Below are 461,373 nucleotides of genomic sequence, written 5' to 3'. Positions count from 1 at the left end.
TCAATCGCCTGCTTCCAGAAAGCACGTTCTTCTTCGGTACCGCGACGATAACTCAGGATAACCGGCAGGGTAATCTTGCCTTCGCGGAAATCATCGCCGGTGTTCTTGCCAAGATCAGCAGCCGAGCCACCATAATCAAGCGCATCGTCAACAAGCTGAAAAGCCAGGCCGAGATTCAGACCATAATCACGCAGGGCAACTCGCTCAGAGCGCGGCGCATCCGCGATAATCGGGCCGACTTCAGCGGCAGCCGAAAACAGCGCCGCCGTCTTGGCCTTGATGACCGCCAAGTATTCATCTTCGGTGGTTTCCATATTCTTGGCGGCAGCCAGCTGCATCACTTCGCCTTCAGCGATCACCGATGCAGAGGTTGCAAGAACATCAAGCGCATCAAGCGAGCCCACATCGACCATCATCTTGAATGCCTGACCAAGCAGGAAGTCGCCAACCAGAACGCTTGCCTGATTGCCCCAGATCATACGCGCCGTGCTTTTGCCACGACGCAGATCACTTTCATCAACCACATCATCATGCAAAAGCGTTGCTGTATGCATGAACTCAACAGCCGTTGCGAGGCGCACATGACCATCACCTTCATAGCCGCACATACGGGCGCTCGCGAGTGTCATCATCGGACGCAGGCGCTTGCCTCCCGATGAGATCAGATGATTGGCAACCTCAGGGATCATTTCAACATCGGAGCCTGCACGCGACAGGATCAGCTCATTGACCCGGCCCATATCGGCCTTCGTCAAATCGACCAGTGGCTGCACTGATCCGCCCTGTTTTTTCTTCGCGTCAAGATTCAAAACCACACCCAATGTCATCACTCCTAGCTGCCCGGTCACATTATGAAAGCGAACCGGATTGCTCAAGGCACCTATCAGCCCAGCAACGCTTAAGCTTTTTTACTCAGAGCCTGTTCACCATTGAAGGAAGCTGTTGTCAATGCGGTCTATTGAATACACATTGTCGAAATGATCGAACTTATGCGCACAAATGATTCCGTTCTGCTGTCAGTTGCGGAAGCTCTGATGAAAGAAGCAGGCATCATCTACTTCATCGCCGATACCAATATGAGTATCCTTGAAGGCTCTCTTGGCATTATACCGAGGCGCTTTCTGGTCGAGGAAGACAGATTGGACGAAGCCCGGCGCTATCTTATCGATGCCGGTCTGGAGCATGAATTAAGAGATCATGACAAGTAACATATCCGAGCATCAGCACGATAGCATGGAAGAGACACTCGACACATTCCATCGGGGGGCGTTTCATCTCGTGCAGCCTGCAATGAAGGGGCATCGATCCGGCGTCGATGCAATGATACTGGCAAGCAGCGTACCAGATGGATTTGCCGGTCGCCTTGCTGACCTTGGAAGCGGTGCGGGTGCGGCAGGGCTTGCCGTTGCGGCCCGCTGCAAAAATGCACAGGTCACCCTTATTGAGCGCTCCGGCTTCATGCTCGGCTTCGCACGCAAGACACTTGCCCACCCACTCAATGCAGCCCTGACTGATCGCGTCGACATCCTTGAAGCCGATGTCTCGCTGGCTGGTAAGGCGCGTGCCGCCGCGGGGCTATCCAACGACAGCTTCGATTTTGCGATCATGAATCCCCCATTCAACGAGGCACGTGATCGCTCAACACCTGACCCGGTGAAAGCAGAAGCGCATGTCATGCCGGAAGGCATGTTTGACCAATGGATGCGCACGGCCTCCGGCATCGTCAAGCCAGGCGGTGGCGTTTCCGTCATTGCGCGCCCCGGCTCGATTGCGCCGATACTCGAAGCACTCGAAGGCCGTTTTGGCGGCTTGAAAATCATTCCGATACAGCCTCGACCGCAAAACTCAGCTATTCGCATCATCATTACGGGCATTCGTGGAAGCCGCGCAGGATTGTCGCTCATGCCTGCCCTTGTTTTGCATGGCGATGCAGGCAATGATTTTACGCCACGTGCCACAGCCATTAATAATGGCCAGACTTCACTGCTTTAAGAAATGGCTGCATATCACACGGTCGAATCTGCAAACAATATATTCTGGGAAAATGAAGTCATGATTCTGGTCGTGGGAACTGTGAGACTGCCTGCGGAAAAATTAGACGATGCTCGCCCCATCATGAAACGAATGATTGAAGCAAGCCGCGCTGAGACCGGCTGCATTGATTATTGTTATTCTCAAGATGTACTCAAGCCGGGAATTATCCATGTAAAAGAGCTATGGCAGGATCGCAATTCACTGGAAAAACACTTCGCATCAGACCATATAAATCAGTGGCGTTCCTATTGGCCCGAACTGGAAATAACGGACCGCAATCTCGTTCTTTATGAAGTCAACACTCCGGAAGCAACCTGAAAAGAAGAAGAATGACATCAAATCCGAAGCCTGTCCGCCCCATCTCCATCATGCGCCGCTTTCTGGACAGCGAATCTTCCGGTGGCATTGTGCTTATGGCAGCCGCAGCGCTTGCGCTGATCGTCGCCAACACACCCTTTTCAAGCGCTTATTTTGATGCGCTGCATTTCTATATCGGGCCGCTCAGCCTTGCACATTGGATCAATGACGCATTGATGGCGATCTTCTTTTTGCTGGTCGGCCTTGAGATCAAGCGCGAGTTCCTTGATGGTCAGCTTGCAAGTTGGCCCAATCGCATCCTTCCCGGGATCGCAGCCGCAGGTGGCGTTATCGTACCAGCGCTGATCTTTGTTGCCTTTAACTATGGCGATGCAGAAAAAGTACACGGCTGGGCTGTGCCTTCCGCCACTGACATTGCTTTTGCTCTTGGCGTATTATCATTGCTTGGACCACGGGTACCAACAAGTCTCAAGGTTTTTCTTGCAACGCTTGCAATCCTCGACGATCTTGCAGCTGTCATCATCATCGCGGTCTTTTATACAGCGGAAATTTCAATGCCTTATCTCGGCGCGGCCTTTGCAACTGCGGCGGTGATGTTTGCCATGAACCGTTTTGGCGTAGCCAAATTGCTGCCCTACCTCATCGGTGCCGCTGTGCTGTGGTTCTTTGTGCTCAATTCCGGCGTTCACGCCACGGTTGCAGGTGTTGTCGCAGCGCTCATGATTCCGCTTAAGCCGGGCAAGGCAAAGCCGGATGATATGAGTTCGCCTCTTCACCAGCTCGAACACGCACTGGCCAAACCAGTTGCCTTTATCATTGTTCCCATTTTCGGCTTTGCAAATGCCGGCATCTCATTTACCGGAATGACACCCTCAATCATCTTCGACACATTGCCACTTGGCATCATGCTGGGGCTGTTTGTCGGCAAGCAGATTGGTGTTTTTGGTGCAGCATGGCTTGCGATAAAAACCGGGCTTGCGCAGAAGCCCATGGGCGCGAGCTGGGGCCAGCTTTACGGCGTTGCCATTCTGTGCGGTATCGGCTTCACCATGAGCATCTTCATCGGTCTGCTGTCCTTCCCGTCGGAATTCTTGCAGGCAGAGACGAAGATCGGCGTCCTTACAGGCTCTGCGCTCTCTGCAATCTGTGGTTACTTCCTACTCAGAATGCTGGCAAAACCACAAAACTGACGATTTTTTAATGCCCGGAACAAAATTCCGGGCATTTTTCTTTGTATTTTCAGGAATGATTTCTACATCTGGGGTAACATTTTTTTCAACTGGAGTTTGATTTGTCCGGCCTCTTGTCCCGCTTCATTCCGCGTCGTTTTCGCAAAAAAGAAATTGAAATCCCGGTTGTACGCCTTCACGGTGCGATCATGAGCGGCGGCTCACCGTTGCGTCCTTCGCTTTCGCTGGAAACGGCAGCGGGCGTGCTTGAAAAAGCCTTTGGCGAAAAGGAAGCGCCAGCCGTTGCAATTTCGATCAACTCGCCCGGCGGCTCACCGGTTCAATCGCGCCTGATTTATCGCCGTATCCGCGATCTGGCGGACGAACATCAAAAGCGTGTTTTCGTCTTCGTGGAAGACGCCGCTGCGTCCGGTGGTTACATGATTGCACTGGCGGGCGATGAGATCATTGCTGACCCCTCTTCCATCGTTGGCTCGATTGGTGTCGTATCGGCATCGTTTGGTTTTCCGGAACTGCTTAAAAAGATCGGCGTCGAGCGTCGCGTTTATACAGCCGGACAAAACAAGGCCGTACTCGACCCATTCCAGCCAGAGAAAAAGGCCGATATTGACCGGCTGAAAAAGCTTCAGCTTGAAATTCATGAAACCTTTATCGACATGGTGAAAGAGCGTCGTGGCAGCAAGCTTGCAAACGATCCCGACCTTTTCACCGGCATGTTCTGGACTGGCATCAAGGGCAAAGAAATTGGCCTGATCGACGGTCTTGGAGATATGCGCAGCTTTTTGCGCAAAACCTATGGCAATAAGGTGAAACTCAAGCTGATCGAACCCAAGCGCGGATTTCTGGGCCGGAAGGTGCCGGGTGTCGAAATGGGCCTCGGCCTTGGTATCGACCCCTCCGCTATCGCAGCCCATCTTGGCGATGGTTTGCTATCGGTTGCAGAAGAAAAAGCACTCTGGGCGCGATACGGGCTTTGAATTCCATGGTTTTACCATGTTATGGTGCATAAAGACCAAGATCAGTGTTACACTGCTGCTAAGATTTATCCATACATGTCCTGAAATGGCAATTGCAGGACATGTGTAAGCCTAGAGCGTCAAGCGTCCTTTTGGACGCACAAAGGGCGCTCTCATTCTGTGAAGGCACGATGCTAAAAGGACTAGAGGCCATGCCCCAGCTTATTTTTCTGCTGCTGATCCTCGCCGCCGCCTGGTACGGTTACCGGTCGTTCAAGCGCGAAGCGGTTCGCGTGACCCAGCGTGTGCGTCGGGCAGAGAAGGAAGCCCAGAACCGTGCCAATGGCACTTTGGTTCAGGATCCCAAGACCGGCGAATATTACGTCAAAAAAGACTGATCCTGATTTACCTAGAAAATGCACAATACAGCACAGGCCGCACAAACGGTTCGACACACTGCTCCGGCCAAGACCAATCTCGCGCTCCATGTAACCGGGCGCAGGGATGATGGTTATCATCTGCTTGATATGCTTGTGGTTTTTGCCGATTATGGCGATGTCATTGAAGTGACGCCCACCCCGCAGGATCAGTTCACTATCAGTGGTCGTTTCGCCAAAGGGGTTCCGCTTGATGGTGGCAATCTCGTTTTAAAAGCCCGCGATGCTTTGCGAGAATATGCTGCGCGTGATTTGCCCCCTGTTGCCATCCACCTTGAAAAGAACCTGCCCGTTGCCTCCGGCATTGGTGGGGGATCAAGCGATGCTGCGGCAACACTTCTTGCGCTCAATGAACTATGGCAGCTGAAGCTGGATTCTGACACGCTTGCAGCGCTTGGCTTAAAGCTCGGCGCAGACCTTCCTATGTGTCTGCATGGCGCGGCCTTTGGTACGCCGTTGATTGCACGTGGCATTGGTGAGCGGCTTTCCCCTGTAACAGGCATACCGTCGCTTCCCCTCTTGCTTATCAATGATGGCACGGCTGTTGCCACACCCGCTGTATTCCAAGCATTGACAAAGCGCGACCATCCGGCGCTCGCCTTGCCACCTGAAGGCAGCGTTGAAGCGATGTGCGGTTACCTTGGGTCAACACGCAACGATCTGCTGCCAGCCGCCCTCAAGCTTGCGCCACAAATCAACGACAAGCTTGATTGCCTGCGCGAGCACGGCGCGCTCTTTGCGCAAATGTCAGGTTCAGGAGCGACGTGCTTTGCCATATTCAACGACATGGCGCGCACACATATGGCGGCAAGCGCCATCCGCTCGAAGGAACCGGACTGGTTCGTTATTTCAACGAAAACAACGGCTTCCGCTGACTAAAGCACTTCCTGGTTTGATTGAATCATTGGAAATGCTCTGTATTTGTTTTCAAGCATTATCCAACGTTCTCGGTACACGCCTTGGTAAGGCCCGGTCTTCGCCTTTTATTGTTCACATATACTTGAACAAAATTCACCGCAGAGAAGGCATGCCGCTAAAATCCGCCTTATTGTTCACCATTACGAATACAATCTGTGAACCAAACGGTGGCTAGGCGCAGCCAATCGAAAGGCCTATCTCTTGCTCATCGAAACGACGAACACAGCGTCGCTTCACAAAAACCAAGGAGATAGAAAATGAAAAAGTTTGCTCTTGCTACTGTTGCCGTTGTTCTGAGCGCCGGTGCTGCTTTCGCTGAAAACCCAAATGTTGGCACCCCTGCCGATCTTTATGCCAATGACCGCACGCCCGTTGCAGCCCAGCAGGTTGATCGTACGGCAACCGCTTCCATCGGTCAGGTCTCCGTTCAGGACGGCTCAGCTCATCGCTTCGGTGACGCATCGCCTTCGAGCTTTCAGAACTAAGCTCAGTTTGTAAACAATCCCGCTGGGCGGAATGATCCGAACAGCACCCCAGTTATCTCCCCGGTGGATGGCGTTAGCGCCACCCCGGTGCCCCCGGAAGCACTGATGCCATCCAAAGGGCGATATAGAAGGAATAGAAAAATGAAAAAGTTTGCTCTTGCTGCTGTTGCCGTCGTTCTGAGCGCCGGTGCTGCTTTCGCTGAAAACCCAAATGTTGGCACCCCTGCCGATCTTTATGCCAATGACCGCACACCCGTTGCAACACAGCAGGTTGATCGCACGGCAACCGCTTCGATTGGTCAGAACACCTATCAGGACGGCTCAGCCCATCGTTTTGGCGACGCATCGCCTTCGAGCTACCAGAAATAATATCAGCTTGCGCTGATATTATTCAAAAAGGCGAAGCTTCAGGCTCCGCCTTTTGTTGTTTCTGGTGGCAAAATCGGGTGGGACAGCCGCACAGGCTTGAGTTGTTTTATGACAACCGGTGGGATGCCCCCATCCCGGATCAATGGCCTGATAACCAAGACAGGCGCCAGAAGTCCTGCATCGAGCGACGGCTTTGCACCCAAAAACCTGCCCACCAAACCCGAATCATGTGGTGTTGAAAAGCGTGCCGGCGCTTTTCCCGATTCCATATGCCGCCGCACGGCATCTTCCCAGCCATCCTGAAGAATTGCACCGGGCTTTAAGACGAGAAGCCACTGCGTTCGCAGATCATCAAATGCCTTCGGTAAATCCTTAGCATCGTAAAGCGAACATCCCGCCCCTTCGGCAACCAATCGTGTCGCATCGCTGGAACCGCTATCCGCAACAACAACACGTCGCAAAAGCCCTTCAACAACGGCGGATACCAATGCTGACAACGTTTGAGCCAGAGGCTTCTCAGAATTTCGCGTCATAATCAAAACGGATAACATGCGCCCTTTTATATCAAGGCTGCGTGATCGAAAAGCTGCCTGACATAATGTTCTTGATTTGTTCCGACTATTGGATTACGAATAGTGCCTGAAACGAGAGAGTCGGTTATGGAAATTATCCAGCAGGCAGACAAAGCAGCATTCGCAGCAGGAGGCGCAGAACACGCCAATGCGCTTGTGAGCGAAGCAGGCTTACGTATTGACCACGCACGGCGCCGTGGACGCGGCGCTGGCATCAATCCGACAGGGCGTTTTGAGCCGACCACACGACATGAATTTGACGATGGATGGGAGACGCTCGAAGACCTGCCCGCTTTCAAGACTGACGTGCAGATTGAAAAGCCCCGCACCATCATCACGCGCAATGATTCACCCGATATCAATTTTGACCGCTCTATCAACCCCTATCGCGGTTGCGAACATGGCTGCATCTATTGCTTTGCCCGTCCAACGCACAGCTATATGGGGCTTTCTGCCGGGCTTGATTTCGAGGCGCGCCTGTTCGCCAAGCCGGATGCGCCCCGCCTTCTGGAACGCGAACTTGCGAAGCCCGGCTACCAGCCCAAGACGATCGCCATTGGCACCAACACCGATCCTTATCAGCCCATCGAAAAGAAATGGCGTATCATGCGCGAAATTCTCGAGGTGCTGGAGGCTGCCAATCATCCCGTCGGCATTGTCACCAAATCAGCGCTCGTGGTGCGTGACATCGATATTTTAAGCCGTATGGCTGAAAAGGGTCTGGCCAAAGTCGCGCTTTCAGTCACCACGCTGGATGCCAACCTTGCGCGCACGATGGAACCGCGCGCATCAACACCAACTTTGCGGCTTCAAGCCATTCGAAAGCTCAACGAAGCCGGCATTCCAACCAATGTCATGATGGGGCCGGTCATTCCCGGCATCAATGATCATGAGATCGAGCGCATTCTGGATGCTGCTTTCGCACAAGGGGCGCGCGAAGCAGGTTATGTGTTGCTGCGTCTGCCGCTTGAAGTGGCACCTTTGTTCAAAGACTGGCTGCTGCGCAATTATCCTGACCGCTATCGGCATGTGATGTCACTGGTACGCTCGATGCGTGACGGCAAGGACTATGATGCGGAATGGGGCAAGCGGATGCGCGGCACAGGCCCCTATGCCTGGCAGATTGGGCGCCGTTTTGAAATTGCTGCGCGCAAGCTCGGCTACAATTCAAAGCGCGTTGCGCTGCGGACAGATCTGTTCGAGCCTGTCGAAAAAGGCGGCAAACAACTTTCTCTTTTTTGAGCCGCAGCGCGTGTGGGGATCCGTCATCCACAAAAGCAAGGCGCTGCGAGCCTATTGTTCGCTTCAAGCATGTCAGAGTTGTCAGTTGTGTATTTAATCTCCGTCTGATTTTTTCGGACGGAAGGCCCCTGCTTTTACGCCACTATCCTCGGCAGGGACCTTGCGGAGAATCAGAAGCAATGCGAGCATTGCCGCCAAATGAAACGCTTGAGTTCTGATTCTCCGCTCCTCTTTGACATCCCGCTTGCACCTGACTTCTCAGAAGAGACAAGGCTTATGGCGCGCGGGCTTCGTCATATTGCAGGTATTGATGAAGCTGGCCGCGGGCCGCTCGCAGGCCCCGTTGTTGCTGCTGCAGTTGTTCTTGATCCGGAAAACCTGCCTGAGGGGCTGGATGACTCCAAACGCCTGAATGCCAAAAAGCGCGATGCGCTTTACGAAATCATTCTGGCCAAAGCACTCACCGTTTCGGTCGCAAGCCTGAGTGCGCGCAGCATTGATGGAAGTGACATTCGAAAAGCAGCGCTTGAAGCCATGCGCCGCTCGTTTCTGGGCCTGACACTCAGCCCGGATCACGCATTGATTGATGGTCGCGATATTCCGCCCGGTTTGTCTTGTCCGGGATCTGCATTGGTAAAAGGCGATCAGCGCTCAATGTCAATTGCAGCAGCGTCGATTGTGGCGAAAGTCACGCGTGATCGCATGATGGCCCGCAGTGCAGCGGTTCATCCTGCATATGGCTTTGAGGTGCACGCGGGTTACGGCACAGCTAAACACCGTGCAGCTATCGAAGCAGTTGGCCCCGTACCAGGCGTTCACCGCTATACTTTTGCACCAATTAAAGGCCGCTTTTCGTCTATTTAATGCAGTTCTGTATGTTGAATTTTTACGGCAACGTTTGACTAGCAGGAGTGCTTGTCAAACTCGCTGAAGGCTTCCTTTGCGACAGCAAGGCCATTCATCGCTGCGGGAAAACCAGCATAGACAGCCATTTGGATTATAACCTCAACGATTTCCTCCCGTGTCAGTCCGGTGTTCATGCCTGCCAGAATATGTGCTTTCAACTGCTGCGAGTTATGTCCCAGTGCCGTTAACGCCGCTATCGTGCCAATCTGGCGGTCGCGCGCCACAAGGCCCGGTCTGCTGTAAATGTCACCATAAGCAAATTCATAAATATAACGGGCAAAATCTGGCGCAATGTCGTCTAAAGCTTCAACGACGCTACAGCTTGAGTCTGCATGTAATGATGTGAGCTTTGCTCTGCCACGCTCCAAACGGCGATTATCGTCCTGCATCAAAGCCCCCCTTATCCTCTCAAGAGCCTCCCAATTTCAACCAAACCCAGGGTACGGCGTCACACCTCTGAGCGAAACTCCAAAAACTTGGGTTGCTTTGCGCGAGGCAGCACTCCCTTCTAAATGTTGCATAGCTTCATATTTTAGCCAAAACCCAAATAAAAAAGCCGCCCTTTTGAGGCGGCTTATAAAACTCTATTAGAGATGAACTTAGTTCAGGTTGGATTTAACCTGACCGACTGCATCCTTGAACAGGGTGCCTGCAACTTTGGTATCAACCTTGTCGGCAACGATCTTGCCAGCGGCTGCAATTGCCAGATCAACAGCCGAAGCACGGACTGCATTGATTGCATCGGTTTCAGCGGTTGCAATCTTCTGCTCAGCAAGCTTGTTGCGGCGAACGACATATTCTTCGGTCGCACGCTTGGCGTCTTCGAGAAGAGCCTTTGCTTCGCGTTCAGCAGCGGCAACAATGTCGCCTGCTTCTTTTTCCGCTTCCTTGCGCTTGCGATGGTATTCAGCAAGAAGCTGCTGGGCTTCTTCGCGCAGGGTGCGGGCTTCTTCGAGTTCCTTCTTGATATTCTCGGCACGCTCATCAAGTGAGCGACCGATCATACCCGGAACCTTCAGATAAACAATCAGTGCGATGAAGAGAATAAGCGCAACAAGCGCCCAAAATGTTGAATCCATTTTCGTCTCCTCAGGCGTTTGCGGTTTTGACGGCTGCGGTCACATCAGCCTTGTCAGCCTTTGTGCCCAAAAGCTGTTCAACAATCGCAGACGTTGTTTCTTCGGCAATCGTACCGACATCGCTCATGGCCTTCGCCTTGATTGCTGCGATACGTTCTTCCGCTTCAGCAAGCTTGCCTTCAAGGGCTACCTCAGCAGCTGCACGTTCAGCATTCGCTTCGCCCTTGCCCTTTTCGCGGGCAGCTTCAGCAATCGAAGCAGCCTTGGCGCGGGCAGAGGCCAGTTCCTGCTCGTAAGCAGCAATGGCGTTGTCAGCATCCTGCTTGAGGCGGGCGGCCTGCTCAAGATCCTGTGCAATACGGTCACGACGGTTTTCGATCACGCCACCGATACGTGGAAGAACCACGCGCGAGAGGAACAGATAGAAAAGGCCGAAAGTGATCGCCAGCCACAGAAGCTGTGATGCGTAATGGGTAGAATCAAACGGCGGGAATACGCCGCTGCCGTGTCCGGCATCGTGCGCGACCCCGGTTTCGGTGTGCACAGCATCGGCTGCGCCGTGCTCGCCAGCAGCTGGTGCCGGTTGCGATTCGGTGGCGGTTTGGGCAAACGCCGTGGACACGAACATCCAGATTTCCCCTTCAATCCAGCATATTCATTTCCGGGCAAAAGAACCGGAAAAATTGAACCATGCTCACTCAGACTTCATATGCAAAGGCCAGCCGCGCTGCATTTCAAGATACAGATCGCGGCAGGCCAGTTTCTTGCGACTGTTGATTAAACAGCGAAGAGGAGCAGAAGCGCGATGAGCAGCGAGAAGATGCCCAGAGCTTCCGTCACAGCGAAACCGAACACGAGACGGCCGAACTGGCTGTCAGCAGCGGATGGGTTACGCAGAGCGCCCGAGAGATAGCTACCGAAAATGTTGCCGAGGCCGAGAGCCGTACCGGCCATACCGAAACAGGCGAGACCGGCGCCGATGTACTTTGCTGCTTCCGCTTCCATGTTAAAGCTCCTTCTGGATTGCAAATTAGTGCGGATTTCTGTTCTGGCGGAAACCCGCCGGTGAGAACCTCAAAGCGCTTCGTGTTTTATTATAGCAATACGAGGCGCTTTAAATATTTTCATTACGCATGTTGTTGTCGGAAAACCGGTAAACCACTTTTCCGCAACATGCTTTAGTGACCCGGATGTACTGCGTCGTTGATGTACATGCAGGTGAGAACGGTGAAGACGTAGGCCTGGAGGAACGCAACCAGAAACTCAAGCGCGGTGATCGCGACCGTCATGATGAGAGGCAGGATAGCGCCACCCACACCCAGCGCTCCAAGCGAGCTGAGCGAGACAACAAAGCCTGCGAAAACCTTGAGCGTGATGTGGCCTGCGAGCATGTTCGCGAAAAGACGAACCGAGAGGCTGATTGGACGCGAAAGGAAAGAAATGATTTCAATGGCAACAACCAGTGGCACGATAATGCCCGGCACGCCGCTTGGCACGAAAAGCTTCAGGAAGCCAATGCCGTGCTTGTAGAAACCGTAAATGATGACTGTTCCAATAACGAGCAGCGACAGCGCAAATGTTACGATGATCTGGCTGGTGACCGTGTAGAAGTAAGGAAACAGACCGATAAAGTTTGCGACCAGAATAAACATGAACAGCGAGAAAACGAAGGGGAAGAACTTCATACCCTTCGAACCGGCCGAATCTCTCAAGCTTGACGCCACGAATTCATAAGCCATCTCCGAAACCGACTGAAGGCGGCTTGGGATCAATCCACGGCTCGACGATGTGAAATAAAGAAAACCGGATGCGAGCACCACAGTTGCGACCATGAAGGCCGAAACATTGGTGAACGACAGGTCCAATCCACCGACGTCGATCGGAATCAATCGGGAAACCTGGAACTGATGAATCGGATCGTTGGCCAACTTAACCTCGTCTGTCGTTCCTGCCCTAAGGCACTTCACTGGCGAACCAAAGGTTCGCTTGGGCGTTTCAGTCACGGACCAAAGGCCCGTTGTCACAAGCGTCTATACGCGAACATTCTTGTCATGTCCGCTAAGACTTAGTCTTTCTTGCCCTTATCCACGTCAGACTTAATATTGCCTTGATCGGCGACATAACCTGCGGAACGGAGCACGTTGAGGGTGCCTGCACCAAAGCCTAGAAGGAGAAAGATGATCAACCCCCAAGGCGACGTGCCTGCGTAACGATCAACAAACCAACCAATCAGCGCGCCAACTATGATACCAGCGATAAATTCACTGGAGAGTTTCATGGCTTGCGCAACGGAACTGGAAGTTTCCGATCGCTCATCCTCGGAAGCCGGAGCTTTGAACATACCCTTTTTGGCCAATTCGGCTTCAAGGCGATTCAAACGCTGATCCAGCCCCCCGGAAACAGTTTTCCCGCCTGCATTCTTGCCTTCGCCAGGTGCTTTTCCCGGTTCAGTGCCGCTCGTCATTGGCAGCTCCTTTTTGCAAGAAACGCGGGCGTTGAAAGCCCATTTCCAAGTTGCGCGCAACATATTGACACACCGCCCGCTAGTCAAGGCAGTGAAGCAGTTGCTTCAAAAGGTTTTTTCTCTTGGAAATACAATAATTTAGCCCCTGGTGCGACTCATTTTCCACCCAAAGGCAAAAATCACACAGCCATTCGGCCCAAAAATTGGAATCAAATTGGGCGTCGGTCAGCAGAGAGATTCACCAATCTGCACCTGTTTCGACCGGCATACGAAACAAATAAATGTGTGCGAAAGTGATTTTCCATGACGGGCTGTATCAGCTCCAACCGCCGCCATAGGTCCGGTAAAACACATGAAGTCCGATCTTGGTCATTTTCTTCATGGTTGGCGCCCAGAAAGGGCTGACATAGGTTGCATGATAATGCGTGGAAGAGCCAACATCCGGCAACCAGATGCGGCCTGCAGTCACCGTTTTGGCAACCTGCTGCGCCATGCGCCATTGCGGCATTTCGGTTACACGATGTTTCTGACCATCGCAGGCAAACGAAAACTGACAGGCATTCAACCAGTTGCGATTTTGATAAACAACGCCGCAGATGGTTCCTGGATAGGCGGGATTGCGCACCCGATTAAGCACAACCTGCGCGACAGCCACCTGCCCCTTGACCGTTTCGCCGCGCGCTTCGTAATAAACGGCCTCTGCAAGACATTTCTGTTCTTTTGCTCCAAACGACTCGGCGGGTAAAGGCGTTGCGGCCCAAGCATGATCCTGACTGCTGATTGGAGGCACAAACCGGCCTGCATCGGCCTCTGGCGTCAAAATGCTCTCAAATGGAGAGGTTTTGCCATAATCCGGCTTAGACGGCGCGTAGCCCAACGCGAGAACGTCGGGCTGATCGTTGTTTATAAGCTTTGCCAATTGAACAGGAATGTCACTTTTGGGCTTGGGCGGTTTGATCGCGTGGAACGCCATCGCAATCTCAACCTCCTTCCCTTCTATGCTGGACTTGGAGAAAGCCATCCGCGCATCGATCTTTTCGCGCGGCGCGGTGATCATGCTGATTTTTTCAAACATGCTGCCCGCGTTAAATGCACGCGCCGGCGCCTTCGGCTTGACCGAAACGATGCGGTCCGTTTTATCCGCGCGATTGATACGGTTTTCATCCGGGTTCGGGTCGTCAACGCCAAGCTTTGCGGTTTTGTGGCCACCCGAAAGCGCAACACGACCGATGCCCGGAACTTCAATGCCACCGCTGGAAATACTGCCGGTTACAGTCGTTGCGTCAACGAAAGGCATTTCCGCCTGATGAAGCGAGCCAACGGGTGCTTTGGCGACGAATGCCGTCCAGCGATGACCGGCAATATCAGCGCTCGGAACCAGGCTTGCCATATCCTGAAAGGCAATTGCATTGGAATTGAAAAGATAGGTGATTGCGGCCAGAACGAGCGGTACCATACGGTGTGGTTTGCGCACGACCTGACGTGGCTTGGCACGCACGGCGTAATAGCGACCATCCTCCGGGCAATAGCCCGTCACCGGATAGTGCCATACCGGCTCGGCAACGGCCTTCGACCGGCCAAACAGCGCTCGTATGGAACCAAAACGCACCGCAAACTCCACTCGCAACAATTACTTAACTATAGCGAATAATGGAGCATTAACCTTGATGGATGGTTAACAGATTTTCGTTTACCCTTTGAAAATATTGATTAATTTTGAATTAACACCAGGCGCCGCTTGCTTGTTTTCATTTGCTTTTTTGAACATCTAAACAACAAATGAGCGCAAGCTTCTCCCTTCGCGATCTATTCGGCGTAAAAAATGAATTTAAAATGGGCAGGCACAACCAACCCGCTTTAATTCGGCTTAACCGCCCAGCGTTGAATGTCGTCACTCTGGCCAATCAATGCCAGACCATTGGCAATCGAATCAAACTGATTCGAACTTGTAACCATTGCATCGGGGAAGCGCCGCTCGAAGGCCGTGCGAATGGCCGGCACGAAGGAAGTGCCGCCCGTCAGAAACACACGGTCGATGCCATCAAACGTCAGCCCGGCATTTTGCACGGCCTGCTCAACGGATTGCTCGATATTAGCCACATCGCTGGCAATCCAACTATCGAAATCATCGCGCGTGATAGCCGAACGAATTTCAAAATCATCGGCCTTGAAATGCAGTTCGGATACTTTTTCCGACGACAGGCGAACCTTGAGATTTGAGACGGCCCGATAAATTTCATAACCGTAGTCGTTTTCGATCAGATGAATGAAATGTTCAAGCGGCTCAGGATCAACTGCATTCTTGGCAAGATCGGTCAGTGCGCGAATAGTTGCGGGCGAATTCATCAGAAACAATGTGTTCCAGCGCGCGAAATTTGCATAATAATGCCGCGGTATCGGCAGGCGCTTGCCAAAAGATTTATACTCGCCATTTTTGCCAAGGAGCGGCGACACCGCATTGTCGATGATGCGATAATCAAATGTGTCGCCCGCAATGCCAAGACCTGTCTGGCTCAGCGGCGTGAAACTCAAACCATTCGCACCCACGTCAAAACGCACGATGGAAAAATCGCTCGTACCACCACCAAAGTCAGCGACCAGAACGGTGGATTGGGTTTTGAGTTCCTGTGCATAAAAATATGCCGCCGCCACAGGCTCATAAACATAGTGAATGTCGGTGAAGCCAAAAGCACGGAACGCTTTTTCATAACGCTGCATGGCCAGGTCTTCGTCCGGCGATACTCCGGCAAAAATGACCGGACGGCCAATAATGACACGATTGCCCTTTGGAGGCAGGCGATCACCAAGGCGTGCTGCAACGGATTGAAGAAACGTCTCTAAAATATCTTCAAACTTGAAACGCTTGCCGAAGACCGGCGTATCGGTGAAGGATTTTTGAGCCGCAAACGTCTTGAATGATTGCAGCATACGCGTTGAATGCGGTGCATTCACAAAGGCATCCATCGCCCATGCCCCGCTTTCGCAGGTGCGCTCACCAGTTTCCCGATCCTGCCAGAAACAGAGAATCGAGCGGTAGCCGGTCATGTCGACGCCATCCTTTGGCACACTCAGCACAGCCGTCCTACCATCTGGCGAGGCCAGAGACAGAACAGTGTTCGTTGTACCGAAATCGATGCCCAGTGTAACGCCGTCAAACTGGCTCTGGCTAACGGTCGTCATAATCTGCCTCTAATGGTGGGGATTTTCAGGAGGCGGCGAAGTAGCAGACAGATAAGAGTTTCTCAAGTCACCAAAGACGAATAAGAGACAATCACAATGAATGAACCGAAGGAGCACACATGTCCCGCTTAGACGGAACGACTGCCGTTTTAACAGGCGCCGCACGTGGTTTGGGTGCTGCTCTTGCTTTTTCCCTCGCCGAAGCCGGGTGTGATCTCGTGCTGTGCGGTCGCAACCTGAAGGCACTTGAAGAGACTGCCCATAAAATTGCGGCACATACGGGGTGCAAGGTGCAAACAGTGCAGGTCGATCTTGCAGACATGACAAGCGTGGCTGCCGCTATGGAAACAATCAAAGCGGACCACAGTTCTATCGATATTCTTATCAACAATGGCGCTATGTGGCTGGAAGACAGAGAGGACGAATATTCCATTGAGGAAGTTTCGGGCGTCATCAATGCCGCGGTAACCGGAACATTTATGTTCACGCAAGGGATGCTGCCCCTTCTCAACGCGTCATCGCGCCCGGATATTGTGACCATCGGTTCGATCAGTGGCCTGCCAAATGCGCCCTTACAAACAGTTTCGGTGCCGTTCTATGCTGCAAAGCGCGCACAGGCTGCACTGGCAGACGGCCTACGGCAAAAGCTTGCCGGAACGCCAGTGCGTTCCATCATCGTGCACCCGCCCTACCTCGAAGACGCGTCGCCCCTGGAGAACAACTGGGAAGCCTCCGCCCATCGAAAAAAGGGACAGGCAGCCACAAGCCGCGATATCGTTGAATCTGTGCTCTTTGCGCTCACGCGCCCACGCCATGTCACATTGTCGATTACTGTCGACGCTGATGAGGGCGGCGTTTTCGGCTAGAACTTTAAATGCTCTGAGGACGCGTTTCCCGCAAAAAGAAAGCCCGGTTTCACAACCGGGCTTTCATTTATCTCTTCTTTTTTGCGCGACCCGCAAACGGATTGTCCGACGTCTTGAGCGACAGACGGATCGGCACGCCCGGCATATCAAATGTCTCACGCAGGCCATTGATGAGATAACGCACATAAGATTGCGGCATCGCATCAGGGCGTGAACAGGAGACCACGAAGCCCGGTGGGCGGGTCTTGATCTGCGTCATGTATTTGACTTTGAGGCGACGGCCAGAAACTGCCGGCGGTGGCTGGTGCGCAATAACGCCTTCAAGCCAACGGTTCAGACGACCCGTCGAAATGCGGCGGTTCCAGATTTCATGGGTCTTGACGACATTCTCCATGAGCTTGTCCAGCCCCTGCCCGCGCTCACCGGAAATCGGCACAGCACGAAGGCCACGCACCTGTGGCAGAAGCCGCGCCGTCTTTTCGTAAAGATCTTCGAGAACCATCTGGCGATCTTCGATCAGATCCCATTTGTTGAACGCAATAACCGGCGCACGGCCTTCGCGGATGATCAGATCGACGATCTGCAAATCCTGCTTTTCAAAAGGGATCGTCGCATCAAGCACGATAATCACCACTTCCGCAAAGCGGATCGCACGAAGACCATCGGCAACCGAAAGCTTCTCAAGCTTTTCCTGCACGCGCGATTTACGACGGAGACCAGCCGTATCGTAAAGCTTGATATTGCGTCCGCGCCATTCCCACTCGACCGAGATCGAATCGCGCGTGATACCGGCTTCAGGCCCTGTCAGCAGACGATCTTCGCCAAGCATTGTGTTGATCATCGTGGACTTACCCGCATTCGGACGTCCAACAATGGCAATGCGCAACGGCTTGGTGGCATCATAATCCGGGATGATTTCCTCATCCGGGTCTTCAATATCATCGCCAATCAACTCACCAACGGCAGCCGGCGTGAAAGCCTCTTCCGCAGCTTCTTCTGCACGTTGATCGGCAAATGCACGCTCTTCGCCCAGAAGCGCGACAATTGCGTCACGCAAATCGGGCATGCCCTGACCATGTTCAGCAGAAACAGGACATGGTTCCCCAAGGCCAAGCTGGAAAGCATCATAGAGGCCAGTTTGCGCGCCCCTCGCTTCCGCCTTGTTTGCGACCAGCACAACAGGCCTGCCGGAACGGCGGACCAGTTCGGCAAAAGTGCTATCGGCTGGCGTCAGCCCGGCTTTCGCGTCAATGACGAAAAGAATGGCGTCAGCTTCCTGAATGGCAGCCTCCGTCTGGGCACGCATGCGCGCTTCCAGACTGTCATTGGCAGCATCTTCAAGACCAGCCGTATCAATGACCTGAAACTTCAAATCATAAAGCTTGGCATCATGAATACGCCGGTCGCGCGTGACACCCGGCAAGTCATCAACCAGCGCCAGCTTGCGGCCGACGAGGCGATTAAACAGGGTGGACTTGCCGACATTGGGACGCCCGACAATGGCGAGAGTGAAACCCATAGGTTCGTATTACTCCGAAATTGGTTTAGCTCAGCCCTGAGCTTCTGGCATTTTAATGCCAGCGCCGCGCATGAGATCAAGCATTGTATTGGCGCGCTGGCGGATGTTCGCCGGAGCCAGTGTGTCATTGGCAATCTGCTGGTAAAGTTTTGCGGCGTCGTCGAAACGCTCCGCTTTCCATGCTGCCAGACCAAGGGTCTCACGCGCACTCGAACGCATTGGATTGCCGTCTGCCGAAAGCGTTTCAACGCGCTTTGCGACATCATCATAAGAACCAGAATCCACCAGCAGATAGGCTGCACGAATGCGCGCTATGTCGCGCATCGGCGCGGGAACTGCATTATCCGCTGCAACCGCATCAAAAGCCGTAACAGCCGCTGGCACATCACCCTTCTCCGCCAGCACAGAGGCAGCACGCAAACGCGCCAGTACCGGATAAGAGCCATAGCCTGTCTTTTCAAGATCATCGAGTGCGGCGATGGCTTCTTCGTTCTTGCCGGAAGCGGCGAGATCGAGAGCCGCCAGAAACTTATCGCCAGAGGCAGATGCCTTGCTCTCAGTCCAGTGCTTATAACCGACCCAGCCGGCTGTACCGATTACAATCGCAATCGCCGCGCCAATTAGAAGAGGGCCAAAGTTTTTCCAAACCTGCTTCGCCCGTTCCGAACGGAGCTCTTCGTTTACCTCGCGAATGAAACTGTCGTCTGCCATGGACCTGCCATTTTTTACTTGAGCGCTCTGCGCATAAAGCCACGCTCTGAAAACTGTTGATCTTAATTTCTATGTTCAGGCGCTTTTAGTCGGAATTCGCGCCATATGTAAGACCCGTCAGCGAAATAAGCTGCACCTTACCCGAACAATCTGTATTTGTGTCCGAGCTTCGCCTTATTCAACACGTAGGAAGCAACCTTTCCCCCAAAGTGGCGTTCACTCTCTTATGCGTATTCTTTCTTCTGTCCTTGCTGTCACGGCCTCTTTTGCTTTTGTCACAAATCCGGCTCAGGCAGAAACCTCTAAGCCGCAATATGTGCTGATCTCTTTTGACGGCGCGCATGACAACAAGCTTTGGACCCGTTCACGCGAACTGGCGAAAAACAACAATGCGCATTTCACTTATTTCCTGTCCTGCGTCTTTTTGATGGAAAAGAAAAACCGCCGCGATTATCAACCGCCCCAAAAACGTGCCGGTGCATCCAATGTCGGCTTTGCTTTGAGCCATGATGAAGTTGTGACGCGCCTTGATAATATCTGGCAGGCGCACCTGGAAGGGAACGAAATTGCCAGCCATGGCTGCGGCCATTTTGATGGCACCAACTGGTCCACGGCCGACTGGGACAAGGAAATCAAAGAATTCCGCCGCATCACTGCCGATGCTTATAAGAATAACGGTATCGACGGCGAGCCCGAGGGCTGGCAAGAACTGGCGCGCCACGGCATAAACGGCTTCCGCGCGCCCTATCTTGCGGCATCAAAGCCCGTACAGGATGCATTGAAAGCCAATGGCTTCCGCTATCAAGCATCATCGATCACGCGTGGACCGGAACTGCCACAGATCACTGGGCAGTTTGCGTCTTTCGGTCTGCCGCTTATTCCTGAAGGCCCGTCGCAGCGGCTTATCGTGGGTATGGATTACAATCTTTATGTCCGCCACTCCAAAGGCAAGGAAGCGCCCGCCCAGGCAGCTGTGTTTGAAGAACGTGCCTATAAAGCTTTCCGAACGGCCTTCGACAAACAGTATAATGGTGAGCGCATTCCCTTACAGCTTGGCTTTCACTTTGTGCTAATGAATGACGGGGCTTACTGGCGCGCCATGGAACGTCTCGTATCCGAGGTCTGCAACAAGCCTGATGTGAAATGCACGACATATAATGATTATCTCAACACAATCATCGCTCCGGGCGACAGCGCCGCGCAGAGAAGATCGTAAAGATTATGACATCAGGCCGAGATTTTCCTGATCCAGCACCGGCAATGGCTCCTCATAAATCACCGCTTCAAAGCCACGCAGACGCTTATAGATCGAAAGAAGTTCGATAATGGTCGTCCATGAATTAACGAGATACTGGAACGACCCACGCACCTGATCAAATACATTGAGTATCTGGTTCATCAGGCCAAGCGTCAGCTTGCCCGCAACAATTGATGGCACCAGAATAAGTGTCGGAAAAATACTGTCAGCCTGCAAATAAAAGATACGGGCAACGTTGAAATAGACGTAGTGAAAGTAGAGCCGAAAATAATTCTGGCGGACACTGGAGAACAGTTCTCCCATCGTAAGCGGCTCGGCACGATGCGCATGATCTTCACCATAGACCAACTCCTTACGATAGGCCGCTTCCACGCGCTGATTGTTGAATTCCAGCCCCGGCAGTTTGATGCCGACCAGCGCCAGAAAGCCGGTGCCAAACAGCGCCCAGACAATTGCCGCCCATACCAGCGCATGCGGCACCAGCCCGATGATTGGCAACTCGCTCACCCTGTCAGAAAACGAAAACAACACCGGAAGAAACGCGATCAGCGTCATGATCGCCTTGATCAGATTGACGCCCAGCTGTTCAACGGTCGTAGAAAAGCGCATTGTATCTTCCTGAACGCGCTGCGCAGCGCCTTCGACCGAACGCAGTTTCGGCCAGTGGCTCATGTAAAAATCATTCATCGCCGTGCGCCAGCGGAAGATATAATGGCTGGTGAAAAACGCGCTCAGCACGCCAATGGTGACACCAACAAAGGCAATGCCTGCGAAGTCCACCATACTCCAGTAAAAATCAACTGCCTGCACCGAGCCGGGCGTTCCCAGCGCCTTCTGCACCATATCATAAAACGGGCCATACCATGCGTTGACCGCAACGCTGACCTGCACACTGAAATAGGTCGCAAACAGAATCAAAGCCGAACCGAGCACAGACCATCGCTGCCATGGATGCGGCGCAAACCATGACCAGACCGCATAGAATGCGAACACGGCAACAGCAAAATAGATATAAAACCAAAGGAAAGGCGCAGACCAGAAGAGGCTTGCGCCAATGATGGGTGCAGCATCAGCTGCCGCCGGTGGCAAACCGATTAAACCTCCGAGTGCCGCACCACCTTCATACCAGCCAATAATGGCAAGCAGTGTCCAAACGAGCACGGATGAGAAGAACAGCTTAGGACGCGGGAAAAAGGATACGAACATTGCAATAGGTCCAACAAGTATGTTGGCTGCATAAGGCACCGATCCAAAACTGTTTACCAATTAAATTTTTTTAAGGTTTTCCATTACTTGGCAGCACGCCCAGCGGCGTAAGCAATGATCGCCGTCATCAGGAGGGCAAAGGCTGCAACGAGAGTGGGGACAGTGAACGAGCCAAAGCGTTGCGCCATGAAGCCTGCAATCAGCGGCCCTGCAATCTGTCCGATGCTGAAACAAACCGTCATCCTTGCAAGGGCACGCTTCGGCGACTGCGGTGCAAGCACACGCGCGGTCTGAAGCCCGAAGGCCGTTAGCGCCATAAAGGTTATGCCAAGCAATGCACCGCCAACCAATGGCCCCAAAGGTGGCGGAAGCAACACGCTTGCCGCCACACCGAGAGCTTCGATTGCCGCAGTCAGCGCAAAAGCGATAAAGAGACCAAACTTCCGAATGGCAGGCGACCAGAGCCAGATCGAAGGTGCAGCGCATAATCCCGTCACAACCCACACGGCTGCTTCCATCAACGAGCCACCATCATTTGCCCGTACGATTGTGATGATGAACGTTGCCGTGATCACATAGCCAAAGCCAAAAATGCCATAGGCTATTGAAATCGCATTAAAAGCAAAGCTGCTTGGCAGTGTCGGTTCACGCTTGCCATTGGCTCCGCCAACCGGCCCTTCCTTCACAAGCGCAACCACCAGAACAGCCATGACCAGACTTAAAATGGCAGCTCCAATCCAGTCGGCCCGCCAATCAAGTCCAGAAAACCGGATACCCGCAACCATGATCGCTGAAAGCGCAATACCTGCGCCAACCCCGCCAAAATGCAGCGCACCAAGCTCTGCCCGTTCGGCAATCGCTATATGGCTAAGCACGATTGTCGTGCCAAGAATCATCGTCACGGCGCTGATAAAGCCTGCTGCAAAACGAATGATCGAAAACGGCCAAACGCCATCAAAAAATGCCATCGCGGCACAGAGAACCGCACTGATGATCAAACCGGCAATGACGCTTTTGCGTTCAATCCCCGCTGACCAGCCATAGCCCGCAACCATTGCTCCCAACAGATACCCAACATAGTTGGCGGAAGCGATAAAGCCTGCATCTGCGGCATTAAAACCCACATCCACCATCATGCCGGGAAGGATCGGCGTGTAAATAAAGCGGCCGATCCCCATTGCCGCAATCATGGCGAAAAAGCCGCCAAAAGCGTAACGAAGAGCAATACGATGCGAATTTGTTTGGGAGAGTGCTTGATTCATAGCGCTGAAAATACGCTTTGGGTAATCGTGCACAACTGAATTTTTCTGATTGAGACAATCACTCGAATTGTGTTCAATTTTTCGGCATCCCGCAAAAGCAGCCTAACCGGCCTGTATATCCGGTCTGTTTTTTGGGGGGCGCGTTGGCACGCTGTCTGGCTGGCCTGAATGAAGAAAATGCAGCAATGTCTCGTTCATTGATTGCAGCCGGAAAGCCGCATCCCGCCAACTGAAATCAATATCCTGCGGCACAGGTGAAAGGCGTTCAGGCGCGTCGCCCTCGCCCAGATTACAATTATGGATGACCGATTGAAGCGATTGTGAAATCCATTCGGGCGGCGACGCTTCCTTCTTACGAAGCGCATTACCGACGGCCTCTCCAAAGAGCAGAGCCGTTGCATAAAGGCGGATGCCGCGGCGATCATAGCGGCCTGCCATTTCACTGATCTCGCGCGCAACCAGCCGACCGCGCAAAGACCAGCGCGCGTTTGACCGGGCGAGCGCTATGCCATCCCCCAGCGCGTTGACCGCGCGTTGCGCCTGTGTAAACTGGTTGATTGCGCTCTGTGCGTGGATAACATCTTGTGTTTCCAACGCAATTGCCGACTTTTTGAGACCTTTCAGGATATTATCGACAAGTCCCCGCACGGCTCTGTCGATCAGGCGCACCGGATCGGGTGTCAACAATATCTGACTGAACAAAAGCCCGACACCCGCGCCCACAAGAACATCAATAAGCCGTGTCATTCCCGCGACCTGCGGCCCCATTGCCAGGACAAGAATAGCAGAAACGCCCGATTGAATGGCGATAGCCGGCGCAAGACCGAAGGTCGTTGCAATCACCATGGCGATGCAGGTGACAACACTCATATGCAGAACCGGAATCGTATGGGGCAGAAGCAGAGAAAACTCGCCCACCAGCACGCCAGTCGTCACACCTGCGATCACGCCAATCGCCTGTTTGCCATGATTGGGCAGATTGGGCGCAAGACAGATAACGGCTGTCACCATCGCGAAGAGAGGGCGCGGCTGCCCCAGCATCCACTGACAGATCAGCCATGCGACTGCGCCACCAACAGAGGCAATCAGCGCATCACGCCAACTCACCGACCATTGCTGAAAAATCTTCTCTATTCGCTGACGCATTTATTAACCTGCCAACTTATCCGTCACGCTGGAGATACTATTTATGACAGGTTTTGCGGTACTCAAGCCTTGAAGAACGCCTCATACTGATCCGGTTTGAACCCGACAATCAGCGCGCCATTCCTCTCAAGCACCGGGCGCTTGACCATAGAGGGTTGTGCCAGCATGAGTTCACGCGCCTTGGCAGCATCGACATTGTGGCGCTGTTCTTCTGGCAGCTTACGGAACGTGGTGCCCGCACGATTGAGCAACTTTTCCCATTCGATGTCTTTCAGGAAACGGTCCAGCGTTGCACCATCAAGGCCGTCTTTCTTGTAATCGTGAAAAGCATAGTCAATGCCATGATCTTCAAGCCATGTGCGCGCCTTCTTCATGGTGTCGCAGTTTTTGATGCCGTAAATCGTGACGCTCATGTCCGAATCCTTCAAGTTTTATCCGATCAAAAGCTATCCGCAGCGGGGTTGCAACCCTCAATGTTTGAAGGCTGGCGCTCTCTTTCAAGCAGATCGCGCTTGCGTTCCACACCCCAGCGATAGCCGGACAATCCACCATCATTGCGCACAACCCGATGACAGGGAACCGCAACAGCAATCTTGTTGGCGCCACATGCCTGCGCCACGGCACGGATTGATTTTGGCGCGCCGATCATTTGCGCAAGTTCGGTGTAGCTCACTGTTTTACCAAACGGGATTTGCAGCAATGCCTGCCAAACCCGTTCCTGAAAAACAGTGCCACGCAAATCCAGTGGCAAATCAAGCCCAATACGAGGGTCTTCAACGAACCCGATAATTTGCGCAACATGATCCTCAAAATCCCGGTCCCCTCCGATAAGCTCGGCTTTCGGGAACCGGTCTTCGAGATTGCTGATCAGCGCCTCTGGCTCATCGCCCATCAGAATGGCACAAACACCCTTCGCACTTTCCGCAGCAAGAACCGCCCCCAGCGAAGACTGACCGACAGCAAAGCGGATTGTCTCATTCTGCCCACCGGATTTATAGGTCTTTGGCTTCATTCCCAGAACCTTGTCCGATGCTTCATAGAAGCGGCTTGATGAATTATATCCAGCTTCATAAATGGCGGCTGTCACGCTTGCTTGCGGCGTTTCAAGGGCTGAACGGATTTTTCGCCCGCGCTGCGCATCCGCATATTCTTTGGGCGTCAGTCCGGTGAAGGCTTTGAAAAGACGGTGAAAATGCGATGCACTGGCACCAACTGCGCGCGCTATTTCGTCAAGGTCCGGTATTTCTTCCGCAATATCGATATAGTGACATGCGGCTGCAATCATATCAGCATGACGGGCATTGTTCTGTGCATCAAGCGTTGCTGGCAGATTGGGTTTACACCGTATGCAGGGACGAAATCCTGCGCGTTCCGCGGCCTCTGCCACGTCAAAAAACTGAACGTTTTCACGTCTTCCACGCCGTGAAGGGCAAGACGGGCGACAATAAACGCCCGTCGTGCGTACGCCATAGAAAAACTCGCCATCCGCAGCTTTGTCGCGTGTGAGAACTTTGTGCCAGCGGCTTTCATCCGTGTCATCGTTGAGCGTTGGCGTGCTTGTCATCAGGTTCATGTCCATTGATCCTTCTTACTATGAAGGAAATCTAAAGCCTTACAAGACTGACAACACTCCGCTGCTTACTTTCAAATTCATCAGCCCCTACGAGCCTGTGCAATTGCATCGATCAGACCCTGCTTTTTCATCACGCCGCCATAGAGTCTGGTGCCGATCACAAAAGACGGCGTGCCACCGAAATTAAACGCCTCGCCCTGCTCCATGTTGCGCTCAAGGATAGCATCGATCCTTACGGCATCTGCCTGATATTGCGCTTCAAGTTTTTTCGGATCAAGACCGGCCTTTCTAAGAGCCTCGTCCGTCTGATCTTTGCTCAAACGCCCTGTCGTTTGCATCATGGCTTCCATTGCCTTGACATAGGCGCCGGATTTTTCTGCTGCCAGAACCAGCCGTGCCGGATAGGCAGAATTATCGCCAAAGATAATCCAGTCTTTAAGCACCAGCCGCACTTTGCCATCGTTTTCAACAACGCGCATCAGTTCAGCATGTCCTCGCTTGCAGTAAGGGCACTGGTAGTCGAAATATTCGACAATGGTGACATCGCCATGAGGATTGCCGAGCACCGGGATATCTTTGTCATAAAGCACATCGGCCACGCTCGGCATGCTTTGCGCAAAACTTCCGCCACCAGAAATGGCAATCGTCGCGGCTCCTGCTGCCGTTGCAGCAAGCATCTGGCGGCGATTTATCATCAGCTTTCTCCCTGAGACGATTGAGCCTTGTTGAGAACAACAACACGGCTTCCGTTGGAAACCCGTTTGTGAAGATCGATAATATCCTGATTGAAGAGACGGATACAGCCAGACGAGGCCGCCTTGCCAATTGACCATGGCTCGTTGGTGCCGTGGATACGGTAAAGCGTATCCTTGCCATCACGATAAAGATAAAGTGCGCGTGCACCGAGCGGATTGCGGATACCGCCTTCCAGACCTTGGGCATGTTTTGCATAATGTTCGGGGTTACGCTTGATCATGTTCTGCGTTGGCGTCCAGCGCGGCCATTGAGCCTTATAGGCGACCTCTGCGTCACCGCTGAATGTCATTCCGGCACGCCCGACGCCAACGGAATAGCGCATGGCCTTGCCGTCCGGCTGCACCAGATAGAGATAGCGCTTATAGGGATCGACGATAATCGTGCCAACCGGATGCGTGGTCTGATAGTCGACCTGCTTACGAAGATTTCTTTGCGCTATTTTGCTCAGATCAAGTGCCGCAATATGATTTCCACGATCGGTGACCGCGCCATACATGACTTCATATTCGCTTTTCGCCGTTTGTATCTCAGGCTCAACGACAGGCGCAGCACGCACCGGCTCAGGCGCGAGGGCCACGGGTTGCGGCATGGTGACGGGAATCGGCCTGTCTGTGGGGACGCTTGTGCACGCCGCAAGAGCCAGTGGTAAAAAGCCGACCAGGATCATTCGCGCGTATGACAGGCACGTTCTTAGCTTCGCAGTGCATAAATTCAATTTCTCAAACCCCAATATCGCTGTCCCCAAAACATGCCGGCCTTCATAAGCTGAAATTTTATTTAAATGAACAAGTAGATTATAAAAAGCCAATGATCGCGTCACCTTAAGGCAACCTTAAGCTGGCGAAGCGAAAGCTGGCTCAAAATCAGTCAACACTGAAACAGGGACGACTATGCGTATTCTGGTGGTTGAAGACGATGCACTCCTGCTCGACGGCCTTACCGTGGGGCTGGGATTGGCCGGCTTCACCGTGGATGCCGTTGCAAGCTGCGGCGACGCCGAAGCAGCCCTTGCAACGCAGAACTACAACGCAATTGTGCTCGATCTCATGCTGCCAGACGGTTCCGGTCTTGATGTGTTGAAGTCGATGCGGCAGGCACGGGATCAAACGCCGGTGCTGTTGCTAACCGCCCGCGATCAGGTGCCGGAACGCATTGCAGGGCTTGATGCGGGTGCGGACGATTATGTCGGCAAGCCGTTTGATCTTCATGAGCTTGCAGCGCGCGTGCGCGCCATTGCCCGGCGCGGCGCGGGTCGTGCCAGTGCCACGCTTGAATGGCAGGGCGTTGAACTTGACCCGGCGGAAATGTCAGTGCAATTCAACGGTGAACCGCTTCGCCTGACGCGACGCGAATTCTCTATTCTGCGCACATTGATGGAGCGGCCAACCGCAACCGTTTCCAAGTCATCGCTTGAAGAAGCACTTTATGGCTGGCAGGAAGAGGTGGAGAGCAATGCGGTCGAAGTGCATGTTCATCACTTGCGCTCGAAGCTCGGTTCAGCCTTCATCGAAACGGTGCGCGGCGTTGGCTACAGGCTCGCGGGAGCACAAACATGAATTCCATCCGCAGCCGTCTGACGGGCATATTGATCGGGATCACCTTTCTCGTCTGGGTGTTTGCGGTCATCTGGATTCATGTGAGCACGGAAGCAAGGCTTGAAAAAGTACTGGATGCGCGCCTCATGGAAGCAGCCCGCATGGTTAATTCGCTGCTGACCGAGCGGCGTGTTGAAGTCGCGCCCGATGGAAATGGCGGACAACTTTCGCTCAAGCCCTTGCCCGATTTTCCGCTCTATGACCGGCAGCTTTTCTGCCAGATATGGGCCATCGATGGAAGGCTGGTTGGCCGCTCGGAAAGTGCGCCCGGCGCCCGCCTGACCAACGTGGCGAACGGATTTTCGGATACGGTTGTTGCAGGCGACCGTTGGCGGGTTTTTGCCGTGGAAAACACGCAGCTTGGTTTGCGTGTCATGGTCGCCGATAGCCTCTCGGTCCGAGAGCGGCTCGTGCAAAATGTGGTGGCCGGTGTTGTTCTGCCTGCCCTCCTCTTGCTGCCCATTCTTGCCATCCTGATCTGGCTGTGCGTGCGACGCGGACTTAATCCGTTGAGCCGTCTTGCCAGCACGTTGTCGAAGCGCGACGCGCGCGATTTGCATCCTCTGCCAGAAGAGAAGCTGCCTTCCGAAATCGCACCCTCGGTGTCCGCTTTGAACGATCTTTTCCATCGCGTGGAAGAGGCGCGCGAACGCGAGCGCAATTTTGCAATTTTTGCCGCGCATGAACTCAAAACCCCACTGGCGGGCCTCAAGACACAGGCGCAGATTGCAGAGAGTGCCAAAGATGACACCATGCGTCTCAAGGCAATCCGCCAGATTGCGTCAGGTGTTGATCGCACGAGCCGCCTCGTCAGCCAGCTGCTTGACCTTGCGGCCCTGGAAACAGGTGACGAGATGGTGAGACCCACGCCCGAACCCGCCTGTCAGTTGCTGGTTTCTATCTCGACCGACATGCGTATGCTTGCGGCAAATCGCAACGTGACGATTGAGCTTCCCAATAATCTTCCGCTTGTGACAATGGAATATCCGCATCTCTTCACGCTTGCCATGCGCAATCTGATTGAAAACGCCGTCAACCACTCACCGGAAGGCGGGTCTGTGCGATGCAACCTTCAGCGGGATGACGACAAGCTTGTGCTCACTGTCGAGGATGATGGTCCCGGTATTGCGCCTGAAGACATGGCACATGTGACCGAACGCTTTTATCGCGGCTCGAACAGAAGTGAGAATGGCAGCGGTCTGGGGCTGGCTATTGTGAAAATGGCAACAGCCCGTATGGGTGGAAAATTGCAGCTTCACAATCGCCCCGAAGGCGGCTTGCGCGCTTCATTGATTATCCCAGCACAATAATCCGAAATCAAAAATTTTAATCGAATCAAATAGCTATTTCTCACGCTAAAAAAGCTATTCCTCTCGAAACGCCCAATTCGTCGCATCCCAATCAAGTGCTATTTGATTTAGATCAATGACACGCAACCGTGGAATGCCGATAGAAGGGCTATCGCTATAGCTGTCGTCACTTGGACACTTGGGCAGCTTCTGACTTGCGCTGCGAGGGGATTACATGAACTACGCCGCTGGAACAGTCCTGTCTGGTCTGGGAGCACTTTTTGCTGTGCTTCTGGCCGGATTTTCTCATGATGAGCTGTTTAGAATCCACATGTGGATTCTGTTCGCAACACTTGCCATCTTCACCATTCTTTTGATGCGTAATGCCGATTACGGCCTGACGCCAAAGAAAGTCGATCAGTCCACCTATATGGATGGGCCGATCCGTTATGGCGTCATCGCAACCGTGTTTTGGGGTGTGGCCGGCTTTCTCGTCGGCGTGCTTATCGCAGCACAGCTCGCCTTCCCGGATCTCAATCTGCAACCCTATTTCAACTTTGGCCGCCTGCGTCCGCTGCATACATCGGCAGTGATCTTTGCCTTTGGCGGCAACATCCTGATCGCCTCGTCGTTCTATGTCGTGCAGCGCACCTGTCGCGCGCGCCTCATCGGTGGCGATCTGGCCTGGTTCGTTTTCTGGGGCTATCAGCTTTTCATCGTGATGGCAGCAACCGGCTATCTGCTCGGCATCACGCAATCGCGCGAATATGCTGAACCGGAATGGTATGTCGACGTCTGGCTCACCATCGTTTGGGTCGTCTATCTCGTCGTCTTCCTCGGCACCATCCTGCGACGCAAAGAGCCACATATCTATGTGGCAAACTGGTTCTACCTGTCGTTCATTATCACCATCGCCATGTTGCACATCGTCAACAATCTGGCGATTCCGGTCTCCTTCCTTGGCGTGAAGAGCTATTCGGCTTTCGCAGGCGTTCAGGATGCAGTGACGCAGTGGTGGTATGGTCATAACGCGGTGGCGTTCTTCCTGACCGTGCCGTTCCTCGCCATGATGTACTACTTCGTGCCGAAGCAGGCGAACCGTCCGATCTATTCTTATCGCCTGTCGATCGTGCACTTCTGGTCGATTATCTTCCTCTACATCTGGGCCGGCCCGCACCATCTGCATTACACCGCTGTTCCCGATTGGGCGCAGACGCTCGGCATGGTGTTCTCGATCATGCTCTGGATGCCGTCATGGGGCGGTATGATCAACGGTCTGATGACGCTTTCGGGTGCATGGGACAAGGTCCGTACTGATCCGATCATCCGTCTGATGGTTGCAGCGATCGCCTTCTACGGCATGGCAACCTTTGAAGGTCCGATGCTGTCGATCAAGGCTGTGAACTCGCTGTCGCACTACACCGACTGGACAATTGGTCACGTTCATGCGGGTGCACTTGGCTGGAACGGCATGATCACCTTTGCTGCGGTCTACTACCTGACGCCAAAGCTTTGGAATCGTGAACGCCTCTATTCGATCCGTATGGTCAACTGGCACTTCTGGCTCGCCACACTCGGCATCGTGCTCTACGCCTCTGCTATGTGGGTTTCCGGTATCCAGCAGGGTCTGATGTGGCGCGAATATGATAGCCAGGGCTTCCTCGTCTACTCGTTCGTCGAAACCGTTGCTGCCATGTTCCCTTACTACGTCATTCGTACAATGGGCGGCGTTCTCTATCTCTGCGGTGGACTGGTTATGGCCTGGAACGTCTATCAGACCATTCGCGGAAATCTGCGCAAGGAAGCCCCTATGGGCGGTGCGCAGCCTGTGGTTGACGCAACCATGCAGCCAGCGAAATAAGGAGTGTGATTGATGTCTTTTCTGAAAAACCACTCCAAACTGGAGAAAAACGCAACGCTGTTGCTGATTGCCTCGCTGGCCGTCGTAACTGTGGGCGGCATCGTGGAAATCGCACCGCTGTTCTATCTCGAAAATACCATCGAGAAGGTGGAAGGGATGCGTCCCTATTCACCACTGGAACTGGCAGGCCGCGACATCTATGTGCGTGAAGGCTGCTATCTCTGCCACAGCCAGATGATCCGCCCATTCCGCGATGAAGTGGAGCGTTATGGCCATTACAGTCTGGCAGCAGAGTCTATGTATGACCATTCGTTCCAGTGGGGATCGAAGCGCACGGGTCCAGACCTTGCGCGCGTCGGTGGTCGCTATTCAAACGAGTGGCATGTGCAGCATCTGGTGCGCCCGCGCGACGTGGTGCCGGAATCGGTCATGCCGAATTACGGCTTCCTGCTCAACACCCCGCTCAAGATCACTGATATTTCGGCGAACCTCAAAGCTAATGCTGCCGTCGGGGTGCCTTATAGCCAAGAAATGGTCGATAACGCGGTTGCCGATCTGAAAGCACAGGCTGAGCCGGACGCTGATACGACCGCCCTTCTTGAACGGTATCCAAAGGCGAAAGTTGGCGACTTTGACGGCAACCCACAGGTCATTTCGGAGATGGATGCATTGATTGCCTATCTCCAGATGCTCGGCACGCTCGTTGACTTCTCGACCTACGACCAGTCCCCCAAAGCACGATAAAGCGGAGAATTAGCCATGGATTACAACACCCTGCGCACTTTCGCCGATAGCTGGGGCCTGCTCGCGATGGCTCTGTTCTTTGTATTCGTGGTGCTTTTTGCTTTCCGTCCGGGAAGCAAAAAGAAAGCCGATGATGCGAAGGAAATTCCATTCAAGGACGACAAAAATGACTGACAAAAAAATTGATGAAGTCAGTGGCGTAGAGACCACCGGACATGAATGGGACGGCATTCAGGAACTCGACAACCCCATGCCACGCTGGTGGCTGTGGACATATTACGCAACCATCTTTTGGGCATTAGCCTATGTCATCGCCTATCCGGCGTGGCCGTTGATCTCAAGCTCGACAGCGGGTCTGACCGAATGGTCGAGCCGCGGTGACTTCTGGAAGGAAAATGCCGAGATCGCATCTGAGCGTCAGGGCATCATGGACCAGATCAATGCGAAAGACGTCAATGAGATCATCGCTGACGAAAACCTGCGCCAATATGCGATTGCAGGCGGCGCAGCAGCGTTTCGCGTGAACTGCGTTCAGTGCCATGGCACAGGTGCACAGGGCGCTCCCGGCTATCCGAACCTCAATGATGACGACTGGTTGTGGGGTGGTTCGGTAGACGACATCCTGACGACCATTCGCCATGGTGTGCGCTCGCCCGATGACAGCGAAACCCGCATTTCGGAAATGCCTGCCTTTGTCGATGTGCTCGAACCAGAGCAGATTCGCGATGTGAGCGCCTATGTGGTCAGCCTTTCCGGCACGCCACACAATCCGGACATGGTCCCGGCAGGCAAGCAGGTCTTCGCTGAAAACTGCGCGGTCTGCCATGGCGCAGATGCAAAGGGTCTGCGTGAATTCGGCGCGCCAAACCTCACCGATGCCATCTGGTTCTATGGTTCAGGTGAAGACGCGATTGCAAAGCAGGTGGCTCGTCCAAAGCATGGCGTGATGCCCGCATGGGAAGCACGCCTCGGCGACGCGACTGTCAAGCAGCTTGCCATCTTCGTTCACTCTCTGGGTGGCGGCGAATAAAAAATACTGGCCCCGGCAACGGGGCCAGCCAGCTAAAAATGATGCCCCGATCTAACGGCAATCGGTCGCTTCATTTCAAATCACTGCATTGGAACGGACGGCGAATAACCACCCCGCTCTCAAACATTGAAAGTGCGATCCCCCGGCAAGCCAGCTTCTGTCTGTCCGGCATCGTGCTTCAGGAGCAAGGCAAATGTCAGACGATGTCGAACGGATAGACGTTCAGGCAGTTAACTCCCCCAAGATCCGCCTCCCTAAAAGTGGAAAGTCGCTTTATGCGGCGCGGGTCAAAATTTTCCCGAAGCGCGTGCAGGGCAATTTCCGCCGCTTCAAATGGATGATCATGTTCATCACATTGGGGATCTACTATCTGACGCCATGGCTGCGCTGGGACCGCGGTCCCTATGCGCCCGATCAGGCAGTTCTGATCGATCTTGCCAATCGCCGGTTCTATTTCTTCTTCATCGAAATCTGGCCGCAGGAATTCTATTATGTCGCAGGTCTGCTCATCATGGCAGGCCTTGGCCTGTTCCTGATAACGTCAGCGGCTGGCCGCGCATGGTGCGGCTATACCTGTCCGCAAACCGTATGGGTCGACCTTTATCTGGTGGTCGAACGTGCCATCGAAGGCGACCGCAACGCACGCATGAAGCTCGACAAAGCGCCGTGGAGCTTCGACAAAATCTGGAAGCGTGTCACCAAACACGCCATCTGGTTGATGATCGGTATTTTGACGGGCGGCGCGTGGATTTTCTATTTTGCCGATGCGCCCACCTTGCTTATTGATTTTGTGACCGGCCATGCAGCTCCCGTCGCTTACATCACCGTGGCGATCCTGACAGCCACGACCTATGTTTTTGGCGGGCTGATGCGCGAGCAGGTTTGCACCTATATGTGCCCCTGGCCGCGTATTCAGGCAGCGATGCTTGATGAAAATTCGCTGACTGTGACCTATAACGACTGGCGCGGCGAACCACGCTCACGCCATTCCAAGAAGGCAATTGCCGCCGGGGAAACCGTAGGCGATTGCGTGGATTGTAACGCCTGTGTTGCCGCCTGCCCGATGGGTATCGATATTCGCGATGGCCAACAGCTAGAATGCATCACCTGCGCGCTCTGCATCGATGCCTGTGACAGCGTGATGGACAAGGTCGGCAAAGAGCGCGGTCTCATTTCCTATGCAACGCTTGCCGATTACGACTGGAATATGGCGCTGGCCACCAACAATGGCACCGCTCCGATTAATCCGGCGCGCGTTTATGAAGCACCAAACAAGTTGTCCGGTGCTGTTGAGCATCTTTCGTGGAAAAAGATCCTGCGTCCACGCATTCTGTTCTATTTCATTATCTGGGCACTGATCGGTCTGACGCTGGTGATCTCGCTTTCGACGCGTCAGCGCATTGGCATCAATGTGCTGCATGACCGCACACCGCAATATGTGCTGTTGTCCGATGGTTCGATCCGCAACGGCTATACGGTCAAGCTGCTCAACATGATCCCTGTTCCGCGTACCTTCCGGCTTTCAATCGAAGGCCTGCCGGGTGCAACGCTGACCGTGCAGGATGAAAACATCGATGCAGACGGCAATTATGATGTGCCGGTTGAACCCGACAGGCTGAAAACGCTGCGCGTTTTTGTAACCCTGCCGCATGATGCCATAACGGAGCAGCGCTCCGACTATGAAATCGAAGTACGCGATGCAGACGGCTCTGAAACAGCCCGCTACAAAGCAACTTTCATGGCTCCAGAAATGACCGGGGAGAAGAGATGATGTCAGTGAAATCAAAAACCACCAATGGCTTCACCGGCTGGCACATGCTCGGCATTATGATCGCTTTCTTCGGTGTCATCATCGCCGTCAATATGACGATGGCTTATAAGGCAGTCAGCAGCTGGAGCGGGCTGGTTGTGAAAAACACCTATGTCGCCAGTCAGGAGTTCAACGCCAAAGCCGAAACCGGCAAGGAACAGGCAGCCCTTGGCTGGCAGTCGCAGCCCGCTTTTGCGGAAGGTGTCTTTACGTGGCGTCTTACCGATCGTGATGGCAAGGCTGTCAGCATGAGCGGCGGCACGGTCGAATTCAAGCGTCCTGTCGGCGATGCCCATGACACCAAAGTCACACTCTCCATTGCAGAAGACGGTGTTCTGACAGCACCGCTCGAACTGGGCGAAGGCGCATGGATTATGGAAGTCAATGCCGATGCGGGCCTTGACGACCCGTATCGCCACATCATCCGTGTTCTGGTGAAGGACGGGAGGATCTTATGAGTTGCTGCGTTGAAAATGCACAGATAGCCACGGTCATCCAATCGATTTCGCCAGACGAAATGCTGGTCGCAAGCCGTGCGCTCGGCGATGGTTTACGCCAGCTTGATCTCTCGGTTCCCGGTATCCATTGCGGTTTGTGCATCAAGACCATCGAACAGACGCTCGGCAAGCTGCCGGGCGTTTCTTATGTGCGCGTGAACCTGACCGCACGCCGCGTCACCATTCGCTGGAAGGATGGCGAAACGCCACCCGATGTGATCGATCCGCTCCGTCGCCTTGGCTACGAAGCGCATATTTTTGATATGGTGCAAGACAAGGACCCGACCTTCACGCGGCTTTTGATCGCGCTTGGCGTTGCAGCCTTTGCATCCAGCAATGTCATGCTGTTGTCTGTTGCGGTCTGGTCGGGGGCCGATGCTGCCACCCGCGATATGTTTCACTGGCTTTCCGGTCTGATCGCGCTACCGACACTGATTTATTCGGGCCGAATTTTTTATGTTTCTGCATGGAATGCCTTGCGGACCCGACGCGTGAATATGGATGTGCCCATTGCGCTGGCTATTTCGCTTGCCTTTGGCATGAGCGTTTATGAAACGATGAACCATGGCCAGCACGCCTATTTTGACGCTTCGGTCACGCTGTTGTTCTTCCTGCTGATTGGCCGCACACTCGATTATCTGATGCGCACACGTGCACGCTCTGCCGTGCGTGGTCTGGCACAATTAAGCCCGCGCGGCGCTGTGGTGATCGGCGACAATGACGAGCGCAACTATCTGCCGGTCAATGAAATTCGCATAGGCCAGCGCATCATCCTTGCAGCTGGTGAACGTGTTCCTGTCGACGCCAAAGTGGAAGATGGTCGCTCGGAACTCGACTGTGCCATTGCATCGGGCGAAAGCGATGCGGTTCCAGTCGGCCCCGGCTCGGATATTCGTGCGGGAACCATGAACCTCTCCGCACCACTTGTCATTCGCGCAACGGCGGAAGCCAAAGATTCCTTCCTTGCCGAAATGGTGCGTCTGATGGACGTTGCCGAAGGCGGTCGCGCTTTTTATCGCCGTCTCGCTGATCGGGCGTCTGAACTTTATGTGCCGATGGTACATACAATTGCTTTTGCGGCCTTTGTCGGCTGGATGATTTATACCGGCGGCGACTGGTATCGCTCGATCTATATCGCTATCTGCACGCTCATCATCACCTGCCCCTGTGCGCTCGCACTTGCAGTGCCAATTGTTCAGGTGGTTGCAGCACGCCGCCTGTTTGAGAACGGCATCATGATCAAGGACGGCTCGGCCATGGAGCGGATGGCCGAGATCGACACGGCCGTATTCGACAAGACCGGCACGCTGACGCTCGGCCAGCCTCGCCTGATTGATCGCGGGTCAATCGATCCGAATAATCTTGAGATTGCATCTGAACTCTCACTTTATTCCCGCCATCCTTTGTCGCGGGCACTTGCTCTGTTTTCCGGAGCAAAGCCTATGACTGACTTCACACGCATTGAAGAAATCCCGGGGGCTGGCATTGAGGCCGAACTGAGTGGTACGATCTATCGGCTTGGCAAACGTGAATGGGCTGACGACAAGGCAGATGCTAATCTTTCTGATGGGCCGGAAACGTGCCTTTCGATCAATGGCGAGTTGGTCCAGACTTTCCGCTTTGAAGATCAGCCGCGCGAAGATGCGCTCGCCGCAATCGGTGCACTGAAACGCAATGGCTTGCAGCTTGAGATTATCTCCGGCGACAAAATGCCTGCTGTGAAAAAGCTTGCCGGTTATCTGGGTGTGGATACCTATCGTGGCGAAGTTCTGCCAGCCGACAAATCCCGGCTTGTGCAGGGTTTAGCAAATGACGGCCATAAAGTGCTGATGGTTGGCGACGGGCTCAACGATGCCCCTGCGCTTGTTGCGGCACATGTTTCCATGGCTCCGGCAACTGCCGCCGATATTGGCCGCAATGCTGCCGACTTCGTGTTTCTGCGCGAAAGTCTGTCTGCTGTTCCGCTGGCATTTGCAGTGTCAAAAGAGGCAGGCCGATTAATCAGGCAGAACTTTGCGCTTTCCATCGGCTATAATATCATCGCTGTGCCGATTGCGATTTTCGGCTTTGTCACACCATTGGTGGCAGCGCTCTCGATGTCTCTGTCGTCCATCGTGGTTGTCAGCAATGCGATGCGGTTGCGGGCCGGAAAACAGAAACAGCCGATGCAGACCACTGTTGCACGCGCTGTGGTTTTGAAGGAAGCGCATAAATGAGCGGACTTCTTTTTCTCATTCCCATCGCGCTTTTTTTGGGCGCGATGGGCCTTGCTGGTTTTCTATGGTCGCTCAAAAATGGCCAGTATGAGGACCTTGACGGCGCAGCAAACCGCATTCTTATCGACGATGATCAGGTGCCCGCCAAGAAAGATGAATCGTTATAACAGAATCGCGAATGTCGGTCTGAATCGTTATAACAATACACCCCTCCCCCCAGCGTGATGACACGCTGCAATCTCATCTTATTCTGTTATGAGAATGGCTCTGAGATCGTTGACATTGGTGCCGGTCGGCCCCGGGATAAACAGATCTCCAATCGCATCAAATGCGGTCCACGCATCATTGGCATTCAACCGCGCTGCACCGTCCTCGCCAACCTTTTGCAGCCGCGAAACAGTTGTGCCATCGGCAAAAGCACCGGCATTATCTTCCGAGCCATCAATGCCGTCCGTATCTGCCGCCAGTGCGTGAATGTTGTTATAGCCATCAATATCGAGCGCAAAGGACAACAGAAATTCGCTGTTGCGGCCACCCTTGCCGCCTTTGGCGCGGATGGTGACGGTGGTTTCGCCACCGGACAGCAAAACAACCGGCTTTTTAAACGGGCGATCACGATCCGCCACTTCACGCGCAATGGCTGCATGAACATGGGCGACTTCGCGCGCTTCGCCTTCCATTGAATCCGAAAGGATCACCGCCTCAACGCAATGACGCTCGGCTTCTTTGACAGCTGCTTCCAGCGAAACGGCAGCGGAGGCGATCACACGTATTTCGTTGTTCGCGAAGATTTTATCATCAGGCTTTGGTGCATGCGCCTTCTCGCTTTTGATATGCGCAAGCACGGCATCGGGCAATTCAAGCTTGTAGCGTCCAATGATTTTGAGCGCATCATCGCGAGACGTTGCGTCAGGCACCGTCGGGCCGGATGCGACAAAGGCAGGGTTGTCACCGGGAATATCGGACACCACCAGCGAGAAGACTTTTGCCGGATGTGCTGCGGCTGCCAGCCTTCCGCCCTTGATGGTCGAAAGATGCTTTCGCACCGCATTCATAGCCGAGATCGGCGCACCAGACGCCAGCAGCGCTTTGTTGACCGCGATTTCATCTTCAAGGGTCAGCCCCTCCGGCGGCGATGGCAGCAAAGCCGAGCCTCCACCGGAAATAAGCGCGACGACAAGATCATCTTCAGTGAGATTGGAAACGGCGTCGAACAGTCGTTTTGAGGCCACAAGCCCGGCATCATCGGGCACCGGATGTGATGCTTCGATGATCTCAATGGTGTTGCAGGGCGTGCCATAACCGTAGCGCGTGACGACAATGCCTTCGATTGGTGCGTCCTCACCCGCATGCCGTTCGGCCCATGCGCGCTCAAAGGCCGCTGCCATCTGTGCCGAGCCTTTGCCTGCACCAATCACAATTGTCCGGCCCTTGGGCTTGGCAGGCAGATTGGCACGGATCACCAGCTCAGGATCAGCAGCCGCAACTGCTGCATCAAACAGGCTTGTCAGAAACTTCTTCGGATCGGTGATGACAGTCATCAGATTCCCAATATTATTGTTGTTTGGGCGCACTATTTCCTGCCACTGAGAGAAAATCAATCACGCAACATCATGATTGGCCATGCGTTCGAGCGCGCGCACCAGTCCCGAATGGTCCAGCCCATCATCGCCATGCGCTGCGCAGGAATTAAACAATTCCTGTGCCGTTGCGGTATTTGGCAGCGAAACACCCAAAGCCTTCGCGCCCTGCAAAGCCAGATTCAAATCCTTCTGGTGCAGCGAAATGCGGAAACCCGGGTCGAAAGTGCGCTTGATCATGCGCTCGCCATGCACTTCCAGAATACGCGATGACGCAAAGCCGCCCATCAGCGCCTCACGAACCTTGGCCGGATCGGCCCCCGCTTTGGATGCGAAGACCAGCGCTTCCGCCACGGCTTCAATATTGAGCGCAACGATAATCTGGTTGGCAACTTTAGTCGTCTGGCCGTCGCCGCAATCACCAACAAGCGTGATGTTTTTGCCCATGAGCTTCAACAGCGGCAATGCCTGGTCAAAAGCATCCTGCGCACCGCCTGCCATGATGGAAAGGCTGGCATTTTTCGCGCCGACTTCGCCACCCGATACCGGCGCATCGATATATTCCGCACCCGTTTCCCTAACCTTTTTTGCAAATTCCTTGGTTTCAATCGGCGAGATTGAGCTCATATCAATGAGTGTTTTGCCTTGGCTCAAACCTTCCGCAACGCCGTTTTCGCTGAACAGGACATCCGCCACCTGTGGCGTATCGGGCAACATGAGAATGATGGTTTCGCATTCGGCGGCGACTGCTTTTGGAGTGTCGAGCACGCTCAATCCTGCACCCAGCAAGTCCTTGTGCGGCGGCTTTGAATGTTTTGAAGTGAAAAGCTGATGGCCCGCATTTTGCAAATGCTGCGCCATTGGCTTGCCCATAATGCCCAGTCCGATGAAGCCGATTTTAGCCATATCAAATCTCCCTATGCTCTAAGCCGTTCGGTTTCATCCTGTTTGAACCAGCCAAGACCTTCCTCAGTTGTGGTCTTCGGCTTGTATTCGCAGCCGATCCAGCCCTTGTAGCCAGCCGCTTTCAGCGCCTCGAACACATAGGAAAAGTTGATTTCACCTGTGCCCGGTTCGTTACGACCCGGATTATCGGCAAGCTGGATATGAGCGATCAGCGGTTTGTAGCGCTCGTAAGTCGCGATCAGTTCACCGCGCGTGCGCTGCTGATGATAAAGGTCATATTGAATGAACAGGTTGTTGCTGCCGACTTCATCAATGATCGACACCGCCTGTTCAACCGTATTGAGGTAGAAGCCCGGCATATCATAATGATTGATCGGTTCGATCAGCAGGCGAATGCCGTGCTTGCCAAGTTCTCTTGCTGCAAGCCGCAGATTGCTTACAAAGGTTGCGCGCAATGCATCCGGATCGACGCCCTGCGGTGCAAGTCCTGCAAGGCAATTGACCTGCGAGCAGTTGAGCGCTGTCGCATAATCAACCGCATCGGCAACGCCGCGGCGGAACTCATCGACCCGATCCGGCAGAACCGCTATTCCGCGCTCGCCACCAGCCCAGTTACCAGCCGGAAGATTATGCAGAACCTGCGCCAAATTATGACGATCAAGCGCTGCTTTCAGCTCATGGCGGTTGAAGTCATAGGGAAAGAGATATTCCACCCCTGTGAAACCGGCTTTGGCTGCCAGCGCGAAGCGATCCATGAAGGGCACTTCATTGAAAAGCATAGTCAGATTGGCTGCAAATCTTGGCATTTCCGCCTCCCTCTCAATCTAATCTAATAAAGCCGCAATCGCAGTCGGTGCATCTTCGCCGCGCTCGGCCAACTCCTCGAACTCGACCACCTGATCGATGTCGGCTCCCATGGAAATATTGGTAACACGCTCAAGGATGAATTCCAGAACAACCGGCACCTGATGCTCGTTCATCAGCGCTTTTGCCTGCTCAAATCCTTCCGCAAACTGGTTTGGGCTTCGAACGCGGATAGCCTTACAGCCAAGACCTTCGGCAACCGCCACATGATCAACGCCGTAGCCCTTTTCGGTGTCGCCCGAGGCATTGATGTTATCGAAAGCAAGACTGACCTCGAAATCCATATTAAAGCCGCGCTGTGCCTGACGGATCAGACCGAGATAGGAATTGTTCACAACCACATGAATATAGGGCAGCTTATGCTGTGCGCCGACTGCCAGTTCCTCAATCATAAACTGGAAATCATAATCGCCGGACAGCGCAACAATCGGACGATCAGGATCGGCGGCGCGAACCCCAAGTGCCGCTGGCAAAGTCCAGCCCAAGGGGCCTGCCTGACCGCAATTGATCCAGTTGCGCGGGCGATAGACATGCAGAAACTGCGCACCGGCAATCTGGCTCAGTCCAATAGTCGTGACATAACAGGTGTCACGGCCAAACGCCTTGTTCATCTCTTCATAAACGCGCTGTGGTTTTAATGGTGTCTGATCAAAATGTGTCTTGCGCAGCATGGTCTTCTTGCGTTCGCCGCATTCCTGCGCCCATTGGGACCAGTCGCGCAGCTTGCCTGCGGTTTTCCATTCGGTCGCAACATCAAGCAGCAGTTTGAGCGCCTTGCCCGCATCTGAAACAATGCCAAAATCGGGAGCAAAAACACGGCCGATCTGCGTTGGTTCAATATCAACATGGATAAACTTGCGATCCTTTTTATAGGTATCGACATTGCCGGTATGGCGGTTCGCCCAGCGATTGCCGATGCCGATCACCATGTCGGAGGCCAGAAGCGTGGCATTGCCATAGCGGTGGGATGTTTGCAGGCCGCACATGCCTGCCATCAGGCGATGATCATCGGGAATAACGCCCCAGCCCATAAGGGTCGGGATAACCGGAATGCCAGTGATTTCAGCAAATTCAACCAGAAGATCGGAGGCTCCCGCATTGATAATGCCACCACCTGCAACAATCAGCGGGCGTTCCGCATCGTTGAGCATAGCAATGGCCTTTTCGGCCTGTGCGCGGGTTGCCGCTGGCTTGTATGTCTCCAGCGGCTGATAAGTATCGATGTCAAACTCGATTTCAGCGAGTTGGACATCGATCGGCAGATCGATCAGCACCGGGCCGGGACGACCCGACTTCATGATATGAAATGCCTTCTGGAAAACAAAAGGCACCAGTGCCGGCTCCATAACCGTAACCGCCCATTTGGTAACGGGGGCTGCGATCCTGGCGATATCGACTGCCTGAAAATCCTCTTTGTCGAGGCGTGCACGGGGGGCTTGGCCTGTAACGCAGAGGATTGGAATGGAATCGGCAGAAGCCGAGTAGAGGCCGGTGATCATATCAGTGCCGGCGGGACCGGAAGTACCGATACACAAGCCAATATTGCCGTGTTGAGCGCGGGTATAGCCTTCGGCCATGTGCGAAGCGCCTTCAACATGGCGCGCAAGAATGTGACGGATAGAACCCCGTGCCTTCATGGCCGAATAAAATGGGTTGATCGCAGCGCCCGGTACACCGAAGGCGCAATTGACCCCCTCTTTTTCCAGCACAAGTATGGCTGCATCGACTGCGCGCATTCTGGCCATGACGGCTTCCTCCTATGGAATATATATCCATTTAGCGATGCTATATGTGAAAAATGGAAATTAATACCATTATACGGAAATAAAGATTTTCAACGGAATGGAGATAATCACCGCACACTTTCGCGGTTCGCGCGGATAAGGTAGTGATGAAAAACAAGGAATCGGAGGCGGCTCATGGAACAGACAAAAGCAAAGCGAGGCCGCAAGGCGGCGGAGAATGCTGCACCTTCGTCTGTTCAGGTTCTGGATCGCAGCCTCAAGCTTCTGGCGCTTATTGCCGAAAATGACGGCTCAACGCTGACTGACCTCGCGGAAGCGAGCCAGATGGCGCCTTCGACCGTGCACCGGCTTCTCTCGTCACTCGCCAATCACGGCATGGTTTCGCATGATTTGGAAAGCGGCGACTGGTCCATTGGTGTGAAGGCTTTCGAGATTGGCAATGCTTTTCGCCGTTTCCGCAAGCTTGGAACATTGGCGCGGCCATATCTCAAACAGCTGATGGAAGCGAGCGGCGAGACGGCCAATATCGGCATCGAAGATGGCGGCGACGTTGTGTTCATTTCGCAGATAGAGAGCCACGCACCGATGCGTGCCTTTTTCCGTCCGGGTCGTCGCGGACCAATCCATGCCTCGGGCATTGGCAAGGCTGTTCTGTCCACATGGTCGGATACGCAGATCGCACGCACGCTCTCTGGCAAAACGCTTGAACATTTCACGCAACGCACGCTCGATACCTTGCCCGCGTTGCTGAAGGATATTCAGGCGATCCGTGCACGCGGCTGGTCGATTGATGATGAAGAACATACGCTCGGCATGTGCTGCATCGCAGCCCCCATTTTCAACGAATATGGTGAGGCGATTGCAGGCATTTCCATTTCAGGTCCCGCTGTTCGTCTGCCCAAGAAGAGGCTCGAAGATCTCGGACCGATTATCCGCGCAACAGCGGATGAGCTGACCCATGCGATGGGTGGTAAGAAGCCAGAAGAACTTTAGAACGCATCCCGAAAAGTGTGAAACGGTTTTCGGACAAAGATGCGCGTTAAAACCAACATTTAGAGCGTCGATCTGATCCCCATCAGATTGAAACGCACTCTAGAGCGACTTGAGCTTAAGAAACCCAAATCGCTCTAAATATAACTGATATGTAAAATTACAATATTTCCTTCTACCTCAAGAATACAGAAAAGTTGCAAACGCATCTAGGCTCAGAACCCATTAAATGAATGGAAAAGCTCTATCTGTCTGTTTTCAAGCATTATCCCACGCAAAACTGCTTCGCACTTTTGCTGGAAATCCTCTACACAACATGGCGATCAAGAATTTTAGTATGATCTTTTTTAACGAGACAAGTAATACAATCAGTGCATGAGCTACATTTGGCTTCAGTTTTGGGCCAAGCTTCAATTGGCGGTTCATGACCGAATACATCGGCATAGAGTTCATCGAATGCTGCAACCGATTCACGCATAGCTTCCGGCGAACTACTTGCATCTGTTGGGACATGATGAATAAAATGCCCAGCAACCTGGTTACAAAATTTTTCATATTCAACAGTGAATGTTATGAAAGTATGCCATAATTCATCTACCGGCCCGCGCATGCCAATTGGGCTTTTACACACAATACTTAAACTCAAAAACCGCTTCAATTCTCGTTCATGCATTCGCGCCGTATCTATATCGATATTATTATCTTTTGCATATCTCTCTACTATTTTGTCCATGGGGAACGCATCAGCAGCCCTCATAATATCAGACAAGTTTTTTTCTTTAATATTATCAATATATGTCATAATTTTTCTTCCTATAACAATAGCTTTTCAATGAAAAAAGCCCTCTTATTATAGAAAAAATGGGAATTTTAAAAAGAACAATATTTATATAACACTTATTTACTCCATAAAATATATTAGCTTCCAGCTTACAGACATCCAAAAACACTCAAGAAAGCGCCGCCTTTAACGGCTTACCCGCCACATAGGTTTCGACGATTGCGCGATCGTCACCCAGTGTTTGCAGTAGGAACAGCTCCTGCTCAAGCGTTGCGCCCGCTGCCATGCGCAGGCGCATCGGCGATGTGGCGGATGAATCAAGCACCACAATATCGGCTTCTGTCCCCTCGTCGAGCGTACCGATCTTGTCTTCCATCGACAGCGCACGGGCGTTGCCAAGCGTCATCATATAAAATGACTGGAACGGATTGAGGCGGCTTCCACGCAACTGCAATACCTTGTAGCCTTCGTCCATCGTGCGCAGCATCGAAAAACTGGTTCCGCCGCCCACATCGGTCGCCACTGCCATGCGCACGCCCGATGCTTTCAGGCGATCACGGTCAAAGAGACCGGAACCGAGAAACAGGTTCGAGGTCGGGCAGAAAACCGCAACGGAGCCGGTCTCCGCCATCACCTTCACTTCGCGTTCTTCGAGATGGATGGAATGGCCAAGCAACGTCTTTTGGCCCAGCAAACCATAATGCTCGTAGATGCCAAGATAATCCGGCGCATTTGGATAAAGCGATTTTGTGAATTCGATCTCTTCGTGGTTTTCGGAAAGATGGGTCTGGATGAAGCATTCAGGGTGTTCGCGGGCTAGCGCCTGACTGGCTTCGAGTTGCTCTGGTGTCGAGGTAATCGCAAAGCGCGGCGTGATTACATAATCAAGGCGGTCCTTGCCATGCCAGCGGGCAATCAGTTGCTTGCTGTCATCATAGCCCGATTGAGCGGTATCGCAGAGTGCTGACGGCGCATTGCGATCCATCATCACCTTGCCGCCCAGCATACGCATATTGCGATGCTGCGACGCGCGGAAATAGGCATCGACGCTCTGCGGATGCACCGAGCAATAAGCGACGGCGGTCGTTGTGCCATGGCGGATCAGTTCGTCCAGAAAGCGCTCAGCGATAAATTCCGCGTGCTGCTCATCAGCGAATTTCTGTTCTGCCACGAATGTATAGGTGTTGAGCCATTCGAGCAGATTGGCCGCATAGGATGCAACAACCTGCGTCTGCGGATAGTGAATATGCGTATCGATGAAACCCGGTAGAATGAGATGCGGACGATGGTCGGCGACCTGCACGTTGCTGCCTGCCTGAGCGATTACATCGGCATAATCGCCTAAACGCGCAATGCGGCCATTTTCAACCAGTACAGCCCCATCGTCGATATAGCGATAGGATTGAGTATCATCCAGACTTTGCGGTTCGTCGCGAAAACTCAGCACTCGGCCACGGATGAGAAGTTTGGTCATTCTTACTTTGCTCCAGAAGTAGCGGATTCATACCAGGATGCGAGCAGCTTGCGCTCATCGATGCTCACACCGGTCACATTGGCAGGCGGCATGGCATGGGAACGCCCCGCCTGCAAATAGATTTCGCGCGCATGGGCTGCAATTTCCCTATCATTTTCAAGCACTACGCCCTTAGGCGGCGCAATAATACCTTCCCAGCCGGGCTCCTTGGCGTGGCACATCGCGCACCGCCCCAGAACTGTGTCCCGCACCTTTTCAAAGTGCGGGTCCGAAATGAAGCTCTGTTGCAGCGATGAAATCTTCTGCTCGCTCGGCTCACCGGTGAGAATTTTTGGCACAGTCGAAAGCCACATGATGACGATGAACAAGAGCACAGTCACAAGCCACGTCCATGTCGGATTGCCTTTGCGAGCATGACGCGTGTTGAACCAGTGGCGGATCGTGACGCCCATCAGGAACACCAGCGAAGCGATGATCCAGTTGAATTCTGTTCCAAACGCCAGCGGATAGTGGTTCGACAGCATCAGGAAGAGAACTGGCAGCGTCAGATAGTTGTTATGGGTCGACCGCTGCTTGGCGATCTTGCCGTATTTCGGATCGGGCTTGCGGCCGGCGATAAGATCGGCCACCACAATTTTCTGGTTCGGAATGATGACCATGAACACGTTGGCAGACATGATCGTCGCAGTGAAAGCACCCAGATGCAGAAAGGCCGCGCGACCCGTAAACAGATGCGTATAGCCCCAAGCCATCATCACCAGAATGGCGTAGAGAATGATCATCAGGAGCGTATCGCTCTTGCCGAGCATCAGCTTGCAAATGGTGTTATAAGCAATCCAGCCAAAAGCCAGTGAAGCAATCGAAATAGCGATTGCCGTCGGCGCCGATACATCGAGCACATTCGGGTCAACCAGATAAAGATCGGCACCCGCATAATAGACGATGCAGAGCAAAGCAAAGCCCGACAGCCATGTGGCGTAGGATTCCCATTTGAACCATGTCAGATGCTCGGGCATCTCCGCGGGGGCAACCAGATATTTCTGGATGTGATAGAAACCACCACCATGAACCTGCCATTCTTCGCCATAAGCACCAACGGGTAAGCCGGGACGCTGGCGAAGCCCTAAGTCCAGCGCGATGAAATAGAAAGACGAGCCGATCCACGCAATCGCAGTGACCACGTGTAGCCACCGCGCTGCAAAGCCCAGCCAGTCCCAGGCCACAGCAAGATCATACATCCGGCACTCCCATTACTCGTTCCCTTGTTTGTTAGTTTATTATTTGCCAAAGCTTTGCGCCTGTGTGAACGTCGCATCAAGACCATCACTTTCAAAAAAATATATACAATGGTGGAACAAACGCATGTCTTATCTTGATAATCTGCGTGTTTTTGTGCGCGTTGTCGAATTGGGAAACTTGTCTGCGGCAGGTCGCGACCAGCGCGCATCACCCGCTGTTGCAAGCAATCGAATCAAGGAGTTAGAAAAGCATCTCGGTGTGCGTCTCTTCAACAGAACCACGCGCAAACTCACACCAACCGAGCATGGACGCGTTTTTTATGACGGTGTGGTTAAAATACTGGAAGCTGTAGACGAAGCCGAAGCCGCTGTCGCAGAACTCGCCAAAAATCCAAAAGGATCGATTCGCATTACAGCGCCATTGGGGCTGGGTCGCAGACTGATCGCCGCGGCAATTCCAGAGTTTCACGACAAATATCCGGACATAGAAGTGCGCCTGCGACTATCTGACCACGAGATCGACATCATGAGTGAAAGCGTTGATGTTGCTTTCAAATTAGGCGTTCTGGAAAATTCCAACTTGCGGATGCGCGGCATTTTAAACTGCGAACGCGTGATCTGTGCATCGCCCGCATATCTCGAAAAACACGGCACGCCTCAATCGCCGGATGAGCTGTTGGGCAATCAACATGATTGCCTTCTGCTGCGCTTTCCCGGCTCAAAAGAGTATTTCTGGTCGTTGCAGACACCGGAAGGCCTGCGCAAGTTTGAAGTCACCGGACCTTACGACTCCGATGATGGCGACGTATTGACGCAATGGGCGCTGAGTGGACGCGGAATCATCAACAAACCGCTGTTTGAGGTGAAGGAATATATCCGCGAAGGGCGGCTGGTTCCAATCCTTGAAAGCACGCCTCCTGCATCCATCCAGCTCGCTGCGATCTATCCGCACAAGCGGTTTCAGGACCCGAAAGTGCGCCTGATCATTGATTTCATGACAGAGCGCTGCCAGCGGCAGATCAAGGAGATTTTGGCTTAAACAAGCTGTAGAACCTTGGTGGAAATCAGAACAGCAGTCAGCACTTCCGCCGCAGCCAGTGCGGCAATGACTTCCGGTCGCTTGTCTTTCACAAGCGCCCCGCCAACTGGGCATATGAGATTTTCAAATAAATCATCGCTGCCCATTTCTCGTTTCAACCAGCTTTTGAAAGTGGCTTTCTTGGTCTTCGAGCCGATCATGCCGACATAGACCGCATCGCCGCGCTGCAAAGCCTCGGCAACGATCAGAAAATCCAGCGCATGATCATGGGTCAGCACAATAAAGCTGCTTGCCGGAGGAGCCGAACGCACCACCTGTTCCGGCATGGCCGCAAGACAGGTTTCAACGCCGGGGGCATCAACCGCCATCAGTTCCGCTTCACGCGTATCCACAAGGATAACCCGTACAGGTGTCAGCGACAGCGCATAGGCCAGCGCATCGCCGACATGGCCGGCACCGAAAATATAGACATGCGGGCGGGTGGCAATTTCGGCATCGACTTTGGCAATAAGGTCTTCTGCCAGACCACGATTAACCCGCCGGAAGCTTAAAGCCACGCGACCGCCGCAGCATTGGCCAATTTCAGGGCCAAGTGGAATATCCATAGGCGTATCCCTGCCGCCAGCAAGAATTTTTCGGGCGTGGTCAATCGCCATATATTCGAGTTGCCCGCCACCAATGGTGCGGAAGATCATATCGCGCGCAACAAGCATCCACGTGCCCACGTCTCGCGGGGCAGAGCCTTTAACGTCCGCAACTTCCACCAGCACACAATCAGGGCGACGGTTCAGAAAATCCCGAATATCGTCCCGCCTGCCCAGCATAGCATCAGCCTTTCTGACTTCGTAACCGCTCGATGGCCATTAGTACGCGCTCGGGCGTTGCTGGCGCATCAAGGCGCGGACTGATCTTGTGATCGGCAACGCTCGCCACTGCATCCGACAGCGCATAAAGCACCGACATGCCATGCGGCAGCGGCGGTTCACCAACCGCCTTGGAGCGGTGAATTGTCGGCTCATAAGCCTCCGACCAGTCGGTCAAGGCCACATTGAAAATCTTCGGACGATCTGATGCAAGCGGGATCTTGTAGGTTGACGGTGCGTGGGTGCGTAATCGGCCCTTGTCGTCCCAGACGAGCTCTTCCGTGGTCAACCAGCCCATGCCCTGCACGAAACCGCCTTCCACCTGGCCAATATCGATGGCACGGTTGAGCGAGCGCCCCGTATCATGAAGAATATCCGTGCGTTCGACCACGTATTCGCCTGTCAGCGTATCAACGGAAACTTCCGAGCAGGCCGCACCATAGGCGTAATAATAGAAGGCGTGGCCTTTCCCCTTGGCACGATCCCAGTGGATTTTCGGGGTCTTGTAATGCCCCGATGCGGAGAGCTGCACGCGCCCGATATAGGCCTGCCTGACCAGATCGTTGAAGCTTATTTCCTGATTACCAACGCGGACGCGGTTGGGCAGGAAGACGACCTGATCTTCCGGCACCTGATATTGCTGGGCTGCAAAATGAATAAGCCGTTTTTTGATCTGACGCGCCGCATCAAGTGCTGCCATCCCATTCAAGTCAGCCCCTGAAGATGCTGCCGTGGGTGCCGTATTTGGCACTTTCGCGGTGGTTGTTGCGGTGATCTTCACACGATCAAGATCAATCTGGAATTCTTCAGCCACAACCTGCGCTACTTTCAGATGAAGCCCCTGCCCCATCTCGGTGCCGCCATGGTTCATATGCACCGAGCCGTCATTATAGACATGCACCAGCGCGCCGGCCTGATTGGATTCCGTCTTGGTGAAGGAAATGCCGAATTTCACCGGAGTCAGTGACATACCGCGTTTGACGTAGCGGCTTTTGGCGTTGAATTCGCGGATTGCCTCGCGGCGCTTCGCGTAATCAGCGCTTTCCTCAAGCTCGGAAACAATACGCTGGATGATGCAGTCTTCCACCTTCTGGTGATAGGGCGTCACATTGCGCGTGCCGTCTGTGCCCATGGCGTCATAGAAATTGAGCTTGCGGATTTCGAGCGGGTCTTTGCCGACCGCGAAAGCCACTTCCTCAATCACGCGCTCGGCACCCACCATGCCCTGCGGACCACCGAAACCACGGAATGCCGTGTTGGACACGGTGTTGGTATAAAGCGGTGCCGACTGCGCATGAACGGCGGGGAAGAAATAGGCATTGTCGCAATGAAACAATGCGCGATCGCCGACTGGACCGGACAGATCGGCAGAAAACCCGGCATTCAGTGCAAACAGATAATCGACACCGAGAATATTGCCTTCATCATCGAAACCGACTTCATAATCAATCATGAAATCATGCCGCTTACCGGTCGAGGTCATATCCTCATCACGATCAAGACGAACTTTGACGGCGTGCTTGTGTTTTTTGGCAGCAATCGCGGCAATCGCTGCCCATTGATTGGCCTGCGTTTCCTTGCCGCCAAAACCGCCACCCATGCGCCGCACTTCCACCGTCACCGAGTGGCTTGGCACGCCAAGCGCGTGGGCGACCAGATGCTGCGTTTCACTTGGGCCTTGCGTGGAGCAATAGATGGTCACATCGTCATCTTCGCCGGGGATTGCAAGCGAAGCCTGCCCTTCGAGATAGAAGTGATCCTGTCCGCCGACTTTCATACGCGCCTTGACCTTGCGCGGTGCGTCATCAATGGCTTTGCGGGCGTCACCACGATTGAGCGTCAGCGGCGTGAAGACCAGCTTATCCTTGTAACCATCAAGGTCGGAAATGGAGAACAGACCCGGCATTTCTTCATAGTCGATCTTTGCAAGACGCGCTGCGCGACGCGCCTGATCGCGCGTGCGGGCCAAAACCGCAAAAATCGGCTGGCCGTGGAATTGCACATTATCGACTGCAAAAATCGGATCATCATGCATGCCCGATGGTGAGACATCGTTTTCGCCGGGCACATCCTGATAGGTCAGCACATCAACCACACCGGGCGCGTTGCGCACGGCAGACAAATCAACGCCAGTGATTTTGCCATGCGCAACGGTTGAGAAGCCAACACCAATATGAAGGGTGCCTTCAGGCTCCGGTATATCGTCGATATAAACTGCTTCGCCTGTCACATGTTTATGGGCTGAATCATGGCGCTGATCGGTCGCGACACCACCCTTGATACGGCTCGCTTTGATTGCGCTTGCAGGATGCTTGTTCATGTCATCCTCCTTATGCAGCGACAACGTTTGGTTTACGCAAAGGTTCGCTCTCGCCTTGCGTTTCAGCATAGAAACGGCGGAGCAGATTTTTTGCGACCAGCAGACGGTATTCAGCTGTAGCGCGCATATCGGTCAGAGGCTGATAATCGAGGCCATAGGATTTAATTGCGGCTTCGATGCTCTCTTCATTCCATGGTTTACCAAGAAGGGCTGCTTCCACATTGAGCGCACGTTTTGGCGTTGCCGCCATGCCGCCATAGGCGATGCGAATAGAGGCCACATTGCCCTCAGCGTCAAGTCCAAGATGGAAAGCGCCAAGCGTTGCGGTGATGTCTTCTTCAAAGCGCTTGGAAATTTTATGAATGGCGAACTGGCTGTCTGCCACTGGTAGCGGCACATGCACAGCCTCCACAAACTCGCCCGGCTGCCGATCCTGTTTGCCGTATGCAATGAAAAAATCTTGCAGCGCAATAGTGCGGTGTTCTGCACCTCTGCGCATTGTCAGCTTTGCATCAAGCGCGATCAATGGCGGTGGTGTGTCGCCAATCGGCGAACCATTGGCGATATTGCCGCCGATGGTGCCCATGTTGCGTACCTGCTCGCCGCCAATCCGATTGATGAGATTTCCCAGCGCTGGAATACGTTTTGCCAAAAACGAAAAGGCTTCCGTATAGGTTACGCCCGCGCCGATACTGATAACGCCATTTTCTTCGCTGACTGTGCGCAGTTCATTGAGATGCCCAATAAAGATGACCGGCGAAATATCGCGCATCATCTTCGTGACCCAAAGGCCGACATCGGTTGAACCAGCAACGATGGTGGCTTTCGGTTCATTTGCATAAACAGTGGCAAAATCATTGAGGTCGGCAGGGACGACCAGACGGTCTTTGCCACTCCCAACCTCAACCCGCGCACCATCACGCAAGGCCGTCAGTTGGCGGAACACATGCGCACGCTCAACAGCAAGCGCATCATCCATCAACGTGCCATAATCGGAAATCGCCCGCGCTGCACGTATAATGGCCTCATAGCCGGTGCAGCGGCAGAGATTGCCTTGCAGCGCCTTTTCGATCTCAGCATCCACAGGCTTTGGATTGCGCATCCACAGCGCATAAAGCGACATGACGAAGCCCGGCGTGCAGAAGCCGCATTGCGAGCCGTGAAAATCGATCATTGCCTTTTGAACGGGATGCAGGCCACCGTCGGAACCGCGCAGATGCTCAATGGTCACGACATGCGCGCCATCCAGCGAACCGACAAAACGAATGCAGGCATTCACGCTTTCATAGACGAGTTCGTTACCCACGATCTTGCCGACCAGCACCGTGCAGGCACCGCAATCGCCCTCACCGCAACCTTCCTTGCTGCCACGCAGTTTGCGCGACAAACGCAGATGATCGAGCAGGGTTTCTGTCGGCGAAACACGGTCGAGCTCAACTGTCTCGCCGTTCAGCAGAAAGCGGATTGTGTGTCTGACTGCTTGACCCATACCGCTTAACTCCCGCGATAGGTTGAATAAGAAAACGGCGAAACCAGAAGCGGCACATGATAATGCGCCTTTTCGTCAGAAATACCAAAACGCAATGGCACCACATCCAGAAACGGGATCACACCGTCCCTTTTGCCGAAATATTCACCGACATGGAAAAGCAGCTCATATGAACCAGAATGGAGCGCATCGCCCGCAAGCAGCGGTTCACCGCAGCGACCATCCGCATTGGTGCGAATTTCGCGCAAGATTTCTGCCTGCTGATTCTCGATCCGGCGCAATTCGATGCGCAGATTTGCCGCTGGTTTACCATTGACCGTATCAAGGACATGCGTCGTTAACCGGCCCTGACCGCTTGCTTGGCTTCCCATTTTTACTCCTGCCGCCTGCACGATTCTTCCGACATCACCGTTAGAACCATTGCAAGCACTTGTTTTTGTGTGATTTATTTCACGCAACACGTGAGTGTTTGCGAACCACACTTGTTCCCTATTGTGAGTATTTACCGAAGTTATGTCTTGGGAAAGATGATAATCGTTGGATGTCTTTCAAAATTTTGAGGGGGAATGGTCGGCGTAAATCTTTATTATCATGAGCAAAACAGACAAAAATCGAGGGAATTCCACATGAGTTATCCGCGCAATCTGGTTGGCTATGGCCGCAACACACCAGACCCACGCTGGCCGGGTGGGGCAAATATCGCCGTGCAGTTCGTCGTCAACTACGAAGAAGGTGGTGAAAGCTGCATCCTTGATGGCGATCCCGCATCCGAATGCCTGCTTTCGGAAATCGTCGGCGCGCAGGCATGGAACGGTCAGCGCAACCTCAACATGGAATCGATCTACGAATATGGTGCCCGATCCGGCTTCTGGCGTTTGTGGCGCGCTTTCACGCGACGCAACATGCCGGTAACCGTCTATGGCGTGACCCTTGCCATGGAGCGCAATCCCGAAGCCATCAGCGCCATGAAGGAAGCCGACTGGGAAATTGCCAGCCACGGTCTGCGCTGGTGGGAATATAAGGATGTTCCCGAAGAGGTGGAGCGCGAACACATTCGCGAAGCTGTGCGCCTGCATACCGAAATCACCGGCTCGCGCCCACTCGGCATCTATCAGGGCAAGCCATCGGATAACACGCTGAAGCTGGTGATGGAGGAAGGCGGCTTTCTCTATTCAGCCGATTCCTATGCCGATGAATTGCCATACTGGGTAAAGGGGCCAAAAGGTCCGCATCTGATCGTGCCTTATACACTTGATACAAATGACATGCGCTTTGCCACGCCACAGGGCTTTAACTCCGGCGATCAGTTCTACACCTATCTCAAAGACACATTCGACGTGCTTTACCGCGAAGGTGCAGAAGGTGCGCCGAAGATGATGTCGATTGGCCTGCATTGCCGCCTCGTCGGTCGTCCGGGCCGTGTAGCGGCACTTGAACGCTTCCTCGATTATGTGCAAAGCCACGACAAGGTCTGGGTTGCCAAGCGCGTCGATATTGCGCGTCACTGGCATGAGCATCACAAGCCAAAGCAGGCCGATGTCCTACCCTCCAAGGCCAGCAAGGCCGACTTTGTTGCGCGCTATGGCGGGATTTTCGAGCATTCGCCATGGATTGCCGAACGCGCCTATGACATGGGTCTGACGGAACTGGCCGATTCTGCATCCGGTCTTCATACGGTTCTGGTCCGCGCATTCCGCGCTGCATCAGACGATGAAAAGCTCGGTGTTTTACGCGCCCATCCTGATCTTGCAGGAAAGCTTGCGGCGGCGAAGCGTCTGACACCGGAATCCACATCTGAGCAAGCATCTGTGGGCCTTGATGCTTTGAGCGATGACGAGCGCAAGACATTCACCGAACTCAACGATGCCTATACGCAGAAATTCGGCTTTCCTTTCATCATTGCCGTCAAGGGCCGTAACAAGAAGGAAATTCTCGATGCTTTCAAACGGCGTGTTGAAAACTCGAAACAAGCGGAGCTGGAAACCGCGTGTGAACAGGTCGAGCGCATCGCGCTGCTGCGGCTCAAAGATATTCTTCCCGAAACACTATATTGATCAGAGGCAACAATGAGCCGTAATTATTACGCACCGACCGGTGGCCTGCCGCCACAGACGCAAATTCTGACTGATCGGGCCATGTTCACTGAAGCCTATGCGGTCATTCCGAAAGGCACATTCAGCGATATTGTGACAAGCTTCCTGCCCTTCTGGGACAAGACGCGTCTGTGGATCATCGCCCGCCCGCTTTCGGGGTTTGCCGAGACATTCTCACAATATATTATGGAAGTGCAGCCCGGCGGCGGCAGCGACCGAGCCGAACTTGATGATGGCGCGCAGGGTGTGCTGTTCGTGGTTGAAGGCGAAATCACCGTCACACTTGACGGCCAGGATCATGTGCTGAGCGAAGGTGGTTATGCCTATCTGCCGCCAAAGAGCGGCTGGACGCTTCGCAACAATTCCGGCGCTGTCGCGCGCTTCCATTGGGTGCGCAAAGCTTACGAATATGTTGATGGCCTCGATGTGCCGGAACCGCTTTTCCTCAATGAGAAGAACATCGCACCAACACCGATGCCCGACACCAACGGCGCATGGGCAACAACGCGTTTTGTTGCCCCAAACGATCTGCGTCACGACATGCATGTGACTGTAGTGACTTTTGAGCCGGGTGGCGTGATCCCGTTCGCCGAAACCCATGTGATGGAACACGGGCTTTATGTGCTGGAAGGCAAGGCCGTCTATCGGCTCAATCAGGACTGGGTGGAAGTGGAAGCCGGTGATTTCATGTGGCTGCGCGCCTTCTGCCCGCAGGCTTGTTATGCCGGTGGTCCGGGAAAGTTCCGCTATCTGCTTTACAAAGACGTCAACCGCCATATGAAGCTATCGCGTTAAAAATAGAAACGGCGGGCCAAAAGCCCGCCGCTGCCATGCCTGACTGGAGATCAGATAAACTTTGCGCAGTCCTTCTACGCTGTTCAATGGCATTCTCTATATAGCTTGTATTTTCAGTTAAAAATAATCACATATAGTTTATTTTGATCATTCAACCCAAAATCAAAGTAAAAATACAATTTATTGCTATTATTTCTTAGGAAGATAATATTGAAGATTATAAAAAGACCGCCACATATAGTGACGGCCTTTTTTTAATATTAGAACGAGCGCTGGAAGCGAACCATACCGCCCCATGCATCCTTACCATTGAGAACAGAATGGCTATCCTTCCACTTGGTGTAGGATACTTCTGGCGTAACAGTGAAGCCAGGAACCAGCTGATAAGCAACATTTGCCGTCGCCGCCAGCGTATTGGTGCCATCAAAGGCAAGCTGCGCATTCAGCGTTGCCTTGTCAGTTGCCTTAAATTTCGCACCACCCCAAACAGCCCAATCGCCACCCCATGTGCCGTAGAAGCTGCTGATCATGCGAACACCGTCCTGATAGATGTCCTTGTTGGACTTGTAGCCACCCATAGCCCAAACCGAGAAGCGATCGGTAAGGTTCAAATCACCGCGCAGCTTGCCAGCCCATTCTTCGTTACGTGCGTCATAAGCAGCAACGGCGGCAATCGTGCCCCATCCCTGTTCATACTTTACACCACCAACAACATGCGGGGTGTAATCTTTGATCGTGCCATTAAAGCCATAGGCGCTGTCTGTATCTTCGTTGTTGCCTTGTTCCAGCGACAAGATAGCAGAAAAGCCGTTATCGGCAGTGAACGTATAGCTGACCAGTCCCGTACGATAACCGCCTGCGAGGATCACGTCATCATTGAGGACGTCGCCAAGATAACCCGGGAACGTCACGAATGCGGATTCATCAAGACCAAGGCGAAGACCACCGAGCTGAATATAACCAAAGCGAAGCGAACCGGAAGCACCTTCTACACCATTGCCCCAGTCATAGCGGGTTTCAGCATATGTCTTCAAAGTGCCAAGTTCAGTTTCCGACGCGGTGCTCAGGCGCAGTGAAAGACGCGCTTTGTTGTCCCAGCTGTTGCGGCGGGTGTCGACAAAACCTTCACGATCTCTGAAACCACGGCCATAAACATTATCGCCGCCGCCGACATCATAACGCACGTAACCGGAAACGCGCAGGCAGGTTTCGGTGCCTGGAATATAAAAATAGCCCGCGCCATAAGCATCGCATACACGCACATATTCAACATGTTCCGGCTCTGGAGACACGATCGTGTCAGCAGCGTAAGCACTGGTTGTCGCTACAGCCATAACGGCTGCGGAACCAAGAAGAAGACCTTTAATAGTCATTTTATTATACTCCAGTAGATATATAAATTCAGACTCCTTTTTGATAGAACACAATTATTATAAGCGGCAATCGCATTTTCATCAGTATTTAAAAAATATATTAATATGTATCATATGCGCAACTATTTAGTATTTGCTTTAAATTATCCCAATTTTAAAATTAATACTTTTAATTAATAGTTATAAAATAATAGCTAGCAACTTTTTATTTTTAAAATTATATTACTAATATTCTATAATTTCACCCTTCAACCATTTTTTAGAATATACTAAAAAATACCCTGCCTGCCGTTTGCTTCATAAACAGGGATAAAAATTGAAATACATGCCACACACCCTTACGAAAGGTATTTCGAATATTATAATGTCAATAAAATCTCCAATATATTGCCTGTTGAACAGAGACTTATTTTATGCTCAATATTAATAATAGGGTTATGAGTTTTCCGTCGTCACTAACCAACATCAATTCAACAGAGAATACATTTATGAAAAACTATCGCTCCATTGGTCTCGCAGTTGCCTTCACAGCATTTTCGGGGCTTTCCGCTTTTGCAGCACCTCTCCCAGGCGGCGCAAGCACGCTTCAGGAAACCTATGAGGACTGGACAGTCTCTTGCCAGTCACAGAAGGAAACGACCGTCTGCGCGATCCGTCAGGACCAGAATAGTTCACAGACTGGCCAGCGCGTATTGACTGCCGAGCTTCGTAATATGGCAGGCGGCAAGATTGAAGGCGTACTGCTGATGCCATTCGGCCTTGATCTCGCGAAGGGCGCCACGCTCAAAATTGACGACGCCGCCGGTCCGAACCTGACTTTCTCGACCTGTTTGCCGCAAGGCTGCCTCGCGCCTGTGAGCTTTGACGCCAAGCAGGCCGCAGCGCTGAAAGCTGGCAGCAACCTTAACGTAACCACGACTGCTCTCAGCCCTAGCCAGCCTGTTGCCTTCAAGGTTTCGCTGAAAGGCTTCGGTGCCGCCCTTGACCGCATCGTCACGCTGACAAAGTAAGCGTTCTACTCTCTAATGCTGAGCCGCCCCGCCGAAAGCGGAGCGGCTTTTGTTTATGCATCGACTGAGATATTGCTGATGCGGGTGAGTGAACGTCGCCAGCGCATGGTCATCAGTACGGAAACGATGGCCAGGCCTGCGGCCAATCCAAGCCAGACCCCAGCGCCGCCGAGCTTAAACTGGAATGCCAGAAGCGCACCCAACGGCAAGCCGACGCCCCAGTAACCGACAAGCGCAAGATACATCGGAATGCGCGTATCACGCAGACCGCGCAGCATACCTGCGGCAACGGCCTGGGCACCGTCGACGATCTGAAACAGCGCCGCAAGCGCCAGAAATGTCACCGCAAGTTCGATAACGGCAAAATTCTCGGGGTCTTTTAGATTGAGAAACGCACCAATAAACACGCGTGGAATCAAAATCATCAGCAATCCCATGATCGCCATGAAGCCCACTCCCAACGCATAAGCGCTCCAGCCCGCATAGGCTACAGCCTGCGGGTCACCGCGTCCGTAAGCACGCCCGACTCGAACCGTTGCGACCTGCCCGAAACCGAGCGGCACCATAAAGCTAAGTGACGCCACCTGAATTGCAACGGCATGGGCTGCCATCGCAGTCGGGCCGATATAGCCCATCATGATGACGGCAGCATAGAAAATCGAGGTTTCAAACACAAAGGTCAGCGCCATCGGAAAACCGATACGCCAGAGCTCGATGAGACGTGGCCAGTCAGCACGCCAGAAGCGACCAAACAGACGATAGCGACGGAAACGCCGATGGCGGGTCGCGATAAACGCCATACCAAGAAACATCATGCTGCTCGAAAGCGTGGTGGCGATACCGGCGCCATGCAACTCCATACGTGGGAAGCCAAAGTGACCGAAAATGAGTGTCCAGCCAGCCAGCGCATTGAAACCAATGGCCGCAGCCGCAACCAGCAATGTCCACATCGGCTTTTCCATGGCCGCAAAAAATGAGCGCAGCACAATATAGAACAGATAAGGCAACAGCGCCCATTGCAGCGTGTGCATGAAATCGGTGGAACGCGCGGCAATATCCGGCTGCTGGCCAAGGAAGATGAATATTTCCTCGCAATGCCACAACACGAACCATATCGGGATTGAGATCATAATGGCCGACCACATGCCCTGACGCACAGTCCGGCGCACGTCGCGCACCGAATGACGGTTCCTGCCGAGTGCAATGGCGATCATTGGCATAACAGCCGAGACAAGCCCCATCGAAAAGATCATCAGCGTATGATAAAAACTGGTCGTCAAAAGTGCCGAGGCAAGCGTGTCCTTACCCAGCCGCCCGATGAAAATAACATCAGTGGCAGTCAATGCAGCCTGCGAAAGATTGGTGAAAATCAACGGCCAGCCCAGCTTGAGGGCTGTTATTATTTCCCGGCTCCAGCGCTGAAAACGGCTCAAATGTGGCTCACGAAAGCCTTCAACAACTGTATTGATCACAAGTCACTCCCCGAACTGTCCGGGGCCGTCAATCCGCCAGACAATCCATAGCTGAAACACGTGCCATGACGTCAGAGACCATGTCAATCTGAGGAATTTAGCATCGTGATACGAATATCGATCGCCCCATGCCGGCTAAGAGCTTTCATCGCGATTGCGACTTTGCTCCCACTTTTCGGGTTCTTCAGTCTCTAATGGGAACGTTGTGTATGTTCCAGAGACTGATCCGGAGCCAGGCGGGCTGCACATCGATTGGCACAAAATTAATGCGCAATGGATACCAGACTTGCATAAAGAAGCAACATATCTTGAGAAGTAAATTCTCAACTGCTGACATATGTCGAAATAAAAACCCCGCACCAGGCGGGGCTTTCTTTATTCATTCAACCCACGCTTATGCAAAGTCGAGAGCGCGGTCGCCGTCTTCGTCCTTAATGCGCGATGGCAGGCCGATCTGGTTCAGGATGTGCAGGAATGGCTTCGGGTTCAGCTCTTCCACATTGACCATCTTCTTCACATCCCATTCGCCCGAAGCGATCAGGATTGCGGCTGCAACGGGTGGCACACCTGCGGTGTAGGAAATGCCCTGGCTGCCCACTTCGTTATAGGCGTCCTTGTGGTCGGCAACATTATAGATGAAGACTTCCTTCTCTTTGCCGTCCTTGGTGCCTTTGACGAAATCACCGATGCATGTCTTGCCCGTGTAATCCGGTGCAAGCGACGATGGATCAGGCAGAACAGCCTTGACCACCTTGAGCGGCACGACTTCCAGACCTTCAGCGGTTTTGACCGGCTGTTCGGACAGGAGACCGAGATTGTTCAGCACCGTGAAGACGTTGATGTAGTGATCGCCAAAGCCCATCCAGAAACGCACATCGGCGTTCGGGTAGTTCTTGGATAGTGAGTGCACTTCATCATGCCCGGTCATATAGGCCTTGCTTGGACCGACAACAGGCAGATCAAAAGTCTGGCCAACTTCGAACATCTTGTTCGACTGCCACTGCCCACCCTGCCATGAATAGACCGTGCCGGTGAATTCGCGGAAGTTGATTTCCGGGTCGAAATTGGTCGAGAACCAGCGGCCATGCGAACCGGCATTGATGTCAACGATGTCGATGGATTTGACCTCATCGAGATAGTCATCAGCAGCCAGGCGTGCATAGGCATTGACCACGCCCGGATCAAAACCAATGCCGAGAATGGCTGTAATGCCCTTCTCTTCGCATTCTTTCAGGTTCTTCCATTCGTAATTGCCATACCACGGTGGGGTTTCGCAGATCTTCTTCGGATCTTCATGGATCGCAGTGTCCATGTAAGCCACGCCTGTATCAATACAGGCGCGAAGGACCGACATATTGAGGAAGGCCGAGCCGACATTGATCACGATCTGAACGCCAGTCTTCTGAATGAGAGCCTTGGTGGCTTCCACATCCATAGCATCCAGCGCATGCGCTTCCAGTTTCACCTCGGTCTTGAGGCTCTTCTTTTCATGCACGCTATCGATAATCTTGCGGCATTTCTCAACCGTGCGGGACGCAATATGGATATCGCCCAATATGTCAGAGTTTTGTGCACATTTATGTGCAACAACCTGAGCCACGCCCCCGGCGCCGATAATGAGAACGTTCTTCTTCATTTTCTGTCGATGCTTCCTCTTCCAGCGGTTCCCCGCCATCTGTTAAACGTCCCGATCACTTTCCCGTCGGAACACACGAGTTCATTGCAGTTTGAACGCTGCAACAGGATCTTTATGAAAGCGACCCTTCAAAATCCGCGTAATCAAATTCGCGGACAATTTTGACCGTGCCATCCAGCTCACGCACGGCAATGGCTGGCATTTTCACACCATTAAACCAGTTCTTTTTGACCATGGTATAACCGGCCGCATCTTCAAATGAGAGACGGTCGCCGATTTGCAAAGGCTTGTCGAAATTGAACTCGCCGAAAATATCACCGGCAAGGCAGGATTTTCCGCAGATCATGTAGCTGTGCTCGCCATTATTTGGCGCCATCTTCGCTTTTTCGCGATAAATGAGCAGATCCAGCATATGCGCTTCAATCGAGCTATCGACGACAGCAAGATTCTTGCCGTTATAAAGCGTATCAAGCACCGTCACCTCCAGCGTCGTGGTCTTGGTGATCGAAGCTTCGCCGGGTTCCAGATAGACCTGTACGTCGAATTTTTCCGAAAATGCCTTCAAGCGCGCGCAGAAATCATCGACCGGATAATCGTCGCCGGTGAAGTGGATGCCGCCGCCAAGGCTCACCCATTCAACGCGATGGAGAAGCGAGCCGAACTTTTCTTCAATATCGGTCAGCATCTTGTCGAACAGACCGAAATCGGCGTTTTCGCAATTGTTGTGAATCATAAAACCGGTGACACGATCCATGACCGCTTCGACCTTCGCGACATCCCATTCGCCAAGACGGCTGAACGGACGCGCCGGATCAGCAAGATCAAAGCTTGAAGACGAAATGCCGGGATTCAAACGCAGACCACGCTTGATATGGGCGGCCTTATCGGCAAAGCGTTCAAACTGGCTGATCGAATTAAAAATGATCTTGTCGGCATGGCTGATGACTTCGTCGATCTCGTAATCGGCATAGGCCACGCTATAGGCATGGGCTTCGCCAGAGAATTTCTCATGGCCAAGACGCACTTCATAGAGCGAAGACGAGGTGGTGCCGTCCATATATTCGCTCATCAGATCAAACACCGACCATGTGGCAAAGCATTTCAGCGCCAAAAGAGCCTTGGCGCCGGATTTCTCGCGCACATAAGCAACTTTTTGCATGTTGCGTTTCAGCTTTGTCTTATCAATCAGATAGTAAGGCGTCTGGATCATGGTCGTTCCGGGTCGTCAATTAGGGAAGATGGCCTGTCCAGCTGGCTGGCGGCATGTTATGCAGCAACAGAAAGCCGCACTTAAAGAGGCTTATAGGAAGCTTGTGACAGAAACACAAATCCGCCACAGAGGTTTGGAGAAAATTTTCTCACCTGCTGCGGCGGATTTTATATTCAAAGCTTCATATAGGGCTTTTCAGGGCAAATTGAACCCCTTCTGATTAAGATTGATATTGTTTTACTTCCTCCCCTATTCCGAAGTTTGAAAAAGCATTTTATAGAACCAGCACACGCGTGCGGACAGCGGGCATCAACCCGCCTCTGAAATGCGGGATAGGACCAGGGAAAGAAATGCAGACCGAAAATCCAGCCGCCACTGCTACTGCAGGCTGGGGAGAATTGTTTGCGGGCAAAAATGCGATCCGTTCGCTGACGCTCGTCGGTGGAGTTGCGCTCCACGCTATCAATGTTTTTATTGCCACAACCATATTACCAACCGTCGTCGCCGATATTGGCGGCATGGACTATTATGCCTGGAACACAGCGCTGTTTGTAACGGCGTCCATTCTCGGCTCGGCGCTTGTGCCCAAACTTCTGTCACAGGCAGCCCCACGCTATGCCTATCTCGTGGCGGCGATCATCTTCGCCATTGGCACGCTTGCCTGTGGTCTTGCCCCCTCCATGCCTGCCATGCTTGGCGGTCGTGTGGTGCAGGGGCTTGGCGGCGGCATGATGCTGGCGCTCTCTTATGCCATGATCCGTATCGTCTTTGACGAAAGGCTCTGGCCTCGCGCTATTGCGCTCGTTTCCGGCATGTGGGGTGTGGCAACGCTCGTTGGCCCGGCAGTAGGCGGTATTTTTGCTGAACTTGGCGTCTGGCGTGCAGCGTTTTGGTCGCTTGTGCCGGTGATCGGCATTTTTGCTGTCATGGCAATGCTGGTCCTGCCAAAGCAGAAAGACAGCGCTGAGAACAAAGACCGGCTTGCATGGCCGCAGCTTATTCTGCTGACCACAGCCGTGCTCATCATCTCGGCCGCAAGTATTTCACAAAGTGCTATATGGAACATCGCTGGCGTTGCGGTTGCATTTGCCGTGCTGATGCTGCTTGTTTTCGTCGAGCATCGGTCCACGAAACGTATTTTGCCGAAGGGTACTTTCAGCCTGAGCCGTCTTGGTGCGCTCTATATCACCATGGGCTTTCTCGGCGGATCGGTCACAAGTTCCGAAGTGTTCGTGCCGCTGTTCTTTCAGGTCCTGCATAATCAATCACCGCTGGTGGCTGGTTATCTTGCAGCGCTGATGGGCGGAAGCTGGACATTCGGCTCCATCGGCTCATCCGGCGTGACAGGCAAAAGCGTAAACCGGGTTATCCTTGCAGCGCCAATTATGGGCATTCTGGGCATGACAACACTTGCCATTCTGGTTCCCCCCGGCAGCGACGGTCATTGGACCACACTTGTTCCGATTTGTCTTGCAATGATCATTGTGGGTTTTGGTGTTGGCATGACATGGCCGCATCTGCTGACGCGGATTTTCAAACGGGCCGATGCGAGCGACCAGAATCTCGCATCAGCTTCACTGACAACCGTCCAGCTTTTCACCACGGCCATGGGTGCTGCCCTTGCGGGCATGATTGCCAATCTTGCCGGTCTGAGCAATCCCGGTGGCTTTGCCGGCACGTCAAATGCAGCACTTTGGCTGTTCATCGGCTTTGCTACAATGTCGAGTGTTGCGCTTTTTGCAGCAATCGCGCTGGTGCGCAGTTCACGCTGAGACACGAAAACAGGCCTTCAGAGCATATCATGCTTCGGAGGCCATCCTGATTAGGACGTCTTTCCTTGAGACTGCCTTTGAATTCGATTTAATTGCGCAACGCATATCGCCTGATTAACTCTTGATGTCGGGACATAGAAGCATTATTCCAACTTCCGTAATCGTCGGCCGGACATGGTACAGCATGTTGGCAAATCACGACCTCCGCGGAAGCCACCCTCAAGGCAGCCAGACGCGATCCCCCATGATTGCGATGAAAGACGTTTGCTTCATCTGAAGCAAATACCGTGAAAAGCGAAACAGAGACAGTTCCGACATGAGCAGCAATTTTTATCAGGAAACCGTTCTTGACGTTCACCACTGGACCGACAGACTGTTTTCCTTCCGCACCACGCGCGATCAGGGCTTCCGCTTTCAGAGCGGCCAGTTCGTCATGATCGGCCTTGAAGTCAATGGCAAACCACTGCTGCGCGCTTATTCGATTGCTTCCAGCGTCTATGATGAACAACTCGAGTTTTTCTCGATTAAAGTGCAGGATGGTCCGCTGACCTCGCGCCTTCAGCACCTGAAAGAAGGCGACAAGGTAATCGTCGGCAAAAAGCCTGTTGGCACGCTGCTCTATGACAATCTCATTCCCGGCGACAATCTGTGGCTGCTTTCAACCGGTACAGGCCTTGCGCCGTTCCTGTCGATCATTCGCGATCTGGAAGCCTATGAGCGCTACAAGAAGATCATCCTGGTGCATGGCGTGCGTGAAGTGAACGAACTGGCTTATGCCGATCTCATCACGAAGGAACTGCCGGAAGACGAATTCTTGGGCGAAATGGTGCGCGAGAAGCTGATTTACTACCCAACTGTGACGCGTGAAGAATTCCGCAATAAGGGTCGCATCACTGACCTCATCAGCTCCGGCAAGATTTTTGCAGATCTTGGCCTTCCGAAATTCTCCGAACAGGACGACCGCATGATGCTTTGCGGAAGCCCGGAAATGCTGGCCGATATGCGCCAGATTCTTGAAGGCCTCGGCCTTGAAGAGGGTAGCCAGAGCGAAGCCGGTCATTTCGTTATCGAAAAGGCTTTCGTGGAAAAGTAAGCGATAAAAATATTTTTTAATAAGGGGGGCGCACGCCTCCCTTTCTTTTTCTCGCTGCCGTCTTTATGCTCACCCGCATGATAAACTGTTCGAGTATCCCCTGCATCGCGCTCCTGTGATTTAAGCACAAGGAGCATGGACGCAAGCAAACCACGCGTTTCTTGCGCAGTCTTCGCTTGGCTATATGCGAGCGGATAAATGCCGGTCTCATCGGAACTCATGCAGTGAGCATTATCATGAAAAATTACTTTGAAAGCCCATTCAAGGGCATAACCCTCGACAAGCAGGTCACAAATCCAAACATCCTCGTTGGGCGCTACAGCTATTATTCTGGCTATTATCATGGCCATAGCTTTGATGATTGCGCGCGCTTCCTCCTGCCCGATGAAGGTGCTGACAAGCTGATCATTGGCAGCTTCTGCTCCATCGGGTCGGGGGCTGCTTTCATCATGGCAGGCAATCAGGGCCATCGGCACGACTGGATCAGTACCTTCCCGTTCTTCTTCATGTCGGAAGTGGACATATTTGCAGGAAGCGCAAATGGCTACAGCCCATCAGGCGATACAGTGATCGGCAATGACGTATGGATTGGTTCTGAAGCCATTATCATGCCCGGTGTGAAAGTCGGTCATGGCGCGATTATCGGCACACACGCGCTCGTGACGCGCGATGTTGCGCCCTACACGATTGTTGGCGGCCACCCCGCCCGCACCATCCGCTCCCGCTTTGATGAAGTCGCCGTCAGACAACTCTTGGAAATGCAGTGGTGGGACTGGTCGGACGACCAATTGAAAGGTGCGATGGCAATTTTGACCAACAGTGATGTGGACACACTTTATCGCTATTGGCAAAGCCAGATTTGCGGGAGTTGATCTGATACGCCAAAGGCCTGCTCTCTCATCAGGCTTTTGGCTTCACACCAAAAACATGGTCCGGCCCTGAGAATGAGCGGGCGCGCACTTCATCCGCATAGGCTTGCGCAGCATCGGAAATCAGCGGCGCAAGCGTGGCAAAGCGTTTCACGAAACGCGGTGTAAAATCCTCAAATAGTCCCAGCATATCGTCGGAAACCAGAATTTGGCCGTCACAGGCAGGCGATGCGCCGATTCCAATAGTGGGAATGGAGAGCGTTTGCGTGATCTCGCGGGCCAGAGGCTCAACAGTGCCTTCAATCACCAGCGCAAAAGCACCGGCATCCGCAATGGCTTGTGCATCCTTGCGGATACGATTGGCTTCCGCATCATCACGTCCAAGCGAGCGAAACCCACCGACCGTATTGACCTGCTGCGGCATCAGTCCGACATGACCGAACACGGGAATACCCCGCCGGACGAGAAAATAGACCGTCTCGGCCATTTCTTCGCCGCCTTCAAGCTTCACGCCATCGCAGCCGGTTTCCTGCATGATACGGACTGCGCTGCGAAAAGCCTGTTCTTTCGATTCCTGATAAGCGCCGAATGGAAGATCGACCGTCACGCAGGCATGTTCGACGCCGCGCATAACCGCCTGTCCATGGGCAATCATCATGTCGAGCGTGACGGCAAGCGTTGAATCCATGCCGTAAAGCACCATACCAACGGAATCACCAACTAGAAGCAGATCACAATGAGGATCAAGCAGACGGGCAATCGGTGTTGTATAGGCCGTAAGGCTGACGATCGGACGCTCGCCCTTCATTGCCTGAATTGCCTTGGGCGAAAGGCGTTTCTTCTTAACGGTGACGCTCATGTCAGGCGGCCTTTTCCTGCGCCACATGCGCGATCACACGATTGTCGAGAAGGCGCGTGGTGCCGAACCGCACAAAAAGCGCAACCAGAACCGACCTGCCCTGAACACACTTAAGACGCTGCAAAGTGTCAGGATCACGCAATGCCACCACCTCCGGGACTGCCAGCGGTTCCGTTGCAATGAAAGTACGGATTGCTGCTTCAAGCGCTTCCGGGTCATCGACACCGGACCGATAAAGCCGTTCGGCTTCCTCCAGCGCCTTTGGTACGATGATCGCTGCGGCACGCTGCGCTTCACTGAGATAAACATTGCGCGACGAACAGGCAATTCCGTCATCCTCCCGCACGGTCTCAACACCAACCACCCGCACCGGAATCGCCATATCGTCGACCATGCGGCGGATGATGACGAGCTGCTGGAAATCCTTCTCGCCAAAGTAAGCGGCGTCCGAGCCGACGATGTTGAAAAGCTTGCTGACTACGGTTGCAACGCCCGCAAAATGACCGGGACGTGCTTCGCCTTCCATCTGATTGCCGAGCGTTGGGACATCGACCACTGTCTGCATCGGACGCGGATACATATCCGACACCGCAGGCGCAAACAGAAAATCAACATCCGCACTGCGCAGCAGGTTTGCATCACGCTCCAGATCACGCGGATATTTGTCGAGATCTTCATTGGCGCCAAATTGCAAAGGATTCACGAAAATCGAAACAACTGTAATGTCATTTTCCTGACGTGAGCGGCGCACCAGTTCAAGATGCCCTTTGTGGAGATAACCCATGGTCGGCACGAGACCAATAGATTGGCCGCTCCTGCGGACCGCACCAAGCGCCTGACGCAAAGCTTCAATCGTATGGATGATCCGCATGGCGACCTCCCTGCCAAATGACCAGATTTGGCCGCCACTCCTACAAGTTCAATTGCTAAAATGCAAAGCAATTACTGTCCGCCAACGGCTTCAACAGTGCTGCCCACCGTTCTGCCAAAGCGGTCAATCTGTTCGTTATAGGTTCGCCGGGTATTCGGATCAAAAACCGCAATCGGTGCACTGACGACCAGTGACGCAGCCGTACCCACACCCTGCGCTGTACCAAGGGCTACGGCGCCAAGGCGCTCACCCAAACCGATATCGGAGTCCGTGATCGTCTGGCCGGTGACGAGACGCTGACCGATCAGCTGAACCACTTCGGGACTTGAGGCAAACTTACCGTGGTTGAGACTATCACCCGCCTTAAGACGCGTCAGGTCAATAACGGTGATACCAGCCTTCTCAAGTTGCGAGCGATAAGGCTCAACCGAGGGGTCGATCTGCCCCAGACGGTCAACATTGCCGGAAATGAAGCGCGATGCACGAAGGGCACGGTCATCGCGTGATGTGAACAATGTGAAACGCGGATGCTCCTTGCCCATCGCACGGAACTGCTTGTTGAAAACATCCACATCAAGATCAGGTGACGCAAGAATGACATCAGTGATCTTGCGATCAACGCGCTTGTCGCGGATTGCCATCTGGCGCAGTGCTTCAACGGTCAGCCAGCTCCCCATCGAATGCGCCATGATCGTTATGTCTTTGACGCGTGGATCTTGCGCAATCTTTCGTAGCACTGTTTCCAGTGCATCTCGCGAATAATTGGTGCTTTCCTTGTCGTAATTATAATCGAACACGCTGCCGCGCGACGGCCATGTGAAAATAACTGGTGCGACTTCGGCGCCGGAGTCATGCACGATCTGGGCGAAACGATAAACCGAGTCTTCAAAGGTGTTGTTGAAACCGTGGACAAAAACCATCACGCGGCGATTTTTGGGCAGGCTGCTGTTCAACCACTGTTGAGCACCATTGGTTGAATTGATTGCCTTCACCTCAACGGTGGTGAAATCTTTAAGCGGATTGGCCGGAAGCTTTTTGGGCCACTGAACTTCACCAATCTTGCGATTTTTATCCGGTGGAATTGAAACCACAATCTGTGTCAGACTGAGATCCTGATCGCGTTCCCCGGAAAACAATGTGCCGGGATCACCCGAAGGCGCGCGTGTCGTTGCAACCATAAGATTGACTTTGGATGCACCCGGAACACTCTGACCAACAGGGATCAGAATACCATCCGGCCGACTTGCGCAGCCCGCGATGATAATCAGGACAGCGAGAAATGCAGGGGTGATGCGACGAAAAATACTCTGCAAAACCCAACTCCCCGACAAGACTTGATCCCCAAACCGCCCGATCAACATTTTAGTGTGGGCGCGAGTAATATATTCTTTACCGGAAGAGATATGCCAAGCCCTAATTGTCGAGACCTGTGGAAAGATTATGCCGCTGCGGCATCTCAGTTACACAAGGCCCATAAAGGACAGCTATTTCCACAGCTGCCTTTCGTCTTTTTTCAAAGCTTTTGCGCGAGAACACTGTCACCGCGAACGTATTGTTGAACGCAATTGCCCATGGGTGGTGCGAGCAACGCACGGCCAACAGATCAGAGTGATTAAGGGAAGTTTTAAAAAAGAAAAAGGCCGCGCGGGAGGAGGATGCGCGGCCTGATCTTGAATACGGCTGGGAGGAGGAGTGCCGTATTCGTCATCGGGCTCTGGGAGGAGGAGTGAACCCGATGACCAATGTTTACCAAGCGCCTCTTTATTCAACAACGACCAATAACGCATATCAGTTATGCAAATACGCCGATGCTTAAGTTTAATGCAGAATCTTAAATATAAAAAACCTGCTCACAGAATGAGCAGGCTGAGAAAAATATGCTGCAAAATCAGTGTTTCAGAGAAGGTGCGCGATCAGTGGCGCAGCCAGAACATTGACCAGACCAACCAGCACCATCACAAGACCAGCAATTGACCCTTCTTCGCTGCCAATCTGATGCGCCTTGGCAACGCCAGCGCCATGCGCCCCCATACCGAACAATGCGCCGCGCGCCAAAGCAGAGCGAAGCGGCAGCCAGTTGAGCATCACTTCACCCATTGCAGCACCAAATACACCGGTCAGCACGACGAAAATGGCCGTCAGATCAGGCATTCCGCCAATATCGCCGGAAACCGTCATCGCAAAAGGCGTACTCATAGAGCGCGGCATCAAGCTCAAGCTGATAGCGTCGCTAAGACCAAGAAGATGCGCCAGCCCCCAGGCGGAGAGCATCGCAGACGAACTGCCGACCACGACGCCAACTAGCAAGACCGGCCAATATCGGCGAATGGTTGCACGCTGCTGATAGATCGGAATCGCAAAAGCCACGGTTGCGGGGCCAAGAAGCGCCACAAGCCAATGGGTCGCGCTGAAATAACCTCTGTAGTTTTCATTGAACCCTATGAGCAGGGCCATCAGCAATAACGGCGTGACAGCAAGCGGCGTCAGCCACCACATCGGAAAGCGACGATAGACGCGTTTTGCTGCGAGGTAGAGAAGGATTGTAGCGGCAGACCAGAACAGCGTTGCCACATAGGGGTTACTTTGCGGCATAGCGTACACTCAGCCGATAACACATATCGACAGTCAGCGCGGTCACAGTCATAACAGTCAGCGTGCCGACCAGAATAACAGCCATGATTTTCACGCCCAGCATGCCGAGCAGTTCCTGATGTTCGAGAATAGCCAGAACCGCCGGCACGAAAAACAGCAGCATTTCTGCCAGAAACCATTCCGCACCGCGCTTCATGCTGAACAGGCTGATGCGTCCGCTTAAGAGCAGGGCCAGAACCAGTACCATGCCAACAATGCCACCCGGCAGCGGCAAGCCGACCAAGCGAACAAAAGCTTCCCCTGCCAGCCAGAAGCCGAACAATGTCGCAATCTGCATAAGACGGCTGTTGTGCAGCGCATAGCGAAAACGGATTGTCAGGTTGTGGGCGCTCATGATGATGTTCCAATGCAGGTATTTGTGAATTCACTATAGGCGCAGTATCGCCATTCCAGAAATGAATTGATTTCATTGCAGCTATTCCATAATAGAATAGCTCATGAACTTACGCGGCTTTCAAGCTTTCGTGGAAGTGGTGCGGCAGGGCGGCTTTTCGGCAGCGGCCCGCACCATCAACGCCACTCAATCAACCGTCAGCAAGACGGTGCGGCAGCTCGAAGATGAGCTTGGCCTCACCCTTCTTGACCGTGAGATCAGCCCACCGCGCCTGACAAGCGCCGGGGAAATCGTCTATCGGCGCGCAGTTGCAATGCTGACTGAAAAAGACGACATGCTGAGCGAGCTTGAAGAATTGCGCGGCCTCAAGCGCGGACTCCTGCGCCTTGGCCTGCCACCCATCGGCTCCAGCGTGCTTTTTGCCCCCGTCTTTGCAGCCTTCACCAAGCTTTATCCCGATATCGACATTCAGCTTGTCGAACACGGCAGCAAACGACTGGAAGAAGTTCTTCTGGCAGGTGACGTCGAACTGGCCGCTTCCCTTTTGCCCGTCGAAGAAAGTTTCGAGTGGCAGGCCGTTCGTTGCGAGCCCGTTGTTGCCCTGCTTCCAGCCAGCCACAGCTTCGTCGATGATGGCGGTATTCCCTTGTCCGATATTGCCAGTCTGCCCTTCATTCTTTTTGAAAGCGGCTTTGCGCTCAATCAGATCATTCTTGAAGCATTCAATCAGCGCGGACTGTTTCCTCATGTCGCTGTCAGATCAAGCCAGATCGACTTCATCGTCGAGCTGGTCGCAGCAGGCATGGGGATAGGCTTTCTGCCGCAAATGATTGCCGAACAGCGCAAACATCCCGGTGTTCGCATTCATCACATCAAGGATGCGAAACTGAACTGGGACATGGCGCTCATCTGGCGAAAAGGTGCGTTTCTGTCCCATGCCGCGAGGGCATGGCTTGCGCTTTGCAGAGGCGAGAATACTGCGGAGCAGGCTTGACCTGCCCAGCCGCTCGCCTATCTTTTTGAATATACCGACATTGTGGGAGCACTCACGCCCTTCTCAACCATCAGTCTTTTAGACCTATTTTACTGCGCATCTTATCCGAAAGCCGCTCGACGCTTTTCGGGATTTGCTCAAAAGGAGGCTATCATGGAAGGTCAGGTTATATTCTACAAAGGCGACAGGATCATTTACCGGCATCACGTTGACGTACACGACGATGATTATTCAAAGGGCGTCAATGATGCCCTTATCGCCTTCCAACGCAATTATGCCGGTTTTGATCTTGCAGGCGATGACATTCACATCCGCTTCAAGAAGCCCGGCGAGGTTTAAAGCCTGCGCTTGCCATACCGCATCTCTTTCGCCTGACAAGATCAGGCGAAAGCTGCCTCATGGGCAACGCGACGAATATCGCTGCGCGACAAGCCAAGATCGGAAAGTTCGCGATCACTGCAACCGCTTAACTCGCGCAGGTTTTCGCGGTACTGCATCCAACGGGAGAACTGGGTACGAAGGTGGTTCATGGTGGTATCCCCTTATCTTCAGCACCTTTGAGTGCTGGGCTTTTTACCTTCCTCCCACTCTGAAGCTTCCGTCTTTTTAATCGTTTTGAGAAGTGCATAAACTGCATGGCTGCAATGCTGGAACAGCGCGCGTAAACATGGCAAACAGTAACGCAGTTCGTTAGAGCGTACGAAAAAAGTGATTGCTAAATGTAGAGTAAAACCGTGGGGGGTGTTTTAGAGGGTTACAACAGCCGCATTTTGTTTAAATCTGTAAATTGTGACTCACGAGACAAGATCCCACACCATATGAAAAGAACCATATTCATTGTCGGCAACGGCCCTGTCGAGAACGATTTATCCGCACAGATAGATGCCGCTGATCTTGTGCTTCGCTTCAACGAGCCGCGCGTTTCGCGTGGCATGACGGGCACAAAGACAGATATGCTGATGCTCGCCACATCGAGCAAACAAATGGAACAGTGGATCAAAGACCCGGCTTTTATCAATTCGGACATTGTCCGCAATGCGCCAGAACTTCTGTTTGCGTTCCATCCGAGCATCATCAAACGCTTTCACCACCAGCCCAATATCCTGTCCCGCCTCAAAGGTCGACGCGCCGACTGGACAAATGAGGCCATCGATTATTTTGGCCGTGCTGGCAAAAAAATCCGCATCATGCCCTCAAAGGATTATTTTTCTGTCTGCGAAGAGCTGGGCATTACCCCCGATCAGATGAAAAAGGTGTTCCCAAGCACCGGCTTCTTCGGCATCTGGCTGGTTTTACGCAAATACTCGCAGCCCGACTGGGAGATCAAAATATGCGGCTTTAGCTGGGAGGGATGGAAACGGCATGACTGGGCTGCGGAGCGCAAATGGATCGAAGAAAAGATCGCTATCGGACATCTTCACAAGGTTGGATAGAAGGTGCGACTTGCGCAAATTGAGCACATAGCAGATATAGAATGCCAATTCGGCTGACTTTACGCGCTATACGCTCAGGTTTACCATGAACATCAAGGCCCTCATCATTCACTTGGCGCGCGCGACGGATCGCAGACCGCAAGTCGAAAAGCTCATCCAGCAACTGCATGTGAAAGCCGAGATCATTGATGCTGTTGATAGCCGTACCCTGTCAGATGCGGAGATAAAGCGCGTTTATCGGCGCAAACTTCACGCGCCCCGCTATCCTTTTGAATTGAGCAAAAATGAGATTGCCTGCTTTCTATCCCACCGCAAAGCATGGCAGGCTATTGTCGATCAGAAACTGGATGCTGGCTTTATCATTGAAGATGACATCGAACTGACAGACGTTTTCCATGCCGCGTTTCACGCTGTCACCAATCATTTCGAGCCGGGAAGCTTTGTACGCTTCACGTTCCGCGACCGGGAACAGGGCCGCGAAGTTTTCCGCAATGATCAATTACGCATCATCATCCCCAACCCGATTGGGCTTGGCATGGTGGCGCAACTTGTCAGCTTTGATGCCGCGAAAAAACTGCTTGCCGCAACTCAACAGTTTGACCGACCTGTCGATACCACCGTGCAGATGCGCTGGGTGACTGGATTACAGCCACTTGCCGTCATTCCGGGCGGGGTGAAAGAAATCTCTGCCGAGCTTGGCGGCACGACAATTCAGCACAAAAAATCCTTCAAGGACAAGCTTGCACGTGAAATCCTGCGCCCCCTCTACCGGATGCGCGTGCGCCAATTCTCTGCGAGATCGAAGTGAGACATATGGCCGTTCCGATTCTTCTTTATCATCAGATCGCCGCTTTACCGCACAAGAAAATTCCGTTTCGCGGGCTTTGGGTGCATCCTGACAAATTCCGCAGCCAGATGGCGTGGTTAAAGAGGCTTGGCTATCAGGGTCTTTCGCTGCGCGATGCCATGCCCTACATCAAGGGCGAGAAGACCGGCAAAGTTGCGGTCATTACGTTTGATGATGGCTTTCTCAACAATTACGAAAATGCGCTGCCGGTGCTTGCTGAATTTGGTTTTACTGCCACCAATTATTTTGTCGCCAATCAGATCGGCGGCAGCAATGTCTGGGACAATGCTGTGGGGGTACCGCAATCACCCTGCATGTCGGTAGGGCAAATGCGTGAATGGGCGGCACTCGGCCACGAGGTCGGCGCGCATACGCTTGACCACGTCAACCTGGAGAAAACACCGGACGACGAAGCCCGCCGTCAGATCGCTCAGTGCAAAACCGTGCTTGAGGATATGCTTGGATCGGAAGTGACAAATTTTGCCTATCCTTATGGCGGCAATCTTCCCGTTCATCGTGAAATGTGCCGTGAAGCCGGGTACGAAACCGCCACCACAACAGTCCATGCCCGCGCAAGAGCAAGTGATGATCCGTTCGGGATGCCACGGGTCTATGTTCGCCGCAGAGATCTGGCGCCGAAATTCATCTACCGTTTAATAACACGCTAAAAAACTTGGCTATTTATTTGATTTTGATCAATGCAGCCTCACGAAAACGTGGCAAATTGCCCGTCAATCTGCCATGGACGCAGAGATGCAAAAGCGGTACTAGAGCATAACTAAGGAGCGTATAATGGACTATCGCCGGTTTTTTGAAGAAGCGATCGACCAGCTGCACGCCGAGAAACGTTACCGCGTTTTTGCCAATCTTGAACGCATTGTTGGACGTTTCCCCCGCGCTACCTGGCGTAACAATGGCTCAGCACGTGAGATCACTGTGTGGTGCTCGAACGACTATCTGGGCATGGGGCACCATCCCGATGTCATTCAGGCAATGTGCGATACGGCCAACAGCGCCGGTTCCGGCGCAGGCGGCACCCGCAATATTTCGGGCAATAACCACCCGCTTGTTGAGCTTGAAGCCGAACTTGCCGATCTGCATGGCAAGGAGGCAGGCCTTGTCTTCACATCCGGTTTCGTCTCCAACGAAGCGTCGATCTCGACCATCGGTCGCTTGCTGCCAAACTGCCTGATCCTTTCTGACGAATTAAACCACGCTTCGATGATCGAGGGTGTGCGTCGTTCCGGTGCAGAGAAAAAGATTTTCCGTCACAATGACGTTGAGCATCTGGAACAGCTTTTGAAGGCTGCGGACCGTTCCCGCGCCAAGCTGATCGTATTTGAGTCCGTCTATTCGATGGATGGCGACATTGCGCCAATTGAAAAGATTGCCGATCTGGCCGAGAAATATAACGCCATGACCTATATTGATGAGGTTCATGCGGTTGGCATGTATGGTGCGCGCGGCGGTGGTATTACCGAACGCGACGGTCTTGCACATCGCATGGATATTATCGAAGGCACGCTTGCCAAGGCATTCGGTGCACTGGGTGGCTATATCACCGGCTCACGTGCAATCATTGATGCCGTGCGTTCTTATGCGCCGGGCTTCATCTTTACCACGTCGCTGCCGCCAGCAGTCGCTGCTTCCGCGACCGCTGCGATCCGTCACCTGAAAGCTTCGCAAGTCGAGCGCGATGGACAGCAGCGCCAGTCGCAACGCGCCAAGGATGTTTTGTCGGCAGTCGGCCTACCCGTCATGCCATCGGAAACACACATCGTTCCAATTCTGGTCGGTGATCCAGAGCTTTGCAAGAAAGCCAGCGACCGTCTTCTCGACGTGCATGGCATCTATATTCAGCCCATCAACTATCCAACCGTTCCACGCGGCACCGAGCGCCTGCGCATCACACCATCACCGTTGCATGACGATGCGCTGATTGATGGCCTCAAGGATGCGCTGCTGGAAGTCTGGAACACGCTGGGCATTCCATTTGCTGAACCGGACGCGCCGAAAGCTGCAAATTCTGACCGCATCATTCCGCTGATGGTTTCTAAAGCCGGCGGCTGATCAATTCAGCATCAACGCATTGAAGAAAGGCCGGTTTTCACCGGCCTTTCTTTTTAAAGATTATTGATCCAGCGAACCAGTCTTGCCGCCGCTTCATCGACCTGCTGTGGATCTCGGCCGAAACAGAGACGGAAGAAACCCTCGCCGCCCACCCCGAATGCGCTGCCCGGTGCGAGACCGACATTGGCGTTATCGACCATATCAAATGCGGCGTTGACCGAATCCGTCACACCTTCGACGCCGAAAAACAGATAGAACGCGCCTTGCGGCGGTGTCAGGCGAACTCTTCCCGTTTCCTGCAACGTTGCGCAAAGACGGTCCCGTGTTGAACGCGTGCGTTCCACCTGCATGGCAATAAAGTCATCGCCCTGATCCAGGGCTGCAACAGCACCCCGCTGCATGAATTGCGCCACACCGGAATTGGAATACTGGATCATGTTTTCAATCGCCGGACCGATGGAGGGATGCACATTCATCCAGCCCACCCGCCAACCGGTCATCGCCCAGTTCTTTGAAAAAGAATTGACGAAGATGATCCGGTCATCCGGCTCCATAATGTCCATGAAGGAAGGGGCACGGCCACCGCCATAATAGAAATGGGTGTAAATCTCGTCGGCAATAATCCAGATGCCTTTTTCACGCGCCAGATTGAGAATGAAACGCAACGTATCAAGATCGCCGGTCCAACCCGTGGGATTGGAGGGCGTATTGATAAACAGCGCGCGGGTGCGCGGTGTGATCGCACTTACAATCCTTTCAGGATCGAGAACCCAACCGTTGGCTCCAAACTCAAGTTCGACAGGCACGGGCACTGCCCCTGCAAGACCTGCCGCGCCGACGAAATTTGGCCAAGCCGGTGAAAGATAAATTGCCTCTTCGCCCGCGCCTGTTGTTGCCTTGAGCGCCATCTCAATGGCGTGCATACCAGAGCCGGTGACATAGAAATTTTCCGGTTTGAACGGTTGCGGAAAATGGCGCGCATGATAACGGGCTAGGGCTTCACGCAGATCGGGAATACCGGCCTGCCATGTGTAGAAAGTTTCACCATCGGCAATGCCCTTTTGGGCCGCCGCGCGGATGAACTCAGGGGTCGGCAGATCACCCTCTCCGACCCAAAGCGGGATAATGCCTTCCTTGCCACGACCGTGATTGGCTACGGTAATGATGCCGCTTTCCGGGGAAAGGGCTGCTTCGCGTCGAAGATTGGCAATAAGCGTCATGTTTTCTCACATAAACTTGGATTGTCTTTGCACTGCTTAGCAAGGCACACGCATGAAATCACGTGGCATTTTGTGATGATCCGATAAGCTCTATTGATGGATCAAACAAAAACGGAGCCATAAGGCCCCGTTTTATGTCAGCGTTTGTCAAGCACTCAGGCTTTGCTCTGCTTTGCGAGAAGATCACGGATTTCGGCGAGCAGAACCTCTTCGCGTGGAAGCTCTGCTGCGGCTTCCGGCTTTGCTTCTTCCTTCTTCTTGAGCCTGTTCATGCCTTTAACGACGAGGAACAGAACCCATGCAATGATCAGGAAGTTGATGAGCAGGGTGACGAAGTTACCATAGGCAATCGTCGCACCCGCTTCACGAGCCGACGCCAGCGTGGACTGAGGTGCACCGGCGAGCTGAATGAACATATTGGAGAAGTCGATACCACCTGTGATCAAACCAATGATCGGCATGATGATGTCATTGACGATGGAATTGACCAAACCACCGAACGCTCCACCGATGATCACACCGATGGCCAGATCGACCATGTTGCCCTTGAGAGCGAACTCTCTGAATTCCTTTAACATTGCTGTATCCCTCTCGAACACGAACTTATACCGGGCCGTCCTTGCTAACGGATAAGCTTCGCCACAAAATCCTTACGATAAACACTTGAAACCGAATATGGTCGCAATTGTTCTCTCGTTAGATTGTAGGCGAAAATATTCAAAGAAAAGATAAACTTTCAAAAAGCGCTATTTGAAAGGGGATTTTTAACGATCTCTAAAAAAAGAGGCGCAGAAAATGCGCCTTTTTTAAAGTTAATCTGCAAAGCGTTTGGTTGCTTCGATCAGTTCATGCGTGATCCCCGGTTCTGTCACGGCATGACCGCTATCTTCAACGATTCTGAGATCGGCCTCCGGCCACATTTTCTTAAGCTGCCACGCATTGATAAACGGCGTGCAGATATCATAACGGCCATGCACAATGACGCCCGGAATCTGGCGGATACGCTCCACATTGCGCAAAAGCTGGTCATCGCTTTCCAAAAATCCCCGATTCTGGAAATAATGACATTCGATACGGGCAAAAGCGACAGCATAAAGATCGTCACCAAATGCTTCCACACGCGCCGGATCAGGCTGGATTGACAGCACCGAACCCTCCCAGCGCGCCCATAAACGGGCTGCGGCAAGCTGCACCTGCGGATCGCGATCAGTCAGACGCTTGTAATAAGCTGCGATCATGTCGCCGCGTTCGTCTTCGGGGATATGCTCCTGATAGGCCTCAAAGTGGTCCGGGAAAATGATGCTCGCGCCGTTGGAATACATCCAGTCCACTTCGAACCGACGAACCATGAAAATGCCGCGCAGAATGATTTCCGAGACCCGCTCAGGATGCGTTTCGGAATAAGCCAGACCCAATGTCGAGCCCCAGGAGCCGCCGAAAACCTGCCACTTATCGATACCAAGATGAGCGCGGATATGCTCCATGTCGGCCACAAGATCCCAGGTTGTATTCTCGCGCAATTCAGCATGTGGCGTGGAACGTCCGCAGCCGCGCTGATCGAAAAGAATGATACGATATTTCTCGGGATCATGCAGACGACGCATGGCAGGCGTTATACCGCCGCCGGGGCCACCATGGATCATGATAACCGGCTTGCCATCAGGATTACCGCATTGTTCAACATGGATGCGATGCAAGGGTGAAACCTGCAGCATCTCTTCTTTAAAGGGCTGAATTTCAGGATAAAGCGTATTGCGCGTCATAAGATGCCTTTTCATTCCCGCTACAGCATGGTGCTTTCGATCGAACTTAAAACTAGCAAATAATACGGCCACAACGCGGCAATGCGACATAAGAAACCAGCCAGATAACGCTATTTTTGGTTGCCCGGATTGAAAAACGGCATAAAACGAAACAGTTGCATGTAAAATGCATCGCTCGGGGAGGACTTTCAAAATGGCGTGCGAGGCTTATGCAGTTTATCATTGCTGACGACCATCCGCTTTTCAGAGGCGCGCTCAGACAAGTGCTGTCCAGCTTGCCGGAAGAGGCCGAAATCATTGAAGTCGGCGATTTCGATGCTGCGAAAAAACTGGTCGCAGACGGAGATGATATTGATCTTCTGCTGCTCGACCTGACCATGCCGGGCGGAACGGGGCTTTCCGGCCTTGTTGCCCTGAAAGCGCTTGAACCTGCACTGCCGATCATCATCGTGTCAGCAACTGACGATGTTGCAACGATTCGACATGCGCTTGACTTGGGCGCATCCGGTTTTATTTCCAAGTCTGCCAGCATGGAAACCATTGGCGAAGCCGTCCATGCCGTTTTGGCAGGCGATGTCTGGATGCCGGAGAATATTGATCTTGATCAGGCACATGACCCGGAAATCGAAGCCCTGATTGCCAAGATCAGGACGCTCACACCGCAACAGACCCGCGTTCTGACAATGCTTGGCGAAGGCCTGCTCAACAAGCAGATCGCCTATGAGCTCAATGTCTCGGAAGCGACTGTCAAGGCGCATGTTTCCGCCGTTTTACAGAAGCTTGGCGTTGACAGCCGCACGCAAGCCGTCATTGTTCTGTCGCGGATTGGCAGTGATACGCTCACCTCTGACACGCCCTGATCATTCATTCTGCGGCTGACTGACGCTGATGCAGTGCGCTTGAAAGCAGCGAGCGCAATGCCGCCGGACGCAGAGGCTTGTGCAGCACAATGACATTTTCATCATCGGCCCGCTTGCGCACTTCTTTGGAGCGATCCGCCGTCAGCAGGATCGCCGGGATGTCGCTGCCGAAGCGTTCCCGCGCAAAGCCGATCATATCCAGCCCGTTTTCATGATCAAGGTGATAATCAGCCACGATAATATCGGGCGCCACCTCACGTTCAACGCAGAAGACTTTCAAACCCGCACCGTTGCGAAGCGTCGTCACATTGCAGCCCCAGCCTTGGAGGAGCGTTTCCATACCCGCAAGAATATTGGCGTCATTGTCGACACAGACCACATCGAGCCCGGTCAGGCTGGATGCGCGCTTAACGCCCTTGCGGCTGGCAACTTCCTCAACCGGCACGATCTCATCGCTGACCGGAAGGCGCAGGGTGAACACACTGCCCCTGCCCGGTTCGGACGAAATGGTCAGTGGCAGTTCAAGCATTCGCGCAATACGATCAACGATCGACAGGCCAAGCCCCAGCCCCTCCGCCTCGCGCATTCCTTCATCAAGACGTGTAAATTCACGGAAAACGAGCTTCAGCTTCTGTTGCGGAATGCCAATGCCGGTGTCGAGCACCTGCAAATCAACAAACTTGCCACGGCGACGAACTCCAAAGAGGATGCTGCCTTTGCGACTATACTTAATCGCGTTGGAAACAAGGTTCTGAATAAGCCGACGCAACATGTTGCGATCGGTTTTGACCACAATACTTGATGGCACCACACGCAACTTCAGCCCCTTTTTGCGTGCCATCGGCGTGAAGTCCGTTGCAATCTGACTTAGAAGGCGGTCGAGCCGAAAAACTGTCGCCTCGGGTTTCAGCGCACCTGTATCAAGCCGGGATATGTCCAAAACCATTCCGAGAATGGCTTCGACCGATTCAAGTGAAGAATCGATATTGCGTGCAAGCTGGCTTGTCTCTGCGCGACCAAGCTTCTCGGCCAGTGCAGTGCTGTAAAGCCGGGCAGCATTGAGCGGTTGCAGAATATCGTGGCCGGCGGCAGCCAGAAAGCGGGTCTTGCCGAGGTTTGCTTCTTCGGCAGCGCTCTGCGCTTTGGCCAGTTTCTGGTTGACATGGGTGAGTTCTGCCGTGCGATCAGCCACGCGTTGCTCCAGAAGTTCCGCCGCCCTCTGCCGCATCAAATCCGCCTCCACTTCGGCGGTAATATCGGTGTAGGTCGCAACCAGTCCGCCATCCGGCATCGGGTTGGAATTGATCTCAAGTACCTTGCCCGTCGATTTCAACGTCAGTCGCCATGGTTTGCGCAATGTCGCCAGCGAACGAATGGCTGCATGCTGCGCATGGGGAGCAAGATCGCCACTGCGTGCAAGATGCTCCACAATCTCGGACACCGGAATGCCAACCTGCATCACCTCATCCGGCAGATCGAACAAGCTGCGGAACTGGCGATTCCAGCATGTGAGCCGCAAATCCTTGTCGAGAACGGTGATTCCCTGATCCATCTGATCGAGTGCAATCTGCAAGAGATCGCGGTTTTGTTGGAGGGCAATGGAAGCATCATCCAGCAATTGCCGCGCATCCCGTGCCGATGCATCATTGCGCTTGAGAAGCAACGAAAGAACCAGACGGGCCGATGAAGAGCCAACCGCCGTACCCAGCAATTGTTCTGCATAGCGGATCAATGGCGTATCGACCGTCATACCGGGATCGAGCCTGCGCTGCTCGCGCCCTTCAAAGCGGATAAATGCACGTTCAACGCGTTCTGCACCGAGATAGCGGGCCATGGTTGCCTTGAGTTCGGCAACTGTGACGGTGGTGCGGAATCGTTTGAGTGTTGGCACCGTAATGGAATAGCGCGGCAGAAAGATACTGGCCTGAATACGCTCAAGCGGTGTCGAGGCACGCGAAAGCGAACCCAGAATATAAAACAGCGTGTTGGCAGCGAGGCTCCACATAACGCCATGCGTCAATGGCAGCGCATCGGTGCCAAACAGTGCTTCGGGGCGCAAGGCCGTAAAACCCAGCAGGCCATTGGTCAGGATTGCTGCATCCTCCGGCGCAACCGTTGGCAGCAGCAGCGTATAGGCCCAGATCAGAAAGCCTGCCAAAAGGCCCAGCATCGCACCGCGCCCATTGGCGTTACGCCAGAATAACCCGCCGATAAAGGAGGGTACAAACTGTGCAATGGCAGCAAAGGATATAAGGCCAATGGATGCAAGGTGAATATTGTTCGACGCCATGCGATAATAGGCAAAGGCAAGCGCCAGAATGGCGATAATCGTCAGCCGCCGCGTGTTGAGAATGATCTGTGTGAGATCGTGCTGGCCATTGGGATGACGAACAGCCAGTCTGCGGATGATCAGCGGCAGAACCAGGTGGTTTGAGATCATGATCGACAGCGCCACGCAGGCAACGATCACCATCGCCGTTGCAGCCGAAAGCCCACCGAGAAACGCGATCAAGGCCAGCCAGTGCGCACCAATTGATAGCGGCAATGCCAGCACATAAAGATCGCCGCTGACTGTATTGCCCAGCGTCATCACACCGATCAGCGCAATCGGAAAAACGAAGATGTTGATCAGGATCAGGTAAAGCGGAAACAGCCAGAACGCCGTGCGCAATTCTTTCTCGCTGCGGCTTTCGACAACCGTCACATGAAACTGGCGCGGCAGCATGATAATCGCTGCGGCACTCAACATTGTATGCACGATCCATGTGCCAATGGATGTCTCATAGTGAAAAGCGTCAAGTGCGGCTGGCGAGTGTGAAATTCTGTCGATCAATTCGCCGGGGGAGCCAAACAAGAAAAAAGTACAGGCCAAGCCGACCATAAGAAACGCGCAGAGTTTAATAACCGACTCAAGCGCCACTGCCAGAATAAGCCCGTCCTGATGTTCGGTTGCATCCGTGTGGCGCGTGCCAAACAGGATCGCAAAAACCGCCAACACCGCAGCTACGGGCAACGAAATATCGCCAAACACAAAAGATGACGGATCAAACGCAGCGCCATAATGCTCCATCACCAGTCCGACACTGCCCGAAACGGCTTTGAGTTGCAGCGCGATATAGGGGATGGATCCTACTGCTGCGATACAAGTGGCAAGCGACGCAACACCAAAGCTTTTGCCATACCGGGCAGCCAGAAAATCGGCGATTGAGGTGATATGTTCTGATTTTGCCAATCGCACGATATGGCGCAGGAGGCGATTGCCGAGCGTGAAAACCAGAATAGGCCCGATATAGATGCCCAGGAATTCCAGGCCGCGCTGAGCCGAGAGGCCGACCGAGCCAAAAAACGTCCACGACGTGCAATAGACCGCGAGGCTCAATGCATAAATATAAGGGCGCGGAGCGCTGCTCCAGCGTGCAGCCTGCCGGTCGCCGATGCTTGCCACGGCAAACAACATCAGCAAATACAGAAAAGCAACGCCTAAAACTCCCCAGCCCTGCATATTGCCGAACTTCCCTCCCCACCTGTTAAGCCCCTATTGAGCAAACAGATGTGGGAAGGCAAGCATTTTCAGCGATGGCGCGCAAGAGCTACGTTCGCAGCATACGCTTATTGCTGCGTGCCAGCTGCTGGCTTCTCAGGCTCACTGTCAAAGCTCTTGGCGACATCCATGAAGCGGCGCATGAAGCGTTCCATATAGCCAAGCGACTGTTCAAACTCTGCCTCGGAGGGAAGCTTGGAAGGCGTGGCGGATGCAGCGCCTGATTCAATCGCTGAAAGCTTGTCCTCAAGCTTTTTCACGCGGTCCTGCAAATCCGAAATGTCGTTCTCGTATGCTTCGCGATCTTCGGTTGCCATCTTGCAGATGAGCTGCCCCTGCTGCTCATTGCAGACCGAAAGCGCACCTGTGCGCGTATCCAGCCGCACATAGCCGGTTTCCGTGCCTTCAATACGATAGCGCCCATTATCCTGCGCATAAGCACTGCTGGCTATAAAGCCCGTGCCAAGAAATGAAACAGCGACGAGTGTGCGAAGCAAAGGCATGTTTTGGCCAGACATAGTCAAATCTCCTATCGGCTTATTCCGATCCTGCCCCCCATCATATGGGAGCTATGCAAGAAAACGAACAAGTCATGCTTTGATTTTAAAATAAATTCGGGATAGAGAGCAGCCATGACCAAAACGACCATCTACAAGATCGCCCCGCGCGATCTCTGGGCGCAGGCAGAACAGGCTGGTACTTTTACCGGAGCACCGGTTGATGTTGCCGATGGCTATATCCATTTCTCCACCCATGAACAGGTGCGCGAAACAGCCGCCAAACATTTTGCCGGGCAAGCGGATCTGCTGCTGGTAAGCGTGGATGCGACCTCTTTAGGCGACGCGCTGAAATACGAAACCTCACGCGGCGGCGCCTTGTTTCCGCATCTTTATGCGGTGCTGCCACTCTCAGCGGTCGTGAAGGTTGAGCCATTGCTGCTTGATGAAAATGGTCTCCATATTTTCCCGGAGCTTGAGGACAAATGAGCGGGCTTTTTGAACTTTTTGGGCGACGTGCCTTGTTTACGCTCGACGCCGAGCAAGCGCATGGTCTGTCCATCGCAGGACTAAAAACGGGTATTGTTACCTGTAGCCGTCCGCAGGACCCGGCGCTGTCGGTCAAGATTGCAGGGTTGCAGTTTCCAAATCCTGTTGGCATGGCCGCTGGCTTTGACAAAAATGCCGAAGTGCCGGATGCGCTGTTGAAAATCGGCTTTGGTTTTACGGAAGTCGGCACCATCACGCCACGTCCGCAGAGCGGCAATCCGCGCCCGCGCATTTTCCGCCTGGTGGATGACCGCGCTGTCATCAATCGTCTTGGCTTCAACAATGAAGGCCATGATGCAGCATTCAAGCGCCTGTCGCAGCGCGCTGGCAAGAGCGGCATTGTCGGCGTCAATATCGGTGCCAACAAGGATGCTGAGGATCGTATCGGCGATTATGTCGCCGGTATTCGCAAATTCTATCAGCTGGCGCGCTATTTCACCGTCAATATCTCGTCGCCCAACACGCCGGGTCTGCGCAATCTGCAATCGCGCGATGCGCTGCGCGAGCTTCTCTCCCGTGTGCTTGCCGCACGCGACGAAGAAGGCAAGATGTGCACGCTGAAGCGCCCTGTGTTTCTGAAAATCGCACCGGACCTCACCGACGAAGAACTTGATGATATTGCAGCGGTTGCCCTTGAGCAGAAGCTTGACGGGATTATCGTTTCCAACACCACGCTCTCGCGCAATGGTCTCAACAGCGCTGAAAACCGCGAAGAAAGCGGTGGTCTTTCCGGGGCGCCGCTGTTTGAACGTTCGACGATCATTCTGGCCCGTATGCGCGAGCGCGTCGGTGCAGATATGCCCCTGATCGGCGTTGGCGGCATTGATAGCGCTGAAACGGCGCTTGCAAAAATCAAAGCGGGTGCTGATCTCATCCAGCTTTACACTGGCATGATTTATCGCGGTCCGGGCCTCGCATCGGAAATCGTGCGCGGGCTTTCTGAGGCTGTAAAGGCCGCAGGTGTCACCAGCATTTCTGATCTTCGCGACCGCGACACAAAGGAATGGGCCGCGCGCCGCCTATCTGATTAGGGCTTAAAGAATTCTGCCTTATATCTGCGCGGCAGCAACGCCAGAAGCGTGATGCCGCGAATGGACAAAAACAGATTGATTGCCAGCCAAAGCCCGTGATTTCCCATCACGGGCTTTACTGCATAAAGAACGACCAAAAAGAATATCAGCGAGAAGAACATCATGTTGCGCATATCGCGCGACCATGTTGCGCCGATATAAACCCCATCCATATGGAATGCGAGGAGGCCCGTAAGCCCCGTCAGAGCAGCCCATGGCAAATATCGGATGGCCTCATCACGCACATCTTCTGCTTTCGATAGAAGATCAATGATGGAATCGCCAAACACCAGCAAAAAGAACGCAATCAAGCCGGACATGACCAGTCCCCAGACGAAGGTGAGCTTTGCACCGCGCACAAAAGCCGGGCTGTAGCGCGCGCCGACTGAGCGCCCCACAATTTGCTCAACGGCGGCTGCCATGCCATCCAGAAAGAAGCCGCAGATAAGGAAGAAATTCATCAGAACAGCGTTTGCCGCAAGTGTTACTGTGCCAAGTTCTGCACCTGCCCGCGTAAAATAAGCAAAGGCTGTGAGCAGCAAAATCGAGCGGATCATAATATCGCGGTTAAGCGCAACCATCCGCACCAGACCTTGCTTGTCGAAGATGCGCGTCCAGTCGGGTTTACGTCCCGTCGAGCGATTGAAGTGGCGTGCAACAAGTACAAGACCGACGATAGCAGCGACCGTTTCGCCCGTGACGGTCGCCCATGCAACACCGGCCACACCCCAGCCGAGTTCCAGTCCCAGCACAACACAGAGCACGATATTGATGCCGTTAATCAGCACCTGAAGGCTAAGGCCCAGAATGCCCTGCCCGCGCCCCAGCAGAAGGCCAAGCACTGAATAATTAATGAGTGCGACCGGCGCTGAAAACATGCGGATCGACACATAGGTCGCCATCGCTTGCTGCGTGGCAGGCGTGGGATGAATGAAATCAGACGCAATGGTCAGCACGAGCGGCAGGCTCAGGATCATCAAGAGACCGGCGGCAACCGCTATAATGATCGCACGCCAGAAAATTGCCTGTTCTTCGGCCTTGTCTTCCGCACCAACCGCCTGCGCCACAAGTCCGGTGGTGCCTGAGCGCAAGAAGCTGAACATGGTCAGCAGAAAGTCGAACACCAGCGCGCCGATAGCGAGGCCACCAATCAGCTCAGCCTGCCCCATCTGACCGACCACCCCCATATCCACCAGCCCAAGCAAGGGCGTGGTAATGGCGGCAAGTGTCATCGGCACGGCGATCATCATCACCATGCGATGGTTTACTTCAAATGGTCTGGAAACAATGCTCTGATCGTGCAGCATCTGATCCCTAGCTTTCCCATAATTCCAATCTTTTTTCTAAAGCGCATCTTATCCGACAACCGCTTGCCACGTCTCAGGATGCGCTTATAGGGAAAGCTCTATTCTGGAATCATTCAAAGCGACAGCGAATTCCGCCACCGCATTGTCGCAGCCCTGACAACCTTATGTCAGCAGGATTAAAGCCCCAGCACCATGGCCCAGTAAATGCGACGGGGATTGTTTTCAGGCGTGGCCCATGCCAGCCCGTAATGTCCGAATGTCGGATCGAGCATATTCTTGCGGTGCCCCGGCGATTTCATCCAGGCATCAAACACGGCTTGCGTATTGGGCTGACCAGCCGCAACATTTTCCGCCGCAGGACCGCGAATGCCGGCCTGCTTGAGCCGCGAGACAAAACCATTGCCCCAACCGACCGAATGGCCGATCTTGCCAAAGCTTGCCATGCGGCGCGCCTGATAAAGGGCCGCCTTCTCAAGCTTGCTGTCGGTCGTCATGGATGGCAGGCCATTGGCCTTGCGGATCTGATTGAACAAGGCCGTTGGATCAACGTCGCCCGCAGCAGCTTCAGCAAAGCCCTTCGGTAGGGCTGCATAAGCCAGCGCACCGCCGGCAAGAATCAGAAATCCACGGCGCGAAAGAGTGAAACTATTGTTCTGCGGCATTTTCATTTTCCCGGACTATCGCTTATTTGCGATAACTCAGGATTCGGAGCAAAATAAAGACGGGAATAACAACAGCTGCACCAAGGATGAGATAATCGGCAAAGCCTGCGATGGCAGAGAAGCCCATATTCCAAAGACGCAGAACAAAATCGCGGATGCCATAAAGAATGTCATAAGGCGTCCAGTGGAATGCGCTCATCACCACGCCCACCACCAGCGAGATCAGGACAAGCTTGATCAGCACGCGCGCGGGCGTATCGCCAAGAAATCGGTTCACACCATCAGACATGCAAATCTCCAGTATTCTGTCACCTGCCAAAGTGGCAGTTTCGCCGCGGAAAATAGGTGCTCCCAGCAGGATTCGCAAGTAAGCTTAGAAAATCATCGCTGTTTGCGATAATCGCGGGGCGTCTTTTGCTTCTGACGAACAAAGGAGCGATTCATGCTGCGCGTATCGGTAAATCCGCTGGCGACGGCAACTTCCAGCAACGACAGCCCGGTTTCGGACAAAAGCTCCCGCGCCTTCTTGACCCGTAATTCTTCGCGCACCTCAAAAGCCGTCCTGCCGATCGCCATGCGAAACCCGCGCTCCATCTGGCGCACCGAAATGCCAAGCTTTCGCGCCACATCAATCATCGGCATCGGCTCTTCCAGCGTTTCCTCGAAAATGCGGATCGCCTTGCGGATCATCGGCGAGCGAACGCCGTTAAAGCTCAATGCCGGCTGTTCTGAACGCACCAGTTCGTAAGGGATCATCAGGATAGACGCGCTTTTACGGGCCAGTTCCTCAGAGATTTCATTCTGGATGATCGACAGCGAAAGTGAGGCCGCGCCCAGGCCACCCGCGCAGGTATAGTGTCGGCCACTGCGATGAAAAAGACTTGTCGTATCGGCAGTATAGCCATCAAAAAGATCAAGAAAATCATCACGATGGAACCAGCTCACACAACAATTTCGGTCGTCAAGCAACTCACTTTCGGCCAGCAGAAAGGCAGCCGTGCAAAGGCCGACCACAGTCTTGCCGCGCTTGTCTGCGCGTTTGATCAGATCAACCAATGCCTGCTGGCGCGGACGGTATTGTGCAAGCAGGCCACCAACAACTGCCACATAATCGCATTCATCGAGCGCCCCCAGCGGAGCGGTCGGCTCGATCACCATGCCGGAACTGGATGTCACCGGATCGCCCGATAAGGTGCAGATTTTCCAGGCGCAACGGATCTGGCGGCTTTTATCGCGATCATCGGCTGCGAGGCGAAACGGATCGAGAAACAGGCTGAGTGCCGTCAGCGTAAAACCGGGCAGCGCAACGATACCGACAGATAGACGGCGCAATGGCGCATCTGCCGTTGTTTCCCGAACCTCATCCTTCCCTTTTTTCACCTGAGCTGTCCTCCACCACATCCCACTTTATATGAACGGGATCAGGAAGAACGCAATCACCTGAAATGCTTGGAGAGCTTGAGTTGCTGCGCCTGATAGTTCGATCCCAGATCGATACCATAGAGCGCCTTCGGGCGATTCAACATATGCTCATAAACAAGACGGCCGACAATCTGGCCATGTTCGAGAATGAACGGGACTTCATGACTGCGCACTTCCAGAACCGCACGGCTTCCCGTTCCACCAGCAGCGGTGTGACCAAAGCCCGGATCAAAGAAGCCTGCATAATGCACGCGAAATTCGCCGACCAGCGGGTCAAAAGGCGTCATTTCAGCCGCAAAAAGCGGCGGCACATGCACTGCTTCGCGCGAAACGAGAATATAGAACTCGTCCGGGTCGAGCACCAGTTCACGCGCGCCGCGATCATAGATCGGCTCCCAAAAGTCGAGAACATCATGTGCCGCACGCTGATCGACATCCACAACCGCCGTGTGGTGCTTGCCACGATAGCCGATCAGCCTGTCTTTATCGCCCGAAAGATCGACCGAAAGCGCGATACCGCCGCCAGAAATATTTGGCTGTTCTGCCGCCACCAGCGTTTCATTCTGATGCAGTGTTGCAAGTTCTGCTTCAGTCAGCTGCGCACGTCCCTGACGGAAACGAATTTGCGACAGCCGCGAGCCGGTGCGCGCAACAATCGGGAAAGTACGCGGGCTGACTTCAAGATAAAGCGGGCCATTATAGCCAGCAGGCACCTTGTCGAACTCCTGCGCGCCATCGGCGATAACGCGGGTGAAAATATCAAGGCGACCGGTCGAGCTTTTCGGATTAGCGGATGCCGACAGTTCCGGTGAAAGCGACAAGCTTTCAAGCAGTGGGACAATATACACGCATCCGGTTTCGAGAACTGCGCCTTGGGTCAGATCAATCTCATGGAGTTTCAAGCGCTCCAGCTTGTCGATGACTGGCGTGCCCGGACCCGGCATAAAGGATGCGCGTACACGATAGGCTTTTGCGCCCAGTCGCAGATCGAGGCTTGCAGGCTGAATCTGGTCGGCATCCAGAGGACGCGCAGATTTGAGCAAACCACTTTCAAAGAGTGCTGCAATATCCGCATCTGCCAGAATGCCTGCTTCCCTCTGCGTCATGCCACTCAACTCCGTGAATTACTTAAAATCGGTCTATGACCATTGACCGCTCATAATAATCAAGACCAGCTTTTTAACGCTTTTTTAGCCAGTTTCCCCAGCTTTAAATTGCAACAACAGGATCGCTACGCGCCAATTTCTATTCTTCGCTCTTCTTCAAGCATTGACGGCCCCGCTCAAGAGGCATAAGGAAAAAGTGTTCCGTGGTGATTTGGCCGGCCGGCTTGCAGCCACGTTAAAGAATTCGCTAAAATAAGGCCGCGGTTCGTTACCGGCCTTTTGCGTGTTCGCGAGGCCGGTTTTTTATTGGCCGCCGAGGCATTTCCAGGCCCCGGCCGACCAGCTTTCGACAGGTTGGAAAAATGACGAATAAGACTACCCGTAAGTTTCGCCCGGCAACTCAGCTCGTTCATGCAGGATCGCTGCGTTCGGGCTTTGCAGAGTTGTCAGAAGCCCTTTATCTGACGCAAGGCTTTCTCTATCCGACAGCAGAAGCTGCCGAGGCCCGCTTCAAGGGCGAAGATCCGGGGTTCATCTATTCGCGTTATGCCAACCCGACCACAGATATGTTTGAAAAGCGCATGTGCGCGCTCGAAGGCGCGGAAGATGCGCGCGCTTTCACATCCGGCATGGCAGCCGTCGCCGCCTCTATTCTCTGTCAGGTACAGGCGGGCGAGCATGTTATCTGTGCGCGCGCCGTCTTCGGCTCGTCGCGTTACATCATTGAAACGCTTCTGCCTCGCTATGGCGTCGAGTTCTCGATCATCGACGGCTCAAAGATTGAAAACTGGAAAGCGGCTGTTCGTCCGAACACCAAAGTCATGCTGCTCGAAAGCCCGTCAAACCCGACGCTTGAGGTGATCGACATTGCAGCTGTTGCCGACATTGCCAATGAAATCGGCGCAAAGCTAATCGTTGATAACGTGTTTGCAACGCCACTTTACCAGAAGCCTCTGGAACTCGGCGCGCATATTGTCGTCTATTCGACCACCAAGCATATTGACGGTCAGGGCCGCTGTCTGGGCGGGATCATTCTTTCCGATCAGGAATGGACCGAAGAAGTTCTCCAGCCTTACTTCCGTCATACCGGCCCCGGCATGAGCCCGTTCAACGCATGGATCATGCTGAAAGGTCTTGAAACGCTCGGCGTTCGCGTGCGTCAGCAGACGCAATCTGCCGCAGCCGTGGCCGATGCACTGGCTGGTCAGGCAGGTGTGAAGCAGGTCATTTATCCGGGCCGCGCCGATCACCCGCAGGCCGACATCATCGCCAAGCAGATGACTGGCGGCTCGACACTGATCGCGCTGGAACTCGAAGGCGGCAAGGAAGCTGCGTTCAAGTTCGAAAATGCTTTGCAGGTGTTCAGCATTTCCAACAATCTGGGCGATGCAAAGAGCATCATCACTCATCCGGCCACAACGACACATCAGAGCCTCACGGACGAAGCACGCGCGGAACTCGGCATTTCTGACGGTATGCTGCGTATTTCGGTCGGTCTGGAAGACCAGGATGATCTGGTTGAGGACGTGCTGGAAGCGCTTGCAGCCGCGCGCTAAAGATTGATGCCTAAACGACGCAATTGCCGGAACATTTCGGCAATTGCAATGCATTTGTCGGCATCAATTCGTTGACCTCCCGCGCAACTTTGGCGATAGCTTTGTGTAGTATGTTTGATAAGACTTAAAGGCGGGTATGCATGTACAGAGCGGTAACGCGGGATATTGAGGTAACGGCTGAACCGTTTTATCTCGAAGACCAGTCCGAACCGGACGAAAATCGCTATGTCTGGGGCTACCGGATAACCATTGCCAACAATTCATCGCAGACCGTTCAGCTGCGCTCACGTTACTGGCAGATTACCGATGGCAATGGCCGCATCGAAGAGGTGAAGGGTGCTGGCGTCATCGGCGAGCAACCCACACTTAATCCGGGCGATTCTTATCAATACTCATCCGGTTGCCCTCTCAGCACCACATCCGGTGTTATGGTCGGGCGCTATCAAATGCAATTACCGGATGGGAGTGCCTTTGATGTCGATATTCCGGCTTTCTCGCTGGATATTCCAGAGACAAGACGAACCCTGAATTAAAAAAGGCGCTTTTTTCAAAGCGCCTTTCTCATAATATTATTTCGCAAACTGTGCGGGATCAAACTCATAGGTCGTTGAGCAGAATTCACACGTCACGGAAATCTTGCCGTCCTGAACGCTATCCTGAATTTCTTCTGCCGAGAAATTATTGAACACGCCCTCGATCTTATCGCGCGAGCATGAACAATTATCCTCGACGCGGATTGCTTCATAGATGCGAACGCCACGCTCATGGAACAGACGATAAAGCAGCCGTTCCGAGCCAACCTGTGGATCAGTCAGTTCTGAGCTTTCAATCGTTCCGACCAGCGAACGCGCTTCATCCCATCCGTCATCTTCAAGATCAAGAACAACGGTGTTCTCATCGCCGTCACCACCCGGAAGATCGGGCACCCGTGCGCGCAGCTCCGATTCAGGCAGGAACTGGATCATCAGACCACCAGCGCGCCAGCGCTCGACAAGCTTACCATCACTGTCGCGCTCAACGAGCTTTGCAACGCTCAGCCGCATATCGGTCGCTATCTGCTCCGACTGACGGAAATAGGTGCGTGCGATCTCTTCCAGCGTTGATCCATCCAGCGCAACAATGCCCTGATAGCGCTGTGTATGCGCGCCCTGATCGACCGTGAAAGCAAGTGTTCCGCGACCAAGAAGTTCTTCAGGACGGGTTTTGCCAGCGCTCACCGCTTCCGCGACACGTTCGGCATCAAAGCGTGCATAGGCACGCACAGAATGCGGTGTGCGGAAATCCACGACCAGCATATCGACAGGCCCATCGGACTGCGTCTGGAAAATGAACTTCCCTTCGAATTTCAGCGATGTGCCAAGAAGCGTGGTCAGAACTGTTGCTTCTGCCAGAAGGCGTGCGACATGTTCGGGGTAGTTATGGCGTTTCAGAATGGCGTCGATCGTGCCGCCCAGTTGTACCGCGCGACCACGCACGTCGAGCCCTTCCACCTGGAAAGGCACAACGGCGTCATCGCCTGCGAAGTCGAAATTGTTCAGATCAATGTGAACGACTTCGGCTTCGTTATGCTCATTGCTGATCTTGTCAGACAAATTATGCTCCCAATCAGCTGCCTTGCAGGCACCACGCCAGAATGGCTTTCTGCGCGTGAAGCCTGTTTTCAGCTTCATCGAAGACGACCGATTGCGGGCCGTCGATCACCTCATTGGTCACTTCCTCTCCGCGATGTGCGGGCAGGCAGTGCATGAAAAGCGCCTGAGGGTCAGCTTTAGCCATCAGATCAGCATTCACCTGATAGGGCATAAAAACATTGTGGCCACGAGCATGATCTTCCTGCCCCATGGAAACCCAAGTGTCGGTCACGATGCAATCTGCATCGCGTGCCGCCAGATCAGGGTCCGCTGTGGACATGATGTTCGCGCCGTTTGCCTTTGCCCAATCAATATATTGCTGCTTCGGCTCGCTGCCTTCCGGCGTTGCGATATTGACGTTGAAATCAAAACGCGCCGCAGCTTCCACAAGCGAATGCAGGACGTTGTTGCCGTCCCCCATCCAGGCAAAGGTCTTGCCTTTGATCGAGCCGCGATGTTCCTCATATGTAAGAACGTCAGCCATGATCTGACAAGGGTGTGTGTCGTCGGTCAGTGCATTAATAACCGGAACGGTTGCATATTCAGCCAGTTCCAGCATCCGATCATGCGATGTTGTGCGGATCATGATCGCATCAACATAGCGCGAAAGCACCTTGGCCGTATCTGCAATGGTTTCACTGCGACCGAGCTGCATTTCCGAACCGGTCAACATGATCGTCTCGCCGCCAAGCTGACGCATACCAACATCAAACGACACACGGGTTCGCGTGGACGGTTTTTCGAAAATCATTGCCAGAACCTTGCCTGCGAAAGGCTTTTCGATCTCGCCAGCCTTCAGGCGCGCCTTGCGTGCCTTTGCGTCTTCCATGATCGCGCGCAATTCGTCAGCTGGAACCGTCGAGAGGTCAATGAAGTGCTTGATACCGTTGTTCGCCATGATCTTATGCCGTCTTGCTGGTCGGATTTGCGACAGAAAGCCGTTCAACGGCTGCTTCAATACGTGCCAATGCTTCACGCGCTTCTTCCGGTGTTGTCACCAGCGGAGGCAGAATACGCACGACATTATCGCCAGCGCCGACGCTGAGCAGATGCTCGTCGCGCAGAGCCTGAATAAGTGCCACGTTTGGAACAACACATTTGATACCCAGCAGCAGGCCGCGACCGCGCACTTCCGAAATGACATTCGGGAAACGATCGATAATCGACGCAAGACCCTGCTTCATGGTCAGTGCAGTCTCCTGTACATTTTCCAGAAAGCCATCCGCCAGCACGACATCGAGCACGGCATTGCCAACGGCCATAGCGAGCGGATTGCCGCCATAAGTGGTGCCATGCACACCAGCCGTCATGCCCTTGGCAGCTTCAGCCGTTGCAAGGCAAGCACCCATCGGGAAACCACCGCCGATACCCTTGGCGACTGCCATAATGTCTGGCGTGATGCCCGACCATTCATGCGCAAAGAGTTTGCCGGTCCGGCCAACGCCTGTCTGCACTTCGTCGAGGATCAGCAGCAGACCTTTTTCATCGCAGATCTTGCGCAGAAGGCGCATAAACTCTTCAGGGAAACCGCGCAGACCGCCCTCACCCTGCACAGGCTCAAGCAGAATTGCTGCCGTTTCATCGGTGATGGCTGCACGCAATGCGGCTTCATCGCCGAATGGAACCTGATCGAAACCATCGACCTTCGGGCCAAAACCTTCAAGATACTTGGCCTGACCACCAGCGGCGATCGTTGCCAGCGTGCGGCCGTGGAATGCACCTTCAAAGGTAATGACACGGAAGCGTTCAGGATGGCCATTTACATAATGATAGCGACGCGCAGTCTTGATCGCACATTCAAGTGCTTCCGCACCGGAATTGGTAAAGAATACTTTGTCCGCAAAAGTTGCATCCACCAGACGCTGACCCAGCTTTTCCTGACCCGGAACTTCATAAAGGTTCGACAGATGCCAAAGCTTATCAGCCTGCTCTTTGAGCGCACTCACCAGATGCGGATGAGAATGGCCCAGCGCATTAACCGCGATGCCCGCCGCAAAATCGAGATAACGCTCGCCGCTTTCGGTAATAAGCCAGATGCCTTCACCTCGCTCGAAGCGCAAAGCCGCACGATTATATGTGTCGTAAAGCGGTTGCACAGTCGTAACGTTGGTCATTGCAGCAGGCCTCCATTAGCCTTTTCATTGCAGCGCCTCCGGCAAGGGCCGGCCAGGCAGCGTTTCCCATACTAAAGTGGAAATAAAAAACCGCCCTCAAGGCGGCATTGTTTAATCCCGCGCGTATATTGGCGTTCACAAAAAAAATGTCAATCAAAGCCGACCCGGATAATCATGCATCTTTATGCATGAACTCATGCCGGAAACACACCTTATATAAGATAGGTGTCATGCAGCGCGGGGGTGGCATTCTGTGGATCAGGTGGATATATACCCCTGAGACGTTTTCCCTGACGGGTACCATCCATGAAAAATGCTTGCTAAATGGGCAAAGCTGACTCAGAAAAACCGTCATTATCACCCAAGTTGGGGAAAACCATAAAAATGGAATCCGCCTGACAAGGCTATCCCTTGTCATGGAGTCGTTCGATATTGTAGTTTCTTTTTTAAAGTTAAAACTACATTTCGTGCGACCGACCTAGTCACCCGGATAGATATAGTAATTGTGGCCGGAGCAATCCGGAAACGCGAGTGGATTCCGGATAACGAAAATTGATTGGAGCCCAGGGCGATGAACTGGACAGATGAGCGCGTCGAACTGCTAAAGAAATTATGGAACGAAGGCTTGAGTGCAAGCCAGATCGCAGCGCAGCTTGGTGGCGTCAGCCGCAACGCAGTGATCGGTAAAGTGCATCGCCTGAAGCTTTCAGGCCGCGGCAAAACGACCACGGCAGCGCCACGCAGTAAAAAAGTGAACACCGTTGCAGCGACCCCGCGTCCTGCAACAACAAGCAATAGCACCGGTACCAGCCGCCCGCAGGCGACCACCACCATCCGCACCGCAACAGTTACGCAGACCGTTGGCGCAACTGCACTTCAGATGGAATATGTGGCTGATGCTGTAGCGGAGCGCGTTGTACGCCCCGCATCGGACGTTGTGGTTCCGATTTCGCGCAAGCTGACGCTTTTGCAGCTCAGCGAACGCACCTGCAAATGGCCAATCGGCGATCCGCTTAATGAAGATTTCCATTTCTGCGGCAGTGAATCCGGTGAATCAAGCCCCTATTGCAGCTATCATTCCAAGCTGGCTTTCCAGCCAACGGCAGAGCGTCGCCGCGCCCGCTGATGCAACGCGCAAACATTGCTCAATATCAAACCCCGGCAGCACCCTGCTCCGGGGTTTTTCTTTATCTGTAATCCTGATTGAAACCGTTTTATTATGCGCGCTTTGGCAAACGCACAACAAACGTAGACCCTTCACCAAGTTGCGAACGCACGACAAGGCGTCCCCGATGGCGCGCCAGAATGTGTTTGACGATAGCAAGGCCAAGGCCCGTGCCTTTTTGTGCGCGGCTTGTCTCCACATCGATACGATAAAAGCGCTCCGTCAAACGCGGTAGATGCTCAGTTGCAATACCGGGACCAAAATCCTGCACGGATGCAACCAGTTCCTGCCCCAGCTCTGTCTGTTCTTCATCAAGACGCAGGATTACCCGCTTGCCACCCTGTCCATATTTGCAGGCATTTTCTAACAGGTTCTGGAAGACCTGAATGAGTTCGTCACGCGTACCTGTGACATTGACCGGATGGTCCGGCAAATGGCGCTCAATCGTAACGTCAAGACCTGCCGCAAGCGGGCTTAGTGTATCAGCCACATGATTGAGCACTGCCGTCATATCCACACATTCGGTCACCGCCAGATGTGCCCGCATTTCAAGACGCGAAAGTGACAAAAGATCATCAATCAACCGCGACATGCGCTCGGCCTGCTTTTGCATAATACCCAGAAAGCGATCGCGCGCGGCTGCATCATTGCGTGCAGGCCCCTGCAAGGTTTCAATAAAGCCAAGCAGCGATGCAAGCGGCGTCCGCAATTCATGGCTCGCATTCGCGATGAAGTCCGAGCGCATGCGGTCGATGCGGCGGGTTTCACTCTGGTCGCGAAACAGCAACACGAAGAGTTCCGGCTTGCCGTCAGCATCACGCAAAGCCTTGACCATCGCCTTATACCACCGATCAATCGGCACACGCTCAAAATAATCGATGCTGCGTGGTTCGCCATCGGTAATGACGCTCTGAATAAGCCTGTGCATTTCCGGTGCACGAAAGCGCAGGTAAAGGGCCGTTCCAGGCTCAAGCGACTGAAATGCATCCATGGCCATGGCATTGACAAACAGCACCGTGCCGCGATGATCAAAGACAATCATCGGATCGGTCAGAAGATCGGCGAGACGCGCGCCCGACACGTCCGACATCTCGTTGATCTGTTTTTTTTGCTCCTGTTTGCGAGCTGGCTCATCGTCACCCGTTGCACTGGAAACCCAGACCGCTCCAATCAGCACCATGATGAGCAGGGCGGCACGAAACCAGATTGGCAAGTCCAGCGCCAGAATGCAGGGAATCAGCACGACGCTGGCAAAAATCACGCCTTTTACACGAAACAGCGGTGCAAAAAGAGATTCATCCTTTGCGGGCTCCGCAACATCCCCGCCGTTGCCTTCACTCATTCTGCACTCCTTTTACGCTCGCAGTATCGAAGCGATCTGTTTTTCGATAGCATCCCTGCAAAATCAGAAACAGCATCCTTTACGCGCCTTATAAACAGCCCATATCATAGATGAGCATTTGCGGGCACGTTTCGGTGCGTGCCCTATATAAACCAAGGGAGCCTATCGTGGGTGACAGTTCGAAGACAGCTAACAACAAGAAGACCGAAATAGACCCTACGAAACTCGCTGATAAGCCCATAAAGATAAAAATCGCTGGTGAAACGCATAAGTTCGACATCAACGACCCCAAGCTTCCGGACTGGATTGAAAACAACGCGCTGCAATCGGGCGGGTATCCCTACCCCGAGAAGATGAAGTTAAAAGACTACGAGGAAACGCTTGAGCGACTTCAGATAGAGCTCGTCAAGCTGCAATACTGGCTGCAAAAGACCGGAGAACGGGTCATCAGCGTCTTTGAAGGCAGGGACGCAGCCGGAAAGGGCGGCACGATTTTTACCGTCCGGCAGTATATGAACCCGCGTACTGCACGCAATGTTGCGCTTCCCAAGCCAACCGAAACCGAGCGTGGCCAGTGGTATTTTCAGCGCTATGTCCAACATTTCCCCACGTCCGGCGAGTTCGTGACCTTTGATCGCTCCTGGTACAATCGCGCGGGTGTTGAACGGGTCATGCAGTTTTGCACAGCCCAGCAGCTTGAAACATTTCTCACCGAAACACCTGATTTCGAGCGTATGATCGTGACCGAAGGTATTCACTTGTTCAAGTTCTGGCTGGATATTGGTCAGGAAATGCAGCTCAAGCGCTTTCACGAGCGTCGCCATAGTCCGCTCAAAAACTGGAAATTCTCTCCGATGGACATTGCAGGCATATCGCGCTGGGATGATTATTCAGCGGCATTGCAAACCATGCTTGCGCGCACTGACACAGGCTATGCACCCTGGACAATCATCCGCTCCAACGACAAGCGGCGGGCAAGACTGGCCGCGATGCGACGCATCTTGCTCACCTTGCCATATGAAGGCCGTGATCTTGCGGCCATCGGACCAGAAGATCAGTCCATCATCGGTCGTGGGGCTGCATTTCTTGCATCCAAAATTGCGCAGTCCTCTTCATCCGGCACATAGAAAAAGGATGGCTGGTGCGGAGTCTTTTCCCAAAGATGAGGCTTTCGCACCAGTTGCCAAACTGCGCGCCACGCAGAGACTGAAATTAAAATCCAATAAGCGGGTATGGCCAGAATATGGAAATATCCACCCAGTTCGGTTGGTTCCATAGTTTTGGAGCCGAGCACATAAAAACTCAGATAAGCAAGCATGATATTCACCATATCGATGCGAAGAAGCCAGATGTTATCGGCGTCAAGTGGCATAAATATCATGCTCACGAACAACAGAGCCACCGTCATCAGCATGAATGGATGCAAAAGCGCTGATGCAATGATCCCCAAAGTGTAAATCTGATTGATCGTAAAACGCCACCAGCCAAGCTCGCGGGATGCCGCATAGGGATTGCGTCCGTGCACAAGCCATGTTTGCATCCACCCCTTGATCCAGCGCGTGCGCTGCTTGTGCCACACGCTGTAACTGATCGGTGCATCTTCAATCGTTCCCCGAGTGATGACACTGATGCCATAACCAAAACGCGCCAGACGCAAACCGAGATCGGCGTCTTCCGTGACGTTATAAGCATCCCATCCACCAACTTGCTCCAAGCAAGAGCGGCGAAAATGGTTTGATGTCCCGCCCAGCGGAATAACGAGACGGCGGGATGCAAGCCAAGGCAGAAGACCGCGAAAAAGCGCCGCATATTCAAATGAAAACATACGCGTCAGCAGGTTTTCCCTAAAATTTGCGATAATGAGCGGCGCCTGAACGCAGGCAAGCACCGGACCTTCCCGCTGAAACGCCTGCCAGGCTTCGAGAAGCTGGTCAGGGTGCGGACGATCTTCTGCATCAAAGACGGCAATTATCTCGCCGCGCGTAAACTGGAGCGCGTAATTGAGTGCTTTCGGCTTTGTCTGCGGTCCGCCCGTTGGAACAAGAATAACTTCATAATTCCTCGGCAGCCTGCAACGCCGAATGGCTGCAAGCGTATCGAAATCGTCCTTCTCGCAGATCAGTTTTATATCGAGTTTACTGCGCGGCCAATTTATTTGGTCAAGTGCCGCGATCAACTGCCCGACAACCGCCTGCTCGCGGTAAAGCGGAACAAGAACGGAATAGACAGGCAGATCGCGTCTGTGAAAGGGAGCGATCTGTGACAAACGAAGACGACGGCTTGAAACTGCCGCAAACAATCGAATGAGAACGCAACCTAAAAAGAACAGGGTTAGGCTGCTATGAAGCGCGAATATTGTTTGCATCGGCCAGATTACGATACCCGCTACAAAAGCATATAACCCCATGGCGATGAGAAAAGCCTGAGGCGTCTCCAGCACCCGCGACGCAGAAAGACTCTTCGGCGTCATGGAATGCGCTCTGACGATCAACTCTTTCTGGTGGCGTTGCCGCAAAATTTGCTTCAGCAGGGAATGAGTGCATATCCGTATGCGTCCACGCAGTTCTGGAGCGCGACGCAGGTGTTCAAGAAGCCGTGCCGTTCGACGCTCATTCGGCGCAAGATATAAGTAGGTTGAGCCGTCATGGCCCAAAACCATTGCCTGCTCCACTTCCACCTCTGATGCAGCCGCCTCCCCCGAAACAAAGATACGCGATGGCAATATCTCTTCGGTGAATGGAAGGTTCAGATAATCTGCAATCGCCTCGAAAAGCATCGTCTCCGTAACAGCCTGTTCGTGCTGAATTTCCTCGCAAAAACTCGTTCCATTGACGCGCGCTGTTTCATAGGCCCGTTTCAGGCAACTGCGCGACACACCTCGCCGCTCCAATCTGGCGGATATGGCTGTGCATACCCCCAGATCGAACGCAATCGATCCACTACTCATAGTACCCCCGCACTAAACGCAGTATTAATTTAATTAAATGTAATATTTTCTCGATTATTCTCCACAATCAATGTTATTTACTAAATTACTTTATGGAGAAATACCTACATATAAAATGTATTCCATTTTAATTTAAATAGAAATAAGATTCTTTAATCCTTCATTAATATTTTTATTTAAGACATGCTGCAACAAGGCATCTCCTTCTGGTAAACCTCCGTTAACGCGAAATTATCAGATAATGCTTATACGAAGTAGCGATGAAACGACCCCTTTTGAGCATAGCGGTCGCAGCGTGTTGGCTTCTAGGCGGCCATCCTGCACATGCACAATCCGCACCCAAGGCACCTGACTTCTTTAACCAGAAGGAAAGGCTGGCCCTGCCGTCCTTACAGGGGCTGAACAGGTTACGCTTTATAACGACGCTCGACTTTCCACCGTTTAATTCGCTCAACGAGGCGGGGCAGCTTTCCGGCTATAATGTCGATCTGGCAAAAGCGCTTTGTGCTCAAATGGGATTAGACGACATTTGCCAGATTGAGGCTGCCCCTTGGAACGAGCTTGAAGAGAAGCTTGAAAGTGGTGCGGCCGAAGCCATAATTGCTGGTTTGAGCGCAAATTCACAAAACCGGGGGAAATTTATCTTCACCCGTGCATATATGCGTCTGCCTGCACGCTTTGTAACAACCAAAGCCAAGTTCTTTGCGCAGCCTGCTGCAATTGCGGTAGAGGGAAAAAATATCGGCGTCATAACAGGCACCGCACATGAGCAACTTTTAAAGGCTTATTTTCCGCAAGCCATTGCCAAACCCTATCCAAACCGCGCAGAACTTCTGGCGGCACTGCAAAAAGGCGAAACAGAGGCCGCCTTTGATGACGGAATGGCGTTGTCTTTCTGGCTTGAAGGCGAGGATGCCAATGATTGCTGCATCTTTACAGATGGGCCTTATCTCGCGCCGCAATATTTAGGCCCCGGCCTGAGCATAGCTGTCACACAGAAAAATGCGCCGCTGGCAAGCGCCTTCAACAATGCACTTCAATCGCTGCAACAGCAGGGTAAGCTTACAGAACTCTATCTGCGCTATTTCCCCACCAGCTTTTATTAGTGCATAAGCCCCATCAGCGCGGACCAAGAATTCCCGAATTCATGCTTTGAGCAAGAGGCTTTCAATCAAAACGCGCGCCAAAGTGCCGCGCGAAAGCAGATCTCTGCATTGAGACGTGCGGCAATTTTGCGCCATTTTGTCGCACACCGTCGCAATCAACCAATCTAATTTTCAGTAATTTTTGAAAATTCCGACCATTCGATACTTACAGTAAAGAAGTAAAATTATTTAAAATCAAAATATTGATAGGTTTTTTCTTGAAAAACTAGCAGGATTTTTTTTAATACCGTGCATTTTTCATGTCGCTTTTATCATATTTTCTCAATAAATCCAGACATTTATTTACGCTTGAAGATTTTCTCTTTTAATCGATAATCAAAATCGAGGAAAAGGAGGAGTTATACATGTACCAGGGCATCAGCACACATTGGCACAAGTCTCCTGCGCAGACACAGCGCTCGCCGAATGAAGCTACTTATGTATTCTTCGGTATATTTTTGGCATGCCTGACAGTTCCCGCAGCAGTCATCCTTTGGGCCATTGCTCAAGGTGTGGCCGCACATTTCTAGCGTGGTGAATGTGAAGTTCCTATCATTGGTGCTGCATGCACGTTTAGGGACCTCAAATCCATAAATCACAGCAGAATGGAAATATGGCCAGAGCATTTCCAGCAGAAGTATGCAGCGGTTTTCCGTGGGATAATGCGAAAAACAAAGCGATGGGATTGTGCTTTTTTCAATGGCTCTTACAGCGGCTCTTACTGCGCCGATCTCGTCATATCACATTGGTTCTCCAACAAAATAGCCCTGCATAAAGCGGGGCTATTTTGTTCTTGTCTGTCCTTATCTAATGGCAAGCCTGAAGCGATATGCCGAAAAAGGATCAGTGTGCAGGCCCGCTGCTCTCGCCCGAGACAGGCTCTGCCGGAGCGGTCGTTATAGCCGCATCGTCAGGACGCTTTTTAGGCGGCTTGCGCGCAATGAGGCTATAGAACATCGGGATGAAGAAGGTCGCGATAAAGGTTGCAGCCAACATACCGCCGATAACGCCTGTACCAATTGAGTGACGGCTTGCAGAACCAGCGCCTGAGCTGATTGCCAGCGGAACCACACCGAGAATGAACGCCAGCGACGTCATAACAATCGGGCGGAAACGCAGGCGTGCAGCTTCAGCGGCAGCCTCAATTGCGGATTTGCCCTCTTCACGTTGCAGCACAGCAAATTCCACGATCAGAATCGCGTTCTTTGCCGCGAGGCCTATGAGCGTGACCAGACCAATCTGGAAATACACGTCATTGGTCAGTCCGCGCAGATCGGTCGCCAGAAGCGCACCGAAGATAGCGAATGGAACAGCCGTGATAACTGCCAGCGGCAGGCTCCAACGCTCATACTGTGCAGCCAAGATCAGGAACACCATGATCAGACCGAAGATCATCGCCTGCGTGCCGCTGCCGCTTGTCGTGACTTCCTGATAAGCCGAGCCGGTCCAAGCAATCTGGAAGCCCTGTGGCAACACTTCAGCTGCCACTTCCTGCATCGCCTTGATCGCTTCACCCGACGTATAACCCGGAGCGGGGTTGCCCGTAACCTTTGCAGCGTTAAACGCATTGAAACGTTCAAGCTGATCGGGCCCGACAATACGCTTGACCGTCACGAGTGCGCTCAAAGGGATCATACTGCCCGAATCGGCACGCACGAACACATGCTTGAGATCGCTTGGATCGCGGCGGAACTCGGCTTCCGATTGGAGGTTCACCTGATAGTTACGGCCATAAAGCGTGAAGTCGTTGACATAAACGCTGCCGAAGGTTGCCTGCATGGCGGTAAACACCGAGTTGATCGGCACGCCCATCGCCTTGGCCTTCTGGCGATCAAGCTGAATGTCATATTGCGGCACATTCGGATCAAAAGTCGTGCGAACGCCTGTCAGCTCCGGACGCTTTTTCGCTGCTTCAACCAGAAGATTGGTCGCATTGGTCAGAGACTGAACACCCCCGCCCGTACGGTCCTGCACATAAAGCTCAAAGCCGCCGGTGGTGCTCAAGCCCATGATTGGCGGCGGATTGAACGCAAGAACCAGACCATCCTGAATACCCGCATTCATCCCCATGATTGTACCGGGCAGATTACGTGCATCCAAGTCAGGTGTGGTGCGCTCTTTCCAGTCTTTGAGCATGATGAACATCGTGCCAGCACTGGTCTTAAGCCCGCCCGAGAGCAGGTCGAAGCCAGCGACTTCAAACACGCTTTCAACAGCAGGGTGCTTACGAATGTTTTCACTCGCTTCATGCAGAACAGCAGATGTACGCTCCAGCGACGCAGCTGGCGGCAGGATTGCCACACTGAACAAGAAGCCCTGATCTTCGTCAGGAAGCAGCGAACTCGGCACCTTCTGGAAGAGATAATATGTGCCACCCAAAAGACCCGCGAAAATAAGCAGGCCCACAGCTGAACGTTTCAGGAAGAAACGCACACCCTTGGTATATCCGGCCGTCAACCGATCAAAGAAGCGGTTGAAAATGCGGAACGGCAGCATCGGCTCGTGATGGCCAGGCTTGAGGATCAGAGCGCAAAGTGCAGGCGTCAGCGTCAGAGCCACGAGGCCGGAAATCGTCACCGAAATCGCAATCGTAACAGCGAACTGCTTATACATTTCGCCGACCAGACCACCCATGAAAGCAACCGGAATAAACACGGCGCAGAGCACGAGAACAATCGCTATAACCGGACCTGTCACCTCGCTCATTGCCTTGATGGCAGCTTCGCGCGGCGGCAGTTTCTCGGTCGTCATGATACGTTCGACATTTTCCAGCACCACGATCGCATCGTCCACAACGATACCGATCGCCAGAACCAGACCGAACAATGTCAGCAGGTTGATGGAGAAGCCAAGCACATACATGCCCGCAAACGTGCCGATGATCGAGATCGGAACCGCGATGACCGGAATAAGCGTTGCACGCCAGTTCTGGAGGAAGATGAACACCACCAGAACAACGAGGATGATCGCCTCGATGAAGGTGTGAATCACTTCTTCGACCGACACCTTGATGAACTTGGTCGTGTCAAAGGGGACCGAATAGTTGATGCCTTCGGGGAAGCTCGTTTTCAGCTCCGCCATGCGGCTCTGCACAAGTTCCATGGTGTTGAGCGCGTTGGCACCCGGTTGCAGATAGATTGCAATCGGAACTGCAGCAGTACCGTTCAGGGCACTGTCAACGAGATAGCTTTCCGTTCCCAGTTCGACGCGCGCAACGTCCTTAAGCTTGAGCGTTGCCGCGTTTTTGTCAGATCGCAGAATGATGTCTTCGAATGCGGCTGCGTCCGGCAAACGCCCCTGCGTCGTCGCCGTATAGGTGAACGGACCGGCCTGTGGGTCCGGCTGATCACCAAAACGGCCGGCTGCAAACTGCGCATTCTGTTCCTGAATTGCGGTCTGAACATCTGAAGGCGTCAGATTATATTGCGCAAGCTTGTCAGGGCGCAGCCATATGCGCATTGAATATTCGATGTTGCCGAGCAACTGGACATCGCCCACCCCGCTGAGACGCTTGAGATCGTCCACAACATTGAGAAGCGCATAGTTACCGACATAGGTGCGATCATAGCGGTCCGAGGTCGAGAACATCGCCACCATGCCGAGAATGGTACTGGAACGCTTGTCGACGGTTACGCCAAGACGCTGCACTTCCTGCGGCAGCGATGACGTTGCACGCTGAACACGGTTGTTGACATTGATCGTCGCCTGATCCGGGTCAGTGCCCAGAGCAAAGGTAACGGTGAGCTGCATGGTGCCGCTGCCAAGGCTTGAGGACTGCATGTAAAGCATGTTCTCAACGCCGTTGATCTGTTGCTCAAGAGGAGCGGCAACGGTTTGCGTCACGGTTTCAGCACTGGCACCGGGATAGGTCGCACTGACCACGACCTGTGGCGGCGTCAGCTCCGGATACTGCGCAATCGGCAGGATCCGCATCGATATGAGGCCCGCCATGACAATGATGATAGAGATAACCGCAGCAAAAACCGGGCGGTCAACGAAGAACTTATTCATTGTTTGCCCGCCGCCTGTTCTTTATCGCCCGCCGTTCCAGCTTCGCCTTCAGCTTTCGGCGCTACAGGCTGAACTTTCTTGCCGGGAGCAGCCTTGATCACACCTTCGGTAATGATGCGGTCGCCCGGTTGGAGACCATCGCTCACCAGCCAGGAATCTGTAAGTTCACGACCGACCTTGATCGGGCGAACTTCCGCAACATCGTCCTTATTGACCACATAGACGAACTGCCCCTGTGGGCTCTGCATCAGGGCCGCCTTGGGAACCAGAATTGCGTCGTCAATGGTTACGCCCAGAATGGAAGCGCGGACAAACTGGCCCGGAATCAGGCGCTGGTCCGGGTTTTCAACAACGGCACGGGCGCCGAGTGTTCCGGTTTCGGTATCGAGCGACGAAGACGTGAAGTCGATCGTGCCTTCGTGATCATAAGCCTGACCGTCGCCAAAAAGGATTTTGATTCGCAGACGATCAGCGTCCTGACCGGTGGCGCCGCGTGCCTCACGCAGCTTGCGGATTTCCGCCGCTTCCGTGTCCGTAAACGAGAAATTGACATAGACCGGATTGATCTGCGTGATCGAAGTCAGAAGACTTGAAGAAGCGTCTGTACCAATAAGGCTGCCTTCAGAAACCTGCTCAAGGCTCGTAATACCGCTAATCGGCGCTGTAACCTTGGTGTAGCTCAGGTTGAGTTCTGCTGTGCGCAGTTGGGCCTTTGCAGCAGCAACGGCTGCCTTGTTCAGATCGCGCGTTGCCAGCGCGTTGTCGCGAACGGCTGTGCTTTGCACCTTCTGCTGAACCAGCTGTTCAGCACGTTCTGCATCGCGGATTGACTGCTGATAGGTTGCTTCTGCCTGCGCGACCTGCGCCTGCGCGCGTGCCACTTCTGCTTCATAAGGTGCCGGATCAATCTCAAACAGCAGATCGCCAGCTTTGACTTCCGTACCTTCAACAAAGTTACGATGCAGAAGAATGCCGCCAACGCGGGCACGCACCTGCACATCACGATATGCGCTCACACGTGCCGCATATTCATAAGGCACGGTTACATTTTCAGCCTTGATTTCCGTGACTGTAACAGGAGGTGGCGGTGGCATTGCGCCTCCCGGCGCCTGCGCAAAGGCCGTCTGCCCTGCAAGAATAAAAAATGCGACACCTGCCGCAAAAATCCGAATGGAACGTTTGATGGTCATAATGGGAGCTGCCCTTGATGTCGCACGGTGCGGCCAAATAAACATACACCGGTGTTTGTAAACACGAATTACCGTGTTATAGTCAATCACTTAATATTACATATCACGAATGAGTTACCCTGGTCGTGAAGGGGGAAACGCATATTTTAGGCATCTGCTTTGTCGAGAGAAGATTGAATGCGCAGAACAAAAGCTGAAGCTGCTGAAACACGGGAGGCCATTTTGGCCGCCGCAGAACACGTCTTCCTCGAACGCGGACTCACTCAATCAACACTGTCACAAATTGCCAGCCAAGCGGGTGTTACGCGCGGCGCAATCTATTTTCATTTTCACGACAAACTGGACATTTTTCAAGCGATTATTAATCGCACCTGCTTTCCGCATGAAGAGATCATGATACAGGCTGCGGCCTGTGATCATCCCAATCCAATGCATGTCCTCGAACAATCGATCTTAACGGCGTTAGAACTTTTCGCGACCAATGAGCAGCAGCAGAATGTTTTCACCATCATTCATCAGCGCTGCGAATATGTCGGAGAAATTGCCCCTGTGGTCGATCGTCTGAAAGAAGCCCGCGCCACTATGTTATCGCTGTTTACAGGATTGCTCGACATTTCGGAACGCCGTGGAGAACTCTCAAAGGAATGGACTTCAATATCGGCAGCTCAAATCCTGCTTGCGGTATTGAGTGGTCTTCTCAACGAGTGGATGCGAAGCGAACGCAGCTTTGATCTGGTTCAGTCCGGCGGTAAAACCATCAAAACAATGATACGCTCCATGCGTATCGACGAACCCGGCTCTTTCTGACCGCTAAAACACGTATTTTTTCGGAGTCCGCTGCCACTCTAAAAAATTGGGAGAGACAGCTCATCCCCTTTTAATTTACGCTTACGTCAATGTAACTCTTGCGGTCAGGACGAAACTCGACCACATTCATGACTGAGGAGCACCTGACCTGCATTGTCGGGACGGGTCGTATTGGGAAAAGGGTGGCGGGCTTGCTGCTCAAACAGTGGACGGAGCAATCCGGGGAGAAGGCATGGCAAAAAAAGCAGCAGAAACAAAACCCACGTCGAAAAAGGCTACCGCAGCTGTTTCGGCAGCGGATAAGATTTGGCTGAAATCCTATCCAAAAAGCGTTCCACACGAGATCGACATGAGCAAGACCACATGCATTGGCGACATGATTGCCAATGCATGCCGCCAATTCGCAGGCAAGCCAGCCTTCACCTGCATGGGCAAGGACCTTTCCTATAAGGAACTGGACGAGAATTCGCGCGCGCTCGCAGCTTGGCTGCAATCACGCGGATTGGTCAAGGGCGACCGCGTTGCGGTGATGATGCCCAATATCCTGCAATATCCTGTGGCAATTGCCGCAATCCTGCGGGCTGGCTTCGTGGTCGTCAACGTAAACCCGCTCTACACGCCGCGCGAGCTTCAGCACCAATTGAATGATTCAGGCGCGCAGGCCCTGATCGTGCTCGAAAATTTTGCCACCACCGTGCAGAAATCACTGGCTTCCATCCATGTTCCAAACATCGTTGTTGCCTCTATGGGTGACATGCACGGCCTGAAAGGCCACATCATCAACCTGGTGGTGCGCAAGGTGAAAAAACTGGTGCCGGAATGGAACATTCCCGATCATGTGCGCTTCAAAGATGCGTTGAAGCAAGGAAGGTCAAAGTCTTTCAATCCGGTTCCAGTCGACAAATCTGACATTGCCTTTCTGCAATATACCGGCGGCACCACGGGTGTTTCCAAAGGCGCGATGTTGAGCCATGCCAATATTCTGGCCAATGTGGAACAAATGCGGCTCTGGATGGAAGTGGCATTTTTGAAAAAGGGCAAACCGAAAGAACTCAACTTCGTCTGTGCTCTGCCACTCTATCATATTTTTGCACTGACTGTGAATGCGATGATCGGCATCAAGCTTGGCGCGCGCAATATTCTCATTCCGAATCCACGCGATATTCCAGCTTTCGTCAAGGAATTGCAAAAATATCCATTCCACATCTTTCCGGGCCTCAACACGTTATTCAACGCCTTGATGAACAACGAAGATTTTAAAGCGCTAAACTTCAAGCCACTGGTTTTGACACTCGGCGGGGGCATGGCAGTGCAGCGTCCAATTGCCGAACGCTGGCAGGAAATGACGGACTGCCACATCACCGAAGGCTACGGGCTTTCGGAAACATCTCCAGTTGCTTCAGCCAATGCACTGGATGCGACCGAATTCAGTGGCACAATCGGGCTCCCCATGCCTTCAACCGACATTGCTATTCGAGACGATGACGGCAAGGATCTGCCACTGGGTGAAGTGGGCGAGATTTGCGTGCGCGGCCCGCAGGTTATGCTTGGCTATTGGAACCGCCCGGATGAAACGGAGCGCGCCATCATGACTGACGGCTTTTTCCGCACCGGCGACATGGGCTTCATGGATGAAAACGGCTTCACCAAGATTGTTGATCGCAAGAAGGACATGATCCTTGTTTCGGGCTTCAACGTCTATCCGAATGAAATCGAGGAAGTGGCCGCAGAACATCCGGGCATCGTGGAATCAGCTGCCGTGGGCATTCCCAATGAGCACTCTGGTGAAGTGGTGAAACTCTATGTGGTGCGCCGTGACCCGACCCTCACGGAAGAGGATGTCAAATCGTTCTGCGCCCAGCGTCTGACCAATTACAAGCGCCCGCGCGAAGTGGAGTTTCGGGATGCCTTGCCGAAAACCAATGTCGGCAAGATTTTGCGCCGCGAATTGAGAGACTAAAATAAAAGCGGCCCTCAACTTTATGAGGGCCGCTTCGTTTTATCTGAACAAACCAGGCAAGCCAGCAATAGATTCGAGCACCACATCAGCATGAGGCTCAAGCGCTTCGCGTGGGCTGTTGCCAGACAGAACACCGACAGCAAGTCCGGCTTTTGCAGCGTGCGCTGTTTCAAGGTCATGCAGATTATCGCCGACCATGGCGACTGCACCCGGCTCAAGGCCAATCTTTTCAGCAAAATACAGCAATGGGTCGGCATAAGGTTTTGGGCGTGCGGCCGTATCATAGCCGATCACCACATCAAACAAATGGTCGATGCCCAGCGCCTTCGCGGTCGCATGTGCTCCCGCTTCGGAATCATTGGTGGCAATGCCAAGGATAAAGCCCATCTCGCGAAGTGCTTCGAGTGTCTCTTGCAAGCCCTCAATTCCCACCGCAGAACGCGCACCTTCAGCGACCGTATAAGAGTCAAACTCGTCGATCTTCGCTTTGAAACCCGCTTCGTCAATCTCCGGGTGCCAGAGCTGCACGATGTCTTCGACCGTTCCGGCAGCAATCACCGAATTGGCGCGAAAACGCGATGCTTCCCAATCATAGCCACCCGCATCAAGCAGCGAGCGCGCACGATGCTCGTCACCATTGGCGGTGCGCTGCGCAAGGTTCCACGACACGGTAAACCATGTGCGGTCGAAATCGATCAGCGTGCCATCCTTATCGAACAATATGGCACGGATTGATTTCAACTTTTCGGAGGAAAGGGGTGCACTCATGCCTCTAACGCACCGGCGCGTTTCTTCACTGCCGATGGTTTGTCAGCCAGCAGCTTGAGAAGATCATCCCCACGACGAACATAACGCAGGGTGCGACGGGTGAGAATGCGGCCTGCCTGTGGCGCAGTGAGTGTGATGTCGCCTTCCGGTTCACCCGGCTTGGTCACAACGGTCACGAGCTTGGCGCCCGCTTCCACCACATCGCCCGGAGCAACGTGATAAAGCACCATGCCGCCTTCCGGCGCGCGCAGCATTTCGACGTTTTCAAGTGGTGTCACCAGACCTTTGTAATCAAGATCAAGCTTGACGCTGTCGTCGACAATCACGCCGCGATGGACGAGAAACTTGTAAAGGCCTTCTGCGTCACCCTTGCCCATATCGGCATAGACATCGCTCAAGCCACGGAATTCAACCGTGGTCACGGCGCGGCGCTTCATATTGCGCTGATCAGCAGGCAATTGCAGAACCGGATGTGCGCAGGCTTCCTCGAAAGCCGCGTCCGCAGTCGTGTCCCAAGCGAGGATGGCGGTCGAGCCGAGTGCCACGGCCAAATCCTTCATGTCTTCCACGAATTCCTTGGCGATATAGACGTAGCTTTCGCTTTCATCATCGCAATGAAGATCGAGCACGATGTCGTTTGCAAGCGCCATCTTTAAAAGCGTTGCTTTCAGGCGCTGTGCGAGAGCAACAGGGGCATCCGGGCCGGGAAGTTCGGATGTGTCAAAATCGGGCAGCAGCGGGAAAGCGCGGTTGAAATTGACCGCAGAGAAAAACTCGAAACGGCCCAGATGCTGATGCGCCTGCCACTGGTTTGAGCCAATCGGATTGGCCTGTGGGATAACCGTGATATTGCCGAGAATACGGCCTTCTTCAGCAGCTTTTTTCAGCATTGGCACGAGAAAATGCAGAGCAGCTTGCCCCGGCAATTCGCCACCATGCAGCGACGATTGCAGATAGGCGGTCGGCGCATCGCTGTCTTTGCCTGCAAAACGCAGCACACGCAGTTCTATGGCGTTACCCGGTACGTCGCCGGCAAACTCGATAATCTCGGTCTTCATCTCTCATCCCATTAAAAGCACAAAAAGCCGGGCAGAGCGCCCGGCTTGCCTTATTGATTTGCCTTAATATCAGGCTTTGCGGCGCGCATGCAAATGCGCAACGAGACCGATGGTCGAAGCGTCTTTGCCCTCAGCCGTTTCAGCACCCGAAACAACAGGAAGAAGCTCGGTTGCGAGTTCTTTGCCAAGTTCCACGCCCCACTGGTCAAAGGCATTGATGCCGAAAATCTGCGCTTCAACAAACACACGATGTTCGTAAAGGGCGATCAGGCGACCCAATGCAAACGGGTCCAGCTTGTCGTGAACAAGCGTGAGCGACGGACGATTGCCCGAGAACACGCGATGCGGTGCAATGCGCTCGACTTCCGCGTCGGGCAGGTTCTTGGACTTCAGCTGTGCACGGGCTTCGTCCAGCGTGCGGCCCTTCATCAGTGCTTCAGACTGCGCAAGGCAGTTGGCGAGCAGCATTTCATGCTGATGATCAAGATGCTTTTCATGGCCCTTTGCCGCAACGATGAATTCGAGCGGAATGGTGTCTGTACCCTGATGCAGCAACTGGAAGAAAGCGTGCTGGCCATTGGTGCCAGGCTCGCCCCAAACAACAGGACCCGTTGGGCCGGAAACTGGCTTGCCGTCAACGGTCACGCTTTTGCCGTTCGATTCCATATCGAGCTGCTGGAGATAGGCCGGAACGCGTGCCAGACGCTGATCATAAGGAATGACGGCACGACTGGAGTAACCGCAAATTGCGCGGTGCCAGTAACCGATAAGACCGAGCCAGATTGGCAGGTTCTTTTCCAGCGGCGCATCGCGGAAATGCACATCCATTGAATGCGCGCCCGCAAGGAACTTGCGGAAATTATCTGCGCCAATTGCGATCATCACCGGCAGGCCAATCGCCGACCAGACCGAATAGCGACCGCCAACCCAGTCCCAAAAACCAAAGACGCGTTCTTCGCCAATGCCAAATGCGGCGACCTTATCAAGGGCAGTCGAGACGGCTGCAAAATGTGCGCCGACAGCGTCTTCGCCCAGCGCATCCGCAATCCATTTGCGCGCGGTCTGCGCATTGGTCATGGTTTCAATGGTGGTGAAGGTTTTTGAGGCGACGATGATCAGTGTCGTTGCCGGATCAAGCACATTAAGCGTGTCGGCAATGTGTGCACCATCGATGTTCGAAACATAATGGGCGCGTGGACCATCATGATAAGGCGAAAGCGCAATCGTCGCCATAACCGGCCCAAGATCGGAACCACCGATACCGATATTGACGATGTCGATGATCTTCTTGCCCGTCGCACCTGTGACAGAACCGGAACGGATGCCATCGGAGAAAGTAGCCATACGGTCGAGCACTTCCTTCACGTCCAGCAGGACGTTGTGGCCATCGACCAACACCTCTTTCGAGGTTGTGTCGCGAAGGGCGACATGCAGAACAGCGCGATCTTCAGTGTTGTTGATGTGCTCGCCTGCAAACATGGCAGCGCGGCGGCCTTCAACATCGGCGGCTTTTGCCAGTTCAGTCAAAAGCGAAACCGTCTCGTCATTGACGCGGGCCTTCGACCAGTCAAACAGCAGATCATCAAGTGACAGCGAATAACGCTCAAAACGGCCCGGATCAGCTTTGAATGCGGCACGCATGTCTTTTGGTGCTGCTTCCGCCCAGTGCTTTTTCAGCTTTGCGACCGTTGCTTCAAGCTTCGCCGCGTCTCTTGCCATGATGATACTCCAGTCAATCAAATCGATTTAATTGCGGATAATTAAGCATTTTATTAGAAGATTGCACCAATTAAATTACAGAAATTTTTCATTTTGATGCCGCTCCATATATGGATATTGATCAATATAGATTGATAGGAGCGAGTTTAAAGCATGGACCTGTTCGGAGAAGAGAGAATCAGCGCACCCCGGCAGGCCGTCTGGGACGCGCTCAATGATATTGAAACGCTGAAAAACAGCATTCCCGGCTGCGAAGATCTGGAAAGAATTTCAGAAACAGAAATCCGTGCAGCGCTGAAAGTCAGCCTCGGTGTGATCAAGGTCCGCTTCCATGGAATGCTCGAACTCTCCAACATGAAGCCACCCGCCTCCTATACGATTTCCGGGCGCGGTGAAGGCTCGATTGCAGGCTTTGCGCATGGCGACACCGATGTGACTTTGACCCAAGACGGTGATGATACAATCCTGAGCTATGTGATCCGTGGCGATGCGGGTGGCAAAATCGCCCAGCTTGGCTCGAAACTGCTTGGTTCAGTGGCGCGCAAAATTGCGGATCGGTTCTTTGCCAATATTGGCGCTGCGGCAGCTCAAAAAGCGCTCGATAATGCCGCTGCAAAAACGGCATAATTTCATTCCAAGATGGTATGGGGATGGATGGGAAAGCGTTTTCGCTTTGCGTCCAACTCAGATAGTCGATAATCCAACAGCATCATTAAGGCCTATCGGCATGAAACCCAGAGATACCGCAACCTATATTTTTCTTGCCATCGCATGGGGGCTTTCGTTCCTCGTGGTGCTGCGCGTGGTTGAAGCCTTCGGCTGGGTGGGTGCGGTGGCTTTCCGCTCCTTCATTGCGGCGGGAACACTGTTTGCCATTGCCAAGCTATCAGGGCGCAGCCTTGATTTTCATGCAGGCTGGAAGCCGTTTGCCATTGTTGGCGCCACAACTGTTGCGGGCCAGCTGATTGGCCTTTCCTACGGTACACCCCTGATCGGCACGGCAATGGCTGCAATCTGTGTGGCATCAATTCCGCTTTTCTCAATGGTCATCAGCCAGCTCTGGGGGCTTGAGCGCATCACCTCACGCGGCCTGATCGGCCTGTTGCTTGGTGTGAGCGGCATTGTGTTGCTGGTTGGCTTTCCCGCTGTGGCCGTGACGCCCGAATTCATCATGGGCTGCATTGCCGTGATGTTCTCGTGCTTTTCGGCGGCATTTGGCAGCAATTATGCAAGCCGCCGCCTGTCCACCACCGGCTCGTGGGAAACCACCATCGGCGCATTCGTGTTTGGCGGCATTCTCACGCTGCCGCTGATCTTCGTCATTCCTGTGCCAGCTATGCCGGGGCTGATTGATGTTGTCTATCTGCTGATCTCAGCCTGCGTGATGAGCGCCCTCACCTATGTGCTGTATTTCAGGCTGGTCGGCAATGTCGGCCCGACAAAAGCCATCAGCGTGGAATTTGCGGTCACAGTCATTGCTGTGCTGGTTGGTGCCGTGTTCCTTAAAGAACAGCTTTCCATCATCCAGTTTGCCGGCGCTGCCGTGATCATCGCTGGCTGCGCACTGGTATTAAGCGCGCGTCCGTCGCTGCCAAAAGAAGCAGAAGCGACCACCGAACCAGCACCAAGTGGTCTCAAGTCCGATCCCCTCTGATTTCCATTTGAGTTCAATGTCAAAGGCCCGTGCTTCCAAAGCCGGGCCTTTGCTATTTCTGGTATGCATTTTTTCTGACGCGCATCTTTTCCGAAAACCGGTTCCCACTTTTCGGGATGCGCTTGCGCGTCATAAATTGACCAGATGATAAAAAATTTGACCTTCCGTGAAAATCTGTCATCCTGTCAATAACGGGCATCACGCGACGGCAAAGATCGCAGCCCGGAACAGAGTTTACGGTGCGCAAAGGGAACCCGCGCCTGAACAAGCAAAAATGGGAGATGCGATCTATGAGATCAGCAGAGAATTCGCCTATTGATGCAATTGATAATCCGGGACACGCGAACGGGCCTGATATTCACGGCTCGCGGTTGGATAAGGCCGATTATGCGCATGTTTTCGATGATCTGCATCCGCCGCTCAACAAGCATGAAGCCCTCGTTGAATCTGACCGCTGCTATTATTGCTATGATGCGCCTTGCATGAATGCGTGTCCGACCAGCATCGATATTCCGCGTTTCATTCGCCAGATTAACACTGGCAATGCCATCGGTGCGGCGAAGACCATTCTTTCAGAGAACATTCTTGGTGGCATGTGTGCCCGCGTCTGCCCGACCGAAACGCTCTGCGAAGAAGTGTGTGTTCGCGAGACTTCGGAAGGCAAACCGGTCAAGATCGGTGAATTGCAGCGCTATGCGACCGATGTTCTGATGGAAACCGGCAATCATCCATTCAAGCGCGCACCCGACACCGGCAAGCACATCGCCATTGTTGGCGCAGGTCCGGCAGGTCTTTCTGCGGCGCACCGCCTTGCGATGCATGGCCATCAGGTGACGATTTTCGACGCGCGGCCCAAGGGCGGCGGTCTGAATGAATATGGTATTGCCGCCTATAAGACAGTCAATAATTTCGCCCAGCGCGAGCTGGAATTCGTGCTGAAAATCGGCGCTATCAATATCGAATATAACCAGACGCTCGGTCAGGACATCACGATTGAAGCCTTAAAAGCAGGCTATGATGCGGTGTTCCTCGGCATGGGGATGCCGGGGGTTAATGATCTCGGCCTTGCCGGAGAAGATGCACCGAATGTGATTGATGCGGTGGATTACATTGCCAATCTGCGTCAGGCAAAAGACCTCTCGTCGCTGCCCGTTGGCCGCAATGTCGTGGTGATCGGTGGCGGCATGACGGCGGTGGACGTTGCCATTCAGACCAAGAAGCTTGGCGCTGAAAACGTGACCATCGTTTATCGTCGCGGGCAGGAAAGCATGAATGCCAGCGCCTATGAGCAGGAACTGGCACAGATTCATGGCGTGGTGATCCGTCACTGGTTGCAACCGCATGCCCTTGAGCGGAGCGAAGACGGCACCGTCAATGCCGTTGTGTTTGAATATACCAATGCCGATAGCGGCAAGCTTTCGGGCACTGGCGAATATCTCATTCTCGAAGCCGATCAGGTATTCAAGGCTATTGGTCAGAAGTTTGAACCAGAGCCAATTGCAGGCTCAGGCATTGGACTCTCCAAAGGGCGCATCAGCGTCGATGATGAGCGTCGCACATCCGTTGAAGGGATTTGGGCGGGGGGCGACTGCGTTGCAGGTGGTCAGGATCTGACCGTTGCATCGGTGGAAGACGGCAAAGTTGCTGCCGAATCTATCCATGCAACGCTGACAAAACGTCCCGAAGCAATTGAAGGTTTTGCCGATGCGGTGCTCTCGGGCGGCGCGCTTCATGCGCCCAGCCCGTCGGCTCACCGTGACCGCAGTGTGCCTTTGGGCCAGGAACAGGGCTGAGGAGAGTAAACATGGCTGATCTTTCTACGAATTTCCTCGGTATCAAATCGCCAAACCCGTTCTGGCTGGCTTCGGCTCCACCGACCGACAAGGCTTACAATGTTGAGCGTGCTTTCAAGGCTGGCTGGGGTGGCGTGGTCTGGAAAACGCTGGGTGCCGAGGGCCCTCCGGTCGTTAACGTCAATGGTCCGCGCTATGGCGCAATCCATGGCGCTGACCGGCGTCTGCTTGGTCTTAACAATATCGAACTGATCACTGATCGTCCGCTTGAAGTGAACCTTCGCGAAATGAAGGAAGTCAAAATGCGCTGGCCCGACCGCGCATTGATCGCGTCGATCATGGTGCCATGTGAAGAAGAGGCATGGAAAGCCATTCTGCCACTGGTGGAAGAAACCGGCGCTGACGGCATCGAACTAAACTTCGGTTGTCCGCACGGCATGAGCGAACGCGGCATGGGTGCGGCTGTTGGTCAGGTGCCGGAATATGTCGGCATGGTTGTCAAATGGTGCAAGCAATATAGCCGGATGCCAGTGATCACCAAGCTGACGCCAAACATCACCGATATTCGCAAGCCAGCACGAGGCGCAAAGGCCAACGGCACAGACGCTGTGTCGCTGATCAACACGATCAATTCGATTGTCTCGGTTGATTTGGACAGCATGTCGCCTGTTCCGTCCATCGACGGACGCGGCAGCCATGGCGGCTATTGCGGACCAGCGGTCAAGCCGATTGCACTGAACATGGTGGCGGAAATTGCACGCGATCCTGAAACCTATGGTCTACCGATTTCAGGCATTGGCGGCATTACGACATGGCGCGATGCGGCTGAATTTATTGCGCTCGGCTGCGGCACCGTTCAGGTCTGTACTGCTGCCATGACCTATGGCTTCAAGGTCGTTGAGGAAATGATCGACGGTCTTTCCGACTGGATGGACAGCAAGGGTTATCAGACGCTTGATGATTTCCGCGGCATGGCTGTCGGGCATGTCAGTGACTGGCAGTACCTCAACCTCAATTATGTCACCAAGGCAAGGATTGATCAGGATTCCTGCATCAAGTGCGGTCGTTGCCACATTGCCTGCGAAGATACCTCGCATCAGGCGATCACCAATCTGGTGAATGGTGCACGGCACTTTGAAGTGATTGATGAGGAATGCGTTGGCTGCAATCTTTGCGTCAATGTCTGCCCGGTCGAGGATTGCATCACCATGGAGCAGATCGGCGACTTCGATCCGCGCACCAAGGCACCAATCCCGGCACAATATGCCAACTGGACAACCCATCCGAACAATCCGATGGCCGTCAAAGAAGCGGCCGAATAAAACAAAGACGCCGGGGGAAACCCCGGCGTTTTTTATGTTTAACGGCTGACGCGTTTGCCTTTTTCCGACTCAAACACATGGCTGGTTGCCGGATCAATCGCAATGGTCAGCACATCACCCGGACGCACTGTCAGGCGCTCGCGGAACAGGCAGGTAACCGGCTGATCGCCCAGCTTGCCCATGACCATGATTTCCGAACCTGTCGGCTCGACAATATCGACCGTAACCGGCACGCCCTGCTCGGCAATCTTCATATGTTCAGGGCGCATGCCATAAACGGCCCTGCCCGACAGACTGCCATAATCGCCATCGGGAAGCGGAATGCGGAAACCGCCATCAGCGACAAACGAACCTTCTTCGATCTTGCCGTTGACGAAGTTCATTGATGGCGAACCGATGAAGCCAGCCACAAACATATTGGCCGGACGATCATAAAGATCGAGCGGAGCACCGATTTGTTCCACCAGACCATCACGCATGACGACGATCTTATCGGCCATGGTCATGGCTTCGATCTGATCGTGGGTGACGTAGATCGTGGTGGTTTTCAGACGCTGATGCAGCCCCTTGATCTCACCGCGCATCTGCACACGCAATTTAGCGTCTAGGTTGGACAGCGGTTCGTCAAACAGAAACACCTGCGGATCGCGGACAATCGCACGGCCCATCGCCACACGCTGGCGCTGGCCACCGGAAAGCTGGCGCGGAAAGCGGTCGAGCAGCTTGTTGAGGCCGAGGATTTCCGCCGCACGGTTAACGCGGCTGTCACGTTCTTGCTTCGGCGCGTTTTTCAGCATGAGCGCGAAGCCCATATTGTCGGCCACCGTCATATGCGGATAGAGCGCATAATTCTGGAACACCATGGCGATGTCGCGCTCCTTGGCGCGCAGATCATTGACCACGCGCGGACCGATAGCGATTTCGCCATCGCTGATTTCCTCAAGCCCTGCGATCATGCGCAGAAGCGTCGATTTTCCGCAGCCCGATGGGCCGACCAGCACGACGAATTCGCCGTCCTCAATATCAACCGACACGCCATGCAGAACGCCGACATTGCCATATTTCTTGATTGCATTTCGGATGGATACAGATGCCATCTTGAACCTCAACTCTTATTTGACGGCGCCTGCGGTCAGACCTGCAACGATCTGGCGCTGTGCGAAAACGGTTAGCAACAGGACCGGCAATGTGACCACAAGGGCGGCGGCGGCAAGCGGACCCCAGCTGACCTGTTCAAAGGACAGCATGTTGTAAACTGCGACCGGCAGAGTGCGTGTCTCGCGGCTGGCGAGCACGATGCCGAAAACGAAATTGTTCCACGAGAAGATCACCGCAAGGATGAGCGACACCACAATGCCGGGCTTGGCAATCGGCAGTGCAACTTTCATGAATACCTGCCACGACGATGCACCATCAATGGTGGCTGCTTCTTCAAGCTCCATCGGTGTTGTCTCGAAATAGCCAATCATGATCCAGATCACGATAGGAACCGTCACAACCAGATGAATGATGATCTGCGGCCAAAGCGTCCCGAGCAGACCAAGTGTCTGGAACAAAAGGAACAGCGGGATCAGGTATGACAGGCCCGGCGTCATACGCGCAATCATGATAACGATTGCCGATTTGTTGGCGCGCAATCGCGCAATGCCATAGCCTGCCGGAACACCGACAATCAATGCCAGCAAGGTAGCGGTGCCGGTGACGAGAATACTGTTCCAAAAATAGAGCAGAAAGTCGTTGGTTTCGAAAATCCCAGTATAGTTTGACCAAGCGATGCGGTCGGGAATCAGGATTGGCGGATAGGCGCCATTGTCGATTTCATATTTCAGCGAAAGCGACAGCATCCAGACGAAGAAGAAAATTGCAGGCGACACGATGATGAAAACCATGAGTGCCGTGCCAAGCTTTGAAAGAATAGACTTGCGTGCCATGGTCAGTCCTCACGAGTTCCACTTGGTCCGCTGGCGCAGCGCCAGAAGGATCATCGACATGGCGATAATGACAATGAAGAACACCACGGCAATCGCCGAGCCATAGCCAATGTCGTAATAGGAAAACGCCACATTATAGAGATAGATATTGATGGTTTCCGAAGCCGTACCCGGACCGCCCTGCGTCATCGCATAGATGATATCGAAGCTTTTGAGCGCATCAATCGAGCGGATGATAACGGCCACCATGATGAAGGGCAGGATCATCGGCAGCGTGATATAGCGGAACTTCTGCCAGCCGTTGGCACCGTCAATTTCCGCACTTTCAAACGGATCGCGTGGCATGGAGGCAAGGCCGCCAAGCACGATCAGCATCACAAGCGGCGTCCACTGCCATGTTTCAACCAGTACCAGCGACGGGATAACCGTGCTCTGATTGAAAATCCATTCCTGCGGCGGAATGCCAACCAGCGACAGAAGATAGTTCAGCACGCCAAGCTGCGGATGATACATCATCGTCCAGACGAGGGCGACCGCCACCGGCGTTGCCATCATCGGCATCACGAAAATGCCGCGCAACAGCCCGCGCATCGGCAATTTGCTGTCAAAGACCAGCGCTGCAATCGTGCCCAATATCATCGGAGCAACGACCGAGAGAACCGTATAGACAACCGTGTGCCACATGGATTCCCAGAAGCGCATATCGGCAGCAAGGCGCAGATAATTGTCGAAGCCGACAAAACTCTGCTCACCGCCGAGTTGCCACTGATTGGCACTCATCCAGAGTGTAAACACCCATGGGAAAACGATCACCGCCCCGACAGTGATCAAGGCTGGAAGAACGAACGGCCAATAGCTCGGTCTGAGACGACTTTTAAAAGGCCGGGTGGCAGGAACAGCCGTTGCGGCTGCTCCTGTTTTTGCACCTATCGGGGCAGCAGATGTCATTTTCCTTCGCTCCGTGCGAGGACCGGACGGAATTCTTCCGTCGCGCGTTTCATTTCCGTTTCAGCGTCTGCACCATTCAACAGATTGGTGAGGCCCACACCGATAATGTCGCGGAATTCCGTGACAGGCACGATGACCGGCAGGCAGAGCTGGCTGATCGGCGCTGATTTCGAGAGCGCCTCTACCCAGCCTTCCGGCATGGTCACGCCCTTGCGCACGGCTTCGTCGTCAATGATCGACTTGCGGAACGGGACACCCGAACCCGACTGCAACAGACGCGCACCCATTTCTTTGGAAATGGCCCATTGGCAGTAAAGATATGCGGCTTCCTTGTTCTTGGAAGCTTCTGTGACGCCGATACCGTCGCCGGTCGTCGGTGCGGCCTGTGCATTCGGGCCTGCTGGCATGACACCATAACCAACCTTGCCGACAACGCGCGACTTGTTCGGGTCTTCAAGCGGCGGTGCAAAGCCGATACCGTCGAGCCACATGCCAACGCGACCCTGAAGGAAGTTCGACTGGCATTCTGCCCAGTTGAAGCCCGCAACCCCGGGAGGTGCCGATTTGGTCATCAGGCGCTGATAGAGCCTGGCCGCTTCAATGCCTTCCGGTGAATCCGTCTCAACATTACCATCAGCGTCCACCGACTGCTTACCATAACCAAGCATAAGACTGGTGAAGACCGGCGCATTGGCGTTTTTCATGCCGCGCGCAACGAAACCATAGGTTCGGGTGGACGGATCGGTCAGTGCTTCGGCGGTTGTGACCAGTTCTTCAAAGGTCTTGGGGAATTCAAGCCCCTTCTCCGCAAAGAGGTCTTTGTTCCAATAGATAATCCAGTAATCGACCGAGAATGGCAGTGCACCAAAGCGACCATTAGCATCTTTGGCAAAGGTCAGACCCGCGCTTGCAAAATCATCTTCGGTGAGCGACGCGTCGGTCAGCGTCGGGTCTTTCAAAAACGGGTTGAGATCGGCAAGCCAGCCGCCCTTTTCAAACTGACGCTTCTGAACGTGATAGCTGATGTGGATAACGTCGAAGCTCGGACGGCCCGAAGTCAGCTCAATCACCGCCTTCTGGCGCTGCTGTTGTTCCGGCGTCTGCTCGGAATTAACCTTGATGCCCGTCAGGTCTTCGAATTCCTTCTGATGCTTCTGAAGGAGTTCGCCACGCGGGCTTTTGATCAGATTTACTTCAAGCGTGGTGCCCGCATATTTTTTCCAGTCAACACCTGACTGGGCAAAAGACGGGCTAATGCCCGTTATGCCGGATGCAGCAATTGCTGCCGTTCCCGCCATAAACTGACGGCGTGTTGGACGTAACAGATTCATCGCTTATTCCTCCCCTGTAATGTTTGCGGCCCGGCGACTCCTCTCGCCAGACCTTGGTCTTTAAATGTGCAAAGCCAGTTTCCGTGCATTGTTGATGTGAACGGCGATGGCATCCATGGCCGTTTGCGGGTCGCGGGTCTCAATGGCGCTCAACACAGTCAGATGCTCTTGCATAACCGGAATCACACGCCCGTTAATACGGAAACGCTCCTGATTGATCAGACGCATCTTGATTGTGTTGGTCTGGTAAGCACGCCAAATGATTTCATTATTAAGCGAGCTAACAATCGTATCATGCAGGCTCCAGTCGATATTCTGTGCCTGTTTTTCAAGCTCCGGTGTTTCACCTTCGTTCATTGCACGATTGAGCGTTTCTTCATGCTCAGCGCGCAACGAACGCAGCAATTCATCGGAAGCTGACTGGCAAAAAATCGCAACCGATTCCTTTTCGATGAAAAGGCGAAACTGAAACGCTTCGCGGATCAGATTAAGATCAATATGGGCGATCTGGAGTCCACGCTGCGGTACGGTCTTGATCAGACCTTCCGTTTCAAGACGCGGGATCAATTCGCGGATCGCACCCAGCGGCAGACCCGTCATAGTGACGAGCTGACGCTGTGAAACGAACTGGCCCGGATGAAAATCACGCGCCAGCAAATGCTCAGTGAAGCTCTGATAAGCCTTATCGCGCAATTTTACCGGTTCTTGGTGATCGTCCGCCAAAGCCATTTCCTTTTGCTATCGACGCTTATGCCGTGATCAGGCCGCTTTTGCCATATGCAAACGGTCGAATACACTGCCAATTGCATCGAAGTCAGCGTCATTCAATGAAATCAGCGGTGCGCGTACACGACGCCATTCCTTGTCGCCCGTATGACGCGCAACCATGGCCTTGACCGCTGGCGTTACCGGATAGTTGAGCAATTGCTGCACAGCGCCAACCAGTTCGTTGTCATCCTGACCGTCATTGACCATGCGCAGCAGGCGATCCGGGAACAGGTTTGCCATGCCGGAAATTGCGCCCTGCCCACCAAGGCGTACACCAGCAGCGAGATCACGCTCATCGCCGATCAGGATCGCAATGTCTTTATGCGCTGCAAGCAGCTTTTCCGTATAGGACCAGTTGCCGGAGGAATCTTTCACACCGGTGATGACGTCACCAAAGGCATCTCGCAGACGGGTGATGAGATCGACCGACAATTCAACCGCCGTCACCGACGGGATATTGTAAAGGATGATGCTGCGCGCATCATCGCCCAAATCTTTGAGAACCGCCGAGAACCAGTTGAACAGGCCTTCGTCGGACAGGTTTTTGAAATAGGACGGCGGTGCCAGAAGAATGGCTTTGCAACCGCGACGCAGCGCATAACCGGATTGAAGCACGGCATCCGCAACCGAATTTTCCATGACGCCGACAACGATGTTTGCAGCCGAAAAACCATCCGCGATGAAAGCATCAAGCAGCGCTGCGCGTTCAGCATCGGCAATCGACGAACCTTCGCCGGTGGTGCCAAACAGAGTGACGCTTGAGCATCCGCTGTCGATGCGGGCGCGGGCGTGCTTTAGGGCACGGCTGACATCGATTTTGCCGTCAGCATCGAATGGTGTGGTGAGTGCCGCAGAGAGGCCGAAGCGCTCCTGCCCTGAATATTGTTGTGCCAAAACTGGCTCCTCCCAAATTTGAACTGTAAGTTGGCACATACTAACATGTTAGTAAATAGTCAATTCGGGTTCAGTGCGTGTTTGTATGTTTTTGGGAGGAGATTGCCGGCTTACTGGGCCGGAACAACACCGCTTTCTATGAAAGAAAGGACTTGCTGATAGTCTGGTGAACCGGCGCGGCCGCCAAAGCGTGCGCACTTGATGGCCGCAGCCGCATTGGCAAAGCGGATCATGTCGCTGATCCCTTTGCCGTCAACCAGACCATGGGCGAAAGCGCCATGAAAGACATCGCCCGCTGCCAGTGTATCGACGGCTTTCACCTTAAAGCCCGGTACATGGAATACTTGCTTGCCAGCCCCTTGCGTCCAGTAACAGCCATCAGCGCCAGCGGTGACAGAGGTGAAAACATCATAGCGGCTGGCCAAAATGTTCACACATTCGCGCAAATCCGTCGTGCCGGTCACGCTGATCGCAGCGGGTTCTGATGCAACAATATGCGTTGCAAGCGGCAGCAGCTTTTCCAGAAGCTCGACAGGTGCGGTATCCGCATCCAAGATAGCTGGAATCCCTGCATCGCGAGCAGCTCGAAGGGCTGTTTCAGCCGCCCATGGCCAGCGCACATCGGTCATTACAGCGGCGTAGGCGCCAGCTGCAATCGGCGGAATCTGATCCGACGGGCTTGCAAGTGCTGGGTCATAAAATGGCACGATGATGCGCTCGCCGTTTGCATCAACGAGAATTGACGAGAACGCCGTGCGCACGCCTTCCAGCCGACGGATATAAGAGCAATCGATGCCTTCGGCTTCAAGCTCTGCGATGGCGCGCTCACCCACCGGATCAACTCCGGCAGAAGCCCAAAGCGCCACATCCCCACCAAGCCGGGCAATCGCGGCTGCGGCACTCGAAGCCATGCCAGCGGCGATCTCGACCGCTTCACGCGGCAGATATTTACCTGCCGCGTGTGGAAGTTCATCAAGGCGCAGAATGGTGTCCATGGTAAGGGCACCAACGCAGAGAATTTTGGACGTCATGATTACGAGATCAGACCTTCCGAACGGAGCTTCGCCCAGAATTCATCCGGGATGGACTGCTCGAACCAGACAACATTCTGCCTGATCTGTTCTGGCGAACGCACACCAATCAGAATGGAGCTGACGGCCTCATGCATCATCGGGAACTGCATGGCGGCGGCGGCAAGCGGTACATTGAAGTCGTCGCAAATATCATGCAGGCGGTTGGTGCGTGCAATGATTTCAGCAGGCGCATCAGCATAATCGAACTTCTGTTCGCCACCGCGTGGGGCAGCCAGAATGCCGGAGTTGAACACACCGGCAATCACCAGCGCCATGCCGCGCTTTTGCGCCAGCGGCAAGAATTCCTTTTCCGAAACCTGATCAAGCAGCGAATAGCGGCCAGCCAGCAGCGAGCAGTCGAGATCCGCTTCCTCAAGCGCATCACGAATGACCTGCCATTCATTCACGCCAAGGCCAAAGCCTTTAATATTGCCTGCTTCGCGCAATTCACTCAGTGCACGGAAACCGCCGCCCTTGGTCAATGCGTTCCAGTGAAACTCATGACGGTCAGCATGGGTCACGCGGCCAATGTCATGGACATAGAGCAGATCGATTTCGGGAAAGCCAAGGCGCTGCTGGCTGTCATCGAAGCTGCGCATAACACCGTCATAGCTGTAATCAAAAACCTCACGGAAATTGAGGCCATTGTGCCAGCCGGAATCGAGAGGATTTTTTGGTGGCGATGGCGGCAGCGTGCGACCAGCGCGCTCATTGGTCATCAGGCGGCCAACTTTGGTAGAAACCACGGCGCGTTCAGTCTTTTCGCGCAGCAAATCGCCCAAAAGATGCTCGCTTCGACCAAGACCATACATCGGTGCGCTGTCGAAATAGCGGATGCCGCTGTCCCAGCCAGCTTCGAGCAAAGCATCCGCATCGGCACGGGAAACAGGCGCATAAAGCCCGCCCAAAGGTGCGGTTCCCAGACCAAGCGCCGTTACGGACAGACCCGTGCGGCCCAGTGTGCGCCTATCAGATACTTTAAGCTGCATAAATATCTCCTCCAGAACCTATGCCCGCGCTTTAACGGCGCGCATCTTGTCCGAAAACCGTTTCACACTTTTCGGGATGCGCTCTAAACGCGCACAGACTGATAAGAGGAAGATAATAAATTCGCAAACGAAAAACCTATTCATCTGCGAATAAGAATCTCAATCCGCTTGTGAAAAGCGTGCCTGGATGCTTTGTGAAAGCAGCGCAACAGGGCGCGACTGATCGCCAGCCTTAACCCAGATCAGCTCTTCGATTTCACTCGAAGCGGCAGGCACCTGCCCTTCCCTCAAAGTGAGGTGGAACAGTTCTGCTTCAACGATGGAATCAAGTTCGTTGGCGGCTGGTGCCGACATGCGCGCTGCATAGCGCAACTGGCTCTCGTCAATCAGAATGCCAAGCTCTTCCTCGATTTCGCGGATAAGCGCAATCTGCGGCTCTTCGCCAGTATCGATCTTGCCACCGGGCTGAAAAAAAATCTCGCTGCCGCGCTTGCGAACAAGGAGGAAACGGCCCGCTTCATCGCGGACAATGGCTGCTGCAATAAGAATCGTTTTCATGATGCTGCAACATCATCACGAACACGCACACCGTCAAGAATAATTGCTGCAATGGAGCGTGCTGTCTGCTCATAAAAATCCGGCTGCTCGGTTCGGTTGCCAAGAATGGCTGCAACCTGAACCGAGAAATCGGAATAATGCTGCGTCACGGCCCAAATCGTGAAAATCAGGTGATAAGGATCAATGGGCGCGATGCGCTTTTCTTCAATCCAACAACGAATAACGCCTGCTTTTTCATCGACCAGCTCTTTCAGATGGCCTTTGAGAAAATCAGTAATCGCCGGTGCACCATGCAGAATTTCATTGGCAAACAGCCGCGATGCTTCCGGCCTTTTGGCCGAAAGCGCAAGCTTTTGCGCAATATAGTTCTGGAGTTCCTCAAGCGGATCGCCTTCAGGGTTGATGCTCTCGAACGGGCCAAGCCATTCGGTGAGTGTCTCCTCCAAAACCGTCACGTAGATATTTTGCTTGCGCGGAAAATAATACAGCAGGTTTGGCTTCGACATCCCTGCCTTTTCGGCAATCTGATCGACTGTCGAACCGCGAAACCCATAAGCGGAAAAGACATCAAGCGCTGCATCCAGAATGAGCCTGCGATTGATCGCCTGAATGCGCGTCGCACCCTCCGCCTTTTCATTCACACCTGCTTCGGCGGGAGCTGTCGCATCTGTGACCATTTAACACCTTTTGACGGAGCAAAATTTCTTAAAATCGCTTGACCGCTGTCGAACGCTCTTCTAGCCTGCATTTTGACCAACTAGTCAAGTTTTTGCAAATGCTGCAAGAAGATTGAGGCCAAAGAGCTGGGTCGCGGGAACAACATAACATGCGAAGCGCTTGCGGCAATGCCGCAGTTATTCCATGCTTGAAATGTGGAGGCAGAGCAAATGGCGCTCTCCAGTAATCTCAAGGTCAATGGCGACAGGCTGTGGGACAGCCTGATGGAAATGGCACAGATTGGCCCCGGTTTGCGTGGTGGCAACAATCGCCAGACGCTGACCGATGAAGACGCCGAAGGTCGCCAGCTTTTTCAGAAATGGTGCGAACAGGCCGGACTGTCGATGACCGTCGATACGATGGGCAATATGTTCTTTCTTCGCGCAGGCGAAGATGCGGATGCCGATCCGGTTTATATGGGCAGCCATCTCGATACGCAGCCGACAGGCGGCAAATATGACGGCGTGCTCGGTGTGCTGGGCGGACTTGAAGTCATGCGCACATTGAACGACACCAATATCAAGACCAAGCGCCCGATCGTCGTGGTCAACTGGACCAATGAAGAAGGCACGCGTTTTGCACCTGCAATGCTCGCTTCCGGCGTTTTCGCCGGGGTGCTAGAACAGGACTGGGCCTATGAGCGCACCGACGCCAAAGGCAAGAAATTCATCGATGAGCTGGAGCGCATTGGCTGGAAGGGCGACGAGCCGGTTGGCAAGCGCAAGATCCATTCGATGTTTGAGTTGCACATCGAACAAGGGCCGATCCTTGAGGCTGAAAACAAGGATATTGGCGTTGTCACCCATGGTCAGGGCCTGTGGTGGTTGCAGGTAACACTGACCGGCAAGGAAGCACATACCGGCTCAACGCCGATGAAAATGCGCAAGAATGCAAGCCTTGGCTTGGGCAAACTGCTGCAACTGGTCAATGAGATTGCGATGGACTATCAGCCCGATGCGGTCGGTGGCGTGGGCCATATTGAAGTCTCGCCAAACTCACGCAATGTGCTGCCCGGTCAGATCGTTTTCACCGTCGATTTCCGCTCACCGGATCAGAAAACACTCGATGCCATGAAAGCCCGCTTTGAAACGGAAGCGCCAAAAATCGCAGCAGACCTTGGCATTGGTATCGAGATTGAAGTGGCAGGCCATTTCGATCCCGTCACTTTCGATGAAGGCTGCGTCACGGCAATTCGCAATGCAGCCGAACGGCTTGGCTACAGCCATCGCGACATTGTTTCCGGTGCGGGGCACGATGCCTGCTGGATCAATCGCGTGGCACCGACCGCCATGGTCATGTGTCCATGCGTCGATGGCCTCAGCCATAACGAAGACGAAGAAATCTCAAAGGAGTGGGCATCGGCTGGCGCTGATGTACTTCTTCATGCCGTATTGGAGAGTGCTGAAATTGTAAGTTAATTTCCAGCCTATCCAATACTGCTTAATGTTCGAAACAAAACCAAAAAGGGGAACGCGAACATGGTTAGTTCTGGGGCAAGCAAGGTCATCAAAGGCGGCACCGTCATTACGGCAGACCGCACCTTTAAAGCCGACGTTCTCATCGAAGGCGAGAAGATTGTAGCCGTGGGCGATAATCTGACCGGCGATGAAACCATCGATGCTTCCGGCTGTTATATCATGCCAGGCGGCATTGACCCGCATACGCATTTGCAAATGCCCTTTATGGGCACCTATTCATCCGATGATTTTGACACTGGCACTGCGGCAGCGCTTGCAGGCGGCACGACGATGGTGGTCGACTTCGTTCTTCCCGGACCAGAAGGCAATCTGCTCGACGCATTGCAGGAATGGTTCCAGAAGGCAGGCAAGGCGCGTACCGACTATTCGTTCCACATGGCAATCACCGGCTGGAGCGAACGCGCGTTTAATGAAATGCCGGAAGTGGTGAAGCGCGGTATCAACACCTTCAAACACTTCATGGCCTATAAGGGCGCGTTGATGGTCAATGATGACGAGATGTTCGCATCGTTCCAGCGCTGCGCCGAGCTTGGCGCCATGCCGCTGGTTCACGCGGAAAACGGCGATATTGTTGCGCAATTACAGGCCAAGCTCTTGGCTGCTGGCAATGACGGTCCGGAGGCACACGCCTATTCACGCCCGCCGGAAGTGGAAGGCGAAGCGACCAACCGCGCCATCATGATTGCCGATCAGGCCGGTGTGCCGCTTTATGTGGTGCATACATCCTGCGAGCAGGCGCATGAAGCAATCCGCCGTGCACGCCAGAAAGGGATGCGCGTTTATGGCGAGCCGCTGATCCAGCATTTGACACTTGATGAAAGCGAATATCACAATCGCGATTGGGACTATGCTGCGCGCCGCGTAATGTCGCCGCCATTCCGCGACAAGATCAATCAGGACAGTCTGTGGGCCGGACTTGCCGCTGGAAGCCTGCAATGCGTTGCAACCGATCATTGCGCTTTCACATCCGAGCAGAAGCGCCATGGAATTGGTAATTTCACCAAGATTCCAAATGGCACCGGCGGGCTTGAAGAACGGCTTCCTGTACTCTGGACGCGTGGGGTTCGCACCGGTCGTCTGACGCCCAATGAGTTCGTGGCTGTCACTTCGACCAACATTGCGAAGATCCTCAACATCTATCCGCAAAAGGGTGCGATCCTGCCGGGCGCCGACGCCGATATTATCATCTGGGACCCGGAAGCGACCAAGAAGATCTCTGCCAAAACGCAGCATTCTTCCATTGATTACAATGTCTTTGAAGGCTTTGAGCTGAAAGGCTTACCCGTCAAAACATTCTCGCGCGGTCGTCTCGCCTTTGATCATGGCCATGTCACAGCGCAGCCGGGTGATGGACGTTTTGTCGAACGTGAACCCAACGGTGCCGCCAACAAGGCCCTGTCGCAGTGGAAAGAAATCGTCGCGCCCCGCAAGGTGGAACGCAGCGCCGAACATATGCCAATAGGGGTCTGATTCATGGCTCCAGCTTCGCTTCGGGAAATGCATGTGATGAACATCGATAACATGGCCCCGGAGCGGGGCTTTGATGGTGCGCCGACCGTGATCGACATCAAAGACCTGTCTCTGGTTTTTGAAACCAATGACGGTCCGGTCCATGCGCTTTCTAACATCAATCTCACGATCAAACGTGGTGAGTTTGTTTCCTTCATCGGCCCTTCGGGTTGCGGCAAGACCACCTTGATGCGCGTGGTGGCCGACCTCGAACAGCCCACTTCCGGCTCTGTGACCGTCAACGGACTGACGCCTGAACAGGCACGGCTTGATCGCTCTTACGGCTACGTCTTTCAGGCGGCGGCGTTGTTTCCGTGGCGCACGATTGAAGACAATATCGGCCTGCCACTCGAAATCATGGGATATAGTGCTGCCGAGCGCAAAGCGCGGATTGAAAAGAATCTGGCGCTGGTGAACCTCACGGGTTTTGGCAAAAAATTTCCATGGCAGCTTTCCGGCGGCATGCAGCAGCGAGCATCGATTGCGCGTGCATTGTCGTTTGACCCTGACATGCTGCTGATGGATGAGCCTTTCGGCGCATTGGATGAGATCGTGCGCGATCACCTCAACGAACAGCTTCTCAAACTCTGGGCGGCAACACAGAAAACTGTGATCTTCGTGACACACTCCATTCCTGAGGCCGTCTTTCTGTCAACCAAGATCGTCGTGATGAGTCCGCGTCCAGGCCGCATTCATGAAATCATCGACTGCGATCTGGGGCCGGATCGCACGCTCGACATTCGTGAATCGGATGCCTTCCTCAAAATCGCCCATCGCGTGCGCGAAGGCCTGCGGCTGGGGCATATTCATGAGTGAAACCCGGGCGGGACTGACAGTTTTTTTTCGCGACAAATTTATTCCGGTGGCGACGGTTCTGCTGGCGATCATCGGATTGTGGTATCTGCTTGCAGTTTTTCTCAACGCGCCGTTTGAGCGAGATCAGGCAGAGCGCGCCGGAACCGAGATTTCGTTCTCGACAATTGTTGCCAATACGATGCATCAGGATCGCCCAGTGCTGCCTGCGCCACATCAGGTGGGGCAGGAAATCTGGAAAACAGTCTTTGATGTCAAGCCAAGTTCAAAGCGCAGCCTCGTTTATCATGGCTGGGTGACACTATCCTCGACATTGCTCGGCTTCGTGCTCGGATCGGCGCTTGGCGTGTTGCTCGCGGTCGGCATTGTGCACTCGCGCACGCTTGACAAAAGCCTGATGCCTTGGATCATCACCTCGCAAACAATCCCCATCCTTGCCATCGCGCCGATGATTATTGTGGTGCTGAATGCGATTGGCATTTCGGGGCTGCTGCCAAAGGCGATCATATCGACTTATCTGTCCTTTTTCCCGGTTGCAGTGGGTATGGTGAAAGGCCTGCGCTCGCCCGATGTGATGCATCTTGATCTGATGCGGACATATAATGCATCGCGCAATCAGGTTTTCTGGAAGTTGCGCTGGCCTGCGGCCATGCCGTTCCTGTTCACATCGATGCAGATTGCGGTTGCCATCAGCCTTGTCGGCGCAATTGTTGGCGAGTTGCCAACGGGGGCCGTCGCAGGTCTTGGCGCGCGTTTGCTGGCCGGTTCCTATTACGGTCAGACGGTGCAAATATGGGCCGCCCTCATTGCAGCCGCCATTATGGCGGGATTGCTTGTGGCGCTTGTCGGGCTGGTTGCGCGTATCGTCAACCGACGCATGGGCGTAAAACCTGAAAGGGCGGGTGCATGATGATGAATGTGATAATCATTATCGCGCTGATTGCCGTTTCATGGGCGATTGTCGGCTGGGTGGCAAGCCTCAAGGCGCGCAACCCGCACACTCAGAAGCTGCTGGACATTGCAGTCCCTGCCCTTTTTGGCATCGCGATGCTTCTTCTTTGGGAAGTGAGTGTGCGCCTGTTTACCGTGCCGCAGGTGCTGTTGCCTGCGCCCTCCGTCATATGGGCGCGGATCACGAGTTCGGTTCCCATCCTGTGGGCTGATTTTCAGCAGACCTTCATGAAGGCGGTCATTATCGGCTATATCGCGGGCTGTGGCTTAGGCTTTATCACCGCAATTATTGCTGATCGCGTACCATTTCTGCGCAAAGGCTTGCTGCCGCTTGGTAATCTTGCAGCCGCCCTTCCCATTGTCGGCGTTGCGCCCATCATGGTGATGTGGTTTGGCTTCGACTGGCAGTCAAAGGCAGCGGTCGTCATTATCATGACCTTCTTCCCGATGCTGGTGAACACGGTTGCGGGCTTAGCTGCGAGCGGTTCGATGGAACGCGATCTGATGCAGACCTATGGCTCGAACTACTGGCAGACACTCATCAAACTGCGCCTGCCCGCGGCCATGCCCTTCATTTTCAATGCGCTCAAGATCAACTCCACACTGGCTTTGATCGGCGCAATTGTCGCCGAATTTTTTGGTACGCCCATCGTCGGCATGGGTTTCCGCATATCCGCAGAAATCGGCCGCATGAATGTGGACATGGTCTGGGCCGAGATTTTTGTAGCCGCTCTTGCGGGGTCGCTTTCTTATGGGCTGATCGCGCTGATCGAGCGCAGAATGACATTCTGGCACCCTTCTTACAGGAGGGCATAAGCCTGAATATTTGGCATCTGCAAGTATAATGCAGACCAAAGCACATTCCGAAAAGTGGGAACCGGTTTTCGGGCAAAATGCGCGCAATAAAAACAACCAGAGGAGAACTAAAATGAAAAAGGCAATTTCTTTATGCCTTGGAACAGCCGGACTGGCGCTCGCACTTATGAGCAGCTCGGCAATAGCAGCTGACAAGCTGACCTTGCAGCTCAAATGGGTGACGCAGGGACAGTTTGCTGGCTATTATGTCGCCAAGGATAAGGGGTTCTACGAAGAAGAAGACCTTGACGTGGACATTAAGCCGGGCGGCCCCGACGTTGCCCCACCACAGGTGATTGCCGGTGGTGGCGCTGACGTGGTGGTGGACTGGATGCCGTCAGCCCTTGCTACTCGGGAAAAGGGCGTTCCACTCGTCAACATCGCACAGCCATTCAAGAAATCCGGCATGATGTTGACCTGTCGCAAGGACACCAACATCACCAAGCCGGAAGATTTTAAGGGCCGCACGCTTGGCGTCTGGTTCGGTGGCAATGAATATCCGTTTCTTTCGTGGATGAGCCATTTAAATATCCCGACCGACGGCGGCAAAGACGGCGTAACTGTGCTCAAACAGGGCTTTAATGTCGATCCGCTGATCCAGAAGCAGGCCGACTGCATTTCCACCATGACCTATAATGAATATTGGCAGGTGATCGATGCCGGTATTCCGGCGGATCAACTCGTCGTGTTCCCTTATGAAGAACAGGGCGTGGCAACACTTGAAGACGGGCTCTACGTGCTTGATAAGAGCCTTGAAGACCCGGCAATGGTCGATAAGCTTGCCCGCTTTGTCCGCGCTTCGATGAAGGGCTGGCAATATGCGTCAGAACATCCTGACGAAGCTGCCGAAATCATTCTGGAAAACGACTCTTCTGGTGCACAGACACAGGAAGTTCAGGAGCGTATGGTCAAGGAAATCGCCAAGCTGATTGATGGTTCTGACGGCACGCTCGACGTCGCTGCCGCCGACCGCACGGTTGAAACTTTGCTTGGCGGCGGTTCTGATCCGGTCATTACCAAGAAGCCGGAAGGTGCATGGACCGCGAAGGTCACAGACGCGATGAAGAAGTAACAACAAAAAGCCCGGTCTCACGACCGGGCTTTTTCATTTCAGCTTCTCTTCCAGAGTTGCTGCCCTGGCCATTTCGCGTTCAAGCCGCGCTTCTTCTTCAACCTTTGGCTTAGTGAAGCGTCCCAGCAGAAGATAGGCAACAGGCGTCACGAAAAGGGTTGCGATCGTTGCAAGTCCGAGGCCACCAACGATAACCCAACCCAGTGCCACACGCGCTTCCGCACCTGCTCCGCTGGCGAGCACCAGCGGCACGCCGCCCAGAACCGAACAGATCATCGTCATACAGACGGGACGCAGGCGGATATTGGCTGCTTCTTCAATTGCCTCACGCACATTCATGCCCTTGTCACGCAACTGATCGGCAAATTCGACAATCAGAATGCCGTTCTTAGCCATGATGCCGACCAGCAGCACAAGCCCGATCTGGCTATAGACGTTGAGGCTTGTGCCGGTGAGGATCATTGCAAAGACGGCACAGCCGAGGCCAAGCGGCACCGTTGCCATGACAATCAGCGCGCTGATGAAGCTCTCAAACTGCGCGGCCAGAACCAACAAAATGATGATGATCGCAAAGCCGAAGACCATCATAATGCCACCGGAGGTTTCACTGAGTGTAGAAGCCTCCGCAAGCGGGATGATGTGGGCTCCCGGTGGCAACAGCGGTGCTGCGATCTCCAATGCAGCCGCATAAGCATCTCCCAGCGCGAAATCGCCCTGCAAACCTGTGGTAATCGCAACAGAACGCTGGCGCTCTTCACGGTTCAACTGCGGCGGCACCGCCTTTTCCACCACTGTCGCGATAGATGACATCGGTACATAACGACCGTCCCCCGTTTTGAGGAAGACGTTTTCAAGATCCGTCGGATCATTGATGGGATTGGTGGTCGATACAAGCTTCACGTCAAAGCTTCTGTCGCCGACATAAACCGAACCGATCTTGCGACCATCGAGCACCGCCTGTACGGCGTTGGCAAGGCCGGTAATATCGATGCCGAGATCGGACGCTCGCTCGCGATTGATTTCGACGGAAAGCTGCGGCTGTGTTGCGTCAACAGACAAGCGCGGCTGAACGAAACGCGGATCTTTTTCCAGTGCGGCAACGATTGCATCGCTTGCCGGTCGCAGCTTGGCGTAATCACTGCCCACAACGGCAAACTGCAAGCCATTACCGGCACCCCGAATGCCAAGGCTGTTTGGCTGCATTGTGAAAATACGAACCGCCGTGATCCCACGCACACGAGCATTGATGTCTGCCATAATTTGCTGTTGCGAACGGGTGCGTTCTGTCCACGGCGCAAGGGTGAGCACCATAAAGCCATTATTGGAAGCACCGCCGGAGCCGGCAATCGCATAGGTGGTCAGGATTTCACCATCGTCGCGTAATGGCTGAATCGCCTGCTCGATCTTATCGAGCTGCGATTGAAGAAATTCAACGCTGATCCCTTGGGGACCGTTAATGCGCAACAGCGCGACGGCCCGATCTTCCGTTGGCGTGAGCTCCTGTCGCAACATGCCGAAACCAACGTAAGAAGCGCCAGCAAAAAGTACGGCCACGAGCACGACGATCAGGGGAGCGGAGAGACAGGCGTGCAGGCTCTTGCGATAAAAACGCGACAGTCCGCCACCGATCCTTTGCAGAAACTTTGGCCCATGCCGCCCTTCCGATACCTCACTGCCTTCTTTGAGAAAGCGCGACGCCAGCATTGGGCACAATGTCAGAGCCACAATAGATGACAGCAGAATTGCAATTGCAAGCACAAAACCAAATTCGCGGAACAGACCACCCGCCTGCCCCGGCAGGAAGGAAATCGGCACGAAAACAGCGACAAGCGTCAATGTGGTCGCAATAACCGCAAAGAACACTTCCTGCGTGCCAAGAACGGCGGCAGCGCGTGGCCCCATGCCCTGATTGCGCCTTCGGACGATGTTTTCCAACACGACAATGGCATCGTCCACCACAAGCCCCGTAGCAAGCACCAGCGCCAGCAATGTGAGGATATTGATCGAGAAGCCCGTCAGATAAATCGCCGCAACCGTACCGATCAATGCCACCGGCATCGCCAAAGCCGGAATAAGCGTTGCGCGGATATCCCAAAGAAACATGAAAATGATCACGACCACGATGATCACAGAGGCAATCAGCGCGATCTCGACCTCATGGATCGCGCCCCTGATGAAGTTAGCATCGTCACTGGTGACGGTAATATTGACACCTTGCGGCAGGGTCTTCTGCAAGTTCGCAACAGCCGCACGAATGCCTTGAGAGATGTCGAGCGTATTCGATTGCGCCTGACGCACAATACCAAGGCCGATGGCCGTTTTGCCATTGGAGCGCACCGACGAGCTTTCAATATCCGGCCCGAGCGTAACACTGGCCACATCGCGGATCTGCGTGCGGCCTTTGATATAAACATTTTCAAAGTCTTCGGGCTTCTCGAGATTGGCGGTGGCTCGCACTACGATAGATTGATCCGAACTGCGCAGAGAACCTGCGGGCGCATCAAGCCCCATTGATGACAAAGCACTGGATATATCGGCAATGGTAAGCCCATAGCTGGCAAGACGGGCCTGATTGATATCAATGCGAAAAATCTTGTCGCGGTCGCCATTGATCTGCACATCAGCGACACCGGGAACCGCGGAGAGAACGTCTTCAATCTGGTCTTCAACCAAAACAGTCATGTCATCAACCGACATGGTGTCGGACGTAACCGCGAGACGCATCACCGGATCGGCATTGGAATCGGCCTTGATGATGCGGGACGGATCCGCTTCTTGCGGCACATTGTTGGCGACGCGCGAAATCGCATCGCGCATATCAGCGGCGGCAACATTGAGATCGACGCCATCATTGAACTCGACCGTGACACGGCTTCGTTCAAAGGAGGACGTCGACGAAATCGATTTCACACCAGAAACACGAGCGACAGCGTTTTCCAGAACCTGTGTCAGCTGACGGTCTATGGTTTCAGCCGATGCACCGCTGAAATCCGTGCTGATGGTGATAACAGGTCGATCCACATCTGGCAGTTCGCGGATATCCACACCTGTAAAGGCGGCAAGACCGGCAACGATAATCAGAACATTGATGACAAACGCAAAAACCGGGCGCCGAATAAACAGCGCGGTTGAACCACCGTTCTTGCCTGCGGGCGATTTTGGATTGCTCACGCTTGCCCCTCACCCTGCATTCTGGCTTTTGGCAGGGACTGCAAGAGCCGTGCCCTTTTCGTCGAGTACACGCACCGGCGCATCATTGCGGATGGTTTGCACGCCCTGCGTCACGATCAGATCGCCTTGTTTGACCGGCCCGTCGATAAGGATATTCGTTGAATTGCGCTGTACGATACGGGCAGCGACTTTTTTGGCAACGCCGTCTTCTACGCGCCACACATAAGAGCCGTCTGCGTCCCACTGAATGGCCAGTGGATCGACGGACGGATAGCGATCACCGGGGAAAAGAATGGTCACAGAAAAAGACATGCCCGCGCGCAACAGATCCTGCGTGTTATCAATTTCGGCACGAACATGCAGCGTGCGGCTGGCGACATCCAGCGTATTATCGACGGCATCGATCTTGCCACTATAGGTGTCACCGGGAAACGCAGTGGATTCTGCCGAGACCGGCAACCCCACCTTAATCTGTGGCGCGAAGCGTTCTGGCACCCAGATATCGATCAAAACCTTGGAGCGATCATCGATGCGCGCAATAGAGGTATCGGCCGTAATGTAATTGCCGGCATTAACCGGCAGGATTCCAACAATGCCCGAAATGGGCGCGGTGACGGTACGGCGGCTTAAAGCAAGCTGCGCGTCTTCCAGGGCAAGTTTGGTATTGGCAAGCGCCAGATCGGCTTCTATTTCCTGCACAACCGTTGCGGTGTTGGTGGCGCGAAGCCGGGCTATGCGCTCACGCGTTGTTTGTGCATCCTTCAGCGCAATCTGCGCTTTTTCAACAGCAATCGTTTCTGTCTCATTGTCCAGTTGCGCGATGGCGTCACCTGCCTTGACGGTATCTCCGGCTTTCACAAAAAGCTTGTTCATCGTGCCGCTGGAATAGGGCGTTACCGAAACGGTGCTGAGCGCGCGTGCAGAACCAATAGCCGTCAGGCGGTTGTTAATGGTTTCCTGCCCTGCCGCCTCAACAATCACCAGAGGGGCTGCTTTTCCTGAAGACTGTTCATGGGTCTGCTGGCCGGATGCTTCTTGTGTGGAAGACGCCTTGTTTTTGTAAAAATACCAGCCACCACCGGCAGCGATAATAACAAGCAGGCACAGAACAATCTGCTTCCAGGACTTCATTCAACTCTCCGGCAAGACTCTGCCGAACACGTCGACAAAATTCTAATCAAAATATGCACATTCACTTTGACCGCAGATTATGCCCGCAAAAAGTATCAAAATGATGGGGTGCTCAAGATGTCACATTGCTTAAGCCATCACGGATTTCCCCATCTGCGATTTTGCACGCAGCGATTGAGCAGGTCGAGTTAAATTTCGGTAATATGAGTGATCTTTTTGATTGTGACATTTGCTCGATGCCTGTGAATGAGGGAGATAAAACTTAGAATGAGGCCACGAGAGCATAATATCCGAAGAAGCGAAATACGCTATGAAACCGAGAACAGAGGTTTTGGAGCAGAAAGCGCTGCTAACCAATTTCATGCAAAGTAGTTAAAGCCCGTTGGAATTCTCTTACGCCTCCATATATAAAAGGTAAAATTTTTGCGTATTTCATTGTGGCAAGCTTACTAAATTGGGCATGGGCGCATTATGCCCCGCAGCCTTTCAATCTGGATTTAATGTATGGTGGCGGTTGATCAATCCATGAGTACCGGAAACGTCGTGGCCGACGCAGCCGCGCATTCTGGCCCCCCGGACCAATCCACAGCTGCATCCACCGAAACCGGCGAACGGGCGTCACAGGACAATACGTCACCAAACCAGTTTACGCGTCTTCGCTGGCGCAACCGGCTTTCAAGCAAACTTCTCATTCTCACCGCCCTTGCGGTTCTTATAGCTGAAGTTCTGATCTTCGTTCCGTCCATCGCCAATATGCGTGTGCGTTGGATGAGTTCGCGCCTTGATACGGTCGATGCTGTCAGCGAGGTATTGATCGCCAGCGGCCACATGAATATTCCGCGCGAAGTGCAGGACAAGGTTCTGCTCGCGACAGGCACCAAGGCAATCGCTTTGCGTGAAGCTGGCGCATCGCATCTTCTGGCAATGAGTGAAATGCCGGGCAATATCGATCAGGTGGTCGATCTTAACAATATCAGCGAAGCCGCAGCGATCTGGGATGCCTTTGGAACGCTTTTTAACGGCGGCAATCGCACGTTGCGCATTTTTGGTTCAAACCCACCATCCGCCAATCCGGGGCGCATCATTGAAATTGTCACTTCCGATGCACCGCTTCGCCATGCCATGCTCAGTTACGCAACCAACGTGGCTATCATCTCTTTGCTCATATCGGTGATTGCTGCGAGCCTGATTTATCTCATCATCCATGAAATGCTGCTGCGCCCGGTGCGGCTCATGCATCGAAACATGATTGATTTTGCAGCCTCACCCGACAATCCAACGCGTATTCTCGTGCCCGAAAACCGCAAAGATGAATTCGGTATCGCCCAGCGGCAGATTGCTCATATCCAAAGCGATCTGCAACGCACGCTCAAAGAGCAGAAGCATCTTGCTGATCTTGGACTGGCGGTTTCCAAGATCAATCATGACATGCGCAATATTCTGGCGTCGGCACAGCTCATGTCGGACAGGCTTGCGGATACTGAAGACCCAATGGTGAAGCGCTTTGCTCCAAAGCTCATTCACACACTGAGCCGGGCTATCACCTATTCAGAAAGCGTGATGGCCTATGGTCGCTCCCAGGAGCCACCTCCTGCGCCCCGCCGTGTGCTGCTTCAGTCGATTGTTCTCGATGTGCAGGAAACGCTCAATCTGAACGCGGATGGCGGGATTGAGTTTGAGAATCTGGTTGCAGATGATTTTGAACTCATTGCAGACTCCGAACAGCTCTTCCGCGTTCTGTGCAATCTTTGCCGCAACTCTGTGCAGGCAATGGAGCGCGATCACACCAGCGATGTCTCCACCGTGAAACGCCTGACTATTTCAGCAGGCCGCATTGGCACCACGGCGATCATAGGCATAGAAGATACGGGGCCAGGCTTACCGCAAAAGGCCCGTGATCACCTCTTCACAGCCTTCAAGGGGTCAACTCGCAGCGACGGCACCGGCCTTGGCCTTGCCATTGCGCAAGAACTTATCCGTGCTCATGGCGGCTCGGTGGAGCTGCGCGAAGATCGCCCCATCGGCGCACATTTCGAGATTCGCCTGCCAGACCTGCCAAATTGGGACAATAAGCAAAATAATCAGCATCGTTAGAGTTTTCTACCGCGTGATTCCCGTCCAACGCATAGATTCCATGACCAATTTTGATCCGCTTTTCATTTATCCGGGGTTTTCCCCACTTGATGACAGGCTAAAAAAGCCCACAAAACCGGGCGTTGACAAGAAAACTTCACATAAGCGCATTTTTTTCCAAGAAGGTGCTTGCATTTAGCAATGGGTCCGATTATCAACCGCCCATCGCCGCAGACGATGCGGCACACAGGCAAGCACCCGTAGCTCAGCTGGATAGAGCACCAGACTACGAATCTGGGGGTCAGAGGTTCGAATCCTTTCGGGTGCGCCATTTCTTTTTCAGTAAATAATTGAAAATATTAGAGATTTCCCTTAGTGGGGATGTTTCTTCCTCCAATATTTCCCCCAATACATTTTGGTAGCCTTGAAACCTATCTGGAATTTGCCGGAATATGATCTGTTATGCGGCGGCATTTTAGCGCTCTCTGCCTTGTCGAAAAAACATCAAATACGCCAGAAGCGGAACCTTCAAAACCCTCAAAACCCCATCCCTGCTCGCACTGCTCAAAATGGACACCCAGTAAATCGTAGTATTTTAGTGAAAGCCATGAAAACGGGTGTCTCCAAATTTGGAGAGACCCTCTCCAGCTTAGGCTCGCGTGATGACCGGAATTAAATCGGTGTTTCTCTGGCGATATGATGTCAGATAAATCGGTGAAGCCTCGCGCGTGCGCGCGTATTGGTCCGCAAATTCAGCGCTGTGTGACGCTGTTAGGTAATGCGCATGCGGAGATGATGATAAAGGCAGAGAGCGAGAAGTTTGGCGGTTATCAATCGCTCCAAAAATAAAACCCCGCAGTAAGCGGGGTTGAAACACAAAGAATCGAAACTTTAACTAACCGGTCTCACTCGCCAAGATTTGCGAGATGCACGATACATCAAGGCAGTCAGCGGTAATTGTAAGGCTATCCAAAACACGACTGGCACGTAACCTGACCAATTCGCTAGGAAACCAACGGAAATAATCAAACTCAACAAAACGGTTGAGAACAGAAGAAACCGCTTACGACGATATTCAGCGCCGCAGCTTAAACATTTCAAACCCTCTTTGCAGGCTTCATCGCCACATCGTCCGCAATTCATCGCAACTCTCCCAGAGACTGACTGTGATATCGTTAGCAAAAATAGAATGGTGTGTCACGATCCGCCACTACACCGTTTTGATTAGCGCGCACAATAATCCGATATAATCGTGGTTGTATGGCGTCGAGATTATACCGGCAGGAATATAGGGGTATGCGCAACTTTGCGCAGACCCATCCTTAAAATTCAGGAGACCCAGTAGAACTCCATGACGCTCGTGATGTCCGTCCATTTGTTAGCCGTTGATAATCAGGTGCTATAGTGCAAACTGAAATCGTTGATGAATTAACATGAGGATACGCCAACATGAGTGATACGCCAAAGAACACCCCATTCGACGGACCTCAGTTGCAGGGCGAGCATTATCACCGCGCAGATATGTCCAACACCAATTTCGACGGAGTAAATCTGTCAGAAGCACGATTCTACGCGGTTTTGAGCAAAGCGAAATTCAATGATGTGAATCTCAGCGAGGCGGAGTTTGACGATGCCAATCTCACAGCAGTGCGATTCAATGATGTAAACATGACCGGCATAAGCATCACAAACGCTAACATGACTGGTATCACCATCAGCGGCGTCACACTTGTGGATGCCGACATAAAGGATGCGGATCTGACAGGAATGCGCATAAATGGCGTTCTCGTTTCCGCGCTATTTGAAGCGTACGAAAAATTGAATGCACCTGACTAATGAGGAAGTAAGAATGACTGACACAGCTAGGTCGCGTTGACAAAGTGGATTCCAAAATCAACTAAAGCATGATTCAAGACTGTCTTTTAGGAGGCAGTGATGGTGCGTGGTGATCTTACCGATGGGACGCGCTCTTGGCTTTATCCTGACAGCGGAGAAGCTTCGGATTACAATGCTGTCGCAGAATTGATGTCTATACCTGTGAAGAAGCCCAGACTATTGCTGGCTGATAAAGGGTATGATGGCGATAGTTTTCGGGAAGCTCTTTTGTGCAGCGGAATAATGCCAGTCATTCCACCAAAAGCGAACCGGAAAGACCCGCCCGCCTGTGACTTCCGAGCTTACAAAGATCGCAACCGCATTGAGCGTATGTTCAACAAACTAAAACAATTCCGTCGCATTGCCACACGGTACGATAAAACCAGAAAATCTTTTGAAGCATTCCTCGCTATCGCAGCCGTCAAAATATGACTACCTCACTTTGTCAACATGATCTAGGCCAAGGCGCTTTTCGTGCCCCAGCCTTTGATTTTTTCTCTGTTTGCAGATCAGATAATCAATGATGCATCATCTCATGCGCAATATCTTTGCCGCTGAGTGAAGAAGCATAATATGTTGGCCAGTTCGTAACTTCTTTAAGCAAAGCCGCACGATCATTGCCCCAATAGAGGTGATAGTGATCAGCCTTTTCTGGTGCGATGCGGTGATCACTAAACTGCATATAGTCAGGCGCTGTGCTATCGCCTTCGACCTTTTTAAAGATAAAGCGAACGCCGCGATTGCCCTTGGCATAGGTTAGAATCTCATAGCCATCGCTTACATATTTGCCAGATGAGGCCTTGCCCCCTTTATAAAAGGACACTTCATCACCCTTGATAACGATACGGTCAACATCCGTCCGATAACCGATTTCATAATAATCGCTGTATTCTTTGGCACTCTTATCGCCATGCTCTGCCTTATGCGCAAATACCGCATCAAGCGTGCCATCCTTCAGATGAGGATAGACTGACTGCCAATCGCCCTCCCAATCGGACAACTTGCGGTCTTTGACCTGATTATCCTCGAAATAGCCGTTGTAAACATTCTTATCCTGCTTAGGGGCGTGATCATGAGAATGATTGTGACTGGACACCGCTTTTTCCTTTGTCTCTGCCAGGGCCGGAGCTGAAACAACCATAGCCGCGCAAAAGCCAAGCGAAGCAAGTAATTTTACCATATCTGTTCTCTCTCTTGCATCAATTTGTTATGTAATATCGTTACATAATTGGCATAAGCGCTCCTATCGCGGCTGACAAGCCTAACGTTCACTCGGGCGGCAATTTATTGGGTGTTTTTGCACAAAAGAAAATGCGAACCTGTGCAATATCAACGATAACGCAAGCGTGCGTTCTGTGATCAAGCAGGAGCAATTTCGATTGCAACTTAGATAAACAAAAACCCGCAACTTGCGGGCTTTATCTTATTCCGGCTTTGGCTTGCTGTCCGAATGTCCGAGATCACGATCAGGCCAGACTAGATCGCGCACGCGCTGCTTCAACACCTTGGCTTCGGGAAAACCACCATCACGCTTGCGCTCCCAGATCAATTCGTCCTGACCGTTCTGCATATAAAGATGAATTTCAAACACGCCACCGGTGCCGGGCCGCAGCGCCACCTCACTCAAGTCCTGTCCGAACGTTTGCAACAACTCCTGCGCCAGCCACGCTGCCCGCAGCATCCAATTGCATTGCGTGCAATAGGTGATGGAGATTGCGGGAAACATTTTCAGTACCTCCGTCTTACTTCGTTCCGGTCACCGTAACAAAGACTCGATAAACCTTGTCAAACTTCTCAATATCGTATGGCAAATCAGGCAAATCAGCAGGAAACTGTCCCACGCATTTTCGCCATAGTTTCACATAAGAATTGCACTTGGCCCAGCCTCTCTTGGATTCTTTACCACGAAGCTTCAGAAAATTGACTTTGATGGCATTTCGGTCGTCTGATGGGAAAGTACTCAGCTTTTCAACAAAGGGATAAGTTGCTCCCGCATAATCCAGCAAAACTTGCGCAGATGACTTCTTCAAGATGAAGGAATATGCATCTTGCGCGGCGTTTTCTAGAGCAGGCAAGTGATAATCCAACCACTGCCAAGCTTGCTGCTCTTTCGTTCGGCGGCTTTCGTCTTGCTTCTCTGATCGGTTCATAAAAAGATTTAGGGCTGAGTTTAAGAACTCGATTGCAGCTCTCAGCAGTCCAAACATAAATATCTCCTTTAAAGATAATAAAGTAATATTATAAAAAAGAAGAGGCGCCGAAGCGCCTCTTTAAAACAAACCCAGGATCAATCATCACCCATCTTGAGGGCCTGAATGAAGGCCTCTTGCGGGATTTCCACCTTGCCGAACTGGCGCATGCGCTTTTTGCCTTCCTTCTGCTTGTCCAGAAGTTTGCGCTTACGCGAAATATCGCCACCGTAGCACTTGGCCGTCACGTCCTTGCGCAGGGCCGAAATGGTTTCGCGCGCAACGATACGGCCACCAATGGCTGCCTGAATCGGTATCTTGAACATATGCTGCGGGATCAGCTCTTTGAGCTTTTCACACAACGCGCGGCCACGCTTTTCAGCAGCCGAACGGTGAACCAGCATCGAAAGCGCGTCAACCGGCTCTTCATTCACCAAGATCGACATCTTAACCAGATCGCCTTCACGGTAATCCGAGAGGTTATAGTCGAACGAAGCATAGCCCTTCGAGATCGATTTCAGGCGATCATAGAAATCGAACACGACTTCGTTGAGCGGCAGATCATAGGTGATCATCGCACGCGGGCCAACATAGGTCAGATCGATCTGGAGGCCACGACGTTCCTGACAGAGCTTCATGATCGCACCGAGATAATCATCTGGCGTCATGATGGTTGCGCGAATCCACGGTTCTTCAATCGCTTCGATCTTGACCACATCCGGCATATCAGCCGGATTGTGCAGCTCTTTCTGCGAACCGTCCTGCATATTCAGGCGATAGACAACCGAAGGCGCCGTCGTGATCAGGTCGAGATCAAACTCACGCTCAAGACGTTCCTGAATAATTTCAAGATGCAGAAGCCCGAGGAACCCGCAGCGGAAGCCAAAACCCAGTGCCGCAGAGGTTTCCATCTCAAACGAGAACGACGCATCATTGAGACGCAGCTTGCCCATCGCAGCGCGCAGGTCTTCAAAGTCGGCAGCATCAACCGGGAACAATCCACAGAACACAACCGGCTGCGCAGGCTTGAAACCGGACAGAGCCTTTTCGGTCGGGCGGCGGTCTTCGGTGATCGTATCACCGACGCGGGTATCCGCCACTTCCTTGATGGAAGCGGTGATGAAGCCCAGTTCACCCGGTCCGAGTTCATCCATCTGAACCATTTTCGGCGTGAAGACGCCGGTGCGTTCAACCGGATATTTCGCGCCTGTACCCATCATGCGGATGGTCTGGCCCTTTTTCAGCACACCGTCGATGACGCGGACCAGCACGATAACGCCCAAGTAACTGTCATACCAGCTATCCACCAGCATGGCTTTCAGCGGTGCGTTACGATCGCCCTCTTTCGGCGGCGGCAGCTGCTCGACGATCGCTTCCAGCACATCAGGAATACCGAGGCCAGTTTTGGCCGAAATCATTACGGCCTTGCTTGCATCAATGCCGATCACTTCTTCGATCTGGCTCTGAACCCGCTCAGGCTCGGCTGCGGGAAGATCGACCTTGTTCAGAACCACCACGATCTCGTGGTTGTTGTCGATGGCCTGATAGACATTGGCCAGCGTCTGCGCTTCCACGCCCTGTGAGGCATCCACCACCAGGAGCGAGCCTTCGCACGCAGCCAGCGAACGCGAAACTTCATAGGCGAAGTCGACGTGTCCGGGGGTGTCGATAAGGTTCAGCACATAGTCCTCGCCGTTCTTCGCCTTATAGGTAAGACGAACGGTCTGGGCTTTGATGGTGATGCCGCGCTCGCGCTCGATATCCATCGAGTCGAGGACCTGGTCCTTCATCTCACGCGTGTCCAGCCCGCCGGTCAATTGAATGAGGCGGTCGGCCAGCGTCGATTTGCCGTGGTCGATATGGGCGACGATCGAAAAATTGCGAATATGGTCAAGTGGTGTGCTCATGCGCGCGATTTACCAGTAAGCCGCGAAATCTCAAAGCGGTATTGCGCGTTTAATACGGGAAAAGCGGCCTTTGTCGCAATCGTGACAACAAGTCCCCTTTGCGTTGTTGCCAAAAGGCGATAAATCACCGTCAGAAAACATGCCGTAATCATCATGTCCGGCACTATAATAAGGCTTTCATGCAGGAGTTCAGGATGAAGACCGAACCGAACGAAGTTCACAACAGACCAAAACTGGTCACCGTTTTCGGCGGCTCTGGCTTTGTTGGGCGCGCGGTCGTAGCCAGCCTCACCAAGCGTGGCTATCGTGTGCGCGTTGCCGTGCGCAAGCCGGAGATTGCTTATTATATGGCGCCACTCGGCAATGTCGGCCAGATTCAGATGGTTCAGGCCAATGTACGCCATCGCGGCTCGGTTGAGCGCGCCATCATGGGTGCAGATCACGTCATCAATCTCGTTGGCATTCTTGCTGAAGGCGGCAAGCAGCGCTTCAACAGCGTTCAAGTGCTGGGTGCAAAGAACATCGCCGAAGCCACAAAGGCAGCGGGCCTCAAGCTGACGCATCTTTCGTCACTGGCGGCCGATGCCAATTCGAAGTCTGACTACGCCCGCACCAAGGCAGAGGGCGAAAAGGCGGTTCTTTCGGTCCTGCCGGATACAGTTATCCTGCGTCCGTCGATCATTTTCGGCCATGAAGACCGCTTCTTCAACCGCTTCGCCAATATGGCGCGCTTCTCGCCGTTCCTTCCGGTTATCGGCGGCGGCGAAACAAAACTTCAGCCAGTCTATGTCGGCGATGTTGCGGAAGCTGTTGCACACGCCGTTGATGGCAAGCTGACACCGGGTGCGGTTTATGAACTGGGCGGTCCAGACGTACAGCCATTCAAGAACTGGATGAAAGATATGCTCGGCGTCATCGCCCGCAAGCGCATCATCATCTCTATGCCCTGGTGGGTGGCTCGCCTTCAGGCATCGGTTCTTAGCTTGCTGCCAAATCCTTTGCTCACCAATGATCAGGTGACATTGCTGAAATCAGACAATGTGGTTTCGGAAAAAGCCACCAAGGAAGGGCGCACGCTTCAGGGCATGGGCATTCAGCCAGAAGCGGTGGATGCAATCCTTCCCGCCTATCTCTGGCGCTATCGCGTTGCCGGTCAGTATACCAAGACCGGGTTTGCGTGAGTATCGATGCAGATAAGACAAAGGGGCCGAAAGGCCCCTTTTCTTTTATGCGCTCTTTTCGGCTTACCCCCAAATCAATAGGGCAGCCATTCCAAGTGCGCCGACAATCAGACGCCACCATGCAAACAGTTTGAAACCGTGGCGCGAGACATAATCAAGTAGGTGCTTCACGACGAATACGCCTGAAATAAAGGCCATAATGAAGCCAACGACAATCTGCGCTGTGTCGTTGAACGAGAGCATGCTGTGGCTTTTATAAAGGTCATAGGCAAAAGCGCCGGCCATGGTTGGCATGGCGAGGAAGAATGAAAACTCCGCCGCTGATCGTTTGTCAGCACCGAGCAGAAGCGCACCAACAATGGTCGAACCTGAGCGCGATACGCCGGGGATCATGGCAAGGCACTGCACAAAGCCAATCGCCAGACAAATCGGCAGCGGATAATCCATCACATCACGATAACGCGGATTGAGATTCAACTGATCAACCCACAAAAGAATGAAACCGCCAATGATCAGCATGATGCAGATCAGCATCGGTGTTTCAAACAGCACGCTCTTGATAAAGCCGTGCGCCATTGCGCCAATGACAGCGGCTGGCAGAAACGCCACCAGAATACCCAGTACAAAGCGGCGTGTGCGCGCATCACGTGGGAAATCGGTCAGGATTTTGAGAAGCTTTGCCGAATAGACACTCAGGATTGCAAGGATCGCACCGAGCTGAATGAGCACTTCAAAGGTCTTGCCAGTTGATTCAAAGCCCAGAAAATGGCCGATCAGCAGCAGATGGCCTGTTGAGGAAACGGGGATGAATTCCGTCAAACCTTCGATAAGACCGAGAAAAGCGGCTTCCAGAAGATTATAAATTTCCATGAAGTCAGTACCTTAGAAGGTGGCAGGATAAAAATGGCGCATCTTGACGAGCTGTTAAGCATGAAAGTGCTACAATAAACGCTTCCAGCGATTGCTTGTCTCAGTCAAGCATAGCACCTATAAACTAAACATTCCGTTGAGGTGGCTCGAATCGCCTGACAGCAGAAATAAACTGCTGCCAGTGCAAATGCTAGCCACAGGCCTTCATCGGAGATCACTTAAAGCTTGTCAGTCGAGAGTACCGCGTCGATTATGCTTACGCTTTTTCATCATCCTATGTCTTCAGGCTCACGCTATGTGCGGCTTATTCTCGGTGAATATGATGTTGAAGCCGAACTGATTGAGGAGCGTCCCTGGTCGCGCCGCAAGGAATTTCTGGCGCTCAACCCTGCAGCCACGCTTCCTGTCTTATTGGCTGAACGCGATCTGCCGGTTGTTGGTGCAACCGTCATTGCAGAATATCTTGATGAAACACGCGGCGCCTTGAAACGCAGTCGTCGTCTTTTGCCCGAAAGCCCTATGGAACGCGCAGAAGTGCGCCGTCTTGTCGACTGGTTTCTGCTCAAACTCGAAAACGAAGTCACCCGCCACATCGCGCGTGAACGCGTATTCAAGCTTCAGATGGCCGATGAAATGGGCGGCAGTGCACCCGATTCGACAGCGATCCGTGCCGCGCGCACCAATATCCGCCAGCATATGAAGTATATCGATTGGCTCGCCGCAACACGCGACTGGCTGGCAGGCGGTCATCCCAGTTATGCTGATATGGCAGCAGCAGCATCCATCTCCGTGCTCGACTATCTTGGCGAAATCGAATGGGGGGAGACAAAAGCCGCGCGCGACTGGTACGCTCGCATGAAATCGCGCCCAGCTTTCCGCCCGTTGCTGGCCGATCGTGTACGCGGACTAGCTCCAGTGGCTCATTATGGCGACCTCGACTTCTGACTCTAAAGAGCTAAAGCTTAAGCGCTTTCTGATTGAAGAAGCGAAGGCGGTGGGCTTTGATGCGGTGGCTTTCACGTCACCGGATGCAATTCCGCAAGCACCGCAACGTCTTCGGCAATATATTGCCGATGGCCATCACGCCGATATGCTGTGGATGGAAGAAACCGAAGATCGTCGGGCAAACCCCAGCGTTCTCTGGCCAGAGGTTCGCTCGATCATGATGCTGGCCATGAATTACGGTCCCGACAGCAATCCGCTCAGTATTCTTGATCATAAAGACCGGGCGGCAATCTCGGTCTATGCGCAAAACCGCGATTATCACGACATCATCAAGGGCAAGCTCAAGCACATTGCCAGCCGCTTTGCCGCACGTGCCGGGCAGGACGTAAAAGTCTTTGTCGATACGGCACCTGTGATGGAAAAGCCGCTGGCGCAGGCCGCTGGCCTTGGCTGGCAGGGCAAACACACCAATCTGGTCAGCCGTGAACTCGGTTCCTGGCTATTTCTTGGGTCGATCTTCACAACGGCTGACATTCCGCCCGATGAGCCGGATCGCGATCATTGCGGTTCCTGCCGTGCCTGTCTCGATGCCTGCCCGACCAAGGCTTTCCCCTCGCCTTACCGGATTGATGCGGGACGCTGCATTTCCTATCTCACCATCGAGAACAAAGGGCCCATTCCGCACGAATTTCGCAAAGCCATGGGCAACCGCATCTATGGTTGCGATGATTGCCTCTCGGTTTGCCCGTGGAACAAGTTTGCGCAGGCAACCAGCGAAATGAAGCTGAAAGCGCGTGACGATCTCAAGGCTCCAAAGCTTGCTGATTTTCTTGCACTCGATGATCCAGCCTTCCGCACACTGTTTTCCGGTTCTCCCGTCAAACGGATCGGTCGCGACCGTTTTCTGCGCAATGTACTGATCGCAACCGGCAATTCGCAAGACCCGGCATTGCTCAACCAGGTCGAATTGCTGCTCAATGACCCGGCCCCCATTGTGCGGGGCGCAGCCGTCTGGGCGCTCAAACAGCTCGCCGCAAAAGATCGCTTTACAAATTTACGGAAACGTCTGGCATCGCACGAAGAGGATGATACGGTACGCACAGAATGGATATTGGAGGAGAGCTGACATGCGTATTTTTCTGTTTGGAGCCGGTTATTCTGCGAGAGCTTTTTCACGCCTGATGACCGGAGAGGCAGAGCGCATTGATGGCACCACCCGCCATGAACAGAATTTCGCGATGCTTGAAAAAGCGGGTATTGCGCCCATCGTTTTTGATGGCGAAACCGCCTCGCCTGATCTGATCGACCGGCTCGCCAAATCAACCCATGTCGTGATCTCGATCTCGCCACGCGAAAACGGTGATCCATCCCTTGCCATTGTCGAAGAAGCACTTCGGCGGCCCGGCAACACCATCCGCTGGATCGGCTATTTGTCGACTGTGGGTGTTTACGGCAATCACGATGGCAACTGGATTGACGAAACCGCTGAATGCGCGCCTGCATCCCGCCGCTCACTGGAACGGATCGAAGCAGAGAACGCATGGGAAGCGTTGAGCGAGCGCCATGGAACGCCTGTCGCACTTTTACGCCTGTCGGGCATTTATGGTCCGGGCCGCAACGCCTTCATCAATCTTGAAAACGGCACCGCCCGCCGGATCATTAAGGACGGTCAGGTCTTCAATCGTATTCATGTCGAAGATATTGCCGGAAGTCTGCGCTTTCTGGCAGGCACCAATAGCGGCGGCACTTTCAACATCACTGATAATGAACCTGCGCCGCCGCAGGATGTCGTGGTCTATGCTGCGGAACTGATGGGCGTTGTTCCACCGCCAGAAGTTTCCTTCGCAGACGCCGATATGACGCCGATGGCGCGGTCCTTTTATGGCGAGAACAAGCGCGTTTCAAACCGTCGGATAAAAGATCTTGGCTACACATTCCTCTATCCTGATTATAAAATAGCGTTTTCCGCCATGTGGAACGAGAAAACATGGCGCTGATTGCCGTTTGAATAAAGGCAAAGCATAATTCTGCACATTGGTTCGAATGATTCGAACAAAAGTTTTTGGGAACGGCCCGATGGATAAGAAATCCACGTCAAAATTCTGGTCACGCTTCATCCTTGCAACCTGTCTTTCGGCGATGATTGCCCCGAACCTCGCGCAGAAGGTACAGGCGCAGGACATACCCGCCAAACAAGCCTTCGGCGGCAAGAAACTTCCCGTTCTCGCACAAGAGCCGCAATCGATTGGCTTTTATGCCAAGGGCTGCTTGGCAGGTGCCGTCGCGCTTCCCGTCGATGGTCCGAACTGGCAGGTGATGCGGCTTTCGCGCAATCGCAACTGGGGACACCCACGCACGATTGCCCTTCTGGAGAAGCTCTCGCGTGATGCAGCAAAAGACGGCTGGCCGGGTCTTCTGGTCGGCGATATTTCGCAGCCACGTGGTGGCCCCATGCTGACGGGCCATGCCTCGCATCAGGTCGGGCTGGATGCCGATATCTGGCTCACACCCATGCCGAAGAAGCGCTTTACGGATGCAGAACGCGAAAGCGTGTCGGCTGTATCGATGCTTAAAAACGATTCCCTTTATGTTGATCCCCAAAAATGGACACCCGCCCGGACGGCATTGATCCGGCATGCGGCAAGCTATCCTGAAGTCGAACGCATTTTTGTGCATCCCGGCATCAAGAAGCAGCTTTGCGACACCGTAACAGGAGACCGCAGCTGGCTTGGCAAGGTGCGCCCCTACTGGGGCCATTTTTATCATTTCCACGTCAGACTGTATTGCCAGCCGGGATCGCCCGATTGCAAACCACAGCCAAAGGTGGCTGCGGGTGACGGTTGCGACAAATCGCTGGCATGGTGGTTTACGGATGAACCGTGGAAGCCAGCCAAACCTTCGAAAGAACCACCCAAGAAGCCAAAGCCGGTCATGGTATCCGACTTGCCAAAGACCTGTGCGGCGGTGCTCGCTGGCCCTTCGCCCGATTCAATCGCTGATGTGATCTATGGGGCAAACTAGTATCTGTTGAGAATTAGGGTCTGGAGCGTGTATTAGAAAACATGCTTTTCACTGCCCCTTAGCTTCGCTATAGGCTTTAACCGATTTAAAATGCAAATGACAAGGTTATCAACCTCATGACGAAACGCCTGCGCATTGCACTGATTGCTCACGATCTGAAAAAAGACGAGATGGTTGCTTTCGCGCGTAACCATGAAAAGGCTTTGTCGCATTATGATATCGTGGCCACCGGAACCACAGGTGGACTCATTCAGGAAGCATGTCCAACGCTTAATATTCATCGCGTCAAAAGCGGCCCGCTTGGCGGCGACCAGCAGATTGGTGCAATGATTGCGGAAGGCACGGTGCAGGCCCTGATCTTCTTCATCGATCCGCTCTCGCCACTCCCGCATGATGTCGATGTAAAAGCCCTCACACGATTGGGCAGCGTCTATGACATCCCAATGGCCCTTAATCCTGCCACCGCTGAGAAGCTCGTGCGCGTCCTGGATTAAACCCATTTCGCAGCCACGAGCCGCGCATAATAAGAAAAAATGAAATAACAAGGCACACCATGATCAACGCTGACCAGAGTTTCAAGTTTCCCGTCCTCGTCGGCGATATTGGTGGAACCAATGCCCGCTTTGCGCTGCTTATTGATTCTCATGCAGAGCCAAAAGAATTTCCTGTGGTGCAGACTGCAGATTATGCAACAATTGACGATGCGATTGAGCAGACCGTGCTCAACCATACTTCCGTTCGCCCCCGCTCTGCCATTTTGGCAGTTGCCGGGCCCGTCGATGGTGACGAAATTGATCTAACCAATTGCGATTGGGTTGTGCGTCCAAAACAAATGATCGCCAATCTTGGTTTTGAAGACGTGACCGTGCTCAATGATTTTGAAGCACAGGCACTTGCCGTTGTTTCAATTGAAAAAGAATATCTGCATCAGATTGGCGGGCATGATGAAGAAATCATTGCAACCCGCGTTGTGCTTGGACCGGGCACAGGGCTTGGCGTTGCGGGTCTGGTGCGCACGACGAAAGCCTGGGTTCCGGTTCCCGGCGAAGGGGGGCACATTGATATTGGTCCGCGCAGCGAACGCGATTATCAGGTCTTCCCGCATATCGAAACCATCGAAGGGCGTGTTGCGGCAGAGCAGATTCTGTGTGGGCGTGGTCTGCGCAATCTCTATCTTGCAGTCTGCGCGGCAGATAAAATAACACCCGTTTTGGACACACCGCCGGACATAACCGCGGCCGGTCTGGACGGCAGCAATCCACAAGCAGTGGAAACGCTTGAACTTTTTGTGACCTATCTGGGCCGTATCGCAGGCGATTTAGCCCTCATCTTCAAGGCACATGGCGGTGTCTATCTTTCGGGCGGCATTCCGCAGCGCATTCTTTCCGCGCTACAGGCAGGATCGTTCCGCGCAGCCTTTGAAGACAAGGCTCCGCATACGCATTTCATGCGCGATATTCCGGTTCGTGTGGTCGTGCATCCGCTTGCAGCGCTCAGTGGACTATCGGCCTTTGCCCGTACCCCAACGCGATTTGAGGTTTCAACCCATGGCCGCCGCTGGCGCAGAGCCTGAGCCAATGCTCTTTCTCAGGCCCAGATTTTTCTGAGGCATAGTCAAGCGGCGAAGATAAGGATATAGAAGCGCTGCAATGAATTGTTCCATTGCAGCCTTTGTCGTTTCCTGTCCAAAGAGACACGCGAAAATGCATGATCAACGACAGCCAGCGGCTGACAGATAAAAAGCACTTTGCCCGTGAGTCTACTCAAGAAGAAAAAAAAGAAAATCGATCCGAGCGAAGCCACACGCGTCATTCGTCGCATGATGTCGGAAAACGCGAGCCAGTATAAGGCAAGCTACGCGATCGCGATTGCTGCTTCTCTGCTGGTTGGCGCTTCCAATGGCGCGCTGGCCTATATGATGAAACCGATGATCGACAAGATTTTCTATGAGCAGAAGATCAGTCTTATCTGGGTTATCTGCGGCGCGATTCTCGGGATTTTCGTGCTTCGTGGACTTTCGAGTTATATTCAGGCTGTCGAGTTGGCCAAGATCGGCAACAACCTCGTTGCGCGCTATCAGAAGCGCATCTTCGACCATCTGCTTAAACTCGGCCTCGACTTTTATAATGATACGCGTTCGGGCCATCTTGCAGCCCAGATCAATCAGAACGTGAACGGCATCCGCGATTTGCTCAACATGACAATCACGTCGATTGCGCGCGACTTCGTTGCGCTGATCGGTCTTATCGGCATGATGTTTTATACCGATCCGTTTATGTCGACAGTGGTTTTTCTCATCGGTCCGCCACTTGTTCTGGCCGTTTCCTATATTTCACGCCGCATCCGATCTGTGACCCGTGATCTTGTCCACCTCAACTCCCATCTTCTGGGAGCCATGCAGGAAACCGTGCAGGGTGTCGCCATTGTGAAAGCCTTCACGATGGAAGACCAGCTCCGTGGCAAGATCAGCACGCTCATTGATCAGGCCGAAAACCGCAGCAACAAGATTGCCCGCGTTTCCGAACGCACAACGCCTATTGCGGAAATTCTGGCAGGGTTCGCCATTGCCGGTGTGCTGGCCTATAGCGGCTATAATGCGATTCTCAATCAGCAGCCGCCCGGCTCTATGTTTGCCTTCATCACCGCCTTGTTGCTGGCCTATGACCCGGCACGCCGTCTTGCCCGTTTACAGGTTGGTCTTGAGCGCGCGCTGGTGAATGCACGCATGATCTATGAAGTGCTGGATATTGAACCCAATCAGGGGGATGCGCCGGATGCAGTGGCTCTCAAGCCCGGCAAAGGCGAAATCGATTTTCAGAATGTCCACTTTGCCTACAGCGATGTGGCACCGGTTCTGCATGGTGTGAGTTTTACCGCCAAAGCAGGCCAAACGACCGCCATTGTCGGAGCATCGGGAGCAGGTAAGTCCACCCTCATCAATCTCGTACAGCGATTTTACGATCTGACAGACGGCAGCATCCTGTTCGATGGGCAGGATATCGCCAAAGTCACAAAAGACTCGCTGCGCCATGCGATAGCTTATGTTTCACAGCAGCCTTATCTGTTTGAAGGTTCGATTGCCGATAATATCCGCTACGGACGCCCCGATGCGACACAGGAAGAAATTATCGAAGCGGCAAAACTTGCCAATGCGCATGAGTTCATTCTACAGCAGCCGCAGGGCTACGATACGCCGGTCGGTGAAAACGGTGTGACGCTCTCCGGTGGCCAGCGCCAGCGCGTGTCGATTGCGCGTGCTATTGTGCGGGATGCGCCTGTGCTTCTGCTCGACGAAGCGACATCCGCACTCGATAATGAGTCAGAAAAGCGTGTGCAGCAGGCACTTGATCACATCATGCATGAGCGCACCACGATCGTGATCGCGCATCGTCTTTCCACTGTTGTTAACGCGGATCGCATCATTGTCATGGAAGCTGGTCATGTGGTTGAAGACGGTCGTCATGACGACCTGATCAAGATACAAAACGGCGTCTATGCCCGCTTCTATCAGCTTCAGAGCGGCAAGGATGACATGCTCATCGGGAACAATGGCACAGAGGAAAAGTCCAATGGCTGATAGTGCAGAAACCGGGCTCGTTGTTGTGGGCGCCAATGGGCGTATGGGACAGGCTCTCATTCGCGCCATCCAGGCAATTGACGGTGCGCGTCTCACTGGCGCTATTGCGCGTCCCGGCTCGCCATATCTTGGCAAAGACGCAGGCGACGTTGCAGGCGTGGGCACGCTCGGTGTCGCGATCACCGATGATCCGCTACCGGTTTTTGCAAAGGCGCAGGGCGTACTCGATTTCACCACACCAGCAACAACGCTCAATTATGCAGGCCTCGCTGCGCAAGCACGTATCGTACATATTATCGGCACCACGGGCCTTTCCAACGAAGACGAAGAAAAGATCAGCGCCGCAGCGCGCCATGCGACAATCGTCAAATCCGGAAATATGAGCCTCGGCGTCAATTTGCTGTCGGGCCTCGTGAAAAAGGCGGCTCAGGCACTTGGCCCTGAAGATTTCGACATCGAAATCCTTGAAATGCACCACAAGCACAAGGTTGACGCGCCGTCCGGCACCGCCCTTCTGCTTGGTGAAGCCGCAGCGCAAGGTCGCGCAATCAATCTTCTCGATAAAAGCGTGCGCGTGCGCGACGGTCATACCGGGGCACGTGAACAGGGCACAATCGGCTTTGCGACGCTGCGCGGCGGCTCGGTTATCGGCGATCATGAGGTGATATTTGCTGGAGAGGGTGAGCGCATCACCTTGGCTCACCATGCTCAGGACCGCACGATCTTTGCGCGCGGCGCTGTGAAAGCAGCACTTTGGGCGCACGGCAAGAAACCCGGCCTTTATTCCATGCTCGATGTTCTCGGGCTAAACGACTAACTGATCTTTCATCCCAACGGAGTGCTGCGATGTCTCGTACCCTCGTCCTGGTCCGCCACGGCCAAAGCGAATGGAATCTGAAAAACCTTTTTACCGGCTGGCGCGATCCGGGCCTCACCGAACAGGGCCATGCCGAAGCGAAAGCTGCAGGTCAGCGTTTGAAGGCCGCCGGCCTCAAGTTTGACCTCGCATACACTTCGGCTCTGTCGCGTGCGCAGGTCACCTGCCAGCACATTCTCGACGAACTCGGCCAGTCCGGCCTCGAAACAATCCGCAATCAGGCCTTGAACGAACGCGATTATGGCGATCTCTCGGGCCTCAACAAGGACGATGCCCGCGCAAAGTGGGGCGAAGAGCAGGTTCACATCTGGCGCCGCTCTTACGACGTCCCTCCTCCAGGTGGCGAAAGCCTGAAGGACACCGGCGCACGCGTCTGGCCTTATTACCTGCACACCATCCAGCCGCATGTGCTGCGTGGCGAAACCATTCTGGTTGCCGCCCACGGCAATTCGTTACGCGCGCTCATCATGGCGCTTGATGGCCTGACACCGGAAGAGATCCTCAAGCAGGAACTCAATACGGGCGTTCCAATCATCTACAAGCTGAACGCCGATTCGACAGTCGCTTCCAAGGAAGTGCTTTCAGCATAATGATTTTTCGGGCGCGGCTGACTTTATGCGCCGCGCCTGATCTTTGTTTTCATCTCGGTTCTCTGGTCTTTTTCAGCCTTCGCGACAGGAATGTGAAAAAAAGCTGATTGAAGTGCGAAATCGCGATTGACACAGACAGGCGGACCCCTTAGATCGGTCCTCGTCGCCCAGATGGCGGAATTGGTAGACGCACCAGCTTCAGGTGCTGGCGCTCGCAAGGGCGTGGAGGTTCGAGTCCTCTTCTGGGCACCATACCTAAGTCTTCAGACCGCTACCAAGGTCCAGAAGCACCCCAAAAAGCCCGCGCAAGCGGGCTTTTTTGTATCTTCCAGTCTGACACCGTCCGATTGCATCCGAGAAATTTGTTGGTATCGAGCCAAATACCAACAAATTCTGGAAAAGTGATACCAACAATGGCGCTGACCGACACGGCAATTAAGGCTTTAAAACAAGGTGTTAGCGCCAGAAAATACAGCGACGCCAATGGCCTGTTTTTGTTGGTACAGTCTAGCTTCACAGCATTGGCCGATGAACTGCTGGACAAAAACGCTGGCTAGTAAGCCTAGCGATAAGCGACTTGGGAGACAAACAACTAACGGAAATATCGGCAACGGCTATTCTGTTCGCTTAATAAATGCAGTTCAACTGCCTGTGATACGACAGTGACTAAGGCTTAGCTACAAGCCCATGTTGATGCAAAACCAGCGCCACCGCGCCCAGCACGGTATCATCATTGCGCAGAAACTTGCCAATGATGAAGTTTGGTTTGCGAACGTGCGGCGCATGCGCCGGTGGGCGCACAGCATGCTTTTCAAAATTCTGCTCCACTGCACGCAGAAAGCCAGGACCAATTGCAGCAATCTTGCCAGCAATTATGATATCTGGAGGGCTCAGTATAGTGGACGTGATGCCAATCGCCCAGCCCGCCATTTCAGCGGCATCCTGAATGAGCCGATCATAAGGCGGCACACCTGTTTGTGCATTTTTTATAAATTCGTCGAATGAAAGCCTCTCACCTGTAGCCTGCTCAGCCATCAGCATCAGATTAAAGCCACCAGCATAGGTTTCCAAGCACCCCCTATTTCCGCATTTGCATAGGGGACCGTGAGGATTGAGAGAAATATGGCCAAACTCTGCCGCATTGCCATAAGCGCCTCGCTGAACAGCACCATCAATGACAATCGCGCCGCCAATGCCAAGGTCAAATTTATATAGAACAAAATTACTTAGGCCGATTGCAGCGCCCCAGGTCATTTCAGCAAGTGCACCGCAATGACTTTCATTTTCCGCAAAAAGTGGACATTCAATATGCGGGGCAAAAATCTGCGCAATATCAATTCCACACCAGGTCGGCAAAATTGATCCATTCAGCACGGTTCCTTCGTAAGAAACCGGAGCAGAAATAGCTAAGCCGACGCCCAGCAAATCACGAATTGTAATGCCGAGCTTTGCACATTCTACGACAAGCTGCTCTTGAACGCGGATTGCAGCCTCTTGCGGCGTATAATCTTCATGCATCTCGAACCAGACATCGGCGATGACATTATGACCAAGGTCGCAAACCGCAATGCGTATTTCTGAAAGGCCCAGCAAAACTCCCGCACAATAAGCCTGCGTCGGATTAAGAGAAATAATTTTGGTGGGGCGACCGAAACCGCCATTTCGTGTTTCAGTTTCAAAAATAATCGCGTTGATTTTCAGTTCAGTCAAAATGGTCGACACTGTCGAGCGGGCAAGGCCTGTCTTTTTTACAAGGTCCGTTGCACTCACTGAACCGACGCTGGCAATTGTCCGAAGAATTTTTCCAACTGGGGATTCGTAGTCGTCAAATATTTCTTTAAAACCAATCATCGCTCCTCCAGCCGTATCAATGGCGTGAATTCTCCATGCGCGCAACTTATTTCATTGTGGAAAAAATAAGATGGCTCTGCACGCTTTATAGCGATTTAAGGCTCACTTCCAAGTCTACTTATTTCGTTTATGAAAAAAGTATTGACATATTTGAATGATTTCGCGAGATTAATCAGGAGGTCAGGCCGATGGAGGAGCATCAGGATCCCTGATTTCAACATCATATATTTTGGTGATGTTCAGATATGGGATGGGTGAGAACCACCTGTTGCGAGGAGAAAGCGAATGCAAAAACTAACAGCAGTTCTAAAGTCTTTAAGCGTAACCAGCATACTTGCTATCGGCGTCGCAACGGCCCCTGCAAATGCCGAAAAACTGACAATCTGGACACTTAATTTCGATAATAATGCGTCCAACGTTGCCCTCAAAAAAGTAGCGACTGATTTTGAAGCAGCAAATCCCGGCATACGGGTTGATATTGTTCAGCGTGCAATTGATGAGCACAAGACCGCGCTACGTGTTGCTGCAGGTTCTAATCGCGGACCAGATATTTATTTCAGCTGGGCTGGCTTGGGCCTTGGCGGTGAATATGTCAAAGCAGGCTTATCGTTGCCGCTTGATAAATATTATACCGAGTACAAGTGGCAAGATGAATTGCTGCCAGCTTCAGCTGCGTTTGCAGACCTGTATGAAGGCGGCAAACACGGCGTTCCTTTCACTTTCAAAGGTGAGGCAGTTTACTACAATAAGAAGCTTTTTGAACAGGCAGGCATCACTGAAGAGCCAAAAAGCTACGCAGAGCTTCTTGCTGCTGCACAAAAACTCAAAGATGCCAGTATCCCCGCCTTTACCTTTGGTGGATCCGTTAACTGGCATGTCATGCGTCTGATGGACGTCATCCTCGAAACAAAATGCGGTGCAGAAAAGCATGATGCGCTAAAAGCGATGCAGGCAGACTGGGCAGTCGAGCCGTGCACGAAAGAGGCTTTTGACGAATTCGCAAAATGGACAAAGGATTACACACTCCAGCCATTCATGGGAATCGATAACAAACAGTCTTATAGTCTCTTTACTGCCGGGCGCGCGGCCATGATGCTGGAAGGAGACTGGCTGGTAAGCCAGTTAAAAGGCACAGGTGCGAACCTTGATGATTATGGCATCTTTCCATTCCCTACAGACACAAACCGCCTGTATGGATTTGGTGAGTATAATTACATCAGTTCAAAAAGCCCAAACCCTGATACGGCGGCTAAATTCCTTGATTATCTTTCGTCTACCCCGGTTCAACAGGACCTTGTCGGACAATTCAGCACCGTTTCAGTGAACAAGAATGTAAAATACGAAAACCAGCAGCCCCTTGAAGCTGAGTGGCTGGACATTTTTAATGATTACGGCTCCGTTTACATGAACGGCGACCAAGCATTTCCGCTGGATGTTACCACTGAATATTTCCGCGTCATCAACAGTGTGGCTGCTGGTGATATGACCTCCGATGAAGCGTCGACACAGATGCAGGCTTTCATCAAGGCTCGAAACTAATCCTCCCCGGATGCGAGCTGCCTGAGCTTGATCGCTCAGACAGCTCGCAGGGCCACAATCATCAAGGCAGTCTCATCATTGCCTGGAGGAAAGCATGTCGCTGAAAGCAATCACTCAGACACCGCGTATCCAAGCGTCCATTCTGCTCATCCCGGCTTTGGCGATATATGGCATATTCGCACTATATCCGATGCTGGATGTCATTGTTATGAGTTTCCAGAAATGGAACGGGCTTGATCCGGAGCGCCGGTTCGTGGGCCTCTCCAACTATTCTGCCATATTCACCAATGACCCCGTCTTCTGGGTTGCCTTCAAAAATACCATCATCTGGACATTGTTGAGCCTCGTAATACCTCCCTTCATAGGCTTGCTTCTGGCTTTGAGCCTCAATCAGAAAATATTTGGCCGCAACAGCCTGCGTGCAATATTCTACCTCCCAGTTATCATCGCCCCCATCGCTGTCGCGACGATGTGGAAGTGGATGTATGATCCGTTCTTCGGACTCTTTAATCAGTTGCTGACCAATTGGGGATTGCAGTCTTGGATTCAGGACTGGCTCGGCAACAAAAGCATCGCACTTTATTCCGTATTTGTTGCCTACATTTGGCAAACCGTTGGCTTCTCGATGGTTTTGTTTCTGGCTGGGCTTCAGAACGTATCGCAGACACTGGTGGAAGCCGCACGGATAGATGGCGCCGGACGCTGGGCAATTTTCAAGCATGTAACATTGCCTGCGCTTCGGCCGACGATGACTGTTGTTCTGGTGCTATCCATCATCTCCTCGCTCAAAGCATTTGACATTGTTTATGGCCTGACAGGTGGTGGCCCAGCGCAAGGCACACAAATGCTGGCACTTTGGGCGTTTACACAAGCTATGCAGATTTTCGACTTCGGGCGTGGCGCTGCAATTTCCGTCGTCTTGTTGTTAATCACGATGGCGATTGTTGTTCCATATCTGCGCTGGATGCAGAAGAATGAGGAGTTGGAATCGTGACCACCACTTCACTCTCTCAAGTTCCATCTAAGATGCGACGAGATCCAGTCCTGATCGGTTTGTGGATCAGCCTGTTACTGATCGCGGTCATCTGGATTGCTCCCTTTGTATTCATCGTCTTCACATCGTTGAAAACACCTGCCGCTGTCACAAGCACCGGCGCCTTCATGCCGCCTGTAGAATGGGCGTGGGGTAACTATTCGGGAGCATGGAACCGGGGCAGCTTTGCCAGTTCATTTTTTAACAGCGTTATCATCACCGCGATCAAGGTCCCAATTGGGCTGCTTATATCTGCCATGGCCGCTTATGCTTTGGCCAAGATAAAGCTCAAGCTCGGTAAGCTGTTACTTCTTATCGTGGTCTTTGGAACTATGATCCCATTTCAGGTCATGCTTGCTCCACTGTTCACACTCGTCAATTCATTTGGACTGATTGACACCTATATCGGCGTTATTCTTCCCTACATTGCATTCGGTGTACCTTATCAGGTCTTCATTCTACATGGGTTCTTCAGGGGAATTCCGAAAGAATTGTCTGAGGCTGCTCTGATTGATGGGGCAAGTCACTTCACCATTTTCCGGCGGATTTTTCTTCCTGTCTGCCTGCCTGTCCTCGCAGCGCTGTTCATTCTTGACTTCGTGTCGACGTGGAACGAGTTCGCGATGGCCCTTGTGCTTTTACAAGATCAGGGCATGTGGACGCTTCCACTGGGGCTGATGTCTTTTCAAGGCCAATTCTCCAGTGATTACGGGCAGTTAAATGCAGCAATTGTGATGACGGTCCTTCCCGCTACGATCGTCTATCTGATCTTTCAACGCTATTTCGTTTCTGGCCTGACCTCTGGCGCGGTCAAAGGCTGACGAGCATTCAGTAAATTCCGAGGAGAAATGCATGTCTGGTGCAACCGTCGAAAAATGGGGTGTTTTTGAAGCATCCTTTGCCGGACCTTCCACTGGCAACCCCTTTCTCGACGTGGCTTTTGATGCGATTTTCAAACATAAAAGCCGCGAAGTTCGTGTTCCGGGTTTCTATGACGGCGATGGAACCTATCGTCTCCGTTTTATGCCCGATATTGAAGGTGAGTGGACATTCACGACACGCTCAGCAACGAAAGAACTAAACGGCCATAAAGGCTGCGTTCAGGTAGAACGGCCTTCAGCGAACAATCACGGACCCGTTCGTGTTCGTAACAAGTTCCACTTCTCCTATGCGGATGGAACCCCGTTCTTTCCGTTCGGAACGACTTGCTATGCCTGGACGCATCAGCCGCTCGATATGCAGGACGAAACTCTGGAGACGCTTTCAAAAACGCGCTTCAACAAGATCCGTATGGGCGTTTTCCCGAAAGACTATCCTTACAACACCAACGAGCCACTGCATGCCTGCTTTGAAAAAGACGCAGATGGTAAAGAAGATTTCGGCAGACCGAATCCTGCCCATTTCAGGCATTTTGAAAAGCAGATTGCGGCGCTATGTGAGCTTGGTATTGAAGCTGACATTATCATGTTCCATCCTTATGATCGGTGGGGCTATGCGGATATGAGCGCAGGGCAGGATTACCGATATGTCGAATATCTGGCTGCCCGCCTGTCTGCCTATCGCAATGTATGGTGGTCGCTTGCCAACGAGTATGATTTCCTGCTCAACACAAAGCCAATCGAACAATGGGACCGATACTTCCAAATTTTAGAAGAGAACGATCCCTATCAGCATCTGCGCTCAATCCATAATGGCGACGTGAATTCCAACTACGATCACCGCAAACCATGGGTCACACATATCTGCATTCAAAACCCGGATGTGAAGAAAACGCAGGAATGGCGTGACACGTACGGCAAGCCGGTGGTGAATGACGAGCCGGAATATGAAGGGGACATTCTGGAATCCTGGGGCAATCTGAGCCCGCAGGAACTGGTGCACCGTTATTGGATATCGATGGCACGCGGTGGATATGTCGGACATGGTGAAACATATTCCGATGACAATGATCTCATCTGGTGGGCAAAAGGCGGCAAACTGCACGGCGAAGCGTGGAAGCGCATCGGCTTTCTCCGTGACCTGCTGGAAGCGGATGTTCAGTACGGTCTTGAACCTCTTGGGCCTGTCAAACAATGGCCCTGGTCACGCGTATCAGGTGCACGCGACGGCGATGGCGATTTCAGACTGATCTATTTTGGTGAACACCAGCCCGTCGTCTGGTCATCCGGGCTCCCGATGGATAGCGATGACTATGAAGTCGACCTGATCGACACATGGGCAATGACCATTGAACCGGCCAAAAAGATAGCCGCCCCTGTCACCCACCCAGTAAGACACGGCGCAATCGTGCGCGGGGGAAAGCCCGACGCTGCATTCGGCGTGTCAATCCCGCGCAAACCGTATCAAGCACTGCGCGTGCGCCGTAAGAAATAAATCAGGAAGGTTTGCATATGTCTGGATTAAGCATTGCGGATGTCAAAAAATCTTATGGAACGGTCGACATTATTCATGGTGTCGATGTCGAAATTAACGATGGTGAGTTTGTCATTCTCGTTGGCCCCTCAGGCTGCGGAAAATCAACACTGCTGCGCATGATTGCGGGTCTTGAAGACATCACTTCAGGTCAGATCAGCATCGGTGGACGCGTCGTTAACAACCTGCAACCCAAAGACCGTGATATTGCAATGGTTTTCCAGAACTATGCGCTTTATCCGCAAATGACTGTTGCTCAGAATATGGGCTTTGCACTGGAGCTTGCTGGCTCCAGCAAACAGGAGATTGCCAGAAAGGTAAATGAAGCGGCCGATATTCTTGGACTTCAGCCGCTTCTTGATCGAAAGCCGGCACAGCTATCGGGTGGCCAGCGGCAGCGTGTAGCAATGGGACGCGCAATCGTACGCAATCCCAAGGTCTTCTTGTTTGACGAACCGCTATCGAACCTTGATGCAAAACTTCGCGTTAAAATGCGCGCAGAAATTAAGGCTCTTCATCAACGATTGAAGACAACAATCGTCTATGTGACACATGATCAGATCGAAGCCATGACCATGGCCGATAAAATCGTTGTCCTGAACGGCGGCAAAGTTGAGCAAATCGGATCGCCGCTTGAGCTTTATGATCATCCGAAAAACATTTTCGTTGCTGGCTTCCTTGGATCTCCCGCAATGAATTTTCTAAGCGGAACCCTTAAAAATACCAAGCAATTGAATTTGGAAAATGGCTCGAGTGTAAAAATCGCCGGCGCACCCTCCGCTGCGGTTGGCAAAAACGTGGTTTTCGGCATCAGACCGGAAGACATTTCTAGCGGAGGTTCTGACGACATTGAGGCTGTTGTGAAGGTGGTAGAACCCACCGGCTCTGAAACGCACATTGTCCTGGATGTTCAGGGTCAAGAATTAACCTGGGTGGTGCGCGAGAGAACAACGCTTGAAGTTAGTCAAAAAGTGAATGTTTCTTTCGAAACTTCGAAACCGCACTTTTTTGATAGCGCCACCAAACAGCGCTTTGAAAATTAAAGCCTAGAAAATAAGCAAGCTATTGAGTCAACAGCTTCTGTCACACTTTCCAAAGCGTCTATGTGACGGCAAAGATTTTGATTAAATCATAAAGTAGCTTGCGCCCTAGCTTTGAGAAGAGGATCGAAAACCACAGCGCTTGAGGGGATAATCCCCCGATCATAAACTATCGTATCCGAGCGCACTGCCCGGGGCTGGAAGCGATTCCGATCATCTGGAGCGATCTGGCCCGCAATATATGGGGGCACATCCGATGCCAAGTCTTGTTGCCCAGATTTTTCAGGCAAGGCGCGCGCCATTGCTCAAGATCCGCCTGCCAATCCTCGTCCATCGACAGCCTCCGTCAAAGTGGACTCTTCTTAAATCCCAAAACTAAACTCCTGCCACAGGAGTGCTCGGCTCATTCCAGCCCATTAAATTGTAAAAAGCATAACGCCAGATACCAATTTCTTCATGTAAGACCATATCGAATGCAAGAAATGACATCGCTGAAGAAGACATATTTGTATGCGTCGTTTTCAGATATACTGCAGCGACAGGCTCAGGATGAACGCCAAAATGCGCCAAATAGAGCAAGTCGCGTTTTATGATCGGCGCTGCTTGAAGCAGAACAGTCTGAGATGGCTTGATATTTTTCAGAATGACAGCCGTATTTTTCGCATTCTGCCATGTATTACGGCTATTCTCATCAAGAAGGATATCTCTAGGGTTAATACCGGCCTTTTCGAGTTCTCTCGCTATGATTGCGGCTTCCGATACGCCCGTTCGTGCAACATCAGCGCCACTGGCAATGAATGTGCACTTCAAGCCAGCTTGAACACACTCATGGTTCGCGCGAACTGCCGCCAATATTGGCCCATAGGAAAACAGAAGAGGTTCCACGGTCTTTTGACCGATCTCATCAACGGATTGCGTTCCCGTACCGAAAATAAGAAATGCTGTATTGTCTTTGATCGAGGATTGCATTTTTGATGAATAAGGAGATTGCAAACGATGCAGCAGGTAACCGGGCAAAAAATTTGACGCAATCGAAATATAAAGAATGGTGCCAGCCGCAATAAACAAAAAGCTTATTTTTCGAAATTTAAAATTCCAAAAAAGAAACCCGGCAATAATTAATGCTATATTTAAGTTGAGTGCCATAAAAGCCCCCTTAATAAATCAAAGTTTATATCGTTCTATTCCAGGCACTGCCTCAGTGACAAACCCGCTTTTGTTAAAACTGAAACAGTCTGGATACCCCATAGTTTTGGCATTATTTTGCCAGGTCTCCACACGAAAAAGGGCCCCGTTTCCGGGACCCTTTTAAGTTATCTATTCTTGATTATAACGCGTTACCACTTCACTTTGAAGCCAGCTGTAGCCTTATATGCGTAGCTATCCGCAAAATGATTAAGTGAGGTGTTGATAGTGCCTTCGCCATAGATGGCATATTTACTATCCGCCCAGGCATATGTCCCACCAAAGCCGACGCCAGCCCATGTCCGGTCATTGTCAGTATCAAACTTCACGCCTGCCACCTTGACCGATGAACCGCTGAGCATCTCCTGATAGAGATTGGCAATACCATAGACAGTGGTATTGACCATCAGACCATCTTCACCCTTCCAGTCATTTCGATAGTTTGCGGCAAGCCCCAGACGACCGGTCAGACTGTCAGTATCATTGGTGCTAACACGCGCACCCCAGACATCGTTGAATGAATCGGCATTAATCGAAGACCACATCAACTGAGCCTGTGGAGTCAGCGACCAGCTTGGGGCCATATCAATACGCTGTCCGACTTCAACGCTCATCGCGTAACCTGTCGCCTTGCGACCATTGGCAAGACCGGTATTGGCTGTCCAAGAATCGAGGTCACTGTTGAACCAGGTCACCTGACCCTGTGTATCGACATAGAAACCATTATTACCATACCAGGTTGCGGTTGCTCCAAGGCTCCAGGCATCGGTGGTGATGGTTCCATCGCCGGAGTCGGACGAAACATCAGCCTTGCCATGGCCGTACTGGCCGTTGATTCCAGCAATCAGTCGTCCGCTTTCGCTTTCATAGAACTGCCCATCAACACCGGACTGCATGACAAAGGTATTAACGTCCTGCTTCATGCGAGCTGCCGAAGAGTTCGGCTCCAGACGGTTATGCGCACCTTCAACGCGAGCCCAAACGCCATGCTCGTCGACAACCGCACCAGAGCTCTGACCATCGCCACTGCTACCGTTCAGGTAACGCTCACCAACACGCTGCTGCAACGTTGAAAGCTTGTTGAGCGTCTGCATGCTCGATACATAGCCTTCATAGACCGGAACACCGGCACTATAGCGGGTAGCTGGCGGGTTGACCGGGTGGTTTGGATCAACAGGATGGTTTGGATCGACAGGGTTGTTTGGATCGACCGGATTGGTTTCCATATTGCTGGTGAGATACCAGTTGCCGTCTTGCGATGAAGCGGGGCTGTTTTTGCGCAGCGTATAGGCATAGGCACCACCTACAACAGCCTGCTTGCCGTCTTTGGTGACGTAATCGCCTGCCAGCTGGAAGTCACCATCCGATTTGCCACCAACATTGATAATCTGAATGCCGTTAACCGTCTTGGCACCAACACCATTCTGATTGTGGATCCGCAACGTTGTCTCACCCGATGTGTTACCGCCAACCTTGAGCATATCCGTTGCGGAATTATCGTCGCCGAGAACTGTATTGAGAACGAGCGTTCCGTTCTGCCCGGTGTAGTCGCCCTTGACATTCAACCGTGCACCAGCGCTTCCCGAACTGGTGATCATGCCAGCATTGGTCAAAGATGCGACGGTGCCGCTGAAGCCACCAATGTCGAGGCTGCCCTTGTCTGCAATGCTATAGGCGGACGCGTCACTCAAAGCCTGATTTGAGCCAATATGCAACTCGCCGCTAGCGATATTGGTCGCACCGCTATAGTCGGAAGTGCCATCCAGAAGCTGCGAGGCACCGTCCAGTGTCAGACCGCCAGAGCCGGTCAATGTGCCAGAGAATTGATCGCCCATCGTCAGGGTCAGATCACCGCCGGTCAACTTGACAGTGCCCTCGCCGCTCAGACCTGCAACCTTGGTGTTGAAGCCGTTCAGATCGGCAGTTCCGTCTTTTGCGACATTCAATGTGCCCGTACCGAAGGCGACATCGGCGATGCCTGCCTTTGCAATGCCCTTCTGAACATCAAGGCCGCCCGTAAAGCTGTTGGCACCGGAGAAATTGACCTCACCGCCACCCATCTGCACAACCCGGCCATCACCGCTGATCACGCCACCAAAGCCGACATTGCCGCTATGGTTGAATGCAAATGTGCCGTTATTGCTCACATCGCCGGTAATGCTGCCGCCATCATCAAGCTGCAATGTGCCGCCCCCAATGTTGGTGCCGCCGGTATAGGTATTGGCCTTTGTCAGAATTATCTTGCCAGAACCGAACTGGTTGAGACTACCGGCACCGCTGACCGTATGATCGAAGGTAAGAGTGTCGGTGCGGTTAAAGGCAAGCTTTGCATTCGCATCAACGGTCACATCACCAGCAACACTACCGGTTGTGCCTCCGTTGCCGATTTGCACAGTACCCGCTGCGATCCGCACATTGCCAGTATTGTCACCGGTCAGTGCCAGTGTGCCATTGCCCATCTTGTAGAGCGCTGCCGTTGGATCGCCAGCGGTATGATCAAACTTACCGGCAAAGACGCCGTCATCATCCGAAGCGACTGTCAGGGTTTTTGCTTTGGTGTGAATGGTGCCATCACCCGCAAGTCCACCGACAGTTATATTGTGCGTTGTCAGATCGACAACACCAGGTGCGTTGACGGTAAGAACCCCCGTGCCGAAAGCAAGGTCATCGGAACCTGCGTTAACTATACCTTCAGCCACTGTGAGACCACCGGTGAAGCTGTTATCGCCGCTCAGTGTGAGTGTGCCGGAACCCGTGTGCACGACCGAGCCTTCGCCGGTGATTTGGGCTGTAAAGTTCTGCGTATCATTGTGATTGAACGCCAAGGTGCTTTTGGTGTTCACGTCGACCTTGGTGGATGCCAGCATGCTCATTGCGCCGCCTGCACCAAGCTGCAATGTGCCGAGGCTGATTTTGGTGTCACCGGTATAGGTATTGGCACCGGTCAGAATGAGCGTGCCTTTGCCGGTCTTGTTGAGACCATTTGTACCCGCGATCACAGCACTGATCGTCGCTTTGGTTGCATCGCTGCCTGCTGAGCCGTCGCCCACGCGAATAATCGGGGCCGTGTTGCCATTTGCGAGGGTCAGCGTGCCGCCGCCCATCGTATAACCGTCAACGGCAAACTGCATACCCGCAGCGCCGACCCCTGCTGGAGCAATGGTCACTGTACCGGCAGTTCCGCCAAAGATTGCGAACTGGGCGTCGACCCAAGGGCCGTTCGCTGTGCCGTTTTCATTTGTCCAGTTGTTGCCGGTTCCCCACGTGCCAGTGCCGCCATGAACAGTGCCGTCACCTGTCGTGTTGGCACCATCCCAATAGCCCAGAGTCAGACCACCTGTGTTGGTGAGGGTAACGTCATGTTGCCCGACAGTAAGCGATATATTGGCAGCTTCAATCGCAGGATCCACAGTGCCGATTGTCAGATTAGTATTGGTCACAACACCGTCAGCGTGGAAGACGTTGTTAACGCCGATGCCAAAGCCACCATCATCGCTGATGTTGAGGGTGCCTCCGACGGTCAGATCGCCAGTGACATTGAACATTGCATCGGTGTCTGCACCCATGGCAACATTTGTCTTGCTGTTCGTATCCAATTTGAGGTCGCCGTTGAATTGAAGCGTCTGGCCTGAGACGCCAGAAAGTGTGCCGCCCACAATATGGGTATTGCCCGTGATGGTGCCATCGCCATCAAGTGTCCCATTTTCAGAGACCTGCACAGCACCGCCCAGCTTGCCATGCAAGGTGAATGTTCCCCCAAGGACATTGGTTGCGCCTGTATGCGCAGAACCATCACCATTATAGACCAGCTCGCCATCGCCGTTCTTAATGAGGTTGCCTGCACCCGTGATGGCACCATTGAGCGTTAAGGTTTTATCCGTCTTCACGAAGCCACCATTGGCACCAAAGTCAAATGTGCGGCCAGAGGTGAAGGCTGCGGTGTTGTTCAATGCGCCGCCATTGAAAGATAGCGCGCCACTTGCTGCACCCAAGGCTGCATCGGAAGCAACGGCAATGGTACCGGCATTGAGTTTGGTGCCGCCGCTATAGGTGTTGACACCGCTCAATGTCAGCGTGCCAGAGCCAAGCTGGACAACATCGCCCGTGCCGGAAATGACGGTGTCGAACTTATAGGCATTGGAGCGGTTGAAGGCGAGTGTGCTGTTGTTGGTTATGTCGGCGTAGAGAGACCCCGTCGTGCCACCATCACCCAATTGCAGCGTGCCGCCGCTGATGTTTACAGCACCGTTAAACTTACCCTCAGTGCTATCGCCCGTCAGCTTCGTGACGCCGGCAAGCTGATTGATTGTCGAGAAGTAAGAAGCCTTAGTGGAAATGGCCGCGTTAAAAACCGTGTCGCCCGTATGGTTAAAGTTGATGATTGGTCCAGGAAGCCCTGCTATGGGGACACCGCAACCAGAGCACAGATTAGAAGCGTCGAGTGTTCCGGCAGCGGTTGGCGCCTGACCAGCGGCCGCACCAATATTGATGACACTCGCATTGAACATTTGGAATGTGCCTGTATTCACTTTCACGACCGCGCCATCGGCGATGGTCAGCACGCCTTGTTCCTGCCCCCAGGCAGTAGTAGCCATCGGCGCCTGGGTTCCTATTATCAACGCGTTAGTCGTTAGCTCTGTGCCAGCGCCCGTTACAATAACCTCGCCATGGCGAGCACCTTCGGGGTTAGGATCAGAGCCAGAACCGATGAGAAAGTTTCCATTCCGACCTGGCTTTACAGCATCAACCTTGGCACCATCCTCAATGCGCACAGAAGCGGACACATTGCTACTTCCACCGACAGCGATACCACCAGTCTTAACAGTTGTGCCCTGTCCGGTGACAAGCATGCTTGCCGTTCCCGGATTGGTAAAAGTGCCTTTGTTTTTGGCAAGGGTAACGCTGTACTCCCCCAAGTCCAACGAAGCCCCGTTGCGTATAATAAGCTGGTCATTGCTGCCATTGCCTATCCCCATCGAAATACTACCAAGCTCAACCTTGGTGCCAGCACCGTCGATGGTGAAGGTGGAATTGTGCCCCGTGGCACCCTTCTCGCCAAAACTGAAAGTTTGCTCGGGGGCCGTTATGGTTGCACCGCCCGAGACCGTCAGGGTTGAATTCTCATTGACGCCCATGGTGATGGGGCCATCAGGGGTCCAGTTGGTGGTGCCTGTGACGGGCGCAGGCGAGAGATCGCCACTATAGGTAATCGCCGGATCAGCAAAAGCTGCCGTGGCACAGAGGCCACTGACTGCGAGTGTCAGCGTGGAAACCCCACATAAAAGCAACGTGCGCCCCGCCATACGCGACTTTGCACCGGCAGCATTGCGCAGTCTCATGTTTTGCTTATCCGTCATGTCGATTATCCATCTCCGTTGCTCGGGCTTTGTCTGGCCAAAACGACCGGCCCCGCATGCTTTTCTGCAATCTTATGCTCCCGCAACCGCTTGTTTTCGAAAAACAAAAGGCAACAGGTCCAATATATCAATAACGAGTCTTGTACATTCAGCCGCCCTTTAAGCAGACGAAGAGAATAAAAAGCAAGCTGAATCACAATTCAAAAACCGAAATGACAATAAGATCATAAATATTTATTTGTCAATTCGTGTAGAAAATTGCTAGCTATATCTAATATTCTTCATATATATACCAATAAATAATAGTTACTATGTTTTTACATGCTAAAATAAGAATTGCTATTATGAATTGAATTTATTTGAGAATCCGATCAGCGGTTTGCAAAAAGCCCGAAACATTGAAGCATCACCACCCGCAGCTCAAGCGCAGAAAGGGGGCTATGACCCGCCCATGCGCTGTGACATTGAAGCATCACCCCCACATCATTTTGAAGGCGCTCCCTTGAGGGGTATTTCCCGCTTTGATTGCGTTATTGGAAATATTCCCGCATTTGTTTACACGCTTTATCCTCAAGCGCACCGCAAAGCTTTGGAGCTTGCCACATGCATCAACTCCGCGCATCCTTTGCCTGCACGACATGATTTGTGGAGAGACCCAATGGACCAGCCAGCCTATGATCTCGAATTCGGCGAAATGATCCGTTGGCTGAAACAACATAAGCTCATTCTGCAATCCGATTTGCAAGGCAATGCAGAGCTATCGACGCACGCCGAACGCATCGGTCGAAAACGTCGGCGGGAGGCCGGGAATTCAACCGAACCAAGATATAAAGAACACGGATCAAATTAACCTGACACGGCAAAAGGAGGAGGGAAAAGATGCGCCGCAAAGGGCTCATATCTTTTGGACGACAGGGCGTATTTTACCGGCTGTTTTTCGTATGCGCCGCATGTGCCGTTCTCAGCAGTGTGGTGAGCCAGCATGGTGACAGCAGCTTCTGGCGCTCTGTGCATTATCTCACCAAGCCGACGGCAACACTGCTTCTGCTGTGTGCGATCCTCAATGCCCCGCGCCTGATTTCAAAGGCTTATGGCTTTGCCATTGCGACGGGCCTCGCCTTTGCCGCAGCCGGTGATTTTTTCCTTATGCTTCCCGGCGATTATTTTCTGGCCGGTCTGATCTGCTTTTTCATAACCCATTGCATCTATATTTATGCTCTGTGCCGCAAAGCGCATTTTACACAGCATAAACGCGTTCTCATTGTCTTCGCCGCGCTTTCAATCGCTATCATTGCCGGTTTGTGGACGGGCATACCAGGCGCGTTAAAAATACCTGTTGTGATTTATGCAGGCGCAATTGGCCTTATGGGCGCGCAGGCTTTCAGCCGCGCACTCTCAACCGCGTCTGAAACCATCGCGCATTACAGTGCGTGGCTTGCAGCGGCTGGCGGGTTATTCTTCATGTTAAGTGATACATTGCTTGCCTTTAACCGCTTCCACACACCCATTCCGCTTTCTGGACTCTGGGTTCTTGGCACCTATTATGTGGCGCAATTCCTTTTTGCCCGCTCAACTGAGAATTTTGCCTATGAACGCTGATCAAGCCCTATCGCAGCCGCAGCAATTGCAGACCACCTTTGAGCGCTTGCGGCAAAACTGGATCAGCCATCGCCCCGCCTATGAGCAGCGCGTGGATGATTTGCGCCTTCTGCGCAAAACTCTCCATGAACGCCTTGACGATATGGCAAAGGCTGTCAGTGCGGATTTCGGACACAGATCTGTGCACGAAACCTTGCTGGGCGAAGCAAGTGTTGTTTTCGCCGAAATTGACGAGACCATCCATCATCTCAAACGCTGGATGAAGCCGCAGCGCCGCAAGGCCGGCTGGAAATTATGGCCTGCGAAAGCGGAGGTGCGTTTTGTGCCGCTTGGCGTGGTCGGTATTATTTCGCCGTGGAACTATCCGGTCAATCTGGCACTGGCGCCGCTTGTGGCAGCGATTGCTGCCGGAAATCACGTCTTTCTCAAACCCTCCGAGCACACGCCTCAGACCGCCGCATTTTTACGCCGGCTGATTGGCGACGTCTTTGCTCCAGAAAGAGCAGCGGTTGCGCTGGGGGATGCCAAATTGTCAGCGGCTTTCTCCGCCCTGCCCTTTGATCATTTACTTTTTACCGGCTCGACGGCTGTAGGCCGAAAAATCATGAAAGCCGCCGCTGAAAACCTCACGCCGGTCACGCTTGAGCTTGGTGGAAAATCGCCAGCAATTGTCAGTGACAGCGCCAATCTCAAACGGGCTGCGGCATCCATTGCCACCGGCAAATATTTCAATGCAGGCCAAACCTGCATAGCGCCGGATTATGTGCTGATCCATCACAGCAAGCGCGATGCGTTTGTGGCCTTAATGCGTGAAGAAACGCAAAAGCGCTATACGGGATATTCAGCATCCGCCGATCGCACGACAATCATCAATGACATGCAATATGCACGCCTTTCCGGTCTGCTCGAAGATGCGAAAGACAAAAGCGAAGCCATTATTCCGCTTCTTGAAACATCTCCCACACAAAGCCATGCGCGAGCGATGACGCCTGCGCTCATTCTTGAACCCCACGCCGACAGCGCGATCATGAATGAGGAAATTTTCGGCCCGCTGCTGTCCGTCCTGAGCTATCGCTCCATTGATGAGGCCATTGCCATTGTGCTCGCACAGGAGCGTCCACTGGCGCTTTATTGTTTCAGCGACAACACAGCTGAAATCGAAGCCGTGCTTTCACACGTGGTTGCAGGCGGTGTCTGCATTAACGACACGCTCTACCATTTTGCTTGCGGTGATCTGCCTTTTGGCGGGGTTGGCCACAGTGGCATGGGCCATTATCATGGCAGGGATGGCTTTTTGACATTCTCAAAGGCCATGCCGGTGCTGACAAAATATGCGCCAGCGCCCACTGATTTGATCAAGCCGCCCTATTCCGGCCTCACGGACCGTATCATTCGCTTCATCACAAGATAGAAAACAGATACTGTTCAAACTGTAAAATGCCCTATTTATATGAGAATTGTTCAAATTCCGGCAAACAATGAGGCAGTCACGGGTGCAGAAGAAAAAAGACCCAGGTCGCATTTCAAAGAAGATATTGACCGCAATCCGCAACAGGCCCGGATTCCGACCGCCTCATGCCAATGTCGCTGAGGGCGACATTGTGATTGCGTCCTATAATGTGCACAAATGCATTGGTGTCGATAAGATCTTTGATCCACAGCGTACGGCCGATGTTATCAGTGAAATTGATGCCGATGTGATTGCATTGCAGGAGGCCGACAAGCGCTTTGGTGAGCGCTCGGGCCTGCTTGATCTCGGCCTGCTCGAAAAGCGGCACGGCCTTGTGCCGGTCCCCATCACCTCAACCATGCCCAAAGGCCATGGCTGGCATGGCAATGTGTTGCTGTTTCGCGAAGGTGTGGTGCGCAATGTCCGGCAATTATCGCTGCCCGGCGTAGAACCGCGCGGTGCACTGGTTGCCGATCTGCAATTTGCCACAGGTCCGTTGCGGGTCATCGCGGCCCATTTGGGACTTTTGAAACGGTCGCGCGAACAGCAGGCCGAAAGCATCCTCTCCGCCTTGCAGGAAGCCGATACGCTGCCGACGCTGTTGATTGGCGATCTCAATGAATGGCGTATCGGCAAACGTTCATCGCTGGCCTCATTGATGCCGACCTTCAACCATGTCGCGACCGCCGTGCCAAGCTTCCCCTCGCGTTTTCCGGTCTTTGCACTGGATCGCGTTCTGGGAACGCCGCATAATCTGGTGACATCTGTAGAAGTGCACAACACGCCGCTTGCACGCATCGCATCGGATCATCTGCCAATCAAAGCCCATCTTGACCTCAAGACAGCCACACAACTTCTGGAAGAATTCAACCCGTCACTGCTGACCAGCAATTCTACTCTTGAGACCTAAAGTATTTCCTGTTTCGATTGAAGCATTGAAAATGCTTTGCCTGTTGTTTTCACGCATTATCCTGCGCAAAACCGCTACGCACTTTTGCTGGAAATGCTCTTTTGCTCACGCATTATCCTACGCAAAACCGCTACGCACTTTTGCTGGAAATGCTCTAAAGATAAGGCGACCCGAGCCAAATAATACGATCAATCAACCGCTCATAAAATGGGCGATTTTTGAGGCGCGCGAGGTTCACTTCACGGCTGGTTTCGATCGCTTTTCCGATTCTTTCTTCTACCTGAAGGGCTATGTCCCGATCCAGAATTTCCATATCGATCTCAAAATTCAGCCGAAGCGAACGCGCATCCAGATTGGATGAACCGACATAAGACCAGGCGCTATCAATGGTCATGAGCTTGGAGTGATTGAAAGCGCCGCCCGCGCGCCAGATGCGGCAGCCGCCCTGAAGCAGCTGATCGAACTGTGCACGCATGGCACGATCCACCAGCTTGAGATTATTGACACCCGGCACAACCACATCGACCGATACGCCACGTCGTGCCGCTGTGACCAGCGCACTGATCAATTCACGATCCGGCAGAAGATAGGGTGACATAATCAGGATATGCTCCTGTGCAACCGAAAACGCACCCATCATCATGCGATGGTTGGTTTCAATATTCTTGTCCGGCCCCGACCCGACAATGCGGATAAGCTTGCCCGTTCCAGGCGGATCCTTGGGCGCGGCAATGCTCCATGCGTCACCCGTCAGCAACTCGCCCGTTGCAAAGCGCCAATCCTCGGAAGCCACATGAAACAAATCAGCAATCGCCGGGCCTTCGACGCGAAAATGCGTGTCAAAGGCCACCGCGTCGCCAGCAATGGCCTGCACGAAAGCACCGCGAATATTCATGCCGCCGGTAAAGGCAAGCTTGCCGTCAATGATTAGTATCTTACGGTGTGTGCGCAAATTCGCATAAGGCAGACGCAGCCCCATGATGATGTTGCCATTGAACACATCAACGGCAATATTTTTTTGCTTCAAAAGGCCGACAATGCTTGGAATGGAATAGCGCGCACCGACTGCATCGACCAGAACGCGAACTTCCACACCCCGTTTAACCGCATTCTCCAGAGCATCGGCAAATTGCTGGCCAATGGCATCGCGATCAAAAATATAGGTTTCGAGCATAATGCTGCGCTCGGCTTTGCCAATGGCTTCAAGCATTTGCGCATAGGCTTCGTCGCCGGTTTCCAGCATTTGAATGGTGTTGCCACTGGTGAAATCATAAAGGCTGACGGTGTCGCCGAGAATTTTCATCGCGCCAAATTGTTGGCCAAAGGCTGCACGAACACGATCATTGGTCGTATCGAAATGCGACAGGTGATAAAGCGCGATATTGCCCATGTCGCGCTGATGGCCAAGCGTGCTACGCCTGATGCGGTTGACGCCCGCCAAGGCATACACGACCGCTCCAACGATCGGCGAAAGCACAATCACACCAACCCAGCCAAGCGCAGTGCGCACCTCGTCTTTGGTAAGCGTTGCATGGATGGCAGCTATCGTGCCCAGGATTATGGACACGGCGGCGAGGATATGTGGCCAATAGTGCGAAAGAATATCAAACATGACCTGACCTTACCCCATAAATCAACGCAACAGCCAAGAGATATAGTGGAACCGCCGATCAGCCAACAATGTTTTCTCGATCTGCCCAAACTCTTTTAGTCCCACTGTTCAACCGAATGTTTTCCTTTATATTAGCGGCGGGACTGGAAATTAGAGGGACATCACATGGCAACAACTCAGAGTAATTTTAATCCGGCAAATCTTCCGAGCGAACTTTCGTCCAAATGGGGCTGGTTTGTCGCACTTGGCGTTGCATTGCTCATTCTTGGTGGCATTGCGTTCGGCAATCTCGTTCTGGCAACGGTCGTCTCCGTTTATTACGTTGGCATTATGATGCTGACTGCGGGTGTGATTGAAATCATCCACGCATTCGGCGTGAAAAGCTGGGGAAGCTTTTTCTTCTGGCTCTTGAGTGGTCTGCTCTATGCCGCAGCTGGTATCGTTGCCTTTATCAATCCAATTCTGGCCGCTGGCGTTCTGACATTCCTGCTTGCGGCAGCCCTTCTCGGTGCAGGTATTTTCCGTATCTGGATGGGCTTTCAGTCAAAACCTGCCGCCGGTTGGGGCTGGATTGTTGCGGCAGGCGTTGTCACCGCACTTGCCGGATTGGTCATCGCATTTCAGTGGCCGGTCAACAGCCTGTTCATTCTCGGCCTTTTTCTCGCAATCGATCTGATCTTCCAGGGCTGGTCGTTCATTGCTTTCGGTCTTGGCATCAAGCGCTAAAATCTGAACGCGAAAGCCTCAAAAGCGGCGTATCCCACGCCGCTTTTTCATTTCAACTCGACCTTTTCATCAAGGACTGCTAGATGCTGCGCACAATCTTCGCAGCTGCGTGTCGCGCCGCCCACCCTTTGCCATTACGAGTTTCTTCATGCCCGCTGATCATCCTGTTTCAAAGCGCCGTACCTTCGCGATCATCGCGCACCCAGATGCTGGTAAAACCACGCTGACCGAAAAGCTGCTGCTGTTTGGTGGCGCCATCCAGCTCGCCGGTGAAGTGAAAGCCAAAAAGGATCGCATCCAGACCCGTTCGGACTGGATGAACATCGAACGCGACCGCGGTATCTCCGTTGTCACTTCGGTGATGACGTTTGAGTATAAGGATTGCATCTTCAACCTGCTCGATACGCCGGGCCACGAAGATTTTGCCGACGACACCTATCGCACGCTGACCGCTGTGGATTCTGCCGTCATGGTCATCGATGCCGCAAAGGGCATTGAACCACGCACGCTGAAGCTCTTTGAAGTCTGCCGTATGCGCGACATTCCAATTGTCACCTTCATCAACAAGATGGACCGCGAAGCACGCGATCCACTCGAAATCCTTGATGAAATTGAAGAAAAGCTGGCGCTTGATACAGCGCCGATCACCTGGCCTATCGGTTCGGGCAAAAGCTTTGCCGGCACTTATGACCTGCACAACGATACCGTGCGCCAGAAAGATGCCGAAGAGCACCCCACCAAGGTCAGCGGACCGGAAGAAGCCGCGAAGCTTCTGCCTGAAAATGAACGCGAAGCATGGATTGAAAGTGTGGAACTTGCGCGCGGCGTCTGCCGCCCGTTTGATCTTGCGTCCTTCCGTGAAGGCCACATGACGCCGGTTTATTTCGGTTCGGCACTCAAAAATTACGGCGTGCGCGATCTGATCGAAGCCTTCTGCGACTTCGGCCCTTCCCCACGCGATCAGCAGGCCGACACCCGCATGGTCGGTGCGACCGAAGACAAGATGACCGGCTTTGTGTTCAAAATTCAGGCCAATATGGACCCGAACCACCGTGACCGTATTGCCTTCCTGCGCGTCTGTTCGGGCAAGCTGTCACGCGGCATGAAGGCCAAGCTGGTGCGTACAGGCAAGCCGATGAGCCTGTCTGCGCCGCAATTCTTCTTTGCACGCTCCCGCCAGATTGCTGACGAAGCCTTTGCGGGCGATGTTGTGGGCATCCCGAACCATGGCACATTGCGTATTGGCGACACGCTGACCGAGGGGGAAGATATCCTGTTCCGCGGCGTGCCGAACTTCGCGCCGGAAATCCTGCGCCGCGTCCGGCTTGATGATGCAATGAAGGCAAAGAAACTGCGTGAAGCGCTTCAGCAGATGGCGGAAGAAGGCGTCGTGCAGCTGTTTGTGCCGGATGATGGTTCACCGGCAATTGTCGGCGTGGTTGGCGCGCTGCAAATTGATGTTCTGACCGAACGTCTCAAGATCGAATATTCTCTGCCCGTTGGCTTTGAAATGTCGCGTTTCTCGATTTGCCGTTGGATTTCGGCAGATGATCCGGCAGAACTCGACCGCTTCATTGCCGCACACCGCGCCGACATTGCGCATGATCTCGACAATGATCCGGTATTTCTCGCGCAGAACGGCTTCTCGCTCAACTATGAAGCCGAGCGTTGGAAGGCAATCCGCTTTGACACGATCAAGGATTATCAGGTGCGCGATAAAGCCTGATCAACCCCTTATTCCATCCGCAGATGCGTCAGCTTCTGCGGATTTCGGATCAGATAGATCGTTTGGACTAGCCCGGCTTCGATCTGAAGAGCTGCCACTTGCGGCAAACCATCTGCTTCAAGGCTCATATGGCCGGGCAAACCATCAAACAGCGCGAAATGATGGATGGCAGGCACCTGCCCACAAGCCTTTCGAGCGATCCCTTCATAAAGCCGCATAATCTTTTCACGCCCATATATCGGGTTCAGCGCCGCATTGCGGATACCGCCGCCATCGGAATACATCACGACATCTTCCGCGAGAAGACCTTTCAGCGCCGTCATGTCACCGCTGCGGGACGCCTGAAAGAAAGCCTCGGCAAGTGTGCGCCCACGATCCTCGGGCATGGAGAACCGTGTCTTCTCCTGCCGGACATGGCTGCGTGCGCGGCTAGCCAACTGGCGACAGGCCACAGCATCGCGATCAAGCACGCGCGCAACCTCGTCAAAACCCATATCGAACACGTCATGCAAGAGAAATGCTGCCCGCTCCAGCGGCGACAGACGGTCGAGCGCCAACATCAGTGTCAGCGTGATGTCATCGCTGTGATCTTCCTCATGCTCGACAAGGGGTTCAGGCAACCATGTGCCGGGATAAGTCTCGCGCCGCACACGGGCAGATTTCAGATGGTCGAGCGCTAGACGGCTGACCACGCGCGTGAGCCAGCCCTGCGGCTCACGGATGGTTGCCCGATCCGCAGCACTCCAGCGCAACCATGCATCCTGCACAATGTCTTCGGCTTCGGCATGGGTGCCAACCATACGATAGGCAATGCGAATGAGCCGAGGCCGCAAGGCCTCGAACAGATCCGTATCATTTATCGCAAGCTCAGGCGAGGGTTGCATCGGTTTTGACCGGATGAACGAGACGAAAGCCAACGGCAATGCGGTTCCATGCATTAATGGTGGTAATCAGCAGGGTCAGATTGACGATCTCTTCGTCTGAGAAATGCGCTTTCAAAGCATCAAAATCCTTATCCGGTGCGCCCGTCTGCGCCAGCAGGGTCAGCGCCTCTGTCCAGCCAAGTGCCGCCCGCTCCCGCGCAGTATAAAGCGGGGATTCACGCCATGCAGCAACCAGATAGAGGCGCTCTTCGGTTTCGCCAGCCTTCCGCGCATCAGCCGTATGCATATAGATACAATAGGCGCAGCCATTGATCTGCGAAGCGCGGATTTTCACCAGCTCATAAAGGCTATATTCAAGCCCTGATGCAGCAACACGCTTTTCCAGCTCCACCATTGCCTGCATGATCTGCGGTGCGAAAGTGTAAGGGGCAAGTCTCTGTTCCATGATTTTTCTCCTAGATGCCGACCAATATCTTGTCGTTCATCATCAGGACGAGATAGCTGCATGGGAATGTGACATGCCCCGCATCAAAAAATCAGTTTTTTGTTTCAAGAAGTGCGGCTGCAATTTTTTCTGCAAGGTTTCGGGCCACCTGCTCCTTGCTCATGTCCGGCCATTCTTCAATGCCAGCGTGGCTTAAGATACGCACACGGTTGTGATCACCACCCATCACATCGCCAGACACATCATTGGCAACGATCCAGTCGGCGCCTTTCTTGTCGAGCTTGCGAGTAGCATTGGCGAGAACGTCCTGCGTTTCCGCAGCAAAGCCCACCACAAGACCGGGGCGCTTGTCGCTATGGCCCACACCCGCCAGAATATCCGGGTTCTCAACCATGCTGAGCGTTGGTGCACCCTCGCCCGGCTGTTTTTTGATCTTCTGATCCGCAGCATTGACTGTCCGCCAATCGGCAACGGCTGCGACCATCACTGCCGCATCAGCCGGAAGATGCTTTTCGACCGCTGCCTGCATTTCGCGCGCGGTCTCGACATGGATGACATTGACGCCCTGCGGGTCGGGGATCGTGACCGGACCAGACACCAGATGCACGGTTGCGCCCAACTGCACTAATGCGCTCGCAATGGCATGGCCCTGCTTGCCTGAGGAACGGTTGGCGATGTAGCGCACCGGATCAATCGGCTCATGGGTCGGGCCGGAGGTCATAACGATCACTTTGCCTGCAAGCGGCTTTGGCTGTGGTGCAAGCAGATTTTCTATTGCCGCGACAATTGTCAGCGGCTCGCTCATGCGGCCTGTGCCCGCCTCTCCGCTTTCCGCCATCTCACCCTTTTCAGGGCCGATGAAATGTACGCCGTCTTTTTCCAGTGTCAGGCGGTTGCGCCGGGTCGCGGCATTGTCCCACATGGCAGGGTTCATGGCAGGCGCCACCAGCACCGGAATTTTACGTGCGAGGAGCGCGGCACTCGCGAGATCGTCCGCAAAACCATTGGCCATCTTCGCCATAAGCCCAGCCGTTGCCGGTGCAACCACGATCAGATCGGCATCACGCGCAAGGCGGATATGGCCGACATCCTGCTCATCTTCGCGCGAGAAAAGATCCGTAAACACATGATCGGCAGCAACTGCGCCAATGGTTAGTGGCGTCACGAATTGTTGCGCTGCATCTGTCATCAACGGGCGCACATGGGCACCGCGCTCGCGCAGGCGACGAATGAGATCCGGTGTTTTGTAAGCTGCAATCCCACCGCTGATGATGAGAAGAATACGCTTATCGCGCAATGAACCGGCAATCGGTGAAGAAGCAACAGCAACCGGCTTTGCCTCTTCCAAACCGCCAAGAAGAAGCCTTGCTTCTTCTTCCATGGAGCGGCCATTCTGGGCGGCTCTCACACGCAGCCGTTCTTTCGCGGCATCATCAAGATTGCGGATTGTAATGCTGGCCATTTGATTGCACCGGATCAATTTCAGTGCAATCAATGAAATCACTATTCTTACGAATAATCAACATTCAGTTTAATTAAAGCTCAATATAGAGCTTAAGCGCTATCGCAGCCAATGAAATTGCCATCACAATCTGCGCGATACGTCCCCAGCGCGAATGCCGTGCTTCGGCCTTACCAATGGCTTCTGCGGTCGCATTGTCGAAGCGCAGACCATTTGCGGCCATCGCATCAAGCGCCGCAGACGCACGATCCATTCTTGCGACCAGTTCCGGCGTTTTGCGGGTGAAATGGAGCAGCGCATAGGCGCTGTCCTTTGCATCCAACAACATGCCCTGTGGCCCAAGATTTTTGCGTATCCAGTCGCCAACGACAGGTTCTGCCGCTTTCCACATATTGAAATGCGGATCAAGCGTGCGCGAAACACCTTCCACCACCACCATTGTCTTCTGTAGCATCAGAAGCTCAGGCCGTGTTTCCATGTCAAACAACTCGGTCACTTCAAACAGAAGCGTCAGCAGCTTTGCCATGGAAATGGTTTCGGCAGGCTGTCCATGGATTGGCTCGCCAATAGCGCGGATTGCCTGCGCAAAGCTTGCCACATCATGCGTATGCGGCACATACCCCGCTTCAAAATGCACTTCCGCAACGCGCATATAATCGCGGGTGATGAAGCCATAGAGGATCTCGGCCAAAAAACGCCGCTGCTGCTTGTTGAGCCGCCCGGTAATGCCGAAATCCACGGCGACAATGACGCCCTGCGGATCGACGAACAGATTGCCCGGATGCATATCGGCATGGAAAAAACCATCACGCAACGTATGACGCAGGAAAGACTGGATCAGCGTTTCGCCAAGCTTCTTGAGATCAAAACCGGCACCCCGCAATGCGTCGATGTCGGACATCTTGATGCCATCGATCCATTCAAGTGTCAGAACATCGCGGCCCGTCCGCTCCCAATCGACATTCGGAACACGAAAGCCTGCATCATCCTTGATATTTTCGGCAATCTCGGAAAGTGCTGCCGCCTCAAGCCGCAGATCCATCTCGATGCGCGTCGTCTGGTGCAGTGTTTCCACCACCTGAACCGGGCGCAGACGGCGCGTGAACGGCACATGCCGCTCCTGCATTCGGGCGACCATGAAAAAGCTTTCAAGATCGCGCGCAAAACGCTGACGGACACCCGGACGGATCACCTTGACGGCAACCTTGTGCGGTGCGCCATCTTTCATCACATAGGCCGGATGGACCTGTGCCATGGACGCCGCCGCAATCGGCGCATCAAAACTTACATAAAGATCATCAATCTTGCGGCCAAGAGAGGCTTCAATGGCAGAAACTGCCTCAGCTTGTGGAAAATAATCAAGCCGATCCTGCAATAGCTCCAAATCGGCGGCTACATCCTTGCCGACAATATCCGGACGCGTGGCCAGAAACTGACCCAATTTCACATAAGAAGGACCAAGCTTGTTCATTGCCCGCGAAATGCGCTCTGAACGCGGGGCATCTTTCGCACGCTTGCGCGCCAGCACTTTGGCAAACTTATGCCCCAATGCAGGCAAACCCGCCGCATCATCAACAGGCAGTGAGCTCAACACGCCTTCGCGCGCCATGATCCAGCCAGCGCGCATCAACCTTAGGGCCGCAGAAATATTGCTCATGTCGGTCTCAGAGCTTCCAGCCGGAATGAAGTGCAGCAATGCCGCCGGTGAAATTACGATAGCTGACACGCTCGAAACCAGCCTCGCGAATCATCCGCGCAAAATCTTCCTGTTTTGGAAACTTGCGGATTGATTCTACGAGATAGTGGTAGGAATCGGCATCACCCGTAATCATCTTGCCAATGCGCGGAATCGCCTGAAACGACCACTGGTCGTAAATTTTATCAAGCAAAGGAAGTTCGACTTCGGAAAATTCGAGGCACATAAAACGCCCGCCCGGCTTCAATACGCGATAGGCTTCAGACAGCGCTTTGTCGATATGCGGCACATTCCGGATGCCGAATGAAATGGTGTAAGCATCGAAGCTTGCATCTTCAAACGGCAGTTCTTCCGCACTGGCTTCAACAAATTCGAGATTGTCGGCAAGTCCCTTCTTGATGGCGCGCTCGCGCCCGACACCAAGCATCGAACCGTTAATATCGAGAATGGTGACATGGGCCTGACGGCCTGAAGCTTCAACAATGCGGAACGCGATGTCGCCCGTACCACCGGCAACATCGAGCGAAGTCCAGCCCGGACGCCTGGAAGGCGAAAGCCAGCTGATCATCGCATCTTTCCAGACACGATGCATGCCAGCGGACATCAGATCGTTCATTACATCGTAACGCTTGGCAACCTTATGGAAAACCTCGTTGACCAGTCCCTGCTTGACATCTTCATCGACTGCTTTGAAGCCGAATGAATGTTCCATGCCACCTTGTGCACCCACGCGGTCTGCATTGCCGTTCTGCTGGCTCATAACTATCCTGCCGGTTCGTATGCGAAACGAAGACGATCTTCGCTTTCCGTTTGCCTGATGCATATAAAGCTTGTACCGGACGATACAAGCACAGACCGTAAGCCGATACCCCTTTTGTGATCTCCACTTGCGCATCTGTGCAAAATGTTAAAAGACATAGAAAACTGTGCGTGCGCGCCTGCCACGCGTTTTCTCCGGCACTATTCGCCGTTAAAGTGAAAAACGATAACAAGAAAAGTGGAAACAACATGGGCGTTAATGTCGTCAGCCATCCGCTTGTCCAGCACAAGCTTACCATTATGCGCAAGCGCGAAACTTCGACCGCGAGCTTCCGGCGCCTGCTGAAAGAAATATCGCTGCTGCTTTGCTATGAGGTGACGCGCGATCTCGAACTGACCACCATGCACATCGACACCCCGATGATGCCAATGGAAGCGCCGATCCTCGAAGGCAAAAAGCTGGTTTTCGCCTCCATCCTGCGCGCAGGCAACGGCCTTCTCGAAGGCATGCTGGATCTGGTGCCAGCCGCACGCGTGGCGCATATCGGCCTTTATCGCGATCACGATACACTTCAGCCAATCGAATATTACTTCAAGGCACCCGAAGACATCGTTAACCGCCTCATCATCGTGGTCGATCCAATGCTTGCGACCGGCCATTCAGCCATCGCAGCCATCGACAAGCTGAAAGAGCGCGGCGCAACCAATATCCGCTTCCTCTGCCTGCTGGCAGCGCCCGAAGGCATTGAGCGTTTTACCACAGCGCACCCAGACGTGGATGTCTTCACCGCCTCCATCGACGACAGCCTTGATGAAAAGGGCTATATCATCCCTGGCCTCGGCGATGCCGGTGATCGCATGTATGGCACGAAGTAAGTTTCAAACCTTACGATAAGCAAGAAACGAATCCGCGTTGTGGCCGCTCGACAATTGGTATTGAGTGGCCAGCGCGGATTTTTTATCATCTCAGCATCACAAAGATGGAACATCAATCATGTCTACCGAAGCCCGCCTGACAGAACTCGAAATTCGGGTCGCCGAACAGGAAAAGACGATTGAAGAGCTGTCTGCGGTCCTTGCCGAACAATGGAAAGCGATCGACCGGCTGAATAAAAAACACTTGGCCCTGACGGACCGCTTCCTGACACTCGAAGAACAGACAGCACCCGAAATCCCGATCACCAAGCCTCCACACTGGTAAAGCCATGATTGAAATCATCACACTCGAAGATCGCAATGATCTTGTTGCCACCTGCGCCAAATGGAACCACAAAGAGTGGGGACAAGCGGCGGGTGCAACCGAAGAGCAAGTTGCTTCAGCCTTGCAGCAAATTATCCATTCGGCCGACGGTCAGACGGCGCGTGCAGCTTTATGGAATGGAGAACTCGCGGGCTTTGTCCTGTTGATCCATAGTGATCTTGACAGTCACCCTCACCTCAAACCATGGGTTGCAAGTGTCCTGGTTGCACCCGCGTTTCGTGGGCGCGGCGTTGCCAAGGCACTGATGGCCTCGATTGAAGCGGCAGCGCAGGAGCTGGGCTATGGTGAAGCCTATCTCTATACCAGCAAGCCTGATCTTTATCGCAAAATGGCCTGGGATGATTTTGAGACACTCTCCGGCGAAAATGAAGGCATGCTGATCCTCCATAAGAAAATCGCGCAGGTTTAACTGCGCGATCGATTTTCATTCTTATGATGCCGCCGGTATCGGACAGCTCACACCTGTTCCGCGCAAGCCGCAATAGCCATTCGGGTTCTTGGCCAGATACTGCTGATGATAATCCTCCGCATAATAGAATGTTGGAGCATCTGCAATTTCAGTTGTAATCAGGCCAAGACCGCACGCAGACAAAGCTGCCTGATAGGCATCCCTACTCTTCTCAACCGCTTCACGATCCGTCTCATCGAAGGTGTAGATCACCGAGCGATATGTTGTGCCGATATCATTGCCCTGTCGCATACCCTGCGTTGGATCGTGCTCTTCCCAAAACAGTGTCAGCAAAGCACCGAGGCTCACCACCTTCGGATCATAAACCACAAGAACAACTTCAGCATGGCCGGTCAAACCCGTACAGGTTTCCTCATAAGTTGGGTTGGGCGTTATTCCACCGGCATAACCAACCGCCGTCACATAGACACCCGGCACCTGCCAGAAAAGCCGCTCTGCGCCCCAGAAACACCCCATGCCAAACATGACCTGTTTCAAACCTGCGGGCCATGGGCCTTTCAGCGGCTTTTGAGATACAAAATGCACAGAGGCTGTAGCGAGCGCTGCATCGCGACCGGGCAAAGCGTCTTGTTTTGAAGGCATCTCGACCTTCTTACGATAGCTATCCAGCAAACTCATTTAACATCTCCTGAAATGCATTTCAGCGCGCGCTGAAACTGCCAAAGGGCTTTTTGCGACGATAACCGGCCAGGTAAAAAAGCAGCGCGAGAACACCAAAAACCAACCAACCAGGCTGCTCAAGCACGGGAACGAAGACAGTGTCCCAGCCCGCAACCCCTATATAATGCGTCATGAAGGCTTCTGCATCCCCCAAGCTTTCAGGCGCACCGCGCGCCCATATATCCAGAAGCGGTTTGACGACCCATTCCGACGCACCAACCGAACGTGCACCATCCAGAACAGCGAAGACCACTGCCAACGCCAGAAACACGACCGCAAAACTGCGTAAAACAAAACGAAACACGATTCTCTGCCTTTGATTTTACCCAGTTTCATCATGCAAAAATGCGTGCTTGATACCATCAATCCTCTGCGTAAAGCATTGCTTCATCATAACATAAAGTGGACAGAGGGCGCAGACTTAAACAAAGCACAAGTTTTTGATTGAATTATATCCTTATAAAACAGAGACTTGCGTAAATTTACGTTTAGATCCAGCGGTTCCGGACAAATTAAAGCAAAAACTGGCAAATAGCAGTTGAACATATGCGTATTCTGGCTATATTGCGCGCCGCACCAGCTGTTTTGGCAACGAACCAATGCCTGATTTGAAGAGCGGTGTGCTTTTTGCAAGAGTTCTTACCGCAGTTGCGGATTTCAAGACAGCAAAAGACGGAGAGGTGGCCGAGTGGTTGAAGGCGCACGCCTGGAAAGTGTGTATACGGGGAACCGTATCGCGGGTTCGAATCCCGCTCTCTCCGCCAGATATTTCATCTAAGAAATTGAAATGGATGAATTTTATAAGTTGAGGTTATTGTGCCCCCCCCGTATACGCTTTAGCTCGCCTCTAACACCTAGAATTGCCCCAGGACAAACTGCTCCATCCCGTGTGATAAACTTTGATTGTTTTCAAAGCCCACCCTGTAGACTGCGCAAATTCTTGACTCTTAACGATATCGGAGACGCCTAGCTCAGTGAGCCGCGCCTTTTCACGCCAAAGCCTCTTCTGGAATTCTAAACCGGCCCGGCCAAGTATCAGAAGCTTTTTGTTTCAAGAGCCCTCATCCGCATCGCCTAAAAACCATAACCAAAGCACGTTTCAATCGCAATCCACACTGATGGAAGCCACGGAAAACGCTAAACTTTTGAATCTGTTATGGAAAAAACTGGTGCTGCGAGAGAGGATTGAACTCTCGACCTCTCCATTACCAATGGAGTGCTCTACCACTGAGCTACCGCAGCATTCTGTTGAACGCGGCGGACTTCTGCCACATCATTGCGTGAATCGCAAGCAAGCAATTGCATTTCTTTTCACTTAATGTGGAAATCATTGGATACTCACTTTAAAACCCGCTTTTCGAAGGGTTTTTACCGGAGTACATAGAAGCCATGAGCGAAAAAAAGACCAAAGACGACAAAAAAAATCATATCGATCCGCGCGAGAAGCGGCGCGCTGAGCAATTGCGTGCGAATCTCATGCGGCGCAAAGTGCAATCACGCTCACGACGTGCAGGCGATGCCGATGAACGCAATGATGGCATAACCGCGGGCAAAGAAGACATAGACTGAACCTTTCCCCGCTAAAAAGCACCTGCGCGTTCGGCGCTGCTTTTCAAGCAGAATATCATGTAATAAAGCCTTCCTTGAAGATAGAAAGCGGCTGCGTTAAAAGCACAGATCAATTCTCGGTGGTACCGCGATACGACTGTGATTCGTGTTCGACGTAATTCCGCCGCATGAACAGTCATTTCTTAATGCAACGCTGCCAGTCTCAAGTGCTGCGGAATTTGCAAATATCGATTGCCGGGCAAAAGCTTCGGCCCAGAAGGTGAAACAGCATGGATCGCATCAAAATCATCGGCGGCAACAAGCTCAACGGCGTCATTCCTATCTCTGGCGCTAAAAATGCAGCGCTGCCATTGATGATCGCTTCGCTTCTCACCGACGATACGCTGACGCTTGAAAACGTGCCGCACCTCGCCGATGTCGAGCAGTTGATCCGCATTCTTTCCAATCATGGCGTTGACTATTCCGTCAATGGGCGCCGCGAGCATCAGAATGGCGCCTATTCGCGCACCATCCATTTCACGGCGCGTAACATTGTCGATACGGTTGCTCCTTATGAGCTGGTTTCCAAGATGCGTGCGAGCTTCTGGGTCATCGGCCCGCTTCTGGCACGTATGGGTGAAGCAACCGTTTCGCTGCCTGGCGGTTGCGCCATTGGTACACGCCCGGTTGATCTGCTGCTCGAATGCCTTGAAGCGCTCGGTGCGCAGATCGACATTGAGAATGGATATGCAAAGGCGCGCGCACCAAAGGGCGGCCTTGTTGGTGCACGCTATCGCTTCCCAAAGGTTTCAGTTGGCGCGACCCACGTCATGCTGATGGCAGCAGCACTTGCCAAAGGCGAAACAATTATCGAAAACCCTGCGCGCGAGCCGGAGGTTGTCAATCTCGCCGACTGCCTGAATGCCATGGGCGCAAAAATCACCGGCGCAGGCACCGACACAATCCATGTGCAGGGTGTTACCAGCCTGTCGGGCGCACGCGTTCGCGTTATCCCAGACCGTATTGAAACCGGCACTTACGCCATGGCTGTTGCCATGACGGGCGGTGATGTGCTGCTTGAAGGCGCACAGGAAAGCCAGCTTACCGCAGCGCTTGAAACCTTGCGTCAGGCAGGTGCGGAAATCACCGAAACCAACAGCGGCCTGCGTGTCGTGCGCAATGGCCATGGTATTCATCCAGTCGATGTAACCACCGATCCGTTCCCCGGCTTTCCGACCGATCTTCAGGCGCAGTTCATGGGCCTGATGACGATGGCACAGGGGACATCACGCATTACCGAGACGATCTTCGAAAATCGCTTCATGCATGTGCAGGAGCTGGCGCGTCTTGGTGCAAAGATTTCTTTGTCGGGCCAGACTGCAACCGTTGAAGGTGTAGAACGTCTCAAGGGTGCACAGGTTATGGCAACGGATCTGCGCGCATCGGTTTCGCTGGTTATCGCGGGCCTTGCTGCTGAGGGTGAAACAACCGTCAACCGCGTCTATCACCTTGATCGCGGCTTTGAGCGATTGGAAGAAAAGCTCTCGCGCTGTGGCGCTCATGTTGAGCGCATCAGCGGTTAATCATTTAAAAGCCGGATTTGCCTAATGCAGTCCGGCTTTTCTTTCATTTCCGGCTTATTCGTCAACAGGCTGAAAAGCCTGTCGATTTTTTTGTGCTGACATGCAAAGTTGCACACACGATATTTGAGAGTAGCAGGGAACAACACAAGATATGGGCCAGATATGGAAATGTTGAAGCTTGTGGCGCTGGATGAAGAAGATTTGCAGGTCCTGTCCGCCCATCTTCAGGACGCGGTTCTCAAAGTGTCAGATCTGCAATATCTGGCGGCGGAGAAGCGCTTCGTGCTGACACTCAATCGCTTTGCGTGGGAAAAGGTCAAACCAAAGCTTTTCCGAAAGCCGCAATATCAGCGTCGCCGCACTGCTTTGCATTTTAACCGCGTCACGGCTGTCAAAGGCAGCGGCATCGACCGGCAGAAGCCCGAAGAGGTTTTGTCACTGCTGGCCATTCGTTTTATTGCTGGTGAAGCACCTGCTGGAACTTTGGAACTGACTTTTTCAGCAAATGCCGCTATCCGTCTGGATGTGGAATGTATCGAAGCGCAGCTGACGGATCTGGGTGCTGCGTGGGAAACCAGTTCCGTACCGCGACACGACGCCTGATTGCGGTTCACGACAAGATTTCTCATTACCCAAGACAACAGGGCTTTGCCCGGACCGACAATTAAAGGAATACCAGCGTGGTCACGACGCTCAGACAAACCGACCCCGATTTTGAAAAGAACTTTGCAGCTTTCTTGACCGGCAAGCGCGAGGTCTCTGAAGATGTGGATCGCGCTGCCCGCGAAATCGTTGATCGTGTACGCCGCGAAGGCGATGCCGCCCTGATTGAATATTCGCTGCGTTTTGATCGTATCGATCTGAATAAAACAGGCATTCGGGTTACGGAAGCAGAAATCGATGCGGCTTTCGATCAAGCACCTGCCTCAACCATTGAAGCGCTGAAACTGGCGCATGAACGTATTGAAAAACACCACTCGCGCCAACTCCCTAAAGATGATCGCTACACCGATGCGCTTGGCGTGGAACTCGGTTCGCGCTGGACAGCCATAGAAGCCGTCGGTCTTTATGTGCCGGGCGGCACTGCGAGCTATCCAAGTTCGGTGTTGATGAATGCTGTGCCTGCAAAGGTTGCAGGGGTTGAGCGGATTGTGATGGTTGTGCCCTCGCCTGATGGCAAGCTCAACCCGCTGGTTCTGGTGGCAGCCCGCCTTGCCGGTGTTTCAGAAATCTACCGTGTTGGCGGCGCGCAGGCTGTGGCGGCTCTCGCCTTTGGTACGCAAACCATTGCGCCGGTTGCAAAAATTGTTGGCCCCGGCAACGCATACGTTGCGGCTGCCAAGCGCATTGTCTTTGGTACGGTTGGCATTGACATGATTGCCGGACCTTCCGAAGTGCTGGTGATTGCCGACAAGGACAACAATCCGGACTGGCTGGCGGCCGACATTCTCGCGCAGGCAGAACACGATACGGCCGCGCAATCTATCCTGATGACCGATGACGAGCCTTTCGCGAAGGCTGTTGAAGACGCCGTTGAGCGCCAGCTGAAAACTTTGCCGCGTGCAGAAACGGCGGCGGCAAGCTGGCGCGATTTTGGCGCAGTCATTTTGGTTGAGGACTTTGATGCTGCCATCCCGCTGGCAAATCGCATTGCAGCCGAGCATCTGGAAATCGCCACTGCCGATCCCGAAGCCTTGCTGCCCCGAATTCGCAATGCCGGCTCAATCTTCATTGGTGCCTATACGCCGGAAGTGATCGGCGATTATGTCGGCGGCTGCAATCACGTTCTGCCGACCGCACGTTCGGCGCGATTCTCGTCCGGCCTGTCGGTGCTTGATTATATGAAGCGCACATCTCTTCTAAAGCTCGGTCCCGATCAGCTGCGTGCGCTTGGACCTGCCGCTATTGAAATCGCTCGCGCAGAAGGCCTTGATGCCCACGCGCAATCCGTTGCCATCCGGCTCAACCTATGAGGGATCATGACTGTCGGCGTTCCTAATGCCCGATTGATCGACGTCGAGCTGGATGAAACCATCGGGCGCTCGACGCCTGATGTCGAGCATGAACGCGCAGTCGCTATTTTTGATCTGATTGAGGAAAATACCTTCCATCCGGTCGGCGATGCCACAGGTGGGCCATACAAGCTTCGCCTGTCGCTTATGGAAACGCGACTCATTTTTTCGATCACACGTGAAAACGGTGAAAACGTTGCGACCCACATTCTATCGCTGACACCATTGAAACGCATCGTTCGCGATTATTTCATGGTGTGCGAAAGCTATTACGAGGCAATCCGTTCCGCGTCTCCAAGCAAGATTGAAGCCATCGATATGGGACGGCGCGGCCTGCATAATGAAGGATCCCAAACGCTGCAAACGCGTCTGAACGGCAAGATTGAAGTTGATTTTGCGACGGCGCGTCGTCTCTTCACACTGGTATGCGTGCTGCATTGGCGGGGCTGAGATCAAATGCACGGTGACGATGCGGTTGAAAAAGCGGAAGATGTCGAAGCTGCCAAACGGCCCACGTCTATACTTTTCGTCTGTGGCAAAAACGCAATCCGTTCTCCAATGGCCGAGCTTCTTGCAAGAAAGCTGTTGTCGCCCAATATGTATATTGCTTCGGCAGGCGTGCAGCGCGGTGAGCGTGATCCGTTTGTTGATGCCGTTTTGAATGAAGAAGGTTTGTCGCTTGATGACCGGCAACCTCGCGGGTTGGAAGAGCTGGCGGATGGCTATTTTGACCTTATCATCACGCTCACTCCGCTTGCACATCATACGGTGCTTGAACGTATGCGCGGATTTTCTGTCGATGTCGAATATTGGCCGACACCGGACCCTACACTTGTTACAGGCAGCCGCGGGCAGATTTTGGATGCTTATCGTGATGTGCGAGACCGTTTGAAGCACCAGATTACAGAGCGTTTAGCTCCAAAATAACATCATCCAATTCGGTTGTTCACAAATGCCGTCTAATCATATAGGTTCCGGCCAAATTTAAAGCTATGGCCCGGTTTCGGGCCAATTCTATCAAAGAAAGAAACAGGTATCGCATGGCGAAAGAAGAAGTCCTCGAATTTCCGGGTGTTGTTACGGAACTGCTGCCAAATGCAATGTTCCGCGTGAAGCTCGAAAACGAACATGAAATCATTGCCCACACTGCCGGCCGCATGCGCAAGAACCGCATCCGCGTTCTCGCTGGCGACAAGGTTCTGGTCGAAATGACCCCTTACGACCTGACCAAGGGCCGTATCACCTACCGCTTCAAATAAGCCAATCACTCGCTTTTTCGGAAAAAGCCTTGTCTATAAGCGCGCAACATAAGCTGGTTCTTGCGTCCGGCTCTCCCCGAAGAATTGAGCTTCTGGGTCAAGCCGGCATTGAGCCGGATCATATTCAGCCAGCTGATATTGATGAAACGCCCCAGCGTGCGGAGCATCCGCGTTCTCTGGCGCGGCGGCTTGCGCGTGAAAAGGCAAAGGCTGCGCAGGAACAATTGCAGGGCGATGAAAATTTCGGCAAAGCTTTTGTTCTGGCGGCTGATACGGTTGTTGCCGTCGGGCGCCGCATTTTGCCCAAGGCCGAGATCAACGATGAAGCGCGGGAATGCCTGCGTCTTTTGTCAGGGCGTACGCATAAGGTTTTTACCGGTGTCTGCCTTGTTCTGCCCAATGGAAATCTGCGCCAGACACTTGTTGAAACACGTCTGCGTTTTGAGCGTCTGACACGCTTGCAGATCGACGCCTATCTCGCGTCCGGCGAATGGCGCGGCAAGGCTGGTGGTTATGCCATTCAGGGACTTGCAGGCAGCTTTGTGGTCAAGCTTGTTGGCTCCTACACCAGCGTGGTGGGGCTTCCCTTGCAGGAAACGGTGAGCCTGCTGGCCGATGGTGGCTATCCTGTCTACGCCAATTGGCAAACCGGCAAGGTCTGAAAATTCCATGAGCGACAAGAAAGATATCTCCACAGCGCCGGACGCTCGCGTCACGCCCTTGCGCCCTGTTCGTCCCTGCCCTGAATGTGGCAAGCCATCGGTTCGTGATGCTTATCCGTTCTGCTCACCGCGTTGCAAAAGCATTGACCTCAATCGTTGGCTTTCGGGAAGCTATGTGATTCCCGGTAAGCCGATTGATGAAGAGGAAGAGAACGACAACTGAGTATGTGTGGCTCTGATTTCCACAGTCAAATCGGTAGTTTAGCAAGCTTATAAGAAATCTTATAAAAATTGCGATAGGGTGCTGGACAGCGTGAAATTTAATGCTATAACGCACCCACTTCCGGCGGACACCAACACCGCCACATGGTGAGAAATCACTGAAAGGATGCCCGGATAGCTCAGTTGGTAGAGCAGCGGATTGAAAATCCGCGTGTCGGCGGTTCAAATCCGTCTCCGGGCACCATTCACTCCCTCAAAAAAGTCCTGCGTTTTTAGATTCATAACAAGCTGACAATTTTGCAATAAGAACGAGCGTTATTGCAGGCCCATTTTATTACGCGCACGAAAAAGCCCGCTTAGAGCGGGCTATTCGGGAGCAATGGTATAATGCCTCAATGCCTTACCGCGCCAAAATCGCAAACTCGGCTTCTGGTAAATCCGGGCTTGTCGCGCGGATCGGCGAGCCGTGGTCTATGAGATGCGGTTTCAAGATTCTGCCCTCAAACATGGTTGCTCGCGATTTGCGAATACTTACGGTAGGTTTGTTTCGCTATCCTTTTTCGCCTTATCTTTATCGTAATGCCACTTGATGGCAAAGAACATGGCCACGCCTAATACGACAACCTTGAACCCCATCAAAACTATAGGAATCCATTCCATCTTTTGAAGATTTCCATACTTCTATTTATCGCGAGGAGCACTAGAATATGTCGCGCTTAAAGCGTGTCATTGTCGCATATTTGCGAATGCTAAATGAGCCCCTTTAGCTGCGACGTGCCTTAGCACAATACTTCCCATGAAACATCTGATTTTTCATTCTGCGATGCTTTCATTTGGGGTTTTAAAGCGGCGATTCGTAAGCGCGGCCTTCGTGCCGCAGTGCTTTGCGGCTCATGACAAAGCTGTCTAAGCCGCCATCATCGCCCGTGCCTTTCCTGTTTGATTGAACCGATGAAAATGCTCAAATAAAAAAGCGCACCGACCTTTGGTGCGCTTTTTTTAAAGCCATCAGCAACCCAATTTACGGCTGAACATATTCCAGCGTCAGCGTTTCAACACCGGCAGAGAGAGCTGTTCCCTTTTCGGTATCGACAGCCAGCGGCTGCAATGTGAAAGACTGGCCGGTTCCGCCGACCAGAACCTGAACGCCTGCGCCGAGGCCAAGGCTTGCATCCGCCTGCGCGCCCGCATAGGTGCCAGCAAGTGCGCCCGGCTCAACAGTTGTGGTTGCAGCAAGAACAGTCCAGGTCATCTGGCCGCCGGTCGTTTCACCCAGTTCCAGACCATATTGATCAATCGACCCCTTATACTGCTGTGACAAACCATTGCCGTTCGACAGCGTACAGCTAACCTTCTGCTTCTGCTCGATGATCAGGCCGATACCGGCAGACACATCGCAAGAAAGCACGCCGACTTCAGCGCTAACCTGCGCAGAGCCGGATGATGTTGCCGCCAAAAGAACGGAAGCACCGAGTATCCAAATTGCCTTTTTCATCTTAACACCTTTGCCAAATCAACAGTTCCCAAAGGAACAGAGTATTCTTAAGCGATCAATAATAAAAAGCCGCGCTACGAAAGATATTTTCGGCAGCGCGGCTTCGAGCTCAAATGCTTTTGTATCAGCCCTTGAACGTATATTGCATAATCGACTCTGGCTTCATTTCAATTGAGAAGCCCGGCAGTGATGGCGGCATATAGGCTGCATCCTTGATGATGCATGGCTCGATGAAATGCTCGTGCAGATGATCGACATATTCGATCACGCGACCATCCATGGTGCCGGAAACAGCGACATAATCAATCATCGACAGGTGCTGCACATATTCGCAAAGGCCAACGCCGCCGGCATGTGGCCAGACAGGCTTGTTGTATTTCGCAGCAATCAGCAGCACGGCCAGAACTTCATTCAGGCCACCCATGCGGCATGAATCGATCTGGACGATATCGATAGCGCCTTCTGCGATGAACTGCTTGAACATGATGCGGTTCTGGCACATTTCACCAGTTGCAACCTTCACATCGCCAATGGCTTCGCGGATTTTGCGATGTCCTGCAACATCATCCGGGCTGGTCGGCTCTTCGATGAAGAACGGCTTAGAGAAGGCAAGCTTGTTAACCCACGCGATTGCCTGATCGACTTCCCAGACCTGATTGGCGTCGATCATCAGATAACGATCCGGGCCAATCACTTCACGCGCAATGGTGAGACGACGAATATCGTCTTCGAGATCACGGCCAACCTTCATCTTGACGTGATTGAAGCCTTCATCAATGGCCTCCTGACACAGACGACGCAGCTTTTCATCATCATAGCCAAGCCAACCAGCAGAAGTCGTGTAGCAAGGATAGCCCGTGGCTTCGAGCTTAGCGATACGTTCAGCCTTGCCACTTTCTGCTTTGCGCAGAATTTCGACAGCTTCGTCACGGGTCAGCACATCGGTCAGATAGCGGTAATCGACGATGTCGGCGATTTCCTCAGCGGAAAGTTCTGAAACCAGACGCCAAACCGGCTTGCCCGACTGCTTTGCCAGCAGATCCCAAAACGCGTTGACGACAGCACCAGTTGCCAGATGCATCGCACCCTTTTCAGGACCGATCCAGCGCAACTGGCTGTCGCTTGTCAGATGGCGCCAGAACTTGCCCGGCGCCTCGCGGACCACGTCAAGGTCAACGCCGACCACCAGATGACGCATGGCAAGAATGGCCTGACAGCAAATGTCATTACCGCGACCGATGGTGAAAGTGAGACCATGGCCCTTCAACGCCTCGTCATCCGTATCGAGAATGACATAGGCTGCCGAATAGTCCGGGTCCGGGTTCATTGCATCGGAACCGTCCAGACTTTGGGACGTCGGGAAGCGCAGATCAAAGACGCGCAGATCAGTAATTTTGGTCATGTTTTATCCGTTATCCGAGCATGATCCCCCAAACCTCAACCGTTTGGGGGCATGCCCAAAATAATTAAACGTCGGCGCGCACGTTTTGCTTCTGTGTGCCGAGGCCTTCAATGCCGAGTTCAACAACGTCGCCAGCCTTGAGATAGCGCGGTGGCTTCATGCCCATGCCAACGCCGGGAGGCGTCCCAGTGGAAATGATGTCACCCGGCTGCAATGACATGAACTGCGACAGATAGGAAACCAGATAACGCACGCCATAGACCATGGTCTTGGTCGAGCCGTCCTGCATGGTTTCGCCATTGACCGTGAGCCACATTTTGAGGTTCTGCGGATCAGCAACTTCGTCCTTTGTCACCAGCCATGGACCGGTTGGGCCGAATGTGTCGCAGGACTTGCCCTTGGTCCACTGACCCGCGCGTTCGATCTGGAAAGCGCGTTCCGAAACATCATGCAGCGTGCAATAGCCAGCAACGTAATCAAGCGCATCGTCTTCCGAGACATATTTCGCGGTCTTGCCGATAACGATACCGAATTCGACTTCCCAGTCGGTTTTTTCCGAGCCGCGCGGGATGATGAGATCATCATTCGGGCCGACGATTGCCGAAGTTGCCTTCATGAAGATAACTGGCTCTGGCGGCACAGCCATACCGGATTCTGCTGCGTGATCGGCATAATTGAGGCCGATGCAGATAAACTTGCCAGTGCCTGCAACACATGGGCCGAGACGTGGATTGCCTTCAACCTTTGGCAGTGCGTTGACGTCAAGCGAGCCAAGCTTTGCGAGCGCTTCAGGGCTGAGAACGGCACCGGACAGATCACTGACATGCGCAGAAAGATCACGGATATTGCCGTCGGCATCGAGAAGGCCCGGCTTTTCCTGACCCGTTTCGCCATAACGAAGAAATTTCATAAGTTTACTCCTTGTGGGGATTTGCAGCAGCGAACTTAAATTGTCCAGCCGCCGTCGATGTTATACGCCTGACCAGTCGTGTAAGTGGCACCTGCGAGATAGACCGCGAGATCGGCAATTTCTTCCGGCTGACCAATACGACCAATTGGCTGACGCGCTATGAAAGCGGCGCGCTGTTCTTCATAATCGCCCTGCGCGCGCAGACGGTCCTGAAGCGATGGACTTTCAACCGTACCGGGGCAGATGGCGTTGCAGCGAATGCCTTTGGCAACATAATCAGCAGCAACAGCCTTGGTGAGACCGATCACAGCAGCCTTGGTGACGCCATAGGCGAAGCGGTTCGGCACGCCTTTGACGCTCGAAGCAACCGAGGCCATGTTGACGATGGCGCCGTCTTTGCGTTCCAGCATGCCCGGCAGCACAGCCTGAATTGTGCGGATCATTGCTTTGACGTTCAGATTAACGGCGAAGTCGAGGTCTTCGTCCTTCATTTCGAGGATAGAACCACCATGCACGACGCCCGCGCAGTTGAACAAAATGTCGACCTGACCGATCTCGGCAACGAGCGTCTTTACTTCGGCCTCGTCAAGCACATTGAGCTTGCGTGTGATGATGCCGGAAACGCCTTCGAGTTCTTTGAGTGCTGCCTCGTTGATGTCGGTCGCATAGACCTTTGCGCCTGCTTCTGCAAAAGCCAGCGCGCTGGCGCGGCCAATGCCCTGAGCAGCCGCTGTGATCAGCGCTGTTTTTCCATCAAATCGTATCGTCATAGTCATGCCTTCCGTTCAACAAGCAGGATGTGATCGCAAGCAAGCACCACTTCGTCCCGCTGATTAAGCACTTCGCACCGCTCGGTAACGCGGCCCATATTTGTCCGTTTCGGATCGTCTTCCTTTGCGCTAATCGTCACGCGCGTGCGGATCGTATCGCCGATATGCACCGGACGCACGAAGCGAAGGCGATCATAGCCATAGGAAAACGCAACAGGGTTAATCAGCGTCGCAGTCAGACCGACACCGATTGCAAAGATCATTGTCCCATGCGCAATGCGCTGACCCCCCGGCAAGGTTTTTGCAAATTCTGCATCCATGTGGTGCGGAAAGAAATCACCCGTATGACCGGCATGCACCACGAAATCCGTTTCGGTGATCGTGCGGCCATAGGTTATGCGCTGGTGGCCCAGCTCATAGTCTTCAAAATAGATCGCCTGTTCAGACATGATCAGAACTCCGGTTTTGCAGCAAGCGGCGTGGCAGGCGCAGCGCTCGACTGATAAGCGGCTTCAACCAGCGCCATAGTTTGCCATGCATCTTCAACCGAGCCGATCAGTTCTGTATCTTCACCAGTGGCGAAGCGCTGCAATTGCGCCATGCGGTTTAAGAATGCGTCCGGGAACCATGCGCCTTGAAGCTCCACCTGCACCCAGTCGTCGCCACCCTTTGGCTTGATCCAAAGCTCGTCCGGTTCCCCGCGCGGATAGTCAAGATTGACACCGAGTTTCACATAGGCAGCCCCTTCGGTGCCGCAAATGCGGAACTCGCAGGCCTGAAACTTGCGGCCAAAATCATGGTCGTGATTGATCGACAGTGCACAGCGCACGCGGTTGCCGTAATCGAGAATAGCAGCCGTGCGGGTCTGGGCGACTTCGTGGTTCGGATGGCCAATGGTTTTGGCATGAACACCTTGCGGATTACCGAGCAGACCACGCACGAAATCGAGATAATGGATCGAGTGCATGGCGATCTCGATGCGCGGCAGGCCTTTGAGGAACGGCCACAGACCCCAAGGGGTCGCAAGCGCCAGCCATGCGTCGAAATCCACGACTTCACCAAGCAAGCCCTTATCGACGGCGTCGTAAAGTGCCAACATCATCGGCGCGAAACGCAGCTGGAAATTCACCGCAGCCTTGAGATTGCGCGCACGGCAGACTTTCAGGATTTTCGTAGCACTTTCCAAGTCGCTGCCCATCGGCTTCTGAATGAGACACGCCGCACCTTCCGGCAATTGCGACAGGATCGAAGCATGGGCTGAGGGCGGCGTTGCCAGATCAAAGATTGCGTCTTCAACGGCAAGTGCCTCTTGCAAGTTTGCGAAAGCTTTCACGCCCCATTGAACAGCAAGCGCTGAAGCCTTGTCCAGATTGGGATCGAAAATGCCTGCAACCGGAAAGCCGCCCTGCTTATAGGCTGGCAGATGCGCATCGCCGACAATGCTGCCCGCGCCGAAAATCACGATTGGTTTCGGTGTGGCAGGCTTCGCCCACCATTGGCGCAGGCTTTTCGGATCGAAAGCTTCAGTCATGATGGAAAACCTCCTCCATCATGGCCCACCACTCGCCCTCTTTACGGGTTTCAAATGGCTTCTGGCAAGGCATACAGACTGACCACCATTCCTGATTTTTAGGATTATCGGCCATCTTCTTCATGTCAGCTCCAAAGTCCGTGCCGACATATTCCCATGTGCCAAACAGCAGGTTTTCCGGCTCTTTGAGAAAGATCGTATAATTGGTGATGTTGCATGCGGAAATGAGTGCGAGAATTTCCGGCCACACGCTCGCGTGCAACTTTTTATAGTCTGCGATCTTTTCAGGCTTCAGCCCGATCACCATACCCATTCTTTGAACCATTACGATCTCACGATCTCGCGGGTGAATTCGGAAACCGAACGCGCGCGTACAGCATCCCAATCCCAAGAAATACCAATGCCAGCTTCCGATGGGGCAATGGCGTGGCCATCACGAATTTCCATGCCCTTTGTGGTCAGGTCATCAAGCTGCGGGATATATTCGACATAGCGCCCGTTCTGCACGGCACAGGTGAGGCTGACATGCAGTTCCATCAGGAAGTGCGGGCAGACCGGAATGTCGAACGCTTCTGCGGCGTGGGCCACTTTCAGCCATGGTGTGATGCCGCCGATGCGCGCCACATCCACCTGAACGATAGAGCATGCGCCCTTCTGCATATATTCGCGGAAATGGCGGATCGAATAGATCGATTCACCCACCGCAATCGGTGTCGGTGTGGAACGGGTCAGGCGGATATGGCCATCAAGATCATCCGCCGGAAGCGGCTCCTCAATCCATGCAAGATCAAGTTCTTTCAGACGCTCGGCGCGGCGGATCGCTTCATCCACGCTAAAGCCCTGATTGCAGTCGGTCATGATCTCAAAGCCATTACCAACGGCTGCGCGAACAGCCGCAAGACGTGCATAGTCTTCCGAACCATGCGGCTTGCCGATCTTGACCTTGGAACCGGAAAAGCCCTTGGCCTTGGCAACTAGTGCATCCTCAACCAGTGCTTCTTTTTCGATATGCAACCAACCGCCTTCGGTCGTGTAAAGCGGACAGCGATCCTTGGCACCACCCGCAAGCTTCCACAGTGGCAGGTTCTGCTTTTTCGCACGCAGATCCCAGAGGGCCGTGTCGATTGCGGCAAGCGCTAAGGCCGTAATCGCACCAATGGTTGTGGCATGGGTTGCAAATTCGAGCTTGCGCCAGATCGCCTCAATGCAATCGGCATCCTCGTTGATAATCAGCGGCACCAGATGATCGCTCAAGAGCCGCATGACGGACGAGCCGCCGGTGCCGATAGTATAGCTATAGCCTGTACCAACAGCACCATCGCTGTCGGTGATGGTGACAATTGGCGTTTCCTGACTGACAAAGCTCTGGATCGCATCAGTACGCTTAACCTTCGGCGGAAGGTCAACCATGCGCAGTTCGACTTTTTCAATCCGTGCCATGATTAAACTGCCAAACTCTTACCACTTGCCGCATCAAACAGATGCGCCTGCGATAGATCAAAATGCATTGAGATCGCTTCGCCGGAGTTAAGGTGACGCGGGTTGAGCATGCGCGCCACCCATTCCTTTCCGGCAAACTCGACAAAGACCAGCGTTTCATTGCCAAGCGGTTCGGTGATCGAGACAGTCATATCCTGCTCATGCGATGTTCCGGCATCGCCGGTAGAAATGCCGTGGCCGGTCGGGAACAGATCATCCGGGCGAAGGCCGAATGTGACCTTCGCGCCTTCCGTGACCTTGGCTTTGAATTGTGCGGGCACTGGCAGACGTTCACCCGTGGCAAAAACCAATTCTGCACCTTGCACCGTTGCCTCGGCCATATTCATCGGCGGCGAGCCGATGAAGCCAGCGACAAACTGCGTTGCCGGACGCTTGAACACTTCATCCGGTGTTCCGACCTGCTCAATATGGCCATCGCGCATGATGACGATACGATCAGCCAGCGTCATGGCCTCGACCTGATCATGCGTCACGTAAACAACTGTCGACTGAACCTTGGCATGGAGCTTCTTGATCTCAGTGCGCATCTGCGTGCGCAGCTTCGCATCGAGGTTTGAAAGCGGTTCGTCAAACAGAAACACTTCCGGATTGCGCACGATCGCGCGTCCCATGGCAACGCGCTGGCGCTGACCGCCTGAAAGCTGCGCCGGACGACGTTCTATCAGCGCTTCAAGGCCAAGAATGCTGGATGCTTCATTGACGCGGCGGTCGATTTCCGCCTGCGGCTGCTTAGCGATTTTGAGCGAGAAGCCCATGTTCTCACGCACCGACATATGCGGATAAAGCGCATAGGACTGGAACACCATAGAGATGTTGCGATCACGCGGCGGCAAATCGTTGACTTGCCTGCCGCCGATTTCGAGTGCGCCATCCGAGATGCTTTCAAGACCTGCAATCATGCGCAGCGTCGTGGACTTGCCACAGCCCGAAGGACCAACAAGCGCAACAAATTCCTTGTCGGCGATTTCGAGATTGATGCCATGCACCACTTCGACAGTGCCATAACGCTTGACAAGATTTTTAATGGAAAGCTGAGCCATTTTATATCAACCTTTAACCGCGCCGAACGTCAGGCCAGCAACAAGATGCTTCTGAACGATGAATGTGAGGGTCAGCGCCGGAATAATCATCACGACCGCCAGCGCGCACATGCCACGCCAGTCGATGGTGAATTCAGCGGTGTAATCGAGAAGACCAACAGGAAGGGTCTTGGAATTAATAGAACGGGTGAGCTGGGAAGCCAGCGCATATTCGTTCCATGAGGTGAGAAAAGCGAAGATGCCTGCGGTCGCAATGCCCGGACCAGCCAGTGGAAACTCCACCTGCCAGAAAGCCTGCCAGCGTGTGCAGCCATCAATCTGCGCTGCTTCCGCCAAGTCTTTTGGCACCTGACGGAAGAAGCCGTCGATCAGCCAGATCGTGAAAGGCACATTGAGCGCCACATAGGTGATGATCAGGCCGAAATGCGTGTCGATGATGCCAATACGCGAATAGAGCATGAAGAGCGGCAACGAAAGCGCTATACCCGGCACCGAACGCGTCAGCATGAGACCAAGGAATGTCGTCGACTTGCCAAAGAAGCGGAAGCGCGCAAAGGCATAGCCACCCGAAACACCGACAACCAGCGCAATGAGGGTCGATGTGACCGAGATAATCAGCGAGTTGCGGAAATAATCCCAGACCGGAATACCGCCACCGCCTGCGCCTGAGAACATCGCATAATAAGCATCGAGCGTGATTTCCTGCGGAATCCAGACCGGAGGCTTTGCCATGATTTCAACGGGGGGACGCAACGACGAAAGCACGATCCACAAACCCGGAAGACAGATGATCGCCATCGCCAGAAACAGGCCGATGAGATAGGCGACTTTTTTGACGCGGCGCAGCAGGCGATGCTGATCATTAGAGAGTGTTGCGTGAGCCATGATTACCACTCCGCTCCGATTTGCGCGCGTGCAGCTGCAAGCTTGCGGAAAAACATTACGGTGAAGAGGATCGAAAGCAGGATCGCGACATAGGCCATGGCATTGGCAAGCCCCATCTGCGCATCCGAATAGGCGGTGCGTCCGACCAGCGTCCAGATCAACTCGGTGCGGCGTGCGGGGCCACCATCGGTCATGATTTTCACGATGTCATAAGCGCGTGCCACATCGAGCGAACGAATGGTCATTGCGATGAACGCAAACGGCATCAGATAAGGCCAGATGACATAGCGGAATGTCTGCCATGGCGTGCAGCCGTCAACACGCGCCGCTTCCACCGGATCCTGCGGCATCGACAGAAGACCGCCAAGAATGAGGATCGCGAATACCGAAGTGGACATCCAGACTTCTGCCAGCAGAATGGCAAACAGCGCCAGATTGCCGTCGATCAGCCACGGAATAGCCTGACTGGTGATGCCTAACGATTGCAGCGCATTGTTCACCAGACCAATATTGTCGTTGAACATGAACTTGAACTGGAAGCCGACCAGAACCGGCGAGAACATCATCGGGAACATCATCAGTGTGCGCAAAAGGCGCTGGCCATGGGTGGCCTTGTTGATGAGCAGCGCCAGACCAAGGCCGAGCAGCATTTCCAGATTGAGCGCAATGGTGAGGAAGATCACCGTGCGAATGAATGCAGCCCAGAACACCCAGTCGGTCATGATGCGCTGATAATTGCGCAGGCCGATAAAGGTAAACAGGCTGTCAGGACGCGTCAGCCGGAAAGGCGTGAAGCTTGAATAAAGTGAAAGCGCGAGGGGAAACAAAACCACCGCTGCGAGAATGATGAAGGCCGGAAGCAAAAGCAAAACCGGCGGGGAAATTCGTTTAAACATTGTTCTTCCGAGGCGGTGTATCAGCGGGAAACCCTGTCAAAACGGCCCGCCATTGGTTTTCCAAAGGCGAGCCACGGGGGTATTAAACGAGGTTACAGCTCGCCTACATCCTCAAGGATCAGCGTTGCCTTCTTGGCTGCATCATCAAGTGCCTGCTGTGAGGTCTTGTCGCCAAGGATAGCTGCCTGAAGTTCAGGATAGACAGCATTGGAAATCTCGATCCATGATGGGGTCTGCGGAACCGGGAACGCGGTCTTTGCCGTTTCCTGGAACACGGAGAGCACTTCCTTCTTATATGGATCAGAAGCGGCCTGCTCGATCACATAATCCCAGACAGCAGTACGAGTTGGCAACGTGCCTGCGGCTGATTCCTGCTTCTGCGAGTCTTCATTGGTCAGGAACCAGACAAGCGATGCAGCAGCATCCTTGTTGTCACAGGATTCTGTGACTGAGAAGCCATGATGACCTGACCAGCCCGTGCGCTTGCCAGCGGAACCTTCAGGTGCAACCACAACGCCGACATTGCCAGCAACTTTCGACGACTTTGGATCGTTGAAATAGGTTGCCCAGCCCGGCCAGTCCAGATTGAGCGCAATGGTGCCCGACGCAAAGCCAGCACCCAGCTCATCCCAGAGATAATTGGTGGTGCCAGCCGGAACAGCCTTGTCTTTATAGAGATTAACAAACCAGTCGAGCGCACGTACACCGGCTTCTGAGTTAAAAGCTGGTTTGCCGTCAGCATCCAGATATTCGCCGCCTTCAGCGACCAGCATTTCATAGAAGCGGCCATTGATGGCTTCTTCCTTGCCTGCAAACTGTGTGCCGTAGAAATTCGGTGGATCAGCAAAGAATACCGCCTGATCGGACACTTCTTTCCAGGTCTTAGGCGGTGCGAGATCGTAGCCGTATTTTTCCTTGAAAGCCGCCTTCTTGGCGTCATCTTCGTAAAGGCTCTTTTGATAATAGAGCGCCGAAACGTCAAACTGCGCGCGCGGCAGCATAACCAGCTTGTCGTTGAGTGTGGAAGCTTTGATCGTGGACGGAACAAAGCCTTCCAGTTCCTCTTTGGGAAGCAAGCCGTTCAGGTCTGCATAAAGGTCAGGATATTGCGGGGCAAATGAGGAATGGTTGGAGCCGACGCACCAGTTGATGGAGCGGGATGCAATGTCCGACTTGATTTCCTTGTCGAGCTCGAAGTGGTTCTTCTTGGAGAGAATATTGACCTTTGCGCCGGTCGCTTTTTCCCATTCAGCGATCCGCGAATAAAGCGCCTCATATTGCTGGCCACCAATCAGCTTGGCGTTGATTGTAACGCCTTCGAATTTACCCGGAAGATCGGCCGCCCCCGCAGAAATCATCCCTGTCGCCAGCAGAACAGAACCTGCCAGCACAGAAGTCGTAAAATTCCTCATGCTTTCCTCCTCATGACGGACACTCCCATATCCGCCCCCAATTGTGAATTCTATATTTATATGCAAACATAATATTCACAATGGGTCAAGGCGCTTTCGATATGATCCCGTCTTTCATCGCCGGCGGTATTCGCATATAAAATGAGATATTCATAAGGGGACTGAACTTGGAAACAGACGATCGTTATCGCGCTCCTGCACTCGACAAAGGACTGGACATTCTCGAATTGTTGGCCAGTGTCGATGGAGGTTTGAGTCAGGCCGAGATTGCCAAATATCTCGACCGCAGCCCCAACGAATTTTACCGGATGCTGGACCGTCTGGTGAAGCGTGGTTACGTGACCAAGCTCGAAGGTGACCGCTATTCGCTGACGCTCAAGCTGTTTGGCCTTGCGCATCTTCATGCGCCGGTACGCAGACTTGCTTCCTTTGCCACCCCTTTCATGCGCGAACTTGCGGATCGCTCACGACAGGCTAATCAGCTGGCCGTGTTTGATCGCGGTTCCGTTGTGGTGATTGCGCAGCAGGAAGCCCCGGAATACTGGGGTATTTCGATCCGCGTCGGCTCACATATCAGCCTGTTTGACACCGGGTCCGGTCATGTGCTGCTCGCCTTCCGCACACCGGAAGAGCGCAAGATGATGATCGCCGAATATGTCAAACACGGTGAAAGCGGCAATCTCGATGAAAGCTTCTATGAGCGGCTCGACCAAATCCGTGAGCGCGGCTATGAAATGATGCCCAGCGCACAGGTCGCTGGCGTCTATAACCTCTCCGCACCCATTCTTGGGCCGGATGGTTCCTGTATTGCAGCCCTCACCTGCCCCTATGTGACTTTGGTGAATTCAGCTTCCGCGCCTGACATTACCCAGACCATCAGCCTGCTGCAAAAAACCGTCAAAGATCTGTCCAGGCTTGTCGGATCAGATATTGGCACAACTGATTAAGGGCTAAAGAGTAAATTCGTATTTGAAAACTCTCTTCTTTTTTGAAATTATGCAATCGGAGGAGAGTTTTTATGATTATCGATACGCATCTGCATCTGATTGACAAAAGCACGCTCAATTATCCATGGCTTGCGGACGTGCCTGCGCTCAACCGCGACTTCCTGTTTGAGACATACAGACAACAGGCAGAACGCTGCGGCATTCATGCCGCATTGCATATGGAAGTGGACGTTGCAGCGGATGCGATTGAAGCTGAAACCAAGCATATTCAGGCTATTTCCATCGCCAATGGTGGCTTCATCAAAGGTGCAATAGCCTCATGTCGCCCGGAAGAACCGGGATTTGCCACGTATCTGGAGCAGAGCCTGCGCAATCCCTTTATCAAAGGTTTTCGCCGTGTGCTGCATGTGGTGCCGGACGAACTGTCCGAAGGTGCTTTGTTTCGCGAAAATATCAAGCGGTTGCAAGGCACGGGACTGACCTTTGATCTCTGCGCACTCCCGCATCAGATTGACAAGGTTCTGGCACTGGCCGACCTCGCACCGGACCTGCAATTCGTGCTTGATCACTGCGGCGTGCCGGACATCAAATCGGGCGCGCTGGAAGTCTGGCAGAAGGGCATCACCGAGATTGCGCAGCGCGATAATGTGGTCGCCAAGATTTCAGGTGTGGTCGCCTATGCAAAGCCTGAAAGCTGGACGGTCGAGACCCTGCGCCCCTATGTCGAGCATGTGATTCAGTCCTTCGGCTGGGAGCGGATCGTGTGGGGCAGCGATTGGCCGGTCTGCACCTTAGCGAGCAATGTCGATGCCGGTCTTTCCACATGGGTCGCGACAACCCATGCGCTGATTAAAGGATGCAGCGAAGACGAAAAGGCGCTGCTGCTTGCGGATAATGCAAGGCGCCTTTGGAAGCTATAAACTGATTGGGCTGGCGAGTTGATCGCCAGCCCAATATTTTTTGATTAAAAACTTGCGCGGAAAAGCCGGTTAAGATCGGCGACGACATGTTCCGCCTTCTCGTTTTCCTGCAAGCCCTTGTTGATGCGCTCGGAGGCCGCTTCCTGAAACGACATATAGCCATCGTGACGCGGACGCACCCATGCACCTTCCAGCGTCGAGCGGGTGTCGCGATAAAAGCCTAACGTCGCAGCATTGACTGCATCGTCTTCCCAGGCTCCCGCATGCCCCGGTTGGCCGTTGGAAGCAGCATAAAGCCCCTTTTGCACGTCACCGCTTGCAATCCAGTAAGCAAAATCAATCGCGGCTTGCGGATGCCTGCTGAAGGCTGAAACGGCAATGCCCGTGCCCCCCAGAGCAGAACCCGCAACACCCGCCGGCCCCGATGGAATATCGGCAAAGCGGATCAGCCGGTCACGGAAGCCCGGCATGGCGTAATTCACATAGCCGTAAATCAGCGGGGAGCAGGCGATTTCAGAGTCCGGCGCTGCCATTTCTTCAAACACGGCAATCGGATCCATGCCGAGACATTCAGGCGCAACCAACGAAGCCAGTTCGCGCAGTTGTTCGAAAGCGTGTGAGCCATCCTCAACAGAGATCAGTTCGCCTTCCACTGAGCAAGGTGTTCCGGCATTGGCGGCGAGTGTATAAAAGCTCATCAACGAATGCGGTGAGCGCAAGGGCAAAAGCACCTTGCCAGCGCGGGCAAGACGCAGCACTTCGCCCCATGAAATGGCCGGATCATCCATCAGGTCAGGACGCCATGCCTGAACCTGTGTCGCTGAATCCACTGGAAATGCCCATTGCCGACCCTGCCAGTTATAGCTTGGAAAAGATTGGCCCACGGAGCCATCGGCAAGCGCCGCAAGTTCCGCTTCGCGCCCCGGCACATCAAGCGGCAGTAGGCAGCCTTCTTTGGTGATCTGGCCGACATGCGGATGGTCGATCACGATCATATCGAAATTGCGCGCCAGTTCCTCAACCGGAAAGGTCTCGAAATCCTGTAGCGAGCGCTTTTCCCACTCGATTTCAACGCCCTTGTCAGCAAGCCATTGTTGAGCACCCGCAACCATCGGATCATAGCCGCGCGGGTGGCTCCAGGTCATGCCTTTCAGCTTGATCGTGCTCATAGTCCGAATTCCTCGCGAATTTCTTTGCTGTTTTCGCCAATGCGCGGCGCGGCGCGTGAGACCTTCGGGCGCTGCCCATTGATGCGCAGCGGCGAACGCGTCGTGGTGATGGAAACATCATCCGCACGGGTGACTGTTTGCAGCATGTCGAGGGTTGAAAACCCTTCGCTTTTGAGCAATTCTTCCCAGTTGAGAACGCGCGCGCACCAAATGTCAGCGGGTTCCAGAATGGCGAGCCATTCATCGACGGTTTTCTCCGCAATACGCGCAGCAATCAGACGTTTGATTTCATCGCGCTGTGCAAATGCAATCTTCGGATCGTCCATGAAAGGCGCAAGTGTATCTGTTTCAAGCAGGGGTGCGAGTTTCGCAATCGGCATCATGGCAATCGCCAGATAGCCGTCCGACGCCGGATAAACCCCATAGGGTGCTGAAAGATAAGCGTGGGCGCTACGGAACTCAGAACGCTTTGGCAGACGACGACCGTCGTTCAGGTGGGTGGTCAGCACTTCAAACTGGAAATCGACCAGTGCTTCGAGAAGGCTGGTTTCGACATGCGAGCCTTTATTGGTGATGCCACGGCGCACCAATGCTGCGAGAATACCTTGTGCAGCCGCAGCCCCTGCCAGCATATCGGCGACCGCAAGACCAAAGGGGACCGGCCCCTGCCCTTCATCACCATTGAGCCACATCAGGCCCGAACGCGCCTGCGCCAGCAAGTCCTGTCCCGGACGCCCGACCCATGGCCCCTCTTCGCCATAGCCACTGATTGATGCATAGACGAGACGCGGGTTGATTTGCTGAACGGCCTCGTAATCAAGGCCAAGACGCTTAATAACACCGGGACGGAAGTTCTGGATCAGCACATCGGCCTGTGTGAGAAGCTTCTTCAACACGATGAGATCGTCAGGGTTTTTAAGATCAATCGCAAGGCTGTCCTTACCGCGATTGATCGCATGAAAAATCGTGGAATCGCCACCAATTTCCGTGTCGCTCAGATAAAGTCTGCGCGAAAGGTCGCCGCCATCGGGCCGTTCAATCTTGATGACACGTGCGCCCAGATCCATCAGACGCAACGAACAATAAGGCCCCGACAGAAACTGGCTCATATCGACAACGACAAGCCCGCTCAACGGCAGTTCGCTTTCCGACATTGGGAAATTCCCTCCTCATGAATTTCTTATGTGAATACAGTCTTCACATATGGATTTATGGAAGGCAAGCCGAAATGAAGCGCAGAATACAAAAACGCCGCCCGGTTGGGCGGCGTTTTCAGTAACACAGGGGATCAATCAGACTTCATTGCTGGCCAGTTCCAGCAAGGTCCAGACGTGATCTGCAAACGAATTCCACACTTCGATGCGGTAATGATCGGCATCCCATTTCAACAAAATGATCTGGGCGTGATCAAAGATTGTGCGCGCAGCACCCGGATGCCCCATCTCGGCAAGATTAAGCGGCGAAGCGGCATTGAGCAACCATTCGGCCTTGGAACCGGAAATATCGATGCCGGTTTCACGGTGACTGACTTCCGTCAGGCTATGCGGCTCATTTTCATAAAGCTTGGCAAAAGCCTGTGTAATCGCTGCGCCTCTGCTTTCGTCTGCCCAGATATACCATTCATCCGGTCCGATGCAGGCAACCGCAATATCATCTGTGCGGATAAGACCACCGACTTTAGCCGGAATTTTTGCACCCAGCGCCTTTTCAGCCAAGCCCAGTTTTTCAGGCGCAATGCGCAGAATGAAACGGGCTGCATCTTCTGCAGCAAAGATTTCCAGACGACCGGGAATGACAACCTTGCGGTTCGAATAAGGTTTTGTCTCAACAAGCATGGTTCAATCCTTATCCGTTTAACTTCTTGCCTTCGGGATCATAGAAAACCATACCCGAAACAACTGCTTCATTTACGCTACCATCCGGCATCGGCATATAAAGCGTTTCGCCCATACGATCCTTGCCACCCGATACCACAGCCATGGCGATAGACCGGCCCAGCGCCTCGCTCCAGTAAGCCGACGTGACATGGCCAAGCATCGTCATCGGAACAGCCTGCTTTGGATCAGCGACAATCTGCGCACCTTCTTCGAGCACCAGCTTTGGATCTTTGGTTAGAAGGCCCACCAGATGCTTGCGATCCTTTTTCAGCATATCGGGGCGTGTCAGCGAACGCTTGCCGACGAAATCCGGCTTCTGCTTACCAACAGCCCAGCCAAGGCTTGCATCATCCGGTGTTACCGTGCCGTCCGTATCCTGACCGACAATGATATAGCCTTTTTCCGCGCGCAGAACATGCATGGTTTCGGTGCCATAAGGCGTAATGTCATATTGCTGACCCGCTTCATAAAGCGCCTTCCACAGCGAAAGACCGTAACGAGCGGGCACGTTGATTTCATAGCCGAGTTCGCCGGTGAAGCTCATGCGGAACAGACGCGCCGGTACGCCGAGGAATTTGCATTCCGCGACCGACATATGCGAGAAAGCTTCATCGGAAATATCCAGACCTTCAACCATTGGCTCAATGAGCTTACGTGCATTCGGGCCATTGATTGCGACCACAGCCCACTGTTCAGTGGTCGATGTGAGCGAGACCTTCAAGTCCGGCCATTCAGTCTGGAGATAATCTTCCATCATATTGAGCACGCGAGCTGCACCGCCGGTCGTGGTGGTCACATGGAAACGATCCTGTGTCAGACGACCAACAACACCGTCATCGCGGATGAAGCCATCTTCGCCGAGCAGCAGACCATAACGGCAGCGACCGATACCAAGTTTCGTCCATGGATTGGTATACATACGGTTCATGAATTCGGCCGCATCCGGGCCAACCACTTCGATCTTGCCGAGCGTTGAAGCGTCGAACATGCCCAATGATTCACGTGTAGCACGACATTCACGCGCTACGGCCTGATGCATGTTTTCGCCGGTTTTCGGAAAATACCATGCGCGGCGCCACAGCGAAACCGGCTCGAAAGCTGCGCCATGCTGTTCGGCCCAGCTATCAATCGGTGTCTTGCGTGTGACATCAAACAGTTTGCCGCGATTGTAACCGCAGAAAGCGCCAAAGGTCGTCGGCGTATAAGGCGGACGGAAGGTGGTGAGGCCAACCTGCGGTGTCGGGCGCTTGAGCGCATCGGCTGCTACAGCCAGACCGTTGATGTTCGACGTCTTGCCCTGATCGGTCGCCATGCCGTTGGTGGTATAGCGCTTGACATGTTCGATGGAGTGAAAGCCTTCGCGCACAGCCAAACGAATATCCTTGGCGGTCACATCATTCTGGAAATCGATGAAAGCCTTGGCTTTGCCCGGATCGCGATCCGTTGGCAGTTCGCGCACGCTGATGCCATCGCAGATGAAATCACCGGCAACCGCATATTCGGATGCCTTGGCTTTATGGCCTGCATCCTTCGCAGCGGCAGCACCCGCTTCCGCACCCTCACGAAGAGCGGCCTGCAAATCGAAATTGCCATTACCAGCACCGGCACAGCGGCTTTCCTCGGTGCGTTCGCCCGGCAGATAGATCTGACGTGCTTCGTCCCAGATCAGCGAGCCTTTGGTGTGCGAGAAAAGATGCACACTCGGATTCCAGCCGCCCGACATCAGCAGAGCATCACAGGCAATCGTGCGCGCAGCACCGACCGAACCATTGGAAACCGGATTAGCGCGCACCGACGATACGCGATGGCGACCGCCTGTGTCCGTCACAGTCCAGCCCGTGAGCGTTTCAATGCCGAGCATTTTTGCACGATTGATAAGGCTGTCGGCAACGCTTGAACGCACATCGATGATGGCCGGAATTTTCACGCCTGCAACCGCGAGATCAAAAGCTGCAAGCCATGCGCTGTCATGCGAGGTGACGACAACCGCCTGATTGCCGACCTTGACGCCATAGCGGTTGAGATAGGTGCGGGCAGCGGACGCCAGCATCACGCCGGGGCGGTCATTGCCCGCAAAGACCAGCGGCTTTTCAATCGCGCCCTGCGCCAAAACCACCTGCTTGGCACGCACGCGCCACATGCGTTCACGCGGGGCATTGGTGGCGGGCTTTGCCTGATGATCGGTCAGGCGCTCGCAAAGCCCGACCATGTTCTGATGATAATAGCCAATGGCAGTTGTGCGCGGCAAAAGCGTGACATTCGGATTGGCTTTAAGGACCGCAATAGTTTCACTGAGCCAGTCCCAGCTTGCGCGGCCATTGATGACCGGCTCTGGTTCCGACAGAAGCGAGCCGCCAAATTCGGCCTGTTCGTCAACGAGAATAACCTTCGCACCACTCTTTGCGGCCTCAAGCGCGGCAGCCAGACCGGCAGGTCCACCGCCAGCGATCAGCACGTCGCAGAAAGCATAGCGGCTGGCATAAGTGTCTGGGTCCGGTTCGGATGGCGACTTGCCAAGACCGGCAGCGCCACGGATGAAAGGCTCATAGACCTTGTTCCAGAAGCTTTTCGGCCACATGAAGGTCTTGTAGTAAAAGCCTGCCGAGAAGAACATGTAGAGCGCATCATTGATCGCGCCGACATCGTGTTTCAGCGACGGCCAGTGGTTCTGCGTTTCGGCCTTCAGACCGTCATAGAGTTCGAGAATCGTTGCGCGGGTATTCGGCTCGTAGCGACCCGATCCTCTTGAGACGCCCATCAGCGCATTCGGCTCTTCGGAACCTGCGGAAAGAATACCGCGCGGACGGTGGTATTTAAATGAACGACCGGCCAGATGCTCGCCATTGGCAAGCAAAGCGGAGGCCAGCGTGTCGCCTTCAAAACCCGCATAGGATTTGCCATTGAAGCTGAACCGTACGGATTTGGCCTTATTGACACGGCCTTTGTTATGAATGCGCATATCGGTCATTATTTTGTCTCCGCAGCCGGAGTTTCTGCCAAAGCAGGACGGGGTTCACCGGCCTTGTAGGTGGTGACAAACTTGTCGCTCACCGTGTCACGCACCGCATTGAAGAAGCGACCGCAGCCATTGATATGCCGCCAGCGTTCATAATGGGTGCCGCGTGGATTGGAGCGTGTGAACAGGAAATCACGCCATTCATCATCGGAAAGCGTCGAGGGGTCGGCTGGACGCGCGATATGCGCTTCACCTGCATAAGCGAATTCCAGTTCAGGACGTTCCATCTCGCAATAAGGGCAACGGATAAGAAGCATTTTGTGTTTCCCCTATTCCTTAGTGCGCCACAGCGGCAGCAGCCGCTTCGTCGATCAGGCGACCGGTGGTGAAGCGTTCAAGCGTAAACGGTGCATTGATCCAGTGCGGTTCGTCACGGGCAATCGTATGCGCAAAGACATTGGCTGAACCCGGCGTCGCCTTGAAACCGCCCGTGCCCCAGCCGCAATTCACAAAGAGGCCCGGCACCGGCGTCTTGCCAATGATCGGCGAACGATCCGGCGTAACATCAACGATACCACCCCATTTGCGCAACATGCGCATACGGGTGAAAATCGGGAAAACTTCGCAGATGGCAGCCAGCGTATGCTCGATCAACGGCAGACCGCCGCGCTGACTATAAGAGACATACTGGTCAGTGCCCGAACCAATCACCAGCTCGCCCTTGTCGGACTGGCTGATATAGGCATGGACGGTGTTGGACATGACCACGCAAGGGAAGATCGGCTTGACCGGCTCGGATACAAGCGCCTGTAGCGGATAGCTTTCAAGCGGCATACGCACACCGGCCGTATCCATCACGACGGAAGTGCTACCTGCCGCCGACACTGCGACCTTCTTTGCCTTGATGAAACCGCGCGGCGTTTCAACGCCGGTCACACGACCAGAGGCATCGCGACGAATAGCCGTTACCGGGCAATTCTGAATAATATCGACGCCGCGTTCAGTTGCGCCGCGTGCATAGCCCCATGCAACCGCATCGTGACGGGCAACACCACCGCGTCGCTGCAAGCTGGCACCAACAACAGGATACCGCGCATTGGCTGAAATATCGAGCGGCGGGCAGAATTCCTTCGCCTGCTCTTTGGTCAGCCATTCATTGTCGATGCCATTGAGACGGTTGGAATGGATGTGCCGCTTGAAGCTCTGCACATCATGCACGGTGTGCGCCAGCATCATCACGCCGCGCTGCGAGAACATAACGTTATAATTGAGGTCCTGACTAAGCCCTTCCCACAGTTTCATCGCATGTTCGTAAAGATGTGCGCTCTCGTCATAGAGATAGTTGGAGCGGATAATGGTGGTGTTTCGACCGGTATTGCCGCCGCCAAGCCAGCCTTTTTCAATCACCGCAACATTGGTGATGCCGTGCTCTTTCGCCAGATAATAGGCTGCACCCAGACCATGCCCGCCAGCACCGACAATGATCACATCATATTCGGCCTTGGGTTCGGCATTCGGCCATTGCGGTTTCCAGTTCTTGTTGCCGGACAGCGCATTGCCAACGATGGAAGCTAACGAAAAGCGGGACATATACAAACCACCAGTCTTACGGTTCATGCTCTCCTGTGGCGCATGAAAAACCTCTGACGATATTTGTATTGGGTAGCGCATAAAATCGACAGCAGACTTGCGTCAAAAGACGACACAAATACGACATGACCACCATTTCGCGACATTGTCGCCAAAAGGCCTTTGGGCCGCTCGTTCTTCGTATTTCGTAAAAGACACCACATTAGAAATCTTCAAAAAGATTTCATACTAATAGGACAACAATATTGTCCTTTTCTCTTTTCTTTTATTGCGTGAAGCGCTACTCAAGCGCTCATAAACACCCCTTTAAAGAGGGATAAAAGCAAGAAAGGTGATTTTATGACTAAGGAGAATATACTCGAAAGCGCTCTCGTTCGTCTTGATGAGGCTGCAAGTCATATCAATATCGATCCGGATGTTATCGAAAAGCTGAAATACGCCCGCGAAACCATGAAAGTGCGGTTGATGATCCGCATGGATGATGGATCGCGCAAATCCTTTCTTGCATGGCGCTGCCGTTACGACGACACCCGCGGACCGACCAAAGGTGGCATTCGCTACCATCCCGAAGCAACCGCTGAAGAAGTCGAAACGCTCGCTTTCTGGATGACCTTCAAATGCGCGGTCATGAACCTGCCTTATGGCGGCGGCAAGGGTGCCATTCAGGTTGATCCGCGTCAGCTTTCGAAAGCTGAACTGGAGCGTCTGTCGCGCGCCTATATTCAGGCTTTCTCCGGCATTATCGGCCCAGATCGCGATATTCCGGCACCGGACGTTTACACCAACTCAATGATTATGGGCTGGATGGCAGACGAGTATTCGCAGATCGTCGGCCAGTCTTCGCCCGCTGTTATCACCGGCAAGCCGCTGGCACTGGGCGGTTCTCTGGGTCGTAACGATGCGACAGCACGCGGCGGCTTTTATCTGGTGCGCCATCTTGCAGATGACCTCGGCCTCTCAAAGCAGCTTCGCGTCACGGTTCAGGGTTTTGGCAACGCCGGTCAGTTTATTGCAAAGCTGATGGCCAGCGATGGCCACAAGATCGTTGCCGTTTCGGATTCATCAGGAGCCGTCTACTGCGCTGATGGGCTTGATCTTGATGCCCTTCTGGAAGCCAAGGCACAGAACAAATCGGTTGTTTCCACCGCTGGCACCAGGGGGCATGAAGCCATTACCGCCAGTGAACTGGTTGCCGTGGATTGCGATGTTCTGGTGCCAAGCGCGATGGAAAACATGATCCATGCCGAGAATGCCGGTTCCATCAAAGCCAAGTTGATTGTCGAGCTTGCCAATGGTCCTGTGACCGCTGAGGCTGACAAGATTCTGGCTGCGAACGGCACGATTGTGCTGCCGGATATTCTGGCAAACGCCGGTGGCGTGACGGTTTCGTATTTCGAGTGGGTTCAGAATCGTCAGGGTTATTACTGGACGCTCGAAGAAATCCATGAACGCCTCAAAACCATCATGGAACGCGAGGGACGCGCCATCTGGAACCACGCAAAACAACATAATGTCAGTCTTCGGACCGCCGCTTATGTTCATGCGCTGGAACGTCTTGCGCAGGCTATCGAAGCACACGGCACGCAAAACGATTTTGCGGCCTGATGTTTTGACTTGAATTGGCCCCTCCTGCCAGACTGTTGTCAGGAGGGAATTTTATATAAACTTTTCTTTTTGCCCGCGTGCCATAGTTTATCCGACATGGAATGAAACCAGCGCAGTGGGAAAAGAAACATGTTTTATCAAAGCCTTTTGAAGGGGTCTGCTTTCGCACTCGCCCTTTTAGCCGGTGCAAGCGCGCTCGCGAGCGTGGCGCATGCACAGGTTGTCGTATCCTCCAAGATCGATACCGAAGGTGGCGTGCTTGGCAATATTATCATCGCGGTTCTCAACGCCAACAATATTGAAACCAAGGACCGCATCCAGCTTGGAGCCACGCCCGTTGTTCGTCAGGCCATAACGGCTGGGGAAATCGATATTTATCCGGAATATACCGGCAATGCCGCGTTCTTTTTCAACAAGGCGGATGATCCGCTCTGGAAAGATCCACTCAAGGCTTATGAGACAGCCAAAAAGCTTGATTATGATGCCAATAAAATTGTCTGGCTTACGCCTTCGCCTGCCAATAACACCTGGGGCATTGCCATTCGCAAGGATATCGCCGACGAAAACAAGCTGATAAGCTTGAGCGATTTTGGGAAATACACCGCCGATGGCGGCAAGGTGGTGCTTGCTGCATCGTCTGAATTTGTCAATTCGGCTGCGGCCTTGCCCGCATTCCAGACGGCCTATGCATTCACGCTTAAACCCGATCAGCTCATTACGCTCTCTGGCGGCGATACGGCAGCAACAATTTCAGCGGCAGCCAGTCAGACAAGCGGGGCAAATGCGGCTATGGTTTATGGCACCGATGGCGGCATCGCCCCTTCGGGTCTGGTGGTGCTAGAGGATGATAAGCACGTTCAGCCGGTCTATCAGCCAGCGCCGATTATTCGCGAAGACGTGCTTAAGAAGAACCCCGAAATTGAAGCTTTGTTGAAGCCGGTCTTTGAGAAACTCGACCTCACCACACTTCAGGACCTCAATGGTCGTGTCCAGCTTGGCGGGGAGCCGGCAAAGGCCGTTGCTGAAGACTTTCTCAAGAAAAACGGCTTTATCAACTAAGCTGACAGGGCAGCGAATTCTTGTCAGACACAATCACACATCACCGCCCATCGCACGGGACTGAAAAACGTTTGATTGACAAACTCGGACTGGTTTTCGCGGTCTTGGGCATGGGCGGAGTGCTGCTGCCTTTTGCGACCTTGCGTCCAAACCGTATTGTGCAGGGAGAGGCACGCTTCCTGCTGGATGCCTTGCCAAGTTCAGTGAGCACGGTGCTTCTCGCGGTCATTGTAGCAAGCCTGATGATTGCGCTCTTTGTCAACACCCGGCTTCTCAGGCTTGCCGCAAGCAGCATTGCCCTTGCATGTTTGCTTGTGGCGCTGGGAAGTGCGGCGTCCCACCTCATGCCGGAGGGCAACGCCTATGCCCGTGTTTCGCCCGCCTCAGGCTTCTGGCTTTTGCTTTTCATGGCTGGGCTTTATGTGGCTGACAGTCTGGTGCGCTTGCAGATGCAACCGCTCGCCCGCATCGGGCTGCTGCTTCTTGCAACCGTGCTCTTGGGGTTGCTGTTATCGTCTACGCTCTGGGACAACATTTCCTTTATGAAGGAATATCAAAGCCGGGCACAGAGTTTCTGGAACGAAGCGCGCCGACATGTGGAACTGGCCCTGGGATCGCTTATTGCCGCAACCGTGATCGGTGTCCCCCTGGGTCTCGTCTGCTATCGCCTGCCCAGACTGCGCGCATATGTTCTCAACAGTCTCAACATCGTGCAGACAATTCCGTCCATGGCGCTTTTCGGGCTGTTGATCGCTCCGCTTGGCTGGTTTGCAATGCAGTTTCCATGGGCGGCCAGCCTTGGCATTCGCGGTATTGGTGCCGCGCCCGCCTTTGTTGCGCTGTTTCTTTATTCGCTGCTGCCAATTGTTGCCAATACCGTGACAGGCCTGACCAATGTTCCTGCACCCATCACCGATGCGGCGCGCGGCATGGGCATGACGCGGTTGCAAAGCCTTTTTAAAACCGAAATGCCTCTGGCTTTTCCGGTCATTCTGACTGGCATTCGCATCGTGATGATTCAAAATATCGGACTGACCACCATTGCTGCATTGATCGGCGGCGGCGGTTTTGGCGTTTTCGTGTTTCAAGGCATTGGACAGAACGCCATGGATCTCGTGCTTTTGGGCGCGCTCCCCACCGTTCTGCTGGCCTTTGCTGCGGGTGTCATTCTCGATACCATCATAGACATTGCCCAAAAAGAGAAAACCGCATGATCGAGTTTGACCGCATTACCAAGCTTTATAACGGACGGGCAGCCGTTGACAGCGTCAGCTTCATGATCAAGCCGCACAGCATTGCAGCGATTGTCGGAACGTCCGGCTCGGGCAAAACAACCTTGCTGCGCATGGTCAACCGGCTGGAGGAGCCAACACATGGCGAAATCCGCATTGACGGCCAAACTATTCACGATGTGTCAGGCTATGAACTGCGGCGGCGTATCGGTTATGTCATCCAGCAACATGGGCTCTTCCCCCATCGCAGCGTCGCCGAAAACATCGCCACGGTTCCTGTTCTTTTAGGCTGGTCAAAAAGCCGTATAGAAGCCCGTGTCGATGAATTGCTCGAATTATTCCAGCTTGAACCGCAAGATTATCGCGACCGTTATCCGCATGAGCTTTCAGGCGGGCAGGCGCAGCGTGTCGGGGTGGCCCGCGCCCTTGCAGCAAGCCCGAATATTCTGCTGATGGACGAACCTTTCGGAGCACTTGATCCCATTGTCAGGTTGAAGGCACAGGAAGATCTCAAAGCCATCCAAAAACGTCTTGGCACGACCATCCTGCTGGTTACGCATGATATGGAGGAAGCGATTTCGCTTGGCGACAGTATTGCGGTGATGGACGATGGAAAGTTGCTGCAATATGGCGCACCGGCGGAAATCCTCGCACATCCGACAAGCGAATTCGTGGAGCGTCTGGTCGGCACCGGTGAACGCCCGTTCCGGCTTTTGTCATTAACCGACCTTAAAACGGTGCTGCAACCGGGAGACGCCACTGGCGCAGCCCTTCCCGTCACAGCGTCGCTGCGCGATGCACTGGCGGAGATGCTTTGGTCAGGGCGTAAAGCGCTGCCGGTTCACGATCATGACGGCAGGTCTCTGGGCCGCGTGACGCTGGAAACACTTCTGCATCAGGCCGAGCGTCCCAGATGAAATTTCTTGTGTATCTCGCGCCGCGCCTGCTGCTTTTTGTCGTGTTGTTGCTGTTTCTTTTGCATCCGCATATGTTCGAACCGCTGTTGCGTCCGCTTGTCAATGAAGGCGCACCGGTCATTTATGCGCGCGCAAGTCTGCTGACCCTGACATTACAGCATCTTGGGCTTGTCGCCGCTGCAACATGTGCTTCAGCGCTCATCGCCACTGCAATGGCAATCGGGGTTACGCGTGCATCGGGTGCGGAGTTTCTTCCGCTTTCACGAAGCCTTGTGAATATCGGGCAGACCTTTCCGCCTGTTGCCGTCCTCGCCCTTGCCGTTCCCGTGTTTGGTTTTGGCGATAAGCCAACACTTATCGCCCTGTTTCTTTATGGGATGTTGCCAATTTTTGAGAATACGCTCACAGGTTTGACCACCCTACCCGCGCCCGTGGTCGAAGCTGCCCGCGGCATGGGAATGACCAGCATGCAGCGCCTTGTAAAAGTGGAATTGCCCCTTGCAACACCAGTCATTCTGGGCGGCATCAGGCTGTCTGCGGTGATCGGACTTGCAACCGCCACAATCGGCTCCACAGTCGCAGCAAAGACGCTCGGCGAAGTCATCATCGCCGGGCTAATTTCCAACAATCTGGCTTTCATTATGCAAGGCGGTCTGGTGGTGGCCGCGCTTGCTATTTTGATTTTCGATAGCTTTCAGGCGCTTGAACGTCTGATTGCAAAACGTATGGGACAAATTCCGGGTTAGATCTATAAATAGCGAGTAAGCGTTCCTATATGCTGGCAAAGAGAAAGCATTACCAATAATTCAATCAAAACAGGAAATGCTCTATAAGCGGCGAGGAACGGGATGAATATCGGACAGGCAGCCACCGCATCGGGCATATCGGCGAAAATGATCCGCCATTATGAAGCCATCGGACTGATCGACGCCGCCGATCGGACCAGTTCCGGCTATCGCGTCTACACGCAAAAAGATGTCGAAACGCTGCGCTTTATTCGCTCAAGCCGTGATCTCGGATTTCAGGTCGATCAGATCAAAGCACTGCTCGCGCTCTGGCGGGATCGCAATCGTGCATCATCGGATGTGAAGAAGGTTGCGCTTATTCATGTTGAAGAACTGGAGGCCAAGATGCGCCAGCTTCAGGACATGGCCAACACGTTGCGTCACCTCGCGCATAACTGCCATGGGGATAATCGCCCCGACTGCCCGATCATTCAGGAGCTGGCCAACAGCAACGCCGAACAGTCCCACCGAAAAATGCCACGAAAAGGTGAACTGCTGCACGGAAAGCTTTGAACGAAAAAACGCCGGGAAATCCCGGCGTTTTCGTTTGATAAGCGGTGTTATTTCGGCAGCTTGTAAGCGATCACATAATCGCCGGGCTTCGTGCCCACCGAACCATGACCACCGGCAACCATCAGCACATATTGCTCATCATCAACGGTATAGGTCATTGGTGTTGACTGACCACCCGCAGGCAGGCGTGCTTCCCAAAGCACCTTGCCATTGGTGAGATCATAAGCACGCAGATAGTCATCCACGGCTGCACCAAGGAACGCCACGCCACCAGCCGTAATCATCGGGCCACCAATACCGGGAACACCAACTTTAAGCGGCAGAGGAACAGGCGCCATATCCTCGATTGTCCCATTGCGGTGCTTATAGGCAATTTTGCCGGTGCGCAGATCAACCCCCGCAACAAAGCCCCATGGCGGTGTCTGGCACGGAATGCCGAGCGGGCTGACGAATGGCCCCATAAAGACGCCATACGGTGCGCCGTCATTGCGGTTCAGACCCTGTTCGCTGCCCTTCTCATCCTGACCGCGTGGCGGAACATCCGCACGTGGGACGAGCTTTGAGGTGAAGGCCAGATAAGTCGGCATACCGAACATAACCTGACGCACAGGATCGACCGCCACGCTGCCCCAGTTGAAGACACCGAAATTGCCCGGATAGACAATGGTGCCTTTGAGCGAAGGCGGCGTGTAACGGCCTTCATAGAAATGCTGGCGGAAAGCAATGCGGCATGCCAGCTGATCAAACAGTGTCACGCCCCACATGCTGCTTTCTGTAAGCGGTGCCGGGCTGAATGTCAGATCAGAGATCGGCTGCGTTGGGGATGTATGATCTTCCGCGATCGCGCCTGTTGGTGCCGCAATCTCGCTGATCGGGATGATTGGCTCACCCGTTCGGCGGTCCAGCACATAAATATCGCCCTGCTTGGTTGGACCAACCAGTGCCGGTACACCGTTGATCTCCAGCAGAACCGGCTGAGCGGGAACGTCCATATCCCAAAGATCGTGGTGAACCGTCTGGCGCACCCACTTGACTTGTCCCGTATTCACATCAAGGGCGACAATAGACGACGAGTATTTCTCAACATGATCGCTGCGATCCATGCCAAGCTGATCAGGAACCTGATTGCCCAGCGGAATGAAGATCAGGCCAAGCCCTTCATCGACGCTGAAAACTGACCAGCTGTTGGGCGAGTTCGTCGTGTAGTACTGGCCTTCCGGCAAAGGCGTCGTAACATCAGGATTGCCCGAATCCCAATTCCATAAGAGATCACCGGTGCGAATATCGAAGGCGCGGATAACACCTGACTGTTCTTCGGTCGAATAATTATCATTGACCGCACCGCCGACGATAATCTTGTCACCAACGACTGCCGGCGGCGAGGTCGAATAATAATAGCCGGCCGGATTATATTTCATGCCCTGACCAAGATCGAGCGTGCCGCCATTGGCAAAATCGGTGCAAATTTCACCCGTCTGCGTATCAAGCGCAATCAGGCGCGCATCCGAAGTCGGCAGATAAACGCGTTCGGAACATTTGGCACCGGCGGCTGCGGTCGAATCTTTCCAGTAGCTCACACCGCGGCAGGTCTGGTGCTGACGGTCCGTATTGAAGCCGACCTTGGGATCGAATTTCCACTTTTCCTTGCCGGTTGCCGCATCCAGCGCAATCGCCCAGTTGTGCGGCGTGCAGAGGTAAAGGGAATCGCCAATTTTCAGCGGTGTCACCTGATAGGTGGTTTCGCCCACATCCTGTGGCTGCTTCACATCGCCGGTTTGATATTGCCAGGCAACTTGCAGCTTGGAAACATTTTCCGGCGTTATTTGTGTGAGGGGCGAATAACGCTGGCCATAAGGCGTACGGCCATATTGATGCCACTCGCCATCCGGCACATTGCCACCCAGATCAGGTGATGAAACCACCTTTTCGGTGGGCAGGTCGCCCGAAATATTCCACGGATCCTGCGTCATCGAATAACCGGCAACCACCAAAGCCGCCAGTGTGGCAATGGTCAGTGGCAAGCCGCCACCATTGAGTGGTTTTCTGATCCATGGGGTGAGCAACCATAGACCAAGCAGAACGATAACGCCGCCTGTTGAACCAAGTCCCCACCAGTCGAATCCGACTTCAGACACGGCCCAGCCGAGCGAGCCGAGAATAACGATTGCGTAAATCCAAAGCGCAATTGCGCTTCTCTTGAGGAGGAAAAAGCCCGTCAGAAGAAAGCCAATGGCAGCGATGACGAAAAACCAGCTGCCGCCCAGCGTGACAAGGTAGATGCCTGCGGCACCCAGTCCAAGACCTATCAATAAAAGTAAAATAGCCGTCAGAGAAACAAGCAAGACATTACCCCCTTCGAGTGGTGACCATGGCCCTGCCGTGCATCGCAGTTCGACTGACTAAAGCTGCACGGATAGAGAAATTCGAGGTATTCCTGATTTTGGTGGAAGTGTTGCAGCAAATGGCTTTGCAGGCAACACAACACTGCCTGCCCAAACAAATAGGCGGCAAAAGGAAAAATCCAGAGGCGACCATGTAAAAGAACCAAAGACCTATCGGCAACCCAGAGGGTTGCCGATCAAGGGTAAAGGATCAAGCCATCGGGCTCTTGAAGCTCCGGAGGCGCAGCGCATTGCTGAGAACAAAAATGCTGGAAAGCGCCATCGCACCTGCCGCCAACATCGGCGAAAGAAGTGTGCCGGTAAACGGATAAAGAATACCCGCTGCAACAGGGATCAGCGCCACGTTATAGGCAAAGGCCCAAAACAGATTTTCACTGATGTTGCGGATCGTGGCTTTGGAGATTGCAATCGCGTTGACCACGCCACGCAAGTCACCCGACATAAGCACGACATCCGCGCTTTCAATCGCAATATCCGTGCCGGTGCCAATCGCAATGCCCACATCGGCAGCAGCCAGCGCCGGAGCATCATTGATGCCATCGCCCACAAAGGCAATGCGCTTGCCGCCAGCCGACAGACGTTTCAACGCCTCAACCTTGCCATCGGGCAGCACTTCCGCAACCACTTCGTCAATGCCAAGACGCTTGGCAATCGCCTGTGCAGTGCGGCGATTATCGCCGGTAATCATTGCCACTTTCAGCCCCTGCTCATGCATGGCTGCAATCGCGGCAGGCGTGGTTTCTTTCATCGGGTCGGCAACCGTGATGATTGCCGCCAGCTTGCCGTCGATTGCCGCATAAAGCGGGGTCTGGCCTTCGTCCCCCAAACGGCTTGCATCATCGGCAAAAACTGCAACATCAGCCCCAAGCTTGTGCATATAGCGATCAGCGCCAATGGCGACTTCATGGCCCGATACAGTGGCTTTCAGCCCGAAACCCGGAACGGATTCAAAGGCAGAAACATCGGCGAGCTTCAGGCCCTTTTCCTTTGCAGCCACCACAATGGCATCGGCAATCGGATGTTCGGAGCGCACTTCCACCGCTGCAACCAGCGCCAGCGCTTCGTCCTGATCAATGCCATCAACGACAGCAAAATGCGCGAGTGCTGGCTTTCCCTGTGTCAGCGTTCCGGTCTTATCAACCGCAATCACCGAGGCATCGCGCAAGGTTTGCAGCGCATCACCACGGCGGAACAGAACGCCAAATTCAGCGGCGCGACCCGTGCCGACCATGATTGAAGTCGGCGTGGCAAGGCCCATAGCGCATGGGCAAGCGATGATAACAACCGCAATGGCGTTGACCAGCGCATAGCCCATCATGGCCGTGCCACCGATAACAAGCCATGCAATGAAGGTGAGAACCGCAGCGCCCAGAACCGCGGGCACAAACCAGCCCGTGACCTTATCGACCTTCGCCTGAATGGGCAGCTTGTCGGCCTGTGCGTCCTCAACCATCCGCACGATCTGCGAGATAACCATATCGCGGCCAACTTTTGTGGCGCGGAAGGTGAAAGCGCCCGTCTTGTTGATCGTGCCGCCAACAACTTCTGCACCCGCATCCTTGGCAACAGGAACAGGTTCGCCGGTAATCATCGATTCATCCACATAGGACGAGCCTTCGATCACCGCACCATCAACCGGAACTTTCTCACCCGGGCGCACCTGCACAATATCACCAGCGCGCACATCTTCCAGCGACACATCAACTGTTTCACCATTGCGCACGACGCGTGCTGACTTCGCCTGCAAGCCAACGAGACGGCTGATTGCCGCCGAAGTTCGGCCTTTGGCGCGCGCTTCCAGATAGCGACCAATCAGGATCAGCGTGACAATGACGGCGGCAGCTTCAAAGTAAACATTGACCGTACCGACAGGCAGAATATCTGGCCAGAAGGTCGCAACAACCGAAAAGCCCCAGGCGGCAGTTGTGCCGACCACAACCAGTGAGTTCATATCGGGGGCTGCGCGCAGAAGGGCTGGGATACCTTTTTTGAAAAAGCGCATGCCGGGGCCAAAAAGCACAAGCGTGGTCAGCACAAACTGGAAATACCAGCTGTTCTGCGTTCCAATCATATCCATGACCAGCATGTGCACCGCTGGAATAAGATGCGATCCCATTTCCAGAATGAAAACCGGCAGTGTCAGAACCGCAGCAAAGATAGCGTTCTTTTTCAGATCAAGCGCTTCGGCATCGCGTTTGTCGGATTGCGTTTCCTGCTTCGCATCGCTCAGCGCTTCTTCGAGAGAACGGGCTTCATAGCCCGCGTTTTCAACCGCCTTGATAAGGTCGCCCAGTGGCACCTGCCCCGCAAGTTCAACATGCGCGCGTTCGGTCGCAAGATTAACGCTGGCACGGGTTACGCCCGGCACCGCATTCAATGCCTTTTCAACCTTGCTCACACAGGAAGCGCAGCTCATGCCTTCAATGGCAAGATCGGCACTTCCCGATGGCACATCATAACCCGCCTTGCGGATCGCATCGATGACAGCGGGCATGTCAGGCGCGGCCTTGAAGGTCACATCGGCGCGCTCGGTTGCGAGGTTGACGGACACCTTGTCGACGCCCGGCACTTTCGCGACTGCCTTCTCAACGGAAGACACGCAGGAGGCGCAGCTCATCCCCTCGACGGGAATAGCGAAACTTGTGTTTTCGGGTTTGACTGGCTTGTTCATGGCAATCCCTTCCAGCTCTTTTATCAAGAGCGAATTCGTGAGTTGCATGAATACATAACCCTTCCAACCGTTGGAAGGTCAAGTCTTATACCGAAATGATTTTCAGACGACCATTTCGTTTTGAGGATGCATTGCAGCGAGAATCGATCCGCAGCGGGTCTGAATGAATTCAGGCACCTCAGTTGCAGGCATCGGACGCCCCATCAGAAAGCCCTGTACTTCACCGAAATTCTGTTTTCGCAAACATTCAAGTTGCTGCGTGGTTTCCACGCCTTCGGCCGTCGTGACAATCTGAAAGCCAGCACCCAGTGTGGCCACGGCCTGAATGATCGCAAGATCGCGGGTATCAAGCTCGATACCCGACACGAAACTGCGATCTACCTTGATCTTGTCGAACGGGAACGAGCGCAGATAACTCAGCGATGAATAGCCGGTTCCGAAATCATCCATGGCAATCCGCACGCCCAAACGACGCAACTCGAATAAGAGTTCAATGTTATGTTTGCTGTTTTTAAGAAACACCGATTCCGTGATTTCAAGTTCCAAACGCGCTGGAGACAGAGCCGCAGCGTCAAGAGCATCTGTCACCGAATCAAGCAGAAAGCTTTGATTGAACTGCACCGGAGAAAGATTGACGGAAACCTTGATATCGGCTGGCCAAGATGCAGCCTCGCGACAAGCTTGCCTGAGCACCCAGTCTCCGATCGGCCCTATCAGACCGGCTTCCTCCGCAACCGGAATAAATTCGACCGGCGACACCATGCCCAGCGATGGATGACGCCAGCGCAGCAAAGCTTCAAAACCGGATATACGCCCTGATTCGAGATTAAAAATCGGCTGATAATGGAGCTCAAACTGCTGCGCGGCCAACGCCATCCGCAGATCGGAAGTCATGGCGTGGCGCTTTTCGACGGCCAGTCGCAGCGAATGCTGGTAGAAACGGAACGTCCTGCGGCCATCAGCCTTGGCAGCATAAAGCGCAAGATCAGCACTCAGCATCAGCGCGTCAGGATCCTCGCCATGCAAAGGGGCATGGGCGATGCCAACACTGCAAGAGACGAATTCCATTGTATCACCAAGATCAAATGGATCCTGAAAGGACGAAAGAAGGCAATCAGCAAACATTGCAATCTGGGAAATCGTATCGCTGCGGAAGATAATGGCGAACTCATCATCACCCAAACGCGCCAAAAACTGCTCGCAGGTTGTGATGCTCTTGAGGCGTGCGGCCACCTGCGTGAGCAGCAAATCGCCGATCTGGTGGCCCCTGCTGTCGTTGATGGTCTTAAAGTGATCGATATCAAGATAGAACAGCGCAAATGCCGGTGCGCGCTCACCCTTTTTCAGAATAGTTTCAATATATTGTGAAAAATAGGCGCGGTTCGGCAAATCGGTCAGACTATCGTGCATGGCAATATGTGTCATGCGCTGTGCGGTCTGTGTGCGCTCGGTAATATCTTCCATGAGCCCAATCAGATAACGTGAACTGCCACCATCAACGGGTGGGATTGGACGCTTGATGATCCGCAGCCTGCGTGGAGTCCCGTCCGCGCTACGAATATCACGCTCAAGGGTCAAAACACCCTCGCGGCGCATCGCCAGACGATCCTGCTGCGTCAGAAGCTTTGCTTCCTCACGTGGGAAAACTTCCGTATCAATTGAGCCAATTACATCCTGAATTTTATAACCGCTTATCGTGGATGCAGCCTTGTTATAGAGAAGGTAACGGCCTTTGTCCTGCATGTCCTTGATGAAGACGCCAAGCGGCATATTGTCGATAAGGCCATCAAGCAACGACTGGGTATGGCTCGCCTGACGGTTGGCCTCCTCAAGCGCGGTCATATCCTGCACGATCGCAAGAATTGCCCGCCTGCCTTCAAAGATGACCTCACGCCCATAGGTCACAACATCAATGATCTGGCCATTGGCTTTGAGGTGCTGCCAGCTTTCGGGCCGCTCCAGATCACTTCCACTGCGCACGGCATCCAGCATCCGGTCCCGCTCGGCTTGCGGACGAATATCCAGAACTGTCATCTCAGGTATTTTGTGAGCCGGGTATCCATAAAGCGCGTAAGCCGCTTCATTCATCACGATAAAACGCAATGTCTTTGGATCATACACCCACATAGGTGTCGGGTGCGTTGTAAAGAGAATGCGAAAATCCTCTTCGGATGTGCGCACCAAAGCAGCGTCCGAGTGAGCCCCACCGGCTTCCCGATTCCTCATCATTGTCCCCTCATCAGACTGGCCCTGATCCAATCTCCCCGCGAGAGGATGTCTCCAGGAATAAAGTAAGTCGTCTGCAATGGACGACATTCTCCCCTGCATTGATTTAACGCATGGTTATTTAAAAAGTCATATAGAAAATTGGGGTGCTTATAAATTTATTTGCAGATTGCAATTCTTAAGGCTGCTTGACCCACCTGCCGTTCCGTCCTATGCCTAAAGCACAAAATTCGTTGGGGTGCCTCATCAGAGGCTGAGAGACGCTGATCGCGTTAACCCATTGAACCTGATCCGGGTAATACCTGCGTAGGGAACGGAGTTTGGCGCGTCGCGAACAAGGAGGAAATATCCTCCATGGGGCAAAGCCCCAAAAGCAAGTTCATGACGTCTCAATTTTCCGTTCGGAATGAGAGACGACATGATGGATTTAAGACAAAGCCTCTCCCGAACCAAAGCAAGCAGTGGTGCATCCGTGCCTATCTGCGTGACGATTGCCGGCTCCGACAGCAGCGGCGGCGCGGGCATTCAGGCTGATCTCAAGAGTTTTTCAGCGCTCAACGTCTATGGTGCAAGCGTGATCACCGCAATCACAGCGCAGAACACACTGGCCGTCACAGCTGTCCATGACATTCCGTCTGAAATCGTTGCTGCACAAATCGATGCCGTCTTCAGCGATCTCAATGTGGCTTCGGTCAAAATCGGTATGGTGTCCGTGCCGCAAACCATTCTGGCCATCGCCAAAGGCCTTGCATCATTCTCCAGACCGGTGGTTCTTGATCCGGTGATGGTCGCGAAATCCGGCGACAGGCTTTTAAGCGAAGCGGCAATCTCGACATTGCGCGATGAACTGATCCCACTTGCAAGCGTTCTAACGCCCAACAGGCCGGAAGCTGCTTGCCTGCTCGATTGTGCAACTGCGCGCAATGACGATGAGGCGGAAGAACAGGGACGCGCCCTGCTCAAGCTCGGCGCAAAGGCCGTGCTCATGAAGGGCGGACATGCAGAAGGCGACGTCTGCGCTGACCTCCTCATCCGCAAGGACCTGCCAACCATTACGCTGAAAGCGCCACGTATCGACACACAGAACACCCATGGCACCGGCTGCACGCTTTCGTCAGCCATTGCAGCCGGCCTTGGCAAAAACTTGGTCTTAGAACAAGCACTTCATGAGGCTCACGCCTATCTGCAGGCGGCGATTCGCTCGGCAAACAGCTTGCAGGTCGGAAGCGGGCACGGCCCCGTGCACCACTTCCACGCTTTATGGGAGATGGTATAATGCGCGTTACCATCATCGGCGCTGGCGTTGCTGGTCTCGCTTGCGCTGCGGAATTTAACGATCAGGGACATGCTGTCACCGTGATTGCGAAAAGCACCGCAATCGGCGCTGACTGCTGCTCGTGGTTTGCAGGCGGAATGCTGGCACCATGGTGCGAAGGCGAGAGTGCGGAAGAACCCGTCGTCAGACTGGGACAAGAGGCGATTGGCTGGTGGGAACGGCATGTCTCAACGGTCCATCGCAAGGGCACGCTGGTCATATCGCATAATCGCGATGCAACCGAGCTTCGCCGCTTTGCCCGTCGCACCCAAGCCTTTGATACGATTGATCAAGAACACATTGATGCACTGGAACCGGACCTTGCAGGCCGTTTCCGGCAGGGGCTTTTCTTTGCGCAAGAAGGCCATCTCAGCCCACGGGAAACACTGATTGAGCTTGCCGAAAACCTGCAAAAGAAAGGCGTGGTCTTTCATCTCGGACAAGATGCGAAAGACGTCAAAATCGACACAGATATAACGGTTGATGCACGTGGTCTGGCAGCACGCGATCAGCTTACCGATCTGCGCGGTGTGAAGGGCGAAATGCTGATTGTGCGCTCGCGCGACATCAATCTTTCGCGTCCTGTGCGCCTGCTGCATCCGCGCATTCCGCTTTACATCGTACCGCGTGGCGACGGCATCCACATGATCGGCGCAACCATGATCGAAAGCGATGAGCGGGGCGGCATCAGCGTTCGCTCGACACTTGAAATGCTAAGTGCCGCCTATGCACTGCATCCTGCCTTTGGCGAGGCGGAAATTCTGGAAACCGGCGTCGATGCCCGCCCCGCCTTCCCCGACAATCTGCCGCGTGTGCGTAAACGTGGCCAAACAATCTATGTCAACGGGCTTTACCGGCACGGCTTTCTGTTGTCACCAGCGGTTGCACGCATGGCTGTTGCAGCAGCAACCGGGGCCGAACAAGGACAAGAATTTTTAGAGGAAATGGCATGACCATTATTCTGAACGGCGAGGTCTTTGAGACCACAAGCGCCAATCTTTTTGCTCTGCTTGCAGAAATCGAACTGGATGAAGCGGTGGTTGCAACCGCGCTCAATGGTGAATTCATTGCAAGCGACGAGCGCGAAGAAACCCTGATCCGCGAAGGCGACCGCATTGAAGTGCTCGCCCCCATGCAGGGAGGCTAAAGATGCTGGAATTTTACGGAAAAACATTTGATAGCCGCCTGCTCTTGGGAACGGCGCAATATCCATCACCCGCTATTCTTGCCGACAGCGTTCGCGCGTCCAAGACGGAAACCGTGACGGTCTCGCTTAGGCGCGAGAGCGGGAACCAGCGTGCAGGTCAGGACTTCTGGACCCTCATCAAAGATTTGGGTGTGTCGGTTCTGCCCAACACGGCAGGCTGTCACACGGCGCGGGAAGCTGTGACCACGGCAAAAATGGCGCGGGAAGTTTTCGGCACCAACTGGATCAAGCTTGAAGTCATCGGCGATCACGACACGCTGCAACCCGATCCATTCGGGCTGGTCGAAGCAGCGCGTATTCTCTGCGATGAGGGTTTTGACGTCTTTCCCTATATGAATGACGATCTGGTGGTGGCGGAAAAACTGATTGAGGCAGGCTGCAAGGTGCTGATGCCTTGGGGTGCGCCGATTGGTTCGGGCCGCGGCCTCAACAATCCTTATGCGCTGAAAACCATGCGCGCGCATTTCCCCGATATTCCCCTGGTTGTGGATGCAGGGATTGGTGTGCCATCGCACGCTGCAACCGCCATGGAGCTTGGCTTTGATGCCGTGCTGATCAACACCGCCGTTGCAAAAGCGGGTGATCCCGCCGCCATCGCCCGCGCCTTTGCGCTCGCCGTTGAAGCTGGTCGCATCGCCTATGAAGCGGACCCGATTGAAGCCCGCGACATGGCTACGCCCTCCACTCCTCTCATCGGAAAGGCGTTTGTGTAATGGCCCTTGATCCGTTCTACCCGATCTTTGACAGTGCCAGCTGGTGTGAGCGCATGGTGCCGCTTGGCATCAAACTCGTGCAGCTGCGCATCAAGGATAAGAGCGACAGCGAATTGCGCACGGAAATTCGTGCGGCCCGCGAAATCTGCGCCCGCTATGATTGCCAGCTCATCGTCAACGACTACTGGAAACTGGCGATTGAGGAAGGCTGCGACTTCATTCATCTGGGCCAGGAAGACCTTGATGATGCCGATCTCGATGCAATCCGCGTAAACGGCGTGAAGCTCGGCGTATCCAGTCATGATGAGGCTGAACTTGATCGCGCATTAGCGCTACGGCCTGCCTATATCGCACTCGGTCCTGTCTATCCGACCATTCTAAAAAAAATGAAATGGCATGAACAGGGACTGGATCGTGTCAGCCAATGGAAAGCCACCCTCGGCGATATTCCGCTCGTCGGCATTGGCGGCATGAATGTGGAGCGTGCGCCGAGCGTCTTTAAAGCCGGAGCCGACATTGTTTCAGTCGTCACCGACATCACTCTCAATCCCGATCCCGAAGCCCGCGTGCGGGAATGGATCGAAGTTACACGCCCCTATGTAATTTAGTTTCAGGAGGAAACATTGAAAAAACTGATTTTTGCTGCGCTTTTCAGCGCCACGGCTTCGTTCGCCCTGATGTCAGCTCAAGCAGCTCAGGCGAACGATAAATTCAAACTCATACTCGACTGGTATGTAAACCCTGATCATGGCCCGATTATCGTGGCCGACAAACTCGGTTACTTCAAGGATGCTGGTCTTGATGTGGAAATCATCGCCCCTGCGGATGCATCCGTGCCGCCCAAAATGGTTGCGGCTGGACAGGCTGATCTCGCAATTTCCTATCAGCAGCAGGTGCATCTTGATGTCCACGCCGATATTCCGCTGATCCGCGTTGGTACTCTTATCGATTCCCCGCTCAACTGCCTGATGGTCCGCGATGATGGTTCGGTCAATTCAATTGCCGATCTCAAAGGCAAGAAGATCGGCTTCTCGGTAGCCGGCGTTGAAGAAACACTGCTCGGCACAATCCTCGGCAATCACGACATAAAACTTTCTGATATCGAGCTGATCAATGTGAATTTCTCTCTGGCACCGGCGTTGATGTCAAAGCAGGTCGATGCCGTGATGGGCGCCTATCGCAACATCGAACTCAACCAGATGGCGGTTGAAGGGGTTGCTGGCAAATGCTTCTTCGTCGAGGAAGAAGGCGTGCCGGTCTATGACGAGCTGGTCTATGTTGCCAATGCAAACAAACTCGATGCTGCGGAAAAGGAGAGGATTTCGCGCTTCCTTGCAGCCACCGAAAAAGCCGCGCAATATATCGTCAATCATCCAGAGCAAAGCTACGATCTGTTTGCGTCCTATAGTTCTGAACTCAAAGACGAACTGAACCAGCGCGCATGGAAAGACACAGTGGCCCGTTTCTCACGCTCGCCCGCAAGTCTCGATTACGGACGCTGGAACCGCTACGAAGCCTATCTCAACGAAAACGGTCTCGTGCCTTCGATCCTGCCGGTTGAGAAACTGGCGATTGATGTGAATGCGAAAGGCGACAAGCCATGACGACCACTCAACCGCTTTATTCATCCGAGCTGTTCACCCGTCTGCGTGCCGCAACGCTTGAAGACTGGGCTCCCTATATCGATCATGAATTCGTGCGCGGACTGGGCGATGGCACGCTGCCGAAATCGGCATTCCTGCATTATCTCAGGCAGGATTATGTCTATCTGCATCACTATGCCCGCGCCTTTGCGCTGGGTGTTGTGAAGGCAGGCAGCTTGCAGGAAACGCGGCTCTGTGCCGAAATCATGCATGGACTAACTGTCACGGAACTGCCGCTGCATGTCGGCATCTGTGCACGCGAAGGCATCAGTGAAGACGATCTTTACAACACGCGTGAAGAGCCGGAAAACCTCGCCTATACGCGTTACGTGCTCGATTGCGGACAGGCAGGCGATTTCCTCGACCTCTTGACCGCACTTGTGCCCTGCGCGCATGGCTATGGCGAGATCGGCGTCAATCTCGCGGCCACTGCCCATACCGGCACGCCCTATCAGGAATGGATCGACACCTATGCAGGCGCTGATTATCAGGAAATGTGCCACACGGTTGGCAGGCTTTTTGATCAGGCCGCAATGAACCGCCTCGGCCCGGATTTCGAGAACAGTCCGCGCTGGCCAAAGCTCTGCCAGATTTTTGCAACCGCCAGCAGGCTCGAAGCAGATTTCTGGTCGATGGGCCTTAAAGGAGCATGACGAGCGTGATACCTCGCTCGCGCAAAAAACGCATCGCCGACGGGTTTTCGTCGGCGATTGCTGTGCTCATACTCTGGCAGGCCGTGGTGAGCATCTGGCAGATGCCGCGCTTCATCCTGCCCGGTCCGCTCGACGTTGTGCAGTCGCTGATTACCAATGCGCAGCTGATTGCCGATAATGCCGTCGTGACATTTGGCGAAGTGCTGGGCGGGCTGTTTCTGGGTTCCGCCATTGGCGTGCTCACAGCTATCGCGCTGATGATGTCGCCGCTCGCACAACGGCTCGTCATGCCCATGCTGGTGTTCTCTCAAGCGATTCCAATCTTTGCGCTGGCCCCGATCCTCACCCTCTGGCTCGGCTATGGACCGGCATCAAAAATTGCCGTCACCATTTTGATGATCTTCTTTCCAGTCGCCTCCACTTTTCTTGATGGAATGCAGCGAACCGATCAGACACTGATCAATGCCGCTGAAAATCTCGGTGCCAAACGCTTGCAGATTCTGTTTCGCGTGCGCATTCCCGCAGCTTTCCCTTCGCTTGCGTCAGGATTAAGCCTTGCAGCCGTCTATGCGCCCATCGGTGCTGTGGTCGGCGAATGGGTGGGAGCATCGAAAGGCCTTGGCTATCTGATGCTGCTGGCTAACGGCCGCGCCAAGGTCGATCTGATGTTTGCAAGCCTGTTTGTGCTGGCCGCCTTCACCATGATCCTGCATGCAACAATCGCGCATTTTGCGCGCAAGCTCGCCGCATGGCCCCGAAAGCTGTAAGGCAGCATTTTTGCCACACTCAATAGGCCGAAAACAAATTTCTGCATTTTGCCACTTGGCAAATAGATTTGCTCATTTATTGTGCACACATCTGAAACACTGGCAAGAGGTATGAGATGCGTGTCTATCCATTTCCGTCGGTGCCCGGTGTCAACGCGGGCGCTTCCGAGCTTTAAGTCCTTGGCCCGCAATAGAGGCTAAGGCCTCACTGTCCTTTCCCAAAGGGCGCATTCCTAAACACTTCCAAATTTGCCGCAGCTCTTAGCAGCTGTTTGTTTTGTCTTCGTTTTCACGCATGTGCCGGCGCAAAACCGCATCGCACTTCTTGCTGAAAATGCTTTTAAAGGAACCAGAATCCGCGCTTGTGCGGTCTGGTAATATTCATATGGCCCGGTTTCGTATCAATTTCCGGGGGCCTGTTTTCCGCAGCGTCCTCGGCTACACCTTCAGCCACTGGCGAAGTCAGCCTCTGCGGCTGACGCTGATCATCATCAGCATGCTGCTTGCAACAGCCGCAGATGTTCTCACACCGCTCTATTCAGGGCGGCTGGTTGATGCCCTTTCACTCGGCAAGGATGGGGCGTGGGATGCAGCCATTCATGCGCTGATCATGCTGCTTGCGCTGGGTGCTTTGGCGCTCATCACACGTCAGCTGACCTTTTATGTCATCACGGACTTCACGCTGAAGATCATGAGTGACATGGCCGCGAGCGCGTTTCACAAGCTGCAACGCTTTTCGACCGACTGGCATGCCAATGCCTTTGCCGGATCGACCGTGCGTAAGGTTTCGCGCGGTATGTGGGCGCTTGATCTGCTCAATGACACGCTGCTGCTTGCGCTTCTGCCATCAATCCTGATGCTGTTCGGCTCGGTTGCACTGCTTGCATGGTACTGGCCAATGATGGGCGTGCTGGTGGCAATCGGCTCTGTGCTTTTCATCGTCTGCACGATTGTGATTTCACTGGGCTTTGTTGCGCCTGCGGCAACACTTGCCAACAGCTGGGATACACGACTTGGCGGTGCTCTGGCCGATGCCATTTCATGCAATGCGGTTGTGAAGGCATTCGGTGCCGAAGCACGCGAAGACGGACGTCTTGCACGAGTCGTTACCAAATGGCGCTCGCGCACACGCCGCACATGGCTGATCGGCACGCTCAACGGCTTTATTCAAGGTGCAAACCTGCTCATCATGCGCGGTGTGGTGATTGGCTTTGCGCTCTATCTCTGGAGCCAAGGGCAGGCAACGGCGGGTGATATCACCTTCGTTCTGACGGCCTTCTTCATGTTGCAGGGCTATCTGCGTGATGTGGGTATGCATATCCGCAACCTACAGCGTTCGGTCAACGACATGGAAGAACTGGTTCAGATTGAGGCCGAGCCTTACGGCATTGCCGACAGGTCCGGTGCTGGCGCAATCAGGATCGGAAATGGCGAGATCACGTTTGATAACGTCACCTTCCATTATGGCAATCATGATGCAGCACTGTATCGCGACTTTTCGGTCAGGATCGAAGCCGGTGAACGGATTGGTCTGGTTGGTCATTCAGGTTCGGGCAAGACGACCTTCGTCAAGCTGATCCAGCGTCTTTATGATGTCAGTGGCGGTGAGATCCGCATTGACGGACAGAACATTGCCGAAGTTACACAGGCTTCACTTAGATCGCAGATTGCTATCGTGCAGCAGGAACCGATCCTGTTTCACCGCACACTGGCCGAAAACATTGCCTATGCCCGCCCCGGTGCAACACAGGCGGAGATTGAAGAAGCTGCAAAGCTTGCAAGCGCGCATGATTTCATCATGCGTCTGCCAAAGGGCTATGCGACACTTGTCGGTGAGCGCGGTGTGAAGCTTTCGGGTGGTGAACGTCAGCGTGTGGCGATTGCCCGTGCGTTTCTGGCCAATGCACCGATCCTTATTCTGGATGAGGCGACATCAAGCCTTGATTCAGAATCGGAAGTGCTGATCCAGCAGGCTATGGAACGGCTGATGATCGGTCGCACAACGCTCGTGATTGCACACCGGCTTTCAACGGTTCGTGCGCTTGACCGCTTGCTGGTCTTCGACAAGGGCCAAATTTTGGAAGAAGGCGATCACGATGCGCTTATCCGCAAGCCCGGCGGTATCTATCGCCGTCTGTTCGAACGGCAGGCGCTGGAACTGACCAAAGGGCTTGAACTGCCATAAAGAAAATGGGCCGGGAAACCGGCCCATTTTTTAATTGGAAACCTTGCCTGATGATTGCCGAATAATCAGCTTGTAATCGATATGGCGTGAAGGCGATGCTTCGCCGGTTTCAATCTGGCTGAGCAACATATCCACTGCGTCATAGGTCATTTCGCGGATTGGCTGATGCACGGTGGTAATCTGCGGCGAAACCATGCTCGAAATGGCACTGTCATCAAACCCCACAATGGTCAAATCATGCGGCACATCGATCTTGTAATCATAAGCGACCTGAAGAACGGCCGCCGCCATATCATCATTGGAGGCAAAAACAGCCGTCGGCCTGTCTTGCAGCGATAAAAGTTTTCGCCCTGCTTCCAACCCACTTGCGAAACTGAAGCCGCCTTGCGCTTCATAATCAGAATTATGCGTAATACCCGCCTGATCCAGCATCTTGCGATAGCCCTCAACGCGCAACTGCGCTGAACGATGCGTAAGATCGCCAAGGACGATTGCAATCTTCCTATGTCCCAAATCAAGCAGATATTGCATGAGATCGCAGGTTGCTTTCTCATCGTCAATCGCAATGCTGTCTGTGGGATGCACGCCAAAATCACCCGCCACACGCGTAAACGGCATCGCGGATGCAATCAACTCCTGCAAAATTTCCGGATCGTCCGACATGGGGGGCGTTACGATAATCCCATCAAGACCAGACGCGTGCGCTGTTTCGATCAGCGACCCGCGAATATCTGCACGGTTCTCGACGGGGAATATCAGAAGCCGGTAGCGGGTGCCGCGCAGACGATCCAGCGCGCCGATCTGCAATTCCGTGACATAGCTCTGGCTCGGATTTTCAAAGAAAAGCCCGATGAGATGCGAGCGGCGCTCTACCAGATTGCGCGCTGCGGCATTGGGGCGATAGCGCAATTCAGCACCCGCCTCTTTTACCCGCTCACGGATCGTGTCGCGGACATTCGGCTCGTCATTATAAACACGCGAAACGGTTTTGATCGACACGCCGGCAAGACGCGCCACATCATGGATGGTTGCTCTTTTATTGGATGCGGCCATGGCCGGAATGCACTCTCTCCCCAGTGATATGCATCATCTACTAGCTGCTTTGCTGTTTAACGCAAAGAGTTAAATCAAACATATCTTTGAGCGGGTGAGAAAGCGCTTTTCACGGCCATTATCGAGCGAGAACATACCGCCGCGCCCTGGCACAACATCAATGATCAGTTCAGTGTGTTTCCATGCCTCATATTGCGAACCGCTGATATAAAATGGTGCGCCGCCGATTTCGCCGAGCTTCACGTCAGCGTCAGACAGCAGCAAATCGCCCTGCGGATAGCACATCGGCGATGACCCATCGCAGCAACCGCCAGACTGGTGGAACATAATCGGTCCATATTCAGCCTGCAATTCAGCGATCAGCTCCAGCGCTGCATCGGTCGCTGTGACCTGCTGTTGTTCCAAGACTTGCGGCATGGTTCCTCCTCCCACAGAGCGCGTTTCGATCTGATAAAATCAGATCGGCGCTCTACAGTCTTTTGCTTGAAGCATAATCTTATCGATCCTCACTCCGCTCCGGTCGGATTATGCTATACAAAAGCCGCCGCATTGCTACGGCGGCTCTGATGATAGTATGGACCGATTACTGCGTCAGGTCCATAACCACGCGGCCTTCGATCTGGCCTGCGCGCATTTCATCAAAAATCGCATTAATATTGTCGATCTTATCGGTGCGGATGGTCGCCTTAACTTTGCCATCTGCTGCAAAGTCGATCGATTCCTGCAAATCAAGACGCGTACCAACGATGGAGCCGCGCACGGTCACACCATTGAGCACCATGTTGAAAATCGACAGCGGAAATTCGCCAGCCGGAAGACCATTCAATGCGATTGTTCCGCCACGCGCAGCCATGCCGATGGCCTGCTCAAAAGCCTTAGGCGAAACAGCCGTCACGAGCACGCCCTGAGCTCCACCGTCAGTTTCTTTCTTGATATAAGCTGCCGGATCATTATGCGTCTTGGCATTGACCGTGACCGTCGCACCAAGCCTGCGCGCAAGATCAAGCTTCTTGTCATCAATATCAACGGCAGCCACATTAAGCCCCATGGCCTTGGCATATTGCACCGCCATATGGCCAAGCCCGCCAATACCGGAAATCACCACCCAGTCGCCCGGCTTGGTGTCGGTGACCTTGAGGCCCTTATAAACCGTCACACCTGCGCAGAGGATCGGCGCAATTTCGTTAAACTCGATGTTTTTTGGCAAGTGGCCAACGAAATTCGGGTCGGCAACCACATAATCAGCAAAGCCGCCATTGACTGAATAGCCAGTATTGAGCTGCTCTTCGCAGAGCGTTTCCCAGCCACCAAGACAATGCACACAATGACCGCAAGCCGTGTAAAGCCATGGAATACCGACGCGATCGCCTTCCTTCACATGCTTGACACCCTTGCCCACGGCAGAGACAAAGCCGACGCCTTCATGACCCGGAATGAATGGCGGGTTTGGCTTTACCGGCCAGTCACCTTCAGCAGCATGAAGATCGGTATGGCACACGCCGGATGCCTGAATTGCTACCTGAATCTGACCATCGCCCGGCACCGGAATTGGCACTTCATCAATGGTCAGCGGTTTGCCAAACTCGCGAACCACAGCAGCTTTCATTGTCTTAGCCATTTCGAAAACATCCTTCTGTTTTATATCGCGCATCTTTTCCAGAAAACCGCTTCACACTTTTCGGGATGCGCTGTAAAGGGTCGGATTGGCAGGCACCGTGGCCGGCCAACCCGACCCTTTCCTGGGAGGAAACAAGGAAAACGGCCCGGGATTGAATATCCCGGACCATTTTGTTCTTTTAGAAGAAGCCAAGCTTCTTCGGGCTGTAGCTCACCAACATGTTCTTGGTCTGCTGATAATGGTCGAGCATCTTGAGGTGGTTTTCGCGACCGATACCCGACTGCTTGTAACCGCCGAATGCCGCGTGCGCCGGATAGGCGTGATAGCAGTTGGTCCAGACGCGGCCAGCCTGAATGGCGCGACCAAAGCGATAGGCGCGTGTGCCGTCACGCGTCCAGACGCCGGCACCGAGGCCGTAAAGCGTATCATTGGCAATCGCGAGCGCTTCGGCGTCGTCTTTAAAGGTCGTGACCGACACAACAGGACCGAAAATTTCCTCCTGGAAAATCCGCATCTTGTTGTTGCCCTTGAACACGGTCGGCTTGACGTAATAGCCACCTGCGAGATCACCGGCCAGCTCATTGCGTCCACCACCGGTCAGCACTTCCGCGCCTTCCTGCTTGCCAATATCGATATAGCTGAGGATCTTCTCAAGCTGCTCGCTGGAGGCCTGCGCACCGATCATGGTTGCCGGATCAAGTGGATCACCCTGCACGATGGCTTCAACGCGCTTCAGTGCCCGTTCCATGAACTTGTCGTAGATCTTTTCATGGATCAGCGCACGGCTTGGACAGGTACAGACTTCGCCCTGATTAAGCGCGAACATCACAAAGCCTTCAATTGCCTTGTCGAAATAATCATCATCTTCGGCTGTCACGTCGGAGAAGAAGATGTTTGGCGACTTGCCACCCAGTTCCAGCGTCACTGGAATGAGGTTCTGGCTGGCATATTGCATAATGAGACGGCCAGTCGTCGTTTCACCCGTAAAGGCGATCTTGGCGATGCGCGGGCTTGAGGCCAGCGGCTTGCCCGCTTCAAGACCAAAGCCATTGACCACATTGAGCACGCCATCAGGCAACAAATCGCCGATGACTTCCATCAGAACGAGGATCGAAGCAGGTGTCTGTTCAGCAGGCTTGAGCACCACGCAATTACCGGCAGCAAGGGCTGGTGCGAGCTTCCACACAGCCATCAAAAGCGGGAAATTCCATGGGATGATCTGGCCGACAACACCGAGTGGCTCATGGAAATGATAAGCAACCGTATCGTGATCGATTTCGGAAATGCCACCTTCCTGCGCACGGATTGCACCGGCAAAATAGCGGAAATGGTCGATGGCCAACGGCAGATCGGCATTGGTGGTTTCTCGTATCGGCTTGCCATTGTCCCATGTTTCGGCAGCCGCGAGCTTTGGCAGATTGGCTTCAATACGATCAGCAATCTTGTTGAGGATCACTGCGCGTTCAGCAGGGCTTGTTTTGCCCCAGGCCTCTTTTGCTGCGTGCGCTGCATCAAGGGCTGCTTCAACATCCGCCGCTTCAGAACGCGCGACTTCGCAAAGCACCTGACCATTGACCGGCGATGTATTTTCGAAATAGCGGCCCGACTTGGGTTCTACCCATTTGCCGCCGATGAAATTGCCATAACGTTTGGCAAACTCCGGCTTTACGGAGCGATGAAATTCAACCTTGTTCATGGTATTCCTCCCGAAATTCAACGCCGCTCCTACGGCGTTTCAGACACAATGTGGCGCGGCTCTTGGGAGGAGTCATCCAGCGCCCCGTAATATGCTGCATCAATGTGTCTCAATAATGAGACATATTGGAAAAACTAATTTGGCCGTGTGATTTTAAGGCGATTAAGCTTACGATGAAGCGTGGCACGGCTGATGCCCAGAAGCTTGGCTGCCGATGAAACATTGCCTTCGGCACGCGCGATGGCACGGAGAATGACGCTTCGTTCAGACTCTGCCATATCCTCACGCGGATCGGCATTCCAGCCAAGAAGATCAGCCGCAGGCAAGGCGGTCGCAAGAGCATCATCGGTCAAATCGAGCGAAAGGCGGGCTGCGCGCGTGGCACCGATCACCAGATCGTCTTTATCAACCGCAATCAGTGCGCCGCCGGTGCGGTCAGCACTTGGGGCCAGCATAATGCGCGCATCCGGGAAAGCCTGCCGGAAATTCTCGGCTTCAATCCGCCGTGCAGCGTCAATGACCGCGACTGAAATCAGTTGTACGAAAGCCTCTGTCAGATCACTGCGACAGGACGAAACATCAAGTGCCGCCATCAGACGGCCCTGATGGTCATGAATGGGTGCTACCGTGCAGGAAAGTCCAATATTGCGCGTATGAAAATGCTGGTCACGATGAATGGTCAAAGCGCGCTGTTCGGCAAGACAGGTGCCAATTCCATTGGTGCCCTCGACCGCTTCGCTCCAGACCGCACCCGTCCATAGGCCCCAGTCATAAAACGTATCGTCGTCACCCGCCGCACCACGGCGCTCAACCGGCACGCCTTGACTGTCAGCCAGAAGCACGCAGCAGCCCACGCCACCAACCGCCATATAAAGGCGGTCCATGCTGGCCTGTGCAATGCTGATCACGCGTTCCATACGCTGACGCGCATTGCGCAATTCATGATCGGAAAGCGTTTGAACAGCCCCCACTTCCGCAGGATCAAGCCCATAGAGGCGCGAAGACCGTCGCCATGAGGCGACCAGCGCCGAACGCGCTGCACCGCCCGTATCTATCGCGGACTGAATGCGGTCAGCATGAATTCTGTCTTGCGGTGCACCCATGTTTTCCTCCCAGAAAGGCTGGAAACCGCCGAATGGAAGGATAATGACTTTTTATAGGACAGGTTGCAAGCGAACGGTTACGCGACTTTGGTAGCTTCGATAAAAGTTTCGAGAGCAGCAACCTCGTTTACGCTCAAACGCAAGCCAAGCTTGCTACGGCGCCAGAGAATATCTTCTGCCGTATGCGCCCATTCATGCTCTATGAGATAGCGCACTTCAGTCTCGTAAAGATCGCTGCCAAAATGCTGTCCAAGCTCGGCCAATAACGTCGCTTTTCCCAGCAGAACGCGCGCGCGGGTTCCATAAAGCTTAAACAGGCGGCGGGCATGGAGTGCTGACAAGAACGGATAATCCGCTTTTAGCTTTTCAAGCTCCTGATCGAAAGCCGTTGCTTCAAAATCACCGCCCGGCAGAGAGGCTGCATGGGTCCATGGCGCGCCCTTTTTGCCCAGATGATGCTCGATCTTCTCAAGCATATGTTCGGCCAGTTTGCGGGCTGTGGTCAGCTTACCGCCAAACACATTGATCAGTGGTGCGGCACCCTGCGGCGCATCTTCTTTGAGCACATAATCGCGGGTTGCTTCCTGTGCCTTGCTGGCCCCGTCATCATAGAGCGGGCGCACGCCGGAATAGGTCCAGACAATATCCTCTCTGCGCACCGGCTCGCGGAAATATTCGCTTGCCGCAGCACAGAGATAATCGGTTTCCTGGTCGCTGATCGCAACTTTCGCCGGATCGCCCTTATAATCCTGATCTGTGGTGCCAATCAGCGTGAAATCATCCTCATAAGGAATAGCGAAGATGATGCGGCCATCATTGTTCTGGAAAAAATAGGAGCGCGGGTCGGAGAACTTTTGATGCACCACGATGTGGCTGCCCTGCACCAGTCGCACATTGTGCAGTTGGCGATCACCTTCGACACCTTCCAATACCTTATCCGCCCATGGACCGGCAGCATTGACCAAGAGACGCGAACGAAACTCTTCGCGCAGTCCTGTATCTGTGTTTTCAAGCGTTACCGTCCATGCTTCATGGTCGCGGCGCGCCGAGACCACCTTTGCACGCGTGCGGATCATCGCACCACGATCAGCCGCATCGCGCGCAGTCAGCGCTGTAAAGCGCGCATCATCCACCCAGCAATCGGAATATTCGAAAGCTTTGGTGAAAAGCGGCTTCAACGGTGCGCTCGAGGGATCGGTGCGCATATCAAGTGTGCGCGTGGCTGGCAGCTTCTTGCGGCCACCTAAGTGATCATAGAGAAACAGGCCAAGACGCAAAAGCCATGCCGGGCGGACTCCGCCCTTATGATAAGGCAACACAAAACGCATCGGGTGGATCAGATGCGGCGCGTTGGCCCAAAGCACCTCGCGCTCCATCAGCGCTTCGCGCACCAAGCGGAATTCGTAATGCTCCAGATAGCGCAAACCGCCGTGAATGAGCTTTGTGGCACGCGACGAGGTGCCACTTGCCAGATCGTTCATCTCGGCAAGCCCAACGCTAAAGCCACGACCAACCGCGTCTCTTGCGATGCCGCATCCATTGATGCCGCCGCCAATTACGAAAATGTCAAATATTTTATCTTGTGCCATGGCGAAACCTGAAGATCCTCTCCGATCACCAAAGCGAATATAATTGATTTAATACGAAAGCAAAACGAAAATGAAACGAAACTACGATTCTTTCTGTTCTGCGAAGGCTTCTTTCACCGTTTCGATGAGTTCGACCTCATTTTCACGGCACAAATCGCGCAATTGCTGTGAGGGGCATCGATCAGTGATGAAGCTGTGAACCTGCGAAATATGTCCGAGACGAACGGGCGCTGCTCGCTCCAGCTTGGTTGAGTCGCTCACCAGAATGACGTGGCGCGCATTGGCGATGATCGCCTGTGCCACCTTCACTTCGCGGAAATCAAAATCCAGCAGCGCACCATCCTCATCGATTGCCGACGCGCCGATGATTGCGTAATCGACCTTGAACTGCCGAATGAAATCAACCGCCGCCTCCCCGACGATACCGCCATCGGACGCACGCACAACGCCGCCAGCAATAATGACCTCAATCTCGGGATAAACGCGCAGGGTATTGGCGACATTGATGTTGTTGGTGATGACCATCAGATTGTTATGATCAATGAGCGCGTGGCTGACAGCCTCGGTGGTCGTGCCGATATTGATGAACAGCGACGCACCATCGGGAATCATTTCAGCGGCCGCACGACCGATGAGCTCCTTTTCATGCGCTGCAATGCGGCGCCGCGCTTCATATTCCATGTTTTCCACGCCGGATGGATAAAGCGCACCACCATGAATGCGCCGTAGCAAACGCGCCTTGCACAGATCATTGAGATCCTTGCGCACCGTCTGCGGCGTTACATCGAAAACACTCGCCAGATCATCGACGAGAACCTGCCCCTGCCTGCGGGCGATATCCAGAATTGCATTGTGACGAGGGGTAAGCTGCATTTTGTTCCCGGCAACAGAATTGTTCTTATAACAGGTTCGTAATTTCGCTGTTTTGCTAAAGAAAGCAACCGCTTGATGAAAAATCAGGGAGAAACTCATTGTCTCTCCACACCGCTTGTTGATTTTTACAATCCATCAGACACACACCCTACTCTTTCTTCTGGGTGCGCATAAACCTAACTTATTCGAATTTTGAAAAATATACTCATTTCCTCAAACAACGCGACCCCGTCAAAATGCAGCTGTTGGATAATGCCGCATTTTTTGTTTGTGTATTCATGTTCGAATATTGGACAGGCCTTCATTCTGCGTTCAATTGAGTTCCATACATCTGATGGAGCTTGCAGACAACTTCCGTTCGATTTGCAGCCCCGATCTTTCGCATGATATTATGAACATGCGCTTTTACCGTGCCTTCGCTCATTCCAAGTTCAAAAGCGATAATTTTATTGGACTTTCCTACCCTGATTGCATGAACGACCTCAACCTCACGCGCAGTCAGCAGTTCCCCCAGCACATCATCATCCATATTCTGCGCCGCAGGTTTCATGAGCATGGATGCAGGCACATACATGCCACCGGCCATTGCAAGATGGATCGCTTCCACGCAAATCTTTATATCAACCGATGTTGGGATATAACCGCGCGCGCCCAGTTCCATAGCGCGGAGTACCTGCTGCCACTCTTCGCGCTCAGCAAGAAGGACAACGGGTATCGGATGCCAGGCTTTGACTGTCGCCTCAATTTCGTCAGAAAAAAAAGGATCAGCAAGCCGCTTTGAACCAATATGCATGAGAACGACGATTGCGCCGTTTAACGGCATATTCTTATCGACTGCGGCATAGCTGACGACAGGCAGTTTAAACCCGTTCATCACCAGCCCATTGAAGAGGCACTCACGCTCCAGATTGCTTTTGCAGACCAGCATCAGATGAGGCTCACTCTGCACAGGCAAACCGGCCGCATATTCTCGGTCCCTTATTCTTGCGCCGCCGATAACCGAAGTTCCATTCCCTGCCCCATCGGGGGCGGCCCATAAAGACAGTTCCCTAACTTCAAACATTGCTTTAGTTTCCCCTGTTACTCAGGTTTGCATTCAACGCAAAACACTAGGCATGACAAAAACTACGACAGTTTATTCTGGTTTTTATTGCTAATCATGATGAAGACTGGTCTAAATATTGCTATTGTTAAATAAACGTGTCATTAACTTATGTTAGCGTTTTATAAAAAAATAAGCTGACCATAAGAACGACTTCGGGAACTGAAAGTTATAAATTCTATAACTTTCGTGGGGCATAGGCGGCGGATGCAAAGTGGGAACCAAAACACCACAGCCCTCATGATTGACGGCTTGGTCAGCTTATTGGAATCGCCTCCAATTCTGGCCAAACTCAACCTGCAGGAAAAAGAAACTCTTCTGTCACTGACAATCACCGAAGCCAGTTACCCGGCCGATGCCGTCATCATCAATCAGGGCGCGTCGGTCCGCAGCATCCATCTGGTGCGTTCAGGCTGGGGATGTGTTTATCGTGACCTTTCGGGTGGCGAACGTCAGATCATCGACTTTCCGATGCGATGTGATTTTATTGGGCTGAGAACCGCTGACGGCTATAGTTACAACACGATTAAGACAATCACCCCGATGTCAGCTTACGAGATACCGCTGACGTCGCTTGGAGAAACCATCTGGAAAATGCCGCGGCTCGGCATGATCTTCATTGAAATGCTCTCAAGACAACGCGCTATGCTGGTGGAGCATCTGACCAATGTCGGATGCCGGAGCGCTTTTGTCCGCACAGCACATCTTTTGCTGGAGCTGGCAGACCGCGTACGTGCCTGCGGTATGAGCGAGGAACCGGACGCGTTTTACTGCCCCTTGACGCAATACCAGCTGGCTGATGCGCTTGGATTAACGCCAATTCATCTCAACCGCATGCTGCGCGAACTGCGCGAAGAAGGACTTTTAATATTCAAGGCGTCAAAAGTCGAAATTCTCGACAGGCCCAGGTTGGTCGAAATCGCTGAATATAACGGGGAGTTTATGCGGATGTCAGTCTTCGGCAAATCAAACTAGAGCATTTCCAGCAAAAGTGCGAAGCGGCTTTGCGTGGGATAATGCGTGAAAATAAATAGATAGGGCATTTCCAATGATCCAGTCAAAACAGGAAATGCTTGAGGGCATGTCGAAGGGGAGAAAATGGTCGGAGCGAGAGGATTCGAACCTCCGACCCCCTGATCCCAAATCAGGTGCGCTACCAGGCTGCGCTACGCTCCGCGACCATAAAACCAAGACTCTATCGTCCGGCTGTGAGCGGCTTATAGCGCCGCTCTTTTGAACCCGCAAGGGGAACATCCCGCTTTTTTTCAGCTATTTTTGCCTGTCACCTGATTAGCTGGCTTATCGATGCAAAAACAGGTGCTTCTCCTGCGCCAAAAGCCACAAAATCCGGGTTCGCAAAACCTTTGACCGTTCCATCAGAACGCGCGCCATAGATCATCGGTTTGCCATCAAATGTCGTCGTCATGCCACCTGCCGCGCGCAGAACGGCGTCACCGGCTGCCGTGTCCCACTCCATCGTCGGACCGAAGCGTGGATAAAGATCAGCCTCGCCACGTGCGATCATGCAGAATTTGAGTGATGAGCCGACAGAAACACATTTGCCACCGTGATTGCGTTTCAGAAACTCTTCTGTTTCAGGCGTCAGGTGAGAGCGGCTACAAACCACTACCTTTTCAGGCGGTGCAATGCGGACAGCAATCGGACGCCTGCTGATAATCTGATGATCGGCGGACGTCACCACTTCCTGCGCACCGTCACGGCCACCCACATAAAGCAGGTTGCGCACCGGGGCATAGACGAGGCCCAGCACCGGCACGCCATTCTCAATGAGTGCGATATTCACCGTAAAATCGCCATTACGCAGCAGAAACTCACGCGTACCGTCAAGCGGATCAATCAAAAAGAATGTCTCACCCAGCTGTTCTGGCAGACGCCCTGCGGCGGCTTCTTCCTCGGCCACCACCGGAATGCCCGGTGCGAAAGACGCAAGGGCAGAAAGGATAATCGCTTCTGCCGCGTGATCTGCTTCCGTTACCGGCGATTGATCCTTCTTGGAATGAACCGCACAGCCATCCGTGTAATGTTTGAGAATGACGCGCCCCGCCTCAAGGGCTGTATCCTCAAGTACTTTGAGCAAAGCTTTGCTGTTTGGATCGGCTTTGGGGGAGGTTGCTGTTGTCATTTCTCAAATCGACCAGGAATCACTGCCATAGCTGCCGATAATACCACGTTCGGCCAGATACTTTTCCACCTCCGCAACGAGTTCGTCAATGTGACGTCCTGCGGTGTGAAGATGCAGCTCCGGCGAAAACGGCGCTTCATAGGGCGAATCGATGCCGGTGAAAGCCTTGATCTCGCCACGCAGAGCCTGCGCATAAAGCCCCTTCGGATCACGCGCCATGCATTCTTCAATCGGCGTATCGACAAAAATTTCGATGAATTCACCCTCAGGCAGAAGCGAACGCACGCGATCGCGTTCTGAACGGAAAGGCGAAATAAACGACACCAGCGTAATCAACCCGGCATCGGCCATAAGCCCCGCTACCTCGCCAACGCGGCGGATATTCTCGGCCCGGTCTTCATCAGAGAAGCCAAGATCGCTGTTAAGGCCATGACGGACATTATCGCCATCCAGCAGATAGGTGTGCTTGCCCAACGCATGAAGCCGCTGTTCAAGCCGGTTGGCAATGGTCGATTTGCCAGAAGCAGACAGGCCTGTGAACCAGAGCACCGCTGGTTTCTGGAATTTTTGTTCCGCACGCGCTTGTTTATCAAGATCGAAAGCCTGCAAATGCACATTGGTTGCCTGACGCAGCGCCTCTTTGATCATACCAGCGCCCACCGTCGCATTGGTGAGACGATCAATCAGCACGAAAGCACCCGTCACGCGGTTGTCCGAATAGGGGTCGAAAGCAATCTGATCCGCTGTTTGAAGATGGCAAAGACCAACTTCATTCAAATCAAGCCGTGTCGCCTCTTCTCGCGCGAAACTATTCACATCGGTGCGATATTTAATCTCGCTGATCGTCACCGGCGTCTGGTCGGTTTCGGTGCGCAGCAGATAGGAGCGCCCTGGCTGCAAGACTTCTTCGCCAAACCAGACGATATTGGCACTGAAACGGTCGGCCACTTCCGGGCGCGATTCTGCACCCACAAGCATGTTGCCGCGAGAGACTTCGATCTCGTCTTCCAGCACAATCGTAACCGCCTGCCCCTCGGTTGCACGGGCCAAGTCGCCGTCATAGGTGGCAATGCGTTTCACCTTCGATTGCTTGCCCGACTTTGCGACCACGACCGTATCACCTGCGGCAATTGAACCGGAGGCAACGGTGCCGGAAAAGCCCCGGAAATCAAGGTTTGGCCGGTTCACATATTGCACCGGAAAGCGAAAAGGCTTGCCGACCGCATCCCCATCAAGACGCACCGTTTCCAGATGTTCGAGCAGATACGGCCCTTCATACCAATGGATTCGTGGGGAATGGCTGCTGACATTATCGCCAAAGCGCGCTGAGAGCGGAATTGCCTGAATGCTGGCAAAGCCCAAATCTTTGGCGAAACTCATATAATCAGCGACAATGCTGTCAAAAGCGCTTTGCGAGAAATCAACCAGATCGATCTTGTTGACCGCCACCACGATATGCCGGATGCCCAACAGCGAAGCAATGAAGCTATGACGGCGTGTCTGTGTCAACACGCCCTGCCGCGCATCGATCAGCACCACCGCCAGATCAGCGGTTGACGCGCCTGTTGCCATGTTACGCGTGTATTGCGCATGGCCCGGCGTGTCGGCCACGATGAATTTGCGGCGCGGCGTTGAGAAAAAGCGATAGGCCACATCGATGGTAATGCCCTGCTCGCGTTCGGCTTCCAGACCATCGACCAGCAGCGCGAAGTCAAAATCGTCGTCCGTGGTGCCGAACTTGCGGCTGTCATTCTTCAGCGTGGCCAGCTGATCCTCAAAGATCAGCTTGGTGTCATAAAGCAACCGCCCGATCAGCGTGGATTTACCATCATCGACTGAACCGCAAGTGAGAAAGCGGAGCAGCGTCTTGCGTTCCTGATCGGCGAGAAAATCGCTCACAGCTGCACTTGTTACAGAAGACTCTAATAAGGCGTTCATCAGAAATAGCCCTCGCGCTTCTTCTTTTCCATGGAGCCCGCCTCGTCACGATCAATGGCGCGGCCCTGTCGCTCGGATGTGCGGGCGATCAGCATTTCTTCAACAATGTCAGAAAGATTGGTGGCACGTGATTCAATCGCGCCCGTCAGCGGATAACAGCCAAGTGTGCGGAAGCGTACCAGCCGTTCCTCGACCGTTTCGCCGGGGCGCAAAGTCATGCGGTCATCGTCGACTTTGATCAACATGCCGTCGCGCTCGACCACAGGGCGCTTTGCTGCAAAATAGAGCGGCACAATCGGGATATTTTCCTGCAAAATATACTGCCAGATATCGAGCTCGGTCCAGTTGGAAAGCGGGAAGACGCGGATCGATTCACCCTTTGCAATGCGGGTATTATAGATCTTCCACATTTCCGGCCGCTGGTTCTTCGGGTCCCAGCCGTGCTGCATATTGCGGAATGAAAAAATGCGCTCCTTGGCGCGCGACTTTTCCTCATCGCGGCGCGCACCGCCAAAGGCGGCATCGAACTTATATTTATCGAGAGCCTGACGGAGACCAACCGTCTTCATGACATGGGTATGGACGTTTGAGCCATGCGTGAATGGACCAACACCATCCCGCACGCCATCTTCATTGATATGAACCAGCAGCTCAAAACCCTTTTCGCGCGCCTGTGCATCGCGAAATTCGATCATCTCGCGGAATTTCCACGTCGTGTCGACATGCAGGAAGGGGAATGGCGGCGGCGCGGGATAGAATGCCTTCATCGCCAGATGCAGCATAACGGAGGAATCCTTGCCCACCGAATAAAGCATGACCGGATTTTCAAAGGTCGCGGCAACTTCGCGAAAAATATGAATTGCTTCTGCTTCCAGGCGCTGAAGATGTGTCAGGTTTTTGGTCAGGGATGCATGATGCACGTCTGTTTCTCCCGGGAAACCGGCTTAATCTTAAATAAACTGGCGGGAGGATGGCGCGAGCCTTGGTCCGGCGCAGATGTGGCTAAGCCACTGTGAGCGCATTGTCGTGAAAGACAGAACAAAAGGAAAAGTATGCTATCGCGTATTGCGAGGGCGTTAAGCGAAAACGTGCCTGTTTTAAGCCCGTTGGAGGAAGAAACTTGCGCTGAAGCGAAAAGTCAAATCCTGGCTCAAGTTACGGAAAATACTACAAATTTTATAGTATTAAGCTAAATTCTGAAGGGCATGAACATCCTTCGAACCAAACCGCCGAAGGATTAAGAGCCGTTATAGAAGACCAAAAGTGCGTGCCTTGGCTACGGCCTGCACCTTGTTGACCGCAACAAGTTTGGAGAGAACATTGCTGATATGAAAATTGACTGTTCGGGTCGAGATGCTGAGAATTGTTCCGATAATCTCGGCGGTCTTGCCTTCGCTTGTCCAACGCAGAATTTCACGTTCGCGCGCGGTGAGATTAACCTCGCCTACACAATTGATGCTTGGAACATCAAGATGCTCATACATGGCAAGATGGAGAAGATTGGCAACGACCTGCATCTGTCTGCGCAGCATGGAGACCTCACCTTCTGAAAGTGAAGGCTTTTCCCGCAGAAATGTGAGAATCCCAAAAACGCCCTGCGCTGCCCAGCTTGGCTGCGAAATAGCCGACCGCAGACCAAACTCCTGCGCGTCCGCCCATATCTGGGGTGCTTCCGCAAACAGCCTTTGCGACCATACCAGCGGTTCAATGCTGTTCATTCCACGGCGCACAACGGGATCAATTTCGACGTATTTCTTTAAAGCATAATGTTTCTGCCAAGCCACTGGCGTCGTCTCATAGCGTATCCAGCGCGAAATGCTATCAAGAGACGGTACGCACATTGCATAAGACACGTAGGAAAAGCCCAACTGTGCTGCATAGGACTTGATATGCTCGAACAAATCATCCGCACTATCAGATGACTGAAGCGTGTCGTAAAAAACTTCGCAATTCATAGCTGGAATCCTAATATTGTTTCGATGAACCGGATTATTCACGTGAATTTTATTCAAGCAGGCACATTCTGGGCCGAATGGATCGACCAGGAAAAACAAATATCAATTTTTTTAGGATTCTATGGCGCCGGAACCCGTATGTGTGTTTATAGACCACAATACCGTAAGCCACCTGTTCAACATAACATATGATTCTCGGACCATCTACCTATAACTATTATAATATCCTACGATAATAACATAAAACAATTATTTATTACGGGTATTATCGGACTTTAGTAAATACAAATACAAATATTACGCATTGCAAGATCTAAATTAGTATATCTTTAATATATGCGGAAAAAATCCTTCTCAAGGAGAATTCCATTCTAATTGAAACAGAGATTCTCGATAAACCCTTTAATTTTAAGCATAATTTTATCGCACCTCGTTTCACTCCAAAAAGAATTATGCTCTCGTTTAACGAGATGGATGTAGGGTCATTTGCTTAAATATGGGGAGACAGGGTGAAGGAAATGCTTTTCGTTTTCGAGATTTTTTGACAAACGAGCCGAGCAGATAGACCAGAATCTCCGAACATAAAAAGGAACTGATGCTCTTCTGCATCAGGCCACTCGACCTAGATTAGAATGGCTTCAATCTGATTGGAGCAATTAAGCACTTTAATCATTTATTTTAACGCGCATCTTTCCCGAAATGCGCATCACTTTGAAGCAACTCTCTGCGCTCATTTCGGGTTCGAAGTCATTCCTGTTTTGATTGAAACATTGGAAATGCGCTAGGCTGCCGCTTCAACCGGCTCCGGTGCCTGACCGGGAATGTAATTGAGGATCGGGCCAAGCCAGCGCTCGACCTCCTCAACGCTCATGCCCTTGCGGTTCGCATAATCTTCGACCTGATCACGTTCCACCTTTGCAACGCCGAAATAATAGCTTTCCGGATGACCGATATAGAGGCCCGACACGGACGAGCCCGGCCACATGGAATAGCTTTCCGTCAATTCGACACCAGTTTGAGCCGTTGCATCGAGCAGTTCGAACAGCGTCTTCTTTTCGGTGTGGTCAGGCTGTGCCGGATAGCCCGGTGCCGGACGAATACCCGCATAACGCTCGTGGATCAGATCGTCATTCGACAGATCTTCACCCGGCGCATAGCCCCAGAACTCGTTACGAACGCGCTGGTGCATCAGTTCGGCAAAGGCTTCGGCGAAACGGTCCGCCAGTGCTTTGACAAGAATGGACGAATAATCGTCATGCGCGCGTTCAAAGCGTTCGGCAATTGCCACTTCCTCAATGCCTGCCGTGACGACGAAGCCGCCGACATAATCCTGCTTGCCGCTATCGGCAGGGGCCACAAAATCGGACATGGCGACATTCGGACGGCCATCGCGTTTTGATAATTGCTGGCGCAATGTGAAGAAGGTGGCTAACTCTTCCTTGCGGCTTTCATCGGTAAAGAGACGGATATCATCACCCACCGTATTGGCAGGCCAGAAACCGATTATGCCACGCGGTGCAAACCACTTCTCATCGATGATCTTTGCAAGCATGGCCTGCGCATCCGCCCATAGCTGACGCGCTGCTTCGCCCTGCTTTTCATCTTCAAGAATGGCAGGATAACGGCCCTTCATCTCCCATGTCTGGAAGAATGGCGTCCAGTCGATATAACGCGCAATCTCTGCGAGATCATAGTTCTCGAAGGTCTTGGTGCCAAGGAATGTCGGCTTTGGCGGCGTGTAGTTGTCCCAGTCGAGCTTGTGGGCGTTTTCGCGTGCGCGAGCCAGCGGCAGACGCTTCTTTTCCGCCTCGTTGCGGGCGTGCGCGGCTGCGACCTTGGCATATTCAGCACGAATACCTTCAACATAGGCATCCTTGTTTTCAGGCGACAGCAGATTGGAAACAACGCCCACTGCGCGGCTGGCATCGATCACATAGACCGCCTGTCCCTGCTCATAACGCGGATGGATTTTTACCGCCGTATGCACACGGCTGGTCGTAGCGCCACCGATCAAAAGCGGCACATTGAAGCCTTCGCGTTCCATTTCAGCCGCCACATGCACCATCTCATCCAGCGATGGTGTAATCAGCCCGGAAAGGCCGATCACATCGACATTTTCCGCCTTTGCGGTTTCAAGGATTTTCTGCGCTGGCACCATTACGCCGAGATCAATGATCTCGTAATTGTTGCAGGCGAGGACCACGCCGACAATGTTCTTGCCGATGTCATGCACGTCGCCCTTCACGGTAGCCATCAGCACCTTACCGGCGCTCTGGCGACCTTCACCACCGCTCAGGCGCTTTTCTTCTTCCATGTAAGGCAAAAGCACAGCCACTGCCTGCTTCATCACGCGAGCGGATTTAACCACCTGCGGCAGGAACATCTTGCCCGAACCGAACAGATCGCCAACCACATTCATCCCAGCCATCAGCGGGCCTTCGATAACATGCAGCGGACGTGCAGCCGCCTGCCGCGCTTCTTCGGTATCGGCTTCGATATATTCGGTAATGCCGTTGACCAGCGCATGTTCAAGACGTTTCTCAACCGGCCATTCGCGCCAGCTCAAATCCTGAGCCTTGGCCTCCTTAGTGCCACTGTCACGAAAACGCTCGGCGATTTCAAGCAGTCGCTCCGTTGCGTCATCGCGGCGGTTCAGCACCACATCTTCGCAGGCTTCACGCAATTCGGGATCAATCGTGTCATAGACCGCCAGCTGACCCGCATTGACGATGCCCATATCCATGCCAACCTGAATGGCATGATAAAGGAAGACGGCGTGCATTGCTTCGCGCACCGGCTCATTGCCGCGGAACGAGAAAGACAGGTTTGAGACGCCGCCCGAAATATGGACGTGCGGCAAGGTCTCGGTAATCTTGCGCGTGGCTTCGATGAAATCGACGCCATAATTATTGTGCTCGTCAATGCCGGTCGCAACCGCAAAGACGTTCGGATCGAAGATGATGTCTTCGGGCGGGAAGCCCACCTGCTCGGTCAAAATCTTATAAGCGCGGGTACAGATTTCGACCTTGCGCTCTTCCGTGTCCGCCTGTCCGGTTTCGTCAAATGCCATGATGACAACTGCCGCACCGTAAGCACGCACCAAACGCGCATGATGCAGGAAGGCTTCTTCGCCTTCTTTGAGCGAAATCGAATTGACGATGGGCTTGCCCTGAACGCATTTCAGGCCAGCTTCAATCACGTCCCACTTAGAGCTGTCGATCATCACCGGCACGCGCGCAATATCCGGCTCTGCCGCAATCAGGTTGAGATATTCAACCATGATTCGCTGCGAGTCGATCAGACCTTCATCCATGTTGATGTCGATGATCTGAGCGCCGTTCTCCACCTGATCACGCGCCACATCAAGCGCCGTCGAATAATCACCAGCCTTGATCAGCTTACGGAAACGGGCCGAGCCCGTGACGTTGGTGCGCTCGCCAACATTGACGAAAGGAATATCCTTGGTCAGCGTGAAAGGCTCAAGGCCCGACAGGCGCATCAGTGGCGGCACCTTGACCGGCTTGCGCGGCGGATGCTTGGCAACAGCCGCGGCAATTGCGCGGATATGATCCGGCGTTGAACCGCAGCACCCGCCCACCACATTGACGAGACCTTCGCGCGCAAAATCTTCGATTTGGGCTGCCATGGCTTCCGGGCTTTCGTCATACTGGCCGAATTCATTCGGTAGACCAGCATTCGGATAGGCACAGACAAATGTATCGGCAATGCCAGCAATTTCTGCGAGATGTTCGCGCATCGCATTGGCACCGAGTGCGCAATTCAACCCAATGGTGAAAGGCTTGGCATGGCGCAATGAATACCAGAACGCCGTTGGCGTCTGGCCTGAAAGCGTGCGGCCCGAAAGATCGGTGATCGTGCCGGAAATCATCACCGGCAGATGCACGCCCTTCTCAAGGAACACTTCTTCGGCTGCAAAGACAGCAGCCTTGGCGTTGAGCGTATCGAAGATCGTTTCAATCAGAATAATGTCGGCGCCGCCATCAATCAGTCCGCGGATCTGATCGGCATAGGCAAGGCGCAGATCATCGAAAGTGACCGCACGATAGCCGGGATTGTTGACATCCGGTGACAGCGATGCAGTCCGGTTTGTGGGCCCCAAGGCACCAGCAACAAAGCGGCGGCGACCGTCTTTTTGCTGCGCACGAATTGCTGCGCGACGTGCCAAGCGCGCGCCATCACGGTTCAGCTCATAGACGGCATCTTCCATGCCATAATCAGCCTGCGCGATGGTGGTCGAAGAAAATGTATTGGTTTCAAGAATATCAGCGCCAGCCATGGCATAAGCATAGTGAATTTCTTCAATCGCCTTTGGCTGGGTGAGCGTCAGAAGGTCGTTGTTACCCTGAAGCTGGCAATCGCAGGCCCCGAAGCGCTCGCCGCGAAAATGCTCTTCGTGAAAGCCTAACCCTTGAATCTGCGTACCCATGGCCCCGTCGAGAATCAGAATGCGCTCACTTGCGGCCTGGGTCAGCGCAGCAAGCACTTCCGAACCGTCCGGCTTTGCTGCCGTTGAACCAAAAAGATTATCAAGGGAAGACGTCATAGGGGATTACCGCCTGTATTCTGATACGCTTCATCGCTACAACACCACCCGAAATCCGCAAAGGATTTTCTGAAAACGCGATGCGCAGATTGCTTTCTTGGGCGCATACCTGATCGCTCTGAGCGAACGGACCGCACATAAGAACCGCTTAATGACATAAACATATCTTTATGTCAATTATGACGGCGCGCTTTGAGCGAACGTGTCCACCTTCACCGAACTGTTGCCAGCTTGAAGAAAAAGTGAGTTTTGTGAGCCACCTACCCGCCACATTGCGGGAGCAAAATCACGTCAGGGACGTTGATAAAAACCACTTTATCAGGGAGAAACCGATGAAGAAATTTGCATCTTCCTTCTTCGCAGCGTGTCTGTCACTCGGCATAGGCGTGCCTGGTGTCACTGCAAGCGCCAATGCTGCGCAACCAACAACACTTACAGCCCCAGCCGTCAGCCATGGTGCACAGGCTCCAATCGAGAATGTTCAATATTACGATTATCGTGGAGACCGCCGTCATTGGCGACACCATCACCCGCGTTATCGGGATGGATACAGGCCGCATTACCGGAATTGGGGGCCACCACCGCCACGCTACCGTCATCACCCACCGCGCTATCGCCCGGCACCAGTCTATCGCGGCGGCGGCAATGCGCATGTACGCTGGTGCTATAACCGTTATCGGTCTTATCGGGCTTACGACAATACGTTCCAGCCCAATTACGGCCCACGCCGCCAGTGCTACTCACCATATATCTAAACAAAGAAGCCCCGGAAATCCGGGGCTTTTTATGAGCATATATCGCAAAAATCAGGTTACGAAAGCACCAATAGAAGCAGCGACGAGACCGATGGCGATAGCGATCATGACGCCATAAACACGCGGCTTATCAAAAAGCACGGCAAAGGCAGAGAACCAGCCCACCACCGCCGCACCCAGTGCGAAAAGAAAGCCGGGCTTGTCGCCATGATAAAGATTGGCTGCCATCAGCGCGCCGACAATCAGCGCACCAAAAACGATCATCAGCCCTGTGGCATAGCGTTCGTAATCGTCCATCTCAAATTCCTCGTTCCGATCACATCAAACGCGCGCCGGAAGGTATTGCTCAATCATCTGGCCATTTAAAGACATGACCCATGGTCGCGCCCATGGCGGCTGTTTCCACACAATCATTATTTGCTGCGTTCTTCAACCATTTCGCAACACCATCCGCAGCAATTGTTGCGAATTATGCTATATCGTTGTTCATGGATTCGACCGGTATCAACATATTCGACACGCCTATCGGCCCGTGTGGCATGGCCTGGCATGAGGGCAAAATAATCGGCGTGGAAATCGGCGATGCCGATGAAAACGAAACGCGTTATCGGCTTCAGTCGCGTTTTTCGGATACAGAGGTATCCAACCCGCCCCCTTATGTCGCGGAAACTATCGATAAGGTTCGTGTGCTGCTTGAAGGTGGCGATCCAGACTTTTCGCAGACGCCGCTGGCGCTTGATTCTGTGCCGGACCTCAACCGAAAAGTCTATGAAATCCTGCTGAAACTGAAAGCGGGTGAGACCATCACCTATGGCGCAATCGCACGCAGGCTTGGCGATGTCAGTCTTTCGCAGGCCGTTGGCTATGCGCTCGGCAAAAATCCATTTCCGATCATTGTGCCCTGCCATCGGGTTTTGGGGTCCAATGGCAAGATCGGCGGCTTTTCGGCTGCTGGCGGCACAGTGACCAAGCTGCGTCTGCTCAATATCGAACGCGCCAGAACATCGCTCGAACCCGACTTGTTTGGTGGCCTTCCGTTGCAAGCACCACCGCAGATTGATTAACTCTTGTCGCTCACGACATCGGCAGAAAAACGCAGTTCACGCATCGGGCGCACATATTGCGTGGCTGCGTCGTAGGTCGGATGGTTTTTATAAGCGAAAAGCGCTTCTTCATCCTTGAACTCGGCATAAACAACGAGATCAATCGCGTTGCCCATCGGGTCTACCTTGGAATTCGGCAGAACTTCAAATACGTCCGAATAAGGAATGGTGCCCAACTGCTCCAGACCCTTACGGACGACTTCGACATCCTGATCAGACTTAACGCTGAAGAAAACAATGTGGCGGATCACGTCATGTCTCCAAAAATTATTGACGCGTATCTACCTCATCAAGCCGACAAGCAAAACCACAAAACGCTTATGCCTGCGATTTAACACGCCGCCAGGCGAATCCACCCTCCTGCTGCACCGAACCGCGACCGGGCTGATAATAGCCGGGCGTATCCACAAGTCGCTGTTCGCCAAGGCGGGTTTGTGCGACTTTGTTGGTCACTTGCAGACTGTCAAAACCCGTGCGCAGCATAAGAGCTGCCTGATCGATCAACACGTCGCCCGTTGCACGCAATTCACCCGCAAAACCTGCGCGGCGCAAAACTTCTGCTTTTGAGTAGGAGCGACCATCATTGAAAGCTGGAAATTGCAGGGCAATCACCGGCAGACTGTCGAGACGATCAAGCAGTGGCTCGATCTTCTCGCCCGGCGTAACCAAAACACCAATGCGGCGATTGGAGGCGCGAAGCAGTTCTTCATCAAGCCCCAGCCAGATGGCCAGAGGGATGATGATTGCGGGTGCATCGCCTGCGGTTTCAAGATCATCCGCAAAAATATAATGGTCTTCACGAAAGCCCTGCTCGGACCAAAGTTTGGTTTCGCTCATTTCTGGTCCAAAGCTCCAAGGTTTTTCAAGCTGTCCGTGAGGCCGGTCAGATGGATGCCGCATTCGGTCTTTTCCGATCCAGCCCAGCGTCCGGCGCGCTGATGTTCACCATCATTGACTGGACGTGTGCAGGGCATGCAGCCGATGGACCGATAGCCCTGTTCTGTCAGCGGATGCACAGGAAGGTCATGGGATTGCGCATAGGCACGCAAATCGTCCGAACTCATGCGCGCAAGCGGATTGATGCGAATGCGCGGGCCGACCGATTCAAAAACCGGCAAAGCATTGCGGGTCGAAGCCTGAAACTGCTTCCGGCCTGTCATCCATGCACGATAAGGGGCGACCGCGCGCGCCATCGGCTCGACCTTGCGAATGAAACAGCAGTGGTCCTTGTCGGTCATCGACAATGCGCCGAACGGATCATCCGCTTTCACGCTTTCCTCAAGCGGCAGAATGTCCTGCACATCGAGAAGACCCAAACGCTCTGCAAGATCATGCCGATAATCAAGCGTTGCGCGAAAATGCTTGCCCGTATCGAGAAACAGAACCGGGATGGCCGGATCAACCTTAGAAATCATGTGCAGCAGCACAGCCGATTCCGCACCAAACGATGAAACGACAGCAATTCCGCCTTCGAACAATTCTCGCGTGCTGAGCGCAATCACCTCCTGCGGGGTCGAAGCGCCATGGCTTGCCTCCAGCAAACGGGCCTGCGCCTGAGCACGTTCATCCGCATCAAGCTGCACGGCTCACCTCGCCATAGAGCGCGCGTTTAAAGGGCTCCATACCAACACGGCGATAGGCAGCGATAAAGGTTTCATCCGCATTTTCACGAAGCCCAAGATAGGTATCGACAACGGTTTCAATCGCATCGACCACTTCTTCGGATGAGAAGCCGCGTCCAGTAATGTCGCCAATCGACGTATGCTCATCGCCGGAACCGCCAAGCGTGATCTGATAAAGTTCTTCGCCCTTCTTCTCAACGCCCAGAATACCGATATGGCCGACATGGTGATGACCACAGGCATTGATGCAGCCGGAAATCTTGATCTTGAGATCACCGATTTCAAGCTGTCGCTGCTGATCCCCAAAGCGCTCTGAAATACGCTGCGCGACGGGAATCGACCGCGCATTGGCCAGCGCACAATAATCGAGGCCGGGGCAGGCAATAATATCGGTGATCAGACCGGCATTGGCCGTCACCAGACCATCCGATTGCAACAGATCATAGACGGCCGGCAAATCAGCCTTGGCAACATGCGGCAGAACCAGATTCTGCTCATGGCTGACGCGGATTTCATCCGACGAATAGGTCTGCGCTATATCCGCAACCAGCTCCATCTGCTCGGCACTGGCATCGCCCGGAATCCCACCAATCGGTTTCAGCGAAATCGTGACGACGGCATAGTCCGGGTTCTTATGTGGCGTAACATTACGCTTGGTCCAGGCGGCAAAATCGGCGTCGGATTTCTGCGTGACCGCCAGAATTTCCCACCCTTCGGGACGTTGCGGAAGATCCGGTATCCGGAAATAGCTTTCAATCGCATCAATGTCGTGCTGCGGCAGCCGCAAATCACTGTAACGGATCTGTTCCCATTCAGCGTTAATCTCCTGAACCAGCGGCTCGACGCCGGTTTCATGAACGAGGATCTTGATGCGTGCCTTATATTTGTTATCGCGGCGTCCATAGAGATTATAGACACGGACAATCGCTGTCACATAGGTCAGCATGTCTTCGACCGGCAGAAAATCGCGGATTTTCTTGGCAACCATCGGCGTTCGCCCCTGCCCGCCGCCAATATAGACGGCAAGGCCAAGTTCACCCGCTTCATTCTTTTTAAGCTGCAAGCCGATGTCATGCACCTGAATGGCCGCACGATCATGCTCGGAGCCAACAATCGCAATTTTAAACTTACGCGGCAGATAGGAAAATTCCGGATGCAGCGACGACCACTGACGCAGAATTTCTGCAAAGGGGCGAGGATCGGCAACTTCATCAGCGGCTGCACCAGCAAAGTGATCGGCCGTCACATTGCGAATGCAATTGCCAGAAGTCTGGATCGCATGCATTTCGACTTCGGCAAGCTCTTCGAGAATTTGCGGCACATCTTTCAGTGCTGGCCAGTTGTACTGAACATTCTGACGGGTCGTGAAATGGGCAAAACCCCGATCATAATCCCGCGCAATGGAGCCAAGCCGGCGCAGCTGGCGGCTCGACAATGTGCCGTAAGGGATCGCAACACGCAGCATATAGGCATGCAATTGCAGATAAAGACCGTTCATCAACCGCAGCGGCTTGAACTGATCTTCCGTCAATTCGCCAGAAAGGCGACGCCCGACCTGATCCTTGAACTGTGCAACACGGGCCGCAACAAAATCGCGGTCAAATTCATCATAACGATACATAGTGATTTCCGATATTCAGATCAGGAAGCTTGCTTTAACGGTCTTTTAAGCATGGCTTTATCCCAAAACCGGTTCCCACTTTTGGGAGCCATGCGATTGACCAAGCGTAATAATGGTGGGGCCGGAGAGCCGGATGCGCTCACGCAGGCGAATGGGATAAAGCCCTTCGTCGCGCTCTTCGACATCAATGACATTCACATCGACAACCAGATTGGCTTTCGCGGCAACCTTGCCCGCTTCTTCAAGCGCGGCTATCGCTTCTGCGTGGCGCGCAACCAGTGAACCATCAATGGTTTCCTGCCATGATCCGTCAGCACCAAGCCACACGGCCTGTCCATCAATGAGCCGGTTTGCGGTGAGAACTTTTACAACCATTTTCCCAACTCCTGATTTAAGCCGCTAAAACCACTGGCTGGACTGCCAGCGCCTGCGCTTTGTCGATAGCGGCACCTGCAACAGCATCGCCGATGATAACCATGACTGGACCTGCAAGCTCTTTGCGCTTTTCCAGCGATGGCAGATCTTTCAATGTTCCATGGAACAGCCGCTTATCCTTCCGGCTCGCATTCTCAACAACCGCCACAGCTGTGTCTTCATGCAGACCGGCAGAGATCAGACGGCTTGCAACCGAGGCTGCAACCGTTGCTCCCATATAGACGGCGATTGTTGCCCCGGAGACGGCAAGCTTGGCCCAGCCCGGCAGCACATCGCCCGCCATATCGTGGCCTGTCGTAAACACCAGCGAGGAAGCAACACCACGCAAAGTCAGCGGCAGTTCCATATCGGCTGCGGCTGCGAAAGCAGACGTTATACCCGGCACGATCTCAAAGCCGATGCCGGCTGAACGCAAGGCCGCCATTTCTTCGCCCGCACGGCCAAACACCAGCGGATCGCCTGCTTTGAGACGCACTACACGCTTGCCTTCGCGACCGAGCTTCACCAGCAGATCATTGATCTCGCTCTGGCTCTTGGAATGGCAACCCTTGCGCTTGCCAACCGAGAGACGCTCGGCATCACGACGCCCCATGGCAATCACGCCTTCCGGCACGAGCGCGTCATGCACGATAACGTCGGCTTCCATCAGAACGCGATGCGCGCGCAGGGTCAGAAGGTCCTCTGCACCCGGACCAGCACCAACCAACCAGACATAACCCGCAGCATGTTCTCTTTGCTCGATTAATTCATTTGCAGCTTTGTATGCTGCTTCGCGATCTCCATTTTCAACAGCACGCGCTACGGATCCGGAGAAAAACCCACGCCAGAAGCTGCGGCGTGCCAAGCCTTTTGGCAAAAGCTTTTCGACCATCGGACGCCAACTTTCGGCATAATGCGCAAGCTCACCAAGGCGGGGCGAGAAGGCCGCATCAATGCGCGCCCGCACCATCTGTGCCAGAACCGGAGCCGAGCCTTCGGTGCCAATGACAATTGCAATCGGCGCACGGTTGACGATGGCCGGTGTCAGAAAATCGCAGAGCGCCGGACGATCAACAACATTGACCGGGATTTTTTGGGCTTTGGCAATCGCTGCAATTGCCCGGTCCTGATGCTCGTCACCCGTTGCAACAAAAACCAGCTTCGCGCCTTCGAGGTGCTTTGGTTCAAAAGCTGCTGTTATGCGCTCTGCACCGTGGCTTTCGATAAAGCTCACCAAAGCTGGCTCAAACTCTTCCGCAACAATACGCAAACGTGCAGAGGTCTGCGCCACGAGCCGCGCTTTGTTGAGCGCTTCTTCGCCACCACCGACGACAACAACCACCTCTTCCGAAACACGGAAGAAAGCAGGAAAATCAGCCAGAAGTCGTTGGGACGCAAGAGCCACAGCAGTATCCTTTTTAAGACTGCTGGCATTATCCCCGGACTGCTCAGAATATATAAGAAACGGGCTTGCGCGCGCAAATCACGCGGAGCATCACTTTTTCTCAAAAAACAGATTTTGAGGATTTTAATTCCTAAAAGCTGCAAATTATATCCCATAATTTTTGTAGGATTTACATTGACTTAGTGATACGTGCCGGATGTGAAAAAGGCTGGAACATGCTTTGGCCAGCGACGTGGCAGAACAGCTACGAGGTCAAAGCGCAGCGATAATTGTGCGTAATCCTTTTGGCGTTGCAGCCACATATCGGCAGCCGCCTCGATACGGCGCATGGCCTGCGGCGTAACGGCAAGTTGCGCTGCTTCAACGCTTGTCCGTGCTTTGACCTCAACAATGAGAATAAGGTTGCCGCGTCGGGCTATCAGATCAATCTCGCCAAGCCGCGTGCGATAGCGGCGCGCCACGATGCGAAAGCCTTTAAGCATCAGTGCAAGCGCAGCCAGCCGCTCGGCGCTGTGTCCGCGAAAGAAAGCCATGCGCTTTTTCTCGCGGAGTTCGCTCATCAGCCCTGCGCCTTCAACTGCATCAAGCGCTGATACAGCACCGACTTCTGCCCGCCGGTCATCTTTGCCGCTTCACCTGCCGCTTTCGATGGTGGCAATTCCTGTGCGAGCGACAGAAGCAGCTTGTCGATGTCTTCTTCACTCTGCGGACCAGCTTCGCCAGAAGGTGGGCCAACCAGCAGCACGACTTCACCGCGAATACGGTCTTCGCCATCAAATTGCTGTTTCAACTCACCGAGCGTCGCAGTGACGATGGTTTCATAGGCTTTGGTCAGTTCACGACAAAGAGCTGCTTCACGCGCATCGCCAAAAACCTCTGACATATCGGCAAGCGTTGTCGCCGTGCGGTTGGGCGATTCGTAGAAAACAAGCGTGGTCTCGATATTTTTGAGGCTTTCGAGCTTGGCGGTCTTCTGACCGTGTTTGACTGGCAGAAAGCCGCAAAACATGAAAGAATCTGTTGGCAGACCAGACGCAGCGAGCGCTGCAAGAAGCGCAGACGCACCCGGAACCGGCACCACGCGGATACCTGCCTCGCGTGCCTCGCCGACAAGTCGGAAGCCCGGATCGGAAACCAGCGGCGTGCCTGCATCGGACACCAGCGCAACACTTTTTCCGCTTTCAAGGGCTGCGATCAGCTTTGCGCCTGCCTCAGCAGCATTATGCTCATGATAGCTGATGGGACGGCGCGAAATGCCGTAGCGATCAAGCAGCACACGGGTCACACGGGTGTCTTCACAGGCCACAATGTCGGCACTTGCCAGCACTTCCAGCCCGCGCAGCGTCATGTCGCCAAGATTACCAATCGGGGTCGAGACGATATAGAGCGCGGGTTCGATCGGACGCGCACGCTGGGCGGTGCCACCGACGACAAATTCGCGTTTCTGTTCGTCCAAAAATTCACTCATCTAATTTCCTAAGCCGCCAAATCCGCCACAAGCGCATCAAGCACCAGCGCACCATCCGGCGTTGCACGGATGAAGCTACCATCCATTTTTTCGATCATGCCCGATGCGATCAGTCGTTCAAGGCGTTTGCGATCAATATCATGGCCTGTCAGACCCTGATAACGCGCAAGATCAATGCCTTCGCGCAACCGCAAGCCCATCATCAGAAACTCATCGCCCTGCGGTCCGCCATCGAGATGTTCTTCCTCGACAATACCGTGGCCATGGGTTGCCACTTTTTCCAGCCATGTTTCAGGATGCTTTTCTGTCATTGTGACCGTGCGCAAGCCGTTTTCGATAAAGCGGCCATGTGCACCGGGACCAATGCCGACATATTGTCCATAGCGCCAGTAGACCAGATTGTGCTGCGACTCGCGCCCCGGCACCGCATGGTTTGAAATCTCATAGGCCGGAAGACCATGTTCCGCTGTGATCTTTTGCGTTTCTTCGTAAAGAGCAGCCGCGTGATCCGGGTCCGGCGTGGTGAGCTTGCCCGCCTTCCAGAGATTATAAAACTGCGTGCCTTCTTCAATTGTCAGCTGGTAGAGCGAGAGATGATCGGCAGCCAGACCAATGGCTTCTTTCAGCTCCTCACGCCAGGTTTCAATCGTCTGATTAGGCCGCGCATAGATGAGATCGAAAGACAGACGCGGGAAAATTTCACGCGCAAGCCGGATTGCGGCCTTGGCCTCTTCAACCGAATGCATACGCCCAAGACGGCGCAGATCAGGATCATTAAGCGCCTGAATGCCAAGCGAGACACGATTGACGCCCGCAGCACGATAGCCACGGAAACGATCAGCCTCCACGCTTGTCGGATTGGCCTCCAGTGTCACTTCAATATCAGGCGCGACAGTCCAGCGCGACGCAATGCCATCAAGCAAGCTGCCAACCGTCGAAGGCTGCATCAGCGACGGCGTACCGCCGCCCAAAAAGATGCTGGTGATGGTGCGCGGGCCTGTGCGGGCGCGCAATGTGTCCATCTCGCGGTTAAAAGCTTCAGCAAAGCGCGGCTGATCAACCGGCTGATGGCGCACATGACTGTTAAAGTCGCAATAAGGACATTTGGCCAGACAAAATGGCCAGTGCAGATAAACGCCAAACGCGGTTTCTCCATCTGCACGTGCTATCGGCAGAATATTCGCTGAAGCGTCAGGTGGAGAAAAATGATGGTTCATTCAACCGTATCCGAAACAACGCCGAGCGCTTTTTCAGCAAACAGCTTGAAAGCACGCGCACGATGCGAAAGGGCTGACGCATCACCCGGCTTCCAGCCATGCTTTTCGTCAGCCGTCATTTCACCAAAGGTCTTCTCATAACCTTCCGGCTTGAAGACCGGATCATAGCCAAAGCCAATATCGCCGCGTGGCGGCCAGATCAGTGTGCCTTCGACTTCACCACGATAATATTGTGCTTCACCATCCGGCCATGCAAGGCAGATCACTGAAACAAAGCGCGCCTTACGCTCGGCAGACGTGAGAGCACCCTTCTCCTGCAAAAGATCTTCGACCTTGCGCATCGCCATATTGAAATCACGCGTGCCGTCTTCGGTTTCAGCCCAGTCAGCGGTGTAAACGCCGGGTTCACCATTCAGCGCATCGACCATCAGGCCGGAATCATCAGACAACGACGGCAGGCCAGTGGCCTTTGCCGCAGCAAGCGCCTTGATATAGGCATTCTGCTCGAAGGTTGTGCCGGTTTCTTCCGGCTCAGGAAGGCCGAGAGCCGCAACAGAGCTGACCTCGAAGCCAAACGGGGCAATCAGTCCATCAAACTCGCGCAGCTTACCTGCATTGTGCGATGCAACGATCAGTTTGCCTTTTTCGAGGTTTCTCATTTCAGTTCTACCTTTTTACGCATGATCTTATCCGAAAACCGGATGCCACTTTTCGGGATCATGCTTTAACTCCAAAGTTTCGGCTCGGCGAATTCCAGCGAATTGCCGGAAGGGTCGCGAAAATAAATCGAACGCGCGCCGTTAGGCCATTCTAATTCAGACTCAATTGCGATGCCGTGCATCGCAAGATGCTTGCGCCAGTCGTCAATCTCATCACGCGTGGCCGCAAAGCACATATGCCCCGGCCCACTCGTTCCATGCGGTGGCACTGGCAACGATCCGGGTGCCGCTGGTTTCAGCGTTTCTTCCGCTTTAAACAACAGCAGAATGCCATCGCCACAGCGGAAGAATGCATTGCGTTCACTGACCTTGCCCACCGGCTCGAGCCCGATAATGTCGCGATAGAATTTAATCGCCTCAGCAACATCACGGACATAGAGCGCGGTTTCAAGAATACGATGCCTGCATTTTCGGCCACCTCTTCAATGGAGATGGCCTTCCCTATCAGGCAAGTGCTGCCTTCTGCAACTCAACGAGCTGATTAATGCCGCCGCGTGCAAGCTTCATGAGCGCTGCAAACTCTTCTTCCGAGAATGGTACGCCTTCAGCCGTACCCTGAATTTCGACAATCCCGCCCTTACCGGTCATGACGAAATTGCTGTCGGTTTCAGCAGCCGAATCTTCCGCATAATCGAGATCAAGCACAGGCTGACCTTCGTGAATGCCGCAGGAAATAGCTGCAATATGATCTTTGAGCACTTTTTCGATGCGGATCATCTGGCGCGCTTCCATCCAGCGCAGACAATCATGCAGAGCGATGAAACCACCCGTGATAGCAGCGGTGCGAGTGCCGCCATCAGCCTGAATGACATCGCAGTCGACTGTGATCTGAAATTCGCCAAGTGCCTGCAAGTCAACGACAGCGCGCAGCGAACGGCCGATCAGACGCTGAATTTCCTGCGTGCGTCCGCCCTGCTTGCCGGCTGCTGCTTCACGGCGCATACGATCACCGGTCGAGCGTGGCAGCATGCCATATTCTGCCGTGACCCAGCCCTTGCCGGAATTGCGCATCCAGCCCGGAACCTTTTCCTCTAAGCTTGCCGTGCACAGGACGTGGGTGTCGCCGAACTTCACAAGGCACGAGCCTTCCGCATGTTTGGAGACGCCGCGCTCAAAAGACACGGCACGCATTTCGTCAGCAGCGCGCTTGGATGGACGCATGGTAATTCCTCACTTCGATTTTCGTTGCGGCTTTTTAGGCTGCTCGGTAGCAAATAGAAAGAAATTTCGCCATTAATAACGATACAAGTGTTGAGAGCACCTGTTAGAATGCGCTTAGGCCTTTGACGCTTCGGCGCGCCGCCTTATATTTAGAGCCTTCAATTCAAAGGGTTCGCATTCAGACCATGATCAAGTCACCAGAACATCAGTTGCTCAGTTCGCTCGATCAACGGTCGCGCGATATATTCCGGCTGATCGTTGACAGCTATCTCAATGATGGCGATCCGGTCGGTTCGCGCAATTTATCGCGTCTGTTGCCACGGAGTCTTTCGCCCGCCACCATCCGCAACGTGATGAGCGATCTGGAACATCTCGGCCTGATTTATGCCCCGCATATTTCCGCCGGGCGTCTACCGACGCAGATCGGGCTGCGTTTCTTTGTCGATGCATTCATGGAAGTGGGTGATCTGCCGCCCGATGAACGCTCATCCATTGAGGCACAGGTTCGCTCGGCCGGCACGAACAATTCAGTTGAAAGCGTGCTCACCGAAGCCAGTCAGGTTCTCTCCGGCCTGTCGCGCGGCGCAGGCCTTGTGCTTGCAACCAAGACGGAAGGCGCGCTCAAACATATCGAGTTCGTGCGTTTAGAGCCGACGCGTGCGCTTGCGGTGCTGGTGATGCAAAATGGCGATGTCGAAAACCGCGTCATCAATCTGCCAGCTGGCATTTCCGCATCGCAACTGGTGGAAGCTTCCAACTTTCTTAACGCGCATATTCATGGCCACACACTGTCGGAAGCAAAGTCGGAGCTCGAAAAGCTGTCGGAAGAAACCAGGTTGGAGCTTGATCAGCTCTCGCAGGAACTGGTTGAGCAAGGCATAGCGGTCTGGAGTGGCGCAGGCTCGGATCAGCCAGCACGGCTGATCGTGCGTGGCCGAGCCAATCTACTTGAAAACATTCATGCGCAGGAAGATATTGAGCGTCTCAGGCATCTGTTTGATGATTTAGAGACCAAGGATGGTATGATCCAGTTGCTTGATCTGGCTGAATCGGGTTCCGGGGTGCGGATTTTCATCGGTTCGGAAAACAAACTGTTTTCCCTTTCCGGGTCTTCGCTGGTGGTTGCCCCTTATCGTGACAGCGAACAGCGCATCGTTGGTGCTTTGGGTGTCATTGGCCCGACCCGGCTAAACTATGCGCGCATCGTGCCAATGGTCGATTATACTGCGCAAATTGTCTCCCGATTGTTGCGTTAATTCCTGATATAAGTGTCAGACTTAACAAGGCCGGGAAATTAGACCTTGATTTTAATCCCGCGAAACTCAATATCCGGGCAAACACACTTCAAGACGGAAGAAGCATTATGGCTGATGAAAAAAACACACCTGAAAACCCCGATCTTGAGCAGCGCGATATCAACAATCCTCGTGATCGTGATGCGCTGAAGCGTGCTGCCGATGATTTTCTGAAAAGCCGCAAGGCTGAGGCACGCGCTGAGGTCGAAGAAGACGCAACTGTTGACGCCGAAAATCTGGCCGCCAACACCATTGCAGCGCTTGAAGCTGACAATGCAGAGCTGAAAGACCAGATGCTGCGTCTGGTTGCCGAGATGGAAAATCTGCGCAAGCGCACCCAGCGCGATGTTCAGGACGCGCGCACCTATGCCGTGACGAATTTTGCCCGCGATATGCTCTCAGTGTCCGACAATCTGCGCCGCGCACAGGATGCGATCCCCGCAGACGCACTGGAAAGCGATGCCAATCTCAAGTCGCTGGCCGAAGGCGTGGAAATGACCGAGCGCGCCATGCTGCAGGCATTGGAACGCCACGGCGTAACGAAGCTTGATCCAGAAGGTCAGAAGTTCGACCCGAACTTCCATCAGGCGATGTTTGAAGTTCCAAATCCCGAGCTTCCGAACAACACCGTTGTTCAGGTTGTTCAGGCAGGCTACGCCATTGGTGATCGCGTGCTGCGTCCGGCCATGGTTGGCGTTTCGAAGGGCGGTCCAAAGGTTGCGGCGGAAAACACTGCGGCACCTGAGGGCGATGCCTAAGCCTATCTACTGCTGACACCTATTCAAACAAAGAGCGGCGGGTTTATCGCCGCTCTTTCTTTTTGTCCCTAACCATCGGAATATCGACAGAATGTCAGTCGGGAGACATGCGTGACGATCTTTGATTTTGCAAATTTTGCAGGTGTGTTTGTCTTCGCCGCCACCGGCGCGCTTGCCGCCTCACGCCGCCAGCTCGACATTATCGGCTTCATCTTTCTCGCCAATATAACAGGTATTGGTGGGGGGACGATTCGCGATCTGCTTCTGGGCGCACCGGTGTTCTGGGTGATTGAACCGTTCTATTTGCTGGCTGGCACATCGGCCGCCATCATCGTCTATTTCACGGCACATCTCTTCGAATCGCGCTACCGGCTTCTGCTTTGGTGTGACGCTATCGGTATGGCAGCCTATACGGTTGTGGGCGCGGCCAAAGGGCTTGCGCTGGGCTTTGGGCCGTCCGTCGCCATCGTTACGGGTATTTTCACAGCAACTCTTGGCGGAATTTTGCGCGATATGGTGGCCGGTGAGCCATCCGTTCTGATGCGACGGGAAATTTATGTCAGCGCAGCACTGGCCGGTGCATGTCTCTATGTCTTGCTGGAACGTTTTGGTGTTGACCCGGTTTTTGCAAGCCTCTCAGCGGCGCTCACCGCATTCATCGTGCGCGGCGGGGCGCTCTATTTCGGCTGGAATCTGCCAGTTTATAAAAGCCGCCCCGGTCGCACTGAAGAAGAGCTCAAGCGCGACCGGATTGTAAGACCGGATGAATAATCAGATAAGCTTGGCCTGAGCCGCCACGGCCTGAAGATTGGCCAGTGGGCGCGGGCCCATCTGCTGAATAATCATACCGGCTGCAAGCGAACCAAGACGGGCGCAATCTTCCAGCGAACGGTCATTGGTATAGCCATACAGAAAACCGGCAGCGTAGAGATCACCCGCGCCGGTCGTATCGACCAGCTCTTCGATTTCGATCGCCGGAACGACAAGAGTCTGGTCTTCAGTGATGACCACCGCACCTTTTTCCGAACGCGTCACAATGACCAGCGGACAGTCTTTGCGCAACGATTCGATGGCGTCATCCAGCGCGTGGGTCTGATAAAGCGACTTGGCCTCGTCTTCATTTGCGAAAACGATATCGACCGTTCCTTTACGCATCAGATCAAGGAATTCCTCGCGATAGCGATCAACACAGAATGGATCAGAAAGCGTCATGGCGACCTTGCGGCCATGTTCATGGGCAATCTTGGAGGCCAGAACAATGGCTTCCTTGGCACGGGGTGGGTCCCACAGATAACCCTCGAAATAAGTGACCTTAGCGTCCGCTACCTTCGAGGTTTCAATATCTTCCGGCCCCAGCTCGACGCAGGCACCAAGATAGGTGTTCATCGAACGCTCGCCATCCGGAGTAACGAAAATCGTGCAACGCGCTGTCGGCGATCCCTTTTCCAGAGGACGCGTATCAAAAGCGACACCCTGCGCGCGAATATCATGCGCAAAGACGCGGCCTAGATGATCGGTTGCGACTTTACCAAAATAGGCGGAGCGACCGCCAAAGCTTGCAACGCCAGCCGCCGTGTTGCCTGCGCTGCCGCCAGACATTTCGGTGACCTGACCTTTGATGCGACTATAAAGCAATTCTGCCCGGTCACCATCAATCAGGTTCATGGCACCTTTGATGATGCCGTTTGTTTCAAGGAATGCATCCTCTGTGCGCGAGATAATATCGACAATGGCATTGCCAATGCAAAGAACGTCGAATGTAGCCATGAGCTTGATCTGGGGCTCCCCTTTTGTCTGCTGCCCGCCTCTGTCCGAGACATTCAGACAAGCGGTACGGCGGCAGTCATGTGGGGCGGGTTTAGCCTTTTGCAAGTCTTTTGACTACCCTGTTAAGCCTGCCTTCTGTGGGTAGCGCATATTGCACAGCAGCGCTGATATTCTTATTTTGATCCTTTGAGATCACGGAAAGTGGACCTGAATGATCATTGAAGCGGCACTAAAAGCGTTAAAGCGCCTTCCAACGCCGGAATTTCGTTCTGTTTTATGGAAAACATTGGGGCTGACGCTTCTCCTGCTCGTCGGGCTATGGGTCACCATTCGTCAAATATTTTTTACTTTGGCTTGGCCATGGATGGAGCAAATCCTGCCCGGAATGCCCGATTGGGCCGGATGGCTTGGCATTGTTGCGGCTATCGTTGCAGGTCTTGGGTTGGCGCTCGTTCTTGCTTTGATGATCGCGCCCGTCACAGCTCTTGTTGCTGGCATTTTCCTTGATGATGTTGCTGATGTGGTCGAGCGCGAGGATTATCCGGGCGAGCCTCAAGGCACAGCGTTACCGCTCGGACGCGCCGTTGTGGCGTCGCTCAAATTTTTAGGCGTGGTCATTCTCGGCAATATTATAGCGCTGCTTCTGCTGTTTGTGCCGGGTGTCAACCTGATCGCCTTTTTCGTGATCAATGCCTATCTTCTGGGGCGCGAGTTCTTTGAATTTGCCGCCATGCGCTACCGGTCAGAAGCGGAAGCGAAAGCGTTACGCTCGCAATATGGTGTGACAGTCTTCCTTGCGGGGCTGGTCATCGCAGCCTTTCTTGCGATCCCGCTCCTCAATCTGCTGACACCGCTTTTTGCAGCTGCCATGATGATCCATCTGCACAAGGCAATTTCTGCAAAAGAGACTTTAAGGCTGCGGCGGTAGCGCAATGAGCGCCGCAGGAATATCGCACGTCTTTCCCGGAAATTTGCAGATATCGGCAATCACGCAATTCTCGCATGCGGGCTTGCGTGCCTTACAGGTATAGCGTCCATGCAGGATCAGCCAGTGATGCGCATGGAAGAGATATTCTTTCGGGATAATCCGCATCAGAATGGCTTCCATCGCATCCGGCGTCTTGGCCGGTGCAAGCCCGATCCGGTTGCCAATGCGCAGGATATGTGTGTCCACCGCCATCGTTGCATGACCAAAGGCCATGCTCAGCACGACATTGGCCGTCTTGCGGCCAACGCCGGGCAGTTTCACCAGCGCATCAAGATCATCGGGCACTTCGCCGCCATGATCACGAATCAGCGCTTCAGACAGCAAAATGACATTCTTCGCCTTGTTGCGCCAAAGGCCGATGGTGCGGATATAATTGCCAACCGTGTCTTCGCCCAGCGCCAGCATCTTTTGCGGTGTGTCAGCGATGGCAAAAAGCGCTCGGGTTGCCTTGTTCACCCCCGCATCCGTTGCCTGCGCTGACAAGGCCACAGCCACCAGCAGCGTGAAAGCATTCACATGCTCAAGCTCGCCCTTGGGTTCAGGGCGAATAATGGAAAAGCGGCGGAAAATTTCGTGAATCTCGTCAGCCGTATAAAGCGTACCAGCCACACGGCGCGCGCGACGCGCGGGCGCACTTACAGTCACGGAGGATTTGATTTTGGTGTTTTCCATTTTGCCTCTATACTTGGCTGCATCCGCGGAAAACAGTTCACAGCTTGACGCAGCCCCCAAACACTCCGCACATTGAGGCGACCGGAATGGTCGTGAAATCCATGCACCATCCAGACGGCGCAAACCCAGACGCGTTTGACACCCCAATTTTTAAAGCCCTGCTGACGCCCTATCGCTCATTGGGGAAAACGGGTTTTCGGGTGCTGATGGGCGGGCTGATCAGTTGCTGGCTGTTTGTCTGCGTTCTGTTCTGGTCAATCGGTGCATGGCCGATCATCGGCTTTTTTGGTCTTGATGTCTTGCTGATCTATCTGGCTTTTCGCTGGAATTACCATACGGCGAAAGCGCGCGAGGAAATATCCGTTTCACGCGCGGCCCTGCATATCCGCAAATTTGAGCCTTCAGGAAAATTGATCGAACATGAGTTTCATCCGTTCCGGGCACGGTTCACAATAGCACGAAAGCCGGAATTCGGCATTACATCCATGCATGTGGAAAGCCGCCCGTATCGCGTTCTCATCGGCGGCTTTCTCAATCCGGATGATCGCGAAAGCTTTGCAACGGCTTTTGGCCACGCGCTGAGCGAAGCGCGGCGTTAAAACGAGCTTTGTGCGCCCAAGAGGACGGTCGCACTCTCATGTTTTTCCACACATATTGACAAGTTTTGCATCGACCCCATCGGATTTACAGTGTGATGGGAGGAATTGGACTTTGGCTCTTGAAGTCGGACCTTTCACAAGCCATATCAGTTGAGTGAAAGATACGCCGCAAGGGTTCTTTCCAAGACGGTCGCTTCGATAAGGACTGATGCAATGACAAGAATTACACCGTTTTCGAGCCCGCTTTTGCTCGGATTCGACACAATGGAAAAGACGCTGGAACGGATTGCCAAATCCGGTGATGGTTACCCGCCTTATAATATAGAACGTCTGCGTGGCGAGACTGGCTCTGAACGCCTGCGTATCACGCTTGCAGTTGCAGGATTTGCCAGCGACGATCTTGAAGTCATGACGGAAGACAATCAGCTTGTCATCCGCGGACGCCAAAACGACGATACGGAGCGCGAATTTCTGCATCGCGGCATTGCTGCGCGTCAGTTTCAACGCGTCTTTGTTCTGGCCGATGGTATGCGGGTTGTCGGGTGTGAACTGAAAAATGGACTTCTCGCCATTGATCTTGATCGACCTGAACCAGAACGGCTGATCAAACGTATCAATATAGCAGTGAAAGAGTGAAGCTGGTTCAGCTTAGGTTCAACTAAAAACAGCTATAGGGATTTATTAAGCTCTTAAGCGCCATGATCGCAAATGATATGCCGCGAAAACGGAGGCTACGATGATGAACAGACACATCCTCACGGAACATGAATTCGCTCATCTGGGTGAAGGTGAAGTGGCTTATGTGCGCAAGATTCGTTCCGACGATCTCACCCGCACCTTCCCGGCCCTCCCCCCGATTGCTCCAGGTATAGAAATCTGGGCGCTGTTTGGCGCCAGCGGCGAGCCTATCGTCCTGTCCGATGTCCGTGCCACCGCCTTGCAGGGCGCGCATGAACATGAATTGCGCACGGTTATGCTGCATTAAAAATATCCTGATAAACAGGTATAAAGAAAGGCCGCCGTTCTCCCCGAAACGGCGGCCTTACTTTTTTAATGACAGGTTTAAGCGGCGTTTGACGCCGGATGCGATGACAGGAATGAATAAAGTGCCTGCGCATCATGGGTTCCGCGCAGCTTTGCCACGGTGTCGGCATCGCGTAACATGCGAGCGATACGCGACAGGGCCTTCAGATGGTCGGCACCTGCATTTTCAGGTGCCAGAAGCAAGAACACAAGATCAACGGGCTGATCGTCCAATGCTTCAAAATCCACTGGCGTTTCAAGGCGCGCAAAAATCCCTGCAATCTTGTCGATGCTTGCGAGCTTGCCATGAGGAATGGCAACGCCATTGCCAACGCCTGTAGAACCAAGGCGTTCGCGCTGGAGAATCGTTTCGAAAACTTCACGCTCCGGGAGACCGGTCAGTTCCGCAGCCTTTTCAGACAGAATCTGCAAAAGCTGCTTTTTGGAGCTGGCTTTCAGCGCCGGGATAATCGCCCCAGGCTGAATCAGATCACTAAGATCCATTCTCTCCGTTCCTTCTTCAATCAGGCCATTTCGGCCCGGTTTAGAGAAGCGCACGACAGCGAGAAAGACTGCGTGCGCTTCGGTTTGCCGTCAGGCGCGTGGTGCGGACTGGCGGGTCACCGTTGACGGATCAACCCAGCCAATATTCCCGTCCGCACGACGGTAGACGATATTCACTTCATCATTGCCTGCATTGCGGAAGACCAGAACCGGATTTTCAATCAGGTCAAGTTCCACAACCGCCGACGCGACCGAAAGGGTGCGAAGAGCGACAGACGATTCCGCAACAATAGTTGGCGCGTAATCCACCGGAAGATCCTCCTCTTCCTCCGGCAGCGGTGCCATAACACGATATGCCACATCATCATAGATCGCATTTGGTGCAGTCGCAGGGCGGGATTTCAAACGACGCTTGTACCGACGCAAGCGTGTTTCAATCTTTTCTGCAGCCGCATCGAACGCCAATTGCGGGTCCTGTGCATCCCCGGTGCTCTGAAGAGTGGCACCGCTATCAAGATGCAAAGTGCAATCTGCGCTGTAGCGCGATCCGGACTTGGTGACCGTTACCTGCCCGGAAAAGCCATGATCAAAATATTTGCCGACCGCTTCATTAACCCGATCAATGATCCGGGTCGTAAAAGCCTCGCCGACGTCCATATGCTTTCCAGATACACGCAGAGTCATTTGGTACACCTCATTTGCGTTACACAACAGGACGCAGTCTAACCACAAGGTGAGCGAAGCGCAAAGCGAACCAGCATCAAATTTGCTTTTCGTCCTGTGCTATTTTCAAGCCCCGTTTCACAAATTCGGACACCGTGCCAAAACACCCGACCGAATATCTGCTCCAAAGCGGCTTTTGAATTTATTTCCCCCATGTGCCTTCAAAACACATGAATGAGAAGATCGCTGCACATCGTTCTTTTATGTAACGCCGGAAACGCGGAAGCGTTTCCCGAAATATTACCGAGCCTTTCGTTTTGTCGGCCAGACACCAAAATGCCGACCTTTACAAATGCGTATCCTAACGCGAGCGGGGCTTCTATTGGCTTAAAGGTTAATTGTCAATCACAGCTTCTGGCAGCCATTTTTTGCGAAAGCTCCCCCAGATAAACTTTAGCGCGCAGACAATCGCGCTTTCTTTTCCCGCCTGCGTTGAACCGATGATGGAATATTCATCGCTTCGCGGTATTTCGCTACCGTTCTGCGTGCAATATCCACGCCGTCCTTTTTCAAGGCATCAACGATCGCATCATCGGATAAGACATCCTCAGGCTTTTCCGCGTCGATCATCTGACGGATACGATGCCGCACACTCTCGGACGAATGCGCATCGCCTCCTTCGGAAGAAGCGATGGATGCATTGAAGAAATAGCGCAGTTCAAACACGCCGCGCGGTGTTGCCATGAATTTGTTGGCCGTGACGCGACTGATCGTTGATTCATGCATGCCAACGGCATCGGCCACGGTGCGCAGATTAAGCGGCTTGAGGTGCGTTACGCCGTGACGCAGAAATCCATCCTGCTGACGCACAATTTCCTGCGCCACTTTCAGGATCGTGCGCGCCCGCTGATCGAGGCTGCGCATCAGCCAGTTAGCCGACTGCATGCAATCAGCCAGAAATGCCTTTTCCTCACCTTTGATGGAAGGGCTGACTTCAGCATAATATTCATTATTCACGATCAATCGGGGCTGTGAGGCTGGATTAAGCTCAATCCCCCAGGTTCCATCACGCACCATCGCCACCAGCACATCCGGGATGATGACATCCGCGACCGAAACCTCAAACTGGGTTCCAGGCTTGGGATCAAGCATCCGAATCTCATTGAGCATATCGAGAATATCGGCCTGATCGACTCCGCAAAGCTTTTTAAGCGCTGCAAAATCCCGCCGCGCGAGCAGATCAAGATTGTCAACCAGGGCTTCCATCGCCGGATCAAACCGATCCTTGAGACGAAGCTGTATGGCGAGACATTCGCGCAGATCACGCGCAAAAAGTCCAGCAGGATCAAAGCTCTGCATTTCATGAAGAATGCGATCGACATGGCCTGTCTCAAGGCCAAGATTCTGGGCAAGCAATGTCACATCAGCACGCAGATAACCGCTCTCATCCAAAGCATCGGCCAGAGCGGTTGCAATGAAGCGGTCAGGGACGCTGGCAAATGTCATTGCTATTTGCTCGGCAACATGCGCGCTCAACGAGATGCGACTTGCCGTAACCTGATCAATGTCATAGCTGCCGCCTGCACTATAAGTTTCGCCTGCGGACGTCTTCCACTGTGCGGCAACGTCCATATGTGCATCATCGCTGCGACCCGGATCATCGGGAAAGATATTCTCCAGCGAACTGTCGAAAGCGGATGAGAGACCCTGCGCATCCTCGACAGCTTCTGTCTTGAACCAGTCGTCATCTGCTGTGGGATCAGATGCGCCAGCATCCTCATTGTCGCGTTGAGGCTCTGCGTCTGAAAAATCATCATTCGCTGCCTCTATTCTGTCCAGCAGCGGATTTTTTTCAATTTCAAGATTAAGAAACTGATCCAGCTCGACATGCGTCATCTGAAGCAGCTTGATAGACTGCATCAGCTGAGGCGTCATCACCAGCGACTGCGACTGGCGAAAATCAAGCTTCGGCGATAGGGCCATGCGTTGTGTAATTCCCCCGGTTTCCCCCTGCCAACACATCAAAGGCTGGCAAAACCGCCATTTCCAAATTTCTTTTCAATCAAGGCGTGTCAGTCATCAAAACTGGTACGAACCTTGCTTGTCAATTCAGAATGTGCGTTTTACGGGCAAAAGTGGAAAATAGTCGCAGGAAAGAAACCGCATGGACTGCGATTTCAGAGCACGCGTTGCAATCAGATTGAATCAGAGGGTGAACTGATCGCCGAGATAGAGCCTGCGCACGTCAGGATTGGCGACGATTTCCGCAGGACGGCCATGAGTCAGAACCTGTCCCGCATGGATGATATAGGCACGATCAATCAGGCCGAGCGTTTCACGCACATTGTGGTCGGTGATCAGGACGCCGATGCCACGACTGGTCAGATGACGCACAAGCTGCTGAATATCGGAAACCGCAATCGGATCAACACCGGCAAAGGGTTCGTCAAGCAACATGAAATTCGGGCGCGATGCGAGCGCACGGGCAATTTCCAGACGGCGACGCTCACCACCGGACAACGAAATGGCGGGTGCTTTACGCAGATGCGCAATGTGAAACTCTTCGAGCAAGGCATCAAGTTCTATCGCGCGTTTCTTGCGGTCTTTTTCGACAACTTCCAGCACGGCCTTGATGTTGTTTTCAACAGAAAGGCCACGGAAAATCGAGGCTTCCTGTGGCAGATAACCGATACCAAGACGCGAGCGGCGATACATCGGCATTGAAGTTACATCATAACCATCGATCTCAATGGCACCGGCATCCGCCGGAACAAGGCCTGTCACCATATAGAAACAGGTGGTCTTACCGGCACCGTTGGGGCCAAGAATGCCCACAGCTTCACCAGCGCGCACACCAAATGACACGCCGTTGACAACCTGTCGTCCGCGATAGCTTTTGCATAGGCCACGGGCAACCAAAGTCCCTTTGAGACGGGCCACTTTGCCAGGCTGCGATGGCATGACGCCTTCAACATCCTCGGAAACGGTCTGCGACTCTTCGGCCTTCTTGTTCGAGAACAATCCCACGCACGCTCCGCTTAATTCGATTTGGGCGCGGCACCGCCCTGCTGTTTATCGCCGGGCGCCATGATGATGGAGACGCGGCCCTTGCTCTGGCCCTTGCAGCTTTCGAGGAAAGCCTTGCCGGTGTCCATATGGGCTGTGAGCTTGCAGCCGGTTGCAACATTATCGCCATCGGTCAGAACGACCTTCTGGCCTTGCAACACCATGACCTGGCTTTTGCCATCATAGGTTCCGGTGTCACCGGTTGCGACCTGCGTGCCGGATTTCAGATAAACCTTGCCACTGATTTCAAGGCGATCAATGCCCGATCCGCTCAAACCGGCAGTACCGCCTGCGGGCTGTGTGCCTCCGCCCTGCGCGTCCTTATTATAAAAGACAATCATCTTGCCCGACTTCAGAAGCGCATCGCCCTGCATCACGGAAACATTGCCCGTGAAAATGGCCTTGCCTTCCTTATCGAGCATTTCAAGCTTGTCGGCATCAATCTTGATCGGGTCCTTGCCGCCGGAAAGCTTGAGACTGCCAAAAGGCACCTGCTGGCTATCCTGAGCCTGAACGGAAACCGGCGCAACAAGCAGGCCAAGCGCCAAAGCCGCAAATCCTATCCGCAAACTGCGGGTCTTCATGCTCTTGTTCATCTTGACCGTCTCGCGTTCCATGTTTTTTAGCTCCCCTACATATCCCATCCAAGGAATCAGGCCGAGCGCATAAAATTCAATGCCCGACGCATAAACCCGTCCGAAAAGTCTATCAACCTTTCAGACCGCCACCTCAAGCAATAATCACTAGACGCCGATCTTAAACTGAACGCAGCCAGATACAAATATCTGACTGCGCAGAAAGAAACGAAGCCCAAAGTCAGCGGCAATACGATTTTAACCAGGCGTGTTGTCACCTGAAACCGCGCCACCGTCAATGACAACACGCACCTTGTTTTCAAAGATCACGATCTTGCCGCTCTCTTTGATCTGCATGCTGTCAGCGCTAATCTGTGTACTACCATTACGAATATCGACAGGCTTATCCGTCGTCACCTGACCGCTCTTGAGATTAACATCCGCAGAACGCATGACGGCGCGCAAGCCTTCGTTTGTCGTAACAGTAAAATCCTTATCAAGTTGCAAACGACCGTTCGCATTGTCGTAAACACCGGAAGCAGCCTCAACCTTGGCGCTGCCATTCTCGCCAACGGGGAGCTCTGCAGAAATGCCCTCAAGCGCAATCGAACCGCTGTTTTTGGCGTCCTGCACAGCCTTTTGAGCAATCATCGAATAGGGGCGGTTGTCTTTGGTATAGCCGTTAAGCTGCGGATTGCTCATCACAAGCTTTCCAGCCTCGCCGCCATTGTTGACCTCAACCTTCACAGGCGCTGAGGGCGTTGCCAGAAATGTGTACCAGGAAAACACGGCTGCAAGCGCAATGGCTGCAACAGGCAGGGCTGCTTTAAGCACGCGCACGCGGATCGAGTGCCGCTGGGCCGAACGAAAAACAGAAGCAGCCTTTTCAGACGCTCCAAAATGCATGCCTGCGCCTTTTGGGGCTGCGGTGGCAGCGCCTTGCGAAGCATGTATATGTGGTGTGTCAGCGCTCATCATATCTTTCGATCATTTAATGTTAATCGTCGGCGTTTTTAATGTCCGTTTATTGCTCAACTGTTTACACGAACATCAGGAATGAACATTTTCATCTGATGCTGTCTTCGTTCAATATGGCTTATTTGGGATGCAATAGCCCGACACTCAAGTCTATTACAGACCGCAAAACAACGCACCTGCCATGCAAATGTGACGGGACACTAAAAAATGGCCGAAAAACGTATGTTTTAGCCCCCAAAATGCAGGTAAAAAGCTGATCACTTCATTGTTAACATAAAACTGATTTTGATTATAGTCTTGGATCAATTGGGATAAAATGATTGCCGCCTTTCCCTATTGCCAGCCATAGATTAAAAGAGGTTTGTGATACTGTATGAAGTGGATGGATAAGCATGGCTCATGATGCCGAAGCACTGATCGAAAGACGCAAACTGCGCAGAAAGCTCACCATCTGGCGCGTTGCTTTTTTGCTTTTGCTGGCGGCACTGATTGCTGGCATTGCCTCCTATTCCATGCGCGGCCCGAATTTTGCCACGCCACATGTTGCAAAAGTTCGCATTGAAGGCACCATTTTCGAGAATGAAGAACTGCTCAAGCGCCTCAATAAAATTGCCAATGACGATGCGGTCAAAGGGGTTATTCTGATCCTTGATTCACCCGGCGGCACCACTGTTGGTGGCGAATCAATTTATGAGGCAGTTCGGAAAATTGCCGAAAAAAAGCCCGTCGTAACCCAGGTTGGGACACTTGCAGCATCGGCTGGTTATATGATTGCCAGCGCTTCTGATCATATTATTGCGCGCCAGACGTCCATCGTCGGATCAATCGGTGTGCTGTTCCAATATCCCGACCTTTCAAAGCTTCTCGATACCGTTGGCGTCAAAGTCGAGGCGATCAAGTCGTCGCCGCTGAAAGCCGAGCCAAATTATTTCAGCCCCGCAAGCGAAGAAGCCAAGGCGATGATCCGCAATATGATCATGGATTCCTACGATTGGTTCGTGGGAATCGTGCAGGAACGCCGCTCTTTCACGCATGAAGAAGCGCTTGCACTTGCCAATGGTGCTGTTTTCACCGGACGTCAGGCCGTTCAAAACAAGCTGATTGACGGACTGGGCGGTGAAGAAGAAGCTGTGGCATGGCTAGACAGCAAGGGCGTGTCGAAAGATTTGCCCAAGCTCGAATGGAAGCCGGAAAGCAGCGACACAGGTTTTTCGCTGCGTGATCTGATTATTCACGCCGGTGCGCGTCTTCTTGGCGTACCGCAGCAGGCCGATGGATTGCTAAAGGAGATCGCAAATGATCGTATCTTCCTTGACGGACTTCTTTCGGTTTGGCACGTTGATGGAACGTCGGGTATCACCCCGGCAAATAAGTGAGTCCTTTGGCGGACAACGAAAACACAGGGGTTTAAAGCCGTGATCAAATCCGAACTCGTTCAGATTATCGCCAGCCGTAATCCGCATCTTTTCCAGCGCGATGTTGAAAATATCGTTGGCGCGGTTTTTGATGAGATCACCAGCGCACTTGCCGAGGGAAATCGAGTGGAATTGCGCGGCTTCGGCGCTTTCTCGGTAAAAAACCGCCCTGCCCGCAGCGGTCGCAATCCGCGCACCGGCGATACGGTTGAAGTCGAAGAAAAGTGGGTGCCGTTCTTCAAAACCGGTAAAGAGCTGCGCGACCGTCTCAACGGTGCCATCTGATCCATCATGGTGGCAAAGCGCGTTATCACGATTGTCATTTTAGTACCGTTGGCGGTCATTCTGATCGCGCTTTCGGTTGCCAACCGTGAAACGGTCGGTCTGACAATTGACCCGTTTAATCCCGGCAATCCGGCGCTGACCTATCAGGCACCGTTGTTTATCTGGCTGTTTGGGGCGCTTATCCTTGGTGCGCTGATCGGCGCGGCTGTGACATGGCTGACGCAAGGCAAGCATCGCCGCCGCGGACGCCATTATAAAAAGGAAGCGTCGCTGCTTCTGGAACGTGCCGAAACGGCTGAAAAGCGCCATGCCTCAAACGCAGTTTCTACTCTCCGATAGCACTCGCTTTTCTTTTTCACTTTCGTTCCGGTACTATTTGGCCTACCTACGGGCCAAATAGATCACGGAGTTTCGGGTGAAGGCGCCAAAAGGAAAAGGCAAAAAGCCAACAGGCGGTAAAGAGCAGCGCGGTTCAGGCCGTGCAAAGCATGATGAACCGCGTTCAGCAGCAAGGCAGGAGAACAAGCCGGACAGCAAGGCTGCGTTCTTCAAAAAGCCGCGTCCGCAATTTGCAAAAGCCACACCAAAGCCCGCTGAAGAAAAGCAGATTGCTGCCCCTCAGCGCGAAATCAAAGCTTATGCAGGTGCGCGTCCGGGCGAGCGCGCACCGGTTATTCTCGAAACCGCGCCATCGGATGACTATGCGCTGCTCGACAGCGGCAACGGTCTCAAGCTCGAACAATATGGCCCTTATCGCATCATTCGCCCGGAAGGTCAGGCAATCTGGCTCCCAAGCTTGCCTAAGAGCGAATGGGATACGGCTGATGCGGTCTTTACCGGCAACACCGATGAAGAAGGCATGGGACGCTGGGCTTTCCCGAAGCTGCCGCTTGGTGAAACTCTGGGCGAAACCTGGCCGATGCAGCATGACGGCATTTCGTTTCATGGCCGCTTCACGTCGTTTCGCCATGTCGGGGTCTTCCCGGAACAGGCCGCCCACTGGTCTTATATGGACGGTCTGATCCGTGAAGCAGCCAAGGCGGGCCGCACGGTAAAAGTGCTCAATCTGTTCGGCTATACGGGTGTAGCCTCGCTCGTTGCAGCGCGCGCCGGTGCTGAAGTCACCCATGTTGACGCCTCCAAGAAGGCGATCATCTGGGCACGCGAAAATCAGGAAATGGCAGGCCTCTCCGACAAACCGATCCGCTGGATCTGCGAAGATGCTATGAAATTCGTCGCGCGCGAAGAGCGCCGCGGCAGTTTCTACGACATCATCCTGCTTGATCCGCCCGCCTATGGCCGTGGGCCGAACGGCGAAGTCTGGCAGTTGTTCGAACATCTGCCTGCCATGGTCGATACCTGCCGTTCCATTCTCACGCCAAACGCGCTGGCCGTCATTCTGACTGCCTATTCGATCCGCGCTTCCTTCTTCGCCATTCATGAACTGGTGCGCGACCGTTTTACCGGCCTTGGCGGGACGGTCGAATCGGGCGAACTTATTCTTCGTGAACGTGCAAGCCAACGCGCACTTTCCACCTCCATGTTCAGCCGCTGGGTAGCAAAATGAGCCGAAACGACGATTTCTCCAAAAGCGGCAATATGCATTCAAGTCCTCGCGTGGGACAGGTGAAGGAAGTCACCAGCCTCACCAATCCGATTGTCAAAGACCTGCGCTCGCTGGCGCTGAAAAAATTTCGCGATCAGCAGGGCGTGTTTCTGGCTGAAGGTCTGAAGCTGGTGATTGATGCCTTTGAACAGGACTGGCGCATCAAGACACTGGTGTTTGCCAAGTCCGGCAAAGGCAACAAGATGGTTGAGCAGGTTGCAGCGCGTACCTTCGCAAAAGGCGGACTGGTGCTCGAAGTGACCGAAAAGATCATGGCTGCGATCACGCGGCGCGATAATCCGCAGATGGTGGTTGGCGTTTTCGAGCAGCAATATCAGCAGCTTGCAAACCTCAGGCCAAAAGGCGACGATGTTTACATCGCACTTGATCGCGTGCGCGATCCCGGCAATCTCGGTACGGTTATCCGCACCGCTGACGCGGTCGGTGCCAAGGGCATCATCCTGATTGGTGATACCACTGATCCCTATTCGCTTGAAACCGTGCGCGCCACGATGGGCTCGGTCTTCTCAATGCCGCTCTATAAGACAACGGAAACTGAGTTTCTCAGCTGGCGCAAAGGCTTTTCGGGCCTCCTCGTTGGCACCCATCTCAAAGGTGCTGTCGATTATCGCACCATCCCTTATGCCAAAAAGCCGGTCATTCTGATGATGGGCAATGAACAGCAGGGTCTACCGGACGCACTTGCTGAGAGCTGCGACAAGCTTGCACGCATCCCACAGGCAGGCCGCGCAGATTCGCTCAATCTGGCGATTGCCACGGGTGTCATGCTTTATGAAATTCGCCGCGAGGCGCTCACGCTTGATGAAAGGGTCAGCGGATGAAGCGTCATGCGGTTTTGTCGTCGTTTCTCGTTGTCATTATCGCAGTCCTGATCGATCAGGGCGTCAAATATCTTGTCGAAACCCGCATGGGCTATGGGCAACAGATTGACCTGCTGCCGTTTCTTGCGCTGTTTCGCACGCACAATGAAGGCATCGCGTTTTCGATGCTGGCATGGCTGCATGACTGGGGACTGGTCGCAATCACCGCAGCCGTCATTGTTTTCGTGCTTTACCTCTGGTGGACCAATCCGGCCAACCGGGTCTTTGCGCGTTATGGCTTTGCGCTTGTGGTGGGTGGCGCGATCGGGAACCTGATCGACCGCGTCATGCATGGCTATGTCGTGGATTACATTCTCTTCCACCTGCCGACATGGTCTTTTGCCGTCTTCAATCTCGCGGATGCTTTCATTACCATCGGTGCGGGCCTGATCATTCTCGAAGAGTTTCTTGGATGGCGGCGTGAAAGAAAGGCAGCGAGATAGGCTCTTTCTTGCACGCAAAGCGCAGCACTTGATCCAAATGACCCTTTGTCATAGTTTGAATTTCAAATTTAACAATTTTTTGAAGGGGATAAGCGCCACTCACAGCGATTGACACATTGGTGACACGCTTCTGTCATCCTCACGTAGCACTGACACTCTATTGCTATGGCGAGAATGAAACAAATCATCCGTTGCCACTGCAAACCATTCAGGAATGCGTGAATAACAGGATCAGGAGCGAATCATCATGTCAACACTGCTTGGAATGAGCCAGCAAATCATCGATGATACGATCATGTCGGGTATAGAAGCACAGCAGGCACTTTTTGAAACCAATGGTGACCCCATTGTATTGGGACGCATTGGTTCACTTGAAGTACGACTTGCAAACTCCCGCGAAGCGATTGAAGCTGCGCAGGAATTGCGGTTTCGTGTCTTCTTCGAAGAGATGGGCGCCCGCAAGGAAACCATTGAAGAAGTTGAATTGAGAGACGCCGACCGGTTCGATGCCATTTGCGATCATCTTCTGGTTTATGACACTGCCCTGCCTGTGCCTGAGCACAAGCAGATCGTCGGCACCTATCGCCTGATGCGCAGCGAGCAGGCTGAAAAGTCACTCGGCTTCTATTCAGCCGACGAATATGACGTGCAGCGTCTTGCACTGTCGCGTCCCGACCTCAAGCTTCTCGAACTTGGACGCTCCTGCGTTAAAGCGGAGTATCGTTCCAAGCGTACGGTTGAGTTGCTCTGGCAGGGTGCGTGGGCCTATTGCCGTCGCCATTCGATTGATGTGATGTTTGGTTGTGCATCGTTCCATGGTGCCGTGCCTGCCGCACATGCGCTGGGGCTTTCGTTCCTTTACCAGAATTGCCGTGCAACGCCGGATTGGGACGTGCGCGCGCTCCCCCATCGCTATCAGCCGATGGATCTAATGCCAAAGGAAGCGATCAACACCAAGGTAGCACTCTTCTCGATGCCACCGCTGGTGAAAGGCTACTTACGCCTTGGTGCGATGATTGGTGATGGCGCAGTGATCGATGAAGCTTTTGGCACCACGGATGTTTTCATCATCCTGCCGATTGAGCGCATTTCCAGCCGCTACATTACTTATTACGGCGCGGACGCTAACCGCTTTGTATAAAAGAAAAGGCGAAGCACCAGCTTCGCCTTTTTGATTTTACGCCCTGCCCGAAAGCTCTTTAAGCTTATAGATCAGCTCAAGCGCTTCACGCGGCGTCAGCTCGTCGGGGCTGATTTCAGCGACGGCTTTGGCGAGTTCACTGTCTTTTGTGGCTGCCTGCGGCTTGGGTTTTTCCTGTTGCAGAACAACAGAAAACAGCGGCAGATCATCAATCAGCTTGTCAGCCTTGCCGGATGTTTCGCCTGCTTCCAGCTGATGCAGCACATCGCGCGCACGATTGACGACAGCTTCCGGCAGACCGGCAAGGCGCGCAACCTGCACGCCATAGGAACGGTCAGCCGCACCCTTTGCCACTTCATGCAGGAAGACGACATCATTGTCCCATTCCTTGACGCGCATGGTAACGTTGAACAACCGGTCGAGCTTTTCGGACAGCGCCGTCATTTCATGGAAATGCGTGGCAAACAGTGCGCGGCAGCGGTTCTTCTCATGCAGATACTCAACAGCAGCCCAGGCGATGGAAAGCCCGTCAAAGGTTGCCGTGCCACGACCAATTTCATCAAGAATGACCAGCGAACGCTCGCCCGCCTGATTGAGAATGGCAGCGGTTTCAACCATTTCCACCATGAAAGTCGAACGGCCCCGCGCCAGATCATCAGACGCACCAACGCGGCTGAAAAGCCTGTCCACGACACCGATCTGGGCGGAACCTGCAGGCACAAACGAACCCATCTGCGCAAGAATCGCAATTAAGGCATTCTGGCGCAGGAAGGTCGATTTACCGCCCATATTCGGGCCGGTCAGCAGCCAGATCGCGCCATTGCCACCATCTGATTGCGGTGAGAGATCACAATCATTGGCCACAAAGGGATTAGCCGCCTGACGGCGCAATGCCTGCTCAACCACCGGATGGCGACCCGCGACAATGTTAAACGACAGGCTGTCATCGACCAGCGGGCGGCAATAGCCCTGCTCTTCGGCAAGAACGGCAAGCGAAGCAGAAACGTCAAACACTGAAAGGGCGACTGCCGCCGCACGAATGCTGTCCGCATGGCTGACGGCTTCCGCCGTCAGTTCCTCAAAGATTGCCAGCTCAATCGACAAAGCCCGATCAGCTGCATTGGCGATCTTGCTTTCAAGTTCTGCCAGTTCCGTTGTTGTAAAACGCATGGCATTGGCCATGGTCTGACGATGAATGAAACGGCCCTTGGCTTCATCACTGTCCGTCATGGTGCCGGAATTATTGGCGGTCACTTCGATAAAATAACCAAGCACGTTGTTGTGCTTGATTTTCAGCGTTTTAATGCCGGTTTCCTCAATATAATCCGCCTGAAGCCCGGCAATGACGCGGCGTGACTGATCACGCAGAGCGCGCATTTCATCGAGTTCTGCATTATAGCCTTCGCGTACAAAACCGCCGTCGCGCTTCAAAAGCGGCATCTCGTCGGCAAGCGCGCGGTCGATATGGGCCGCAAAGCTAACAGGCAATGTCTCAATGGCTTCGCGCGCATGTGCCAGTTCATCCGGCAGAATGGTGCCTTCAAGAAGCGAGGCAATGCCGTTCGCCGCTTCAAAACCGCGCTGCAAAGCGCCAAGATCACGCGGCCCGCCGCGACCCACCGCAAGTCGTGAAAGCGCGCGCGGCATATCCGGCACGCCTTTCAACTCTAGCCGAAGCCCTTCGCAGAGCGATTGCTCACTCAGAAACCATGAAACAGCATCAAGGCGCAGCGCAATCGCCTTTGGATCAGTCAAAGGTGCGGTCAAGCGCTCTGCAAGTAAGCGCGCGCCGCCACCCGTCACCGTACGGTCGATGGCCTTGAGCAGACTGCCCTCGCGATTGCCCGACATGGTACGGGCAAGTTCGAGGCTTGCGCGGGTGGCCGGATCGATGAAAATCGTACCGCCTTCATGCTCGCGCTCTGGCCGCATCAAAGGCGGACGTTCGGCAATCTGCGTCTTTTCAATATAGGCAATGGCACCGGAAATGGCAGACAGTTCGGAACGGCTGAACTGCCCGAAACCGTCAAGGGTTGCGACATTGAAATAACGCTGAATGCGGGTTTCTGCGGCAGCACTGTCAAACAGTGTCGCAGGCTGCGGCACAACCGACTTTCCAATCAGATCAAAAATCGGGCGCAAGTCTGCATCATGAAAGGCCGTATCAGCGACGACCAGTTCACGCGGGTCAACACGGGCAACATCGGCAAAAAGCCGATTTTCCGTTGTCTCCACAACGCGGAACGTGCCGGTTGAAATATCGATCCATGCAAGGGCCAGCGCGCCATCACCCTTGGTGCGGCCAAGCGCCATCAGATAATTGGCCTCTGACGGATCAAGCAGCTTTTCTTCGGTGATCGTACCGGGTGTGACCAGCCGGATCACATCGCGACGGACCACCGATTTTGAGCCGCGCTTTTTGGCTTCCGCCGGATCTTCAATCTGCTCACAAACTGCAACGCGATAACCTTTGGCGATCAGGCGTTGGAGATAATCATCAGAGGCATGGACCGGCACGCCGCACATCGGAATATCGTCGCCCAAATGCTTGCCGCGCTTGGTCAGAGTGATGCCGAGCGCCTTGGAAGCTTCAACCGCATCGTCAAAAAACAGCTCGTAAAAGTCGCCCATGCGGTAGAAAAGCAGCGAATCAACATTCGCAGCTTTGATCTCAATATACTGCTCCATCATGGGCGTGAGGCGAACAGCGGTTTCCTGCGCGGTATTTTCTCCCGCTTCCAACTGTTTTTCTTCGACCTTCGCTTCCATGCCAAACCTTCATTTATTGCGATTTAAATCCATTTAAAGACATAATAATATCCATATCATGCTTTTTAGGATCAATATCTATTCCAAAATGCGTTGTTTACACTCCCGCGGACTGGCGTTATCGAATTCGTCCCGCAGAAGAAACCGGAGGGAACATGCCAGTCTCGACGCCGAAGGGCAACACGCCAGAACGCACACCCACAGCCAGTGAGAAGGAAGCACTCGACTTTCACGCTCATGGTCGCCCCGGCAAGCTGGAAATCAATCCCACCAAGCCAATGACCACGCAGCGCGACCTTTCGCTGGCCTATTCCCCGGGCGTCGCAGTACCCGTCAAGGCAATCGCGGAAAATCCCGCCACCGCCTATGATTATACCGCCAAGGGCAATCTGGTTGCGGTCATTTCCAACGGCACCGCCATTCTGGGCCTTGGCAATCTTGGCGCGCTGGCTTCCAAGCCTGTGATGGAAGGCAAGGCAGTGCTGTTCAAGCGCTTTGCGGATGTCGATTCCATCGATCTGGAAGTCGATACGACAAACATTGATGAATTCATCAATGCGGTGCGCTATCTCGGCCCATCGTTCGGCGGCATCAATCTCGAAGACATCAAGGCTCCGGATTGCTTCATCATCGAACAGCGTCTGCGCGAAGTGATGGATATTCCAGTTTTCCATGATGACCAGCATGGCACGGCAATCATCGCCGCAGCCGGCATGATCAATGCGCTGCACCTGACGGGCCGCGACATCAAGAATACCAAGCTTGTCTGCAATGGTGCTGGCTCAGCAGGCATTGCCTGTATCGAACTCATTAAGGCCATTGGCTTCCCATCCGAAAACGTAACCCTCTGCGATACCAAAGGCGTTGTCTATCAGGGCCGCGAAGAGGGGATGAACCAGTGGAAGTCGGCCCATGCCATCAAGACGTCCAAGCGCACGCTCGAAGATGCGATGAAAGATGCTGACATCTTCTTCGGCGTTTCGGCAAAGGGCGCGCTGACCAAGGAAATGGTGCGTTCAATGGCGCCAAATCCGATCATCTTCGCCATGGCCAATCCGGACCCGGAAGTGACCCCGGAAGATGTGGCGGAAGTGCGTGATGATGCCATCGTTGCCACCGGCCGTTCGGACTATCCGAACCAGGTCAACAACGTGCTGGGCTTCCCGTATATTTTCCGTGGCGCACTCGATGTGCGTGCCACCACGATCAATGACGAAATGAAGATTGCAGCAGTTTACGCAATCGCAGAACTGGCCCGCGAAGACGTGCCGGATGATGTGGTGGCCGCCTATCAGGGCAGCCGTCCGCGCTTTGGTCCGCAATATATCATTCCGGTTCCGTTCGATCCGCGTCTGCTCGCAACCGTTTCGGCGGCGGTGGCCAAGGCCGCGATGGAAACAGGTGTCGCCGGGCGCGCAATTGAAGACATCGAAGCCTATAAGCAGGAACTGCTCGCCCGCCGCGATCCGATTGCCTCCACGCTGCGCGGCATTTACGAGCGCGTGCGCCGTCAGCCAAAGCGCATCGTCTTTGCCGAAGGTGAAGAAGAGCCAACCATGCGTGCCGCTGTTTCCTACGTCAATCAGGGGCTTGGCACTGCCATTCTGGTTGGGCGCGAAGAGCGTGTTGCCGAAACCGCCAAGGAAGCTGGTCTTGATCTTAATCGTCCGGGCATTGAAATCATCAATGCGCGTCTGTCGAGCCGCAACGCGGTCTATGCCGACTATCTCTACGCGAAACTTCAGCGCAAAGGCTATTTGACGCGCGATTGCCACCGCCTGATCAACAATGACCGCAATCATTTTGCGGCCTGTATGGTTGCCCTTGGCGATGCGGATGGCATGGTAACGGGCATCACCCGTAACTATGCAACCGGTCTTGAAGATGTGCGTCGCGTGATTGATTCAAAGCCGGGTCATCGTCTGGTCGGTGTCTCCATTGCGCTCTGTCGTGGCCGCACGGTGTTTATCGCCGACACTGCTGTTCACGAAAAGCCAACGGCTGAAGAACTGGCTGACATTGCGGTGGAAGCCGCGGGCATGGCACGCCGGATGGGCTATGTGCCACGTGTTGCACTCACCGCCTTTTCGACCTTTGGCCATATGGGTGGCGAAAGCTCGGCGCGCATTCAGGAGGCGGTACGTATCCTCAACACCCGCCATGTCGATTTCGAATTTGATGGCGAAATGAGCGCGGATGTTGCTCTCAACCCGAAACTGATGGACCAGTATCCATTCATCCGCCTGTCGGGCCCTGCCAATGTCATCGTCACGCCAGACAATCACTCGGCATCGATTGCAGCCAATATGCTTCAGGAACTGGGTGGCGCGACCATCATCGGCCCTCTGCTGGTCGGCCTCGACAAACCAGCGCAGATCGTGAGCATTGGCGCAAAAGATACCGACATCGTCAATATGGCAGCGATTACCGCCTATAATGCCGGTAACTGAAACAGCGAAAGGCCGGGCAATGCCCGGCCCTTTCTTTTGAATATTCATACAATTTAAAACCGGCTATAGGATAGATCCGTCATCGCAAGTCCCTTCCCCAAAGCCGGACATACAAGCCGCATGAGCGCACACGACCTGAAACTTGAAGAAATCGTCAATCCCGAAGCCCTTCGCCGCAAGCTCAATGAGCTGGCGGATTCAGCCGATGAAAGCTATCAAAGCCTGCCTGTTCGCAAGGTTGTGCTTCATGCGCTCAAAGACGCTCTGATCCGCGGTCGCGCCAATGCTGAAAGCCTGCTGATGAAAGATGGCGGCGGCACGCTCTGCGCGCGGCGCCTGTCTTATCTCATGGATACGCTGATCAGCGTGCTGTTTGAGTTTGCCAGCACCAAAGCCTATCCGATGACGAACCCATCCAAAGCCGAAAACATGGCGATTGTCGCCGTTGGTGGCTATGGGCGCGGCGGACTTGCTCCCGGCTCCGACATCGATCTTTTGTTTCTGCTACCCTATAAGCAGACGCCATGGGGCGAGCAGGTTGCGGAATATATGCTCTATATGCTGTGGGATATGGGCCTGAAAGTCGGCCATTCCACGCGCAATATCGATGAATGCATCCGCCTTTCGCGCGAAGACATGACGATCCGCACCGCCATTCTGGATGCGCGTTTCATCATCGGCAATCGCGATCTGTTCAATGCGCTCAACACGCGTTTTGATGAAGAAGTGGTCAAAGATACCGGCCCTGAATTCATTCAGGCCAAGCTTGCCGAACGCGACAATCGCCACAAAAAGGCAGGCGAAACCCGCTATCTGGTCGAACCAAACGTCAAGGAAGGCAAAGGCGGCCTGCGCGATCTGCATACATTGTTCTGGATCGCCAAATATTTCTACCGTGTCAAAAGCAAGGAAGAACTGGTCAAGCTTGGCGTGCTTTCACGCGCAGAACTCAAGCTGTTCAACAAGGCAGAAGATTTCCTCTGGGCGGTGCGCTGCCATATGCATTTTGCAACGCTCAAGGCAGAAGAACGCCTGTCCTTCGACATTCAGCCGGAAATCGCGCAGCGTCTGGGCTATACCGCCCATCCTGGCCAGAACTATGTCGAGCGCTTCATGAAGCATTACTTCCTGGTCGCCAAGGATGTCGGCGATCTGACGCGCATTCTTTGTGCGGCGCTGGAAGAGGAACAGGCCAAGCACGTGCCGGGCTTTAACCGCATCTTCCTTACCTTCTCACGCCGCAAGCGTAAACTTGCCGGAAGCAATGATTTTGTCTCAGAAAACCATCGCATTAACATTGCCGATGCCGATGTGTTCAAACGCGATCGGGTCAATATCATTCGGATTTTTCATCTGGCAGACAAGCTGGGACTGGAGTTCCATCCTGATGCCATGCAGCAGCTCACCCGCTCGCTGAAACTGATCAATGCCGAGTTGCGCGAAAACCCGGAAGCCAACAAGCTGTTTCTGGAAGTGCTGACCTCGCCGCGCAATCCAGAACTCATCCTGCGGCGCATGAATGAATCCGGCGTGCTTGGTAAATTCATCCCGGATTTTGGCAAGATCGTCGCGATGATGCAATTCAACATGTATCATCACTATACGGTCGATGAACATCTTCTGCGCTGTATAGCCGTGCTTTCCGAGATTGAACATGGCGAGTTGGAAAACGAGCATCCGCTGGCCAATCATCTCGTCAGCGCCATGCGGCGGGATCGCGTCGTGCTGTATGTCGCTTTACTCCTGCATGATATTGCCAAGGGCAGACCTGAAGATCATTCTATCGCCGGTGCCCGCATTGCACGCAGGCTCTGCCCGCGTTTTGGCCTGTCCGCGTCCGAAACAAAAACCGTAGAATGGCTGGTGCGCGAACATCTAACCATGAGCATGGTTGCACAATCGCGCGATCTCAATGACCGCAAGACGATTGTCGATTTTGCCGATACCGTGCAGACAATGGAACGGCTCAGGCTGCTTCTGATCCTCACTGTTTGCGACATCAAGGGTGTTGGCCCCGGTGTGTGGAATGGCTGGAAAGGCCAGCTTCTGCGCACACTTTTTTACGAAACAGAACTGGTGCTGACAGGGGGCTTCTCGGAACTCCCGCGCGCAGACCGTGACCGGCAGGCGCGCGCAGCTTTGGCTGAAAAGCTTGCCGACTGGCCAGAAGCCGAGCGCGATGCCTATCTTGGCCTGCATTACACCAATTATTTCCTGACCGTCAGCCTCGACGATCAGGTGCGCCATGCGCATTTCATCCGCGAAACAGATCGCAATGGTCGCGTCCTTGCCACGATGGCCAAACCACACACATTTGAGGCAGTGACGGAAATTACCGTCCTTGCACCCGACCATCCACGCCTTCTGTCGATTATCACCGGTGCCTGCGCGGCGGCTGGCGGCAATATTGTCGACGCGCAGATTTTCACCACCGGCGATGGACGCGCGCTTGATACGATCCTGATCAGCCGCGAATTCGATACCGACGAAGACGAACGCCGCCGTGCGGAGCGGGTTGGCAAGGTGATCGAAGATGTGCTGTCCGGCAAAGCTCATCTGCCGGATGTGCTGGCCAAACGCACAAAGCCCAAGAGGGGCACCAAAGCCTTCAAAGTCGAGCCGCATGTGGAGATTAACAACACACTCTCCGACAAATTCACGGTTATCGAAGTGGAAGGTCTTGACCGGCCCGGTCTTTTATCGGAACTGACTGGCCTTATTTCCGACTTGTCACTGGATATTGCTTCAGCCCACATCACCACCTTTGGCGAGAAGGTCATCGATAGTTTCTATATCACGGATCTCGTGGGACACAAAATTTCAAACGCAACGCGTCAGGGCAATATCAGACGCAAGCTTATTGCCGTGCTTAGCGGCGAAAACACCGCCAAGACCAACGGTCGCGCAGCAGCATAGGTTTTTTAGTCAATGAGTTTGGTCAAGAAATTCGCAACCGTTGCGTCTGGCACGCTGATGAGCCGCATTTTCGGCTTCACGCGTGAAATGTTCATGGCGGCAGCGCTTGGCACCGGACCGGTTGCGGATGCGTTCAATGCGGCTTTCCGTTTCCCGAACACATTTCGCCGGTTGTTTGCCGAAGGCGCATTCAACGCCGCCTTCGTGCCGCTTTTTGCCAAGGAAATCGAAAAAAACGGCATGGATGGTGCGCGCCGCTTTTCCGAAGAAGTGTTCGGCGTTCTGTTCACGGTGCTGCTTTTCATCACCATCGTCATGGAAATCTCCATGCCATTTATCGTGCGCACGGTCATTGCGCCGGGCTTTACCGATGATCCGGTAAAATTCGACAATACGGTGCGGCTGGCGATCATCATGTTTCCCTATCTCGCCTGTATGTCGCTGGCTTCGATGATGGCAGGTATGCTCAATTCCCTGCATCGCTATTTTGCAGCAGCCGTGGCTCCAGTCTTTCTCAACATCATCCTGATTGCTGTTCTGGCTTTCGCATGGTGGCGGGGCTATGACGCGCTGGCTGTCGGCTATGCGCTTTCGTGGGGGGTGATGGCGGCGGGGCTTGTGCAGCTTGCCATTGTCTGGATCGATGTGCGCGTTGCTGGCATCAAAATCGGCTTTCGTCGTCCGCGCCTCACACCCGGTGTCAAACGACTGCTGGTGCTCGCACTTCCTGCCGCTATTACCGGCGGCATCACGCAGATCAATCTGCTGATCAACACCAATATTGCGTCAGGCATGGAAGGGGCTGTCTCCTCACTCGTCTATGCTGATCGCATTTATCAGTTGCCGCTTGGCGTGGTGGGCATTGCGGTTGCAACCGTGCTTCTGCCGGAATTGTCGCGCGCGTTGCGCGGCGGGCATATGCAGGAAGCCGCAAACCTACAAAATCGCTCGGTCGAGTTCACACTGTTTCTCACACTTCCCGCAGCAGCAGCCCTTTTGGTGATGTCGGAACCAATCGTTCGCCTGCTGTTTGAACGCGGGCAGTTCAGTGCAGAATCGACACTTGTCGTCTCCAATATTCTGGCAATTTATGGCATCGGCCTGCCTGCCTATGTACTGATCAAAGCGTTTATTCCGGGCTTCTTTGCCCGCGAAGATACCCGAACGCCGATGATCTTCGCAGCCATTTCGGTTGCTGTGAACATCACACTTGCGATCACGCTGTTTTCGCGCATGGGGCCGAGCGGCATCGCCATTGCAGAAATCACAGCAGGCTGGGTGAATGCAGCGCTTTTGTTTGCAACGCTGGTGAAGCGCGGTCATTGGGGCAATGATGTTGCGCTTCTCACGCGTATTCCACGCCTGTTGATTGCAGCCGCTGTCATGGCTTTGGGCATTCATTTTTCTCTTGGCTATTTTGCCCATGAGTTGTCATCGGCATCGTCTTTTGGCGTGCGCGCCGGAACTGTTGCGGCAATGGTTGCAGGCGCCATGGTCGTCTACTTTAGTCTGGCCTTCGGACTGGGCGGCGCGAACACGGCTATGATCCGTCGCGGCATCAAGCGTGGTGGCACAAAGAAACAGTCTGACAATCAAGAATAATTGCCTTGAAAGGCAATCACAGCTCTGCGAAAACACCGCATCATAATAAATACCCTTCGCTCTCCACCGGCGAAGGCCAACATCAGGATCATATCATGAGCACGTTTAAGCCGCTTGTCTTCTCCGGCGTTCAACCGACCGGAAACCTTCACCTTGGTAATTATCTGGGTGCCATCAAGCGGTGGGTCGAGGTGCAGGAAACACAGGAATGCATTTATTGCGTGGTCGATATGCACGCGCTGACCGTCTCACCCGATCCGCTCGAACTCATTCAGTCAACACGCGAAGTCACGGCTGCCTTCCTTGCCGCCGGTATCGACCCCAAGCGTAGCATCGTTTTCAACCAGAGCCGCGTGATGCAGCACGCCGAGCTTGCATGGGTGTTCAACTGCGTGGCGCGCATCGGCTGGATGAGCCGCATGACGCAGTTCAAGGACAAGGCTGGCAAGGATCGCGAAAATGCTTCGCTCGGCCTCTTCGCTTATCCAAGCCTGATGGCGGCTGACATTCTGCTTTATCGCGCAACGCATGTGCCTGTGGGCGAAGACCAGAAACAGCATCTGGAGCTGACGCGCGACATCGCCCAAAAATTCAACAATGATTATTCCGACCGCATCGCGTCACTCGGTATCGGCGTGGATATGCAGGTGGGAGACGAGCAGGTTTCCGGCTTCTTCCCGCTGACCGAGCCGATGATTTCGGGTCCGGCCATGCGCATCATGTCGCTGCGCGATGGCACCAAGAAAATGTCGAAATCTGATCCGTCGGATCTGTCGCGCATCAATCTGATTGATGACGAAGACACCATCAACAAGAAGGTCCGCAAGGCCAAGACCGACTCGGAAGGCTTGCCTTCGGAAATTGATGGCCTGGCTGGACGGCCGGAAGCGGACAACCTTGTCGGTATCTATGCAGCCCTTTCTTCAAAGTCGAAGGAAGACATTCTGGGTGAATTCGGTGGACGTCAGTTCTCCGAATTTAAATCAGCTCTTGCTGATCTGGCTGTTTCAAAACTATCGCCAATCACCCATGAAATGCGTCGTCTGGTGGCTGATCCTGCCTATATCGACAGTGTTCTGAAAGATGGCGGCGAACGCGCAAGAACGATCGCAGAAACCAATATGCGTCATGTGCGCGACATCATCGGCTGGCTGCAAGACTGATAAATATGACGTGTAATATTCTGACGTCGCCTGCTTGCGGGCGACGTCTTAGAATGCCACATTATCGCCATGGTATCAAAACGACTTAGCCGGGAAGCCGGTCACCGCCGCAAGTTTCTTGCCGTGATTGACGAGACGCCTGAATGCGGGCGTGCCGTTGCTTATGCCGCGCGCCGCGCCAAAAACTCAAATGGCGCGTTGGTCATGCTTTTTGTCATCGACAATTCCGATTTTCAACAAATCCTGGGCGTTGGCGAAATTATGCGTGCTGAAGCTGAAGAACGTGCACGCTCGACGCTTGAAAAATTCGCAGCGAAAGTGCGTGAAGAACAGGGCATTGAGCCGGAGCTGATCATCCGCGAAGGGTTGATCAGTGATGAATTGCCCAGCCTCATTGAAGAAGATCAGGACATAGCCATTCTTGTGCTGGCGGCAGGTTCCGGCAAAGACGGCCCCGGCCCTCTCGTCCAGTCTATTGCCAATCGCGCCCAGTTCCAGATCCCTGTGACCGTCATTCCATCCAGTCTTTCCGATGAAGACATTGATGCGGTGACCTAATCACCCTATATTGATGATAGATTATGTAGGACCGTTCTTGGCAAAATCTGCCTTTACGCCTAGCCATGTTTACGAAAAGTTTCAGACAGTGAAAGCGGAGAACGACGATGTTCATCCAGACCGAGACCACACCAAACCCGGCAACCCTCAAGTTTCTGCCGGGTAAAGTGGTCATGCCAGAGGGTACTGCGGATTTCCGCGATGCCGCAAGCGCAGGCAATACATCGCCGCTTGCAGCCAAGCTGTTCGCAGTTCCGGGCGTCACCGGCGTTTTCTTTGGTTATGATTTTATCACAGTCACCAAGGAAGACGGCGAATGGCAGCATCTGAAACCGGCTATTCTGGGCACGATCATGGAACATTTCATGTCGGGCGCAGCTGCCATGGCTGGCAATGCCGGTGCAGCCGCCGGGGATGCTCATGATGAAGAAGAATTCTTCGATGAAGCCGATGTTGAGATCGTTGAAACGATCAAGGAGCTGATCGAAACCCGCGTCCGCCCGGCTGTGGCACAGGATGGCGGCGATATCACCTTCCGCGGTTTTGAAAACGGGACCGTGTTTTTGCACATGAAGGGTGCATGCTCCGGTTGCCCGTCATCGACGGCGACGCTCAAGCACGGCATTCAGAACCTTCTGCGCCATTTCGTACCGGAAGTGCAGCAGGTCGAGCAGATTTAAGTCTTTATAACTGCTAACGAAAAGGCCGCTTTTCAGCGGCCTTTTTATATCTTATCTTATCGGACGATAACCTTGGCTCCTTGTTCGGCACGCTCATAAAGATCTAGTATATCCTGATTCATCATGCGAACGCAGCCTGATGACATCGCCTTGCCGATCGACCACCATTCCGGCGTTCCATGAATACGATAGCCGGTGTCGCCGCTCTTATTGTAGAGATAAAGCGCACGTGCACCCAGCGGGTTCTTGAGACCGGGTTGCATGCCGTTGCGATATTTCGCCAGCTCCGGCTGACGCTTGATCATAGCCGCTGGTGGCGTCCATGTCGGCCATTCACGCTTCATGGCAACACGCGCTGTTCCCGACCAGCCGAAGCCTTCGCGACCCACGCCGATGCCGTAACGCATCGCTTTGCCATCCGGCTGCACCAGATAAAGGAACTTCTCGCCCGTATCGACGATAATCGTGCCCGGCGCTTCGTTGGTCTGATATTTGACGATCTGGCGACGATATTGCTGCGGGATTTTTTCATTCGGAATGGCGGGAATTGTATAACCAGCATCGCTGACCGACGAATAGGATGCCGTATAGAATGTGCCACCAACAGTGGAACAGCCGGCGAGCATTCCGCCCAGAAGCAGCGTTGCGGCCAGTTGCAAGACGCGAGACTTCATGAATTTCCCCCAGACCAAAATAGCAAAAACACGAGCGCATTGCTCTCTTGGTCGCAAATATGCGGGAGGATTCTTAACCAGCCGTTAACCGTGATTTAAAAATTTATGAGCAGCCTCTTTTTTGCCATTTTCCTCGCGGTTGTGTTTTGTGTTTGCCCGACACGCGGGCAGGAGCGCACAATACAGCCATGCCAATCGTGATTCCCCACAAAACCCACCCGCTTTCCGATGGAAGGCAATCTGAAAACGCGATGCTCGTGCGTCGCGGTGTACAACGCCTGTTTCTGGACATGGGATTGGCAACGCTGCCCGAATTGCCACTTGCTTCAGGACGGCGTGCTGATCTGATCGCTGTCAGTCGCAAAAGCGAAATCTGGATTGTTGAGATTAAATCATCCATCGAAGACTGGAAGGCAGATCGGAAATGGCCGGACTATCGCGCCTATTGCGACCGGCTGTTTTTTGCGACACATCCATCTATGCCACGCGACATCTTCCCGGAAGATTGCGGCTTTATCTTATCGGATGGTTATGGGGCTGAAATTCTGCGCGATGCGCCGGAACACAAGCTTCCCGGCGCGACCCGCAAGGCGCTGATGCTGCGCTTCGCACGAGCGGGTGCTGCACGCCTGACGATAGCAGAGCTTGCAGGTCTCAATGTCCCCGAGACAGACATTGATTAACCCAACTGACTAGCGCGGCGCGCGCTTGGCCAGAATCCGCTGCAATGTACGGCGATGCATATTGAGACGGCGCGCCGTTTCGGAAACATTGCGCTCACACATTTCATAAACGCGTTGAATATGTTCCCAGCGAACCCGGTCGGCAGACATCGGATTTTCCGGTGGCGCGACTTTTTCGCCCGGACGCCGGGTCAGAGCCGCGAAAACCTCATCGGCATCGGCAGGCTTGGAAAGATAGTCAATTGCACCAAGCTTCACTGCGTTCACAGCCGTCGCGATATTGCCATAGCCGGTCAACACGATTGCACGCGTATCGGTGCGGCGCGAACGAATGGCTTCGATGACATCAAGGCCATTTCCATCGCCAAGGCGCATGTCGACCACAGCATAAGCGGGTGCTGCGGCTTTCGCTGCAGCAATACCTTCTTCAACCGATTCTGCAGTCGTCACCTGAAAGCCACGGCCTTCCATGGCACGCGCCAGACGCTGCAAGAAAGGCTTGTCATCATCAACCAGAAGGAGGGTGGGATCGTTGCCAATGGCTTCGGTGTCTTCCTGCTTCAAGTCTTCCATGGGTGCTTCCTGCCTGTATTTTTATTCCCTTATTGATACCCCTGCGTCAAAAAGTCAAATAGCCATTGAATTGTTGAGGCAATCCGAACAAAAAAATGCCATATTAGAGGCAGGCAAATCCTTGTATTTACACGCGCTTTTGAAGCAAAGACTCAAAGATCAAAACAGCCTTTTCTTTTTGTATAAAAGAAATTCACGGCGCAGATTTATAGAATATTGAATGGTTTCATTGGCTTACAATGAAGGCGGCGCGTGGCCAAACCACCTTCACTTCCGCACCCTGCCCCGGATTCTTGCGGTTTCTGAAGCTGATCTGCGCGCCCGAACGCTCCAGCAAGGTTTTCGCAATAAATAGCCCCAGACCAAGTCCGCCACCGCCATTATGCGTGCTGTCGCGACTGGTCATGTAGGGCTCACCGATTCGGTCAAGAATTTCCGGCTTGAACCCTTCGCCATCATCTTCGATGGTCACTGTCACATGAGCGTCGGTCCAACCCCAGGTCACGCTCACCTTGTCGCTTGCAAAATCGACGGCATTTTCCACCAGATTGCCAAGTCCATAAAGCAGACCCGGATTGCGACGCACAACCGGTTCAGGCTTGGGTCCATCAATCTTTGTAACCTCAAGCGCAACGCCAAAGTTGCGATGCGGCTCAATCACTTCCTCGATCAGCGACGAGAACGGCAAACGTGACATATGTTCTTCATTTTCCGAAGACAGGCTGGTCAGGCGCTGCAAAATTTCGCGACAGCGCGCCGCCTGCGATTGCAGCAACGCAATATCTTCCGCCAATGCGGGGTCGCTATCGGGCTTTTTTGCATAGGTGCGCTGCATTTCCTTGACCACAAGTGTGATGGTGGCAAGGGGTGTTCCCAGTTCATGGGCGGCAGCAGCGGCAAGCCCGTCAAGCGCGGTCAGATGCTGCTCACGCTGGAGTATGAGTTCCGTTGCCGTCAAAGCGTCGCCTAACTGTCGGGTTTCTTCGGCGATGCGATAGGCGTAGACGCCGGTAAAGCCCAGCGCCGAAATGATGGCGCACCAGATGCCGCCCACAAAAAGAAACGGCAAAACCAGTGTTTCACCCGGATACCAGGGCAAAGGGCGGTGATGCATCAACAAAAACGTAGTGCAAAAAACCACCAGCAATGCCAGCGCCAAGGTATGCCTGACCGAAAGCGATGTCGCCGAGATAATGACAGGCGCAATCATCAAAATGATAAACGGGTTCTGCAAACCACCGGTCAGATAAAGCAGCCCCGCCAATTGCAGAATATCGAAAGCCAGCACCAGACTTGCAGCATCGGGATTGAGCCGATGATTGTTTGGAAAGCGAAAAGCCAGATAGAGATTGAGCCAGGCTGAAGATGAAATCAAGGCGAGGCAAATGCTGATTACGAAGCTGAATTGCAGATAAAGCGCCACGAACAAAACTGCCGCTGTCTGCCCCGCAATAGCCAACCAGCGCAAACGCACCAATGTAGTCAGACGTGGCCTGCGTGAGAGATTGGAAGCGCGATTATCGAATTCTGCGTGCATAGCCACTCCCAGACATTCCAGAAAATGTGAAACAGTTTTGTGCTCAAAAATACCGATCAAAAAAGCCGACGAGAACAAAACCGCTTTTGGCTTCTTATGCGACAGCGCAAATATTCATGCAAGCAGAACTGTGTCATCCAGTCGCAGCTTAACAAGCAACGACGGATACCCCTTAGTTTACCGGGCTTTAAGCGCAATCACGTTGCCTTCAGGGCGCGCCCAGATAAATTGTGTCAATTTTGTGAATAATTTATAACACCCAATAACAAGCGTAGGAGGGCACGCATGGTTATCTTCAGGGGGAAGATATCATCAGGCTTGGGCAGGCATTCAGAGCTTGTTATTCCGGGTAAGAAAAAACTTTTGAATGCACCTAGCGACTGGCCGGATCGGTTTGCTTCCGGCTCATTGAATGTGCAGATCGTGGAATATCCACCCATTCTGCGAAGCCATCGCAAACAGCTAAAGGCGCTGGATCGCGGCCTCGTTCCACCGAGCATCGTCATCCCACAGCACGAAATTGCGAACAACAGCCTGCGGCGCAAGCTTTTCAAGCCGCGCCGCGGCACAGGGCAGGCTTGGCGGGCCACGCTTCACGCGCATTCCCATTCCATGAATGTGTGGGTTTTCCGGCGTATCGGATCGCATATGCATGATTGCCTTGAGCTGATCTCAGAAAAGCGTATCCGTGAAAGCCTCAACATCCGCGATCAGGATGAGGTTCACGTGGTTCTGCATTCTTGATCGGCATCAAGTGCCGCGCGGTTTTGCTCTGCGCGTCGCTTGCGCATTGGCCGGATCTTCCGGCCAGACATGACGCGGATAGCGACCACGCATGTCGGTGCGCACATCGGCCCATGAGCCAGCCCAGAAGCCCGGAAGATCGCGCGTGATCTGGATTGGGCGATGCGCTGGCGAAAGCAATTCCAGCAAAAGCGGCACTTTGCCATTGGCAATGGCCGGGTGAATGCTCAACCCGAATAACTCCTGTACACGAACGGCAAGAATCGGCTCCTCCGTGTCATAGCGGATCGGGATATTCGAGCCGGTCGGCACCTCAAAATGCGTCGGTGCCAGCTGATCGACGCTGCGTTGCAGGTCAAACGGCACAAGGCTCATCAAACCGTTTTTCAGCACATGCGCCGGGATGCGGTCGAGTTGCGCCTCGCCTATGAGAAATGGCAGCAACCAGTCATCAAGACGTTCAACAAGATTGTCGTCATCCATTGACGGCCATGGATCGCCCAGCCCGCGATAAAGCCAGCCGAGACGACGGCGCAGAATTTCGGCTTCTTTGCCCCATGGCAGAATCTGCAAACCATGCTCGCGCACGGCAGCGATGACGCCCTCATCAGCAACCGCACCCGAAGGCGCAGCCAATGGCTTCTCCGACAAAGCAATCGCGCCGATGCGCACGGCTTCACGCGCACGCAGCGCGTTCTTGTCCGCATCATAGACGATCTGTCGTCCGCTCTCGATCTTATTGCCGAGGGCTGCACGGATTTCCGTCTCTGACACTTCTGCCGCAGACAAGATACGCGCACGGCCTGCTTTACCCGACATATCGGCCACCACCAGCCATTGCGCACGGCTGAGGCTGATCGCTGGATCGACTTCGCCACCACGCCCATTGGCCAGCAGAAATTGCCCCGTTGCGCCACGCGCCTTAGCGATACGGTCTGGATAGGCGTCAATCAACATACGACCAACACTTGAACCTGCTGCTTCGCCTTTGTTGGGCACATTGGTTGTCAGTCGCTTCGCGAGATTTTTTGCGCGTTGCGCGCGATCAGAGCGATCATTGCGGAACCGCGACATGCGCGTATCGAGATCGGTTTCATTGCCACCAAGACCACGCTCGGTCAAAAGCATGGCGAGTTCTGCAGCGCGCAAAGCTTCGCCACGTTTGCCCGCTTCCGCCACCATATGCGCCAGACGAGCAGGCAAGGCGAGCGAGCGCATAGCCTCGCCATCGGCGTTTAGGCGTCCGTCATCATCCAGCGCACCAAGCCGCACGAGCAGCGCTTTGGCTTCTTTGAGCGCGGGTGCGGGTGGCTTATCGAGCAGCGACAAAGTTGCTGGATCGGTCACACCCCAAGCAGCCGCATCAAGCACAAGGCCGGAAAGATCGGCCTCCAGAATTTCGGGCGGAGAGAAAGCAGGGAGTGACGCCGTTTGACCCTGATGCCAGAGGCGAATAGCGATGCCCGGCTCGGTACGACCGGCGCGACCAGCCCGCTGATCAGCACTTGCGCGTGACGTGCGCACCGTCTCAAGACGCGTGAGGCCTGTAGCAGGTTCGTATTTTGGCAGGCGGGCAAGGCCAGAATCGATCACCACCCGAACCCCATCGATGGTGATGGAGGTTTCGGCAATGGATGTTGCCAGCACGACCTTGCGGAAACCTGTGGGCGCTGGCTTGATTGCCGCATCCTGATCTCGGCCCCCCATCGCGCCATAAAGCGGCGCGAGAATGATATTGGCAGGCAGGAATTTTTCCAGGCTTGCTGCGGTGCGTTCGATCTCGCCCTGACCGGGAAGGAAAGCGAGAATGCTGCCCGTTTCGTCCGCCAGCGCTTCACGGATGGCGCTTACCATCACATCTTCAATGCGCTGATCCGGCTTGCGCTCGCGGTGGCGAATATCGACAGGAAACGCGCGACCTTCGCTCTCAATAATCGGCGCGCCGCCCAAAAGTGATGCAACCCGCGCACCATCAAGCGTTGCCGACATAACCAATATTTTGAGATCCTCGCGCAAGGCGGCCTGCACATCAAGCGCCAGCGCCAAACCAAAATCTGCATCAAGGCTGCGCTCGTGAAACTCATCAAACAGGACTGCGGCGATGCCCTTGAGGTCCGGATCATCGAGGATCATGCGTGCAAAAACGCCCTCAGTGACGACGAGAATTTTGGTCTTCGCCGAGACCTTGCTTTCAAGGCGCATACGATAGCCGACCGTTTCGCCCGGCTCTTCACCCAAGATCTGCGCCATACGGCGGGCGCTCGCGCGTGCTGCCAGTCGGCGCGGCTCAAGCAGCACAATCATGCCATCACCGCGCCAGCTTGCATTTAAAAAATGCAGTGGCACCAGCGTTGTCTTACCCGCGCCGGGAGGGGCAACCAGAACTGCACTTGCATGATTGGCAAAAGCGGCATCCAGTTGCGGCAGAATGCGGATAACGGGAAGATCGGGCAGACTCGTCAAATGAAATTCCGTATTATAAAGGCGTTGCTTTGGTGCTTATCCCACAAGGAGCGACGATGATCCATATCCGAAAATCCACACCTGCCGACGCCCCTGCCCTTACGGCTATCTGGCGCGCAAGCGTTCTGGCGACGCACGATTTTCTCAGCCGTGAAGATTTCGATGAGATCGAAAAGCTGGTCGGCGAACAATATCTGCCAAATGTGGAAGTCGATGTTATCGAGGATGAGGGCAAACCGGTCGGCTTCATGGGCATGACCGATAACAATATCGACAGCCTGTTCATTTCGCCCGATCAGCGCGGCAAGGGTATTGGCAAACATATGATTGCGCACGCGAAAAAACGCGGCACGCTAACCGTTGATGTGAACGAGCAGAACACGCAAGGCTTAGGCTTTTATCGCCATGTGGGTTTTGTCGAAACAGGTCGTTCGGAAACCGACGATCAGGGACGCCCTTACCCGCTGTTGCATCTCAAGCTTGAGGCTTACAGCAGCTCCAGTTAAGATTGAACCGCTGTAACTGTTTGTTTTTACGCATTATCCGATGCAAAACCGCTTCGCACTTTTGCTGGAAATGCTATAAAATCCGGGCCACGCCAATTGCTGAGAAAACCATGCTCACAAAAGGCAATTCGGGAGCAATTGACATACTCCCCTATAGTATATAGGCTTCGTGAAAATCGGGAGATTCCATGCCGCATTCACCGGAAGACAAGAAGCGCGCTTTGACGCGCCTGCGCCGTATTAAAGGGCAGGCCGAGGCGCTGGAGCGTGCGGTGGAAGAAGGTACGGAATGTGCGGCCCTTTTGCAGCAGATTGCAGCAATGCGCGGGGCTGCCAACGGATTGATGGCGGAAGTGCTGGAAAGCCATTTTCGCGAGACATTTGGAAAAGCGCGCGAGACAATAGCCCGCGATGCTGTGGCTGATCCCGATGCAGAGATCGACGAAATCATGCGGATTTTGCGCACTTATCTGAAATAGGTCGCACGGAAAAAAGGATTGCAAACATGAAATCACGCGCAGCCGTTGCCTGGGAGGCAAAAAAGCCGCTGACCATCGAAACCGTTGAAATCGGTGGCCCACGCGCTGGCGAAGTGCTGGTCGAAATCATGGCGACCGGCGTTTGCCATACCGACGCCTACACGCTTTCCGGTCTTGATTCAGAAGGCAAGTTTCCGGCCATTCTCGGCCATGAAGGTGCTGGCATTGTGCGCGAAGTGGGTGCCGGTGTGACCTCGGTCAAACCGGGCGATCACGTGATCCCGCTTTACACGCCGGAATGCCGCCAGTGCAAAACCTGCCTGTCGCAGCGTTCAAACCTCTGCACCTCAATCCGTGCAACGCAGGGTCAGGGCCTGATGCCAGACCGCACCACCCGCTTTTCGTGTGATGGCGGCGAAGTGTTCCATTATATGGGCTGCTCGACCTTCTCGAACTTCACCGTTCTGCCGGAAATCGCAGTTGCCAAGGTTCGCGAAGATGCGCCTTTCGACAAGATCTGCTATATTGGTTGCGGTGTCACCACCGGCATTGGCGCAGTTATTTACACGGCAAAAGTTCGTCCGGGTTCCAATGTTGTTGTGTTCGGTCTTGGCGGCATTGGCCTCAATGTCATTCAGGGTGCGCGCATGGTTGGTGCAGACAAGATCATTGGTGTGGACATCAATCCATCCAAGGTGGAAATGGCCAAGAAATTCGGCATGACCGACTTTATCAACCCGCGCGAAATCGGCAATGACAAGGTCGTGCAGGCCATTCAGGACCTGACGGACGGCGGCGCGGATTATTCGTTCGATGCCACCGGCAACACCGATGTCATGCGTCAGGCGCTCGAATGCTGCCATCGCGGCTGGGGTGAATCGATCATCATCGGCGTGGCCGAAGCCGGCAAGGAAATCGCGACACGTCCGTTCCAGCTCGTCACCGGACGCGTCTGGAAGGGTACGGCGTTTGGCGGCGCACGCGGTCGTACCGACGTGCCGAAAATCGTTGACTGGTACATGGAAGGCAAGATCGACATCGACAGCCTCATCACCCACACCATGCCGCTTGATGAGATCAACACGGCGTTTGATCTGATGCATGAAGGCAAGTCCATCCGCTCGGTGATTGTGTACTGATGGGTGAAAAGCGTTTCATTTCCCATTGGGATGAAATCGACCAGCTGACCCCGCGCGCGCTTTATGCGATGCTGAAGCTGCGCGTGGACGTTTTTGTGGTGGAGCAGAATTGCCCATACCCCGAAATCGACGGCAAGGATTACGACGCGTTTCACTTGCGCATTCTCGATGGTGAAGAACTTGCAGCAAGTTTGCGGGTTCTGCCGCCGGAGAAGGATGGCAAGCCGGTGAAAATCGGACGTGTCGTCGTGGCGCGGGATTATCGTGGTTACAAGCTTGGTCAGCGGCTGATGAAAGAGGCGATTGTCTTTGCACAGGCGCGTTTTCCGGGCATTGCCATCGAGCTTGGCGGACAGAGCCATTTGCAGAAATTCTATGGCTCATTCGGCTTTATCGCTGTTTCGGAAGAATATCTCGAAGACGGTATTCCGCATGTCGACATGCGGCTTACACCACAGGAAAGTGCCACCTGATGCTTTTGCTACACCGCCATATGTCCTTTTATCTGGCAGCCATTGGCGGTGCGGCAATCTTCATTATTGCCTGGCTTTTAAACAGTCCGCTCGCCCCGGTCATCGGGGCCAACTGTTTCTTTGTGCTCTATCTCGTTCTGGCGCTTGTGGCTTTACCCAAGCTCACAGCGTCCTATCTTAAAAAACATGCAGCAACAGCGGATGAACCTACCTGGATCATTTTTCTGGTGACTTTTGCCACCGTTGTTGTGGCGATCGTGTCGCTGTTCGTTCTGATCAATCAGAAACCCCAAGCCGATCTGTTTTCGCTGATTATGACGCTTGCCGCGGTACCGCTGGGATGGTGCACAATCCACATGATGACGGCGATTCACTACGCTCATATGTTTTGGCAACCAACAGAACCCGCCGGAAAAGATTCAGCCCATGCCAGCCGCGTGAAAGGTGGATTTGCATTTCCTGAGACGCCCGCGCCATCCGGCTGGGATTTCGCCTATTACGCCTTCACCATCGGCATGACGGCACAGACTTCCGACACCAATGTCACGACGACCGCGATGCGAAAAGTAACGCTTCTGCACAGCGTCGTTTCATTCTTTTTCAATACGGTCCTTGTCGCAGCGACAGTGAATGTGGTCGTGGCGCTTGGGAGTTAGGGTTATTCATGGAAACGATCTCAACTGCAAAATGCTTTGGTGGAACACAGGGCGTCTATCGTCATAAAAGCGAAACCAATCAGTGCGAAATGACCTTTGCCGTTTTCCTGCCGCCACAGGCCAAGGACGGTCCGGTGCCTGTGCTGTGGTATCTCTCCGGCCTCACCTGCACGCATCAGAATGTAATGGACAAGGGTGAATATCGGCAAATGGCTTCCGAATTGGGAATTGCCGTTATTTGCCCGGATACCAGCCCACGCGGTGAACATGTCCCTGACGAGCCGCAGAACTGGCAGTTTGGCAAAGGTGCTGGCTTTTATGTCGATGCCACGCAGGAGCCTTTTGCCAAGAACTATCAGATGTATAGCTACATCACCAAGGAACTGACCGAGCTGGTGGCACAAGAATTCCCGCTCGACATGGCGCGTCAGGCCATCACCGGCCATTCGATGGGCGGACATGGTGCATTAACGATTGCGCTGAAAAATCCTGAGCGCTTCAAATCTGCATCGGCTTTCGCTCCCATCGTGCAGCCCTCAACCGCCGGATGGTCGAAGCCTGCATTGCAAAAATATCTTGGTATGGAAGAGCGCGCATGGCGCGCCTATGACGCGACGCTACTGATTGAAGACGGCTACCGCTTTCCTGAGTTTCTGATCGATCAGGGAACCGCAGATGGTTTTCTCGATGAAGGTCTGCGTCCTTGGCTATTGGAAGAAGTCTGCAAGAAAGCTGGCATCCCACTCACGCTCAATATGCGCGAAGGCTATGACCATTCCTATTTCTTCATCTCGTCCTTCATGGATGAGCATCTCCAATGGCATTCCAAACATCTTGGCCGTTAAAAATTGGCGATGTGCGTTGGTAAGCCCGCTGTTAAGTTGACTGACAAACGCATCGCTATGACAGGAGCGCCAGGATGAAGGATAAAGTTGTCACGGTAGGTGCCATGCTGGTCAATGACGAGCGAAAAATTCTGATGGGCCTGCGCTCACCGTGGAAGAAGGCGTGGCCCAATCATTGGGATGCGCCGGGAGGTCATGTTGAGCCCGGTGAAACACTGGAACAGGCGCTGGTTCGGGAGATGGGCGAAGAACTCGGCATTCGTCCAACGCAGTTTCAGAAGATCGGCGCAGTGGATGAGAAAAGGCCGGACCTATACGGCGATTCCATCAGCCATATTTATCAGATTACGGAATGGGACGGTGGCGAACCGCGAAACGTTTGCGATGAACATTCTGAGCTTGGATGGTTCAGTCCCGATGACCTTGAAAGCCTCAGTAATTTGGCTGATCCCGAATATCCGCGTCTTGCCCGGATCGCCATTGGGGTCGCCTAACGCCTCACCACCTTCATCGGCAGACCGCCCTGTGGCTGGGTGGTGAGTTTTTGCACCGGCCATGGCTTTGTCGTCTCCAGCACGTCGAAACGACGGCCATCAAGCAAGGTTGCAAGCGCGATAACCGCCTCCTGAAGCGCGAAGCTTGCACCGATGCAGACCCGCGGACCTGCACCAAATGGCAGATATTGAAAGCGATCAAGTTTGTCGCGGTTTTCGGGCCAGAAGCGTTCAGGCATGAAGGCATCCGGCTGATCCCAGTAAAGCCTGTGACGGTGGATCACCCACGGCATCACCAGAACAGCCGTTCCCTTGGCAATTTTCAAATCTCCATAGGTGTCATCCGTTGCGGCCTCGCGGTTGATTGACGGTGCTGGCGGATAAAGCCGCATTGCTTCTTCAAAAGCTGCACGCGTCAGCGGCAATTTTGCCAGCCACTCCTGCGGCGGCAGATCATGTCCACCACCTGCAAAAAATGCATCGATCTCAGCCTCAACACGCGCGCGTTCCTGCGGTGCCTTGGCGAGCGGAAAGAATATGAAAATCAATAACAACATTATAAATACATTCCAGAAATCAACGAATTAGCTTAATTATTCCATATATAAAAATAATAATATATCGATAAAACAATAAATAATACTTATGATATATTCTGTTAAAAATAACAGGTTCTAACATTAATTGACTTGTAATAATTTACTGGGTGTCACCTAAAATTATTACAAGTCAAGCAATGTTACTTTTAAATAATTATATTGGATTTACAGATGCTAGATATTCGATACCTATCACCCGGGTCATTTGGCTCAATGCGCTGGAACAGCTTCGAGGCTGAAGAAATGTTTATAACTGGTTATCGTTTAGATCGCGGTACCCCTCTACAAGTAATTAAAAATGGCTTCGATTCAAGCGAATTTTACCCAAAAAATCCGTACGCATCACCACACCTTACAAATAATAACATTCAATTTGTTGGCAGTAGAGACGGTCTAAATAAATACATCAGCAATTCACAAATCAAAATTATTGATTATAGGAGTTTTTCAGAGTTAAGGAACCTGCATCGCAACGATACCTCCTTAGAATCACCTTACAATAATATAAAAAACGACAATACTTATTTGTATAAAATAAAAACAAGTACGCATAACTCCCTATCGATTAAATATGGAATAGATAAATATGGCGATAAATTCACTACCTATATAGGATTTGGTGGAAAATCCGAATTAAAAAGAGAAAATAATATTTTATTAGATGGATCAATGACAATTGAAAGGAATCATCAATTCATGGATCAATTTCCACATATAATAAAAAAACTCAATGGATATATGTACTCGAAAAGTGAAATAGATGCTCTTGATGTAAATAGGAAAACCATTAATAAAGGAATAAAAAACTCATACAATTTTCACTATAGTAAACTAAATCAAGACTTTCCAGTCACTGAATTTATGTCATTGGAGCCGCTTGATTTGGCAATATAGTTGCTGAAAATAGATACCTAAAATTTATATTCTCATCACCACCTTCATCGGCAGACCGCCCTGTGGCTGGGTTGTGAGTTTCTGCACCGGCCATGGCCTTGTCGTCTCCAGCACGTCGAAACGACGGCCATCAAGCAAGGTTGCAAGCGCAATCACCGCCTCCTGAAGCGCGAAGCTTGCACCGATGCAGACCCGCGGACCTGCACCAAATGGCAGATATTGAAAGCGATCAAGTTTGTCGCGGTTTTCGGGCCAGAAGCGTTCAGGCATGAAGGCATCCGGCTGATCCCAGTAAAGCCTGTGACGGTGGATCACCCACGGCATCACCAGAACAGCCGTTCCCTTGGCAATTTTCAAATCTCCATAGGTGTCATCCGTTGCGGCCTCGCGGTTGATTGACGGTGCTGGCGGATAAAGCCGCATTGCTTCTTCAAAAGCTGCACGCGTCAGCGGCAATTTTGCCAGCCACTCCTGCGGCGGCAGATCATGTCCACCACCTGCAAAAAATGCATCGATCTCAGCCTCAACACGCGCGCGTTCCTGCGGTGCCTTGGCAAGCAGATAGAGCGTCCAGCCAAGCGCACGGGCCGTGGTCTCATGCCCCGCCCCAATGAAAGTGATGATGTTATCTTCAATTTCCGAGCGGCTCAAACCGTCCGGTCCCTCGGCGCGCAAAAGCAAGGTCAGGAAATCATTCGGAACGTCTTCGCCTTTATCCATGCGTGTTTTGCGCAAGGCGATTGTATCAGAAACCAGTTCGCGGAAGAAACTCAGCGATTTGTTGCCGCGTAATCGCGTGAAGCGGGGCAGCCATTCGGGCAAGCCAAGAAGATCAAATGGATCGACGCGGCCCATGGTTTCAAAAAGCTTGTCGATCTGGCGGGCGAAATCATTCGGATCACCGGCAATTTCGCCGGAGAACAACGTTTCCGCGAGAATGTCATAGGTGAGCAGCGTCATGTCGTGCGCGACATCGGTGATGATGCCGTTGGTCTTGTAACGCTCGACAAACTGGCGGGAGCGATCGCGCATGGCGAGCGCAAAACCGCCGATATGACGCGGGGTAAAGACCGGCGCCATTGCCTTGCGCGAGCGCTTCCAGACTTGGCCCTCGGCAGTCAGCAATCCATCGCGCAGAAGCGGGCGGAGCACGCGCTGGCGGATGGCAGACATTGGATAGTTTGCAGCATTATCGACCAGCACATGACGGATGAGGCCGGGATCATTGGCTATGATGGTTTTGATACCCAGCCAGCTTACAGAAACCCAAGGTTCGTTATAGGAAGGCTCACCCCACAATTCGAGCGGGTTCTTGTAAACCACACGCATCATCTCGAAGCGCCCGACCGGCTTTTCGCGCGGGCGCGGTGCGGGCGGCACGAAAGGGCTGGCGGCTTTTTTCATCGCAATTTTGCTTTCCATGACGTGCTCCTCGTGTCGAGAATGTCCCCGTCAGATAAGCATATAAGGGGCAATTGTGGCACTTCCAGAGATTGCGCACCACCCTGACGCTTCATCCTGCACCAAATGAGTGGAATCCCCGGCAAATTTGACCCCAAAATTTGGAAAAATCGCCGTTAACGCCTATATTAAAGCCATGTTTGTCGTGTGATTCGACAGGGTATTTGATGCTGCCATTGCAGCAGGCTTTAAGGCTGCATTCGCGGCGCATTTTCGAAAGATTTTCATGAGCGAGACTCCAGAGATGAATTCCGAAGCCCCCGCCGAATATGGCGCGGATTCCATTCGTGTTCTGAAAGGCCTCGACGCAGTTCGCAAGCGTCCGGGCATGTATATTGGTGATACGGATGACGGCTCAGGCCTGCATCACATGGTCTATGAAGTCGTGGACAACGCCATTGACGAAGCGCTGGCGGGACATGCAACGCTTGTCACCGTCACACTCAATGCCGATGGCTCTTGCACCGTAACCGATAACGGTCGCGGCATTCCGACTGACATTCACAAGGAAGAAGGCGTTTCGGCTGCCGAAGTCATTATGACCCAGCTCCATGCTGGCGGTAAGTTCGACCAGAATTCCTATAAGGTTTCCGGTGGTCTGCACGGCGTTGGCGTCTCGGTTGTGAACGCGCTTTCAATCTGGCTGAGATTGAAAATCCGCCGCGCTGGCAAAATTCACGAAATGGCCTTCACACATGGCGTTGCCGATGCGCCGCTCATCGTTACCGGTGATGCTGGCAGCGATACAGGCACCGAAGTAAGCTTCCTGCCCTCGCCTGAAACATTCACCATGGTTGATTTTGACTATGACACGCTGGAGCGTCGTCTGCGTGAATTGGCATTCCTGAATTCCGGTGTGCGCATCCTGCTTTCTGATCGCCGCCATGCCGACGTCAAGGAACAGGAACTGCACTATGACGGTGGTGTTGTTGAGTTCGTGAAATATATCGACCAGAGCAAGAAATCGCTTCTGGAAACACCGATTTATATCAAAAGCGAAAAAGACGGTATGACCGTTGAAGTCGCGATGTGGTGGAATGATTCCTACCACGAGAAGGTGCTGTGCTTCACCAACAACATTCCACAGCGCGATGGTGGCACCCATCTGGCCGGTTTCCGCGGCGCACTGACACGTCAGGTGACGGGCTATGCGGATTCGTCCGGCATGACCAAGAAGGAAAAGGTCAGTCTGACCGGCGATGATTGCCGTGAAGGTCTGACCGCCGTTCTTTCGGTCAAGGTTCCCGATCCAAAATTCTCGTCGCAGACCAAGGACAAGCTGGTTTCCTCGGAAGTGCGTCCAGTGGTGGAAAGCCTCGTCAATGAAGCGCTTTCAACCTGGCTGGAAGAGCACCCATCCGGCGGCAAGATCATTGTTGAAAAGGTTATTCAGGCAGCCGCCGCTCGCGAAGCAGCCCGCAAGGCACGCGACATCACCCGCAAAAGCAATCTGAGCGTGACGTCGCTTCCCGGCAAGCTGGCCGACTGTCAGGAACGTGATCCTGCAAAGTCAGAAATCTTCATCGTCGAGGGTGATTCCGCTGGCGGTTCCGCAAAGAGCGGTCGTTCGCGCCAGAATCAGGCGATTCTGCCGCTGCGCGGTAAGATCCTCAATGTGGAACGCGTGCGCTTTGACCGCATGATCTCGTCCGATCAGGTCGGCACACTGATCACAGCGCTTGGCACGTCGATCGGCAAGGATGAGGCGCACGGCTTCAATCCTGACAAGCTGCGCTACCACAAAATCATCATCATGACGGATGCTGACGTCGACGGTGCGCATATTCGGACGCTGCTGTTGACCTTCTTCTTCCGTCAGATGCCCGAGCTGATTGAACGCGGCCATATTTATATCGCACAGCCACCGCTCTATAAGGTGTCGCGCGGCAAGTCCTCGCAATATATCAAGAACGAAGCGGCCTTTGAGGATTTCCTCATCGAAACCGGTCTTGAAGAAGCGGCGCTTGCGATCAGCAGCGGCGAAGTCCGCGCCGGACCGGACCTTCGGTCGGTGGTTGATGATGCGCGCACGCTGCGTCAGCTTCTTTCGGGTCTGCATACGCGCTATGACCGCAGTGTCGTTGAACAGGCCGCGATTGCCGGCCTGCTCAACCCGAGTGCCAGCGCAAACGACACAACGTCGCACACGTCCGCAGATATCGTTGCCAAGCGCCTCGACATGATTTCGGAAGAAACCGAGCGTGGCTGGACGGCGCATGTCACCGAAGACGGCGGCTATCGCTTTGAGCGCATGGTGCGTGGTGTGAAGGATGTTGCCATTCTCGATATGGCCCTGCTCGGGTCTGCCGATGCCCGTCAGATCGACCGCGTGGCTTCGCGCCTGTCGGAAATTTTTGCCGAACCGCCAGTTCTGCGCCGCAAGGACAAGTCGGAAACGCTTTCCGGCCCGATGGCACTGCTGGATGCGATCTTCGCAACAGGCCGCAAGGGCCTGACGTTGCAGCGTTACAAAGGCTTGGGCGAAATGAACGCCGAACAGCTTTGGGAAACCACACTCGATCCAAATGTTCGTTCGCTGTTGCAGGTTAAGGTCAACGACGCGACCGATGCAGATTCGCTGTTCTCACGCCTGATGGGTGATGAAGTCGAGCCGCGCCGCGAGTTCATTCAGGAAAATGCACTCAGCGTTGCCAATCTGGACGTGTAGTTAAAAATAAAGCCCCGGAAGACAAAATCTTCCGGGGCTTTTTGCATATTGGATCAATGAAAAGGCCCCGCAAGCGGGGCCTTTTCATTGAGAACAATCAGGCACTACGTGGCTTCTTGGAAAAGCCTTCGCCGGATTTCTTGCCGTCCTTCTTGAAACCAGCTTTCTTGAAGTCGCCCTTTGGCTTTGACCAGCCACCTTTTGCGCCATCACGGAAATCGCTTCTTGGTTTGTCGCTGCGCGGCTTGAAATCGCGCTTGCCTTCGCGAGGCGTTGCATCACCACCAGCGCCTGCAACGGCTGGGCGGATGACAAGACCCTTTTCACCCGTGCCGCGTTCTTCAACCGAACGACGGAATTCATCGGCCTTTGAAGCGACGATTTCAAAGCGGGTTTCATTGTCGAAAATCTTGATCGAACCAACTTCACGCTTGGAAACATCGCCAGCCTTGCAGATCAGCGGCAACAGCCACTTTGGATCGGCACGATGCTTGCGACCGGCAGAAACCGAGAACCAAACGCCATCAAAACGCGCATTGCGGTCGAAACGTTCACCCGGCTCGCCACGATCAAAGCGCTCGCCCCGTTCTGGACGATCACCGCGCTCGCGCGGCTTCTTGCTGCCAACCGGATGAATCGGTGCATCAGAAACTTCTTCGGCGGCAGGGAGTGCTGCGAGTTCACGATTAAGGAAAGCGCTCGCGATCTGTTCGGGCGTATAACGCTCGGTCAATGCTTTCAACAGATCCTGATGCTCTTCTTCCACGGGCTGGCTGAGCGCGCTGCCGTTGAGAATGCGTTCGTAATTCTTGGCCTGAACTGCTGCAATGCCGGGAGCCGGAACAGTCTGGGCATCAAGCTTTGCCATATGCAAAAGACGTTCTGCAATGCGGCGACGCGAGAAAGGAACCACCAGAACGCATGTGCCCTTGCGGCCCGCACGGCCGGTACGGCCCGAACGGTGCAACATGGTTTCCGCATTGTTTGGCAAATCAGCGTGGATCACGAGATCAAGATTAGGCAGATCGATACCGCGGGCTGCAACATCGGTCGCAACGCAAACGCGGGCACGGCCATCACGCATCGACTGGAGCGCGTTGTTGCGCTCGGCCTGACTCAATTCACCCGAAAGGGCCACAACTGCAAAGCCACGATTGGAAAGGCGGCTCGCCATATGCTTAACCGCTTCACGGGTTGAGCAGAAAATGATCGAGTTCTGTGCATCATAATAAAGAAGCGTATTGATGATCGCGTGGTCGCGTTCCTGCGGTGGAACCGGCATCGCAAAATAATCAATATCCGCATGCTGTCCGGCTTCACCGGCAGCAGAAATGCGCAGCGCATCTTTCTGGAAACGCTTGGCAAGCTGTGCAATCGGCTTTGGTACGGTTGCCGAGAACATCAATGTGCGACGGTCTGCCGGTGCTTCGCCCAGAATGAATTCGAGATCTTCACGGAAGCCCATATCGAGCATTTCGTCGGCTTCATCAAGCACAACAACGCGCAGCTGCGACATATCCAGCGCATTGCGCGTAATATGATCGCGCAGGCGGCCCGGCGTGCCGACAACAATATGCGAACCGCGTTCGAGCACGCGGCGCTCAGAACGGATATCCATACCGCCAACACAGGAAGCGATACGCGCACCGGTATCGGCATAAAGCCATTCCAGTTCGCGCTGAACCTGCAAAGCCAGCTCACGCGTTGGCGCAATAATCATGGCAAGTGGTGCGCCCGCATTCGCGAAGCGCAGCTCATCACCAAGGATTGTGGAAGCCATAGAAAGACCGAAAGCAACGGTCTTGCCGGAGCCTGTCTGTGCGGAAACGAGCAGATCGCCGTGAAGTGTTTCCGGTGCCAGAACAGCGTTCTGAACAGCGGTGAGTGTGTTGTAACCGCGAGCGGTTAATGCTCCGGAGAGAGCCGGAGCAATGGATTCAGGCAGAGACATGATTAACTTTCAAAAAAGCTTCACAAGTCGACACCCTTGGCCGCAAACCCTTTGGCCACAAACCCACTGACGACTACCGAAGCAACAGAATTGCCGCTTACCTATCGTGTCAGACCTCTCAGGTCAACCGGCTAAGCCCTCAATGCGCTTCATCCCAGTTATGCGCTGCACGCGCATCGACCTGTAGCGGCACAGAAAGCGACACGGCAGGCATGGCGGCATTTTCCATGACATGCCGCACGAGAGGGATTGTCTTCTCGACCTCATTTTCAGGCACTTCGAAGATCAATTCATCGTGGACTTGCAAGAGCATACGTGCGCTGAGCTTCTCATCGCTGAGTGCATTTTCCATACGGATCATAGCACGGCGGATAATATCGGCAGCCGAGCCCTGAATAGGGGCATTGATTGCCGCGCGTTCATTGAAGGCGCGAACCTGCGGATTGGAAGCCCGAATATCAGGATAATGCGCGCGGCGGCCAAAGATGGTTTCGACATAACCATGTTCGCGCGCAAAAGCCTTGGTCGCTTCCATATAATCCTTGATGCCCGGGAAGCGCTCGAAATAGGTGCGGATATATTGCCCTGCTTCTTCACGCGGAATGGAAAGCTGATTGGCGAGGCCAAAAGCCGAAATGCCGTAAATGATACCGAAATTGATCGCCTTGGCGCGGCGGCGCACTTCGGGAGCCATGCCTTCAACCGGAACGCCGAACATTTCCGAAGCGGTCATGGCATGAATATCGATGCCATCTGCAAAAGCCTGTTTCAGCTGCGCAATATCAGCAACATGCGCCAAAACACGCAATTCGATCTGGCTGTAATCGGCAGAAATCAGCTTGTTACCCGGTTCAGCGATGAACGCCGTTCTGATTTTGCGGCCTTCAGCCGTGCGCACCGGAATGTTCTGCAGGTTCGGCTCAGACGAAGACAGCCGCCCCGTTGATGTGGACGCCATTGCATAAGAGGTATGCACGCGTTTGGTCTGTGGGTGAATAAAGCCCGGCAGCGCATCAGTATAGGTGGATTTGAGCTTGGTCAGCTGACGCCAGTCAACGATCTTACGCGGCAGAGGCAGACCTTCGGCTGCCAGATCTTCGAGCACCTGCGCCGACGTGGACCACTGACCTGTCTTGGTCTTGGATGCACCCGGAAGCCCCATCTTGCCAAACAGAATATCGCCAAGCTGCTTTGGCGATCCAATGTTGAATTTTTCGCCAGCCAGTTCGTAGATTTCATCTTCATAACGCGCAGCAGACTGCGCGAGATCGCCGGACAGGCGCGAGAGAACCTGCCGGTCAACCGAAATGCCGCGCTCTTCCATACGGGCCAGCACATCGACCAGCGGCCGTTCCAGACGTTCATAAACCGATGCAAGGCCTTCTGCGGCGAGACGTGGCTTCAACACCTGCCAGAGGCGCAGCGTCACATCGGCATCTTCGGCTGCGTAGGCCGTTGCACGATCAATCTCCACCATATCAAATGTGACTGCACTTTTGCCGCTGCCCGCCACGTCCTTATAAGCGATTGGCGTATGGCCCAGCCAGCGCTCGGACAATGGGTCCATACCATGGCCACCGGCGCCCGCATCCAGCACATAGGAAATCAACATCGTGTCATCGAAAGACACGGTATTGATGCCATGACGACGCATGACCAGCCAGTCATATTTCATGTTCTGTGCGATCTTGAGGACGGACTTATCCTCAAGAATGCGCTTCAAAGCAGTCAGAGCCTGATCAAGTGGAATCTGCCCTTCAACCATGCCGCCGCCCAAAAGATCGCCTGCACCGGATTTATGCTGGAGCGGGATATAGGCAGCCCTGCCCGGAGCAAGAGCCAGCGAAAAGCCAATCAGATCGGCCTGCATCGGATCAAGCGAATTGGTTTCGGTATCGAAAGCAACAAGACCAGTCTCAATCGCTTCATCGAGCCACGCGTTCAGCGTGGAAAGATCGCGAATGCAAATATAGGCCGTGGTGTCGATTTTCTGCGCAAGCGCCGTTGAAGCACGGCTTTCAGCCAGCGCTTTGGGCGTGTAACCGCTGACATTAAGCGCTTCGCGAACTGCGGTTTCAGATGATGCAGAATCCGAGCTTGCAGGGACATCAACATCGGGGCCGTGCGCATCCGCACCCCACTCCGTTTCGATATGGCATGGTTCAACGGCCGATGCATCGGTGTCCGTTGCTTCCGCCACACGGCGCGTCAGCGATGTAAATTCCATCGCCTTGAGGAAGCCGATCAGCTTCGGGCCATTTTGTGGCTCAAGCACAAGGCCATCCAGATCAACATCCAGCGGCACATCGGTCTTGAGTGTGACGAGTTCGCGCGCGATCTTGGTCTGATCGGCATAGGCGATGATATTTTCACGGCGCTTGTTCTGCTTGATTTCAGATGCGCGGGCCAAAAGCGTATCAAGATCGCCAAACTCTTGGAGCAATTGTGCAGCAGTTTTAGGCCCGATACCCGGAATTCCGGGTATATTATCGGTGCTGTCGCCGGTCAACGATTGCAGGTCGATCATTTTTTCAGGTGGCACACCCCATTTCTCAACCACTTCCGGGATCGAAATCTGCTTGTCCTTCATGCTGTCATACATGGACACGCTCGGTGTGACGAGCTGCATGAGGTCTTTGTCGGACGAAATGATGGTGACGTCACCGCCCGCAGCCTCTGCCAGACGCGCATAGGTCGCGATCAGATCGTCGGCCTCAAAGCCTTCTTTTTCGATGCTTGGCAGATTGAAAGCACGTGTTGCCTGTCGGATCAGGCCGAATTGCGGAATCAAATCTTCCGGCGGTGCGGTGCGGTTGGCCTTATATTCGGGATAAATTTCCTTACGGAAAGTTTGTGACGAATAGTCAAAAATGACGGCGAAATGGGTCGGGACCACACCCACATCCGTATTGCGTGCATCTTTCAACAGCTTCCACAACATGTTGCAAAAACCGGACACAGCGCCGACCGGCAAGCCATCCGTCTTGCGGGTCAGGGGTGGCAGAGCATGATAGGCACGGAAAATATAGCCCGAGCCGTCGATGAGGAAGAGATGATCGCCTTTTTTCATGGCTTAGGATTAAAGGAAACAAAGCCCAAAGAAAACCAGCCATGTGTCAGGAGAAACGAGTGTCCACTTGAAAGGTGGCTTTTTCTCGCCTCGTTCATGCAAATCTCTTATTTTGATAACGTTTATGTTACGAATTTGTAATCTTAAATGCCCTTGAATAGCCACAGTTGCAGGGCCATTTGCAGTTCATCGACAGTATGTTGATCGCCGGTTTTCTGACCCGTCCCCCGTTGGATGCCGGTTGTAAGCGACAGCCTCATTCCCCTCTCCGGGCTGTCGTTTTTGAGTGTAGTGATATGGCCGTTGTGGTACCCCCTCACCGCAACGGCCAATTCATTTTCAGCTCTCAGTTTTGCGTTCATATTGGGTTTCTTCTTGGGCCTGCCAGTTGTACTGTGCAGCAGCATTACGACTCGTCAGGAAGTATCCATGTCCACCCAATCACTCGATAAAGTCCTCAATCATATCGATTCCAATCTCGATAAAAGCATCGACCATCTGTTCGATCTTTTGCGGATCAAGTCGATTTCTACCGATCCGTCTTACAAGGCCGATTGCCGTAAGGCGGCTGAATGGCTGGTCGAGGACCTCAAATCTATTGGTTTTGATGCGAGTGTGCGCGATACGCCCGGCCATCCCATGGTGTTTGCGCATCATGAAGGTGCAACCGCTGATGCGCCGCATGTGCTCTTCTACGGCCATTATGATGTGCAGCCGGTTGATCCGCTGAACCTTTGGGAAAATGATCCGTTCGAGCCAGCGATCAAGGATGTTGGCAATGGCCGCAAAATCCTCACCGGTCGCGGCACATCCGACGACAAGGGCCAGCTGATGACCTTTGTGGAAGCCTGCCGTGCTTATAAGGCCGTCAATGGCAACCTGCCGGTGAAAGTGACATTGCTGTTTGAAGGCGAAGAAGAATCCGGCTCACCGTCGCTCAAGCCATTCCTTGATGCGCACAAGCAAGAGCTGAATGCCGATGTGGCGCTCGTTTGCGACACCTCGATGTGGGACACTGAAACGCCAGCGATCAGCGTTGGTCTGCGCGGGCTGGTTGGTGAAGAGATTGTCATCAAGGCTGCGGACCGCGATCTGCATTCAGGCTTTTTTGGTGGCGCGGCGGCCAATCCTATTCATATTCTCGCAAAAATCCTTGCCGACCTGCATGATGAAACTGGCCGCGTCACCGTTCCGGGTTTCTATGAAGGTGTTGAAGAAACCCCGTCACAGATTTTGCAATCATGGGAAAGCCTTGGCCGCACGGCTGAAAACTTCCTTGGCCCCATTGGTCTTTCGATTCCCTCGGGCGAAAAAGGCCGCAGCATTCTCGAACTGACCTGGGCGCGCCCGACTGCGGAAGTCAACGGCATCATCGGCGGTTATACCGGTGACGGCTTCAAGACGGTGATTGCAGCGCAAGCTTCCGCCAAGGTTTCGTTCCGTCTCGTTCACAAGCAAGACCCGGTTAAAATCCGCGAAGCGTTCCGCGCTTTCGTTGAGGAACGCCTGCCAGCCGATTGCTCGGTCGAGTTCCATCCGCATGGCGGTTCGCCTGCCATTCAGCTGCCATATGACTCACCACTGGTTTCCAAGGCCAAGGATGCGCTTTCCGACGAGTGGCCGAAGCCAGCCGTGCTGATCGCCATGGGCGGGTCGATCCCGATTGTTGGCGATTTCGACAAATTCCTCGGCATGGAATCCCTGCTCGTCGGCTTCGGCCTCGAAGATGATCGCATCCATTCGCCCAATGAAAAATATGAGCTGAACTCTTTCCACAAGGGCCAGCGCTCATGGGCACGTATTATGGCGGCGATTGCCGCCAAGTAAGGACAATTCAATGACTATCCGTTTTCATAAACACGATCTGCCGAACCTTGAGCATTATCAGGTGGATTCGGTGGCAATCGACACCGAGACTCTCGGCCTTAATCCGCATCGCGACCGCCTTTGCGTGGTGCAGATTTCGCCCGGTGACGGCACGGCAGACGTGATCCAGATTGAAGCAGGCCAGAAGAAGGCGCCCAATCTGGTCAAGCTTCTGAAAGATCGTTCGATCACCAAGATCTTTCATTTTGGCCGCTTCGACCTTGCTGTGCTGGCGCACGCTTTTGGCACCATGCCGCAACCGGTTTTCTGCACGAAGATCGCATCCAAGCTCACCCGCACCTATACAGACCGCCATGGCCTGAAAGAAATCTGCGGCGAGCTGCTTGATGTTTCTATCTCAAAGCAGCAGCAGTCATCGGACTGGGCGGCAGAGGTTCTGTCACAGGCACAGCTTGAATATGCAGCATCTGACGTTCTTTATCTGCATCGGCTCAAAGCTGTGTTTGAACAGCGTCTGGAACGCGATGGCCGCACCAGACAGGCTGAGGCCTGCTTCAAGTTTCTGCCAACCCGCTCAGAACTTGATCTGATGGGCTGGCCTGAGACGGATATTTTCGCGCACGCGTAAAGCGCAATCAAATGGCGGCTTCAGGGAGCGTTCCGAACAGAACGCTCCCTTTCTTTTTCTTATCGCGCATGTTGTCCGAAAACCGCTTCGCATTTTTCGCGATGCGATGTTGCACTAACCCGTGCATGCATTTCCCCGCAATCAAGACCTGATGCGCGCAACGCAACGGATGCCCAAATACCACTTTGGTATCATTTAGAGGCCAATTTTAAGCATTTGATAACCATTTTTCGCGGGTTTTTAAGGCAAAAGCCCGGAAATACCCATTTTTTGCGACTAAGAAGTGACTGTGTCCTTCTTGCTACAGACATTCCCGATCCATGGCCTATATTAGGGACAACAGTTCATTATCCCTATTTCCCAAGTGGAGGCCTATTATGAAGCTCAAGACCCTTCTTCTCGCGTCGACCGTTGCTCTCGTTGCTGCAACTGGCGCAAAAGCTGCAGACGCTATCGTTTACGAAGAGCCTGCTCCGGTTGTTGTTGCTCCAACGTTCACATGGAACGGTGCTTACCTCGGTGGTCAGATTGGCTACGGTTGGGGCAAGTCGCGCTTCAGCCAGTTTGGCGAAGCCGGTGCGCTTAACATCAAGCCAGATGGTTTCCTCGGTGGTCTTTATGCAGGTTATAACTTCGACCTCGGCAACAGCGTTGTTCTGGGTATCGACGGTGACGTAACCTACAACAACCTCAAGGACAGCTATTCGATTACCGATGGTACGAATTCTGCATCTCTTGAAAGCAAGCTGCGCTGGTCGGGTGCCGTTCGTGCACGTGCCGGTTACGCAGTTGATCGCTTCCTGCCTTACATCGCTGGTGGTGTAGCATTCGGTCAGGTCAAGAACACGCTGTCGGCAACAAATGGCATTGATTCTGTCAGCGTTGAGCAGAGCAAGACCCTTACCGGCTGGACTGCTGGTGCAGGCGTTGACTATGCAGCAACCGACAACGTCATCGTTCGCCTTGAATACCGTTACACCGATTACGGTCGCAAGAACTTCGACTTTGGCACCGATGGTGTTGCCTCGGTCCGCGACAAGTTCAAGACCAACGAAGTTCGTCTCGGCGTTGCATACAAGTTCTAATCTGATCTGATCAGATAGACTGCTTTGAAGGCCCCGCATTGCGGGGCCTTCTCATTTTGTGCTTAATCTTAGGCTTTTTTGTTAATTGCCAATTTACACCCCTTTAAACTGCCGCATTTACCCTTCAGGCGATAAACGCCCTTCCTATGTGCAGGGTTTGATCATTTAAGCCGGTTATGATGACGGCAGACGATAAGAATACGGGGCGGATCTAAACAGACATGGCATCGCGAGACGGCAGAAACGGGCGGATCGAACCTTCTTTCGGTAAAAAGCCGGAACAGGAAGAGGACGTATTTCGCATCGACGAAGAGGAACGCATGGCCCGGCCCCAACGTAAAGCCAAACCGTCGAAAGATCGTGAAACACGCGGTGCGCGCCGCGCCCAAAAAAAACGCGGTGGTTTTTTTGGTTTTGTCCGCCGCGCTGTTTACTGGTGTCTGGTGCTCGGCCTCTGGGGCGGCATTGCCTTTGCCGGCATGCTTGTCTATTTCGCAGCCAAAATGCCACCAACAACCGACTGGGCAATTCCCGACAGGCCACCAAACGTGCGCATTGTCGATGTTCAAGGCAATCTGATTGCCAATCGCGGCACCACCGGCGGACAGGCTGTGGGCTTGCACGAAATGTCACCATTTATACCGCAAGCCGTCATGGCAATCGAAGATCGCCGCTTCATGTCGCATTTCGGTATTGATCCGATTGGTCTTGCACGTGCCGTCATAACCAACATCATATCAGGTCGCGCCGTACAGGGTGGCTCAACGCTCACACAGCAGCTTGCTAAAAACCTGTTCCTGTCACCGGATCGCACGCTGGAGCGCAAAGTTCAGGAAGTGATGCTCGCCCTCTGGCTTGAGCACAAATATACCAAAGACCAGATTCTGGAGATGTATCTCAACCGCGTCTATCTCGGCTCGGGTGCTTATGGTGTGGATGCGGCATCGCGCCGCTATTTCAACAAATCCGCCAAGGACGTGAACCTTATGGAAGCTGCAACGCTGGCCGGGCTTCTCAAAGCGCCATCGCGGCTTTCGCCTGCGCGGGACCCGGAAGCTGCCGCAGCACGTGCCAGGCTGGTGCTTGGTGCCATGCGTGAAGAAGGCATGATCGATGATCGTCAGGTGGCAATTGCCGAAAGCGAACCGCCCACACGCGCTGCATCCTATTGGCAAGGCTCGGAAAATTACGTTGCAGACAGGGTCGTGGCAGAATTGCCAGAGCTGATCGGCGACACCAAAAGCGACATCACGGTTGAGACAACCATCGATCTTAACCTCCAGCATATCGGTGAAGAAGCAATCAAGGATCAGATTTCCGAAAACGGAAAGAAGATGAATGTGAGCCAAGGGGCGCTCGTTTCCATTGATGGTACGGGTGCTGTGCGTGCCTTGGTGGGGGGGTATGATTATGCCGCCAGCCAGTTTGACCGCGTGACCGATGCCAAGCGCCAGCCTGCCTCATCCTTCAAGCCATTCGTTTATCTCTCCGCACTCGAACAGGGCCGCACGCCGGATTCAGTGCGCAATGATGCGCCGGTGCGGATTGGCAACTGGACGCCCAGCAACGATAACGGGAAATATATGGGCGAAGTCACGCTTGCCACCGCCCTCTCCCATTCGCTCAATTCCGTCTCAGCGCAGCTGGTGATGGAGGTCGGCCCGCAGACCGTGATCGACACCGCACACCGCCTTGGCGTTCAGTCAAAGCTTGAGCCCAATGCCTCGCTCGCACTGGGCACCTCGGAAGTATCGCTTCTGGAACTGACCGATGCCTATGTGCCTTTTGCCAATGGCGGTTATCGTGCGCCTGTCTATTTCATCACCAAAGTCACAGATGCACAGGGCAAGGTTCTCTATCAGAGGCAAGACGGTATTGGTCCGCGCGTGATTGATGAGCGCAATGTCGGCATGATGAATGCTATGCTGCGCAAGACAGTGGAGGACGGAACTGCCAAGCGCGCGGCCTTCGGCTGGCCAGCAGCAGGTAAAACCGGCACCAGCCAGAATTTCCGTGACGCGTGGTTTATCGGTTATACCGCCAATCTCACCACAGGTGTGTGGTTTGGCAATGATGACGGCAAGGGCATGAAGCGGGTGTTCGGCTCCACGCTTCCGGTGGCCGCCTGGAAAGCCTTTATGAAGGAAGCCCATAAGGGCGTGCCCATCGCAGAATTGCCCGGGCATTACGATATTCAGAACGTGGTTCCCGGCGGCAGCGATGGCATTGATCCGAACCTGCCTTATGAACCCGGCATGACACCGCAGGGCGGCTATGGCAATCCGCCTATGGCAGGCAATGACGATGATGGCTATTGGCCACCGGCACCCGATTCGCCTGCGCGCAACACGATCCAGCAGGGCACGACAGCCGATTATCCGGCCGGTACCGCAACGGGTATGGATCATAACGCTCAGCCAATGCCGCCTGCCAGCGTCGGCGGACAACAGAAACCGCGTGATTCAACCACGCTTCTCGATATTATCATGGGTAATTCACGATAAAATTCGTTCAGGGCCGGTTGACGACCGGCCCTTATCGCGGTCAAGTGAAGCATCCAACGGCCTGATCGGTTGAATCCACTCGAAATCCTGAGCGGCTTAGTCTATTCAAAGATTGAGAGTGAGGTTGCCATGTCTACAATTTCCCCAACCGATACGTCCCGTCCCGATGTTGCCGCGGAACGCAAAACGCTTGTTCTGACAGGCGCCAGCCGCGGCATAGGGCATGCGACGGTCAAACGTTTTTCCCGCGCCGGCTGGCGCGTCATCACCTGTTCGCGACAGGATTTTTCAGAAAACTGTCCTTGGCCCGCGGGTCCGGAAGATCATATCAAAGTTGATCTTGCCGATCAGGAAGATATTGGCAAAGCCATTTCTGAAATCCGGCGCAGACTGGAAGCCAATGGCAGCAAGTTGCACGCGCTCGTCAACAATGCCGGCATTTCGCCCAAAGCCGAAGGCGGTCGCCGCCTGAACTCGATTGAAACGCCAATGGCCGCGTGGCGTGATGTGTTTCAGGTGAATTTCATGGCCCCGATCATGCTCGCACGCGGGCTGTTCAAAGAACTGGAAGCAGCGCAGGGTTCTGTGGTCAATGTGACCTCCATTGCAGGTAGCCGCGTGCATCCGTTTGCAGGCACTGCCTATGCAACATCCAAAGCAGCGCTTGCAGCACTGACCCGCGAAATGGCCTCCGATTTCGGTCCCCATGGTATCCGCGTGAACGCCATTGCGCCGGGCGAAATCGATACGGCGATTCTTTCGCCGGGTACGGAAAAGCTCGTCGAGCAATTGCCGATGCGGCGGCTTGGAAAAACATCAGAAGTGGCCGAAACAATCTATTATCTGTGCTCGGAAGCCTCATCCTATGTCACGGGTGCGGAAATTCACATCAATGGTGGCCAGCACGTATAATTGAAAGACGAATTCTATGATTCTATGCTGCGGTGAAGCCCTGATCGACATGCTCCCTCGCCAGACGGCAGAGGGAGAAACGGCCTTCATGCCTTTGGCCGGTGGTTCGGTGTTCAACACATCGATCGCACTTGGGCGGCTTAACGTTCCGACCGGATTTTTCTGCGGTCTTTCGTCAGATTTTTTCGGCGAGGTTTTGCGCGACGCGCTTGCGCGCTCCAATGTCGATTACTCCTTCTCGGCAATCTCTGACCGTCCGACAACACTGGCCTTTGTGCGGCTCGTTGACGGGCAGGCACGCTATGCATTTTACGATGAAAACACAGCGCTGCGGATGCTTTCGGAAAACGACATCCCGGAGATCGATGATAGAATTGATGCACTGCTGTTTGGCTGTATCAGCCTGATTTCAGAGCCATGCGGGCGTGTCTATGAAGCACTGATGACGCGCGAAGCATCCAAGCGCGTCATTTTTCTCGATCCGAATATTCGCACGGGCTTCATCACTGACCGCGAAAAGCATCTGGCGCGCATGAAGCGCATGATCGCCCTTGCCGATATTGTGAAACTATCCGACGAAGACCTCGAATGGTTCGGTGAAAAGGGCAGTCATGACGAGATTGCCGCCCGATGGCTCACGCTTGGGCCTAAGCTCATCGTGATTACCAAAGGTGCGCATGGTGCCGATGCCTATAGCGTAAACGCGACCATCCGTGTTCCCGGCGTTAAAGTCGATGTGGTGGATACGGTTGGCGCGGGCGACACGGTCAATGCCGGTATCCTCGCAAGCCTGCATAGTCAGGGACTGCTTAACAAACATGCCCTCGCCCAGCTGGACGAAGACCAGATTCACTCCGCCATAGCGCTGGGCGTTCGTGCAGCCGCGGTAACCGTTTCGCGTGCAGGCGCCAATCCTCCATGGGCAACAGAAATGCGCGATTGAGCATAATTGCTCCCTTGACCCGACGCATCGCGCGCCTTCTATAAGAGGGGGGCGGGAGAGAATCGAAGATAGGCAAAGGACATGTCATTGAACGTCTTGCGTATAGCCGCCTTCTCGCAAGGTAATCAGGGCGGCAATCCTGCCGGTGTGCTGATTTCTGAAAAACTTCCCTCTGCTCAAGACATGCAGACAATCGCTCACAATGTAGGCTTTTCGGAAACGGCTTTCGCCATGCCGGAAGCCGGAGGCTTTCGTGTGCGCTATTTTGCGCCGGAAATGGAAGTCCCTTTTTGTGGCCATGCCACAATTGCACTCGGTGCAGCGCTGGCCATGCGTGAAGGCGATGGTGCTTTTACGCTTATGCTCAACAATACGACAATAAAGGTAGAAGGCCGCAAGGAGGGCGATCTGTTCTCTGCAAGCCTTCAATCGCCATCCACGCGAAACCGTGCGGCCTCTGAGATCGAAATTGAGCAGGCGCTCGCGCTGTTCAACTATGAAAAGGACGATCTCGCACCGGGCATCCCGCCAGCACTCATCCATGCAGGCGCTGATCATATCGTATTGGCATTGCGCTCACGCGAAAAGCTTGCCGCCATGCATTATGACCTTCCGCGTGGGCGGGTGCTGATGAACCGGCAGGGCTGGACCACGATCCTTCTGGTGCATTCGGAGACACCACAGCGCTTCCACAGCCGCAATCCTTTTGCGTCTGGCGGCGTGTATGAAGACCCGGCGACAGGTGCATCGACTGCGGCCTTTGCCGCTTATCTGCGTGATCTGGGCTGGCCGCATGGCGGCGCTATTGAAGTCATCCAGGGCGAGGATACGGGCGTGCCCTCACATCTGCGCGCAGAAATCGGCCACGTGAGGGGCGAATCTATCCGCCTTTCCGGCACGGCCCGATTGATGGAATAGACAAACCGCAGCTCGTCACACTCTGACGAGCTGCTCTACACGTTCCTCATTGCCGAAGAATTTCAAATAGCGCTCGACTTCCTTCGGATCGCCGGTTGCTTTCTGTGGGTTGTCGGAAAGTTTGACCGCCGGGCGTCCATTGGCATCAATCACCTTACAGACAAGCGATATGGCCTTGAGACCATGGATCGTTGTCGGTGCACAGCCGGCGAAATCATTGGTAAGGTTCGTACCCCAGCCGAAGCTCATGCGAACGCGGCCTTCAAAATGGCGATAGGTTTCCTCAATTGTATCGACATCGAGCGCATCCGAGAAAATCAGCAGCTTTTCGCGTGGGTCTTTGCCGCGTGACTTCCACCATTCAATGATTCGTTCGCCGCCTTCAATGGGCGGTGCGCTGTCTGGGCGGAAGCCTGTCCAATCCGCAACCCAGTCCGGCGCATTGCGCAGGAAAGCAGCCGTGCCAAAAGCATCCGGCAGAACGATAAGAAGATTGCCACCATAATAGCGGTTCCAGTCCTGCAACACGCGATAAGGCGCACTGCGCAGTTCTTCATCCGTATTGGCCAGCGCTGCCAGCACCATTGGCAATTCATGCGCATTGGTGCCAAGCGCTTCAAGATCAGTATCCATTGCCAGCAGCACATTGCTGGTGCCGGTAAAGGCGCTGCCGATACCTTCTTTGAGTGCTTCAACGCACCAGCGCTGCCACAGAAACGAATGACGGCGACGCGTACCAAAATCGGAAATCTTCAAGTCTGGCAGTTCGCGCAACCGCTCGACCTTGCTCCACATCTTGGCTTTGGCGCGAGCATAGAGCACATCAAGCGAGAAAGGCCCGAGGTTTTTCATCGCAGCGCGCGAGCGTAATTCATTGATGATGGCAAGTGCGGGAATTTCCCACATGGTGGTGTGCGACCATGGACCATGGAAATGCAGCTCATACTGGCCGTCTTTGCGGCGCAGATCATATTCCGGCAGCTGGAAATCATGCAGCCAGTTGAGAAACTCCGGCTGGAAAATCTGCTTTCGACCATAAAAGCTGTTACCCGCCAGCCAGATCATTTCCTTCTTGGTGAAGCGCAGCGTGCGGGCGTGATCAAGCTGTGCGCGCAACTCACCTTCGTCAATCTCATCAGCAAGGCGCACAGTCGTCGTGCGGTTGATAAGTGCAAAGGTCGCATCCACTTTGGGGTAAAGCCCCCAGATCATCTGCAACATCAGAAGTTTGTAAAAGTCCGTATCCAGCAGGCTGCGGACAATCGGATCAAGCTTCCATGCGTGATTATAGACGCGCCGCGCGATATCGGTTTTGGCCATGACGGCCTCCATTGCATGAGCATGTGCTTCAGCCAAACCAAATGCTTGGCAGCAAAAAGAAAGGCAGGTTTTCACCTGCCTTTTTAAATGCTTCATTCAGATTTGGGAAGCTCTACGATGATTTCATGTTCACCATCCGTCTTGATCGGCACGCCTTCATCTGGTTTGCCGACCTTGCGGCCATTGAGCCTGATCACCTTGTCCTTGGCACCGGCGATCACCTTCACGCGATAGAGCGCTTCGCCGAAACGAAGTTCTGCTTCATAGCCCTCCCATTCCGGCGGCAAGGCCGGATCAAGATGCAAGCGATTGCCGCGTTTGGTAACGCCAAGAATACCCTCAGTCGCAACGCGGTAGAACCAGCCGGCAGACCCCGTATACCAGGTCCAGCCACCCTGTCCGCGCCGCGGCTCAACCGAATAGATATCGGCTGCAATCACATATGGCTCAACGCGATAAACATCCGGGTTGCGACCATGATTGACCGGGCTGATGAGCGAGAACAAACGCCATGCCTCAGCGGCCTTGCCCATGCGGGCGAGCGCCAGAATGGCCCATGTTGCACCATGGGTATACTGACCGCCATTCTCACGAACGCCCGGAGGATAGCCCTTGATGTAACCAGGCTCCTGCACCGTCTTGTCAAAAGGCGGCGTGAAGAGACGCAGCAATTCGCCCTGATCATCGAGCAGATATTTCTCAAGCGAAGCCATGGCCTGCTCGGACCGCTTTGGATCGGCAACGCCCGACAACACGCTCCACGACTGTGCAATGGCATCAATCTGGCATTCATCGCTGTCTTTTGAGCCAAGCGGCGCGCCATTGTCGAAAAAGCCACGACGATACCATTCACCATCCCAGCCATCGCGATCAAGCGCTTTGGTCAGGCTTTCAAGATGGTTCGCCCACGCTGTTGCGCGCATATCATTGCGCGACTGGGCAATCGGGATGAACTGCTTCAGCGTATAGGCAAGGAACCAGCCGAGCCACACACTCTCGCCCTCGCCCTTCACGCCGACAAGGTTCATGCCATCGTTCCAGTCGCCGCCCAGCATCAGCGGCAAGCCATGCTTGCCGGTGCGTTTGATCGCCAGATCAAGCGCCAGCGCACAATGCTCGTAAAGACTTGCTGTCTGATCCGAGATTTCCGGCTCAAAGAAAGCATCATGTTCGCCCTCTTCCAGCTTGCGTCCCTCAAGGAAGGCCAGCTTTTCATCGAGAATCGCATCATCGCCAGTGGTTTGGACGTAAAGCGACGTGCCATAGCCGAGCCAGACCACATCATCCGAGATCAGCGTGCGAACACCTGCACCGGTTGCAGGCAGCCACCAATGCTGAACATCGCCTTCCGGGAACTGACGCGAAGCGGCATTGAGGATCTGCGCACGTGCCAGCGACGGATCGATCAGCAGAAGTGAGAGCGTATCCTGCAACTGATCACGGAAGCCAAACGCGCCGCTGGCCTGATAAAAGGCAGCGCGGGCCCAGATACGGCAGGCAATCGCCTGATAGGGCAACCAGCCATTGATCAGCAGGTCGAATGCCGGATCCGGTGTCTTGACCTGTACGCGGTCGAACAGACCTTCCCAATATCTGCGCGCGCCCTCAAGCTTGTCGTCAAACGAAGCCTTGCGGCTTTGTTCGACAAGCGCTTTTGCCTGCATCTGATCGGCAGCATTGCCGAGCAGGAAGACAATTTCACGGCTTTCACCCGAATTGACTTCAATATCGATGGCAAGCGCTGCACAAGGATCGCGCCCGGCCTCAACCGTGTTGGAAAGCGGCTTGCCTGCAAGCACGATTTCAGGGCGATCCACCGATCCGGTCGTGCCGATGAATTCGCCACGGTCAGCCGTTACCGATTGCGGCTTTTCGCTCGCCGCAAAGAAGGCCACCTGACCGGACTTGTCCGGGTGATAAGGATTGCCTGCGAAGAGTGCGCCCAGTTCTTCATCCTGCGATGGAACGATGAACGGCACATTCTTGGAGCGGGCATTGCCCAGCACCCATTCAACATAGCCATAAGCGCGCAGCTTACGCTTGGAACGGCCCTTATTGGTGATCGTCAGACGCGAAAGCCGGACAGGCTTTTCCGCATCGACAATATGGGTCAGTTCGAGTGCCAGTTCGCCATGCTGAGCGGCAAAAGTGCTGTAACCATGGCTGTGGCGCGCTTCATAGGTGACCGCCTCGTCGCGCAGCACATTGGCCGTTGGAGCAAAGCTGCGGCCCGTTTCACGGTCGAGAATATAGATTGCCTCGCCCGGACGGTTGGTGACCGGATCATTCGCCCATGGGGTGAGCTGATAATCGCGACTGTTGCCTGCCCATGTGAAAGCCGACCCCTCTGCCGAGACATGGAAGCCGAAATTCGGATTGGCGATCACGTTGATCCACGGATGCGGCGTGGTCGTGCGGTTGTTGATGCGCACAACATAGCTGCCGTCCTGCGCAAAACCGCCATAGCCATTCCAGAACTCTAGATCATCGCCCGATGGAGCCGGCAGAGTGACTGGTTTCGGCTTTGCAACCAGACGACGCTCTTCCGAGCCGCGTTCAAGCGCAATCGGACCAAGCCCCGCAGAACCAAGCCCCTGCTGTGCAGTGGCCGGTGTTTTGGCATCACTGCGTGCAGCCAAATCGACAGTGATTTCCTCACTGCGACGCAACTGCTCGGCAAGCGGACCGTTCTGCGCATGCATGACGATGCGCGCAGAAGCCAGAAGTGTATTATAGCTTTCCTCGCTCATCTGATCGCGACGCACCGCAAAGATATGCGGCAGACCGCCACCGCGTGCACGGAAGCCTTCCACGATCCAGTCAATCGCACGTTGCGTATCCTGCGCATAGGAGAAGGCGCGTTCATTGACCGCAACCACATCAACGATAAGGCCCTTGCTGCGCCAGTATTCCTGTGCACGCAGCACGCCGCGCAACACATCAAGATCAACCTCGTTGTCGATGCGCAGGGCAAAGATCGGATAGTCACCCGAAATCGACATCGGCCAGAGGTTGGATTGCTTGCCAAGTCCGGCTGCAATGGTTTCCGGCGGCTGACGCAGATTGCGCTCCGGATAAAGCAGATAGGCGGCAACCTTCTGATAGTCAGCAGCTTCCGCAGGCTTGATACCGATATGATAAAGCTGAACCTGCGAGCTTGTCCATGAGAGTGAATATTCCCGCGCAAAGGTTTCGGGATGGCGATGCGTTGCCACCGCATGTTCAACCGCATCGCGGCTTCCACCCGCAAAGGTCCAGAAAACAAGGCTGACCTTTTTATGTGCCGGAACGCGGACACGTGTGCGCACCGATGCAATCGGATCAAGCACGCAGCCCTGACTTCCGGTAAACTTTGCACCTTCATCGAAGGCTGCCGCATCACGCAGCGAACGGCCCCGACCGATAAAGGCACGGCGATCGGTTTCGACTTCCGTTTCGCGGATAGAGCCCGAAAGATCGGTCACAAAATGCGCGACATGAATATCCGGGTCGGACGGCGCACGTTTACGGCGCTTGGCGTAGATGGTCGAACCGTTATCAGCGATTTCGGTTTCAACAAACATCTTGGCAAAGGCCGGATGCGCCGCATCGCTGTCGCTGTCGGTCAGCACCAGTTCCGCATAAGACGTGACCTCAATGATACGATCGCGCGCAGAGGTGTTGATGATGTCGAGCCTGCGGCCTTCACCATCGGATTCAGACGAGACAATCACTTCCATGACCGTCTTGATGTCGCCTGCGGTTTTGTAGAACTCAGCCTTGTCTTCCGTGAAGACAGTCTTGGTTTCTTCATCCGGGTTGCGCACAGGCTCGCCGGTTGCCGACCATGAATAGCCGCTTTCCATGTCACGCAGGAACAGGAATGTGCCCTGCAAGTCTTCCGAGGCATCGGCGTGGAAACGGGTGATGTCCCAATTGTGCCAGCGGCTGTAACCGGAACCGTTGGCCGTAACCATCAGCGCATATTGGCCGTTCGACATCATATGCGTTGTGCGCGGTGCCTTGAAAGGAACGTCGATGATGCGCATTGGCGCATCGTCGAAGCCGCCCGAATCCACACGCATCGGATTTTCGGTCTTTGCGTAGATCATCGGAATTTCGCGTGGTGCTTTTTCCTGCAACAGAAGTTCTGCTGCTTCGATCACTGGGTCGGAATGGAAGCGTTCCCGCATACGGCCTTCGAAAATCACATTGTTGACCGCGATAATGGCCATGCCGTGGTGGTGGGCATAGTAGTTTTTTACGACCGCATAGGTTTCACCTTCGCGAACACGCGACGGGGTGAAATCCACCGAATCGTGGAAACCATAACGGCCCAGTGCACCAAGCTTTTCCAGACGCTTCAGATTGGCAACCGCAGCCGCTGGCTGATATTGCGATGCAAGCAAGCTTGCGTAAGGCGCGATAACAGCGTTGCGCGAAAGTCCACGCTGGAGACCCAGATTTGGCACGCCAAAATTGGAATACTGGTAGTTCATATGCGCATCCCGCGCATTGAACGCCGCTTCCGAAATGCCCCATGGCAGACCACGCGAGGTTGCATAATCAATCTGGCGCTGCACAACGAGCTTATTGGTCTGATCCAACAGGGAGCCAAGCGGTTCGGACATGACCAGCGGTGGCATCAGATATTCGAACATCGAGCCGGACCAGGAGAGCAACGCGCCCTTCCAGCCAACAGGCACCAGAAGGCGACCGAGCTTGAACCAATGTTCAACAGGCACATCGCCCTTTGCAATCGCAAACAGGCTAGCAAGACGGGCTTCGGATGCCAGAAGATCGTAACAGCTTTCATCGAGTTCGTTTTCCTGAACGCGGAAACCGATCGACAACAAACGGCGTTCTTTGCGTTCGAGGAAGCCAAACTGCATATCGAATGCCAGCTGGCGCGAGCGCCCTGCGAGATCGCGCAGGCGCTCACGCAGCTCATCTGTGTTGCGATCGCCAACGGAATCATCCGTATGCGCCTTGCAGGTATCGACCAGAATATTGGCCCATTCCTTTGCCTCAGCGCTTGCTGGCGTTTCAATTTCACTATCGAGCTCTTCCATCAGGCGCACAATGTCCGTCGCAAAGAGCGACAGATTGATGGTGCGGAAGGAGGCTGTTTCCGGCTCGTCCTTGATGGTGCGCACCGCACGGCGGAAATTGGCAATCCGCTCTTCCAGACGACGACGCAGCGGGCGCAAAATCCGGCGATCATCCGGGATTTTTGCAATCGCTTCCTCAAGCACATCATTGACGTCGATAATGCCGTCGAGATCAGCCTGAAGATAAACCGAAGGCGCTTCCGCCCATTCTTCCAAAGCCGAAGAAAGCGTCACAAGATGACCGGCAAGATTGCCGCTATCCACGGCAGAGACATAAAGCGGACGCATCGGCGTCAGCGTGTTTGTCTCATACCAGTTATAGAGATGGCCCTGATATTTCTCCATCTTCTCAAGCGTCGTGACGGTGGCTTCAACGCGGTTCATCGTCTCGGCAAAGCCGATCCAGCCAAAGTCACGCGCGGCAATGACCGAGAGAAGATAAACGCCGATATTGGTAGGCGAGGTTCGCTGCGCGACAATCGGAGCCGGGTCTTCCTGAAAGTTATCCGGCGGAAGATGGTTGTTTTCCTCGTTGGCAAACTCAGCAAAATAGCGCCATGTGCGGCGTGCATAGCGGCGCAGATCAGCCTTATCGGAAGAGAGAACTTCCAGCGTATCCTGCGGCTTGGCCGAACGGCTCACAAGCCATGCGATCAGCGGCGATGCAAACCAGATCACCGCAAAGGGCGCGGCGATCATTGCCGCATGGCTTTGCGCGGCGAGCGGAAAGAAAATTGCAAGCCCTGCGATGACAATGGCTGGCCACATCAGCTGGAAATAGAACAAAAGCGTGTCAGGCGATGACTTGGCCTGTGCAGCCGTGCGCCACTCCAGAAGATCACGGCGCGAGACAAACAGACGATAGATCGTGCGTGCAATCGCATCGGCCATCAGGAAAGCGGAATGGGCAATGAAGGTGGTGCGAAGCGCCACATCCGCAGTACCAAGAGCAATATCGGTGAGAACCGACTGCGCGTGGCCTTTGAGCGAATAGTCCATATTGGACGGAATGAGATTGGTGATGATGCCAAAGGTCGGCGCCACAAACATGCTGACGATCAGGAAGGCCTGCCAGACGGCAGCCGGTCCAATCGGCAGAATGCTCCACCCAACAACCGAAGCGATCAGCCAGAGGATAGGATTAAGCGACCGGCGCAGATTGTCGATCATCTTCCAACGGGTAACGTTGCTGACGCCGCGGCTTGTCGAGAAAAGCCATGGCAGAAGCTGCCAGTCACCACGCGCCCATCGGTGATGACGCGACACGTCGACATTATAGCCGGTCGGATAATCTTCAACCACTTCAACATCGCTGACGAGTGCTGCACGCGCATAGCCGCCTTCCAGCAGATCGTGGCTGAGAAGCGTGTTTTCCGGCACACGGCCTTTCAACGCGGTTTCAAAAGCGTCGATGTCATACAGGCCTTTACCGGTGAAGCTGCCTTCACCCAGCAGATCCTGATAGGAATCAGAAACTGCAAAGACATAAGGATCGATGCCGCGATTGACCGAGAAGACACGTTGCAGGAACGAGGCTTCATCACCCGTTGTCAAAGATGGCGTCACGCGTGGCTGCAGGATGCCATACCCACGAACCACCTTACCGGTCTTTTCATCAAAGACGGGACGGTTGAGCGGATGGCTGAGCTTGCCAACCAGATTGGTCACGGATTCAGGCGTAAGCCGTGTATCCGCGTCCAGCGTCATGACAAATTTAACATCTTTCGGCAGGCGCTCATCAGGTGGGAAGAAGCTCGTATCCTGATCGCCGCGCAAAAGCAGGTTCAGCTCATGCAACTTGCCACGTTTGCGCTCCCAGCCCATCCAGCAGCTCTGCTTTTCGTTAAACAGACGGCGGCGATGCAGCAAGAAGAAACGCGGCTGTTCATTGCCGGTATAATGCTCATTGAGCTTGGCAATTTCATCGCGCGCATATTCGTAAATTTCCATATCAGCAGGTGTAATTTCCTGCTTGGCATCAACCCAGTCACTCACCAGTGCGAAATAGATTTCACCACGCGGATTGGTAAGATAGTGAACTTCAAGGTTACGGATCTGCTCGTCAATGGAATCGCGAGAATTGATCAGCGTCGGGACTGCAACAAGCGTGCGCGCCTCGACGGGAAGCCCTTCCTTATATTCAAAACCGATCAGACGCGTCGGCTGAACAAACCACGGCACCAGCGCATTGAACAGCGAATAGGACGCATCCATCGCCGGGAAAAGTGCCAGAAGCGTGAACAGCAAGCGCCAATCAGCCGAAAGCCCGGCCCTGCTCATGCAGTAATTGACGCCCAGCAGAATCAAAATCGTGAAAATGGCTGTCGGGATAAAGAAGCCCAAAAGGCCAAGATTGCGATAAAAGCGCAGGGCTTTGACGCCAAAGGGGGCTTTGTAGCCGCAGACCTTTTCAAGTTCTGTACGCCCTTCACCCGAAAGGTAATAGGCAATAGAACCTCTGCCTTCCTGCCCGTTTGCCTCTGGTCCGTTTGCCTTGCTTTCTTCTGCAAGTTTGAGCGCCGCCCAGGTGATGTCGATTTCGCTCATATTTGAAAAGCGCGCGAGCTTTTCAATTGTCACGCGATAGGCATTGCGCGAGCGGAAATCGAGCAGTTCGAAATCGCTGTGGTCGCGCAGGATCGCATCGACCTCGTTGACGGTTTCAAACCAGGTTTCCCAATCAATATCGTCAATGCGTTTCAGGCTGCTGATCGCATTGCCCATCGTCACGCCGCCCGTCGACTGGCGCGCATGTTCTTCAACGATGGCGTCCTCTGGATTGCTGCCCTCCTGCTCAAGAATATGCTCAAGCCAGCTGGCCGCAGCCGATGTATCGGTGGAAGCGCCGCGCAGACGATAGAGAAGATGGGTGGCAAAGGTACTGTCGCGTGCCGCCTGCGCATATTGTGCAAGAACCGTATCAAGCTCGTCGCCATTGGCGGCAACGACGATACGGTCTGCTGCGGTATTGGCAAGATTGCGCATATTGCGCGCACGATCCACACGCAGCGCCAACCGGCGTGCATTCTCGATCAGAAAATAGCGAACAGCGGATGGCAGCGCCCACAATTCACCGATTTTGAGCGGCTCAACCGTCTGAAAACCCTGAACCAGCGCGGTAAGTGATTTGAGCGAGAAATTGCTGTCGGTATGCGCGACATAGAGCCATGCCAGCGCAAAAATACGTGGCATGTCCTTAAATTTTTCATCGCGGGCGGCATAGGGTGGCAATTGCCGGATGAATTTGCGCGGGAGATCGCGGCGGGTTTGCTGGACCGTCTTGTCGATCTGATAATGATTATCGAGCAACCATTGCGCCGCCGGCGTGATGGTTTCGCCAGCGCGAGACGCCGCATCCGACGAGCGATAGGCATGCAGGATCAGCTTGCCATTTTCAGACAGGCGCTGATCGAACTCAAAAGACTGATAACCGGGTAATGCCAGTTCTTCACCACGTGCAACGGAGGCTGCGAGCTCACGCAGTTCATCCTCGCTTTTGTAAAGCGCACGTATCGGAGAAGGTTGTTCGGGCGGAATTTGATCCGAAGTCTTATGATCGGCAATGGACGAATGAGACGGCGAAGAAGACAATTCCGGCATGTGCCTTAACAGCCTTTCCGAAGGGAATGAGTGAAATGCGGCGGATGGATATTAGATTGAATTTCAATGCAGAAAAACGACAATATCCGTATTCGGTTCCCTGAATGTCGTCCTCATTTGACAAAAATGCGACGACAGTCTGTGGAGATATTCAAATCGTTTAGATCGCAACGCACAATTCTTTCCGAACATTAATGTTGCGTTATAAAATGAGCGGTTTCTACAACCCTAACATACTGAAAATAAGAATAATACCACTCTGAAGAATAGATTTCGAAAATGCTATGCCGATGCTCTTTGTTTCTAAAATGAAAAAGACACCCGCCAATGCGGATGTCTGATGGGTAAAATCGGGGCGATACGCCTGAATTATGAATGGCCTTGAGCCAAAACCTCTGCCTTTTCATCCGCTTGAGATGCTCGGTCATGTCCGAAAATCCGCCAATAGCGCGGACGGAAAGCGATGCGGCTTTTTTCAGCCGCTGGATGTTCGGCCGGAATCTCGATCTCGACACGTTGACGCGCCCCGCCGATTTCAAGCTCGACCCGCCTCTTGCCCCCCGATCTTCGGCTGGCAATAACTGTGCCTGCGATGCAGCCCCCACAGCCATCAAGCAACTCGACATCATGCGGGCGGAAGAAGAGCTGTGCTTCGCCATCGTCCGCGCCATCAGCCACCAGTCCGATATTGCGATCCGCCAGCCAGACTTCCCCTTTTTCAATCCTTACCGGCAGCGTGCTGGATTCACCAATAAAGCCATAAACAAAAGGCGAGTTCGGCTGATCATAAACCTCATCCGGGGTACCGATCTGTTCAATCCGCCCCTGGCTCATCACCACCACGCGATCCGCAAGCTCCAGCGCTTCATCCTGATCATGCGTGACAAACACGGTCGTATGGCCGGTGCGGTCATGAATTTCGCGTAGCCAGCGGCGCAATTCCTTACGCACCTGCGCGTCAAGTGCGCCAAAGGGTTCATCAAGCAGCAGAACCTTTGGCTCAATCGCCATGGCGCGGGCCAGCGCAACGCGCTGACGCTGCCCACCGGAAAGCTGCGTTGGATAGCGATTTTCCAGTCCCTTCAACTGCACCAGATCAAGCAATTCGAGTGCACGACGCCGGATCTCGGCGGAAGGCGGACGGGTGCTGCCAGGGCGAACCTTGAGGCCAAAACCGATATTCTCGGCGACCGTCATATGGCGAAACAGCGCATAATGCTGAAACACGAAGCCAACATTGCGCTCCTGCACGCTCTTATGCGACGCATCCTCATCACCAAAAAAAATCGCCCCTTCTGTGGGCCGTTCAAGACCGGCAATCAGACGCAACAAGGTTGTTTTGCCCGATCCGGACGGACCAAGCAAAGCAATCAGTTCACTCGAACGAATATCCAGCGACACGTTATGCAATGCCGGAAAGCGACCAAACTCTTTACGCACACCGGCGACACGAACTTCCATTCCCGATCCTTTCCCCTACCACCGACTGCTCAGCCAAAGCATGGGCGGCTTATTTTCTTTTGGACAATTTAGTTTTTAATGCCCGTTACTGCCAGCCAGTTCATCACCATAACGCATCTCCAGAAAAGCTTTGGCCGCCAAGGTCACAAGGGCAAGCAAGGCCAGCAAAGATGCAACCGCGAAAGCCGCAACGAAATTATATTCATTGTAGAGAATCTCGACATGCAGCGGCATGGTGTTGGTGAGGCCGCGGATGTGTCCTGACACCACCGAAACAGCGCCGAATTCGCCCATTGCGCGGGCATTACACAGCAAGACACCGTAGAGAAGGCCCCACTTGATATTGGGCAAAGTGACATAACGAAAGGTCTGCCAACCATTGGCGCCCAGCGAAATGGCTGCTTCTTCATCACCGCTTCCCTGCTCCTGCATCAGCGGAATAAGCTCGCGCGCCACAAACGGAAACGTCACAAAAAGCGTTGCCAGGACAATGCCCGGAACAGCAAACAGGATTTGAATATTATGGCTTTCAAGCCACGGCCCCAGCAAGCCGTGGCTTGCAAAAAGCAGCACAAAAACCAGACCCGAAATCACCGGTGATATCGAAAAAGGCAGATCGATCAGCGTTGTCAGAAGCGCCTTGCCTTTGAACTCATATTTGGCAATCGCCCATGCAGCCGCGACACCAAAAACCAGATTGACCGGAACAGAGATAACCGCAACGAGCAATGTCAGCCGAATTGCGGCCCATGCATCGGGCTCCGCCAAGGCTGCCAGATATTCGCCCGTGCCTTTACGGAAGGCTTCGACAAAAACGGCCACCACCGGCAGGATAAGAAACAGCAACAAAAAGATCAGCGCTATGCTGATCAGCACAATACGCGTTGGCAGGCTTTCGCTCACAGCGCTGCGCGCAGGAGAAACATGGTCACGCGCCATAGCCATACCTCTTTCTTGACCACGACTGGATCAGATTGATCAACAGCAGCATGGCAAATGAAAGTGCGAGCATCACAGTCGCAAGCGCCGTTGCACCGGCATAATCATATTCCTCCAACCGGATCACGATGAGCAGCGGAGCAATTTCCGAAACATAAGGCGTGTTGCCTGCTATGAAAATGACCGAGCCGTATTCGCCCACCCCGCGCGCGAAAGCCAGTGCAAAGCCGGTAAGAATTGCGGGCTGCAATGCGGGCAGCAAAACCTGCCAGATCGTCTGAAAACGCGATGCGCCAAGCGTTGCCGCCGCCTCCTCGACCTCCCGGCTGATCTCTTCCATGATGGGCTGCACCGTGCGCACCACAAATGGCAGCCCGATGAAAATCAGCGCCACAACGATGCCGGCACGGGTGAAAGCAATGCGAATGTCGAAAGGCGCCAGCAGACTGCCAATCCAGCCATTGGGCGCATAGATTGAAGCGAGCGCGATACCAGCAACGGCTGTGGGAAGCGCGAAGGGAATATCAACGATTGCATCGATAAACCTGCGACCGAAAAAACGATAGCGCACGAGAACCCATGCGAGAATAACACCGAAAATCACATTAATGACTGCAGCAATGAAAGCGGTGCCAAAGCTGGTTTCAAGTGCCTTTAACGTGCGTTCATCGGTGATGATCCGCCAGAAGCCGGCAAAGCCAACATCTGTTGAGCGCAGCACGAGGGCTGCAAGCGGAATGAGAATGAGGAGAGTCAAATAGGCGACACTAAAACCGAACGTCAGTCCGAAGCCCGGAACAACGCTCGGTTTTCTGAAATGCCACCCTGCTCTGACCCGTGCAGGGTGCGAAGACATCAATATTTGCTCCCTTTTATTGGTCTTTCTCAGCAATCACTGCCCTGACAGAGGCTTATTTACCCGGTTTGTAAATCTGGTCAAAAGTGCCGCCATCGCCAAAGTGATAAGGCTGCGCCTTGGCCCAACCGCCGAAAACCGGGTCGTCAATCGTTACAAGGTCGAGCTTCGGAAAATCACGTTTCTGGTCAGCAGGCACAATATCCGGCTCGGATGGACGATAGAAATGCTTGGAGGCAAGGGCCTGACCTTCCGGTGAATAGAGATATTCGAGATAGGCCTGCGCAACCTTACGGGTTCCATTGTCATCAGCATTTTTGTCAACCAGCGCAACCGGTGGTTCTGCCAGAATAGACTGCGGCGGCACCACAATATCAAAGGCATTGTCGCCGAATTCAGCGATGGAAAGATAGGCCTCATTTTCCCAGGCCAGCAAAACATCACCCAACTGACGCTGCACAAAGGTTGTGGTCGAACCACGCGCACCCGTATCAAGCACCGGGACATGGCGGAAAAGTTCGCCGATATATTCCCTTATCCTGGCTTCATCGCCGCCATATTCCTTATTGGCCCATGCCCATGCAGCGAGATAATTCCAACGGGCACCGCCCGAAGTCTTCGGATTGGGCGTGATGACTTCAACCCCGTCTTTGACCAGATCGCCCCAATCCTTGAGGCCCTTCGGATTTCCCTTGCGCACGAGAAAAACAATCGTCGATGTATAAGGCGAAGAATTATGCGGAAGGCGCTTGCGCCAATCCTTGTCGATTTTGCCGGAATGTTCGACAATCGCGTCAATATCGCTTTCCAGTGCAAGGGTGACAACGTCCGCTTTCACGCCATCAATAACGGAACGTGCCTGCTTGCCCGAACCACCATGCGAAACACGGATGGTCAGGTTTTCACCTGTCTGCTCTTTCCAATGCTTCGCAAAAGCCGCGTTGTAATCCTTATAAAGCTCCCGCGTCGGATCATAGGACACATTGAGCAATGTCTGATCGGCGTGACCGACCTGAATAGTTCCGGCAATACCCGCCGTTGCTAAAAAAGCTGCAAGCGTGAATGAGACTCTCGATATTTTCATGACCACCTCTCCGCGTTTCATTGACCTGAGAGTATCAGAGGTCTTTGCACACAGGATGCCATAAGCTTTCTCTTATTTGAAAGCACTTCGAAAATTATAAGCTATGATAATGAAATATGCGGAATTAAATTTTCACCCGATTTCTCAAATAACCGAATTCCGGGGAAAGAATTATCAATTTCAGGATGAAGTGGCGGATTTAAAAGTGGGACCCGGATTAGGATTGCGGGGGCAAATTAACTCCGGGCCCCGGCCGATCTAACGACCAGCACATGAAGAACGGCCAAGTGTAAATTAGGTTCCCGTAAAAAATTGAAATTCTTTGTTTTTTCTGCCAGACCTTTCATAACGCTTTACGAAACAGAGGTCATTATGCTGAGAAAATCTCGCAATACAGGCATCGTTCTTGCTCTGAGCGCACTCGCATCAAGCCCCGCTCTGGCCCAGACAATCAGCCGGGATTCGGTCATTCGGACGGATTATGTCTGTGAACGCGGGGTCGTGGTGCCTGTCACCTATATTCATGCGGGCGAAGAGCCTGCTTTTGCCGTCATTGACGTTGAAGGCAAAATGGTTGCTCTGCAATGGCATAATGCGCTCAGGAAATATGTCGCAATGGACGAGCAGGACAGCTATCGCTGGGCTGAAAAAGATGGACGGGCCATTCTCACCCATCTGGAGGCGGACGATTCGGCCAAAGAAATCACGCTGCTTTCAGCCTGCCGCGCGGATGATGGTGCGCAATAGAGACGTACCGGCAAACCTATAAAGGTGCTCTCATCATCATGGCACGAGGTAATGCTTGTCCCACTGAGACTGCGGAACCTCCTCACCAATGTGATAATCAAAGGAAACGACATTGATGTGCTCATCATCCGTTTTGCAAACGAATGAGAGCTTGTACCAATGCTCGCGGCTGCGAAAAGCAGCGCCATCCGCTTTGATCATATTTTTTGAGGCAACAGGGTCTGAAAAGGCATAGGCCAGCACCTTATCGACCGAAAGCTTTCTTTTATCCTTGCTGATGCGTTCCATCGCCTCAACATCGCAACGCTGCTCAAGACGCGTTGCAGGGTCAAGCCTTTCAAGTTGTGCTTTTTCCAGCGCCGTCATTGCCATGGACGGCGTACTCAAAGAGGCGGCAACACTCATGATGAAAAATGACGAAAAGCGAAAAGGAGAATTCGAAATCAGAGCGGATAAAAATTGCATTGGCTTACGCATAACTCGCTTTGCGGGAGTGTAAAAAACGCTTCTAACACATAATCTGCGTCAGATTTTTGATCATCACAGCAAGTTTATCCGGTTTTCACAGCAAGAATTTCAAACGCCACAACGCTCAGGAAATTCTATCTTCAAACAAAGTCCGATCTCGACCGGCCTCTTTGGCTTCATAAAGAACCTTATCAGCGCGCTCCACCGCCCGCCAGAAATCGTCTTTATGCCCCAGTCTGACCACTCCAAAACTGCACGTCAGGCTCGTATCCTTTGACAGACGCGAGAAAACGCGCGTCTTGACGCTTCTCCGAATGCTCTCGACCAGCTCAAACGCCGCATCACTCGGCATATCCTCAAGGCAGATGACAAATTCCTCGCCGCCGATACGCGCCGTCAGATGACGATCAGTACAATAGGACCTTAAAATAGCTGCGAACTCTGTGAGCACTGTGTCCCCCGTCGCGTGTCCATAAATATCGTTGATCGTTTTGAAATAATCGATGTCGCAGGCGACAACCCAGCCAGAAAAGCGACCGCGCTCCAGCGCGTTCATCCCTGTTTCAAGCCCACGGCGGTTTAAAAGCCCGGTCAGCGGATCAGTATCCCGTTCATAAACCAGTTCTCTGAACCGATCAGCCCCCGCTGCCGCAAATAGCACCAGACCGGCAATGACACCCGCAACAGCGGTTGAAAAAACAGTCCATTGCCAGAATGGCGTAAAAGCAAAGTCAGCTGCCGTGTCATCACCGACAATGGAATGCGCGGTCAGCAGTGTTCGGGGAAAAAACTGCACCGCAACCAAAAACAGCATTCCCAGAATGAGCTGGTCAGCGACAGAGCCCCGCGCCAATCCGCGCAAGTACCAGACAAAGGTCAAAATCATGCATGCGAGGCCAAAATTCACAACGTAAATGCGATTGATCGCATTGGGCTGCACGTAGAGAAAATAAACAACGCCACCGACAATCAGACCAAAACTGACAATCCCGAACCACAGCGGCAAACGGCGCGCGGACCTGAGAAGAATGCCCTGCCCGCCCGATAAAGTGCCGACCACATATATTGTGGTGGTCAACAGCGTATTGACACCATCATCTGCCGGTATATCGACAAGCTGGGAAAGCATGGCCAGGCCGATGCAGAAAAAGCATAATGCACACCATAAGAGATGGCGGCGCAGCTTATCCATTGCACCGACAACCACAAAGGCCAGTGAAAACAGCATTAAAACGGCTGGGAGTACATAAAGCATGTAATGATTATCTTATTTCCACTTTAGCGGTGTCTTATCGCCTTCATTGATTAAAAACACAATTCTGTAAATTAAACCTGCGATAGAAACACTGTTTGCATACGGGAAACGCTCTTGATTTCGCGTATCCGCCCGTGCTTGAAACAGCCAAAGATAATGGCCAATTTAGCTCTATGGCCGCTGACCGCCATATGGCGAAAGGAACAGATATGAAGCCCGTTTTCCTGCAACTGCAATGCGCCCCCGGCAAGACCTATGAGGTTGCGGACACGCTCTATCAGCGTGAGATTGTTTCGGAACTCTATTCGACGAGCGGCGAATATGATCTGCTCGCCAAGATCTACGTAAAAGAAGGCGACGACATCGGCAAATTCATCAATGAAAATGTGCTCGATATTCCCAATATTGTGCGTTCGCTCACGACCCTGACCTTCACTGCTTTCTAAAGCGGGCTAAATCGGGCTGCCCTGCCTGAAATAAAGATTTGATTCACCATTAATCCATTATCCTGATCCTTCAGGGAACCTCTTTGTGTGCCTGAGCATTGACTCTGCGACAACCCACACTGGGTTTAGAGCAAACAGAAATCGATAGCGACAGTGGAAAGATCATGGATAATCTTGAACATAGGCGGGTACTGGTCGTGGAGGACGAAATTTTCGTCGCTCTCGACGTTGCCGCCACTGTGGAAGATGCCCAGGGCACTGTTATCGGCCCTGTGGGCACCGTAAAACAAGCCATAGACCTCATCAATAAGCAGGAAGTGGACGCCGCCATTCTCGACGTCAACCTTGCGGATGGTGATTTGGAGCCTATTCTGGACAGACTAAAGAGCCGCAACGTTTTTGTCGTGGTTCATACAGGTGGAGGATTGCCCACGCATCTTGCTGCGCGCTATCCTGATGTGCCGGTGTTTCGAAAACCCGTGCCACCCTACGTGCTGACGAGGACGCTGGCCTACGCATTTTCTTCTGAAGTGATGCAGCGCTGACGATGCGACACGGTTTTCCCGACTTTGCAACCGTGCTGAGAGAAACGAAAGCCTAAGGCGACAACCACAATCACGCGCACCGACTCTGCGCATGTCGCTTTGGCCGTTTTTTTCAGCGGTTTTAGTTTCGCCTCTCCTGTCTCGACGCCGGGCTCATTTAGAGCGAAAACATCGGCTCTTTTTGACCTGCACGTTTTTCAAAGCAGTGCATGAAAACCGTCAATGCGTTGATTGACAGCGCCTTGGCGGAAGCAACGAGCGGCGTTTAAGAAATTTCCTTACGTTTAAAGCGTAAAATCTTTTGCATTATATCAACAATATGCTAAGTTGGGGCGGTCGGTGTCGGCAATTATGATTGCACGCCTGAACATTTCCGCTGAATGCGATGTGCTTGAAAATAGCGCACCAGTGCAGGCGCTGGGGCAATTTGCGCTTTGCGTAGAGCGGGTGATTCTGGCATACCGACGACCAAATTAGAACAGTTCCTAAAAGGTTTGAAAATGCCTCCTTATCGTTCGCGTACTACCACCCACGGCCGCAATATGGCTGGCGCGCGCGGCCTATGGCGCGCCACCGGCATGAAGGATGAGGATTTTGGCAAGCCAATTATTGCCGTGGTGAACTCGTTCACCCAGTTCGTGCCGGGCCATGTGCATCTGAAAGATTTGGGCCAGCTGGTTGCCCGTGAAATCGAAAGCGCTGGTGGCGTTGCGAAAGAATTCAACACCATTGCGGTCGATGACGGCATCGCCATGGGTCATGACGGCATGCTCTATTCGCTGCCATCGCGCGAGCTGATCGCCGACTCGGTGGAATATATGGTCAATGCCCATTGCGCTGATGCGATGGTGTGCATTTCCAACTGCGACAAGATCACGCCCGGCATGCTGATGGCCTCGCTGCGCCTCAATATTCCGGTCGTTTTCGTTTCCGGCGGTCCGATGGAAGCTGGCAAGGTCGTGTGGGACGATCAGGTCAAGAAGCTCGACCTCGTGGACGCCATGGTTGCTGCCGCCGATGACCACTATACCGACGATCAGGTCAAGGCGATTGAGCGCTCTGCCTGCCCAACCTGTGGCTCATGCTCGGGCATGTTCACCGCCAATTCGATGAACTGCCTCACAGAAGCACTTGGCCTGTCGCTGCCGGGCAATGGTTCGACGCTCGCAACCCATGCCGACCGCAAGCGCCTGTTTGTGGAAGCCGGTCATCTGGTTGTCGATCTCGCGCGCCGTTATTATGAGCAGAACGACGACAGCGTCCTGCCGCGCTCGATTGCAAGCGTCCCGGCTTTTGAAAACGCCATGACGCTTGATATTGCCATGGGCGGATCGACCAATACGGTCCTTCATCTTCTGGCGGCTGCACAGGAAGCCGAAATCGACTTCACCATGGCCGATATTGACCGTCTGTCGCGCCGCGTGCCGGTTCTTTGTAAGGTCGCGCCTGCCAACAATACGGTTCACATGGAAGATGTGCATCGTGCAGGCGGCATTATGGGCATTCTCGGCCAGCTCGACAAAGCAGGGCTGATCAATACCGATCTGCCAACCATCCATAGTGAAACCATGGGCAAGGCGCTCGATCATTGGGACGTGACGCGCACCAACAGTGAAATGGTGCACAAGTTCTATTCGGCGGCCCCCGGCGGCGTGCCGACACAGGTTGCATTCAGCCAGGAACGCCGCTTTGACAGCGTTGATACGAACCGTGAAACGGGCGTTATCCGTTCGAAAGAACATGCGTTTAGTCAGGATGGCGGTCTGGCCGTGCTTTACGGCAATCTGGCTGAAGACGGCTGCATCGTGAAGACGGCAGGCGTGGATGATTCCATTCTGAAATTCTCCGGCCCTGCCCGCATCTTCGAAAGCCAGGATTCTGCCGTGCTCGGTATCCTGAACGGCAAGATCAAGGCTGGCGACATTGTGCTGATCCGCTATGAAGGTCCGCGCGGCGGTCCGGGTATGCAGGAAATGCTCTACCCAACCAGCTACCTGAAATCAAAGGGCCTCGGTAAGGCTTGTGCGCTGGTCACTGACGGACGTTTTTCGGGCGGCTCTTCGGGTCTTTCAATTGGTCACGTTTCGCCGGAAGCAGCCGAAGGCGGCACGATCGGTCTGGTGCGCGAAGGCGATATTATCGATATCGACATTCCAAACCGCAAAATCCATCTGGCTGTTGATGATGCAACGCTGGCGGAACGCCGCGCCGAGCAGGATGCATCCGGCTGGAAGCCGCTTGAAGAGCGCAAGCGCAAGGTTTCAACCGCGTTGAAGGCTTACGCTTCCATGGCAACCAGTGCTGCCAAGGGCGCGGTGCGGAAATTGCCGGATTGAGACGAATGAAGAACGGAAATTAAAAATATAGATGTTCCGTCTGCAATCAGAGCGCATCCCGAAAAGCATGAAATGGCTCTCGGGATGCGCTTTAAAACAAATACTTTGAGACGCGCCGATCTGACCCAATCAAATTGAAACCCGCTCTAATTCAAAACGAGCCGCCTTTTTTCCTTGAACCTGTAAACAATTCTCACGCTATATCATCCACTGAAGAATCACTTAATTCTACGGGGCATATTTAGTGGTGCGGGAAAATTTTAAAGCCAACAAGGCGCTTTTTTGTGCGCAGTATTTATTATCCCTTTAATAGTGGGCGCTGTATCGTTTTATCTAGGCGGCATACTTGGTCCTAGCGAAAGGTTTAGAGATCTGGCCTTTTTCGCTTCGTCAATTGCACTTCTCATAGCATCGCTTCATGCACTTAATTCCGATGCACAGATCAATGGCCACGCACTTCCCTCTCGAGGGTTATTGTTTGTCGGCGTTTTGCTCCTTCCGGTCGCGCAACTGCTTTATTTGCTAAAAACACGCAGGCCATTGCGAGCAATCTGGCTACTCATTCTGTTCTGGATAACAATGTTTCTGTCGCTCTTTGCAGGCGCAATTGTCTGTTTGATCGTCGTCCTGATCGTGAATCAATTCTGAGGTCTTAACACCCAAAGCAGATGAGGAAGCCCGCTCACAGGTCGCCAATCGCGCCGGTTATCACAGGCATCAAATCGTTCTTGACCGACTCCGGCGTAAACGGCCCGACATGCTTGTAAACGATCTTACCGTCTGCATCGACGAGGAAGGTTTCCGGCACGCCGTAGACCCCCCATTCAATGGCGGAGCGTCCCGCGCGGTCTGCGCCCACGGCAGCAAAGGGATTGCCGAGATCGCCAAGAAAACGGCGGGCGTTTTCGGGTTGGTCCTTGTAATTGAGGCCAACCACACGAATGCGCTTGTCCTTGGCGATTTCCATCAAAAGCGGATGCTCCTGACGGCATGGTACGCACCATGATCCCCAGACATTGACGAGCGTGAGCTTGCCCCCAGGACCCGTTTTGAAATCTTCGCTGTCGAGCCCCGGCACGGACGCACCATCGCGCAGAAGGCCTTCGACGGGCGGAAGATTGGTTGGTGGTGCCTGCCTGCCAATCAAGGCCGAAGGAATAGTCGTATTGTCTTTGCCGGATAAAAGCTGCACGGCAAAGATCACGGCAAGGCCAACGAAGATCAGCAAAGGCAGCAGCGCCACCAATATGCGGGGCTTTTTAGCGGTATCGGCTTCACTCATTGCGCAGAACTCTTTGCCGAGCGGCGGCGCACGCCTTGCGCTTCAAGCCGTTTGATCTCATTTTTCTGAATGCGCTGATCGATCAGTATCCAGCCAATCGTGATGGCGAGGGCTGCGGCGGCGATGCCATAGGAGATCGCCACATAAGCGAAATGGCTCATTGCGTTGCCTCCTGTGCTTCCACACGCACTTTTTTCATACGGCTGCGATCTGCATTGCGGGCTGCAAGCTTTTTCATCATAGCCACGCGACGACGCCAGATTTCATTGCGCATCGCCATCATGTGCAATGTGAGAAACAGCAGCGTGAAGCCGATCGCCATCACAAAAAGCGGCCGCAGCATAGAGCCATCAATCGTCGGGCCATCCATGCGGAAAACCGAAGCGGGTTGATGCAATGTGTTCCACCAGTCGACCGAGAATTTGATAATCGGAATATTGATAAAACCAACCAGTGTGAGGACGGCGACGGACTTTGCACTTTTGGCCGGATCATCCATGGCGCGCGACAGCGCAATAATGCCGAGATACATCAAAAACAGCACGAACACGGAAGTTAATCGCGCATCCCACACCCACCATGTGCCCCACATCGGCTTGCCCCAGAGCGAGCCGGTTGCAAGTGCAAGCGCTGTGAACACCGCGCCCAAGGGAGCCGCTGCGCGGATTGAGACATCCGCCAGCGGATGGCGCCAGACCAGCGTCCCCAGGGCCGAGATTGCCATGATCGAATAGCACATCATCGAAAGCCAGGCGAAAGGCACATGGATATACATGATGCGGACAGTCAGACCCTGCTGATAATCATCCGGCGACAGAAAAACCATATAAAGCCCGGCTGCGAGAAACAGCCCGGCAAAGCCTCCAAGCCACGGCAGAACCTTACCTGCGAAAGCGAGAAAGCGGGTCGGGTTTGCCAGATCGAGCCAGCTTTGGGTTTTCATCATGTCATTCGTCATGGCCTATACTTATACCTGACGCGATATGCCGTTCAATTGACCGTAATCAACTGCGTCAATCCGCCGAGCCTGATCTTATCCGAAAACCGGTTCCCACTTTTGGGATCATGCTCAATCCGCCGAACTTTTTAAAGATGCTGCAGCTGCCAACGGCCCTAAAACAGCAAAAAACAAAGTCAGCGCACACAGAATCAGAAACGGCGCAAAGAATGGGGCCACAGCATCGGTCGCGCCATATGAAGCCGAGACACCGAAAATCAGCACCGGAATGGTCAGCGGCAGCACGATCACCGAAACCAGCAAGCCACCGCGCGGAAGCGCCACCGCCAATGCCGCACCGACTGCGCCGATGAAAGCAATGGCTGGCGTTCCGACCAGAAGTGTCAGCGCAGTTGCAGCGGTTGCGGTCATATCCATATTCATGAACAGCCCCAACATGGGTGACGCAATGACCAGCGGCAAAACGCTCGCCACCCAATGGGCAAGACATTTCACAAAGACTGTAAAAGCCAGCATATGGCGGTCTGCACCAATCAGCAGCAGATCAAGCGAGCCATCTTCTCGGTCCGCCTGAAACAGCCGGTCGAGGCCGAGAAGTGTTGCCAGCAAAGCGCCGATCCATAACATGGCCGGACCAATGCGCGAGAGCAGATTAAGATCAGGGCCGACGCCAAACGGCATCACTGAAATGACAGCCAGAAAGAACAAAATCCCAATCAGTGCGCCGCCACCGGCACGAAAACCCAAACGCAAATCTCTGATAAACAGTGCTCCCATCACGCCACCTCGGGCGCATAGGCGGCCATGTCGAGCGATTTTATCCCCGTCAGACCAAGCGGAATATGCGTTGCGGCAATCACCATGCCGCCCTCACGCCTATGATCGCGCATCAGCTCTGCAAAGCGCCCCTCGGATGCCTTGTCGAGACCGGCGGTCGGCTCATCGACAATCCAGACCGGGCGATGACTGATCAGCAGTTTGGCAATGGAAACACGGCGCTTCTGCCCGGTTGACAGATAGCCAAAAGGCAGATGGTCAACGCCCGGCAGATCGACTGCCTCCAGTGCCTCTTCAATATCGAAGCGTGCAGCACCATTGAATTTTTGCCAGAACAAAAGATTCTCGCGCACGCTCAAAGCGGGCTTCATTGCATTGAGATGGCCAAGATAATGGCAAGCAGCGCGCACTGGCATCGAAACAGTGTCTTCGTAGAGCGCAATGGTGCCGTTTTCCGGCGCCAGAAGACCACAGATGATTCGCAGCAATGTCGACTTTCCAGAGCCGTTCGGGCCGGTGACAATAAGTGCTTCACCCGACGACAAGTCAAATGAAAGGCCTGCGAAGATCGTCTCGCCCGCGCGCTCACCTGCCAGATTTTCGGCTTTGAGCCGCATTCTCTCTCCTCAGCCCCTTCTGGCAACGTCTAAAAGGGACTATCGCAACATTTCGCCGCAAGGGGGCAAATTCACGAAATTCAGTCTGGAATCGTTTTAGGAAACTCTCTATATGAGGGCTACCATGCCAGCGGTCGGTGTGGAAACGAATTTTGGCCGATCTCAAACACTTGTAACCTATTATACAAGTTTCGGGACGGACAGCGGAAATGACTGCACCCGCACCTTGGCGCGTCCTTGAAACGCTAGCCTAGGCGTTCGTCCTGGTTTTCCGGCCAGTAGCATAAAGGACGAATGAAGTGTCGCACATCGACAGCTTTAAATGCCGCAAAACCCTTACCGTTGGCGGTAAGGATTATGTCTATTACAGCCTGACCGAAGCCGAAAAGAACGGCTTGACGGGCATATCCAAGCTTCCTTTCTCCATGAAGGTTCTCCTTGAGAACCTGCTCCGCTTCGAAGACGACCGCTCTGTCAAGAAGTCGGACATCGAAGCTGTTGCAAAGTGGCTCAATGATCGCGGCTCGGCAGGCGCTGAAATCGCTTATCGCCCGGCCCGAGTGCTGATGCAGGACTTCACCGGCGTTCCAGCCGTTGTTGACCTTGCAGCCATGCGCGATGGTCTGAAGGCGCTGGGCGGCGATCCTGAAAAGATCAATCCGCTGGTTCCTGTTGATCTCGTCATCGACCACTCGGTGATCGTCGATGAGTTCGGAAATCCAAATGCTTTCAAGGCCAATGTGGACCTCGAATATGCGCGCAATGGCGAACGCTACCGCTTCCTCAAATGGGGCCAGCAGGCATTCAAGAACTTCCGTGTTGTTCCTCCGGGCACCGGCATCTGCCATCAGGTCAATCTTGAATATCTGGCACAGGCTGTCTGGACCAAGGAAGAAGATGGCGAAACCGTTGCCTATCCTGATACCTGCGTTGGCACCGATTCCCACACCACCATGGTCAATGGCCTTGGCGTTCTTGGCTGGGGTGTTGGCGGTATTGAAGCGGAAGCTGCCATGCTCGGCCAGCCCGTTTCCATGCTTTTGCCAGAAGTCATCGGCTTCCGCCTGACAGGCAAAGTCAAGGAAGGCGTGACCGCAACCGATCTCGTGCTCACCGTCACACAGATGCTGCGCAAGAAGGGCGTTGTCGGCAAATTCGTCGAATTCTTCGGCGAAGGCCTCGAAAACATGACGCTCGCCGACCGTGCGACCATTGCCAATATGGGCCCGGAATATGGCGCAACCTGCGGCTTCTTCCCGATCGACAAGGAAACGCTCAACTACATGAACACGACCGGTCGTGCAGAAGACCGTCTCGCGCTCGTGGAAGCTTATTCGCGTGCTCAGGGCATGTGGCGTGAAGCTGGATCGGAAGACCCAGTCTTTACCGACATTCTCGAACTCGACATGAGTGACGTTGTTCCATCGATGGCTGGTCCAAAGCGTCCTGAAGGCCGCATTGCGCTGGAAAACATTGCATCGGGCTTCGCAACCTCGCTTGAAACCGAGTACAAGAAGACCACCGGCCAGACCACACGTTATGCCGTTGAAGGTGAAGACTATGATCTTGGTCATGGCGATGTGGCGATTGCCGCAATCACGTCCTGCACCAACACCTCCAACCCAAGCGTGCTGATTGCTGCCGGTCTTCTGGCGCGCAATGCGGTTGCCAAGGGTCTCAAGACCAAGCCATGGGTCAAGACCTCGCTCGCACCCGGTTCTCAGGTTGTGGCCGCTTATCTTGAATCCGCTGGCCTCCAGAAGGATCTTGATGCACTCGGCTTCAACCTCGTTGGCTTCGGCTGCACGACCTGTATCGGCAATTCCGGTCCATTGCCTGCGCCGATCTCCAAGACCATCAATGAAAAGGGTCTGATTGCGGCTGCCGTTCTTTCCGGTAACCGTAACTTTGAAGGCCGTGTTTCGCCGGACGTTCAGGCAAACTACCTGGCTTCGCCGCCATTGGTTGTTGCTCACGCGCTTGCCGGTACGGTTACCAAGGATCTGACAACAGAGCCGCTTGGCGAAGATCAAGATGGCAATCCGGTATTCCTGCGCGATATCTGGCCTTCATCGGCGGAAATTCAGGACTTTATCGCCAAGAATGTCACCCGCAAAATCTTCTCCGAGAAATATGCGGATGTGTTTAAGGGCGACGAAAACTGGCAGGCCGTTCAGGTTCCTGCTGGCCAGACCTATGCATGGGACGACAATTCGACCTATGTGCAGAACCCGCCTTACTTTGTGGGCATGGGCAAGTCGGCTGGCACGATTTCTGATGTCAAAGGCGCGCGTGTGCTTGGTCTCTTCGGCGACAAGATCACAACCGACCATATTTCACCTGCCGGTTCCATCAAGGCGCAGTCACCTGCTGGCAAGTATCTGCTTGACCATGGCGTCGGCATTGCCGACTTCAACCAGTACGGCACACGTCGCGGCAACCATGAAGTGATGATGCGCGGCACGTTTGCAAATATCCGTATTCGCAATCACATGCTGGGCGAAAACGGTCGTGAAGGTGGATACACCATTCACTATCCGTCGAAGGAAGAAATGTCGATCTACGACGCCGCTATGGAATACAAGGCAGAGGGCGTTCCGCTCGTCATCTTTGCCGGCGTCGAATATGGCAATGGCTCGTCGCGTGACTGGGCTGCAAAGGGCACCAATCTGCTCGGCGTCAAGGCTGTGATTGCGCAGTCGTTTGAGCGTATTCACCGCTCCAACCTCGTTGGCATGGGCATTGTGCCTTTCGTCTTCGAGGAAGGCACAAGCTGGCAGACACTCGGTCTTAAGGGCGATGAAATCGTCTCCATCGAAGGCCTTGCCGATGTGCGCCCACGCCAGAAGGTCGAAGCTTCCATCACTTATGCCGATGGCAGCGTGAAGAAGGTTCCGCTCATCTGCCGTATCGATACGCTGGATGAGCTCGACTACATGAAGAATGGCGGCATTCTGCAGACCGTTCTGCGCGATCTGGCTGCTTAATCAGTACAGCATCAAAATTAAAAGGCCGCCGGAGAAATCCGGCGGCCTTTTGGTTTATAAGCCCGAACGGATCATATCCCTGATTTTTACTGCTTTCTCAAAATGATCAAGCGTGTGGGTTTTAATCCACCACTGAGCAGCTTCCATAAGCAATTCGGGGTCAGAATTCTTATTGGCAAAGAACGCGTAAAAAGAGATGCCAACCGTCTCGCCCTTTTTGGCTATCTTTTCATCGCAAATGGCGATGGCTCTTTCTCTTAGGCTCAACCGCATATTCGATCAGTCCCGTCCCTATGGATTTTCTGGCGCACCATCCTTTTATCGCAGGTCACGCCAAGCGTGGGATAAAAGAAACAGTACCCACATGAAACTCACTGCAACGTGACTTCCTATTGATCATGCCAATTCCTACATAATATATGTCAGAGCTAATTATATACGCATTGAACCATTCAAAACCGTTTTCGTTTTGCTGGAAATGCGTTGATTGCAGGATGAAACCAAAGTGACCTTCCACTCCCCTTTCAATGGGACATGTACACGATTTTCCGGCGAATATGCTCCCGGTCTGCGCTGTGTTTGTGCTGCTCTGGGTTTGGCGTTTACGGGTAGTTTGTCCATGCATGGCGTGGCGAACGCTGAATCCAGCAGCATGCGCACATCGGTGATTGAGCTTTATACCAGCCAAGGCTGCAAATCCTGCCCGCAAGCCGATAAGAATCTGGCGAAATATGCCGATGACCCGAACGTGTTGGCGCTGTCATTCCACGTCAATTACTGGGACTATATGGGCTGGCACGATACGCTTGCATCGCAGGACAACACGGACCGCCAGAACGCCTATCGCAATTCGTTTAATGCCAAGATGCTGTATACGCCGCAGGCCATCGTCAATGGCACGTCTGAAGTGAATGGTCGCGATGCTGAGGCGGTAAAACAACATATTGCTGCAAACAAACTTAACGTGCCCGTTTCGATCCGTAAGCTGGATGACGGACGTCTGTCCATCGAGATCGCCAAAGGTGAAAAGCCGAAAAGTCCGGTGCATGTGGTGATGTTCTATTTGCGCGATGCAGTCACGATCCCGATCGACCGGGGCGAGAATGCCGGCCAGTCAGTCACGTACCGCAATACGGTGACGGACACTGACACGATCGGCATGTGGGACGGTGAGGCCATGAAAATCGAGCTGCCTGCCTCAGAGCTCAAGCGCAAGGACGTAAACGGCTGCGCAATCATTTTGCAGGAAAGCAACAGCGCCAATGCGCTTGGCCCAATCCATGGTGCGGCCATATTTAAGCAAAGAAGCCCGCTTAGCCTGTAATGCGCCAAACGCTATCAGGATCACGTCTTTGACGGCCTGTTTTCGATAATTTTTGGAAGTTCACATTTGCCTGGGAGGCTGATCGCGTGTGAGCTGGTTCGGTTCGAGCAGTCCTTTGGGCGGGGGGCTTGGGGTCGGACAAACCCGAACCGAACCGTCTCAGGCAACACGCTAATATAGGCCGCACAATCAGGCCGGAATGCGAAGTTAACAAGGCCAAAATGTGGCCAATCATCACCATTCAGAACAGACGTTCTTTTTTCGTGACCAGCTAATATACAACTAATTGGGATTGATTTTTTATAGATCAATTTGCGCGCGATCACCAGCGCCAATCACAACCTTGCAAAGATTTAACAAAACCATCACCATGTGCTTATGCGGCAAGATAATTGCGACTTGCGCATTTCCTTGGCTAACCATCCAGCGTCGAAAGGAAAACCATGGATAAACAAAGCGCTGCAAATGAGAATGCGGCAGCGTCCCATTCACTTCCCAACTCTTCGTCCACCCGAAACATTGCCCCTGTGGGGCATATAAAAACTGCTCCAACCACCATCAGCTTTGACAGGCATGAGCTTGGCAAAATCCTGAATATTTATGGCCGCATGGTCGCAACAGGCGTTTGGCGGGATTATGCGATTGACCATCTCGCAGACAGGGCTGTTTTTTCGATTTTCCGTCGGGCAAGCGAAGTGCCGCTTTTTCGCATTGAGAAAAATCCAAAGCTCGCAAATAAGCAGGGCGCCTATTCTGTCATTGCCGCAACAGGCCTTATCATGAAGCGCGGGCACGAGCTTGAGCGTGTGCTTCGCGTTTTCGACAAGAGCCTCAAGCTGGTCGATAAATAAGCGATGACTTAAGTCAGTGGCATGGCGCCGGGATCAACCGTGCAACCGCCATTAAGCGGCAACTGCATCAGCACGGTATCAAGCCAGCGGCCATGCTTGAAACCGGAACCCTGAATACGCCCGCAATGGATGAAGCCGAGGCTTTCATGCAGCTTCACCGAGCCGATATTGTGCTCACCATCGCCCACCACCGCCAGCAGCTGCCGGAAGCCAAGCGCGGTCGCGCGCTTTATCAATTCTCCAAGCAGCAGCTTACCAAGGCCTTTTCCCTTCGCATCGGGTGCGATATAGATCGAGTCTTCTGCAAGCCAGCGATAGGCAGGCCTTGTGCGGAAATAGCTGATATAGGCATAGCCCAGCACCCGGCCATGCTCTTCCGCAACAAGAATCGGAAAACCCTGATCGACGAAAGTGTCGAAGCGCCGCTTCATCTCATCAAGAGTAGGCGGCTCAATCTCATAGGAACCGGAGCCGTTTAACACCGCTTCCGTGTAGATCGCGGTAATGGTTGCCATATCGGTGGGCTGAAAGTCTCGAATGAAGGGCATAGCGAAAGCCAGGACTCTGTTTGAAATTACCCGCTCAACATGCCCCGAAGAAGTCTTTTTGAAAAGCAAAAAGGGCAACGTTTCCGCTGCCCTTTCGCATTCATTCTATTCCAGACTGATCAGTCGCGGTTGCCCATGAACTGAAGCAGGAACATGAACATGTTGATGAAGTCGAGGTACAGACGCAGCGCGCCCATAACAACTTTACGGCCCTGCGAATCGGCCGAATCACCTTCAAAATACATTTCCTTGATCGACTGCGTGTCGTAGGCGGTCAGACCTGCGAAGATCAGCACGCCGATCACCGAGATTGCAAACTGCAGCGCGGTGGAGCCGAGGAAGATGTTAACAACCGAAGCGATGATCAGGCCAAACAGACCCATCATCAGGAACGACCCCATAGCGGACAAATCACGCTTGGTGGTGTAGCCGTAAAGCGACAGCGCGCCGAAAGAGGCAGCCGTCACGAAGAAGGTGCGAACGATGCTCTGGCCGGTAAAGACCAGGAAGATCGACGACAGCGACAGACCAACCAGTGCCGCATAGCCCCAGAACACAGCATTGGCGGTCGATACCGACAGACGCTCAATGCGGAAGCTCAGGAAAAAGACTGCTGCGAGCGGCGCAAGCATAACAACCCAGCGCAGCGGGGATGTGTAAAGGGCTGCACCGAGTGCAGTGAGCATCTTGCCGTTCGCCATCTGCGCAACTGCAGCCGATGGGTCTGTTGTTGTTGCCAGCGATGAGACAGCCAGAGCAGCAAGGCCGGTAACGACCAAGCCGATAGCCATCATGTTGTAAACGCCCAGCATATAGCTGCGCAGCCCCTGATCGATGTCAGCACCGACGCGCGCGCCGCCGACGGGCCTCTGCGCCTGAATATTGCGATAGTCAGCCATGACTTAATTCCTCTTGCCTTGTCCCGTCCGGTGTCAGGGCATACTTCAAGCTTAAGATGCCACAAGGCGCCGCTGGCGGGACCCCAGCATGCCTTCGCTTATTATGGGGATTTTGCAGCTATCCTACAAGTACTCCCTGTAAAAAATCATAATAAGAGCATTTTAAAATGGACCGCATTTTCAATAAGATCCAAGACCTTACGCGATTTTATGCAACAACATTACAAATGCTTCATAAGTTTCGGAGCACGTTCGCAGGCTTCTGACCCAGAACACGCCATGTTCCGGCAAGTCCGAATCCGACAGTCAGCACAAGAGCGATGGCAATCGTCATCAAAGCCACATCCGGCAGGAACTGTGCTTTAAGCTTCATAACTTCAACCACGACGTACCAACCCGCAACGCTTCCCGCGACCAGCGCAAACACGGCGGTTGCAAGACCAAGCAGCATATATTCAACGATATAAGCCGTAATCAGCGTGCCGCGTGTGGCACCCAGCGTTTTTAGCACCACCGCATCGTGAACACGGGCACGGTTGCCAGCAGCCAAAGCGCCGCCCAGCACCAAAACCGATGCCGCAAGCGCAATAGAGGCTGCCGCCCGGATCGCCGTTGCAAGCTGACTGATCAGGTCATTTGCCACATCAAGCGCATCGGTGACGCTGACTGTCGTCACCGCCGGCCATGTCTTTGTGACCTGTCGCAAAACATCCGGCGCCAAGTTCTTCTGATTCTCTGGGATCGTCAGCGTTGCAAGCCACGTTGCAGGTGCACCGGCAAACGTGTTGGGCGAGAAAACCATGACGAAATTCATCGCCAGCGTTTCCCATTGCAACTGCCGGAAGCTTGCAATCTTGGCATTGATATTGCGGCCAAGCACATTAACGGTGACCACATCGCCGATCTTGAGCCCCAGCTCTTTGCCCTCGCGCTCTGCAAACGAGACCAGAGGCTCGCCCTTATAGTCGGCAGGCCACCACTCGCCTTCGCTCAGCGTCGAATTTTCGGGAACTTTGTCCGCAAAAGTAATGCCACGGTCTCCACGCAACACCCATGCGGCCTCAGGCGGAATGGTCATGTCGCGCACATTCGTGCCGTTGAAAGCAACGATACGACCACGCAGCATCGGCCCGGCAGTGAGCTTGCCATTCGGCACGATGCCGCTGACAAGTTTGGTGAAATCACCGATGTCATTGTTCTGGATATCAACGAAGAAGAAGTCCGGCGCTTGTGCGGGAATATTCTCCGTTATCTGGCGCCGCAGATTGCCATCAATAAGCGCAATAGCCACCATCAGCGTCAGGCCAAGACCGAGCGACAAAACCACCGAAGGCGTCAGAGCGCCGGGGCGGTAGATATTGCCAATTGCCAGACGCACAGCTGTTGAACGCACACGCGGCGCACGGCGCGCCAGCCAGCGGATGCCGTCTGCCACAAGCCGCAGCACACCAAAAGCCGCAATCGCCGCAACAATGAAAACGCCTGCGATCCGCCGATCATAGGCCACATAAAGCGCAAGTCCGGCCAGTGCCGCAATCAGCAGGACAGCCAGAGCCAGATAAAGCAATGGCGGAAGTCCGCGCTGCTCAAAACCCTGCTCGCGAAACAATGCAGTGGCAGGGATGTTGCGTGCACGCCCCAGCGGAATGATCGCAAAGGCCAGCGTTGTGATAAGGCCAAACGCTGCCGCCAGTGCCAGAGCATCAGGGAAAAAGCCGCCACCACCCGCAACGGGCAGATAATTGGCAAGGGCTGCGGCAGCCGCAAACGGCATAATGGCCGCCAGCAGCAGTCCAAAGGCAATGCCAATCAGGCCGATCACCATGATCTGTACAAGATAGACCAGCACCGCAAAGCGTGCAGGCGCGCCCAATGATTTGAACGTCGCAATCACCCCGCGCTTGCCGTCGAGATAAGCGCGAACGGCATTGGCAACACCAACACCGCCAACAATCAGCGCCGTCAGGCCGACCAGCGTGAGGAATTGCGAAAAGCGCTCAATATTGGCAGTCAGTGCGGGGGCTGCGTTGTTGCGTGAGCGGATATTCCAGCCAGCATCGGGGAAGTCCTTCGTTGCGCGTTCACGCAACTGCGTGATTGCTGAATCAGATGCACTACCCGGCAATGCGACCTTATAGATATGATCGACAAGACTTCCGGGTTGTATCAAGCCAGATGCACGTAAGCCGTCTATCGAGACGAGAAAACGCGGCGCGAAATTAAAACCCGATGACAGAAGATCAGGTTCGGTTTCAATCAGCGCACGCAGCTCAAAAGTTTCAGACCCGAGCAGCACCTTCGTGCCGAGCGACACGCCCATGCGATTGAGAAAATCCTGACTGACAGCCGCGCCGTAAACGCCGTCCTGCTCTTTGGTCATATCGTTAAGCGAAAGCTGCGGCTGTGTTTTCAACTCACCATAGAGCGGATAAGCAGCGTCCACGGCCTTCACTTCCACGAGCGACTGATCCGACCCATCGGGCAAACGCGCCATGGAGCGCATGGTGGCGCTTTCGGCAAAGCGTCCCTGCTGCTCGATAAAGGCACGTTCATCGGGGCTGGCCTCACGCTGATTGAGCGCAAAACTGACATCGCCGCCAAGTATAGTCTGGCCTTCGGCTGCAATACCGGTACTGACCGAGCGCGCAACTGAGTTTACGCCACCAATGGCTGCAACACCCAAAGCGATACAGGCGAGAAAGATATAGAAGCCGGATAACCCACCACGCATTTCACGCAAAGCGAAGCGCAGAGCGAGAGAAAACGATTTTAAAAAACTCATGCGCCTGCCACCGCCTCTTCAAGCGCAGGCTCTTTTCGGGCAGGCTCTTCGATACGGCCTGAACGCACCGGGATCTCCTGATCACAGCGCGCAGCAAGCGATGGATCATGTGTTACCAGCACCATGGTCAGGCCGTTTTCACGCTGCTTTGAAAACAGAAGATCGGTGATTTGTCGACCCGTTGCCGTGTCGAGATTGCCGGTCGGTTCATCGGCAATGAGGATTTTCGGGCTTGGCGCAAGCGCACGCGCAATGGCGACACGCTGCTGCTCACCACCCGACAGTTCCGACGGATAATGTGTCAGGCGCTCGCCAAGCCCCACAGCGCGAAGCTCGCGTTCGGCAACCTCAAACGCATCTTTACGTCCGGCAAGTTCAAGAGGAACAGCGACATTTTCAAGCGCCGTCATATTGGGAATCAGATGGAACGACTGGAAGACAATACCGATATTGGCACCGCGAAAAGCCGCGGCCTGATCTTCGGACATCTGACTAATCGTCTCGCCTGCGATTTTCACGCTGCCCTGATCGACATGCTCGAGCCCCGCCAGCACCATCAGCAGGGTTGATTTGCCCGAACCCGATGGCCCAACAATACCGACAGAGCGGCCCTGCATAATGGAAAGCGAGACGCCTTTGAGGACATGCACAGACGAGGCAGCGTGCCCGAGGGTCAAATGAACGTTCTCAAGTTCAATAATCGGGCCAGAAATTGAAGATGCTACCTGTTCCGTCACGCGTTTTTCTTCCTATATGCATATTCAGGGTCAAAGCGCGTCACAAAATTGAACTTGTTTTGCGCGAGAAGGAATCATCCGGGCGGATTGCCCACTTTGCTAGATATGGGTCGCTAACAATGCGTTTCAAACACTCGATCACGGTTTGGTTATCGATTTTTGCTCTGACCGCATCTTTTCTTGCGACAGGAGCACGCGCTCAGGAAGAGCCAACTGGCCTCGAAGACGCATTGCCAACCGAACAGCTTGAACAGGTCAAGATTGTCGGTTTTGGCGACAGTTTGATGGCTGGCTACCTTTTGCCGTCCAATGCGGCCTTCCCGCAGCAGCTTGAAAAAGCACTCGACGACAAGGGCTATGAAGTCAGTATCGAGAATGCAGGCGTTTCGGGCGACACCACAACCGGTGGGCTTGCGCGCATCGACTGGTCGATTCCCGATGGCACCGATCTGGTTATTCTGGAACTGGGTGCCAATGATGCGCTGCGCGGTATTTCGCCGGACATTACAGAGAAAAATCTTGATGAAATGCTTTCGCGTCTGAAGGCACGCGGTATTTCAGTCATTCTCGCGGGCATGATGGCTCCGCCCAATATGGGCAAGGATTATGCCGACAAATTCAACCCGATCTATCCAAAGCTCGCGCAGAAATATGGCGTACCACTTTATCCGTTCTTCCTTGATGGTGTCACCACCCAGAAGGATCTGCTGCTCGAAGATGGCATGCACCCAAATGAAAAGGGCGTTGAAACAATGGTCAGCCATTTCATGCCAGTGATCGAGAAAACCCTCAAAGCCAAACAAAAGACGGGGACATCGGGCGGCTGACACAGACCGGAAGCATAAACAGCTTGCTCAAAACGGCGAAGAATGATTCGCTGCAAGTTGCATCGGTTCGTAAAGAAGATTCGTTTTCCTGATGATTGATGCATAGGCACTCTAAACGCAGAGCGTCCTTCCGTGGTTTTTGCCACACGACGCTCTGGTGCAGAACGGTTCGAGGAGGATGCTTTATGCCGCGTCTCTTTACTGCCCTCGAAATCCCGCGCGACGCCGCGCTTTCGCTCTCGTTATTACGAGGCGGCCTCCCCGGCGCACGCTGGATTGATGTCGAAAACTACCACATAACCCTGCGTTTTATTGGAGATGTGGAAGGCCATGTGGCCGATGAGGTTGCCAATGCACTCGATCGCGTGCGGCGCCCTGAATTCATGCTCAGCCTGTCAGGTGTCGATGCTTTCGGCTCCAAGAAGCCGCACAGCATCTATGCCGGCGTATCTCCCTCGCCTGAACTCAACGCACTTCAGGGCGAAATCGAACGCATCTGCCAACGGCTTCGCATTCCTGCTGATCCGCGCAAATTCACACCGCACGTGACTTTGGCACGGTTGAGAAACCCGCGCATTGAGGATGTCGTGCATTACCTCTCATCGCGCGGCAACTTCTCGACAATGCCGTTCAAGGTGGGGCGCTTCGTGCTGATGTCGTCACGTGATTCTGTCGGCGGTGGACCTTATGTTGTCGAGGAAGCCTGGCCTTTGGTACCCGCATCGCGCCAGAACTGGTCAGCCAGCGCCTTTGATGAGGCCAGAACCATCCGGTAAACATGTTCGAAATCCCCGATATTGCCATAATAAGGGTCGGGGATTTCAACTGCTTTTCCTTGCGCAATTTCGGTGAACAACCCGATACGAGCGCTTGCGCTTACAGGCTTTCGCTGTGCGATCATGCGCATATTGTAGCGATCCATACCCACAATGAGATCGAACCGCGTAAAGTCGCTTGCAATGAGCTGACGGCAGCGCTGCTCAGAAATATCGAGGCCATGACCGGCTGCAACCCGGATCGAGCGATCATCCGGCTCTTCGCCGGTATGGTAGCCATTGGTGCCTGCGGAATCGATCAACACATGATCAATGCGGCGCTCAGCCAGAACCTCTCGCATCACGCCTTCCGCAAGCGGCGAACGACAAATATTGCCTGCGCAGACAAACAAAATACTGGTTGGGGCTGATTGGGTCACGGAACTCTCACGGTTATGATAAGTTAGAGCTGAATAGCCAACAACATAGGCAAAAGGCAATGACACGCAACCGGCTCAATGAAGATGAACTGAAACAGGAACTTGCCAAGCTTGAGGGCTGGCAGAAAGTCGATGATCGCGAAGCCATCAGTAAAAGTTTCAAATTCAAAGATTTTAACGCAGCGTTCGGCTTTATGAGCCGGGCAGCACTTTATGCCGAAAAGCTTGACCATCACCCCGAATGGTTCAATGTCTATAATCGTGTCGATGTCACGCTTTCAACGCATAGCGAAAACGGCATCACAGAGTTGGACATCCAGTTAGCACGCATGATGAATGCAATCGCTTAATCCTATCAAACCTTTGAAATATAAACGATAATGATCTTTTTCTGATAATTGAAGCTTCCGTCTCGGTTTCTCAAATTATAAGGCAGAGCCTTCGTCAGATCGACACGATCACTCCAGTCCTGACCGAGCGCTCCGCCATTGATACTTCGAATGAAGGTATCCCCCACAGAAATGGCAGAATGAAAAATGTGGCCGGCTTTCACGTCGTAAAATCCAATTGCCCGGCCATAGGGAAGCGCTGAATAACCGTTCCACAATTCGCCCGCTTTGAAATTCAGTAACGGAATCCAGTTCTGACCGGATGTGCCGCGCAATGTATGCTGCGATATCCCGGCGCCCAGAAGAAAACGCATATAGGCAGTCATGTCATAGCAAACGCCGTCTTTCACATCGACAGTGATCTGATCGCCAATGTCCTGCGCCAAAGCCAGTTGATGTCCACGGTAAAACTGGGTTGACCGGTCACTACGTACAAAATTTTCGCCATAGCCGGTAAAGTGCATAAAAATCTCCATTCAGCCAGATCGTAGGACGCCCCTCAACGGGAAGGACTCTATATTCTGGTGATTTGGGAGGTTTGGTGTAGCTGACGGTTCTTGCAGGCTGAAGACCACGAAAACTTGAAAAGACGTCCCAGCACCCCCATTTTGTTGGAGTCACAGGCTGACGCGGATGACAGGAGTTTGATTGACTATGGATAGCACCAGGATCGATGAAATCCTTGAACCCGGTGATGATCGCCAGAACCAAAGGCGCAGCGAACGGGTGAAAAAAGGTTTCTGGAAAACCGCACGCCGTGCCGGTCGCATGGTTCCTTTTATGGATGAAGTCGTGGCGGCTTATTATTGCGCGCTTGATGAAAAAACGCCAACGCGTGTGCGCATGACGTTGATGGCCGCTCTTGCCTATTTCGTACTGCCTTTCGATATTATTCCCGATATGCTGGTTGGCATTGGCTTTACCGATGACGTTGCGGTGCTGATGGCAGCACTCACAGCCGTGCGCACGCATATAACGCCTGCGCACCGTATTGCAGCGCGCGAAGCCATGCGCGACGAAGCTGATATCACCGGAAGCTGACCGATCTCATTCACAGCTTTGTTACGGATTTACACATCCATACAATGGGATAGATTGCTGCCGACAAACTCTTGCCGCTTTCTTTTGGATGAAGTGAGCAGCGGGATCGTGGGGACTAAGGTTCAAAGCCTGGTGCACTCGTTCAAGTTTTCTTTCAAAACTTCACCGTTTGGTAACCCAGATTAAGGCACATTAAGGGTCACTAAGCGGGGCGGCGTGTTGAACGACGACATCCCGATATTCGACTTGGAAGCAAACGAAAGAGAACCGGTAAAAAACCATGCTTGGAAAATCGATCGTCGCGGCTTCGGTGTTCACGATTGCAATGGCTGGCGCAGCGCTGGCCCAGACACCGACCCAGATTAAACAGTTCGACGCCTGGGGCGCATATAGCTACCAGTCGGGTAATGGCAAGGTTTGCTATGTCCTGTCCGTGCCGACACAAAAGGCCCCAGCCAATGTCGATCACGGTGATAATTTCTTTCTCGTGAGCCAGAAACCGGGCCAGAACATCAGCTTTGAACCTCAGTTCATGGCCGGTTATGATCTCAATACCAACGCCAAGGTTGTGGTTACTGTCGGCAATCGCAGCTTCAACATGTTCGTCAACGGCAAATCCGGCTGGATGGAAAATGCCGCGGAAGAGCCACAGCTGGTCGCAGCCATGCGCGGCGGTTCTGACATGAAGGTTCAGGCGCAGTCCAAGCGCGGCACCAAAACCAGTTATACTTATTCGCTCAAAGGCATTTCGGCAGCACTCGCAGCCATTCAGAAGTGCAAATAAGCCAATCAGTCCAAGCAGATTTAAAAGCCGGGGCCGAAGCTCCGGCTTTTCTTTTTATCATCCGATATCGCGTCGCTGCATATCTCCCACGAAACACTGCGGGATGACGGATCGAATATTGTGTGCTATGAGCGCGCGCAACAGGCTCGCATTTCAGATGAACGAGCCCATATATCCATGCAACAGATCGTGTTTACCGGCGCGCTTTATGCGGCGTCCTCAACAGTTGAAAACATATGTCCATTTCGTTCGACCTGACCATTGATGATACGCGCGACCAGCTTGCCCGCCATGTGCGCGCAAATATGGAACAGAAGCCTTCGCTCATTGGCATGTCGCGTGAGGAAATGGCTGATGCGCTGATCAAGATTGGCGTGTTGCCAAAGCAGGTGAAGATGCGCATTGCGCAGCTTTGGCACTGGCTTTACGTGCGCGGCGTTTCCGACTTTGCCGATATGCGCAATATTTCCAAGGATCTGCGCGCGCTGCTGGCGCAGCATTTCACCATTGCGCGCCCGGAAGTGGTTGAAGAGCAAATCTCGCAGGACGGAACGCGCAAGTGGCTGTTCCGTTTTCCGCCACGCGGTGCCGGGCGTCCTGTCGAAATCGAATGTGTTTATATCCCGGAAGAAGGCCGCGGCACGCTTTGCATTTCTTCACAGGTTGGGTGCACGCTAACCTGTTCCTTCTGCCATACCGGCACGCAGAAGCTGGTGCGCAATCTGACATCAGAAGAAATTCTGGCGCAGCTTCTGACCGCGCGTGATCGTTTGGGGGATTTCCCGGAAACCGACACACCCGATGGTGCCATCGTGCCTGCGGAAGGCCGCAAGGTTACCAATATCGTCATGATGGGCATGGGCGAGCCGCTTTATAATTTTGAAGAAGTGAAAAAGGCTCTGCTGATTGCGTCAGATGGCGATGGCCTTGCCCTTTCCAAGCGTCGTATCACGCTTTCGACCTCTGGCGTTGTGCCGGAAATCTATCGCACTGGCGAAGAAATTGGCGTGATGCTGGCAATTTCGCTCCATGCCGTGCGCGACGAGTTGCGCGACCTGCTGGTGCCGATCAACAAGAAATATCCGCTGGAGCAGTTGCTCAAGGCTTGCCGCGAATATCCGGGCCTGTCGAATGCAAAACGCATTACATTTGAATATGTGATGCTCAAAGACATCAATGACAGCATGGAAGATGCCAAGCTGCTGGTTAAGCTTCTCAAGGGCATTCCGGCCAAGATCAATCTGATCCCGTTTAACCCATGGCCCGGCACCAACTACCAGTGCTCAGATTGGGAACATATCGAACGCTTCGCCGATTATGTGAATGCGGCGGGCTACGCGTCGCCGATCCGAACACCACGCGGTCGCGATATTCTGGCGGCCTGTGGTCAGCTGAAGTCGGAATCAGAGCGTATGCGCAAAACCGAACGGCTGGCGCTTGAAGCCATGATGATCGCCGGACACGGCGAATGATTTACGGAGATCAACCCGTTTGACCGACACTTTCGATTACATCACACGGTTTGTTGTCATTGTTTTCGGCTATTGTGTCGCTGTTCTGGCCGCAGGATTTTTTCTGGCGGCCATTCTTTATAGCCAGGTCGATGTACTCGGCTATGCCATGTCAGACCCGTTTTTTCAGGATATTTTTACGGAAATTCGTGACAGCTGGGATATGACGGGCTTTTATGCAGCCGTTCTCGTCGGCGGACCTGTTCTGGCATTCATGGCAGGCGGCTTCAGCTTTTTCCCGGCACTGGTGCTGATTGTGATAGCCGAAGCGCGCGGGTGGAAATCATCGCTGCCTTATTGTATCGGCGGCCTTGTGATCGGGTTGCTGGCAATGGGAACAGGTTCGCTTTTCGCAATCACGGATCAGCAGATTGCCGCAAGTATCGCGCTTCTGACAGGCGCTTTCGCTTGTTCAGGCGTCGTCGGTGGTTTTGTCTACTGGCTGATTGCCGGTCGTAATGCCGGACGATTTTTAGCCCGCCCGGCGAAGTAATCCTACTTGGCCTGCGCTGTCAGAATTTTGAGCGCAAAGGCCGAAAAAACACCCGCAAAAAGCCAGTCTACAATCCGCGTAACCGTTGGATTCTTCTTGAGAAGACCGGAGAATTTATCAGCTGCCACAATCATCGGAATGGTGAAAGGCAGCGCCAGCGGAATAAACGACAGACCAAGAAAAAACAGTTTTCCCATGGCGTGTGGGTCATGCGCGGAAACAAACTGCGGCAGAAAAGTCATGTTGAAGAGAATGATCTTCGGATTGAGCAGATTGATGCCCAGTCCCGTTGCCCAGTTCTGAAACAATGTGTGCTTCTTGCCGCCATTCTTTTCCGGTGAAAATGCCGACCCCTTGCGGATTGCCTGAACAGCCAGCCACACCAGATAGAGCGCACCAACGGCTTTCAACACAGTGAAGGCGGCGGGCGATGCTATGATCAGCGCCGACAGGCCCAGAGCCACCATGCTTGTATGAATGATAATGCCTGTGCTGGCACCCGCCAGACAGGCAAAGCCTGCAGCTTTTCCCTCTGACAGAGCTCGACCAACAAAAAGCGTCATGTCCGGGCCGGGCGTGATGGATAAAATTGCGGTGGCGATCACAAATTGGACGAAGATGGTCCATTCGGGAATGAAGGTCAGATTTGTCAGGAAAGACATGAGCAGAGACTCCGGGAATTCGCGGCAAGCTAACGCGAATATGGCCATCACGCCATCGGAATTTTTGATGCTTTTTTATAAGAAAATGTCATCCGGGTTGCACGCGGCTTAGCAACTGATAAAAGACTTGCAACAAGCCTTCATCGCATCAGACGGAAGTGAACTATGAGCAAGCTGAAAGACGTTAAAAAAGTCGTTCTCGCCTATTCGGGCGGTCTCGACACCTCGATCATCCTGAAATGGTTGCAGACTGAGCTTAACGCAGAAGTCGTTACCTTTACTGCCGATCTCGGTCAGGGCGAAGAACTTGAACCAGCACGCAAAAAGGCGGAAATGCTGGGCATCAAGGAAATCTTCGTTGAGGACGTGCGTGAAGAGTTCGTGCGCGATTTTGTCTTCCCGATGTTCCGCGCCAATGCCGTCTATGAAGGCGTCTATCTGCTCGGCACCTCGATTGCCCGCCCGCTGATCTCCAAACACCTCATCGACATTGCCAAGAAAACCGGCGCAGACGCCATTGCACACGGTGCAACCGGCAAGGGCAACGATCAGGTTCGTTTTGAGCTTTCCGCTTATGCGCTGAACCCGGACATCAAGATCATCGCCCCATGGCGCGACTGGTCGTTCAAGAGCCGCACGCATCTGCTCGAATTTGCCGAACAGCACCAGATTCCTGTTGCCAAGGACAAGATGGGCGAAGCGCCATTCTCCGTTGACGCAAACCTGCTGCACTCTTCGTCTGAAGGGAAGGTTCTGGAAGATCCGGCGATCGAAGCGCCTGAATATGTGCATATGCGCACGATTTCGCCCGAAACCGCCCCGGATACGCCAACCATCATCAAGATTGGCTTTGAAAAGGGTGATGCCGTTTCGATCAATGGCGAACGTCTATCGCGTGCGACGTTGCTTGCCAAGCTTAATGATTATGGCCGCGACAACGGCATTGGTCGCCTTGACCTCGTTGAAAACCGCTTCGTCGGCATGAAGTCCCGCGGCGTTTATGAAACGCCGGGCGGCACGATCCTTTTGGCTGCACACCGCGCCATCGAATCGATCACGCTCGACCGTGGTGCAGCGCACCTCAAGGATGAGCTGATGCCACGCTATGCAGAACTCATTTATTACGGCTTCTGGTTCTCGCCGGAACGCGAAATGTTGCAGGCCGCTATCGACCTCAGCCAGCGTCACGTTGAAGGCGAAGTCACGCTCAAGCTTTATAAGGGCAATGTGATTGTGATCGGTCGTGAAAGCGACAAGTCGCTTTATTCCGACAAGCTGGTGACGTTTGAAGACGATCAGGGCGCATATGACCAGAAGGACGCAGCTGGCTTCATCAAGCTCAACGCGCTTCGTCTGCGTACTCTGGCTGCCCGCGATCGTCGCTAAGCCCAATCCTAAAGACAAAAAACGCCCTCTCAACCGGAGGGCGTTTTTTATTCAGAATACGCATTTTACATGCGTCTTATCCCAAAATCGTCACCGGCTTTTGCGAGACATGCTTTAACAGCATCTTGTCTTCGTCCGGACGTAAGGTCAGCACCCGCACGCCATTCGGCGTGACAGCCACCGTATGCTCGAACTGTGCCGATAATTTTCCATCCCGCGTCACGACCGTCCAGCCGTCTTTTTCGGTCTTTACCTTGGCTGTGCCCTGATTGAGCATTGGTTCAATGGTGAACACCATGCCTTCGCGCAGACGCAGGCCTGTTCCGGGCTTGCCGAAATGCAGAACCTGCGGCTCCTCATGCATTTCGTGACCAATGCCATGGCCACAATAGTCACGCACCACGCTGTAATTATGGCGCTTGGCATGCCGCTCAATCGCATAACCGATATCGCCCAGCGTGGCGCCGGGGCGCACGGCGGCGATGCCCTTCCACAGTGCCTCATAGCTCACGCGCACCAGACGCGAAGCGAACGGAGCGACGTCACCAACCATATAGGTTTTGCTGGAATCAGCGATATAGCCGTCCTTCTCCAGCGTAATGTCGAAATTGATAATTTCGCCATTTTCGATGATTTCGCTCTCCGAAGGCATGCCGTGGCAAACAACCTCATTTTTCGAGGCATTGAGCACATAAGGAAAATCATATTGGCCCTTGCTGGCCGGTCGCGCCTTGAGCGCGCGCGTAATATAATCCTCAACCAGATCATTGACCTGCATCGTGGTCATACCGGCAAGCGCCGTGCGATCCAGAAGGGTAAAAACGGAAGCCAGCAGCGCACCCGAAGCCGCCATTTTTTCCAGTTCAGCAGCTGTCTTGATCATGACAGCTGCACCGACAGAACAGGAAGCTCAACCCGGGCGGCGCGCAACTGCATCTGTACAATTTCATTAAACGACATTTCCGGATTTGCCTGCGCGAGCATACCGATTTTCATCCAGTATTCGGCCTGCGCATTGATCGAACGGCACATGACATCGCTTGCCTTACGCAGCTCTTCATGCAGTTCATCCCCGATTTTTACGATACCCATGGCGTCCTCTGTTAGAGCCATTCTGATCTGATTTTATCAGATCAGCACTCCAAGCTGTTGTTTTAGCGTGCGTCTTACCCGAAACCATTTCATGTGTTCCTGGATGCAAAGCGCTATACGAAACATATATGATTCATATACAATTTTTAAATCGCAGAGGGCAACTGTTTCTTGCGCTTGACTCTTGGCTTTGACGATTCAATACTAGAACATAACATGAACAATTGATGGGGTTTTTGACGTGAGCGGCATCGACATCGCGGCGTTGCGGCGCATGGTTACGGCCATCGAAGGCAACAATCCGCAAGGAAATTTTGCACAAGAAACAGGAGCAGGCAGTGGGCGTGCAGGCACTTTTACGCTCGGCCTTGCCGGGGCCGATGCCGCCTTTCCGCATGGTCTGAGAGGCGATGCACTGCATGAGGTTTTTGCTGAAAATCCCGGTGCACATATGGCCGCAACCGGCTTTGCGCTGGCGCTGGCTTTGCGTGCCTCCCGTTCAAAACGGGCAATTATCTGGATTGAGGAAGAAAGGGCATCAAGCGAATATGGTGGACTTTATCCACCGGGCCTTCATGCATTCGGCATTGATCCGTCCCGGCTTCTGATCGTGCGCTGCCCCAGCGCACAGGATGTTTTGAAAGCATCCAATGATGCGCTTGAAGAGGCAAGCGGCAAGGCTTCAAACCTCATCTCCGGCGTCGTCGCCGCGGTGACGGGGCAACCGAAATGTCTCGATCTGACTGCTTCACGTCGCCTGCTTCTGGCAACAGAAACCGCGCATCTGCCGGTCATCCTGCTCAGAAGCCACCGCACAGGCGTGCAAAGTGCTGCTGTCAGCCGCTGGCGGGTGGCACCTGCGCCATCTCGCTCCAGCGGCGCGAATGCACCCGGTATGCCTGTCTTTTCCGCCGTGCTTGAGCGCAACCGGCACGGCTCCTGCGGACAGTGGATCATGGAATGGAACAATGAAAACCTTGAATTTGGAGCAAGCGAAAGGGATGACAGAACGCGTTTTCCTCGCCCTGTGGTTTCCGTTCCTGCCGACCGACCGGCTGCGCCGCGCCGCTCTGCATGATGGCAAACAGCAACGGCCGCTTGTTGTGAGCGAGCGCATGGCCAATGCCTTGCGCCTGATGGCGGTGGACGCCAAAGCAGCCAAGCTCGGCCTTTTCCCTGGCATGGCGCTGACCGATGCACGGGCGCGGGTGGAAGGGCTGGAAGTGGCAACAGCCGCACCGGAGCACGATTGCGCACTGCTTAAGCGTCTTGCCCATTGGTGCGAGCGTTACACACCGCTTATAGCTTTTGATGCGCCGCATGGTCTGATGCTCGACATCACCGGCTGTGCGCATCTCTTTGGCGGGCTTGCCGCCATGCGTGAGGACGCTGTCATGCGGATTGAACGGACGGGCCTGAACATACAGGCAGCCGTTGCCGATAACAGCTTTGCCGCACGGTTGCTTGCACGCGGAACAAAAGGCGGTGTTTTCAGCAGATCTGATGCCGACCGGCTGTTGCCGCGCCTGCCGCTCTCGTCTCTTGAACTCACGGAGGCTGCGGAAACAGGTCTCAAACGGGCCGGGCTAAAGCGTATCGGCGATGTCATGGCACTGCCCCGCGCAGCACTCACCGCGCGTTTTGGAGCCGACCTTGCCACCAAGCTTGACCGGCTGGCTCGACAGGAGCGCGCACCAATTTCGCCCTTGCGCATCGTACCGCTCAACATGGCCGAACGCCGCCTGCCTGAACCGGTGAACGCCATGGAACTGGTCGAACGCCTCTTGCAGGAATTGGCGCAGGAGCTGTTTGCGCTTCTTGAAATTGAGGGCAAAGGGGCGCTTCTGATCGAAGCTTCCTTCTTTCGGGTCGATGGCGAGGTGCGCCATATCCGTATCGAAACCGGCCAGCCTTTGCGTGAAGATCGGGTATTTCTCAGGCTCGCACGGGAGCGGCTCAATGCGTTGACCGATCCGCTTGATGCCGGTTTTGGCTTCGACATGATCCGTCTCGCAGCACTTCGCAGCGGAGCCATTGCCCAGCGCCAGACAGGGCTTGATCAGCATGAAGAAGACGAAGCTGGCTTCAGCCAGTTGATCGACCGGCTTTCGGCACGGCTGGGGCAGGAGCGCGTGCTGGTTTCCTTTTCGCGCAATACGCATATTCCCGAACGTGCTTTTGGCCTGCGTTCTGCCCTGCAAAACCGCAAAAGCGAGGCCGATTATGACATTGGTCCGACACTTCCCGATGATCCGCCAGCGCGACCAATAAAACTGTTTCATCCGCCGCAGCCAATCGAGAGTATTGCGGAAGTGCCCGACAGCCCACCCTCGTTTTTCCTGTGGCGGCGCGTGCGTCATCATGTGCGGCTTGCCGAAGGACCAGAACGAATCGAGCCGGAATGGTGGCTCGCAATCGGCCATGATGTGCCGCAGCTGCGCGACTACTACCGCGTGGAGGATGATAACGGCCAGCGTTTCTGGATTTTTCGCGAGGGGCTTTATGATGGCTCCAACCATCCCCGCTGGTTTTTGCATGGGTTGTTTGCGTGATGCCCCGCTATTTTGAAATGGCAGTCGCCAGCAACTTTTCTTTCTTGAGTGGTGCATCGCATCCGCAGGAACTGGTGATGCAGGCTCACGCGCTTGGGCTGTCCGGCATCGGCATTGCCGACCGCAACACGCTGGCCGGTGTGGTTCGCGCCCACGCGGCGTGGAAAGAGATTCGCGACACATGCGACTTCCGCCTGTTCATCGGCTGCCGCCTTTCCTTTACTGATGGCACACCCGATATGGTTGCCTATCCGCGTGATCGCGCGGCCTATGGGCAATTGTGCCGCCTGCTGACAACAGGAAAACATCGCGCTTCCACCAAGGGCGAATGTCATCTCGAATGGGGCGATCTGCTGTTCCGCGCGCGGCAGTTTCAGATTGCCGTCTTTGCGCCCGACGAAGACGAGCCGGATTTTGCCGCGCGTCTGACGGAGATCGCACAGGCGGCTCCCGGCTCTGTCTGGCTGGCGCTGACCATGCCCCATCAAGGCCATGACGGGCGCCGTGCCGAACGCATCGCAGGTTTTGCAGCGGCAGCAAATGTGCCGCTGCTTGCCACCAATGACGTGCTTTATCACCACCCTGATCGCCGCGCGTTGCAGGATGTGCTGACAGCAACGCGGCATCACACAACGGTTTTTGCAGCCGGGCGGCTGCTTGAAAAAAATGCCGAGCGCCACCTCAAACCATCGCATGAAATGCTGCGTCTGTTCCGCAATTACGCAACAGCAATCAAAGCGACAGTCGATTTTGTGGCTCCCATCACATTCAGGCTTGATGAATTGAAATATGATTATCCTGATGAGCCAGTACCGCCCGGCAAGACACCGCAGCAGCATCTGCATGATCTCACATGGGCGGGTGCTGCCAGGCATTATGGTGCAGATACGATTCCAGCCAAAGTTCAGACGCTAATCAACAAGGAGCTGGCGCTGATTGAACAGCTGCAATATGCGGCTTACTTTCTCACCGTCTATGACATTGTGCAGTTTGCCAAATCGAAGAATATCCTATGTCAGGGACGCGGTTCGGCAGCCAATTCGGCTGTCTGTTTTTGCCTTGGTGTGACCGGCGTTGATCCAACGCAAGTGGATCTCCTGTTCGAACGCTTCCTTTCGGTCGAACGCAAGGAGCCACCGGATATCGACGTCGATTTCGAGCACGAGCGGCGCGAAGAAGTGATGCAGTATATCTACAATCGCTACACCACCGATCGTGCGGCGATTGTCGCGACCGTCATCAGCTATCGCTCGCGCAGTGCGATCCGCGATGTCGGCAAGGCACTGGGCCTGACGGAAGACGTGACGGCAGCACTTGCCAACACAGTCTGGGGCATATCAGGTGGCGGCATCGACAAGCAGCATATCCGCCAGGCGGGGCTTGATCCTGACAATCCCATCATCCGGCGTGCGGTCGAACTGGCACTGGAACTGATCGGCTTTCCACGCCACCTTTCGCAACATGTCGGCGGTTTTGTCCTGACGCGCGACCGGCTTGACGAAACGGTGCCCATTGGCCCGGCAGCGATGGACAAACGCTATTTTATCGAATGGGACAAAGACGATATTGATGAAGTGGGATTGATGAAGGTGGACGTGCTGTCGCTCGGTATGCTCACCTGCATCCGCAAAGCTTTCGACCTCATTCACACCCATAAGCCGCATCTTTATGGCGGCGAAAAGCTGACGCTCGCCAATTTGGAACGCGAGGATAAAATCGTCTATGACATGCTCTGCAAGGGCGATTCGCTTGGCGTGTTTCAGGTGGAAAGCCGCGCGCAGATGAACATGCTGCCGCGCCTGAAACCACGTATATTCTATGACCTTGTCATTCAGGTCGCCATTGTGCGCCCCGGCCCCATTCAAGGCGACATGGTGCATCCTTATTTGAGACGGCGAAGCGGGCAGGAGAACGTCACTTACCCCTCGCCCTCCCCCGAACATGGTGAGCCAGACGAACTCAGAAAAATTCTGGAGAAGACCAAAGGCGTGCCGCTGTTTCAGGAGCAGGCCATGCGGATTGCCATTGAGGCCGCTAAATTCACGCCCGATGAGGCCAATCTTCTGCGCCGCGCCATGGCGACTTTCCGCAAGGTTGGGACCATCCACACCATGCAGGAAAAAATGATCGATGGCATGGTCAACCGTGGCTACGATCGCACATTTGCCGAAAATTGTTTCAACCAGATCAAGGGCTTTGGCGAATATGGTTTTCCGGAAAGCCATGCGGCAAGCTTCGCGCATCTGGTCTATATTTCCGCATGGATCAAATGCCACCATCCAGACGTATTCGCAGCAGCACTTCTCAATTCGCAACCCATGGGCTTTTACGCCCCCGCGCAGATCGTGCGCGATGCGCGCGAGCATGGCGTGATTGTGTTGCCAATCGATGTGAATTTCAGCCAGTGGGATAATATTCTGGAAAACCGGCCCGGCAAACAACCAGCGCTGCGGCTCGGCTTTCGCCAGATCGACGGGTTTTCCGAACGCAATGCCGACCTTCTTCATGCAGGTCAGCACGAGCCTTATCGCAGTATTGAGGATATGCATCGCCGCCTGCGGCTTGACCGGCGCAGTTTCACGCTTCTGGCCGATGCCGATGCTTTTGGCTCACTTAACATTGATCGTCGTGCCGCGCTTTGGGCCGTGCGCCGCCTGCCCAATGATGAAACGCTGCCGCTGTTTCGTGCCGCTGAAACAAGCGAACTCGCAGAAGAACCGCGCACAAAGCTCCCCGAGATGGCTGCTTCCGAGCATGTGATTGCCGATTATGAAACGACCCGCCTCTCACTTAAAGGTCATCCCATGCAATATCTGCGTGAAGGGCTTGCAGCTCAAGGCGTGTCCACCTGCCGGGCCGTGCAGGAAGGCAAACAGGGGGGACGCATGAAAGTGGCCGGTGTTGTCACTGTGCGCCAGCGCCCCGGCAGTGCCAAGGGCGTGGTGTTCCTGACGATTGAGGATGAAACGGGCATTGCCAATATCGTCATCTGGCCGAAGATCATGAAGGCGTTTCGTCGCGAAGTGATGGGCGCTCGGCTTATTCTGATTGACGGGCAGGTTCAGCGCAGCCCGGAAGGTGTGGTGCATCTGGTCGCATCAAAGCTGGAAGATCGCTCTGCCACACTGATTGAAATGAGTGGACGGGAATCACAAAGGCTCATGACACCTTCAGAAACCACAGCGCGTCATCCGCGCAATGTGAAGGTGATGCCGAACTCACGCGACTTTCACTAAGATTGAGCTTCTGGCGGTCTGCAAATGGCGCCTTGCTGCGCTTCCGGTGCGCATGTACCTTAAAGTACACTCCGCTCCGGTTCTCGCAAAACACCATTTTCGGCACGCCATAAACTCAATCTGATGCCGTGCATTTCGTCAGTTTCAGGTTCCAACAACAAAAACCGCACAATAATGCAGTGCAGCGCCGACCACGACAAAAGCGTGCCAGATGGCATTTTGAAAGCGCAAACGCTCCCAGACGTGAAAGATCACACCCAGTGAATAAACCATGCCACCCGCTGCGATCAGCCAGAAGACGGCTGGTGGCAATGACTGCACCATGGTGTCATAGACCATGACACCACTCCAGCCGAGCGCGAGATAAAGCAGGATCGATAGGCGATCAAAGCGTCCGGGCATAAAGAGTTTGAGCATGATGCCAATGAAAGCCACGCCCCAGACAAAGAGAAGCAAAGGCCAAGCACGATCGCCCATATGGATCGCGAAAGGCGTGTAAGTTCCGGCAATCAGCAGATAAATCGCCGAATGATCGAAACGGCGCAAAAACCATTTTGTCGGCGAGGCCGGCCAGATATTATAGACTGCCGAAATACCAAGCGCTGCCAGAAGGCTTGCCAGATAGACACCTGAAGAAATGGAAGTGGCTGCTGACATGTTGGGCAGAAAATAGAGCAACATGGCAATGGCGCCGGCAAGCGCCAGTGCGACGCCCAGCACATGAATGATACCATCGACCCACAACTCGGCCCGGTCATATTTCCAGTTGATTGGATAAGGCAGCTTTACATTCATCACACGCACTCATGTCTTTTCATGTGAGACGCACATTTGCCCAAAAAGTGTGAAACAGTTTTCGGAGTGCGCGCTCAAGACAGCAAACTGCCATCGCATTGCAGCATCAAGATGACAGTTGCAGAATGCGGTTATTGCACAGAAGGGGTATAAGACGCCTGAACTGGTGCGACGCCGGGAAGCGGCGCTGAAGCGCCGTCTGGCAGCGTTTCTGTTTCAGCAGAGACGATTGCTGCTTCGCGCGTTGGACCACCACGCTTCCAACTGCCGTCGAGACCTGTTTCCTGCAACAATCCCTTGCGCTTGGCATCATAATAATAGCCACGTGCATAATAGCGCACAGCCTGACTTTCATCACCGCCTGCAACCTTATAAGCGCCGGAGAGATAACGAACGGCATATTTCAGGTTCGTTTCGGCATCAAGAAGCCCCTTGGGGTTGCCCTTGTAGCCCATGCCCCGCGCCGTTGGATGGCTGATCTGCATCAAGCCCCAGTAAGGTCCATTGCGCGCTCCGGGGTTAAAGCGGCTTTCGCGATGCACCACACGACGCACCAGACGCTCCGGCACATCATAGGCAACCGAATATTTGGTGATCAGATCGTCGAGGCCTTCGGGTGCATGGTCCGGCGTTTCAAATGCCATATTGGTGGCAAGAGATGCAGGCGAGGCTGCTGCCTGCGCGCCAGCAAAGGCCATCATCGGCTCTGACTGCCCGCGAATACCGGGAATTGGCACAACAGATGGGAGCACCGGATTTTCAAGCGATGCGACAGTCTGCGTGCCGGGTGTCGCATTGGCATCGGCGACAGTGACAGCACCCTGAGCAGGCGCGGCAGCAACTTTGGCCGAATTTTCTGCCGGTGAGACCAGCGCCGTTTTTCCAGACTTGCCATCGCTCGTTGTGTTGCATGCGCTCAAAGCGGCAGCGCAACCAAGGAGAAGAACCCCTTTAAGGACCGTAGACGAAAATGGTTTGGAGAAAGCCTGAAAATGCATGATTGACCGATCCTATGAATCGAAATCTTGTTCAATGCGTTTTTCGAGTTCAACAAGATCTTCCGGCAAAGGCATACCAGTCGCTTTCAACGCGTTGAGCTTCTCGCGAACAGTTTCCCGAATCTCATGAACGTCCTGCGGCTGGTTGACCATCTGCTCAAACAGCAGGGCGATTTCCGCTTTGATGTCCTCGAATGCCATAAGACCCTCTTGGCTTGAGCGGGTCCGTTTTGCGGCCCGGTTCAGACAATATTCTTTCAATCGATAACCGTCATGTATCACGCAAAAGACACAGAACGGAAGCCCTCAAAGTTGCAACAACGCCAAAATGAATATTTCAACGCGTAACACAGCGATTTCAAACCTCAAAGAATACGCGGCAGCATTGTATCTATCGCATTGAAATCACGCGCCAAAATCCCAAGATCATCCAATCCGAGGCCACCATGCGGATCAAACAGATAAATACTCATCCATATGAGTCCGCATGTCAGCAAAATCGCGAGAATCGTCAGAAGCAGAAGGCGGCGACCGAGAGCGACATTGGAGCCAGCTCCCTCGGGTGGGTTCTTGTTCATATTCAATCGTCGTTCGTGGCGTTCAATTCTTCCGGTGGTGTACCATGTTCTGACGCCGCGGCAAGATAGCCCTGCTGCACAAGTGCGTTCCTCAAAATGAGAATGATAGCCTCACTCTGATTGATACCCGGATGCGTCTCATTGATGAAACGTTCAAGCGCGTCATGCACGTCCATGGGGAGATAGGTGCTCATCGTTCCTCCTTGATCAGACAACTGTTACGGCAAGCGAACCGATACCGCTCACGGTTCCTTGCAGTACGTCTCCGCGCTTTACAGCGCCAACACCTGCGGGCGTGCCGGTATAAATCAGATCACCCGGTTGCAGCACGAAAAGCGATGACAGATAGGCAATGGTTTCCGGCACCTTCCAGATCATCTGGTTAAGATCACCGGACTGGCGCGTTTCGCCATTGATTTTCAGCGTAATTGCGGCCGAATCCGGGTGACCGACTTCCGACACGGGCACGATAGCCGAGCAAGGGGCCGAATGTTCAAACGCCTTTGCCACTTCCCACGGACGGCCCGCCTTCTTGGCGACAGCCTGTAAATCACGCCGCGTCATGTCGATACCGACTGCATAGCCATAGACATGGTCGAGCGCCGTTTCGACAGCAATATCCTTGCCGCCCGTCTTGAGCGCGACAACGAGTTCAATCTCGTGATGCACGTCTTCAGTCTTTGGCGGATAGGGGAAATCACCGCCATTGATAACCAGATTATCCGGGTTCTTCTGGAAGAAAAAAGGCGGATTGCGTGTAGGATCGCCGCCCATTTCAATGGCGTGATCGGCATAGTTCTGACCAACACAATAGATGCGGTGCACGGGAAAGCGTGCTTCTGTTCCCTTCACAGGCACGAATGGCTGTGGTGCGGGGGCGAACACATAATTTATCATAAAAGGCTTATCCCGTGAGAATATGACTGATGTTGAATATCATGCAGCCAGCAGGCATTTGCCGCAAGGCTTTCGCATGCAATTTTCCGTCATGTCTTATGCCGTTGTAACAACATAATTTGCATTGCGTGAGGATGAGATCACAAGTTCTGCATTGGGAATATCGTTGGAAAGTGCGCGTTCGCGTGCTGCATCCTGGCTATGCCCATAATCAAGCCAGCGCTGAATAAGGCGGCGTTCCAGCGCGGCAAAAGGCACGTCCAGAAAGATCGACATATCGAAGAACGATGCAAGACGCGTCCATGGTTGTTGATCAAGCAGCAGATAATTGCCCTCAACCAGCAGAATCCGGTGATCGGCATGCACGATTGCTCCGCCAGCGCGGGCAAGATCAAGCGTGCGGTCGAAAACCGGGATAACAACGTCTTCCTGCGCGTTTTTCAGTCGCGCCAAAAGTGCTGCAAAGCCTGCACAATCGAAAGTCTGCGGTGCGCCTTTCCGCTTGCGAAGCCCGCATTCATCCAGGATGGCATTGTCCAGATGAAAGCCATCCATTGGCACAACGACAGCCGGCCCCGCCTCACCTTTATTGATCGCATCGCGCAGATAGCCGGAGAGCGTCGACTTGCCAGCTCCCGGAGGTCCAGCAATTGCAACAATCAGGCGGCCATCTGTTTCGGAAAGCTTCGAGAGAATTTGCGCAGGCAGGCTTTCGGCTGGGCAAGGCTTCATATGAGGCACCTGAATTGAAAAATGAGCGTGTGTTTAGAGAAGAAACACACAGTTTGTTATTTTCAAACAATAAGTTTGATCTATCTTGTCTTGCTATGACCGCAAAGACTGATCACTTGCACCCACCAAGACTATTTTAATCGAACGGGAAAAATATGACCGTCAAGACAATTGCCACCACGCCCTTTCAGGATCAGCAGCCCGGCACATCGGGCCTGCGCAAGAAAGTGCCGGTTTTCCAGCAGCCCAATTATGCCGAAAACTTCATCCAGTCGGTTTTCGATGTGCTGGAAGGGTTTACGGGCAAGACCCTCGTGGTCGGCGGCGATGGACGCTTTTATAATCGCGAAGTGATCCAGAAAGTTATCAAGATCGCAGCCGCCAATGGCTTTGGCCGTATCATGGTTGGGCAGGGTGGCATTCTTTCGACGCCTGCCGCTTCCAACATGATCCGCAAATACAAGGCTTTTGGTGGCCTCATTCTTTCTGCAAGCCACAATCCCGGTGGTCCGACCGAAGATTTTGGCATCAAATACAATATCGGCAATGGCGGCCCGGCACCGGAAAAGATCACTGAAGCGATCTTTGCGCGCTCAAAAGTGATTGATCAATACAAGATCACCGATGCAGCCGATATCGATCTCAACACGATTGGAGCCTTTAAGGTTGGCGAAACAGAGATCGTGGTCTTTGACCCCGTCGCTGATTACGCCGAACTGATGGAAAGCCTGTTCGACTTTGACGCGATCCGCACGATGATCAAAGGCGGCTTTGCGCTGAAGTTCGACGCGATGCATGCCGTTACCGGCCCTTACGCCAAGGAGATCTTTGAACATCGTCTCGGTGCGCCGGAAGGCAGCGTGATGAATTTCGTGCCGCTGCCAGATTTTGGCGGCCATCACCCGGACCCTAATCTCGTTTATGCCAAAGCGCTCTACGATCTTCTGATGTCAGACAATGCACCCGATTTCGGTGCCGCATCAGACGGCGACGGCGACCGCAATCTCATCATCGGGCGCGGTATTTTTGTGACCCCATCCGATTCGCTTGCCATGCTTGCAGCCAATGCGCATCTGGCACCCGGCTATAAAAACGGCATCAAGGGCATTGCCCGCTCCATGCCAACGAGTGCTGCCGCTGATCGCGTTGCGGAGAAGCTTGGCATTGGCATGTATGAAACCCCGACGGGCTGGAAATTCTTCGGCAATCTGCTCGATCATGGCAAGGTCACGATCTGTGGTGAGGAAAGCTCCGGCACTGGCTCAGACCATGTGCGCGAAAAAGACGGGCTTTGGGCGGTTCTGCTCTGGCTCAACATTCTTGCCGTGCGCAAGGAAAGTGTGAAAGCCATTGTGGAGGAACATTGGGCGCGTTTTGGCCGCAACTATTACACCCGTCACGATTATGAAGCGGTGGATTCCGACATTGCAAAGAAGCTGGTTGCTGATTTGCGTGGCAAGCTTGCAAGCCTGCCGGGCACAAGCGTCAATGGCCTTAAGATCGAAAAGGCCGATGATTTTGCCTATCACGATCCGATCGATCATTCGGTAAGCGAGCATCAGGGCATCCGCATTTATTTTGAAGGCGGCGCGCGCGTGGTGCTGCGTCTTTCAGGCACCGGCACATCGGGCGCCACAATCCGCATCTATATCGAGCGCTATGAAGCAGATGCAGCCAAGCATAATCTCGACACGCAGGAGACGCTCGCGACACTGATCGATGCAGCAGAACAGATCGCTGAGGTGAAAAAGCGCAGCGGACGAACTGAGCCTTCGGTGATTACGTAAATAATAAAAGGGCCGCGTTGCGCGGCCCTTTCGTTTTATTCAAAAACAATTGCCGGAGCGGACTTTCCAGCGCCCTCACCAGATTTCATATTCGCCCAAACCTTGGCTGCTATATCGCGATAAATTTTCGCGTGCTCGCTGTCAGGTTCCACCACCGTAATCGGTGTGCCGTTATCCGAATGCGCGCGCACATCCATGTGCAGCGGCACTTCACCAAGGAACGGCACATTAAGACGTTCGGCTTCCTTGCGTGCGCCGCCGTGACCGAAAATGTCGTAGCGTTTGCCGGTATCGGGCGCGATAAAATAGCTCATGTTCTCGACAATACCCAAAAGTGGCACATCCACCTTGCGGAACATGGCAAGCCCCTTGCGCGCATCGATCAGCGCCAGATCCTGCGGCGTTGAAACAACAACGGCACCCGCCAGCGGCACCTGTTGCGCCATGGTGAGCTGTGCATCACCCGTACCCGGGGGCATATCGACGACCAGAACGTCAAGATTGCCCCATGCCACTTCGCGCAGCATCTGTGTCAGCGCCGACATGACCATAGGGCCGCGCCAGATCATCGGGGTTTCTTCATCCACCATGAAGCCCATCGACATCACTTTGATGCCGTAGTTTTCCATCGGCTTGAGCGTCCGGCCTTCGATTGTTTCCGGGCGACCGGAAAGGCCAAGCAGGCGCGGCATGGATGGGCCGTAAATATCGGCATCGAGAATGCCGACTTTCAAGCCATTTGCGGCCATGCCGAGCGCCAGATTGACAGCCGTGGTGGATTTGCCCACCCCACCCTTGCCGGATGCGACGGCAATGATGGCACCAACTCCGGGAATGCCGGGCTTTGTAGCCGGACGCGGTTGTGGTGGTTGGCGATTTGGTGCTGCCGCAGCCTGCGCGGGACGCGGCTGAGGTTTTGGCGGCGGCGGAGCATCGTCACTTGTGCGCCCGCCTTTCTTTTCAGCCGTCAGCGTGACCAGCGCACCGGACACGCCCGGAATTTCCTTGACTGTCTTTTCCGCAGCCAGCCGCATCGGCTCAAGCGCATTTGCGCGATCCGCCGGAACCGTTATCGAGAAAAAGACTTTACCGTCGGCAATAAAAATATCCGACACCAGACCAAGCGACACGACATCGCTTTCGAAATCTGGCCCTGTCACAGCCTTCAGCCGCTCCAGAACCTGTTCACGCGTTACGCCTGACATTCTTCCAACCTCGTCTGCGGCAAGCTCTCCGCTTGCTCGCTTTGCATATCTTGAGATAATCCAGTTTCAGCCAAAAGGCCAATAGATGTGAACAAAGAGTTTTAAGCCAGGCAGGTGACATAATGGCCAAAGCCATCCACACAATGATACGCGTTCTTGATGAAGCGCGCTCAGTTTCCTTCTACGATCAGGCCTTTGGCCTGAAAATCGCCGAGCGCATCGATTTCGAAAGCTTCACACTGGTCTATCTGCGCAATGACGAAGCCGATTTCGAAGTTGAGCTGACCGTTAATAAGGGGCGCACTGAAGCCTATAATCTCGGCGATGGCTATGGCCATGTCGCTTTCGTGGTCGATGATCTTGATGCGGAACATGTCCGTTTCGCAGAACTCGGCTTCAAGGTCGGCAAGCTGGTCGATTTCAAGAACGGTGATGTGCCGGTTGCGCGCTTCTTCTTTGTTGAAGACCCGGATGGCTATAAGATTGAAGTCATTCAACGCGGTGGACGGTATCAATAAGGACAATGCGGCGCGTAGAGCGCATAAACTGACCGCTCACCTGAGTGCATCCTAATCAACAAGCTTCTATTTGACGCTTGGCAAAGACAGCCGCTTCGGAATAGATAAAGTCGATCCTGAGGGAGAATTTTGGGTTGAACATGCGCGCAGTCCAGTTCCGGGCAACATTGGCAATACGCATTTTGAGCGTATTGGCGTTGTTGCTCGTCGCTTTCGGACACAAGCCGGTGATATTCGCTGCGCCCGAACCATTGCTGCTTGCGCAATATGTTCTGCCCGATGGCAGCTATCCGGTGCTTTGCATCACCGACCATGCAGTCGATCAAGAAAGTCATGATCAGGACCAGCATCTGCACAACAGCAATATTTGTGATGCCTGCCGCATTTCGTCAGCACTCCTTTGCCCCTTGCCTGCTGCATCGACCGGGGCCGCACCCAACATTGCAGCGGCAGAAGTTATTCTTCCATCAGAACCCATTTTAAAGCAGACCATCTATCCACCGTCCGCGCCACCACAAGCGCCACCCTTCGCCTGAGATTCATCTTCGCTTGCAAGCGTTTCAATGCGCTGCATCCCGACATATGATTATTCAGGTTTGAAACAATGAAAAACACTCGTCTTTTTACATCCGCCATTTCGCTTTTTGCCCTTTGCGCTTCCGCGGGAATCGTCAATGCCCATTCCTCGCTTGATCAGAGCGAAGCGATGGCTGGTAGCCGCTACAAGGCGATTATCCGCATCCCGCATGGTTGTGATGGCAAAGCGACCACTGCTGTCAAAGTGGAGCTTCCCGAAGGATTTGTTTCCGCACAGCCACAGCCGAAGGCTGGCTGGAAGATCGAAACAGCCAAAGGCGACTATGCCCAAAGCTACAAGGTCCATGGCAAGGATGTGACCTCAGGCCTTAAACAGGTGACATGGAGCGAAGGCGAACTGCCAAGCGACTTCTATGACGAATTCGTGGTTGTCGGCCAGCTTGCCAAATTCGACAAGGATACAACGCTTTCCTTCCCTGTGACGCAATTCTGCGGAACGGATGATTCCGTGGCCTGGACAGACATTGCAAAGGATGGTCAGAACCCGCATGATCTCAAGCATCCAGCGCCACAGCTTCGCGTGTTGGCCGCAGCAAGTGCCGACGAACATGCCGGACATGATATGCACGGCAATGCGAGCAGCAGCACACATGCAGATCATGGCGATCATGCCATGGCTGCAATCAAAGTGGGTGATCTCAGCATCAGTGGACCTTCTATCCGTGCCATGGTTCCCGGCGCGAAAGTTGCCGGCGGTTTCCTCACCATCAAAAATGACGGCAAAGAGGCTGACACGCTGGTCGGCGTTACAACGACCGGCGTCAAGCGCGTTGAAATCCATGAAATGACCATGGAGAATCAGGTCATGAAAATGCGCCCACTCAAGAACGGATTGGATATTCCAGCAGGCGAGAGCGTTGCGCTGAAATCGGGCGGCTATCACCTGATGTTCATTCAGCCCGAGCATCCTTACAAGGAAGGCGACAAGGTTTCCGCGACGCTTGAATTCGCAAAAGCCGGGAAGGTCGATGTGGAGTTTCCGGTAACTGCGCAAAGCGGTAAGTCTGACGACCATTCAAACCACTAAAGCATGTCGCGAAAAAGTGGGAACCGCCTTTGCGGGGAAATCAGTCTACCGGACTGATTTCCATTCCCGCTACGATCAGAGAACGACATGCGTCAAAACAAGAAGATAGAGCGTGCGTATCGGGCAGGATTAAGCGCGACACGCTCTGAATAGAAAAGACGGGTGCATAGACGACTTATGCGCCCGTTTGCCGCAACCGCTACCCAATTGTAGTGATTGCGTTCTCCGGCTATTGCTATAAACATGAGTTCAATAGTCTAGAATAATTCTACACTATTGAAATAATTCACTTTTATAAAAGATGAGTAATTGACTCCAGATCAATTTACAGCTTTTATGCAGTTGAGTTATTTTGTGCAGCCTTTGATGTTTGGGCCTTGAACCCGTTCGATTGGAGGACCCGATGATCGGTGTCAGTGAATGCCGGTTCGCAAATGTAGATGGATTGCCGTGGCAACTTCATCTTTTGCCGACCGGATACTGCAATGTGCGAGGGGAAACAGAACGCCTCGCAAATCATAAGCAGCGAGACGGTTTGGCTGTTTATACCTCTGAACAGAGGCGCAAATGAATATGCGTATCTCCGAACTCAATGGCACCAACAGCGTGGGCTATTATGACCGCCTGCCGGAAAAGCTGGTGCTTGAGGGCTACCGCCGCTGGACTGCGGGGTTTGAAACCGGCTCAATCATTCCATGGGAAATGACCTGGGGTCTTTATGCGGAAGTGCTTGGCGCGTCAGAAGCGAAACGGGCTGTGGGCGAACTTTCGCAGTTTATCCGCGTGTTGCGCCATTGCGCCAGCTGCCCACTGCGCGCCTTTCCATTCGATTCGCACCATGTTTGCCGGGAAGAGTGCCTGACACTCGGTCTTATCTCCGGCATTCAGAATCAGGATGGCTTGTTGCTCGATACCTGTCTTGAGGCCATTGCCTGCAAACGACGGTGCAATGATGTGGCAGACGCCGCACGCAATTTTGCCGACACATTGGCGGATTTCGGACAGACTTTGCTGCCAATACCCATCCATGCCATCGACAGTGCTTTGAGCATAACCCGGCGCGCGACCTTTCACTGATGTGAAAAACGCTGCGTAGGATTTTTTTGATTTAGGCCGCGCAAAGCGGCACGAGGAGACCCAACATGCAAGCCAGAACCGAACGACGCCTCGGCTTTGTTGCAGCCATTGCGCTCACCACAGCAGCCTTTGCGGTGCCAGCGGTATCGACACAGATGGCACAGGATATCACTGCGCCTGCAAAACGCCATGCATCGGTGGATAGCATGAAGCTTGAACTTTCCCGCCTTGTCGCCTTTGCCGACAGTGCGTCTAAGCCTGTTCATTACGAGTAAACAGAAGACCAATCAACCGGGCGAAACGCCTCCAGTCCGTCCGGTCGAACATGAGAGCGCGTGTATTGTTGATATGCACGCGCTCTGTTTTTTGCTTCAAACCTATTGCGATCAGCTCACGATGATCGGCGCTTTTCCCTGAACACGGTTATAAAGATCAATAATGTCCTGGTTCATCAGGCGGATGCAGCCTGAGGACATAGACTGGCCAATAGACCACCATTCCGGCGAGCCATGGATGCGGTAACCCGTATCACGACCATTCTGGAAGATATAAAGCGCACGCGCCCCAAGCGGGTTTTGTGGACCCGGCTCCTGACCATTACGGTATTTCTCAAGGTCCGGTCGGCGCTGAATCATTTCAGGCGGCGGCGTCCAGCGCGGCCATTGCTTCTTATACTGAACATTGGCGCGGCCCTGCCATTCAAAGCCTGCCTTGCCGATGCCAACGCCATATCGCAGCGCTTCGCCACCGGGCAAGACATAGTAAAGAAAGTGATCTTTGGTAACGACAACGATCGTTCCCGGCGCTTCGCCTGTCGGATCGGGTACGATCTGCCGGCGGAACTCTTTCGGTACTTTCTGATAGGGAATTGCCGGAAGCGCATAAGGCCCTTCCTGCACCGAAGCATACATCACATCCGGCGTGGTAATATTCTTATCAATGCTGATCTGCGGACGCATCGGCGTGATGCCACCCGTCGACATTGGATCGACATTCATCTGGAATGCAGACATATCCATGCTTTGCGAACAGCCTGCAACACCGCCCAGCATCGCAGCACCAGTGCCCATCAGAAAATGACGGCGGCTTAATCTTTCAGTCAGTTTCGACATACAATTCGCCCAACTCAAAATACGGCAAAATACCTTCTTACGCTGGGAACAATTTGCGTCTTTATGGTTGAGGAAGCGTTAAACACCTCGCGCAAACGTTAAGAAAAACCGGGGGCGCAACAGTGGGTAGAAAAAAGGCCGGGGGATATGCCCGGCCTTTGATCGCATTTTCGATCAATAATCTTTTTCGTAGAAAATACCGGCGCTCGAGTCACCCTCCGATCCCAAAGCACCCTTGACCTTGAGATTGCGGGAGATGTCCAGATTAACCGTTCCTTTGGTCGTGCCAGCAGAACCCGCTTCGACACCCAGATAAATATTATCGCGAATATAACGACCTGCACGGACCGCAGTCTGCCCCTTGCTATCGGTCACAACATCAATGTCATCAAGCCCCGTGCCCTGACGCAGCTTGCTCATGAGCGAATTATTCGAACCACCCGCAAGCTCGGCAGCCGCAGCCGCAAGCTGGGCGATCTGGAAGGCTGACAACTCACCAATCGAACGCTTGAATATCAGATGCGCCAGCACTTCATCCTGCGGCAATTCCGGCGAGGAGGAGAATGCGATGTTCAGATTATCAACCGTACCCGTCACCGTCACAATTGCCGTAATGTCATCCCCTTCACTGCGGGCAACGAAATTGAGCTGAGGATTAAGATCACCGACCAGCGTGACATGACCTTCATCAAAGGTAATGCGCTGGCCGAGAATTCCGATGCGGCCACGAATAAGATCAAACGAGCCAACAGGCTGGATGTTTGTCACTGGACCGGTCAAACGAACGCGACCGCCAAGTTCCGTATCCAAACCCCGGCCCCGGACAAATATCTGGTTGGGTGCGTTGACAAGCACATCAAGACGCGGAACCGTCGGACGGGACGTTGGTGTCGGCACGCTGCCACGACGTGTCTCAACCTTGGCACGCTCCAGCGTTTTAAGAACATTTGCCGGTGTGTTGATATGGCGTACAGGGACATAGGCCGCGCCACCGCCCAGATTTTCTGGCACAGTTATTTCTGCACGTTCAACATCGATACGGCCAGCAATCAGTGGATCACGCATCAATGGCCCGGTGATCGAAATGCCACCACTCACAGTGGCAACGACGAGCTTGCCGTCAGCATACCGCGCACGATCAAGCTTGATGTCGATATTGGCCGGGAAATTTGCGCTCGCATTTGTCGAAATCGTACCGCTTGCGGAAATCTTACCTCCACTGCCAAAGGTCGCATTGACCTGACGGAGCGTGATTGTCTCACCCTCCATCGCCCCCATCACATTGATGGCGTTCAATCGGACATTGGTTTCTGGATCGATAAACTGCGCACCCGATGTCGAGAACATACCGCGCAGTTGCGGTCTGTCAAAGCCACCTGAAACATTGGCTGTCAGCGAAAGTGTACCACTCACCTGCGAACCGCGATCAGCAAGGAAACGGTTGGCGAGCGCCAGCGGAACATTGCCCGAAACATCCACGCCAAGCCCCTGCCCCGAAAACGGCACCTTGCCTTTGGCTGTGATGTTGAGACCCTGCGGACCATCCACGTTCAAAGAAGAAATATCAACCGCCATGGCCGCGTAATTACCCGCAGCCTGCAAGCTTAACGGCGCAAGTCCGTTGTCACGCAACGGCTTTGCAGCCAGGCCTGTACCACGCAGATTAAACTGGGCTGCCGGATTGGTCATCGGTCCTGTGACCCGTGCCGTGCCGGTGACATTGCCTGCAAGGTCCTGTCCTTTTACCGCGCCGTTGAGTGCTGCCAAAGGAAGATTGGTCAGGTTGACATCAACTGCAAGCTCGCCTTTGCCAAGCGGGACGCCGCCCTTAGCGGTGACATCAATACCGCCGCCGCCGCTTACATGCGCATCGACATTCAAACGATTGCTGTCAGAACTGCCCTTTGCATCCGCATCAAGCGGCGCAATACCCTGATCTTTAAGCTGCGCTGCGCTCACACCACGCGCAGAAATATCAAAAGTGGCATTCGGATTCTCGCGCGTACCGGTAACGCGCGCCGTACCGTTAACGATACCGCCAAGACCAAGTTCGGGTTTGAAAGTATTGGCCAGCGCCAGCGGCAAATTTTTCAGTGCAACCGAAAGATCAAGGCTTTCTCCAATCGCACCATTCACCTTGACCTGTCCATCGCCGGTATTGACGATGATATCGCCGAAAGAAATATCGCTGCCTTTCATGGCAATGGTTGCGGGTGCAGCAAGCACGGCTGAAAGCGAACCCTGTTTCACGTCAGCTGAAGCAAGCCCCAGTTCAAAACCGCCATCTTTTGGCTCAAGCGAACCGGATGCATTGGCCAAAGTGCCAATCTTGAGCTTGGTGCTCGCGGTAAAATCGGTCTTTGTCCCTGTTGCATTGGCCTTGGCATCAAAACTGTCGATTCCAAAAGTGCCAACCAGAATATCGCGTGCGCTGGCCGTTCCATCGACAACCGGCACGCCGAACAGATCCTGCGCGCTTGCGGCAATATCTGCAGATGCGATATGATTTCCGTTGATTTTCAGACCATTGGCCTTGGCGTTGACAGTTGCATTCTGGCGTTCACCATTGGCATCAAGCGTGATGTCGGCATTGGCGGAACCCGTCGCATCAGCAAGGAAAAGTGCAGCTGCGGTTGAAATATCAGGCGCATCAACCATGAGTTGGCCCGCAAGCAAACCTTTGGCATTCTGCGTCACGTCACCGGAAACATGTGTGCCGCCTGCATTGAACACGAGATTGGTCAGGCGCTTCTCGTCATTGACGATATCGATGAGCGTGCCAAGATCGATCTTCTGGCCATTGAGAAGTGCACTGCCTGCAAGCTTGCCTGAAAGCGATGCGCCTGTTGTGGCATTGCCATCCAGCAACGCATTGAAATCGAGCGCGCCATCGGCGAGCTTGCGATCAGCAAGTGTTCCCTGTGGTGCGTCGGCGCGCAGCGCCAGAGCGATCAGTTTGTCATCGCCGCGCGCGCTGCCTTTGATCGTCATGCGGCCTGAGGCTTTGTCAGACAGAAGCTTCATATCGGACAGCATGACACCGAAATCGAAATCTGCCTTATCAGATGCAAAAGAGCCGTTGGCGGTGATTTCGCTCAGCGCATTTCCAATGCGGAAATCGCGTGCAGCAAAGCCTGCCGCACTGCGGGCAATTCCGCCGCTCATGCGGACTTCGCCATCAAGAATATTATCGACAGCTTGCGTACCGGTGCGCATATTTTGCGCCGTGCCATCGAGATTGAGATCAAAAGCACCACTGATGGGGCTAACCTTACCGGAGGCCTTCACATCGATGCTGCCCGCAAGATCGCGCCCGGCCAGTTCCGCATAAGGAGCGAGGCTTGCAATTTTTGCAAGAATATCGCCGTTGAAGATGAAATCATCGATGTTGCCGTTTAGCTCAAGGCTCAGGCCATTGCCCTCAATACCAGCCTTTTCAAGTTGTACCGGGGAACCGGAACGCCAGCCACCATTGATCAGGACATCAATTTTATCACCCAAAGCTTCGGCGATTTTCCGATCGGGCGCGTTGATGCCGCTTACACCGCCATCAACGTTAAATGTGATATGGCGGTTCGTTGCATCATTCAGATTTTCAGCCACCCCCCCCATATCAAGGGCGATGCTGGAAGCCGAAACAGAGGCATTTTTAAAGCCGGAAACCGCAAGCTTACCCGTCCAATCATTGGTCGGACGATCACCGTAGGCGATTTGCAGCGTCGCATTGTTGATCGTGGTTTGCGCACCTTTGACCGGCAGCAAAACTTCACCTTTGCTGTCATCGCGAATATCTGCATCCACACGCAGCTTGTTCAAAAAGCCGCTCGTGTCGGATTCAGCAGAAGCCTTGATCTTCATCGCAGCCGTATTGAGTGCAAGATCATCAAGACGGAACCCGCCGCCATCTTTCAGAAGCCCATTTGCAGTCAATGCCGTATCGGCACCAAAGAAATCACGGAAAGCAGGCGGGACAAGAACAGAAATCGGGCCATTGATCTGTGTGGCAAAGACACGTCCATCAGCGCGGCGCACCAGTGTAAAGCCACCCGTCAGCGTGCGGCTGCCATTGGTATCAAGGGCCAGATCAATCTTGAGATCATCAAGCGTACCATTGCCCGTCAGCGTCAGATCGACAGGCGGATATCCCTCAATATTGAGCAGATTGGCAACGATACCATTGGAAGGCTCGCTCACTTTCAGATCAAGATCAAGTTTCTGATCGGCATTGGCATAGGCTGCGCGCAAGGCAAAATTGCCACCCGGACCATCCAAACGCTTGATATCGAACGTGGAATTCAGCGAGCCATCCGCCAGCGACAGACTTCCATTCAGCGACACTTCCGATTGCAGCCCAAAAATCTCCTGGCCAAAATACAGATGAGCGACATCAAGACTATCAATATTGATCGACAGCGGCAGTTCCGGCAGGCTGAAAGTCGATGATTCCGGCGATGGAAGACTGTTGTCCGGCAACGGCTTGCGAATGAAATCAATGCGTTCAGCCACCAGCGACTGAATGCTCAAACGGCCGGTAAAAAGCGCCGTGCGGCTCCAGTTGAGCTTTGCATTTTCAATGCGCAGCCAAACGCCTTCGCGGTCAGCAATCGTGATCTGCCCGACACTTGCCTCAGACGACAAAAGTCCGCTCAGACCCGAAAACTGGATACGACGGTTGGGCGCGGAAAGTTTGCTCTCCACAAAAGAAATGAAATAAGACTTCTCCTCTTCCTGCTGCGGCTGCTGTGCGAGCGCTGGAATGGCGAAAAGAATGAAGGCCAAGAGTGCTAGAAATCTGGTCAAAACGCCTGTCCTATGCCCACATAAAATGCATAGCTCGGATCGCCCGAGCGGCGGTTAAGCGGAAGAGCGACATCGAGACGGATCGGCCCAAGCCCTGTCAGGTAACGCAGGCCAAGGCCCGTGCCTATGCGCATTTGTTCTGAAAAATCCGGATAGGACTGTTCGCCGACATAGCCTGCATCGACAAAGCCCACGACACCAATTGAATCGGTGACACGCGTACGCACTTCACCCGATGCCTCAACCAGCGAGCGCCCGCCAATCGTGTCGCCCGTCGCTGTTTGAACACCGATACTGCGATAGGAATAGCCACGAACTGAGCCGCCACCACCTGCAAGGAACAACTGATTGGGTGGGATATCCGCAATACCGGCGCCAACGACAGAGCCAAGTTTCACGCGGCCAGCGAGAATAACGCGGTCTGTGGCACCAAAGCCGTAATAAGCGCGTCCTTCCGCCGTGAAGCGGGTCGCAAAATTGCCACGCTGGAACTCATAGAACGGCTGAATGTTGCCTTCCAGATAAACACCCGAGCTTGGATCGGGCTTGTTGTTCCGGCCATCGTAAAGAAGATTGCCTTCAAGACCACCTGTCGTAAATTCGCGTTTTCCGAAATAATCGTCATCGAAGCGCCCATGGCTTGCCTTGGCATAAAGTGCGCCGGAAAGCTCATCACTGAAAATCTGCGTGAAGCCGGTCTTCGCATTGATCGACGTTTCCGTATAGGCATCAAGCACTTCACGCTTGGCATCAAGGGCGGCAACGAAATCCGTATCAGGCGTGTAAACGCCGGGCTTTGCGAAGCTCGTTCCAAGCGTATAGGTGTAATTGGACGGATCGAAGGAATTGTCCTGTGAACCGCCGACACCACTGACCTTGGCATCGAAACGCAAGCGCTCGCCGCGTCCGAACAGGTTGCGGTGCATCCAGTAACCGGTGACACCAAAGCCGTCGAGCGTGGAAAACTCGGCACCAAAACCAAAGCGACGTGGCTTGCGCTCCTGAACATTGAGCGTCATTGGCAGGCTGCCATCCGGCCCAATCTTTTCGGCTTCTTCAAAATTCATCGAGCGGAAGACTTCCATGCGACCAAGGCGCTTTTTTGCATCTTCGATGTCTTTGGGGCTGTATTGCTCACCCGGCTTCAATCCGGTCATCCAGGCGACAAATTGCGGGTCCATGCGCGCAGTACCAACCACGCTGACGGGGCCGTAATAAGCCTTTCTGCCCGGATCAAGCCCGATATCGGCAGCAACCCTATTGCCATCATGATCGGCAACAATGTCTTCTTTGGTGATCCTGGCTTTGGCATAGCCCTGCTGACGCCATGCCTCGACCGCCAGCCGCTCGGCTTTCAGGATGGTGCCTGAACGGGCGACCTGACCAGGAGCAAAACCGGCCTTTTCGACCGATTCCACCTGTTCCCTTTTGTCTGCAGGCGGCGGTGCGATATTGGATATGGCCGTGCGCGAGAACAAAAACTGCGGACCCGGATCAACCGAAATATCGATCTTCGCATTGTTTGGAATATCGGTATCGACTGGAATATCATTGGCTTCACGGCCATCAACCTTGATGGAAATCGTGCCGCCGTAACGACCTTCACCATAGAGTGCTGCCAGAATACGGCGATAATCGCCCCGTGCTTTCGCCAGAAGGCCCGCAGAACCCGATGCAGGCGTCTGTTCGTCGGAAACAAGGCCGGAGGCCCCTTCTATAACGGATTTAAGATCAGCATCGCTGCCATCGGCATTCTTGCGATTACCAACAGCGTTGACCTCAACCGAATAGCTTTTGGGATCAATAATATCAGGGTCGACGCTCTTGTCCTTACCCCAGAGGCGTATACCAAAGATTTCGAATGCCAAAGCGGGCGAAACGGTCATTGAAGCAAATTGCACCGCCAATGCGAGTACAATGAGACTTCTTCCCTGTATCGTCCTGTTACGCCTAGTCATACACGTTACTGTCCGGGTTCCAGAGCGTATTTCAATCTGATTGTATCAGATCAACACTCTAAACATTCGTTTCATGCGCATATTATCCGAAAACTGTTTTACACTTTTCGGGATGCGCGCTCCTTGACGACCGCCTCGGTAGCGCTTCGTCCTCCCCCACAATCCCAGGACGATTCAGGGATTAGCATAGAGTGGTGGGAAGACCAAGCTTCAACCCAGATGCGGTATGACATTTCGGGCTCAGACGAGAATCACAAACCTCCTTGCAAAGCCCGAAGTCATTTATCCCCTATTGTGAATAGATTGAGTCAATGGAGAGTTAATGGCGCGTTTTAACATTATAAAATGAATGCGGCCCGCCGGAGGGAGGGAATCCGGCAGGCCGCGTCTCAGGTCATGGTCAGGGGAGGAGGAAAATGACCTGATATGAAATCATTTATGCCGGTTCAGCGCCCGGAGTGATATGGGCGCATATTGCCGAATTGAGGGCGAACACCTGTCCCAATCCGGTAAGGGGCAGTTCGCCCTGACCAGTGCGGACCTCTGGCAGGACCAACACCCCAGGCAGGATTCCATCCCCGGTGAGAGCCGGCATAAGGATCGTATCTCGGTCCCCAGCCATGACGCCAACCCGGATATGCGCCGTGACCTCCGCGCCATCCCCAATAGGGAGGCCATCCCGAGGTCCAACCGCGATCCCAGCCGTAACCCGGTCCCCAGCCGCCACCGCCAATGATGACAGTGGTGCTTGAACCGGAAGGATAATATCCCGATGGATAGGCGCTATAAGGATCGACAGGGTTAAGATAGGCCCGGTTCGGATAGACTGGCCCCCTCACATAGCCGCCAAAGCTTATGAAACGCGCTGAAACCCAGCCACGATAACCACCGCTGTTTACCTGACACCAGCGCCCACGACATGGGCCCGCATCCACCCGGAGCCCAACCGGTAATGCGGCCAGCCGCCCGTAATTGACGCCCGGCCCACTGCGGACATTTACAGTCGCAGTCACGGTCGCAGGCACAGCAAAAGCCACGGCAGGAACAAAGAGTACAGACGAAAAAATGAATGCGCGAACGAGCTTTTTATTAAGTCGTTTCTTAAATAGAAACATCGATAATTCTCCAAATATGCAACTGTAGAAATGCAATACAAAGAAAACCATTGTGTATCATATAGCCCAAATTATGGACAAAAGCAATAGTGACCAATATTTAGCAAACTATAACGTCTATTTGAATGCAAAGAACGATGAATATTACAGCATAATAATAAGTTTACTAAAATTTTATACATTCATTATTTGCTTTAAAGGGCACATCGCGCCCATTTCCTTTTAAGGCTATCCGTTAGAAACGTCCTGTCTGTTTTCCGTCACGCATTATCCCGCGCAAAACCGCTGCGCACTTTTGCTGGAAATGCTCTTTTGCTCACGCATTGTCCCCCGCAAAACCGCTGCGCACTTTTGCTGGAAATGCTCTTTTGCTCACGCATTGTCCCCCGCAAAACCGCTGCGCACTTTTGCTGGAAATGCTCTGTCTTCACCTTCGCATCCATGCTGTTGCGAAAGCCAGCTTCCCCTTTTCGGGAACTGCCTCAAACAAACGAAAAGCGCCCCGGCAAAGACCGGGGCGCCATGCGGCTTTTTAAGGGGGAGAGGGAGGAAAAAAGCCGCAAAACCGGGCCGTCAGACCTGGTTATGAGGAAACAGAAGGCCAGCACGAGCCAGCCTCCTGAAATTCACTTACGGCAGATTACGCACATCGCCCGGCGTCATATACATCGGCATCATATTGGTATCGAGGTGATGCATGACCCAGATGGAGCCAGCCAGCACAATCGCCAGAATGATGGCCGTGAAAATGAGCGCCAGAATGTTCCAGCCATTTTCCGACTTCGGATCAAGGTGCAGGAAGTAAACCAGATGCACCACGATCTGAACGGCGGCCATTCCGATAACAATCGCTGCGGTCGTTGCCGGCGTGAAGTAGCCATTCATTGCCAGCATAAACGGAACGATGGTGAGGATGATCGCCAGTGTCAGACCAATCAGGTACGACTTCAGGCTGCCATGCGCGGCTTGATCGTGTGTTTCGTGTCCAGAGCTCATCACAATACACCCAGCAGATAGACAAGGGTAAAGACGCCAATCCAGATGATGTCCAGGAAGTGCCAGAAGAGGCTCAAGCACATCACGCGCGTCCGGTTCTTTTCAGTCAGGCCATCCCGCAGAAGCTGGGCGGAAAGCACCAGAATCCAGATGAGGCCCGAGGTAATATGCAGACCATGGGTTCCAACCAGCGCAAAGAAGGCCGAAAGGAATGCGCTGCGGCTTGGACCTGCACCTTCAACGATCAGGTGATGGAATTCATAGATTTCCATCGCAAGAAACGCGAAGCCGAGCAGAAAAGTCACGCCCAGCCAGAAGAGCACGCCTGCACGATTGTTCCTGAACATGGAGAGCGTCGCCAGACCATAAGTCAGCGAAGACGCCAGCAGGATCATCGTTTCTGTCAGAACAAACTGCAGATCGAACAGTTCACGGCCAGTCGGGCCACCCGCGAACTGATGCGCCAGAACGGCGTAGGTTGCAAAAAGGCCCGAGAAGAGAACGCAGTCACTCATCAGGTAGATCCAGAAGCCGACCAGTGTGGTCGACCCTGCATCATGATGATCTTCGTGAGCCGGATGCTCGTTGCCGCCCGTAAATGGTGCAGCTGTATGAACGGTAGCGCTCATGGATCAGACCTCCTGAGCATTCAGTTGCCGCGTATAGGCGTCTTCGACGCGCTGTACTTCATCGGCCGAGACATAATAGTCCCTGTCATTGTTGAAAGAGTGGGCAATGGCGACAGCCAGAACACCAACAGCTGCAGCAATTGCGAGCCACCAGATGTGCCACACCAGCGCAAAGCCCAGAGGAATGCAGAGCATACCAATGATGAAGCCCGTGCCTGTGTTTTTCGGCATATGAATGCGGGCGAAGTTTTCAGTGCGGCGCACATAACCGTTCTGCTTCATATCCCACCAGCTGTCGTGATCACGCACATGCGCAACTTCAGCAAAGTTGTAGAATGGTGGAGGTGACGAAATCGACCATTCGAGCGTACGTCCGTTGCCCCATGAATCGCCATTGACGACGCGCAGCTTTTCACGATCACGAATGGAGATCATGATCTGGAGAACCTGGAAGACAATACCGCAAAGAATAATCGCAACGCCAATTGCTGCAATGATCAGATAGATATGCCAGGCTGGGTTTTCCGTATGGTTCAGACGGCGTGTCATGCCCATCAGGCCGAGCACGTAGAGCGGCATAAAGGCCATGATGAAGCCAACCAGCCAGCACCAGAACGCCTTCTTGCCGAGACCTTCATGCAGCTTGAAGCCAAACGCCTTTGGCCACCAGTAGATGAGACCGGCAAAGCAGCCAAACAGAACGCCCGAGATAATCACGTTATGGAAGTGGGCGATCAGGAACACGGAGTTGTGCAGCACGAAATCTGCAGGCGGAACAGCAAGCAGAACGCCCGTCATACCACCAACAACAAAGGTACACATGAAACCGAGCGTCCACATGACCGGCGTTTCGATGCGCAGACGCCCCTTATACATGGTGAAAAGCCAGTTGAAGACTTTTGCACCTGTCGGGATCGAGATGATCATGGTCGCAACGCCGAAGAAGGCATTGACGCTTGCACCGCCACCCATGGTGAAGAAGTGATGCACCCAGACGAGGAACGACAGAATGGTAATGGCAACGGTCGCATAAACCATCGACGCATAGCCAAACAGGCGCTTGCCGGAGAACGTGGCAATGATTTCGGAGAAAACGCCGAAGCACGGCAGAACCAGAATATAGACTTCCGGGTGACCCCAGATCCAAATCAGATTCACATACATCATCGGATTGCCACCAGCATCATTGGTGAAGAAGTGGAAATCCAGATAACGGTCAAGCGACAGCAGTGCCAGCGTCACAGTCAGGATCGGGAACGCAGCCACAATCAGAACGTTGGAGCACAGTGCGGTCCAGGTGAAAACCGGAACCTGCATCATACCCATGCCCGGCGCACGCATCTTGATGATGGTGGTGATGAGGTTCACGCCCGAAAGCAGCGTCCCCATACCGGAAATCTGCAAGGCCCAGATATAATAATCCACCCCGACATCCGGGCTGAACTCAAGACCTGAAAGCGGCGGATAAGCCAGCCAGCCGGTCTTTGCGAATTCGCCGATACCAAGCGAAATGTTAACCAGGATGGCACCGGCAACCGTGAGCCAGAAGCTCAACGAGTTGAGGTATGGGAAAGCCACGTCGCGCGCACCGATCTGAAGCGGTACGGCAAAGTTCATCAGGCCAACAATGAAAGGCATCGCGACGAAGAAGATCATGATCACGCCATGCGCGGTGAAGATCTGATCATAGTGGTGCGGCGGCAGGAAGCCTTCATTGGCGCCGGAGGCGATTGCCTGCTGCGCGCGCATCATAACAGCGTCCGAGAAGCCGCGGAACAGCATCACGAAAGCCAGAATAATGTACATAATGCCGATACGTTTGTGATCGACAGAGGTCAGCCAGTCGCTCCACAGAACGCCCCACTTCTTATAGTAGGTAATGGCTGCGAGAATAGCGAGCGCCCCACCAGCTATCGCGGTCAGTGTGACCATGATGATAGGCTCGTGATAGGGAATCGCTTCGAGCGTAAGTTTTCCGAACATTTCTATTCTTACTTCGATTGGAGTGCGATCAGCAGCTCAAGCCCCGGATGAAATGCCCGGGGCCGGCTACATCGGCAAATCAGTTTTCAAGCTGCGTCATACGCTGCGGCTGAGTCAGACAAAGAATGTCATTTGCCCACTGGCTGAAATCGACGGGCGAAGACTTGCGCAGATCTGCACGGGCTTCACGCACCATCTGTTCCTGATGCATCAGATCATCAAGACAAACCGATTTGCCATCCCAGCAGCGGTTCACAATATTATGAAACAGCGCTTTGTCATTATAGGCAAAGAACTGAACCGGAGCCTTCTCGCTTGGCTGAACCAGCGAAGCATAACGCTCACGCGTCAGTTCCTGACCGGACGCCTTGGCATCGGCAACCCACTTGTCAAAACCGGCCTGATCAAGCGAGTGCGCCTTAAAGCGCATCTGGGCAAAGCCCTGACCGCTATAATTAGCGGAAATGCCGTCAAACACGCCCTCATGATTTGCAATCAGGTGCAGCTGCGTCTGCATGCTCGGCATGGTGTAAACCTGGCTGCCAAGCTGCGGAATAAAGAAGGAATTCATAATGCTGCTGGATGTCAGCTTGAAGTTCACAGGAACATCAACCGGCATCGCCATTTCATTGACCGATGCAACACCCAGATCCGGGTAAATGAACAGCCATTTCCAGTCCAGCGCGACAACTTCAACATTGACCGGCTTCACGTCTGAGACAAGCGGACGGTAAGGGTCAAGCTTATGCGTTGATATCCATGTCACAGTGCCAAGCAAAACGATAATAACGACAGGAATAAGCCAGACAGCCGCTTCAATCTTGTTGGAATGATGCCAGTCCGGCAGATATTCTGCCTTTTCGTTGGTGGAGCGGTACTTCCAGGCGAAATAGAGCGTCATGCCAATGACCGGAAGCACGACCAGCAGCATAAGGCCAGTCGCAAAATAGATGAGATCGCGTTCCGCCAAACCGATCTCTCCTTTCGGAGAGAGCAGAACCTGGTTCTCGCAGCCGGCGAGGAACGCCGTGAGGGCCAAGACGGCGAACGAAATGATCGTCCGGGGGGTGCCGTGTTTCATTTGTCTTTCCATCCTGCACACAGAACTTCAGCTCTGGTGCATTCGTCATTTCCTAGATTTCGGTAAGTTCTGAAAATTTCAAAGGTACCGTTATAACGAATAAAGCTGTTTGTCACGCGCCAGACTGAAAATGTACTGGATCGAAATGTCGCGGCTGCATATGCTTTGTGAGTCATAATCGACCCATCCGGAATCAAACTGGACAAACCCAATTCCCGTCGGCGGCTCTCTACAAGTTAAAATCAAAAAATTCAAGACGATACCCAGCGTTAAACTGACCGTAACTGAACCTTAAACAAAGATACCACACAAAAGAATTCATGAAGATTAAACAATACTAATGTAGATTATTTTATATAATGCAACTTAATCATAACAACATTTAACAGCTGACAATATTGTCAATAACACAAGTTTTAAAATAACTCCATAAATTTTGCCATTCACTCAACGCAAATCGATTCGCGAATCGCTTTTAATGATACCAATTCAACTTGCAGGCCCATGATCTGGAAGTATCCCCGACCATTATCATCGCCAGAGCGCGCATTCTTTTTGTTTTACACTGGAGCCAAAGCATCATAGCGGGATCACAAAGGATCCTCTGGTCGCACTTTACGGCCTGCACGCTGCGCAGTTTTGCTGGAAATGATCTTTTACTCACGCATTATCCCACGCAAAACCGCTGCGCACTTTTGCTGGAAATGATCTTTTACTCACGCATTATCCCACGCAAAACCGCTGCGCACTTTTGCTGGAAATGATCTTTTGCGCTACGCATTATCCTACGCAAAACCGCTGCGCACTTTTGCTGGAAATGCTTTGACGGAAAACACATGATATTTGGGAACTGGCCGATTGAACAAACTGAAGGGGCAATGCTTGCCTATGCAATCACGTCAGGTGCACACAGCTTTCGTAAAGGCACCGTTTTAACCCGCGACCATCTCGATATTTTGCAAAAACAAGGCATCACGCATGTCTTTGCAGCACGCCTCGAAGACGACGACATCAGGGAAGATGAAGCAGCGCTTGCCGTCGGAAATTTGCTCATTTCAGAGAATATAGAAGCGGGAAAGCCCGTTACAGGGCGTATCAATCTGTTTGCCCGTCATGACGGTCTGTTTCACGCGCAAGCAACTGCCATCGACACCATAAACCTGCTTGATCCGCGTATTTCCGTTGCAACATTGCGCAATGACTGCCGCGTTCAGCGTGGCCAGATGGTTGCGAGCGTTAAAATCATTCCCTTTGCGATACCAGCAAAGCTGATTGAAAACCTGCGCTGGCCAGCAGCCCCGCAAAATATTCTGGATGTGAGGCCGTTCCAGGCCATGACGGTCGGGATTATCCAGTCTCAATTGCCGTCCATACGCGATTCAGTCCTCGACAAAACACGCAAGCTCATTTCCATGCGCATTGAGCATAATCACGGATCAGTGGGGGCTGAACACCGCGTGGTTCATGCGCAAGATGCGCTCATGCGGGCAATCAGTGAACTCCGGCATGCGTGCGATCTCATCCTCATAGTCAGCGCCTCTTCCATCGCAGATGAAGCGGACATTGTCGCGCGCGCAATTCTCGCTTCGGGTGGCGAGATTTTGCGTATTGGTATGCCGGTTGATCCGGGCAATCTTCTGGTTCTGGCAAAGCTTGGGGAGAAATATATTATTGTCGCGCCCGGATCCGCACGCAGTGCGCGCGAAAACAGCCTCGACTGGATACTGGATCGCTTGATGGCGGGTGTGAGGCTTGATTCAGACGATCTGGGAAAAATGGGGGTCGGAGGACTTCTGTTTTAACAATGATAGTCAAACACAAGAATACCATCGAGACCATTTTCAGCCAGTTCGACAAGCTTTCCGCCAACGACCACGTGATCAGGATGAGGAAGATAGGCATCGCGCGCCGCTGCATCGGTAAAATCGACAACAAAGCCGTGCTTAAATCCCTTTTCGAGCGCTTCGGGACTGTTATTTTTGCCCGCTGTAATCGCAACGATGCCGTCGATTTTGCCCCGCAAAGCGACCACCTGATCAAGAGCGGCTTTTATCTGCGCGGGTTCGACATCCGATCTGAACCGAATAAGAACGATATGGCGTATCATTGATTGCCTCCTCACGAAACGCTGCGCAAGACTAGTTCCAGATCCGGCAGCTGTGAAGCGTTTCCTTCGGGCTGCAAAACGAAAAAGGCCGGGATGAACCCGACCTTCCGCTTTCATTCGGTTTGCGCCATTACATCCGTGGTCGCATCACCGAATGAATTCCCGATACGAATTTAGATTTAGCATTGTTGCATTTCAGGATTGTGACAGTCTTCAGAAATCCATCAAAAGCCCAAAAAGAATAACCTGAAAGCGCAATGCCCAGCATATAGGCCCGTTGGTCGCCCATAGGCCACGTGTTAACCTTTGCCAGAGCTCCTTGCGATCACAACACGCGAAAACCCAACGCGCGCTCACGCGTGTTCTGTCCGAAGACGCATTCTCCCTTTTCGGGATGCGCTTTGATCAAGCTGCCATCGGTGTTTGTACAGGTTCCGGATGATTATAGTTCCAGACCTCAATCAAACACTGCCGCATCAGATCGAGATCCACCGGACCAATCCGGCTGAGTACCAGATCAAGTTCATCCGGCTCGACACCTCTGTTAAGAAGTTCGACTATGGCTTCGATCAAAACTTTTTTGTCGTCAAATCTATAGCGCTGCATCAAACCTGCTCCGCTAAATGCCCCATTTTGATACAAATAAACTAAACCACTATGGTTAACCGAAGCTTACCATTATCAGCCGTTCGAGATGAAATTGCAGTCCGGGAGGACGCTCTCACTCTTCCGGCAAGCTCAGTCGTGTCAATCTTGGAAAACACTACGCAACGAAATATAAAATTACACTTTTCAACATTATGTCGCAATCGTACTATATAAGAGAGGGAATTCAAGTAAAAAAAGTAAATTTATATCACATTAGAAACCTCTACTAAGGAACAATTATGCACTCCCTCAAAAAACATGCGCTTTTTTCGCTTGGTTTTGTCAGGATACTTGTTCTGAGCGTGTTGATTGGCGGGAGTTTTCTTGGTGGCTATTTGGTAACAATTCAGTATAAAGGCAATGTCCACACCATCATCGCAGGGCAAGCCTATCGCTCCAATCAGCCTGATCCATCGCGTATTGCACAGCTGAAGACGCTTTATGGCATCAAAACGATTATCAATCTGCGTGGCGCAGAGCCGGGTTCGAAATGGTATGATGACGAAGTTGCAGCGTCTACAGCGCTTGGAATTCAACACGCAGATTATGCGATGTCATCGCGCAAACAACTCAGCAAAGAGCAAACACGCGCGCTCATTGCTTTGATGCAGCAAGCGGAAAAGCCAGTGCTTCTTCATTGCAAAGCAGGATCGGACAGAACCGGGCTTGCCGCCGCCCTTTACATTGCTGCGGTTGCCAAAGGCGGCGAGCGCAAAGCCGAAGGACAGATGTCGATCGCCTACGGTCACTTCGCACTTCCGTTCAGCCCGACCCGTGCCATGGATGACACTTTTGAAGCCATCGAAGCAGAGCTTGGTTTTCCCAGCTCATAAAAAGCCTCAACTGTTATTCGCAAAACAAAAACGCCGGGGTTTGATCCCCGGCGTTTTCGTCAATTGCAAATGGCTGATCAATCAAGACCAACGATCTTGCCGTCTTCCCATTTGAAAACGTCAAAACTTGGCGATGAAAGATCACCCGTTTCGCCATAGGTCAGCTTACCAATAACCGTTTCGATTGGCTTGCCATCGCGAAGTGCTGCGGCAACAGCTGCGGTATCTTCCGTCGTACCAGCGCGTTCAATACCGTCTGCAAGCACCTGAACAGCGGCAAAAGCGTTCATGGTGAATGCTTCAACCGGAATGTTCTTGGCTGTCAGTGCATCAACGGCTTCCTTGGAAGCTGGATTCTTCGTTGCATCAACAGCATTGGTGAAGAGTGTGCCTTCAGCATTCTTCTGACCAATCGCCCAGAACTCGGTGTTGGACAGACCTTCACCGCCAAGAATCAGGGCATTCAAACCTGCATCATGCATCTGACGGGCCAGAAGGCCGCCTTCACCATGATAACCGCCGAAATAAACGATTTCCGTACCAGCGGCTTTCAGCTTGGATACCAGAGCACTGAAATCTTTATCGCCGGGGGTGACGGAATCGTATTGAACTTCGGTGATGCCATCCTTGTTGATTGCAGCCTTGAAGGAATCTGCGAGACCCTTACCATATGCGCCCTTGTCGTGAACGATGGCGACCTTCTTGTCCTTGAAGTTTTTCAGGAAGTAGGCGGCCATGACATCGGCCTGCTGATCATCGCGACCGCAGGTGCGGAACACGTTTTCCAAGCCGCGCGACGTCAGATCAGGACCGGTTGCAGTTGGCGTAACCATAAGAACGCCGTTTTCCGCAAAAACGTCGGAAACAGGGATCGCGACGCCGGTCGTGACCGGGCCGACGACGAACTTGATGCCATCACCAACAAGCTGGTTTGCCGCAGAAACGCCCTGTTTTGGCTCACCGGCATCGTCGGCAAACTTCAGAACGATCTTTTCGCCTTTGATACCACCATTCTTGTTGATGACTTCAACAGCGGTTTCCGCACCCTTCTTGACCTGGTCGCCATAGGCGGCAACCGGACCTGTGAGTGGTGCGACAACGCCAATCGTAATATCTGCATAAGCAGCGCTGGCAAAACCGAGAGTAGCGGCAAAGGCTACGCTGGAAAGAAGCTTGAGGTTCATTCTTTTTCTCCTTTGGTGAGGCCCCGTTTTTCCCGATGGCCCCAGACAACCCATGCCGGTCAAATCGTAGCGCATATGCGCTGCAGCTTTGCCGGGCCCTCCCTTTTATTTCAATCATACGATCTTAAAGGGTCAATCCAAAAACACGCCGCACCATCACCCTTTTGGGGCGCCAGAGCCATAATATTATCCGAAATTGCATCTGCGCTTTCGGAAACATGCTCCAGAACGGCAGCACGCTTTCATGATGTAATAAGAATGCATTTCCAGCTTCCGATTGCAAGGGGCCAAGTACCCGCAACTACAACGAAAACTGCCTCCCAAAAAATGCTTATCCTCCTCTCTTCCATGGTGGTGTTTGCTTTGCAAAAAAGGCCGCGATTCCTTCCGCAGCCTCTGGCGTTTCCCATGTGTCGGCGAGACGGGTGAGTGTCATTTCGATCACCGCTTCGTCGATCGGTGCACTGAGCGCGTGCACCAGTCGTTTGGACGCTGCGACCGCATTGGGTGCAGTCGAATAATAGGGTTTGATTTCCCGCTCTATTGCAGCATCAAGTTGCTCTGCTTCGACCACGTGATGCAGCAATCCAATGTGCTTTGCTTCCTTTGCATCAAACAATCGTGCCGAGGTAAACGTTCTCAGTGCATGGGCCTGTCCGATCCGCGCAACCACATAGGGGCTGATGGTTGCCGGGATCAAGCCAAGCTTGGTTTCCGTCAACCCGAACCGCGCATCACAGACACCGATCGCTGCATCGCAAACGCTGATAAGCCCGACACCACCGCCAAAAGCCTGTCCATTGATCCGCCCGATCAGAGGCTTGGGGAGATCGCGCAAGGCTTTGAGCATCAGCGCCAGTTTGCGCGCCGCTTCTATTCGTTGAGAGCGGTTCGCTTTCACCTGCTCCTGCATCCAGCCAAGATCGCCACCTGCGCAAAAGCTTTTGCCGCTGCCGGTCAGAATAACGAGACGCACCGCGTCGTTATCTGCCAGTTGCAGCGTCGCGTTGAAAAGCTCATCGATCATAAGACCGGAAAGCGCATTGTGCTGCTCGGGGCGATTGAGCGTCAGTGTCGCGACACCGCGCTCATCAAGCGCAATTTGCAAGGTTTCGAACGCGCTCATGCAGCCTTATCCTGCGTGAGCGCTTGCGCAAACAACGCTGCCGATCTCAGCTTTTCAATATCAAGGCCGGTTTCAAAGCCAAGCCGATGCAGCATGTCCGCGACTGCCAGCGTATCGACATTGCCCTTGGCACCCGGTGCAAACGGACATCCCCCCAGTCCGCCCACCGATGCATCAAACACCCGAAGCCCCTTTTCCAGACTGGCCCGGATATTATCAAGCGCACGGCCATTGGTGTCGTGATAGTGACCGGCAAGACTGTGCGCAGGCGCGATATTCAACACGGCATCAAGCATGGCGCTCACTGTTTCAGGCGTGCCGCGCCCGATTGTGTCACCAAGGCTCACCTCGTGGCAGCCAAGCGAAAAGAGTTGCTCGGTGACTTCTGCAACCGCCTGCGGCGCAGTTGGCCCATCATAAGGACATTCGACAACGCAGCTGACATAACCGCGAATGGCCAGACCATCATTGATCGCTGCACCAATCACTGGTGCCAGCCGCTCGATGCTCTCTGCAATCGTGCAATTGATATTGGCTTTGGAAAAGCCCTCGGAGGCAGAGATGAAGACGGCAATTTCATCAACATTGGCGCTCACCGCAAGCGCATAGCCCTTCATATTCGGCACCAGAACCGAATAGCGGACGCTGCCGGCACGGTGGATACCGCGCATCACCTCTTGCGCATCGGCCAATTGAGGCACCCATCTGGGGCTGACAAAACTGGTTGCTTCGATACGGGAATAGCCACAAGCGGACAGGCGATCAATCAGCGCAATCTTGTCGGCTGTCGGAACAAAACGCTTCTCATTTTGCAGGCCGTCACGCGCTGCCATTTCGACGATTTCCACGTGTTCAGCCATGTTCTTCTCCTCTTTTTGTTTGAGCATGATCTTGTCCGAAAACCGGTTCCCACTTTTCGGGATCATGCTCTTCCTCCAGTTGGACCAACAGCGCGCCTTCATCGACCTGATCACCTGCTGCAACGCTCACAGTTGCGATCTTGCCATCTCGCGGTGCTGTCAGTGAAAGCTCCATCTTCATCGCTTCCATCGTCACAAGCCGGTCGCCTTTGGCGACACTTTCGCCTTCCGCAACGCGCACCAGCCGCACAAGTCCTGGCATCGGCGAGAGAATGCGGCTTTCGCCCGAAACCTCCTCCTCCGCACCGACAAACTCAACATGATGAAACAAGGCGTCGCGTCCATGGAGCTGAACGCTCACGTCAACGCCGATGCGCATGACGGATGCCTGTTCAAGGTGACCATGAATTGAAAAGCGCACCAGACCATTTTCATGAGAGCGGATTTCCAGATCGCCAAAGCTAAAGCCAAAAAGCCTGCCGCTTTTGATCGTAAAACGAATTGTCTGGCGCTCACCATGATGATCAAGCAGGACGGAGCGCGCTGCATCATCCCATAGGCGGAACCCGCGCAGACTGCTCCATGGATCATTGTTAAGCGGCGCATCCAGCAAATCAAGCGCACCGAGTGCTGCCAGCGCAAAAGCAATATCCGAAGGCTGTTCTATTCTGAAAAGTGTGGACGCCTCACGCGCAATCAGCCCTGTATCAACATCGCCAGAACGAAAGGCTTCAAGCTTGCAAAGTTGGGACAAAAACTGCCGATTGGTGACAAGTCCTGCAATACGCGTCTTGTTCAAAGCGCCTTCGAGCCGGGTCAACGCCTCATCGCGCGTTGCGCCATGGGTGATGATCTTGGCAATCATCGGATCATAAAACGGCGTGATGGTATCGCCAGAGCGCACGCCGGAATCCACGCGCGCATTTTGAGGCGCTGCAAACAGCGCAAGCCTGCCGGTCGCGGGCAGAAAATCACGCGCAGGGTCCTCGGCATAAAGCCGCGCCTCAAAAGACCAGCCATTGATGGAAAGCTCAATCTGCTGCTTCGGCAAGGCTTCGCCGGACGCCACACGCAATTGCCACTCAACCAGATCAAGGCCGGTTATCGCTTCCGTCACCGGATGCTCAACCTGTAGCCGCGTGTTCATTTCCATGAAGAAGAAGCGGTCAGGGTGCAGCCCTTCCGACACATCGGCGATAAATTCCACCGTGCCTGCGCCGGAATAGCCGATGGCTTGGGCAGCCTTGACTGCCGCCTCGCCCATGGCAGCGCGCATTTGAGGCGTCATGCCGGGGGCGGGTGCTTCCTCAATCACTTTTTGATGGCGGCGTTGCAGCGAGCAATCGCGCTCAAACAAGTGCACCGCATGACCAAAATTATCACCAAAAACCTGCACCTCGATATGGCGCGGCTTGGTCATGTATTTTTCAATCAGCACGGCGCGATCGCCAAACGATGCTTCTGCCTCGCGTCGCGCACTCTCGAGTGCAGTTAAAAAATCGGCGGGATTGTCGACACGACGCATACCCTTGCCGCCGCCGCCCGCACGCGCTTTAATCAGCACAGGATAACCTATGCGATCCGTCTCGCCTTTGAGAAAGGCGGCGTCCTGATTGTCGCCATGATAGCCGGGCACGACGGGCACTCGGGCTTTTTCCATCAAGCGCTTGGCGGCATCTTTCAGCCCCATCGCGCGGATGGCTTTGGCCGAAGGGCCAATGAAGGTGAGCCCTGCTGCCTCGACCGCATCCACAAAGCCGGCATTTTCAGAGAGAAAACCATAGCCCGGATGAATGGCTTCCGCGCCCGTATCCAGTGCCGCCTTGATGATCGCTTCAATGTTCAGATAGCTTTGCGCAGATTGTGCCGGACCGACGCGCACCGCCTCGTCAGCCATTTCGACATGAAGCGCATTGGCATCTGCATCCGAATAAATCGCGACAGTGGCAATGCCCAATTTGTTCGCCGTTCGGATAATACGGCAGGCGATTTCTCCGCGATTGGCAATCAGTATTTTTTGAAACATCTGACCGCCCTCTTTACATTCTAAAGATGCCGAAGCGCGTCGGCTCGACCGGCGCATTCAACGTTGCAGAAAGCGATAGACCGAGCACTTCACGGCTCTTGCGCGGATCGACAATGCCGTCATCCCAAAGCCGTGCCGATGCATAAAGCGGGTGGCTCTGACGCTCGAACATGTCCAGGGTGGGACGCTTGAACTCCGCTTCCTCTTGCGCCGACCATGTGCCGCCGCTGCGCTTGATCCCGTCACGCTTGACGGTGGCCAGAACGCCTGCCGCCTGTTCGCCGCCCATCACCGCAATACGGCTATTCGGCCAGGTCCACAAAAAGCGCGGAGAATAGGCCCGCCCGGCCATGCCATAGTTTCCCGCCCCATAAGATGCACCAATCAGCATGGTTATCTTCGGCACATTGGCGGTGGCGACCGCCGTCACCAGCTTGGCCCCATGCTTGGCGATGCCTTCGGCCTCATATTTGCGACCAACCATGAAGCCGGTGATATTTTGCAGGAAGATCAGCGGAATATTGCGCTGGCAGCACAACTCTATGAAATGCGCACCCTTTAAAGCAGCTTCCGAAAACAAAACGCCATTATTGGCGATAATGCCAACCGGCATTCCATAAAGACTGGCAAAACCGCAGACCAGCGTCGGGCCAAATCGTGCCTTGAACTCATCAAACTCGGAACCATCGACCAACCGCGCAATCAGCTCGCGCACATCATAGGGAATGCGGGTGTCAGCCGAGACAATTCCGAGAATCTCTTCCGCGTCATAAAGCGGGGCAGCACCCTCGCCTCTTGGTATGAAGGCACGCTTTTCACTGTTGAGATTAGCGGCGATGGCGCGAGCGATTTGCAGCGCATGAGCATCGTCATGGGCGAGATGATCGGCCACGCCGGAGAGCCGGGTATGCGTGTCACCCCCGCCCAGATCTTCAGCGCTTACCACTTCGCCGGTTGCAGCTTTGACCAACGGCGGACCAGCCAGAAAAATCGTGCCCTGATTGCGCACGATCACCGTCTCATCGCTCATGGCAGGCACATAAGCGCCGCCTGCCGTGCACGACCCCATGACGACTGCAATCTGCGGAATGCCCGCTGCCGACATCTGCGCCTGATTATAAAAAATACGCCCGAAATGATCGCGATCGGGAAAAACCTCATCCTGATTGGGAAGGTTCGCGCCACCGGAATCGACCAGATAAATGCAAGGCAAGCGGTTTTCGCCTGCGATCTCTTGCGCGCGCAGATGCTTCTTCACCGTGATCGGATAATAGGTGCCGCCCTTCACCGTTGCATCATTGCAGACAATCATGCATTCACGGCCAGATACCCGGCCAATGCCGGTGATCATGCCCGCGGAAGGGGCCGCATTGTCATACATGTCATGCGCCGCCGTCAGCCCCACTTCCAAAAAGGGTGATCCCGGATCGATGAGCTGCGCAACACGATCACGCGGCAAGAGTTTTCCGCGCGCGATATGACGCTGCCGCGCTTTTTCGCCACCGCCATCCATGGCCATGCGTGATGCCTCTGCCACCACATCAAGCGCTGCCAGCATAGCCTTGCGATTGGCTTCAAAGACGGGGCTGCGTGTCAAAATTTCAGATTTCAGAACCGACATCAGCGGGTCTCCTGAAAGAGTTCCCGTCCGATCAGCATACGGCGGATTTCCGACGTGCCTGCACCGATTTCATAAAGCTTTGCGTCACGTAAAAGACGCCCGGTCGGATAATCATTGATATAGCCGTTACCGCCCAGCGCCTGTATGGCCTGCAAAGCCATTTGTGTGGCGTTTTCCGCTGCATAAAGAATGCAGCCAGCCGCATCCTTGCGCGTCGTCTCGCCACGATCACAGCTCGCTGCCACCGCATAAACATAGGCGCGCGAAGCGTTGAAGCTCACATACATATCGGCAAGCTTACCCTGCATCAGCTGAAACTCACCAATCGGCTGGTCGAACTGCTTGCGCTCATGCACATAAGGCACAACGACATCAAGACAGGCCGCCATGATGCCAAGCGGCCCACCGGCCAGCACGACCCGCTCATAATCAAGGCCGGACATCAGCACATTGACGCCCTTGCCTTCTTCCCCCAGCAGGTTTTCGGCGGGCACTTCACAATCCTCAAACACCAGTTCGCAGGTGTTGGAGCCGCGCATACCGAGCTTGTCGAGCTTTTGCGCGGTTGAGAAGCCTTTGAAGGTTTTCTCAATGATGAAGGCACTGATACCACGCGGACCCGCTGCCGGATCGGTCTTGGCATAGACAACAAGCACATGCGCATCGGGGCCGTTGGTGATCCACATCTTGTTGCCGTTGAGAATATAACTGTCCCCGCGCCTTTCGGCTGTCAGCCTCATCGACACAACGTCAGAACCGGCTCCCGGTTCGGACATGGCAAGCGCACCGACATGCTCGCCGGAGATAAGTTTGGGTAGATATTTCGCGTGTTGTTCGGGCGAACCATTGCGCTTGATCTGATTGACGCAGAGATTGGAATGCGCGCCATAGCTCAGGCCAACCGAGGCCGATGCACGGCTGATTTCTTCCATTGCCACACAATGCGCAAGATAGCCCATGCCTGCGCCACCGTAATCTTCTGGTGCCGTGATGCCCAGCACGCCGAGATCACCCAGTTCGCGCCACAGATGCATGGGAAATGCGTTCTTGCGATCAATATCGGCGGCAAGCGGCGCAATGCGGCTTTCCGCAAAACGGTGAACCGTATCACGAAGGGCTTCGATCTCCTCGCCAAGACCGAAATTCATGCCCCCCAAATTCTGGCCCGAAGCAAACATACTCGTCCTCCACAAGTTCTGCCCGGCTGCTGTTTTTGAAAACAGCTATGTTCCGTTCAGAGTGTCGTGTGGAGACCGATTAGGCAATGGCTTTGCGCGGCGTTCTGTGGCTATTTATTACCCTATAACGAAATTTTCTTTCGCGCGCCATTCCGCGTCAAGTCTCCTGAAGCTCGGCAATATCGCGATAAAGCTCCAGTGCTTGCGGGTTTGCCAGTGCTTCACGGTTTTTCACCTCGCGCCCATGCACGATGTCGCGCACGGCAAGTTCGACAATCTTGCCGGATTTGGTACGCGGAATATCACTGACAGCGATGACCTTTGCAGGTACATGGCGCGGTGTAGCGCCGGTACGGATTTTGGCTTTGATCCGCGCTTTGAGAGCGTCATCAAGCGAAACGCCTTCAGCAAGCCGCACAAAGAGCACCACGCGCACATCGTTGTCCCAATCCTGCCCGATGCAAAGTGCTTCCGTCACTTCCGGCATCTGCTCGACCTGATTGTAAATCTCTGCTGTCCCGATACGCACACCACCCGGATTAAGCGTGGCATCCGAACGGCCATGAATGACAATGCCATCATGCTCGGTCCATTCAGCAAAATCGCCATGGCACCAGATATTGTCGAAACGCTCGAAATAGGCTGCCTGATATTTCGCGCCTTCCGGATCGTTCCAGAATTGCAGCGGCATACAAGGAAAGGCCTTGGTGCAAACCAGTTCGCCCTTCTCGCCGCGCACCGGCTTGCCATTATCGTCCCAGACATCAACAGCCATGCCAAGGCCAGCGCCCTGAATTTCGCCCTGCCAGACGGGTTCGGTCGGCACGCCCAGCACGAAACAGGAAACGATGTCCGTTCCGCCTGAGATGGATGCCAGATGCACATCCTTTTTGATTGCCTCATAGACAAAAGCAAAACCTTCAGGTGACAGCGGCGAACCGGTCGAGGAAATGGTACGCAGAGCGGACAGATCATGGGTTTCACCGGGTCGCAGACCGGCTTTCAGCACCGCATCAATGAATTTTGCCGACGTGCCGAAATAGGTCATTTTTTCCGCTGCCGCATAATCGAACAGAACATTGCCATCGGGATAAAATGGCGAGCCATCATAAAGCAGCAGCGTTGCACCTGATGCGATACCCGACGCCAGCCAGTTCCACATCATCCATCCGCAGGTGGTGAAATAGAAGAAGCGATCGCCTTCGCGAATATCCGCGTGAAGACGGTGTTCCTTAAGATGCTGCAACAGCACGCCGCCAGCGCGATGCACAATGCATTTCGGAATGCCGGTCGTGCCGGAAGAAAACAGAATATAAAGCGGATGATCAAACGGCAGGCGCGCGAATTCGACCGCTTTTGCTGAAAAAGGGGCAAGGGCTGCGTCAAGCGCAATGCCGTTCCGGGCCTTGCTGGCCACCGCTTCCGCTTCGCCCAAATAGGGAACGATGACCGAGCGTTTGCTGCTGGGCAGCCTGGCTGTCACTTTGGCGATCTTGTCACTCACATCAATGCGTTTGCCGTTATACCAGTAACCGTCGCAGGCAAAAAACAGTTTCGGCTCGATCTGGCCAAAGCGATCCAGCACACCCTGCGTGCCAAAATCCGGCGAGCACGAAGACCAGGCTGCCCCGATAGAAGACGCCGCCAGCATTAGAGCGACAGCCTCAGGCATGTTCGGCATCATGCCCGCAATGCGATCTCCGGGCTTTACTCCTTCTGCCAGCATGAATTGCTGGAGTTTCGAGACCAGCGCATGAAGGTCGTCCCATGTCAGACGGCGCTCAACCTTGTCTTCGCCGCGAAAGATGATCGCCTCTCCCGCACCATTATGACGCAGGAGATTTTCTGCAAAATTAAGTTTGGCATCGGGAAAGAATTTCGCCTCACGCATATGACCATTGTCGACCAGCGCCGTTTGCCCGCGCTCACCAATGACATTGCAAAAATCCCAGATTAGACTCCAGAAAGCGGCACGATCTTCAACCGACCAGCGGTGCAAATCGGTGTAAGTGGCAAGTTTCCGTCCCGCCCTCCCCTCGGCCTGCACACGAAAATGCTCGAGCGGGCTTGTCGCAATACGGTTTGCATCAGGTTGCCACAGGGGCTGTTTATCAACGGAAACGGCCTCAATAGTCATCATTCCTCCCAGAATCACGCCGAGCTGAAATCACTCCGACGATCAGCTCCAAAACAAATGTCTAAAAGAGACCTACCCATCCGTCCATATTTTTCCAGATGCTAGAGCGCGTTTCGATCTGACTGAATGAGATCGGCTCTTAAACTTTTTGTTTTATCGCGCATCTTTTTCCGAAAACCGTTTCACACTTTTCGGGATGCGCTCTAATGCGCTGATTGCCCTGAACCCAGAAGGTTTTCCGTATCGCTTTCGCGGTTTAGCCATCGGTTTATCCGATTAACGAGCCAGCGATTGATTGGATTTTCAAAAATATGCCAGGCTATAAAAGCCGCAACAACGCTGGCTGTAACACCACCCGCAATCAGCATCACAGCACCGATTGTGGTGTCTCCCCAATGTTGCGGAAGAGCGTTGAAGAAAATCAATCCGACCAATGGATGCAGAATGAAAATACCAAAGCTGTAGGGAGAAAGCCGCACCAGAACAGGCAGTCGCAGGGGGGTGTAAACATCCTGGATAGAGGCGATGTAGAGCACATAAACTCCACAATAAAGGAAAGCCAGCCGCAACGGCCCTTCAAGCGTGTTGGGTTCACCCGCCACAGCTGGCGGATGATAAAATAGAAAAATCGCCACACAAACGGCAAGCGCCAGCTTAATCGCAAGCACTGGCATTATCGGATGCGCACGGCGCGCAAGCCACATGCCGAAAAGGAAAGAAGGCAGCGCCCGCAGCACACCCACATCGGCCATTTGAATGCGTGTCAAGGAGGGGGCGCCCAGCCTCTGCGCCAGATACTCTCCAACCGCTACAACAAGGATAACAATAACGAGAACAAAACTCCCTAGCCTGCGGCAAAGAATATCAAACAAGGGAAAGCAGAGATACATCAGGAAAAGTGCGCTCAGAGACCAGCTGACGTAATTATAAGAGAGCGTTTTTCCAAGCCCCCAATCATGAATGAGCAGCAATTGTGTGAGCCCGTCTGACAGGCTCATATTGGGCTCGGCGGAAGGGTGAAGAACACAGGCTGCCGTCAAGACTGACAAAAGGGCAAAGCAGGCAAAGGTTATGGCGTGCAGCGGATAAATCCGCGCCAGGCGCTTGCCAACAAAACCAAGATATTGCCGTCTGTTCCAGACGTAATTCTGCTTTCTCGCTAGAAACAGACCTGACACAATAAAAAAGACATCAGTAAAATAAGCAAATGGTAATATAATGTCTTGCAGCGGGGCGTTTTTCACAGGGATGCGAAAAGAATAATGAAACGCTGCAATTCCAAGACACAGTAGAAATCGCAGACCGTCGAAATCAGGAAGCCTTTTCACCCAACCGACCGCTAACAATTACTTTTGTGGAGCTTCACTAACAACATTGAGATAAAAGTCGAGGGAAACTTAATTTCTCCGATAATAAAACCGTCCGGCTAGAGCGTATCGCGCTTAATCATACCCAATACGCTCGCTCTATGTTCTTATTTTTACGCATGTTGTTCGCGGATCGTAGCGGGAATAGAAATCAGTCCGGTGACGTATTTTCCCCGCGAAAGCGATTCCTAGCATTTCGCGACCGGTTTTAGGGCTCAACGGTTTTTTATAGAGTGGTGTGGGGAAATTTGGTGGAGCCAAGCGGGATCGAACCGCTGACCTCTTGCATGCCATGCAAGCGCTCTCCCAGCTGAGCTATGGCCCCATCAGACAGAAATTTGCTGCCCGTTGAAGCGGCTTATTAAAGGGCAAGTTACAGAAGATCAAGAGATAAAACGCAACTCTTTTCATATCTGCCAAAAATAATTTGTCGATCATCAACAGGCGTGAGATTGCAGCCCAGAAAACAGCAAGGCGACTCATTGAGCCGCCCTGCTTTAAATCGTCCATGAAGGCGTTATCAGACTTCTTCGTCGTCGCCGCCAACGCCGCCGCCCAGAATACCGGAAACGTCGTCGTCTTCATCTTCTTCCTCTTCAAGGAAGGTGTCTTCATCGTCATCGCCCAGATCGACATCGTCGTCGAGGTCAGGAAGATCTTCACCACCCTTGGCTTCGTCATCCGCATCTTCAAGAGAAACGAATTCCGGCTTTTCGAGCGCTGTATCGAGCTCTTCGGCTTCTTCTTCCTCTTCGGCCGCACGGCTTTCCGCTATGGTCGCTTCAAAATACGACCGTGGGTAGGAAATGCCTGTATAGGGCGAAACAATCGGATCACGATTGAGATCGTAAAACTTTTTGCCCGTTTCCGGATCGATGCGCTTGGTACCAAGTTCAGCTTTTGCCACGTTTAGCCTCGTGAGTTGATTTCTCCGTCGCGCCTGCGACGCTTACATGCTTTAAGCTCGCCATCAAACTCCTCAACCGTCCATCAGTCGGGAGAAGGCGGAAGACGCGCATTACGGTGTTGTTTTGGTGCATAAACGCAATTTGCAGCTTTTGTCAAAGCGAAAGACGCATTCTGCACGCGATCTGTGTTTCAAAACACGCATTCGCGGATGACCCCGCGCTGTTCCTGTGCTAGGTAGCTGCCGCTTTGATCAATCCCGCGTGCATAACGCCCAAATGATACAGTAACAAATCCATGTCCCATTCCGCTACCCCGAAACCTGCAATCGCCCGCCGTTCAGAGGCGCTCAAGGGCGAAATTCGCATTCCGGGTGACAAATCTATATCGCATCGTTCCTTCATGTTCGGCGGTCTGGCTTCGGGTGAAACCCGTATCACCGGCCTGCTCGAAGGTGAAGACGTTATCAACACAGGCCGCGCCATGCAGGCGATGGGTGCCAAGATTCGCAAAGACGGCGACGTCTGGATCATCAATGGTGTTGGTAATGGCTGTCTTTTGCAGCCTGAAGCCCCGCTTGATTTCGGCAATGCCGGAACCGGTGCACGCCTCACCATGGGCCTTGTCGGCACCTACGACATGACCACAACCTTCATCGGTGACGCATCATTGACCTCACGCCCCATGGGGCGCGTGCTCAATCCGCTGCGTGAAATGGGCGTTCAGGTGAAGGCTGCCGAAGGCGACCGCATGCCGCTGACACTCACCGGTCCCAAAACTGCAACCCCGATCAGCTATCGCGTGCCGATGGCGTCCGCTCAGGTTAAGTCCGCCGTTCTGCTCGCAGGTCTCAATACGCCGGGTGTTACAACGGTCATTGAGCCTGTCATGACGCGTGATCACACCGAAAAAATGCTTCAGGGCTTTGGTGCTGACCTGACGGTTGAAACCGACAAGGACGGCGTGCGCCATATCCGCATCGTCGGACAGGGCAAACTCACTGGCCAGACCATCGACGTGCCGGGTGATCCATCCTCAACCGCTTTTCCACTGGTTGCAGCCCTGCTGGTTGAAGGTTCGGACGTCACCATCCGCAATGTGCTGATGAACCCGACCCGCACCGGCCTGATCCTCACCTTGCAGGAAATGGGCGCTGATATTGAAATCATCAATCCGCGCCTTGCCGGCGGTGAAGACGTTGCGGATCTGCGCGTGAAGTCATCGAAGCTCAAGGGCGTTGTCGTTCCGCCGGAACGCGCACCTTCCATGATCGATGAATATCCGGTTCTGGCGATTGCCGCTTCTTTTGCCGAAGGCGAAACCGTCATGGACGGCCTTGATGAACTGCGCGTCAAAGAATCAGATCGCCTTGCAGCGGTTGCGCGTGGCCTTGAAGCCAATGGCGTTGATTGCACCGAAGGTGAAATGTCGCTCACGGTTCGCGGTCGTCCTGACGGCAAGGGCCTTGGCGGCGGCACGGTTGCCACACATCTTGATCACCGCATCGCGATGAGCTTTCTCGTCATGGGGCTGGCGTCCGAGAAGCCAGTCACAGTTGACGACAGCACGATGATTGCCACCTCGTTCCCGGAATTCATGACCATGATGCCGGGTCTTGGTGCAAAAATCGAAGTCAGCGCGCAGCAATGACAAGTTTCGTCGTTGCCATCGACGGACCGGCAGCCTCGGGCAAGGGAACCCTTGCCCGGCGCATTGCCATTCATTACGGCATGCCGCATCTCGATACCGGCCTAACCTATCGTGCTGTTGCGAAAGCGCTTCTTGATCAGGGGCTGCCGCTGGATGATGAAGCAATTGCTGCCGATGTGGCACTTCATCTTGATCTGCACGCGATGGACAAGGCTGTTCTTTCGGCCCATGCAATTGGCGAAGCCGCATCCAAAGTGGCTGTCATGCCCGCTGTGCGACGCGCTCTTGTTGAAGCACAGCGCGGCTTTGCCAGAGCCTTGCCATCCAGCGTGCTCGATGGGCGCGACATTGGAACGGTGGTTTGTCCGCAAGCCGCTATCAAGCTTTTTGTGACCGCCTCACCGGAAGTGCGTGCACAACGCCGCTTTGACGAGATTATTGCAAAGGGTGGAACGGCCGATTTTGATGAAATTCTGGCCGATCTCAAAAAGCGTGACGAGCGCGACATGAACCGCACGGATTCCCCGCTCAAGCCTGCTGAAGACGCACACTTGCTAGATACGAGTAAAATGAGTATAGAAGCGGCATTTCTGGCAGCGAAAAAGCTGATTGATCACGCTTTGGCGCAGCATCCGGCATAAAATCAGGAAAGCCGTGAGGTTTTCTGCTATGACCCGCCCGGAAATGCTCGATTATTCGGGGTTTGTTCCTATATAGGGCACTCCCAACATTATAACCTGACTTCGCGTTCCACGCGCCGGTTGTCCCAAAGGGACGGAGCCGAAGGACAGGCCGAACGCAACTCTAACCCCCGGCGCCGCATCCGATGTTGTTTTATACCGGATGCATCAGGAGTATTTATGTCTGAATTCAATCCAACCCTTGCAGACTTCGAGTCGCTGCTGGCTGAATCCTTTGCCAACAATGACCTTGCAGAAGGTTATGTTGTAAAGGGTCGCATCGTTGCCATCGAAAAAGACATGGCAATCATCGATGCCGGCCTCAAGGTCGAAGGTCGCGTTCCGCTGAAGGAATTCGGCGCGAAGGGCAAAGACGGCTCGATGAAGCCGGGCGACGAAGTTGAAGTCTACGTTGAGCGCATCGAAAACGCACTCGGCGAAGCTGTTCTGTCGCGCGAAAAAGCACGCCGCGAAGAAAGCTGGGGCAAGCTCGAACAGAAGTTCGCCAATGGCGAACGCGTCGACGGCGTCATCTTCAACCAGGTCAAGGGTGGTTTCACCGTCGATCTGGACGGCGCAGTTGCCTTCCTTCCACGTTCGCAGGTCGACATTCGTCCGATCCGCGACGTTACCCCGCTTATGCACGTCCCACAGCCTTTCGAAATCCTCAAGATGGACAAGCGCCGTGGCAACATCGTTGTCTCGCGCCGGACCGTTCTTGAAGAAAGCCGTGCGGAACAGCGTTCGGAAATCGTTCAGAACCTTGAAGAAGGCCAGGTTGTTGAAGGCGTTGTCAAGAACATCACCGATTACGGTGCGTTCGTTGATCTCGGCGGCATTGACGGCCTCCTGCACGTGACCGACATGGCATGGCGCCGCGTCAACCATCCATCGGAAATCCTCACCATCGGCCAGTCGGTCAAGGTGCAGATCATCCGTATCAACCAGGATACACATCGTATCTCGCTCGGCATGAAGCAGCTCGAGAACGATCCTTGGGATGGCATCGGTGCGAAGTACCCGATCGGCAAAAAGATCACCGGTACTGTAACCAACATCACCGATTACGGCGCATTTGTCGAAATCGAGCCAGGCATCGAAGGTCTGATCCACGTTTCAGAAATGTCGTGGACCAAGAAGAACGTACATCCAGGCAAAATCCTGTCGACCACTCAGGAAGTCGAAGTCGTTGTGCTCGAAGTTGATCCGGTCAAGCGCCGCATCTCCCTCGGCCTCAAGCAGACCCTCGACAACCCATGGACGACTTTTGCCGACAAGTACCCTTCGGGCACGATCGTTGAAGGCGAAGTCAAGAACAAGACCGAATTCGGCCTGTTCATTGGTCTCGACGGCGACGTTGACGGCATGGTTCACCTTTCCGATCTCGACTGGAACCGTCCGGGCGAGCAGGTCATCGAAGAATACAACAAGGGCGAAGTTGTTAAAGCCGTTGTTCTCGACGTTGACGTTGAAAAGGAACGCATCTCGCTCGGTATCAAGCAGCTTTCCGGCGACAAGGTCGGTGAAGCAGCCGCTTCGGGTGAACTGCGCAAGAACGCTGTTGTAACCTGTGAAGTCACAGCTGTTACCGATGGTGGCCTTGAAGTCCGTCTCGTTGACCACGATCTCGACAGCTTCATCAAGCGTTCGGATCTGTCGCGTGACCGTGACGAACAGCGTACAGAACGCTTCTCGGTTGGTCAGAAGGTTGACGCCCGCGTCATCGCCTTCGACAAGAAGACCCGCAAGCTGCAGGTCTCGATCAAGGCGCTCGAAATCGCTGAAGAAAAAGAAGCCGTTGCTCAGTACGGTTCGTCCGACTCTGGCGCTTCGCTCGGCGACATTCTTGCCGCAGCCATGAAGAAGTCGGAAAACAACTAAGTTTTCGACCTCTTAGAGAAATGAGAAAGCCCGCCAATGGCGGGCTTTTTCTTTTTGATCTCGGAGCGGATCGGCGCGATTAACAAGCTGTCCTCAGATAACACCAAGCAAATGGATCAGGCCAAGGCTGATCAGCCCAAGAGCCAGCAGCGAAAGAATGACGGCAAGGGTCACGCGGCCACCGGCAGAGGCGACCGAACGCACATCCACACCCAATCCCAGCGCCGCCATTGAAATGATCGTCAGTGCTGTGGATGCATATTGTATGGCTGGGAGAGCGGGTTGCGGAATGAGATGAAAGGCCCGCAATGCCATCATACCGAGAAAGCCGATGATAAACCACGGCACCAGTTGCAGAAAGCCGGGCTTCACGTCTGCATCCCGATTGCCTGCAACAACAGACAACACCAGAATGACCGGCCCCAGCATCAGCACGCGCACAAGCTTGACCAAGGTTCCAAGCTGTACGCTGATTGCCGCAACGGGCGCGGTTGCAGCGAGCACCTGCGGCACCGCATAGACCGTCAGTCCCGCCAGGACGCCATATTGCGTGAATGACAACCCCAGCAACGGCACGAGCAACGGCAGGCACAGCACCACAACAACGCCCAGAATTGCCGTGAAGGCGATGGAAGCGGCCACATCTTCGCTGTCTGCACCAATGACGGGGGCAGTGGCGGCAATGGCCGAGTTACCGCAGATGGAGTTGCCACAGGCCACAAGAACCGCCATGCGATGCGGCAGTTTCAGCAAACGCCCTATGCCATAGCTGAGCGTAATCGCAAGTGCCACAACGGCCGCGATACCCATAATCAGTCCGGGACCGGCGGCAACGACCGCGCTCACGCTGATCGAAGCACCAAGCAAAACGACCGCAATCTCCAGCAGCAGTTTGGCGGACAAGCTGATGCCTTTGGCAAACTGCTTGCCGGGTCGAAAGAGTGTTCTGACGGCGGTGCCGAGCAGAATAGCCAGCACCAGCGCTTCCAGCCAGGCTTTGCCGGTATAATGCTCCTCAATCTTTTCAAGCCCTATCGCCACAGCCGAAACAGCAAGGCTGAGTGCAAGCCCCGGGAGAATGTTCTGAAATTTTGTGGCAGTTGCGGTGTTCATTGGAATCAGCATTCACATCTTGAGAAATATTTTCCAATCGAATGCGCTTATTCTTCTGTTCATTCCATCGCATAATATGGCATAATTCATTCGATAAAATCGAATGATCATAGCTATGACACTGGAACAATTACGTATTTTTATCGAAGTGGCAGAGCGTGAGCATCTGACACGGGCGTCTGAAGCGCTTCATCTCACGCCCTCGGCGGTGAGTTCAGCGATCCGCATACTCGAAGATCGCTATGGCGCAATGCTTTTCAACCGCATTGGACGGCGCATTGAGCTGACGGGCGATGGCCGCATGTTTCTGGATGAAGCACGCGCAACGCTGGCGCGCGCGCAATCGGCGGAGCGTATGCTGTCAGAGCTTGGCGGCGGAAAACGCGGCATTCTGGCGATCCATGCAAGCCAAACCATCGCGAGTTACTGGCTGCCGCCCTATCTGGCACAGTTTCATGCGACGCATCCGATGATCGATTTGCGCCTCACGCTCGGAAACACCGAAAGCGTCACACAGGCCACGCAAGAAGGATTGGCAGATATCGGGCTTGTGGAGGGTGCTGTTCAGGCCCCCACCCTCTCGCTGCGCAAGGTTGCTACGGATCAGCTTATTGTTGTCACAGGACCAACCCATCAATGGCGCGATGCCGAGAAACTCACCTGGGATACGCTGTTTCACGGCCAATGGATTTTGCGAGAGCATGGCTCAGGCACCCGCAGCGTGTTTGAAGATGCGATGCGGGTCGCAGGCTACAATCCTGCGCGTCTTAGCATCGCGCTCGAGCTTCCATCCAATGAAGCCATCTGCTCGGCGGTGCTTTCCGGCAATTATGTCACGGCAATTTCGGAACTGGTGGCAGCGCCGCATCTTGCGGCAGGCACGCTCGTCAAAGTCAATTTCACTCTCCCGCAACGCCAGTTTCTGATGCTTTCTCACAATGACCGCTATCAGACCAAAGCGCTCAAATCTTTCGCCGACATGCTGATGAGCGAACCAAAAATGTCGCGCACAGACCACCTCTCCGACGATCAAGCACGCTAGGCTTTCTCCACGGGTATATCCCCGCATATCCCGGCCCAATATGCGGATCGGGAACGATCCGCACGTCAATCTGGAGGAGGTCGACATGAGCAGGAATAGAGGCGTTGTATACATGCGCCCCGGTAAAGTCGAAGTTCGTGATATTGATGATCCGGTCTTGAGCGCCCCGGACGGGCGCAAGCTGGATCATGCCGTTATTCTCAAAGTGATCACCACCAATATTTGCGGCTCAGATCAGCATATGGTCCGCGGCCGCACCACCGCCATGCCCGGCCTTGTTCTTGGCCACGAAATCACCGGCGAAGTGATTGAAAAAGGCAGCGATGTGGAAATGCTCGACGTGGGCGATATCGTGTCCGTGCCGTTTAACGTCGCCTGCGGCCGCTGCCGCTGCTGCAAATCGCAAGACACCGGCGTTTGCCTTACCGTCAATCCATCACGTGCTGGCGGCGCTTATGGCTATGTCGATATGGGCGGCTGGATCGGGGGACAGGCACGCTATGTCATGGTGCCTTATGCCGATTTCAATCTGCTGAAATTCCCGGATCGCGAACAAGCCATCGAGAAAATTCGCGACCTGACCATGCTTTCCGATATTCTACCCACCGGCTTTCACGGCGCGGTGAAGGCAGGCGTCGGCGTTGGCTCCATCGTCTATGTGGCGGGTGCCGGTCCGGTCGGACTTGCTGCGGCCGCCTCTGCCCGTATCCTTGGTGCTGCGGTGGTCATGGTTGGCGACTTTAACAAGGAACGGCTGGAACACGCACGAAAAGTTGGCTTCGAGCCAATTGATCTTTCAGCAAGCGATCGTCTCGGTGACATGATTGCCGAGGTGACTGGCAGCAATGAAGTGGACAGCGCCATTGATGCCGTGGGCTTTGAAGCGCGCGGCCACAGTGGTGGCGAGCAACCGGCTATTGTTCTCAACCAGATGATGGAAATTACCCGTCCGGCAGGGTCTATCGGCATTCCCGGTCTTTACGTGACCGAAGATCCCGGCGCTGTTGACAGTGCTGCCAAGCATGGCAGCCTGTCGCTGCGCTTTGGTCTTGGCTGGGCAAAGGCACAGTCTTTCCATACGGGCCAAACGCCGGTGGTCAAATATAACCGTCAACTCATGCAGGCCATTCTGCATGGTCGTCTGAACATTGCCGAGATCGTCAATGCGCAGGTGATTTCATTGGAAGAAGCGCCGCAAGGCTATGAAAGCTTCGATCAGGGCGTGGCGAAGAAATTTGTACTCGACCCGCATGGCATGCTGACAAAGGCCGCTTAAACAGTCATTGCCGGGAGCCAAAACTCCCGGCAATTCACTTCAGCGAATGGACTTCACGATTTCAGGCTGTGTAAAGCAGGTTGGAGCCTGCCCGTTTCTGGACTGCCAAAGACCAATTGAGCGACGGGTCTTGAAGCCCGGCAGGCCATCAGCCTTGCCAATATCGTAACCCTGCGCCTGCATGCGCTTCTGCATGACCTGAATGTCGGAGCGGTACATGGTGCCAATCGTGCTCCATGGGTTTTCAAAATCACCAGCGCCATAAGCAATCCGATCTCCGACATGGCCGATGAACAGCGCATAGAGATCGCTCATATTGTAATCTTTGATGGCGTAGAAATTCGGCGTCACAATAAAGGCCGGGCCATAACGACCAGCCGGCATCAGCAAAAAGCCCTCGCCGCGCATTTCATTGGCCGGAAACGCCTTGCCATTGGTGCGGGTGATACCGAGCTTTGCCCATTCGGCGAATGTCTTGCCCTGATCAGGCCCTTCCAGCGAACAGGAAATGTTTTGCGGCACATTGACCTCATACCCCCAGTCGCGTCCAGCCTGCCAGCCATGGATCTTGAGATAATTGGCAATGGAGCCAAGCGTATCGGGAACCGAATTCCAGATATCGCGCTTGCCGTCACCATCAAAATCAACGGCATGTTTGAGATAGGATGTCGGCATGAATTGCGGCTGCCCGAGCGCACCCGCCCATGAGCTTTTCATTGAGCCATTGGCTATGTAGCCGCGTGATGTGATCTGAAGCGCTGCAATCAGTTCCTTGCGGAACATATCCTTGCGCGTTGCCATAAAAGCCTTGGTGCCCAGCACTTCAAACGCATTATAAGGAATTTTGACCGTGCCAAAGCCGGATTCACGTCCCCAGATTGCAACAACAATCCGCCCCGGCACGCTATATTGCTGTTCGATGCGTTTGAGCAAGGCTGCATTCTGGCCAAAGCGTGCCTTGCCGCCGCTCGTAACAGAGCCTATCGTTTTGGCATTGAAATATTTACCCGGAGCGCCGAATTCGGCCTGCCTCTGCTCTTTGGGTGTGGTTGGCTTCTCCCCCGGAATAACCAGATCAGGCAGTTTCCAGTTGATTGTCACGCCAGCAAAAGCCTGCTCGAAAACAGCACGCGAAACGCCTGCGGCTTTTGCCTCCGGCCAGAGGTCTTTTTCGATCCAGTTACGATACTGGCTTTCAACCTGCGCTTTGGAAGGCGCTGCGAATGCGGGCGATATGGCAAGGCTGGCAAACAGGCCGAGAACAAGCTTCAGGCTTCGTTTCCATTTGCATGCCATTGTGAAATTCTCCCAAACGCAATCAGAGTGCAGTTCGCGCCCGCAATGCAGCCGCAAGCGTTCCTTCATCAAGGTAATCAAGTTCACCGCCCACCGGCACACCATGCGCGAGCCGTGTGACGCGGACTTCTAAATTCGTCAGCTGATCGGTGATGTAATGTGCCGTGGTCTGGCCTTCGACTGTCGCGTTAACGGCCAGAATCACTTCCTTGATTTCACCGGATGCGACGCGTTCAACCAGCCCCTTGATGTTAAGATCATCCGGGCCGATGCCATCGAGCGGCGACAGACGACCGCCCAGCACGTGATAGCGCACATTCATGGTGCCTGCGCGTTCCAGCGCCCACAAGTCTGACACATCCTCCACAACAATCAGCATCGATGGATCACGACGATTATCGGTGCAGATCGTGCATGGATCGGATGTATCGACATTGCCGCAACACGAGCAGATACGCACCTTTTCGGCGGCATCCTGCATGGCGCCGCCAAGCGGGATCAGCAGCGCCTCTTTTTTCTTGATCAGATGCAGCGCTGCACGGCGCGCAGAGCGCGGCCCCAGTCCCGGCACGCGGGCCAGAAGCTGGATCAGACGTTCAATTTCAGGACCGGCGATACGTTTGGACATGCTGCTTTGGGCGTAAGAAAAAGGGAAATAAATATAAGGGAGCGAAGCCGCTCCCCCGTCCTTAGAACGGCAGCTTAAAGCCCGGAGGAATTGGCAGACCCGCAGTCAGGGACTGGGTTTTTTCAGCCATTTCGGCTTCGAGTTTTGCCTTGGCATCATTATGGGCTGCAATGATCAGGTCTTCGAGGATTTCCGTGTCCTCTTCCTTCATCATCGAAGGATCGATCTTGAGCGACGACAAGGTGCCTTTGCCCGAAAGCGTGACCGTGACCAGACCGCCACCCGAAGAAGCGGTTGCTTCAAGATTGGCAATTTCGTCCTGCATGGTCTTCATCTTGGCCTGCAGTTCTTTTGCCTGTTTCATCATGCCCATCATGTCACGCATGGGTTCACTCCGTTGTCTTTGAAATTCAGTCGTCGTCAGAAGGCGCGCCGGGCACGTCTTCAACGCTATCCAAGTCTATATCGTCATCATCACCCTGTTCTGCAACGGCAATGCGGACGTCTGTGATCTTTGCACCCGGAAAAGCGGCCAGAATGGCGGCGACATCAGGATCAGCGCGTGCGTCGGTCACGAGATTATCGCGACGCTCGGTTTCCGCTTCTGCAACAGTCTGCCCCGAAACATCACGCGCAACCGTGACCACCCAGCGAATGCCGGTCCAGTTCATAAGGCGCTGCGAAATATCGCTGACCAGCGATTTCGGCGCATCATCCGTCAGACCGATTTCAAGCCGTCCGGGGGCAATTGAGGACAAGCGCACGCAATTCTTGACCAGAATCTTGAACTGCATGTCGCGGAACTTATCCGCCAGTGCAACAATGTCATTGAGGCTGTTGATCGGCACCGAAGGCTGCGGCGTGTTATCGACAAACTGCTGCGGAGCCGATGCTGCCAATGCCGACTGAACCGACTGCGGCTGTGTCTCGACCAATCGCATGGCCGTCGCAGGACCACCCGATGAAGGCATCATGGTTGAGCCGGCCACCGCATCAACACTGCCACGCGCTTCTGGTTGCGAACCGCTATTTGGCCTTACGCCGCCTGGTGATTGCGGACGCGGCGCTGAAACAGTGCCGTTTTCAAGTCCCTTCAGCGCTTCATCAAGCGTTGGCAAATCAGCTGCGTGGGCCAGACGGATCAGCAGCATCTCTGCCGCCTGCACAGGCCGTGTTGCCGTATCCACTTCAGCAATGCCCTTGAGCAACATCTGCCATGTGCGCGACAGCACGCGCACTGAAAGCTTTTGCGCAAAATCACGGCCACGCACCCGCTCATCTTCCGAAAGCGTTACATCATTCGCCACATCCGGCGTGAAGCGCAGGCGCGTCACCAGATGATTGAAATCGGCAAGATCAGTCAGCACCACCGATGGGTCAGCTCCGACATCATATTGCGCACGGAATTCGCTCAAAGCGCCAGCAACATCGCCACGCATGATCATCTCGAAGAGATCAATGATACGGGCGCGGTCGGCAAGCCCCAGCATGGAGCGCACGGCTTCCGCTGAAACATGACCGGCGCCATGCGCAATCGCCTGATCAAAGATCGAGAGCGAATCGCGTGCCGAGCCTTCGCCAGCGCGTGCAATCATCGCCAGTGATGTGTCATCGACTTCGATTGCTTCTGCCTGCGCAATGCGCCTCAGATGTGCGGCCAGCGTGCCCGATTCGATGCGGCGCAGGTCAAAACGCTGACAGCGCGACAGAACCGTGATCGGTACTTTGCGGATTTCGGTGGTGGCGAAGATGAACTTTACATGCGGCGGCGGCTCTTCAAGCGTCTTCAACAGGCCGTTAAAGGCCTGATTGGACAGCATGTGCACTTCGTCGATGATATAGACTTTATAGCGTGCCGAAACAGGGCGATAGCGTACCTGCTCGATGATTTCGCGAATATCGTCGATACCCGTATGCGAAGCCGCATCCATTTCGATCACATCGACATGGCGGCCTTCCATAATCGCCTGACAATGCTCGCCCATAATGGAGAGATCAATTGTCGGCTGGTCGACTGAATCAGTCTTGTAATTAAGCGCACGCGCCAGAATGCGCGCTGTTGTGGTCTTGCCCACACCGCGTACACCCGTCAGCATCCAGGCTTGCGCAATGCGACCCGTTTCGAACGCATTTTTCAGCGTGCGAACCATCGGCTCCTGACCGATCAGATCATTGAAATTCTGGGGGCGATATTTGCGGGCGAGAACGCGATAAGCGCCAGTTTCGGATTTTGTGTCCATTGCGACCCTTCCGTTCCCTGTTCGCTTTTGTCCAGGCTGAAACCTTAAACAGTTTGGACCGGAGACGAAAGTGACTTCGACATTGGCATATCAACCATCAACAGTCATGATCGTCGTGAAAGAAAGGTGGGAGGCTGGCACGATGACCCGTGCCGTGCTCGTTGGGGCTGCTTCCTTCCGGACCTGACCCGGTTGGCGAGTGGCTCGTCCACCACCAACCTCCCACGCTGCATATCGTCAATCGGCGCGCAAAAAGCAAGCGCAGAGACAAAAAAACTGATAAGAATTATTCTATGAAACAGTTTGAACTCGATAAACGGCTTGATGCCGACACTTTTTCAGTCGCTCCGCTCGGCCTTTGCGAGCTGCGACTGATGAATGACAAGCGCTGGCCATGGCTTATTCTGGTTCCACGACGCGCCGGGCTGAGCGAAATTCACGATATGACACCGCTTGATCAGACCATGCTGACATTTGAAGCCGCGATGGTCTCACAGGCGTTGAAGAACGCCACACAGTGCCACAAGATCAATACGGGCGCTCTGGGAAATATGGTGCGTCAGTTGCATATCCATGTGATTGCGCGCAATGAAGGCGATGCCGGTTGGCCCGGCCCTGTGTGGGGGCACGGCACCCGCGCACCTTATGCGGAAAAAGACGCTCTTCGCTTCATCGAAGCGATTCGCACTGCTCTCTGATTCTCCCTTAAACTTTTCGAGACAATCATGGTTTTCAGTCTTTCAGACCTGCCGGATATTGAGCCGAGCAGTCTTGTTGGCTTCGCCGGCAATCGCATAGACCGACTTTCAGAAAAACGTCAGGACGATTCTGCGTTTAACGCACTGGAATTGCCTGAAACCCGCGTGATGGTTTTGGGCAACCATAAGCTTCTGCTTGACTACACGGATGAAAATGCGCCGCGCGCGCTGTTCTCGCTTACGCAAGCGCAGGCATTTTCGCCCGATCTCGATGAGCCTGTGTTGCTGGGTTTACAGGATGGCGTGCCGATTGTGGCACTGATGGCGCCACTTGATCCCGATGCACTGGCGCACCCGTTTCGCGCACAGGATTATCGCAGCATCTATATGGAAGGGCTGGTTTCCACCGATCTTGTTGGCGCATTGGCGCAGGCGGCGGCACTGACTGCATGGCACAGCAATCATCGTTTTTGTGGGCGTTGCGGCACAAAAAGCCAAATGCGCGCCGGTGGCGCAAAACGCATTTGCCCGAATTGCGGAGCCGAACATTTTCCGCGCACCGATCCTGTGGCAATCATGCTGCCTGTTCGGGGTGAAAAATGCATTCTCGCACGCAGCGCGCATTTTACCGCCGGTTCCTATTCCTGCCTTGCTGGCTTCATCGAGCATGGCGAGACAATTGAAGCTGCCGTGCGGCGTGAAAGTTTTGAGGAAATGGGCCTGTCGATTGGTCGTGTTGGCTATTATGCCAGCCAGCCGTGGCCATTCCCTTATTCACTGATGATCGGCTGTCATGCCGAGGTGCTTTCCGATGATTTCACCATTGATCATTCGGAGCTCGAAGACGGTCGCTGGTTCGACAAGGCAGAAGTCCGTGCCATGCTTTCAGACACCCATGAAAATGGGCTGCGTGTCCCGGCATCCGGCGCCATCGCAACCCATCTGATCAGAGCCTGGGCAAACAGTTAGATCAGTCAAACCGATCTAACTATTTTTTCTGCGCATTTTCCTACGCGAAACCGGTTCCCACTTTCGCTGGAAATGCTTGCTACTCAGCTGCGAGCAACTGTGTGCCCCGCGTATCGGCCCCCTTATAGACACCGAGAATACGCACTTCCTTTGTGAAGAAGCGCAACTCTTCGAGCGCCAGCTGGAGATTGCGATCTTCCGGGTGACCTTCAACATCGGCATAAAACTGTGTCGCGATGAAACGGCCACCGATCTGATAGCTTTCCAGCTTGGTCATGTTGATGCCATTGGTGGCGAAACCACCCAACGCTTTGTAAAGTGCTGCTGGCACGTTGCGCACGCGGAAAACAAAAGTCGTGACAATGCGCTCGTCCTTTTCAGGGCGCGGCTCCCACTGCTTGTTCTTGGACAGAACCACAAAGCGGGTCACATTGTCTTCCGAATCTTCCACATTCTCTTCGAGAATATCAAGACCGTAGAGTTCAGAGGCCAGACGCGGCGCAAGGGCCGCCATGGAGCGATCCTGCAAATCAGCCACAAGGCGCGCAGCGCCTGCCGTATCGCCTGCGATCACCGGCTTCCAGCCATTTTGCCGGATGACTTTGCGGCACTGGCCAAGCGCATGAATATGGCTGTGAACCGTTTTGATCTCTTCGCGCCTCACACCCGGGAGCACCATGAGCTGAAAGTGAATCGGCAGAAAATATTCACCCACGATATGCATATCGGCGAGCGGCAGCAGATAGTGAATATCCGCAACGCGGCCTGCAAGCGTATTCTCAATCGGGATCATCGCAAGATCCGCAGCACCGCTTTCAACCGCATTGAAGGCATCTTCAAAAGTCGGGCACGGCAAAGGCTCCATATCGGGAAACATGTTGCGGCACGCCGTATCGGAATTGGCGCCTGCTTCACCCTGAAAGGAAATCCGGTTGGTCTTCATCGTGTTTGTGCTTTCTCAAATGCTCCGCAACAATCGAAGCGTGCTTTAGAGCGCGTTTCAATCTGATTGAATCAGATCGGCGCTCCAAATCCTTTTATTTTAAATCATAAACCCTTTGCGATAATTTCGCGCGCCCGGTCAAGATCAGCCTGCGTATCAACGCCAAGTGGAACTGTTGTGACGATCTCGGCATCAATGCGCATTCCGTCTTCAAGCGCGCGAAGCTGCTCAAGCTTCTCGCGCTTTTCAAGGGTCGATGGGCCGATCTTCACAAAGCGTTCAAGCGCTGCTCGACGATAGGCATAAAGGCCAATGTGATGATAAAGTGGCCCATCGCCATAGGGGGCTGTGGCGCGCGTAAAATAGAGCGCGCGCAGACGCTCACCATTGTTCAAAGGCGAACCGACGATCTTGACGACATTCGGATTGACCTTTTCTTCTTCCAGCTTGATTTCAACACCAAGGGTCGCAATGTCTGCGGGACCGTCCTGCAAGGGACGCAATGCGCGACGAATGGTTTCCGGATCGATGGTTGGCAAATCGCCCTGCACATTGATGATGGCTTCCACCTCATTCGCCGGATCGAGTTTCTGAAGCGCTTCATAGATTCGATCCGAGCCCGATTCATGATCGCTGCGCGTCATGATCGCCTCATGACCATGCGCGATCACTGCGGCGAATATCTCATCACTGTCGGTTGCCACAACCGTGCGCCCCAGCGAGGCTGCCACAGCCCTTTCGGCCACATGCACGATCATCGGCTTGCCACAAATATCGGCGAGCGGCTTGTTCGGCAGCCGTGTGGAACCGAGCCGCGCCGGGATAAGTGTCAGGGTTTTCATCTTCTCAAGCATGATCGACTCTTGGTGTTTCATTGAAAGCAGCGGCCTTATGACGACCTTTATCTGCTCAATAAATGCAGCAAAAGTGTCAAAAAGTCACGGGTGCAGAACCACTTATAGGTGTTGCATCCCCCCCTTAAAAGACCTAGTTTCCGCCCGATGCCGGGGAGAGACTTGCCAGCCTTTCAACATAGGTTCTGCATGCCGGCTTTGGAGGGCGTTGAGTAGAGGGAGCGCTGACCGGCGATGAATTCAACCCGAACTAACAAGTTTATAATGGCTTTTCTGGCAACGGTTTTCGTTGTCATGACGACGGGCATTTTGTCCGATACGCTGTTTCATGCGCCAGCCCCTGAAAAGCCAGGTTTTATAATCGAAGCAACAGAGGCTTCGGCGGGCGGTGGTGCAGCAGCACCTGCCAAGGAAGAAGTGTCGATTGCAGTTCTGTTGCAATCCGCAGATGCTGCGCGCGGACAGAACGTTTTCAAGCGCTGCGCTGCGTGTCACACGGGTGAAAAAGGCGGTGCCAACAAGGTCGGACCACATCTTTGGGACGTACTGAACCGCCCGGCTGCATCTGTGGAAGGTTTCGGCTATTCGGCTGCGATGAAGGAATTTGGAGCTGCGGGTAACAAGTGGGATTATGAACATCTCAACAAGTTCCTGACCTCACCAAAGGGCTATATCAAAGGCACAGCCATGGGCTTTGCTGGCGACAAAAAGGACAATGAACGCGCTGATCTCATTGCTTATCTGCGTTCGCTTTCGGACAATCCGGCCCCGCTTCCAACCGTCGACGCGGCCCCTGCGAGTGAAGGTGAAAAGCCTGCGGAAGCAGCACCTGCCGAAGGTGGCGAAACACCGGCAGCGCCTGCACCAGCAGCCCCGGCAGAGCCTGCACCGGCTCCAGCCAATTAATCTTTGATGAAACAATGATAAAAACCGGGTTTCGACCCGGTTTTTTTATGAGCGTGCGGTCTGCTCAGATCAGACTTCTGCTCTGGCGACATGTTTTTTCAACTTGTGCCTTTCTTCCTCCGCAAAAAGCCATAAAACTTGCTCCCAATATATCCGAGACAAGAACGGAGATGCTGGATGAGAGCTTTTTGGGCGGGCGCGTTTGCAATTACGATGCTCACAGGAACGATGTTGAGCGGTACGGTTTCCAGCTCCTATGCCAATGATGCCGATCCGCAATGGCGCTATTCCTCCAGTCTGCTTGGAGAGCCCAAATATCCAGCCGATTTCAAACATTATGACTATGTGAACCCGGATGCACCCAAAGGCGGTGCACTCAACATGGTGGCGGTGGGCACATTCGACACGCTCAACCCCTATGTCATTCAGGGTGTTGCGGCGGCGGGCCTGTCAGATTTTGGCGGCGGCATGCTCTACGACACATTGATGAGTGATTCGCTCGATGAAGGATCGATCCAATATCCATTGATCGCGGAAGCGTTGCAGTATCCTGATGACTTCTCGTGGGTCAAATTTCGGCTCAATCCCAATGCCAAATGGCATGATGGCGAGCCGATCACCGTCGATGATGTGATCTGGTCATTTGAAGTGCTCAAAAAGCAGTCGCCCATGTATAACAAATATTATGGCGATGTTGAAAAGGCGGAAAAGACCGGCGACCACGAGGTCAAGTTCACCTTCTCGCAGACAGGCAATCGCGAACTGCCGCAGATTATGGGCCAGCTTGCCATTCTCCCCAAACACTGGTGGACGGGCAAGGATGCACAGGGCAAGCAGCGCGATGTAACCCGGCCGACACTGGAAATCCCGCTCGGCTCCAGTGCCTATAAGATCAAATCCGTGGTTCCGGGGCGCTCGATTATCTGGGAGCGCGCCGACGAATATTGGGGCAAAGACCTGCCGGTCAATGTCGGGCGCTATAATTTCAATGAAGTTCGCTACGAATATTATCTCAACGAAGATGCGACATGGGAAGCCTTCAAGAAAGGCGGACAATATGACTACCGGCTTGAAAACAGCGCCCGGCGCTGGGCTGAACAGTATGATTTCCCCGCTGTCAAACGGGGTGATGTGATCAGGAAATCCTTTCCCTATCATGCGGTCGGACGCATGCAGGGCTATTTCCTCAACACGCGCCTCGACAAGTTTCAGGACGTGAAAGTTCGCGAAGCACTGACCTATGCATTTGATTTTGAATCGATGAACCGCCTGCTGTTCTTCAATCAATATCAGCGCATCAATAGCTATTTTGCCGGCAACGAGCTGCATCTGAGTGGTGTTCCGACCCCTGAAGAACAAGCCATTCTCCAAAGCGTTCAGGATCAACTGCCAGCCGATGCACTGACCAAGGAATTCAAACTGCCTGTCTATGATACACCACAGGCGACACGCGACAATCTGCGCAAGGCGCTTGAGCTTTTTGGCGAGGCAGGCTGGAAATTGCAGGGCAACAAGCTCGTTGATGCAAAAGGCACGCAGTTCACAATCGAGTTTCTTGGCAAGGATCCGACCGATGAGCGGATTTACAATCCGTTTGCCGCAAGCCTGCGCAAGATCGGCATCAGTGCCACCGTTCGTATTGTCGACAGCGCGCAATATCAGGCCCGCGTCAATGATTTTGATTATGACGTTATAACTTCTGTTATGCCGCAGAGCGGATCACCTGGCAACGAACAGCGTGACATGTGGGGCTCGAAAGCTGCCGACCATAAAGGCAGCCGCAATTATGCCGGTATCAAAAACCCGGCAATCGACAAGCTGATTGATCGCGTTGTCTATGCCAAGGATCGTGCGGAACTGGTGGCTGCGACCCATGCGCTCGACCGTGCGCTTTTGTGGAATTATTACGTCATTCCGCAATGGTATTCCGACCATATCAATGTCGCTTACTGGAACAAATTCGGCATGCCTGAAACGCAACCCGACTATCTTGGGATTGACCCTTTCTCCTGGTGGGTGGGCCCTGCCAAGGAGGCAAAGCTCAAAAACAGCTCGAATTAAGGGGGCATATCGGCCATGCCGGGCTTACATCTCAATCGCCGTCATTTTCTCGGACTGACAGGCAGTGCTGCAATTGCGGCCTGCCTGCCGCAAACGGCTTTCGCAAAGCTTGCCACAGGCACCCCCCTGCATGGTCTGTCAGCCTTTGGCGATCTGAAATACCCGCCCGATTTCACGCATTTCGATTATGTCAATCCCGATGCGCCAAAGGGTGGCACCTTCACACTGGCACCCAATACGTGGGTCTGGAACCAGAACACGCAGACATTTAACACCCTCAACACCCTGACGTTCAAAGGCGATGCGCCGCCGCGCATGGAGCTAACCTTTGACAGTCTGATGGCTCCGGCGCTTGATGAACCGGATTCGGTTTACGGTCTGATTGCGCAAAGCGTTACGCTTTCTAAAGATCGTCAGAAATGTCTCTTCCGGCTGCGCAAAGAAGCGCGCTTTCACGACGGTTCGCCCATCGAAGCCAAGGACGTCGTTTTCACTTATGAGATGCTCAAAAAGAAAGGCCATCCACTGATCCGGCAGGTGCTCTCAGCACTCGAAACGATCAAAGAAATCGGCCCACACGACGTGAGCATGCACTTTGCTTCCGGTCGTGGGCCCAGCGCTGTTCTCAATGCAGTGACATTGCCGATATTGTCGAAAGACTGGTTCAAAGATCGGGATTTCGAGGCGGCCAGCATGGAAGCCATCCTTGGATCAGGCGCTTATCGCGTCGGTCCAATCACGGCCGGACAGCTTATCGAATATGAGCGGGTCGAGGATTATTGGGCGAAAGATTTGCCGGTTGCGCGTGGTTCAGCCAACTTTGATCGTATCCGCATTGAGTTTTATCGCGACCGTCAACCGGAATTTGAAGCCTTCAAAAAAGGTAATATTGATTTCCGGCAGGAAAGCGTTTCAAAGACCTGGGCAACAGCCTATGATTTCCCTGCCATTCAACAAAACAAGATCATCAAGCGCACGTTCCCAAAAGAAAAAAGTCCACTCATGCAGGCATGGGCGCTCAATCAGCGGCGGGAGCGTTTTCGCGATCCGCGGGTGCGCGAGGCAATCAATCTGTGCTTTGACTTTGAATGGACCAATGCAAACCTCTTCTATTCGACCTATGAACGCTCGCAATCCTGTTTCAACGGCTCAGATTTTCAGGCGGTCGGATTGCCCACGCAAGATGAGATGAAAGTGCTTGAGCGCTATCGTGGCAAAATTCCCGAAGCGGCCTTTGGGGATGCTGCTCTCATGCCGGTTTCCGATGGCTCTGGGCGCGACCGCAAGCAGTTTTCACGCGCCATCGCCCTGCTCGAAGAGGCGGGTTTTGTGCGCAAGAATGGCCAGTTCCATAGCAAGAATGGCGAAAAGCTCTCGCTTGAGCTTCTCAGCAATTCGGAGAGTTTCTCCCGCATCTATAATCCCTTCGTGCAGAAAATGCGGGCCATTGGCATTGATGCGAGCCTCAGACTGGTGGATTCCAGCCAATATCAGGCGCGCATGCAGGATTTCGATTTCGATCTTGTCGGCATCGCCATGCAATTTGGTGCAACGCCCACCAAAGAATCGCTTGCGTCCATGTTCGGGTCAGAAGCTGCAAAAACACCGGGCAGCTATAATCTTTCGGGCACATCAGACGCAATGATCGACGCCCTGATTGATGATGTTGGCAATGTTTCCACGCGCGAAGAGCTGGTTGCAACAATCCGGGTGCTGGATCGGTACTTGCGTATCCGGCTCGAGTGGATTCCAAATTGGACTGTCGCGAATCACCTGGTCGCCTATTGGGATCGTTTTGGTTTCAAGGAGCCAAAGCCCGATTATGGCTTTCCGGTTGAGACGCTGTGGTGGATTGATCAGAAGAAAGTGGAAGCTGTTGGCAAGCCGTAACAACAAACTGAACATGCGGAGCATTGAGAGCTGATGGGCGCTTATATTTTACGCCGCCTGCTTTTGATGATCCCGACCATCCTCGGCATTATGGCCATATCTTTTGCCGTGGTTCAGTTTGCACCCGGTGGGCCGGTTGAGCGCGTCATTGCGCAGCTTTCCGGTCAGGGTGGCGATGCGCTGGATCGCCTTTCCGGTGGTGGCGGCGATTTTGGTCAAAGCAATATGGACAGCGGTTCGTCCAGCTCCAAATATCGCGGTGCGCAGGGATTGGATCCACAATTCATTGCCGATCTGGAAAAGCAGTTCGGCTTCGACAAGCCGCCGCTGGAACGCTTTGGCCAGATGCTGTGGAACTATATGCGTTTTGATTTCGGGCGCAGCTATTTCCGCGATATCAGCGTGATCGACCTCATCAAGGAAAAGATGCCGGTCTCAATTTCGCTTGGACTTTGGCTCACCTTCCTGTCCTATCTGATCTCGATCCCGCTTGGCATTCGCAAGGCGATCAAGGAAGGGACGCGCTTTGACACCTGGACCAGCGCGATCATCATTGTCGGTTATGCCATTCCGAGCTTTCTGTTTGCGATCCTCTTGATCGTGCTTTTTGCCGGCGGCTCGTTCTTAGACTGGTTTCCGCTGCGTGGCCTCACCTCGCCTGATTTTGCGCAAATGTCATTTTGGGCCAAGATTGGCGATTATCTCTGGCACATGGTTCTGCCGGTTACAGCCCTGGTGCTCTCGGCTTTTGCCACAACCACACTCTTGACCAAGAACTCGTTTCTGGAAGAAATCCGCAAGCAATATGTGACGACCGCGCGCGCCAAGGGGCTGACCGAAAATCAGGTGCTTTATCGCCATGTGTTCCGCAATGCGATGCTGATCGTGATTGCCGGTTTTCCGGGAGCGTTCATTTCTGCCTTCTTTACCGGCTCATTGCTGATCGAAACCATCTTCTCGCTCGACGGGCTGGGGCTGCTTGGCTACCAGTCGATCATCAATCGCGATTATCCGGTTGTGTTTGCCACCTTGTTTATTTTCTCGCTGATCGGCCTGCTCGTCGGTCTTCTGTCCGATCTGATGTATACATGGATCGATCCGCGGATCGACTTTGACCGGAGGGATGTGTGATGACCGACACCACTCTTACCCCTCAAGCAAAGCGTGTTAAACGTCCATTTCTTTCGCCGCTCAACCGCCGCCGCTGGCAGAATTTCAAGGCCAATAAGCGCGGTTACTGGTCGCTGTGGATTTTCCTGTTTCTGCTGGTCGCAGCCCTTTGTTCCGAGTTCATTGCCAATGACAAGCCAATCCTTGTTTCCTACAAGGGCGAGCTGCTGGCGCCGGTTTTTGTCGATTACCCGGAAGAAAAATTCGGCGGCTTTTATGCCGTCACCGATTATCGCGATCCGGTGATACAGGAAGAGATCAACGCCAATGGCTGGGCGCTCTGGCCACCGGTGCGTTATTCCTACAACACCGTCAATAACGACATTCCAGAGGCTGCCCCCTCAAAACCATTCTGGCTTTATACGCAAGAACAGCGCTGCCAGCGCTATCCGCTCGGCGTCAATGATCCCAATTGCATTATCGGCAATTTCAACTGGCTTGGCACCGACGATCAGGCGCGTGACGTGTTCGCACGCGCGCTTTACGGCTTTCGCATATCGGTGCTGTTTGGTCTCATCCTCACCTTCTTCTCGGCAATCATTGGCGTGAGCGCCGGTGCCGTGCAGGGTTATTTCGGTGGCTGGGTCGACCTCATTTTCCAGCGGGTGATCGAAATCTGGTCGTCCATCCCGGTTCTTTATCTGCTTTTGATCATTGCCGCGATTTTGCCACCCGGATTCTGGGTCTTGCTGGGCATCATGCTGCTGTTTTCATGGGTGGCCTTTGTCGGCGTTGTCCGGGCCGAATTCCTGCGCGCGCGAAACTTTGAATATGTGAATGCAGCCCGCGCGCTTGGCGTGAAAAACGCCACCATCATGTGGCGGCATCTTTTGCCAAATGCCATGGTCGCAACACTCACCTTCCTGCCCTTCATCCTCAATGGCTCAATCACAACACTGACGTCGCTCGACTTCCTTGGTTTTGGTCTGCCGCCGGGTTCGGCCTCGCTTGGTGAATTGCTCGCACAGGGCAAGAACAATCTTCAGGCGCCATGGCTTGGGATTACCGGCTTTGTGGTGATCTCGGTCATGCTCTCGCTGCTCATTTTCATCGGTGAAGCCACCCGTGATGCATTCGATCCACGAAAGGCGTTTCAATGAGTGGGTCCATGAACAAGCCGTTGCTCTCTGTGCGTGATCTTTCGGTCGCCTTCCGCCAGAATGGTGAAGAACGCATTTCCGTCGACCGCGTTTCCTTCGATATAAGACAGGGGGAAACAGTCGCACTTGTCGGTGAATCCGGTTCCGGTAAGTCGGTTTCGGCACTCTCCATCCTGAAGCTTCTGCCTTATCCGTCAGCCAGTCACCCATCAGGGGAAATTCTGTTTGACGGCAAGGATCTGATGAAGGCTCAGGAGCCCGAATTGCGGCGCGTGCGCGGCAATGATGTCACCATGATCTTTCAGGAGCCGATGACTTCGCTCAATCCGCTGCACACGGTCGAGCGGCAGATTGCTGAAATCCTGAAAATGCATCAGGGCATGGGGGATCAGGCGGCGCGCGCGCGCACGCTGGCGCTTTTGCATGAAGTGGGCATTCGCGATCCTGAAAAACGCCTTGCCTCCTTCCCGCACCAGCTTTCAGGTGGCCAACGGCAGCGCGTTATGATCGCCATGGCGCTCGCCAACAAGCCGAAGCTGCTGATTGCCGATGAGCCGACAACCGCCCTTGATGTGACCGTACAGGCGCAGATTTTGCAGCTTCTTGCGGACCTTAAAGAATCGCAGGGCATGTCGATGCTCTTCATCACCCATGATCTCGGTATCGTGCGCAAGATCGCCGACCGTGTCTGCGTGATGAGCAAGGGCAAGATTGTCGAAACGGGTCCAACGCGCGAAATTTTTGATAATCCGCAGCACGACTATACCAAGCATCTCTTGGCGGCTGAACCAAAGGGCGAACCGCCACTGGCTGATCTTTCTGCCAAAACGGTGATGGAAGGCAAGGATGTCCGCGTCTGGTTCCCGATCAAAAAGGGGTTTCTGCGCAAGACCGTCGATCATGCGAAAGCCGTCGATGGCATCGACGTGACACTGCGCGCCGGCCAGACGCTTGGCGTGGTGGGTGAATCGGGTTCAGGCAAAACAACACTGGGTCTCGCCCTGTCGCGCATGATTTCATCCAAAGGCGAAATCCGCTTCGAGGGGCGCGACATTGCGCAGTTCAGCTTCAAGGATATGCGCCCGTTGCGCCGGGAAATGCAGATCGTGTTTCAGGACCCGTTCGGCTCGTTAAGCCCACGCATGACCATTGCCGATATCATTGCCGAAGGTCTTCTGGTGCATGAGCCAAGGCTTTCGGCGGATGCGCGCGACGAACGTGTGGTGGCAGCCCTTAAGGAAGTGAACCTTGATCCTGAAACCCGCTTTCGCTATCCGCATGAATTTTCAGGCGGCCAGCGCCAGCGCATCGCGATTGCACGCGCCATGGTGCTTAACCCGAAATTCGTGATGCTCGACGAGCCAACCTCAGCGCTTGATATGAGCGTGCAGGCGCAGGTGGTCGATCTTTTGCGCGCATTGCAAAAGAAGCATGATCTCGCTTATCTTTTCATCAGTCACGATCTGAAAGTGGTGCGGGCACTGGCCAATGATGTGCTGGTGATGCGCAATGGCAAGGCAGTCGAATATGGAACCTCGCAGGAAGTCTTTGCCAATCCCAAAACCGACTATACAAAAGCGTTGATGGCGGCAGCCTTCCACATGGAGACGACCACTTCGGGAGGAGTAAAACAATGACAGGCAAGAATGATAAAAACATTCTTCTCGCACTCACCAATTGGGATCCGGCGATCTGGATCGACAGTTTCAAGGCGCATGGGCCGGATCGCAGTGTGGTGACAGAACGCACAGACAACGACCCAAGCATCGAATATGCGCTTGTCTGGAAGCAGAAGCCCGGTTCACTGACAAATCTGCCCAATCTCAAAGTGATATTCTCGCTGGGTGCTGGCGTCGATCATGTCTTTCATGATCCCCATATTCCTGATGTGCCGCTGGTGCGTGTCATTTCAGATGATCTCACCATGCGCATGACAGAATATGCCGTCTGGCAGGTGCTTGACCATCACCGGCTTGGTGCAAGCTATCGCAAGCAGCAGAAAAACCATGTCTGGCACGAAGACCCGCGCCAGCCAGCAGCCCATGAAGTCACCGTCGGTATCATGGGGCTCGGTGTTTTGGGCCGCGATGCAGCCGAGAAACTAAAAACGCTCGGCTTCAATGTAACGGGCTGGAGCCGCCGTCCGCAGGAAATCGACGGCATTCAGACCTTCAACGGCAAGGAAGGCTTTGCGCGCTTTCTCAAGACTGCCGATATTTTCGTCTGCCTTCTGCCTTTGACGCCCGACACCAAGGGCATCCTGTCCATGAGCATGTTTGCGCAATTGAAAAGCGACGGACCGCTGGGCGCGCCTGTGCTGATCAACGCTGGTCGTGGCGGCTTGCAGAACGAAGCCGATATTCTGGCAGCGCTTGATCGTGGCTTGCTTTCCGCAGTCACGCTTGATGTGTTCAATCAGGAGCCATTGCCAACCGATAGCCCGCTGTGGACGCATCCGAAAGTCACAATCACCCCACATGCGGCTGCGAGTTCATCAGCCAGTGCAATCGTTCCGCAGATCATCCGGCAGATCGAAGCCTTTGAACGCGATGGAACGCTGGAAAACGTGGTCGATCGCGCCACACAATATTAAAAGATTAACCGGCTAATTACGATGCGCAATGTCTTTGCGCATCGTGATTGATGTTGTGCGGTTATAGCCGGGATGCGCAGTCTCAGCGGTTAAACGATAGCCCAGCTTTTCAAAAACCACGCGGTTGCGTATCAGCTCAATGCGCACCTGAAGCTCGATCACCGGCTTACCCCGCGCAACAGCTGTCTTATCAGCCTGTTCCATCAGCTTGCGACCAATGCCCTGCCCTTCCAGCGCTGGTGCCACCGCAAGTTTGCCGAGATAAAAATGGTCATGCTTTTCTTTGATAAACACGCATCCAGCCAGTTCGTCACCAAGAAAGGCTGCAAAGCCCTGTTCATCGCGGGCCTTGATCTTAAGGTTTTCAACCGTCTGCAGATGCACGGATGATGGCGGATCGATGATGCCATCCATATAGGCGAAACTGTCGCGAACGAGCGTCAAAAGGGCGTTCCAGCGGTCGAAGTCGGGGCCAATCGCAATCATGCGAAGCTGTGTCATTTCGGTTTGCGCGCCTTGTATCGGATGGTTTCGAAACGCACATTCAAGGCGTTGTAAAGCAGAAGCCGACCGATCAGCGGCTCGCCAATTCCTGTTACCAGTTTGATGACTTCCATCGCCTGCAAACTGCCGATAACGCCCGGCAACACACCAAGAATACCAGCCTGCGCGCATGTGGGCACAGTCCCAGGCGGTGGCATATCGGGGAAGAGATCGCGATAGGATGGGTTTTGTGTGCCGTCAGCACCTTGCCTATAAGGCATAAGAACAGTGACGGTGCCATCAAAACGGCCCATCGCACCGGTGACCAGCGGGCGTTCGGCCACGGCACAGGCATCAGCCAAAGCATACCGCGTGGCAAAATTATCAGAACCATCGACAACCACGTCGTAATCGCCGATCAGGGCCTGCGCATTTTCGGCATTAAGCCGCAAGGCGTGCGTTTGAACATGCACATGCGGATTGATACGCGCGATGGATGCCTTTGCACTCTCCACCTTCGCCAGCCCGACACTGTCTGTATCGTGGATCACCTGCCTTTGCAGATTTGACAGCGAAACCGTATCGTCATCGACAAGACCGAGTGTGCCAATGCCTGCCGCCGCCAGATATTGCAGCACAGGCGCACCAAGGCCACCGGCCCCCAAAACCAGAACACGGGCGGCTTTCAGCTTCTGCTGGCCCGGCCCGCCAACTTCCGGCAGCACGATATGGCGCGCATAGCGCTCCAATTCTTCCGATGAAAAAGGCTTTGATGATGCATTCATAATGGCTCAACATAAGCCCGCGCAAATGCGCTGTCAGCGACTATTTTCAGATTTTTGTCAGTTGGCCCGCCGCCACATTGAAAAACTGCGCATCGCCTTCCAGCGCCTCAAAAAGCGATCGGTCAGTGCCAGTCATGAATGCCTGCCCGCCAAGATCGTCAAGGATGCCGAACAGCGCTGCACGGCGTCCGGTATCAAGATGAGCAGCAATCTCATCAAGCAGAAGAATCGGTGCCATGCCGGACAATTCTCCCGTTAGTCTTGCATGTGCCAGAATAAGGCCGATCAGCAGTGCTTTCTGCTCACCCGTTGAACAAAGGGCTGCGGGCATCGATTTGGGCCGATGCTGGACGATGAGATCGGTTCGATGCGGGCCTTCGAGTGTGCGCCCCGCGGCGCGATCGCGCGCACGGCCATCGCGCAACGTGCGGCGAAAATCCTCTTCCAGATCAAGGGCTGCTTCCAGAGCGATTCGCTGTTCCAGCGATCCTTCGAGAAAACAATCTGCCTTGGGGAAAGGGCCATCTGTCGGCAGACGCTCAATCATCGCCGCGATCAGCCGCATGCCTTCTGCGCGTGCTGCCGCAATGGCAATGCCCAGTTCCGCCATCTGGCTTTCAATCGCATCAAGCCATTGCGTGTCACCATTGCCATCACTGAGCAGACGATTGCGCGCGCGCATGGCCTTTTCATAATCGAGCACCCGCTTGCCGTGGCCCGTGTCAATGGCCAGCACCATGCGGTCGAGAAACCGCCGCCGGTCCGAGGCGCCACCGGTAAACAGCCCATCCATGGACGGCACAACCCACAACACGCGTGCATAATCAAGCAACTCATCGCCCGATGCGGCTATGCCATTGATGCGGACCTTGCGGCCACCTTCGCCCCCGCCTGTCGTACCCGTGCCGATTTCAGCGTCGCCATAGATCATGCAGTCAAGTGCTGCATGAATGGCAAAGCCGTCATGGCTCCCCGCGCGCGCCACATCATCATAGGATGCGCGGCGCAGCCCCCTCCCCGGAGACAGAAACGACAAAGCCTCAATCAGATTGGTTTTGCCCGAACCGTTTTCACCGGTCAGCACCACATGGCCGGGGCCAAGCGGCAGCGCAAGCTCCGCATAATTGCGGAAACTGACAAGTTTAAGCCGCCGGACCGAAACTCGATCCGGGCGGCTTATATTGGATTCAGACATGCTCACGGCCGGTTTACAGATCCTAGACGCGCATCGGCATCAAAACATAAAGCACATCTTCATCGCCGGTATCGCGCACAAGCGTCGGAGAGCCTGCATCGGCCAGCATGAAGACTGCATCGGTGCCTGAAAGCTGGCTTGTAATGTCGAGCAGATATTTCGAGTTGAAACCAATCTCAATCGGGTCAGCATCGTAATCGGCAGCCAGTTCGTCAGTCGCACTGCCCGAATCGGGATTGTTGACGGTAAGCGTCAACTGACCATCGGCAATCGAAAGCTTTACCGCACGGCCACGCTCGCTTGAAATGGTCGAAACACGATCAACGGAGGCTGCAAAATCCTGACGGCTGATGGTGAGCTTCTTGTCATTGCCCGATGGAATCACCCGCTGGTAATCCGGGAATGTCCCGTCGATCAGCTTGGAGGTCAGAACGACAGAACCAACAGTGAAGCGAATCTTTGCATCCGAAAGTTCAACCGAAACGACCGTATCCGGCGCGTCGACGAGCTTCTGGAGTTCCGCAACCGTTTTGCGCGGAATGATGATGCCTGGCATGCCCTCAGTACCCGAAGGGGCTTCCAGTTCAGCGCGCGCAAGACGGTGACCATCGGTTGCAACAGCGCGCAGCTTGAGCGCTCCATCGCTTTCAATGGCATGGAAATAAATGCCGTTGAGATAATAACGGGTTTCTTCCGTCGAAATCGCAAACTGCGTGCGATCAATCAGGCGCTTTAAGGCCTGCGCATCAATGCGGAACGTATGCGTGAAAGAACCCGAAGTCAGTTCCGGGAAATCCGACTGTGGCAGGCATTGCAGGCGGAAGGACGACTTGCCCGAAACCACCGACATGGAACCGCCATCTGGGTTCGTCGACAGCATGACTTCCGCACCATCGGGCAGCTTGCGCACGATATCATAAAGAAGATGCGCCGGAACGGTGGTGGCTCCCGCCTGTTCGACCATGGCAGCGGTCGCTTCATTGACCTCGAGATCAAGGTCCGTTGCCTTGAGGGCAAGGCTTGCGCCTTCGGCCTGCAAAAGCACGTTCGACAGGATAGGAATCGTGTTGCGACGTTCGACAACGCGATGCACATGATTGAGGGATTTAAGAAGGTTTGACCGTTCCAGGGTTACACGCATATTGAAACGCACTCGCTCTCTAGGACTGGGCAACCGCGCAACGGGCAGACGCCCCTATCAATAAGGCACCTGTGGCGCCAGAAGGTTTGCTAAAGTGGCAGATTTTTGAGGCGAAAAGCAAGCCCACGCCGCGTCTCAAATCGACACAGCGCAGGCTTTTTAACTCATTTCTATCGATCAGGCGGCCTGATCGTTGATCAGACGCTTGAGAAGCTCAAGTTCCTGCGCAAGCTTGCCATCGGCACCGACCAGGTCTTCAATCTTGCGCACGGCATGAAGCACGGTTGTATGGTCACGTCCGCCAAAACGGCGACCGATTTCCGGCAGCGAGCGCGGGGTCAGCATCTTGGCAAGATACATCGCAACCTGACGCGGCTTGACAATGGTGCGCGTACGGCGGTTCGACAGCAGATCCTGTTTGGAAACATTGTAGTGACGTGCAACAATGCGCTGAATTTCTTCAATGCGGATGCGCTTTGGCTCACCAACGCGGGTCAGATGGCCCAGCAGTTCATCAACACGGTCGATGGAGAGATTAGGCTCGAACGACTGGCGGAACAGAAGCTGGTTGAAAGCGCCTTCCAGCTCACGGCCCGATCCGGTGACGGTGCGGGCAACATGGGTAAGGATTTCATCCTGAATGTTGAGGCTTGGATCTTCCACCTGTGCGGCAGTCAGGCGGCGACGCAGCATTTCAACGCGCATTTCGTAATCCGGCGCTGCAACTTCGAGAGCCACACCACCCTGAAGACGCGAACGAACGCGGACATCAAGCGATTCCAATTCCGATGGTGGGCGATCTGCTGCCACAACCACCTGCTTGGCGCTGTCGAGCAGCGTGTTGAGCAAATGACAGAACTCGTGCTGGATCGATTTCCCCTGCAGGAATTGCATGTCGTCAATGACCAGCAGATCGATATCGCGCAACTGTTCCTTGAACGAGAGCGCATTGTTGTCGCGAATGGCGGTTGCAAAGCGCCACATGAAATATTCGGCCGTCAGATAAACAACACGTGCCTTTTCCTGACGCTGCAAAGCTGCGGCGGCAATGGCCTGCAAAAGATGCGTCTTGCCAAGACCAACGGATGCATGAATGAAAAGCGGGTTGAAGCGCACGGCACTTGAGCCTGCTTCTGCAATGGTGCGGGCGGCGGCAAGAGCCACGCGGTTGGAAGCACCATCGATAAAAGAATCAAACGTATAACGCGGGTCGAGGGGAGAGCCGAGAACCGCGCCTGATGCCGATTCGGCGACGACTGTGGAGCCGCGCTTGTCAGCGCTGGGCTGACCGACCGGGAAAACCACCTTTTCGCGTATTGCAGCCGGCGACTTTGCTTCGTTGGCTTCACTGGTTTCAGCAGGTGCTTGCGCACGAACCACCCGGCTCACGCCGCGCACGACCACTTCAACTTTCAGAATCTGCGGGTTTTCTTCCTGCCAGAGTTCCGTCAGCAATTCGGAATAATGATTGTTGATCCATGAGCGAAGGAAAGCTGTCGGAACGGACAGGCGGACAACGCTTTTGGAGAGATCGTCCAGTTTCAGGCGGCCAAACCAGCTTGAGTAAATCTCGCTGCCAACGCGCGCCTTGAGCTTTGCCGTCAGACGATCAAAAACGTCATCGCTGACGCCAGTATCAGCACTCACCATGAGGCTTGTGTCTTTTCCTTTAGCAGAAGATCCATGGATACGGTTCGCATGCGCATCATCACCCATCGTTGCCGTCGACTTACCAGTCATCATTGCCATCATCTCGCCTGCCTTCACATTCTTACGCGCCATTTTTGCGGCGCTTGTCGTTATTTCCCGCATAGGTCCGCCTGATCTTTTGATCCGGTCGCCTCGCAGGTACACATTTTAACTCAAGCCCTCACGGGAAGGGCCAAACACAAACTCAAACAGTCCACGCTTCGAACACATGCCATGGACCAACCCCCGGACGCTCCTTTTCGGTTACGCGTCGACTCACAAAATCCTTGCTCAAAGCTGATTGCCCGGAACGGGTCTTGCGACAACCATTCAATTGACGAAGATGCGCCTAAAACAGCATTCCGGTTAATGAATGGTAAGCACCCCCATAAGAGACAAACATAACAGGAACAGGACCTTAGACACAGAACTAAGCATTCGCGGAGGAACATTCCGCGCCAATATAGAACAAATTTTAATGCTAACTCTGAGCCGTGGCCCACCTCTCTTGAGCCCTGACTTTAACGAAGCCTTGTGGCAAAGAGCAAGTCTAAGAATTGCTGTTTTTTCTTCAATTAAGGCTTGCATGGCCTGCAAACGCGACCGGAGAATCGGGCATCAAAGAAATAACACCTTTGGATTCAATGTGTTTTGATTGCTGATTTTTTAGACGGCCACTGTCTGTTCTCCTAGGAAAATAATTTTTAATAATTTGCTTGACTCAAACCCGCTTCCGAGTCCTTCGGCACGCCTGTGGATAAGTGTGGATAATGCCTCACAAGCTTTTGAAAAAGAAAGGGAAATTGCACCAGTCACTTTCTGGAACACTGCGAAATTTTACGAATTAATTGCATAATTAATACAGAGCGGTGCCGGCTCAAACATATCAGCGCATTCCTTAAAATCATTCCAAAAAGAAAAACCCGGCTAACAATGAGCCGGGTTTCTAAAACCTGATTTTAATTTCAGGAAATATTAGGCGTTCAGAGCCTTAACGCGTGCGGCAAGGCGCGAAACCTTACGAGCAGCTGTATTCTTGTGAACGACGCCCTTGGAAGCGGCGCGCATCAGTTCTGGCTCAGCAGCCTTGAAAGCAACCGATGCTGCTTCCTTGTCGCCGCTCAGGAGCGCATCTTCAACCTTGCGGATGAAAGTGCGAACGCGCGAACGGCGCGACTTGTTGATTTCGGTGCGTGCGGCTATCTTGCGCACTGCCTTCTTGGCCGAAGGAGTATTGGCCATAAATGCCTCTCTTTTTCTGTCAGCTAGCCCATTTGGTCAAACCGTTGGGCACAAAACCACTAGGGCAGCCATAATGCCTAGGGCCACCGATCCGTGCCGGGCTTATAGATCAGCTTTATCTTCGCGTCAACGAGGATTCTGATCTGCAAACCAGCCAGAAGGCCGGATATGCGGCCTTCTGGCTGAAATTTCGGCCGCCTGAGACGCCAATCTGGCTAAATGGCACGGGAAGCTCTGTCTTTATAATCACGCGATCAGCGATTCTTGAAAGATGGCGTACGCTTGTCGATAAAAGCGGCCATGCCCTCTTTCTGGTCTTCCGTCGCAAAGAGCGAGTGGAACAGGCGCCGCTCGAAACGCAAACCTTCATCAAGGGTGGTCTCGTAAGAACGATTGACCGATTCCTTCACCATCTGCACGGAGAGCTGTGAGAAGGAAGCTATGCGTTCCGCCGCCTTCAGCGCCACTTCGATGAGTTCCTCCGGTGCAACCAGACGCGAGACAAGGCCGCAGCGTTCGGCCTCTTCGGCCTCCATCATGCGCCCCGTCAGACACATATCCATCGCCTTCGATTTGCCAACAAAGCGCGTGAGACGCTGCGAGCCACCCATGCCCGGCATCACCCCCAGAGTAATTTCCGGCTGGCCGAATTTGGCATTGGTGGCGGCGATGATGAAATCACACATCATGGCAAGTTCACAGCCCCCGCCCAGCGCATAGCCTGAAACGGCGGCAATGATTGGCTTGCGCACGCGATCCACCTTGCGCCAGTCCGCAAACATGTCGTGCAAATAGGCATCAACAAAGTTGATCGGCTGCATTTCTTTAATGTCGGCACCGGCCGCAAAGGCCTTTTCGGAGCCGGTCAGAACGATCGCGCCGATTCTGCCATCGGTGTCAAAAGCAGCCAGTGCTTCGGTGAGTTCCTTCAGCACAGTGCTGTTTAATGCATTAAGCGCCTGTGGCCGATTAAGACGGACAAGACCAACGCCACCGCGCGTTTCTACAATGATCGTTTCATAAGCCATGGGGAAACCTCTCCTCCTTGATCGGTTCATATTTTGCGGCCAAGGTGGACCGAAGCTTTGCATTTGGCAAGACCAGCCAAATATCAACTTTGGCAGGAGGCGCAGAAAAAGGTCGAGCGGCCCGCCTGTACGGCACGCTCCACCAAAGCACCACAGCCCGGTGCACGGCATGGCTGCGCCTCACGCCCATAGACAGAGAATGAGTGCTGAAAATAACCGAGCGCGCCATTGGCCTGAATGTAATCCTTAAGACTCGACCCGCCCGCGGCAATCGCCTCGGCAATCACGCTGCGAATATCGCCCGCCAGACGCTCAAGCACCGGCTTATCATTGGCAATGGAACCCGCAGACCGCATGGGTGAGAGCCGGGAGCGCCACAAAACCTCACAGACATAGATATTGCCCAGTCCAGCAATCAGACGCTGATCAAGAAGCGCCGCTTTCAGCGGTGTTTTGCGGCCTTCAAAGAGGGTTCCAAGCAATTCACCTGACAGGCGATTGCCGGTGGGTTCAGCGCCCAGCCCTTTGAGCAGAGGATGCATATCCAACGTGCCTTTTTCTGCAAAAAGCATGAAGCCGAACCGCCGTGGATCATTATAAATGATGCGTGCGGCTGCACCATTCGGGCGCAGGAGATGGAAAACGACATGATCATGTTTGGCGATTTTGGATCGCTCATGGTGAAAGTCACCGGGTATGGCCTGCGCATCATCCGCTTCAATCCGAAACGAGCCGGACATGCCGAGATGGCAGATGATCGACAGCCCGTCATCAAGATGCAGGGTCAGATATTTCGCACGCCGCCCCAGCGCATCTATATGGCGCCCCGTTAGACGTTCAACAAAATGATCCGGAAAGGGAAAGCGCAAATCGGGCCGGTTTTGCTCGACCCGCGCAATTGTTGAACCTTCCATAAAAGGTTCAAGGCCCCGGCGAACCGTTTCGACCTCTGGCAATTCGGGCATTGATCATCTTTCAGGCAATGACTGTGGTTACACGCATATAAGCCTATCGCCTTGCGTTTGCCATCCGTTAACCCAAACCAGATTGAAGCTGTTTCCAACCGATATTAACGTTTTATTTTCCTTGTTTCTTAAACTCATCACAATTGGCAGGCAATAAAAGAAGCCCCAACGAGACTTCAGCTCAGGGTAAGTAACATGCCGGCTTTGATGACGCGCTTTTTCAAGAACAGATCGGGTGCAGCGATGATCGAATGCACACTCATCGGTGCGCTGGCGATTATTGCTGTCGTCAGTGGTATGGCGCTTTTTGCAGGAAAGCCCGCTTCCGCTTTTGACTATCGTGCAGCGCAGGTTCAAACTTACGATCAACGCTGAATTTCATCGCTTCATGCAGAATTGAATAGCCACCCGGTTCACGCAGGGGGGCTATTTGTTTATTGGAGTTATTATAAATTTTTATTGCCGAGGATTATCATGACCGTTGAGATCATAGCCGCAAAATCAGCCGAAAGCCGCCCAGTCTGGTTCATCAGCAAAAATGCCATTGATCAGGCGGGATTGACGCAGGATGCCCTAAGCTGGGCGAAGGCCAATGATTTTAACGGCCAGGCCGGTCAGGTTCTGGTGCTTCCCGGTACCGATGGAACGATTGCCGGGGCGCTGTTTGGCACAGGAGATATTGCACAGGGCGGACAGTCGCAGTTGCTCGCCGGAAAACTGGCGCGTGGTCTGCCCGAAGGCGACTGGCACATTGAAGGAAAACCGGATCACGCCGAGCTGACTGCCCTCGCCTTCTTGATGGGTGGCTATAATTTCACGCGCTACCGCAAGGGCAGCGACAAGATGATCCGTCTGGCGGTGCCGGAAGGTGTGGATGCCGCAGAAACGCAATCGATTGCGTATGCCGTGACGCTGGCACGTGACCTCATCAACACGCCCACCAATGATATGGGGCCGGACGCGCTGGAACAGGCAACGCGCGATCTTGCTTCCAGAAATGGCGCGAAAGTCAGCACCATTGAAGGTGATGCGCTGCTCAAACAAAACTTCCCGATGATCCATGCGGTCGGTCGCGCAGGCAGCATCGCGCCGCGCCTTATCGATCTCACATGGGGCAAGGACAGCGATCCGAAAATCACGCTGGTCGGGAAAGGCGTATGCTTTGATACCGGCGGTCTCGACATTAAGGCTGCAAGCGGCATGTTGCTGATGAAGAAAGATATGGGTGGCGCTGCCAATGTGCTGGGCCTTGCGTCCATGATCACGGATGCCAAGCTCCCCGTGCGGCTGCGCGTGCTCATCCCGGCGGTCGAAAATTCGATTGCAGGCAATGCATTCCGCCCGAGCGATGTGCTGCAAAGCCGCAAAGGGTTAACGGTGGAAATCGGCAATACCGATGCGGAAGGCCGTCTGGTTCTGGCCGATGCGCTGACACTGGCCGATGAAGAAGAGCCGGACCTGATCATCGACATGGCAACGCTCACAGGGGCTGCGCGCGTCGCACTCGGCCCCGATCTGCCGCCTTTCTACACACATGATGATGCGCTGGCTGCGACTATTGCAGACAAAGCCACCGAGACGGCTGATCCGCTCTGGCGCATGCCGCTGTGGCAGCCCTATACGCAAAAACTCTCATCGCGCGTTGCGGATCTCAACAATGTCACCACCGATGGTTTTGCCGGTTCCGTTACGGCTGCTCTGTTCCTGAGCCGCTTTGTTGAGAAGGCAAAGGCTTGGGCGCATTTCGATATTTACGGCTGGGTGCCCGTCGAAAAGCCTGCTTCGCCTGTTGGCGGCGAAGCACAGGCCATTCGGGCGCTTTATGCGCTTCTCAAAGAGAAATACGCAGCCCGGTCGCAACAACGATGAAATGACTTGCCTGCAAAAAGAAAACAGCGTTGAATGATACGGGTCCGAAACAATGACCAAGCATTCGGTATGACATGCCCGTTGAACTGAAGCCTTTGCAGGCACTGACATTGCTGAGAACGCTTTCGCTGGCACAGGTGCAGGATGAAATGCCTGACCTGACCACGCGGCAGGTTGCTGTTCTTCTGACCATTTATCTGGAGCCGCCGCCGCATACAGTGCGCGGCCTTGCAGCCAAGCTGAATGTCACCAAGCCGGTGATAACGCGTGCGCTCGACACGATGGGCACGCTCAATCTCGTCTCCCGGCATCGTGATGAAAAAGATCGTCGAAATGTGCTAGTTAAAAGAACAGTCGCTGGCGCGCTTTATGTCGAAAGACTGGGCGATCTGGTGATCGCCAATGCCAGGGAGTTACCATTGTGAGCATGCTCGACCATCGTTTGAATGCCTACCGTCCCGATCTCGCCGATGAACGGTTGAGCGGTCAGGTGGAGGCGAGGCGTTTTACGTCCGGCACAGTGATGCAGGTTTGCGATTCGGTGGTCGATCTGCGCGCCGACCCGCGCCCGGACAGCGGACCGCAAACGCAAATTATCTTCGGCGATAGGGTTCGTGTTTTTGACGAACAGGATGGCTGGTGCTGGGTTCAGGCTGAACGCGACGGCTATACCGGCTACGTATCAGCGGCTTCACTCGAAAAGCCGGAAGCTGAGGCGACGCATATGGTGATCGCGCCGCGCACATTCGTCTATCCTGGCAATGATCTTCGCTTCCCGCACACCAGAACATTATCGCTTGGCTCGCGCGTGCGAATCGTCGGCTCCTCTGAAAAACGCGGCACCGAATATGCGCTGCTTGCGAGCGGCGAAGCGCTGATTGCCCGGCATCTCAAGCCATTGAGCGACCATGCCGAGGATTTCGTTGCGGTTGCCGAAACGCTCATGCATACGCCCTATCTCTGGGGCGGGACATCCGGCTTTGGTATTGATTGTTCCGGCCTTGTCCAGCTTTCAATGTGGGTGGCGGGTCGCAAAGTGTTGCGCGATTCGGACATGCAGCAAAACACGCTCGGCGAGGTTGTCGCGCCTGATGCGGATTATTCCAATCTCAAGCGCGGCGATCTCGTCTTCTGGAAAGGCCACGTTGCCATTTGTGCTGCGCCTGACATGCTGATCCATGCCAGCGGTCACACGATGAGCGTCACATTGGAGCCGCTTAAGGATGCCATCAAGCGGATCGCCTATCTTTATGATCTGCCAACGCTGATCCGCAGGCCGTAAGTGTGCGACCATGAAGGCAAAAGCGACAATAAGAATCGCAGGGCTCATTCTCGGTCTCGCCCTTTTTTTGCCTTCAGCCGTCTCGTTTGAAAGAATTTCCCGTATGACCATAACGGCGTCCCCGGCAAGCTTTGCCAGCGTCAACGGCATTGAAATGTATTACCGTGTCGTGGGCAAAGGGCCGCCGATCTTGCTGATCCATGGCGGTCTTTCCGACCAGCATGTCTGGGATGCGCAACTGCCGATTCTGGCACGCGATCATATGGTGATTGTGGCAGACAGCCGCGGACAAGGGCGCTCGACACGCACCAATAAACCGATCACCTATGACTTGATGGCCGATGATTATGTGGCGCTGCTCGATTATCTCAACATTGACAAAGTCGATCTGGTTGGCTGGAGCGATGGCGGCATAATTGGTCTCGATATTGCCATGCGCTATCCTCAACGATTGAAAAGCCTGTTCGCACAGGCTGCCAATGTCACGCCGGAAGGCTCAACCGGCTTTGCGCTGGCGCGCGCGCAAGGCAAGCCAATTCCCGAACTGCGCCATTATGCAAGCATCGACAAGGAAATTCATGCCCTTTGGGCCAATGAGCCGAATTATTCGATTGATGATCTCGCAAAAATCAATGTGCGAACCGCCATCGTGATCGGCGATCACGATACGGCCATCACACGCGAGCATACGGAATTCATGGCGCATCATATTCCGGGTGCGAAACTGATCATCCTGCCCGATTCGGGCCATAGCGTTCCGGCGGAAAACCCGCGCCTTTATGCACGATCGGTGCTCACCTTCATCGCTGGCGATGCGGCTGCTGATCGTCTCACCGCCAGCAAATAAAGTCAGGTTCTGTTCGGAAGCACACGGTCCGGCGGACGATGACCGTCGACAAAAGCCCTGATATTGATGATCACCTTGTCACCCATATCAACACGGCCCTCAATCGTGGCCGACCCCATATGCGGCAGCAAGACGACCTTGCCCTTTTGCGCCAGTGAGAGCAGGCGCGGATTGACCGCAGGTTCATGTTCGAAAACATCAAGGCCTGCACCGGCAAGCTTGCCCTGCTCAATCAGATCGACCAGCGCATTTTCATCGATAATCTGGCCACGCGCTGTATTCACCAGATAAGCCGTCGGCTGCATCAACGCGATCCTGCGCGCGGAAAGCAGATGAAACGTTGCCGGTGTCGAGGGACAATTGACCGAGATGATGTCCATACGGGCCAACATCTGATCAAGGCTGTCCCAATAGGTGGCTTCCAGCTCTTCTTCGATCTGCGCGCTCACCCGCTTGCGGTTGTGATAGTGGATCGAAAGTCCGAAAGCCTTGGCGCGGCGCGCAACCGCCGTGCCGATGCGGCCCATGCCGACAATACCCAGGCGCTTGCCCCAGATGCGGCGGCCGAGCATCCATGTCGGCGACCAGCCCGGCCACTGGCCATCGCGCTCGTTGAGCACGTTGGCCCCTTCAACCAGACGGCGCGGCACCATGAGAAGGAGCGCCAGCGTCATATCGGCGGTGTCTTCGGTGAGAACATTGGGCGTGTTGGTGACGGTAATGCCGCGCTTTGCAGCCGCAGCCACGTCGATATTATCAACACCATTGCCGAAATTGGCGATGAGTTTGAGATTGGGCCCAGCCTGCTCAATCGCTGCCGCATCAATCACATCAGTGATGCAAGGCACCAGAACATCAGCCTCTTTCATCGCTGCGATGATTTCGGGCTGCGACATGCGATGGTCGTCTATGTTCAAACGGGCCTCGAACAATTCCCGCATTCGGGTTTCCACCGGGTCAGGCAGTTTCCGGGTCAGAACAACCAGCGGCTTTTTCTTGTTCGACATCTCCACCCCATTTTTGTGAGCCCATTATTTGAGCAATACCACCTGTGCAGGCGCACAAATTTCACAGGAAACCTGCCTTGCCGTTTAACACGTTGAGACCTCCTTAACCAAGAAGGTGCAATATGTGATTTTGCTTCGGCTGCTCATCTCTAGCAAGGCGGCGCAGCAAAGACAAAGAAAAACAGAATCGTTAAAACGGCATCAAACGCGGGAAAACCGCGAAATTTATTAATTCAGCGGTTTCAGACGCTCCTCCCCCTGTCCTGAAACTGCATCGACATGACAGGACGGCGAGAGGTCAGAATTGTACCGAGTACTTTCGCAACGCTTTTTCATCGCAGTGCTTTGCAGCATCGCATTGCTTTTGGTCATCGCATCTCTTGGCGCACCAACCACGCACGCCGCCAATGCCGCATCCCCCGCCGGCACCACACTTGGTGCAAGCGGGCTGCCTGTGCCGCGCTTTGTCAGTCTCAAACCGGCGCGCGTCAATCTGCGCATCGGGCCGGGACGTGATTATGCGGTTTCGTGGCTGTTCATGAAATCCGGCCTACCTGTCGAAATCATTCAGGAATATGACAACTGGCGCCGCATCCGCGATGCCGATGGCACGGAAGGCTGGGTCTATCAGTCACTTCTTTCCGGCAAGCGCACGGCTGTGACAGCACCCTGGCTCAAAAACGATGCAGGCTCCATGATCATCATGCGCCGTGATCCAGTGGAAACGGCCAGCGTCGCAGCAGAAATTGAACCCAATGTGATCGGCACCGTGCGCGAATGCAACGGGCAATGGTGCCGGATGGACGTGCAGGGTACGCGCGGCTGGATCAAACAATCCGACCTCTGGGGAGTTTACCCGGATGAGGTGTTTGACTGATCCTGTATCGCCCCTATCTTGACGCTACACCGTTTGTGAGATTAATTCTCACGAAGCAAAGATAAGAAGGAGTTTTATGCGCAGACGTTCATTGTTGCCGTTTTAACGGATTTGGACCTCACCCAGCGGGGTGGGATTTTTGTGCATATCAAAACTCTGGAAACATCATGAAAAACAGGATTATCGACATCCGCGCTTATGAAGCGACGGACAAATCAAGTTTGTCGTCCATCTGGTATCGCGCTTCGATGGAAGCCCATGCATTTCTGGGTCAGGATTTGCTGCGCAAGCAACGAAAGCTGATCGAAGACGTGTATCTGGAAAAGTCCGAAACTTTTGTTGCGGTCCTTGAGCGCAGGCCTGTGGGCTTTATCGGCCTGCTGGACAGCTTTATCGGCGGACTGTTTGTCGATCCGCACGATCAGGGCCATGGCATCGGGCGCCGTTTAATCAACCATGCTCTGGCAAAGAAAGGCAAACTCTCACTTGAGGTTTATGCCGACAATAGAAGCGCTTGTGCGTTTTATCAAAAGCTTGGTTTTCGGGAAATCAGCCGCCGTGCGCAGGATGACAACGGACTTCCATTTGCCAATATCCTGATGGAAATCAAGGCATAATAAAGAAGCGGGGCGATTGCTCGTCCCGCTTTTCATTCCTATTCTTTATGGGTTCTTACCAGGCTGGAATAACCGAGCCCTTGAAGGTTTCTGCAATAAACTGCTTCACTTCCGGGCTGTGATAGCTGCTGATGAGCGTCTTGACCCATTCAGCATCCTTGTCTTCGCTGCGCACGACCAGCACATTGACATAAGGCGCCTTTTCACCTTCGCGGATCAGGGCATCGCCTGCCGGGTTGAGGCCTGCTTCCAAGGCGTAATTGGTGTTGATGACCGCAGCATCCACATCTTCGAGTGAGCGCGGCAGTTGCGCTGCATCCAGTTCCACGAACTTCAGGTTCTTCGGGTTTTCCGTCACATCGATTGATGTAACCTTCAGGCCTTTCGAAGAATCAAGCTTGATCAGACCATTATCGGCAAGCACCAGCAGCGCGCGACCGCCATTGGTCGGATCATTCGGGATGGCAATGGTGGCACCATCCGCCAGTTCCGAGATATTTTTCAGCTTTTTCGAATAGAGGCCCATCGGGAAATTGACCGTTTGTGCCACGGTCTCAATGGGAAAGCCGCGATCTGCAACCTGATTGTCGAGATAGGGCTGATGCTGGAAGGAATTGGCCTCAAGGGCCTTATCGGCCAGCGCCATGTTGGGAATCACATAGTCAGAAAATTCCTGAATATCGATGTCCATGCCCTTGGTCGCTGCAACTTCCTTGACCTTTTCCATGATCTGCGCATGCGGACCGGGCGTCACGCCTATGCGGATCTTTTCGGCAAAAGCGCTTGCCGTTGAGAAAAGGGCGAATGCGGTGGCCGCAATGATCAACTTACGCATAGACGTCTCCTGTCAAATCGTTATCGACGCATTCATGCCCGGTTGGGAGGACCGCTTTCAAATGCGCCTGAGAAAGGGATGGGTCGGATGAATCATTTTAGACTTCAGCGCGCAACAAAAAAGCAGCCCGAAAAGGCTGCCTTTTTAGAAAATTATACCAAATGCCTAACGCGTCTTGCGGCGAAGGCGGACGATAATGTCCACATTGACGATTTCCATACCCTGCGGCGCTTCGGGCATGTTGGAAACGGTTGGCTGTCCACGCTCACCGTGCGGTATATCGAAAACCACATTCTCGCCTTCGAGGAAGAAATGCTGGTGGTCGGAAATATTGGTATCGAAATAAGTTTTCGACCCTTCGACCGCAATAATGCGCAGCATGCCGGCTTCGGTGAACTGGTGCAGCGTGTTGTAGACAGTCGCAAGCGAGACCGGCACATTTGCGAGGACTGCTTCTTCATGAAGGTCTTCAGCGGAAAGATGGCGGTCGCCCTGCGCATAGATCAGATTGGCAAGCGAAACACGCTGGCGCGTCGGGCGCAAACCCGCGCCGCGAAGCCGCTCTTCCATTGAAACCATCGAGTGGCTGGCATGATAATTCTGCATTTTCACCCTTGGATCCGTCACAAGCTTGTAGCAATTTCGTCAAACATTAAACGGGCTGTTGCCCATTGCATACTGACATTGATATATGCCGTTGCGGATTAAGTATCAATAGGCATGGCAATCCCGCCT

Annotated in this window: 421 protein-coding genes, 7 tRNA genes, 1 other RNA gene, 2 pseudogenes and 2 riboswitches (1 of these 433 cut by a window edge); of the genes and pseudogenes, 205 read left to right on the top strand and 226 right to left on the bottom strand. The window is 53.7% G+C overall.

Annotated elements, in window-relative coordinates; genetic code table 11:
* Positions 1 to 821, bottom strand: the 5' portion of a protein-coding gene (locus ABE530_RS02405; protein ID WP_499693659.1) for a polyprenyl synthetase family protein. It extends 196 nt beyond the left edge of the window; 821 of the gene's 1,017 nt are visible here — the first part of the coding sequence; the start codon lies at positions 819 to 821; the stop codon falls past the left edge of the window.
* A gap of 156 nt (positions 822 to 977) precedes the next feature.
* Between ABE530_RS02405 and ABE530_RS02400 the strand changes: the two genes are divergently transcribed.
* The 9 genes from ABE530_RS02400 to ABE530_RS02360 all read left to right on the top strand — a co-directional run bounded on the left by ABE530_RS02400 (position 978) and on the right by ABE530_RS02360 (position 6,707).
* Positions 978 to 1,208: a putative signal transducing protein gene (locus ABE530_RS02400; protein ID WP_499693469.1), complete on the top strand. Its 231-nt coding sequence runs from the start codon at positions 978 to 980 to the stop codon at positions 1,206 to 1,208.
* Complete coding sequence (locus ABE530_RS02395; RefSeq protein ID WP_396996541.1) at positions 1,198 to 1,992, top strand: methyltransferase; 795 nt, start codon at positions 1,198 to 1,200, stop codon at positions 1,990 to 1,992. Before ABE530_RS02400 ends, ABE530_RS02395 begins: the two co-directional genes overlap by 11 nt.
* A gap of 60 nt (positions 1,993 to 2,052) precedes the next feature.
* Entirely contained in the window at positions 2,053 to 2,352 is a 300-nt protein-coding gene (locus ABE530_RS02390; RefSeq protein WP_265983046.1) for a putative quinol monooxygenase, read from the top strand.
* 11 nt (positions 2,353 to 2,363) lie between these two features.
* Entirely contained in the window at positions 2,364 to 3,542 is a 1,179-nt protein-coding gene (gene nhaA, locus ABE530_RS02385; protein WP_265983045.1) for a Na+/H+ antiporter NhaA, read from the top strand.
* Between the two features lie 101 nt (positions 3,543 to 3,643).
* Complete coding sequence (locus ABE530_RS02380; protein ID WP_499693468.1) at positions 3,644 to 4,519, top strand: S49 family peptidase; 876 nt, start codon at positions 3,644 to 3,646, stop codon at positions 4,517 to 4,519.
* Positions 4,520 to 4,710: 191 nt separating this feature from the next.
* Positions 4,711 to 4,896 (top strand): hypothetical protein, encoded by a 186-nt coding sequence (locus ABE530_RS02375; protein ID WP_265983043.1) that lies wholly within the window; start codon positions 4,711 to 4,713, stop codon positions 4,894 to 4,896.
* An 18-nt stretch (positions 4,897 to 4,914) separates the two neighbouring features.
* Positions 4,915 to 5,814: a 4-(cytidine 5'-diphospho)-2-C-methyl-D-erythritol kinase gene (locus ABE530_RS02370; RefSeq protein ID WP_499693467.1), complete on the top strand. Its 900-nt coding sequence runs from the start codon at positions 4,915 to 4,917 to the stop codon at positions 5,812 to 5,814.
* Between the two features lie 296 nt (positions 5,815 to 6,110).
* Positions 6,111 to 6,338, top strand: coding sequence for a hypothetical protein (locus tag ABE530_RS02365; protein ID WP_499693466.1), 228 nt, complete (start codon positions 6,111 to 6,113; stop codon positions 6,336 to 6,338).
* A gap of 141 nt (positions 6,339 to 6,479) precedes the next feature.
* Entirely contained in the window at positions 6,480 to 6,707 is a 228-nt protein-coding gene (locus tag ABE530_RS02360) for a hypothetical protein (RefSeq protein WP_499693465.1), read from the top strand.
* Positions 6,708 to 6,745: 38 nt separating this feature from the next.
* Here the strand turns inward: ABE530_RS02360 and ABE530_RS02355 are convergent, their stop codons facing one another.
* The gene (locus ABE530_RS02355) at positions 6,746 to 7,258 is read right to left on the bottom strand and encodes a glycosyltransferase (RefSeq protein ID WP_499693464.1); all 513 of its coding nucleotides are present in this window, start codon (positions 7,256 to 7,258) and stop codon (positions 6,746 to 6,748) included.
* A 108-nt stretch (positions 7,259 to 7,366) separates the two neighbouring features.
* Here ABE530_RS02355 and ABE530_RS02350 point away from each other — a divergent pair, with 108 nt between their 5' ends.
* Complete coding sequence (locus ABE530_RS02350; protein ID WP_265983038.1) at positions 7,367 to 8,521, top strand: PA0069 family radical SAM protein; 1,155 nt, start codon at positions 7,367 to 7,369, stop codon at positions 8,519 to 8,521.
* A gap of 198 nt (positions 8,522 to 8,719) precedes the next feature.
* Positions 8,720 to 9,385 carry a ribonuclease HII gene (gene rnhB / locus ABE530_RS02345; RefSeq protein WP_499693463.1) on the top strand — a complete coding sequence of 222 codons (666 nt, stop codon included), beginning with the start codon at positions 8,720 to 8,722 and terminating at the stop codon, positions 9,383 to 9,385.
* Between the two features lie 38 nt (positions 9,386 to 9,423).
* Here rnhB and ABE530_RS02340 read toward each other — a convergent pair whose 3' ends face one another.
* The 8 genes from ABE530_RS02340 to ABE530_RS02305 all read right to left on the bottom strand — a co-directional run bounded on the left by ABE530_RS02340 (position 9,424) and on the right by ABE530_RS02305 (position 16,150).
* A complete protein-coding gene (locus ABE530_RS02340; RefSeq protein ID WP_265983036.1) occupies positions 9,424 to 9,816 on the bottom strand; it encodes a carboxymuconolactone decarboxylase family protein in 393 nt (130 codons plus the stop codon).
* A gap of 210 nt (positions 9,817 to 10,026) precedes the next feature.
* On the bottom strand, positions 10,027 to 10,506 hold the full coding sequence (locus ABE530_RS02335; RefSeq protein ID WP_265983035.1) for a F0F1 ATP synthase subunit B: 480 nt from the start codon (positions 10,504 to 10,506) through the stop codon (positions 10,027 to 10,029).
* Positions 10,507 to 10,516: 10 nt separating this feature from the next.
* Entirely contained in the window at positions 10,517 to 11,134 is a 618-nt protein-coding gene (locus tag ABE530_RS02330; RefSeq protein ID WP_499693462.1) for a F0F1 ATP synthase subunit B, read from the bottom strand.
* A 149-nt stretch (positions 11,135 to 11,283) separates the two neighbouring features.
* The gene (locus ABE530_RS02325) at positions 11,284 to 11,511 is read right to left on the bottom strand and encodes a F0F1 ATP synthase subunit C (protein ID WP_007632966.1); all 228 of its coding nucleotides are present in this window, start codon (positions 11,509 to 11,511) and stop codon (positions 11,284 to 11,286) included.
* A 173-nt stretch (positions 11,512 to 11,684) separates the two neighbouring features.
* Positions 11,685 to 12,434, bottom strand: coding sequence for a F0F1 ATP synthase subunit A (locus ABE530_RS02320; RefSeq protein WP_095446113.1), 750 nt, complete (start codon positions 12,432 to 12,434; stop codon positions 11,685 to 11,687).
* Positions 12,435 to 12,571: 137 nt separating this feature from the next.
* Positions 12,572 to 12,970, bottom strand: a complete 399-nt coding sequence (locus ABE530_RS02315) for an AtpZ/AtpI family protein (protein ID WP_499693461.1) — start codon at positions 12,968 to 12,970, stop codon at positions 12,572 to 12,574.
* A gap of 316 nt (positions 12,971 to 13,286) precedes the next feature.
* A complete protein-coding gene (locus tag ABE530_RS02310; RefSeq protein WP_265983032.1) occupies positions 13,287 to 14,579 on the bottom strand; it encodes a cell wall hydrolase in 1,293 nt (430 codons plus the stop codon).
* A 248-nt stretch (positions 14,580 to 14,827) separates the two neighbouring features.
* Positions 14,828 to 16,150, bottom strand: coding sequence for an Hsp70 family protein (locus tag ABE530_RS02305; RefSeq protein WP_265983031.1), 1,323 nt, complete (start codon positions 16,148 to 16,150; stop codon positions 14,828 to 14,830).
* Positions 16,151 to 16,269: 119 nt separating this feature from the next.
* On the opposite strand from ABE530_RS02305, the gene ABE530_RS02300 reads away from it, so the two are divergent.
* Entirely contained in the window at positions 16,270 to 17,016 is a 747-nt protein-coding gene (locus ABE530_RS02300; RefSeq protein ID WP_499693460.1) for an SDR family oxidoreductase, read from the top strand.
* 67 nt (positions 17,017 to 17,083) lie between these two features.
* On the opposite strand, the gene der is transcribed toward ABE530_RS02300, so the two are convergent.
* Complete coding sequence (der, locus tag ABE530_RS02295; RefSeq protein ID WP_265983029.1) at positions 17,084 to 18,535, bottom strand: ribosome biogenesis GTPase Der; 1,452 nt, start codon at positions 18,533 to 18,535, stop codon at positions 17,084 to 17,086.
* Positions 18,536 to 18,565: 30 nt separating this feature from the next.
* Positions 18,566 to 19,246 carry a tetratricopeptide repeat protein gene (locus tag ABE530_RS02290; protein WP_265983028.1) on the bottom strand — a complete coding sequence of 227 codons (681 nt, stop codon included), beginning with the start codon at positions 19,244 to 19,246 and terminating at the stop codon, positions 18,566 to 18,568.
* 226 nt (positions 19,247 to 19,472) lie between these two features.
* On the opposite strand from ABE530_RS02290, the gene ABE530_RS02285 reads away from it, so the two are divergent.
* Positions 19,473 to 20,462 carry a polysaccharide deacetylase family protein gene (locus ABE530_RS02285; RefSeq protein ID WP_499693459.1) on the top strand — a complete coding sequence of 330 codons (990 nt, stop codon included), beginning with the start codon at positions 19,473 to 19,475 and terminating at the stop codon, positions 20,460 to 20,462.
* Positions 20,463 to 20,465: 3 nt separating this feature from the next.
* On the opposite strand, the gene sbmA is transcribed toward ABE530_RS02285, so the two are convergent.
* The 7 genes from sbmA to ABE530_RS02250 all read right to left on the bottom strand — a co-directional run bounded on the left by sbmA (position 20,466) and on the right by ABE530_RS02250 (position 27,114).
* On the bottom strand, positions 20,466 to 21,710 hold the full coding sequence (gene sbmA / locus ABE530_RS02280) for a peptide antibiotic transporter SbmA (RefSeq protein WP_499693458.1): 1,245 nt from the start codon (positions 21,708 to 21,710) through the stop codon (positions 20,466 to 20,468).
* A gap of 83 nt (positions 21,711 to 21,793) precedes the next feature.
* Complete coding sequence (locus tag ABE530_RS02275) at positions 21,794 to 22,972, bottom strand: YbfB/YjiJ family MFS transporter (protein WP_499693457.1); 1,179 nt, start codon at positions 22,970 to 22,972, stop codon at positions 21,794 to 21,796.
* Positions 22,973 to 23,074: 102 nt separating this feature from the next.
* Positions 23,075 to 24,118, bottom strand: a complete 1,044-nt coding sequence (locus ABE530_RS02270; RefSeq protein ID WP_396996553.1) for an FUSC family protein — start codon at positions 24,116 to 24,118, stop codon at positions 23,075 to 23,077.
* A 62-nt stretch (positions 24,119 to 24,180) separates the two neighbouring features.
* Entirely contained in the window at positions 24,181 to 24,531 is a 351-nt protein-coding gene (locus ABE530_RS02265; protein ID WP_499693456.1) for an ArsC family reductase, read from the bottom strand.
* A gap of 26 nt (positions 24,532 to 24,557) precedes the next feature.
* A complete protein-coding gene (ada, locus tag ABE530_RS02260; RefSeq protein WP_499693455.1) occupies positions 24,558 to 25,691 on the bottom strand; it encodes a bifunctional DNA-binding transcriptional regulator/O6-methylguanine-DNA methyltransferase Ada in 1,134 nt (377 codons plus the stop codon).
* Between the two features lie 80 nt (positions 25,692 to 25,771).
* On the bottom strand, positions 25,772 to 26,386 hold the full coding sequence (locus ABE530_RS02255) for a DsbA family protein (protein ID WP_265983021.1): 615 nt from the start codon (positions 26,384 to 26,386) through the stop codon (positions 25,772 to 25,774).
* On the bottom strand, positions 26,386 to 27,114 hold the full coding sequence (locus ABE530_RS02250) for a L,D-transpeptidase (RefSeq protein ID WP_396996560.1): 729 nt from the start codon (positions 27,112 to 27,114) through the stop codon (positions 26,386 to 26,388). The genes ABE530_RS02255 and ABE530_RS02250 overlap by 1 nt, the downstream gene beginning before the upstream one ends.
* 223 nt (positions 27,115 to 27,337) lie before the next feature.
* Between ABE530_RS02250 and ABE530_RS02245 the strand changes: the two genes are divergently transcribed.
* The 10 genes from ABE530_RS02245 to ccoS all read left to right on the top strand — a co-directional run bounded on the left by ABE530_RS02245 (position 27,338) and on the right by ccoS (position 37,656).
* Positions 27,338 to 28,003 (top strand): response regulator, encoded by a 666-nt coding sequence (locus ABE530_RS02245; RefSeq protein WP_499693454.1) that lies wholly within the window; start codon positions 27,338 to 27,340, stop codon positions 28,001 to 28,003.
* The gene (locus tag ABE530_RS02240; RefSeq protein WP_499693453.1) at positions 28,000 to 29,352 is read left to right on the top strand and encodes an ATP-binding protein; all 1,353 of its coding nucleotides are present in this window, start codon (positions 28,000 to 28,002) and stop codon (positions 29,350 to 29,352) included. Before ABE530_RS02245 ends, ABE530_RS02240 begins: the two co-directional genes overlap by 4 nt.
* A gap of 214 nt (positions 29,353 to 29,566) precedes the next feature.
* Complete coding sequence (gene ccoN, locus ABE530_RS02235) at positions 29,567 to 31,192, top strand: cytochrome-c oxidase, cbb3-type subunit I (protein ID WP_265983017.1); 1,626 nt, start codon at positions 29,567 to 29,569, stop codon at positions 31,190 to 31,192.
* A gap of 12 nt (positions 31,193 to 31,204) precedes the next feature.
* The gene (ccoO, locus tag ABE530_RS02230) at positions 31,205 to 31,936 is read left to right on the top strand and encodes a cytochrome-c oxidase, cbb3-type subunit II (protein ID WP_265983016.1); all 732 of its coding nucleotides are present in this window, start codon (positions 31,205 to 31,207) and stop codon (positions 31,934 to 31,936) included.
* Between the two features lie 15 nt (positions 31,937 to 31,951).
* Positions 31,952 to 32,110 (top strand): cbb3-type cytochrome c oxidase subunit 3, encoded by a 159-nt coding sequence (locus ABE530_RS02225; protein ID WP_265983015.1) that lies wholly within the window; start codon positions 31,952 to 31,954, stop codon positions 32,108 to 32,110.
* Entirely contained in the window at positions 32,103 to 32,966 is an 864-nt protein-coding gene (gene ccoP / locus ABE530_RS02220; RefSeq protein ID WP_265983014.1) for a cytochrome-c oxidase, cbb3-type subunit III, read from the top strand. Before ABE530_RS02225 ends, ccoP begins: the two co-directional genes overlap by 8 nt.
* 193 nt (positions 32,967 to 33,159) lie before the next feature.
* Entirely contained in the window at positions 33,160 to 34,737 is a 1,578-nt protein-coding gene (gene ccoG / locus ABE530_RS02215; RefSeq protein WP_499693452.1) for a cytochrome c oxidase accessory protein CcoG, read from the top strand.
* Positions 34,737 to 35,234, top strand: coding sequence for a FixH family protein (locus ABE530_RS02210; RefSeq protein ID WP_265983840.1), 498 nt, complete (start codon positions 34,737 to 34,739; stop codon positions 35,232 to 35,234). The genes ccoG and ABE530_RS02210 overlap by 1 nt, the downstream gene beginning before the upstream one ends.
* Positions 35,231 to 37,489, top strand: coding sequence for a cation-translocating P-type ATPase (locus ABE530_RS02205; protein WP_265983012.1), 2,259 nt, complete (start codon positions 35,231 to 35,233; stop codon positions 37,487 to 37,489). The genes ABE530_RS02210 and ABE530_RS02205 overlap by 4 nt, the downstream gene beginning before the upstream one ends.
* On the top strand, positions 37,486 to 37,656 hold the full coding sequence (ccoS, locus tag ABE530_RS02200) for a cbb3-type cytochrome oxidase assembly protein CcoS (RefSeq protein ID WP_265983011.1): 171 nt from the start codon (positions 37,486 to 37,488) through the stop codon (positions 37,654 to 37,656). The genes ABE530_RS02205 and ccoS overlap by 4 nt, the downstream gene beginning before the upstream one ends.
* Before the next feature lie 78 nt (positions 37,657 to 37,734).
* On the opposite strand, the gene ABE530_RS02195 is transcribed toward ccoS, so the two are convergent.
* From ABE530_RS02195 to gcl, 4 genes are read right to left on the bottom strand one after another with little or no spacing between them, the layout of a single operon-like run.
* Positions 37,735 to 39,030, bottom strand: a complete 1,296-nt coding sequence (locus ABE530_RS02195) for a glycerate kinase type-2 family protein (protein ID WP_499693451.1) — start codon at positions 39,028 to 39,030, stop codon at positions 37,735 to 37,737.
* A 60-nt stretch (positions 39,031 to 39,090) separates the two neighbouring features.
* Positions 39,091 to 39,975, bottom strand: a complete 885-nt coding sequence (locus tag ABE530_RS02190) for a 2-hydroxy-3-oxopropionate reductase (protein ID WP_265983009.1) — start codon at positions 39,973 to 39,975, stop codon at positions 39,091 to 39,093.
* A gap of 11 nt (positions 39,976 to 39,986) precedes the next feature.
* On the bottom strand, positions 39,987 to 40,781 hold the full coding sequence (hyi, locus tag ABE530_RS02185; RefSeq protein WP_265983008.1) for a hydroxypyruvate isomerase: 795 nt from the start codon (positions 40,779 to 40,781) through the stop codon (positions 39,987 to 39,989).
* A gap of 18 nt (positions 40,782 to 40,799) precedes the next feature.
* Positions 40,800 to 42,584: a glyoxylate carboligase gene (gene gcl, locus ABE530_RS02180; protein WP_499693450.1), complete on the bottom strand. Its 1,785-nt coding sequence runs from the start codon at positions 42,582 to 42,584 to the stop codon at positions 40,800 to 40,802.
* A 174-nt stretch (positions 42,585 to 42,758) separates the two neighbouring features.
* Between gcl and ABE530_RS02175 the strand changes: the two genes are divergently transcribed.
* A complete protein-coding gene (locus tag ABE530_RS02175) occupies positions 42,759 to 43,577 on the top strand; it encodes an IclR family transcriptional regulator (RefSeq protein ID WP_499693449.1) in 819 nt (272 codons plus the stop codon).
* A 304-nt stretch (positions 43,578 to 43,881) separates the two neighbouring features.
* On the opposite strand, the gene ABE530_RS02170 is transcribed toward ABE530_RS02175, so the two are convergent.
* The 3 genes from ABE530_RS02170 to ABE530_RS02160 all read right to left on the bottom strand — a co-directional run bounded on the left by ABE530_RS02170 (position 43,882) and on the right by ABE530_RS02160 (position 47,067).
* Positions 43,882 to 44,376 carry a glycine-rich domain-containing protein gene (locus ABE530_RS02170; protein WP_499693448.1) on the bottom strand — a complete coding sequence of 165 codons (495 nt, stop codon included), beginning with the start codon at positions 44,374 to 44,376 and terminating at the stop codon, positions 43,882 to 43,884.
* Positions 44,377 to 44,524: 148 nt separating this feature from the next.
* Positions 44,525 to 45,829, bottom strand: coding sequence for a guanine deaminase (guaD, locus tag ABE530_RS02165; protein ID WP_499693447.1), 1,305 nt, complete (start codon positions 45,827 to 45,829; stop codon positions 44,525 to 44,527).
* 2 nt (positions 45,830 to 45,831) lie between these two features.
* On the bottom strand, positions 45,832 to 47,067 hold the full coding sequence (locus tag ABE530_RS02160) for a urate hydroxylase PuuD (protein ID WP_499693446.1): 1,236 nt from the start codon (positions 47,065 to 47,067) through the stop codon (positions 45,832 to 45,834).
* 124 nt (positions 47,068 to 47,191) lie between these two features.
* On the opposite strand from ABE530_RS02160, the gene ABE530_RS02155 reads away from it, so the two are divergent.
* Positions 47,192 to 48,106: a LysR family transcriptional regulator gene (locus ABE530_RS02155; protein ID WP_499693445.1), complete on the top strand. Its 915-nt coding sequence runs from the start codon at positions 47,192 to 47,194 to the stop codon at positions 48,104 to 48,106.
* Here the strand turns inward: ABE530_RS02155 and xdhC are convergent.
* From xdhC to uraH, 4 genes are read right to left on the bottom strand one after another with little or no spacing between them, the layout of a single operon-like run.
* Positions 48,103 to 48,930: a xanthine dehydrogenase accessory protein XdhC gene (gene xdhC / locus ABE530_RS02150; protein WP_499693444.1), complete on the bottom strand. Its 828-nt coding sequence runs from the start codon at positions 48,928 to 48,930 to the stop codon at positions 48,103 to 48,105. The genes ABE530_RS02155 and xdhC overlap by 4 nt on opposite strands.
* Positions 48,931 to 48,934: 4 nt before the next feature.
* Entirely contained in the window at positions 48,935 to 51,289 is a 2,355-nt protein-coding gene (gene xdhB, locus ABE530_RS02145; protein ID WP_499693443.1) for a xanthine dehydrogenase molybdopterin binding subunit, read from the bottom strand.
* Between the two features lie 10 nt (positions 51,290 to 51,299).
* Positions 51,300 to 52,778, bottom strand: coding sequence for a xanthine dehydrogenase small subunit (xdhA, locus tag ABE530_RS02140; RefSeq protein WP_499693442.1), 1,479 nt, complete (start codon positions 52,776 to 52,778; stop codon positions 51,300 to 51,302).
* A 5-nt stretch (positions 52,779 to 52,783) separates the two neighbouring features.
* Positions 52,784 to 53,149 carry a hydroxyisourate hydrolase gene (gene uraH, locus ABE530_RS02135; RefSeq protein ID WP_265982998.1) on the bottom strand — a complete coding sequence of 122 codons (366 nt, stop codon included), beginning with the start codon at positions 53,147 to 53,149 and terminating at the stop codon, positions 52,784 to 52,786.
* A 255-nt stretch (positions 53,150 to 53,404) separates the two neighbouring features.
* Between uraH and puuE the strand changes: the two genes are divergently transcribed.
* Together puuE and ABE530_RS02125 are read left to right on the top strand one after the other, a co-directional pair.
* On the top strand, positions 53,405 to 54,832 hold the full coding sequence (puuE, locus tag ABE530_RS02130; RefSeq protein ID WP_499693441.1) for an allantoinase PuuE: 1,428 nt from the start codon (positions 53,405 to 53,407) through the stop codon (positions 54,830 to 54,832).
* Between the two features lie 12 nt (positions 54,833 to 54,844).
* Positions 54,845 to 55,666 (top strand): bifunctional allantoicase/(S)-ureidoglycine aminohydrolase, encoded by an 822-nt coding sequence (locus tag ABE530_RS02125; RefSeq protein WP_499693440.1) that lies wholly within the window; start codon positions 54,845 to 54,847, stop codon positions 55,664 to 55,666.
* A gap of 260 nt (positions 55,667 to 55,926) precedes the next feature.
* Here the strand turns inward: ABE530_RS02125 and ABE530_RS02120 are convergent, their stop codons facing one another.
* Complete coding sequence (locus tag ABE530_RS02120; RefSeq protein ID WP_265982995.1) at positions 55,927 to 57,039, bottom strand: porin; 1,113 nt, start codon at positions 57,037 to 57,039, stop codon at positions 55,927 to 55,929.
* 488 nt (positions 57,040 to 57,527) lie between these two features.
* Between ABE530_RS02120 and ABE530_RS02115 the strand changes: the two genes are divergently transcribed.
* Positions 57,528 to 58,049: an invasion associated locus B family protein gene (locus ABE530_RS02115; protein ID WP_499693439.1), complete on the top strand. Its 522-nt coding sequence runs from the start codon at positions 57,528 to 57,530 to the stop codon at positions 58,047 to 58,049.
* Positions 58,050 to 58,102: 53 nt separating this feature from the next.
* Here the strand turns inward: ABE530_RS02115 and ABE530_RS02110 are convergent, their stop codons facing one another.
* The 3 genes from ABE530_RS02110 to nspC form a co-directional block, all read right to left on the bottom strand.
* A complete protein-coding gene (locus ABE530_RS02110; RefSeq protein WP_396997737.1) occupies positions 58,103 to 59,518 on the bottom strand; it encodes an MATE family efflux transporter in 1,416 nt (471 codons plus the stop codon).
* A 397-nt stretch (positions 59,519 to 59,915) separates the two neighbouring features.
* Complete coding sequence (locus tag ABE530_RS02105) at positions 59,916 to 61,157, bottom strand: saccharopine dehydrogenase family protein (protein WP_265982992.1); 1,242 nt, start codon at positions 61,155 to 61,157, stop codon at positions 59,916 to 59,918.
* 112 nt (positions 61,158 to 61,269) lie between these two features.
* A complete protein-coding gene (gene nspC / locus ABE530_RS02100; RefSeq protein WP_499693438.1) occupies positions 61,270 to 62,367 on the bottom strand; it encodes a carboxynorspermidine decarboxylase in 1,098 nt (365 codons plus the stop codon).
* Here nspC and ABE530_RS02095 point away from each other — a divergent pair.
* From ABE530_RS02095 to catB, 4 genes are all read left to right on the top strand, one after another.
* On the top strand, positions 62,366 to 62,587 hold the full coding sequence (locus tag ABE530_RS02095; protein ID WP_265982990.1) for a hypothetical protein: 222 nt from the start codon (positions 62,366 to 62,368) through the stop codon (positions 62,585 to 62,587). The two genes, nspC and ABE530_RS02095, sit on opposite strands and share 2 nt — an antisense overlap.
* A 130-nt stretch (positions 62,588 to 62,717) precedes the next feature.
* On the top strand, positions 62,718 to 64,139 hold the full coding sequence (locus ABE530_RS02090; protein WP_499693437.1) for an MFS transporter: 1,422 nt from the start codon (positions 62,718 to 62,720) through the stop codon (positions 64,137 to 64,139).
* 316 nt (positions 64,140 to 64,455) lie between these two features.
* On the top strand, positions 64,456 to 65,232 hold the full coding sequence (locus ABE530_RS02085; protein WP_499693436.1) for a ferredoxin--NADP reductase: 777 nt from the start codon (positions 64,456 to 64,458) through the stop codon (positions 65,230 to 65,232).
* A gap of 236 nt (positions 65,233 to 65,468) precedes the next feature.
* Positions 65,469 to 66,104, top strand: a complete 636-nt coding sequence (catB, locus tag ABE530_RS02080; protein WP_499693435.1) for a type B chloramphenicol O-acetyltransferase — start codon at positions 65,469 to 65,471, stop codon at positions 66,102 to 66,104.
* Between the two features lie 28 nt (positions 66,105 to 66,132).
* On the opposite strand, the gene panB is transcribed toward catB, so the two are convergent.
* From panB to ABE530_RS02055, 5 genes are all read right to left on the bottom strand, one after another.
* On the bottom strand, positions 66,133 to 66,960 hold the full coding sequence (gene panB, locus ABE530_RS02075) for a 3-methyl-2-oxobutanoate hydroxymethyltransferase (RefSeq protein WP_499693434.1): 828 nt from the start codon (positions 66,958 to 66,960) through the stop codon (positions 66,133 to 66,135).
* Position 66,961: 1 nt separating this feature from the next.
* Positions 66,962 to 67,831 carry a pantoate--beta-alanine ligase gene (gene panC, locus ABE530_RS02070; protein WP_499693433.1) on the bottom strand — a complete coding sequence of 290 codons (870 nt, stop codon included), beginning with the start codon at positions 67,829 to 67,831 and terminating at the stop codon, positions 66,962 to 66,964.
* 71 nt (positions 67,832 to 67,902) lie between these two features.
* Positions 67,903 to 69,144: an alpha/beta hydrolase gene (locus ABE530_RS02065; protein WP_499693432.1), complete on the bottom strand. Its 1,242-nt coding sequence runs from the start codon at positions 69,142 to 69,144 to the stop codon at positions 67,903 to 67,905.
* A 583-nt stretch (positions 69,145 to 69,727) separates the two neighbouring features.
* Complete coding sequence (locus ABE530_RS02060; RefSeq protein ID WP_499693431.1) at positions 69,728 to 70,423, bottom strand: LrgB family protein; 696 nt, start codon at positions 70,421 to 70,423, stop codon at positions 69,728 to 69,730.
* Positions 70,410 to 70,817 (bottom strand): CidA/LrgA family protein, encoded by a 408-nt coding sequence (locus tag ABE530_RS02055; protein ID WP_265982977.1) that lies wholly within the window; start codon positions 70,815 to 70,817, stop codon positions 70,410 to 70,412. Before ABE530_RS02055 ends, ABE530_RS02060 begins: the two co-directional genes overlap by 14 nt.
* A gap of 103 nt (positions 70,818 to 70,920) precedes the next feature.
* Here ABE530_RS02055 and ABE530_RS02050 point away from each other — a divergent pair, with 103 nt between their 5' ends.
* On the top strand, positions 70,921 to 71,811 hold the full coding sequence (locus ABE530_RS02050; RefSeq protein ID WP_499693430.1) for a LysR family transcriptional regulator: 891 nt from the start codon (positions 70,921 to 70,923) through the stop codon (positions 71,809 to 71,811).
* A 153-nt stretch (positions 71,812 to 71,964) separates the two neighbouring features.
* Positions 71,965 to 72,150, top strand: a complete 186-nt coding sequence (locus ABE530_RS02045; RefSeq protein WP_265982974.1) for a hypothetical protein — start codon at positions 71,965 to 71,967, stop codon at positions 72,148 to 72,150.
* 41 nt (positions 72,151 to 72,191) lie between these two features.
* Here the strand turns inward: ABE530_RS02045 and ABE530_RS02040 are convergent, their stop codons facing one another.
* Positions 72,192 to 72,341 carry a DUF1127 domain-containing protein gene (locus tag ABE530_RS02040; protein WP_265982973.1) on the bottom strand — a complete coding sequence of 50 codons (150 nt, stop codon included), beginning with the start codon at positions 72,339 to 72,341 and terminating at the stop codon, positions 72,192 to 72,194.
* A 288-nt stretch (positions 72,342 to 72,629) separates the two neighbouring features.
* On the opposite strand from ABE530_RS02040, the gene ABE530_RS02035 reads away from it, so the two are divergent.
* The 4 genes from ABE530_RS02035 to hemA all read left to right on the top strand — a co-directional run bounded on the left by ABE530_RS02035 (position 72,630) and on the right by hemA (position 76,161).
* A complete protein-coding gene (locus ABE530_RS02035; protein WP_499693429.1) occupies positions 72,630 to 73,244 on the top strand; it encodes a glycosyltransferase family 29 protein in 615 nt (204 codons plus the stop codon).
* 85 nt (positions 73,245 to 73,329) lie between these two features.
* Complete coding sequence (locus tag ABE530_RS02030) at positions 73,330 to 74,052, top strand: glycosyltransferase family 25 protein (RefSeq protein ID WP_265982969.1); 723 nt, start codon at positions 73,330 to 73,332, stop codon at positions 74,050 to 74,052.
* A 5-nt stretch (positions 74,053 to 74,057) separates the two neighbouring features.
* On the top strand, positions 74,058 to 74,759 hold the full coding sequence (locus ABE530_RS02025; RefSeq protein WP_499693428.1) for a polysaccharide deacetylase family protein: 702 nt from the start codon (positions 74,058 to 74,060) through the stop codon (positions 74,757 to 74,759).
* Between the two features lie 124 nt (positions 74,760 to 74,883).
* Positions 74,884 to 76,161 (top strand): 5-aminolevulinate synthase, encoded by a 1,278-nt coding sequence (gene hemA / locus ABE530_RS02020; protein ID WP_499693427.1) that lies wholly within the window; start codon positions 74,884 to 74,886, stop codon positions 76,159 to 76,161.
* A 53-nt stretch (positions 76,162 to 76,214) separates the two neighbouring features.
* Here the strand turns inward: hemA and ABE530_RS02015 are convergent, their stop codons facing one another.
* The 3 genes from ABE530_RS02015 to pip all read right to left on the bottom strand — a co-directional run bounded on the left by ABE530_RS02015 (position 76,215) and on the right by pip (position 79,144).
* Positions 76,215 to 77,381: a pyridoxal phosphate-dependent aminotransferase gene (locus ABE530_RS02015; RefSeq protein ID WP_265982964.1), complete on the bottom strand. Its 1,167-nt coding sequence runs from the start codon at positions 77,379 to 77,381 to the stop codon at positions 76,215 to 76,217.
* A 155-nt stretch (positions 77,382 to 77,536) separates the two neighbouring features.
* Positions 77,537 to 77,959, bottom strand: a complete 423-nt coding sequence (gene mscL, locus ABE530_RS02010) for a large conductance mechanosensitive channel protein MscL (RefSeq protein ID WP_265982963.1) — start codon at positions 77,957 to 77,959, stop codon at positions 77,537 to 77,539.
* Between the two features lie 234 nt (positions 77,960 to 78,193).
* Positions 78,194 to 79,144 carry a prolyl aminopeptidase gene (gene pip, locus ABE530_RS02005; protein WP_265982962.1) on the bottom strand — a complete coding sequence of 317 codons (951 nt, stop codon included), beginning with the start codon at positions 79,142 to 79,144 and terminating at the stop codon, positions 78,194 to 78,196.
* A 209-nt stretch (positions 79,145 to 79,353) separates the two neighbouring features.
* Here pip and ABE530_RS02000 point away from each other — a divergent pair, with 209 nt between their 5' ends.
* A complete protein-coding gene (locus tag ABE530_RS02000; RefSeq protein ID WP_265982961.1) occupies positions 79,354 to 80,004 on the top strand; it encodes a response regulator transcription factor in 651 nt (216 codons plus the stop codon).
* Positions 80,005 to 80,008: 4 nt separating this feature from the next.
* On the opposite strand, the gene ABE530_RS01995 is transcribed toward ABE530_RS02000, so the two are convergent.
* Both ABE530_RS01995 and ABE530_RS01990 read right to left on the bottom strand, forming a co-directional pair.
* On the bottom strand, positions 80,009 to 83,506 hold the full coding sequence (locus ABE530_RS01995) for a PAS domain-containing hybrid sensor histidine kinase/response regulator (protein WP_499693426.1): 3,498 nt from the start codon (positions 83,504 to 83,506) through the stop codon (positions 80,009 to 80,011).
* 107 nt (positions 83,507 to 83,613) lie between these two features.
* On the bottom strand, positions 83,614 to 84,063 hold the full coding sequence (locus tag ABE530_RS01990) for a hypothetical protein (protein ID WP_499693425.1): 450 nt from the start codon (positions 84,061 to 84,063) through the stop codon (positions 83,614 to 83,616).
* 114 nt (positions 84,064 to 84,177) lie between these two features.
* Here ABE530_RS01990 and ABE530_RS01985 point away from each other — a divergent pair, with 114 nt between their 5' ends.
* Together ABE530_RS01985 and ABE530_RS01980 are read left to right on the top strand one after the other, a co-directional pair.
* Complete coding sequence (locus ABE530_RS01985) at positions 84,178 to 84,531, top strand: DUF952 domain-containing protein (RefSeq protein WP_499693424.1); 354 nt, start codon at positions 84,178 to 84,180, stop codon at positions 84,529 to 84,531.
* On the top strand, positions 84,528 to 85,622 hold the full coding sequence (locus ABE530_RS01980; RefSeq protein WP_499693423.1) for a quinone-dependent dihydroorotate dehydrogenase: 1,095 nt from the start codon (positions 84,528 to 84,530) through the stop codon (positions 85,620 to 85,622). The genes ABE530_RS01985 and ABE530_RS01980 overlap by 4 nt, the downstream gene beginning before the upstream one ends.
* Here ABE530_RS01980 and ABE530_RS01975 read toward each other — a convergent pair.
* From ABE530_RS01975 to ABE530_RS01955, 5 genes are all read right to left on the bottom strand, one after another.
* The gene (locus ABE530_RS01975; RefSeq protein ID WP_499693422.1) at positions 85,619 to 86,968 is read right to left on the bottom strand and encodes an MATE family efflux transporter; all 1,350 of its coding nucleotides are present in this window, start codon (positions 86,966 to 86,968) and stop codon (positions 85,619 to 85,621) included. The genes ABE530_RS01980 and ABE530_RS01975 overlap by 4 nt on opposite strands.
* Positions 86,969 to 87,144: 176 nt before the next feature.
* On the bottom strand, positions 87,145 to 87,630 hold the full coding sequence (locus ABE530_RS01970; RefSeq protein ID WP_265982953.1) for a CAP domain-containing protein: 486 nt from the start codon (positions 87,628 to 87,630) through the stop codon (positions 87,145 to 87,147).
* A gap of 22 nt (positions 87,631 to 87,652) precedes the next feature.
* Positions 87,653 to 87,919 carry a DUF6460 domain-containing protein gene (locus ABE530_RS01965; RefSeq protein WP_187546315.1) on the bottom strand — a complete coding sequence of 89 codons (267 nt, stop codon included), beginning with the start codon at positions 87,917 to 87,919 and terminating at the stop codon, positions 87,653 to 87,655.
* A 92-nt stretch (positions 87,920 to 88,011) separates the two neighbouring features.
* Positions 88,012 to 89,031 carry a GlxA family transcriptional regulator gene (locus ABE530_RS01960; RefSeq protein ID WP_499693421.1) on the bottom strand — a complete coding sequence of 340 codons (1,020 nt, stop codon included), beginning with the start codon at positions 89,029 to 89,031 and terminating at the stop codon, positions 88,012 to 88,014.
* Between the two features lie 35 nt (positions 89,032 to 89,066).
* A complete protein-coding gene (locus ABE530_RS01955; RefSeq protein ID WP_499693420.1) occupies positions 89,067 to 90,158 on the bottom strand; it encodes a 2'-deoxycytidine 5'-triphosphate deaminase in 1,092 nt (363 codons plus the stop codon).
* A gap of 193 nt (positions 90,159 to 90,351) precedes the next feature.
* Positions 90,352 to 90,432: riboswitch (SAM riboswitch) on the top strand.
* An 88-nt stretch (positions 90,433 to 90,520) separates the two neighbouring features.
* Between ABE530_RS01955 and ABE530_RS01950 the strand changes: the two genes are divergently transcribed.
* Both ABE530_RS01950 and apaG read left to right on the top strand, forming a co-directional pair.
* Positions 90,521 to 91,714 (top strand): O-succinylhomoserine sulfhydrylase, encoded by a 1,194-nt coding sequence (locus ABE530_RS01950; RefSeq protein WP_499693419.1) that lies wholly within the window; start codon positions 90,521 to 90,523, stop codon positions 91,712 to 91,714.
* Between the two features lie 140 nt (positions 91,715 to 91,854).
* On the top strand, positions 91,855 to 92,247 hold the full coding sequence (gene apaG, locus ABE530_RS01945) for a Co2+/Mg2+ efflux facilitator ApaG/CorD (protein ID WP_265982947.1): 393 nt from the start codon (positions 91,855 to 91,857) through the stop codon (positions 92,245 to 92,247).
* Between the two features lie 36 nt (positions 92,248 to 92,283).
* Here apaG and ABE530_RS01940 read toward each other — a convergent pair whose 3' ends face one another.
* From ABE530_RS01940 to ABE530_RS01930, 3 genes are read right to left on the bottom strand one after another with little or no spacing between them, the layout of a single operon-like run.
* Positions 92,284 to 93,306 (bottom strand): Hsp33 family molecular chaperone, encoded by a 1,023-nt coding sequence (locus tag ABE530_RS01940; RefSeq protein WP_499693658.1) that lies wholly within the window; start codon positions 93,304 to 93,306, stop codon positions 92,284 to 92,286.
* A 13-nt stretch (positions 93,307 to 93,319) separates the two neighbouring features.
* Entirely contained in the window at positions 93,320 to 94,243 is a 924-nt protein-coding gene (argF, locus tag ABE530_RS01935) for an ornithine carbamoyltransferase (protein WP_265982945.1), read from the bottom strand.
* Positions 94,244 to 94,247: 4 nt separating this feature from the next.
* A complete protein-coding gene (locus ABE530_RS01930) occupies positions 94,248 to 95,459 on the bottom strand; it encodes an aspartate aminotransferase family protein (RefSeq protein WP_265982944.1) in 1,212 nt (403 codons plus the stop codon).
* Positions 95,460 to 96,030: 571 nt separating this feature from the next.
* Between ABE530_RS01930 and ABE530_RS01925 the strand changes: the two genes are divergently transcribed.
* Complete coding sequence (locus ABE530_RS01925) at positions 96,031 to 96,585, top strand: GcrA family cell cycle regulator (protein WP_499693418.1); 555 nt, start codon at positions 96,031 to 96,033, stop codon at positions 96,583 to 96,585.
* A gap of 91 nt (positions 96,586 to 96,676) precedes the next feature.
* Here ABE530_RS01925 and ABE530_RS01920 read toward each other — a convergent pair whose 3' ends face one another.
* Positions 96,677 to 97,966 carry an ATP-binding protein gene (locus ABE530_RS01920; protein WP_499693417.1) on the bottom strand — a complete coding sequence of 430 codons (1,290 nt, stop codon included), beginning with the start codon at positions 97,964 to 97,966 and terminating at the stop codon, positions 96,677 to 96,679.
* A gap of 167 nt (positions 97,967 to 98,133) precedes the next feature.
* Here ABE530_RS01920 and ppk2 point away from each other — a divergent pair, with 167 nt between their 5' ends.
* Entirely contained in the window at positions 98,134 to 99,093 is a 960-nt protein-coding gene (gene ppk2 / locus ABE530_RS01915) for a polyphosphate kinase 2 (protein WP_499693416.1), read from the top strand.
* Here ppk2 and ABE530_RS01910 read toward each other — a convergent pair.
* On the bottom strand, positions 99,021 to 100,913 hold the full coding sequence (locus ABE530_RS01910) for a glycosyltransferase (protein WP_499693415.1): 1,893 nt from the start codon (positions 100,911 to 100,913) through the stop codon (positions 99,021 to 99,023). The genes ppk2 and ABE530_RS01910 overlap by 73 nt on opposite strands.
* Before the next feature lie 260 nt (positions 100,914 to 101,173).
* Here ABE530_RS01910 and ABE530_RS01905 point away from each other — a divergent pair, with 260 nt between their 5' ends.
* A complete protein-coding gene (locus ABE530_RS01905; RefSeq protein WP_499693414.1) occupies positions 101,174 to 102,019 on the top strand; it encodes a transporter substrate-binding domain-containing protein in 846 nt (281 codons plus the stop codon).
* Positions 102,020 to 102,901: 882 nt separating this feature from the next.
* Here ABE530_RS01905 and ABE530_RS01900 read toward each other — a convergent pair.
* Both ABE530_RS01900 and ABE530_RS01895 read right to left on the bottom strand, forming a co-directional pair.
* Complete coding sequence (locus ABE530_RS01900) at positions 102,902 to 106,069, bottom strand: efflux RND transporter permease subunit (protein WP_499693413.1); 3,168 nt, start codon at positions 106,067 to 106,069, stop codon at positions 102,902 to 102,904.
* Complete coding sequence (locus ABE530_RS01895; RefSeq protein ID WP_265982935.1) at positions 106,066 to 107,259, bottom strand: efflux RND transporter periplasmic adaptor subunit; 1,194 nt, start codon at positions 107,257 to 107,259, stop codon at positions 106,066 to 106,068. The genes ABE530_RS01900 and ABE530_RS01895 overlap by 4 nt, the downstream gene beginning before the upstream one ends.
* A gap of 177 nt (positions 107,260 to 107,436) precedes the next feature.
* Here ABE530_RS01895 and ABE530_RS01890 point away from each other — a divergent pair, with 177 nt between their 5' ends.
* Together ABE530_RS01890 and ABE530_RS01885 are read left to right on the top strand one after the other, a co-directional pair.
* Positions 107,437 to 108,066: a TetR family transcriptional regulator gene (locus tag ABE530_RS01890; RefSeq protein WP_265982934.1), complete on the top strand. Its 630-nt coding sequence runs from the start codon at positions 107,437 to 107,439 to the stop codon at positions 108,064 to 108,066.
* 232 nt (positions 108,067 to 108,298) lie between these two features.
* Positions 108,299 to 110,026, top strand: a complete 1,728-nt coding sequence (locus tag ABE530_RS01885; protein ID WP_265982933.1) for a long-chain fatty acid--CoA ligase — start codon at positions 108,299 to 108,301, stop codon at positions 110,024 to 110,026.
* A 39-nt stretch (positions 110,027 to 110,065) separates the two neighbouring features.
* Here ABE530_RS01885 and ABE530_RS01880 read toward each other — a convergent pair whose 3' ends face one another.
* From ABE530_RS01880 to pgi, 3 genes are all read right to left on the bottom strand, one after another.
* On the bottom strand, positions 110,066 to 110,794 hold the full coding sequence (locus ABE530_RS01880) for an HAD family hydrolase (RefSeq protein WP_499693412.1): 729 nt from the start codon (positions 110,792 to 110,794) through the stop codon (positions 110,066 to 110,068).
* Entirely contained in the window at positions 110,791 to 111,852 is a 1,062-nt protein-coding gene (locus tag ABE530_RS01875) for a M14 family metallopeptidase (protein WP_499693411.1), read from the bottom strand. Before ABE530_RS01875 ends, ABE530_RS01880 begins: the two co-directional genes overlap by 4 nt.
* Positions 111,853 to 111,921: 69 nt before the next feature.
* On the bottom strand, positions 111,922 to 113,571 hold the full coding sequence (gene pgi, locus ABE530_RS01870) for a glucose-6-phosphate isomerase (protein WP_499693410.1): 1,650 nt from the start codon (positions 113,569 to 113,571) through the stop codon (positions 111,922 to 111,924).
* A 153-nt stretch (positions 113,572 to 113,724) separates the two neighbouring features.
* On the opposite strand from pgi, the gene ABE530_RS01865 reads away from it, so the two are divergent.
* The 4 genes from ABE530_RS01865 to preA all read left to right on the top strand — a co-directional run bounded on the left by ABE530_RS01865 (position 113,725) and on the right by preA (position 118,340).
* The gene (locus ABE530_RS01865; RefSeq protein WP_499693409.1) at positions 113,725 to 114,198 is read left to right on the top strand and encodes an SRPBCC family protein; all 474 of its coding nucleotides are present in this window, start codon (positions 113,725 to 113,727) and stop codon (positions 114,196 to 114,198) included.
* Between the two features lie 100 nt (positions 114,199 to 114,298).
* Positions 114,299 to 115,225 carry a DMT family transporter gene (locus ABE530_RS01860; protein WP_499693408.1) on the top strand — a complete coding sequence of 309 codons (927 nt, stop codon included), beginning with the start codon at positions 114,299 to 114,301 and terminating at the stop codon, positions 115,223 to 115,225.
* A gap of 281 nt (positions 115,226 to 115,506) precedes the next feature.
* The gene (locus ABE530_RS01855; protein WP_265982924.1) at positions 115,507 to 117,018 is read left to right on the top strand and encodes an NAD(P)-dependent oxidoreductase; all 1,512 of its coding nucleotides are present in this window, start codon (positions 115,507 to 115,509) and stop codon (positions 117,016 to 117,018) included.
* An 11-nt stretch (positions 117,019 to 117,029) separates the two neighbouring features.
* Positions 117,030 to 118,340 (top strand): NAD-dependent dihydropyrimidine dehydrogenase subunit PreA, encoded by a 1,311-nt coding sequence (gene preA, locus ABE530_RS01850; protein WP_140020200.1) that lies wholly within the window; start codon positions 117,030 to 117,032, stop codon positions 118,338 to 118,340.
* Between the two features lie 38 nt (positions 118,341 to 118,378).
* On the opposite strand, the gene ABE530_RS01845 is transcribed toward preA, so the two are convergent.
* The 10 genes from ABE530_RS01845 to ABE530_RS01800 all read right to left on the bottom strand — a co-directional run bounded on the left by ABE530_RS01845 (position 118,379) and on the right by ABE530_RS01800 (position 127,509).
* The gene (locus ABE530_RS01845) at positions 118,379 to 119,437 is read right to left on the bottom strand and encodes an ABC transporter ATP-binding protein (protein WP_265982921.1); all 1,059 of its coding nucleotides are present in this window, start codon (positions 119,435 to 119,437) and stop codon (positions 118,379 to 118,381) included.
* 15 nt (positions 119,438 to 119,452) lie between these two features.
* The gene (locus ABE530_RS01840) at positions 119,453 to 120,271 is read right to left on the bottom strand and encodes a carbohydrate ABC transporter permease (RefSeq protein ID WP_499693407.1); all 819 of its coding nucleotides are present in this window, start codon (positions 120,269 to 120,271) and stop codon (positions 119,453 to 119,455) included.
* Between the two features lie 9 nt (positions 120,272 to 120,280).
* The gene (locus ABE530_RS01835; protein ID WP_499693406.1) at positions 120,281 to 121,219 is read right to left on the bottom strand and encodes a carbohydrate ABC transporter permease; all 939 of its coding nucleotides are present in this window, start codon (positions 121,217 to 121,219) and stop codon (positions 120,281 to 120,283) included.
* Complete coding sequence (locus tag ABE530_RS01830) at positions 121,216 to 122,550, bottom strand: ABC transporter substrate-binding protein (protein ID WP_396997721.1); 1,335 nt, start codon at positions 122,548 to 122,550, stop codon at positions 121,216 to 121,218. Before ABE530_RS01830 ends, ABE530_RS01835 begins: the two co-directional genes overlap by 4 nt.
* A 60-nt stretch (positions 122,551 to 122,610) precedes the next feature.
* Complete coding sequence (locus ABE530_RS01825; protein ID WP_265983839.1) at positions 122,611 to 123,273, bottom strand: GntR family transcriptional regulator; 663 nt, start codon at positions 123,271 to 123,273, stop codon at positions 122,611 to 122,613.
* Positions 123,274 to 123,309: 36 nt separating this feature from the next.
* Positions 123,310 to 124,212: a dihydrodipicolinate synthase family protein gene (locus ABE530_RS01820; RefSeq protein WP_499693405.1), complete on the bottom strand. Its 903-nt coding sequence runs from the start codon at positions 124,210 to 124,212 to the stop codon at positions 123,310 to 123,312.
* A gap of 110 nt (positions 124,213 to 124,322) precedes the next feature.
* Positions 124,323 to 125,243 (bottom strand): PfkB family carbohydrate kinase, encoded by a 921-nt coding sequence (locus tag ABE530_RS01815; protein WP_499693404.1) that lies wholly within the window; start codon positions 125,241 to 125,243, stop codon positions 124,323 to 124,325.
* Between the two features lie 2 nt (positions 125,244 to 125,245).
* Positions 125,246 to 126,274 carry an aldo/keto reductase gene (locus ABE530_RS01810; RefSeq protein WP_499693403.1) on the bottom strand — a complete coding sequence of 343 codons (1,029 nt, stop codon included), beginning with the start codon at positions 126,272 to 126,274 and terminating at the stop codon, positions 125,246 to 125,248.
* A 159-nt stretch (positions 126,275 to 126,433) separates the two neighbouring features.
* Positions 126,434 to 126,832: an NUDIX hydrolase gene (locus ABE530_RS01805; protein WP_265982909.1), complete on the bottom strand. Its 399-nt coding sequence runs from the start codon at positions 126,830 to 126,832 to the stop codon at positions 126,434 to 126,436.
* Positions 126,829 to 127,509 carry a TetR family transcriptional regulator C-terminal domain-containing protein gene (locus ABE530_RS01800; protein WP_499693402.1) on the bottom strand — a complete coding sequence of 227 codons (681 nt, stop codon included), beginning with the start codon at positions 127,507 to 127,509 and terminating at the stop codon, positions 126,829 to 126,831. Before ABE530_RS01800 ends, ABE530_RS01805 begins: the two co-directional genes overlap by 4 nt.
* 210 nt (positions 127,510 to 127,719) lie before the next feature.
* Between ABE530_RS01800 and ABE530_RS01795 the strand changes: the two genes are divergently transcribed.
* The 6 genes from ABE530_RS01795 to ABE530_RS01770 all read left to right on the top strand — a co-directional run bounded on the left by ABE530_RS01795 (position 127,720) and on the right by ABE530_RS01770 (position 134,227).
* Positions 127,720 to 128,967, top strand: a complete 1,248-nt coding sequence (locus ABE530_RS01795; protein WP_499693401.1) for a Zn-dependent hydrolase — start codon at positions 127,720 to 127,722, stop codon at positions 128,965 to 128,967.
* 60 nt (positions 128,968 to 129,027) lie between these two features.
* Positions 129,028 to 130,497, top strand: coding sequence for a dihydropyrimidinase (gene hydA, locus ABE530_RS01790; protein ID WP_499693400.1), 1,470 nt, complete (start codon positions 129,028 to 129,030; stop codon positions 130,495 to 130,497).
* Positions 130,498 to 130,533: 36 nt separating this feature from the next.
* On the top strand, positions 130,534 to 131,352 hold the full coding sequence (locus ABE530_RS01785; protein WP_499693657.1) for an ABC transporter ATP-binding protein: 819 nt from the start codon (positions 130,534 to 130,536) through the stop codon (positions 131,350 to 131,352).
* Complete coding sequence (locus ABE530_RS01780) at positions 131,345 to 132,259, top strand: ABC transporter permease (protein ID WP_499693399.1); 915 nt, start codon at positions 131,345 to 131,347, stop codon at positions 132,257 to 132,259. Before ABE530_RS01785 ends, ABE530_RS01780 begins: the two co-directional genes overlap by 8 nt.
* On the top strand, positions 132,256 to 133,116 hold the full coding sequence (locus tag ABE530_RS01775; RefSeq protein ID WP_265982902.1) for an ABC transporter permease: 861 nt from the start codon (positions 132,256 to 132,258) through the stop codon (positions 133,114 to 133,116). Before ABE530_RS01780 ends, ABE530_RS01775 begins: the two co-directional genes overlap by 4 nt.
* A gap of 112 nt (positions 133,117 to 133,228) precedes the next feature.
* On the top strand, positions 133,229 to 134,227 hold the full coding sequence (locus ABE530_RS01770; RefSeq protein WP_499693398.1) for an ABC transporter substrate-binding protein: 999 nt from the start codon (positions 133,229 to 133,231) through the stop codon (positions 134,225 to 134,227).
* Between the two features lie 33 nt (positions 134,228 to 134,260).
* Here the strand turns inward: ABE530_RS01770 and ABE530_RS01765 are convergent, their stop codons facing one another.
* Positions 134,261 to 137,398, bottom strand: coding sequence for an efflux RND transporter permease subunit (locus ABE530_RS01765; RefSeq protein ID WP_499693397.1), 3,138 nt, complete (start codon positions 137,396 to 137,398; stop codon positions 134,261 to 134,263).
* A 9-nt stretch (positions 137,399 to 137,407) separates the two neighbouring features.
* Positions 137,408 to 138,529 carry an efflux RND transporter periplasmic adaptor subunit gene (locus ABE530_RS01760; protein ID WP_265982897.1) on the bottom strand — a complete coding sequence of 374 codons (1,122 nt, stop codon included), beginning with the start codon at positions 138,527 to 138,529 and terminating at the stop codon, positions 137,408 to 137,410.
* Between the two features lie 525 nt (positions 138,530 to 139,054).
* On the opposite strand from ABE530_RS01760, the gene ABE530_RS01755 reads away from it, so the two are divergent.
* From ABE530_RS01755 to ABE530_RS01740, 4 genes and pseudogenes are all read left to right on the top strand, one after another.
* A complete protein-coding gene (locus tag ABE530_RS01755; protein ID WP_499693396.1) occupies positions 139,055 to 140,623 on the top strand; it encodes a sensor histidine kinase in 1,569 nt (522 codons plus the stop codon).
* Positions 140,624 to 140,856: 233 nt separating this feature from the next.
* Positions 140,857 to 140,933: transfer RNA gene (locus ABE530_RS01750), tRNA-Arg, on the top strand.
* A gap of 1,118 nt (positions 140,934 to 142,051) precedes the next feature.
* Positions 142,052 to 142,438 (top strand): pentapeptide repeat-containing protein, encoded by a 387-nt coding sequence (locus ABE530_RS01745; protein ID WP_499693395.1) that lies wholly within the window; start codon positions 142,052 to 142,054, stop codon positions 142,436 to 142,438.
* A gap of 124 nt (positions 142,439 to 142,562) precedes the next feature.
* Positions 142,563 to 142,909, top strand: a pseudogene (locus ABE530_RS01740) (IS5 family transposase); the annotation flags it as partial.
* A gap of 85 nt (positions 142,910 to 142,994) precedes the next feature.
* Here the strand turns inward: ABE530_RS01740 and ABE530_RS01735 are convergent.
* From ABE530_RS01735 to lepA, 4 genes are all read right to left on the bottom strand, one after another.
* Positions 142,995 to 143,657 (bottom strand): ZinT family metal-binding protein, encoded by a 663-nt coding sequence (locus ABE530_RS01735; RefSeq protein ID WP_499693394.1) that lies wholly within the window; start codon positions 143,655 to 143,657, stop codon positions 142,995 to 142,997.
* A 243-nt stretch (positions 143,658 to 143,900) separates the two neighbouring features.
* A complete protein-coding gene (locus ABE530_RS01730) occupies positions 143,901 to 144,203 on the bottom strand; it encodes an Rdx family protein (RefSeq protein WP_265982892.1) in 303 nt (100 codons plus the stop codon).
* Between the two features lie 16 nt (positions 144,204 to 144,219).
* Positions 144,220 to 144,684, bottom strand: a complete 465-nt coding sequence (locus tag ABE530_RS01725) for a hypothetical protein (RefSeq protein ID WP_265982890.1) — start codon at positions 144,682 to 144,684, stop codon at positions 144,220 to 144,222.
* An 80-nt stretch (positions 144,685 to 144,764) separates the two neighbouring features.
* Positions 144,765 to 146,573 (bottom strand): translation elongation factor 4, encoded by a 1,809-nt coding sequence (gene lepA / locus ABE530_RS01720; RefSeq protein ID WP_265982889.1) that lies wholly within the window; start codon positions 146,571 to 146,573, stop codon positions 144,765 to 144,767.
* A gap of 194 nt (positions 146,574 to 146,767) precedes the next feature.
* On the opposite strand from lepA, the gene ABE530_RS01715 reads away from it, so the two are divergent.
* Positions 146,768 to 147,754: a complex I NDUFA9 subunit family protein gene (locus ABE530_RS01715; protein WP_499693393.1), complete on the top strand. Its 987-nt coding sequence runs from the start codon at positions 146,768 to 146,770 to the stop codon at positions 147,752 to 147,754.
* A gap of 63 nt (positions 147,755 to 147,817) precedes the next feature.
* Here the strand turns inward: ABE530_RS01715 and ABE530_RS01710 are convergent, their stop codons facing one another.
* Positions 147,818 to 148,624, bottom strand: coding sequence for an undecaprenyl-diphosphate phosphatase (locus ABE530_RS01710; RefSeq protein ID WP_265982887.1), 807 nt, complete (start codon positions 148,622 to 148,624; stop codon positions 147,818 to 147,820).
* Positions 148,625 to 148,876: 252 nt separating this feature from the next.
* Here ABE530_RS01710 and ABE530_RS01705 point away from each other — a divergent pair, with 252 nt between their 5' ends.
* The 11 genes from ABE530_RS01705 to ABE530_RS01655 all read left to right on the top strand — a co-directional run bounded on the left by ABE530_RS01705 (position 148,877) and on the right by ABE530_RS01655 (position 158,191).
* Positions 148,877 to 149,569: a glutathione S-transferase family protein gene (locus ABE530_RS01705; RefSeq protein WP_265983836.1), complete on the top strand. Its 693-nt coding sequence runs from the start codon at positions 148,877 to 148,879 to the stop codon at positions 149,567 to 149,569.
* Complete coding sequence (gene queG / locus ABE530_RS01700) at positions 149,550 to 150,695, top strand: tRNA epoxyqueuosine(34) reductase QueG (protein ID WP_499693392.1); 1,146 nt, start codon at positions 149,550 to 149,552, stop codon at positions 150,693 to 150,695. The genes ABE530_RS01705 and queG overlap by 20 nt, the downstream gene beginning before the upstream one ends.
* A 1-nt stretch (position 150,696) precedes the next feature.
* Complete coding sequence (locus ABE530_RS01695) at positions 150,697 to 151,566, top strand: SDR family oxidoreductase (protein WP_499693391.1); 870 nt, start codon at positions 150,697 to 150,699, stop codon at positions 151,564 to 151,566.
* Positions 151,567 to 151,645: 79 nt separating this feature from the next.
* Positions 151,646 to 152,590, top strand: coding sequence for a penicillin-insensitive murein endopeptidase (mepA, locus tag ABE530_RS01690; RefSeq protein WP_265982883.1), 945 nt, complete (start codon positions 151,646 to 151,648; stop codon positions 152,588 to 152,590).
* A 116-nt stretch (positions 152,591 to 152,706) separates the two neighbouring features.
* Positions 152,707 to 153,084, top strand: a complete 378-nt coding sequence (locus ABE530_RS01685; RefSeq protein ID WP_265982881.1) for a methylglyoxal synthase — start codon at positions 152,707 to 152,709, stop codon at positions 153,082 to 153,084.
* A gap of 59 nt (positions 153,085 to 153,143) precedes the next feature.
* Entirely contained in the window at positions 153,144 to 154,163 is a 1,020-nt protein-coding gene (locus ABE530_RS01680) for a glucokinase (protein WP_499693390.1), read from the top strand.
* A gap of 180 nt (positions 154,164 to 154,343) precedes the next feature.
* Positions 154,344 to 156,167 (top strand): ABC transporter ATP-binding protein, encoded by a 1,824-nt coding sequence (locus ABE530_RS01675; protein ID WP_499693389.1) that lies wholly within the window; start codon positions 154,344 to 154,346, stop codon positions 156,165 to 156,167.
* The gene (gene dapB / locus ABE530_RS01670; RefSeq protein ID WP_499693388.1) at positions 156,160 to 156,984 is read left to right on the top strand and encodes a 4-hydroxy-tetrahydrodipicolinate reductase; all 825 of its coding nucleotides are present in this window, start codon (positions 156,160 to 156,162) and stop codon (positions 156,982 to 156,984) included. Before ABE530_RS01675 ends, dapB begins: the two co-directional genes overlap by 8 nt.
* Before the next feature lie 29 nt (positions 156,985 to 157,013).
* On the top strand, positions 157,014 to 157,634 hold the full coding sequence (locus ABE530_RS01665; protein ID WP_265982877.1) for a 2,3-bisphosphoglycerate-dependent phosphoglycerate mutase: 621 nt from the start codon (positions 157,014 to 157,016) through the stop codon (positions 157,632 to 157,634).
* Positions 157,635 to 157,799: 165 nt separating this feature from the next.
* Positions 157,800 to 157,886: transfer RNA gene (locus ABE530_RS01660), tRNA-Leu, on the top strand.
* A gap of 161 nt (positions 157,887 to 158,047) precedes the next feature.
* On the top strand, positions 158,048 to 158,191 hold the full coding sequence (locus ABE530_RS01655; RefSeq protein WP_499693387.1) for an Arm DNA-binding domain-containing protein: 144 nt from the start codon (positions 158,048 to 158,050) through the stop codon (positions 158,189 to 158,191).
* 109 nt (positions 158,192 to 158,300) lie between these two features.
* On the opposite strand, the gene ABE530_RS01650 is transcribed toward ABE530_RS01655, so the two are convergent.
* Complete coding sequence (locus tag ABE530_RS01650) at positions 158,301 to 159,485, bottom strand: ROK family transcriptional regulator (RefSeq protein ID WP_265982874.1); 1,185 nt, start codon at positions 159,483 to 159,485, stop codon at positions 158,301 to 158,303.
* A 285-nt stretch (positions 159,486 to 159,770) separates the two neighbouring features.
* Between ABE530_RS01650 and ABE530_RS01645 the strand changes: the two genes are divergently transcribed.
* The 5 genes from ABE530_RS01645 to ABE530_RS01625 all read left to right on the top strand — a co-directional run bounded on the left by ABE530_RS01645 (position 159,771) and on the right by ABE530_RS01625 (position 165,512).
* Positions 159,771 to 161,024, top strand: coding sequence for an ABC transporter substrate-binding protein (locus ABE530_RS01645; protein WP_265982872.1), 1,254 nt, complete (start codon positions 159,771 to 159,773; stop codon positions 161,022 to 161,024).
* 94 nt (positions 161,025 to 161,118) lie between these two features.
* Positions 161,119 to 162,018 carry a carbohydrate ABC transporter permease gene (locus ABE530_RS01640; protein ID WP_499693386.1) on the top strand — a complete coding sequence of 300 codons (900 nt, stop codon included), beginning with the start codon at positions 161,119 to 161,121 and terminating at the stop codon, positions 162,016 to 162,018.
* 32 nt (positions 162,019 to 162,050) lie between these two features.
* Positions 162,051 to 162,878 (top strand): carbohydrate ABC transporter permease, encoded by an 828-nt coding sequence (locus ABE530_RS01635; RefSeq protein WP_265983835.1) that lies wholly within the window; start codon positions 162,051 to 162,053, stop codon positions 162,876 to 162,878.
* 31 nt (positions 162,879 to 162,909) lie between these two features.
* The gene (locus tag ABE530_RS01630) at positions 162,910 to 164,430 is read left to right on the top strand and encodes a DUF5060 domain-containing protein (protein ID WP_499693385.1); all 1,521 of its coding nucleotides are present in this window, start codon (positions 162,910 to 162,912) and stop codon (positions 164,428 to 164,430) included.
* 17 nt (positions 164,431 to 164,447) lie between these two features.
* Complete coding sequence (locus tag ABE530_RS01625; RefSeq protein WP_499693384.1) at positions 164,448 to 165,512, top strand: ABC transporter ATP-binding protein; 1,065 nt, start codon at positions 164,448 to 164,450, stop codon at positions 165,510 to 165,512.
* A gap of 372 nt (positions 165,513 to 165,884) precedes the next feature.
* Here the strand turns inward: ABE530_RS01625 and ABE530_RS01620 are convergent, their stop codons facing one another.
* Entirely contained in the window at positions 165,885 to 166,655 is a 771-nt protein-coding gene (locus ABE530_RS01620; protein ID WP_265982867.1) for a YdcF family protein, read from the bottom strand.
* A gap of 191 nt (positions 166,656 to 166,846) precedes the next feature.
* A complete protein-coding gene (locus ABE530_RS01615; RefSeq protein ID WP_499693383.1) occupies positions 166,847 to 172,051 on the bottom strand; it encodes an autotransporter outer membrane beta-barrel domain-containing protein in 5,205 nt (1,734 codons plus the stop codon).
* Between the two features lie 658 nt (positions 172,052 to 172,709).
* On the opposite strand from ABE530_RS01615, the gene ABE530_RS01610 reads away from it, so the two are divergent.
* The 4 genes from ABE530_RS01610 (at position 172,710) to ABE530_RS01595 (ending at position 176,010) form a co-directional block, all read left to right on the top strand.
* Entirely contained in the window at positions 172,710 to 172,901 is a 192-nt protein-coding gene (locus ABE530_RS01610; protein ID WP_499693382.1) for a hypothetical protein, read from the top strand.
* A gap of 29 nt (positions 172,902 to 172,930) precedes the next feature.
* A complete protein-coding gene (locus tag ABE530_RS01605; protein WP_265982862.1) occupies positions 172,931 to 173,650 on the top strand; it encodes a lysoplasmalogenase in 720 nt (239 codons plus the stop codon).
* The gene (locus ABE530_RS01600; RefSeq protein WP_499693381.1) at positions 173,640 to 175,061 is read left to right on the top strand and encodes a coniferyl aldehyde dehydrogenase; all 1,422 of its coding nucleotides are present in this window, start codon (positions 173,640 to 173,642) and stop codon (positions 175,059 to 175,061) included. Before ABE530_RS01605 ends, ABE530_RS01600 begins: the two co-directional genes overlap by 11 nt.
* 82 nt (positions 175,062 to 175,143) lie before the next feature.
* Positions 175,144 to 176,010 (top strand): endonuclease/exonuclease/phosphatase family protein, encoded by an 867-nt coding sequence (locus tag ABE530_RS01595; protein ID WP_499693380.1) that lies wholly within the window; start codon positions 175,144 to 175,146, stop codon positions 176,008 to 176,010.
* Between the two features lie 154 nt (positions 176,011 to 176,164).
* Here ABE530_RS01595 and cls read toward each other — a convergent pair whose 3' ends face one another.
* Positions 176,165 to 177,622 (bottom strand): cardiolipin synthase, encoded by a 1,458-nt coding sequence (cls, locus tag ABE530_RS01590; protein WP_499693379.1) that lies wholly within the window; start codon positions 177,620 to 177,622, stop codon positions 176,165 to 176,167.
* A 165-nt stretch (positions 177,623 to 177,787) separates the two neighbouring features.
* Between cls and ABE530_RS01585 the strand changes: the two genes are divergently transcribed.
* Both ABE530_RS01585 and ABE530_RS01580 read left to right on the top strand, forming a co-directional pair.
* Entirely contained in the window at positions 177,788 to 178,348 is a 561-nt protein-coding gene (locus tag ABE530_RS01585) for an HdeD family acid-resistance protein (protein WP_265982856.1), read from the top strand.
* Between the two features lie 148 nt (positions 178,349 to 178,496).
* On the top strand, positions 178,497 to 180,074 hold the full coding sequence (locus tag ABE530_RS01580) for a peptide chain release factor 3 (RefSeq protein ID WP_265982855.1): 1,578 nt from the start codon (positions 178,497 to 178,499) through the stop codon (positions 180,072 to 180,074).
* An 8-nt stretch (positions 180,075 to 180,082) separates the two neighbouring features.
* On the opposite strand, the gene ABE530_RS01575 is transcribed toward ABE530_RS01580, so the two are convergent.
* The 5 genes from ABE530_RS01575 to ubiE form a co-directional block, all read right to left on the bottom strand.
* A complete protein-coding gene (locus ABE530_RS01575) occupies positions 180,083 to 180,958 on the bottom strand; it encodes a sigma-70 family RNA polymerase sigma factor (protein WP_499693378.1) in 876 nt (291 codons plus the stop codon).
* Positions 180,942 to 181,403 carry a carboxymuconolactone decarboxylase family protein gene (locus ABE530_RS01570; protein ID WP_265982853.1) on the bottom strand — a complete coding sequence of 154 codons (462 nt, stop codon included), beginning with the start codon at positions 181,401 to 181,403 and terminating at the stop codon, positions 180,942 to 180,944. Before ABE530_RS01570 ends, ABE530_RS01575 begins: the two co-directional genes overlap by 17 nt.
* 91 nt (positions 181,404 to 181,494) lie before the next feature.
* A complete protein-coding gene (coaBC, locus tag ABE530_RS01565; protein WP_499693377.1) occupies positions 181,495 to 182,865 on the bottom strand; it encodes a bifunctional phosphopantothenoylcysteine decarboxylase/phosphopantothenate--cysteine ligase CoaBC in 1,371 nt (456 codons plus the stop codon).
* Between the two features lie 73 nt (positions 182,866 to 182,938).
* Positions 182,939 to 184,522, bottom strand: coding sequence for a 2-polyprenylphenol 6-hydroxylase (gene ubiB / locus ABE530_RS01560; protein WP_499693376.1), 1,584 nt, complete (start codon positions 184,520 to 184,522; stop codon positions 182,939 to 182,941).
* A gap of 7 nt (positions 184,523 to 184,529) precedes the next feature.
* The gene (gene ubiE, locus ABE530_RS01555) at positions 184,530 to 185,321 is read right to left on the bottom strand and encodes a bifunctional demethylmenaquinone methyltransferase/2-methoxy-6-polyprenyl-1,4-benzoquinol methylase UbiE (RefSeq protein WP_265982849.1); all 792 of its coding nucleotides are present in this window, start codon (positions 185,319 to 185,321) and stop codon (positions 184,530 to 184,532) included.
* A 248-nt stretch (positions 185,322 to 185,569) separates the two neighbouring features.
* On the opposite strand from ubiE, the gene upp reads away from it, so the two are divergent.
* The 3 genes from upp to ABE530_RS01540 all read left to right on the top strand — a co-directional run bounded on the left by upp (position 185,570) and on the right by ABE530_RS01540 (position 186,990).
* Complete coding sequence (gene upp, locus ABE530_RS01550) at positions 185,570 to 186,196, top strand: uracil phosphoribosyltransferase (protein WP_265982847.1); 627 nt, start codon at positions 185,570 to 185,572, stop codon at positions 186,194 to 186,196.
* Between the two features lie 118 nt (positions 186,197 to 186,314).
* Positions 186,315 to 186,521 carry a SlyX family protein gene (locus tag ABE530_RS01545; protein ID WP_265982846.1) on the top strand — a complete coding sequence of 69 codons (207 nt, stop codon included), beginning with the start codon at positions 186,315 to 186,317 and terminating at the stop codon, positions 186,519 to 186,521.
* A 4-nt stretch (positions 186,522 to 186,525) separates the two neighbouring features.
* Complete coding sequence (locus ABE530_RS01540; RefSeq protein WP_265982845.1) at positions 186,526 to 186,990, top strand: GNAT family N-acetyltransferase; 465 nt, start codon at positions 186,526 to 186,528, stop codon at positions 186,988 to 186,990.
* A gap of 21 nt (positions 186,991 to 187,011) precedes the next feature.
* Here ABE530_RS01540 and msrA read toward each other — a convergent pair whose 3' ends face one another.
* Positions 187,012 to 187,668: a peptide-methionine (S)-S-oxide reductase MsrA gene (msrA, locus tag ABE530_RS01535; protein WP_499693375.1), complete on the bottom strand. Its 657-nt coding sequence runs from the start codon at positions 187,666 to 187,668 to the stop codon at positions 187,012 to 187,014.
* Between the two features lie 22 nt (positions 187,669 to 187,690).
* Positions 187,691 to 188,014: a hypothetical protein gene (locus ABE530_RS01530; protein ID WP_499693374.1), complete on the bottom strand. Its 324-nt coding sequence runs from the start codon at positions 188,012 to 188,014 to the stop codon at positions 187,691 to 187,693.
* Positions 188,015 to 188,384: 370 nt separating this feature from the next.
* Between ABE530_RS01530 and ABE530_RS01525 the strand changes: the two genes are divergently transcribed.
* A tRNA-Ser gene (locus tag ABE530_RS01525) sits at positions 188,385 to 188,474 on the top strand.
* Positions 188,475 to 188,877: 403 nt separating this feature from the next.
* Here the strand turns inward: ABE530_RS01525 and ABE530_RS01520 are convergent.
* Positions 188,878 to 188,952, bottom strand: a tRNA-Thr gene (locus ABE530_RS01520).
* A 147-nt stretch (positions 188,953 to 189,099) separates the two neighbouring features.
* Here ABE530_RS01520 and ABE530_RS01515 point away from each other — a divergent pair.
* The 10 genes from ABE530_RS01515 (at position 189,100) to ABE530_RS01470 (ending at position 195,240) form a co-directional block, all read left to right on the top strand.
* Positions 189,100 to 189,279, top strand: a complete 180-nt coding sequence (locus ABE530_RS01515; RefSeq protein WP_265982832.1) for a hypothetical protein — start codon at positions 189,100 to 189,102, stop codon at positions 189,277 to 189,279.
* A 269-nt stretch (positions 189,280 to 189,548) separates the two neighbouring features.
* Positions 189,549 to 190,841, top strand: a complete 1,293-nt coding sequence (gene murA, locus ABE530_RS01510; RefSeq protein ID WP_396997861.1) for a UDP-N-acetylglucosamine 1-carboxyvinyltransferase — start codon at positions 189,549 to 189,551, stop codon at positions 190,839 to 190,841.
* Positions 190,842 to 191,003: 162 nt separating this feature from the next.
* Positions 191,004 to 191,444, top strand: a complete 441-nt coding sequence (locus tag ABE530_RS01505) for a DUF2948 family protein (protein WP_499693373.1) — start codon at positions 191,004 to 191,006, stop codon at positions 191,442 to 191,444.
* A 77-nt stretch (positions 191,445 to 191,521) separates the two neighbouring features.
* Positions 191,522 to 192,814 (top strand): histidinol dehydrogenase, encoded by a 1,293-nt coding sequence (hisD, locus tag ABE530_RS01500; RefSeq protein ID WP_265982829.1) that lies wholly within the window; start codon positions 191,522 to 191,524, stop codon positions 192,812 to 192,814.
* A 6-nt stretch (positions 192,815 to 192,820) separates the two neighbouring features.
* Positions 192,821 to 193,303 (top strand): UPF0262 family protein, encoded by a 483-nt coding sequence (locus tag ABE530_RS01495; protein ID WP_499693372.1) that lies wholly within the window; start codon positions 192,821 to 192,823, stop codon positions 193,301 to 193,303.
* 6 nt (positions 193,304 to 193,309) lie between these two features.
* Positions 193,310 to 193,780, top strand: a complete 471-nt coding sequence (locus ABE530_RS01490) for an arsenate-mycothiol transferase ArsC (RefSeq protein ID WP_499693371.1) — start codon at positions 193,310 to 193,312, stop codon at positions 193,778 to 193,780.
* A gap of 113 nt (positions 193,781 to 193,893) precedes the next feature.
* Positions 193,894 to 194,112 (top strand): translation initiation factor IF-1, encoded by a 219-nt coding sequence (infA, locus tag ABE530_RS01485; protein WP_002965531.1) that lies wholly within the window; start codon positions 193,894 to 193,896, stop codon positions 194,110 to 194,112.
* A gap of 35 nt (positions 194,113 to 194,147) precedes the next feature.
* Positions 194,148 to 194,774, top strand: a complete 627-nt coding sequence (locus ABE530_RS01480) for a Maf-like protein (RefSeq protein ID WP_499693656.1) — start codon at positions 194,148 to 194,150, stop codon at positions 194,772 to 194,774.
* 7 nt (positions 194,775 to 194,781) lie between these two features.
* Positions 194,782 to 194,997: a DNA gyrase inhibitor YacG gene (gene yacG / locus ABE530_RS01475; protein ID WP_265982824.1), complete on the top strand. Its 216-nt coding sequence runs from the start codon at positions 194,782 to 194,784 to the stop codon at positions 194,995 to 194,997.
* Between the two features lie 167 nt (positions 194,998 to 195,164).
* Positions 195,165 to 195,240 (top strand) — tRNA-Phe (locus ABE530_RS01470).
* Positions 195,241 to 196,017: 777 nt separating this feature from the next.
* On the opposite strand, the gene ABE530_RS01465 is transcribed toward ABE530_RS01470, so the two are convergent.
* The 12 genes from ABE530_RS01465 to ABE530_RS01410 all read right to left on the bottom strand — a co-directional run bounded on the left by ABE530_RS01465 (position 196,018) and on the right by ABE530_RS01410 (position 206,837).
* A complete protein-coding gene (locus ABE530_RS01465; RefSeq protein WP_396997874.1) occupies positions 196,018 to 196,491 on the bottom strand; it encodes a DUF992 domain-containing protein in 474 nt (157 codons plus the stop codon).
* Between the two features lie 124 nt (positions 196,492 to 196,615).
* A complete protein-coding gene (locus ABE530_RS01460; RefSeq protein ID WP_499693370.1) occupies positions 196,616 to 197,893 on the bottom strand; it encodes an L-fuconate dehydratase in 1,278 nt (425 codons plus the stop codon).
* Positions 197,894 to 197,957: 64 nt separating this feature from the next.
* The gene (locus tag ABE530_RS01455; RefSeq protein ID WP_499693369.1) at positions 197,958 to 198,803 is read right to left on the bottom strand and encodes a fumarylacetoacetate hydrolase family protein; all 846 of its coding nucleotides are present in this window, start codon (positions 198,801 to 198,803) and stop codon (positions 197,958 to 197,960) included.
* Between the two features lie 35 nt (positions 198,804 to 198,838).
* The gene (locus ABE530_RS01450; protein ID WP_499693368.1) at positions 198,839 to 199,573 is read right to left on the bottom strand and encodes an SDR family oxidoreductase; all 735 of its coding nucleotides are present in this window, start codon (positions 199,571 to 199,573) and stop codon (positions 198,839 to 198,841) included.
* Positions 199,574 to 199,575: 2 nt separating this feature from the next.
* Positions 199,576 to 200,022: a MaoC/PaaZ C-terminal domain-containing protein gene (locus ABE530_RS01445; RefSeq protein WP_499693367.1), complete on the bottom strand. Its 447-nt coding sequence runs from the start codon at positions 200,020 to 200,022 to the stop codon at positions 199,576 to 199,578.
* Between the two features lie 2 nt (positions 200,023 to 200,024).
* The gene (locus ABE530_RS01440) at positions 200,025 to 201,104 is read right to left on the bottom strand and encodes a Gfo/Idh/MocA family protein (protein WP_499693366.1); all 1,080 of its coding nucleotides are present in this window, start codon (positions 201,102 to 201,104) and stop codon (positions 200,025 to 200,027) included.
* Positions 201,097 to 201,429 (bottom strand): L-rhamnose mutarotase, encoded by a 333-nt coding sequence (locus ABE530_RS01435; RefSeq protein WP_499693365.1) that lies wholly within the window; start codon positions 201,427 to 201,429, stop codon positions 201,097 to 201,099. The genes ABE530_RS01440 and ABE530_RS01435 overlap by 8 nt, the downstream gene beginning before the upstream one ends.
* Positions 201,429 to 202,544 (bottom strand): mandelate racemase/muconate lactonizing enzyme family protein, encoded by a 1,116-nt coding sequence (locus tag ABE530_RS01430; RefSeq protein ID WP_499693364.1) that lies wholly within the window; start codon positions 202,542 to 202,544, stop codon positions 201,429 to 201,431. Before ABE530_RS01430 ends, ABE530_RS01435 begins: the two co-directional genes overlap by 1 nt.
* Positions 202,545 to 202,546: 2 nt before the next feature.
* Entirely contained in the window at positions 202,547 to 203,644 is a 1,098-nt protein-coding gene (locus ABE530_RS01425) for an ABC transporter ATP-binding protein (RefSeq protein ID WP_499693363.1), read from the bottom strand.
* Between the two features lie 6 nt (positions 203,645 to 203,650).
* Entirely contained in the window at positions 203,651 to 204,529 is an 879-nt protein-coding gene (locus tag ABE530_RS01420) for a carbohydrate ABC transporter permease (RefSeq protein ID WP_265982813.1), read from the bottom strand.
* Positions 204,530 to 204,531: 2 nt separating this feature from the next.
* Positions 204,532 to 205,425, bottom strand: a complete 894-nt coding sequence (locus tag ABE530_RS01415) for a carbohydrate ABC transporter permease (RefSeq protein ID WP_499693362.1) — start codon at positions 205,423 to 205,425, stop codon at positions 204,532 to 204,534.
* Positions 205,426 to 205,517: 92 nt separating this feature from the next.
* Positions 205,518 to 206,837: a type 2 periplasmic-binding domain-containing protein gene (locus tag ABE530_RS01410; protein WP_265982809.1), complete on the bottom strand. Its 1,320-nt coding sequence runs from the start codon at positions 206,835 to 206,837 to the stop codon at positions 205,518 to 205,520.
* Positions 206,838 to 206,989: 152 nt separating this feature from the next.
* Here ABE530_RS01410 and ABE530_RS01405 point away from each other — a divergent pair, with 152 nt between their 5' ends.
* Positions 206,990 to 207,784, top strand: coding sequence for an IclR family transcriptional regulator (locus ABE530_RS01405; protein ID WP_265983833.1), 795 nt, complete (start codon positions 206,990 to 206,992; stop codon positions 207,782 to 207,784).
* Between the two features lie 71 nt (positions 207,785 to 207,855).
* Complete coding sequence (locus ABE530_RS01400; protein WP_499693361.1) at positions 207,856 to 208,704, top strand: amidohydrolase family protein; 849 nt, start codon at positions 207,856 to 207,858, stop codon at positions 208,702 to 208,704.
* Positions 208,705 to 208,748: 44 nt separating this feature from the next.
* On the opposite strand, the gene ABE530_RS01395 is transcribed toward ABE530_RS01400, so the two are convergent.
* From ABE530_RS01395 to ABE530_RS01370, 6 genes are all read right to left on the bottom strand, one after another.
* Positions 208,749 to 209,873 carry an extracellular solute-binding protein gene (locus ABE530_RS01395; RefSeq protein ID WP_499693360.1) on the bottom strand — a complete coding sequence of 375 codons (1,125 nt, stop codon included), beginning with the start codon at positions 209,871 to 209,873 and terminating at the stop codon, positions 208,749 to 208,751.
* On the bottom strand, positions 209,870 to 211,027 hold the full coding sequence (locus ABE530_RS01390; RefSeq protein WP_499693359.1) for a CaiB/BaiF CoA transferase family protein: 1,158 nt from the start codon (positions 211,025 to 211,027) through the stop codon (positions 209,870 to 209,872). The genes ABE530_RS01395 and ABE530_RS01390 overlap by 4 nt, the downstream gene beginning before the upstream one ends.
* Positions 211,028 to 211,165: 138 nt before the next feature.
* Positions 211,166 to 211,708, bottom strand: coding sequence for a sarcosine oxidase subunit gamma (locus ABE530_RS01385; RefSeq protein WP_499693358.1), 543 nt, complete (start codon positions 211,706 to 211,708; stop codon positions 211,166 to 211,168).
* Positions 211,709 to 211,718: 10 nt separating this feature from the next.
* The gene (locus ABE530_RS01380) at positions 211,719 to 214,718 is read right to left on the bottom strand and encodes a sarcosine oxidase subunit alpha (protein WP_499693357.1); all 3,000 of its coding nucleotides are present in this window, start codon (positions 214,716 to 214,718) and stop codon (positions 211,719 to 211,721) included.
* Entirely contained in the window at positions 214,718 to 215,023 is a 306-nt protein-coding gene (locus ABE530_RS01375) for a sarcosine oxidase subunit delta (protein WP_007873390.1), read from the bottom strand. Before ABE530_RS01375 ends, ABE530_RS01380 begins: the two co-directional genes overlap by 1 nt.
* Before the next feature lie 19 nt (positions 215,024 to 215,042).
* Entirely contained in the window at positions 215,043 to 216,296 is a 1,254-nt protein-coding gene (locus ABE530_RS01370) for a sarcosine oxidase subunit beta family protein (protein WP_499693655.1), read from the bottom strand.
* 339 nt (positions 216,297 to 216,635) lie between these two features.
* Between ABE530_RS01370 and ABE530_RS01365 the strand changes: the two genes are divergently transcribed.
* From ABE530_RS01365 to cueR, 6 genes are all read left to right on the top strand, one after another.
* Positions 216,636 to 217,901: a Glu/Leu/Phe/Val family dehydrogenase gene (locus ABE530_RS01365; protein ID WP_265982800.1), complete on the top strand. Its 1,266-nt coding sequence runs from the start codon at positions 216,636 to 216,638 to the stop codon at positions 217,899 to 217,901.
* A 129-nt stretch (positions 217,902 to 218,030) separates the two neighbouring features.
* Positions 218,031 to 218,960, top strand: a complete 930-nt coding sequence (gene osmF / locus ABE530_RS01360; protein ID WP_499693356.1) for a glycine betaine ABC transporter substrate-binding protein OsmF — start codon at positions 218,031 to 218,033, stop codon at positions 218,958 to 218,960.
* Positions 218,961 to 218,980: 20 nt separating this feature from the next.
* Entirely contained in the window at positions 218,981 to 220,174 is a 1,194-nt protein-coding gene (locus ABE530_RS01355) for an ABC transporter permease (RefSeq protein WP_499693355.1), read from the top strand.
* On the top strand, positions 220,171 to 221,109 hold the full coding sequence (locus ABE530_RS01350; RefSeq protein WP_499693354.1) for an ABC transporter ATP-binding protein: 939 nt from the start codon (positions 220,171 to 220,173) through the stop codon (positions 221,107 to 221,109). Before ABE530_RS01355 ends, ABE530_RS01350 begins: the two co-directional genes overlap by 4 nt.
* Positions 221,106 to 221,855 (top strand): ABC transporter permease, encoded by a 750-nt coding sequence (locus ABE530_RS01345; protein WP_499693353.1) that lies wholly within the window; start codon positions 221,106 to 221,108, stop codon positions 221,853 to 221,855. The genes ABE530_RS01350 and ABE530_RS01345 overlap by 4 nt, the downstream gene beginning before the upstream one ends.
* A gap of 102 nt (positions 221,856 to 221,957) precedes the next feature.
* Positions 221,958 to 222,407: a Cu(I)-responsive transcriptional regulator gene (cueR, locus tag ABE530_RS01340; protein WP_265982793.1), complete on the top strand. Its 450-nt coding sequence runs from the start codon at positions 221,958 to 221,960 to the stop codon at positions 222,405 to 222,407.
* A 47-nt stretch (positions 222,408 to 222,454) separates the two neighbouring features.
* Here the strand turns inward: cueR and ABE530_RS01335 are convergent, their stop codons facing one another.
* Positions 222,455 to 224,749, bottom strand: a complete 2,295-nt coding sequence (locus ABE530_RS01335; protein ID WP_499693352.1) for a glucose/quinate/shikimate family membrane-bound PQQ-dependent dehydrogenase — start codon at positions 224,747 to 224,749, stop codon at positions 222,455 to 222,457.
* Between the two features lie 26 nt (positions 224,750 to 224,775).
* Between ABE530_RS01335 and ABE530_RS01330 the strand changes: the two genes are divergently transcribed.
* Positions 224,776 to 224,946, top strand: coding sequence for a hypothetical protein (locus ABE530_RS01330; protein WP_265982790.1), 171 nt, complete (start codon positions 224,776 to 224,778; stop codon positions 224,944 to 224,946).
* A gap of 53 nt (positions 224,947 to 224,999) precedes the next feature.
* Here ABE530_RS01330 and ABE530_RS01325 read toward each other — a convergent pair whose 3' ends face one another.
* Together ABE530_RS01325 and ABE530_RS01320 are read right to left on the bottom strand one after the other, a co-directional pair.
* The gene (locus ABE530_RS01325) at positions 225,000 to 227,480 is read right to left on the bottom strand and encodes a heavy metal translocating P-type ATPase (RefSeq protein WP_499693351.1); all 2,481 of its coding nucleotides are present in this window, start codon (positions 227,478 to 227,480) and stop codon (positions 225,000 to 225,002) included.
* A gap of 102 nt (positions 227,481 to 227,582) precedes the next feature.
* Positions 227,583 to 229,706 carry a sensor domain-containing protein gene (locus ABE530_RS01320; RefSeq protein WP_499693654.1) on the bottom strand — a complete coding sequence of 708 codons (2,124 nt, stop codon included), beginning with the start codon at positions 229,704 to 229,706 and terminating at the stop codon, positions 227,583 to 227,585.
* A 224-nt stretch (positions 229,707 to 229,930) separates the two neighbouring features.
* A riboswitch (TPP riboswitch) is annotated at positions 229,931 to 230,036 on the top strand.
* Between the two features lie 91 nt (positions 230,037 to 230,127).
* On the opposite strand from ABE530_RS01320, the gene thiD reads away from it, so the two are divergent.
* The 9 genes from thiD to ABE530_RS01275 all read left to right on the top strand — a co-directional run bounded on the left by thiD (position 230,128) and on the right by ABE530_RS01275 (position 238,189).
* On the top strand, positions 230,128 to 230,982 hold the full coding sequence (gene thiD, locus ABE530_RS01315) for a bifunctional hydroxymethylpyrimidine kinase/phosphomethylpyrimidine kinase (RefSeq protein ID WP_499693653.1): 855 nt from the start codon (positions 230,128 to 230,130) through the stop codon (positions 230,980 to 230,982).
* Positions 230,982 to 231,974 carry a glycine oxidase ThiO gene (gene thiO / locus ABE530_RS01310; protein WP_499693350.1) on the top strand — a complete coding sequence of 331 codons (993 nt, stop codon included), beginning with the start codon at positions 230,982 to 230,984 and terminating at the stop codon, positions 231,972 to 231,974. Before thiD ends, thiO begins: the two co-directional genes overlap by 1 nt.
* A complete protein-coding gene (gene thiS, locus ABE530_RS01305; protein WP_499693349.1) occupies positions 231,971 to 232,168 on the top strand; it encodes a sulfur carrier protein ThiS in 198 nt (65 codons plus the stop codon). The genes thiO and thiS overlap by 4 nt, the downstream gene beginning before the upstream one ends.
* Before the next feature lie 2 nt (positions 232,169 to 232,170).
* Positions 232,171 to 232,941, top strand: coding sequence for a thiazole synthase (locus ABE530_RS01300; RefSeq protein ID WP_499693348.1), 771 nt, complete (start codon positions 232,171 to 232,173; stop codon positions 232,939 to 232,941).
* Positions 232,941 to 233,549: a thiamine phosphate synthase gene (locus ABE530_RS01295; RefSeq protein WP_499693347.1), complete on the top strand. Its 609-nt coding sequence runs from the start codon at positions 232,941 to 232,943 to the stop codon at positions 233,547 to 233,549. The genes ABE530_RS01300 and ABE530_RS01295 overlap by 1 nt, the downstream gene beginning before the upstream one ends.
* Before the next feature lie 15 nt (positions 233,550 to 233,564).
* On the top strand, positions 233,565 to 234,545 hold the full coding sequence (locus tag ABE530_RS01290; RefSeq protein ID WP_499693346.1) for an ABC transporter substrate-binding protein: 981 nt from the start codon (positions 233,565 to 233,567) through the stop codon (positions 234,543 to 234,545).
* Positions 234,542 to 235,237, top strand: coding sequence for a thiaminase II (gene tenA / locus ABE530_RS01285; protein ID WP_265982777.1), 696 nt, complete (start codon positions 234,542 to 234,544; stop codon positions 235,235 to 235,237). Before ABE530_RS01290 ends, tenA begins: the two co-directional genes overlap by 4 nt.
* Positions 235,234 to 236,004 (top strand): ABC transporter permease, encoded by a 771-nt coding sequence (locus ABE530_RS01280; RefSeq protein WP_499693345.1) that lies wholly within the window; start codon positions 235,234 to 235,236, stop codon positions 236,002 to 236,004. The genes tenA and ABE530_RS01280 overlap by 4 nt, the downstream gene beginning before the upstream one ends.
* Positions 236,005 to 236,389: 385 nt before the next feature.
* Positions 236,390 to 238,189, top strand: a complete 1,800-nt coding sequence (locus tag ABE530_RS01275) for an ABC transporter ATP-binding protein (RefSeq protein ID WP_265982773.1) — start codon at positions 236,390 to 236,392, stop codon at positions 238,187 to 238,189.
* A gap of 30 nt (positions 238,190 to 238,219) precedes the next feature.
* On the opposite strand, the gene ABE530_RS01270 is transcribed toward ABE530_RS01275, so the two are convergent.
* The 8 genes from ABE530_RS01270 to ABE530_RS01235 all read right to left on the bottom strand — a co-directional run bounded on the left by ABE530_RS01270 (position 238,220) and on the right by ABE530_RS01235 (position 247,184).
* The gene (locus tag ABE530_RS01270; RefSeq protein WP_499693344.1) at positions 238,220 to 239,242 is read right to left on the bottom strand and encodes a LacI family DNA-binding transcriptional regulator; all 1,023 of its coding nucleotides are present in this window, start codon (positions 239,240 to 239,242) and stop codon (positions 238,220 to 238,222) included.
* Positions 239,243 to 239,311: 69 nt separating this feature from the next.
* Positions 239,312 to 239,659 carry a DUF779 domain-containing protein gene (locus ABE530_RS01265; RefSeq protein WP_265982771.1) on the bottom strand — a complete coding sequence of 116 codons (348 nt, stop codon included), beginning with the start codon at positions 239,657 to 239,659 and terminating at the stop codon, positions 239,312 to 239,314.
* 166 nt (positions 239,660 to 239,825) lie between these two features.
* Complete coding sequence (gene adhP, locus ABE530_RS01260; protein WP_499693343.1) at positions 239,826 to 240,860, bottom strand: alcohol dehydrogenase AdhP; 1,035 nt, start codon at positions 240,858 to 240,860, stop codon at positions 239,826 to 239,828.
* 178 nt (positions 240,861 to 241,038) lie between these two features.
* Entirely contained in the window at positions 241,039 to 242,556 is a 1,518-nt protein-coding gene (gene adh, locus ABE530_RS01255; protein WP_265982769.1) for an aldehyde dehydrogenase, read from the bottom strand.
* Between the two features lie 134 nt (positions 242,557 to 242,690).
* Complete coding sequence (locus ABE530_RS01250; RefSeq protein WP_499693342.1) at positions 242,691 to 243,659, bottom strand: GAF domain-containing protein; 969 nt, start codon at positions 243,657 to 243,659, stop codon at positions 242,691 to 242,693.
* Between the two features lie 77 nt (positions 243,660 to 243,736).
* Positions 243,737 to 245,248 (bottom strand): glycerol-3-phosphate dehydrogenase, encoded by a 1,512-nt coding sequence (gene glpD, locus ABE530_RS01245; RefSeq protein WP_499693341.1) that lies wholly within the window; start codon positions 245,246 to 245,248, stop codon positions 243,737 to 243,739.
* Positions 245,249 to 245,329: 81 nt separating this feature from the next.
* Positions 245,330 to 246,121, bottom strand: a complete 792-nt coding sequence (locus ABE530_RS01240; protein ID WP_265982765.1) for a DeoR/GlpR family DNA-binding transcription regulator — start codon at positions 246,119 to 246,121, stop codon at positions 245,330 to 245,332.
* Between the two features lie 301 nt (positions 246,122 to 246,422).
* Positions 246,423 to 247,184 carry a response regulator transcription factor gene (locus ABE530_RS01235; RefSeq protein ID WP_265982764.1) on the bottom strand — a complete coding sequence of 254 codons (762 nt, stop codon included), beginning with the start codon at positions 247,182 to 247,184 and terminating at the stop codon, positions 246,423 to 246,425.
* A gap of 246 nt (positions 247,185 to 247,430) precedes the next feature.
* On the opposite strand from ABE530_RS01235, the gene ABE530_RS01230 reads away from it, so the two are divergent.
* Complete coding sequence (locus ABE530_RS01230) at positions 247,431 to 248,198, top strand: Crp/Fnr family transcriptional regulator (RefSeq protein ID WP_499693340.1); 768 nt, start codon at positions 247,431 to 247,433, stop codon at positions 248,196 to 248,198.
* A 124-nt stretch (positions 248,199 to 248,322) separates the two neighbouring features.
* Here ABE530_RS01230 and ABE530_RS01225 read toward each other — a convergent pair.
* From ABE530_RS01225 to metH, 6 genes are all read right to left on the bottom strand, one after another.
* Positions 248,323 to 248,399, bottom strand: a tRNA-Pro gene (locus ABE530_RS01225).
* Between the two features lie 106 nt (positions 248,400 to 248,505).
* Positions 248,506 to 249,366 (bottom strand): 3'(2'),5'-bisphosphate nucleotidase CysQ, encoded by an 861-nt coding sequence (gene cysQ, locus ABE530_RS01220; RefSeq protein WP_499693339.1) that lies wholly within the window; start codon positions 249,364 to 249,366, stop codon positions 248,506 to 248,508.
* 3 nt (positions 249,367 to 249,369) lie between these two features.
* Complete coding sequence (cysN, locus tag ABE530_RS01215) at positions 249,370 to 251,304, bottom strand: sulfate adenylyltransferase subunit CysN (RefSeq protein WP_499693338.1); 1,935 nt, start codon at positions 251,302 to 251,304, stop codon at positions 249,370 to 249,372.
* Positions 251,304 to 252,224: a sulfate adenylyltransferase subunit CysD gene (cysD, locus tag ABE530_RS01210; protein WP_265982760.1), complete on the bottom strand. Its 921-nt coding sequence runs from the start codon at positions 252,222 to 252,224 to the stop codon at positions 251,304 to 251,306. Before cysD ends, cysN begins: the two co-directional genes overlap by 1 nt.
* A 327-nt stretch (positions 252,225 to 252,551) precedes the next feature.
* Entirely contained in the window at positions 252,552 to 253,259 is a 708-nt protein-coding gene (locus ABE530_RS01205; protein ID WP_265982759.1) for a LuxR family transcriptional regulator, read from the bottom strand.
* 781 nt (positions 253,260 to 254,040) lie between these two features.
* Entirely contained in the window at positions 254,041 to 257,823 is a 3,783-nt protein-coding gene (gene metH / locus ABE530_RS01200) for a methionine synthase (RefSeq protein ID WP_499693337.1), read from the bottom strand.
* Positions 257,824 to 258,155: 332 nt separating this feature from the next.
* Between metH and ABE530_RS01195 the strand changes: the two genes are divergently transcribed.
* Positions 258,156 to 258,578: a BA14K family protein gene (locus ABE530_RS01195; RefSeq protein ID WP_265982754.1), complete on the top strand. Its 423-nt coding sequence runs from the start codon at positions 258,156 to 258,158 to the stop codon at positions 258,576 to 258,578.
* A 51-nt stretch (positions 258,579 to 258,629) separates the two neighbouring features.
* Here ABE530_RS01195 and ABE530_RS01190 read toward each other — a convergent pair whose 3' ends face one another.
* Positions 258,630 to 258,875 carry a hypothetical protein gene (locus tag ABE530_RS01190; RefSeq protein ID WP_134153770.1) on the bottom strand — a complete coding sequence of 82 codons (246 nt, stop codon included), beginning with the start codon at positions 258,873 to 258,875 and terminating at the stop codon, positions 258,630 to 258,632.
* A 191-nt stretch (positions 258,876 to 259,066) separates the two neighbouring features.
* On the opposite strand from ABE530_RS01190, the gene ABE530_RS01185 reads away from it, so the two are divergent.
* On the top strand, positions 259,067 to 259,642 hold the full coding sequence (locus tag ABE530_RS01185; RefSeq protein ID WP_265983826.1) for a methylated-DNA--[protein]-cysteine S-methyltransferase: 576 nt from the start codon (positions 259,067 to 259,069) through the stop codon (positions 259,640 to 259,642).
* Here ABE530_RS01185 and ABE530_RS01180 read toward each other — a convergent pair.
* From ABE530_RS01180 to rph, 12 genes are all read right to left on the bottom strand, one after another.
* Positions 259,639 to 259,932: a Dabb family protein gene (locus tag ABE530_RS01180; RefSeq protein ID WP_499693336.1), complete on the bottom strand. Its 294-nt coding sequence runs from the start codon at positions 259,930 to 259,932 to the stop codon at positions 259,639 to 259,641. The genes ABE530_RS01185 and ABE530_RS01180 overlap by 4 nt on opposite strands.
* 67 nt (positions 259,933 to 259,999) lie before the next feature.
* Entirely contained in the window at positions 260,000 to 260,518 is a 519-nt protein-coding gene (locus tag ABE530_RS01175) for a DUF934 domain-containing protein (protein WP_499693335.1), read from the bottom strand.
* A complete protein-coding gene (locus ABE530_RS01170; RefSeq protein WP_499693334.1) occupies positions 260,515 to 261,264 on the bottom strand; it encodes a phosphoadenylyl-sulfate reductase in 750 nt (249 codons plus the stop codon). Before ABE530_RS01170 ends, ABE530_RS01175 begins: the two co-directional genes overlap by 4 nt.
* A complete protein-coding gene (locus ABE530_RS01165; RefSeq protein ID WP_499693333.1) occupies positions 261,254 to 262,924 on the bottom strand; it encodes a nitrite/sulfite reductase in 1,671 nt (556 codons plus the stop codon). Before ABE530_RS01165 ends, ABE530_RS01170 begins: the two co-directional genes overlap by 11 nt.
* Positions 262,925 to 262,981: 57 nt before the next feature.
* The gene (locus tag ABE530_RS01160; protein WP_499693332.1) at positions 262,982 to 263,299 is read right to left on the bottom strand and encodes a DUF2849 domain-containing protein; all 318 of its coding nucleotides are present in this window, start codon (positions 263,297 to 263,299) and stop codon (positions 262,982 to 262,984) included.
* A 16-nt stretch (positions 263,300 to 263,315) separates the two neighbouring features.
* Positions 263,316 to 264,743 (bottom strand): siroheme synthase CysG, encoded by a 1,428-nt coding sequence (cysG, locus tag ABE530_RS01155; RefSeq protein ID WP_499693331.1) that lies wholly within the window; start codon positions 264,741 to 264,743, stop codon positions 263,316 to 263,318.
* A 179-nt stretch (positions 264,744 to 264,922) separates the two neighbouring features.
* Positions 264,923 to 265,303, bottom strand: a complete 381-nt coding sequence (locus ABE530_RS01150; RefSeq protein ID WP_499693330.1) for a YraN family protein — start codon at positions 265,301 to 265,303, stop codon at positions 264,923 to 264,925.
* On the bottom strand, positions 265,303 to 266,211 hold the full coding sequence (gene rsmI, locus ABE530_RS01145) for a 16S rRNA (cytidine(1402)-2'-O)-methyltransferase (RefSeq protein ID WP_499693329.1): 909 nt from the start codon (positions 266,209 to 266,211) through the stop codon (positions 265,303 to 265,305). Before rsmI ends, ABE530_RS01150 begins: the two co-directional genes overlap by 1 nt.
* An 8-nt stretch (positions 266,212 to 266,219) precedes the next feature.
* The gene (hemW, locus tag ABE530_RS01140; RefSeq protein WP_499693328.1) at positions 266,220 to 267,428 is read right to left on the bottom strand and encodes a radical SAM family heme chaperone HemW; all 1,209 of its coding nucleotides are present in this window, start codon (positions 267,426 to 267,428) and stop codon (positions 266,220 to 266,222) included.
* Complete coding sequence (gene rdgB, locus ABE530_RS01135; RefSeq protein ID WP_499693327.1) at positions 267,425 to 268,087, bottom strand: RdgB/HAM1 family non-canonical purine NTP pyrophosphatase; 663 nt, start codon at positions 268,085 to 268,087, stop codon at positions 267,425 to 267,427. Before rdgB ends, hemW begins: the two co-directional genes overlap by 4 nt.
* A gap of 65 nt (positions 268,088 to 268,152) precedes the next feature.
* The gene (locus ABE530_RS01130; protein ID WP_499693652.1) at positions 268,153 to 268,542 is read right to left on the bottom strand and encodes a VOC family protein; all 390 of its coding nucleotides are present in this window, start codon (positions 268,540 to 268,542) and stop codon (positions 268,153 to 268,155) included.
* A 49-nt stretch (positions 268,543 to 268,591) separates the two neighbouring features.
* A complete protein-coding gene (rph, locus tag ABE530_RS01125; protein WP_499693326.1) occupies positions 268,592 to 269,308 on the bottom strand; it encodes a ribonuclease PH in 717 nt (238 codons plus the stop codon).
* A 185-nt stretch (positions 269,309 to 269,493) separates the two neighbouring features.
* On the opposite strand from rph, the gene hrcA reads away from it, so the two are divergent.
* The 3 genes from hrcA (at position 269,494) to ABE530_RS01110 (ending at position 272,132) form a co-directional block, all read left to right on the top strand.
* Positions 269,494 to 270,564 carry a heat-inducible transcriptional repressor HrcA gene (gene hrcA / locus ABE530_RS01120; protein ID WP_265982732.1) on the top strand — a complete coding sequence of 357 codons (1,071 nt, stop codon included), beginning with the start codon at positions 269,494 to 269,496 and terminating at the stop codon, positions 270,562 to 270,564.
* A gap of 107 nt (positions 270,565 to 270,671) precedes the next feature.
* Complete coding sequence (grpE, locus tag ABE530_RS01115; RefSeq protein WP_499693325.1) at positions 270,672 to 271,361, top strand: nucleotide exchange factor GrpE; 690 nt, start codon at positions 270,672 to 270,674, stop codon at positions 271,359 to 271,361.
* Positions 271,362 to 271,472: 111 nt separating this feature from the next.
* On the top strand, positions 271,473 to 272,132 hold the full coding sequence (locus tag ABE530_RS01110) for a trimeric intracellular cation channel family protein (RefSeq protein ID WP_499693324.1): 660 nt from the start codon (positions 271,473 to 271,475) through the stop codon (positions 272,130 to 272,132).
* Here ABE530_RS01110 and ABE530_RS01105 read toward each other — a convergent pair whose 3' ends face one another.
* Positions 272,133 to 273,128: an adenosine kinase gene (locus ABE530_RS01105; RefSeq protein ID WP_265982729.1), complete on the bottom strand. Its 996-nt coding sequence runs from the start codon at positions 273,126 to 273,128 to the stop codon at positions 272,133 to 272,135.
* A gap of 211 nt (positions 273,129 to 273,339) precedes the next feature.
* Between ABE530_RS01105 and ABE530_RS01100 the strand changes: the two genes are divergently transcribed.
* Entirely contained in the window at positions 273,340 to 274,056 is a 717-nt protein-coding gene (locus ABE530_RS01100) for a sulfate transporter family protein (RefSeq protein ID WP_265982728.1), read from the top strand.
* On the opposite strand, the gene nth is transcribed toward ABE530_RS01100, so the two are convergent.
* Positions 274,039 to 274,788, bottom strand: coding sequence for an endonuclease III (gene nth / locus ABE530_RS01095; RefSeq protein WP_499693323.1), 750 nt, complete (start codon positions 274,786 to 274,788; stop codon positions 274,039 to 274,041). The two genes, ABE530_RS01100 and nth, sit on opposite strands and share 18 nt — an antisense overlap.
* A gap of 101 nt (positions 274,789 to 274,889) precedes the next feature.
* Between nth and ABE530_RS01090 the strand changes: the two genes are divergently transcribed.
* From ABE530_RS01090 to ABE530_RS01080, 3 genes are all read left to right on the top strand, one after another.
* Positions 274,890 to 275,387 (top strand): DUF2244 domain-containing protein, encoded by a 498-nt coding sequence (locus ABE530_RS01090; protein ID WP_265983825.1) that lies wholly within the window; start codon positions 274,890 to 274,892, stop codon positions 275,385 to 275,387.
* Positions 275,388 to 275,600: 213 nt separating this feature from the next.
* Complete coding sequence (locus tag ABE530_RS01085) at positions 275,601 to 276,023, top strand: Hsp20 family protein (RefSeq protein WP_265982726.1); 423 nt, start codon at positions 275,601 to 275,603, stop codon at positions 276,021 to 276,023.
* Positions 276,024 to 276,126: 103 nt separating this feature from the next.
* Entirely contained in the window at positions 276,127 to 276,372 is a 246-nt protein-coding gene (locus ABE530_RS01080; protein ID WP_265983824.1) for a BQ00720 family protein, read from the top strand.
* 77 nt (positions 276,373 to 276,449) lie between these two features.
* Here ABE530_RS01080 and ptsN read toward each other — a convergent pair whose 3' ends face one another.
* From ptsN to lptC, 6 genes are all read right to left on the bottom strand, one after another.
* Positions 276,450 to 276,914 (bottom strand): PTS IIA-like nitrogen regulatory protein PtsN, encoded by a 465-nt coding sequence (ptsN, locus tag ABE530_RS01075; RefSeq protein ID WP_499693322.1) that lies wholly within the window; start codon positions 276,912 to 276,914, stop codon positions 276,450 to 276,452.
* Positions 276,915 to 277,004: 90 nt separating this feature from the next.
* On the bottom strand, positions 277,005 to 277,598 hold the full coding sequence (gene hpf / locus ABE530_RS01070) for a ribosome hibernation-promoting factor, HPF/YfiA family (protein WP_265982723.1): 594 nt from the start codon (positions 277,596 to 277,598) through the stop codon (positions 277,005 to 277,007).
* Between the two features lie 432 nt (positions 277,599 to 278,030).
* Positions 278,031 to 279,560 (bottom strand): RNA polymerase factor sigma-54, encoded by a 1,530-nt coding sequence (gene rpoN, locus ABE530_RS01065; protein WP_499693321.1) that lies wholly within the window; start codon positions 279,558 to 279,560, stop codon positions 278,031 to 278,033.
* Between the two features lie 222 nt (positions 279,561 to 279,782).
* Positions 279,783 to 280,604: an LPS export ABC transporter ATP-binding protein gene (lptB, locus tag ABE530_RS01060; protein ID WP_396995875.1), complete on the bottom strand. Its 822-nt coding sequence runs from the start codon at positions 280,602 to 280,604 to the stop codon at positions 279,783 to 279,785.
* Positions 280,605 to 280,615: 11 nt separating this feature from the next.
* On the bottom strand, positions 280,616 to 281,260 hold the full coding sequence (locus ABE530_RS01055) for an LptA/OstA family protein (protein ID WP_265982721.1): 645 nt from the start codon (positions 281,258 to 281,260) through the stop codon (positions 280,616 to 280,618).
* A gap of 216 nt (positions 281,261 to 281,476) precedes the next feature.
* On the bottom strand, positions 281,477 to 282,193 hold the full coding sequence (lptC, locus tag ABE530_RS01050; protein WP_265983821.1) for an LPS export ABC transporter periplasmic protein LptC: 717 nt from the start codon (positions 282,191 to 282,193) through the stop codon (positions 281,477 to 281,479).
* A gap of 395 nt (positions 282,194 to 282,588) precedes the next feature.
* Between lptC and sppA the strand changes: the two genes are divergently transcribed.
* The 7 genes from sppA (at position 282,589) to olsB (ending at position 287,967) form a co-directional block, all read left to right on the top strand.
* Positions 282,589 to 283,572: a signal peptide peptidase SppA gene (gene sppA, locus ABE530_RS01045; RefSeq protein WP_499693320.1), complete on the top strand. Its 984-nt coding sequence runs from the start codon at positions 282,589 to 282,591 to the stop codon at positions 283,570 to 283,572.
* A gap of 39 nt (positions 283,573 to 283,611) precedes the next feature.
* Positions 283,612 to 283,896, top strand: coding sequence for an integration host factor subunit beta (locus ABE530_RS01040; RefSeq protein ID WP_265982719.1), 285 nt, complete (start codon positions 283,612 to 283,614; stop codon positions 283,894 to 283,896).
* Between the two features lie 6 nt (positions 283,897 to 283,902).
* On the top strand, positions 283,903 to 284,235 hold the full coding sequence (locus ABE530_RS01035) for a lipopolysaccharide assembly protein LapA domain-containing protein (RefSeq protein ID WP_265982718.1): 333 nt from the start codon (positions 283,903 to 283,905) through the stop codon (positions 284,233 to 284,235).
* Between the two features lie 76 nt (positions 284,236 to 284,311).
* Positions 284,312 to 285,463 (top strand): RsmD family RNA methyltransferase, encoded by a 1,152-nt coding sequence (locus tag ABE530_RS01030; RefSeq protein ID WP_499693319.1) that lies wholly within the window; start codon positions 284,312 to 284,314, stop codon positions 285,461 to 285,463.
* On the top strand, positions 285,460 to 286,344 hold the full coding sequence (locus ABE530_RS01025) for a TrmH family RNA methyltransferase (protein WP_499693318.1): 885 nt from the start codon (positions 285,460 to 285,462) through the stop codon (positions 286,342 to 286,344). Before ABE530_RS01030 ends, ABE530_RS01025 begins: the two co-directional genes overlap by 4 nt.
* The gene (gene lspA / locus ABE530_RS01020; RefSeq protein ID WP_265982715.1) at positions 286,341 to 286,826 is read left to right on the top strand and encodes a signal peptidase II; all 486 of its coding nucleotides are present in this window, start codon (positions 286,341 to 286,343) and stop codon (positions 286,824 to 286,826) included. Before ABE530_RS01025 ends, lspA begins: the two co-directional genes overlap by 4 nt.
* 247 nt (positions 286,827 to 287,073) lie before the next feature.
* Positions 287,074 to 287,967 carry a l-ornithine N(alpha)-acyltransferase gene (gene olsB, locus ABE530_RS01015; RefSeq protein ID WP_499693317.1) on the top strand — a complete coding sequence of 298 codons (894 nt, stop codon included), beginning with the start codon at positions 287,074 to 287,076 and terminating at the stop codon, positions 287,965 to 287,967.
* 36 nt (positions 287,968 to 288,003) lie between these two features.
* Here the strand turns inward: olsB and mutS are convergent, their stop codons facing one another.
* Positions 288,004 to 290,736 (bottom strand): DNA mismatch repair protein MutS, encoded by a 2,733-nt coding sequence (mutS, locus tag ABE530_RS01010; protein ID WP_499693316.1) that lies wholly within the window; start codon positions 290,734 to 290,736, stop codon positions 288,004 to 288,006.
* Positions 290,737 to 290,891: 155 nt separating this feature from the next.
* Here mutS and ABE530_RS01005 point away from each other — a divergent pair, with 155 nt between their 5' ends.
* From ABE530_RS01005 to ABE530_RS00980, 6 genes are all read left to right on the top strand, one after another.
* On the top strand, positions 290,892 to 293,186 hold the full coding sequence (locus ABE530_RS01005) for an NADP-dependent malic enzyme (RefSeq protein ID WP_265982712.1): 2,295 nt from the start codon (positions 290,892 to 290,894) through the stop codon (positions 293,184 to 293,186).
* A 120-nt stretch (positions 293,187 to 293,306) separates the two neighbouring features.
* Entirely contained in the window at positions 293,307 to 296,102 is a 2,796-nt protein-coding gene (locus tag ABE530_RS01000) for a [protein-PII] uridylyltransferase (RefSeq protein WP_499693315.1), read from the top strand.
* 12 nt (positions 296,103 to 296,114) lie between these two features.
* Entirely contained in the window at positions 296,115 to 297,704 is a 1,590-nt protein-coding gene (gene murJ, locus ABE530_RS00995) for a murein biosynthesis integral membrane protein MurJ (RefSeq protein ID WP_499693314.1), read from the top strand.
* Between the two features lie 95 nt (positions 297,705 to 297,799).
* Positions 297,800 to 298,867, top strand: a complete 1,068-nt coding sequence (gene trpS / locus ABE530_RS00990; protein ID WP_499693313.1) for a tryptophan--tRNA ligase — start codon at positions 297,800 to 297,802, stop codon at positions 298,865 to 298,867.
* A gap of 69 nt (positions 298,868 to 298,936) precedes the next feature.
* Positions 298,937 to 299,425, top strand: a complete 489-nt coding sequence (locus ABE530_RS00985) for a universal stress protein (protein ID WP_265982708.1) — start codon at positions 298,937 to 298,939, stop codon at positions 299,423 to 299,425.
* A gap of 107 nt (positions 299,426 to 299,532) precedes the next feature.
* The gene (locus tag ABE530_RS00980) at positions 299,533 to 300,105 is read left to right on the top strand and encodes a NifU family protein (RefSeq protein WP_265982707.1); all 573 of its coding nucleotides are present in this window, start codon (positions 299,533 to 299,535) and stop codon (positions 300,103 to 300,105) included.
* Positions 300,106 to 300,161: 56 nt separating this feature from the next.
* Here ABE530_RS00980 and ABE530_RS00975 read toward each other — a convergent pair whose 3' ends face one another.
* Positions 300,162 to 300,779 (bottom strand): L,D-transpeptidase, encoded by a 618-nt coding sequence (locus ABE530_RS00975; RefSeq protein WP_499693312.1) that lies wholly within the window; start codon positions 300,777 to 300,779, stop codon positions 300,162 to 300,164.
* Between the two features lie 188 nt (positions 300,780 to 300,967).
* Here ABE530_RS00975 and ABE530_RS00970 point away from each other — a divergent pair, with 188 nt between their 5' ends.
* Entirely contained in the window at positions 300,968 to 301,462 is a 495-nt protein-coding gene (locus ABE530_RS00970; protein WP_499693311.1) for an MmcB family DNA repair protein, read from the top strand.
* Between the two features lie 9 nt (positions 301,463 to 301,471).
* Here ABE530_RS00970 and regA read toward each other — a convergent pair whose 3' ends face one another.
* Together regA and ABE530_RS00960 are read right to left on the bottom strand one after the other, a co-directional pair.
* On the bottom strand, positions 301,472 to 302,035 hold the full coding sequence (gene regA, locus ABE530_RS00965) for a global response regulator transcription factor RegA (protein ID WP_024898183.1): 564 nt from the start codon (positions 302,033 to 302,035) through the stop codon (positions 301,472 to 301,474).
* 226 nt (positions 302,036 to 302,261) lie between these two features.
* Positions 302,262 to 303,572 carry an ActS/PrrB/RegB family redox-sensitive histidine kinase gene (locus ABE530_RS00960; RefSeq protein WP_499693310.1) on the bottom strand — a complete coding sequence of 437 codons (1,311 nt, stop codon included), beginning with the start codon at positions 303,570 to 303,572 and terminating at the stop codon, positions 302,262 to 302,264.
* Positions 303,573 to 303,857: 285 nt separating this feature from the next.
* On the opposite strand from ABE530_RS00960, the gene ABE530_RS00955 reads away from it, so the two are divergent.
* Positions 303,858 to 304,316 (top strand): DUF120 domain-containing protein, encoded by a 459-nt coding sequence (locus tag ABE530_RS00955; RefSeq protein ID WP_265982703.1) that lies wholly within the window; start codon positions 303,858 to 303,860, stop codon positions 304,314 to 304,316.
* A gap of 6 nt (positions 304,317 to 304,322) precedes the next feature.
* Here the strand turns inward: ABE530_RS00955 and hrpB are convergent, their stop codons facing one another.
* Entirely contained in the window at positions 304,323 to 306,779 is a 2,457-nt protein-coding gene (gene hrpB, locus ABE530_RS00950) for an ATP-dependent helicase HrpB (RefSeq protein ID WP_499693309.1), read from the bottom strand.
* A gap of 56 nt (positions 306,780 to 306,835) precedes the next feature.
* On the opposite strand from hrpB, the gene ABE530_RS00945 reads away from it, so the two are divergent.
* From ABE530_RS00945 to ABE530_RS00915, 7 genes are all read left to right on the top strand, one after another.
* On the top strand, positions 306,836 to 307,285 hold the full coding sequence (locus ABE530_RS00945) for an acetyltransferase (RefSeq protein ID WP_499693308.1): 450 nt from the start codon (positions 306,836 to 306,838) through the stop codon (positions 307,283 to 307,285).
* 188 nt (positions 307,286 to 307,473) lie between these two features.
* Positions 307,474 to 307,764, top strand: a complete 291-nt coding sequence (locus ABE530_RS00940) for a metal/formaldehyde-sensitive transcriptional repressor (protein WP_499693307.1) — start codon at positions 307,474 to 307,476, stop codon at positions 307,762 to 307,764.
* A gap of 26 nt (positions 307,765 to 307,790) precedes the next feature.
* The gene (locus ABE530_RS00935; protein WP_187543493.1) at positions 307,791 to 308,903 is read left to right on the top strand and encodes an S-(hydroxymethyl)glutathione dehydrogenase/class III alcohol dehydrogenase; all 1,113 of its coding nucleotides are present in this window, start codon (positions 307,791 to 307,793) and stop codon (positions 308,901 to 308,903) included.
* Positions 308,903 to 309,376, top strand: coding sequence for a GNAT family N-acetyltransferase (locus ABE530_RS00930; protein WP_499693306.1), 474 nt, complete (start codon positions 308,903 to 308,905; stop codon positions 309,374 to 309,376). The genes ABE530_RS00935 and ABE530_RS00930 overlap by 1 nt, the downstream gene beginning before the upstream one ends.
* Entirely contained in the window at positions 309,376 to 310,032 is a 657-nt protein-coding gene (locus tag ABE530_RS00925) for a DUF1345 domain-containing protein (RefSeq protein ID WP_499693305.1), read from the top strand. Before ABE530_RS00930 ends, ABE530_RS00925 begins: the two co-directional genes overlap by 1 nt.
* 8 nt (positions 310,033 to 310,040) lie before the next feature.
* Positions 310,041 to 310,877 (top strand): S-formylglutathione hydrolase, encoded by an 837-nt coding sequence (fghA, locus tag ABE530_RS00920; protein ID WP_499693304.1) that lies wholly within the window; start codon positions 310,041 to 310,043, stop codon positions 310,875 to 310,877.
* A gap of 74 nt (positions 310,878 to 310,951) precedes the next feature.
* Complete coding sequence (locus ABE530_RS00915) at positions 310,952 to 311,371, top strand: NUDIX hydrolase (RefSeq protein WP_265982696.1); 420 nt, start codon at positions 310,952 to 310,954, stop codon at positions 311,369 to 311,371.
* On the opposite strand, the gene ABE530_RS00910 is transcribed toward ABE530_RS00915, so the two are convergent.
* Positions 311,368 to 311,919: a cytochrome P450 gene (locus ABE530_RS00910; protein WP_499693651.1), complete on the bottom strand. Its 552-nt coding sequence runs from the start codon at positions 311,917 to 311,919 to the stop codon at positions 311,368 to 311,370. The genes ABE530_RS00915 and ABE530_RS00910 overlap by 4 nt on opposite strands.
* A 222-nt stretch (positions 311,920 to 312,141) precedes the next feature.
* On the opposite strand from ABE530_RS00910, the gene ABE530_RS00905 reads away from it, so the two are divergent.
* Positions 312,142 to 312,864, top strand: a complete 723-nt coding sequence (locus ABE530_RS00905) for a hypothetical protein (RefSeq protein ID WP_499693303.1) — start codon at positions 312,142 to 312,144, stop codon at positions 312,862 to 312,864.
* A 24-nt stretch (positions 312,865 to 312,888) separates the two neighbouring features.
* Here the strand turns inward: ABE530_RS00905 and ABE530_RS00900 are convergent, their stop codons facing one another.
* Positions 312,889 to 314,268, bottom strand: coding sequence for a cytochrome P450 (locus ABE530_RS00900; RefSeq protein WP_499693650.1), 1,380 nt, complete (start codon positions 314,266 to 314,268; stop codon positions 312,889 to 312,891).
* 283 nt (positions 314,269 to 314,551) lie between these two features.
* On the opposite strand from ABE530_RS00900, the gene gyrB reads away from it, so the two are divergent.
* Positions 314,552 to 316,993 carry a DNA topoisomerase (ATP-hydrolyzing) subunit B gene (gene gyrB / locus ABE530_RS00895; RefSeq protein ID WP_265982695.1) on the top strand — a complete coding sequence of 814 codons (2,442 nt, stop codon included), beginning with the start codon at positions 314,552 to 314,554 and terminating at the stop codon, positions 316,991 to 316,993.
* 97 nt (positions 316,994 to 317,090) lie between these two features.
* Here the strand turns inward: gyrB and ABE530_RS00890 are convergent, their stop codons facing one another.
* The 3 genes from ABE530_RS00890 to ABE530_RS00880 all read right to left on the bottom strand — a co-directional run bounded on the left by ABE530_RS00890 (position 317,091) and on the right by ABE530_RS00880 (position 322,376).
* A complete protein-coding gene (locus ABE530_RS00890) occupies positions 317,091 to 318,944 on the bottom strand; it encodes a DEAD/DEAH box helicase (protein WP_499693302.1) in 1,854 nt (617 codons plus the stop codon).
* A 139-nt stretch (positions 318,945 to 319,083) separates the two neighbouring features.
* Entirely contained in the window at positions 319,084 to 322,014 is a 2,931-nt protein-coding gene (gene polA, locus ABE530_RS00885) for a DNA polymerase I (protein ID WP_499693301.1), read from the bottom strand.
* A gap of 143 nt (positions 322,015 to 322,157) precedes the next feature.
* The gene (locus tag ABE530_RS00880) at positions 322,158 to 322,376 is read right to left on the bottom strand and encodes a hypothetical protein (RefSeq protein ID WP_265982692.1); all 219 of its coding nucleotides are present in this window, start codon (positions 322,374 to 322,376) and stop codon (positions 322,158 to 322,160) included.
* A gap of 67 nt (positions 322,377 to 322,443) precedes the next feature.
* Between ABE530_RS00880 and ABE530_RS00875 the strand changes: the two genes are divergently transcribed.
* The 7 genes from ABE530_RS00875 (at position 322,444) to ABE530_RS00845 (ending at position 330,831) form a co-directional block, all read left to right on the top strand.
* Complete coding sequence (locus tag ABE530_RS00875) at positions 322,444 to 323,841, top strand: dipeptidase (RefSeq protein WP_499693300.1); 1,398 nt, start codon at positions 322,444 to 322,446, stop codon at positions 323,839 to 323,841.
* A 10-nt stretch (positions 323,842 to 323,851) separates the two neighbouring features.
* Positions 323,852 to 324,469, top strand: coding sequence for a ribonuclease D (locus ABE530_RS00870; RefSeq protein ID WP_265982690.1), 618 nt, complete (start codon positions 323,852 to 323,854; stop codon positions 324,467 to 324,469).
* A 377-nt stretch (positions 324,470 to 324,846) separates the two neighbouring features.
* A complete protein-coding gene (locus ABE530_RS00865) occupies positions 324,847 to 325,554 on the top strand; it encodes an outer membrane protein (protein WP_499693299.1) in 708 nt (235 codons plus the stop codon).
* 221 nt (positions 325,555 to 325,775) lie between these two features.
* A complete protein-coding gene (locus ABE530_RS00860) occupies positions 325,776 to 328,058 on the top strand; it encodes a transglycosylase domain-containing protein (RefSeq protein ID WP_499693298.1) in 2,283 nt (760 codons plus the stop codon).
* A 129-nt stretch (positions 328,059 to 328,187) separates the two neighbouring features.
* Positions 328,188 to 328,970 (top strand): SDR family NAD(P)-dependent oxidoreductase, encoded by a 783-nt coding sequence (locus ABE530_RS00855; protein ID WP_265982687.1) that lies wholly within the window; start codon positions 328,188 to 328,190, stop codon positions 328,968 to 328,970.
* Positions 328,971 to 328,986: 16 nt separating this feature from the next.
* The gene (locus ABE530_RS00850; protein WP_499693297.1) at positions 328,987 to 329,913 is read left to right on the top strand and encodes a carbohydrate kinase family protein; all 927 of its coding nucleotides are present in this window, start codon (positions 328,987 to 328,989) and stop codon (positions 329,911 to 329,913) included.
* Positions 329,914 to 330,000: 87 nt separating this feature from the next.
* Positions 330,001 to 330,831 carry a PhzF family phenazine biosynthesis protein gene (locus tag ABE530_RS00845; RefSeq protein WP_499693649.1) on the top strand — a complete coding sequence of 277 codons (831 nt, stop codon included), beginning with the start codon at positions 330,001 to 330,003 and terminating at the stop codon, positions 330,829 to 330,831.
* Positions 330,832 to 330,846: 15 nt separating this feature from the next.
* Here the strand turns inward: ABE530_RS00845 and pncB are convergent, their stop codons facing one another.
* From pncB to ABE530_RS00815, 6 genes are all read right to left on the bottom strand, one after another.
* On the bottom strand, positions 330,847 to 332,151 hold the full coding sequence (gene pncB, locus ABE530_RS00840; protein ID WP_265982685.1) for a nicotinate phosphoribosyltransferase: 1,305 nt from the start codon (positions 332,149 to 332,151) through the stop codon (positions 330,847 to 330,849).
* 92 nt (positions 332,152 to 332,243) lie between these two features.
* Positions 332,244 to 340,841: a glycoside hydrolase family 94 protein gene (locus ABE530_RS00835; RefSeq protein WP_499693296.1), complete on the bottom strand. Its 8,598-nt coding sequence runs from the start codon at positions 340,839 to 340,841 to the stop codon at positions 332,244 to 332,246.
* 369 nt (positions 340,842 to 341,210) lie between these two features.
* On the bottom strand, positions 341,211 to 342,302 hold the full coding sequence (locus ABE530_RS00830) for a sulfate/molybdate ABC transporter ATP-binding protein (protein WP_265982683.1): 1,092 nt from the start codon (positions 342,300 to 342,302) through the stop codon (positions 341,211 to 341,213).
* A 75-nt stretch (positions 342,303 to 342,377) separates the two neighbouring features.
* A complete protein-coding gene (gene cysW / locus ABE530_RS00825; RefSeq protein WP_499693648.1) occupies positions 342,378 to 343,241 on the bottom strand; it encodes a sulfate ABC transporter permease subunit CysW in 864 nt (287 codons plus the stop codon).
* Entirely contained in the window at positions 343,231 to 344,097 is an 867-nt protein-coding gene (cysT, locus tag ABE530_RS00820) for a sulfate ABC transporter permease subunit CysT (protein WP_265982682.1), read from the bottom strand. Before cysT ends, cysW begins: the two co-directional genes overlap by 11 nt.
* Positions 344,098 to 344,152: 55 nt before the next feature.
* The gene (locus ABE530_RS00815; protein WP_265982681.1) at positions 344,153 to 345,181 is read right to left on the bottom strand and encodes a sulfate ABC transporter substrate-binding protein; all 1,029 of its coding nucleotides are present in this window, start codon (positions 345,179 to 345,181) and stop codon (positions 344,153 to 344,155) included.
* A 372-nt stretch (positions 345,182 to 345,553) separates the two neighbouring features.
* Between ABE530_RS00815 and ABE530_RS00810 the strand changes: the two genes are divergently transcribed.
* A complete protein-coding gene (locus ABE530_RS00810) occupies positions 345,554 to 345,928 on the top strand; it encodes a lysozyme inhibitor (RefSeq protein WP_323054526.1) in 375 nt (124 codons plus the stop codon).
* A 36-nt stretch (positions 345,929 to 345,964) separates the two neighbouring features.
* Here the strand turns inward: ABE530_RS00810 and ABE530_RS00805 are convergent, their stop codons facing one another.
* A complete protein-coding gene (locus ABE530_RS00805; RefSeq protein ID WP_265983817.1) occupies positions 345,965 to 346,333 on the bottom strand; it encodes a DUF930 domain-containing protein in 369 nt (122 codons plus the stop codon).
* A 187-nt stretch (positions 346,334 to 346,520) separates the two neighbouring features.
* Positions 346,521 to 347,651: a GGDEF domain-containing protein gene (locus ABE530_RS00800; protein WP_499693295.1), complete on the bottom strand. Its 1,131-nt coding sequence runs from the start codon at positions 347,649 to 347,651 to the stop codon at positions 346,521 to 346,523.
* Between the two features lie 209 nt (positions 347,652 to 347,860).
* Between ABE530_RS00800 and ABE530_RS00795 the strand changes: the two genes are divergently transcribed.
* The 3 genes from ABE530_RS00795 to ilvD all read left to right on the top strand — a co-directional run bounded on the left by ABE530_RS00795 (position 347,861) and on the right by ilvD (position 350,978).
* Positions 347,861 to 348,097: an Lrp/AsnC ligand binding domain-containing protein gene (locus ABE530_RS00795; RefSeq protein WP_265982679.1), complete on the top strand. Its 237-nt coding sequence runs from the start codon at positions 347,861 to 347,863 to the stop codon at positions 348,095 to 348,097.
* Between the two features lie 164 nt (positions 348,098 to 348,261).
* The gene (locus ABE530_RS00790; protein ID WP_265982678.1) at positions 348,262 to 348,642 is read left to right on the top strand and encodes a response regulator; all 381 of its coding nucleotides are present in this window, start codon (positions 348,262 to 348,264) and stop codon (positions 348,640 to 348,642) included.
* Positions 348,643 to 349,142: 500 nt separating this feature from the next.
* On the top strand, positions 349,143 to 350,978 hold the full coding sequence (gene ilvD, locus ABE530_RS00785) for a dihydroxy-acid dehydratase (RefSeq protein ID WP_499693294.1): 1,836 nt from the start codon (positions 349,143 to 349,145) through the stop codon (positions 350,976 to 350,978).
* A gap of 682 nt (positions 350,979 to 351,660) precedes the next feature.
* On the opposite strand, the gene ABE530_RS00780 is transcribed toward ilvD, so the two are convergent.
* The 5 genes from ABE530_RS00780 to ccmA all read right to left on the bottom strand — a co-directional run bounded on the left by ABE530_RS00780 (position 351,661) and on the right by ccmA (position 354,612).
* A complete protein-coding gene (locus ABE530_RS00780; RefSeq protein WP_499693293.1) occupies positions 351,661 to 352,260 on the bottom strand; it encodes a DsbE family thiol:disulfide interchange protein in 600 nt (199 codons plus the stop codon).
* Positions 352,257 to 352,421: a heme exporter protein CcmD gene (ccmD, locus tag ABE530_RS00775; RefSeq protein WP_265982674.1), complete on the bottom strand. Its 165-nt coding sequence runs from the start codon at positions 352,419 to 352,421 to the stop codon at positions 352,257 to 352,259. Before ccmD ends, ABE530_RS00780 begins: the two co-directional genes overlap by 4 nt.
* Positions 352,418 to 353,218, bottom strand: a complete 801-nt coding sequence (locus tag ABE530_RS00770; RefSeq protein ID WP_265982673.1) for a heme ABC transporter permease — start codon at positions 353,216 to 353,218, stop codon at positions 352,418 to 352,420. Before ABE530_RS00770 ends, ccmD begins: the two co-directional genes overlap by 4 nt.
* 111 nt (positions 353,219 to 353,329) lie before the next feature.
* Positions 353,330 to 353,995: a heme exporter protein CcmB gene (ccmB, locus tag ABE530_RS00765; protein ID WP_265982672.1), complete on the bottom strand. Its 666-nt coding sequence runs from the start codon at positions 353,993 to 353,995 to the stop codon at positions 353,330 to 353,332.
* The gene (gene ccmA, locus ABE530_RS00760) at positions 353,995 to 354,612 is read right to left on the bottom strand and encodes a heme ABC exporter ATP-binding protein CcmA (RefSeq protein WP_499693292.1); all 618 of its coding nucleotides are present in this window, start codon (positions 354,610 to 354,612) and stop codon (positions 353,995 to 353,997) included. The genes ccmB and ccmA overlap by 1 nt, the downstream gene beginning before the upstream one ends.
* A 299-nt stretch (positions 354,613 to 354,911) precedes the next feature.
* On the opposite strand from ccmA, the gene acnA reads away from it, so the two are divergent.
* On the top strand, positions 354,912 to 357,599 hold the full coding sequence (acnA, locus tag ABE530_RS00755) for an aconitate hydratase AcnA (protein WP_265982670.1): 2,688 nt from the start codon (positions 354,912 to 354,914) through the stop codon (positions 357,597 to 357,599).
* A gap of 54 nt (positions 357,600 to 357,653) precedes the next feature.
* Here the strand turns inward: acnA and ABE530_RS00750 are convergent, their stop codons facing one another.
* The gene (locus ABE530_RS00750; RefSeq protein ID WP_499693291.1) at positions 357,654 to 357,872 is read right to left on the bottom strand and encodes a DUF6500 family protein; all 219 of its coding nucleotides are present in this window, start codon (positions 357,870 to 357,872) and stop codon (positions 357,654 to 357,656) included.
* A 316-nt stretch (positions 357,873 to 358,188) separates the two neighbouring features.
* Here ABE530_RS00750 and ABE530_RS00745 point away from each other — a divergent pair, with 316 nt between their 5' ends.
* Together ABE530_RS00745 and ABE530_RS00740 are read left to right on the top strand one after the other, a co-directional pair.
* Positions 358,189 to 358,923, top strand: coding sequence for a DUF1223 domain-containing protein (locus ABE530_RS00745; protein WP_499693647.1), 735 nt, complete (start codon positions 358,189 to 358,191; stop codon positions 358,921 to 358,923).
* Between the two features lie 443 nt (positions 358,924 to 359,366).
* A complete protein-coding gene (locus ABE530_RS00740) occupies positions 359,367 to 359,774 on the top strand; it encodes a DUF2794 domain-containing protein (RefSeq protein ID WP_499693290.1) in 408 nt (135 codons plus the stop codon).
* Between the two features lie 8 nt (positions 359,775 to 359,782).
* Here ABE530_RS00740 and ABE530_RS00735 read toward each other — a convergent pair whose 3' ends face one another.
* The 4 genes from ABE530_RS00735 to ABE530_RS00720 form a co-directional block, all read right to left on the bottom strand.
* Positions 359,783 to 360,322, bottom strand: coding sequence for a GNAT family N-acetyltransferase (locus tag ABE530_RS00735; protein WP_499693289.1), 540 nt, complete (start codon positions 360,320 to 360,322; stop codon positions 359,783 to 359,785).
* 119 nt (positions 360,323 to 360,441) lie between these two features.
* The gene (locus tag ABE530_RS00730; protein WP_265982666.1) at positions 360,442 to 361,221 is read right to left on the bottom strand and encodes a Bax inhibitor-1/YccA family protein; all 780 of its coding nucleotides are present in this window, start codon (positions 361,219 to 361,221) and stop codon (positions 360,442 to 360,444) included.
* Positions 361,222 to 361,453: 232 nt separating this feature from the next.
* Positions 361,454 to 364,003 (bottom strand): ABC transporter permease, encoded by a 2,550-nt coding sequence (locus ABE530_RS00725; RefSeq protein WP_499693288.1) that lies wholly within the window; start codon positions 364,001 to 364,003, stop codon positions 361,454 to 361,456.
* A complete protein-coding gene (locus ABE530_RS00720; protein ID WP_265982664.1) occupies positions 364,000 to 364,740 on the bottom strand; it encodes an ABC transporter ATP-binding protein in 741 nt (246 codons plus the stop codon). Before ABE530_RS00720 ends, ABE530_RS00725 begins: the two co-directional genes overlap by 4 nt.
* A 119-nt stretch (positions 364,741 to 364,859) precedes the next feature.
* Here ABE530_RS00720 and ABE530_RS00715 point away from each other — a divergent pair, with 119 nt between their 5' ends.
* Together ABE530_RS00715 and thpR are read left to right on the top strand one after the other, a co-directional pair.
* The gene (locus ABE530_RS00715) at positions 364,860 to 365,567 is read left to right on the top strand and encodes an arylesterase (protein WP_265982663.1); all 708 of its coding nucleotides are present in this window, start codon (positions 364,860 to 364,862) and stop codon (positions 365,565 to 365,567) included.
* A 185-nt stretch (positions 365,568 to 365,752) separates the two neighbouring features.
* Positions 365,753 to 366,343 carry an RNA 2',3'-cyclic phosphodiesterase gene (gene thpR / locus ABE530_RS00710; RefSeq protein ID WP_265982662.1) on the top strand — a complete coding sequence of 197 codons (591 nt, stop codon included), beginning with the start codon at positions 365,753 to 365,755 and terminating at the stop codon, positions 366,341 to 366,343.
* Here thpR and ABE530_RS00705 read toward each other — a convergent pair.
* Complete coding sequence (locus tag ABE530_RS00705; protein WP_499693287.1) at positions 366,253 to 366,762, bottom strand: low molecular weight protein-tyrosine-phosphatase; 510 nt, start codon at positions 366,760 to 366,762, stop codon at positions 366,253 to 366,255. The genes thpR and ABE530_RS00705 overlap by 91 nt on opposite strands.
* Positions 366,763 to 366,821: 59 nt before the next feature.
* Here ABE530_RS00705 and ABE530_RS00700 point away from each other — a divergent pair, with 59 nt between their 5' ends.
* A complete protein-coding gene (locus ABE530_RS00700) occupies positions 366,822 to 367,112 on the top strand; it encodes a 4a-hydroxytetrahydrobiopterin dehydratase (RefSeq protein WP_499693286.1) in 291 nt (96 codons plus the stop codon).
* Between the two features lie 5 nt (positions 367,113 to 367,117).
* Here ABE530_RS00700 and ABE530_RS00695 read toward each other — a convergent pair whose 3' ends face one another.
* Entirely contained in the window at positions 367,118 to 367,615 is a 498-nt protein-coding gene (locus ABE530_RS00695; RefSeq protein WP_499693285.1) for a hypothetical protein, read from the bottom strand.
* A gap of 190 nt (positions 367,616 to 367,805) precedes the next feature.
* On the opposite strand from ABE530_RS00695, the gene ABE530_RS00690 reads away from it, so the two are divergent.
* From ABE530_RS00690 to ABE530_RS00675, 4 genes are all read left to right on the top strand, one after another.
* Positions 367,806 to 368,192 carry a YkvA family protein gene (locus ABE530_RS00690; RefSeq protein ID WP_265982658.1) on the top strand — a complete coding sequence of 129 codons (387 nt, stop codon included), beginning with the start codon at positions 367,806 to 367,808 and terminating at the stop codon, positions 368,190 to 368,192.
* A 280-nt stretch (positions 368,193 to 368,472) separates the two neighbouring features.
* On the top strand, positions 368,473 to 368,976 hold the full coding sequence (locus ABE530_RS00685) for an invasion associated locus B family protein (protein ID WP_265982657.1): 504 nt from the start codon (positions 368,473 to 368,475) through the stop codon (positions 368,974 to 368,976).
* A gap of 236 nt (positions 368,977 to 369,212) precedes the next feature.
* Positions 369,213 to 370,448, top strand: coding sequence for a dual-specificity RNA methyltransferase RlmN (gene rlmN, locus ABE530_RS00680; RefSeq protein WP_265982656.1), 1,236 nt, complete (start codon positions 369,213 to 369,215; stop codon positions 370,446 to 370,448).
* A 19-nt stretch (positions 370,449 to 370,467) separates the two neighbouring features.
* Positions 370,468 to 370,980, top strand: coding sequence for a hypothetical protein (locus ABE530_RS00675; protein WP_265982655.1), 513 nt, complete (start codon positions 370,468 to 370,470; stop codon positions 370,978 to 370,980).
* Positions 370,981 to 370,982: 2 nt separating this feature from the next.
* On the opposite strand, the gene ABE530_RS00670 is transcribed toward ABE530_RS00675, so the two are convergent.
* Complete coding sequence (locus tag ABE530_RS00670) at positions 370,983 to 371,642, bottom strand: LysE family translocator (protein ID WP_265982654.1); 660 nt, start codon at positions 371,640 to 371,642, stop codon at positions 370,983 to 370,985.
* A 165-nt stretch (positions 371,643 to 371,807) separates the two neighbouring features.
* Between ABE530_RS00670 and ABE530_RS00665 the strand changes: the two genes are divergently transcribed.
* Positions 371,808 to 373,028 (top strand): argininosuccinate synthase, encoded by a 1,221-nt coding sequence (locus ABE530_RS00665; protein WP_499693284.1) that lies wholly within the window; start codon positions 371,808 to 371,810, stop codon positions 373,026 to 373,028.
* Between the two features lie 76 nt (positions 373,029 to 373,104).
* Here ABE530_RS00665 and map read toward each other — a convergent pair whose 3' ends face one another.
* Positions 373,105 to 373,911 (bottom strand): type I methionyl aminopeptidase, encoded by an 807-nt coding sequence (map, locus tag ABE530_RS00660; RefSeq protein WP_499693283.1) that lies wholly within the window; start codon positions 373,909 to 373,911, stop codon positions 373,105 to 373,107.
* The gene (locus ABE530_RS00655; RefSeq protein WP_265983815.1) at positions 373,908 to 374,120 is read right to left on the bottom strand and encodes a ParD-like family protein; all 213 of its coding nucleotides are present in this window, start codon (positions 374,118 to 374,120) and stop codon (positions 373,908 to 373,910) included. The genes map and ABE530_RS00655 overlap by 4 nt, the downstream gene beginning before the upstream one ends.
* Positions 374,121 to 374,361: 241 nt before the next feature.
* On the opposite strand from ABE530_RS00655, the gene ABE530_RS00650 reads away from it, so the two are divergent.
* From ABE530_RS00650 to ABE530_RS00640, 3 genes are read left to right on the top strand one after another with little or no spacing between them, the layout of a single operon-like run.
* Positions 374,362 to 375,198, top strand: a complete 837-nt coding sequence (locus ABE530_RS00650) for an ImuA family protein (RefSeq protein WP_499693282.1) — start codon at positions 374,362 to 374,364, stop codon at positions 375,196 to 375,198.
* Positions 375,089 to 376,672, top strand: a complete 1,584-nt coding sequence (locus ABE530_RS00645) for a Y-family DNA polymerase (RefSeq protein WP_499693281.1) — start codon at positions 375,089 to 375,091, stop codon at positions 376,670 to 376,672. The genes ABE530_RS00650 and ABE530_RS00645 overlap by 110 nt, the downstream gene beginning before the upstream one ends.
* Positions 376,672 to 379,908 (top strand): error-prone DNA polymerase, encoded by a 3,237-nt coding sequence (locus ABE530_RS00640; protein WP_499693280.1) that lies wholly within the window; start codon positions 376,672 to 376,674, stop codon positions 379,906 to 379,908. The genes ABE530_RS00645 and ABE530_RS00640 overlap by 1 nt, the downstream gene beginning before the upstream one ends.
* A gap of 144 nt (positions 379,909 to 380,052) precedes the next feature.
* Here the strand turns inward: ABE530_RS00640 and trhA are convergent, their stop codons facing one another.
* From trhA to ABE530_RS00605, 7 genes are all read right to left on the bottom strand, one after another.
* On the bottom strand, positions 380,053 to 380,703 hold the full coding sequence (trhA, locus tag ABE530_RS00635; RefSeq protein WP_265982649.1) for a PAQR family membrane homeostasis protein TrhA: 651 nt from the start codon (positions 380,701 to 380,703) through the stop codon (positions 380,053 to 380,055).
* 131 nt (positions 380,704 to 380,834) lie between these two features.
* On the bottom strand, positions 380,835 to 381,701 hold the full coding sequence (locus ABE530_RS00630) for a lytic transglycosylase domain-containing protein (protein WP_265982648.1): 867 nt from the start codon (positions 381,699 to 381,701) through the stop codon (positions 380,835 to 380,837).
* Between the two features lie 12 nt (positions 381,702 to 381,713).
* Positions 381,714 to 381,902 (bottom strand): hypothetical protein, encoded by a 189-nt coding sequence (locus ABE530_RS00625; protein ID WP_094578679.1) that lies wholly within the window; start codon positions 381,900 to 381,902, stop codon positions 381,714 to 381,716.
* A 164-nt stretch (positions 381,903 to 382,066) separates the two neighbouring features.
* Positions 382,067 to 382,279 (bottom strand): hypothetical protein, encoded by a 213-nt coding sequence (locus ABE530_RS00620; protein ID WP_265982647.1) that lies wholly within the window; start codon positions 382,277 to 382,279, stop codon positions 382,067 to 382,069.
* Positions 382,280 to 382,281: 2 nt separating this feature from the next.
* Positions 382,282 to 382,473: a hypothetical protein gene (locus ABE530_RS00615; RefSeq protein WP_396995928.1), complete on the bottom strand. Its 192-nt coding sequence runs from the start codon at positions 382,471 to 382,473 to the stop codon at positions 382,282 to 382,284.
* 13 nt (positions 382,474 to 382,486) lie between these two features.
* Positions 382,487 to 383,176, bottom strand: coding sequence for a fumarylacetoacetate hydrolase family protein (locus tag ABE530_RS00610; RefSeq protein WP_499693279.1), 690 nt, complete (start codon positions 383,174 to 383,176; stop codon positions 382,487 to 382,489).
* A gap of 96 nt (positions 383,177 to 383,272) precedes the next feature.
* Complete coding sequence (locus tag ABE530_RS00605) at positions 383,273 to 383,908, bottom strand: nucleoside/nucleotide kinase family protein (protein ID WP_499693278.1); 636 nt, start codon at positions 383,906 to 383,908, stop codon at positions 383,273 to 383,275.
* A 155-nt stretch (positions 383,909 to 384,063) separates the two neighbouring features.
* Between ABE530_RS00605 and ABE530_RS00600 the strand changes: the two genes are divergently transcribed.
* Positions 384,064 to 385,695, top strand: coding sequence for an alpha-D-glucose phosphate-specific phosphoglucomutase (locus ABE530_RS00600; RefSeq protein WP_499693277.1), 1,632 nt, complete (start codon positions 384,064 to 384,066; stop codon positions 385,693 to 385,695).
* 35 nt (positions 385,696 to 385,730) lie between these two features.
* On the opposite strand, the gene apbC is transcribed toward ABE530_RS00600, so the two are convergent.
* Positions 385,731 to 386,900, bottom strand: a complete 1,170-nt coding sequence (gene apbC, locus ABE530_RS00595; protein ID WP_499693276.1) for an iron-sulfur cluster carrier protein ApbC — start codon at positions 386,898 to 386,900, stop codon at positions 385,731 to 385,733.
* 122 nt (positions 386,901 to 387,022) lie between these two features.
* Between apbC and ABE530_RS00590 the strand changes: the two genes are divergently transcribed.
* The 5 genes from ABE530_RS00590 (at position 387,023) to ABE530_RS00570 (ending at position 390,394) form a co-directional block, all read left to right on the top strand.
* Positions 387,023 to 387,418, top strand: a complete 396-nt coding sequence (locus ABE530_RS00590; protein ID WP_499693275.1) for a VOC family protein — start codon at positions 387,023 to 387,025, stop codon at positions 387,416 to 387,418.
* A gap of 134 nt (positions 387,419 to 387,552) precedes the next feature.
* Complete coding sequence (locus tag ABE530_RS00585) at positions 387,553 to 387,954, top strand: hypothetical protein (protein WP_396995932.1); 402 nt, start codon at positions 387,553 to 387,555, stop codon at positions 387,952 to 387,954.
* A gap of 68 nt (positions 387,955 to 388,022) precedes the next feature.
* Positions 388,023 to 389,042: a DUF1775 domain-containing protein gene (locus tag ABE530_RS00580; RefSeq protein WP_265982640.1), complete on the top strand. Its 1,020-nt coding sequence runs from the start codon at positions 388,023 to 388,025 to the stop codon at positions 389,040 to 389,042.
* A gap of 567 nt (positions 389,043 to 389,609) precedes the next feature.
* The gene (locus ABE530_RS00575) at positions 389,610 to 390,119 is read left to right on the top strand and encodes a hypothetical protein (RefSeq protein ID WP_265982639.1); all 510 of its coding nucleotides are present in this window, start codon (positions 389,610 to 389,612) and stop codon (positions 390,117 to 390,119) included.
* A gap of 65 nt (positions 390,120 to 390,184) precedes the next feature.
* The gene (locus ABE530_RS00570; RefSeq protein WP_499693274.1) at positions 390,185 to 390,394 is read left to right on the top strand and encodes a hypothetical protein; all 210 of its coding nucleotides are present in this window, start codon (positions 390,185 to 390,187) and stop codon (positions 390,392 to 390,394) included.
* Between the two features lie 111 nt (positions 390,395 to 390,505).
* On the opposite strand, the gene ABE530_RS00565 is transcribed toward ABE530_RS00570, so the two are convergent.
* The 8 genes from ABE530_RS00565 to cyoA all read right to left on the bottom strand — a co-directional run bounded on the left by ABE530_RS00565 (position 390,506) and on the right by cyoA (position 403,793).
* The gene (locus ABE530_RS00565; RefSeq protein WP_265982638.1) at positions 390,506 to 391,231 is read right to left on the bottom strand and encodes a L,D-transpeptidase; all 726 of its coding nucleotides are present in this window, start codon (positions 391,229 to 391,231) and stop codon (positions 390,506 to 390,508) included.
* Positions 391,232 to 391,405: 174 nt separating this feature from the next.
* Entirely contained in the window at positions 391,406 to 396,031 is a 4,626-nt protein-coding gene (locus ABE530_RS00560; RefSeq protein WP_499693273.1) for a translocation/assembly module TamB domain-containing protein, read from the bottom strand.
* Complete coding sequence (locus tag ABE530_RS00555) at positions 396,028 to 397,989, bottom strand: autotransporter assembly complex protein TamA (RefSeq protein WP_265982636.1); 1,962 nt, start codon at positions 397,987 to 397,989, stop codon at positions 396,028 to 396,030. Before ABE530_RS00555 ends, ABE530_RS00560 begins: the two co-directional genes overlap by 4 nt.
* Positions 397,990 to 398,435: 446 nt before the next feature.
* On the bottom strand, positions 398,436 to 399,104 hold the full coding sequence (locus ABE530_RS00550; protein WP_265982635.1) for an SH3 domain-containing protein: 669 nt from the start codon (positions 399,102 to 399,104) through the stop codon (positions 398,436 to 398,438).
* Positions 399,105 to 399,734: 630 nt separating this feature from the next.
* Complete coding sequence (gene cyoD, locus ABE530_RS00545) at positions 399,735 to 400,100, bottom strand: cytochrome o ubiquinol oxidase subunit IV (protein WP_265982634.1); 366 nt, start codon at positions 400,098 to 400,100, stop codon at positions 399,735 to 399,737.
* Complete coding sequence (gene cyoC / locus ABE530_RS00540; protein ID WP_265982633.1) at positions 400,100 to 400,729, bottom strand: cytochrome o ubiquinol oxidase subunit III; 630 nt, start codon at positions 400,727 to 400,729, stop codon at positions 400,100 to 400,102. The genes cyoD and cyoC overlap by 1 nt, the downstream gene beginning before the upstream one ends.
* 3 nt (positions 400,730 to 400,732) lie before the next feature.
* On the bottom strand, positions 400,733 to 402,712 hold the full coding sequence (gene cyoB, locus ABE530_RS00535; protein ID WP_499693272.1) for a cytochrome o ubiquinol oxidase subunit I: 1,980 nt from the start codon (positions 402,710 to 402,712) through the stop codon (positions 400,733 to 400,735).
* Between the two features lie 79 nt (positions 402,713 to 402,791).
* A complete protein-coding gene (gene cyoA / locus ABE530_RS00530) occupies positions 402,792 to 403,793 on the bottom strand; it encodes a ubiquinol oxidase subunit II (RefSeq protein WP_265982631.1) in 1,002 nt (333 codons plus the stop codon).
* A gap of 836 nt (positions 403,794 to 404,629) precedes the next feature.
* Here cyoA and ABE530_RS00525 point away from each other — a divergent pair.
* The gene (locus ABE530_RS00525) at positions 404,630 to 405,595 is read left to right on the top strand and encodes a molybdopterin-binding protein (RefSeq protein ID WP_265982630.1); all 966 of its coding nucleotides are present in this window, start codon (positions 404,630 to 404,632) and stop codon (positions 405,593 to 405,595) included.
* On the opposite strand, the gene ABE530_RS00520 is transcribed toward ABE530_RS00525, so the two are convergent.
* Together ABE530_RS00520 and ABE530_RS00515 are read right to left on the bottom strand one after the other, a co-directional pair.
* Positions 405,592 to 405,900, bottom strand: a complete 309-nt coding sequence (locus tag ABE530_RS00520) for a Dabb family protein (RefSeq protein ID WP_265982629.1) — start codon at positions 405,898 to 405,900, stop codon at positions 405,592 to 405,594. The two genes, ABE530_RS00525 and ABE530_RS00520, sit on opposite strands and share 4 nt — an antisense overlap.
* Positions 405,901 to 406,305: 405 nt before the next feature.
* Positions 406,306 to 406,506, bottom strand: a complete 201-nt coding sequence (locus ABE530_RS00515; protein WP_265982628.1) for a hypothetical protein — start codon at positions 406,504 to 406,506, stop codon at positions 406,306 to 406,308.
* Positions 406,507 to 406,787: 281 nt separating this feature from the next.
* On the opposite strand from ABE530_RS00515, the gene ABE530_RS00510 reads away from it, so the two are divergent.
* Positions 406,788 to 407,381: a tyrosine-protein phosphatase gene (locus ABE530_RS00510; RefSeq protein ID WP_499693271.1), complete on the top strand. Its 594-nt coding sequence runs from the start codon at positions 406,788 to 406,790 to the stop codon at positions 407,379 to 407,381.
* Between the two features lie 77 nt (positions 407,382 to 407,458).
* Here the strand turns inward: ABE530_RS00510 and ABE530_RS00505 are convergent, their stop codons facing one another.
* The 11 genes and pseudogenes from ABE530_RS00505 to ABE530_RS00455 form a co-directional block, all read right to left on the bottom strand.
* The gene (locus ABE530_RS00505) at positions 407,459 to 408,565 is read right to left on the bottom strand and encodes a branched-chain amino acid ABC transporter substrate-binding protein (protein WP_265982626.1); all 1,107 of its coding nucleotides are present in this window, start codon (positions 408,563 to 408,565) and stop codon (positions 407,459 to 407,461) included.
* 331 nt (positions 408,566 to 408,896) lie between these two features.
* Positions 408,897 to 409,691 carry a crotonase/enoyl-CoA hydratase family protein gene (locus tag ABE530_RS00500; RefSeq protein WP_499693270.1) on the bottom strand — a complete coding sequence of 265 codons (795 nt, stop codon included), beginning with the start codon at positions 409,689 to 409,691 and terminating at the stop codon, positions 408,897 to 408,899.
* The gene (locus ABE530_RS00495; protein ID WP_499693269.1) at positions 409,688 to 410,551 is read right to left on the bottom strand and encodes a hydroxymethylglutaryl-CoA lyase; all 864 of its coding nucleotides are present in this window, start codon (positions 410,549 to 410,551) and stop codon (positions 409,688 to 409,690) included. Before ABE530_RS00495 ends, ABE530_RS00500 begins: the two co-directional genes overlap by 4 nt.
* Before the next feature lie 64 nt (positions 410,552 to 410,615).
* Positions 410,616 to 412,634, bottom strand: a pseudogene (locus ABE530_RS00490) (acetyl/propionyl/methylcrotonyl-CoA carboxylase subunit alpha); the annotation flags it as partial.
* Positions 412,591 to 414,198 (bottom strand): carboxyl transferase domain-containing protein, encoded by a 1,608-nt coding sequence (locus ABE530_RS00485; RefSeq protein ID WP_499693268.1) that lies wholly within the window; start codon positions 414,196 to 414,198, stop codon positions 412,591 to 412,593. The gene ABE530_RS00485 and the pseudogene ABE530_RS00490, both read right to left, overlap by 44 nt.
* Positions 414,198 to 415,346 carry an isovaleryl-CoA dehydrogenase gene (locus ABE530_RS00480; RefSeq protein ID WP_499693646.1) on the bottom strand — a complete coding sequence of 383 codons (1,149 nt, stop codon included), beginning with the start codon at positions 415,344 to 415,346 and terminating at the stop codon, positions 414,198 to 414,200. Before ABE530_RS00480 ends, ABE530_RS00485 begins: the two co-directional genes overlap by 1 nt.
* A gap of 187 nt (positions 415,347 to 415,533) precedes the next feature.
* The gene (locus ABE530_RS00475) at positions 415,534 to 417,513 is read right to left on the bottom strand and encodes an acetoacetate--CoA ligase (RefSeq protein ID WP_499693267.1); all 1,980 of its coding nucleotides are present in this window, start codon (positions 417,511 to 417,513) and stop codon (positions 415,534 to 415,536) included.
* Between the two features lie 203 nt (positions 417,514 to 417,716).
* Positions 417,717 to 418,841, bottom strand: a complete 1,125-nt coding sequence (locus ABE530_RS00470; RefSeq protein WP_499693266.1) for an acyltransferase family protein — start codon at positions 418,839 to 418,841, stop codon at positions 417,717 to 417,719.
* A gap of 288 nt (positions 418,842 to 419,129) precedes the next feature.
* Positions 419,130 to 419,205, bottom strand: a tRNA-Ala gene (locus tag ABE530_RS00465).
* Positions 419,196 to 419,426 carry a hypothetical protein gene (locus ABE530_RS00460; RefSeq protein ID WP_499693265.1) on the bottom strand — a complete coding sequence of 77 codons (231 nt, stop codon included), beginning with the start codon at positions 419,424 to 419,426 and terminating at the stop codon, positions 419,196 to 419,198. The genes ABE530_RS00465 and ABE530_RS00460 overlap by 10 nt, the downstream gene beginning before the upstream one ends.
* Entirely contained in the window at positions 419,401 to 419,787 is a 387-nt protein-coding gene (locus ABE530_RS00455; RefSeq protein ID WP_265982618.1) for a TIGR02300 family protein, read from the bottom strand. Before ABE530_RS00455 ends, ABE530_RS00460 begins: the two co-directional genes overlap by 26 nt.
* Before the next feature lie 296 nt (positions 419,788 to 420,083).
* On the opposite strand from ABE530_RS00455, the gene aroA reads away from it, so the two are divergent.
* From aroA to rpsA, 3 genes are all read left to right on the top strand, one after another.
* Positions 420,084 to 421,436, top strand: a complete 1,353-nt coding sequence (gene aroA, locus ABE530_RS00450; RefSeq protein ID WP_499693264.1) for a 3-phosphoshikimate 1-carboxyvinyltransferase — start codon at positions 420,084 to 420,086, stop codon at positions 421,434 to 421,436.
* Positions 421,433 to 422,077: a (d)CMP kinase gene (gene cmk / locus ABE530_RS00445; protein WP_499693263.1), complete on the top strand. Its 645-nt coding sequence runs from the start codon at positions 421,433 to 421,435 to the stop codon at positions 422,075 to 422,077. The genes aroA and cmk overlap by 4 nt, the downstream gene beginning before the upstream one ends.
* A gap of 219 nt (positions 422,078 to 422,296) precedes the next feature.
* Entirely contained in the window at positions 422,297 to 423,997 is a 1,701-nt protein-coding gene (rpsA, locus tag ABE530_RS00440; protein WP_265982614.1) for a 30S ribosomal protein S1, read from the top strand.
* 93 nt (positions 423,998 to 424,090) lie between these two features.
* On the opposite strand, the gene ABE530_RS00435 is transcribed toward rpsA, so the two are convergent.
* Entirely contained in the window at positions 424,091 to 425,110 is a 1,020-nt protein-coding gene (locus ABE530_RS00435) for a YeiH family protein (RefSeq protein WP_499693262.1), read from the bottom strand.
* A 115-nt stretch (positions 425,111 to 425,225) separates the two neighbouring features.
* Between ABE530_RS00435 and ABE530_RS00430 the strand changes: the two genes are divergently transcribed.
* Positions 425,226 to 426,152, top strand: coding sequence for a LysR family transcriptional regulator (locus ABE530_RS00430; RefSeq protein ID WP_499693261.1), 927 nt, complete (start codon positions 425,226 to 425,228; stop codon positions 426,150 to 426,152).
* Between the two features lie 85 nt (positions 426,153 to 426,237).
* The gene (gene fdhA / locus ABE530_RS00425) at positions 426,238 to 427,428 is read left to right on the top strand and encodes a formaldehyde dehydrogenase, glutathione-independent (RefSeq protein ID WP_265982609.1); all 1,191 of its coding nucleotides are present in this window, start codon (positions 426,238 to 426,240) and stop codon (positions 427,426 to 427,428) included.
* Positions 427,429 to 427,467: 39 nt separating this feature from the next.
* On the opposite strand, the gene ABE530_RS00420 is transcribed toward fdhA, so the two are convergent.
* From ABE530_RS00420 to ffs, 5 genes are all read right to left on the bottom strand, one after another.
* The gene (locus ABE530_RS00420) at positions 427,468 to 428,724 is read right to left on the bottom strand and encodes a lytic murein transglycosylase (protein WP_499693260.1); all 1,257 of its coding nucleotides are present in this window, start codon (positions 428,722 to 428,724) and stop codon (positions 427,468 to 427,470) included.
* Between the two features lie 22 nt (positions 428,725 to 428,746).
* Positions 428,747 to 429,352: a recombination mediator RecR gene (recR, locus tag ABE530_RS00415; RefSeq protein ID WP_265982606.1), complete on the bottom strand. Its 606-nt coding sequence runs from the start codon at positions 429,350 to 429,352 to the stop codon at positions 428,747 to 428,749.
* Positions 429,353 to 429,413: 61 nt separating this feature from the next.
* Positions 429,414 to 429,737 (bottom strand): YbaB/EbfC family nucleoid-associated protein, encoded by a 324-nt coding sequence (locus tag ABE530_RS00410; protein WP_265982605.1) that lies wholly within the window; start codon positions 429,735 to 429,737, stop codon positions 429,414 to 429,416.
* A gap of 25 nt (positions 429,738 to 429,762) precedes the next feature.
* Entirely contained in the window at positions 429,763 to 431,592 is a 1,830-nt protein-coding gene (locus ABE530_RS00405; RefSeq protein WP_499693259.1) for a DNA polymerase III subunit gamma/tau, read from the bottom strand.
* 126 nt (positions 431,593 to 431,718) lie between these two features.
* Positions 431,719 to 431,815, bottom strand: an RNA gene (gene ffs, locus ABE530_RS00400) — signal recognition particle sRNA small type.
* 70 nt (positions 431,816 to 431,885) lie between these two features.
* On the opposite strand from ffs, the gene ABE530_RS00395 reads away from it, so the two are divergent.
* Together ABE530_RS00395 and nudC are read left to right on the top strand one after the other, a co-directional pair.
* Entirely contained in the window at positions 431,886 to 432,290 is a 405-nt protein-coding gene (locus tag ABE530_RS00395) for an HIT domain-containing protein (protein WP_265982603.1), read from the top strand.
* Positions 432,291 to 432,317: 27 nt separating this feature from the next.
* The gene (gene nudC / locus ABE530_RS00390; RefSeq protein WP_499693258.1) at positions 432,318 to 433,259 is read left to right on the top strand and encodes an NAD(+) diphosphatase; all 942 of its coding nucleotides are present in this window, start codon (positions 432,318 to 432,320) and stop codon (positions 433,257 to 433,259) included.
* Between the two features lie 79 nt (positions 433,260 to 433,338).
* Here the strand turns inward: nudC and ABE530_RS00385 are convergent, their stop codons facing one another.
* Together ABE530_RS00385 and ABE530_RS00380 are read right to left on the bottom strand one after the other, a co-directional pair.
* A complete protein-coding gene (locus ABE530_RS00385) occupies positions 433,339 to 434,202 on the bottom strand; it encodes a prephenate dehydratase (RefSeq protein ID WP_499693257.1) in 864 nt (287 codons plus the stop codon).
* 104 nt (positions 434,203 to 434,306) lie between these two features.
* Positions 434,307 to 435,056: a 3-deoxy-manno-octulosonate cytidylyltransferase gene (locus ABE530_RS00380; RefSeq protein WP_499693256.1), complete on the bottom strand. Its 750-nt coding sequence runs from the start codon at positions 435,054 to 435,056 to the stop codon at positions 434,307 to 434,309.
* 234 nt (positions 435,057 to 435,290) lie between these two features.
* Between ABE530_RS00380 and ABE530_RS00375 the strand changes: the two genes are divergently transcribed.
* The 7 genes from ABE530_RS00375 to ABE530_RS00345 all read left to right on the top strand — a co-directional run bounded on the left by ABE530_RS00375 (position 435,291) and on the right by ABE530_RS00345 (position 444,776).
* The gene (locus ABE530_RS00375; RefSeq protein WP_499693255.1) at positions 435,291 to 435,962 is read left to right on the top strand and encodes a c-type cytochrome; all 672 of its coding nucleotides are present in this window, start codon (positions 435,291 to 435,293) and stop codon (positions 435,960 to 435,962) included.
* Positions 435,963 to 436,139: 177 nt separating this feature from the next.
* Positions 436,140 to 438,023 carry an extracellular solute-binding protein gene (locus tag ABE530_RS00370; protein ID WP_499693254.1) on the top strand — a complete coding sequence of 628 codons (1,884 nt, stop codon included), beginning with the start codon at positions 436,140 to 436,142 and terminating at the stop codon, positions 438,021 to 438,023.
* Between the two features lie 15 nt (positions 438,024 to 438,038).
* A complete protein-coding gene (locus ABE530_RS00365; RefSeq protein ID WP_499693253.1) occupies positions 438,039 to 439,913 on the top strand; it encodes an extracellular solute-binding protein in 1,875 nt (624 codons plus the stop codon).
* A gap of 33 nt (positions 439,914 to 439,946) precedes the next feature.
* Complete coding sequence (locus ABE530_RS00360; RefSeq protein WP_265982594.1) at positions 439,947 to 441,044, top strand: microcin C ABC transporter permease YejB; 1,098 nt, start codon at positions 439,947 to 439,949, stop codon at positions 441,042 to 441,044.
* Positions 441,044 to 442,183, top strand: coding sequence for an ABC transporter permease (locus ABE530_RS00355; RefSeq protein WP_265982592.1), 1,140 nt, complete (start codon positions 441,044 to 441,046; stop codon positions 442,181 to 442,183). The genes ABE530_RS00360 and ABE530_RS00355 overlap by 1 nt, the downstream gene beginning before the upstream one ends.
* Before the next feature lie 8 nt (positions 442,184 to 442,191).
* Positions 442,192 to 443,820, top strand: coding sequence for an ABC transporter ATP-binding protein (locus ABE530_RS00350; protein WP_499693252.1), 1,629 nt, complete (start codon positions 442,192 to 442,194; stop codon positions 443,818 to 443,820).
* Positions 443,817 to 444,776, top strand: a complete 960-nt coding sequence (locus ABE530_RS00345) for a 2-hydroxyacid dehydrogenase (RefSeq protein ID WP_499693251.1) — start codon at positions 443,817 to 443,819, stop codon at positions 444,774 to 444,776. Before ABE530_RS00350 ends, ABE530_RS00345 begins: the two co-directional genes overlap by 4 nt.
* 12 nt (positions 444,777 to 444,788) lie before the next feature.
* On the opposite strand, the gene ABE530_RS00340 is transcribed toward ABE530_RS00345, so the two are convergent.
* From ABE530_RS00340 to mutM, 8 genes are all read right to left on the bottom strand, one after another.
* Entirely contained in the window at positions 444,789 to 445,277 is a 489-nt protein-coding gene (locus ABE530_RS00340; RefSeq protein WP_499693250.1) for a GNAT family N-acetyltransferase, read from the bottom strand.
* On the bottom strand, positions 445,274 to 446,044 hold the full coding sequence (locus ABE530_RS00335) for a molybdopterin-synthase adenylyltransferase MoeB (protein ID WP_499693249.1): 771 nt from the start codon (positions 446,042 to 446,044) through the stop codon (positions 445,274 to 445,276). The genes ABE530_RS00340 and ABE530_RS00335 overlap by 4 nt, the downstream gene beginning before the upstream one ends.
* Positions 446,045 to 446,090: 46 nt before the next feature.
* Positions 446,091 to 447,239, bottom strand: coding sequence for a DNA replication/repair protein RecF (gene recF, locus ABE530_RS00330; protein WP_499693248.1), 1,149 nt, complete (start codon positions 447,237 to 447,239; stop codon positions 446,091 to 446,093).
* Between the two features lie 22 nt (positions 447,240 to 447,261).
* On the bottom strand, positions 447,262 to 448,380 hold the full coding sequence (dnaN, locus tag ABE530_RS00325) for a DNA polymerase III subunit beta (RefSeq protein ID WP_265982586.1): 1,119 nt from the start codon (positions 448,378 to 448,380) through the stop codon (positions 447,262 to 447,264).
* Positions 448,381 to 448,557: 177 nt separating this feature from the next.
* Positions 448,558 to 450,123: a chromosomal replication initiator protein DnaA gene (gene dnaA, locus ABE530_RS00320; protein ID WP_499693645.1), complete on the bottom strand. Its 1,566-nt coding sequence runs from the start codon at positions 450,121 to 450,123 to the stop codon at positions 448,558 to 448,560.
* A gap of 921 nt (positions 450,124 to 451,044) precedes the next feature.
* Positions 451,045 to 451,311, bottom strand: coding sequence for a 30S ribosomal protein S20 (gene rpsT / locus ABE530_RS00315; RefSeq protein WP_265982585.1), 267 nt, complete (start codon positions 451,309 to 451,311; stop codon positions 451,045 to 451,047).
* A gap of 254 nt (positions 451,312 to 451,565) precedes the next feature.
* Positions 451,566 to 452,339 carry an enoyl-CoA hydratase gene (locus ABE530_RS00310; RefSeq protein ID WP_499693247.1) on the bottom strand — a complete coding sequence of 258 codons (774 nt, stop codon included), beginning with the start codon at positions 452,337 to 452,339 and terminating at the stop codon, positions 451,566 to 451,568.
* A gap of 83 nt (positions 452,340 to 452,422) precedes the next feature.
* Positions 452,423 to 453,304 (bottom strand): bifunctional DNA-formamidopyrimidine glycosylase/DNA-(apurinic or apyrimidinic site) lyase, encoded by an 882-nt coding sequence (mutM, locus tag ABE530_RS00305; RefSeq protein WP_265982583.1) that lies wholly within the window; start codon positions 453,302 to 453,304, stop codon positions 452,423 to 452,425.
* A 195-nt stretch (positions 453,305 to 453,499) separates the two neighbouring features.
* Between mutM and ABE530_RS00300 the strand changes: the two genes are divergently transcribed.
* The 5 genes from ABE530_RS00300 (at position 453,500) to ABE530_RS00280 (ending at position 457,302) form a co-directional block, all read left to right on the top strand.
* Positions 453,500 to 453,679 carry a Flp family type IVb pilin gene (locus ABE530_RS00300; protein WP_265982582.1) on the top strand — a complete coding sequence of 60 codons (180 nt, stop codon included), beginning with the start codon at positions 453,500 to 453,502 and terminating at the stop codon, positions 453,677 to 453,679.
* Between the two features lie 99 nt (positions 453,680 to 453,778).
* Positions 453,779 to 455,173: a leucyl aminopeptidase family protein gene (locus ABE530_RS00295; RefSeq protein ID WP_499693246.1), complete on the top strand. Its 1,395-nt coding sequence runs from the start codon at positions 453,779 to 453,781 to the stop codon at positions 455,171 to 455,173.
* A 74-nt stretch (positions 455,174 to 455,247) separates the two neighbouring features.
* Entirely contained in the window at positions 455,248 to 455,598 is a 351-nt protein-coding gene (locus tag ABE530_RS00290; RefSeq protein ID WP_265982580.1) for a MarR family transcriptional regulator, read from the top strand.
* Positions 455,599 to 455,600: 2 nt separating this feature from the next.
* Positions 455,601 to 456,455 (top strand): C40 family peptidase, encoded by an 855-nt coding sequence (locus ABE530_RS00285; protein ID WP_265983811.1) that lies wholly within the window; start codon positions 455,601 to 455,603, stop codon positions 456,453 to 456,455.
* A 10-nt stretch (positions 456,456 to 456,465) separates the two neighbouring features.
* Complete coding sequence (locus ABE530_RS00280; protein ID WP_499693245.1) at positions 456,466 to 457,302, top strand: alpha/beta fold hydrolase; 837 nt, start codon at positions 456,466 to 456,468, stop codon at positions 457,300 to 457,302.
* 2 nt (positions 457,303 to 457,304) lie between these two features.
* On the opposite strand, the gene ABE530_RS00275 is transcribed toward ABE530_RS00280, so the two are convergent.
* A complete protein-coding gene (locus ABE530_RS00275; RefSeq protein WP_265982578.1) occupies positions 457,305 to 458,309 on the bottom strand; it encodes a 2-hydroxyacid dehydrogenase in 1,005 nt (334 codons plus the stop codon).
* A gap of 304 nt (positions 458,310 to 458,613) precedes the next feature.
* On the opposite strand from ABE530_RS00275, the gene ABE530_RS00270 reads away from it, so the two are divergent.
* Together ABE530_RS00270 and ABE530_RS00265 are read left to right on the top strand one after the other, a co-directional pair.
* A complete protein-coding gene (locus ABE530_RS00270) occupies positions 458,614 to 459,186 on the top strand; it encodes an SH3 domain-containing protein (protein WP_499693244.1) in 573 nt (190 codons plus the stop codon).
* Between the two features lie 167 nt (positions 459,187 to 459,353).
* The gene (locus tag ABE530_RS00265; protein ID WP_499693243.1) at positions 459,354 to 459,803 is read left to right on the top strand and encodes a GNAT family N-acetyltransferase; all 450 of its coding nucleotides are present in this window, start codon (positions 459,354 to 459,356) and stop codon (positions 459,801 to 459,803) included.
* A 55-nt stretch (positions 459,804 to 459,858) separates the two neighbouring features.
* On the opposite strand, the gene ABE530_RS00260 is transcribed toward ABE530_RS00265, so the two are convergent.
* Both ABE530_RS00260 and irrA read right to left on the bottom strand, forming a co-directional pair.
* A complete protein-coding gene (locus ABE530_RS00260) occupies positions 459,859 to 460,638 on the bottom strand; it encodes a MetQ/NlpA family ABC transporter substrate-binding protein (protein WP_265982573.1) in 780 nt (259 codons plus the stop codon).
* A 165-nt stretch (positions 460,639 to 460,803) separates the two neighbouring features.
* Positions 460,804 to 461,244 carry an iron response transcriptional regulator IrrA gene (irrA, locus tag ABE530_RS00255; protein WP_265982571.1) on the bottom strand — a complete coding sequence of 147 codons (441 nt, stop codon included), beginning with the start codon at positions 461,242 to 461,244 and terminating at the stop codon, positions 460,804 to 460,806.
* Positions 461,245 to 461,373: the final 129 nt, after the last annotated feature.

This window comes from Brucella sp. TWI559 (assembly GCF_039674265.1).
GTDB lineage: Bacteria > Pseudomonadota > Alphaproteobacteria > Rhizobiales > Rhizobiaceae > Brucella > Brucella chromiisoli.
Note: the sequence above shows the minus strand (reverse complement) of the source record. Positions and strands in the feature narration are given on the sequence as shown.

Excerpts from the sequence above, each read along its gene's own strand:
- ABE530_RS00730 (WP_265982666.1), bottom strand. The coding sequence starts at position 361,221 with ATGGCTGACTATCGCAATATTCAGGCGCAGAGGCCCGTCGGCGGCGCG.
- ABE530_RS01925 (WP_499693418.1), top strand. The coding sequence starts at position 96,031 with ATGAACTGGACAGATGAGCGCGTCGAACTGCTAAAGAAATTATGGAAC.
- ABE530_RS01890 (WP_265982934.1), top strand. The coding sequence starts at position 107,437 with ATGCGCAGAACAAAAGCTGAAGCTGCTGAAACACGGGAGGCCATTTTG.
- ccoP (WP_265983014.1), top strand. The coding sequence starts at position 32,103 with ATGACTGACAAAAAAATTGATGAAGTCAGTGGCGTAGAGACCACCGGA.
- ABE530_RS02115 (WP_499693439.1), top strand. The coding sequence starts at position 57,528 with ATGAAAAACTATCGCTCCATTGGTCTCGCAGTTGCCTTCACAGCATTT.
- ABE530_RS01300 (WP_499693348.1), top strand. The coding sequence starts at position 232,171 with ATGCTGGAATTTTACGGAAAAACATTTGATAGCCGCCTGCTCTTGGGA.
- hyi (WP_265983008.1), bottom strand. The coding sequence starts at position 40,781 with ATGCCAAGATTTGCAGCCAATCTGACTATGCTTTTCAATGAAGTGCCC.
- ABE530_RS00550 (WP_265982635.1), bottom strand. The coding sequence starts at position 399,104 with ATGTTTCTATTTAAGAAACGACTTAATAAAAAGCTCGTTCGCGCATTC.
- ABE530_RS00940 (WP_499693307.1), top strand. The coding sequence starts at position 307,474 with ATGCCGCATTCACCGGAAGACAAGAAGCGCGCTTTGACGCGCCTGCGC.
- ABE530_RS02190 (WP_265983009.1), bottom strand. The coding sequence starts at position 39,975 with ATGGCTAAAATCGGCTTCATCGGACTGGGCATTATGGGCAAGCCAATG.
- ABE530_RS01770 (WP_499693398.1), top strand. The coding sequence starts at position 133,229 with ATGAAAAAGGCAATTTCTTTATGCCTTGGAACAGCCGGACTGGCGCTC.
- ABE530_RS00770 (WP_265982673.1), bottom strand. The coding sequence starts at position 353,218 with ATGACGAATGACATGATGAAAACCCAAAGCTGGCTCGATCTGGCAAAC.
- rpsT (WP_265982585.1), bottom strand. The coding sequence starts at position 451,311 with ATGGCCAATACTCCTTCGGCCAAGAAGGCAGTGCGCAAGATAGCCGCA.
- ABE530_RS01320 (WP_499693654.1), bottom strand. The coding sequence starts at position 229,706 with ATGAGGAATCGGGAAGCCGGTGGGGCTCACTCGGACGCTGCTTTGGTG.
- ABE530_RS00505 (WP_265982626.1), bottom strand. The coding sequence starts at position 408,565 with ATGAACCTCAAGCTTCTTTCCAGCGTAGCCTTTGCCGCTACTCTCGGT.
- ABE530_RS01420 (WP_265982813.1), bottom strand. The coding sequence starts at position 204,529 with ATGGCTCACGCAACACTCTCTAATGATCAGCATCGCCTGCTGCGCCGC.
- cysT (WP_265982682.1), bottom strand. The coding sequence starts at position 344,097 with ATGTCTTCGCACCCTGCACGGGTCAGAGCAGGGTGGCATTTCAGAAAA.
- ABE530_RS00790 (WP_265982678.1), top strand. The coding sequence starts at position 348,262 with ATGGATAATCTTGAACATAGGCGGGTACTGGTCGTGGAGGACGAAATT.
- ABE530_RS00360 (WP_265982594.1), top strand. The coding sequence starts at position 439,947 with ATGGGCGCTTATATTTTACGCCGCCTGCTTTTGATGATCCCGACCATC.
- ABE530_RS00715 (WP_265982663.1), top strand. The coding sequence starts at position 364,860 with ATGCGTTTCAAACACTCGATCACGGTTTGGTTATCGATTTTTGCTCTG.
- ABE530_RS00295 (WP_499693246.1), top strand. The coding sequence starts at position 453,779 with ATGACCGTTGAGATCATAGCCGCAAAATCAGCCGAAAGCCGCCCAGTC.
- ABE530_RS00615 (WP_396995928.1), bottom strand. The coding sequence starts at position 382,473 with ATGAGCACCTATCTCCCCATGGACGTGCATGACGCGCTTGAACGTTTC.
- ilvD (WP_499693294.1), top strand. The coding sequence starts at position 349,143 with ATGCCTCCTTATCGTTCGCGTACTACCACCCACGGCCGCAATATGGCT.
- nhaA (WP_265983045.1), top strand. The coding sequence starts at position 2,364 with ATGACATCAAATCCGAAGCCTGTCCGCCCCATCTCCATCATGCGCCGC.
- ABE530_RS00590 (WP_499693275.1), top strand. The coding sequence starts at position 387,023 with ATGGCCAAAGCCATCCACACAATGATACGCGTTCTTGATGAAGCGCGC.
- ABE530_RS01860 (WP_499693408.1), top strand. The coding sequence starts at position 114,299 with ATGAAACCCAGAGATACCGCAACCTATATTTTTCTTGCCATCGCATGG.
- ABE530_RS00815 (WP_265982681.1), bottom strand. The coding sequence starts at position 345,181 with ATGAAAATATCGAGAGTCTCATTCACGCTTGCAGCTTTTTTAGCAACG.
- ABE530_RS01275 (WP_265982773.1), top strand. The coding sequence starts at position 236,390 with ATGGCCCGGTTTCGTATCAATTTCCGGGGGCCTGTTTTCCGCAGCGTC.
- dapB (WP_499693388.1), top strand. The coding sequence starts at position 156,160 with ATGGCTGATAGTGCAGAAACCGGGCTCGTTGTTGTGGGCGCCAATGGG.
- ABE530_RS01780 (WP_499693399.1), top strand. The coding sequence starts at position 131,345 with ATGAGTGAAACCCGGGCGGGACTGACAGTTTTTTTTCGCGACAAATTT.
- rpsA (WP_265982614.1), top strand. The coding sequence starts at position 422,297 with ATGTCTGAATTCAATCCAACCCTTGCAGACTTCGAGTCGCTGCTGGCT.
- cysN (WP_499693338.1), bottom strand. The coding sequence starts at position 251,304 with ATGAACGCCTTATTAGAGTCTTCTGTAACAAGTGCAGCTGTGAGCGAT.
- ABE530_RS01025 (WP_499693318.1), top strand. The coding sequence starts at position 285,460 with ATGAGCCGAAACGACGATTTCTCCAAAAGCGGCAATATGCATTCAAGT.
- ABE530_RS02195 (WP_499693451.1), bottom strand. The coding sequence starts at position 39,030 with ATGACTGTCATCACCGATCCGAAGAAGTTTCTGACAAGCCTGTTTGAT.
- ABE530_RS01460 (WP_499693370.1), bottom strand. The coding sequence starts at position 197,893 with ATGACCAAAATTACTGATCTGCGCGTCTTTGATCTGCGCTTCCCGACG.
- ABE530_RS02340 (WP_265983036.1), bottom strand. The coding sequence starts at position 9,816 with ATGCAGGACGATAATCGCCGTTTGGAGCGTGGCAGAGCAAAGCTCACA.
- ABE530_RS01270 (WP_499693344.1), bottom strand. The coding sequence starts at position 239,242 with ATGGCCGCATCCAATAAAAGAGCAACCATCCATGATGTGGCGCGTCTT.
- ABE530_RS00970 (WP_499693311.1), top strand. The coding sequence starts at position 300,968 with ATGCCAATCGTGATTCCCCACAAAACCCACCCGCTTTCCGATGGAAGG.
- ABE530_RS00385 (WP_499693257.1), bottom strand. The coding sequence starts at position 434,202 with ATGAAGACCAACCGGATTTCCTTTCAGGGTGAAGCAGGCGCCAATTCC.
- ABE530_RS02160 (WP_499693446.1), bottom strand. The coding sequence starts at position 47,067 with ATGTATGATCTTGCTGTGGCCTGGGACTGGCTGGGCTTTGCAGCGCGG.
- hydA (WP_499693400.1), top strand. The coding sequence starts at position 129,028 with ATGGTTAGTTCTGGGGCAAGCAAGGTCATCAAAGGCGGCACCGTCATT.
- nspC (WP_499693438.1), bottom strand. The coding sequence starts at position 62,367 with ATGATCCAGACGCCTTACTATCTGATTGATAAGACAAAGCTGAAACGC.
- apaG (WP_265982947.1), top strand. The coding sequence starts at position 91,855 with ATGTACAGAGCGGTAACGCGGGATATTGAGGTAACGGCTGAACCGTTT.
- ABE530_RS00290 (WP_265982580.1), top strand. The coding sequence starts at position 455,248 with ATGCCCGTTGAACTGAAGCCTTTGCAGGCACTGACATTGCTGAGAACG.
- ABE530_RS01845 (WP_265982921.1), bottom strand. The coding sequence starts at position 119,437 with ATGGCATCTGTATCCATCCGAAATGCAATCAAGAAATATGGCAATGTC.
- ABE530_RS00625 (WP_094578679.1), bottom strand. The coding sequence starts at position 381,902 with ATGGCATTCGAGGACATCAAAGCGGAAATCGCCCTGCTGTTTGAGCAG.
- ABE530_RS02105 (WP_265982992.1), bottom strand. The coding sequence starts at position 61,157 with ATGAAGAAGAACGTTCTCATTATCGGCGCCGGGGGCGTGGCTCAGGTT.
- ABE530_RS00750 (WP_499693291.1), bottom strand. The coding sequence starts at position 357,872 with ATGCGGTTGAGCCTAAGAGAAAGAGCCATCGCCATTTGCGATGAAAAG.
- ABE530_RS00335 (WP_499693249.1), bottom strand. The coding sequence starts at position 446,044 with ATGAATGCATCATCAAAGCCTTTTTCATCGGAAGAATTGGAGCGCTAT.
- ABE530_RS02050 (WP_499693430.1), top strand. The coding sequence starts at position 70,921 with ATGAACTTACGCGGCTTTCAAGCTTTCGTGGAAGTGGTGCGGCAGGGC.
- ABE530_RS01035 (WP_265982718.1), top strand. The coding sequence starts at position 283,903 with ATGGTGGCAAAGCGCGTTATCACGATTGTCATTTTAGTACCGTTGGCG.
- ABE530_RS02155 (WP_499693445.1), top strand. The coding sequence starts at position 47,192 with ATGTCTTATCTTGATAATCTGCGTGTTTTTGTGCGCGTTGTCGAATTG.
- ABE530_RS01380 (WP_499693357.1), bottom strand. The coding sequence starts at position 214,718 with ATGACCGATATGCGCATTCATAACAAAGGCCGTGTCAATAAGGCCAAA.
- osmF (WP_499693356.1), top strand. The coding sequence starts at position 218,031 with ATGTTTTATCAAAGCCTTTTGAAGGGGTCTGCTTTCGCACTCGCCCTT.
- ABE530_RS01970 (WP_265982953.1), bottom strand. The coding sequence starts at position 87,630 with ATGCCGCAGAACAATAGTTTCACTCTTTCGCGCCGTGGATTTCTGATT.
- cmk (WP_499693263.1), top strand. The coding sequence starts at position 421,433 with ATGACAAGTTTCGTCGTTGCCATCGACGGACCGGCAGCCTCGGGCAAG.
- ABE530_RS01715 (WP_499693393.1), top strand. The coding sequence starts at position 146,768 with ATGAAGACCGAACCGAACGAAGTTCACAACAGACCAAAACTGGTCACC.
- sbmA (WP_499693458.1), bottom strand. The coding sequence starts at position 21,710 with ATGTTCGTATCCTTTTTCCCGCGTCCTAAGCTGTTCTTCTCATCCGTG.
- recF (WP_499693248.1), bottom strand. The coding sequence starts at position 447,239 with ATGTCTGAATCCAATATAAGCCGCCCGGATCGAGTTTCGGTCCGGCGG.
- ABE530_RS01100 (WP_265982728.1), top strand. The coding sequence starts at position 273,340 with ATGATCATTGAAGCGGCACTAAAAGCGTTAAAGCGCCTTCCAACGCCG.
- ABE530_RS00365 (WP_499693253.1), top strand. The coding sequence starts at position 438,039 with ATGCCGGGCTTACATCTCAATCGCCGTCATTTTCTCGGACTGACAGGC.
- ABE530_RS01735 (WP_499693394.1), bottom strand. The coding sequence starts at position 143,657 with ATGGTAAAATTACTTGCTTCGCTTGGCTTTTGCGCGGCTATGGTTGTT.
- ABE530_RS01345 (WP_499693353.1), top strand. The coding sequence starts at position 221,106 with ATGAAATTTCTTGTGTATCTCGCGCCGCGCCTGCTGCTTTTTGTCGTG.
- ABE530_RS02390 (WP_265983046.1), top strand. The coding sequence starts at position 2,053 with ATGATTCTGGTCGTGGGAACTGTGAGACTGCCTGCGGAAAAATTAGAC.
- ABE530_RS01000 (WP_499693315.1), top strand. The coding sequence starts at position 293,307 with ATGAGCGCACACGACCTGAAACTTGAAGAAATCGTCAATCCCGAAGCC.
- ABE530_RS02370 (WP_499693467.1), top strand. The coding sequence starts at position 4,915 with ATGCACAATACAGCACAGGCCGCACAAACGGTTCGACACACTGCTCCG.
- ABE530_RS00580 (WP_265982640.1), top strand. The coding sequence starts at position 388,023 with ATGAAAAACACTCGTCTTTTTACATCCGCCATTTCGCTTTTTGCCCTT.
- ABE530_RS02125 (WP_499693440.1), top strand. The coding sequence starts at position 54,845 with ATGAGCCGTAATTATTACGCACCGACCGGTGGCCTGCCGCCACAGACG.
- ABE530_RS01580 (WP_265982855.1), top strand. The coding sequence starts at position 178,497 with ATGCCCGCTGATCATCCTGTTTCAAAGCGCCGTACCTTCGCGATCATC.
- ccmA (WP_499693292.1), bottom strand. The coding sequence starts at position 354,612 with ATGCGGCTCAAAGCCGAAAATCTGGCAGGTGAGCGCGCGGGCGAGACG.
- ABE530_RS01150 (WP_499693330.1), bottom strand. The coding sequence starts at position 265,303 with ATGAGCGAACTCCGCGAGAAAAAGCGCATGGCTTTCTTTCGCGGACAC.
- der (WP_265983029.1), bottom strand. The coding sequence starts at position 18,535 with ATGGGTTTCACTCTCGCCATTGTCGGGCGTCCCAATGTCGGCAAGTCC.
- ABE530_RS01410 (WP_265982809.1), bottom strand. The coding sequence starts at position 206,837 with ATGAGGAATTTTACGACTTCTGTGCTGGCAGGTTCTGTTCTGCTGGCG.
- ABE530_RS00480 (WP_499693646.1), bottom strand. The coding sequence starts at position 415,346 with ATGAATTTCGGTCTTGGCGAGGAGATCGAAGCCCTTCGTGATACGGTT.
- ABE530_RS01160 (WP_499693332.1), bottom strand. The coding sequence starts at position 263,299 with ATGGTTGTAAAAGTTCTCACCGCAAACCGGCTCATTGATGGACAGGCC.
- rsmI (WP_499693329.1), bottom strand. The coding sequence starts at position 266,211 with ATGAGTGAATTTTTGGACGAACAGAAACGCGAATTTGTCGTCGGTGGC.
- ABE530_RS01240 (WP_265982765.1), bottom strand. The coding sequence starts at position 246,121 with ATGCAGCTTACCCCTCGTCACAATGCAATTCTGGATATCGCCCGCAGG.
- ABE530_RS00405 (WP_499693259.1), bottom strand. The coding sequence starts at position 431,592 with ATGGACACAAAATCCGAAACTGGCGCTTATCGCGTTCTCGCCCGCAAA.
- ABE530_RS00740 (WP_499693290.1), top strand. The coding sequence starts at position 359,367 with ATGGATAAACAAAGCGCTGCAAATGAGAATGCGGCAGCGTCCCATTCA.
- ABE530_RS00875 (WP_499693300.1), top strand. The coding sequence starts at position 322,444 with ATGTCCACCCAATCACTCGATAAAGTCCTCAATCATATCGATTCCAAT.
- ABE530_RS02360 (WP_499693465.1), top strand. The coding sequence starts at position 6,480 with ATGAAAAAGTTTGCTCTTGCTGCTGTTGCCGTCGTTCTGAGCGCCGGT.
- ccmB (WP_265982672.1), bottom strand. The coding sequence starts at position 353,995 with ATGGGAGCACTGTTTATCAGAGATTTGCGTTTGGGTTTTCGTGCCGGT.
- ABE530_RS00510 (WP_499693271.1), top strand. The coding sequence starts at position 406,788 with ATGCACTCCCTCAAAAAACATGCGCTTTTTTCGCTTGGTTTTGTCAGG.
- ABE530_RS01230 (WP_499693340.1), top strand. The coding sequence starts at position 247,431 with ATGCAAAGTGGGAACCAAAACACCACAGCCCTCATGATTGACGGCTTG.
- hemW (WP_499693328.1), bottom strand. The coding sequence starts at position 267,428 with ATGAACCATCATTTTTCTCCACCTGACGCTTCAGCGAATATTCTGCCG.
- ABE530_RS00805 (WP_265983817.1), bottom strand. The coding sequence starts at position 346,333 with ATGAGTGTTGCCGCCTCTTTGAGTACGCCGTCCATGGCAATGACGGCG.
- ABE530_RS01615 (WP_499693383.1), bottom strand. The coding sequence starts at position 172,051 with ATGACGGATAAGCAAAACATGAGACTGCGCAATGCTGCCGGTGCAAAG.
- ABE530_RS01090 (WP_265983825.1), top strand. The coding sequence starts at position 274,890 with ATGCACCATCCAGACGGCGCAAACCCAGACGCGTTTGACACCCCAATT.
- thiS (WP_499693349.1), top strand. The coding sequence starts at position 231,971 with ATGACCATTATTCTGAACGGCGAGGTCTTTGAGACCACAAGCGCCAAT.
- ABE530_RS02000 (WP_265982961.1), top strand. The coding sequence starts at position 79,354 with ATGCAGTTTATCATTGCTGACGACCATCCGCTTTTCAGAGGCGCGCTC.
- ABE530_RS02240 (WP_499693453.1), top strand. The coding sequence starts at position 28,000 with ATGAATTCCATCCGCAGCCGTCTGACGGGCATATTGATCGGGATCACC.
- ABE530_RS00795 (WP_265982679.1), top strand. The coding sequence starts at position 347,861 with ATGAAGCCCGTTTTCCTGCAACTGCAATGCGCCCCCGGCAAGACCTAT.
- ABE530_RS01710 (WP_265982887.1), bottom strand. The coding sequence starts at position 148,624 with ATGGAAATTTATAATCTTCTGGAAGCCGCTTTTCTCGGTCTTATCGAA.
- nth (WP_499693323.1), bottom strand. The coding sequence starts at position 274,788 with ATGGAAAACACCAAAATCAAATCCTCCGTGACTGTAAGTGCGCCCGCG.
- ABE530_RS01280 (WP_499693345.1), top strand. The coding sequence starts at position 235,234 with ATGACGAGCGTGATACCTCGCTCGCGCAAAAAACGCATCGCCGACGGG.
- xdhB (WP_499693443.1), bottom strand. The coding sequence starts at position 51,289 with ATGAACAAGCATCCTGCAAGCGCAATCAAAGCGAGCCGTATCAAGGGT.
- ccoN (WP_265983017.1), top strand. The coding sequence starts at position 29,567 with ATGAACTACGCCGCTGGAACAGTCCTGTCTGGTCTGGGAGCACTTTTT.
- ABE530_RS01435 (WP_499693365.1), bottom strand. The coding sequence starts at position 201,429 with ATGGTTCAAAGAATGGGTATGGTGATCGGGCTGAAGCCTGAAAAGATC.
- ABE530_RS00935 (WP_187543493.1), top strand. The coding sequence starts at position 307,791 with ATGAAATCACGCGCAGCCGTTGCCTGGGAGGCAAAAAAGCCGCTGACC.
- ABE530_RS00610 (WP_499693279.1), bottom strand. The coding sequence starts at position 383,176 with ATGATAAATTATGTGTTCGCCCCCGCACCACAGCCATTCGTGCCTGTG.
- irrA (WP_265982571.1), bottom strand. The coding sequence starts at position 461,244 with ATGCAGAATTATCATGCCAGCCACTCGATGGTTTCAATGGAAGAGCGG.
- ABE530_RS00395 (WP_265982603.1), top strand. The coding sequence starts at position 431,886 with ATGAAACAGTTTGAACTCGATAAACGGCTTGATGCCGACACTTTTTCA.
- ABE530_RS00350 (WP_499693252.1), top strand. The coding sequence starts at position 442,192 with ATGAACAAGCCGTTGCTCTCTGTGCGTGATCTTTCGGTCGCCTTCCGC.
- cueR (WP_265982793.1), top strand. The coding sequence starts at position 221,958 with ATGAATATCGGACAGGCAGCCACCGCATCGGGCATATCGGCGAAAATG.
- cyoB (WP_499693272.1), bottom strand. The coding sequence starts at position 402,712 with ATGTTCGGAAAACTTACGCTCGAAGCGATTCCCTATCACGAGCCTATC.
- ABE530_RS00955 (WP_265982703.1), top strand. The coding sequence starts at position 303,858 with ATGGTTATCTTCAGGGGGAAGATATCATCAGGCTTGGGCAGGCATTCA.
- ABE530_RS01885 (WP_265982933.1), top strand. The coding sequence starts at position 108,299 with ATGGCAAAAAAAGCAGCAGAAACAAAACCCACGTCGAAAAAGGCTACC.
- ABE530_RS01350 (WP_499693354.1), top strand. The coding sequence starts at position 220,171 with ATGATCGAGTTTGACCGCATTACCAAGCTTTATAACGGACGGGCAGCC.
- ABE530_RS00980 (WP_265982707.1), top strand. The coding sequence starts at position 299,533 with ATGTTCATCCAGACCGAGACCACACCAAACCCGGCAACCCTCAAGTTT.
- hemA (WP_499693427.1), top strand. The coding sequence starts at position 74,884 with ATGGACTATCGCCGGTTTTTTGAAGAAGCGATCGACCAGCTGCACGCC.
- ABE530_RS00900 (WP_499693650.1), bottom strand. The coding sequence starts at position 314,268 with ATGAAAAAAGCCGCCAGCCCTTTCGTGCCGCCCGCACCGCGCCCGCGC.
- ABE530_RS01895 (WP_265982935.1), bottom strand. The coding sequence starts at position 107,259 with ATGACCATCAAACGTTCCATTCGGATTTTTGCGGCAGGTGTCGCATTT.
- ABE530_RS01515 (WP_265982832.1), top strand. The coding sequence starts at position 189,100 with ATGAGCGAAAAAAAGACCAAAGACGACAAAAAAAATCATATCGATCCG.
- trpS (WP_499693313.1), top strand. The coding sequence starts at position 297,800 with ATGAGCACGTTTAAGCCGCTTGTCTTCTCCGGCGTTCAACCGACCGGA.
- ABE530_RS01570 (WP_265982853.1), bottom strand. The coding sequence starts at position 181,403 with ATGGAACAGAGACTTGCCCCTTACACTTTCGCACCGCAGATCATGCAG.
- ABE530_RS02300 (WP_499693460.1), top strand. The coding sequence starts at position 16,270 with ATGTCCCGCTTAGACGGAACGACTGCCGTTTTAACAGGCGCCGCACGT.
- queG (WP_499693392.1), top strand. The coding sequence starts at position 149,550 with ATGGCGACCTCGACTTCTGACTCTAAAGAGCTAAAGCTTAAGCGCTTT.
- ABE530_RS01400 (WP_499693361.1), top strand. The coding sequence starts at position 207,856 with ATGATTATCGATACGCATCTGCATCTGATTGACAAAAGCACGCTCAAT.
- ABE530_RS00495 (WP_499693269.1), bottom strand. The coding sequence starts at position 410,551 with ATGGCTGAACACGTGGAAATCGTCGAAATGGCAGCGCGTGACGGCCTG.
- ABE530_RS00280 (WP_499693245.1), top strand. The coding sequence starts at position 456,466 with ATGAAGGCAAAAGCGACAATAAGAATCGCAGGGCTCATTCTCGGTCTC.
- ABE530_RS00915 (WP_265982696.1), top strand. The coding sequence starts at position 310,952 with ATGAAGGATAAAGTTGTCACGGTAGGTGCCATGCTGGTCAATGACGAG.
- preA (WP_140020200.1), top strand. The coding sequence starts at position 117,030 with ATGGCTGATCTTTCTACGAATTTCCTCGGTATCAAATCGCCAAACCCG.
- ABE530_RS01375 (WP_007873390.1), bottom strand. The coding sequence starts at position 215,023 with ATGCTTCTTATCCGTTGCCCTTATTGCGAGATGGAACGTCCTGAACTG.
- ABE530_RS01205 (WP_265982759.1), bottom strand. The coding sequence starts at position 253,259 with ATGAATTGCGAAGTTTTTTACGACACGCTTCAGTCATCTGATAGTGCG.
- ABE530_RS00835 (WP_499693296.1), bottom strand. The coding sequence starts at position 340,841 with ATGCCGGAATTGTCTTCTTCGCCGTCTCATTCGTCCATTGCCGATCAT.
- ABE530_RS01815 (WP_499693404.1), bottom strand. The coding sequence starts at position 125,243 with ATGACGTCCAAAATTCTCTGCGTTGGTGCCCTTACCATGGACACCATT.
- ABE530_RS00890 (WP_499693302.1), bottom strand. The coding sequence starts at position 318,944 with ATGTCTCTGCCTGAATCCATTGCTCCGGCTCTCTCCGGAGCATTAACC.
- ABE530_RS00370 (WP_499693254.1), top strand. The coding sequence starts at position 436,140 with ATGAGAGCTTTTTGGGCGGGCGCGTTTGCAATTACGATGCTCACAGGA.
- yacG (WP_265982824.1), top strand. The coding sequence starts at position 194,782 with ATGAGCGACAAGAAAGATATCTCCACAGCGCCGGACGCTCGCGTCACG.
- ABE530_RS02085 (WP_499693436.1), top strand. The coding sequence starts at position 64,456 with ATGAGCAGCAATTTTTATCAGGAAACCGTTCTTGACGTTCACCACTGG.
- ABE530_RS01055 (WP_265982721.1), bottom strand. The coding sequence starts at position 281,260 with ATGGAACGCGAGACGGTCAAGATGAACAAGAGCATGAAGACCCGCAGT.
- ABE530_RS00265 (WP_499693243.1), top strand. The coding sequence starts at position 459,354 with ATGAAAAACAGGATTATCGACATCCGCGCTTATGAAGCGACGGACAAA.
- rph (WP_499693326.1), bottom strand. The coding sequence starts at position 269,308 with ATGCGTCCATCCAAGCGCGCTGCTGACGAAATGCGTGCCGTGTCTTTT.
- cls (WP_499693379.1), bottom strand. The coding sequence starts at position 177,622 with ATGTTTGATATTCTTTCGCACTATTGGCCACATATCCTCGCCGCCGTG.
- ABE530_RS00925 (WP_499693305.1), top strand. The coding sequence starts at position 309,376 with ATGCTTTTGCTACACCGCCATATGTCCTTTTATCTGGCAGCCATTGGC.
- ABE530_RS01080 (WP_265983824.1), top strand. The coding sequence starts at position 276,127 with ATGAACAGACACATCCTCACGGAACATGAATTCGCTCATCTGGGTGAA.
- ccoG (WP_499693452.1), top strand. The coding sequence starts at position 33,160 with ATGTCAGACGATGTCGAACGGATAGACGTTCAGGCAGTTAACTCCCCC.
- ABE530_RS00620 (WP_265982647.1), bottom strand. The coding sequence starts at position 382,279 with ATGAACAAGAACCCACCCGAGGGAGCTGGCTCCAATGTCGCTCTCGGT.
- ABE530_RS01585 (WP_265982856.1), top strand. The coding sequence starts at position 177,788 with ATGGCAACAACTCAGAGTAATTTTAATCCGGCAAATCTTCCGAGCGAA.
- ABE530_RS00800 (WP_499693295.1), bottom strand. The coding sequence starts at position 347,651 with ATGCTTTATGTACTCCCAGCCGTTTTAATGCTGTTTTCACTGGCCTTT.
- apbC (WP_499693276.1), bottom strand. The coding sequence starts at position 386,900 with ATGTCAGGCGTAACGCGTGAACAGGTTCTGGAGCGGCTGAAGGCTGTG.
- ABE530_RS01985 (WP_499693424.1), top strand. The coding sequence starts at position 84,178 with ATGACCAAAACGACCATCTACAAGATCGCCCCGCGCGATCTCTGGGCG.
- ABE530_RS01455 (WP_499693369.1), bottom strand. The coding sequence starts at position 198,803 with ATGAAATTTCTTCGTTATGGCGAAACGGGTCAGGAAAAGCCGGGCCTT.
- rlmN (WP_265982656.1), top strand. The coding sequence starts at position 369,213 with ATGTCCATTTCGTTCGACCTGACCATTGATGATACGCGCGACCAGCTT.
- ABE530_RS02400 (WP_499693469.1), top strand. The coding sequence starts at position 978 with ATGATCGAACTTATGCGCACAAATGATTCCGTTCTGCTGTCAGTTGCG.
- lepA (WP_265982889.1), bottom strand. The coding sequence starts at position 146,573 with ATGAGCACACCACTTGACCATATTCGCAATTTTTCGATCGTCGCCCAT.
- ABE530_RS01195 (WP_265982754.1), top strand. The coding sequence starts at position 258,156 with ATGAAGAAATTTGCATCTTCCTTCTTCGCAGCGTGTCTGTCACTCGGC.
- ABE530_RS02120 (WP_265982995.1), bottom strand. The coding sequence starts at position 57,039 with ATGACTATTAAAGGTCTTCTTCTTGGTTCCGCAGCCGTTATGGCTGTA.
- map (WP_499693283.1), bottom strand. The coding sequence starts at position 373,911 with ATGATCAAGACAGCTGCTGAACTGGAAAAAATGGCGGCTTCGGGTGCG.
- ABE530_RS01640 (WP_499693386.1), top strand. The coding sequence starts at position 161,119 with ATGTCGCTGAAAGCAATCACTCAGACACCGCGTATCCAAGCGTCCATT.
- ABE530_RS01365 (WP_265982800.1), top strand. The coding sequence starts at position 216,636 with ATGACTAAGGAGAATATACTCGAAAGCGCTCTCGTTCGTCTTGATGAG.
- infA (WP_002965531.1), top strand. The coding sequence starts at position 193,894 with ATGGCGAAAGAAGAAGTCCTCGAATTTCCGGGTGTTGTTACGGAACTG.
- ABE530_RS01425 (WP_499693363.1), bottom strand. The coding sequence starts at position 203,644 with ATGGCTCAGCTTTCCATTAAAAATCTTGTCAAGCGTTATGGCACTGTC.
- ABE530_RS01450 (WP_499693368.1), bottom strand. The coding sequence starts at position 199,573 with ATGACGATACGATTTGATGGAAAAACAGCGCTGATCACAGCGGCTGCT.
- ABE530_RS00645 (WP_499693281.1), top strand. The coding sequence starts at position 375,089 with ATGAAAACCTTGAATTTGGAGCAAGCGAAAGGGATGACAGAACGCGTT.
- ABE530_RS00300 (WP_265982582.1), top strand. The coding sequence starts at position 453,500 with ATGCCGGCTTTGATGACGCGCTTTTTCAAGAACAGATCGGGTGCAGCG.
- ABE530_RS02035 (WP_499693429.1), top strand. The coding sequence starts at position 72,630 with ATGAAAAGAACCATATTCATTGTCGGCAACGGCCCTGTCGAGAACGAT.
- ABE530_RS02090 (WP_499693437.1), top strand. The coding sequence starts at position 62,718 with ATGCAGACCGAAAATCCAGCCGCCACTGCTACTGCAGGCTGGGGAGAA.
- ABE530_RS02375 (WP_265983043.1), top strand. The coding sequence starts at position 4,711 with ATGCCCCAGCTTATTTTTCTGCTGCTGATCCTCGCCGCCGCCTGGTAC.
- ABE530_RS01645 (WP_265982872.1), top strand. The coding sequence starts at position 159,771 with ATGCAAAAACTAACAGCAGTTCTAAAGTCTTTAAGCGTAACCAGCATA.
- catB (WP_499693435.1), top strand. The coding sequence starts at position 65,469 with ATGAAAAATTACTTTGAAAGCCCATTCAAGGGCATAACCCTCGACAAG.
- ABE530_RS00380 (WP_499693256.1), bottom strand. The coding sequence starts at position 435,056 with ATGCTTGAGAAGATGAAAACCCTGACACTTATCCCGGCGCGGCTCGGT.
- metH (WP_499693337.1), bottom strand. The coding sequence starts at position 257,823 with ATGACGTCTTCCCTTGATAATCTTTTTGGTTCAACGGCAGCAAAGCCG.
- ABE530_RS00945 (WP_499693308.1), top strand. The coding sequence starts at position 306,836 with ATGATCCATATCCGAAAATCCACACCTGCCGACGCCCCTGCCCTTACG.
- ABE530_RS01755 (WP_499693396.1), top strand. The coding sequence starts at position 139,055 with ATGAGTACCGGAAACGTCGTGGCCGACGCAGCCGCGCATTCTGGCCCC.
- ABE530_RS00695 (WP_499693285.1), bottom strand. The coding sequence starts at position 367,615 with ATGCACTTTACCGGCTATGGCGAAAATTTTGTACGTAGTGACCGGTCA.
- ABE530_RS00855 (WP_265982687.1), top strand. The coding sequence starts at position 328,188 with ATGTCTACAATTTCCCCAACCGATACGTCCCGTCCCGATGTTGCCGCG.
- thpR (WP_265982662.1), top strand. The coding sequence starts at position 365,753 with ATGCCGCGTCTCTTTACTGCCCTCGAAATCCCGCGCGACGCCGCGCTT.
- ABE530_RS01835 (WP_499693406.1), bottom strand. The coding sequence starts at position 121,219 with ATGACATCTGCTGCCCCGATAGGTGCAAAAACAGGAGCAGCCGCAACG.
- mepA (WP_265982883.1), top strand. The coding sequence starts at position 151,646 with ATGGATAAGAAATCCACGTCAAAATTCTGGTCACGCTTCATCCTTGCA.
- dnaA (WP_499693645.1), bottom strand. The coding sequence starts at position 450,123 with ATGATGACTGGTAAGTCGACGGCAACGATGGGTGATGATGCGCATGCG.
- ABE530_RS00520 (WP_265982629.1), bottom strand. The coding sequence starts at position 405,900 with ATGATACGCCATATCGTTCTTATTCGGTTCAGATCGGATGTCGAACCC.
- pip (WP_265982962.1), bottom strand. The coding sequence starts at position 79,144 with ATGACGCGCAATACGCTTTATCCTGAAATTCAGCCCTTTAAAGAAGAG.
- guaD (WP_499693447.1), bottom strand. The coding sequence starts at position 45,829 with ATGACCAAACTTCTCATCCGTGGCCGAGTGCTGAGTTTTCGCGACGAA.
- cyoD (WP_265982634.1), bottom strand. The coding sequence starts at position 400,100 with ATGAGCTCTGGACACGAAACACACGATCAAGCCGCGCATGGCAGCCTG.
- xdhA (WP_499693442.1), bottom strand. The coding sequence starts at position 52,778 with ATGGGTCAAGCAGTCAGACACACAATCCGCTTTCTGCTGAACGGCGAG.
- ABE530_RS02060 (WP_499693431.1), bottom strand. The coding sequence starts at position 70,423 with ATGCCGCAAAGTAACCCCTATGTGGCAACGCTGTTCTGGTCTGCCGCT.
- ABE530_RS02205 (WP_265983012.1), top strand. The coding sequence starts at position 35,231 with ATGAGTTGCTGCGTTGAAAATGCACAGATAGCCACGGTCATCCAATCG.
- ABE530_RS01165 (WP_499693333.1), bottom strand. The coding sequence starts at position 262,924 with ATGTATCGTTATGATGAATTTGACCGCGATTTTGTTGCGGCCCGTGTT.
- fdhA (WP_265982609.1), top strand. The coding sequence starts at position 426,238 with ATGAGCAGGAATAGAGGCGTTGTATACATGCGCCCCGGTAAAGTCGAA.
- ABE530_RS01900 (WP_499693413.1), bottom strand. The coding sequence starts at position 106,069 with ATGAATAAGTTCTTCGTTGACCGCCCGGTTTTTGCTGCGGTTATCTCT.
- ABE530_RS01930 (WP_265982944.1), bottom strand. The coding sequence starts at position 95,459 with ATGACCAACGTTACGACTGTGCAACCGCTTTACGACACATATAATCGT.
- ABE530_RS00870 (WP_265982690.1), top strand. The coding sequence starts at position 323,852 with ATGACTATCCGTTTTCATAAACACGATCTGCCGAACCTTGAGCATTAT.
- ABE530_RS00975 (WP_499693312.1), bottom strand. The coding sequence starts at position 300,779 with ATGAAGTCTCGCGTCTTGCAACTGGCCGCAACGCTGCTTCTGGGCGGA.
- ABE530_RS01995 (WP_499693426.1), bottom strand. The coding sequence starts at position 83,506 with ATGCAGGGCTGGGGAGTTTTAGGCGTTGCTTTTCTGTATTTGCTGATG.
- ABE530_RS02395 (WP_396996541.1), top strand. The coding sequence starts at position 1,198 with ATGACAAGTAACATATCCGAGCATCAGCACGATAGCATGGAAGAGACA.
- ABE530_RS02325 (WP_007632966.1), bottom strand. The coding sequence starts at position 11,511 with ATGGAAGCGGAAGCAGCAAAGTACATCGGCGCCGGTCTCGCCTGTTTC.
- ABE530_RS01545 (WP_265982846.1), top strand. The coding sequence starts at position 186,315 with ATGTCTACCGAAGCCCGCCTGACAGAACTCGAAATTCGGGTCGCCGAA.
- ABE530_RS01655 (WP_499693387.1), top strand. The coding sequence starts at position 158,048 with ATGGCGCTGACCGACACGGCAATTAAGGCTTTAAAACAAGGTGTTAGC.
- sppA (WP_499693320.1), top strand. The coding sequence starts at position 282,589 with ATGGCTCATGATGCCGAAGCACTGATCGAAAGACGCAAACTGCGCAGA.
- ABE530_RS00485 (WP_499693268.1), bottom strand. The coding sequence starts at position 414,198 with ATGTCGGTTCTGAAATCTGAAATTTTGACACGCAGCCCCGTCTTTGAA.
- ABE530_RS01880 (WP_499693412.1), bottom strand. The coding sequence starts at position 110,794 with ATGAGTGCACCCCTTTCCTCCGAAAAGTTGAAATCAATCCGTGCCATA.
- ABE530_RS01910 (WP_499693415.1), bottom strand. The coding sequence starts at position 100,913 with ATGAGTAGTGGATCGATTGCGTTCGATCTGGGGGTATGCACAGCCATA.
- ABE530_RS00410 (WP_265982605.1), bottom strand. The coding sequence starts at position 429,737 with ATGCGTGACATGATGGGCATGATGAAACAGGCAAAAGAACTGCAGGCC.
- murJ (WP_499693314.1), top strand. The coding sequence starts at position 296,115 with ATGAGTTTGGTCAAGAAATTCGCAACCGTTGCGTCTGGCACGCTGATG.
- trhA (WP_265982649.1), bottom strand. The coding sequence starts at position 380,703 with ATGAATGTAAAGCTGCCTTATCCAATCAACTGGAAATATGACCGGGCC.
- thiO (WP_499693350.1), top strand. The coding sequence starts at position 230,982 with ATGCGCGTTACCATCATCGGCGCTGGCGTTGCTGGTCTCGCTTGCGCT.
- gyrB (WP_265982695.1), top strand. The coding sequence starts at position 314,552 with ATGAGCGAGACTCCAGAGATGAATTCCGAAGCCCCCGCCGAATATGGC.
- puuE (WP_499693441.1), top strand. The coding sequence starts at position 53,405 with ATGAGTTATCCGCGCAATCTGGTTGGCTATGGCCGCAACACACCAGAC.
- ccmD (WP_265982674.1), bottom strand. The coding sequence starts at position 352,421 with ATGAGCCATTTCGCTTATGTGGCGATCTCCTATGGCATCGCCGCCGCA.
- tenA (WP_265982777.1), top strand. The coding sequence starts at position 234,542 with ATGACGACCACTCAACCGCTTTATTCATCCGAGCTGTTCACCCGTCTG.
- ABE530_RS01650 (WP_265982874.1), bottom strand. The coding sequence starts at position 159,485 with ATGATTGGTTTTAAAGAAATATTTGACGACTACGAATCCCCAGTTGGA.
- ABE530_RS00725 (WP_499693288.1), bottom strand. The coding sequence starts at position 364,003 with ATGAGTTTTTTAAAATCGTTTTCTCTCGCTCTGCGCTTCGCTTTGCGT.
- pncB (WP_265982685.1), bottom strand. The coding sequence starts at position 332,151 with ATGGCCAAAACCGATATCGCGCGGCGCGTCTATAATCACGCATGGAAG.
- thiD (WP_499693653.1), top strand. The coding sequence starts at position 230,128 with ATGGATTTAAGACAAAGCCTCTCCCGAACCAAAGCAAGCAGTGGTGCA.
- ABE530_RS01830 (WP_396997721.1), bottom strand. The coding sequence starts at position 122,550 with ATGAATCTGTTACGTCCAACACGCCGTCAGTTTATGGCGGGAACGGCA.
- ABE530_RS01920 (WP_499693417.1), bottom strand. The coding sequence starts at position 97,966 with ATGAGTGAAGGCAACGGCGGGGATGTTGCGGAGCCCGCAAAGGATGAA.
- ABE530_RS01855 (WP_265982924.1), top strand. The coding sequence starts at position 115,507 with ATGCGATCTATGAGATCAGCAGAGAATTCGCCTATTGATGCAATTGAT.
- ABE530_RS01965 (WP_187546315.1), bottom strand. The coding sequence starts at position 87,919 with ATGTCTGATGGTGTGAACCGATTTCTTGGCGATACGCCCGCGCGCGTG.
- ABE530_RS00435 (WP_499693262.1), bottom strand. The coding sequence starts at position 425,110 with ATGAACACCGCAACTGCCACAAAATTTCAGAACATTCTCCCGGGGCTT.
- ABE530_RS01395 (WP_499693360.1), bottom strand. The coding sequence starts at position 209,873 with ATGAGCACGATCAAGCTGAAAGGCATGACCTGGAGCCACCCGCGCGGC.
- ABE530_RS01235 (WP_265982764.1), bottom strand. The coding sequence starts at position 247,184 with ATGTTTGAAGTTAGGGAACTGTCTTTATGGGCCGCCCCCGATGGGGCA.
- glpD (WP_499693341.1), bottom strand. The coding sequence starts at position 245,248 with ATGGCACAAGATAAAATATTTGACATTTTCGTAATTGGCGGCGGCATC.
- ABE530_RS02250 (WP_396996560.1), bottom strand. The coding sequence starts at position 27,114 with ATGATCCTGGTCGGCTTTTTACCACTGGCTCTTGCGGCGTGCACAAGC.
- dnaN (WP_265982586.1), bottom strand. The coding sequence starts at position 448,380 with ATGCGTGTAACCCTGGAACGGTCAAACCTTCTTAAATCCCTCAATCAT.
- ABE530_RS01505 (WP_499693373.1), top strand. The coding sequence starts at position 191,004 with ATGGAAATGTTGAAGCTTGTGGCGCTGGATGAAGAAGATTTGCAGGTC.
- mutM (WP_265982583.1), bottom strand. The coding sequence starts at position 453,304 with ATGCCCGAATTGCCAGAGGTCGAAACGGTTCGCCGGGGCCTTGAACCT.
- hpf (WP_265982723.1), bottom strand. The coding sequence starts at position 277,598 with ATGACTCTGCGTGTATCTGGAAAGCATATGGACGTCGGCGAGGCTTTT.
- ccoS (WP_265983011.1), top strand. The coding sequence starts at position 37,486 with ATGAGCGGACTTCTTTTTCTCATTCCCATCGCGCTTTTTTTGGGCGCG.
- grpE (WP_499693325.1), top strand. The coding sequence starts at position 270,672 with ATGGCTGATGAAAAAAACACACCTGAAAACCCCGATCTTGAGCAGCGC.
- ABE530_RS01085 (WP_265982726.1), top strand. The coding sequence starts at position 275,601 with ATGACAAGAATTACACCGTTTTCGAGCCCGCTTTTGCTCGGATTCGAC.
- cyoC (WP_265982633.1), bottom strand. The coding sequence starts at position 400,729 with ATGAGCGCTACCGTTCATACAGCTGCACCATTTACGGGCGGCAACGAG.
- ABE530_RS01185 (WP_265983826.1), top strand. The coding sequence starts at position 259,067 with ATGGATTCGACCGGTATCAACATATTCGACACGCCTATCGGCCCGTGT.
- msrA (WP_499693375.1), bottom strand. The coding sequence starts at position 187,668 with ATGAGTTTGCTGGATAGCTATCGTAAGAAGGTCGAGATGCCTTCAAAA.
- fghA (WP_499693304.1), top strand. The coding sequence starts at position 310,041 with ATGGAAACGATCTCAACTGCAAAATGCTTTGGTGGAACACAGGGCGTC.
- ABE530_RS01665 (WP_265982877.1), top strand. The coding sequence starts at position 157,014 with ATGTCTCGTACCCTCGTCCTGGTCCGCCACGGCCAAAGCGAATGGAAT.
- ABE530_RS00985 (WP_265982708.1), top strand. The coding sequence starts at position 298,937 with ATGGTATCAAAACGACTTAGCCGGGAAGCCGGTCACCGCCGCAAGTTT.
- ABE530_RS01330 (WP_265982790.1), top strand. The coding sequence starts at position 224,776 with ATGGCCCTGCCGTGCATCGCAGTTCGACTGACTAAAGCTGCACGGATA.
- ABE530_RS00930 (WP_499693306.1), top strand. The coding sequence starts at position 308,903 with ATGGGTGAAAAGCGTTTCATTTCCCATTGGGATGAAATCGACCAGCTG.
- ABE530_RS00565 (WP_265982638.1), bottom strand. The coding sequence starts at position 391,231 with ATGTCGAAACTGACTGAAAGATTAAGCCGCCGTCATTTTCTGATGGGC.
- ABE530_RS00700 (WP_499693286.1), top strand. The coding sequence starts at position 366,822 with ATGACACGCAACCGGCTCAATGAAGATGAACTGAAACAGGAACTTGCC.
- cysW (WP_499693648.1), bottom strand. The coding sequence starts at position 343,241 with ATGGCGCGTGACCATGTTTCTCCTGCGCGCAGCGCTGTGAGCGAAAGC.
- regA (WP_024898183.1), bottom strand. The coding sequence starts at position 302,035 with ATGGAAGACTTGAAGCAGGAAGACACCGAAGCCATTGGCAACGATCCC.
- gcl (WP_499693450.1), bottom strand. The coding sequence starts at position 42,584 with ATGGCCAGAATGCGCGCAGTCGATGCAGCCATACTTGTGCTGGAAAAA.
- ABE530_RS00640 (WP_499693280.1), top strand. The coding sequence starts at position 376,672 with ATGCCCCGCTATTTTGAAATGGCAGTCGCCAGCAACTTTTCTTTCTTG.
- ABE530_RS01795 (WP_499693401.1), top strand. The coding sequence starts at position 127,720 with ATGGCGCTCTCCAGTAATCTCAAGGTCAATGGCGACAGGCTGTGGGAC.
- ABE530_RS00830 (WP_265982683.1), bottom strand. The coding sequence starts at position 342,302 with ATGGAAGTTCGTGTCGCCGGTGTGCGTAAAGAGTTTGGTCGCTTTCCG.
- ABE530_RS02355 (WP_499693464.1), bottom strand. The coding sequence starts at position 7,258 with ATGTTATCCGTTTTGATTATGACGCGAAATTCTGAGAAGCCTCTGGCT.
- ptsN (WP_499693322.1), bottom strand. The coding sequence starts at position 276,914 with ATGGATCTTAGTGATCTGATTCAGCCTGGGGCGATTATCCCGGCGCTG.
- ABE530_RS01905 (WP_499693414.1), top strand. The coding sequence starts at position 101,174 with ATGAAACGACCCCTTTTGAGCATAGCGGTCGCAGCGTGTTGGCTTCTA.
- ABE530_RS01390 (WP_499693359.1), bottom strand. The coding sequence starts at position 211,027 with ATGTCGGAAAGCGAACTGCCGTTGAGCGGGCTTGTCGTTGTCGATATG.
- ABE530_RS01440 (WP_499693366.1), bottom strand. The coding sequence starts at position 201,104 with ATGACTGAAGCTTTCGATCCGAAAAGCCTGCGCCAATGGTGGGCGAAG.
- rdgB (WP_499693327.1), bottom strand. The coding sequence starts at position 268,087 with ATGAGAAACCTCGAAAAAGGCAAACTGATCGTTGCATCGCACAATGCA.
- ABE530_RS01760 (WP_265982897.1), bottom strand. The coding sequence starts at position 138,529 with ATGAAGTCCTGGAAGCAGATTGTTCTGTGCCTGCTTGTTATTATCGCT.
- ABE530_RS00690 (WP_265982658.1), top strand. The coding sequence starts at position 367,806 with ATGGATAGCACCAGGATCGATGAAATCCTTGAACCCGGTGATGATCGC.
- ABE530_RS01625 (WP_499693384.1), top strand. The coding sequence starts at position 164,448 with ATGTCTGGATTAAGCATTGCGGATGTCAAAAAATCTTATGGAACGGTC.
- ABE530_RS01955 (WP_499693420.1), bottom strand. The coding sequence starts at position 90,158 with ATGACGCAGAGGGAAGCAGGCATTCTGGCAGATGCGGATATTGCAGCA.
- ABE530_RS00260 (WP_265982573.1), bottom strand. The coding sequence starts at position 460,638 with ATGCGTAAGTTGATCATTGCGGCCACCGCATTCGCCCTTTTCTCAACG.
- ABE530_RS01495 (WP_499693372.1), top strand. The coding sequence starts at position 192,821 with ATGACTGTCGGCGTTCCTAATGCCCGATTGATCGACGTCGAGCTGGAT.
- ABE530_RS01465 (WP_396997874.1), bottom strand. The coding sequence starts at position 196,491 with ATGAAAAAGGCAATTTGGATACTCGGTGCTTCCGTTCTTTTGGCGGCA.
- rpoN (WP_499693321.1), bottom strand. The coding sequence starts at position 279,560 with ATGGCCCTATCGCCGAAGCTTGATTTTCGCCAGTCGCAGTCGCTGGTG.
- ABE530_RS02315 (WP_499693461.1), bottom strand. The coding sequence starts at position 12,970 with ATGACGAGCGGCACTGAACCGGGAAAAGCACCTGGCGAAGGCAAGAAT.
- aroA (WP_499693264.1), top strand. The coding sequence starts at position 420,084 with ATGTCCCATTCCGCTACCCCGAAACCTGCAATCGCCCGCCGTTCAGAG.
- ABE530_RS01105 (WP_265982729.1), bottom strand. The coding sequence starts at position 273,128 with ATGGCTACATTCGACGTTCTTTGCATTGGCAATGCCATTGTCGATATT.
- ABE530_RS00555 (WP_265982636.1), bottom strand. The coding sequence starts at position 397,989 with ATGACTAGGCGTAACAGGACGATACAGGGAAGAAGTCTCATTGTACTC.
- ABE530_RS02265 (WP_499693456.1), bottom strand. The coding sequence starts at position 24,531 with ATGAGCGTCACGATTTACGGCATCAAAAACTGCGACACCATGAAGAAG.
- ABE530_RS00685 (WP_265982657.1), top strand. The coding sequence starts at position 368,473 with ATGCTTGGAAAATCGATCGTCGCGGCTTCGGTGTTCACGATTGCAATG.
- ABE530_RS01980 (WP_499693423.1), top strand. The coding sequence starts at position 84,528 with ATGAGCGGGCTTTTTGAACTTTTTGGGCGACGTGCCTTGTTTACGCTC.
- ABE530_RS00375 (WP_499693255.1), top strand. The coding sequence starts at position 435,291 with ATGAATTCAACCCGAACTAACAAGTTTATAATGGCTTTTCTGGCAACG.
- ABE530_RS00880 (WP_265982692.1), bottom strand. The coding sequence starts at position 322,376 with ATGAACGCAAAACTGAGAGCTGAAAATGAATTGGCCGTTGCGGTGAGG.
- ABE530_RS02055 (WP_265982977.1), bottom strand. The coding sequence starts at position 70,817 with ATGAGCGCCCACAACCTGACAATCCGTTTTCGCTATGCGCTGCACAAC.
- ABE530_RS01605 (WP_265982862.1), top strand. The coding sequence starts at position 172,931 with ATGCGCCGCAAAGGGCTCATATCTTTTGGACGACAGGGCGTATTTTAC.
- ABE530_RS01705 (WP_265983836.1), top strand. The coding sequence starts at position 148,877 with ATGCTTACGCTTTTTCATCATCCTATGTCTTCAGGCTCACGCTATGTG.
- ABE530_RS00850 (WP_499693297.1), top strand. The coding sequence starts at position 328,987 with ATGATTCTATGCTGCGGTGAAGCCCTGATCGACATGCTCCCTCGCCAG.
- ABE530_RS00865 (WP_499693299.1), top strand. The coding sequence starts at position 324,847 with ATGAAGCTCAAGACCCTTCTTCTCGCGTCGACCGTTGCTCTCGTTGCT.
- ABE530_RS01950 (WP_499693419.1), top strand. The coding sequence starts at position 90,521 with ATGACGAATAAGACTACCCGTAAGTTTCGCCCGGCAACTCAGCTCGTT.
- ABE530_RS01630 (WP_499693385.1), top strand. The coding sequence starts at position 162,910 with ATGTCTGGTGCAACCGTCGAAAAATGGGGTGTTTTTGAAGCATCCTTT.
- ABE530_RS00780 (WP_499693293.1), bottom strand. The coding sequence starts at position 352,260 with ATGAGTGAAGCCGATACCGCTAAAAAGCCCCGCATATTGGTGGCGCTG.
- olsB (WP_499693317.1), top strand. The coding sequence starts at position 287,074 with ATGTCAACACTGCTTGGAATGAGCCAGCAAATCATCGATGATACGATC.
- ABE530_RS01490 (WP_499693371.1), top strand. The coding sequence starts at position 193,310 with ATGCACGGTGACGATGCGGTTGAAAAAGCGGAAGATGTCGAAGCTGCC.
- ABE530_RS00345 (WP_499693251.1), top strand. The coding sequence starts at position 443,817 with ATGACAGGCAAGAATGATAAAAACATTCTTCTCGCACTCACCAATTGG.
- xdhC (WP_499693444.1), bottom strand. The coding sequence starts at position 48,930 with ATGCTGGGCAGGCGGGACGATATTCGGGATTTTCTGAACCGTCGCCCT.
- ABE530_RS00420 (WP_499693260.1), bottom strand. The coding sequence starts at position 428,724 with ATGGCATGCAAATGGAAACGAAGCCTGAAGCTTGTTCTCGGCCTGTTT.
- ABE530_RS02030 (WP_265982969.1), top strand. The coding sequence starts at position 73,330 with ATGAACATCAAGGCCCTCATCATTCACTTGGCGCGCGCGACGGATCGC.
- ada (WP_499693455.1), bottom strand. The coding sequence starts at position 25,691 with ATGAACCTGATGACAAGCACGCCAACGCTCAACGATGACACGGATGAA.
- recR (WP_265982606.1), bottom strand. The coding sequence starts at position 429,352 with ATGTCCAAACGTATCGCCGGTCCTGAAATTGAACGTCTGATCCAGCTT.
- ABE530_RS00810 (WP_323054526.1), top strand. The coding sequence starts at position 345,554 with ATGCTGAGAAAATCTCGCAATACAGGCATCGTTCTTGCTCTGAGCGCA.
- ABE530_RS01810 (WP_499693403.1), bottom strand. The coding sequence starts at position 126,274 with ATGCAGCTTAAAGTATCTGATAGGCGCACACTGGGCCGCACGGGTCTG.
- ABE530_RS02175 (WP_499693449.1), top strand. The coding sequence starts at position 42,759 with ATGGAACAGACAAAAGCAAAGCGAGGCCGCAAGGCGGCGGAGAATGCT.
- ABE530_RS01175 (WP_499693335.1), bottom strand. The coding sequence starts at position 260,518 with ATGAGCGAAACCAAACTTTGGTCCGAGCAGGGCTTTCGTGAAGACCAT.
- nudC (WP_499693258.1), top strand. The coding sequence starts at position 432,318 with ATGGTTTTCAGTCTTTCAGACCTGCCGGATATTGAGCCGAGCAGTCTT.
- ABE530_RS01725 (WP_265982890.1), bottom strand. The coding sequence starts at position 144,684 with ATGTTTGGACTGCTGAGAGCTGCAATCGAGTTCTTAAACTCAGCCCTA.
- ABE530_RS01445 (WP_499693367.1), bottom strand. The coding sequence starts at position 200,022 with ATGTCTGAACAGGCGATCTATTTTGAAGACTATGAGCTGGGCCACCAG.
- ABE530_RS02210 (WP_265983840.1), top strand. The coding sequence starts at position 34,737 with ATGTCAGTGAAATCAAAAACCACCAATGGCTTCACCGGCTGGCACATG.
- ABE530_RS00960 (WP_499693310.1), bottom strand. The coding sequence starts at position 303,572 with ATGCACGCAGAATTCGATAATCGCGCTTCCAATCTCTCACGCAGGCCA.
- ABE530_RS00860 (WP_499693298.1), top strand. The coding sequence starts at position 325,776 with ATGGCATCGCGAGACGGCAGAAACGGGCGGATCGAACCTTCTTTCGGT.
- mscL (WP_265982963.1), bottom strand. The coding sequence starts at position 77,959 with ATGTTAAAGGAATTCAGAGAGTTCGCTCTCAAGGGCAACATGGTCGAT.
- murA (WP_396997861.1), top strand. The coding sequence starts at position 189,549 with ATGGATCGCATCAAAATCATCGGCGGCAACAAGCTCAACGGCGTCATT.
- ABE530_RS01785 (WP_499693657.1), top strand. The coding sequence starts at position 130,534 with ATGAACATCGATAACATGGCCCCGGAGCGGGGCTTTGATGGTGCGCCG.
- ABE530_RS00525 (WP_265982630.1), top strand. The coding sequence starts at position 404,630 with ATGATATTTGGGAACTGGCCGATTGAACAAACTGAAGGGGCAATGCTT.
- ABE530_RS00665 (WP_499693284.1), top strand. The coding sequence starts at position 371,808 with ATGAGCAAGCTGAAAGACGTTAAAAAAGTCGTTCTCGCCTATTCGGGC.
- polA (WP_499693301.1), bottom strand. The coding sequence starts at position 322,014 with ATGAAAAAAGGCGATCATCTCTTCCTCATCGACGGCTCGGGCTATATT.
- ABE530_RS01005 (WP_265982712.1), top strand. The coding sequence starts at position 290,892 with ATGCCAGTCTCGACGCCGAAGGGCAACACGCCAGAACGCACACCCACA.
- ABE530_RS01575 (WP_499693378.1), bottom strand. The coding sequence starts at position 180,958 with ATGCAACCCTCGCCTGAGCTTGCGATAAATGATACGGATCTGTTCGAG.
- cysQ (WP_499693339.1), bottom strand. The coding sequence starts at position 249,366 with ATGACAACAGCAACCTCCCCCAAAGCCGATCCAAACAGCAAAGCTTTG.
- ABE530_RS02275 (WP_499693457.1), bottom strand. The coding sequence starts at position 22,972 with ATGAATCAAGCACTCTCCCAAACAAATTCGCATCGTATTGCTCTTCGT.
- ABE530_RS01635 (WP_265983835.1), top strand. The coding sequence starts at position 162,051 with ATGCGACGAGATCCAGTCCTGATCGGTTTGTGGATCAGCCTGTTACTG.
- ABE530_RS01190 (WP_134153770.1), bottom strand. The coding sequence starts at position 258,875 with ATGGACGATTACGAACGCTATGCCACAGGGCTGATGATCGTTTTTGGT.
- ABE530_RS01430 (WP_499693364.1), bottom strand. The coding sequence starts at position 202,544 with ATGGCACGGATTGAAAAAGTCGAACTGCGCATGGTTGACCTTCCGCCG.
- ABE530_RS01865 (WP_499693409.1), top strand. The coding sequence starts at position 113,725 with ATGGACCTGTTCGGAGAAGAGAGAATCAGCGCACCCCGGCAGGCCGTC.
- ABE530_RS01745 (WP_499693395.1), top strand. The coding sequence starts at position 142,052 with ATGAGTGATACGCCAAAGAACACCCCATTCGACGGACCTCAGTTGCAG.
- ABE530_RS01805 (WP_265982909.1), bottom strand. The coding sequence starts at position 126,832 with ATGAAAACGATTCTTATTGCAGCAGCCATTGTCCGCGATGAAGCGGGC.
- rnhB (WP_499693463.1), top strand. The coding sequence starts at position 8,720 with ATGAAACGCTTGAGTTCTGATTCTCCGCTCCTCTTTGACATCCCGCTT.
- upp (WP_265982847.1), top strand. The coding sequence starts at position 185,570 with ATGGGCGTTAATGTCGTCAGCCATCCGCTTGTCCAGCACAAGCTTACC.
- ABE530_RS01295 (WP_499693347.1), top strand. The coding sequence starts at position 232,941 with ATGGCCCTTGATCCGTTCTACCCGATCTTTGACAGTGCCAGCTGGTGT.
- ABE530_RS02290 (WP_265983028.1), bottom strand. The coding sequence starts at position 19,246 with ATGGCAGACGACAGTTTCATTCGCGAGGTAAACGAAGAGCTCCGTTCG.
- ABE530_RS02045 (WP_265982974.1), top strand. The coding sequence starts at position 71,965 with ATGGAAGGTCAGGTTATATTCTACAAAGGCGACAGGATCATTTACCGG.
- lptC (WP_265983821.1), bottom strand. The coding sequence starts at position 282,193 with ATGAGCGCTGACACACCACATATACATGCTTCGCAAGGCGCTGCCACC.
- ABE530_RS00905 (WP_499693303.1), top strand. The coding sequence starts at position 312,142 with ATGCTAGATATTCGATACCTATCACCCGGGTCATTTGGCTCAATGCGC.
- ABE530_RS00655 (WP_265983815.1), bottom strand. The coding sequence starts at position 374,120 with ATGGGTATCGTAAAAATCGGGGATGAACTGCATGAAGAGCTGCGTAAG.
- ABE530_RS00670 (WP_265982654.1), bottom strand. The coding sequence starts at position 371,642 with ATGTCTTTCCTGACAAATCTGACCTTCATTCCCGAATGGACCATCTTC.
- ABE530_RS00570 (WP_499693274.1), top strand. The coding sequence starts at position 390,185 with ATGCAAGCCAGAACCGAACGACGCCTCGGCTTTGTTGCAGCCATTGCG.
- ABE530_RS01385 (WP_499693358.1), bottom strand. The coding sequence starts at position 211,708 with ATGCTTGTTGAGACAAAACCTTATTCGAACCGCAAGGTTGTCATTCCC.
- cyoA (WP_265982631.1), bottom strand. The coding sequence starts at position 403,793 with ATGAAACACGGCACCCCCCGGACGATCATTTCGTTCGCCGTCTTGGCC.
- ABE530_RS00310 (WP_499693247.1), bottom strand. The coding sequence starts at position 452,339 with ATGGCTTATGAAACGATCATTGTAGAAACGCGCGGTGGCGTTGGTCTT.
- ABE530_RS01250 (WP_499693342.1), bottom strand. The coding sequence starts at position 243,659 with ATGGGTGCACCGCAAGACAGAATTCATGCTGACCGCATTCAGTCCGCG.
- ABE530_RS02335 (WP_265983035.1), bottom strand. The coding sequence starts at position 10,506 with ATGGATTCAACATTTTGGGCGCTTGTTGCGCTTATTCTCTTCATCGCA.
- ABE530_RS00575 (WP_265982639.1), top strand. The coding sequence starts at position 389,610 with ATGAATATGCGTATCTCCGAACTCAATGGCACCAACAGCGTGGGCTAT.
- panB (WP_499693434.1), bottom strand. The coding sequence starts at position 66,960 with ATGAGCGTCACCGTTAAGAAGAAACGCCTTTCGCCCAAGGCAATTCAG.
- ABE530_RS00630 (WP_265982648.1), bottom strand. The coding sequence starts at position 381,701 with ATGCATTTTCAGGCTTTCTCCAAACCATTTTCGTCTACGGTCCTTAAA.
- ABE530_RS01610 (WP_499693382.1), top strand. The coding sequence starts at position 172,710 with ATGGACCAGCCAGCCTATGATCTCGAATTCGGCGAAATGATCCGTTGG.
- ABE530_RS02015 (WP_265982964.1), bottom strand. The coding sequence starts at position 77,381 with ATGACGCTTATTGCCAATCTTCGACGCGAAGCAGCCCTTTCCCCGGAA.
- ABE530_RS00475 (WP_499693267.1), bottom strand. The coding sequence starts at position 417,513 with ATGACTATTGAGGCCGTTTCCGTTGATAAACAGCCCCTGTGGCAACCT.
- ABE530_RS02330 (WP_499693462.1), bottom strand. The coding sequence starts at position 11,134 with ATGTTCGTGTCCACGGCGTTTGCCCAAACCGCCACCGAATCGCAACCG.
- ABE530_RS00600 (WP_499693277.1), top strand. The coding sequence starts at position 384,064 with ATGACCGTCAAGACAATTGCCACCACGCCCTTTCAGGATCAGCAGCCC.
- ABE530_RS01875 (WP_499693411.1), bottom strand. The coding sequence starts at position 111,852 with ATGAAGACCGAGATTATCGAGTTTGCCGGCGACGTACCGGGTAACGCC.
- ABE530_RS02285 (WP_499693459.1), top strand. The coding sequence starts at position 19,473 with ATGCGTATTCTTTCTTCTGTCCTTGCTGTCACGGCCTCTTTTGCTTTT.
- ABE530_RS01695 (WP_499693391.1), top strand. The coding sequence starts at position 150,697 with ATGCGTATTTTTCTGTTTGGAGCCGGTTATTCTGCGAGAGCTTTTTCA.
- ubiE (WP_265982849.1), bottom strand. The coding sequence starts at position 185,321 with ATGAGCCAGCAGAACGGCAATGCAGACCGCGTGGGTGCACAAGGTGGC.
- ABE530_RS01800 (WP_499693402.1), bottom strand. The coding sequence starts at position 127,509 with ATGGTCACAGATGCGACAGCTCCCGCCGAAGCAGGTGTGAATGAAAAG.
- ABE530_RS02255 (WP_265983021.1), bottom strand. The coding sequence starts at position 26,386 with ATGATAAATCGCCGCCAGATGCTTGCTGCAACGGCAGCAGGAGCCGCG.
- ABE530_RS02025 (WP_499693428.1), top strand. The coding sequence starts at position 74,058 with ATGGCCGTTCCGATTCTTCTTTATCATCAGATCGCCGCTTTACCGCAC.
- ABE530_RS00275 (WP_265982578.1), bottom strand. The coding sequence starts at position 458,309 with ATGTCGAACAAGAAAAAGCCGCTGGTTGTTCTGACCCGGAAACTGCCT.
- ABE530_RS01990 (WP_499693425.1), bottom strand. The coding sequence starts at position 84,063 with ATGTCTGGCCAAAACATGCCTTTGCTTCGCACACTCGTCGCTGTTTCA.
- ABE530_RS02305 (WP_265983031.1), bottom strand. The coding sequence starts at position 16,150 with ATGACGACCGTTAGCCAGAGCCAGTTTGACGGCGTTACACTGGGCATC.
- ABE530_RS01775 (WP_265982902.1), top strand. The coding sequence starts at position 132,256 with ATGATGATGAATGTGATAATCATTATCGCGCTGATTGCCGTTTCATGG.
- adhP (WP_499693343.1), bottom strand. The coding sequence starts at position 240,860 with ATGGCTAAGACAATGAAAGCTGCTGTGGTTCGCGAGTTTGGCAAACCG.
- ABE530_RS00735 (WP_499693289.1), bottom strand. The coding sequence starts at position 360,322 with ATGCCCTTCATTCGAGACTTTCAGCCCACCGATATGGCAACCATTACC.
- ABE530_RS01600 (WP_499693381.1), top strand. The coding sequence starts at position 173,640 with ATGAACGCTGATCAAGCCCTATCGCAGCCGCAGCAATTGCAGACCACC.
- mutS (WP_499693316.1), bottom strand. The coding sequence starts at position 290,736 with ATGGAAGCGAAGGTCGAAGAAAAACAGTTGGAAGCGGGAGAAAATACC.
- ABE530_RS01685 (WP_265982881.1), top strand. The coding sequence starts at position 152,707 with ATGACGAAACGCCTGCGCATTGCACTGATTGCTCACGATCTGAAAAAA.
- ABE530_RS00355 (WP_265982592.1), top strand. The coding sequence starts at position 441,044 with ATGACCGACACCACTCTTACCCCTCAAGCAAAGCGTGTTAAACGTCCA.
- ABE530_RS00430 (WP_499693261.1), top strand. The coding sequence starts at position 425,226 with ATGACACTGGAACAATTACGTATTTTTATCGAAGTGGCAGAGCGTGAG.
- ABE530_RS00340 (WP_499693250.1), bottom strand. The coding sequence starts at position 445,277 with ATGACACAGCTTCGCATGATTGCGATTGGCCCCGACTTCGACCGCTGG.
- coaBC (WP_499693377.1), bottom strand. The coding sequence starts at position 182,865 with ATGGCCAGCATTACAATCCGCAATCTTGATGATGCCGCGAAAGAACGG.
- ABE530_RS00605 (WP_499693278.1), bottom strand. The coding sequence starts at position 383,908 with ATGAAGCCTTGCCCAGCCGAAAGCCTGCCTGCGCAAATTCTCTCGAAG.
- ABE530_RS01370 (WP_499693655.1), bottom strand. The coding sequence starts at position 216,296 with ATGTCCCGCTTTTCGTTAGCTTCCATCGTTGGCAATGCGCTGTCCGGC.
- ABE530_RS02365 (WP_499693466.1), top strand. The coding sequence starts at position 6,111 with ATGAAAAAGTTTGCTCTTGCTACTGTTGCCGTTGTTCTGAGCGCCGGT.
- ABE530_RS02350 (WP_265983038.1), top strand. The coding sequence starts at position 7,367 with ATGGAAATTATCCAGCAGGCAGACAAAGCAGCATTCGCAGCAGGAGGC.
- ABE530_RS01680 (WP_499693390.1), top strand. The coding sequence starts at position 153,144 with ATGATCAACGCTGACCAGAGTTTCAAGTTTCCCGTCCTCGTCGGCGAT.
- ABE530_RS00500 (WP_499693270.1), bottom strand. The coding sequence starts at position 409,691 with ATGAGCGCGTTCGAAACCTTGCAAATTGCGCTTGATGAGCGCGGTGTC.
- adh (WP_265982769.1), bottom strand. The coding sequence starts at position 242,556 with ATGAACAAGGTTGAATTTCATCGCTCCGTAAAGCCGGAGTTTGCCAAA.
- hrcA (WP_265982732.1), top strand. The coding sequence starts at position 269,494 with ATGATCAAGTCACCAGAACATCAGTTGCTCAGTTCGCTCGATCAACGG.
- ABE530_RS01840 (WP_499693407.1), bottom strand. The coding sequence starts at position 120,271 with ATGGCACGCAAGTCTATTCTTTCAAAGCTTGGCACGGCACTCATGGTT.
- ABE530_RS02095 (WP_265982990.1), top strand. The coding sequence starts at position 62,366 with ATGGTCGTTCCGGGTCGTCAATTAGGGAAGATGGCCTGTCCAGCTGGC.
- ccoO (WP_265983016.1), top strand. The coding sequence starts at position 31,205 with ATGTCTTTTCTGAAAAACCACTCCAAACTGGAGAAAAACGCAACGCTG.
- ABE530_RS01975 (WP_499693422.1), bottom strand. The coding sequence starts at position 86,968 with ATGCTGCACGATCAGAGCATTGTTTCCAGACCATTTGAAGTAAACCAT.
- ubiB (WP_499693376.1), bottom strand. The coding sequence starts at position 184,522 with ATGAGCAATATTTCTGCGGCCCTAAGGTTGATGCGCGCTGGCTGGATC.
- ABE530_RS01265 (WP_265982771.1), bottom strand. The coding sequence starts at position 239,659 with ATGCCGCAAGTCTTGGAACAACAGCAGGTCACAGCGACCGATGCAGCG.
- ABE530_RS01730 (WP_265982892.1), bottom strand. The coding sequence starts at position 144,203 with ATGTTTCCCGCAATCTCCATCACCTATTGCACGCAATGCAATTGGATG.
- ABE530_RS02225 (WP_265983015.1), top strand. The coding sequence starts at position 31,952 with ATGGATTACAACACCCTGCGCACTTTCGCCGATAGCTGGGGCCTGCTC.
- lspA (WP_265982715.1), top strand. The coding sequence starts at position 286,341 with ATGAAGCGTCATGCGGTTTTGTCGTCGTTTCTCGTTGTCATTATCGCA.
- ABE530_RS01325 (WP_499693351.1), bottom strand. The coding sequence starts at position 227,480 with ATGAACAAGCCAGTCAAACCCGAAAACACAAGTTTCGCTATTCCCGTC.
- ABE530_RS01540 (WP_265982845.1), top strand. The coding sequence starts at position 186,526 with ATGATTGAAATCATCACACTCGAAGATCGCAATGATCTTGTTGCCACC.
- ABE530_RS01960 (WP_499693421.1), bottom strand. The coding sequence starts at position 89,031 with ATGTGGTGGAGGACAGCTCAGGTGAAAAAAGGGAAGGATGAGGTTCGG.
- ABE530_RS00515 (WP_265982628.1), bottom strand. The coding sequence starts at position 406,506 with ATGCAGCGCTATAGATTTGACGACAAAAAAGTTTTGATCGAAGCCATA.
- ABE530_RS02170 (WP_499693448.1), bottom strand. The coding sequence starts at position 44,376 with ATGACATATATTGATAATATTAAAGAAAAAAACTTGTCTGATATTATG.
- ABE530_RS02040 (WP_265982973.1), bottom strand. The coding sequence starts at position 72,341 with ATGAACCACCTTCGTACCCAGTTCTCCCGTTGGATGCAGTACCGCGAA.
- ABE530_RS00285 (WP_265983811.1), top strand. The coding sequence starts at position 455,601 with ATGCTCGACCATCGTTTGAATGCCTACCGTCCCGATCTCGCCGATGAA.
- ABE530_RS02245 (WP_499693454.1), top strand. The coding sequence starts at position 27,338 with ATGCGTATTCTGGTGGTTGAAGACGATGCACTCCTGCTCGACGGCCTT.
- argF (WP_265982945.1), bottom strand. The coding sequence starts at position 94,243 with ATGGCGAACAACGGTATCAAGCACTTCATTGACCTCTCGACGGTTCCA.
- ABE530_RS02270 (WP_396996553.1), bottom strand. The coding sequence starts at position 24,118 with ATGCGTCAGCGAATAGAGAAGATTTTTCAGCAATGGTCGGTGAGTTGG.
- ABE530_RS01620 (WP_265982867.1), bottom strand. The coding sequence starts at position 166,655 with ATGGCACTCAACTTAAATATAGCATTAATTATTGCCGGGTTTCTTTTT.
- uraH (WP_265982998.1), bottom strand. The coding sequence starts at position 53,149 with ATGGGAAGCCAAGCAAGCGGTCAGGGCCGGTTAACGACGCATGTCCTT.
- ABE530_RS01415 (WP_499693362.1), bottom strand. The coding sequence starts at position 205,425 with ATGTTTAAACGAATTTCCCCGCCGGTTTTGCTTTTGCTTCCGGCCTTC.
- pgi (WP_499693410.1), bottom strand. The coding sequence starts at position 113,571 with ATGGCAAGAGACGCGGCGAAGCTTGAAGCAACGGTCGCAAAGCTGAAA.
- panC (WP_499693433.1), bottom strand. The coding sequence starts at position 67,831 with ATGCGGATCATCCATACGATTGAAGCTTTGCGTCAGGCGCTTGGTGCG.